The sequence below is a fragment of the Pseudolabrys sp. FHR47 genome, assembly GCF_005153485.1.
GTDB lineage: Bacteria > Pseudomonadota > Alphaproteobacteria > Rhizobiales > Xanthobacteraceae > Pseudolabrys.
Genome location: NZ_CP039740.1, coordinates 1,110,344 through 1,561,452, shown reverse-complemented (window position 1 = coordinate 1,561,452; position 451,109 = coordinate 1,110,344). Strand labels below are relative to the sequence as shown.

Sequence of the window (451,109 nt, the reverse complement as noted above, 5' to 3'; positions counted from 1 at the left end):
GCAGGCTGTCGACAAAACCTTCCGCGCCGTGCCGACCACCCATGGTAGCGCCGTGACAAGCTATCAGGCCAAAGGCGGATTCCGCGTCGATTTCCTGACGCCGAACGAAGGTCGCGACACCGACAAGCCGCGGCGCCTGCCCGCCCTGCAAACCGACGCGCAGCCTTTGCGCTTTCTCGACTTCCTGATCCACGATCCAGAGCCCGCCGTGCTGCTTCACGGCTCGGGCGTTTATGTCAATGTGCCTTCGCCGCATCGCTATGCCGTGCACAAATTAATGATCTCACGCCGGCGCGCAGAAGGCACAGCCAAGCGCGATAAAGACATTCATCAGGCCGAGGCTTTGCTGAAGGTGCTGGCGCGCAAACGACCATATGACCTGAAAGAAGTTTGGAACGAGGCCGAGGGGCGCGGTAAGGAATGGCGCAAGCTGCTGCATGAGGGCTTTGCTCAATTGTCGCCACAAACTCAAGAGTTACTGACCGACATTGCACCGAAAACAGCGACGCAGAGGACATGACTCTCACCATCCCCACACTCCCGCTTCCCTCCGGACGCGCCATGCCGGTCTTCGGCGTCGGCACCTGGCGCATGGGCGAAAGCGCCCGCGTGCGCGCCGATGAAGTCAAAGCCATACGCGCTGCGATCGAGCGCGGCATCACGCTGATCGACACCGCGGAAATGTATGGCGACGGCGACGCGGAAAAGATTGTCGCCGAGGCGGTTGGCTCTCGACGCGACGACCTCTTCATCGTCAGCAAGGTCCTGCCGATGAATGCTTCCAGGCGAGGCACCATCGCCGCCTGCGAACGCAGCCTGAAACGCCTCAAGACAGACCGCATCGATCTTTATCTGCTGCACTGGCGCGGTGGCGATCCGCTGTCGGAGACCGTCGCCGCCTTTCAGGAACTGAAAGCCGCCGGCAAGATTCTCGACTGGGGCGTCAGCAATTTCGACATCGACGACATGCGCGAACTGACCGCGCTCGATCGCGACAAGGAATGCGCCACCAATCAGGTACTCTACAATCTGACGCGGCGCGGCATCGAGTTTGATCTGGTGCCGTTCTGCCGCGAGCGTGGCATTCCGGTGATGGCTTATTCGCCACTCGAACAGGCGCGCATGCTGGGGGATGCTACGCTCAAGCAAGTGGCGGAGCGTCATCAGGCAAGCCCGGCGCAGGTGGCGCTGGCCTGGCTGCTGGGCCAGCCAGGCATCGTCACGATCCCAAAGGCCACCGGTCTGAAGCATCTCGACGACAACATCGCTGCGATTGATCTCAAACTTACAACCGAGGACCTGAAAGCGCTCGATGCCCGCTTCCCGCCGCCGAAGCGCGCGAAGCCGCTCGATATGCTGTAGGATTGGCGCACAGGAGACGGCCCATGGCGCTTCGCAACACACCGCGTATTGCCTTCATCGGTTTCGGCGAAGCAGGACAGGCCATCGCCTCCGGCTTGCGCGAGGAAGGGATCGCCGAGATCGCGGCCTGGGACATTCTGTTTCCAAAGCCGGAAGGCGAGAAGCTGAAAGCCGCAGGCACCAAAGCCGGCGTGCGCCTTGCGACCTCGGCGGCCGACGCGATTGCCGGCAGCGACATCGTCATTTCCGCCGTGACGGCGGCCTCGAGTCTGGAGGCCGCGCAATCGGTCGTGCCACATCTGTCCGGCAATCCGTATTACCTCGACATCAATTCCGTCTCGCCCGGACGCAAAATCGTAACTGCCGCCCTGCTCGACGGCAAAGCGCGCTACGTCGATGTTGCGGTGATCGCGCCGATCCATCCCAAGCGCCACCAAACTCCTTTGCTGATTGCCGGCCCACATGGGGAAACGATTGCGCCCCTGCTGAGCGAGATGGCGATGCAGCTCAAGGTCGTCAGCGACGAGACCGGCAAGGCAGCGGCGATCAAGATGATCCGCAGTGTCATGATCAAGGGCATCGAAGCCCTCACCTATGAATGCTTCCTCGCCGCCGAGCGTGCCGGCCTGCTGGAAGACGTGACGGCATCCCTCAAGAACAATTATCCAGGCATCGATTGGAAAGAGACGACGACCTACAATCTCGAGCGCATGGCAAGCCACGGCGAGCGCCGTGCCGCGGAGATGGAAGAGTCGGCCGCGACGTTGCGCGAACTGGGCCTCGATCCGCTGATGGCCCTGGGCACGGTGGCGCATCAGCGCGAGATGGGAAGGTTGGGCAAGGCCGACTCGGTGCGCTCGACTCTCGACAAAGACCGCGCCGAGATCCTCGCCGCGATCGACAAGAGCAAGTTTTCGACCTGAGCGTTTCAGTTTGAAACATCACGCGCTGGCAAGCACTCACAAAATCAAATAACGCCCTCTGTTCCGTCGACGCCCTTCAAAAAATTCCTTTACAAAAATGGTTAACAAGCCGAAAACTTCAATCGGCGGCATCACTTACATGGTTAACGGGGCGTACCAGAATGAAACACCTCACCTCACTCATCGGCGGCGCTTTGCTGGTGATCGGATTGGCGACGATCGTCCCGACACCCGCTTCTGCCGGTACCTACTACGATCCGGTCTGTAACTGTCGCAAACCGGATTCCGAGTACAACACCAAGCGCGTTGTTCGTGGAGCGCCGCGGGTCAACACCCGCGTTCGTTACGTCGATCACACCCGCGAGGTGAAGCGCACTCACCTGCGTCAGGAAAACCGCCTGGTCGTCCACGTCCAGCCGGTGGTCAATCGTGAAGTCGTCGTTCACCGCCAGAACACGGTGGTGCGCAACATCACGCTGCACAAGGTGAACACCACGAACAAGTATCGCACCGAGCACCGCAACGAAGTCGTGAACCGCTACGTTCAGGGCGGCACGCGCGTTGTGAACGAAGTGCGCCAGGTTCGCGGCGTCAACTGCAACTGCGGTCCCGAAGGCGGGGCGCGCTACTCGGGCGGCTACGAGGGCGGATCGCGGGTCTCGTACCGCGAATAAACTGCTCCGCTCGGACAAACGGACAGGACCGCCCCGGACAAAATCCGGGGCGGTTTTGTTTTGAGCGCCCTACTCGACGATGCTCATCGGGATGGCGCCGAGAAAATCTCGCTTGGCGAGGTCGGTACCGAAATTGCGCGCTATCGCGTAGCTCGCGGTGAGGTGAAAGAAAAAGTTCGGCAGCACGAAGTGATTGAGGTAGTCCGCGCCCTTCATCTTCGCCTTCTTCGGTCCGAGCGGAAACACGATCTCGCGTTCGCTCGAAGCGTCGATGGCCACGGCGTCCAGGCTCTTCACATGTGCCAGCGTGCGGGCAATGCGCTCCTTGAGCTGGTCGATGGTCGTCTCATTGTCCTCGAACTTCGGCGGGTCGATGCCAGCAAGACGCGACGCGCCGTTCTTGGCCTGGTCGCAAGCCACCTGCACCTGCCGGGCGAGAGCGAACATGTCCGGCGCCAGCCGCCAGCCCAGCAAAACCGAAGGGTCGGTCTTTTTCGCCGCGGCATGGGCGGCCACCTTGTCGAGCACCCCGGACAATGCGTTGAGCCCGGTCACGCAGATCGGGATGAGATTTTGCGACATCGAGTAGGACATGAATAACCCCGGTGTTGATGCCCCGGCCTTAGCGGCGGCGGCGCCTTGTGAGGAAGCGTCTCTGCCATGACGCCGGATAGGCGGGCAATGTATGCAACCAACTGGATCCATTGGGTCTTCGCGCAGGACCAAAGCAGCTTTGAAATCTTCTAAACTATTGATTTGAATAACTAAAATATGTGCCATGTCAGTGATTTCCGGTTGCGCTGCGCAATTGCTCCTATAGGGTCGCGCCAGCGGCGGGCTAAGATGGCGGCGGCCGAGCGCTCCTTCGGCTTTGCCGGCACCAACTGCGTGGAAATGATCGTGATCGAAAGTCTGAACCGAGTGAGGCCGGCAAAAGCGCGGCGCAACGGCCTGGCCGTATTGCTGCTGGCGACCATCCTGATGCAGCCGGGAGCTTCGCTGGCTCAAATGTCAACGCCGCCGGCGCCGACTGTCACACCGGCACCAGCCGCGCCGCCTTCCGGCTCAACCCAGACCGCACCCGTTGCGACACCCGTCATGCCGGCGCCGGTTCCGCCGCCCGCTGTCACGCTGCCGCGCGATTTGTCGCCGTGGGGCATGTTCATGGCCGCCGACATTGTCGTGAAGGCGGTCATGATCGGTCTCGCCTTCGCGTCGGTGCTGACCTGGACGGTATGGCTCGCCAAGCTTCTGGAATTGATGCTGGCAAGCGGCAAACTGCGCCGCGGTATCGCGGTCCTCGGCCGCGCCCGGACCTGGGACGAGGCTTCCGCGGCCTTTCCTGCCAATAACGGCGGCGTTGCCCGCCTGGTTCGGGAAGCCGACACGGAACTGAAGCTGTCGGTCGATGCGGCCGCGCCGCATGCGCTGTCGCCGGAGGGCGTCAAGGAACGCATCGCCTCGCGCTTCGAGCGTGTCGAAGCCGCCGCCGGACGCGCCATGATGCGCGGAACCAGCATCCTCGCCACCATCGGCGCCACCGCCCCCTTCGTCGGCCTGTTCGGCACCGTATGGGGCATCATGAACTCGTTCATCGGCATCTCGAAGGCGCAAACGACCAACCTCGCCGTGGTGGCGCCGGGCATCGCCGAGGCGCTGCTCGCGACCGCGCTTGGCCTCGTCGCGGCCATTCCCGCCGTGGTGATGTACAATTTCTTCTCGCGCTGGATCGCCGGCTATCGCGCGCTCAACGCCGATGCCTCGGCCTCGATCATGCGCCTCGTCAGCCGCGAAATCGAACGCGGCGCCTTCTCACGCCGCCGCCCCGGCGTCGCGGCCGCCGAGTGAGACGCACATGGCGGTACGCCTCGACCACGGCGACGAAGGCCAGACCGAGATCAGCGAGATCAACGTCACGCCGTTCATCGACGTTATCCTGGTCCTGCTGATCATCTTCATGATCGCGGCCCCGCTGGCGACCGTCGATGTATCGGTCGACCTGCCCAGCGCCAATGCCGAGAAGACCCAGCGCCCCGACAAGCCATTGTTCCTGACGCTCAAGCAGGACCTGTCACTCGCCGTCGGCAATGACGACGTACCGCGGCCTTCCCTCGCCGCTGCGCTCGACCGCGCCACGTCTGGCGACAAGCAGCAGCGCGTGTTCCTGCGCGCCGACAAGACCGTCGCCTATGGCGAACTGATGGTCCTGATGAACGAGCTGCGCAGCGCCGGCTATCTTCACGTCGCGCTGGTCGGGCTCGAAGCTCCCGGGGCAACGCCATGATCCGCCGCGTGCCCGCGACCTTGCGCTGGAGCGCCTGCTTCGTGGCGGCGCTCGGCATTCACGTCGGCGGCGCGGCCGTCCTTTTGGCGCACTGGCAGTCCGAATCCGATCAGGTCGCCAATGCGCCCGTGATCATGATCGATCTGGCGCCGATTGCGGTAGCGCCGCAAGCTGTAGAGACCGACATGCCGCCCGACGCGGTCGAACGGCAGTTCCAGACCGGCGAAAAGGAAACTCCGGATAAGCCGGAAGAGGTCGTCGAAAAACCCGAGCCCGAACCGGAAAAGCCGGTCGAGGTCGCCAAGACAGAGCCGCAAACGGAGCCCGAGAAGACGCCGGAGGTCGAGCCAGACCCGACGCAGGCCGAGATCGCAATGCTGCCTCCGCCGCGGCCCGTCGAGAAGATCGAGGACAAGAAAGAAGAGAAGAAGAAAGAGGTTCGCAAGAAGCCGCGGCCGCGGCAAGCGAGCCTCGCTTCGGCGCCAAGCGCAGCCGATCAATTGGCAGCGCGCGCGGCAGCGCCGAACGCCGGCGCCGCCCGCGACTCCAATGCCTTGCCGAACTGGACCTCGCGCGTCATCTCGCGCCTCGAGCGCTACAAGCGCTATCCATCCGACGCGCAATCGCGAGGCGACCGCGGCGTGGTGCGATTGGCTTTCAGCGTCGACCGCAGCGGCGGTGTGCATAATGCGCGCGTTGTCGCCTCGTCGGGCTCGAACCTGCTCGATCGCGAAACGCTGGCGATGATCGAGCGGGCTTCCCCTTTGCCGCCACCACCGGATGAGGTGCGCGGGGCCTACGTTCCCGTGGTCGTTCCGATCGCCTATTCCATCCGCTGACGCGTCAGCATCTTATTTAAAATTTTATCGAATGTGCGCGATGTGTCGCAAAATGACGCATTACGCCCGCTCGAATTAACCACATCTACAAAGCGTCTGAAACAAGACGCTGTGAAATCTTGCAGTGGGCGTAGGGTATTGGAATTGTTTATGCGAGATGACGGACGCCGCATGGATAGCACCGTTCGTTAACGAGCCAAAGGAAACCGGCAGCCATTCGTCCGGATAAGAGTCCGCCATGAAACGATCGATCGCAGCAAGTCTGATTTGCAGTCTGGTCGTCAGCTTTGCGTCGGCGTCTTTCGCCACGACCGCGAAACGCAACGACCGCTTCGCCAATGTCGCGCCTCTCGAAACCATTTCGCGCAGCCGCGCCGAAGCCGCCGACCATGCGGCGCAGGTGCCGGGCGGCGCCAGCCTTTTGCTGGAGGCGTTGCGCTATCGCGGCGCCAACGCCAAACAGCTCGGCCTGCCGGCACAGTTGTGGTGCGCGGACTTCATGAATTTCGTCATCAAGAAAGCCGGCGGCAACAAGGGCACCCAGTCTCGCGCCGCGCGCTCGTTCCTCGACTTCGGCAAGAAGCTTGATGGCCCGCGCGTCGGCGCCATCGCCATTCTCCGTCGGGGCGGCCCACAGAACGGCCATGTCGGCATCGTGCGCGGCACCGATGGCCAGGGCAATCCGATCCTTATTTCCGGCAACAGCGGCAACATGGTGCGGCAGTCGTCCTATCCAAAGGAAAAGGTCCTCGCCTACGTCATGCCGCCGGATTACGTGCTGCGTGAGATCGCCAGTGCGGCGCGCGCCGAAGCGGTCAAACAGCAGCAAGCACAGTAGAGAAACGACGTCGCATTAGATGAAAACGCCGCGCCCTCGCGCGGCGTTTTCATTCCGGGGCCAGCGATAGCGTTAGTATTAATCGTCGCGCGCTCTCCCGCGTGCGAGTCCTCATGCGTCAGCCGGGTTAATGTTAATCTCGTCTTATGCGCGCATCCTCCCCCTCCGCGCTGCATGATCGCACCGAAGCAGGACCAGAGCCCCGGTCAGGCTCACCGCGGAGGAACAGGAAAAGACGAATGCTTCGGGGAGCACGCATCGTCTTCATTGAGTTTGCAGTCGCTGCCGTCGTGTCGACCGCGGCGATGCCGGCGCACGCGGTAACGCGCGATCAGATCAAGCTTTGCGAAGGCAAGAGCGACGGCACGACCGAACAGCGCATTGCCGCCTGTGATGCCGTTATCGATGGGTCGAATAACGCGAAGCAGCGCGCCAACGCGCAGACGCACAAATCCAGGCTCGTCAAAAGCCGCACCGCGGCCCAACATCGCAAGGCCGAGGACCTGACTGCCAGCGGCAAGGACAAACGCGTCAGGGGCGATGCCGAGGGCGCGATTCGCGACCTTGACGAAGCGATCAGGCTCGACCCCCGAAATGCCGAGGCACTCTATCATCGCGGCCAGGCCCTGCGCGATCGCGGCGACAGCGAGCGCGCCATTCAGGACCTTGAGCAGTCCATCAAGATAGACGCGCGCAATGCCGAAGCGTTGAAAACGCTTAGCCACCTTTACTACAACAAGCGTAAGTACGACGCCGCCGTCGGCGCGCTCGATGCCGCAATCAAGCTCAATGCCAACGACAACATCGCCTATTACAACCGCGGCATGGCATACCGCGCGAAAGGCGAACCCGATCGCGCCATCGTCGATTACGACCGTGCCGTCAAGCTCAATGCCGGCGACGCCGTGGCCTTCCACAGCCGCGGTCTCGCCTATCGCGACATCCGCGATTACGAGCGCGCCATTCAGGACCTCGATCAGGCAATCAAGCTAAAGCCGGATTTCATCCTCGCGCTGAACGACCGCGGCATCGCCTATTCCGCCAAGGGCCAGGTCGAGCGCGCCATCCAGGACTTCGATCAGGCCATCCTGCTCGATCCGCGCGACGCCTTTGCCTACAACAACCGCGGCCTGGCCTACCGCAATCGTGGCGAAGTCGATCGCGCCATCAAGGACTACGACCAGGCCGTATTGCTGAATTCGAACTATGTTCTGGCCTATTACAATCGCGGCAACGCCTTCTACGACAAGAACGACTACGACCGCGCCATCCGCAATTACGATCAGGCAATCCGCCTCGACGCCGACTATGCTCTGGCCTATTACGACCGCGGCGTCTCCTACTTCGCCAAAGGCGACTATGACCGGGCGCTGAGCGATCTTTCTCAAGCGGTTAAGCTCGATCCGAAGGATTCGCTGTCGTACTATAATCGCGGCGTCGTCTACATCGCACGCAGCGAGTACGACGCCGCCATTGCCGATTTCGACCGCTCGATTCGCATCGACCCGAAGAACGCCCGCACCTTCTACAATCGCGGTCTGGCGCTCAAAGCCAAGGGCAATGACGATCGCGCCATCGCGGATTTCACGCAGTCTATCCAGCTCGACGGCAAGAATGCGCTCGCCTTCTTCAACCGCGGCCTCGCCTATCGCTCGCGCGGCGACACCGAGCGCAGCCTCGCCGACTTCGAGCAGTCGCTTAAGCTCGATTCCAAACAGGCGCAAACCTGGTATGAACGCGGCCTGGCTCTGGTCGAGAAACGGGACTACGACCGCGCCATCGCCGATTTCAATCAGGCGATCAATATCAAGCCGGACTACACCGCTGCACTCAACCAGCGCGGCCAGGTTTACGTCGCCAAGGGCGACGGCGACCGAGCTATTGCCGACTTCGATACCGCGCTGCGCATCGACCCGAATTATGCGCCGGCTCTGGCCAATCGTGGTGACGCCTACCAGAAGAAGCGCCAGTACGACCGCGCCATCGCAGACTTCAATCAGGCGATCAAGGTCAATCCGGACTATCCCGGCACCTTCTTCAATCGGGGCATGGCCCTGCAGGACAAGGGCGACTTCAAGGCCGCCATCGCCGACTTTTCGCAGGCGATCAAGCTCGATCCGAAGAACGCCGCCGCCTATAACGGACGCGCCTTCGCTCATCAGCAGCTCAATGAAGACGAGCGCGCCTTCCAGGACTACGAGCAGGCGATCAAGCTCAACCCCAATTTCGGCACGGCCTATTACAACCGCGGCAAAGCCTATTACGAACGCCGCGACTACGACCGCGCCGTTGGCGATCTATCTCATGCGGTAAGGCTCGAGCCCCGCGATCCGCTCGTCGCTCATGCGCGCGGCCTGGCCTATCGCGAACGCCGCGACTTCGACCGCGCCATTGCCGATTTCGACCAGGCCCTGCGGATCGACCCAAAGTTCACCGCGGCCTATGTCGATCGCGGCAACGCCTATCAAGGCAAAGGCGAGTACGAACGCGCGATCGCCAACTACGATCTGGCTATCAAGCTAGACCCGAAATATGGCGCCGCCTTCACCGAGCGCGGCAATACCTATGCCCTGCGCGGCAACGTCGACCGTGCCTTGCAGGACTACGAGCAGGCGATCAAGTTCAACCCGAACTATGCCGGCGTGTTCATGAGCCGCGCCAAGCTCTGGCAACGCAAGGGCGATCTCGGCAAGGCGGTTGCCGACCTCGACCAGGCGATCAAGCTCGACCCGCAATTCGCGCTGGCGCTGGCGAGCCGTGGTGCCATCTATCAGGCTCGCGGAGACCTCGACCGCGCCGTTGCCGATTTTGACCGCGCCATCGCCGCCGATCCGCACTCCGATTTCGCCTATAATAGCCGCGGCCTCGCCTACAAGGCGAAGGGCCAGACCGAAAAGGCGCTCAAGGATTTCGACCAGGCCATCACCATCAATTCGGGCTTCGCTGCGGCGTTGCTCAATCGCGGCGAGACTTTGCAGGCCGCCGGCTATCATGAACGCGCCATCCGCGATCTCGATCAGGTGATCCGGCTCAATCCCGGCAATGCGCAGGCCTACCTCTTCCGCGGCCTCGCTTACGGCGGCAAGCCGGACCATGATCGCGCCATCGCCGATCTTTCCCAGGCGATCAAACTCGACGGTTCACTGGCCGCCGCTTACAACGGCCGCGGCATGGCCTATCGCGCGCGCGGCGAGCGCGAGCGCGCCATCGCCGATTTCAGCCAGGCAGCGAAGATCGACCCGAACTTCGCCATGGCGTTCTCCAACCGCGCCACGGCCTATTACGACAAGCGCGACTACGACCGCGCCATCGGCGATCTGACGCAGGCCATCAAGCTCAATCCGAACTCGGTGCGGGCCTATTACGATCGCGGCATCGCCTATGGCGCCAAGGGTGACACGGAGCGCGCCATCGCCGACTTCGACGCCGCGCTCAAGCTCGATCCCAAGAATGCGGTTGCCTTCAACAACCGCGGCGTCGCCTGGCGTGGCAAGGGCGACACCGACCGCGCCATTGCGGATTTTGCCGAGGCGATCAAGCTCAACGACAGTTATGCGGCGGCCTATTACAATCGCGCCAATGCCTACGCCGACAAGGGCGATACCGACCGGGCTTTCGCCGATTTCGAGCGCGCGCTCAAGATCGATGCAAAGGACGCCTATGCGTTGCACGACCGCGGTGTGATCTATTACGAAAAGCGCGATTACGAACATGCCATCGCCGATTTCGAGGCCGCGACCAGGCTCAACCCCGCCTACTCGATCGCCTCGAGCCCGCGCGGCAACGACATCCGCGGCCAGCGCGGTTATGACCGCGACCTCGAGGAGACCGAAACGCGACTGCAGGCGAGCCCGATCTTCGCATTGGCCTATAACGACCGCGGCATCGCGCTGGCGGCGCGCAAGGACTATGACCGCGCCATCGCCGATTTCGACCGCGCCATCAAAATCAATCCGAACTTCTCAGTGGCCTATTACAACCGCGGCAACGCCTGGTACCAGAAGCGCGACATCGACAAGGCGATCGCCAATTACGACGCCGCGCTCAAACTCAATCCGAAGGACGCGCTGGCCTGGTTCGACCGCGGCGTCGCCCACTACGACCGTGATTCGTTCGACCGCGCCATCGCCGATTTCGAGCAGACGGTGAAGCTCGACCCGAAGAACGCGCAGGCTTTCTACAATCTGGGCGCCGCGCTTCAGGAGAAATACGAATTCGACCGCGCCATCCAGCACTACAATCAGGCGCTCGCCATCGACGGCAAGCTCGCCCCCGCCTATTCGGCACGCGGCTACGCGCTGGCCAGCAAAGGCGATTTCGACAAGGCGCTTGCAGACCTGACGCAGGCCATCCGGCTGAGCTCCGGCCAGGCTCTGGCCTTCAATGATCGCGGCATCGTCTATGGCATCAAGGGCGAGACGGGCCGTGCCATTGCCGATTTCGACCAGGCCATCGCGCTCGATCCGAAATACGCACCGCTCTACAACAACCGCGCTATCGTCCACGCCGCCACCGGCCAGCTCGACAAGGCCATCGCCGATTACGACCAGGCGGTGAAGCTGAACGCGAATTACGCCGCCGCCTTCTATAACCGCGGCAACGCCAAATACGACAAGGGCGACTATGCCGGTGCCGCCGCCGACTATTCCAGCGCGCTGAAGCTGTCGCCGTCGGACGCCGCCACCCTCAACAACCGCGGCAATGCCTTCGCCAATGTTCGCGACTTCGACCGCGCCGTCGCCGACCTGTCGCAGGCGATCAAGGTCAATCCGGGCTACGCGCAGGGCTACAACGACCGCGGCGTCGCGCACGGCGCGCGCGGCGATGTCGACCGTGCGCTGGCCGATTTCGAGCAGGCGGTGAAGCTCGATCCGTCCAACAGCTTCGCCTTCTACAATCGCGGCCTTGCCCTGCGCGACAAGAAGCAGGTCGATCAGGCCATTGCCAGCTTCGAACAGGCGCTGAAGCTGAACCCGGCCTATGCAGTCGCCCACTACAACCGCGGCAATGCCTACGAGCTCAAGCGCGAATTCCAGCGCGCCATCGCCGACTTCGACGCCGCGCTCAAGCTCAAACCCGATTATGCACTGGCCTATTACGACCGCGGCCTATCCTACGGCGCCCTGGGCGACGCCGACCGCGCCATCATCGACCTCACCGAGGCGATCAAGTACGACCGGACCAATGCGCTGGCCTTCTATAACCGTGGCATCGCCTACCGTCTCAAGAACGACATCGACCGCGCCGTGTCCGACTTCGGCGAGGCCATCAAGCTCGACGGCAAGTTCGCACTCGCTTACGCCCAGCGCGGCGCCGCGGTCTACACGCGCGGCGATCTGGACCGCGCCATTGCCGACTTCACCGAGTCGCTCCGCCACGACGGCAACTCCGCCGACGTCTATTACCGCCGCGCCGTCGCCTGGCGCGACAAGCGTGACTTCGATCGTGCTGTCAACGACTTCAGCCAGGCGATCCGCATCGAACCGAGGAATGCGCTGGCCTATCAGAGCCGCGGCCGCGCCTTCCGTATGAAAGGCGATATCGAGCGCGCCGTCGCCGATTTCGATCAGGCCGTGAAGCTCGACGGCAAGTCGTCGGCCGCCTTCACCGATCGCGGCACGACGCGCGGCCTGCGCGGGGAATTCGATGCCGCCATCGCCGATTTCGACGCGGCGCTCAAGCTCGATGCCGACAACGCGGTCGCCTACAACAACCGCGGCTTCGCGCTGCGCCACAAGGGCGATAACGATCGCGCCCTCGCCGATTTCGGCGATGCCATCAAGCGCGACGCCAACTACGCCCTCGCCTACTTCAATCGCGCCAGCGTCTATGCCGAGAGGCGCGATTACGACCGCGCCATTGCCGACTACGATGCCGCCATCAAACTCAATGCCAGCAACGCGGACGCCTATAACGGCCGCGGCCTCGCCTATGACAGCAAAGGCAGTTTCGACGAGGCGATTGCAAACTTTGCCCAGGCCATCAAGCTCGAGCCAAAGAACGCCCGCGCGCTCAACAACCGCGGCTTCGCTTATCGCAACAAGCGCGACATGGACCGCGCCATCGCCGATTACAACGCCGCGCTGGCGATCGATCCCAACTATGCTCTGGCGCTCTATAACCGCGGTTTCGCCTACTACGACACCCGCGATTTCGACCGTTCCAGCCGCGACATGAACCAGGCGATCAAGTTCAATCCGAACTTCGCCTCGGCCTTCCTCGACCGCGGCCTCACGCCCGACCGTCGCGATTTCGACCGCACCGTGTCCGCGGCCGATGCGACCATCGACCTGACGCCCTCTTATGCCGTGTCGTTCTCGGGCCGCGGCGTCGCCTATGAGAACCGGCGCGAAGGCGACCGCATCATTCGCGATGCCGGCCAGCCGATCCGCAACAACCGTTACAACAGCTACGCCTATTCGCCCGATACCTTCCCGCCGCCGAGCCCGGCGCTATTGGCGCCTGTGACGCCGGCGAAGCCCGACGTGAAGGTCGATGTGCCGATGCCGAGCCCGTCCCCGCGCGCCGAAGCGCCGGCCATCGCCGCCCATGCCCAGGCGGTCGAGGGCGTCGACGTGCCGATGCCGCAGGCACGACCGCGCGCGACACGCCGTCAAGTGGCACGGGTGCCGCATCCGCCCGAACGTCGCCCACTCGGTAGGCGCTAGACTCGAACGACGACCACCCGAATCGCCTAGATTGAAGGCGATGGTGACACCTACCTACCGCAAACGCCTGACCAGCCTGCTCACGCCCGCCGAGCGGCGCCTATTCGCGCGCCTCGACAGGCCGCACAAAGTGCAGACCTTTCTCGACAAGATGCCCGCCAATTTCAGCATTGACGGCGATACCGCGATGTCGCCGCGACGGATGCTGAAGGAGAAGGTGGCGCATTGCTCCGAAGGCGCGGTGTTCGCGGTTGCGGCGTTGGCCTTTCATGGCCGCCGCTCATGGCTGATCGATCTGAGGGCGCTGCCGAGCGATAGCGATCACATCATCACCGTGTTCCAGGAGCGCGGCCTGTGGGGTGCGATCAGCAAGACCAACCATCCGGTGTTGCGCTGGCGCGATCCCGTATACCGTAGCCCACGCGAACTGGTCATGTCGTATGTCCACGAATACTGCCTGCCGGGCGGCAAGAAATCGCTGATGGAATATTCACGCCCCTTTGCGCTGACGCGCTATGCGCCGGAGCGCTGGTTGACCCCGGAAGATGACCTCGATTGGCTGATGCTGGCGCTGGATGAGGCCCCGCATTTGCCGATCGCGCCCCAAGCCTCGCTGAAGCTGCAACGCCGTTCGACCGCCTTCGAGCGCGATGCTCACAACCGGACCGAATGGCCCGATCCGCGTCCGAAGAAAACCGCTGGCAAGGCCTCGTAACGGCGCACCCGACCCTCTACAATCGCGGCATCAAAAGCGGAGACCTTCGCGCGTGACGTCCTTCACCTACCGCCGCTCCTTCACCGTGCCTTGGGGCGACTGCGATCCGGCCGGCATCGTCTTCAATCCGAAATTCTTCACTTACTTCGACGCCAGCACATGGCTGATGTTCTCGGCCGCCACCGGCGTGAAGGTCCACGACATCAATGAGCATTTCGGCATTATCGGCATCGCGCTGGTCGATGCCGGCGCCAATTTCATGAAACCTGTCAAATACGGCGACGAGATCGAGATCGTGTCGCGGGTCGCCGAATTCCGTCGCTCGAGCTTCGTGGTCGAGCACAAGATCCTGCTCGGCGGCGACCTGCGCAACGAAGGCACCGAGACGCGGGTCTGGGCGGTGAAGCACCCGGACGACCCGCAGAAGATCAAGACGGCGGCGATACCGGAAGAGGTGATTACGGCTTTCGAGTAGCGCTTGCCTTTACCCTCCCCCTTGTGGGGAGGGTCGGCGAACGAAGTGAGCCGGGGTGGGGGTAGCGATGAGTAGCAATCACCCCCACCCCGACTGCTTTCGCTTACGCTCAAGCAGTCGACCCTCCCCACAAGGGGGAGGGTAAAAGGCGCTACGCCAGCTTCACATACTCGAAATCGCCCGACTTGTTGTCGATGCCGACCTTGGGCGGCGCGATCCACGATGCGAATTTGCCGGGCTCCATCTCGGGCTGCATCAGGCTCTCGATATAGACGCGGTCATTGTCGTTCGGCAGATGGTCGTCCCGCACCTTATCCCAGGCCGCCTCGTCGAGAACGTTGCCCTTCGGATCGGCCTTGATCTTGGAGAACTCGCCGATCTGCCGGTGGAACGCCTGATGCGGCAGATTGAGTTGGAACTGTATGCCTGATGCCTCGATGGCCTTGTTCCAGCGCGACACGCCGAGTTCGCAATCCTTCAGATAGTCATCGCGCAGGCGCATGTTGAGCGCCGACAAGGCCGGGGCGTCCTCAGTCACGATCTTGCCGTCCTTAAGGCGTGCGACCTTGTAGCTATCGTTCTCCAGCCTATGGTCGTCGCCGGTGAGCCGCTCTTCGCGGAAGCGGCCCTTGATGCCGGCGTGGAAGGCGTTGGCCGCGTTGGTCGAGATTTCGTTGCCGAACAGGTCGAGCGACAGCGAGCAATGCAGGTTGAGCTTCTTCTGCACGGTCGGCAAGTCGATGACGCCGAGCTTGCGCACCGCCTCGATATCGTTCGGATCGTCGATGCCGGCCTGCTTCATCGCCTCGCAGGTACGCTCGACGATGCGCGTCACGCCAGTCTCACCGACGAACATGTGGTGCGCTTCTTCCGTCAGCATGAAGCGGCAGGTGCGCGACAGGGGATCGAAACCGGACTGCGCCTGCGCTTCGAGCTGCATCTTGCCGTCGCGATCGGTGAAGTAGGTGAACATGAAGAAGGACAGCCAGTCCGGCGTCTTTTCATTGAAGGCGCCGAGCATGCGCGGCGTATCGGCGTCGCCCGAGCGGCGCTCGAGCAGCGCGTCAGCCTCGTCGCGGCCTTCGCTGCCGAAATACTTGTGCAGCAGGTAGACCATCGCCCACAGATGACGGCCCTCCTCGACATTGACCTGGAACAGGTTACGCATGTCGTAGAGCGAGGGCGCGGTCTTGCCGAGATGGCGCTGCTGCTCGACCGAAGCCGGCTCGGTGTCGCCCTGGATGACAATGAGGCGGCGCAGCAGAGCGCGATACTCGCCAGGCACTTCCTGCCAGGCCTTCTCGCCCTTGTGCGCGCCGAACGGGATCTTGCGATCCTCGACCTGCGGCGCCAGCAGGATACCCCAGCGATATTCCGGCATGCGCACGTAATCGAACTTGGCCCAGCCCTTCGGATCGACCGACACCGCGGTGCGCAGATAAACCAGCGCTTCCTGGAAGCCTTCCGGCCCCATGTCGTTCCACCAATTGATGTAGCCGGGGTGCCACTTCTCCAGCGCGCGCTTGACGCGTGCATCGGAGTTGAGGCCGACATTGTTGGGGATCAGGCCGTCGTAATCGACATTGACGATGTTCATGGGCTGTTTCCTATCCACTTTTCCCGGGCGCAGCGCAGCGCGCTTGCGGTGCGCTGCAGACCCGGGACCGTTCCAGGTCGTCGGTTGTGACGGCCCCGGTTCTGCGCAGCGGCATTTCATGCCGCAGCGCGCCCGGGGCACGCATTGTCAAACTCTCTCTTTATTAAACGTCGGCTTCACGCCGCTGCCGTAGAGCTTCAAAGCGCCCTGCTCGCCGATGGCGTTGGGGCGCTGGAAAATCCAGTTCTGCCAGGCGGTCAGCCGGCCGAAGATTTTCGTTTCCATGGTCTCGGGACCGGCGAAGCGCAAATTGGCCTCCAAGCCCGTCAGCGCATCTGGAGAGAACGAAGCGCGCTCTTCCGTCATTACGCGCAATTCGTCGTCCCAGTCAAAATCCTCATAAGCGAAGGTGACGAGGCCGAGATCAAGCGCGTCCTCGGCTTCGAGCGGCTCGCCGATTTTCGCTTCGGCGGCCTTGAGCGACACGTCGTCGTCGAGGAAGCGTGTCTGGAGGCGCGTCAGACCATTGCCCATCGGATAGGACCCGAAATTGGCCTTGCCCAGCGTGATCGCTGCCGGCGCGCGGTTGTCGCCCTCGCGCGTACCGATCAGCATCGCCGACCGGTCGGCAACGAAGACGAGTTCGGCCAGCGTGCCGGCAAAACACGAACCGGGCTCGACCAGGGCCATCAACGTCTTTGGCGTCACATCGAGACGCTTGAACACACGCTTCACGTAATGACGGATTTCGCGCAGCAGCCAATCATTGTGACCACCATCATGGCCATTGAGCAACACGTCGTCATGGCTCAGCACCGCCTTGGCATCGCCTTCGGTCTTGAGCACCACAAGATTGATCGTCGGCTCGTTGGTGCGCAGATGCAGAATGGCATCCTCGAGTTCGCGCGCCATCGCCAGCGGCCAGAAAGCCGCGCCCTTTGTGTGCACCGCCTCAACCGAGTCAGGAGCCGCTTCATTCGGCGCCTTGACGATAATGGTCGCAATCGACTTGTCGCGCTCGATCTCGACTTCGACATGGGAGTAGCTGACGCGGCCTTCGGTGATGGTGCGCTCAAGCGGCGTCAGCGCAATGCCCTTGGCATTGGCCGGACGATCGGATTGTTTGGCGATCTCGGCGGCGCGGGCCTTCACCGCGTCCTGCCACTTCGACGGCGGCACTGCCTCGTCGACCAGCTTCCATTCCACCGCCTTGGCGCCGCGCAGGCCCTCCTCCGTGGCGCAGAAGAAATCGGCGCGGTCGCGGCGCACCTTGCGCTTGTCGGTGACGCGCGTGAGGCCGCCGGTACCCGGCAGCACTGCGAGCAGCGGCGTCTCCGGCAGCGACACCGCCGAGCGACGATCGTCAATCAGCATGATGTGCTCGGCCGCGAGCGCGAGTTCATAGCCACCGCCGGCGCAGGCGCCGCTGACGGCCGCCATATACTTCTGGCCGGAATTGGCGCTGGCATCTTCAATGGCAAGGCGCGTCTCGTTGGTGAACTTGCAGAAGTTCACCTTCCACTGGTGCGTCGACTTGCCGAGCATGCGGATATTGGCGCCGGCGCAGAACACATTGTCCTTGCCGGACTTGATGACGACGGCCTGGACTTCCGGATGCTCGAAACGCAGGCGCTGCACCGCGTCGTTGAGTTCGATATCGACGCCGAGATCGTAGGAGTTGAGCTTGAGTTCGTAATCCGGCTTGAGGCCACCGGCCGGATCGACGTCCATGATCAAATTGGCGACGTTACCGTCGATCTCGATGCGCCAATGACGATAGCGCGATGGATCGGTGCGGTAATCGACGATGCGGGGTTCGGCGGTGTCGGTCATCCCGGCGTATCTTCCCTGCGAGAAATGGCGAGATATGCATTATTTTGCATAGTCTCTAACACCTCTCCCGGTAGCGGGCAACGTTTTAATTCACAATAGTTCGAAAATTCCGTTGATTTAGCATTATAGTGCATGATACAGGTAGCTCATGCACACGGCACAGACAAAAGCCGCACTGAGGAAACCGCCCCGGGAATCCGATGCCTACCTCCATCGGCTGGGCGAACGGGTGCGTATGCTGCGCAATCAGCGCGGCATGTCGCGCAAAGTGCTGGCCCGCCAGGCCAAGGTATCCGAGCGCTATATCGCCCAACTCGAATCCGGCCTCGGCAACTGCTCCATCGTGCTCCTGCGCCGCATAGCCCGCGCCATTGGCCTGCCGGTGACGCAGCTCGTCCATGACGGCAGCGACCCGCCGCTCGACCTCGTGCTCATCAGCCAATTCCTCGAGCGCCTGTCGCCGGCCGAACTGGCCGAGGCGCGGCGCCTGCTTGACGACCGCTTCCGCGCGGCCGGCGCCGACGATCCCGCGCGACGGCGGCGCATTGCGCTGATCGGCCTGCGCGGCGGCGGTAAATCCACGCTCGGCACGTTGCTCGCCAATCACCTCGGTATTCCGTTCGTCGAACTCAACCGCGAAATCGAGCGCCGCGCAGGCGCCTCGCTCGGCGAGATATTCGACATGTTCGGCCAGGAATCGTTTCGGCGCGCCGAGCGCGAGGCGCTCGACGACGTTCTCAACCGGCACGAGGCATTCGTCCTCGCCACCTCCGGCTCGATCGTCACCGAGCCGGGGACGCTGGACATGCTGCTGGCGTCCTGCTTCACGGTCTGGGTCAAGGCCGAACCGCAGGAGCACATGAAGCGCGTGATGGCACAGGGCGACATGCGGCCGATGGCAAATTCGGCACGCGCCATGGACGACCTGATTTCTATTCTCAAGAGCCGTGAACCGCTCTATGCCAGAGCGGAAGCGACCATCACCACAACGGGCAAGACGCCCGATCAGAATCTTGGCGAGTTGCTGCGCGTCATCGCGCCACCCGCACGTAGCAAGGAGCCGGCGCCCGCCGGATAAGCCTGATGAGCGAGACCATCAAGACCGACGTCCTTATCGTCGGCGCCGGCCCCTGCGGCCTGTTTGCCGTGTTCGAGCTGGGCCTCCTGGACATCAAGGCGCACGTCGTCGACATCCTCGACAAGGTCGGCGGCCAGTGCGCGGAGCTCTATCCCGAGAAGCCGATCTACGACATTCCCGGTATCCCCGAGATCACCGGCCAGGGACTGGCTCAGTCGCTGATGCAGCAGATCAAGCCGTTCAACCCCACATTCCATCTCGGCGAGATGGTGACCGGCATCGAAAATATCGGCGATCCGCTTTACCGCGTCACCACAACCGTCGGCAAAACTTTCGAGACCAAGGTGATCGTCATCGCCGCCGGCGGCGGCTCGTTCCAGCCGAAGCGGCCGCCGATCGACGGCATCGAACCCTATGAGGCAAAATCGGTGTTCTATGCGGTGCGCAAGATGGAAGCGTTCCGCGACAAGAACATCGTCATCGTCGGTGGCGGCGATAGCGCGCTCGACTGGACACTCAACCTGCAGCCCATCGCCAAGCGCCTGACCCTCGTGCACCGCCGCGACGATTTCCGCGGCGCGCCCGACAGCGTCAACAAGATGCGCGGCCTGGTCGCCTCCGGCGCCATGGATCTTCGCATCGGCCAGGTTACCGCGCTCGAGGGCGCCGACGGCCAGCTCTCGGCCATCTCGGTCAAAGACAAGGACGGCAAGCTCGACCGCGTCGCCTGCGACGCCATGCTGCCCTTCTTCGGCCTGACCATGAAGCTCGGCCCGATTTCGGACTGGAAACTCGATATGGACGACGAACTGATAAAGGTCGACGTCTCCACCTTCGAGACCAACCGCCTAGGCATCTTCGCCATCGGCGACATCAACACCTATCCCGGCAAGCTGAAGCTGATCCTGTCCGGCTTCCACGAAGGTGCGCTGATGGCGCAGCGGGCCCATCATTACGTTCACCCGGAGAAACGTCTCGTGTTCCAATACACGACGTCGTCGACCAGCCTGCAGAAAAAACTCGGCGTCGCCTAAACATCAACGAACAAGCATCATGCCCAAGATCACCTTCATCGAACATGACGGCACCGTTCACGAGGTCGAGGCCGAACTCGGCGCCTCGGTCATGGAGACGGCGCTACGCAACGACATCAGCAGCATCGTCGCCGAATGCGGCGGCGGCTGCACCTGCGCCACGTGTCATATTTATGTCGATGAAGCCTGGGTCGAGCGCGTTGGCCCGCCCTCGCCGTCCGAGGACGCCGAACTTGACGCCGCCTTCGACGTGCGCGCCAACTCGCGGCTGTCGTGTCAGATCACGGTGACCGAGGCGCTCGACGGGCTTGTCGTGCGCACGCCGTCCTATCAGGGGCGATAGCGCCGGTCCGGTCGGATTGAACCGCTGCTCGTACCTTAAGTGAACACCGCGCGCAGCTGCGCCAGCGACGGTTGTTGCTTGTCCCTAGCCGACAGAGTGGCCCGATCGGTATCCACCGGCCATCGGATCGCCAGGGCCGGATCGTCCCACCGAAGGCCGCGTTCGTGCTGAACGCTGTAGTAGTCCGTCAGCATGTAGGCGACTTCGCAATCGTCCTCGAGCGTACAGAAGCCATGGGCGAAGCCGGCGGGAATCCATAACTGCCGTCCATTGTCGGCCGATAGATCGACAGCCACGTGCCCGCCATAGGTCGGCGACGACGACCTCAGATCGACCGCCACATCGAAGATGCGTCCGCGCGAAACCTTGACGAGCTTGCCTTGCGCGGCCGGCTCTACCTGGAAATGGAGCCCCCTCACCGTTCCCCTTTGCTGGGATAGCGATCGGCTGTGCTGGACGAAAGTTACGTTGCCGGCCTCGGCTTCAAACCGGTCCAGCCTGAACGTCTCGGCGAACCAGCCACGGTCGTCCTCGTGGCGTTCCGGGATCAGCACGAGCGGCCTTCAATGTCAAAACGGTCGACCTACATTCGCAGCCCTTCGTGGTCGAAATCGGCAAAGCAAGGCCCGGAATCGTGCGCCCTTGGCTGGAGCCGATGCCCGGACATGGTAGTATCCGCTGCAAAATGCACGTTAACAGAAGCCTGACCGTTTTCCGACGGGCTTGGTAAAACCGGCCCCCGCAGCTATTCCCTCGGGCGAAAGACGCCGCTCGGCGGCCGCATAGAATGAGTATGGCGATGGCCTCTCCGATCGTTCCCGTTCTCCTTGCCGGCGGCGCCGGGACGCGGCTCTGGCCGGTCTCCCGTGACGCCCTGCCCAAGCAGTTCCTGCCGCTTATGGGCAAGCACTCGACCTATCAGGAGACCCTGCTCCGCGTCCGCGGCCCCGAATTCGGCACGCCCATTGTCGTCACCGGTCCCGATTTTCATTTCTTCGCCCGCCGCCAGGCCGAGGAGCTCGGCATTGACGTCACCGTCGTCATCGAGCCGATGCGCCGCGACTCCGGACCGGCCATCGCCGCCGGCGCCGCCATCACGCTCATGCGCGATCCGCAAGCCGTCATCCTGGCGCTGGCCGCCGACCACATCGTGCTCGACCCGGAAGACTTCCGCAAAACCTGCGTCGCCGGCCGCGCCGCCGCCGACCTCGGCCGCATTGTCACCTTCGGCATCAAGCCAACCGAACCCAAGACCAGCTTCGGCTACATCCGGCCAGGCAAGCCGATCGACGGCACGACGACCGCCGAAGTCGAGAGCTTCGTCGAGAAGCCGGATCTCGCCACTGCCGCGCGCTATGTGCAGGACGGCTATCTTTGGAATTCCGGCAACTTCCTGTTCCGCGCCGACGTGCTGCTCGACGAACTCAGGCGCCTTGAGCCCGACATGGCGAGCGCTGTCGAGGATAGCGTTGCCCGCTCCAACACCGACCTCGGCTTTGTGCGCCTCGACGCCGAGGCCTTCGCCCGCTCACCGCAGAAGTCGATCGACTACGCGGTGATGGAGCGCACCGACCGCGCCGCGGTGGTGACCGGCAATTTCCGCTGGTCGGATATCGGAAGCTGGGATGCCCTGTTCGACATCGCGCCGACCGATGCCAACGGCAACGTGCTGCAAGGTCAAGTGACGCTGATGGACTCCAGGAACTGCGTCGTCCACTCGGAGAGCCGCCTTACGACGCTGATCGGCGTCGAGGATCTGGTCGTCGTCAGCGTCGCCGATGCGACGCTGGTCGTGCCGCGCTCGCGCTCGCAGGAGGTCAAGGACCTCGTTGCGAAGCTGAAAGCCGACAAGCGACCGGAAGCCGTGGTGCACCGCCGCGTGCATCGTCCATGGGGCTATTACGAGTCCATCGACATGGGCGAGCGCTTCCAGGTCAAACGTATCGTCGTCCTGCCCGGCGGCGTGCTGTCGCTACAGCGCCACCGGCATCGCTCCGAGCACTGGGTTGTCGTGAGCGGCACCGCCGAGGTGACGATCGAGCAGGCCGTCAGGGCCGTCCACGAGAATGAATCGGTCTATGTCCCGATCGGCTCGGTGCACCGCCTCGCCAACAAGGGCAAGATTCCGCTCGAACTCATCGAGGTGCAGACGGGCAGCTACCTCGGCGAGGACGACATCGAGCGGCTGGAGGACGTCTATAGCCGCGCCTAGGCCTGCGGACGCGCACGACCGCGCGCCGTCATCACAGATTCCGCAAGACTTTCCGGAGGTAATGGTGGGCGCTGTAGGGATCGAACCTACGACCCGCTGATTAAGAGTCAGCTGCTCTACCAACTGAGCTAAGCGCCCGGAGTGCCAGAAGGGCCGCGGAGGGCCGCTTTCGGCGAGGCCGTCCTCTAGCAAAGCGATCCTGCCGTGGCAAGCAAAGATACCCGCTCCCGTGGGCCCGCTAAACCCTCGATCCACAACGCAAAAACCGCCGGGGCGAACCCGGCGGTTTCTGGGACAGGGAGCAGTCTCCCGGGAGAGGTGGCAGCAGCCCATCCACTTCGCGTCAGGACAGGACGCTTTGCTGCGCCCTGGCCGTTATTACTGCGGCCGCGGGGGGCTATCCGGGCCGCCGCCAGGACCGCCCATAGGACCGCCCATCGGCCCGCGCGGGCCTTGGTGATGCATCATCCCGCCATGGCCGTGATGGCCGCCGCGATGCCAACCGCCGCGCTCGCCACCGAGCTTCGCCAGCACCCAGAAGCGCTTCTTCTGGGAGTCGTCGAGGCTCTTGTAGAGCGGGCCCGCCGCCTCGGTGAGCTTCTTCAGCGCCGCGCCCTGCTGCGCCATTGCGTCGGCGCGCTGGCTCAGCCGCTCGAACTGGTCGGTCGGCTTATCGGCCGACGCGCGCGCGGCAAAGCGCTCCGAGCGCTGCTTGGCCAGATCGCGCAGCGCGGCTTCCACCGCCGGCCAGTTCTTCTCCTGCTCCGGCGTGAGCTTGAGGCCGGCCTTCAGCGCCGCGATACGTGCATCGCCGAACGCGGCCATATCCTCCGCGGTCGGACGCCAGCGCTCGGCCCCACGGGGACCGTCGGGCCCCTTCTGGGCATAGGCAAGCGAGCCACCGGCGATCGCAAGCGCGGTCGTGCCGGCTAGAATGTACTTCAGCATAGAAACCTCCATGGCAGCTATCATTGATAGCCATTCAACGGAGGTGAGTAGAGAAACCCTGCGCCGCCTGATCAAGTTAAGGTTCGGACAGACATTAAATGATGGCAATGATTACGGGATCGCAATGTCGATGAACCGGTATTCATGGATGGCAAACCGGCTCCTTTGTCATTGTTAATGAACGCGGCTATTTCAGCGCCGGCCCGAACACAAAATTCGGCAGCCAGAGGGATATCTCGGGGACGTAAGTGACGACGACCAGGAAGCCGAGCAGGACCATGAGCCATGGCATCGCCGCGCGCACGACGGCCGTCAACGGCATGCCGGTGATACCGGATGCAACGAATAGGTTGAGGCCAACCGGCGGCGTCACCAGACCGATCTCCATATTGACCACATAGACTATGCCGAGGTGGATCGGATCGATGCCGAGATGCATCGCCGCCGGGAATAGGATCGGCGCGGTGATCAGCACGATCGCCGACGGGTCCATGAAGTTTCCGGCGACCAGCAGGATGATGTTGACGATGAGCAGGAACTGCCACGGCGCAAGCTGCGCGTCGCTGATCATGCGCGCGATGTCCTGCGGTATCTGCGCGGTGGTGAGCACATGCGCGAACAGGAACGCGTTGGCGATGATGAACATCAACATCACCGTGACGCGCCCGGAATCGAGGAGCACGCGCGGCACGTCGACGATCTTGAGATCGCCGTAGATGAACACCGCGGCGACGAAGGCGTAAACCGCAGCGACCGCGGCCGCTTCGGTCGGCGTGAAAATGCCACCATAGATGCCGCCCATCACGATGACGATGAGCAGAAGACCCCACATGGAGTCGCGGAACAGCCTGAGGCGTTCGCCCCAGGGCACGAGCGGCTGGCGCGGCAGCTTCTTGATCCTGGCGACAATGTAGATCGCGATCATCAGGGTCGCGCCGAGCAGGATGCCGGGAATGACGCCGGCGACGAACAGCCGCCCGACCGAGGATTCCGTTGCCGCCGCGAAAACCACCATCACGATCGACGGCGGAATGAGGATACCGAGCGTACCGGCATTGACGATGACGCCGGTGGCAAAAGCCTGAGAATAGCCGACCCTGACCATGCCGGCGATGACGATCGAACCAATCGCCACCACGGTCGCTGGCGACGACCCGGACACGGCGGCAAACAGCATGCAGGCCAGCACCGACGCGATCGCGAGGCCGCCCGGCAGATGGCCGACCGCGGCGATGGCGAAATTGATCATGCGCTTGGCGACGCCGCCTGTGGTGAGAAAATTGCCGGCCAGAATGAAGAATGGAATGGCGAGCAGCGTGAACTGCTCCATGGTCTGGAAGAATTTCAACGTCAGCGAGGCGAGGCTGTCGTTCTGGAACAGCAGAATGGTGAAGATCGAGGACAGGCCGAGCGCCATCGCGATCGGCATGCCGATACCCAGCATGGCGAAGAGCGTTACGAACAGAAAGACGGTATTCATCGCTGCACCGTGGTCGCGTCGGGAGCCTGATCGTGGGTTACGTCGTGCAGTGCTTCCGCGGCCTCGTCGGCGAGCTCATAGCCTTCCGACTCACCCGTGAAGATGCGCCACGCCATGGCCAGCAAGCGGATGAAAAGTAGCCCGAAACCGATCGGCAGACAGATCGACAAGATCCAGCGTTTGACCGGAATATCCTCGGCCTCGATGTCGATGATCATCATGCGGTTGATGTACTCGACCGAGCCGTAAATCATCAGACCGGCGTAAATCAGCGCCAGCACCACGACGATCATGCCGATAGCGCGACGGACTGGCGTCGGGAAAAGCTTCACGGCGGCGTCGACACCGATATGCGCGCGTATCCGCACGCAGTAGGAGATGCCGATCATGACCAGCCATGAGAAGAGGTAGAAATTGGCCTCGAGGGCCCAGATAAATCCCGAGTTGAAGCCATAGCGCAGGACAACCTGCACGAATGTCAGAATGGTCATCACGCCGAGAATGAAGGCGATCAAGCCTTCCTCGGCGCGGTGCCACATCCCCCGCAGTGTCACCGCTCACTCCCCCCACGTTGAGTCCATGACGGCCGCAGCGTCGGCTGCGACCGCCATCTGTCGTACCGTTCTTAGTTGGTCTTCGGCTGGTTGGACTTCATCGCGGCTGCGATCAGGTCCTTCCCGATCTCGCCTTCGAACTTGGCCCAGACCGGCTTCATCGCCTTGACCCACTCCTGGCGCTGCGCCGGGGTAAGCTGATGGATCTTGGCGGTGTTCGAGGCCTGAATCTTCTTCTTGGCCTCTTCGTTGATCTTGTCAGCGGTTTCGTTGTTGGTCTTGGTCGCCTCGGCCATCGCCTTAGTCAGACCATCACGAACGTCGGCCGGCAGACCGGTCCACCACTTGTTGTTGACCAGCACCATGTAGTCGATGACACCATGGTTCGACTCGGTGATGTCGGTCTGCACTTCGTTGAACTTCTGCGACAGGATGTTCGACCAGGTGTTCTCCTGGCCGTCCACGGTGCCGACCTGCAGCGCCTGATAGACTTCCGAGAAGGCCAGCTTCTGCGGCGTGGCGCCGAGCGCCTGGAATTGCGCTGCCAGAATGTCGGACTGCTGGATGCGGAATTTCAGTCCCTTGGCATCTTCCGGCTTGATCAACGGCTTCTTCGCCGAGATCTGTTTCATGCCGTTATGCCAGTAGGCAAGACCGAGATAGTTCTTGCTCACCATCGACTTCAGCAGATCCTGGCCGTCCTTGCTGGCCTGGAAGCGGTCGACCGCTGCGATGTCATCGAACAGGAACGGCAGATCGAAGAGCTGAACCTTCTTGGTGAACTTGTCGAACTTCGACAGCGAAGTCGAAATGAAGTGCACGTCGCCGAGCGCCAGCGCTTCCATTTCCTTGGCATCGCCGAACAGCTGCGAGTTCGGATAGACCTCAACCTTCACCTTGCCGGGCAAAAGGCGCTCGGCAGCTTCCTTGAACTTCAGCGCCGCCTGCCCCTTCGGAGTCCTTTCGGCGACGACATGGCTGAACTTGAGAACCATCGGATCGGCGTTAGCCGAGACCGGCGCGGCGAGAATAACCGCCGCGGCTGCGGCGAGAAGCCAGTTGCGCATTTAAGTTTCCTCCGGGTTTAACCTAACGATTTGATTTTTCTTGGCGTTATTGCCGCCAAAATCGCACTAAATGCCTTTCTCGGCAAGTGGGCCAAAGGCCACCATCCGGCACGGCAGCCGTCAAGATCAAAAATTTGCCAGGGGCGCCGGTACCTCGTGCGACGGGGTTCCCACACGGTTCGGCCAATATCGGATTTGCCCGCGCAGAGGCAATAAAAATGCCGCGCCCGAAGGCGCGGCATCGCATTGCATTGCACAATCAGAACGGCTCTAGCCAACCTCGTTGGCGTGGATACGCTTCTCGATGCTCGGCGTCTTGCCACGCTTGCTCATCATCTTGTTGAGCGCGCCGAGATAGGCCTTGGCCGAGGCAACCAGCGTGTCCGGATCGGCGCCTTTGGCGGTAAAGGAGCGACCTTCCGCCGCCAGACGTACGGACACCTCAGCTTGCGCATCGGTACCTTCGGTGACGGCGTGCACCTGATAGAGATCGAGCTTGGCCTCGTGCGGCACGATCGCGTGGATCGCGTTGAAAATGGCGTCCACCGGGCCATTGCCGACTGCCTGATGCGTGACGTGTTTGCCGTCAATGTCGACGGTGAGCGTCGCGGTCTGCGGGCCCATCGTGCCGGCGATGACCGTGAGCGACACGATCTTGACGCGGTCATGCGCGGTGGCGATTTCCTCGTCGACCAGCGCCTCGATGTCCTCGTCATAGATCTGCTTCTTGCGATCGGCCAGCGCCTTGAAGCGCACGAAGGCGTCCTGCAACTGGTTGTCCGAGAGCTGGTAGCCCAGTTCCTCCAGCTTGTGCTGGAAGGCATGGCGGCCTGAATGCTTGCCCATGACCAGCGAGGTCTGTTTCACGCCGACCGATTCCGGCGTCATGATCTCGTAGGTCTGCGCATTCTTGAGCATGCCGTCCTGATGGATGCCGCTCTCATGCGCGAAGGCGTTACGGCCGACGATGGCCTTGTTGTACTGCACGGGGAACGACGTCGCCGCTGCAACGAGCTTGCTGGCGCGGGTCAGCATGGTGGCGTCGATGCCCGTAACGAACGGGAAGACATCGTTGCGCGTCTTGATCGCCATCACGATCTCTTCCAGCGCGGCATTGCCGGCGCGCTCGCCGATGCCGTTGACGGTGCACTCGATCTGCCGCGCACCGCCCATGACGCCGGCGAGCGAGTTGGCGACCGCCATGCCGAGATCGTTATGGCAATGCACCGAGAACACCGCCTTGTCGGAGTTCGGCACGTTTTCGATCACGCGGCGGAACAGGTCGCGATATTCCTCCGGCGTGGTGTAGCCGACGGTGTCCGGAATGTTGATGGTGGTCGCGCCGGCCTTGATCGCGGCCTCGACGCAGCGGCACAGGAAATCGAACTCGGTGCGGGTGCCGTCCTCGCTCGACCACTCGACGTCGTCGGTATGGCTGCGGGCGCGCGTCACCTGCGCGACCACCATCTCGAAGACTTCGTGCGGCTCCTTCTGGAGCTTGTACTTCATGTGCACCGGCGAGGTGGACAGGAAGGTGTGGATGCGGTTGCGCTTGGCCGGCTTGATGGCCTCGGCGCAGCGGTCGATGTCCTTCGGCGCGGCGCGCGACAGGCCGCAGATCACCGAATTCTTGGCGCGGCGGGCGATCTCGTTGACGGCGGCGAAGTCGCCCTCCGAGGCGATCGGGAAGCCGGCCTCGATGATGTCGACGCCCATATCGTCCAGGAGTTCGGCGACCTCGAGCTTTTCCTCGTGGGTCATGGTGGCGCCGGGGCACTGCTCGCCGTCGCGCAAGGTGGTGTCGAAGATGACGACGCGGTCCTTATCGGACGGGGTCTGGGTAGCCATTGGAATTGTCCTTCTCTCGCTCATGCGCCGCTTCAGGGCGCTCCTAAGGGGTGTCTCCGTCAGTCCCCCGAGTGCCAAGGCGCAAAGCCCTGCCGGCCCTCAGGGGCGGGTAAGGAGAAGGAGCGAGCCCAGAATGAGGGAGGCCGCCGGCTTGGCCATGGTGGCCGCCGGGTCGATCGCGCAGAACTGCTGCCGCGTCGGCATTGGCATCAAAACCCTCGTTTCGACCGGTACGGTCGGCGATTCCGGTAAAGCCCGTCTTAAACGGGGGCCGGATCGGGCCCTTCTAGCCGATGGCGGCGGCGGCGGGCAAGCCTTCAATAGGTCAGCATGGCTGACCGTTCTACCGCCCCCCTCATTTCTCCGCCTTCAGCGCCGCCTTGGCCTTTTCCAACTCCTCCAGCGCCGCGCCCTCCACCTTGGGATATTCGAGCTTGAGGTTCTCCAGCGCATCGACCAACGCGCCGGCAACCGCCAAACGGGTAAACCACTTCTTGTCGGCCGGGATCACGTACCACGGCGCCTCCGGCGTCGAGGTCTCACGGATCGCGTCCTCGTAGGCCGCCATGTATTGCGGCCACAGCTTGCGCTCGGCGACGTCACCCATGGAAAATTTCCAGCGCTTGCCCGGCTCGTCGATACGATCGAGAAAGCGCTTGCGCTGCTCATCGCGCGAAACGTTGAGAAAGAATTTCAGGATCAAGGTGCCGTTGCGCGCCAAGTGCTTCTCGAAGGCGCGGATGTCGTCGAAGCGTTGATGCCAGATGTCCTTGCCGTTCTTCGCATCCGGGAGGCGCTGCCCTTTGAGATATTCGGGGTGGACGCGCACCACCAGCACTTCCTCGTAATGCGAACGATTGAAGATGCCGATGCGGCCGCGTTCCGGCAATGCACGGGCGATGCGCCAGAGAAAGTTGTGGTCGAGCTCTTCGGCGCTCGGCTGCTTGAAGGATACGACTTGCACGCCCTGCGGATTGACCCCGCTCATAACGTGCTCGATCAGGCTGTCCTTGCCGGCGGCATCCATCGCCTGCAGCACCACCAGCACCGACCAGCGATTATCGGCATAGAGCCGCTCCTGCAGTTCCGCCAGGCGTTCGACGCCCTCTTTCAGCAGTTCCTTGGCCTCGTCCTTGTCGATGGTAAGGCCGCAACAATCCGCTGGATCGTGGTCGGCGAGCCTGAATTTGCCGGGCTGATCGATACGATAGCGACTGGCAATCTCGCCGAGTTTCATCGGAGGCTCCTGCTGTCGGGTGCGGCAAACCGGTGGGCCAGAAAGGTACGCACGAATGCCCGCATGGTCGGACTGAAGTTGTCGTGCCGGCGTACCAGCTTGATATCGGCCAGTTCCGGCTGTCTTTCGTTGGCAAGATGCTTGAGCACCCGCACGCGCAATGCTTTTGCCGCAAGCGGCGATCGCATGACCTTGAGCGCACAGATCAGACTGCCGTCAATGACCAGAGTCCAGCCGGGCTCCTCGACGAGTTCACTTGCGTCAATACCTGTCTCCTCCTTGAGCTCCCGTCGTACACTCATGTCAAAATCGACGCGATGGCCGACCAGATCGTCCAGGTCCGGCGTGCCACAGGGAAAATAGATCTGACCGGCATTGTAGGTATGGGCACCCATTTCGCCGAGCAGGAAGGCGCCGTCCGATGACATCACTGCCGCCGCTCCGAAACAGTCATAAACGCCAGCCTCCGGGTGCTTCGAGGCCGTCCAGAAGGTGAAGCTTGCGTAGTCCGCCTCCATGAAGCCGCCGCTCATGACGCCATTTTCGATGCGGCAACGATGCATCAGCAGCACGCGGCCGTTGAACAATGCCGGCTTCCTGCTTTTGGCTTCGGCGAACAAGGCATCAATCGCCCGACGGTTCGCATCGGCGTAAGCCCAGGGCTGCGGCTCGAGCGTCAGCTCAAGCCGGTCGATATGGACGACCTTGGCGCTGCCGGTCATGCTTCGATGACCCCCTCGCTCACGACGACGGCATCGCCGCCGATAGAGGCTTCGCGAAGACTGCCGCCTTCGATCCTGAGCGACAGCCGCATCTCGCTGGGACGGCCCATTTCGCAACCCTGCTCGATGGTGAGCTTGTGGGTGCCGTCGGCAAGCCCTTTGCTCGTGGCGTATAGCCCGGCGAAAGCAGCAACCGCACTGCCGGTGGCGGGATCTTCGGCGATGCCGCGCGACGGCGCGAACATGCGGGCGTGGACCTGGTGCGCGGCGTTCGTCGTCTGGGTGCAGATGACATAGACCATCGCGTGGCCGCCGAAGGCGAAGACCTTGTCGAACAGGGCCGGATCGGGCTTGGCCCGCGCCGCGGCGTCGAGCGAGCGCACCGGCACCATGCTGAAGGCAACGCCGGCCGACCAGCGCGACGGCGGATAGGCGTCCGCATCGATATCGGCCGCGTTCAGACTCAGCGCCGCGGCCATGGTAGCAGCATCGGGCAGATCGCCGACGCGCTGCGGCAATTGCGGCAGCTTGAATTCGGCAAAGCCGGAATCGGCGTCGTGCATCTGCGCGACACAGGACACCGGCCCGACCTTTTCCTCGATGATGAGGCTTTGCCGGCCACCGCCGGACGCGCGCGCCAACCCAACCGCCGCGCCGACCGTCGGATGGCCGGCAAACGGCAATTCGGAGGCCGGCGTGAAGATGCGCATCGCGGCCTTGTGGGCGCCATCCTGCGGCGGCAGCACGAAGACGGTTTCCGGATGGCCGATCTCGCGGGCGATGGTCTGCATCGCATCTGTGTCGAGGCCTTCGGACTCGAACACCATGCCGAGCGGATTGCCGGCAAAACGCCGGCGCGTGAAGACATCGAGGGTGATGAAACGACGGCGCATGGTCAGAGGGCCCTTTCGCCAAGATCGTGCAGCGGCATACCCGCCGCCACGACCTCGAAGCTGCTGGTCGGCGCGATGATTTCGTCCTGTGCCAGCACCGTCTGGATCTCCCGGGCGCCGGCTTCCACCGTCTTCTGCAGAATGCCGAACACCGAGTTGCCGGCGTGCGCCAAGGCTTCCCTGGCACAGCCCTGCCGCAGATAATGGGCGAAGAACAGGGCCGCGACGAGGTCGCCCGCGCCATCGATATGGGCCTTAAGACGCGGCGTGCGCAACAGGTAACAGCCGGTATCGTCGGAGGCGAGCATGTCGATCGCATCGGCTGGCGTCTCATCGGTATGCAGCGACGTCACCAGCACCGCGCGCGGGCCGAGATCGTGCAGCGCCTTGACGGCATCGCGCACCTCATCGCGCGTCCGCGAGGTGCGCCCGGTAAGACAATCGAGCTCGAACTGGTTCGGCGTGACGATATCGGCGGCCGGCAGCGCCTTGGCCTTGATGAACTCAGGGATGCCCTCGCGCACGAAGATGCCGCGGCCGACATCGCCGATGACCGGATCGCAGCAATAGCGCGCCGACGGATTGGCACGGCGGACGGTGGCCACGGCCTCGACAATGGCTTCGGCGATTTCCGCGCTGCCCATGTAGCCCGACAGCAGACCATCGCATGAGGACAGCACGCCGCGCGCGTCCAGACCCGCCATCAGGTCGCGGATGAGCCCGGGCCCGAATACCTCGCCCTCCCAGGCGCCGTAGCCCGTGTGGTTGGAGAACTGCACGGTATGGATCGGCCAGACCTCGACTCCCATGCGTTGCAACGGAAACACCGCCGCCGAGTTGCCGACATGGCCGTAAACGACGTGGGACTGGACGGAAACGAGATTCATGGGACCCAATGCGCTCAGCCGTTATGCCCGGCCCTGTGCCGGGCATCCACGTCTTACTGCATCTCGCTCATATCCCAAAGACGTGGATGGCCGGGACAAGCCCGGCCATGACGTAGTCTTTGTGTCAAATATGTCGGAGCGACCGCTTGCTAGTTCGTCTTGCCCGCCGCCTCGACATATTTGTTGGTGTAGGTCTTCGACAAGTCGATCTTGGCGTCGCGGATGGCCGGCACAGACTGGCTGAACACCGCGAGCACGGCTTGCGCGCCCTTCGGGTCCATCAGGCCGGTTTCCGAGAACATCGGCAGCGTGTTCTTCAGCGCCGCGACATAGAGCGCCTTGTCCTTGCCGACGAGCTCCGCCGGCATCTTGTCGGCGATCTCTTCCGGCGTATGCGAGTGGATCCACTTCAGCGTGGCGATGATCGCCTTGGTCATGCCCTGCACCTCCTTCTCGTGCGAGGCGATCCAGTCGGCCTTGGTATAGAGCGCGCCGCCCGGATACTCACCGCCGAACACGGCGAGCGTGTCCTTCTGCGAGCGTGTATCGCTGAGAATCTTCAGGTCCGAATACTTGCCGGCCAGCAGCGTCACCGCCGGGTCGAGCATGATGGCGGCTTCGATCTCGCCCTGCTCCATTGATGCGACCGCGGTGGCGCCAAGACCGACGCCAATAACCGCGACCGAATTCGGATCGACGCCGTTCTTGCTGAGGATGTATTTGAGGAAGAAGTCGGTCGACGAACCCGGCGCACTGACGCCGACCTTCTTGTTGGCGAGGTCCTTGATCGACTTGATCGATGCGGTGTGCTTGGGCGACACGACCAGCGCGAAGCCGGGGAAGCGGTCATAGACCACGAAGGATTGCAGGTTCTGGCCCTTGGCGGCGAGATTGACGGTGTGGTCGAAATAGCCGGAGACCACGTCGGCGCTGCCGCCCATCACGGCCTTCAGCGCCTCGGAGCCACCCTTGAACTGGATGACCTCGACATTGACGCCGGCCTTTTTGTATTCCCCGAGCGCGTCGGCCAGCATGGTCGGCAGGTAGCACAGGCACGAAGCGCCGCCGATGGCGAGTTTCACCGTAGACTGGGCAAGCGCAGTGCCCGCCATCAGGCCGGCCGACAGAACGAGCGCGGCGGCTGCGGTGGCAGCGCGGCGGAACAGCTTTGACATTCGTTTCCTCCGTATTTTTGGATCGTTGGTGCGGAATTTAGGCCAGCCGCACGAGATTGCCTAGGCCGAAAAGACGAAACAGGCGATCACGGCGGCCTATCAGGGCTTGGCCTCGCCCACGGTCGGGCGCCAGACAAGCAGACGCTTCTCAACCAGCGTGACGACAATGTCGATCGCGATGACGAAGGCCGCCAGCACGAACATGCCAGCGAAAACGCCGGCGACATCGAAGATGCCTTCCGCCTGCTGGATCAAATAGCCGAGGCCCGCGGCGGCGCCGAGATATTCGCCGACCACGGCACCGACCACAGCAAAGCCGACCGAGGTGTGCAGCGACGAGAACATCCACGACAAGGCCGACGGCCAATAGACGTGGCGCATCAGTTGCCGCTCGTTCATGCCGAGCATGCGCGCATTGGCGAGCACGGTCGGCGAGACTTCCTTGACGCCCTGGTAAACGTTGAAGAATACGATGAAGAACACCAGCGTGACGCCGAGCGCCACCTTCGACCAGATGCCAAGGCCGAGCCACAGTGTGAAGATCGGCGCCAGCACGACGCGCGGCAGCGCATTCGCCATCTTCACATAAGGATCGAACACCGCAGCGGTGCGCGGTTGGCGTGCGAACCAGAAGCCGACCAGCACGCCGCCGATCGAGCCGATGACGAAGGCCAGCATCGATTCCAGCAACGTCACCCACAGATGCTTCCAAATCACGCCGGACGCGAACCAGGCGACGATCTGTTTTGCGACATCGACCGGGTTGGAGAAGAAGAACGGAGGCAAAATCACCGTGCCGAAGATGGGATAAGTCGTCAGCACGTACCATACGGCGAAGAATAGGATCGCGACGAGGATTTGCAGCGACAGGAGCGTTGCGCGTGACATCACCGGCCCTCCGCCTGGGCATAACCCTTGACGACTTCCTCGCGGAGCATGTTCCAGATATCGCGATGGAGATCGTGGAAAGCCGGATCAAGCTTGACCTCAGCGATATCGCGCGGCCGTGGCAACGTCACGCGCCAGTCGCCGATGATGCGCGACGATGGCCCGGCCGACATGATCACAACGCGATCGGAGAGCGCGATCGCCTCCTCCAGATCGTGGGTGACGAACAACACAGCCTTGCGATCCGCGCTCCACAAATCGAGCAGCAGATTACCCATGATCTGCCGCGTCTGCGCGTCGAGCGGACCGAAGGGCTCGTCCATCAAGAGGATTTTCGGATCGCGAATGAGCACCTGGGCGAGACCCACGCGCTTGCGCTGCCCGCCCGACAGCATGTGCGGATAGCGGTCGCCGAAGGCGCCGAGGCCAACTTTGCCAAGCCACTCCCTGGCGCGGGCCCGCGCTTCGGTCTGCGGCACGCCGGCGATCTCCAGTCCGATCGCGACATTCTCCAGCGCGGTCTTCCAGGGGAACAGCGCATCGGCCTGAAACAGGTAGCCGGCCTGCCGGTTGAGGTCGGCGAGCGGCGCGCCGAAAATGTCGGCGGAACCCGCGGCGGGCGCCAGCAGGCCGGCAGCGATATTCAGGAGCGTGGACTTGCCGCAGCCGGTCGGCCCTACAATGGCAACGAACTCGCCATCGGCCACCTTGAGCGAGGCATCGTGCACGGCGCGAAACACGCCACCGTCGGCGAGGCGAAACGCGACGTCGACCTCGGTCAGGGCGACCGCCGCTTCGCTCGTCGCTATTGCTCCCATCGCCGCCATTCGGGTCCCGCCCCTCATCTGCATTGCTTGGCGCGCAAACTAGCGGCTCACGCGGCTAATGCAAACACCGAGGTCGGCGACGAATTGACCTGTTCTCACAATGCAAAAGGGCCCGCGGGAGCGGGCCCTTCGCTGTTGCAGCAAGCAGAAGGTCAGTTCTTGCTCTTGTCGACCATCGCGCGTTCCTTGATCCACGGCATCATCTCACGCAGCTTGGCGCCGACGACTTCGGCGCCGTGCTCGGCGAGCTTGGCGCGGGTCGCCTTGAACGAGGTCTGGTTGACCTTGTTCTCGAGCATCCAGTCGCGGGTGAAGCGGCCGGACTGGATGTCGTTGAGGACGCGCTTCATCTCGGCCTTGGTTTCCGCGGTGATGATGCGCGGGCCGGTGACGTATTCGCCGTACTCGGCGGTGTTCGAGACCGAGTAGTTCATGTTGGCGATGCCGCCTTCGTAGATGAGGTCCACGATCAGCTTCATTTCGTGGATGCACTCGAAGTAGGCCATTTCCGGAGCATAGCCGGCTTCGCACAAGGTCTCGTAGCCGGCCTTCATCAGCTCGACGACGCCGCCGCACAGCACGGCCTGTTCGCCGAACAGGTCGGTTTCGCACTCTTCCTTGAAGGTGGTCTCGATGATGCCGGCGCGGCCGCCGCCAATGGCGGAAGCATAGGACAGGCCAAGGTCATGGGCGTTGCCCGACGCGTCCTTGTGGATCGCGATGAGGCACGGCACGCCAGCACCGCGGGCATACTCGGAGCGCACGGTGTGGCCGGGGCCCTTCGGCGCCACCATCAGCACGTCGAGATCGGCGCGCGGCTCGATCAGGTTGAAGTGCACGTTGAGGCCGTGCGCGAACAGCAGCGCCGCGCCTTCCTTCATGTTGGCGTGCAGGTGGTCACGGTAGATGTCGCCCTGCAGTTCGTCGGGGGTGAGCATCATCATCACGTCGGCCCACTTCGCGGCCTCGGCGACTTCCATGGTCTTGAAGCCCGAACCTTCGGCCTTCTTGATGCCCTGCGAGCCCTTGCGCAGCGCGATCACGACATCCTTGACGCCGGAATCGCGCAGGTTGAGCGCGTGCGCGTGGCCCTGGCTGCCATAGCCGATGACGGCGACCTTCTTACCCTTGATCAGGTTGATGTCGGCGTCGCGATCGTAATAAACCCGCATTGGTGTTCCTCTACTTGGATTAGTTGCCTTGCCCGGGGGAAATTCGGCCCTGCTTCTAGGACGCCCGGCACCGCCCCACAAGCCCCACAGGCGCTGGAATTGGGCCCTAAAGAACCATCGGCACGATGCTCGCCACCAGGAGCAGCGCCATGACGATATTGAAGATTCTGGCGTGGCTCGGATTGCTGAGCAGGCCCCGTAACGCCACGCCGAAGCCGGTCCAGGTGGCGACCGTCGCCACCGTAAACACGATATTGACCACGGTCAGAATGGCCGTGTCGAGCACTCTGGCCTCGGGGCGCACGAACAGCGCCACCATGGTGAGGCTCATGACCAGCGCCTTCGGATTGACCCACTGAAAGCCGGCCGCTTGCCAGAAGGTCATGGGCTGCCCCAACTCGGCATCGCCGCTGGACGGCGCCGGGCGAGAATTCGCGACCTTCCAAGCGAGCCACACCATGTAGAGCGCGCCGGCGATCTTGAGCCCGGTCTGCAACACCGGCGCCGCGGTAAAGATCAGGCCGAGGCCCGCCGCCGCCGCGAGAAGCAGCACGACGAAACCGACGGTGATCCCGGCCATGTGTGGAACGGTCCGCATGAAGCCGAAATTCACGCCGGATGCCGTCACCATGATGTTGTTCGGCCCCGGCGTGAACGCGGTTGCGAACACGAACACCACCAGAGCCGCGAACATGTCGTACGGCATTTACATCGGGTCCGGACCGCGCGCGATCGCCGCGATACCCGTGCGAGAAACTTCGACAAGGCCGAGCGGCAGCATCAGCGCCACGAACTGCTCGATCTTGTCGCTCTTGCCCGTGATCTCGAAGACGAAGCTCTCGGTGGTGGCGTCGATAACGCGGGCGCGGAAGGCATCGGCCAGACGCAGCGCCTCGACACGGTTGTCGCCCTTACCGCGCACCTTCACCATGGCGAGTTCGCGCTCGATGGCCTTTCCGGAGAGCGTCATGTCGACGACCCGGTGCACCGGCACGAGCCGGTCGAGCTGGTTCTTGATCTGCTCGATCACCATCGGCGTGCCGGTCGTGACGACGGTGATCAGCGATAGGTGCTTGGCGTGCTCGGTCTCCGACACCGTCAGCGATTCGATGTTGTAGCCGCGGCCGGAGAACAGGCCGATGACGCGGGCGAGCACGCCCGGCTCGTTATCGACCAGCACCGACAGAGTGTGGGTTTCCGGCTTCTGCACATTGGTCGCGGTCGGATAGTGCGACGTGCTCGACGGGACGTTGGCGTTGGCGTTCACGGGTCTGATCCTTGTTCGCTTGCATCTGCGGCGAGCTTGGCGCGCTCCCTCTCCCCTTGGGGGAGAGGGTTGGGGTGAGGGGGCAAGTGAGCCTCGTTAGGCACTAACCCCTCACCCGCCGCGCTTCGCGCGTCGACCTCTCCCAATGGGAGAGGTAAAGAAAGAAATTAAACCAGCATCTTGCCTTCCTCGGTGATGGCATCGTCGAGAGACACGCCCGAGTCACCGAGGATCATTTCATTGTGCGCCTTGCCCGACGGAATCATCGGGAAGCAGTTTTCCTTCTGATCGACGACGCAGTCGAACAGCACCGGGCGATCGATATCGATCATCTCCTTGATGGCGTGATCGAGGTCGCCCGGCTTCTCGCAGCGGATGCCGACGGCGTGCATCGCCTCGGCCAGCTTGACGAAATCCGGAAGCGCTTCGGAATAGCTCTCCGAGTAGCGGCTGCCGTGCAGCAATTCCTGCCACTGGCGGACCATGCCCATGTAGCTGTTGTTGAGAATGAAGATCTTGATCGGCAGCCGGTACTGCACCGCCGTCGACAATTCCTGCATCGTCATCTGCACCGAGGCCTCGCCGGCGATGTCGATGACCAGCGCCTTGGGATGCGCGAGTTGCACGCCGACCGAGGCCGGCAGGCCGTAGCCCATCGTGCCGAGGCCGCCGGACGTCATCCAGCGGTTCGGTTCGTTGAAGTGATAAAACTGCGCCGCCCACATCTGGTGCTGACCGACTTCGGTCGTGATGTAGGTGTCCCTGTCCTTGGTCAATTCGAACAGCCGCTGGATGGCGTATTGCGGTTTGATCACCTCATTCGACGGCCGGTAAGCGAGCGACTTGCGGGCGCGCCACTTGTCGATCTGCTTCCACCAATCGCCCACGGCCTTCTTGTCGGCCTGTTTCTTCTCGGACTTCCACAGATGCAGCATGTCCTGAAGGACATGCGCGCAATCGCCGATGATCGGGATATCGACATGAACGTTCTTGTTGATCGACGACGGGTCGATGTCGATGTGGATTTTCTTCGAGTTCGGTGAAAATGCATCGAGGCGGCCGGTGATACGATCGTCGAAGCGTGCGCCGACGCAAACCATGACGTCGCAGTCATGCATCGCCATGTTCGCTTCCAGCGTGCCGTGCATGCCGAGCATGCCGAGCCACTGCGGATCGGCCGCCGGATAGGCCCCTAGCCCCATCAAGGTCGAGGTGATCGGGAAGCCGGTTGCCTGCACCAGTTCGCGCAGCAGCTTGCTGGCCTGCGGGCCGGAATTGATGACGCCGCCGCCGGTGTAGAAGATCGGCTTTCTGGCGCGCGCCATCAGCTCGATCGCCGCCCGGATCGGCGCCGGATCGGCATTCAGCTTCGGGTGATAGCCGGTGTGCGGGAATTCCGTCGGCTGCGAGTACATGCCGGTGGCGAACTGGATGTCCTTCGGGATGTCGACCACGACCGGACCCGGACGGCCGCTGGCGGCGATGTGGAAGGCCTCATGCAGGATGCGCGGCAGGTCCTCGATGCGCTTCACCAGATAATTGTGCTTGGTGCAGGGCCGCGTGATGCCGACCGTGTCGCACTCCTGGAAGGCGTCGTTGCCGATGAGATGCGTCGGCACCTGGCCGGTGATGCAGACCAGCGGGATTGAATCGCATAGCGCGTCGGTGAGACCGGTCACGGCATTGGTGGCACCGGGACCGGAGGTCACCAGGACACAACCCACCTTGCCGGTGGAACGGGCATAGCCTTCGGCGGCATGGACCGCGCCCTGCTCGTGGCGGACCAGGATGTGGCGGACTTCCTTCTGGGCGAACAGCGCGTCGTAAATCGGAAGCACCGCGCCGCCCGGATAACCGAACAGATGCTTCACGCCCTGATCGGCCATGGCCTGAATCACCATTTCGGCGCCGGTCATCTGCCGGGGTTCGTCCTTCGTCGCCGTGTGCTTGGTCATGATCGGCTTCCTTCTCTCGCTCGTCCTGTCGCTTTCGCCGTAGCTGTCGTTGCAGCCAATAAAAAAGGCCCGCAAGGGGCCATGTCCGGACACTCACCGAGGGTAGCGGCAGCTACCCGGCCAGTGTCCGAACCTCGACTACGAGAATAATAATATTGCGCATTGCTTGCGTCGTCCGAACTTTCGTTGCGCGCCTTATAGGGGCGGCTTTTTGCCCGGTCAAGCGCGAAAACGGAGGGTAATGGCAGTCCCGCGCGGCGGCAATAGCAACGCCGAGGAAGCTACCAGCAGGAGCCCTACCGCGACCGGCCAGGCCCCTTGAACGCGGAGGGCCGGCGCTTGCCGGCCCCGGTTCATGGGTGCGTTCCGCGCGCGCCCTTAGGCGGCACAGGCCCGGCCCGACGGTCGGGCGACGGCCGGCCTGACCGGTGCCTTGCGAACGGATGCGGGAGTCTCAGCAGCGTTCGCAATCGGCTGGTCGATCCCATCGATCCGGAAGAACGCCACCTGCTCGTTCATCGCCCGGGCCTGGTTTTCCAGCGTCTGCGCCGTCGCGGCGTTTTCTTCGACCAGCGCCGAATTGCGCTGCGTCACCTCGTCCATCTGGGCCAGCGCCTTACCGACCTCACCCAACCCCTGGGCCTGCTCGGTGCTGGCAGTGGCAATATCCGAAACCAACACGGCCACCTCGCGGATCGACTCCACGATGTTGTTAAGCGCCGTACCGGCCTGGTTGACCAGTGCCACGCCGTCCTTCACCTGGCTGCCGCTGTTGGTGATGAGTTCGGCGATATCCTTGGCGGCCTGCGACGAACGTTGCGCCAGGCTGCGCACCTCGGTCGCGACGACGGCAAAGCCTCTGCCTGCTTCGCCGGCCCGCGCCGCTTCCACCGCCGCATTCAGCGCCAGCAAGTTGGTCTGCCGGGCAATTTCGTCGATGACGCCGATGATGTCAGCGATCTTGCCGGACGACTCCTCGATGCGGGCCATGGCCTGCACCGCCTTGCTCGCAACCTCGCCGCCGCGGTCGGCCACCTGCTGGGTGTTAAGCGCCGACTGCCGCGCACGCTGGGCGTTATCAGCGTTCTTGCGCACCGTGGCGGAAATTTCCTCCATCGACGCGGAGGTTTCCTCCAGGCTGGCCGCTTGCTCTTCGGTCCGTTGCGACAGATCGGTCGTCGCCACGGCGATTTCGCCCGAGGCGCTGGTCACCTCATGGGCCGATTGCTTGATGTGAACGATGATCCCGCGTACCTGCTCGACCATAGTGTTGACGGCGGTGATGATCTGACCGATTTCGTCCTGGCGACCGGTATACTGCAGCGATGCATTGAAATTGCCGCCAGCGATCTCGACCATCGCTTTCTGCACCGTGATCAACGGATTGGAGATGCGCCGCGTAATGATCAGCATCATGCCGATGCTGATCGCGATCGCGACCACCAAAAGGGCGAGTTGCAGATAAAAGCCCACCTGCGCCTCGCCACGTATTGCCACGGCCCGGGCCTTGACGGCCTGCAATGCGCCTTCGGCAACATCGACCGACACGTTGACGCGCTCGGTCGCCATTTTGTCCCAGCTCGCCCGGTCCATACTGGGCTTCTCGCCGGCGATGAGCGTCTTGAGCATAACCTGTTGTTGTTTATTGTAGTCGCCGAAGTATCCCGTCCGGAACTTTTCGATAGCTTCGATTATGCTCGTTGGCAGCGGGAGTCGCTTGATCGTTTCATCGATTGCGGCCATGGAGGCGTTCGCGCGACCAAGCGCCTCCGAATAAGCCTGCATCACATCCGGGGCAGGCTGGCGCACGAAGCTGGTGGTGACGTACATCGCCGTATCGCCGCTCGCAACACGCAACATCCAAGAAAGCGTCTTCAACTGGAGCAATTGGTCAACGTGAGAGTCTTCGAACTTCATCATTTCGCCCAGCCGCGAAGACGCCTTCTCGATCATGTCGACAAGCGCAGTGGTCGTGTCGAAACCCTCTTTGGCCAGATTGGCGGGTCGTTGCGCCTTGGGAAGCATGATCGCCGCATTGGCTTGCCTGTGGAAGGCCAGAAGGCGCTCGAGCCCTGCTCGCAGATCAGCGATGGTCGTACTGCCCGCCGGGAACGAGACTTGCTCCAGAGCCGACAAGCCACTCGTCAGGGCATCGAGCCCAGCCGGCCGCACTTTTTTTACAACCGCACCGAATTCGCCGGTCTTTTCGCTGAGCAAGTCATTGGACGTGAACGCTCGGTCCATGCGCAGATTGTGCAATGACGTGAAGAGATAAGCCGACGCTTCGGCATCGGCGACAATCCCGTTAGCGATGATCAGTCGCTTCGAAGCGTTCCAGGCGCCCGTTGCAAGAACGGCAATGATGGCCGCCGCCATCACGCCGAAGGCCGATTTCAAAAGTGCGCTGACGGTAATACGATTGAGCATGCTCTCTTTCCGTTTCCGCGCCCTCAGCGACCGCGGTCACCGAGACGATTCACGTTGCAGATGTAAAAGGAGAATGGCTCAACACCTCTGAATGCAGTTTTAATGAAAAAGCATCTACGCAGCGTTTTTCGCCGGAGCGGCCCACGATGCGGGACGCTTGGTGCCGGCAGGACCGCGCGCTTCAACTTTGTTTGTCGCAAACGTCCCGGTTTCGGTCCGGAAATAAGCAAGTTGCTCATCCATGGCCCTGGCCTGCTGCTCGAGCGTTTGGGCGGTGGCGGCGTTTTCCTCCACCAGCGCCGAGTTACGCTGCGTGAGTTCGTCCATCTGATCGAGGGTACGCTTGATTTCCTCGATGCCGGTCGCCTGTTCGCTGCTGGCATTGGCGATCTCGGACACCGCGTCGGCGACATGACGGATCGACTCGACGATCTCGTTGAGCGCACTACCCGCCTGATTGACGAGTTGGACGCCCTCCTTCACCTGCCCGGTCGAGTTGGTAATGAGTTGGGCGATATCCTTCGCCGCCTGTGACGAGCGCTGCGCCAGGCTGCGCACCTCGGAGGCGACCACCGCAAAACCGCGGCCGGCCTCGCCGGCACGCGCGGCTTCCACCGCCGCGTTCAGAGCCAGAAGGTTGGTCTGCCGCGCGATTTCATCGATCACGCTGATGATGTCGGAAATCTTGCGCGAGGATTCCTCGATGCGCGCCATGGCCTGAACGGCGCGGCCGGCCACTTCGCCGCCACGATCCGCCACCTGACGTGTTGCCTGCGCCGACTTCGTCGCCTCCTGCGCGCTCTCGGCGTTGCGGCGGACTGTGTTGGCGATTTCCTCCATCGACGCGGAGGTTTCCTCCAGGCTTGCCGCCTGCTCTTCGGTGCGCTGCGACAGATCGGCCGTACTCAGCGAGATTTCCGCCGAGGCATTGGTGACCTCGTTCGACGAGTTCTTGATCTGGAAGATCGTGCTACGAACTTGCTGGATCATCACACCAACTGCATTGACGATCTGCCCGATTTCGTCTTTGGCCTCCATGCGCGGCAGTGTGACATTGAAGTCGCCCTCGGCGACCTTCATCATGCCGGTCTGAATACGGCGCAGCGGTTCGGTAACGCGGCGGGCCAGCAGAACCACAACTCCTCCGGTCAACGCGATAGCGAAACAAAGCACGATAAACTGTATCGACAGCTTCCAGATCATTTGCTGTTTAAGTTGGTCGGCATGCCCGGCGATGGACGCCAGCGCGGCGTTGGCTACCCCGAGGATGAGATTGAGCCTGTCGACAGAGAACTTGACCCAATCCTTGGCAGGAACCCTCAGCGTCTGACCGGATAGCGCCGCATCGAGCTGGTCACGCCGCAGCTTGGCGTAGTCCGGCGAGAAGAAATCTTTCGTTGCGGTCTGTAGCGCCTGTTTAAAGGCGACCGGAAGCTCGATGCCATCGACAATATCCTGGATGGCGGACCATGATGCGTAGCCGGCGGCGAGATTGGCTTGGTACTTCTCCACCGCGTCAGGCGCCGGCTTCAACCCGCCGACAGCATTCGAAATGATCGTATTGCTATCGCCAGCCTGATTGCGCGCCGCCCATGCCAACTGTTTGACGTTGAACAATTGGTCGACATAGGGATCGCGCAGCTTTATCAGCGCGGTCAGGTTCCTCGAAATGCGGTCGAGAAGATCGAGAAATTCACCGCCGGTCTTGTAATACGTGTCGCCAAGACCAACTGGCCGTTCAGCTTTCGGCTTGTCGAATGCGGCGTCCGTCTCGACTTGCAGCGCCTCCCACTTCTTGATCATGGCGGCGAGCGTGGCGGCCTGCTCTGCAATACCCGGCTCATCGATGTCACGGAGCGCAGCGAGACCGGCTTTCAGCGCCGGCATTTCGGCTTTTCTCGCATCGGTCAACAGCGTTCGGTCGCTTGGCGCCCGTTCAAGCCCAAGGTAGCGCGCGGTTTGTGCCCGCTCGACGCGGATTTCCGGCAGCGCTTTAAATAGGTGAGACGAAACCGCCGCCACTTTCGACAGGAGGTTGGCCGACTGATATTCTCGCCACGACTGCCAGCCGCCAACGGCAACCGTGATAATGATGACGCCTGCCATCAAACCGATAACGGATTTCAGAAGTGCATTCACCGACAGGCGATTGAGCATGTTCTATCCCAAATTCGAGTCGAGCCCGGATCTCGAACCAATCTCGTGGGAAGAACTGAAGAGTTTATGAGTACCAGCGTCCGCCGGACCTGGAATTTAGGCCCAGCGTTTTATTCAAATAGATTAAAGTAGGTCGCAGGCCCACCCGCGCGGCAACAAGCCGCTGATCCCAGCGGAGGATGCGACTTACGCCGCCTCGTCGATATCCTCAGCGGCGGCCCGTTCGGCGCGGCCCCGCGCGGCGACACGTCCCGCGTGGCGGGGGACAGCCTTGGTCGAAGTTGCCTCGTCGCCGAAGCGGAAGAAGCCGATCTGCCCGTCCATCATCCGCGCCTGTTGCTCCAGCATCTTGGCCGTCGCGGCATTCTCTTCGACCAGCGCAGAGTTCTTCTGCGTGGTGTCATCCATCATGTTCATCGCCTTGTTGACCTCGTCGACGCCGGTCGACTGCTCGGCGCTAGCGCTGGCGATGTCGTTAATCAGGCTAGTGACCTTCTGGATGGAATCGGTAATGCGGCCAAGCGCGGCGCCGGCCTTGTTGACCAGGTCGACTCCCTCTTGGACCTGACCGCCGGATTTGGTGATCAACGTGGTGATGTCCTTGGCGGCTTGCGAAGAGCGTTGCGCCAGGCTGCGCACTTCGGAAGCGACGACGGCGAAGCCGCGCCCTGCCTCGCCCGCGCGTGCGGCTTCCACGGCCGCATTCAAGGCGAGAAGGTTGGTCTGGCGCGCAATCTCGTCGATCACAACAATGATCTCGGAGATGCTCTTGGACGATTCTTCGATGCGCGCCATGGCTTCAACCGCCTTGGCGACGACTTCGCCGCTCTGATTGGCAACGGCGCGCGTTTCGTCGGCCGAGCGGCTCGCTTCGCGGGCGTTCTCCGCGTTCTGCTTGATGATCGAAGAAATCTCCTCCATCGCCGCGGTTGTCTCTTCCAGACTGGCGGCCTGTTCTTCGGTGCGCTGCGATAGATCGGTCGTGGCACTCGAAATTTCGATGGAAGCGTTGGTGACTTCGGTCGCCGCCGCTTTGATTTGCAGCAGGGCCTCACGCACCTTGTCAGCCATGCCGTTGACCGCGACTGCGATCTGACCAATCTCGTCCGGCCGTTCGCGATACGGCACATCGACGGCGAAGTTACCTTCTGCGATCTGACCGAGCGGCTTGGTGAGCATCCGCAGCGGGCGTGCCACAGTGATGACGCTGAAAGCGATAGCGCCGAAGAAGATCGCAACGCATGCGATAAGAAGAATGCTGCTGATGATCAGCGTCTGAAGGCTCGAAGCGATAAGAGCCTCGGTATAGGCCTCACTCGCCGCGCCGGCCCCATTCATGACATCGAGCAGCGTCGCCAGGAGCGGCGTGGTCGTGTCGACCCATTCCGGCGTGGCCATCGGATACTTGCCGCCCGCGGCCGAGACCTTGCGGATCTCGTCGGCCAGCGGCTGGAACTTGCCGAAGTACCCGCCCGTTGCCGCCTTGACGCCTGCGGTGATGGTGGCGTGTTCGCCGTCAATGATCGTGGCCTGCAGCAAACGCCATAGCAGGCTGACCTGGTTGCGGATCACCTGTATCTTTTCGAGATTGGCCGGCGGAATGGGCGTGCCGGCAGATATGGACTGCGCCAGCGTCGAGCGCTCGCTGCCGCCGATCTCACGCATGTTCCACGCATAGATACGGATCGAGGCAAGCCGCGCCAGTTCAGGGTCCATCGCGCTGGTGCTGCTCAGCACGCGATTCCACAGTTTCTGCGCGGTACCGGCAAAGGCGGTCAACGCCGAAACGGTATTCTTGACAGTGTCGGCATCACGCTGCGCCTTCGGCAGCTTGATCGCTTCCTCGGATTTCTGACGGTACTGGTCGACTTTCGCGCGCGCCTCGTTGAATTCCTTGATCAGTTCCTGCTTGCGCGGGAAGTCCTCCGACTGCAACGCCTTGAAGGCGGCGTCGATCTTGGTCTTGGCGCCGATCCGCTGATCCTGAATCTCCTTGAGTGCGGCCGCGCTGGCGGAGTCGGCAGCCTGCAGCGCGCTGCTGACCAGCGCGCGTTCGATTAGAATATCGTAGACGCCGAGAATGAGTGCGTTGGCAGCGGTGTTCTGGCGATCCGCCTTCTGCGCCTTGCTGTAGAGTTCGTAGGAGCGCCAGGTCTCGGACGATAGAGCCCACACCGCGATCGGCACGACGAGCGCGAAAGTGACGGCAATTCGCGTCGAAATGCTCTTGAAAGAAAAAATCGCCATGGGTCGCGCTCCAGCCAAAGAAACAATTACATCCGCCTTCTGCGGATTTGTTCCAATGTCCCTGCGGCGCATTAAAGAGCCCTAAACTTGGCAGAAAATTTTACAGGCTATGGATAGAGTTATTTGATAAACTAGATTATGATCGCTATCGGGATACCGTAGATTCTGTGTTTAGTCGGTCAATGCACCCGTTATCACATCAAGGGCGCGCTCGATCGGAACCATAGGCCAGTCCTTCATCTGACCACGGAACCAGGTGTGCTGGCGCTTGGCATAGCGCCGGGTATCCATGATCGACCCGGCGACAGCCTCGTCGAGCGGGATTTCGCCCTTGAGGTGCCGGATCAGCCACGGCACGCCGTGGGCTTTCATCGCGGGCAGCAGCGGATCGAGATCGCGTGCAGCAAGCGCCCGGACCTCGTCGAGGGCGCCGGCCTGCATCATCGCGGCGAAGCGTGCCTCGATCCGCGAGACCAGTTGGGTGCGTTCGAGGGTCACGAAGATTTTCACCGCGCGCTCCGGTGGCAGCAGCGGCGCGGTGCCCTCGCCGTGCCAGTCGCTGATCGAGCGCCCGGTGGCCAGCACGACTTCCAGGGCGCGGGCAATGCGGGAGCGGTCGAGCGGCATCAGCCGCGCCGCCGTCACCGGATCGAGCGCGGTCAGTTCGGTATAGAGGGACGAGACGCCGTCGCGCGCCAGCCGTTCGCGCACGCTTTCGCGGATTTCGGCCGGGATCGCCGGTACGGCCGCAATCCCTTCGGTCAGCACCTTGAAATAAAGCCCGGTACCACCGACCACGATCGGGACGCGGCCGGCAGCGGCGATGTCGTCCAGCACCTGTGTAACCTCGCGCAGCCACTGGCCGGTCGAGTAGGATTCGGCGGCGTCGACATGACCGTAGAGCATATGTTGGGCGCGCGCCTCCTCCTCCGCCGTCGGCCGCGCGGTGATGACGCGCAGGCCCGCATAGACCTGCATGGAGTCGGCATTGACGATGGTGCCGCCGAGGCGGTCGGCCAGCGCCAGCGCCAAAGCCGACTTGCCGCTGGCGGTCGGACCGGCGATAAGCACCGCCTGCTTCACATCTGGCATCGCAATGACCTCGTCCTCATCCCTCACCGCCACCATCATCGCCGGCCGCGAACCTCTTGACGACGACGCGCTCGCGCGCGCCCGTGTCGCCCTACCCGCGCCCGGCGTACCGGTTTGGCTCGATCCCGGCCGTGCCGCAGATATTTCCTTTACCGCAGCCCCGGACGCCGACCAACGCGCCCTTGCCGAGAGCCTGCGCGCCGCCCTAGCTGGTACTGACGCGGTCGTGCAGCCATCCGAAGGCCGGCGCAAGAAGCTGTTTCTCGCCGACATGGATTCCACCATGATCGGCCAGGAATGCATCGACGAGCTTGCCGACTATGCGGGCCTGAAAGCCCATGTGGCGGCGATCACCGAGCGCGCCATGCGCGGCGAAATCGCTTTTGAGCCCGCCTTGCGGGAGCGCGTGGCGCTGCTCGAGGGCCTTAAGGTTTCGGTGATCGACGAGGTTCTTCGCGACCGCATCAGGCTGACGCCTGGCGCGCGGGCGCTGGTCCGCACGATGCGTGCAAACGGTGCGCACACTGCTCTCGTGTCCGGCGGCTTCACTCTGTTTACCGATCGTGTCGCTGCGATGATCGGCTTTAATGAGAACCGCGCCAACAGCCTGACGGTGATCGACGGCCACAAGCTGGCCGGCACCGTGGCCGAGCCGATATTCGGCCGTGACGCCAAACGCGCCGCGCTGCTCGAACTGCGTCAGGAATTCGGCCTGACCAAGGAGCAGACCATGGCGGTCGGCGATGGCGCCAACGACCTCGACATGATCGCCGAGGCCGGCCTTGGCGTTGCCTATCACGCCAAGCCGAAGGTGGCCGAAGCGGCCCCCGCGCGCATTGAGCACGGCGACCTCACCGCGCTTCTGTATATCCAGGGCTATCGGCGCGACGAATTCGTCGACGCTTAAAACAAACGGCCGGGCAAAGCCCGGCCGCTCGATGTTCCGCGTGGTGGTTCGGCCTACTGCAACCCGATCGCCACGAAGCTCGGATCGCCCGACGGCGACTGCACCAGTAGCACCACGGTCTTCTTGCCTTCTTTCTTGAGCTGGTCGATGCGCTTCTGCAGATCGGCCGCGCTGGTCACCGGCTGCTGCTGCACCTCGGCGATCACCATGCCGGGCTGCAAACGCTTCTCGGCCGCTGCCGAGTTCGGATCGACGCCGGTGATGACCACGCCTTTCACCTTGTCGTCGATCTTGAACTTCTTGCGGTTGGCCTCGTTGAGGTTTGCCAGATCGAGGCCAAGCGCCTTCCTGACCGAAGATTTGTCCTCGTCAGGCTGATCCTTCTTCGGCGTCAGCGATGCCGGCGTCGGCTTATCGTCCTCAAGACGGCCGAGCTTCACCGTCTTGGTCTCTTCCTTGCCCTTGCGGATGATGGTCACCTCGACATCCTTGCCAACCGCGGTGTCGGCAACGATGCGCGGCAGGTCACGCATTTCCTTGACGTCCTTGCCGTCGAATTTGACGATGACGTCGCCGGGCTCGATGCCGGCCGGTTTGGCTGGCCCCTTGTCATCGATGCCGGCGATCAGCGCACCGCGCGCCGGCTTGATGTTGAGGCTGTCGGCGATCTCTTCGGTCACCTGCTGGATGCGGACGCCGAGCCAGCCGCGGCGCACTTCCTTGAAGTTGCGCAGCTGATCGATGACCGCAACCGCGGTCTTCGACGGCACGGCGAAACCGATGCCGATCGAGCCGCCGGATGGCGAGATGATCGCGGTATTGACGCCGATGACGTCGCCATCGAGGTTGAACAGCGGGCCGCCCGAGTTGCCGCGGTTAATCGAAGCGTCGGTCTGGATATAGTTGTCGTACGGACCGGACTGGATGTCGCGGTTGCGTGCCGAGACGATGCCGGCGGTCACGGTGCCGCCGAGCGAAAACGGGTTACCGATCGCGATGACCCATTCGCCGAGACGCAATTTATCGCTGTCGCCGAACTTGACCGCCTTGAGCGGCTTCGTCGGTGTCACCTTCAGGAGCGCGAGATCGGTCTTCTTGTCGGTGCCGACCAGATCGGCCTTGAGCGTCGTACCGTCATTGAGGATAACGCTTACCTCGTCGGCATCGGCGATGACGTGATTGTTAGTCACGACATAACCTTCGGCATCGATGATGAAGCCGGAGCCGAGTGAATTGACACGGCGCGACTGCGGCGTGTTGCCGTTCGGGCCCTGTCCGCCCGGACCGCGGCGGTTCTTGAAGAACTCCTCGAAAAATTCCTCGAAGGGCGAGCCCGGCGGAAGCTGCGGCATGGCGCCGGAATTGAGGTCGACCTTCTGTTTGGTCGAGATGTTGACCACAGCGTCGATCACCTGCTCGGAGACGTCGGCGATGCCCTCCGGGCCGCGCGCCAGCGCCGGCGCGGCGGTCAGCGGGCCGGCCAAGGTGGCGGCGAGCACGAGTGCGAAAGTCGTTCTGAAACGAAGTTTAGGGGCGCCCATTGGCGTCGATTCTCCAGGGAGGGGTCACCACAAAGTGACCCTGAATTAGCGGCGATTCAAGGGCAGCGACAGGAGATTGCCATCAAGACCGCGCGAGAAGCCGCCGGTTCTTTGGCCGGCGGTTTTATCTCGGGCCAAAAGCCTCAGGATCGCACCATCCAGACGATCAATATACCGACAACGGCCGATCCCAGCCCAATCAGCCGCAAGGTGGCCGGCGGCGTGTTGAGCACGCTTTCGACCGCCTTTTTGCCGTGCGCCGGAAAAGCCGCGAAGATCAGGCCTTCAATCACGAAGACCAGCCCGAGTGCGGCCAGAAAGTCGGACATCCGCTAGCACCCGCTACTGAGCGGGCGCCGTCGGCCGGGTAGCCGGCTGACCGGGTTGGACGCCAGTCGGCTGGTTGAAAAAGCGGAAGAAGCTATTGTCCGGCTTGAGCAGCAGCCGCGTATCGCCCGGCTTCAGGCTGGTCTCGTACGCCTGCATCGAGCGGTAAAAGGCGAAGAACTCCGGATCTTTGTTAAAAGCCTCAGCGAAGATCTGGTTGCGAATCGCATCGCCTTCACCGCGGATCTGCTCCGATTTCGATTGCGCATCGGCCACCAGTACCGTGACGTCACGGTCGGCGCGGGATCGAATTTCCTGGGCGCGCTGGGCGCCCTGAGCACGGAATTCGGCCGCTTCGCGGGCACGTTCAGTCTGCATACGCTGATATACCGCCTGACTGTTCTGCTCTGGCAAGTCTGCCCGGCGGATGCGGACATCGACGACCTGAATGCCGTAACCGGCAGCCTCACGGTCGACGAGCTGCAAGATGCGCTCCATCAGTTCGGAGCGCTGATCGCGCACCACGTGGGTGAACGTCGCCTCACCCAGCACGCGGCGAAGGGCCGAGTTGAGCAGAATGGTCAATTGCGAGTTGGCGCCCTGGATCGAACCAAGCGTTTGGTAGAATTGCAGGGCGTTCTTGATGCGGTAACGCGCGAAGGCATCGACCACGAGGCGCTTCTGGTCGGAGGCGATGACTTCCTGCGCCGGCGCCTCAAGATCGAGAATTCTTTTGTCTATCGTGATGACGTTGTCGATGAACGGAGCTTTGAAGTTCAAACCCGGCTCGGTGACGACGCGCACCGGCTGACCGAGACGAACCACAAGGGCCTGCTGGGTCTGGTAGACGGTGAACAGCGACGAGTAGCCAACGATCAGAGCGGCCACGAGGATGACGACGGCGACGCCGCCGATGACATTAAGTTTCATGGACGAACTCCCGTCGTCGGCGTGCGCGGCTGCGGACGCGCCAGTTCGTTGAGCGGTAGATAAGGCACGACGCCAGAGCCGCCGGCACCCGAATCCAGGATCACTTTGTCTGCACCGCCCAGAACGCGCTCCATCGTTTCGAGGTACATACGCTCGCGCGTCACGTTCGGAGACTTCCTGTATTCCTCATAGATCTTATCGAAGCGCGCCGACTGACCGGTAGCTTCGGCGACTGTCTGCGACTTGTAGGCTTCGGCGGCCTGCGTGATTTGCGCCACACGGCCACGCGCTTCCGGCACGACGCGGTTGGCGTAGCTCTGCGACTCGTTGACAGCGCGCTCGAGGTCAGCGCGCGCGGCCTGCACGTCGCGGAAGGCATCGATGACCTGCTGCGGCGGGTCAACCTTCTGCAATTGCACCTGCTGGATCAGGATGCCGGCGCCGTAGCCATCCAGCGTCTTCTGCATGAGTTCGTGCACGGCGTTTTCAATGGTCTGCCGGGCGCCGGTCAGGATCGGCTGAATGTCCGAGCGGCCGACCACTTCGCGCATCGCGCTTTCGGCGACCGCCTTCACGGTGCCTTCCGGATTCTGGATGTTGAACAGGTATTCGCCGACGCCGGTCGGCTTGACCCGCCACAGCACGGCGAAGTCGACGTCGACGATGTTTTCATCGCCGGTGAGCATCAGGCTCTCCTCCGGCACGTCGCGGACGGTCGCGCCGCGGCGCGCGTCGTCGCTGACACGCATGCCGATATCGATCTTGTTGACGCGCAGCGCCTTCGGCGTGAGCGCGGTCTCGATCGGATAAGGCAGGTGATAGTTCAGACCCGGCTGGACTTCGCGCACTTCCTTGCCGAAGCGCAGCACGACGCCGAGTTCATCGGGCTCGACGCGGAAGAAGCCGGAGAAGCCCCACAGCGCCAGCGCAGCAAGCGCGGCGAGCGCAATGCCCTTGCCGCCCATATTGCCGGGCAGCACGCCGCGCAACCTGTCCTGGCCACGGCGCAGGATTTCTTCCAGATCGGGCGGGCGGCCGCCGGACGGCGGCGGGCTCGAGCCCCAAGGGCTCTTGCCGCCCCCACCGGACCCCCACGGTCCACCGGACCCGCTGCCACCACCGCCTTGATTGCTCCACGGCATAAATCTTGTCTCCCGGCACTCGGCCGACACGCCCTGCCTTTAGTTGGGAGGGGTTATAGGGGACGCAAGGTCTCGTTACAACGCGCTGTCATGCCGCATTTTCATCGAAGTTACGGGCACATGCGCAAGCATCGCCGCAAAAACTCGGCTCGCCTTGCGCCCGCGCGCCGCCTGCTTGTGGTAAATACCGCGCTTCGACAGATGGCAGAACACAAAAGCATCGGGCGGGGAAGCATTCAATGAGCGCATTCGATCTCAGCGGGCGCGTCGCGCTGGTCACCGGCGGCAATGGCGGCATCGGTCTCGGCATGGCCAAGGGCCTGGCCGGCGCCGGCGCCACGGTGGTCATCGCCGGACGCAACAAGGCCAAGGCAGACACGGCGCTGGCCGAACTGCGGGCGATCGACTCCCGGGCGGACTTCGTCGAGATCGATGTGCTGAAGGAAGAATCCTGCCGCGGCGCCGTAAACGCGGTTGCCGACAAACTCGGCCGGCTCGACATTCTCGTCAACAATGCCGGCACCGCCGTGCGCAAGCCGCCGGAAGAACTGACCGCGGCGGAATGGCATCTGGTGATGGACACCAATGTCACCAGCGCCTTCCTGTGCTCTCAGGCGGTCTATCCCCACATGAAGAAGGCGGGCGCCGGCAAGATCATCAATATTGGCTCCATGATGACGATCTTCGCCTCGTCCTATGCCGCTCCCTATGCGTCAAGCAAGGGCGCCATCGTGCAGATGGCCCGTTCCTTCGCGGTCGCCTGGGCCAAGGACAACATCCAGGTCAATTCCATCCTGCCCGGCTGGATCGACACCGAACTGACGAAGAAGGCGCGCGAACAGGTCCCCGGCCTTTATGAGCGCGTCCTGGCCCGCACGCCGGCGGCGCGGTGGGGCGCGCCGGACGATTTCGCGGGCATCGCGGTGTTTCTCGCCTCGCCCGCCTCGGACTTCCTCACCGGCACGGCGATTCCCGTCGACGGCGGCTATTCGGTGATGGCCTGACAACTAGCGGCGAACATAGGCCACGGTGTCGAAGCCGGCGTCGTCGTCCGGCCCGGCATCATAATGATGGCGCTCGACCTCGCGCCACTCGGCGGGATCGATCGCGGGAAAATAGACATCGCCCGGCGGGCTGGCGTGGACATGCGTGATTTCCAGCCGGTCCGCCATTTCCATGGTGCGATCGAACACGTCGCCGCCGCCGATGATCATCAGTTCATTCACGCCACGCTTGGCGGCATCTTCAACGGCGATGCCGAGCGCTGCATCCAGGCTGGTAGCGAGAATGCCGCCCGGTACGGCAAAGCCGAGGTCGCGCGTCATCACGATGTTGGTCCGGCCCGGCAGCGGCTTGCCGATCGATTCATAGGTCTTGCGGCCCATCACGACCGGCTTGCCGAGCGTGATGCGCTTGAAATGCTGTAGATCGGACTTCAACCGCCATGGCAATTGGCCGCCGCTGCCGATAACGCCGTTCTCGCCGATCGCGGCGACGAGCACGATCTTGTAGGGCGCGGTGTTGCGCGGCCGCGTGGTCATGCGCGCGCTCCTTTGCCGAACGATGCAAGCGCCTCACCGCTCATGCGGCAGATCTTCCAGTCGGGCAACACCTGCGCGCCGATCGACTCGTAAAAAGCAATCGATGGCGCGTTCCAGTCCAGCACCGACCACTCGAAGCGAGCATAACCTTCCTCGACGCAGCGCCGCGCGAGTTGCTCCATCAACGCCTTGCCTAATCCCTTGCCGCGATAGGCGGGCCGCACGAACAGATCCTCGAGATAAATGCCGTGGCGGCCGCGGAAGGTCGAGAAATTGAGAAACCAAACGGCGAGTCCGGCCGCCTCGCCATTCCATTCGGCGATGTCGCAGAACAGGCGCGGCTTTTCGTCGAACAAGGCATCGGCGATCATCGCCGGCGTTGCATCAACGGCATCGCTGAGCTTCTCATAGTCAGCGAGTTCACGGATGAGGTCGAAGATCAGCGACGTGTCGGCGGTCGTCGCTGCGCGGATCGCAATAGTCACACCGCCACCACTGCCTTTATATGCGGATGCGGATCGTAATTCTCGAGCGCAAAATCCTCATAGCGGAACGCGAAAATATCCGTCACGTCCGGGTTGATGCGCATCGTCGGCAACGCGCGCGGCGCGCGCGACAATTGCAACTCGGCTTGCTCGACGTGATTGAGATAAAGATGCGTGTCTCCGCCGGTCCACACAAAATCGCCCGGCTTGTAGCCGGTGACTTGTGCCACCATCATCGTCAGTAGCGCGTAAGAAGCGGTGTTGAACGGCACGCCGAGAAAGACGTCGCACGAGCGCTGGTAAAGTTGACACGACAGCCTGCCGTTGGCGACGTAAAACTGAAACAGGCAGTGACACGGCGGCAGCGCCATTTTGTCGACGTCAGCGGGATTCCACGCCGTGACGATCAGGCGGCGCGAGTCCGGACTGCGCTTGATCATCGCAATCACGTTGGCGATCTGGTCGATGGTCTGGCCATCCTTCGCCGGCCATGAACGCCACTGGTGGCCATAGACAGGGCCGAGATCGCCGCGCTCATCCGCCCACTCGTCCCAGATGCGCACGCCATTGTCGTTGAGATATTTGATATTGGTGTCGCCGGCGAGAAACCACAGCAGCTCGTGGACGATCGACTTCAGGTGCAGCTTTTTGGTCGTGAGCAGCGGGAAGCCTTGCCCTAGATCGAAGCGCATCTGATGACCGAACACCGAACGCGTTCCAGTGCCGGTGCGATCGCGCTTCTCCGCGCCGTTGCGGAGAATGTGGTCCATCAGGTCAAGGTACTGGCGCATCGGCGGCTCGGGGCGGTTCGGGCGACTCGGCTCAACATGGTGAACATTACGCCGGCCGGCAACGCCGCCGCACCGCTTTTCAACCGCGCCAAGCATGGAACCTGGTCGCCGTCCGGCCCCGGTCAACCAATTAACCGTAAAAGTTAATCGGCATTTTCTAACCTTAACAATCGGTTAATTTGCCATGGGGCGGCGGGGCGACCAGCCGCCCGCGACGCATTGGGCCCTTTCGGCAACGAAACGGCCATTTTCGGGAGTGACTTCTTGACCGCGGGTACCCTCCAGCACGGCTCGTCGCACGGCGACGGTCTGGACCTCCGGGCCGAAGGACACTGGACGGCGGAGCACGCCCGCGCGCTCGAGCCGCTGGCCGACAAACTGACCTACGGTCATGAACAGGTCTCCCGCCTCGTTTTCGACGCCACCCGCATCACCCAGCTCGACACCTACGGCGCCTGGCTGATCGAGCGCACCTTGCGGATCTGGGCGGGCCGCGGCGCCGACGTCCGCCTGGTCGGCCTGCCGCCGACCTACGGCAACCTGTTCGCGAAGGTCCGCGCCGGCCAGCAGAAGCTGACGCCGCTCAAGCACAAGCAGACCGGCATCGGCGCCACGCTGGAAAGCGTCGGCCGCACCATGACCGCGGTGTTCTCGGACCTGTTCACCATCTTCCAGATGGCCGGTCAGCTCGTCGTCGCATTCCTGAGCGTGTGCGCCAATCCGTGGCGCTTCCGCTTCACCTCGCTCATCAATCATCTCGAGCGGGTCTGCTGGCACGCGGTGCCCATCATCATTCTCATTACCTTCCTGATCGGCGCCATCATCGCCCAACAGGGCATCTTCCACTTCCGCACCTTCGGCGCCGACATCTATGTCGTCGACATGGTCGGCGTGCTGGTACTGCGCGAGCTCGGCGTGCTGATCGTCTGCATCATGATCGCAGGCCGCTCCGGCTCGGCCTACACCGCCGAACTCGGCTCGATGAAGATGCGCGAGGAAGTCGACGCGCTGCGCACCATGGGCTTCGACCCGGTCGAGGTCTTGGTGCTGCCGCGCATCCTGGCGCTCATCATCGCCGTGCCGATTCTGACCTTCATCGGCGCAATGGCAGCGCTCTATGGTGGCGGACTGGTGTCGTGGCTCTATGGCGGCATCGATCCCAAAATCTTCATGTCGCGCCTGCACGAGTCGATCAGCATGAAGACCTTCGCCGTCGGCATGATCAAGGCGCCGTTCATGGCGCTGATCATCGGTCTGGTGGCGTGCATGGAAGGCATGCAGGTCAAGGGCTCCGCGGAGTCGCTCGGCGCCAAAACCACCGACTCGGTGGTGAAGTCGATCTTCCTCGTCATTGTCATCGACGGCCTGTTCGCCGTCTTCTTCGCCGCGGTCGGGATTTGATCATGGCCGCGCGTGGCGAACCCGTCATCAAGGTGCGCGACCTCAAGGTCGATTTCGCGTCACGTCGCGTCCTCAACGGCGTCAATCTGGATTTGAAGCGTGGCGAGATTCTCGGCTTCGTCGGCGCCTCTGGCGCCGGCAAGTCGGTGCTGACGCGCACCATCATCGGTCTCCTGCCCTTCCGGGAGGGCACAATCGAAGTGCTCGGCACCGATCTGGGCAAGGCGACGCTGAAGGAGCGCCAGGCCGTGGACCGGCGCTGGGGTGTGCTGTTCCAGCAGGGCGCGCTTTTCTCGTCGCTGAGCTCGGGCAAGAATGTCGAATTCCCGATCCGCGAATATCTGCGGCTGTCGCAAAAGCTGACCACCGAGATCGCGATCGCCAAGCTGGAAATGGTCGGCCTCAAGCCCGACGTCTATCGCAACTATCCTTCCGAACTGTCGGGAGGCATGATCAAGCGCGTCGCGCTGGCGCGGGCCTTGGCCCTTGATCCCGAAATCCTGTTTCTCGACGAGCCGACCTCCGGCCTCGATCCGATCAGCGCCGCCGAGTTCGATCACCTGCTGCTGACGCTGCAGGAAACGCTCGGCATTTCCGTGTTCATGGTCACTCACGACCTCGACAGTCTGCATCGCACCTGCGACCGCATCGCAGTGCTCGCCGACGGCAAGATTATCGAGGCCGGCACCATGGACGTCATGCTGGAATCGCAGCACCCGTGGTTGAAATCGTATTTCCACGGTGAGCGCGCCCATGACGATTTCCATGTACCGATTAAAGGCCGGCGCGTCACAGAACGTCGCGCCTGATGTGGAGTTGAGACGATGGAAGACAGGGCAAAATTCGCGTTAATCGGCATGTTCACCTTCGCGGTGGTCGCCGCTGCTTTTGTCTTCATCTACTGGATTCACAGCGCCGGAACCTCGAAGGAAACCCAGCCTTATCTGGTTGTGTTCGAAGGCTCCGTGTCAGGCCTGCGCGTCGGCGGTCCGGTGTTGTTCAACGGCATCCGCGTCGGCGAGGTCACCGAAATGCGGCTTACCGACAAGCCGTCTGAAGTTGCGGCCGTCATTTCAATCACGCCGTCGACGCCGGTGCGTTCGGATACGTCCGTGACGCTGGAATACGCCGGCCTGACCGGCATCGCCTCGGTGTCGCTGAAGGGCGCAACCGCGTCCTCACCGGCGGTGCCGCCCTCGAAAAACGGCGGCTTGCCGACCTTGCGCGCCGGCTCCACGGCCGGCGACATGGGAACGGCGGTGCGCGAGACCCTGGCCAAGGCGGACACCATCATCCTCGAGAACCAGGAATCGCTGCGCAACGCCATCAAGAACCTCGAAGTCTTCACCGAGGCGCTGGCCCGCAACGGCGGCAAGATCGACGAACTGATCCAAAACGGCGCGACAGCCATGGGCTCGATCAACGAGCTTGCCGTCAGCCTGAAGGCCGATACGAGCCGGGTCGCCGCCAATCTCGACAAGCTGACGACCAATCTCGACAAGCAGACCACGATGCTTGCGGAGAACCTCGACAAGCGCACCGCCGAGATCACGGAGGGCGTGCTCAAGGTCACCGACAGCACCAACAAGCAGATCAACCTCGTCGGCACCGACCTGCGCCGATCGATCGGCAATATCGACCGGGCCGTAACGGACCTGGCCAAGAATCCGCAACGCATCCTGTTCGGCGGATCGAGTGAAAGCGGCCCCGGCCCCCGGCGCTAAGTCCACCGCCGGCCGGTTTTCAACAACCGTAGGCTGCGGCACTTTTTCTGTGACAGGTTTGTGACAAGAGTGCTAACGGGCTCTTCGCCAGGCGGCGCTCGGCTCCGCCTCCCCGCCTGCGGAGCCCGTTTTGGCCAAAAGCGCTCTCGATAAAGACCTCAAGAAAGTCGTCCAGATCGAGACCGCGACCTATGCGCGGTCGCGCTCGCTGGCGACTCCCGGCCTGCTGATCGTCTTCATGATCGGCGCCGTGGTCATCGCCAGCCTGTCGGTCGGCGGCCCGCTCAAATACTTCGTGTTCTTCGCCGCGGTCATCGCCGCCTATATGGCGCTCAACATCGGCGCCAACGACGTCGCCAACAACATGGGCCCCGCCGTCGGCAGCCGCGCCCTGACCATGACGCATGCTCTGGTGATCGCCGCCATCGCGGAAATCGCCGGCGCGATGCTGGCCGGCGGCGACGTCGTCGACACCGTCTCGAAAAACCTGCTGCATCCGGAGCAGGCGCTCTCCGTCGTTTCCTTCATCTTCGTCATGACGGCAGCGCTCCTCGCCGCCTCGCTGTGGATTCATCTGGCAACCTATCTCGGCGCGCCGGTGTCGACGACGCATGCGATCGTCGGCGGTGTTGTTGGTGCCGGTGTTGCCGCCGCCGGCACCGCCGCCGTCGAGTGGAACGTGATCGGCGGCATTGTCCTGAGCTGGGTCATTTCGCCGGTCTTCGGCGGCATTATTGCCGCCATGCTGCTCGGCTTCATCAAATGGCGGGTGATCTACCGCGACGACCGCGTGGCGGCGGCCCGGCGCTGGGTGCCCGTACTCGTCGCTGTCATGACCGGCGTTTTCGCCGTTTATCTCGTCACCAAGGGCCTCAAGCGTGTCTGGCATCCGCCGATGGCCGTGATCATAGCGGTTGGCGTCGTTTTCACAGTGGGGGCGTTCATGGCGGCACGCCCCTGGGTGATGCGGCGTTCGCAGGGCATGGAGAACCGCCGCAAGCACATCGCCGGCCTGTTCACGATGCCGCTGGTCTTCGCCGCCGGCCTGTTGTCCTTCGCGCATGGCGCCAACGACGTCGCCAACGCGGTCGGACCGCTGGCGGCCATCGTCGCCTCGGCGCAGACCGGCTTCGCCGACGCCGAAAGGGTCGACCTGCCGTTCTGGGTGCTGGCAATCGGCGCCACCGGCATCGCACTCGGCCTAGCGCTGTTCGGCCCGGGCCTCATCCGCACCGTCGGCGAGAAGATCACCCGCATGGATACGATCCGCGCTTATTGCGTGGCCTTGTCCGCGGCGGTGACGGTGCTGGTGGCTTCCGCGCTCGGCCTGCCGGTCTCATCCACCCATATCGCCGTCGGCGCCGTATTCGGCGTCGGCTATCTGCGCGAATTCATCACCAACACCGGCGTGCCCAACCCGGCGGTCAAGCCGCGTACCCTTTTCCTCGAGCCGTCGCGCCTCAACGAGACGCCGGAAATGGCACTGCTGAACTATCAGAAGCGCGAGAGGCGCCGGCTGGTGCGGCGTCAGCATGTGCTGGGCATCGCCGCGGCCTGGGTCATCACCGTGCCGGCGGCGGCGATCCTGTCCGCCCTGCTCTATCGCCTCATGTGGGCGATCGGCGGATAAAACGGCAACCCGCCAGCGTGCAGGCGCTGATTGAGCCTGAGGGCGACGTCGGCGACCCGCGCATCCGACAGCAGACGCCGGGCCTCCGGCAGAATGGCCCAGTGGCGATGGCGACGGCCCTTCTCCGGCCACTCGTCCCACTGCTCCGTCACGCGCAACGGATACAGCTCGACCTCGATAACCTTGCGCCGAAACGGCAGCGTCTTGAACGCCCGATATTTGCCGATGGGCATCGGGTCGACCTCGCCTTCGACCCCGGCTTCCTCCGCCGCCTCCTGCGCGGCGACCTGCGATGGAGCAAGGCCTTCCATCGGATCGCCTTTCGGGAAGATCCAGCGACCGGTGCCGCGCGATGTCACCAGAAGAAACACCACCTGCCCTTTGACGACGGTATAGGGAATGGCGCCGAACTGACGGCTGACGCCCGGCCCGCCCGCCCGAAGCAGGAGGCTGTCAGTGGCCTTTCTCACGACGCCAAGCGCCAAGACGGTCGCTCCTTCGGTAGCGAGTTCGGTCTAGAGCCTTTCCGGCTTTGGTGGAATCAAAGCCGGGGCTCTAGCTTTTTGCTTTGACGCGTTTTCTTTACGCGAACCGGTTTCCACTTCGCTCGAAAACGCTCTAGTTCTCCGACTCGACGAACACCTCATCGCGCCGCTTGCGGATCATCGGCAGCAGCGCCAGTACCAGCAGCGCCACCGAGATGGCGATGAGCACCGCCGAGATCGGCCGCGTGACGAAGACTGACGTGTCACCGCGGGCGATCAACATGGCGCGGCGCAGATTATCTTCCATCAGCGGACCGAGCACGAAAGCGAGCACCAAAGGCGCCGGCTCAAAATCGTGCTTCACCAGCCAGTAGCCAAGAATGCCGAAGATCGCGGCGATCATCACGTCGCTCGGCGAATTGTCGATCGAGTAGATGCCGATGCAACAGAACACGATGATCGACGGGAACAGGATACGGTAGGGCACGCGCAGCAGCCGCACCCAGACGCCGACCAGCGGCAGGTTGATAATGATTAGCATCAGATTGCCAAACCACATCGAGGCGATCATGCCCCAAAACAGGTCCGGCTGCTTGATCATCACCTGAGGACCTGGAACGATGCCGTGAATGGTCATGGCGCCGACCATCAGCGCCATCACCGCATTCGGCGGAATGCCAAGCGTCAGCAGCGGAATGAACGAGGTCTGCGCCGCGGCGTTGTTGGCCGACTCAGGACCCGCCACGCCTTCGATGGCGCCGCGACCGAAGCGCTTCGGATCCTTGGCGATACGCTTTTCCAGCGTATAGGACGCAAAGGACGCTACCACAGCGCCGCCGCCGGGCAGGATGCCAAGCAGCGAGCCGAGGAAGGTGCCGCGCGCGATCGGCCATGCGGAGTCCTTCAGGTCCTTCCGGGTCGGCATCAGGCCTCTGATCTTGCTCTCGACGACTTCGCGACTGCCGCTCCCTCCCTCAAGGTTGCGGATGATTTCGGCAAAACCGAACAGGCCCATCGCGACGTTCGTGAAGCCGATGCCATCGAGCAGCTCCGGCATTCCGAGCGTCATGCGGCCGACGCCGGTGTCGAGATCGGAACCAACCGTCGACAGGAGCAGGCCCGTCACGACCATGGCGATCGATTTCAGGACGGAGCCCTTCGCCAGCACCACCGCGAAAATGAGACCAAGCAGCATCAGCGCGAAATACTCGGCCGGGCCGAATTCCAGCGCGACCTTGGTCAGAGGCTGGCCGAGCGCGGCGACCAGAACAGTGGCAACGCATCCGGCGAAAAACGAACCGATTGCGGCAATCGCCAGTGCCGCGCCGGCGCGGCCCTGCTTGGCCATCTCATGACCGTCGAGACAGGTGATGACCGAAGTCGCCTCACCCGGAATGTTGACCAGGATCGACGTCGTCGAACCGCCGTACTGCGCGCCGTAGTAGATGCCGGCGAGCATGATGAGCGCGCCGACCGGATCGAGCCCGAAGGTGATCGGCAGCAGCATCGCGATGGTCGCGACCGTGCCGATACCCGGCAACACGCCGACCAGCGTGCCGACCAGCGCACCCAGAAGACAAAAACCGAGATTGACGGGATGCCCGGCGATCGAAAAGCCGAGCCACAGATTGGAAAGAAGATCGGACATTGCAGGCTTGTCCTAGAAAGCAGGCCAGAGTGGAAACGGCAGTTGCAGCAAATAGCGGAACAGCACGACGCAGAACACCGTCATGGCCACGCCGGCGATGATGCTCTCCTTCCAGCGGACCTCGCGCCCGCCCATGACGGCTATCATGTAGGCGAGGAAGGTCGCGACGATCAGGCCGAGTTCCGGGATCTTCACCGCGAAGCCGAAGAACGAGAAATGGAAGCCGCGGATCGAGACAGCGAAAGCGACGATCGCGCACACCACGAAAGCGGGGCCACGCAGCGCATAGCTTTCCAGCGGCGGACCGTCGGACAGCAGTCCCGAGATCATGATTGCCGCGCCGACGACAATCAGGAGCCAGGCGAACAGCCGCGGCGTCGTGCCCGGGCCGAAGGAGAAGCCGCGCATGCCGGCAAGATCGCTGCCCGCCCACAGCGCGAAGACCGCGAGCGCGATCAGCGCGAGGCCACCGTAAAAGTCGCGAGGCCCGCGAATCCGCAACGAAAAATTGCCCCCACTCGCGGGGGAGGATTTTGCGTCCTCCGCCATATCGATAGTCTCCAGCCGAATTTGATGCCCCTGCCGCCTCTAGCACAGACGAGCCGGCAACCGAAAGCAAACTGTAACCGGATACGCAAGTGGGGAACGGCCACAGCGCAGTCCTGCTACGACCACGCGTGCGAAACGCGATCGCAACCTTGACCCGGCACGCGGCGACGATCATCAAGGAGGCCACCCCACCGCCGCACCTCCAGGAGCCCCCGCGCCCATGTTCGATTTCGACCGCATCATTGACCGCCGCGGCACCCATTCATCGAAGTGGGACAACATGGCCAAGCTGTCCGGCATCACCGCGACGGACGCCTTGCCGATGTGGGTGGCGGATATGGACTTCGCGGCCCCGCCCGGCGTCACCGAAGCGCTGATGGCCGAGGTGAGCCGCGGCGTGCATGGCTATTATGCCGACACCGGCAGTTGGTCGGAGGCGCTCGTCGCCTGGCTCAAGCGCCGGCACCAACTGACCGTCGATCCCGCCTGGGTCACGCCGGTGCCGGGCATCGTCGCCGGCCTCGGCATGCTCATCCAGGCCGTCAGCGAACCGGGCGACGAGATCGTACTGTTTCCGCCGGCCTATCACGCCTTCCGCAAGATCATCCTCGCCAACGACCGCCGCATTATCGATGCCCGGCTCGGCAACCAGCAGGGCCGCTATGTCATGGACCTCGAGGCCCTGCGCAAGCTGATCACGCCGCGCACCAAGATCGTGTTCCTGTGCAGCCCGCACAATCCCGGCGGCACCGTATGGTCCGCCGAGGAGCTCAAAGCCCTCGCCCAGTTCTGCGCCGAGCACGATCTCATCCTCGCTTCCGACGAGATCCACTGCGATCTCATCTTCAGCGGCGCCAGGCACATACCGACGCTCAACGCGGCGCCGGAGATCGCCGACCGGATCGTGTCGTGCTTTGCCGCGACCAAGACCTTCAACCTCGCCGGCGCCCATATGGGCGCGCTGGTGACGTCGAACCCGGTGCTGCGCCGCAAGATCGAGGCGCGCGTCGCCGCCGCCAATCTCACCTCGCTCGCCAGCTTCGGCATGATCGCGACCGAAGCCGCCTGGCGCACCGGCGAGGCCTGGCTGGACGCGCTGCTGCCTTATCTCGAGGCAAACCGCGACCTGCTCGGTTCCCGGATCGAGAAGGCCGCGCCCGGCGCCCGCGCCATGAAACTCGATTCGACTTACCTTGCCTGGGTCGACTTCTCCGGCACCGGGCTTTCCGCCGAGGATGTCGCCGACCGCGTGGCCAAACGCGCGCGTATCTTCGCCTCGCCCGGCCCGCAATTTGGCCCCGGCGGCGAGACCTGGCTGCGCTTCAACTTCGCGACGCCGCGGCCGATCCTGAACGAAGCCCTCGACCGGCTGGACGAGGCTTTCGCCGATCTGCGCAAATAGATGCTATAAGTTTCCGCCGTGAATCTTGCCCGAAGAACCTCTCCATGAAGCGGCCCGTCGTCGGCGTCATCGGCAACATGCATCTCGTCGAGAACCGCTTTCCGGCGCAGCGCGTCGGCGAGCGTAACCTGCGTGCGGTGAAGGATGTCGTCGGCGCCCTGCCCCTGATGTTCGCCGGCACGCCGGACATCACCGACGTTGACGCCTTGCTCGATGTCGTCGACGGCATCGTGCTCACCGGCGCACGCGCCAACGTCCACCCGACCCGCTTCGGCGTCGAACCGCATCTGAGCTACGAGCCCTATGACGAGCCGCGCGATGCGCTGGCGCTCGATCTGGTGAACACCTGCGTTGCGCGCGGCGTGCCACTGCTCGGCATCTGCCGCGGCTTTCAGGAGATGGCGGTCGCCTATGGGTCGACGCTGCACCCGGAAATCCGCGAACTGCCGGGCCGCATCAATCACCGCATGCCGCGGCTGCCGAACGGCGAAATCCATCCCGATCAGGCCGTGATCTACGGCGACCGCCACGCCGTGCATCTGACCTCGGGCGGCGTGTTCGCCGGCATCTTCGGCGCCGACACCATTCGCGTGAACTCGCTGCACGGCCAGGGCATCCTCGAGCCCGGCAAGCGCATCGTCGTCGAAGGTCTCGCCGACGACGGCACCATCGAGGCGATCCACATCGAAGGCGCCGAAGGCTTCGCACTCGGCGTGCAGTGGCACGCCGAGTATGATCCGCAGACCAATCCGGTCAACCGCGCGCTGTTCGAAGCGTTCGGCGCGGCCGTAAAGAAATATGTGGCGCGGGATTAACGCGACACGCCGTGGCGGCGCAGGACCGTCGACTCGACGGCCTGGATGATGACGAACAATGCGGTCGAGATCGCCGCCAGCACGACGATGGCAGTCATCACCAGATTCATCTGGAATATCTGACTGCCATAGGTGATCAGATAGCCAAGGCCCGCTTTCGCCGCCTGGAATTCGCCGACCACCACGCCGACCAGCGCCAGACCGACATTGACCTTCAGCGCCGAGATGATGGTCGGCACGCTGCCAGGCAAAACGATCTTGTCGAGGATCTGCCGCTTCGAGGCGCCGAACAGCCGCGCCAGCTTGATCTTGTCCGGATCGATGGCCTTGAAGCCGGTGAATAGCATCAGCACGGTGACGAACACGCTCACGGCAATGGCCATCGCATAGATCGAAGCAGCGTCGCCGAGCCAGATATAGAAGATCGGCACCAGCGCGATTTTCGGGATGGCGTTGAGCACGACGATGAACGGATCGAGCACGCGGTAGAGATAATCCGACCACCACAGCGCGATGGCACACAAGAGGCCGAGGATCATGCCGCCGGCAAAGCCGACAATGGTCTCGAACAAAGTCACCCAGGTGTGCATCAGCAAGGTGCCGTCGCTCGCGCCGGCCATGAAGGTGCGCGCCACCGCCGACGGATAGCTGGTCAGCATCGGATTGATCCAGCCGGCGCGCGGCGCCACCTCCCAGATCACGAGGAAGGCCGCGATCAGGCCGATCTGCCACAGGCTGATTGACCAGGCCCGCAAGCGCAATGCGCGGAGATAAGCCTCATAGCCGGCGCTGCGGCCGCTCGGCGCCGCGGCTTTCGCCGCGACCTTGGTGCTGACCATCGCTTCGCTGCTCATCAGTGGACCTCATGCAGATCGAGTTCGTCCCATATGGTCTGGAAGTACTGAGCGAATTCGGGGCACTTGCGCGCCTCGAACGGCGTCGGCCGCTTGTCGCCGAAGGACGGAAACGAGATGTGGTGCTCGCTCTTGATGCGGCCCGGCCGCCGGCTCATGACGATAACGCGGTCAGCCATGCTGATCGCCTCGCCGATATCGTGTGTGACCAGAATGACCGTCTTGCCCTCCGCCTGGAGAATGGCGGCGATCTCGTCGGACAGCGCCAAGCGCGTCTGATAGTCGAGCGCGGAGAACGGCTCGTCGAGCAGCAAGAGGTCCGGCTCGCAGCACAAGGTACGCGCCAGCGCCGCGCGCTGGCGCATGCCGCCGGACAACTGATGCGGCAGGCTGTGCATGAACTCGCCGAGTCCGTAGCGCGTCAGCAGCATCTCGGCGCGCTGGCGCGACCGGCGACGGTCGAGCCCTAAGAGTTCCGCGCCCAGCATCACGTTATCGACGATGCTGCGCCAGTCGAGCAGCGTGTCCTTCTGGAACATGAAGCCGACGCGCGGTGACGGCGCCGTCACCTCGAGACCGTCGACCTTGATGCTGCCGCGCGAAGCCGGCATCAGGCCGGACACCAAAGTCAGCAGCGTGCTCTTGCCGCAACCCGACGAGCCGACAAGGGCGATGAACTCGCCCTTGCCGACGTCGAGGGAGATGTTGGACAGAGCCAGCGTTTCACGTTCCGGCGTGAAGTAGTTCAACGTCACGTCGCGAATTTCGACCGCCGGGATCGCCGTGTTGCGCAACATCGTCGGACCTCCGTTGGCTCGCCGTTACTGGCTGGCCGTCGCCTTATCGGCGAAGGTGGTGATGACGAGTTTCTCGAACGGCACCTTCTTGTCCTCGGTCAGCACGCCGCCCTCGACCATGATCTCCTGCGCCTTGGCGAGGCCGCCTTTGTCCGGCATCACCGTGGTCGCCCAGATCGGCACGCCGACGGTGCGGTAGCGATTGACGACCGTGACGTTCTCTTCCTTGCTGAGCGACGGGAAGAAGGGCGCGATCGCCGCCGCGATGTCTTCGGCGCTCGCGGTCTTGACGAAGGCTTGCCCCTTGGCGATGGCGTTGGTCCACTTCTGCGCAAGACCCGGATTCTTCTCCAGCCAGCTCTTCTTGGCGAAGAACAGCGTGTAGTCGGCGCGGCCGACTTCCTTGCCGATCGAGGCGATCAGATGTGCCTTGCCTTCCTTCTCGAGCTTGGTGAAGTTCGGCTCGTTGAAGATGGCGAAGTCGCCGGTGCCGGCGAGCCAAGCGCCATCGCGCGCCGCCGGACCGATATTGGTGATGATGCTCTTGACCGTGTCGGCCTTCGCGCCGTTCTTCTTCAGCACATATTCGAGATAGAGTTCCGGCGTCGAGCCCGGCCGCCAGCCCATGATCTTCTTGCCGTCGATCATCGACCATTTGAAGTTCTCGATCTTCTCGCGCGACACCAGGAACAGACCGTCGGTCGCGGTCAACGCGCAGAAGATATACGGCTTGTCGGCGGACTCGCCGTTGTAGATGTAGATCGGCACCTCGGGACCGGCGAGGCCGAAGTCGGCCTGCCCCGACAGCACCAAGGCGCCGGCACGATCGCCGCCATTGGTGGTGATCATCTCGACGTCGAGCCCCTCTTCCTTCACGAAGCCCTTGCCGAGCGCGACATACATCGGAATGTAGAACTGCGAGCGCACAACCTCCGCCATCTTGAGCTTGACGAGATCGGCCGCGGTTGCGCCGCTCATCGAGCCGAACGTTACGGTTGCGACAGCACCGGCGAGCGCCAGCGAACGGAACGTCTTGAGGTATGCGATCATCGTCATGGCTCCTTTTGCTGGAGCAACAAATGCAACAACCGGGCCATTTGATATTCGTTGCGTCGCTTGCCGATCGCGCGCCACGTCAACGCTGCAATTCGCATCACGCGGCGCGCTTTATAAGCAGCGTGCGCGGCATGACGCACAAGCATTTGGCATGCTCATCGCCTGCCATGCTCCTGCGTTCTACGATGTCTGCGTTATTCGGAGACGGAACCGTGCAGCGCCGGCAACAGCGGCGAGCCTCTGCACCATGTTTCATCAATGGCACAGAACGTGCTTGAATTCACAAGCACCGCCCCGTTGCGACCATGAATTGAGAGGAACTGATCATGCACGAGTTCTCGCTGCCACCCGACCTGATCGAAGGCGTCACCAACCGGACCGGGCGCGCGCATCCATTCGATGTGATGAACCCGGCGAAGACTGCTTTCGTCGTCATCGACATGCAGAACTATTTCATGAAGCCCGGCTTCCAGGGCGAAGTGCCGCCGGCGCGCAAGATCGTTCCGGCCGTGAACAAGATGGCCGCCGCGCTCCGCGCCATGGGCGGCCATGTCGTCTGGATCAAGAACGCGACCAACGATACGCGCGAATCCTGGTCGGTATTTCACGATCACCTCATGACGCCGGACCGCCGCGACACCCGCTACGCAACGATGGATACCGCGCACGAAGGCCACAATCTCTGGGGCGAGCTGGAGGCCAAGCCGGAAGACGCGCAGATCGTCAAGAAACGCTTCAGCGCCTTTATCCAGGGTTCGTCGGAGATCGAAAGCCACTTGCGCGCCCGCGGCATCGACAATCTGCTGATCGGCGGCACGGCGACGAATGTCTGCTGCGAGAGCTCAGCCCGTGACGCGATGATGCTGAACTTCAAGGTCACGATGGTCTCAAACGCGCTCGCGACTTACACCGACGAGATTCACGCCGCGTCGCTCAATGCCTTCTATTCGATCTTCGGCGATGTTCAGACCGTGGATGAAGCGATTGCCTCGCTGGAGCGGGGCCAGGTTCAGGCCGCGGCCTGAAGGGGGCAAGCATCCGGCCGTCGCATGATGCGACGGCCGGATGACCTTGCATTCTACTTGCTAATGCGTGCTACTTGCTGATGCGCGCCGACTGCGACGCCTTCAGGAAAAGCGCCGTCATTGCTTCGGCAATGCCTTCGGTCGGGCTGACTTCGAAATAATAGCCGGGCGTCGCGCAAGCCTGCATGTTCTTCGCGACTTCGCTGTTTGGCGACGGACCATGCGGCCCTTTGTTGAACGGATCGATCCAACTCATGTACCAGCCGTTCGTCGGCAAAGCGAGATAGGTCGTATACAGCACCGCGATCTTGATGCCGCGCTTCTTCAGCGCGTCGCAGTACTTCGTGTTCAGCGGCGACTGGCAGCGCGTGTACTTGGTTCCCGTCTTGGGATCCTGCCCCTGCACCGTCGGCTTGATGCAACTCACATTGGCCGCATCCTGCACGCCGTCGGACACGAAGAACACGAAGGCCTGTGCCGCGTTCGACTTGCTGCCGTCCCCCGGCGTCGGAATCTCATCGTCCAGACTGTCGAGAATCTTGTCGAAGTTGGTCTGGGTGTCGCTCTGATAATTCTGGTAGGGAATGGTCATCAGATCGACGTCTTCCGCTTTCGATTTCACGGTGCTGAGATTCGGCGACAATGGCGAGACCTTGGTCAGTCCCATCTTCTCGGCCGACTTGCCGAAGGTATAAACGGCGGCGCGGAACTGGTTTTGCACCACCTCGCTCGCATCCGCCGTATCCATCAGTTGCTGCGTGGCACTACGCACGACATCGATGCGCATGGTCACGCCCAGCTTCTTGGCAAGGCCGTAGTAGTCGTTCGGCGTGGTGTCCATCTGATGGCACGCGAAGGCACACTTGTCCGACGTGTTGTTGACCATGCGCGAAATGTCGGTCGGCGTCGCCGCCACGCCCATCGATGGCGTGTTGTCGAGCAGCATGTAGAAATCCATGTAGACCGGCAGCGCCGAATTGGCGGTCGCCTTGCCGCCGATGTCGATCTTGGTGATTCCGGCGACGTTCGCCAGGGTCGTCTCGACACTCGCGGTGTAGGTGAGAAGAGCCGCGCGCCCGGTGGAGGAGTCGGTCACTTTGGCCGTCACTGTGCCGATCGAGCCGCGCTTGAGGGTGGCGGCCTGGGCCTTGAAGAACGCGACGGCCGAGTTTTGCGCCTCCGTCTCCGTCATCGTCATGGCTTTGGTGTTGACGACCGACAGGGCCGCGGCGTCGGCATAGGCATCGAGCGTCGCCTTGGTCCGGTTGGCCAGGCTGTAGTCGACGGCCGCGCCGACCGACACCACCACCGGCACGGAGACGAGCGCGAATGTGACCGCCATGTTGCCGCAACGGTTGGCGGCGAAAGCCCGAAAACGGCTGAGAAGTTGGGTGAGCGTTCTGCCCATGGCGGCCTTTCTGTCGCCGGCCACCCTCCGGGTTGAACGTTAATGTACATTTGCGCCGATAGCATTTACCGCTGGTTCCCCGTTCCGTGGTTGACGGAGGGTTAGCCGGATCGCGGAAAAAGCGAAATTTCGGCGGTCTGTGCCCCTTTCCGGCGCGGTTTCCCGCCATTTACCGGCGGAGGGACGGGTTGACCCTTACCCTCGGCGCCAAACCGCCTTATATTGGCAAGTGCCGGGGCAACCCGGTCTATGGCGATAAACGGACGTCACAATAAACCTTTCGGACCCGGGGGCAGTACCCGGCGCCTCCACCCGTGTCGCTCGCCATACCAGGCACCCGTTCGTTGAGGCGGGGCCGGTCCTACCCGAAAGGACGGACCTTGTGGGCGACACCGGCGGGGGCGAACTAGGATCGACGAGGGCGTAAAAGGCGATCTTTCGCTCGGCACGGTTCCGCCGTTATCGGGCCAATCTCATAGTTGCCAACGACAACTATGCTCCGGTTGCTCAGGCCGCCTAAGCGGTCCTGAAAAACCAAGCCTACAAGTCCTAACGGGATAAGCTCCGTTAGGCGGGGTTCGGAGGCACCTGGCAACAGAAGCCTCCACTTTCATTCCGCCCACCAGACGGCCTCTCCGCGAAAAGCGACAATCGCGCCAATGCGATACGGCGGCGCTCCCGCCCGCGCGCCATTTGCGCTACGATGGTGGCGACTCTTTTGAAGCCCACGTCTTCAAGCCCAAGTCTTCAAGCCCAAGTCCCGGGACTTTCATGGCCGACCACATTCGATACGACCTTCTGACCCAGCAGGCCCTGCGCGGCGTCGTGCGTGCCGTACTCGCCGACACCGCGAAAAAGGGACTGCCGGGCGAGCATCACTTCTACATTTCGTTCGAGACCCAGGCCGAGGGCGTGCGCCTGTCCGATCGTCTGCGCGCACAGTACCCGGAGGACATGACCATCATCCTCCAGCACCAGTTCTGGGATCTGGCGGTCACCGATGCCGGCTTCGAAGTGGGCATGTCGTTCGGCGGCATCCCGGAAAAGCTCTACATCCCCTTCGCCGCGGTAACCGGCTTCTTCGATCCGTCGGTCCAGTTCGGCCTTCAGTTCGAAGAGGTTACCGAGGATCAGGAGCCGCAGGGCAAGCCGGCCCAGGACAAGCCGACCAGGGACGACGCGGCGAAGGTCACCACGGCCAAGACCGCCGCTGGCAAACCGGCCGCGATCAAAGACGAGACGGCCGCGCCGAAGCCGGCGCAACCTTCGGTTCCACTAACACCCGCCGTGACGCCGATCACGCCGGCTGCCGCGGGCGAGCCGGACGATTCCAAACCCGACAAACCGCCGGGCGGCGGCGAAGTGGTCCGCCTCGACCGTTTCCGCAAGAAATAGCCGCGGCCCCGAACATTTCGGGCGAGGCGGGCTTGCCCCGGCATTCGTCCGCTATAAGTGTTCGGCATGGCCAACACATCCGATCCCGTAAAGAACACCCGCAGCGAGAGCGACTCCTTCGGCGCGCTGGATATCGCTGCCGATAAATTGTGGGGCGCGCAGACCGAGCGATCGCTGCGCAATTTCCGCATCGGCGCCGAGCGGATGCCGATCGAAATCATCCACGCGCTCGGGCTGGTGAAGCGCGCCGCCGCGGAGGTCAACCGCGACCTCGGCCTCATCGATGCCAAACTCGCCGACGCCATCGTCAAGGCGGCGCAGGACGTCGCCGACGGCAAGCTCGACGACCATTTCCCGCTGGTGGTCTGGCAGACCGGCTCCGGCACGCAGACCAATATGAACGTCAACGAGGTGATCGCCAACATCGCCAATGTGGCACTCGGCGGCACGCTCGGCGCCAAGAAGCCGGTTCATCCCAATGATCACGTGAATATGGGGCAGTCGTCGAACGACAGCTACCCGACCGCAATGCACATTGCCGCGGCGCTGCGCATCCAGCATCACCTGATCCCCGCGCTGACGGCCATGCAGAAGGCGCTCGAGGCCAAGACGAATGAGTTCGCGGATATCGTCAAAATTGGCCGCACCCACACCATGGATGCGACGCCCATTACGCTCGGCCAGGAGTTTTCCGGCTATGCGGCGCAGGTTAAGTCGTCAGTGGCGCGGCTGAAGGATGCGCTGCGCGATCTCATGCCGCTCGCCCAGGGCGGCACGGCCGTCGGCACCGGCCTCAACGCCCATCCGGAGTTCGCCGAGAAGTTCGCGGCCCGCATTGCCGGACTGACGGGCCTTCCTTTCGTGTCCGCCGAAAACAAGTACGAGCACATGGCGGCCCACGATGCCTACGTCTTCGCTCACGGCGCCATCAACGCCGCGGCAACCGCGCTGTTCAAGATCGCCAATGACATCCGCCTGCTCGGCTCCGGTCCGCGGTCGGGCCTGGGCGAACTCAATCTGCCGAGCAACGAGGCCGGATCGTCGATCATGCCGGGCAAAGTCAACCCGACCCAGTCCGAGGCACTGACTATGGTTTGCTGCCAGGTCTTCGGCAATCAGGCCACGATCACCGTCGCCGGCAGCCAGGGGCACTTCGAGCTCAACGTCTACAATCCGGTCATGGCCAATGCGATGCTGCAGTCGATCAGGCTGCTCGGCGATGCCGCGAATTCCTTCACGACGAATTGCATTGTCGGCATCACGGCCAATGTCGCACGCATTACCGAATTGATGCAGCGCTCACTGATGCTCGTGACGGCGCTGGCTCCCCACATCGGCTACGACAAGGCCACCCAGGTGGCGAAGACGGCTCACGCCAACGGAACGACGCTTCGCGATGAGGCTGTTCGACTCGGCTTTGTCTCCGAAGCGGACTTCGACCGGATCGTCCAGCCCGACAAGATGACGCGACCCGGCGTAGAATAATCTACTATTCTGCAAGGACATTCCGACGACGGGCTGCGATCCGCGATGGACGATCGACAGTGTTCTTAATGTTTTTGCGCGCCCACCCCGCATTGCTTAAGGCTATATTCGTAGCTTAGAATTTATCTAACATGTTATTGCGACGTATCCAGATACTATTCCACTGACAAATTCCGTTTTTTATATTATTAAGCCGCAAATTTATTGGCGGATATTCATACGATATATTTGAATAGCTAAAGTATTATTCGAAGAATATCAGAGGTATATTCAAATTTATTCTGTGTAATTATCTGGCTATAGGGCAAAAAAATAAGTCTTTCTGAATGCGATTGTCTGAGGATTATTATAATCAACTAACCGTGTATTGAATTTTTGCCATAGTGTTTCCCAATGTATCCAAAAGAAGCCCTTCTCGACTCAAATATCGAGAGACGAGGATTTCAAATGGCGGACGGAAGCTCCGCAGGGCACCGGCGGAGGAATGAATGACGGAGATCGTAAACCTGCGGGCCGCGCGTAAACGGGCCAAACGCCAATTGGACGAGCAGCAAGCTCATGCCCAACGTTTGGCCCATGGTCGCCCAAAGCAGGATCGCGCTCTCGATGCCGCACGACGCGAACAACAAATCCGCAGCCTCGACGGACACAAGATCACCACGGGAGAACGTCCATGAGCTCTCCAGTCGTCAAGCGTTCGATCGTCATCGCCGGCCACAAGACCAGTGTCAGCCTTGAGGACGCCTTCTGGCAGGGCCTCAAGGAGATCGCGGTGCTGCGTCAGATGACGCTGTCGGACCTGGTGGCGTCGATCGATACCGACCGCCGCCATGGCAATCTGTCGTCGGCCATCCGCCTTTTCGTGCTGGATTACTATCGCGCGCAAGGCAACGAGCCGCGGAAAGAATCCGACCAGATGCGCGAAGGCTTACTGCCGCAACGCGTCAGTTTTGTGGGCTAAGCGTCGGCGCAGTCGGGGCGGCCACGCCGGCGGGCTTTGGCGCTGACCTGATATCGAGTGGCGCCGGCAATGCCGGCGCCATTTGTTTTTCAGAAGGAGGCCGTGAAGCCGTTGAAGGCACGGCGCTGGTGGAGGTTTCGTCAGCCGCAGCGGTCGGCGGTGCAGGCGGAGCGGGCGCCGGCGATTGCTGCGGAGCCATGGGCGCTGGCTTGGGTTGCGCAGCTTCGAGCGCCTTCAGGCGTTGCGCCTGATGCTCGACAGATCGCAACGTCAGCCATCCGGTCAGCGCCGAGACATCGACGCTGCGGGAGCTGTCGGCGATCGGGCCGCGCACGGCCATGAAGATATTCGGCCGGGCCCCTGCGGCTTTGTTCGCGCCGGACAGGACGATGCGCGCGTCCAGCCTTCCTTCGCTCAGATCGACTTCGCCGGTGATGCCGAGATCGGCATCGCGGCTCTCGACCGTGGCTTTGGTGAGGCGCAACTGGCCGGCGTTGATCGTGTAAGCGATGTCGGCGCGCGACACGGCGAGTTGGCCGCTGTCGAGGGCGCCTTCGACGATGCCGGCGATGCGTTTGTTGTCGATGACGACGCCCTGATCGACGGCCCGTGTGACCGTATCGAAGCTTTGCGGGTTCAGTCCCGCCAGTTGACCGCCGGTCAGCGTCGCCGTACCGCCGCCCTGCAGCGAGCCAATCAGCGCGATCGGGCTCATGCCGGAGCCGCTCACCTCAGTCGCCAGATCGAGCTTGCCGGTGATCGGCGGACGCGCCCCCGACGGCAGCAAGGTCGCGGCGTCGGCGCCTTTCACCGAGAGCTCCGCTTTGGTGGTCAGACCTAGATCCGTGTCACGCCACGTCATCGAGCCGCCAAGTTCGCCACCGCCGATATCGCCGCTCATCTCGTCGACCGTGAACTCGCGATCGGCCATGCGCAGCACGGCACGGAACTCCCGAACCGCAATCTGGCGCGTCACGTCAAGACGCCGCGCCTTGAAGGTCACGGTGCCCGCGCGATTGCCGAACACGCCCTCGCCGAACGGCTCGGTCGACCACAGCCAGAGTTTGCCCGGACCGGTTGCCGTCTCCGGCATGCCGATCGCCGCGGCCAGGAGGCCGCCGGTATCGACCGTATCGGCTTCGATCTCGCCGGAGACTTGGCGCGGCGCGCCTGGACCCAGCGCCAGCTTGCCGCGCACGCGGCTGCCGCCGACAGTGGCGTTGATGTCGGTGATCGATACGTCGCCGCCTTTCAACGCGACACGTCCGTCGAATGTCACCGGCAGCGCGGCATCGTCCCGCCCGGGCCCGCGCAGCGGCGCGACATTGGCCCGCGCGATCGTCGCGCGCAACGATGCCGACGGCGTTGCCGCGAAAGGTTGCGCGGTGCCCGCGGCTTTCGCCTCCAGTCCTTTGGCGGTGAGCCGCAGATCGGCGCGCAGGTCGCCATTGGCCGGGCCGTTCAGAGAGACCGCCAGCGCAGCCGGCCCCGGCTCGATACTGAACGACCGGCTCAGGCCGAGCACAGTCATCAGCGCGCGACCGTCTTCGGAGTCGAGCTTGCCGTCGATCTTGAGGTCGCCGCGACTGAGCACATCGGCATCGGCGTTGCCTTGCCCATTGAGCGCGACGCGCAGGCGGCCGAGCCGGCCGCCGACCGCAACGCGCGCGATGGCCTTCGGCGCCGTGCCGTCGATCGTGAGCCTCGCCTGCAGATTGGCCGGCGAAATCGTCGGCACGTTGTCGCTCAGAGCGGCGACGGCACCCGGCGCGAAACGCTGCAACACCGCCAGCACCGGTTCCATCTCCGGCGCATTGAGGTCGACATTGATGCTACCGAGCGGCGTTGCGCCACTGGTGTCGATACGGCCGCTTGCCGAGAACGCCGCGCCGCCGAGATCGGTGACGGCGAGCTTGTCGATCTGCAAACCGTTGCCGTCCACCTTGAGCCGCGCGCTCGCGTTGCTGGCAGTGAAACCGCCGACCGTTGCGCGGCCGATGTCGATGGCGACCGTCATGTTGCGCGGCCGCTCCAGCGACGAGCCGGACATCAGTGCCATGCCAAAACCGAGCGTGGCGTCGAGGTCGAGTTCGGGCGCATTGAGCGCGGCATCGAGCCGGGCCTGCGCCTGACGCGAGGCGAACACATAGGCGAAGCGGCCCGCCACGACCTTGCGATCGAACTCGGCTTTCAGGTTTTCAATGGCGATCTTCTCGCTGCCGAGCGTGACGTCGCCGCGGATGCTGATCGGACTGATATCGATCGGTGCCAGCGGCTTTGCCTTGTCGGCCTGCCCCTCGAGCCAGGCGGCCAGCATCTTCGGGTCGTTGGCATCGACTTCGGCCGGGCCGCTGAAGGCAACGCCATTCGTGTCCACGGCCAGATGGCCGGACAACCGCACGCGCGAATAGCCCGGCGCGCGGAACTCGAAGCGGTCGAGATTCCAGCCACGCGCATCGCTGACGATATCGCCGCGCAGGTTCTGCACGGCACCGCCGCCGAGCGTCACCTGATCGATGCCGATGCCGACAGCGATCGGGAATGTCGGCGCGAAGGCACCGCTGCCGAGTTCGATCAGTTCGCGAATGGCGGCGGCCGGTGGCGGGCGCACGCCGCCTTCCGAGACCAGAACGCGATCGAGATCGACCTGCCGTCCCGACAGCACGCCGTCGAAACGCGGCTCCTTGCCGAACTTGAAATCGGCGACGCCGGTGAGCTTCACGCCCTGCTCGTCCGTGCCGTAAAGATACTCGACCTGCTCCATCAGCGCCGACTGCGCGTTGGCCTTCAGCTTCGCCGTGATGCGCCATGGCTGCGTCAGACCGCCGCCGCTCTTCTGCGCGATGCCGACGGGCTTGGCGAGCCTGAGCGTTCCCTCGAACTGCGGTGCGTCCTTCAGCGACAAAACACCGTCGGTTTCGATGCTGAGCGGACGGTTGACCGGATCGATATTGATCTTGAGCTTGAGCGTGTCGTCGTCACCATAGCGGCCGGTCGACAGACGAAAGGGATAAAGCTCGTTATCGATCGTGACCGCGCCCTCGCCTTTCAGCGGGCCGATCAGCGAGCGCGCATCGCCGTTGAACCAGAGGCGTTCGAGCGTCACGGCGCCGCCATCCGGATTGGCGACGCTGAACTTGCCGTCCTCGATGCTCAGCTTCTCGATAGCGAGGTCGCCGGGATTGAACGCGAATGCGATGCCGGGCGTGCTCACCTGGCCGGCGGCATCGGCAATCAGATGGACCTCGGGACCGCTGATTGTGAACTCGGTGGCCCGCCATTCGCCGCGCATCAGCGGCCCGAGCGCGAACTCGACGCCGAGCGAGCGCGCTTTGACGGAAGCACCTTCCGGCTGCGGCTTGGCCTGGGCAACCGACGGGCTCGCGCCCACCTGGATGTCGTTGAGTGTCAGCCGGGGCGACGGCAGCAGGCGCAGGTCGATAGGGCCGGCGACGCGTACCTCGGCGCCCATCACGCGGCTCGCCTGCGCCTCGAAAAACGGCCGATAGCCGTTCCAGTCGATCAGCAGCGGTCCGACCAGCGCCGCCACCAGCGCCAGGATGATCGCAACCGCCACGCTGAGAAGTGTTGTCTGCACGCCAACTCCCGCGGCACGCCGCGGCCCCCCGGCCGGCGCGCCCTTACCGCATGGCAATATAAGCCATTATTCGCGGTTTCCGTTGGCAATTCTATGTCGCTTGCTCGTCATTCCGGGGCGCCCGTAGCGCGAACCCGGAATGAACGCTCAACTGGCCGGCAGCATCTTGCCCGGGTTGAGGATATTCAGCGGATCGAGCGCCCGCTTGATCGCCCGCATCACCTCGACGCCGGCGGCGCCGTGTTCCGCTTCCATGTATTTGGTCTTGCCCTGGCCGACGCCATGCTCACCGGTCGAGGTTCCGTCCATGGCCAGCGCCCGCTTGACCAGCCGGTCGGAAATCGCCTTGGCGCGCGCCACCTCGTCGGCGCTGGTCAAGTCCACCAGCAAGGTCAGGTGGAAATTGCCGTCTCCGACATGGCCGACGATCGGCGCGACCATGTTGTTTTCCGTGAGATCGGCCTGTGTTTCCGTCACGCAGTCGGCCAGCCGTGAAATCGGCACGCAGACGTCGGTCGCGATCATCGCCGCACCGGGCCGGAGCTGGAAATTGGCGAAGGCGGCGTTATGCCGCGCTTCCCATAGCTTGGTGCGCTCCTCGGCCTGCGCGGTCCATACGAACGGCCCGCCGCCGAATTCCGCCGCGATCTCGCCGAAGCGCTCGGACTGCTCGGCGACGGAAGCTTCGCTGCCGTGGAATTCCATCAGCAGCAATGTGGTTTCCGGCAATCCGGTCTTGGACGCCATATTGAGCGCCTTCACCTGCAAGGCATCGAGCAACTCGATCCGCGCCACCGGAATGCCGGACTGAATGGTCATGATGGTGGCGTTGCAGGCCGCCTCGACCGACGGGAACGGACAGCGGCCGCCGGCGATGGCTTCGGGAATGCCGGCGAGCTTGAGCGTCAGTTCGGTGATGATGCCGAGCGTACCTTCCGAACCAACCATCAGCCGGGTCAGATCGTAGCCGGCCGAGGTCTTCTTGGCGCGGCGCGCGGTGTCGATCACCTCGCCGTTCGCCAGCACGACCTTCATGGTCAGCACATTGTCCTTCATGGTGCCGTAGCGCACCGCGTTGGTGCCGGAGGCGCGCGTCGCCGCCATGCCGCCGAGCGAGGCATTGGCGCCGGGATCGATCGGGAAAAAGAGACCGCTGTCGCGGAGTTGCTCGTTCAGCTCTTTACGCGTGATGCCGGGCTGCACGACGCAGTCGAGATCTTCCGCATGGACCGCGACCAGCCGGTTCATGTCGCGGAAGTCGATCGACACTCCGCCCTGCGGCGCGTTGACATGGCCTTCGAGCGACGAACCGGTGCCGAAGGGAATGATCGGCATGCCGTGTTTGGCGCAGATGAGGACGACCCGCTGCACATCTTCGGTCGACTGCGGATAGACCACCGCGTCCGGCGCCTGGTTGACGATCCAGGTCACCGTGTTGCCGTGCTGCTCGCGGACCGCGCGGGAGGTGACGACGCGGTTGCCGAACGCCGCCTGCAACTCGGCGATGGCGGCGGCAAAACGGGTCGGATTGGCGGTGTCGGCAACGGTATCGGCGGTCACGGTGAGCCCCGGCTGATCAAGGAGAGAGCGGGCAACCTGTCGGGGCGCAGGGCGCTCGTCAAGCTGCGGCGCAACAGGATCGCAAGCCGATACCGGGCAATCAGGAATACAGTTTTTCCGCCGGCGGCTCCGGCGGCGGCGGCGCGCTCTGGCTGACAGACACGGCGTAAGTGACGATCATGAACGCCATAAAAACGAAGAACGCACCCTTGGCGCCCACACGCAGCGCTTTCCGCGCGACGGAAAAGTCGCGAGAGGCGAAATTGCTGAATGCGGTCCTGACCGCCGCCATCCGGGTCGTCATCGTGGCTGCTCCTCGACGGTACGAGGATAGCCGGGCGGCCGGGCCGGAAAACGGTTTCGTTAAGAATTGGTTAACGCCGGAACCGGGCTGGGGATATTTTTCGGCTCCCGCGGACCGGGAAACCCGCGACCGGCCCTGTTATTGCGCGCTCGCCAGCAAGCGCGGCAGCGGCTCGTCGATGCTGCGCACGACGATGATCTGGTTGAAGTGCCCGTCCTCGTACGCTTTCAGGAACGTGTCGTACTCGCGGATGGAGATACAGCCGTTCGACGCGCCCGCCTCACCCAGCAGGAACGAATGCGCCAGGATGCCGTCGCGGCCATACATCTTGCCGTCACCAACCGGCTTCATGCGCAAGGCTCGAACGCCATGGAACGGCTTTTCCCGGAAGCTGACGGCATAGACGTTGGGCGGTGTCACGCCGACATTCTTGCGGTGCACCGATTCAGGATCGTCCATCCACTCGCCGAATCCCGAATGCGCCTCCAGCTTGGTGCCATCCGGCATATAAACGGCACGCTTGGTGATGTCGTACAGCACCGTCCTGGGATAAGCGGCCAGCAGGTCCTTCGCGGCGCGGTCCGGATCGCCGAACAGTTTATCGAGGATACCGGGCTCGGACGGCTGCGCCGGCGGCTCCGGTTGCGGCGGCAGCGACGCGAGGCGCGTTTCGTTCGCTGGCTGCGTGACGGCGGCGACAACCGGCCGCGTCATGCCATCGGGCCGCGGCAGCGGCAAAGGCGTTGCGACAGTCATGCTGCCCGCATCATTGCGCGTGAAACGCGATGCATAAGGCGACGGTGTGGCGACCCACAGCGAACTGTCGTAGCGCCTTCTCTGCATCATTTGCGACGGTACGCCGACGCGGCCGGCAAGCTGGACCCACTCGTCGTGCCAACGCTCGGCAAAATCGGAGGCGCGCGGCGACGTGCCCGGCGCTTTGGAAACCACCGGCTGCGGCGCAACGGCCGAGCGACCTTGATGCAGCGGTAGATACGCCGCGGTCGCGGCAATCGCGCCCACCGTGGCAAAGCCCAGCGACATCCAGGTCAATGGCACAGCCGCCCGCGCCAAACCACGCGCAAACATGAGCGGGACCGAACCGATTGTCGGTCCCGCAATGTCCAGGGCTGCCTTCCCTCTGGCGAACAGAATCCGGGCGTCGATCATGCGCCGGGGATATTAGCGCGGCGCCGCCCGGGTGAATACCCGGGGTCGGCGCCTGTGGAACCCGGCTTACCGGGTCATTTTTCGGCCACCATCTTGTCGCCCGCCGCCTTCCGCCCGAACAGGTTACCGACCAGCGACCAGAACTGGAGCGAGTCTGCGGTCGAACTGGCGAGCCGCTTGGCAACAGCGCCACCGAATGACCGATTCCCGGCACAGAGCCGCGATCTTCTTCCGCGGGTGACACTTGCAATGTTCAGGGCCCGGCCAGGGGGTGCTGGCCGGGCCCGTTGGTCACGCAACGCGCGCGACCGCAGCGCAGACGGGGCTGGGGGGCAAATAGGCCTGCGCTGTCATCAGTTTGGGACGGTCATCGACATGAAAGCCGATCATGGCGTACGAACAGAGACGAATAGGATCGCGCTCGCCTCGTATGGCCGCTCCAATAATGCGTAGCGCCAGCAACTCGCGCGTTTGATAGTCACGCGAAAGATGGCGCAGCGATAGGCAGGCCTGATCGAATGCGGCTCCCATCACAAGGAGTGCGCTGTCGTCGAAGCATCCGTCGTCGGTATGAGCGAAATTCATCTTTACCTCCCTGAATCACGGGCGGGAGCGCGGTACTGTCTCTCAGCCACCATTGCCTGAACTATCCGGTGATCATGACAGGGTGAACCATGGCCCGACCAATAGCTGTTCCAAACAGACCATGTTTTCCGATTGTTGCGGGTCAAATGCGCGCAGGGGCGAGGTTCACGCCGGCGATCCAATGCGCACCGGTCTATGGGATTTGAATAACCTCAGCCCGCATATTTCTGATACAAAGTAACATACTAGACACCGTGCCACGCGGACGGCGGCCGCGAATGAACTCCGTATGAACGGAAAGAGCGACAATGCCCAGCAAGCCGAAATCCCGATCACCCGCCAAGAAAGGTGCCCCCGGTGCACGCGCGCCGTTCAATCCGTCTGCGTTTCTGACGACCACAGGCGTCGGCCGCGACATCTGCAAATATTCGAAGAAAGAAATTGTATTCGCCCAAGGCGCCGATGCCGACGCCGTCTTCTACATCAAGAAGGGCAAAGTCAAAGTTTCCGTCATATCCAAGCAAGGCAAGGAAGCCATCGTCGCACTTCTGGGGCGAGACGAGTTCGTCGGAGAAGGATGCTTGATCGGGCAGGAAAAACGTTTGGCCACAGCCTCGGCGATGACGGAATGTGAGTTGATGCGGGTCTCCAAGAAGGAGCTGCAACGGGTCCTTCTTGATGAGCCCGCCTTCTCGCAGATGTTTGTCTCACATATTCTGGCCAGGAATGCCCGGGTCGAAGAGGACCTTGTCGATCAGCTCTTCAATTCGACTGAAAAGCGGCTGGCGCGGCTGTTGTTGCTGCTGGCGAATTTTGGAAAAGACGGCAAGGCCGAACCCATTGTGGCGAAGATCAGTCAAGAGACTCTCGCGGAAATGATCGGGACCACCCGTTCACGCGTCAGCCACTTCATGAACAAGTTCCGCAAACTGGGCTTCATCGATTACAATGGACATCTCGAAGTTCACAATTCCCTGGTGGGCGTTCTTCTCGCCGATCATCCTCGTTCGGTAAGCACTGCCGGCGCTTGAAGCGCAACGTCAGGGGTTCTTTGGCGCCGAAGTGCGGCTGAACAGGTTACCGACCAGCGACGAGAACATGCCCGGCATCTCGCCCGGCTCGAACGGTACCGGGCGACACATGCTCATGGTGACGAGGCCGATGCGGGCCATGCGCTGCCCCGCATAAAGCGATTCCGCCGTCGAGGCGGCGAGCCGTTCGGCAATGGCGCCGCCGAGATGCTGGGTGAGGCCCATGCTGGCCATATCCACGACACCGAGGCGGCCGGCCTCGACCACCAGCCGGCGCAGCAGGTGGACAGTCGCGGCGGCCGTCGGCCGGTGGCCATAGACGGCGGCGACCGCGCGCACCATGCGCACCGCCATGGCGACGAAGAACACGACGTCGGTCAAAGCCGTCGGCGATACGGCCGTAATGCCAAGCGCCTGCGCCGTGGCGCGGCGGACGACCGCTTCGGCGCGGCGGTCGAGCGGCGTCATCACCGTGCGCGACAGCATCTCGATCTGCTGCGCCGGCGTGTGATGCTGCTGCAACTGGCGCTGATAGGTTTCGATCGCGCTCTGCATCTCGCGATCCTTCGGCACGACGCTGAGCACCTCGCGCACGGCGTTGCGCATCTCGGCGGGGCGCAAGGTCTTCGCGGCGAGCTTGTCGTGAATGGCCTCGACGCTGGTGAGGCGAACAAAGCTGCGCACCTCGCGGCCGATGATGATCAGCGCGCCGCCAACGCCGGCGGCGACCGCGCCACTCGCCAGCCAGCCGAGTGTGGCGCTCGACGCGAAGGCGGCAACGATCCACTGATAGGCGTCAATACCGAGCCAACCGGCAATGGCAATGCCAATGCCCCACAGGCCGACACGTCGCCAGACGCTGCCGCGTCGTGGCTGCGGCGCCGCCGGGGCGACGACGGCGCGCTCGCGCGGCACGACCCGTTCTGTCTCTTCGGTGGCGAACACCATGGGCGAACCCGGCCGCGCCGCCGCGGCGGCGTCGAGCACGTCCTCTTCGATGACGAAGGGGCGACTTTGGGGCGTGCTGGGCTGACGCGGATCGCTCATTGCAGCCGGTCTCCGATCAGATAGTCGAGCGCGAGATCGAGATTGATATGCGGAATGCCGTCGACGGGGGCCGGATCGATCAGCGGCGGCTCGAACACCGGCACGTCGAGGAACGGCGTGCCCCATTGATCGGGCCGTGGCGGCCGCACCGGCACCTCACCGCTTAAGAACTTCGCCTGCTTGGCCGAGCCGACCTTGCGGCCGACCACCACCTCGACGTCGCGGCCGTCGATCACTTGCGTCGCCTCGATGGTGGATGCGACGGACGCGAGCGACATCACCTCGATATCGGCGTCGCGGCCCCGCGCCGACAAAACCGGCAGCGCCGCCATGTTGCGCAAGAGCGCGCTCATGTGTTCGCGCTGGCGATCCGGGATGTGGTCGGCCTTGGTGGCGGCGAACAGCACCTTCTCGACGCGCGAGGCGCCCAGGATACGGGTGAGGATATTGTGCTGGCCGTAGCGGAAACTTTGCAGGATGGCTTCGGTGGCAAGGCGCGTGTCCTCGAAGGCCTCGCGGCCGGCGAGCAGCGCGCCCAGCACGTCGACCAGCACGATCTGCCGCCCGTAATTGCGGAAATAGTCGGCGTAGAATTTCTCGACGACCTCGCGCTTGTAGACTTCGAAGCGCTCCTGCATCAGGCCGCCGAGCGAACCGGCGCTGAAGCGATCGACACCATCGGCGACTTCGAGCGGCGCGAACCACAGATAAGGCGCGTCGGCCAGCACGCCAGGGCGGACGAAGCGGCCGGGCTGCAGATAGCTGAGGCCATGCTTGTCGCGCGCAGTGACGAGCAGCGCGCGGTAGAGATCGTGCGCCTCTTTGGCGACGGCATCGCTGGCGATCTCGGACGCCGGGTGCTCGCCGGCAAAGGCAATGAAATCGCGGGCGATGTCGGCGCGCAGGCCGCGCTTCCACAGCGCCAGCGTTGCGCGCGACCAGTCGGCATAGCTCTGCGACAGGAGCGGCAGATCGAGCAGCCACTCGCCGGGATAATCGACGATACGTAGCTTGAGCGTCGCGGCGCTGCCGCCGATGGACCCGAGCAATTGGCCAACGAGCCCGGTCGGCGCGAAGCGGATATCGACGCCGATCTCCGAGATATCCGCGGTCGGCTCCGGCCATACCGACGGCGTGCCGGCCATGGCCTCGATATTGGCGGCATAGGGAAAGCGCGGCAGCGTGTGGGCGCGCGCGGCCTCGAGCTGCGCGGCGATCAGCCGCCCCTCGCCAACCGCCTGCAGCAGCGGCATACGGTTCGGGTTATGCAGCGCCGACAAGAGATTGTGGACCAGCGAGGTGATGAACACCGTCTTACCGGCGCGCGACAGGCCGGTCACCGCGAGCCATACGGTCGAGCCCTTGGCCAGTTCGGTGAGATTGGGCGTTTCGCTCAGCCAGTCCGGCCAATCGCCGATGATCGGTATTTTCGCCATGGTGCTCAAAATAGCCTGTCGTGTGGATGTGCCGCGCGCTCTATTATAGATAGGGATCGTTTCGCGTTGCAGGAGACCCGATGTCCGACCCGATAGCCGCGCCCTTTCTGTCCTCGGTAATGGCCATCGAGCCGGCCTGGATCGACTATAACGGCCACCTCAACGTCGCCTATTACAACGTGCTGTTCGACCGGGCGATCGACGAACTGTACCTGCCGATCGGGCTGGGGCCGGACTACCTGAAAGAGACGAAGCATTCGACCATGGTGGTCGAGAGCCATGTGCGCTACCTGCGCGAGGTGCATCTCGGCGCGCCGCTGCGCATCTCGGCGCAGCTCATCGGCTTCGACGCCAAGCGCTTCCACGTCTACCAGGAGATGCTGCACGCCGAGGAAGGCTGGGTGTCGGCAACCTGCGAGACCATGACCGTGCATGTCGACATGACGGCCAAGAAGGTCGCGCCGTTCCCCGAGGCGATCATGGCGGCGCTCCAGCGCGTCAAGGATGCGCATGCCGTCCTGCCGGTTCCGGCGGCGGTTGGGCGCCGGATTGCGATGCCGGCGGCAAAGTAATCCACAAGCTGGCCTAAACTGCTGATTTCCGGCCTGAAACGACCGGACATTTTGCCGGCCTGCCCTCGAAATTGCGCCTTCCGAGTGCCATCTTGGCCCTGAAGGAATCGTATTTCTGATGGCCGACCCCAAACGCTTCGAACCCGCGCCCGCCCCGGCGCGCCCCGCCGCCGGCGGCATTGCCGCGCGTGCGCAAGCCAAACGTGAGGCGCCCTACCTTGCCGCGCTCAATCCCGAGCAGCGCGAGGCGGTGGAGACGCTCGACGGTCCAGTCCTGGTGCTGGCCGGCGCGGGTACGGGCAAGACGCGGGTTTTGACCACGCGCATCGCGCACATATTGAACCTTGGCCGCGCCCATCCGAGCCAGATCCTCGCCGTCACCTTCACCAACAAGGCGGCGCGCGAGATGAAGGAACGCGTCGGCCACATGGTCGGCGAGATCGTCGAGGGCATGCCCTGGCTCGGCACCTTCCACGCCATCGGCGTCAAGATTCTGCGCCGCCACGCCGAGGCGATCGGCCTGAAGAGCGACTTCACCATTCTCGGCGTCGACGACCAGATCCGCCTGATCAAGCAACTGATCGAAGCCGAGAAGCTGGACGAGAAGCGCTGGCCGGCGCGCGTCTTCGCCATGATCGTCGATGGCTGGAAGAATCGCGGCTTGACGCCCGACCAGGTGCCGGGCGGCGAAGCGGCGAGCTTCGCCAATGGCAAGGGCAAGAAGCTCTACGCCGCCTATCAGGAGCGGCTGAAGACGCTCAACGCCGCCGACTTCGGCGACCTGCTGCTGGAATGCATCCGCCTGTTCCGCGAGCACCCGGACATCCTGAAGCAGTATCAGCAGCGCTTCCGCTTTATTCTCGTCGACGAATATCAGGACACGAACGTCGCGCAATATCTGTGGCTGCGGCTCTTGGCGCAGATGCCGTCCACCTCCGTCATTCCGGGGCGCGCCGAAGGCGCGAACCCGGAATCCAGCGCTTTACCGCCGAGCGAAGGGGTGAACCTCGAAGCCACATGGGATGAACCTAAAGAGCTGGATTCCGGGTTGCCGCCTGCGGCGGCCCCCGGAATGACGGACCGCAAAAACATCTGCTGCGTCGGCGACGACGACCAGTCGATCTATGGCTGGCGCGGCGCCGAGGTCGACAACATCCTGCGCTTCGATCACGACTTCCCCGGCGCGAAAGTCATTCGCTTGGAAAGAAACTATCGCAGCACCGGCCACATCCTCGCCGCCGCCTCGACGCTCATCGCGCATAACGAAGGCCGCCTCGGCAAGACCCTGCACACCGAGGATGTCGACGGCGAGAAGGTTGAAGTCACCGGCGCCTGGGACTCGGAAGAAGAAGCCCGCGCCATCGGCGAAGAGATCGAGCAGATGCAGCGCGCCGCCCGCGACGAAGGGCAGGATCATCCGCTCGACGAGATCGCCATTCTGGTGCGCGCCTCGTTCCAGATGCGCGAGTTCGAAGAGCGCTTCATCCAGCTCGGCCTGCCCTATCGCGTCATCGGCGGGCCGCGCTTCTACGAGCGCGCCGAAATTCGCGACGCGCTGGCTTACCTGCGCGTCATCGCCCAGCCGGCCGACGATCTCGCCTTCGAGCGCATCGTCAACACGCCGAAGCGCGGCCTGGGCGATGCCGCCGTGCAGATGCTGCATGACTATGCCCGCAAGCAGCGCATACCGCTGACCGAAGCGGCCGCCATCATGTCGTCCACCGACGAGATGAAGCCCAAAGCGCGCAATTCATTGCGCGCGTTAATGGAGAATTTCGCGCGTTGGAGAAAACAGCGAGATACGCTGCCGCACACCGAACTCGCCGAAATCGTGCTCGATGAGAGCGGCTACACCGAGATGTGGCAGAAGGACCGCTCCGCCGACGCCGCCGGCCGCCTCGAGAACCTCAAGGAACTGGTGCGCTCGATGGAGGAGTTCGAGAACCTCGCCGGTTTCCTCGAGCACATCTCGCTGGTGATGGACACGGCCGAGGGCGACTCGGAGCAGAAGGTCAGCATCATGACCCTGCATTCGGCCAAGGGCCTCGAGTTCGACACCGTGTTCCTGCCCGGCTGGGAGGAAGGCCTGTTTCCGCATCAACGCTCGCTCGACGAACAGGGCAAGGCGGGCCTGGAGGAAGAGCGCCGCCTCGCCCATGTCGGCCTCACGCGCGCGCGCAAGCGCGCCAAAATCTATTTCGCCACCAATCGCCGTGTGCACGGCCTGTGGCAGAGCAACATCCCGTCGCGCTTTCTCGACGAGTTGCCGGCCGAGCATGTCGAGGTGAAGGAAGCGGCCGGCGGCACCGGCGGCTTCGGCATGTCGGGCTATGGCCCGTCGCGCTTCGACGAGGTGGCCGCGTTCGGCTCGAAATATTCGACGCCCGGCTGGCAGCGCGCGCAAGGCCGGCGCGGTGCCGGCGGCTTCAATGAGAACGGCCAGCCACGCTATGTGCCGGACGGCGTGTTCAACCAGGATGAGGATTACGGCGACGACGCTAGCTCACCCTTCGGAGGTCGCGCGGGCGGCGCCACATCGTCCCCTCCCCCCTTGGGGGGAGGGACAGGGAGAGGGGTAAGCCCAAGCCCCGCGCGCCCCTCACCATCGAAGGCGAGCTGATCGCCAAGTCATCCGGCCCCGCTTCCAGCTTCCGCCCCGGCGACCGCGTGTTTCATCTCAAGTTCGGCAACGGCAATGTCACCGCCGTGGACGGCAACAAGCTGACCATCGTGTTCGACAAGGCGGGTGAGAAGCGCGTGGTGGATAGTTTTGTGGAGAGGGTGTGATTCGAACGAAGCGAATCAAAAGTACGTACAAAATTAAGCGCGTGGCACCACAGAAGCCCCATTTTGCCGAATAACGCGGCCCGTCAAACACCCCCCGCGCTTAACAGCCCTGCGCTAGACCGAAACTCCCCGAAGCCTTACACTTCTTGGAGGGGTTATTATGCTTCGGGACAGCCGTGATATCATCCGCCGGTTGCTAAACGAGGGGTTCGAGCAGGTGTCGGTGCGCGGTTCGCACCACAAGTTCGTTCACAAAGCAAAGCGTCTTATGGTCATTGTGGCGCACCCGAAACGGGACATTCCTGTTGGGACCGTACGAAGCATCTACAAGATGGCCAACTGGCCGAAGGACTAATCGATGCCGCACTACATCGCTCTTATTCACAAGGAAGCGGATAGCTCCTACGGCGTGTCGTTTCCCGACATTCCCGGTGTGATTACCGGAGGCGATACAATCGACGAGGCTATGAGCATGGCCCGCGAAGTGCTGGAATTTGCCGCCGAGGATTGGGACGGCGACAACCGATTTCCTGCGCCCCGCACTATCGACGAGCTTCGGGCCGATCCGGAGTTTCAAGCCGATGCCGCGGACGCCGTCGTCGCCGCCGTGCCATTTCGCGTGAAGGCCGAAGCCGCAGAGTGAGCGCTACTCCCTCACCCACTCCAGAATGCCGACGGTCTTCTTGCCCGGCAGCACGGCGGATGAAATCTCCGGCGTCCTGATGACAAGCTTGTCGCCCGTCACCTCGTAGAAGCGCACCTGCCTGGCGCGCTCGCCGGAGAACACCTCGTTCGCCGACATGTCCACCGTGGTGACGATCTTGTTGCCCTCGAAGGTGGACTTGCCGGCATAGGCCAGCACGGTGTCGAGCAGCGCCGCCTTCTCTTCGACGGTCGTCGCCGGCTTGCGGCCCGCGCCGGAAATGATGACCATGAAATCGCCCTGCGGCGTGACGATGAGCCGGCCCTTCGGGTTGTCGCCATAAGGCGGCTTGGTCTCGGTTGAGCCGACCACCTGCAGCACCCATTTGGTCAGCTTCCACGAACCGATCAGTTCCTTCGGGGCTGCATCCGCCATGGCCACTCCTGCGCTCAGCATCCAGACGGCCAGCGCAGCCACTGCCATGCCGGCCTTCGATGTCGGGCTTTTCATGTGTCACTCCCTCGGCGCTTCTTGATGAGCGCGCGCGGGAAGACTGGCGCAAGCACCGTGCGAAGGCCAGCGGTTTTATTGTTCAGAATTGCGTTTCGCGGTGGGGAACGGATTTTCAGGCAACCCTTTTAACAACAGCTTTAGCCAGTCCGCGTCCTGCTCCTCATCACCTTCGTCTTCGCCGTCGTCTTTGTCCTCTTCAGAATAGTCAGCCCCATAGTCTTCAATAGCGTACCGAGGCCCATTTCCATCGACCTGGCTCGTAGCCGACTCCTCGAATACCTTTGGCAAAGCATCCCAATCAATGATTGAGATCTTCGCGTCGTGAAGACTTCTCAACGATTGGTTCGCATTTAACGCCCCCCACTCGGGCTTCGCCTCTGACAGATGAGTCAGCTCCAACGTCAACGGCCAATATCGGCCAGAAAACGGATCACCCTCCACGACATCACGCAGTTTAGCGTAGAGCGCACGATCATTCGCGAGCCCGTTCCGTGGAAAATGAGAAAGAAATGCCAGCGCCAAACTGTCAGCGTTTGCCAGCACAATGTCCGTCAACGCCTTTGGAATTTTCTGCTTAAGCTCTTTCAACAACCATAGCGCCCAAACTGCCTCGGAATCGTGGCCGATGGACCCGCTTCGCCTAATCGTTGCCTTAGCAATCTCGGCCCATAAAAGTAGGTCAGCCTTTTGATTGGTTCTAACACGCCAGGCGACAACTCTCGCAACATAGTCAAATGCGTGAGAGAACTGCACTGCGCACTGAGCCAAAAAATGCTCGAGTAACTCCCATTGACCATTCCAGAGATAAAGATCGTCTATAACTCTGATTGCATGACGAATAATTCCGTCATCGTTTTCACGTGTGGCACGTTCAATAATCCTGCCCAGAGTGCCGACGGGATCAAGCTTATTGGCGATCGGCATCAGAGATTCGCGAATGTCCCTTTCGAATTCTGACGGCCACGACTCGCCGAATACGGTTTTCGTAGATACTATGCGCGTCTTGGCCTCATTGATATCCAACTCGAACTCTTTTAATGCCAATCTCAAATTCTGAAGGTGCTTCTCACAATCCTCATACGTATCGCCACCGACCCAGTAGTCATCAACGTGACGCACGTATGTCGGACGGCTCCGACCACTCACTTTTAAAAAATGAGAGTCTACTGCGGACATCAATATTTCCGCGCAGATCTTTGAAGAATCCGGCCCTATCGGAATCCCTACCGTCTGCTTCAACTGTCCTTGGCGGATGATGAAATCTAGCTTATTGCCGAAAATTGTCGCTGAATTCGAATGCGTATCATTTTTCGCGGCAGCTTTTCCATTTATCGCCCAAGGCAGGGTGTGCGTATATACGGACGGATAAAACCTCGCCACATCGGTGATCAGACAATATTTGAAACGAGATAACGCCTTCAAGCGGAGCTTCGGCAACTCTCGATGAGATGTTATTCGAACATGCCTAGGACCACTGCGGCTGAAAGTCGGGCGAGACACCGATCCAACTGCTCCCGCGAAAATCGCTTCGATTTCGGGCCAGTGCTTTCTATAGAAAAACCCTTGGTCCTTTACGAACACTGGATGCGGAACGCTGAATATCCGCCTAAGGCCGCCGCGTTTGCTCGCATTATAGCCACTTAAACCGCCTATAGATTTCGCGACGATCGAATAAGATTCGGACTGAGAACTTAATATGGGCCATATATTTGCGGCGGTGTAGACAGGCGGAAGATTCTCCGGAAACAGTCCTTTCTTGATGAGGAGTTCAGTCTCCAAATCGGCCATGGCTCGTCCAAGCAATGAGTAATAAAATAATAGCTTCTCAAATATGACAGACTACATCAACCCCTCATTCCAACGAAGGCATAATATGTGCTTTCGTTCGGCTATCGGAGCAGCCATTCTCCTCGCCCTCGCCTCCCCCTCCTTCGCCCTCGACCTCAATTCCTTCCGCGCACAGCACAAGCTGCCGCCTCTGTCCTATTCGGCGACACTCGCCGGCGCGGCCTATGAGCACGCGCGCGATCTGGCGCGACGCGGCCGGCTCGATCACGACGGCTTCCGAAAGCGAGTCGGCGCGCTGGTGAGCGGCACCGCGGCGGAGAACGTGTCTTACGGTTGCGACGACCAGCCCTGCGCCATCAGGCAATGGTCGCGCTCGGCGGGCCATCGCCGCAACATGCTGCTCAAGGGCATCACGGCCTACGGCATCGCCTCGGCGCGCGGCGACAATGGCCGGCGCTACTGGGTGATGGTGCTAGGCAACTGAATGCCGACCTCATCCCGAGCTGCGAGCCGCGCGCGCGGCGAGCCTCGAAGGATGGCCGCGCGCTCTTTCTCCACGCCTTGCTTCCACGTCATAGACGTGGATGGCCGGGACAAGCCCGGCCATGACGAGTGCGCGCGAGCGACGTTGGAGGACGCAGCTCTCATTCGATGTCGGCGAAATCGCGCGCCGCGTTATTTATTGAGTATCCGCGCGCAGGCGGAGGCGACTTCGTCGTTGGGCTTGTCCTTGCCGGGGAATGTCGCCCAGCCGCCCTTGGCGACGAAGTCGTCCTGCTTCCATGAATCGGTTGCTTTCAGCGCCGCCAGTTTCACCGGCGCGTCGCTGGCGCCGTTGAAATTCGCCACGCAAATCGGCGTCAGCGCCGCGACCAGGGCCTCGCGAACCGCGGTGGCGGTGCGCGCCTCCACCCGGCTTTGCAGTTGCCAGCCGCCCCAGGCAAAGCCGATCACCAATGTCGCGACGATGCCGGCGGCCGCGCCTTGCAGCAAACGGGTGCGGGATTCGCCTTGCAGGCTTGCAGGAAGATTCATGCGATTTCCTTTCGTCCGATGTGTCATCGGCACGAGGGCAACGGAGGCCCGGTCGGGCTCCGGTCGTCGGGGGTGGAGGGGCGAGCGGGCCGCTTTTGGGCCGGCGCGTCGGAAAGAGCGAGCCTGCGCCCTTTTCGCTCCCAAGTCGATGCGCAAACGCCCGTCGACGCGCGCGCGGCAGATGACGCGAAAATCGCCTTATTGCCGCCCGTCTCCGGGGTAAACTTGCGGCACAGGTCAGGAGTTTTCATGGTCATGCGTCCATTTGTCCGTTTTGCCGCCGCCGGTGCCGTCATCGCCCTCGCGGCGTCGCAGATCGCCTTCGCGGGCGCGGCCCGGGCCGACCTCCTCATCACGGTCGACAAGTCGGCGCAACAGATGACGGTCGAGAAGGACGGCGAGCAATTGTTCGTCTGGCCGGTGTCCACGGGCGCCGCCGGCTACGACACGCCCTCCGGCAGCTTCAAGCCGTTCCGCATGGAGAAGGACCACTTCTCCCGCGAGTGGGACGACGCGCCGATGCCGCACTCCATCTTCTTCACCATGAAGGGCCACGCCATCCACGGCTCGACGCACAAGAGCATCGGCCGCCCGGCCTCGCATGGCTGCGTCCGGCTCGAGCCGAAGAACGCCGCGCTGCTGTTCGACCTCGTCAAGCAGGAGACCATGGCCAAGACGCGCGTCGTGCTCACCGGCCACGCGCCCGGCGTCAGCGCGCCTGCGGTGGCCAAACGCAACGCGCCCGCGCGCGCCGCGGCCAATCAAAACGAAGCAAGTTTCGAGCAGGGTTTTGTTGACGACGAGGTCACGGCCTCGGTCGAGCCGCGCATGGCGCCGCCGGCCGACATTCCGCGCGGTTATTTTGCGCCACCGACTTACGCGCCGCGGGCCTATGCCCCGCCCGCTTATGCGCCGCCGCGGGAATACCGCGGCGAGCGCCGCGCCGTGATCGGCTATCGCGATACGCGCACGGGGCAGGTCTATTACTACGACCGGCCGCGCTACGAGGATGTGCCGCCGCCGCGCTATTATTACGGGCGGTAAATAAGCCGCCGCGCATCGGCCTCCTCCGGTCATTCCCGCGAAAGCGGGAATCCAGCTCTTTCCTTGTTCGTTGGGACGAAGGGCTGGGTCCTCCGCTTTCGCGGAGGACGACGGAAAACGAGAGACCGTTGCCAAGGCCCGGCCGCCGCGCGAATGTCGGCCGCATGAACGATTCCACCACCGTTGCCCGCCTCGTCTGCGCCGACAAGAATTCGGCGCGGCGCATCGCCGATGCGCTCGACGAGCTGCTGGACGGCGACGATATCGTCTGCGGCTCGTTCGAGGCCGATGACGGCTCCTGGCAGGTGGCCCTGCATTTCGGCCATGTCCCGGACGAGACCGCGCTGCGCGCGCTGGTGGCGGACGCGGCCGGCGCCGCGGCGGCCGATGCGCTGACCATCGACACGGTGGAAGCGCGCGACTGGGTGGCGGAGAGTCTGGCCGGGCTGACGCCTGTCAGAGCCGGGCGGTTCGTCGTCCACGGCTCGCACGACCGCGGCCGTCTCAAGGGCAACGACCTCAATATCGAGATCGAGGCGGCTTTGGCCTTTGGCACCGGCCATCACGGCACGACGCGCGGCTGCCTGCTGGCGCTGGCGGCTTTGGCCAAGCGCGAGCGGCGCTTTCATGTGCTGGATATCGGCACCGGCACCGGCGTGCTGGCGATCGCGGCAGCCAAGGCGTTTCATACGCGGGTGATCGCAACCGATATCGACCGCGTCGCCGTGGCGGCCGCCCGCGACAATGCCAGGCTCAACCGTGTCGGGCCGCTGGTGACGCCGGTCCATGCGCCCGGCACGCGCGCGCCGGACATCCAGAAAGGCGCGCCCTACGACCTGGTCTTCGCCAATATCCTGCTCGGCCCGCTGACGCGGCTGGCGGTGCCGATCGCGCGGCTGGTCGCGCCGGGCGGCCGCGTCGTGCTGTCGGGGCTCTTGACCAGCCACGCCAATGCCGCGCGCGCGATCTACGGAGCGCAGGGCCTCGTCCTCGAACACGCCGAACACCTCGAAGGCTGGACCACCCTCACGCTGAAGCGTGGGCGCTGATTGCCAGTACCGCACAAAAGAGAAAACCGCTCCGGGCGGGGGACCGGAGCGGCTTCCGACTGAACTCACGCAGCGTCAAACGCGGAGGATTACTCCTCGACCTTCGCGGTCGGGTATTCCAGCCGGGTGTACAAGCGGATCTCGCGCTGCGCCTGCTTCATGCGGGCTTCCATCATGGCGTCGAGCAAGCGGGCGAAGAAGCCTTTGGCCGGGGCCCGGGTCTCGGTCGCGGCCTTGGCAGCGCTCTTGGCGGCGGTCGGGGCATTTCCGTAAGTCAGGGCAACCATCTGTCTCTCCATCAAACCGATTCGATCCCGGTATTGCGTTGCAACATAATATACTTCGCAGGTGCGAACATCCCACGACAATGCATGGAAGCTCTGTCAAATAAGCGGTTAAGCTGTTGTTAACCGGTAACTTTCGAGGCATTTACATGCCAATAAGTGTGCAGCGCACAATTATGAGTCAGGACCCCATCGGCCGCGCAGGAAGCTTGCTGAAACCGCGGGCCGCCGACGCGAAAGTTTCATGCCCACGGTCCGCCTTGTCCGACTAGAGTGCCGCCATGTTCGAAGCCCGCTTCCAGACATTCGACGACGCCAGCGAAGGCGCCCAAAGCGCCGAACGCGTGGCCGCCCTCCGCGCCGAACTCAAGCGCCGCGGCCTCACCGGCTTCCTGGTGCCGCGTGCCGACCGCCAGCAGAACGAATATCTGCCGGCGAGCGAGGAGCGCCTCGCCTGGCTGACCGGCTTTGCCGGGTCGGCCGGCGCCGCCATCGTGCTCGCCGATCGCGCGGCGCTGTTCGTCGATGGTAGATATACGCTTCAAGTCCAGTCGCAGTCCGACACGTCGGTCTTCGCCATCGAGCATTTTGTCGACAATCCGCCGCCGGTCTGGCTGGAGCAGAACATCAAGGCCGGCGACCGCATCGGCTACGATCCCTGGCTGCACACCGCCGATCAGGCCGAGCGCTTCGCCCGCGCCTGCGCCAAAGCGGGCGCGACTTTGGTGCCGCTCGACGACAATCCGATCGACGCGCTGTGGACCGACCGCCCGGCGCCGCCTAGCGGAGCGGTGATGCTGCGGCCGCTGGCGCTCGCCGGCGAAAGCACCGAAGACAAGCTCGCCCGCATCCGCGATGAGCTGACCAAGTTGCGCGCCGATGCGCTGATCGTGTCGGATCCGCAGAATGTTGACTGGACGTTCAACATCCGCGGCTCGGACGTCGCGCATACGCCGCTGGCGCTCGGCTTTGCGTCGATCCCGCACGAGGGCCGCCCGCGCCTCTACATCGATCCGGCCAAGCTCTCCAACGAAGTGCGCCACGCGCTGGAGGAATTCGCCGACGTCCATGCCACCGACGATCTGCCGCGCGACCTCGCCGCGTTCAAGGATCAGTCCGTGCTGCTCGATCAAAGCAGCGCCGCGGACGCGCTGACGCGCATCGTCGCCGACAACGGCGGCAAGCCGACGCGCACCGCCGATCCGATCACGCTGATGAAGGCGGTCAAGAACAATGCCGAGATCGCCGGCACCCGCGCCGCGCACTTACGCGACGGTGCGGCGATGACGCGCTTTCTGTGCTGGCTCGATCACGAAATGCCTTCCGGCAAGCTGACCGAAATCGACGCGGTCAAGGCGCTGGAGTCGTTCCGCCGCGATACCGGCCTTTTGAAGGACGTTTCTTTCCCGTCGATCTCCGGCGCCGGACCGAACGGCGCCATTGTGCATTACCGCGTCACGACGGCGACCAACCGCGTCATCGGTCAGGACGAGATGTTCCTGATCGATTCCGGCGCGCAATACGAGGACGGCACCACCGACATCACCCGCACCGTGATCAACGGCACGCCGACCGACGACATGCGCGACCGCTTCACGCGCGTGCTCAAGGGCCACATGGCCATTGCCGAAGCGGTCTTTCCGGTCGGCACCACCGGCGCGCAGCTCGATCCTTTCGCGCGCGCGGCGCTGTGGCACGCCGGCATCGACTTCGATCACGGCACCGGCCACGGCGTCGGAAGTTATCTGTCGGTGCACGAAGGCCCGGCGCGTATCTCGAAGCTCGGCCATACGCCGCTGAAGCCCGGCATGATCCTGTCGAACGAGCCCGGCTATTACAAAGCCGGCGCCTACGGCATCCGCATCGAGAACCTTGTGCTGGTGATCGCAGCGCCCTCGCCCGACGGCGCCGAGAAGCCGCTCAATGCATTCGAGACATTGAGCTTCGCGCCGATCGACCGCCGGCTGATCGATCCGCGCCTGCTCACCGCGCAGGAGCTGCACTGGCTGAACAATTATCATGCGCGCGTGCGCGAGGCGGTGTCGCCACTGGTCGATCCGGCGACGCAGAGCTGGCTGGAAGTAGCGACCAGGCCGTTGTAGCCCATGCATAGTCCCAAAGAGTCTCACGCCGCCAGGCCATGGCGTCTCTTGCCGTTGCTGATCGCGATGACCGCCATCGGACCGGTCACGCTCAACATCGTAGTGCCGGCCTTGCCCGGCATCATCACGCGGCTCGACACCAATGCGGCCGCCGTGCAACTGACATTGTCGCTTTTCCTGCTCAGCCTCGCCTGCGCGCAGCTCGTGCTCGGGCCTTTGTCCGACCGTTTCGGCCGCAGGCCGGTGGCGCTGGCCGGGCTGGCGCTAGCGGTCGCCGCGTCGCTAGGCGCCATCGCCGCCTCCTCGATCGGCGCCTTGATCGCCGCCCGCATTTTCCAGGCCGCCGGCGCCTCCACCGGCATCGTCATCGGTCGCGCCATCATCCGCGACCTGTACGACCGCGACCGCGCCGCCGGCATGATCGGACTGGTCACCACCGCGATGGTGATCGCGCCGATGGTGTCGCCGCTGATCGGCGGCATTCTCGACACGGCTTTCGGCTGGGAAGCGATCTTTATCTTCATCACACTGATGTGCGGCGCGGTGCTGGCATGGGCGGCGCTGACGCTGCCGGAGACGCACCACACCAGGGTGTCGTCGTCACCGGCCGCGCTGTTGCGCGAATGGCGCGCGCTGCTCGTCAACGCCAGGTTCCACGCTTATGTGCTGGCCGGCGCGCTCGGCTCGGCGCCATTTTTCATTTTTATCGGCGGCGGACCGCATGTCGTCATTACACTGATGGGCCGCTCGTCGGCGGAATACGGCGTGTGGTTCGCGCTGTCGTCGTTCGGCTACATGGCGGGGAATTTCTCCGTATCGCGGCTAGCGCACCGCGTCGGTCTCGATGCCATGATCATGGCCGGCATCGCCCTCGGGCTGGCCGGCGCTGCGCTAATGGCCGTGCTCTTCACTGTCTTTCCGCAAGGCGGTCCGGTGACCGTGTTCCTGCCGCAATTCATCATTTCCTACGGCAACGGGTTGTTGCTGCCAAACGCCGTCGCCGGCGCGGTGAGCATCCGGCCGGAAGCTGCCGGCGCGGCGGCGGGCTTGACCGGATTTGCTCAGATGGCGACTGGCGCCGCCGCGACGCAGACGATCTCGGCGCTGTTCGCCGGCAGCAGCGGGGCCATGCCGATGGCGTGGATGATGTTTGCCGTTTTGGCGGTGTGCGCCGTGGCGTTTCGGGTGCTGGTGAGGCGGTAGCAACGGTTGGCATGCCCGCGTGAGCGAGGCGATTGCGCCGCTGATTGATCCGGCGACGCAGAGCTGGCTGGGCGACTAGGGTGATGCAGCCCTCTTTCTTCCCCTCTCCCCTTGGGGGAGAGGGGAAAGCGGAGCGACATCGCCACTCATCCGTCAATCAACTTCAGCCACTCATCCTCGCTCAGCACCGTGACGCCGTGCTTCTGTGCTTCGGCGAGCTTCGATCCGGCGCCGGGGCCGGCGACGACGTAATCGGTCTTCTTCGACACCGAGCCGGACACCTTGGCGCCTAAGCGTTCGGCGGTGGCCTTGGCCTCGTCGCGGGTGAACTTCTCCAGTGAGCCGGTGAACACCACGGTCTTGCCGGCGACCTTCGAATCCGTCTTCGGCTTCTCGGCGTCGAGCACCTTGACCTGCTTCACCAGCCGTTCGACGGCGGCGAGATTGCGCTTTTCCCTGAAATAGTCGGTCACCGCCTCGATGACGGTGTCGCCGATCTGGTCCAGCGCATCCATCTCGGCGATGGCCTCTTCGTCGCCCTTCGCCACCTTCAGCGCGGCGTCATGGAACGCCGCCCACGAGCCATAACCGCGCGCCAGCGACAGCGCCGTTGTCTCGCCGACATGACGAATGCCGAGTGCATAAATGACGCGGTCAAGCGCGATCTCGCGCCGCGCATCGATGGCAGCGAACAGGTTGCGCACCGAGGTCTCGCCGTAACCTTCTTCCTCGAGCAACTCCTTGCGGTGCTTGCGCTCCAGCGAGAAAATATCCGCCGGTTCCTTCACCCAGCCCTTCTCGTGGAACAGCTCGATCTGCTTTTCGCCGAGGCCGTCGATATCGAAGGCGCGGCGCGAGGCGAACAGCTTGAGATGCTCCACCGCCTGCGCCCGGCAGATGAAGCCGCCGGTGCAGCGCCGCACCGCATCGAGCCGGCCGGTGTCGGCATCGTGCTCGCGTACAGCCTCGCTGCCGCAGACCGGGCATACGGTTGGGAATGCATAGGGCTTCGCACTCTTCGGCCTTTTGTCGAGCACGACATCGACCACCTGCGGGATGACATCGCCGGCACGCTGAATGATCACGGTGTCGCCGATGCGAATATCGCGGCCTTCGCGCAACGGCTCGCCATCGCCGCCAATGCCCTTGATGTAGTCCTCGTTGTGCAGCGTCACATTCTGCACGATGACGCCGCCGACGCCAACCGGCTCCAGCTTGCCGACGGGCGTCAGCGCTCCGGTGCGGCCGACCTGGATGTCGATGCCGATGAGTGTGGTCGTCGCCTGCTCCGCGGGGAACTTGTGCGCGATGCCCCAGCGCGGCGTGCGCGACACGAAACCGAGGCGCTCCTGCCAGTCGATGCGATCGACCTTGTAAACGACGCCATCGATATCGTAATCGAGCGAGGCGCGCTGCTCGCCGATCTTGCGATGGAACGCGACCAGTTCCTCCACGGAGCGGCACATTTTCGTCAGCGGGTTCGTCGTGAAGCCGCAATGCTCGAACCACTTGATCATGCCGGATTGCGTATCCGCCGGCATCTCGGTGATCTCGCCCCAGGCATAGGCGAAGAAGCCGAGCGGACGCGACGCCGTGATCGCCGGATCCTTCTGGCGCAGCGAGCCGGCGGCCGAATTGCGCGGGTTGGCGAAGATCTGCGCGCCCGCTTCCTTCTGCCGCTCGTTGAGTTTGAGAAAATCGGCCTTGGTCATATAGACCTCGCCCCGCACCTCGACGACGGGCGGCAGGCTCTTGCCCTTCAACTTCTGAGGCACGTCCTTGATGGTGCGGATATTGGCGGTGACGTCCTCGCCTTCCTGGCCGTCGCCGCGCGTCGCCGCGGTGACGAGTTCGCCATTCTCATAGCGCAGCGACATCGACAGGCCGTCGATCTTCGGTTCGGCGGAAAAGGCGATCGGCTCGTCTTCCGACAGGCGTAAGAAGCGGCGGATGCGGCCGACGAAATCGACGACGTCCTCATCGGCGAAAGCATTGTCGAGCGACAGCATCGGCACGGCATGGCGCACCTTGGAGAAGCCGCGCGCCGGCGCGGCGCCGACCTTCAGCGACAACGATTCGAGTGTCTTCAGTTCCGGGAAACGCGCCTCGATGGCGTTGTAGCGTTTGCGTAGCTCATCGTATTCGGCATCCGAAATCGTCGGCGCATCGTGCTGGTAATAGCGCTTGTCGTGGCCGGCGATCTCCTGCCCCAAACGCGCGTGCTCGGCATCGGCCTGCTTGCGGGTAAGCAGTTCGACGGGAGTCTTGTCGGTGCGGACTTTGGTGGATTTCTTGGCCATATTCTTTGAACCCGTCATTCGGGGCGCGGTTCACTCGTTGTGTCATTGCCCGCGAAAGCGGGCAATCCAGTACACACAGACGGTTCGGTGAGTACTGGATGCCCCGCTTTCGCGGGGCATGACAAGTGCTACGACGCCTGCTTGATCAGCCGTTCCGCCGCCGCACGAGCTTCGTTGGTAATCTCCGCGCCCGCCAGCATGCGGGCGATTTCCTCGCGGCGGTGATCGGCGGCGACCTCCGTAACGCGCGTCGCGACGCGCTTGCCCTTGTCGAGCGCATCCTTGCTGATGACGTAATGCCGGTCGGCGCGCGCCGCGACCTGCGGCGCATGCGTGACGGCGAGCACCTGCACGTTCTTGCCCAAACGCGCGAGTCTCATTCCAATCGCATCGGCCACCGCACCACCGACACCGGTGTCGATTTCGTCGAAGACGAGCGTCGGCGCCGAACCGCGATCGGCCAGCACCACCTTGAGCGCCAGCAGGAAGCGCGCGAGTTCGCCGCCCGAGGCGATCTTCATCATCGGTCCCGGCTTGGTGCCCGGATTGGTCTGCACCCAGAACTCGACGCGGTCGATCCCGTTCGGTCCGGCGCTCGCGGCGTCGGTGTCGATCTGGGTCGAGAATTTCGCGCGTTCGAGCTTGAGCGGTGGCAGCTCAGCGTTGACGGCCTTATCGAGCTTGGCGGCGGCTTTCACACGCGCCTTGGACAAGGCATCGGCACTCTTGTGGAAAAGAGCATCGGCCTGCGCCGCGGCGGCCTCGAGATGCTTGAGCTTTTCCTCGCCGGCGTCGATCAGACCGATATCGTCACGAAACTTCGCCGCCAGCGCGGCGAGATCGTCGACCGGCACATTATATTTGCGCGCAGCGGCGCGCAGCGCGAACAGCCGCTCCTCATTGCGCTCCAGTTCGGCCGGATCGAAATCGGCGGCGCGCAAGGCGGCCTCAAGATGGGCGCGGGTTTCTTCCAGCGCATTGAGCGCGACGTCGAACGACTTCACCGACGGCTCGACCAAAGACGGCGCCTGCGTGGCGCGACGTTCGAGCCGGCGCACCGCGGCGGCGAGCGCCGGCACTGCGGAGTTCGAGCCGGCCAAGGCGTCGTAAGCGTCGCGCAGATCCTGCGCCACCTTCTCGGACTGCATCATCACCGTGCGCCGTTCGGCCAGCGTCGTTTCCTCGCCGGGCTGGGGCGCCAACTTGTCGAGTTCGGCGGCGGCATGACGCAGCCAGTCGCTCTCGCGGCGGGCGCGCTCGATATCGGCCTTGTGCGCGGCCAGCGCATCGCTCGCCTCGCGCCGTGCTTCCCACAGCGCCGAAACTTTCGCGGCGTCGGCGTCGAGGCCGCCGAAAGCATCGAGCAGGCTGCGATGGGTGGCGGCATCGACCAAAGCGCGGTCGTCGTGCTGGCCGTGGATCTCGACCAGCACCGAACCGAGTTGCCTGAGCACCTGCACACTCACCGGCTGGTCGTTGACGAAAGCGCGGGTGCGGCCGTCGGCGAGTTGAACGCGGCGCAAGATCAGCGTGTCTTCGTCTGGGATGTCATTGGCGGCGAGGATGGCGCGCGCCGGGTGCTTGGCGCCGACCTCGAACGCGGCCGTCACCTGGCCCTGTTCGGCGCCCTGCCGCACCAGCGACTGGTCACCGCGTCCGCCCAAAGCCAGGGCAAATGAGTCGAGCAGGATCGACTTGCCGGCACCGGTCTCGCCGGTGAGCACGGCAAGGTGCCCGGCGAAATCGATGTCGAGCCGGTCGATCAGGACAATGTCGCGGATCGAGAGACGGGAGAGCATGGTGAGGTTGTGCCGCGCCTGACGACGTCATGGCCGGCTTTATGCCGACCATCCACGTCTGATCGATTCGGACGTATCTTTAAGGACGCCGAAGGCGGGTACAAGAGGGGAACGAAAGCTCAGCCCAGGCCGACCTTCTTGAAGGCGCGGCTGATCCAGGAACCCTTGTTCTCGTTGGGCTCGAGGCCGGCGCCCTTCACGCGCTCATAGGCGTGCTTGTACCAGGGGCTGTCCGGGAAATTGTGGCCGAGCACGGCGGCCGCGGTCTGCGCCTCATGGGTGATGCCGAGCGCCATATAGGCCTCGGTCAGGCGCATCAGCGCCTCTTCGACCTGACGCGTGGTCTGATACTGGGTCACCACCACTTTGAAGCGGTTGATGGCGCCGGTGTAGTCCTTCTTTTCCAGGTAATAGCGGCCGACATTCATTTCCTTGCCGGCGAGCTGGTCGCGGGCGACCTGCACCTTTTCCTTGGCGCTGATCGCGTATTCGCTGGTGGGATATTTGCGGATCACCTCGTCGAGCGCGTTGAGCGCCTTTTCGGTGCGATCCTGATCGCGGGTGATATCCGGGATTTCGTCGAAATATGACGCGGCGATCAGATACTGCGCGTAGGCGGCGTCAGGGCTGCCGGGGTGCAGGGCGATATAGCGCTTGGCCGAGGTGACGCAGTCGTCGTAGTTGCCGGCCTCGTACTGGGCATAGGCCGTCATGATCAGCGATTTGCGTGCCCACTCCGAATAGGGGTGCTGGCGGTCGACTTCCTCGAACTTGGTGACGGCCTTCTTGAGATCCTTCTTGTTGTTGAGAAGGAACAGGCCCTCATTATAGAGCCGGTCGGCCGGCTCGTCGGGCGGGGTCTCATCCTTGCTGCCGAAGATATTGAGGCTGGAGCAGGCGCCCAGGCTCGCGGCAAGCAGCACCAGCGCCGCCATGCGGGCGGCGCGCCGGGCAAAACCGGGACGGAAAGCTCGATCAGTCGCACGCAAGGTCATTCCGGCTCGATCCGTCGACACACCAATTTGGAAATTCTAATCCCCCGGCCGTCCATTGTAGGAGGCTCGCCTCCCCGTATCCTTAACGGACAGCCCGGCCCGCGCCAACCGGCACGGTTGACCGGCAGAAGCCCGGCTGGAACTGCGATTAGGGGTACAATCGGCCGGGATTAAGGCGGTTCGGCCCGCTTGGGACCGATCTGCGTCCGGCAGCCCGAAAAGGCTCAGGAAACCTCGGGACCGAAAGCCGCAGCCGGTACACCGGCGGCGAGATCGGCGCGGCCGCGCGGACGCACGGTGCGCTCCACCGGGGCCTCGACCACCCGCCAGGCGGCGGTGTTGTTCATGAGCGCGGTCAGCACCGCATTGTTGAGCTTGTGGCCACCGCGGACCGTCTTGTAGGCGCCGATCAGCGGCAGACCGGCCAGCGCCAGATCGCCGATCGCATCCAGCGCCTTATGGCGCACGAATTCGTCGGCGTAGCGCAGACCTTCCGGGTTGAGCACCCGGTCTTCCGAGATCACGAGCGTATTGTCGATCGAGGCACCGAGCGCATAGCCGGCGCTCCACAGCTTCGAAACATCTTTCATGAAGCCGAAGGTGCGGGCGCGAGCGATCTCGTTGCGGAAGGTGTCCGGCGTCAGATCGACGTCGAGAGTCTGCTTGCCGATCAGCGGATGATCGAACTCGATTTCGGCCTCGACGCGGAAACCATGCTCATAGGGGCGCAGTTCGCCGAAGGACTTGTCCTTCACGACCTGCACCGGCTTGATGACTTCGATGAAACGGCGCGGCAGCGCGCGATCGGTGAGACCGGCCTGATCCAGCGCCTCGACGAACGGCATGGCGCTGCCGTCCATGATCGGCACTTCCGGGCCGTCGATTTCGACGATGACGTTGTCGACCTGAAGGCCGCGCAGCGCAGCGAGAAGATGTTCGGCGGTCGAGCACAGAGGGCCTGCAGTGTCGCCCAGAACGGTGGCAAATTCGGTGGCGGTCACGGCGCGGACGTCGGCGCGGACCTGGCGCTCAATGTTACCCTCGGCGTCGACGCGACGGAAAACGATACCAGCGTCATCATCCGCCGGCAGCAGCGCCAGCGTGACGTTGCGCCCGGAGTGTACACCGACACCGGTGACGGTCACTTCGTCACGGAGGGTGGTTTGCTTAGCGCCCTTCATCGACCCCTATTCCGCAAAAACCGCCCGCGCGCCTTGCGGCACTTTGGCGATCCCGCTTCAGTCCTACGCGAGGCCACATTTTCGCCTACGCTTAAAATGTCTTGCAGATGTGGCCGATCCCCCCGGAGACCGGAAAAGCCCCTTCCGCGCCCGAAACTTAGGCCCCTGGCCGGGACCGTCCAAGACACGGTTTCTTACGGACTGTTACTCTTTTTCGCCGCAATTTACGAATGGGCGGCTGTGGTGATGTCTTATTTACCCTACCGAGGGGACGGGATAGACGCGGCCCTAACGCCGCTAGAGCACAAAAACTATAATTAATACAGTTGCTTAGTAAAATAAGGCAGGTTCGGTAGTCGGTCGGCTGCCCCGCCGCAAGGTATTGGCGGGGCAGCCGAATTGTTAATTTGCCTGGCGGCGCAGGAAGGCCGGAATATCGAGCTGGTCGTCCGGCGCGGAATTATGCACAGGCGCGGTGCGGCCGTGCGGGTCGAGACCCTGCGGCGCTGCCCGGCGAGCATATTCCGAGACCGGATCGGCCGGCCGCGATTCGGGATGACGACCTTCCGGGTTACGGGCGGTCGGACGAACCGGCGGTTGCTCGAACTGCGGCATCGGGTGGGCGGCGCGCGGGGCGGCAGGCTCACCCTCGTCCCGCTTGCCGAGGCCGACCGAGGCCAGACGCTGCATCAGCGACATACGCTGCTTCTGCGGATGGTCGTCGGCCAGTTCGCCGCGAGCGGCCATCTGGTTCTGCGCCGGCATCGGCAACTCGTCGACGCGCGGCATGCGCGGCGGACGCTTCACGGTTTCCGGCATCGGCGGCACGAAAGCGGCCGGCATCGGCGCTTCGGCGGCCGGGGCCTCCATCGGCGCCGGCTCGAACAGCGACGGCTTGATCGGCATCGGACGGATCGAGACGTCTTCGATCGAGGCAGTCGGCTGCGGCAGGATGGCGGCAGCCACTGCCGCGTGAGCGGCGTCGAGCGCGGCGGCCGGAGCCAGCGGCGCCCTCTGCATCGGCGCGGGAGCCGGCGCGACACGATCGGCCATGCGCTTGGTGTCCTGGCGCATCTTGCCGGCCAGTTCCTTGAGCGCGTTCTCGGCCGGCAGCGGCTGGTTCATGATGCCGGTCTTGTCGATGCCAGTGGCGACCACCGACACGCGGATGGTGCCTTCGAGCGTCTCGTCGAAGGTGGCGCCGACGATGATGTTGGCGTCAACATCGACTTCCTCGCGGATGCGGGTCGCGGCTTCGTCGACCTCATACAGCGTGAGGTCCTTGCCGCCGGTGATGGAGATGAGGAGGCCGCGAGCGCCCTTCATCGAGGCATCGTCGATCAGCGGGTTGTTGATGGCGGCTTCGGCGGCGGTCAGCGCGCGCTTTTCGCCGGTCGCTTCGCCGGTGCCCATCATCGCCTTGCCCATCTCGCGCATGACGGCGCGGACGTCGGCGAAGTCGAGATTGATCAGGCCTTCCTTGACCATCAGATCGGTGATGCAGGCGACGCCCGAATAGAGCACCTGGTCGGCCATCGCGAAGGCGTCGGCGAAGGTCGTCTTCTCGTTCGCCACCCGGAACAGGTTCTGGTTCGGGATGATCAGCAGCGTATCGACCACCTTGTGCAGCTCGGTGATGCCGGCTTCGGCGAAGCGCATGCGGCGCTGGCCCTCGAAGTGGAACGGCTTGGTGACCACGCCGACCGTGAGGATGCCCATTTCCTTGGCGACGCGCGCAACGACCGGAGCCGCGCCGGTGCCGGTGCCGCCGCCCATGCCAGCGGTGACGAACACCATATGCGCACCCGAGAGGTGATCTCGAATTTCATCCATCGTCTCTTCGGCGGCCGCGCGGCCGACATCCGGCTGCGAACCGGCACCGAGACCTTCGGTCACCTGATTGCCCATCTGGATGATGCGCTCGGCTTTCGAGAGGGTCAGCGCCTGCGCGTCGGTGTTAGCGACGACGAAGTCGACACCCTGGAGGCCGGCGGCGATCATGTTGTTGACCGCGTTGCCGCCTGCGCCGCCGACGCCGAACACGGTGATGCGCGGCTTCATCTCGTGAATGTCCGGGATCTTCAGATTGATGGTCATGTTATCTGCCTTTGATTGTTCGCGGGGTCAGAAACTCTCGCGTAACCACTGTCCGACCCGTGAGATGTACCCGCCTGTACCGGTCATCAGCTGCCGCGTACGCCGCGGCTCGAAGTGCTCAAGATGCGCCGCCTGCGGATACACGAGCAGGCCGGCGGCCACCGCAAAGGCCGGCCCCTTGGCCGCCTCGGGAAGCCCGGCAAGTCCCAGCGGCCGCCCGATCCGCACCGGACGGCGCAGGATGCGGGAAGCCAGATCCGCCAGCCCCGGCAACTGGGCGCCGCCACCGGTCAGCACCACCCGCGCCCGCGTCTCCGCGGCAAAGGGCGAGGTCGCCAGACGGTCGCGCGCCAGTTCGAGAATCTCCTCGACCCGCGGCTTGATGATGCGCACGAGAGACGCACGCGACACGAAGCCGGGCGGCTCCCGCTCGTCGTCGCCCACCGTCGGCACCGTGATCATGTCCCGCTCGTCCGAACCACCTGATAAAACACTGCCATAGATCGCCTTGATTCGCTCGGCGCTTGCGATTCGCGTGTTCAGCCCGCGGGCGATGTCCATCGTGACGTGATGGGCGCCGAGCGCGAAGCCATCGGCATGGACGAAGCGCCCGCCGGAGAAGAAGGCGATCGAGGTCGTGCCCGAGCCGAGATCGATGCAGGCGGCGCCGAGGTCGGCCTCGTCGTCCGCTAAACAGGCCAGACCCGCCACATAAGGCGAGGCCACCATGGCCTCGACCTCGAGATGACTGCGCTCGACCGTCAGCATCAGATTGCGAACCGGGGCGACATCGGCCGTGACCATGTGCATGTCGACGCCAAAGCGGTGGCCGAGCATGCCGCGCGGCTCGCGGATGCCCTTGGCGGCGTCCAGTTCGTAGCCGATGGGCAGCGAATGCAGGATGGCGCGGCCGTCGCGCACCGAATGGCGCGACGCGGCGGCCAGCACGCGGGCGATATCGCCATCAGCGACGGCGGCGCCGTTCAATTCGACATCGGCGATGAAGCGTTCCGAGCCGAGGCGGCCGCCCGACAACGACACCACGACGGATTCGAGCTGCACCCCGGCCATGTTCTCGGCGACGTCGATGGCCTGCCGCACGGCGTCTTCGGCCTCAATGAGATCGACCACCTGCCCGGCTTTCATGCCGCTGGCGGCGGTGTGCGAGAAACCCAGAATACGGACACCGTGGCTGCGACGACGCAGTACGTCCTGCGGCGCCTGCGGCTCCAGGCGGGCGATCATGCAGACCACCTTCGAGGTGCCGAGATCGAGACCGGCAACCACGGCGGCGCGTCGCGGCGACACCGGCTTCATCTTGGGGGTAAGACCGAAGCGAAGGACGGTCATGCTTCGGACCCCTTGCGCTGCTTGGCCTTGCGCGCCTTGTCGGCGGCCTTGAGAGCTTCATCGCGCGCGGCGGCGGCGGCATCCGAGAGCCGCACCGTGACCCGGTCGGACAGACGCAGGTCGACCACGACGATGTCGCGGGCGAGCAGGTTCTTGTCGCGGTCGAGGTCGGTCAGCATCTGCAGCGCCTTTTCGGCGTCGGCTTCCGGCAGCAGCACTTCCACGCCATTGGCGAGATGCAAATTCCACCGCCGCTCGGCGACCAGCACCGAAGCAAGAATTCGTTTCGATACCGACGGATAATGCGAGACGAGATCGAGGAAGCCGGGCGCGGCCTGCGCAGCACCGTTGCCGACGACCAGCGGCAATTTGGCGAAACGCTCCGGCACGGCCGGCTCGAGCACGGTGCCGTCGGCGGCGATCAGCGCGGTGCGCGCCTCCTTCTGCCACAACGCGAAGGGCGCGCGCTCCTTGATCTCGATGCGCAGCCGGCCCGGATAAAGCTTGAGCACGGTGGCTTCGGCGATCCACGGATTGGTGAGCAGCCGCACGCGCGCCTGCGCGGCGTCGAGGAACAGCAGCGAGGTGCTGTCGGTGATGCCGGCGGTTTTCAGGATTTCATCGCGGCTGAGTTCGCGCTCGCCGGTCAGCGCGACTTCGGAAATACCGAAGCCGGCCGCGGTGGCAGCGGCATCGCAAATGGCCTGGACGTTCTCGGTGATGGTCGGGACATGGTTGCCCTTGACGACGCCGTAGCAGACGCTGCCGAGCAGCAGCGTCGCGACCGCCGCGGCGCCGGCGCCGCTCGGCACGTCGATATCGACGAGCGCATTGAACCAGCGGCGCGCCGAGCGCCGCCAGCGGCCGGGCGAGCGGCCGATGCTGCCTTCCATCGATTGAGCGAGGTGTCCCCGACGATCCATCGCAACCGGTTCTTCTAGCGTTGGCCCCTGATGGGGCGGCGGGCCGCACGCTTATCGAGGCGCGCACGGACCCGGCGCAGCGCACAAGGGGCGCCGCTTCAACCTAGTCTTCCGGCCATTTGGTAAACGATTAGTAAAGTTTGACGGATTGGGCTGACACTTCGGTAACTTCTGACCGCCGTGGCTTTTGAGTCACGGAAAGTTCCGAACGGGTGGCTAAATGGTACCGGTCAAGGCCCGGAGATAGCCGTAGCCCGGATGAAGCCAAGGGCCGCGAAGCGCGGCCCAATGGCGCAATCCGGGAGCCGCACTCTCAATCGCTCCCGGATTTCGCTGCGCTTCATCCGGGCTACGGTCCTGTGCATTGAGGCGCGATCTGCAAATGCAGCGACGACGGGTCAATGCCAGGACGCGTTGCCGCTCCCTAGCTAGACCGCCTCTGGGCTGCTATGGTTTCGGTCACCCCACGGGCTGCCGTAAGCAGGGCCGTGCAGCGACCCGGCACGACGGGAAACGGGCTTCTCTCTCAATTGCGCGTCAGCGCCCGCCCGGTGATTCCGTGCCCCTATTTGCGAATCGAGACCGTGAATCCGTCGCGTTCGGCACGGGCGCCGCGATAGGCACTCTCGGTGGTCTTATTGGCCTCGGGGGAGCCGAATTCCGGTTACCAGTCCTCATCAGCTACTTCGGATTTAAAGGGCTCGAAGCCGTAATTCTCAACAAGGCGACCAGCCTCATCGTCGTTGCAACGGCGCTGCCTTTTCGTGCCAGCACCATACCCTTCGCGCAGATCGGCGCAGAATGGCCGATCATCATGAACTTGCTTGCTGGCAGCCTTGTCGGTGCATGGGTTGGCGCGTCATGGGCTACCGCGCTGAAATCGGAAACGCTGTACCGCATTATTGCGGCACTGTTGGTGGTCATCGCTGGCGTTCTCGCGTTCGCGCACGACGCTGTCGCCACCGGGACGTTGTTTACAGGCGCGGCACTCGTCATCGCGGGCGTTGTGGCAGGTTTTGCAATTGGGGTGGTGGCGTCGCTGCTCGGCGTTGCAGGCGGTGAGTTCTTGATACCCACGCTCGTACTCTTGTTCGGGACCGACATGAAACTGGCAGGCAGTCTCTCGCTGGCAATTAGCTTGCCCACTATGCTCGCAGGCTTCACGCGGTACAGCCAAGATCAGAATTTTTCCGTCATACGGCGGAATTGGGTCTTTCTGCTGATCATGGCAGCAGGCTCGATCCTCGGCACATTTATCGGAGGCAAGTTGCTCGGCATCGTGCCAAACGGGGTATTGCTCCCGCTGCTGGCAATCCTGCTGCTTCTTTCCGCCGTGAAGGTTTGGCGACATCGATAGCGCGGCGGTGGTCCGGATGAGGCGCAACGAAGTCCGGGGCCGCATTGGCGACGGAACTGACGGGCGAAGTTGGCAGGAGCCGCGGATCAGGAGATTGTGAACGCGCGCGGCCTCAAGCCTTCTCACCGATACGCTTGATCTCCCATTCCAGCGCGATGCCGGAATGCGCCTTGACGCGTTCGCGCACGGTTTCGCCGAGCGTCTCGATATCGGCGGCGGTGGCGTTGCCGAGATTGATGAGGAAGTTGCAATGCAGTTCGGAGACCTGCGCGCCGCCGATGGTCAGGCCGCGGCAGCCGGCTTCGTCGATCAGCTTCCAGGCATTACGGCCGGGCGGATTCTTGAAAGTCGAGCCGCCGGTGCGATTGCGCGGCTGAGAGGCTTCGCGCTTGGCCTTGATGTCGGCCATCTCGGCGGCGATGGCGTCGGCGTCGCCGGCTTTGCCCTGGAACAACGCGCCGACGAAGATCACATCCTCGGGCACGGAGCAGTGGCGATAAGAGAAGCCCATGTCGGCGTTCGCGTAAGTGACGCGATTGCCCTGGCGGTCGATGGCATAGGCCTCGACGAGAACGTCCTTCGTCTCGCCGCCATAGGCGCCGCCGTTCATGCGCAGCGCGCCGCCGATGGTGCCGGGAATGCCGGACAGAAACGCGAGGCCGGCGATGGCGGCCTTCTGCGCGGCGCGCGCCACCAGCACATCGAGAATGCCGGCGCCGCAGCGCACGCGGTTGCCGTCTTCGATGGCGACGTCGTTGAAGCCGCGGCCGAGCCGGATAACGACGCCCGGCACACCGCCGTCGCGCACGATGGTGTTGGAGGCGGCGCCGATCACCATCACCGGCACGTCGGCCGGCAGCATCTTGAGGAAATAAGCAAGATCGTCCGGGTCTTCCGGCGAGAACAGCACCTGCGCCGGGCCGCCGACGCGAAACCAGGTGTACGGATCGAGCGTCTGGTTCGCCATCATGCGCCCGCGCAATTCCGGCATGCGGGCTTTCAGGTCGGGAACGATATCGGGGAAGGTCATCGCTTTACTTTAAGTCCAGCGCCGCAAGTTCACCCGGCAGCGCATAGGCCCATTGCGAGATCGAGCCGGCGCCGAGGCAGACGACGTAGTCGCCCGGCTTGGCGAGGCCCTTGACGATGCCGGCAAGCTGCTCCGGGCCGTCGAGCGGCGTCACGTTGCGATGGCCGCGCGCGCGCAAAGCCTGCACCAGATGATCGCGATCGGCGCCTTCAATCGGCGCTTCGCCGGCGGCATAGACATTGGCGACGATAACGGCGTCGGCGTCGTTGAAGCAGGTCGAGAACGGCTCGAACAGGGTCTTGAGGCGCGTGTAGCGATGCGGCTGCACCACGGCGATGACCTTGTTCTTGGTCGACTCGCGCGCGGCTTTCAACACCGCCGCGATCTCCACCGGATGATGGCCGTAATCGTCGATGATGGTGGCGCCGTTCCACTCACCGACTTTCGTGAAGCGGCGCTTGACGCCGCCGAACTTGCCGAGCGCGGCGCGGATCTTGTCGTCGGCGATGCCGAGTTCATGCGCCACCGCGATCGCGGAGGTGGCGTTGAGCGCGTTGTGGCGACCCGGCATCGGCAGTTCAAGATTGGTGATGCGATGCACCTCGGCGCCGTCGCGGTCGCGGAACAGGACCGAGAACTGCTGCTTGCCGTCCTTGTTGACGAGATCGACGAGGCGCACGTCGGCTTGCGCATTCTCGCCGTACGTGATGATGCGGCGGTCGGCGATGCGGCCGACGAGGCGCTGCACGATCGGATGGTCGGTGCACATGACCGCGAAACCGTAGAACGGCACGTTCTCGACGAAATGGATGAAGGCCTCCTGCACGGCGGCGAAGGTCTTGAAGTGGTCGAGGTGCTCGGCATCGACATTGGTGACGATGGCGATGTCGGCCGGCAGCTTGAGGAAGGTCCCGTCGGACTCGTCGGCCTCGACCACCATCCAGTCGCCCTCGCCGAGGCGCGCATTGGTACCGTAGGCGTTGATGATGCCGCCATTGATCACCGTCGGATCGAAGCCGCCGGAATCGAGCAAGGTCGCGACCATCGAGGTCGTCGTGGTCTTGCCGTGCGTGCCGGCAATGGCGACGCAGGATTTCAGCCGCATCAGCTCGGCGAGCATTTCGGCGCGGCGCACCACCGGCAAACGCTTGGCGCGCGCCGCGACCAGTTCCGGGTTGTCCGGCTTGATCGCGGAAGAAACAACGACGACGTCGGCGGCGTCGAGGTTCTCGGCCTTGTGACCGATCTCGACGATGACGCCCTTCTCGCGCAGACGCTTGACGTTGGCGCTGTCGGAGGCGTCCGAACCGCGCACCGTGTAGCCGAGATTGATCAGCACCTCGGCGATGCCGCTCATGCCAATACCGCCGATGCCGACGAAGTGCACCGGTCCGAGTTCGGTCGGCAATTTCATGGAAGGCCTATCCCTGCATCCGGCGTCCGCGCGGGCGGACCGTCTGAACTACAATGCGTCCGTGTATGGCAAGCCGGAGAAAAAGGGAAGATCGGTGAAATACCAAGGCGGATGAAGGGTTAAGCACCGTTTTTAGCGTGATCACCGTTGCCGCTGCGGAAGTTGATCACCTGGGCCGCCACGCCCTTGCGCGAACGCAGGCCGAGGCCGGCGACTTCCGCCGCCAGTTCGGCCTGGGTGAAGGGCTTGGACAGCCGCGGCAGCTTCATGGCCTGCTCCGGGTCGATCTCGGCGTAACCGGTCGCCAGCATGATCGGCAGGTCGGGCCAGCGCTTGCGGATCGCCTTGGCAAGCTGCAATCCCGTGGTGTGCGGCATGATCTGATCGGTGACGACAAGATCGATGCCGGCTTGCGCGTCGAGGATCGCGAGGGCTTCGTCGGCCGACGCCGCGGCGAAACAGACATGGCCGAGGTCCTCGAGCATGCCAACGGTATTGGTAAGCACCAGCGGATCGTCATCGACCGCCAGTACAGCCAGTTGCGACTGGGGCGGCATCTCTTTTTCGGGGCTCAGCGTCGTCGGCTCCGGCGCCTGCTTTGCGGACTCGTCGGCCGGCAGCCACAGTTCCGCCGTTGTGCCCTCACCCGGCACACTACGCAGTACAAAGCGGCCACCGAATTGCTCTGCCAATCCATGCACCATCGACAGGCCGAGGCCGGTTCCCTTGCCGGGCTGCTTGGTGGTGAAGAACGGCTCGATGGCGCGGCGCAATATCGCTTCGTCCATGCCGACGCCATTATCGCTGACAGACAGCCGCACATAGCGGCCCGGCTTCAGTGAAGTCTCACCAGGTCCGACGATTTCGTCGCGCGCCGCGATAACGATCTCGCCATCGTCGTTCATCGCGTCGCGGGCGTTGACCGCCAAGTTGAGCAACGCGACCTCGAGCTGGTTGGCATCCGCGATCACTGTGCTCAGCGCCAGCGGAAAACGTGTTTCAAGCGTGATCGATTTGCCCAAGGTCCGCTGCAGCAGTTCGGCCATGCCGCGGACCAGGTTGGGAATGTCGATCGATTCTTGCTTGATCTCCTGGCGGCGCGCAAAGGCCAGCATACGCTTGGTCAGCGCCGTGCCCCGCTCGGCGCCCTTGACGGCATTTTCCAAGAGCGCTTTGAGCCTCGGATCGTCCGGCAGGCGCTTGCGCATCAGCTCGAGGCTGCCGAGCACCGCCATCAAGAGATTGTTGAAATCATGCGCCACGCCGCCGGTGAGCTGGCCGATGGCCTCCATCTTTTGCGCCTGCACCAGCGCTTCGCGGGTGCGCTCGAGTTTCTCCTGCGCCTCGCGGCGCTCGCTGATGTCGCGAGTAATCTTGGCGAAGCCGGCCAGTTTCCCCTCGTCATCGCGGATCGCGTCGATGATGACATGGGCGAAGAAGCGCGAGCCGTCCTTGCGCAGGCGCACGCCTTCCCGTTCGAAACGGCCTTCCCGCGCAGCGACCGACAGCGCGCGCTCGGGCAATCCGGCCGCGCGATCCTCCTCCGTATAAAAGCGCGAGAAGTGCTGGCCGATGATCTCCTCGGGACGGTAGCCCTTGATGCGCTGCGCGCCGGGATTCCAGTTGCTGACGAAGCCGCCGGGATCGAGCAGATAGATGGCGTAGTCGGTGACGCCCTGCACCAGCAGACGGAACTGTTCCTGACTCCGGCGCAGAGATTCTTCGGCCTGTTTCCGTTCTGTGAGATCGCGAGTGATCTTGGCGAAGCCGACCAGCGAGCCGTCGGGCTCGCGAACCGGATGGATGACGACATAGGCCCAGAAGCGCGAGCCGTCCTTACGAACACGCCAACCTTCGGTTTCGAATTTGCCTTCGTCGCGGGCAGTCGCCAGAGCGCGCGCCGGCAAACCCGTTGCGCGATCTTCGTCGGTATAGAAACGGGAGAAATGCTGACCGATGATTTCAGCGGCGGTGTAGCCCTTGAACCGCTGCGCGCCCGGATTCCAGCTCGACACGATTCCGTCGGCATCGAGCATGCAGATGGCATAGTCGGTCACGGCTTCGACGAGCAGACGGTAGCGCCCATCGTCACCCTGAGGACGGACGAGATTGTTCGGGTCGTCCCTCACCCCGAAGTTCCCAGCAGCCAGTCAATCACGGCAATCACGTTTCTTAGGTCAAATTAGCCCAGAAAGTGTGCAACGGCTGAGTCACTAAATGGTTCCTCGGGCCGGCCGCTGTTAATAACCGGCGACCCGAAGTACCAGATCGGCTAGCCGCTCGGCGGCGTCTGCGGTTCCGGAAGCCTTGGCCGCCCGTGCCATAACGCCAAGCCGGGATGGATTGGCAGCGAGAGTTTCAAGTTCCTGCGCCAGCCGATCCGGTGTGAACTCGGCCTGGACGATGCGGATCGCGCCACCAGCGTCCTGCAGCACGCCGGCGTTGGCCAACTGATCCTGATCCAGCGCGTGCGGTAAAGGCACCAGAATTCCGGGGCGGCCGATGGCGGAGAGTTCGGCGACGGTCGACGCGCCCGAACGCGATATCACGAGATGCGCCGCCGCCATCCGCACCGGCAAGTCGGAGAAGAACGACGCGCAGGTGTGCGCCACACCGAGCCTGTCATAGTGCGCGGAGACCGCGTCGATATCCTCCGGACGCGCCTGCTGCACGACGTGAAGCCGCGCCCGCAAGGCCGCATCGAGTTTTTCGATCGCAACCGGCACGACTTCCGACATGACGCGGGCGCCCTGACTGCCGCCGAACACCAGCAGGCGAAAGGTGCCCTCGGCCTCGAGGGCGTGGTAAGGCACCTTCGATGCCTCGATCACCAGCGGACGCACCGGATTGCCGGTGAAGGTCAACTTGCCGCGCAGGCTGTCATCGACCTTGTTGAACACGCGGAAGCCGGTGGCGATGGCGGTCACGCGCGAGGCCAGCAGCCGGTTGGCGCGGCCCATGACACCGTTCTGCTCATGCAAAACCGTCGGCACGCCGCGCCAGGAAGCAGCGATAAGCGGCGGCACGGTCGGATAGCCGCCAAAGCCGACGACCACCGACGGCTTTATGCGGCCGATCACACTCCAGGCTTTCAATGTGCCGCGGCCCAGCATCAGCGCGGTGCGTGCCAGCGACACGGGATCGCGGCCGCGCACTGTCGCGCTCGGGATGAGATGAACCTCGCGAGCGGGAAACTCGAAATGCGCGGCGCGCGTATCGGTCGCCAGATCGACGGTGACGCCGCGCCTGTTCAGTGCGACGGCGAGCGACTCCGCCGGAAACAGATGACCGCCGGTGCCGCCGGCGCAGAGGAGGATGAGTTTGTTCGTCGTGGAGCTTGCCATGCCGGGCTTTCTCAATCCGTCATCCTGAGGCGCGAGCGCAGCGAGCCTCGAAGGATGGCGGATCATATCATGTCGTTCGCAGCTCGAGACCTGGCGCGGTCAGCATCGCGCCGCGCGGCTGTTCGCGCGTCAGCGCCAGCAGCATGCCCATGCCGTAAGCCAGCGACAGCATCGACGAGCCGCCATAAGAGATGAAGGGCAGCGTCATGCCCTTGGCCGGAATGAGATGCAGGTTCACAGCCATGTTGATCGCCGATTGCGTGGCGAACAGCATGGTGAGGCCGGCAGCGGCGAAGCGACAGAAAGGATCTTCGTTGCGCATGGCGCGGATCAGTGCGCGCACGACGATGAAGGAGAACAGCGCCACCAGCGCCAGGCATAGCGCGACGCCGAATTCCTCCGCCGCGACCGAGAACACGAAGTCGGTATGGCTCTCCGGCAGCATGCGCTTCACCGTGCCCTCGCCCGGGCCGCGACCGAACCAGCCGCCGCGCATGAAGCTTTCGGTGGCGACGTCAATGTTGAACGTGTCGCCCGCCGCCGGATTCATGAAGCGCTGGATGCGCGAGGTGACATGCGGCACGGTGTAATAGGCGACCAGCAGACCGAAGCCCGCGGCGCCGGCGATGCCGAACATCCAGATCACGCGCATGCCGGCCATGAAGAACAGCGCGCTCCACACCAGAACGATCAGCATGGTCTGGCCGAAGTCCGGCTGGATGACGAGCAGCGCCACCACAGCCAGCAAGAGAGCAAGCGCGATGGTGTTGGCCGGCATCTCGGGACGCTTGGCCGACTCGCCGAACAGCCAGGCAATGAGAATGACGAAAGCCGGCTTGAGAAACTCGGACGGCTGGATATTGACACCGGCGATGACCAGCCAGCGTTTGGCGCCCTTGATTTCCTGACCGAAGAATGGCGTGGCCGCGACCATGACCAGGCTGATGGCGAAGACGACGAGCGACAGCCGGCGGATCTGACGCGGCGTCAGAAACGAGACGCCGAGCAGAATGGCAATTGTCGGAAACAGGAAGAAGATGTGGCGATTGACGAAGTAGAACGGTTCGAGCCCGAGCCGGCCAGCGACCGGCGGCGACGCCGCGAGCGACAGCACGACGCCGGCGAGCATCAGCGCGCCGATGGCGGCGAGCGTCAAGCGATCGACCGTCCACCACCACTCGCCGATCGGGGTGCGTTGCGCGCGCGAAATCATGGGAAGCCCGGAATCCGTGAGGCTTCAAGCTGACGCGTCGTGGTTTAGGAACGGTTAAGACTGCTTTACCTCTCCCCGCATTGCGGGGAGAGGTCGACTTCCGAGCCTTAGCGAGGAAGTCGGGTGAGGGGCCGTGCCATGCCCCTCACCCGGCTCGCGCCTAACCGGCGCTCGCCACCCTCTCCCCGCTAACGCGGGGAGAGGGAAGAAACGCCCGGCAGCGCGAGAGCCAGGTCGGCGAACGCCTTCCCGCGCACTTCGAAATTCGGGTACTGGTCGAACGAAGCGCAGGCCGGCGACAACAAAATGACGGCCTCCTTGAGGCCGGAGGCCTCGGCGTCGCGGGTGGCCGCCTCGATGGCCTTCGACAGCACGCCGTCGATCTCGTGATCGACCTTGCCTTGAAGCGTTTCGGCGAAGGCTTCAGCCGCCTCGCCGATCAGATAGGCCTTGCGGATGCGCGGCCAGAACTCGGACAGGCTTTCGATGCCGCCGGCCTTGGGCTTGCCGCCGGCGATCCAGAAGATGTCGGTGAAACTCGCCAGCGCCTTGGAGGTGCTGTCGGCATTGGTGGCCTTGGAGTCGTTGACATAGAGAATGTGGCCGGCGGCGGTTGTCTTGCGGCCGACCGCTTGCATGCGGTGCGCGAGGCCGGGGAACGAGACGAGCCCTTTCTGAATGGCCGGCAGGTCGAGCCCAAGCGCGACGCATGCGGCGATGGCGCAAGCAGCGTTCTGCGCATTGTGCGTGCCGCGCAAGGAGCCGATGCCCGTGAGCTGCGCCGCCGGAAACGGCTTGCCAGCACTGGCGCGCATGATGCGCGGGCCGTCGGCGAAATAACCGTCGCGCACCGGGCCCTCGACCGAGATGCGCTCGACGTGTTTGCCGGCGCGTTCGACGCGATCAGCGGCCTCGCGCGACCAGCGATCATCGACGCCGACGATGGCGGTGCGTTCGGCTTGCGCCACCACCAGAGTCTTGATCGCGGCGTAGTTCTCGATGGTGCCGTGGCGGTCGAGATGATCGGCCGAGACATTGATGAGAATGCCGACCGTCGGCCGCAATGAGGGCGCGAGATCGACCTGATAGGACGACACTTCGAGCACGTAGTGACGACCGGGCGCGAAAGGTTCGAGCGCCAGCGCCGGCACGCCGATATTGCCGCCCATCTGCGCATCGCGGCCGGCGTGGTTGATGAGATGGGCCGTGAGCGCCGTGGTGGTGGATTTGCCGTTGGTGCCGGTGATGGCAACCAGCGGACACTCCGCGCCGTGCTTGGCGCGCTCGCGGCAGAACAGTTCGATGTCGCCGATGACCTCGACATTCTCGCGATGCGCGCGCTGCACCGTCCAGTGCGGCGTCGGGTGCGTCAGCGGCACGCCCGGCGACAGCACCAGCGCGGCAATACCCGTCCAGTCGATATCGGCGAGGTTGGCGGTCTCGATGCCGGCGGCCTTGGCCTGCTCGTTCTTCAAGGGCGCGTCGTCATAGGCGATGACATGCGCGCCGCCCGCTTTCAGCGCGCGCGCCGTGAGCAGCCCCGAGCCGCCGAGACCGAACACGGCGACTTTCTTATCGGCAAAGGTGGTGACGGGGATCATCGCAGCTTGAGCGTCGATAGTCCGGCGAGCGCGAGCACGACCGCGACGATCCAGAAGCGGATGACAATCTGCGGCTCGGTCCAGCCCATCTGTTCGTAATGGTGATGGATCGGCGCCATCTTGAAGACGCGCTTGCCGGTGAGCTTGAAGGAGGCCACCTGCACGATCACCGACACCGCCTCCAATACGAACAGGCCGCCGATGATGGCGAGCACGATCTCATGCTTGGTCGCGACCGCGACGGTGCCGAGCAGGCCGCCCAGCGCGAGCGAACCAGTGTCGCCCATGAAGATCGAAGCCGGCGGCGCGTTGAACCACAGGAAGCCGAGCGACGCACCGATGACCGCCCCGCACAGCACCGCGAGTTCGCCGGTGCCGGCGACGTAATGCAATTGCAGATATTCGGAGAACAGGGCGTTGCCGACAACGTAGGAGATGAGGCCGAAGCTCGCCGCCGCGATCATCACCGGCACGATGGCGAGGCCGTCGAGACCGTCGGTGAGATTCACGGCATTGCCGGCGCCGACGATGACGAAGGCGCCGAGAAGGACGAACATCCAGCCGAGATTGATCACCAGTTCCTTGATGAACGGAAAGGTCAGCGACGTCGCCATCGGCGCCTTGCCGATATGGGTGAGCGCGAGGCACGCGATCAGCGCCACCGTCGCCTCGGCGATCAGGCGCGTACGGCCGGAGAAACCGGCATGGGTCTGCTTCGTCACCTTCAGATAGTCGTCGTAGAAACCGATCAGGCCGAAGGCCAAAGTGACGCCGAGCACGATCCAGACGTAAGGGTTCTTCGGATTGGCCCACAACAAGGTCGACACCAGCAGACCCGACAGGATCATCAGGCCGCCCATGGTGGGCGTGCCCTTCTTGGTGACGAGGTGCGACTGCGGGCCGTCGGTGCGGATCGGCTGGCCGCGGCCCTGCTTGAGCCGCAGCATGTCGATGATCGGTCCGCCGAACAGGAAGACGAAGACCAGCGCCGTCACGATCGCACCGCCGGTGCGGAAGGTGATGTAGCGGAACACGTTGAAGAACGAGATCTTGTCGGAGAATTCGGTCAGCCAGTAAAACATCGCAGTCGCCTTGTCGCAGACTCTTGCCGCTGGTTGGCTTTTTGCCGCTTGTTGACCTCGTCAGGTTCCGGCGTCCGCTTCCGGCGCCGGTGTGCCCGCGTAGGTTTTTACTAACGCCTTGACGATGGGGGCCATTTTGGAGCCGAACGAGCCCTTCACCATCACCGCGTCACCGGGACGAACAGCGCCGAGCACGGCCGGCTCCAGCTCCGCCGCGGTTCCGGCATAGCCGCCCCGGCGGTCCGAGGGAAGGGCCTGAAACAGCGATCGCATCAGCGGTCCAGAGCAATAAACGAGGTCGATCCTGGCGGCCTCGAGGTCGGCCGCCAGCGCGCGGTGCAGCTTTTCGCCGTCGCTGCCCAGTTCCAGCATGTCGCCGAGCACGGCGATACGGCGACCGCAAGAACCGTTTGGAAGCTTGCCGACCTCGGCCTGACCGAGCAGCGCGATGGCCGCCGCCATCGAGGCCGGATTGGCGTTGTAGCTCTCGTCGATCAACAGCGCGTTGCCGCCGTCGATATGCAGAGCAAATCGCGCGCCGCGGCCGGCCGGCGCGCGCAGTTTGCCGAGCGCCAGCGCGGCCAACGCCAGATCGGCACCGGCGAGCGACGCCGCGGCCAGCACGGCGAGCGAGTTGTTCACGAGATGCCGGCCCGGCGCGCCGAGTTTGTAATGTACCTCGTGGCCGAGAATGTCGGCATGGACGGACGACATGCCGGCATGGAGCGCAAAGCGGATCAGCCGCGCCTCGCAGGACGGATCCTCGCCGAAGCGCACAATATTTTTGACACCGGCGGCTTTCGCCGCCGCGGCAAGCCGTTCATATTGTGAATTGTCGCGGTTGATGACGGCGGCGCCACCGGGCTCGAGGCCGAGAAAAATCTCGGCCTTGGCGTCGGCGATCTTCTCGATCGAGCCGAAATATTCCAGATGCACCGCCTCGACCGTCGTGACGATAGCGACATGCGGGCGCACCAGTTTCGTCAACGGCGTGATCTCGCCGGCATGATTCATGCCGATTTCAAAGACCGCGTATTTCACATCGGCCGGGCAGCGCGCCAGCGACAGCGGCACGCCCCAGTGATTGTTGTACGACGCGACCGAGGCATGGGTCTCGCCATCGGCGGACAGCGCGAGGCGCAGCGCTTCCTTGGTGCCGGTCTTGCCGACCGAGCCGGTAACGGCGATCACCTTGGCGCTCATGCGCGCGCGCGCAGCCCGCGCCAGATCGCGCAAGCCATCGAGCACGTCATCGACTACCAGCAGCGGCGCATCGGCGGGGAAACGATCGCGCTTCGACCGCGCGACCACGGCAACGGTGGCGCCGCCTTTTAGCGCCGCCTCGACGAAATCATGGCCGTCGCGCACGTCGGTCAGCGCGAAGAAAGCTTCGCCCTTGGCGATGGTGCGGGTGTCGATGGAGATGCCGGTGATCTCGGCCGCCGGCGCGCCAACGGTTTCGGCGCGCATGGCGCGGGCCATGTCGGTGAGAGTCCAGAGAGACGTCATACCCCCAATTCCTTCACCACCTTCTCGACCGCCTCGTGATCCGAGAACGGCAGCGTCTTTCCGCCGACAATCTGGCCGGTTTCGTGACCCTTGCCGGCGATGACCAGCACGTCGCCCTTTTGAAGGCCCGCAATGCCGGCGCGAATAGCGGCGGCGCGGTCGCCGATCTCGGTCGCGCCGGGTGCGGCGGCGAGAATGGCGGCGCGGATCGCGGCCGGATCTTCGCTGCGCGGATTGTCATCGGTGACGATAACGCGGTCGGCGTTCTTGTACGCGACCTCGCCCATCAGCGGACGTTTGCCGGGATCGCGGTCGCCGCCGGCGCCGAACACGACGACGAGCTTGCCGGTGGCATAAGGCCGCAACGCTTCCAACGCCTTGGCCAGTGCGTCCGGCTTGTGCGAATAGTCGATGAAAATCGGTGCGCCGTTGAATGCGCCGACGAGTTCGAGCCGGCCCTTGGCGCCGGTGAGCTTTTCAAGCGCGGCGAAAACTGGCGCCGGCGCCGAGCCGGTGGCGATGACAAGCCCCGCGGCCACCGCGGCGTTGTAGACTTGGAAAGCGCCGACCAGCGGCAGCTTCACATTATATATGTGACCGGCGTGCTCGAAGGTGACGCGTTGGGCAAAGCCGTCGATGGCGACGTCGGCGATCCGGATGCCTTCGCCCCGCTTGCCTATGGCCAACAGCTTCAGCCCGCGCTGCCGCACCGCAGCTACGACCTGTGGCGAGTGCGCATCATCGACATTGATCACGGCGGTGCCGTTCGCGGCAATCAGATCGGTGAACAGGCGCAGCTTGGCGGAAAGATAGGCTTCCAGCGTCGGGTGATAATCGAGATGATCGCGCGACAGATTGGTGTAGCCGCCGGCCGCAATGCGGATGCCATCGAGGCGATGCTGATCGAGCCCGTGTGACGATGCTTCCAACGCCAGATGCGTAACGCCCTCGCCCACCAACTCGTCGAGCGAACGATGCAGATCGACCGGGTCGGGCGTCGTGAGCGAACCGTAGACCTCGCCTTTCGGCGACACCACGCCGACCGTACCGATGCTGGCCGCCTGTTGTCCCAGCGCCGCCCAGATCTCGCGCATAAAGGCGGCGACCGATGTCTTGCCGCTGGTGCCGGTGACCGCAGCGATGATACCCGGCTGACGCGGATAGAATTTCGATGCGGCCAGCGCGAGCGCACGCCGCGCATTATCAACCTGAATGAAGGCCGCGCCCTGCGGCATTCCATCGGGCTTATGCTCGGCGGCAACGGCGATCGCGCCCGCCTCCACCGCCTTGGCGGCATAGGCCGCGCCGTCCGCCTTGCTGCCGGCGATGGCGATGAAAAGAAAGCCGCGCTTCACCTTACGGCTGTCGGAGGTGACGCCCGTCACCGCGATAGCGGCAAAACCCGGTGCGAGGACGGCTTCCGGCAGGATTTCACCGAGCGTCACCGCGCCACCTGATTGGAAACGAGGATCGCCTGTTCGGCCTTCGGCAGATCGAAACGCGGCGCTATGTCGAGCAACGGCGCGACGCGTGCGATCACCTTGGCCGCCGTCGGCGCGGCGTTCCAGCCCGCGGTGGCGTAGCCGTGCGTTTCCTTGGTGGCCTGCGGTTCATCCAGCATGATCAGCAGAAGATACTGCGGCTTGTCGGCGGGCAGAACGGCCATGAAATCGGTGAGCAGCTTGGTCTTCGAATAACGGCCGTTGATGACCTTTTCCGCCGTGCCGGTCTTGCCGCCGATGTAGTAGCCGTCGACATTCGCGGTCTTGGCGCTGCCGACCTCGGCATTGAGACGCATCAGATAGCGCATCTTGATCGAGGTTTCCGGCTTGAGCACCTGCTTGGCGAGCGCCCGCGCCTCGTCCTGGGTGCGCTTGAGGAAGGTTGGCGGGATGAGCAGGCCGCCATTCAGCGTGGCCGCGACGCCCATGACCGCCTGCAGCGGCGCGACCGACAGGCCGTGGCCGAAAGCGATAGTCACGGTGTTCAGTTCGCCCCAGCGCTTCGGCACGATCGGTTCGGAACTTTCCGGCAGCTCGGTGCGCAAGCGATCGAGCTGCCCCATCTTGCGCAGATAGGCTTTGTGATACTCGACGCCGAGCGACAGCGCGAGCCGCGCCGTGCCGATGTTCGACGAGTAGGTGAATATCTCGGGGATCGACAGCACGCGGCGCTGCGCGTGGTAGTCATTGATGGTGAACTTGCCGTAGCGCAGCGGGATGCGCGCGTCGAAGGTGGTGTTGAGACCGATGCGGCCGGAGTCGAGGCCCATGGCGATGGTCAGCGCCTTGAAGGTCGAACCCATTTCATAAACGCCGGTCGTCAGGCGGTTGATGCGGGTCGGATCGTTGGCCTCGCGCGGATTGTTCGGGTCGTAGTCCGGCTCCGACGCCATGGCGACGATCTCGCCGGTGTTGACATTGAGCATCAGGCCGGCCGCCGCTTTGGCGGAGAATTTGTCACGCGCCTTGGCCAGTTCGTCGCGTAGCGCGAACTGGACGCGCAGGTCGAGCGCCAGTTCGACCGGCTTCTGCAAGCGATCGGTGGCGAGCCCCGCCATATGCAACGCCGCCAGGCCCTGCCCGTCGAGCCATTTCTCGATGCCGGCGATGCCCTGGTTGTCGACGTTGACGTGGCCGATCAGGTGCGACACCACCGGACCGTTGGGATAGACGCGCTTGTTCTCGGTCAGGAAGCCGATGCCCGGCAGGCCGAGGCGATGGATTTCGCGCTGCTGCGCCGGCGTGAGTTCGCGCTTGAGCCAGGCGAAGCCGCGGTTCGAGGCAAGGCGCTCGCGCAAATCCTTGGCATCGAGATCGGGCAATACGGCGGTGAGCATCTCGGTCGCCTCGTCGACATCGATGAGGCGGCGCGGCTCGGCGAACAGCGACGGCATCTTCACGTCGGTGGCGATGATGGCGCCGTGACGATCGACGATGTCCGGGCGCGCCGTGGCGATCGCGTCCTGCGACACACCGCGGCGACCGCCATGGCCTTCGCTGATAAGTGCGAACATGACGAGCTTGCCGGCGATAATGCCGTAGAGCGCCACGAAGGCGATGATGGCGAGGCCGATGCGCGCCTTGGCCTTGACGTTGCGATCGACATTGGCGCCGTAGAGCAGCGTATGCACCATACGCTGCCAGCGAGACTCGGTCGCCTTCTTCTTCGGCGCGGTGAATCCGATATCGGTCATCGCGGCGCCCCCGGATTGCCGATGCTGCCGGTGGTTTCCCGCGGCGCTCCGGGCGCGATCACGGACGCGATCGGATCCTCTTGCGGCGGCGCCGGCGCGGGCCGCATCGGCAGGTTGTCGAAATTGGCGAATTGGGTCGATGCCACCGGTTTGAGCTTGAGGTGACGTTCGGCGAGACCCTGGATGCGAAGCGGCGCTTGCAGCTTAGCCCATTCAGCACGCAGGACGGCCACGGCATCACGCTCGCGGCGCAGTTCGTGGCGCAGCTTGGCGACACGCTCGGCCTGCAGCGTCGAGTCGAACTTGATCTTGTAGACATAGGCCGCGGCGACGACGAGCGCGGCGATGACCAGGATATTGAGGATGCGCATCATCTCAGCGCCCCCTCATCACGTCATCGAGCGACGGCAGCGGCGGCAGGAGACCGTCGAGATCGCCGTCGAGCGGCGGCGCGGCCGTGCGCTCGGCGGCCCGCAACTTGGCGGAACGGGCGCGCGGGTTGTGCGCGATTTCCTCGTCGCCGGCGACGACCGGCTTTTTCGTCAGCGTCGCGAAGCGCGCTTCGCTACGCGCTACATCCGGCATGTGGCGCGAGCCGGCGCGGGTCTCACCGCGCGAAGCCAGATAGGATTTGACGATGCGGTCTTCCAGCGAGTGGAACGATACGATGGCCAGACGGCCGCCCGGCTTGAGGATGCGTTCGGCGGCGACGAGCGCCGCGGTGAGTTCGCCAAGCTCGTCATTGACGAAGATGCGCAGCGCCTGGAAGGTACGCGTCGCCGGGTGAATGTCGTTCGGTTTGGCGCGGACGACCGAGGCCACCAGCGAAGCCAGTTGCGCGGTGGTGCGGATCGGTGTTTCAGCACGCGCCTTGACGATGGCGCGGGCAACGGCGCGCGAATGCCGCTCCTCGCCGAGGCGATAGATGATATCGGCGAGATCGCGTTCGGACGCTTTCGCCACGACATCGGCGGCGCTCGGTCCATCCTTGCTCATGCGCATGTCGAGCGGACCGTCGAAGCGGAACGAGAAGCCGCGCTCGGCCTGATCGAGCTGCATCGACGACACGCCGATGTCGAGCACAATGCCGTCCACCACCGTCGCGCCACATTCGCGGGCGACGTCATCGAGATGGGAAAAGCGATCCTCGACCAGCGTCAGTCGGCCGGCCGCGTGCTGGACGAGATCGGCGCCGCGCGCCACCGCGCTCTGGTCGCGGTCGATGCCGATGACGTGCGCATCCGGCGCGGCATCGAGGATCATGCGTGTATAACCGCCGGCGCCGAAGGTGCCGTCGATGTAAACGCCGCCGTCACGCACATTGAGAAACCCGACCGCCTCGCGGCCGAGCACCGGGATATGCGGCGCGTCTGTGTCGGAACCGCCGAGCGCCACCTTCATGTTTGAACCCGGTCTCCGGACATCGATCCGCCGTCCCTCGCGCCGCGCGCGCCGAAAGCCGCCAGCATCCCGCCGCGCCTCGCGCCCGGCCGGTCCCGCATCGCGGCGGAAAGCGGCCGATCTCCATGAGAATGCTGCGGTGGGCATTGGCGACTTGAGCGGTAACGGATTGACGCTGCCCCGCCACCCCGTTAAGGGCCACGGCGCAGCGCGCGAACGTCCCATTAAGCCGCTCTTAAACTTAAGGATTTGTTTCGATTCCGCGGCCAAAAGAGGGCGCGGCTCGATTTACCGTCCGGCACACGTTAATTGTTGCGAATCGATGCTGAATCAACACCTGGTTGCAGGCTGGCAATGACCCTTTTCCAGCCCGACTCCTTTATCGTCGCCGACGTGCTGCCGTCGCCGAATTTCGACGCGCGCGCGGATGACCGCCTGCCCGACCTCATCCTGCTGCACTACACCGGCATGCAGACCGGCGAGGCGGCGCTCGCCCGCCTGACCTCGGCCGAGTCCAAGGTGTCGTCGCACTATGTCGTGTTCGAGGACGGTCGGATCTTCCAATGCGTGCCCGAAAGCCTGCGCGCCTGGCACGCCGGGGTATCGTCCTGGGCCGGCGAAACAGACATCAATTCGTGCTCGATCGGCATCGAAATCGTGAACCCCGGTCATGAATTCGGCTACGCGGAGTTCCCGCTGCGCCAGACCGCCGCGGTGATCGCGCTGTGCAAGTCGATCCTGACCCGGCGCGGCCCGATTAGCCCGGACCGGGTGCTCGGCCACTCCGACGTCGCGCCGTCGCGCAAGATGGACCCGGGCGAAAAGTTCCCATGGGAACTCCTGCACAACTCCGGCGTCGGCCACTGGGTGCGGCCGGCTGAGCTTAACGTCGAGGGCACCACCTTGCGCCCCGGCGACAGCGGCGAACTTGTCACCCGCCTGCAGCGCGCCTTCCGGCTCTACGGCTACGGCGTCGACGATCATGGCGAGTACGACAACAAGACGGTCGATGTGGTCGCCGCCTTCCAGCGCCACTTCCGTCCGGCGCGGGTCGACGGCATCGCCGATCCTTCAACCATGCTGACGCTCGGCCGGCTGATCGAGACGCGTTCGGCGCCGCTGCGGTGATCAAACCGTCACCACGATCTTGCCGAACTGCTCGTTCGATTCGAGAAAATGGTGCGCCGCCACGATGTCGTCGAACGCAAACGTTTTGGCGATGACCGGCCGCAGCGCGCCGGATTCCAAACCGTCGAGAATAAAGACCTTGGCGGCCGCCAGCCGATCGTCATCGCCGGTGATTTCGTGCACGAGATAGCCGCGTAAGGTCAGCGCCCTGCGCAGTACCGTCCATAGTGGAAACGGCGTCGGCTCGCGGCTTAGGCCGCCATACTCAAACAGGATGCCGCCCTGCGCCATCGCCGCCGTAAGCGGCTCGAAGATCGGACCGCCGATCGGATCGAACACGACGCGCGCGCCTGCCGGCCCTACGATCTCCTGCAGCCGCACGCCGAGGTCTTCTTCCTCAAAGGCAACAACATGAGCCGCGCCGGCGTCGAGCAGCGCCTGCTTCTTGCGCGAGGTGCGCGTAACCGCGACAGGCACCGCGCTTACCAATTTGGCTATCTGGATGGCAGCGAGACCGACACTGCTCGACGCTGCGGTGACGATAACGGCATCGCCGCGACCCAGCTTCGCAATGTCGATCAGCGCGCCATAGGCGGTGAGATATTGCATCCAAACGGCGGCGGCTTCTTCAAAGCTCAGCAACGGCGGATGCTTGACGACAAGCCGCGCCGGATAAGTCGCGACCTCGCCGTAAGCCGGCCAGCGAACCATAGAAATCGGCGGCACGACGCTGACGGCATCGCCCGGCGCAACTCCTTCGACGCCATCGCCGACGGCTTCGACGAGCCCCGCGGCTTCGAAGCCGAGCCCGGACGGGAATGTCGGCGTCTCCAGGTAGCCGCCGACGCGCAGCAGCGCCTCGGCGCGGTTCAGGCCCAGGGCCCTGACGCGGATGCGGACCTCTCCGCGCCCGGGCGGCGGCACCTCCACCTCCTCAATCCGCAGAACCTCGGGACCGCCATGCATATGGAAGCGAACAACACGGGCCATCAGTCAACTCCAAAAAAATTTGAACTGAATGGGCTGTGCCAGTGCCGCACGAACCGATAAATGAGGCAACAGGCAGAACAGTCGAAACTATTGGTTCGGAATATGGACCGCCTTACCAGCATGGCCGTGTTCGTGAAAGCCGTCGATCTCGGCTCGTTCAGCGCCGCGGCGACGGCTCTCGACTTGTCCGGCCCCATGGTCGGCAAACACATCCGCTTTCTGGAGGAGCGCCTAGGCGGGCGCCTGCTCAACCGCACCACCCGGCGCCAGCACCTCACGGACTTCGGCCGCGCCTATTACGAACGCTGCCGTGTCGTGCTGGCGGAAGCCGACGCCGCCGACGCGCTCGCGGCCGATCAACTCGGCGAGCCACATGGCCGGCTCCGCGTAACGATGCCGGTGCATTTCGGCCGGCGCTGCGTGGCGCCCGTGCTGCTCGAACTGGCGCGGCGTCATCCACGGCTGGAGCTCGAGCTGTCGCTCAGCGACCGCATCGCCGATCTCGCCGAAGGCAGCTTCGATCTCGCCATCCGCACCGGCCATCTGGCGGATCAGTCCAGTGTCATCGCGCGACGCGTCGCGCGCCAGCGCATGATCGTCTGCGCTTCCCCCGCTTATCTCGACGCGCATGGCGCGCCGCGCTCGCTTGACGATGTCGGCGCTCACCAGGCGATCGTCTATCGCCGCAGCGGCCCCGTCTCGGCGTGGTTGTTTCCGCGCGAGAACCAGCCGCCGCGCGAAGTGCGGCCGCTCCACCGGCTGCGGCTGGACGATCTCGACGCCATCGCCGATGCCGCGAGCGTGGGCATGGGGCTTGCCTGGCTGCCGTCGTGGCTGGTGCGCGACCGCCTGCAAGACGGCACTTTGGTCGAACTGCTGGCTGACGAGCCCGGCTATCCTTACGAAGTCTATGCGCTGTGGCTGCAGACGCCGCACATGCCGATGAAGCTGCGCCTTGCCATCGACGAACTGACGGCGGCACTGCCCAAGCTCACCTTTTGAATCGCTGCTGCGTCACACGCCGCAATAGGCCTCGAGCCGATAGCCGTCGGGATCGATGACAAAAGCGGCGTAGTAGTTGTCGCCGTAATCCTTGCGCACTCCCGGTTTGCCGTTGTCACTCCCACCGGCTTTGAGCGCCGCGGCATGAAAGGCATCGACGCTGGCGCGCGTCGGCGCGGCAAAGCAAAAGTGCAGCCCTGACTGAAGATCGGCCGGCACCGGCCGGTCGGCTGCGCCAATCCACAAGCCGACCGCGTCGCGCCCATACCCGAGCGACGTCTCACTGTCATACTGTCGTTTCACGCCGAGCGGCGCGAGCGCCGCATCGTAGAAGCGTTTGGCGCGCGCGACGTCACGAACGCCAAGTGAAATATGATCGAACATCGTCGTCTCTCCTAGTGAATTATGAGCTGCGCCGCGCCCGGAAGTCGGCTTGCAGATTCCAGGTCGCGCCTTGATCGAATGAACGCTCGCCGCGCCAGCGAAATGAATCCGGTGTGATGTCGCTGAAGGTCCAGCGCAACGGCATGCCATTTTCGGCAGTGCCGATCTGCACGATGCCTTGATCTTTTCCCTGGCTCTGCGCGCGGCCGAGCTGCCGCGTGTAAAGCTGCTTCAGCGGATCGCTCCAGAGAATGTGCCAGGCATCGAGGCCGGGATCGTAGACGCGCAAGGTCGTGCCGTAGAACAGTCCGGGCAGGATCCACACATCCTGAATGGCGCGGCCGTCGAGCGCCCAGGCGAAATGGATTCCTCCGCGGCCGCGATGTTCGCTGCCATCGTCCTTGAGCACCAGCGCATCGAATGCCCAGTCGCCGATGAACTGGCCATAGAGCGCCATCTTGTCGGCCCGGTCCGGGCCGGGCCGGGCGACACCAGCGCATTCACGAAACCCGAAGACGATTGAACCATGCGACGCTCCCATTCCTGCCGCTTGAGCTACGGCGGCAGGAACGCCGGCGCTTGGGAAAAATTGCTAAGATTCGATTCGCTGCGTTCGCCGAAACCGCATGTTTCCGCGCCGCGCAATCCGCGCTAAATTAAACAAATGGCGGTGACATCGACCATCGTGGCGTCGGGTCCGGGCTGGCAGGTGACGGATGTCGTCTGCGGCAGCGGCCCGCGCGACAAGCCGTTCGAGGAACAGCACGACGGCGTGTCGATCGCGGCCGTGATGCGCGGCAGCTTCCAGTATCGCACGCGCCAGGGTTCCGCCGTGTTGGTGCCCGGCGCGCTGCTGCTCGGCAATGCCGGCGCCTGTTATCAGTGCGGTCACGAGCATGCCGTGGGCGACCGCTGCCTCGCCTTTCACATGACGCCGCAATGTTACGAGGAAGCCGTGGCCGAAACCGCCGGCGCGCGCAGCATAACCTTGTCACGCGCGAGCCTGCCGCCGCTGCCGCAACTCGTCGCCGTGCTCGCCGATGCGCAAGCCGCACGCGACGACGGCGATGCCGAGGCGTTCGATGAACTCCGGATGCGCCTCACCGGCGCAGTGGCGAGCCTGCTCGCGCCGCCTTCCCGCCGCCGCGCGCCCAGCGCGCAGGACGAGCGCCGCATCACCTCCGCGCTACGTCATATCGAGAGGCATGCCGAGGACAAACTCGGCATCGCCGCGCTCGCCCGCTTGGCTGCGATGAGCCCCTATCATTTTCTGCGCACGTTCCGGCAGGTCGTTGGCGTCACGCCGCATCAGTTCATCCTGCGCACGAGGCTCTATCGCGCCGCATCGCGCCTGCGCTCCGGCGACGAACAGATCGCGTCCATCGCCTTCGATTGCGGCTTCAACGACCTGTCGACCTTCAACCGGCGCTTCCGCCGCGTGACCGGCGTCACGCCGGGCGATTATCGCATCGGCAAACGCACCGCCTAAACCGGTGGCGCCGGAATTTCGGGAACGCGCCACGGCGCGTGGCCGAAGCGCTCGCGCAGGAATTCGATAAACACCGCGACGCGCGGCAGCCGATTACGACCGGTCGGATAAATCGCCGCCAGCGGGAACGGCTCGACGTGATGCGTCGCCGTGAGCAGCGGCACCAATTTGCCCGTCTGCAGCGGATCGCCGACGATAACGTCGGACAGCCGCACGATGCCGCCGCCTTCTAGCGCCATGCGCAACGCGGCTTCGGCATTGTCGGTGATGACCCGCGGCCGCACGGAAACGACATCGATGCCGGCGCGCGTCTTGAAAGGCCATCGGCTCAGCCCCGGACCGGCGACGACGATGCAGTCATGCGCCTGGAGGTCGGCGGCGGTCTGTGGCGTGCCGCGTTGCTTGAGATAGGACGGCGCCGCGCAGATGACACGCTGCAGGTCGGCGAGCTTGCGTTGGACGAACGGCCCTTCCGGGATATGGCCGGAACGGACCGCAATGTCGGTCTGCTCCTCGATCAGGTCGACCAGCCGGTCGGTGATCGAGAGTTCGATGTCGATCTCGGGATAGCGCGCCAAGAAGTCCGGCAGCGCCAAAGTGAGCTGGTGTAGGCCGAATGCGGTACCGGAATTGATGCGCAACTTGCCGCGCGGCGCGCCCCGCACCCGGGCAACTTCGGCTTCAGCCTCCTCGATATCGGCGACGATTCGGCGGGCTCGCACGAGAAAGGTCTCGCCTTCCGGCGTTAGCGCCAGCCGGCGCGTGCTCCTTTCCAGAAGCCTGACGCCAAGCCGGTCCTCGAGCCGCGACACCAGCTTCGACACGGCCGAGGGCGTCAGCCCTAAGTCCTTGGCTGCTTGAGAGAAATTACCGCGATCCATGACGCGGACGAAAACCCGCAGGTCCGAGGTGGCGTCCATATCTGTTCCATTGGTTCACATATGTATGCACATAATAGCGAATTATCATTCGGATACGAGATAATATTATGCATTCAACGCATAGGGAAACACACCAGAACCCGTTGCGCCGGAGATGAAGATGACCATGCCGACCAACCACGCCTTCGAGACCCGCATGCAGATCGATCGCGTCGTCCGCCAGGCCCAGGCCGCCCGCGCCGCGACCATCCGCGCCAGCGCCCACAACTTCGTGGCAGCGATCAAGCGCCTCTTCACCGCCCTTCGCCCGCAGGCTGCGCACTAAACTTTTTCTCGATGGATTGAACCTCCCTCGAGACTGCTGAGCTAGCGCGCCCTCCCCTCCTATCGGCGCGCTTGACTTGCCTAAGTGGAGTTTGCCTCCCAAGGCGTCCGCCCGGACTGGTCATCCCCTCGACCAGTCCGGGCATTTTTTTGTTTAACCGCATTCAGGCGCGCGCCTTGACGCGACCGTCCGCAATCTCCATTCCTCATCTTGTCAGTCGGCCGGACGGCCGCTCCGCGCCAATGCCGAAAGGCGGCCGGGGAGGAAAGTCCGGGCTCCATGGACAAACGGTGCCGGATAACGTCCGGCGGGATGTAGGCTTCACCGCCCATATTCCAGAGACAGTGCCACAGAAAACAGACCGCCTTCGGCCGCGTTGCGTATTGGCCGCAAGGTAAGGGTGAAACGGTGGAGTAAGAGCCCACCGCGCTCGTCAGCAATGACGGCGGCACGGCAAACCTCACCGGGAGCAAAACCGAATAGGGATGACGCTTCCGCCCTCGGGCGGAAGGCCTGTCCAGGTCAGTCATCCGGGTAGGTTGCAGGATGCGCCGGGCAACCGGCGTACCAGATGAATGGCCGTCACGTTTGCGGAGCGATCCGCAGGCCATACAGAACCCGGCTTACAGGCCGCCTGATATGATGACGAGGGCCCGGTGGGAAATCACCGGGCCCTCACCAGTTTCAAATCCGTCAGCGCACGCGCTCTGCCGCAGAGACAATGGCGGCGAGTTTCTCCTCGGCGGAGGCCATGCCGCAGATCGGATTGTCGGCGAAAGTGGCAAAGCCGCAATCGGGATGCAGCAACACGCGCTCGCGGCCGAAGAGATCGACGGCCTCCTTGATCTTGCCTTCGATGTCGCCGATGGCCTCGGTGTGGGCGCATTTCTGATTGACCACGCCGACGCCGATGCGGGCGTCGTCCGGCAATTGGCGCAACAACTCCATCTCGCCGGCGCGCGGCGTGCACATCTCCAGCAGATAGGCGCCGACCTTCATAGCGCCGAGCGTATCGATCAGCGGCGCGTAGCTGCCGGCGAGCGCCACGGATTCGTCCGGCGTCCAGTTGCCGCGGCAGACATGGACGGCGATGCGCTCGCGCGGCATGCCATTGACCACGGCGTTGACGAGATCGCGCGCGAAGGCGAGCTCATGCTCGGGGCCGCGCGATTCCGACAGCGCGCCGCACATGAAGCTCGGCCGGCTCTTGGGGCCTGAGAATACCACCTCGGACAGCACGGGCTCGTCGAACTGGATGAGCGACACGCCGGCATCGATCAGTTCGGCAAGCTCGGCCCGCAAGGCGGCGACGATATCCTCGGCGATTTCCTCGCGGCTCTGATAGGCGCGCTCCTGCAGGCACTCCATCCACATGGTACGCGTCAGCAGATACGGCCCCGGCAGCGCGATCTTGATCGGCTTGCCGGTCAGTGTGCGCAGGAAATCGAATTCATGCGCGGCGAGCGACCGGCTGCGCCCGATACGGCCGAACACGGCCGGATGACGCACGTCGGCGGCCGGCACGTCGAGCGCGCGCAGTTCACGCTCGAACTCTTCCGGATGATCGACCAGTGGCAACAGATCGGTCAGCGGGATGAGCTGGGTGTTGTCGAGCCGAGTGGCGACGAAGCTGGCGTAACTGTCGCGGCGTTGTTCGCCGTCGGTCATCACGCCGACGCCAGCGCGATCCTGCGCCGCCGCCACAAGACGCACGGCATCGTTAGCCGTCTCGTGGAAGGCGGCTTCATCGAGTTTGCCCGAGACGTAATCGTGCATGGTCTCGACCATCCAGCGCGGCCTTGGCCAACTGCCGATGCCCATCACCGACAGCGACGGGATCGGCGACGCATCGCGCCTCTCACGCGGCGGCGCGGCCGGTGCCGGAGCGGGCCTCGCAGCCAAAGCGATCGCCGGCCGGGCTTCCGCCTTCTCCACATTTTGGCCGCGTCCGTCGAGCCTGCCCTTGCAGATGAGAAAGCTGCGCTGCTTGCCGTCCTTGACGAACGACACCAGATCGTTGCCGGTCAGGCGGCACCAGGCGGGCAAATCCTCATCGACCGAGATTTCTGTCGAGAGGATCTCCAGCAACTGCCCGCGTGCCATCGGATCGATATGCTTGCGGATCAGCAGCAGCAGGCCATTGCCGCAATCGAGATCGCCGCCATCGAAGGAAACGTCGGGCGGATGCGGATGCGCGGTCGTCATCATCACCTCAAGCGGAACGGCGGCGGCCGATCTCGTAGCCGACAGCGGCGAAGCCGAGCACGAGTACGACCAGCGCGGCCAGCATGCCCGGCGACAGGCCGGCGACCACGGCTGCAGGCGGAGCATGCGACGCCGCTGGCGCGGGAGTCACCGGCTTGACCTCGGCGCCGCTCGCTCGCGCGGCGGCCTGATAGACGTGGTCGAGCATGCCGCGGCCGACATCTTTCAGGATAGCCTGGCCGGCGACGCGGCCCTGGCCGAGCACCAGATCGACATTGGCGACGCCGGGGCCGCCGAGATTGATCGAGCGGCTGCCCTTGCCGTCTTCGACATGCCAGCCGCGCACTTCACCGCCTTCGGCATTATCGATCACGACTTTGAAGTAGCCTTCCGGCCCGTTGAACGAGCCGCCGGACTTCAGCCTGATCTCTTCCTTGTTGACCAGCATGAAACCGAAATTGTGTCCGGTCGGGCAGCCGACCGGATAGACCGCAAAGCGCGGGTCGCCTGCATAATCGGCGCCGTAGTTCAGGCTGAAGGCCTTGGCGTAGATCTTGAGATTGGCCTTGCCGTCCTTGAACGGTTCCGGCCACGGCGACAGGAAGCCGGCGATATCGCCGTACTCGAACATCAGCGCCTTGCGCGCGCCTGTGTCCTCGATCAGCAAGTCGTTGTTGACCGGACCGATGGTGCGGTTGAGCACGACATTGCCGCCTTCGATGACCTCGATACGAACGGTGCCGGCTTCGGCGTTGAGTTCGGCGACGCGGATGGTCCGATTGCCGGACTTCCATTCATCGCCTGCACCGGCGAGACCGGCGAACAGCTTCTCGTCGGCGAGCAGCAGGCGGTCCATGCGCACGCCGGAAATCCAGTCGAACACCAGCTTCTGCGGCGAGACTTCGCGCGCCTGGCCCTGATTGTAGAGCTGGATGAACTTGCTGCCGATGCCCCAGCCCGGTTGATTGGCCGACAGCATCGGTGAACCGAAGGCCCACTCCCAATCCGTGCCGGCGATCGTCTTGACGTGGAGCGCGTGGTTGGCGGTCTTGTTGTGACCGACCGTCGCGTAATAATGGTAGACGGTGCCACCGACGACAACACTTTGCCCGGCGGGGATAGTGACGTTCTCCTTCACCACGATGCTCATGTCGTAGTCGATATAGGTCGGCGTGCGGCCGAGCACCGGAACGGTTTCGCCGCGCAGTGCGACCTCGCCGCCCATCGTGTCCTCGAGATAATAGAGACCGCCCGGCGGGATGATGACCTCACCGTTTTCGACGCGACTCTTGCGGATGAAGACGGAGTCGAATTTCGGCGGACGGTTGAGGCCGAAATCGTCCTTGAAGCCGCGCGCCTGCGGCAAGCCCGGCAGGCCGGGCACATAAGCCGGCTTCACCGGACGATCGGCGATCAGCGAGAATGGCGGCGGCGCGATGTCTTTGGTCGCGATCGGATGCGCGAGCGGTGCGCCCGGCTTCATCGGCGCGAGCACGGTGCTGTAGTCGGTGGCGAATGCGGCCGAAGCGGCCGCCATTAACAGCGCGGCGGCGAGGCTCGTCGTGCGGAATGTCATTGTCGTTCCCCCTCAGATCGTTTTTGGCGCGGCCGGCAGCGTGGATTGCGGCAGCGCGCATGACGCGTTGGCGCGCCGGCTGAGATAGAGCGTGCCCCAGCCGGTCAGCATCAATGTGTTCAGCATGAGCAGCCATTTCGGCACGCCGGCGAGCAAGGTGCCGGCAAGACCGAGGCCGACCACCGACAGCACCGGCGCAAGGCAACTTACGCACAGCGCCGACAGCGCCAGAACGCCGCCGCCGAGGGCCGCGCCACCGGCGGTGCGCCCGCCGCCGCGGCGCGCTGTGGTGAGGGCAAAGCCCATGAAGGCAACGGCGAGACCGACGGAGATGGCGGTGAATATCTCATCCTTGCGCTGGAAGCTGACCCACCAGGCTTCGGATCGCTCGTAGGTCAGCTTGCCGGCTTCGACGAACTCGCCCGGCAGGAAGCCGCAGTTCTCGGCGTCGGCTGCCGTCGCCGGCATCTCGAACAGCGCGAAGCTCAAGCCGGCATAACCAAGCGCGGCCGCGACGAACAGAACGATCATCAGCCGATACGGAATCATCTCCGCGGTCCTTTCCGTTGCCGAACGTCAGTAGCTGACGCTCGGAGCACCCTCGCCCATGAACTCGACAAGCTTGGCGCCGCCGACGATCACGGCGCCGGGAATGAGGTTGTTCTCGTCGAGCGCCCGCTTCTTGAAGCAGGGCGAGCAGACGTAGATTTCGCCACCGGCCTCGACGAAGTTCTTCATCAGGTCCTTGAGCGCCGCGAAGCCTTCCTCATGGATGTCGTCGGCATAACCCTTCTGCGACAGGCGGGTGCCTTCGATCGACAGGAACACCAGCGTCTTCTTGTCGGAGGCGACGGCGGCGTTGGCGACGACGAAGGCGACGGTCGCCTTGTCGGTGTTGTCCTTGGCAGAGGTCAGGCTGACGACGAATTTACCGGGCATCACATTCTCCTTGGGGTTGGTGATGATTTAGCGGGGTCAGATCAATTCCAGTCGGTGCGCGATCTGATCCAGAAGCTTTTCGAGACGGGGTCGTGATGGACAAGTTCGTTGCGCGTCAGCCGGCACCAGGCTGGCAAATCCTCGATCGCGCCGGGATCGTGCGAAATCACCTTGATGACGCTGCCCGGCATGGCGCGCAGACGTTTGCGCAGGTCGAGCACAAGCTCGCCGCAGCCGAGATCGCCGGCATTCCATTCATCGTCCGCATGCGGCGGAGCACTCAGGCGAGCGGATTCGGGCACGAATAATCCTTTCGCCGAGACGCCCTGCGGCGCGCGGCGACCCAGTGAAAGAGACATGTCAGATCGACGCGCGTCACGCGCGCCGACGGACCATCGACGTCATGGGAAAGGAGCGGACTTCGCCGACATTACGCCGAGCCGGAAAACCGGCACGCCGCACCGGAAACCGGCGCATCCAGCCCGCACGGAGCATGGCGTTCTAGCGAGGTCGCTCTATGCAAAACACTAGTGGCCGAAAAAGGCCCGGTCAAGAAAGCTATTTACCATCCAACAGCGCGTTGATTTTTCCGACGAGCCGCTGGATATCGACCGGCTTGGTGTCGAAATCGTCGCAGCCGGCGTCGCGCGCTTTCTTCTCGTCTTCGGCCATCGCATGCGCGGTGAGCGCGATCACCGGAATCGCCTTGGTCGACGGGTCGGCCTTGACGCGCCGCGTCGCTTCCCAGCCATCGATGACCGGCAGACTCATGTCCATCAGGATAATGTCTGGGCTCTCGGAGCCCGCCATCGTAATCGCCTGCTGGCCGTCCACCGCCATCACCACCTCATAGCCGTTGCGCGCGAGGCGGCGCGAGAGCATGTCGCGGTTCATCTCATTGTCTTCGACCAGCAGTACTTTCATCGCTCAGGCCTTCTTACATTCCGTTATTTATGGTTCGCATGCCGGTGCGCCAGCGCCGACAGCGCGGCGCCCAACGTGCCGATCGGCTGGCCGCTCTTGCTCAGCACCAGCAGCGTGCGCTCGGCAAGGAAGGCGCGCTCCTCGTCGGTGAGATCCTTGGCGGTCAGCACGACAATCGGCACGTCCTTCATGCTGTCGATGTCGCGTACCTGCTCAAGGAAGGCGAAACCGTCGACCTCCGGCATCATCAGATCGAGCAGCACCAGCGCCGGCGGCTGATGGTTCGACAGCCAGCCCAGCGCCTCGCGGCCATTGGCGGCCTGCGCCGGCGTCATGCCCGCGCCCCTCACCGTATTGGAGACCAGTTCGCGCACATGCGCGTCGTCGTCGACGATGAGGATGGTGGAATCCTTGGCCGGCGCCAGCTTGCGCAGCAGCGCGGTGAGCCTGTTGCGGTCGATCGGCTTGGTCATGAACTCGGAGGCGCCGAGCGAGAAGCCAAGATTGCGATCGTCGACGATGGTGAGCATGATCACCGGGATATGCTCCAGCGCCGGCTCCGACTTCATGATGCCGAGCACCGACCAGCCGTCGATCTTGGGCATCTGCACGTCGAGCGTGACGATGTCGGGCGGCGACTTGCGCATGATCGCCAGCGCCTCGGCGCCGTCGCGCGCATGCAGCAGCACATAACCTTCGCGGCCGAGCGTGGCGGAGAGCACGTCATGCACCGCGGGGTCATCGTCGACGATCAGCACCGTGATCGACGAGGCGACACCTTCCGGCGCGAGGCCGAGGTCGTCGGCGACGGAAACCTCGCCGGCGCCGCCTTCGCGGTCCGGCAGCACGATGCTGAAGGTCGTGCCCTTGCCCGGCGCGCTGACGACATCGATGGTGCCGCCGAGCATGGTGACGAAATGCCGGGTGATGGTGAGGCCGAGGCCGGTGCCGCCGAAATTGCGAGTGGTCGATGAATCGGCCTGGGTGAAAGCCTGGAACAGCCGGCTCAGCTGCTCCGGCGTCATGCCGATGCCGCTGTCGCCGACATCGAAGCGGACGAGATCGCGGCCGTCTTCGCTCGTGCGCGACAGCCGCAGCAGCACGGTGCCTTGCTTGGTGAACTTGGCAGCGTTGCTTAGCAGGTTGATCAGGCACTGCTTGAGCTTGGTCAGATCGGTATTCAACGTGCCGATATCCGGCGGACATTCGATGACCAGCCGGTTGCCGTTCTTGCCAATCATCGGATCGACGATGGTCTTCACGTCGGCGATCGTCTTCTTTAGGTCGAGGCGCTCGAGATAGACCTCCATCTTGCCGGCCTCGATCTTGGACAGATCGAGAATCTCGTTGATCAGCCCGAGCAGATGCTTGCCGGCCGCGCTGATCTTTTCCAGATCGCCGAGCGCGGCCTTGTCGCCGCGGTCCTGTGCGTCCTCGGCCAACAACTCGCTGTAGCCGATGATGGCATTGAGCGGCGTGCGCAGCTCATGGCTCATATTGGCGAGGAAGGAGGACTTCACCTTGTTGGCGGACTCTGCCTCCTCCATCGCCCGGCGCAGTGCCAATTCCTGCTTCTTGCGCTCTGTGATATCGGAGTAGATGGCGATGAAGCCGCCGCCCGGCACCGGATCGCGGCGCACTTCCATGACCATGCCGTCCGGCCGGGTGCGCTCGAAGGAATGCGAGGTGCCGAGCACCGCGAGGCGCTTGGCCAGCTCCTTCTCGATGTCGATATCGTCGCCGAACTCGCCGCGGGCGCCGAGATAGCGGATGTAGTCCGAGAAGGTGCGGTCGGTGCCGAGGAATTCCTCGGGCATCTCCAGATATTCGACGAAGCGCTCGTTCCAGGTCACGAGCTTGTGGTCGGCGTCGTACATGGCGACGCCCTGCTGCATGTTGTCGATGGTCGCGCGCAGGAAGGCGTGTTCTTCCTTCGACGACAATTGTCGCTTCATGGTTGCCTGCACGGCATCAGCCCCGCATTCTTGCAGCGTCGAGATTTACGCCAAATCTGTAAGACATGCGCGCTCACGGCTCCAGCAGAAAATAGGTCTGCATCGGGCCCTTGCCCTTGACCTCGATGATGCCGCGCGGCTCGACCGGAAAGCCCTCGCCGAGCGCCTGGCGGGTCGCCTCGGTGATATGGATGCGGCCGTTGACCGAGTGCGACTCCATGCGGCTCGCGGTGTTCACGCTGTCGCCCCAGACGTCATAGGCGAATTTGTGGGTGCCGATGACGCCGGCGACGATCGGTCCGGTGTGGATGCCGATGCGGGCCTCGAGCGCGAGCCCGGTGGCACCGGCGACGTCGCGCACGGCGCCCATCATGCGCGGGGCGAGCCGCGCGATGCGCTCGGCATGGTCGGCTTGCGGCTCGGGGATGCCGGCCGCCGCCATATAGGCATCGCCGATGGTCTTGATCTTCTCGACGCCGGCCTCGGTGGCCAGTGCGTCGAACCGAGTGAAGATTTCGCCGAGAAATTCGAGCACGCGCGCGGCCGGCATGGCGCCGGACACGACGGTGAATCCGGCGAGGTCGCAGAACAGGATGGTCGCTTCATGGACCTGATCGGCGATCCTGACTTCGCCGTCGCGCATGCGCTTGACGATGCTCGGCGGCAGGATGTTGAGCAGCAGCGCTTCCGATTTGCGCTTCTCGCTCTCCAGATCGGCAACGAACTTCTTCTCGCGGTCGCGCAGCCACTTCTTTTCCAGTGATGAGTTGATGCGGCTGCGCAGCAGGATCGGGTCGAACGGTTTGGACAGATAGTCCTCGGCGCCGGCTTCGATGCAGCGCACGACGCTGTCGAGTTCGTCGAGCGCCGAAATGACGATCACCGGAATGTGGCGCGTTGATGCGTCGCTCTTGAGCCGCGTGAGCACATCGAAGCCGCCGATCTCCGGCATGATGAGATCGAGCAGCACGAGATCAAAATCGTGTTCTCCCATCAGCCTGAGCGCCTGCGCGCCGTCGGCGGCGGTGACGACGGCATGGCCCTCTCTCGTGAGGCGGCGCTCCAGCACGTCGCGATTGGCGGCGTTGTCGTCGACAACCAGAATGCGGCTTTGCCGGTCGGTGAGATGCGAGGCATCGGCCTTGAGCGGCTCGACGGTGCGCAGCACCTCGGCGACGATGCCGGCATGGGCGGCAAGCTTGTCCTCGTGGGCGATCGACGAGGCCTCGATATGGGTGAGCGCGGCCATGGCGTCGATCTGGCCGAGCAACTGGTCGGCTGCATGCTTGAGCCGCACGAGGTCATCGCGCAGCGGCGCATCATCTTGGCCTTCCATGTCCTCAATCAGCATCTCGCTATAGCCGATGACGGCATTGAGCGGCGTGCGCAGGTCGTGGCGGATGCGGCGGTTGAACTCGCTGTCGTTCTCGCCGAGCTTGCGGTCGCCCCCTGAGTCGGCGACCACCGCGCCGACGAAGGCGTTGAGCTTGGTCGCCGCGCTCTGCATGCGATCGAGATCGCCGAGCAGATCGTCGGCCCCGAGACGCCGTGCATCCTCGACAAGAATGTCGAGAAAGTCCGCAATCGCCAAAGCGGGCGCCTGCACCTCCTGGCGCAGATAGGCGGCAAGAGCCCGGTTGAGACGCTGGTTCTGATCGTCGGTCATTGGCGGCTGGACAATAAGGATGCCGCAGCGCGAAAGCAAAACGTCGACACCACTTGTGACACCACTTGGCGACAATTCGGCCTCAATCCGTTCAGAGGCAATTCAGACGCGGAACCGCAGCATCGCGATGACGTTAACGATGCGACAACCTTCATTCCGCGCAGCGGAATGCTCAAAAGCGCATCGGCTCTTTGCCTAGCCCGCGCTCTTTTCCCGACAGGAGTTCTGCCTCAATGATATCCGTCCGCCCGCTGCTTCTGGCCTGCACCGCCCTCACCGCCGCCACTCTGGCGTTTCCGGTTGCGGGCGCGACTGCGACTCCCGCCGGCATCTTGATCGCGCAGGCGCCGCCCGCACCGCCACCGACCGAGGAGGAGAAGCGGAAGAAGGAAGAGCAAAAGAAGCCCGCGGCGCCGGCTCCGGTTTCCAAGCCGCCGGCAGCACCACCGCCGCCTCCCGCCGCGGCACCTGCGCCGCAACCAGCGCCGCCACCGGCTGCCAAGCCACCCGCCCCTCCGCCGCCACCGGCGGCGCAACGCCCCGCGCCTCCGCCGCCACCGCCAGTGGCCCAACCGAAGCCGCCCGCGCCGCCTGCTGCCGAGCGTCCGCAGCCGCCGCAGCCCCCGGCTACGCAGACTCCCGCGCCGCGGGCACCGGCCGCACAAGCACCGGCGACTGCTCCGCAAGCGCCGCCGCCCCGTGGCGAAAGGCCGCCCGAAGCGCAGCGCGGCGAGCGACCGCCGGGACCGCCGCCAGCGGCGCAGCGACCAAATCCGCCTCCGCCACCGGCGGCAGAACAACCGAAGCCGGCTGCGCCGCCAGCGCCAGCCGCCGTACAGCAAACTCCTGGGCCCGAGCCGAAGAAAGAGGAGCCGAAGCCCGCAGCACCCGCCGCGCAGTCGAGCCCGCCGTCGGCTCCCCCGGTGACGCGCGCCTCACCGCCGCCGCCCGCACCGCCTGCGGGAGCCACGCGCGCATCGCCGCCGCCCGCGCCGCCACCAGCCGCTCAGACCGCGCCGCCGCCGCCGGCTGCGCAACAACAACCGGCGCCGAACCAGCAGGCGCAACCCGCGACCGTGCAGCGTGCGCCACAAGGCAATCGCCCGGCCGCCGCGCCGCCACCGCCGCCGACCCAGGCCCGCAGCGCCAGCGAATTCATTCGCCGCGACAATCAGGGCCCGCAGCGCGGCTTCGACGACATCCGCCGCGACCGGCGCGAAACGCGCGAGGGTAGCCGCACGATCATCAGCGAAGGCGACCGCACCATCGTGCGCGACGGCAACCGCACCATCATCCGCCACAACGAGGCCGATCGCTTCGCCATCGATGCGCGTGATGTGCGCGTAACGCAGCGCGGCAACGATACGATCAGCATCATCGTCCGCCCCGACGGCACGCAAATCGTCACCACGACCGGCCGCGACGGCCGCCTCATCCGCCGCGTGCGGCGCGACCGCGACGGCCGCGAGGTGATCATCATCGACAACCGCTTCGCCGGCGCACGGCCCGGCTTCTTCGTCAACGTACCGCCGCCGCGCTGGCGCGGTCCGCCGGAGCGCTACATCCTCGACGGCCGCCGCGCCAACCGCAATGCGATCTTCGCGCTGTTCCTGGCGCCGCCGATCCAGTACATCGACCGCCGCTATACGCTCGAGGAAGTGCGCTACAGCGAGCCGCTGCGCGCCTACATGCCGCGCGTCGATCTCGACATTCACTTCGAGACCGGCTCGTGGCAATTGACGCCGGAACAGATCGACCGGCTTTCTGTGATCGCCGACGGCATCAGTCAGGCGATCGCCAAGAACCCGCGCGAGGTGTTCCTGATCGAGGGCCATACCGACGCCGTCGGCACGGACGACGACAATCTGTCTTTGTCCGACCGCCGCGCCGAAGCCGTGGCGGTGGCGCTGACCGAACAGTTCGGGGTGCCGCCGGAAAACCTCGTCACCCAAGGCTACGGCGAACAGAACCTCAAGGTGCCGACCGACGGCCCCTCGGAGGAGAACCGCCGCGTCGCCGTGCGGCGCATCACGCCGCTGATCGACCGGCAGGCGGGAAGATAACTCCGTTCGTTCCCGCGCAAGCGGGAACCCAGTTAACAATCAGAGGGGGCCCCGCTTGCGTGGGGACGAACGGCGAAACCGAGAATAATAAACAGCCCCGGAGCAATCCGGGGCTGTTTGTTTTTTCCGGCCACATTTGTGCCGCACAGGAGGAACCTTCCCGGCACTGTTCCGTTGACAATCGCGTCGACGATGCGGCTATGCGCCTCAAGTCGCGCGCCAAGAATCGAACCGACCCTATTTACTGCAACGATTCCAAGGAGACGTGCGCGATGTCGATCGGCACCATCATTCTGATTATTCTCATCATCGCCTTGCTCGGCGGCTTTTCCGGCATCGGCGGCGGCCCGTTCTACGGCACCGGCTACTACGGCGGCGGCGGTCTGGGCCTTGTGATTATCGTGCTGCTGATCCTCGTCTTGATGGGACGGCTTTGAGACAAACCGCCTCTTGTCCCGGATTTCGCTGCGCTCCATCCGGGCTACGACGACTGCGGTACATCTAAATGAAAAGCCGGCGCGTGAGCCTCACGCGCCGGCTTCGTTCGTTGAATTGTAGCCGCTTCGCTAGCGATCCAGCATCGTAGAGGGCAGCCACAAAGCGATGCCGGGGAATATGGCGACCAGCGCGACGGCAACCACCATCAGCAGAAACAGAGGCAAAGTGTAGGCACCGATGGTGAAGATGTTGCGGCCGGTCATGCCTTGCAGCACATAGAGATTGAAGCCGACGGGCGGCGTGATCTGCGCCATCTCAACCACCAGCACGATGTAGATGCCGAACCAGATCAGATCGAAGCCCGACTTCTCCACCAGCGGGATGATGATCGAGGTGGTGAGCACCACCATCGAAATGCCGTCGAGGAAACAGCCGAGCACGACATAGAAAATCGTCAGCACCGTCAGCAACGCCCACGGTGCCAGCTTGAACGCGGTGATCCACTCGGCCAGCGCCACCGGAATGCCGGTGAAGCCCATCGCCGCCGTGAGATAGGCCGCCCCAGCAAGGATGAACGCGATCATACAGCTCGTCTTGGTCGCGGCGAGCAGCGCCTCGCGGACATTCGGCCAGGTGAGCGTGTCCGACCACCATGAGAATGCGAGCGACAGGAACACGCCGACCACGGCCGCCTCGGTCGCCGAGGCAAGCCCGCCATAGATCGATCCGATCACGCCAAGAATGAGCAGCGTCACGGGGATGAGCCGGCGCGATGCTGCAAGCCTTTCGCGCCACGGCATCTCCGGCTCGGGCGCCGGCATGCGGTCCTTGTTGAACAACGCCCAGACGATAATGAAACCCATGAACAGCACCGCGAGCATGATGCCCGGTATGACGCCGGCAATGAAGAGCCGCGCGATCGACTGCTCGGTGACGGTGGCGTAGATGATGAGAATGATCGACGGTGGAATGAGCAGGCCGAGCGTGCCGGCGCCGGCGAGCGTGCCGATCGCCATCTTCGAATCGTAGCCGCGTTTGGCCAATTCCGGCAGCGAGATGCGGCCGATGGTGGCGCAGGTCGCCGCCGACGAGCCGGACACCGCGGCGAAGATCGCGCAGCCGACAACGTTCACATGTAGCAGCCGACCCGGCAGCTTCTGCAGCCACGGCGCCAGGCCGGTGAACATATCGTCCGGCAGCTTGGTGCGATACAGAATCTCGCCCATCAGGATGAACATCGGCAACGCGGTCAGGTCCCATGAACCCGACGCCGCCCAGACCGAGGTTGCCAGCACCTGCCCCGCCGGCGTCGACATCGTCATGACGATGGCGATGTAGCCGACAATGGTCAGCGCCAGCGCGATCCACACGCCGGCCGACAGGATGACGAACAGGAACAGCAGGAGCAGGAGCGATAATTCGACGACGCTCATGCCTCAGCCCTCTTTGCCGACGGTGAATGCTTCCTCGGCGTCGAGGAAGGTCGGACGACCACGCCGGAGGATGACGATGAGTTCATCAATCAATGCGATGGTGAAGATCAGCGCGCCGAGCGCCATGAGCGCCTGCGGATAAGCCAGTTGCACGCGCACGACGCCGGCCGAGACTTCATTGAATTTGTAGGAGACGTAAGCGAAGTTGACGAACTGCCAGGTCATGTAGATGCCGACCCCCGCAGCCACGCCGAAGGCGAGAATTTCGGCGGCGCGGCGAAACGGCCGCGCCAGAACATTGAGCGCCATGGTGACGCGGATATGCGCGCCGCCTTTCAGCGTCGGCGCCAGCGCCAGGAAGCTCGCGGCGGCGAGCGTGTAACCGCAGATCTCGTTGAGCGACAATATCTGGAATTCGGTCGGCGGCAGATGCAGCAGCATCAAGATGCCGTCGATAATGCGGAAGGTGAGCTGAACACCGACCAGCAAAGCGATGGCGGCAAGACATAAGGCCGCCGCCCACAGCGCCAGTCCGTAAAGTCTGTCGAGGAAGTTGCGCATGATCGGTATCCGGAAAATGATCACCCTCTCCGGCACTTGGAGAGCCCAACCCGGGCGAACCCGGGTTGGGTGGAGAGGGTGACTTGTCGCGCGTGGTTGAAAACGATCCGCTTACTTCTTGTAGGCGGACAGCATGGCCGCGCCGTCGGCACCGGCGGACTTTTCAAACTCGGCGGCGATGGTTTCGCCAACCTTCGCGAGACCGGCCTTCAGTTCCGGCGTCGGCGCGGTGACCTTGATGCCGGCGTCCTTGAGCGCCTTGGTCTTGATCTCCTTCTCGGCGATCGAGGCCTTCCAGCCGCGCTCTTCGGCAACCTTGGCGGCATCGAGCACGGCCTTCTTCTCGGCGTCGCTGAGCTTGTCGAAGGCGGCCTTGTTCACGAACACGATGTTGCGCGGCAGCCAGGCTTCGGCCTCGATGTAGTCGGTCAGATAGTCCTGCGCCTTGGTGTCGACGCCGGTCGAGGCCGAGGTGATCATCACATCGACGCGGCCGGTGGCGAAGGCGGTCGGCAGATCCGGCACTTCGATCTGTGTCGGAATGGCGCCGACCAGCGCCGCGATGCGGCCGATGGTAGCGTTATAAGTGCGGAACTTGAGACCCTTGAGATCTTCGATCTTGGTGATCGTCTTCTTGGCGTAAATGCCCTGCGGCGGCCACGGCACCGAATACAGCAGCATCAGGCCTTCGGACGCGAGCTGCTTTTCGAGATACGGCTTCTGCGCCGCATAGAGCTTCTTGGCGGCGTCATAGCCGGTCGCCAGGAACGGCACGGAGTCGAGACCGTAGACCGGCGCCTCGTTGGCGGCCAGCGACTCGAGGATTTCACCGATCGGCGCCGTGCCCTGACGCACCGCGCGCTTGATTTCTGGATGCTTGAACAGCGAGCCGGCGGAGTGAACCTGAATCTTGAGCGAACCCTTGGTCGCCTTGTCGACGTCGGCGGCGAAAGCGACGACATTCTTGGTGTGGAAGTTGCCGTCCGGATACGGGACCGGCATGTCCCACTTGGTTTGAGCCGCCGCAGTCGTAGCAAGACCGGCCGCCAGGACGACGCCGGCCAGAGAACGCAGAACCATCTTCATAGCTCACCCTCCATTGCGGATCGTGACGCGATCCGCCCTCGTTGCTGATGTGAAGCTTAGCAGTCTCTTGTTTTAGAACCTGACGAAACTTTCGGCATGTCCTGCACAAGTTTCTCCTCTTTTCAAAGACTCGCCGCCGCGCGCGCGGCCTGGTCGTAATGACCGGACAGCGCACGCATCAGTGCGGCGATTTCGGATAGCCGCTTCTCGTCCATGCCGGCGCTTTTGACCGACTGGACCAGAAGGGCCTCGCGAACCTTGCGATAGCGTTGCACGACCTTCTCGCCTTTGGCGGTGAGGCCGACGGTCTTTTCGCTGCCGCGCTTGCTGCTGACGAGCAGATTGTGCCCGTCGAGCTTCTTGAGCGAATAGGTAACGAGGTGCGTGTCCTCGATATTGAGTACGAGGCAAATATCGGCGACGCGCTTGGCGCGGTCGCGATGCGCGATGGTGTGCAAAACAAGGACGTCGAGCGGCGACAGATCGGGCACGCCCGCCGCCGCCATGCACCGCACCATCCAGCGCTCGAAAGCGTGATCGAGCAGGATCATGCCGAATTCGAGTTCGGACAGAACCGGCATCGCGCCCGACGCCAGATGCGCCGATGACACGATCGGCCCCAGCGTCAACTCCGCGTCGGTCTTCGCTGCGGTCGCAGCTTTTGCCATCTCAGCCCCTCCGAGATGGGAGAAGCGTATCGGCCGGTGATAAATTGTCAACGATTTATTGACGATTTTTTTTAGCTCTGGTTTAGTCCGCGCAGGCAAGGAGATCGCGACATGGCCAAGCGGACGCTAAAGCGGGCGGCGAATAAACAGGCGGGTAAGGCGAAAAATAAGCCGAAGAAACAGGCAGCGAAGGCTGGCCGGAAGACTAGCGCCCTCGCCCGCACCTGGGACTTCTGGATCGACCGCGGCGGCACCTTCACCGACATCGTCGGCCGCCGGCCGGACGGCAAACTGATCGCGCATAAGCTGCTGTCTGAAAACCCGGAAGCCTATGCCGACGCCGCCGTGCAAGGCATCCGCGATCTCATCGGTCTCAAGGCCGGTGAGCCCATCCCGCCCGCCACTGTCGGCGCCGTGAAGATGGGCACCACGGTTGCGACCAATGCGCTATTGGAGCGCAAGGGTGACCGCACGCTCCTGCTCATCACCAAAGGATTCCGCGACGCCTTGAAGATCGGCTATCAGGCGCGGCCGAAGATCTTTGCCCTCGAAATCATCAAGCCCGAACTACTCTACGAGCGCGTCGCCGAGATCGACGAGCGCGTGCGCGCCGATGGCACCGTCGAGCGCGAACCCGATCTGGATGAGGCCCGTGCCGCGCTGGAAGCCGCGAAGAAGGACGGCATCGACGCGGTCGCCATTGTGCTGATGCACGCTTATCGCTTTCCCGAGCACGAGAAACGTCTGGCGAAGCTGGCGCGCGACATGGGCTTCGCGCAAGTGTCGGTGAGCCACGAAGTCTCGCCGCTGATCAAGCTGGTCGGCCGCGGCGACACCACCGTGGTCGACGCCTATCTGTCGCCGATCCTGCGCCGCTATGTGAAGCGCGTCACCGACGCCCTCGACACCAAGGAGTCGGGTGCACGCCTCATGTTCATGATGTCGTCGGGCGGCTTGACCGCCGCCGAACTGTTTCAAGGCAAGGACGCGATTCTGTCCGGTCCGGCCGGTGGTGTGGTGTCGATGGCGGAAACCGGCAAGCAGGCCGGCTTCGACCGGCTCATCGGCTTTGACATGGGCGGCACCTCGACTGACGTGTCGCATTTCGACGGCGAATACGAACGCGCCTTCGAGACCGAAGTCGCCGGCGTGCGCATGCGCGCGCCGATGATGCTCATCCACACAGTCGCCGCGGGCGGCGGCTCGATCCTGCATTATGACGGCGCGCGCTTCCGCGTCGGCCCCGACTCGGCCGGCGCCAATCCCGGCCCGGCCTGCTATCGCCGTGGCGGGCCCCTCGCCGTCACCGACGCCAATGTGATGACCGGCAAGCTGCTGCCGGACTTCTTCCCGAAGATCTTCGGCCCGCATCAGGATCAGCCGCTCGACGCCAGCGCCGTGCAAAAGTCGTTCGGAGAGATGGCCAGAGAGGTTGGCGACAAGTCGCCGGAAGAGATCGCCGACGGCTTCATCAAGATCGCCGTCGAGAACATGGCCAACGCCATCAAGAAGATTTCGGTGCAGCGCGGCTATGACGTCACGCGCTATGCGCTCAACTGCTTCGGCGGCGCCGGCGGCCAGCACGCCTGTCTGGTTGCTGACGCGCTTGGCATGACCAAGGTGCTGATCCATCCGTTCTCGTCGCTGCTGTCGGCCTATGGCATGGGTCTCGCCGATATCCGCGCCACGCGCGAACAGGCCATCGAACTGCCTTGGGGCACCAAGGCGCTCGCGGCGCTGAAGAAGACCGGCGTCACGCTTGGCAAGGCCGTGAAGGACGAAGTCGTCGGTCAGGGCGTGCCCGCCGCGAAGATCAAGGTGATCCAGCGCGCGCATATCCGCTACGCCGGCACCGACACGGCACTGATTGTTGAATCCGGCCCGCTGCCGGCGATGCAGCGCGCTTTCGAGAAGGCGCACAAGGCGCGCTTCGGCTTCATCGACCGCAACAAGCAGCTCGTCATCGAAGCCGTGTCGGTCGAAGCCATCGGCGGCGGCGCCAAGTTCGCCGAGAAGTCGGCGCGCCGCGCGGCCGCCAAGCTGCCGAAGCCGGCCAAGGCCACGCGATTCTATTCAAACGGCGCCTGGCACAAAGCGAATGTTTACACCCGCGATCAGTTGAAGATCGGCGCCAAGGTCAAAGGCGCCGCGATCATCATCGAGCCGCATCAGACCATCGTCGTCGAGCCCGGTTGGGAAGCGGAGCTGACGCCGAAGAACCACCTCGTCCTGTCACGAAAGCAGAAGCTGAAGCGCGTCCACGCCATCGGTACCCATGCCGATCCGGTGATGCTGGAAGTGTTCAACAACCTGTTCATGTCGATCGCCGAGCAGATGGGCGTGTCGCTGCAGAACACCGCCTATTCGGTCAACATCAAGGAGCGGCTCGACTTCTCCTGCGCGGTGTTCGCATCCGACGGCACTTTGGTCGCGAACGCGCCACACATGCCGGTGCATCTCGGCTCAATGGATCGCTCGGTCGAAACCATCATCCGCGACAACAAGGGCAAGATCGCGCCCGGCGATGTCTATGCCATCAACGCGCCCTATAACGGCGGCACGCATCTGCCGGACATCACGGTATGTACGCCGGTGTTCGATGACAAGAAGAAGAGCATCCTGTTCTGGGTGGCCTCGCGCGGCCACCACGCCGATGTCGGCGGCATCTCGCCCGGCTCGATGTCGCCGAATGCAACGACCATCGAGCAGGAAGGCGTCTATATCGACAACTTCAAGCTGGTCGATCGCGGCCGTTTCCGTGAAAAGGAACTGATGGCGCTACTGACCGGCGCCACATATCCGGCACGCAACCCGATCCAGAACGTCAACGACCTCAAGGCCCAAATCGCGGCCAACGAGCGCGGCGTCGCCGAACTGCGTAAGATGGTGACGCAGTTCACCTTGCCCGTGGTCAAGGCCTACATGAAGCACGTGCAGGACAACGCCGCGGAGAGCGTGCGCCGTGTCATCGACCGCATACACGACTCGTCGTTCGAATATCCGATGGACCAGGGCATGGTCATCAAGGTGAAGATCTCGGTCGACAAGAAGAAGCGCGAGGCGACCGTCGATTTCACCGGCACCTCGCCGCAGCAGCCGTCGAACTTCAACGCGCCGGAGCCGGTAACGCGCGCCGCCGTGCTCTACGTGTTCCGCATGATGGTGGCCGACGACATTCCGATGAATGCAGGCTGCCTGCGGCCCGTGAACATCATCGTGCCGCCGAAATCGATGCTGACGCCGGAATATCCAGCGGCGGTGGTCGCCGGCAATGTCGAGGTGTCGCAGGCCGTGACCAACTGTCTGTTCGGCGCACTGAATGCCTTGGCGTGTGCGCAAGGCACCATGAACAACCTGAACTTCGGCAACGACAAGTATCAGTACTACGAAACGATCTGCTCGGGCTCGCCCGCCGGTCCCGGCTTCAACGGCACCGACGCCGTCCACACCCACATGACCAACACGCGGCTGACCGATCCGGAAATCCTCGAATTCCGCTATCCGGTGCTGCTGGAAGACTTCCACATCCGCAAGGGTTCGGGCGGCAAGGGCAAGTGGCATGCCGGCGACGGTATCCGCCGCACCATCCGTTTCCTCGAGAAGATGGATTGCACCGTTCTTTCCGGCCATCGCCGCGTGCCGCCCTTCGGACTCGAAGGCGGCGAAGCGGGCCAGGTCGGCGAGAACTGGGTGCGACGCAAGGATGGCACGATGGTGAAACTCGAAGGCTGCGACGCCACCGAGATCGACGCCGACGAGGCGATCATCATTCAGACGCCGACGGCAGGCGGCTACGGGAAGGCGTAGAGCACGAGACGGTACGGTATCGCCGCAACGCGCGACGCTTCGTCATCGCGTCAGAAATGCATTGCGCCGGCCTCGATGTGCATCGATCGGCGCATCGCATTGACTTCCATCAAAGTGATGTCGGCTTGTGCGACTAGCGTCGCGCGCATGTCAGTGCCGCCGGATTCCTCATCGCCGCTCAAGTCTCTTCTTCGGCAAGCCCCTGCCCTGCTGCTTACCCCGCTTCCGCTGGCGCTTCTGCAACCTATTCTCAATCGAATAGCAACCCATGTCGCGTCATCGCGCGCCGGCCTGTTCGACCGTCTTGGGCCGCATGCCGGCAAAAGATTTCTGATCGATCCAGTCGACTTTCCATTCGTGCTCGTCCTGACGCCCGAGCGCACGGCCCCCCGCCTTACCGCGCATCGCCGTCATGAACGCCCCGCGCATGATGCCGCCATTGCCGGCACGTTCTTCAACCTGCTCGACATGATCGACGGCACGCTGGACGGCGACGCCATGTTCTTCTCGCGCGATCTCAGCGTGACCGGCGACACCGAGGCAGTGGTCGCGCTGCGCAACGCGCTGGACGACTTCGAAGGCAGCGCTCTCGCCGCCGCCATCGGCAGTTTCGGACCCTTCGCCGGCCCGGCATCCTTCGTGCTGTCCGGCCTGCGCCCGAACCGGGGGACACGTTGATGACGGAAACGAATGACTACCAGCGGCCTGAACTTGTGTGTCCGGCCGGCACGCCGGCAGGCCTGCGCACCGCGGTCGATGCCGGCGCCGATGCCGTCTATTGCGGCCTGCAGAACGAGACCAATGCGCGCAACTTTCCGGGGCTGAATTTCACCCCAGCCGAACTCGAACAGTCGCTGGCCTATGCCCATGCGCGCGGCGCCAAGGTGCTGCTGGCGGTCAATACATTCCCGCCGGCCGGCCGCTTCGATCTGTGGCGCGAGGCGATCGATCTGGCAGCGCGGCTCGGCGTCGATGCGGTGATCGTCGCCGACATCGGCGTCGCCGACTATGCGGCGCAAACGCATCCCGAGCTGCGCCTGCATCTGTCTGTACAGGCCGGCGCCTCCTCGCCCGAAGCGATCCGTTTTTACTGCCAGCAGTTCGGCGTCAAGCGGGTGGTGCTGCCGCGCATGCTGACGGTCGCGGAGATCGCGGCGCTGCACCGGCAGATCCCGTGCGAGATCGAAGCCTTCATCTTCGGCAATATCGGCATGATGGCCGAGGGCCGCTGCAGCCTCACCAATTACGTCACCGGCATTTCCACCAACATGGATGGCGTGTGCTCGCCGGCCGCCAGCGTGCACTACGAGCAGGACGCACGCCATACGCTGACGACGCGGCTCGGCCCGGTGGTAATCGACCGCTTCATTCGCGGCGAGAGCGCCGGCTATCCGACGATCTGCAAGGGCCGTTATCTCTGCAGCGCCCAGAAGGATGCCTATTACGCCTTCGAGGAGCCGGTCAGCCTCAATCTGACGGCGCTGCTGCCGGACCTGATGCGCGCCGGCGTCACCGCGCTCAAGATCGAGGGGCGGCAGCGCAGCCGCGCTTATGTGAAGGACGTGGTGTCCGCCTTCCGCATAGCCGTCGACGATCTGATGGCGGGCCGAGAGGTACCGCTGGCCGGCCTTCTCGCGCTCACCGAAGGCCGCCGCGAAACCGAAGGCACATTCCGGAGCAAGAAATGGCGATAGCGCAAGCAGCGCCGGCAGGCGACGTGACCCTGGGTCCAGTGCTGTTCAACTGGGCGCCGGAAGCGTGGCGCGACTTCTATTTCCGCATCGCCGATGAGGCGCCGGTTGAGGCCGTCTATCTCGGCGAGATCATATGCTCGAAGCGCGCGCCATTGTTCGCACCGCACATGGAGGCCGTCGCGGCGCGGCTCGCCGCCGCCGGGAAGGCAGTCGTGTTCTCATCACTGACCGAAGTGATGTCGAAGCTCGACCGTAAGCTGGTGGACAGTCTCAGCGCCGGCGAACTGGTCGAGGCCAATGACGCCTCCGCCTTTGCTTACCTGCACGGCAGGCCGCATCACATCGGGCCCTTCATCAATGTCTACAACGAGCGCACGCTGGCCGTCCTGGCGCGCGGCGGCGCCTGCAATGTCTGTCTGCCGGTGGAGTTGCCGGCCACCGCCATCCGCGCGCTCAGCGGGGAGGCGCGCAAGCTCGATGTGACTGTGGAAGTACAAGTTTTCGGGCGTTTACCCTTGGCGCTGTCAGCGCGCTGTTATCACGCGCGCGCCCACGGCCGCACCAAGGATAGCTGTCAGTTCGTCTGCGAGAACGATCCCGACGGCCTGGTGCTGAGGACGCTGGAGAACAAGCCGTTCCTCACGGTGAACGGCATCCAGACCTTGTCCTATGAGTATCTCGACCTGAGCGGCGACCTCGCGACTCTGCAAGATATGGGCATCCGCCGCTTCCGCCTCTCGCCGCATAGCTGCGACATGGTTGCGGTCGCGACCGTCTTCCGCGACGCCCTCCATGGCCGGATCGACGCCCACGAGACGCAGTCAAAACTCGAAGCCCTCAAGCTCGAAGCGCCGTTCGTGAACGGCTTCTTCCACGGCAAGGCCGGCACGCACTGGCAGGCGGCGGCGAGGCACTAGTTCGAAGACGGCCGAGCCGACAGCAAGGGCGCCTCAGTGCCCGCCGGCCGCACCGGCCGCGGGAGCGGCGGGCTTGCGCATGGTCAGGCCGAGCGCGGCCAGCGCGACGAACATCACGGTCAGCGCCCAGAACACGTCGGCATAGCCCATGACCGAGGCCTGCTGATGCGCCATTTGCGTCATCTTCTTCAGCGCCTGCAATGACGCGTCGGCGCCGCCGCCGAACAGCTCCGTCAGCTTCTGTAACGTCTCGTTGGCCGCGACACTGGTCGGATTGACCGCTTCGTGCAGCCGCGTGATGTGCAGATCGGTCCGTTCGTTGAGCACCGTCGTCACATAGGCGAGGCCCAGCGCGCCGCCGAGATTGCGCATCAGGTTGAACAGTCCCGAGGCGTTCTTGAGCCGCTCGCGCGGCAGTGTGCCCAGCGCCGTATTGGTCACCGGCACCATCGCCGCCATCAGGCCGACACCGCGGAAAATCTGGGGCCACAGCAGTTCGTAGAAATCCCAGTCGGCGGTGATGTAGCTCATCTGCCAGGTGCCGGCTGCGAACAGCAGGAAACCCGCGATCAGAATGTAACGCGGATCGAAGCGCTGCGTCAGTTGGCCAACCACCGGCGCGGCCAGGAACATCGCAACGCCGGAGACGAACATGGTCTCGCCGATCATCAGCGCGTTGTAGCCGCGAATCTGTGCGAGATAGAGTGGATAAAGATAGGTCAGGCCGTAAAGCCCGATTCCCATCACAAAGGAGAACAAGCTGCCGAGCGCGAAGTTTCGATTGGAGAAAGCGCGCAGATCGACGATCGGATTGGCGGCCATCAGCGAGCGGGCGAAAAATGCAACCGCCGAGACCGCCGCCACGACGGCCATCACGAGGATTTCGCCGTCATCGAGCCAGTCCTTGCGCGGCCCCTCCTCCAGCACGAACTCAAGCGCGCCGAGAAAGCCGGCCATCGATATCAGACCCCACCAATCGAACTTCTGCAGCAGGGAATAATCCGGCTCGTCGATATCGATCAGCGTCCATGAGAGCATCGCCACGGCAATGCCGGGGACGATGTTGACGAAGAACAACCAGTGCCAGGATAGCGCCTCGGTTACGTAACCGCCGACGGTCGGGCCGATCGTGGGGGCAAGGGTTGCGATCAGCCCGACCACCGGGGCCACCATCTTCTGCCGGGGACCCGGGAAGATGATGTAGGCAGCGGCGAACACGGTGGGGACCATGCCGCCGCCAACGAAACCTTGAATAGCGCGCCATACGATCATGCCGTTGATCGACGACGACAGGCCGCACATGATGCTGGCGACGGTGAAGCCAGCCGCGGAGACAGTGAACAACGCGCGCGTTCCCAGCGCGCGCGACAGATAGCCGGACAACGGAATCGCGATCACTTCCGCCACCAGATATGACGTCTGCACCCATGGGATCTCATCGGCGGAGGCCGACAGACCCGCCTGGATCTCAGACAGCGACGCCGAAACGATCTGGATGTCGAGGATCGCCATGAACATGCCGAAGCACATCACGACGAAAGCGCCGACGCGGCGCGCCGGTAAAGTATCCGCGCTCCCGGCGCCGCGAGTCGGGGAACTCGCGACATCCGGAAGCGCGGCGATGGCACCAGGCGTACGCATGGGGGACTTGTCGCCTAGCGCCGGAGAGACTGTTCGTTGAGCGCCGATTGCTTCGGCGCGTCCGCGGCCTTCGCCGCGAACCATGCTCGACCGTCGGCTACCGAGGTTTTGTCGGCCGACTTGGTGTTGACCTTGACGATGACCGACATGCCGGGCCGCAACAGCTTGCGGTTGGCGACGTCGGCCGGCACCTTGATACGCACCGGAATGCGCTGCACGATCTTGGTGAAGTTGCCGGTGGCGTTGTCCGGCGGCAGCAGCGAGAACACCGAGCCGGAAGCCGGCGACATGCTGGCGACCGTGCCCTCGATATCGTGCTCAGGCAGCGCATCGACGCTGACCTCAACCGGCTGGCCGGGCCGCAGCCGCGTCAGCTGTGTCTCTTTGAAGTTGGCGTCGATATAGACATCATCGAGCGGCACCAGACTGGCAAAGCGCTGGGCAGTCTGCATGAAGTCGCCGACCTTGGCGGCGCGGTTACCGATGACGCCATCGATCGGCGCGCGGATTTCCGTGAAGGACAGGTCGCGCTCGGCCTTGGCCTGCGCGGTCTTCAGTTCGTCGAGCGTGCGCGCGGCTTCTACTTGCTGCGCTTTAAGCACATCGACATTGGCGATCGCGGCGACCACCGCAGCGTTGGCCGCGGCAACGGAGGCGTCCGCCTGATCGCGACTGGACTGGGCCTGTTCGAGTGTTTGCTGGCTGGCGAAGGCGTTGCCGGCGAGCTTCAACTGCCGTTCGAGTTCGAGCTGGGCGCGCTTGGCCTGCGCCTGCGCTGAGGTGAGCTGGGCCTGGGACTGCGTCACCATGGCCTGCTGGGCCTCAATCTGGCGGCCGAAGCGGGCGACGGTCGCTTCCTGCGTCGCGACCTTTTCCCGCGCCGACTCGAGCGCGAGCCGGTAGTCGCCATCGTCGATGCGGGCGATCACGTCGCCGGCCCGGACATATTCGTTATCGCCCACCGTGACCTGTGCCACATAGCCGGACACCTTGGCGGCAAGCGTCGTCGTGTCGGCGCGCACATAGGCATCGTCGGTCGAGACCAGGTAGCGGCCGGTTGTTACGTAGCTGACGCCCCACCAGCCGAGACCGGCGACGGCGAGCGCGGCAACGCCCATCAGAACGCGTTGACGATTGGCCTTCAGGACACCGCGCAAACCGCGCCCCCCAACTTCGGGCTCGGTAAGCGCGCTCGGATCCACCGCTGTCCCCGCCTTCATTTCCGCCTCGCCACGCCGGGACATAGACCCATCTCCGATGACCGAACCGTTCGGTCAATATCGAATACTCCTGCCCCAACACCCCTGTCAAGATTGACCGAACCGTTCGGTCATTGATTCTTTCGATGGATTGCGCCATATAAATTTCTGTGAGCAACGTGGCGGATTCGCTCTCAGCCCTCGATGAGCCCTCCTAAGCGTCTGGTAGAATGAGGGAATTCGCCCGATGGAGTTGGATATGAGCTACATCCAGGCAGAATACCTGCAGGCCCCCCGGACCGACGGGGCCGATGACAGCGCCAAGCGGCGCCAGATTCTGGACGGCGCCCGCAAGGTCTTCCTCGACCGCGGCTTCGACGCGGCCAGCATGGGGGACATTGCCAAGGCCGCCGGCGTCTCCAAGGGCACGCTTTACGTCTACTTCAAGGACAAGGACGACCTGTTCGACGGCATGGTGCGCGGCGAGTGCATCATGCACCTCGACGGCGTTTTCGATTTCGACCACAGCGATCATAACGTGGAAGCGGTGCTGTTCCGGCACGGCAAAACTTTCGTGAAGGCCCTCGCCACCCCCCAGCGCCTGTCGTCATGGCGCACCGTCATCGCGGTCGCGGAACGCATGCCAGACATCGGCCGCCGGCTTTACGAAGCCGGGCCGGCCCGCAGCACCGCAAGCTTGGCCGCCTACCTCAAGGCAATGACGGAAGCCGGCATCCTCAAGGTCGACGACTACGAGGTCGCAGCGGCGCAATTCATCGAGACCTGCCACGCCGGCATGTTGAAGCCATTGCTTTTCAATTTTGGCTCGCCGCCGACGGAGGAACGGATCGAGCACGTCGTCCGCATCGCGGTGCGCACCTTCATGGCCGCCTATCGCGCCTGATAATGTGAAACCGTCTCGGCCGACGCTGTGCTAAGCTTCGCTATGGCCAGACTAACAACTCTGATTGTCGCAATTCCGGTAACCCTGCTCGCCGTCACCGCGGCGCAGGCCGGCACTTATCCGATCGACGGTCGCTGGGGCGTAACCGCCTCGACGGAGAAGGGCCCGGTCGATTGCAGCAAGCTGCGCGTTATTGCCTTCAACGGCAATCAACGCACCGACAGCGGCGGTGGCGTGCCGACCTTCCGCAACCGGTCGGTTCAATCGAACGGCAGCCGCGAATTCCGCATCGTCGACGTATTCACGACGGGCCAGATCAGCAACGCGCAAGCCAGATATAGCTTGAAGATCGTCGAACCCGATCGCGTCGAGATCAATCAGCAGCCGGGCGGCGTGTTGAAACTGCGGAAGTGCAAGTAGCCTTTCTCTGTCGTCCCGGCCGAGCACAGCGAGAGCCGGGACCCATAGCCACCGCGCCATCGAGAGTGCACGGCGTATGGGTCCCCGCATTCGCGGGGACGACATGCCTATTGGCGGCTCAGTTGCGCGCGATGATCTCGTGCTCGCCGCGATGGATCATCATTGCGTCCGCCGCCCTGCCCGCCTTCCGGCGCGTCAGGAACAGCGGCCGGCGGCGCCTGAGCGAGGAATGACGGCGGCGACGGGGCCGCGGCCTCGACACAAGCACGGCGCCAAGATGCGTCTCGGCCGCGCGCGTTCCGCTATCGTCGGAGAACAGCATCGGCAGGCCGAGCGCTTCGCTCCAGCTCCGCCATTCCGCAATCGCCTCGTCGCCCTGTTCGGACGCATAAAGCGAAAGCGTCAATCCCGGATCCTTGTGCTCGAGCGAGACCTCGGCGGTCGCGGCCACACCGGGCCGGCCGCGCACGAGCCGAAGCGCGATGCCGTCATACGCCGACACCGGCATATTGATCGCCATCACCATGCCGGCGAGCGACCGCCGCATGACCACGCGCTCTCGATGAAGTTCAACCACCCGCACCCCGGCCGACGCGTCGCTTGTCGCAAACGCCACCGGCAGGGCGAACGGGTCGAGCCGCTCCTGACGGCTCGACCCGGCGGGACCCCCGCCACTTCGCATTTTGACGCCTCAATCTCTCCCAGCGTCGGGCTTATTGACCCGTATCGCTTGCCCGAGAGAATGACGCACCGAGGGCCCGAAACCCCTTAATTTTCGCGGTTAATCGGCGTTAGGGCTCGGGGCATCGAGGCCCATGCTTGACGGCGCGTTGCCGACCATGATTGACGAGGTGTTGATTTCAGCGGCACAAATCGATGCAAACGGTTGCGCGCGGTGCGCTGCGGGGCCATTTGTGGGCTGTACCCCTCCCGATCCGCGCTACGGTATCGCCGCAAGCGCCAGCGTCGTCACGAAAGAGTTCTCATGCTCGCCCCGGCCAAGTCACTCTTCGATCAATCCGTGCTTACCGAGCGCGCCGAAAAGCTGGTGAAAGCGGCTCTGGCCGCCGGCGCCAACGCCGCGGATGCGGTGGCCGTCCGCGGCCTGTCGCAGTCGATCGAAGTGCGTGACGGCCAGGTTGAGGAAAGCGAAAGCTCGGAAGGCGACGATCTCGGCCTGCGCGTGCTGGTCGGCAAGCGCCAGGCGGTGGTCTCCACCAACGACACCTCGCCGGACGGCTTCCAGACCTTGGCCGAGCGCGCGGTCGCGATGGCGCGCGTCGCGCCCGAGGACAAGTTCGCCGGCCTCGCCGAAGCCGAACTGCTGGCCCGCGATTTTCCCGATCTCGATCTCATCGACGACAAGCTGCCGACCGTTGCCGATCTCGAAGCGATGGCGCGCAAGGCCGAAGAAGCAGCGCTCGCGGTCAAGGGCGTCAGCAAGTCCGGCGGCGCTTCGGCCTCGGCCGGTATCGGCGGCATGGTGCTGGTGACCAGCCACGGCTTCCGCGGCGCCTACCTCGGCTCGCGCCACGGCGTGTCGGTAATGGCCATCGCCGGTGAGGGCACCGGCATGGAACGCGACTACGATTATTCCTCGACGCTGCATGCCGCGGACCTGGAAAGTCCGGACGCCATCGGCCGCAGTGCGGGCGAGCGTGCGGTGGCGCGCCTCAATCCGCGCAAGGTCACGACGCGCAAGGTGCCTGTGGTGTTCGATCCGCGCGTCGCAAGTTCGCTGGTCTCACATCTGGCGGGCGCCATCAATGGTTCGTCGATCGCGCGCAAGACGTCGTTTCTGCGCGACAAGATGGGCGCCAAATTGTTCGCCGACGGCATCCGCATCATCGACGATCCGCTGCGCAAGCGCGGCCTGCGCTCGCATCCGTTCGACGGCGAAGGCGTCGCCGGCAGGAAACTGGCGCTCATTGATGACGGAGTGCTCACGACCTGGATCCTCGATTGTGCCACGGCGCGCGAACTCGGCCTCAAGACCACCGGCCACGCCGCGCGCGGCGCCTCATCGACGCCGTCACCATCGGCTTCAAACCTGCACATGGAGCCTGGCAAGCTGTCGCCCGAAGAACTGATCGCCGACATCAAGGACGGCTTCTACGTAACCGACCTGATCGGCAGCGGCGTCAACGGCGTCACAGGCGATTACAGCCGCGGCGCCTCCGGCTTCTGGATCGAGAACGGCCAGCGCACCTATGCGGTGAGCGAAGTCACCATCGCCGGCCATCTCCTCGACATGTTCAAGGGCCTGACACCGGCCAACGACCTCGTCTTCAAGCATGCGACCAACGCGCCGACCATTCGGCTGGAGGGACTGACGGTTGCAGGTCAGTAATCTAGCCACTGACGCCGCATCGTTGCGCGCGCCCCTTGAAGCGATCCTGCGCGAGGCCGGTGAGATTGCGCTCGAGACGTCGCGCCGCGAGTTCAGGCGCTGGACCAAGGGCCACGACAACTCGCCAGTGAGCGAGGCCGACCTCGCCGTCAACGACTTCCTCAAGGACCGGTTGCCGGCACTGGTCCCCCATGCCGGCTGGCTGTCGGAAGAGACCGAGGATGACCCGGCGGCACGTGCCACCGATACGATCTGGATCGTCGACCCCATCGACGGCACCCGCGCCTTTATCACCAAGCGCCCCGACTGGACGATCTGCGTGGCGCTGGTCGATCGCGGCCGACCGCAGCTTGCCGGTATTTATGCGCCGGTGACCAACGAGATGTTTGTTGCCGCCGCCGACCTCGGCGCAACCCGCAACGGCGTACCGATCACTGTCAGCAGCGGCGGCGATCTGAGCGGCGCGCGGCTCGCTGGCCCGCGACGGTATATCGATCGTCTGGCGGCACTCTCGTCCGGTGCGCAACCGCAACCCAAGGTCCACTCGCTGGCACTGCGGCTGACGCGCGTTGCAGAGGGCGCATTCGATGTCGCCCTGTCGTCACCCGGGAGTCACGATTGGGATTTAGCTGCTGCCGACCTTCTCATCCACGAGGCCGGCGGCATTCTGACCGATATCGCCGGCCGCGGCCTGCGCTATAACCTGCCGGAACCGACCCATGGGGCGTTGGTCGCCGCGAGCACCGACCGCCATGGCGCTCTCATCGACCTGATGCGTGACCGTTTGCCGGAATTCGTCTAATTCGTTCCATTGCCGGAACCGACCTGAGGATCAATTCGATGGCCGATCAGCCCGCCAAGCAACTTCTTCATCTGGTCATCGGCGGCGAACTGACCAGTTTGGAAGGCGTCGAATTCAAGGACCTGAGCAAGGTCGATCTGGTCGGCGTTTACCCGAACTACGCCTCAGCCTATGCGGTGTGGAAGGCCAAGGCCCAACAGACGGTGGACAACGCACAGATGCGCTACTTCATCGTGCACCTGCATCGCCTGCTCGATCCGGATAAGCCGGAGAAGCGCGATTAGGCGGTTCAAAACCGCAGATTTTGCTGCTATTTCGACATCGAGACCGTTGCCGTGGAACATGCTAAACCGCGGCTTCAACCGACGCGCCCCTTTTCCGAGACGAGCGACGAGCAACCGATGCCATTGACGAAGCGGATCGTTGCATCGGCCGCGTTTCAGTCCGCCGCGGGATCGATCGCCGCGAACTATCTGCGCCTGGTGTGGGCCACCAGCCGCATCGTGCGCGACCCGCCTTACATGTACGAGGAAGTCGAGACGCCGGCGATCATCGCCTTCTGGCACGGTCAGCATTTCCTCGCGCCCTTCATCAAGCGCAAGAACGAAAGCCATCGCACCAAGGTGCTGATCTCGCGGCACCGCGACGGCGAGATCAATGCCCGCGCCGCCGAGAAACTCGGCATCGAGACCATTCGCGGCTCCGGAGCGCATAACGGCGAGTTTCACCGCAAGGGCGGCACCGTCGCCTTTACCGCCATGCGCGACGCGCTGGCCGAAGGCTACAATGTCGCACTCACCGCCGACGTGCCGAAGGTATCGCGCGTCTGCGGCATGGGCGTGATCAAACTGGCGCAGCATTCCGGCCGCCCTATCTATCCGATCGCCATCGCATCGTCCCGGCGCATCGAACTCGACAACTGGGACAAGAGCGCCATCAATCTGCCGTTTTCGCGCATCGCCTTCTGTGGCTGCGGTCCGTTCCTCGTGCCAGCCGATGCCGACGATGCGTTGCTCGAGTCCAAACGGAAGGAAATCGAGGCCGCCCTGAATACAATGACCGAGCGCGCCTATGCCATCGCCGATGGCAAGCCGGTGCCGCCGATGCCGCAGCTCGGAGACATTGCGGCCAAGGTTACGTCGGCAAAGGGCCTGCCGACATGAGCAGCACGCATCTCAGCCTGGTGTTGCATACCTACCGCGTGCTCTCGCGGCTGGCGACGCCGCTGGCGCCGGTGCTGCTGGCGCGCCGTTTGAAGCGCGGCAAGGAAGTCAGCGATCGCCTCGGCGAGCGCTATGGCCGCAGCAAGCTTGAACGTCCGCCAGGTGCGCTGGTCTGGCTGCATGGCGCCAGCGTCGGTGAACTCGTCAGTGCGCTGCCATTGATCGAGCGGATCGCCGCCCAGGGCGTCAACATACTTGTGACGTCAGGCACGGTGACATCGGCCGAGATGGCGGGACGCCGGCTGCCGCCTGGCGTCATCCATCAATTCGTACCGCTCGATGCGCCACTGTATATGCGTCGCTTCCTCGATCGCTGGCGGCCCGACCTGGCGCTGCTCGTCGAGTCCGATCTGTGGCCGAACATGGTTATCGAGACATCGCAGCGCGGCGTGCCGATGATCCTCATCAATGGCCGTATGTCGGAAGCCTCGTTCAATCGCTGGCAGCGCCTGCCGCGAACCATCTTCAACCTGCTGCGCCGCTTCGATCTCTGCCTCGCCGGCACCCCGACCGATGCGCTGCGCCTGACCGAACTCGGCGCGCCGCGCGTCGTCACCACCGGCAACCTCAAGCTCGACGTACCGGCGCCGCCGGCCGATGCCGCAAAACTGCAGGCGCTCGGCGATGCCATCGGCAACCGGCCGCTGATCGCAGCGGCCTCGACCCATCCGGGCGAAGACGCCCCGATGATCGAGGCGCATCTTCGGCTCCGCGGCAATTTCCCCGGCCTGCTGACCTTAATCGCGCCGCGCCATCCGGAGCGCGGCGAAGAAATCATGAACCTCGCGCGCGAGGCCGGGCTGAGCGCGGCGCAGCGTTCGCTCGGCGAGCCGCTCACTGCCACGACGGAGATCTATGTCGCGGATACGATGGGCGAACTCGGCCTGATCTATCGGCTGGCGGAAGCGGTGTTCGTCGGCGGCTCGCTGGTCGAGCATGGCGGACAGAATCCGATCGAGCCGGCCAAGTTAGGAGCCGCGATCCTGCACGGCCCGCATGTCTGGAATTTCGCCGACATCTACGACGCCCTCGACGGCGCCCACGGCGCCGAACACGTCGAAGACGCCAACCACCTCACCGCCGCCTTCGCCGCGCTGCTGGCGAGCGATGAAACGCGCAAGAGCGTGACCACCGCGGCGCGCCGCACCGTCGATGCGCTCGGCGGCGCGCTGGCGCGCACGCTGCAGTCGCTCGATCCTTATCTGATGCATCTGATGCTGCGCGGGCGAGGCGACCATGCGTGAGCCCGCCTTCTGGTGGCGTCCACCCGGGCTCGTCTCGAGCCTGCTGGCGCCGCTGGGCGCGGCCTATGGCATCATCACTGAGCGTCGCATGACACGGCGCGGCGCGCTCGCCGGACTTCCGGTGATCTGCGTCGGCAATTTCACGCTCGGCGGCACCGGCAAGACGCCGACGGCGTTGATGCTGGCGGCTTTACTGCGGGAGTTGGGGGCGACGCCGTTCTTTCTGACGCGCGGCTATGGCGGCTCGATCGAAGGGCCCCATCGCGTCGATCATGAGAAAGACAGCGCCGGTGATGTCGGCGACGAGGCGCTGCTGCTGGCACGCGCGGCGCCGACAATCGTGGCGCGCGACCGCGTGCTCGGCGCCGCTTGCGCCAAGGCGATGGGCGCGAGCGTCATCGTCATGGATGATGGCTTGCAGAACCCGTCGCTGGCCAAGACGCTGACCATCGCCGTGGTCGATGGCCGGCGCGGCATCGGCAATGGACTGGTGTTTCCGGCGGGACCCTTGCGCGCACCGCTCAACATCCAGATGACGCGGTGCGATGTGCTGCTGGTCGTCGGGGAGTTCGATGGCGCCCGTGCCGTCGTCGCGCGCGCCGGAGCGCGGCCGGTGCTGCATGGCCGTCTCACGCCAGAGCCGACTGCGGTGTCTTCATTGCACGCGCGGAAGGTTTTGGCATTTGCCGGTATCGGCGATCCAGACAAGTTCTTCGCCACCGCCGAGCAGGCCGGCATCGCCATCGCAGAGCGCCGCGCCTTCGCCGATCACCACCGCTTCAGCGCCGAAGAGGCTGCCGAACTGGTGATGAACGCCGAACACGACGGCCTGTCATTGCTGACCACGGAGAAGGACCGTGCACGCATGGCCGGCGATCCGGCCCTCGCGGCGCTGGCGGCGAAGGCGCATGTATTGCCGGTGACGATGGTGGTCGGGGAAAGCGACGCTTTGCGGGCGCTGCTGGCGCGGGCGCTGGCTTAAGACCGCGGCGTCTCGCGATAGCGCTGCAGCACCGCCTCCGGCGTGGCGTAGGCCTCTTGGCGGTCAACGCTCCAGTATTTCAGTTCGTCAATCGCGATCGGCGCGCCGGTGACCGCGCAGCGCACGAAGCCGCCGGGACGCACCACGCGAAAATCACCATCGAGATATTTGACCTCGGCCTCGCCATGGGACGGCTGGCTGGGATCGAAACGGTTGAGCAAAGGGCAGTCTCCAAAGGCACGGCGCGGGAATGGGTCCAAGATAATCGCTTCTCCCACCCAGCGAAACCCGCCAGCCAACGGCATTTTCCTGAAATTGGCCACGCTCCGCGTTTCTCGCTGTGGCCGCACGGCGACACCTCGCGAAGGCTTTTCCGGCAAACCGGCCCAAGTGGCTTGACTCGAGAGCATCTGCGTAATGTTATAATATAACATATTGACCGGGATGGGTCGGTTACGGATCGCGGGTGCGGCGCATGATGCCGATCCTGCGGCCGCGACGGGTGCTCTCCCTCATACATTCTCGGGGTTTTCCATGTCGCTTCGGTTCCGCCGCAGCCTGCGGCTAGCTGTGTCTTTTTCGGTTCTAACGGCGGCTACGGCTTCAACGGCGCAGACGGTGACGCTGCCGCAGGTCACGGTGACCGCGCCCAGCCCGATCCAACGAGCCACGCCGGCCACCACTGATTCCCTGCAGGGGACCCTGCCCGTCGTGACGGACCAGTTCGCCCCGGTCACGGTGATCGAGAACGGGGAAATCCGCCGCAGCGGCGCCGCGACCCTGGGCGACCTGCTGTTCGACAAGCCCGGCATCACCGGCTCGCAATTCGCGCCCGGCGTCTCCAGCCGGCCGATCATCCGCGGCCTCGACGTCAACCGCGTCCGCATTCAGGAGAACGGCATCGGTGCCAACGGCGCCTCCGATCTCGGCGAGGATCATTTCGTCCCGGTCGATCCGCTTACCACCGAGCGCGTCGAGGTCATCCGCGGCCCGGCGACCTTGCGCTTCGGCTCGCAGGCGATCGGCGGCGTGGTCGAGGCCGACAATAACCGCATCCCGACCTTCATCCCGCCGCGCCCGGTCTCGACCGAATTCCGCGCCGGCTTCTCCTCGGTCGACAAAGGCGCCGACGGCGCGGTGCTGCTCGACGCCGGCACCGGCAATTTCGCGCTCCATGCCGACGGCTTTAGCCGCCGCGCCAGCGACTACAAGGTGCCGTCCTATCCCTATTTGACCGCGCCCAACCCGGCCGACCTGCCGAATGCGACACAGCCCGGCGGCTTCAACGGCACGCAGACCAATTCGAAGATGCACAATAGCGGCCAGGCACTCGGCGGCTCGTATATCTTCAACGACGGCTTCATCGGCGCCGCGATCACCACGAACAGCGCGCTCTATCACATTCCCGGCGCCGAGCCGGAGAGCAATCAGACCCGCATCGAGGCAAGGCAGACCAAGATCCTCACCAAGGGCGAATGGCGTGCGCCGTCGTCCGTCGTCGACGCTATCCGCTTCTGGGGCGGCTTCACCGACTACAAGCACAACGAGATCGGCCTGTCCGATCCGGCCGACTTCAGCAGCACGGGCATCCAGCAGACCTTCATCAACAAGGAGCAGGAAGGCCGCGTCGAGGCGCAACTGGCGCCGTTCGATCTGCGCTTTGCTTCGCTCACCACCGCGATCGGCGTGCAGGGCGGCCACCAGATGCTCGACGCACCGGCGCCCGGCGGCATTGGCCTGTGGGACCGCAACACCAACAATCGCATCGCCGGCTACATGTTCAATGAGTTCAAGCTGAATGAGTTGACGAAACTCCAGATCGCAGGGCGGATCGAGCATGTCGCGCTCGACGGCACCGGCCGCACCTTCGACGCCGTCGGCACCCTGACGCAGACCGCGGCGTCACGCGATTTCACGCCGAAGAGCATCAGCTTCGGCATCCTGCGCGAGGTGCCGCTCGACATGACCGCCAGCCTGACCGCGCAATATGTCGAGCGCGCGCCGAAACCCGCCGAGCTGTATTCCGGCGGCGTGCACGACGCCACCACCACCTTCGACAAGGGCAATGTCAACCTCGGCATCGAGGCGGCGCAATCGATCGAACTCGGGCTGCGCCGCGCCAAGGGGCCGTTCCGTTTCGATGCTTCGATCTACTACACGCGCTTTTCGGGCTTCATCTATCGCCGCCTCACCGGCAATACCTGCGACGAGGCGGGAGACTGCACGGGCGCCGGCGAACTCAACGAGGCGATCTACTCACAGGCCGACGCCACCTTCCGCGGCGGCGAATTCCAGAGCCAATGGGACATCCTGCCGCTCGGCTCCGGCCTGTTCGGCATCGAGAACCAGTTCGACGTGGTGCGCGCCACCTTCACCGACGGCACCAACGTGCCGCGCATCCCGCCGGTGCGCCTCGGCGGCGGCGTCTACTGGCGCGACGCCAACTGGTTCGCCCGCGTGAAGCTGATCCACGCCTTCGCGCAGAACAAAGTCGCACCGATCGCGGATACGGCGACCGGCGCCTATGACGATTTGCGTGCCGAGGTGAGCTACAACTGGAAGAACGCCAGGCCGCGCTTCGATCAGCTCAGCGAATTCACCGTCGGCATCAGCGGCACCAACCTCCTGAACCGCGACATCCGCAACGCCGCCTCATACAACAAGGCCGAAGTGCTGATGCCGGGCGCCAGCGTGCGGGTGTTCGCGAGCGTGAAGTATTAGTCAATCTCGGACCGCTCACTCTTGCTCCGTCATGCCCGGCCTTGTGCCGGGCATCCACGTCTTGCTTTCAAACTCAAGAAAGGCGTGGATGGCCGGGACAAGCCCGGCCATGACGAAGAGATTAGCCGAACAAACTGCCCTGCCCGCCGCCGCCCTCGTCGCGCGATTTCTTCGGTTTTGACGGCGGCTTGGGCACAACTTCAACCACGGTGGTCTCCGTAACGACCGTCTCGCGCATCACGACCGATGCGCCTCCTGCGGTGACGGCCAAGCGGCCATCGGCGAATTCGATATCCAGCGCGGCGCCGGCCACGACTTGCGCCGCGGCACGCACCGGCTGGCCCGCCTCGTCGCGGACCAGCGCGAAGCCACGCTTGAGCACCTCGCGATAGGAGAACGCCGCGAGCAGCCGTTCGGCTCGCTCGATGCGGGTGTGATGCAGCTTCAGCAGCGCCAAAGTCGCGCGGCGCGAGCGCTCGCCGAAGGCGGTGACGCGTTCCCGCGCGCGTTCGATGCGCGCATGGTGGGCCTGCGCGTTCGCCAGCAAACTGGCCTTGAGGCGCTGATTGAGACTGGTGTAGCGCTCCTTGCGACGCTCGAAGGTATTGATCAGAAGCTGCGGCGCCAGCCGCGTGGCAACGCGGGTGTACTGCGTGTGATGCACATGCGCATTGGCACGCAGTGCCCGCGGCAACCGCTCGGCGAGCGTATCGAGGCGCTGGCGCGGCTCGGCGAGAATGTCCTTCGGCAGCGCGCGCGACAGCATCGTCAGTTCGCGCTTGAGCCGCTCCATGCCGCGCTGCATGCACGCCAGATTGCGCGAGGCGAGCCCATTCAGCGTCTGCAGCAACTCGACGCGCACCGGCACCGCCATCTCGGCCGCCGCGGTCGGCGTCGGCGCGCGCTTGTCGGAGGCAAAATCAATCAAGGTCACGTCGGTCTCGTGGCCGACCGCCGAGATCAGCGGGATCATGCTCGCGGCCGCAGCACGCACCACGATCTCCTCGTTGAACGACCACAGGTCTTCCAGCGACCCGCCACCGCGCGCGACGATGATGAGATCGGGACGCGGAATGGCGCCACCCTCGGGCAGGTTATTGAAGCCTTCGATGGCGGCGGCGACTTCCGCCGCCGACGCTTCGCCCTGTACCCGCACCGGCCACACCAGCACATGGCGCGGAAAGCGGTCGGACAGCCGGTGCAGGATGTCGCGGATCACGGCGCCGGTCGGCGAGGTGACGACGCCGATCACCTCGGGCAGAAAAGGGATGAGCTGCTTGCGCGCCTCGTCGAACAGGCCCTCGGCGGCGAGCTTCTTCTTGCGCTCCTCGAGCAGCTTCATCAGCGCGCCGACGCCGGCCGGCTCGAGGCTGTCGATGACGATCTGGTATTTCGACGAGCCTGGGAAGGTCGTGAGCTTGCCGGTGGCGATGACGTCGAGGCCCTCCTCGGGCTTGACCCGCATCCGGCCGTAGACGCCCTTCCAGATCACGCCCTCGATGACGGCGCGGTCGTCCTTGAGGCGGAAATAGCAGTGCCCGGAGGGCGAGGCCCCCCTGAAGCCTGAGACCTCGCCGCGCACCCGGACGAAGCCATAGGCGTCCTCCACCGTGCGCTTGAGCGCGGCGGACAGTTCCGAGACGGTCCATTCGGTCAGATTGGACGCGGGCGCCTCGGCGCGGCTCTCGGGAGGGATTCGGGGGCTCGGCATCGCATTCGATATACGCGCTCCAGCCCTGCGCCGGAATAGCGCCCCGGCCGCGATCCCCATAAGGTCCCGTCAATCTTCCCGGACGAGAATGGCCCCGGGAGCGACATCATGACCAATCCGCTGGAACATCAGGCCGAGAACATCCGGGTGCGGGTCCGCTGCGGCGACTGCCGGACCACATTCCACGAGCGCCTGCAGCGCGTGGTCCACGGCGACCGCGTCCGCTGCCCGACCTGCGGCACCGAATTGCGCTTCAACGGCATCGGCAGCATGCACGATTACGAGACCCTCCAGGACTATGTGCACCACGTCGAGGAGCGCACCGCTCACCCGCATTTCGTGCACTCGGACGACTAGCGCTTCTTTTTTGAGGCGTTTTCTTCACGCGAACCGGTACCTGCTTCGCTCGAAAACGCTACGTCCCTGTCGATACCCCTGGCCCCGGGACTTGTCCCCGCCGGTTCCGCCCGCTAAGGCCGGGGCGGTATCGGACAGGGCAGCGCCATGAACATCCTCATTCTCGGTTCCGGCGGCCGCGAGCACGCGCTGGCCTGGAAGATCGCCGCCAGCCCGCTGACGACCAAGCTCTACTGCGCCCCCGGCAATGCCGGCATCGCGCAGGAGGCGACATGCGTCGCGCTCGACATCGCCGATCATCCGGCCGTGATCGCCTTTTGCAAGAACGCGAAAATCGACTTCGTCGTGGTTGGCCCGGAAGTGCCGCTGGTCGCCGGCATCGTCGACGATCTCGAAGCCGCCGGCATCAAGACCTTCGGCCCGGCCAGGGCCGCCGCGCAGCTCGAAGGCTCCAAGGGCTTCACCAAGGACCTGTGCAAGGCCAACAACATTCCGACCGCCGCCTATGAGCGCTTCACCGACGGCGCCGCCGCCAAGGCCTATGTCCGCCGGCAAGGCGCGCCGATCGTGGTCAAGGCCGACGGTCTCGCCGCCGGCAAGGGCGTCGTTGTCGCATCGACCGTCGACGACGCCGAAGCCGCCATCGACATGATCTTCTCCGGTGGCCTCGGCGACATGGCGGAGGTGGTCGTGGAGGATTGCCTCATCGGCGAAGAAGCCTCGTTCTTCGCGTTGTGCGACGGCGACACCGCGCTGCAGCTCGCCTCGGCGCAAGACCACAAGCGCGCCTATGACGGCGACAAGGGGCCCAACACCGGCGGCATGGGTGCCTATTCGCCGGCACCGGTGATGACCGAAGCAATGAACAAGCGCGTGATGGACGAGATCGTGCTGCCGACGGTGGCCGCGCTGAAGAAAGCCGGCACGCCGTTCAAGGGCGTGCTGTTCGCCGGCCTCATGATCACCAAGGATGGGCCGCAGCTCATCGAATACAATGTGCGCTTCGGCGATCCGGAAACGCAGGTCATCATGCTGCGCATGATGTCAGACATTCTGCCGGCGCTGATCGCCGCGCGCGACGGACAACTCAAGAATTTCGACCTGCGCTGGTACGGCGACGCCGCGCTCACCGTGGTGATGGCCGCGAAAGGTTATCCGGGCAGCTATGCCAAGGGCACCGTGATCAAGGGCCTCGACGCCGCGGCCGAGATCGACGGCGTCGAGATCTTTCACGCCGGCACCAAAGCCGAGGGCGACAACATCGTCGCCAATGGCGGACGCGTTCTTAATGTCTGCGCGCGCGGCAAGACCGTGGCCGAGGCGCAAGCACGGGCCTACGAAGCCGTTGATAGGATTGACTGGCCTGAAGGCTTCTGCCGCCGCGACATCGGCTGGCAGGCCATCGCGCGCGAGAAGTAAGCACATAAACGCCGCATAAATGTCCGAGTGCATGCCACGCATGCGTTCGCGCGGGCTCGCCTTCGAGTGGCTCCTCCCTAGCTGTGCTGCAAGGGCAAGCTACTGGAGTTGAACTATGAAGAAGATTTTCATCGCCGGCGTTCTCGCCGCTGTCGCTGCGTCGCCTGCCCTCGCTGCGTCGAAGCACTCGCGTAACAACAATGCATCGACCATGCCGCGGGCTTACACCGCTGCGGAAGCCGCCTATGCCTATAGCCCGGTGTCGCAGTTCGTCGTGCTTAACGGCCAGGTGATCGGTGCTGATCCCGACCCGTTCATCCGCGGCGAACTCGTCCGCGAAGGCAGCCCGGCGGACTACGCCGGCAACTGATCTCATCCCTGCCAGCGGCAAGGCCCGAAACATCGGGCCTTGCCGCTTGGGCACGACATCGTGACGGCGACCTTGCCAACGGGATAGGATGTCCCGTTGCAGGGAGAACCTCGTCATGCCGGAACTTGCCGATCTGTTCCCAGGATTTTCCGCGCGCGAGATCGACACCTCTGCGGGGCGATTGTTCGCGCGCTTCGGCGGCAACGGGCCGCCGCTTCTGCTGCTGCATGGCTATCCGCAGACGCACGTCCTATGGCATCGCGTCGCGCCGAAGCTGAAGGACCATTTCACCCTGGTCATGGCCGACCTGCCCGGCTATGGCGCGTCCGCCGCGCCCGAGCCTAACGAGAACCACACGCCCTATGACAAGCGCTCGATGGCGAAGGGCATGGTCGAACTCATGGCCGCGCTCGGCCACACACGCTTTCGTCTCGCCGGCCATGATCGCGGCGGCCGTGTCGCCTATCGCCTGACGCTCGATCATCCGGCCTGCGTCGAACGCCTTGCAACGCTCGACATCATGCCGACCGTCGAGATGTGGCGGGCGATGGATTATAAACTGGCGCTCAAGACCTATCACTGGATGTTTCTGGCGCAGCCGGCGCCGCTGCCGGAGAAGCTGATCGCCCACGAGCCGGCCTTCTATCTCGAACGCACGTTGGCGAGCTGGACCTTGGCCAAGGACCTTTCCGCCTTCGATCCCGCGGCGCTCGCTCATTATCGCGCGTCGGCGTCGCAACCCGTGCACATCCGCGCCTTCTGCGAGGACTACCGCGCCGGCGCGACCACCGACCTTGCCCATGACGAAGCCGACCGCGCTGCCGGTCGCAACATCGACTGTCCGATGCTGGCACTGTGGGGCTCGGGTGGCTTTCCCGGCCAGACCGCCGGCCCGCTCGACGTCTGGCGGCGCTGGGCGACCAGGGTCGAAGGCCGCGCCATCGCATCGGGACATTTCCTGCCCGAAGAAAATCCGGACGAAACGGCGGCGGCGCTGCTCGCCTTCTTCCAAGCCTGAGGGACGGCACGTTATGTCGATCAATCGCCAGCAAGCCTTCTCCGGCACCAAGGAAGCGCCGGCCGCGCTGCGCCTGGACGAGGCGCGGCTCGCCGATTATCTCGCCAGGCATATCGACGGCTTTGCCGGGCCGCTGACGGCGCGGCAGTTCAAGGGCGGCCAATCGAACCCGACTTATCTTCTGGAGACACCGGCGCGGCGTTACGTGCTGCGCCGCAAGCCGCCGGGCAAATTGCTGCCGTCGGCGCATGCGGTGGACCGCGAGTATCGCGTCATCGGCGCGCTTCATGCGCAGGACTTTCCGGTCGCCGAGCCGCTCGTCTATTGCGCCGACGAGAGCGTCGCCGGTACAGCGTTCTATGTCATGAGCTTCGCCGACGGCCGCGTGTTCTGGGAGCCGTCGATGCCCGGCTCCGACCCGGCCGAGCGCGCCGCGGTGTACGATTCCATGAACGACACCATCGCGCGGCTGCATGCGTTCGAGCCGGCGGAGATCGGCCTTGCCGACTACGGCAAGGGCGAGAACTATGTCGCGCGGCAGGTTGAGCGCTGGTCGAAGCAATACCGCGCCTCGCAGACCGAGACGATTGAGCCGATGGAAAAGCTCATCGAGTGGCTGCCGCGCCACATTCCGCCGGCCGGTTCGCCGCGGCTGGTGCATGGCGATTTCCGCATCGACAATCTGATCATTGCCAGAGATTCACCATCGATTATCGCAGTGCTCGACTGGGAATTGTCGACGCTCGGCGATCCGCTCGCCGATTTCACCTATCACCTCATGGCCTGGCACATGCCGCCGAGCGAAAGCGCCGCCGGCACCGCAACATTGCACGGCCACGATCTCGGCGCGCTCGGTATTCCGTCGATGGCCGATTATGTCGACGATTATGTGGCGCGCACCGGGCTCGACCCGCGGCCGCACCTCGATATCTACCTCGCCTACAACTTCTTCCGTATCGCCGCGATCCTGCAGGGCATCATCGGCCGCGTCCGCGACGGCACCGCAACATCGGATCACGCCCCAGCCAGGGCCGAAATGATCCGGCCGCTGGCCGACAAGGCCTGGGAATTCGCGCGTCAGGCCGGCGCAGGCGAATAAACAACTTCAAATAAACAAATCATTTTACAGGTATCCGAGCGGTTTTGTCCGCGGTTCCTTCAGGCGGGTTTGCGTATCTTAACCGCGACAGGAGGATATCCATGACGGACTCCAGTATCGGAATCCGCGGCATCTCGCCTTTTGCCGGCACCCTACAGCAACGCAGGCAACCGCAGGATCGTGAGGGCGAGCGGTCGCTCGCCAAGCACGTCGACACATCCGACGGCGACAACGACAGCGAGGCGACACAGGACTCCTTGTCGCTCGATCCCGGCCGCCTCATCGACATCAGAGTCTGAGGCGCCCTCCTATTGCGCGCGCGAGTCAGCGCCGCGCCGCGAAGAACTCCCGTAACAGCGCAGCACATTCGGCCTCACCAATGCCGCCATAGACCTCCGGTCTGTGGTGGCAGGCGGGGCTGTCGAAAAAGCGCACGCCACTCTCCACCGCCCCGCCCTTCGGGTCGCTGGCACCGAAATAGAGCCGTCTGATGCGGGCGAAGGACAAAGCCGCCGCGCACATGGTGCAGGGCTCGAGTGTCACATAGAGATCGCAGCCGGTCAGCCTCTCTGTGCCGATTTTAGCCGCCGCCACCCGGATGGCGATCAACTCGGCATGCCCCGTCGGGTCCTTGTCGGCGAGCGTCCGGTTACCGGCGCGCGCCACCACCTCGCCGTCCCGGACGATGACGCAGCCGATCGGCACCTCGCCACGCGCGGCCGCGGCGCGGGCCTCCTCGAGGGCGAGTTGCATGAACGAAGGTGATGCCATAAACGCCCTCATAGCCGGGCATCACGGCGGAGACAAATGAGCGACAAACCCAGCAGCGGCGAGCGCATCGCCAAGGTCATGGCCCGCGCGGGGCTCGCCTCCCGCCGCGAGGCCGAGGTCTGGATCGAGCAGGGCCGCGTCTCGGTCAACGGCCAGGTCATTACCTCGCCGGCGCTCAACGTCACCGCCGCCGACCGCATCGTGATTGACGGCACGCCAATGCCGCGCCGCGAGCGCACCCGGCTGTTCCTTTACAACAAGCCGCGCGGGCTGGTGACGACGCATTCCGACCCCGAAGGCCGTCCGACCATTTTCGGCGCGTTGCCGAAGAAACTACCGCGGCTCATCAGCATCGGCCGCCTCGACATGAACACCGAGGGACTGCTGCTGCTGACCAATGACGGAGGGCTCGCGCGAACGCTCGAACTGCCGGCCACGGCTTGGCTGCGCCGCTACCGCGTGCGCGCCAATGGCCGCATCGATCAGCCGACGCTCGACAAACTGCGCGATGGCATCACCATCGACGGCGTCCACTACGGCGCCATCGAGGCTCTGCTCGAACGCCAGCAGGGTGCCAATGCGTGGCTGTCTTTCGCCATTAGAGAAGGCAAGAACCGCGAAGTGCGCAAGGTGCTGGAGTCGCTCGGCCTGCGCGTCAACCGCTTAATCCGCGTCTCCTACGGCCCCTTCATGCTCGGCGATCTGCCCGAGGGCGAGGTCAAGGAAGTCGAGACCGCGGCCCTCCGCGCCGAACTCGGCGAGAAAATCGTGGAGCAATCTGGCGCCGACTTCTCGGCGCCGCTGGTGAGCGATGACGAGCGCATGCCGCGCAAGCGCAACATGGCGCCGCGACGAGAGGCTCCTGCGCCGCGGCAGCGCGAAGAGGTGACCGCCTGGGGCCGCGAGAAGGAGCCGCGCTCACAACAGAAGAAGCGTCCGCGCCGCGACCGGTCCAAGAGCGGGCCCCGCCCCGCCTATCCGAGAAACAGCAAATGAGAGTCGTCGGCGGCCGCTTGCGCTCGCGTCCCATCGCCGGGCCGAAAGGCGAAGGGCTGCGCCCGACCGCCGATCGCCTGCGCGAGTCGCTGTTCAACATCCTGACGCATGGCTACGGCAATCCGGTGGAAGGCGCGCGGGTGCTCGATCTATTCGCCGGCACCGGCGCGCTCGGCATCGAGGCTTTGTCTCGTGGAGCAGCCTATGTGCTGTTCGTCGATGACGGCGTCGAGGCGCGCTCCTTGTTGCGCAACAACACCGAGCAGCTCGGCCTTGGCGGCACCAGCCGCATCTTCCGCCGCGACGCCACCAAGCTCGGCCCGGCCCATCCGCTCGAGCCGTTCACACTCGCCTTCCTCGATCCGCCTTACGGTAAGGGCCTCGCCGAAAAGGCGCTCGCCTCGGCCCGCAACGGCGGCTGGTTGACGAAGGGTGCGCTGGTTGTCGTCGAGGAAGCAACCAGCGCGAAGTTCGTCGCGCCCGAGGGTTTCGAGGAGTTGGAGCGGCGGGCGTATGACGACTCGGAATTGATCTTCCTGCGTCACCTTTAGCGCGCCGCCCCGAGCCTACTTCTTCTTCCACACCTCGGTGCCCTTGGTGCCGGCGTCGGTGCGGCGCCACCATTTGCCTTCGAGCGAGCCGTCCGGCTTGATATCCATGACCATGATGACGACCTTGCCTTCGGCGGCCGAGCCGACGAACAGCTTATTGCCTTCGACCTGGCCGATGCCGACATATTTGCCGCCATCCCACTTCAATTCGAGCGCACCGCTCTTATCCATGGTGACGGCCAGCGTTCCCTCTCCATCATACTTGCTGCCGTCAGTCTCGGTGCCGGTGACGACATAGTTGCCGAGCACTTTGGTATTGTCCTGGGCGAACGACGGCGTCACCGCGGTGACGAGGCCGAGCAGCGCCAAACCAAACATCGATTTCATGAAAGCCCCCTGATAATTCAGCCGACGGGAAACTATCGCCGTTCGGCGGCGATTCCAATAAGCGGTGTATTTATATTTGCAGGGGTCAGCGTCGCCCGAACAACCTCTCGATGTCCCCGAGCTTCAATTCAACGTAGGTGGGGCGGCCGTGATTGCACTGGCCGGAATTCGGCGTTGTTTCCATCTCGCGCAGCAAGGCGTTCATCTCGTCGGGCTTGAGCCGGCGACCGGCCCGTACCGAGCCATGACAGGCCATGGTTGCCGAGACGTGCAGCAGCCGCCGTTCCAACGGCAATGAATCGTCCCACTCCGCCATGTGCTCGGCGAGATCCGTGACGAGGCCCCGAACATCGACGTCGCCGAGCAGCGACGGGGTTTCTCGCACGGCTACCGCGCCGGGCCCGAAGGCTTCGAGCACCAGGCCAAAGCGCTCAAGGTCCGCAGCACGCGCGACGAGCCGCGCCGCGTCGTCCTCGTCGAGTTCGACGATCTCGGGGATCAGCAAAATCTGCCGAGCGATGCCGTTTTTATCCAGCGCCGCCTTCATTCGTTCATAGACAATTCGCTCATGCGCGGCGTGCTGATCGACAATGACGAGGCCGTCGCGGGTCTGCGACACGATATAGGTCTCGTGGATCTGCGTTCGCGCCGCGCCCAGCGGCTGCTCGATCAGTTCGGCCGCCGGCGCGAAGCTTTCGACCCGCGCATCCGCCGACGGCGCACCGACGTCGAAGGCCGCTTGCGCCACCTCTTCGAAGCCGAGCGCGACATTGCCATGCGTCGGCGACCACGGCGTCGGCCGCAACGGCGAATTGCGCCAGTCATAAGGCGCGCGACGAGCCATTGTCACCGGGCGGAACGCGGCGACGGTGGCGCCGCCGCCGGTCGAGGCCGCGCGCTGGCCCTCGCGCACCAGCGCATGCTTGAGTGCGCTGACGATCAGCCCGCGCACCAGACCTTGATCGCGGAAGCGCACTTCGGTCTTGGCCGGATGCACGTTCACGTCGACTTCGCTGGTCGGCAGCGTGACGAACAAAGCCAGCACCGGGTGACGATCGCGCGGCAGGTAATCGGCATAGGCGCCGCGCACCGCGCCGGCGAGCAGCTTGTCGCGTACCGGCCGGCCGTTGACGAACATGTATTGGCCGAGCGAGTTGGCGCGTGACAAGGTCGGTAGCCCGGCGAAACCTTCGACACGCACGCCGTCGCGCTCAGCCTCAATGGCAATGGCATTGGCGCGGAAGTCGGCGCCCAGCACGTCGCCGAGCCGCGTCAATGGCTCTTCCTCGCCGGCGGCGCTCCATGTCACCGGCGCACGGTCCTCGCCCGCCAGCGTGAAGGTGACATCCGGCCGGCTCATCGCCAGCCGCCGCACCACCTCGCGCACCGCCTCGCCTTCGCTGCGATCGGTCTTGAGAAACTTCAGCCGCGCCGGCGTCGCATAAAACAGGTCGCGCACTTCTATCGTGCTGCCTTGGCTGAGCGCCGCCGGCTTGATCTCGGACTTCTCGCCCGCGTCAACCGTCAGGCACCAGGCATGCGGCTCGCTCAAGTGGCGCGTGGTGATGGTGAGCCGCGCCACAGATCCAATTGAAGGCAGAGCCTCGCCGCGAAAGCCGAGCGTGTGGATGGCGAGCAGATCATCGCCGTCGAGCTTGGAGGTGGCATGGCGCTCGACGCAGAGATCGAGATCGGCACGCGTCATGCCGGCGCCGTCGTCGGTGACACGGATCAGCCGCCGTCCGCCGCCATCGGTCAGCACGTCGATGCGGCGCGCGCCGGCATCGAGCGCGTTCTCGACCAGTTCTTTGACGACGCTGGCCGGGCGCTCGACCACCTCGCCGGCGGCGATGCGGTTGACGACGGCCTCGGAGAGCTGGCGGACGGGCATGTTCGGGCTTTCAGACGATTCGCCCGGAAATTTAGCCATGGAAAGCGCCGCCCGCGAGGCGGCACACCCGGCTTTGCCCGTTATCCCGCCCTCAGTGCCACCCCTTCTTCCCCCGCCCGGCCTTGATCTCGCTGCGGCGCTTCTTGCCCTCGACGCGCTTTTTCTTCTCGGATTTCGGCACCTTGGTTTCGCGCCGCACCGTGGGCTTCACCGCCGCCTGGCGGATCATCTCGAACAGCCGCTCGCGGGCTTCGGCGCGGTTGCGCGACTGGTCGCGGTATTCCTGCGCCACGATGACGATGACGCCGTCCTTGGTCAGCCGGGAGCCGGCGAGCTTCATCAGGCGGATGGCGACATCGTTCGGCAGCGACGGCGAGCGCCGGGCGTCGAAGCGAAGTTGCACCGCCGACGACACCTTGTTGACGTTCTGCCCGCCCGGGCCGGAGGCACGCACGAAGCTTTCCTCAAGCTCGGAGTCGTCGATGGAGATGGTGGAGGTGACCTGATGCATTTCCCGCTCGTCATGCCCCGCGAAGGCGGGGCATCCAGTATACACCGAGTTTACTGGATCGCCCGCCTTCGCGGGCGACGACAATTACTGGGTCAAATACTTCTTCGCCAGCACCTTGCCCTCTTCCACCGCCGGCTGGTCGAAGGCATCGACGCCCAGCAAATGCGCGGCGATGATGGTTTCGAGCATGAAATGCATGAGCAGTTCGCCCATGCTCTCCTCGTCGATCTCCGGGAGATGGATCGTGCGCACCGGGCAATCGTTCTTCGCGAGGGTCTCTGCCGTGGCGCGGCCCTGCGCAGCGACCAGATCGCCGATCGATTTGCCGCCGAAGCCTGCCTCGCCCGCGACCTTCGACAATTCCCTGTCCATGCGTGGGCCCTTGCCGGCGCGATCGGTGGTGATGACGGTGAACAGCTTGTCGCGCGGCCCGGCGATGAAAAGCTGCAACTGGCTGTGCTGGTCGACGGGGCCGAGCGCGCCGATCGGCGTCGTGCCCTTGCCGTCCTTGCCGAGGCTTTCGGCCCAGAGCTGCACATACCAGTGCGTGAAGCGCTCGAGCCGGTCGGCATAGGCCATGACGACGCTGACGCTCTTGTTCTTGGTCTCGCTGAGCGCCACCGACAGAGCGGCACCGACGGCGGCCGGCACGTCCTTCGCCTTCTTCTTCTCCAGCACCGGCTTGAGCGCCAGCGCCGCGCCGGCGCGCACCGCAACCACGTCGAGGCCCAGCATCGCCGCCGGCAGCAGACCGACATTGGTCAGCACCGAGAAACGGCCGCCAACGCCGGTGTGATGATCGAGCATCGGCACCTTGTACTGGCCGAGCAGATCGCGCAGGCCGTTCTTCTTGCCGGGCTTGGCCGGCTCGGTGAGGCCGAGGAAGATATCGGGAATGCGGGGCCCGAGGCTCGCCTCATGCAGTGCCGACAGCACGGCGATGGTCTGCATCAAGGTCTCGCCGGTGCCTCCGGACTTGGAGATCGAGACGAAACGCGACGTCTGCAGCGGGAGGTGCGAAAGCAGCGCGCCGAAGGAATCGGGGTCGAGATTGTCCATGAAATGCAGCCGCGGCCCGGCGCGTAACGCATCGACGCCTGGCACCATGTGACCGGCAAGCTGGGCCAGCGCCTGGCCGCCGAGCGACGAGCCGCCGGTGCCGAGCAGCACGATATCGGTGGCGCGGTCCGCGAGTGCGCGGGCGGTGTCGCGCAAGTCCGGCAGATCGGATGTCATGCCGGCAAGATTGAGCAGCGGCAGACCGCCTTCGGCGTGTTGGGCGCGCAGCCAGTCGAGCGCGCCTTCGGCGCGTTCGAGGGCGCCGTCGAGGGCGTCGGCCGACACGCCGTGCTGGCCGATATTGTCGTGAAGCGCGCTATCGATGGACTGGATGAGAGGCATGATGGTGAGACTGCTGGAAAATTATGGAACTATAACGCTCACATCGCGCATTTGTTCACTGCGTCGACGAAACCAGTCCCTTCGGCCGGCCGGCGACCGTCACCAGCATGCCGCCGCCGAACAGGCGCTTGGCGACGCGTTTGGCGTCGTCGAGCGTGACGGCATCGATCATGGCGGCGCGGCGGTCGATGTAGTCGATGCCGAGATTGTCGAGTTGAATCTGGGTCAACTGCCCGGCGATCTTCGATGAAGTGTCGAGCGACAGTGGATAAGCGCCCTTGAGATAATCCTTGGCAGCGGCGAGCTCATCGGCGGTCGGGCCCTCATCCGCCATGCGTTTGGTCTCGGCTTCGATGATTGACAACGTCTCCGCCGTGCGATCGGCGCGCGTCGCGGTGCCGCCGATAAACAGCGCGGCGGATTTAAACCAGACGAGGCTCTCCGACACGCCATAGGCCAGGCCGCGCTTCTCGCGCACTTCCCTGTAGAGCCGCGAGGAGAAGGTGCCACCGCCGAGGATGTGGTTGACGATGTATGCCGCCATGAAGTCCGGATCGTTGCGCTGGATGCCGACGCCGCCAAAAGTGATGACCGCCTGTGGCACGTCCACTTCAGCGACGATGCGGCGGCCGAGGCCCGCGGGCGTGGCCAGCGGCACCGGCCTCAGGTCGTTTTTCTCCGGTAGCGAACCGAATGCCTTGTCGATCAGTTCGCCGGCGGCCTTGGCGTCGATGTCGCCGACGATGGAGACCGTCAGATCGTTCCGCGCGAACACCCGGCGCGTGTAGTCGCGCAGATCGGCGATCGTGATCCGCGCCACGCTGTCGAGCGAGCCCTTGGTGTCGCGGCCATAGGGATGATCCGGAAACGCGGTGCTCCACCAGGCGCGGCTGGCGATATTGTTCGGGTTGGTGGTGTCACGGCGCAGGGCGGAAATCTGCTGCGCACGCACGCGCTCGACCGCATCGGCATCGAAACGCGGCTGCGACAAAGCGAGACGCAACAGGTCGAAGGCCTCGTCGCGGTTGTCATTGAGCACACGCAGCGAGCCGTAGAACTGGTCACGCGTGGCGCTGAACGACAATTCGATGGCGCGGCGCTCCACCCGGTCCTGGAATGCCTTGCTGTCGAGTTCGCCGGCGCCTTCATCGAGCGTGCTGGCGACCAGATTGGCCGTGCCGGCCTTCTCGGCCAGATCCTGCACCGAACCACCGGCAAACGCGTAGCTCATGGCGACCAGCGGCACCGTCTTCTCGCGCACCAGCCAGGCCTTGATGCCCTTGGGGCTGACGATCGGCTCGATCGTCACAGCGCCGGCCGGCGTCATGCCGACGAGCGCGACAACAACGGCGCCCGCGACGGCAGCGATGATGCGCTTCATGACCGCTTTCCCTCGGCGCTGACCGGTTGAACCCGCTCGGCCTTGCCGGCGGCGGCCGCTGCCTCGTCCTTGACGAGATAGCCGGTCACCGAGCGGCGCTTGTCGAGCCAGGCGCGCGCGGCATCCTGCACCTGCGCGGCGGTCACGGCGCGGATGCGGTCCGGCCATTTCTGCACGTCTTCGACCGTGGCGCCGCTCATCAAGGCCTGGCCGTACCAGCGCGCCATGGTGGCCTGATTGTCCTGGGCGTAGACCGCGTCGGCGATTAGCCGCGACTTGGAGCGCTCGACTTCGTCTGCCGTAATACCGTTCGCAACGACGTCGGCAATAACGGCATCGGCGGCGGCTTCGAATTCGCTCAGGCTGACACCACGGGCCGGCACGCCATAGACTGTGAATTTCGCCATGTCGTAAGCGGACGAGTCGTAGTAGGCGCCAGCGCTGACCGCGACAGGCTTATCGACGACCAGCGCCTGGTAGAGCCGGCTGTTCGAGCCCGTGCCGAGCACATGGGCCAGCACTTCAAGCGCCTCGGTCTCGCCGGCCTTGCCCAGACGGAATGACGGCACGAGATACGCACGTTGCATCAGCGGCTGCTCGACGCGCGGGTCGGCGAGCGTGAGCGACCGCGCTGCGGCGGGCGGCGGCTCCTGCGGACGGTTGCGCGGCAAAAGGCCGGCCAACGGCTTGATCTGGCCATAGGTCTCGCGCGCGAAGGTCAACGCCTGCTGTGGATCGACATCCCCGGCGACGATGACCACGGCATTGTTCGGGGCGTAGAAGCGCTTGTAGAACGCGATCGCATCCTCGCGCGTCAGGCCCTCCATCTCGTGACGCCAGCCGATCACCGGACGGCCATAGGGCGAGTTGAGGAACAGCGCGGCGTCGATCTGCTCGCCGAGGCGGGCGCGCGGGTTGTTCTCCATGCGCTGGTTGCGTTCTTCAAGAATGACGTCGCGCTCGGGGAGCACCACCGCGTCGGTGAGTTGGAGGCCCGTCATGCGATCGGCTTCGAAGTCCATCACCGCTTTGAGCTTCTCGCCGGGAACGCGCTGGTAGTAACCGGTGTAGTCGTTTGAGGTGAAAGCGTTCTCCTGGCCGCCCATGCGCGCGACCACGGACGAGAAATGGCCGGCCGAATTCTTCGCCGTGCCCTTGAACAGGAGATGCTCGAGGAAATGCGCGAGGCCGGATTTGCCCGGCGTCTCGTCAGCGGCGCCGACCTTGTACCAGATCATGTGCGTCACGACCGGCGCGCGGCGGTCGGGGATGACAACGAGTTCGAGCCCGTTGTCGAGCTTGAAGTGCGAAACGCTGAGCGAAGGTTTGTCGGCGGCGACGGCCGCGGTCACGAAAGCGGGCGCCGCGACCAGAACCAAGGCGGCGGCGCGGAAAAGACAGGCTGCAATTTTCACCGGGTCAAACCCTATGACGTTGGCGTGAATGGTGCGTCACACGCGACAAGCCTGTCGGACGCCGCCCCCGCCTGCGTCACTTGGGATTGTCGGAGCCTTTCGACTCAAGATAGTTCGTCGCCTTCGGCGCCGCGTTGCGGTCGGCCCCGGAGCCGTAAGGCTGGTCCGGCGATGGCGTCTGGTAGCCGGGCGGCGGATCGGTCAGCGCGGTGCGCGGCGGCTCGCCGGTAAAGCGGGCGACATCCTCTTCCTTGCCGCCGAACATGTTGCCAAACAGGCCGCCACGATAACCAAGCTGCGACGGCGTCAGCTTGTCGCCGGATTCCGACCAGGTGCCGGCGGTGCGGTTCGGGTCGTTAGCGACGCGCGGCGGGCGATTGGTGGCCGAGGCGCCGGGCATCATTTCGCTCGGGCTCAGAACGCGCTGTTCCTCGCGCTGCTTCTGGTCAGCCGACTTGTAGGCGTCGAGGCGGGCCTGCCTGGCGGCTTCCTTCTTGCGCTTGACGTCTGGGTCTTTCGGCCAGGCCGGATTATTGGCGATCGTCGTGTCGGACTTTTCCGGCATCGGCAGATTGGTGCTCGGCGGAATGACGAGCGGCGCGCGCTCCTGATAAACGATCGCATTCTTGTTCTGCGGCTGCAGACCGAGGCCTTCGAGCATGTTGCCGATGAACCTGGAATCCCACGGGCGATCGTCACCATTGTCATCGGCGCGCGCCGGCGCGGCCAGGGCAAAGCTGACGACGAAGCTGAAAATGCTAGCCGCGATCACGGCCTGGCGGGGGAAGCGGCGCATGGACATGGAACTAGCCCCTTCTTTCGATGAACGCCGAACTGAGCGCGTTTTCGGACCCTTGGGTCACCCGATCAGGCCTATTGCCTTGGGATCAGGGCGCTTTTACGGCATGGTCCCCGAAGATGGACTCATACAGGAGGCCCACGACCCCGGCAACGATGACCACGTCGGCGAGGTTAAAAACGTACCAGTTGAAGCGCCAGCCTGCCCCGGAAACGTGAAAAAACACGAAATCGACCACCCAGCCGTGCAGCAGGCGGTCGACGGTATTCCCGGCCGCCCCGCCGATGATCAGCCCCAGCGCCAGCGCCGTGAACCGGTTTTCGGCCTTGGCCAGCCAGGCCCAGAGCAAGGCGACCGCGGCCGCCTTGAAACCGACCAGCAGCCATTGGCCGGCCTCGCCCGGCATCTGCAACAGGCCGTAGCTGATGCCGTAATTGCGGGTCAGCACGAAATCGAGAAACGGCGCGAGGCGAACCGGATTGGCCTCGAGATCGTGGACGAACAGCAAATAGAGCTTGGAGCCCTGGTCCACGAGCGCCGCCGCGACGGCCACGGCAAGACCGAACAGCGTCAGGGGGCCGAAGAGGTACTGTTTGAGGTTCATCGTGATGTCGTCCCCGCGAAGGCGGGGACCCATACGCTGTGCCGTCTCAGGTTGGCAGAGCGCGAGTCACAGGCAAGACCTGCCTGGTGATCATCGAAACTCCTGGGGTTATGGGTCCCCGCCTTCGCGGGGACGACAGGAAGAATGGGCCCGTGAACGGCGAACGCACTCAGATCAAGTGACTGAGATCGCGCCATTCGAGATTTTCCTCTTCGATCAATCGAATTTTCCAATCGCGATTCCATTTCTTCAGCTGCTTCTCACGGCGAATTGCGTCTTCGGGGTGCTCATAAGGCTCGACATAGACAAGTCGATGGACGCCATAGTCCCTGACAAACTTTGAGCCCAAGCCCCGTCGGTGCAATTCAATCCTTTTGGCGAGATCGTTTGTAATGCCGATATAGAGCGTTCCGTACGGCCGGCTGGCAAGGATGTACACGTGATACATGACCGGTCGTCCCCGCGAAAGCGGGGACCCATACGCCGTGTCGCGGTTTTGAAAACCTGCGCCTCTTGGCTGCAAGCCTAGCACAAGCCGAAATGAAGGTGGCTATGGGTCCCCGCTTTCGCGGGGACGACAGTGAACGATTGCCGCCGCGTTACCCGGCCGCCTTCTTCATCGTCTCCCGTTCGCGCAGCGCCTTGGCGTCGCGCGGCGAAACGTCCGGGTATTCCGGGTCGGCGCCGATCGTGTTCAGAATTTTCCACGACCGCGCGCACTTGGTGCCCTCGGCGAGGTTCGATACCACCGCGACGCCCGCGACATCCGGCAGACGGAACGCGCTCGAAGGTCCCTCGTCGGTAACCAAAGTCAGCGCCGAGGTGATGCAGATTTCGGCGAGATCGACATCGATCACCGCCTCGTAAAGCTCACCGTTCGACACATGCACGATCGGATGCGCCTCCAGCGAGGAGCCGATGCGCTTTTCGGCGCGCGCGACTTCGAGCGCGCCGGTGACGACGCGGCGGACCTGGCGCACCTTGCGCCATTTCTCAGCGAGCTTGTCGTTGCGCCATGCCGCCGGCACCTCGGGGAAGGTTTCGAGATGCACGGACTTCGCTCCCGCACCATAGCGCGACAGCCACGACTCTTCCGCGGTGAAGCACAGCATCGGCGCCAGCCACGTCACAGTGCAGCGGAACAGATGATCGATGACGGTCAGCGAGGCCTTGCGCGTCACCGATGAATAAGGATCGCAGTACAAAGCGTCCTTGCGAATGTCGAAATAGAAGGCCGAGAGGTCCGACGTCATGAAGGCCGATAAAGCCGCGAAGATGCGCTTGTAGTCAAACTCGGCATAAGCCTTGCGTACCGTCTCATCCAACTCGGACAGACGGTGCAGCATCAGCTTTTCAAGCTCGGGCATGGCGTCATATTTGACGCGCTCGTCGTCATGGAAATGCGCCAGCGAGCCGAGCATCCAGCGGATGGTGTTGCGCAGCTTGCGGTAGGTGTCGGCGGTGGTCTTGAGGATTTCCGGCCCGATGCGCAGATCGTCGGCATAGTCCGAGGCGCAAACCCACATGCGCAGGATATCGGCGCCGGACTGCTTGATGACGTCCTGCGGCGCGACGACATTGCCGAGCGACTTCGACATCTTGCGGCCGTTCTCGTCGAGCACGAAGCCGTGCGTCAGCACGACATCGAACGGTGCACGGCCACGCGTGCCGCAACTCTCCAGCAGAGAGGAATGGAACCAGCCGCGATGCTGATCCGAGCCCTCGAGGTACATCACCTCGTCCTTGCCGCCATCGACCTTGCGCTTGATGCCGGCAAGCTGGGGGAAATGCACCGGGTCCTCAAGCACGAAGGCGTGCGTCGAACCGGAGTCGAACCAGACATCGCAGATGTCATCGACTTTCTTCCAGCTATCGGCAGCGAGCTTGGGCCCGAGGAAGCGCTCGCGCGCGCCTTCCTTGTACCAGGCGTCGGCGCCTTCGCTGGCGAAGGCCTCGACGATGCGCAGTTCGACTTCGGGGTCCTGCAGGATCTCCACCGAGCCGTCCGGTTTTTCCTTGATGAACACTGCGATCGGCACGCCCCAGGCGCGCTGACGCGAGATCACCCAGTCCGGGCGGCCGGAGATCATGCCGTTGATGCGGTTTTCGCCCTGCGGCGGCACCCAGCGCGTCTTGGCGATGGCGTCGAGCGCGCGTTCGCGCAAGGTGCGCTGATCGTTCGGCGCGACGCCCGGCGCGGTGGCGGCCACTGCGGCCACGCTGGACGCACCGACGAAGGACTTGTCCATCGCAATGAACCACTGCGGCGTGTTGCGGAAGATGATCGGCTTCTTCGAACGCCACGAATGCGGATACTGATGCTTGAGACGGCCGCGCGCGATGATGTTGCCGGCTTCGGCCAAAGCCTTGATCACAGCTTCGTTGGCGTCACCCTTCTCGCCCTTGTCGTTGATGACGCGCTTGCCTTCAAAGCCGGGGGCCTGCGCGGTCAGCGCGCCGTTTTCATCGACGGTGTAGGGAATCGCCGGATTGATGCCGCGCGCTTCGAGCGCACGCGTGTTGGCGGTCCAGACCTCGAAGTCCTCGCGGCCATGACCCGGCGCGGTGTGCACGAAGCCGGTGCCGGCGTCGTCGGTGACGTGGTCGCCGGCGAGCAGCGGGACCTGGAAGTCGTAGCCGAGCGCAGCGAGCGGATGAGCACAAATGGTGCCAGCGAGAACCGCCTCAGGGACTTTTCCAAGAATCTCAAGTTCGGTGACACGGCTTTGCTGCTGCACCGATTCAACCAGCGTTCGCGCAACAACGATGCGATCACCAACCTTGAGCCAATTTCCTTCGGGTGCGGCTTTCACTTCGCAAAGAGCGTAGCCGCCCGGCAATTTCTCTGAATAGGCAATCGCCCGGTTTCCGGGAATGGTCCAAGGCGTCGTGGTCCAAATCAAAATTTTAGCGCCGACAAGAGCCTCGGGGAATTCTAACGTCCGAATTGCTTCAAGTGGCACGCCTTGCCGCAGAAGCGTGGTGTCGATTCTATTGGATCGAACTTCCTTGACTGGAAAACCCACGATGACCGTGTCGCTCGTGTAATCCTCGTACTCGATCTCCGCTTCGGCGAGCGCGGTCTTCTCGACCACCGACCACATCACTGGCTTCGAGCCGCGATACAACAAGCCATTGGCGGCGAACTTCATCAGTTCGCGCGCGATCTGCGCTTCGGCCGGGTAGCTCATCGTCGTATAGGGATGATCCCAGTCGCCCTCGACGCCGAGCCGCTTGAACTCCTCGCGCTGGATGCCGAGCCACTTCTCGGCATAGGCGCGGCACTCCTGGCGGAACGCCACCATGGCGGCCGGCTCGGAGAAGTTCGGCTTCTGCTTGTTCTTGGAGCGGTAGTTCTCTTCCTCGATCTTCCATTCGATCGGCAGGCCGTGACAGTCCCAGCCCGGCACGTAGTTCGAGTCGTAGCCGAGCATCTGCTGGCTGCGCGTCACCACGTCTTTCAGGATCTTGTTGAGCGCGTGGCCGATATGGATGTTGCCGTTGGCGTAAGGCGGGCCGTCATGCAGCACGAACTTGGCGCGGCCCTTCGCCGTGGCGCGGAGCTGGTCGTACAGCTTCTCGTCCTGCCACTTCTTGAGGAGTTCGGGCTCCTTCTGCGGCAGGCCGGCGCGCATCGGAAAATCCGTCTGCGGCAGGAACAGGGTCTCGGAATAGTCTTTTTCGGGCGATTTTTCGGACTTGGACATGGCGGGCTATGTAGCAGGGGGATTCCGTAGCGGAAAGGCTGGTTTTCGTCGTTCCAGGCGAGCGTCAGCGAGACCCGGGACCCATACCCCGCAGCCTGTCGAGAGGGCACGGCGTATGGGTCCCCGCTGGAGCCTGTCATCGGGCCGCGCTACGCGCGGACCCGTTGGCGGGGACGACAATCATATTTTCCCCAACATCGGAAACGCCTTGCCGGAACGCTTGAGCGCCTCGCGCGCCTGCGCCACGTCGGCCATCATGTGTTTCTTCAGCGTCTCGATCGACGAGAACTTCTGCTCGTGGCGGATCCAGCCGATGAAGGCGACGTCGAGCGTCTTGCCGTAGAGATTGCCCTCGTAATCGAGCAGGAAAATCTCCAGCAGCGGCGCACCATCATCGAACATCGGCCGCGTGCCGAACGAGGCGACCCCGTCGACGCGCTGGCTGTCGATATCGACGCGCACCGCATAGATGCCATGCTTGAGCCCGCAAGACGGATCGAGCCGGATATTGGCGGTCGGAAAACCGAGGTCGCGGCCGCGCTTTTCGCCGTGAATGACCTCGCCCGAAATGAACCACGGCGCACCCAAGAGTTCGGCGGCTTCCACCACCTTGCCCTGGGCGAGCGTCTCGCGGATCGCGCCGGACGACACCGGCCGGCCCTCATCTTCCAGAGGAGGCACGACGTCGACCGGGAAGCCGAGCCGCGTACCCTCGAAGGACAGGTAGTTCGGCGAGCCGGCGCGGCCCTTGCCGAAGTGGAAGTCGTAGCCGATGGCGACGCCGCCGACGCCGAATTTCCCGACCAGGACACGCTGGACGAAATCCTCGGCCGTGGTCGAGGCGAAGGCGGCGTCGAAGCGGAACACAATGGCGCCGTCGAGCCCGGTCGCCGCCAGGAGGCGCAGCTTGTTACGGTCGCTTGACAGCGAGAACATCGGCGTGTCCGGCTGGAGGAAGCGGCGCGGATGCGGCGAGAACGTGAGCGCCGCCGCCTTGCGGCCGAGCGAGGCGGCGCGCTGCAAAGCGGCGCCGATCACCTCGCGGTGGCCGCGGTGCACGCCGTCGAAATTGCCGATCGCTACCACCGCCCCCTGCAGCGCACCCGGTTCGCCATCGGTGACGACGGTAAAGGGCCGGCCGGACGAAGCTTCTACATTCATTGGAGATTCTGGGCTCTGTCGGTCGGAATCTGTTGGGGTGCGGCCGTGTTTACGCCTCAGCGTGCAAACAAGGCAACCGCCTTTTATTGACGGCGCCTAGGGTTATTGGATCGTTACCAATCTTTCAAATTAACCGGTTATTCAAGCGCACAAGATAGATTGCCTTCATTGGCTTGGGACGCCCTGGGTGGGCGATGGGTTCTGCTATGGCCGTCGATCATTCGATGCCGGTTCTCGTCGTGGACGATTACTCCACGATGGTCCGCATCATTCGCAATCTGCTCAAGCAGCTCGGCTTCGTCGAAATCGACGAAGCCAATGACGGCCGGGCGGCGCTCGCCAAAATGCGCGAGCGCCAATATGGACTCGTAATCTCCGACTGGAACATGGAGCCGATGACCGGCTACGACCTGCTGCAGCAGGTGCGCGGCGACGAAACGCTCGCCGATACGCCCTTCATCATGATCACGGCGGAATCGAAGACCGAGAACATCATCGCCGCCAAGCGCGCCGGCGTGTCCAACTACATCGTCAAGCCGTTCAACGCCCAGACGCTGAAGGACAAGATCGAAGCGGTGTTCGCCACGCCGGCGACCGAAGCCCCGGCGGCGTAGTTTCTCTCCTTTTTTCCGTCATCAAATCCGCCTCATCCTGAGGAGCGCACGAAGTGCGCGTCTCGAAGGAGGGGGCGGCCCCATGGTTCGAGACGCCTCGCTTCGCGAGGCTCCTCACCATGAGGGCCGGTGAGCCACCTTCCCTCTTCTGGCGCCGGCGCTATATTACGTCCCTCGCCCGGAGACGTATGATGACCATACCGGTCAAACCGCCCACTGAGACCCCGCGCTACATCAAGCTCAACGGCGCCGACAATGTCGCCATCGTCGCCAATGCCTTCGGAATGCCGGCCGGCTCGGTGTTTCCCGACGGGCTGACGCTGAAGGACTACGTGCCGCAGGGCCACAAGGTCGCGCTGGTCGACATCCCCAAGGACCAGCCGATCGTCCGCTACGGCGAAGTCATCGGCTACGCCGTGGACGACATCGCCGCCGGCAGTTGGGTCGAGGAATCGCGCGTGCGCATGCCCGAGCCGCCGAGCCTCGAGGGTCTCGAACTCGCCACCCGCACCCCGCCGAAGCTGCCGCCGCTCGAAGGCTTCACCTTCGAGGGCTACCGCAACAAGGATGGCACCGTCGGCACCAAGAACATCCTCGCCATCTCGACCAGCGTCCAATGCGTCGCCGGCACGCTGGAGATCGCGCTCAAGCGCATCAAGGACGAACTGCTGCCGAAGTATCCCAACGTCGACGACGTGGTCGCGGTGACCCATGTCTATGGCTGCGGCGTCGCCATCAACGCCCCGAAGTCGGAGATCCCGATCCGCACGCTGCAGAACCTCGCCCGGCATCCGAACTACGGCGGCGAGGTCATGGTGGTCGGGCTCGGCTGCGAGAAGCTGGCGCCGGAACGGCTGCTGCCGGACGGCAAGACCGCCGATCACGAGATCATGCGGCTGCAGGACGAGAGCCTGACCTCGTTCGGCGCCATGGTCGAACTGATCATGCGCATGGCCGACGAGCGGTTGAAGATTCTCAACGAACGCAGGCGCGAGACCTGCCCCGCCTCCGACCTGGTGGTCGGCATGCAGTGCGGCGGCAGCGATGCCTTCTCCGGCGTTACCGCCAACCCCGCGCTCGGCTTTGCCGCCGATCTGCTGGTACGCGCCGGCGCCACCGTAATGTTCTCGGAAGTGACTGAAGTGCGCGATGCCATCCATCTGCTCACGCCGCGCGCGGCGAGCGAACAGGTGGCGCGCGATCTCATTCGCGAGATGGTCTGGTACGACGATTACCTCGACAAAGGCGGCGTCGACCGCTCGGCCAACACCACACCGGGCAACAAGAAGGGCGGCCTCGCCAATATCGTCGAGAAGGCACTCGGCTCGTCGGCGAAGTCCGGCTCATCGGCCATCAGCGGCGTGCTGGCGCCGGGCGAGCGCGTCAAGGACAAGGGCCTGATCTTCGCCGCCACCCCGGCTTCCGATTTCGTCTGCGGCACGCTGCAACTGGCTTCCGGCATGAACGTCCACATCTTCACGACGGGCCGCGGCACACCCTACGGCCTGTCCTCGGTGCCGGTGATCAAGGTGGCAACGCGCAATGAACTTGCCGCGCGCTGGTCGGACCTCATCGATCTCAATGCCGGCACCATTGCCACCGGCGAAGCCACGATTGAAGAGGTCGGCTGGGAGCTGTTCCGCCTCATTCTCGACGTCGCGAGCGGGCGGACGAAAACCTGCACCGACAAGTGGGGCCTGTACAATTCGCTGGCGCTGTTCAATCCCGCGCCGATTACGTAATCACTACGCCGCCACGCACTCTGAGTGCTCCCTCTCCCCTTGGGGGAGAGGGTTGGGGTGAGGGGGTAAGTGACTCTCGAGAGTTTGTAACCCCTCACCCGACATGCTTCGCATGTCGACCTCTCCCTATGGGAGAGGTGAAGGAAGAGCTACCACACCAGATGCTTCATCACCGCGGTCGGCTCATCGCCCGCGGCGGCGAACACCGTCTTCATCGCATCGGCCTTGGGTGTATCGCGGCCGCCGAATTCCTCGGCGTGAATGCCGGCGGCGACGAACAGCATATCGATGCCGAAGGCCCGCGCGCCTTTCAGATCGGTGCGTACCGAGTCGCCGATACCGATCACGCGCTTCATATCCACCTTGCGGCCGAGGGCCGCTTCCGCCTTGGCCAGCGCCAGGTCATAGATCGGCCGGTACGGCTTGCCGGCATAGAGCACCTCGCCGCCCATGGTCGCATAGAGATCGGCAATCGAGCCGGCGCAGTAGACAAGCTGCGAGCCGCGCTCGACCACGAGATCGGGATTGCCGCACACCATGAACAGTTTGCGCTTGAGCGCGATGTCGAGCCGGGCGCGATAGTCCTCCGGCTTTTCGGTCTCGTCGTCATAGAGCCCCGAACAGACGACGTAGTCGGCGGTTTCCAGCGGCGCGAACGTGACCGGCAGGTCCTTGAAGATCGGCAGGTCGCGCTCCGGACCGATGTGGCAGATGCTCTGGCCCTTGCGGTGCACGATGACGTCGCGCGTGACGTCGCCCGACGACACGATGCCGTCATAGGCCTCGCGCGGCACATGCAGCTTGTCGATCTGCCTGATGACGGAAACGCCCGGCCGCGGCGCATTGGTGATGAACACCACCACCTTGCCTTGGGCGCGCGCGCGCATCAGCGCGTCGCAGGCATCGGGAAACGACACCTCGCCATTGTGCACGACGCCCCAGACGTCGCAGAGAAACACGTCATAGGACGACGCCAGCGCCGAGAAATGCGGGATTACATGGGGCACGTTACTTGACCGTTCAGCCTGACGACGCGCTGGCGGCGAGATATTCGCTCAGCGTCCTGGTGGCGGCGGGACCGGCCGGTGAGGCCGGCGGCGGCGCGGCGCCCTGCAGCGCCTCGGCGCGTACCGGACGCGGCGGGGAGAACAGGAAGCCCTGGCCGAAGCGCACGTCGTAATCGAGCAGATCGACCACCGTGCTCTCGCTCTCGATGCGCTCACCGATCAGGTCGATTCCGTTGCGCGCCAACAGATCAGCGAGGTCCTCGGCGTGGATGTCGCTCTGCGCCGCGGCCACGCGGTTGAGCAGCAGGCTGGCCGGCACCTTGACGAAACGGAAGGAGCGATCGGCCAGTTCCTTCGGCTCGATGCGCAAATCAGTGACGTGATCCATCGAGAAGCGGAAGCCGCTATCGGCCAGCGCCGCGAGGCTTTCGAATTCGATCGGCCCGAACGAGCGATAGGCGGCTTGCGTGAATTCGAAGGTCAGCGAGCCGGCCAGCGCCTTGTTCGCCTCCATGAACTCGAGGAACTGCTTGAAATAGAAACCGTCGGTCAACGTCGTCGCATTGACGTTGCAGAACAGACCGACGTCGCGGCTTTTGAGCTGCAGCCGGCGCACCACCTGCACGCAGCGGAACACCAGCATGTTGTCGATCTTCGGCATCAGCCCGGCGCTTTCCGCGATGTCGACGAAATCGACAGCCGGCACGATCTCGCCGTCTTCGGTGCGCAGCCGCGACAGCGCCTCGTAGAAGCGCACCTTGCGCTGCGGCAGGGTCACGACCGGCTGCAGATAAAGATCGATGCGGTTGGCGTCGGCCGCCTGCGCGATCATGGCGCTGATCTGCTCGCGGCTCATGCCTTTGAAGCGCGAGGCGCCGCTCACCGCGTCGGTCTCGCTCAGCGCCAGCGGCGCCTGTTCGGGCTCCGGCTCCGGCCGGCTCGGAGCGGCTTCTTCGGCGGGGTAATAAGACGAAGGCGAAGATGCCGCCGGCTGCGGCATTCCGGTCGGAGCGCCCAACATGGTCTCATGCGCGGCGACGGTCTCGGCCAGTTGGCGCATGAGACCGCCGAGTTCGCCGATCTCCGCCGCGATCGGATCGACGGCGCCGCGGGCGCGGCTCACGGTCTGTTCGACGCGGCTTTCCACCGCGGCAATGCGCCGCGACATCTCGGCCATCTGCCGCGACAGGTCGGCGGTGCCGCGCGACAGATCGGCGATCTGGTCGCCGAGCACGGCGCGGTCGCGCAGGCGGTTGTCCACCATGTTGTAGATCGCCATCGCCACGAGCGCGGCCAGCGCGACGATCGTCGCGGTACGCGGGTCGACCTTGAGGCCGAAATACAAGAGCGCGCCGAGCGAGCCGGCGATGAGCACCATGCAGATCGAAATGAAAATGGCGCTGAGACGAAGCATCAAATCGGGTCCTGGGAGCCTTTCGAGCCCGGGTCTCGGGCGGCCGTGACTGATTCGCGCCCGTCGGCACCAATCTCCCTGAGTAGGCGCGCCCGCGCAACCGGGAATTCTTGCTATTCTACCGCCACTTCGCCATTCCTGCCCGGCGCCTTGCAAGCCTCGCATCGGAACTCCGCCTCCCCATGACGGCATCCCGCCTCGCCTCACTGTCGGCCGCCATCGAAACGGCACCTCGCCGCGCGCTGGTGGCGGTCCTGGCCCTGCACGTGCTGGTGTGGACAGCACTGCCGACCCTTCTCTACCCGAACCTGCCGCTCGACCTGATCGAAGCCCTGACCTATGGCCGCGAATGGCAACTCGGTTATGACAAGCTCCCTCCGTTACCGTGGTGGCTGGTCGAGATCGCCTGGCGCATGGCCGGTCATGACTTCGCCTATTACCTCCTCGCCCAGATCGCGGTCGTCACGGCGCTGGCCTTCGTCTACGCCGCCGCCCGGCCTGTCGTGGGGACCGCCGGCGCGCTCGCCGCGGTACTGATCGTCGACGGTCTGCACTATCTCAATTACACCGCCGCCAAATTCAACCATGACGTGATCCAACTGCCGTTCTGGGCGTTGGCCGGCTACGCCCTGCATCGCGGCCTGCGCCACGGCCGCCTCACCTACTGGCTGCTGCTCGGTCTCGCCGTCGGTCTGTCGCTCTGGGCGAAATACTTCGTCGTCGTGCTCGTGGCGCCGATGGTCGCCTTCGCGCTGATCGACAAGGACGCGCGCAAGGCGCTGATGACGCCGGGTCCCTATGCGGCCGCCATTGTCGCGCTCGTCATCGCTACGCCGCATCTCATCTGGCTCGTCAAAAACGACTTCCTGCCCTTCGCCTATGCGGAGCACCGCGCGGTGCTGCCGCGCGGCTGGTACGACCACCTCTGGCATCCACTCAAATTCGCCGTCGGCCAACTCGGCTTCATGATCCCGGCGCTGATTATCGCGCTGCCCTTGTTCTGGCCGCGCAAGACGGACGGCGAAACACCGCTGGCCACGCCGGCTGACGATTTCGACCGCCGCATCGTCGCCTGGCTCGCCTTCGGCCCGATCGCCACCGTGCTGCTGCTCGGCGTCATCAGCGGCCGCGGCGCCATTGCGATGTGGGGCTATCCGCTGTGGCTGTTCCTCGGCCTGTGGCTGGTGCTGTATGCGCGGCGCATGATCGCGGACGAACGCCTGGCGCGCATCGTCATCACCTGGACCATCGTCTTTGCCGCGCTGGCCGGCGCCTTTATCGTCAATTACGAAATCCTGCCGCGCTTCGACCACCGCTATCGCGCGGTGTTCTTCCCCGGCGAAGCGCTGGCGCGCGAGATCACGGCGCGCACCCGCGCCATCACCGGTCAGGCGCCGGTCTACGTCATCGGCTCGATGTGGGATGGCGGCAATATCGGGCACTACGCGAGGAGCCGGCCGCGCGTCCTGATCGACGGCAAGCCGGAGCGCGCGCCGTGGATCGACCTCAACGACCTGCGTGCCCGCGGCGCCGTCATCGTCTGGACCGATGCCGACACCACCGTCGTGCCGCCGATGTACCGCACCGTCGCGCCCGACGCCGCCGTGCAGCCGTCTTTCACGCTGCCCTATCGCCGTGGGCCGGGCCGCGTCGAGATCGGCTGGGCGATCCTGCTGCCGAAGCCGTCGTTTGCGATGAAGTGAGGCTTCGTAGCCCGGATGAGCGCAGCGAAATCCGGGAACGGCGTCCCCGCATTCCGCTTCGCTTCATGCGGGCTACAAGCTTACGCCCCCTGCTTGATGACGGCCGCGACCTTGGAGATGATCTCGTCGATCTGGTCTTCCGTCACAATGAGCGGCGGCGACATCGCGATGGCGTCGCCCGCGGTGCGGAACATGATGCCGTGCTCGTGGAAGCCGTTTTCCAGCGCCTCATAACCGCGCTTGCCGACAGCGTCGGGCTTCGAAGCGAGATCGATGCCCGCCATCAGGCCGACGACGCGGATGTCGAGCACGCCCGGCAGGCCCTTGAGGCTCATCACCGCATCGGCCCAGACCGGCTCCAGCTTCTTGGCGCGTTCGAACAACTTTTCATCGCGATAAAGATCGAGCGTGGCGAGGCCGGCGGCGCAGGCCAGAGGATGCGCCGAATAGGTGTAGCCGTGGAACAGCTCGATGACATGGTCCGGCCCGGTCATGAAGGCGTCATGGATGCCCTTGCGCGCGATGACGCCGCCCATGGGCACCGAGCCCGAGGTGATACCCTTGGCGAAGGCAATCATGTCCGGCACCACGCCGTAACGCTCAGCGGCGAAGGCGTGGCCGAGACGGCCGTAACCGGTGATGACTTCGTCAAACACTAGCAGGATGCCGTGCTTGTCGCAGATCTGACGCAGGCGCTTGAGATAGCCCTTCGGCGGCGGCAGCACCGCGGTCGAACCGGACACCGGCTCGACGAACACGGCGGCGATGGTCGAGGCATCGTGCAGCGCCACCAGACGGTCGAGTTCATCGGCGAGATGCTCGCCCCAGTCCGGCTCGCCGATCGAGAACGCCTGCTCGGCTCTGTTGTAGGTCGAAGACAAGTGATCGACGCCTGCGAGCAGCGTGCCGAACTGCTTGCGGTTGGCGACCATGCCGCCGATCGAGGTGCCGCCGAAGCCGACGCCGTGATAGCCGCGCTCGCGGCCGATGAAGCGTACCCGCGAGGCCTCGCCCCGGGCACGGTGATAGGCGAGCGCGATCTTCATCGCGGTGTCGTCGGCTTCCGAACCCGAATTGCAGAAGAACACATGGTCGAGATCGCCCGGCGCCAGCGCGGCGATGCGCGAAGCGAGTTCGAAGGCCTTGGGATGGCCGAACTGGAAGGTCGGCGAGAAATCGAGTTCGGCCGCCTGCTTCTGGATCGCGGCGACGATCTGGTCGCGGTTATGGCCGGCATTGGTGCACCACAAGCCGGCCGAGGCGTCGATGATCTTTCGGCCCTCGGGCGTGAAGTAGTGCATATCCTTGGCGCTGGCGATCATGCGGGGCCGCGCCTTGAAGGAGCGGTTGGACGTGAAGGGCATCCAGAACGGCGCAAGGTCGTTGGGGACGGAGGTCGATGCGGTTTTGGGGGCCAGGGCCATGGGACACTCGCTTTCCTGCCGCGGGCGCGGCGGATGATCGGTTAAGCCCATGGAATATCCGCTTTCGCCGATAATGACAAAGCAGGAAACGGCTGCTAGGACGCGATCACCTATAACTTTCAGCTTATTTTGCACCTATGGCCGACACAAAATCTGGCAAGAAACCGCAGAAACTGAAGGCCCGCATGCCGCGGGGCCTGGCCGACCGCGGCCCCGCCGAAATCGCCGCGACGCGGGCGATGGTCGAGACCATCCGCCGGACTTTCGAACGATACGGCTTCGACCCGGTGGAAACGCCGACCTTCGAGTACACCGACGCGCTGGGCAAATTCCTGCCCGACCAGGATCGGCCGAACGAAGGCGTGTTCTCGTTTCAGGACGACGACGAGCAGTGGATCTCGCTGCGCTATGACCTGACCGCGCCGCTCGCGCGCTATGTCGCCGAGAACTACCAGCACCTCGCGCTGCCCTATCGCAGCTACCGCCACGGTTACGTCTATCGCAACGAGAAGCCCGGCCCGGGGCGCTTCCGCCAGTTCATGCAGTTCGACGCCGACACAGTCGGTTCGCCATCGATGGCCGCGGATGCCGAGATGTGCATGCTCGCCGCCGACACCATGGAAGCGCTCGGCATCAAGCGCGGCGACTATGTGGTGAAGGTTTCCAACCGCAAGGTGCTCGACGGCATCCTCGAAGCGATCGAGCTCGGCGGCGATGCCAATGCCGGACGCCGCCTGACCGTGTTGCGCGCGATCGACAAGCTCGACCGTCTCGGTTTCGACGCCGTGCGAGAATTGCTCGGTCCCGGCCGCAAGGACGAGAGCGGCGACTTCACCAAAGGCGCCGGGCTCGGTGAAACGGCTTGCGATGCCGTGCTCGGCTTCCTGCGCGTCAGCACCTACAACGTTTCCGAAATGCTCGACCGCCAGGAGGCTCTGGTGTCCGGCTCCAATGCCGGCGTCGATGGCGTCGCAGAACTGCGCGCCATTGCCGACCTTATTGCCGCGGCGGGCTACGATGACGGCCGCGTTCGCATCGATCCCTCCGTCGTCCGCGGGCTCGAATATTACACCGGTCCCGTCTACGAAGTTGAACTCACCTTCGAGGTGAAAGACGAGAAAGGCCGTCCGGTACGCTTCGGCTCGGTCGGCGGCGGCGGGCGCTATGACGGCCTCGTGTCGCGCTTCATGGGCCAGCCCGTTCCGGCGACCGGCTTCTCCATCGGCGTGTCGCGCTTGCAGGCGGCGCTCACCGCGCTCGGCACATTGTCGTCGAAGCCGGAACCCGGCCCGGTCGTCGTCACTATCATGGACCGCGACAATGTCGCGGCCTATCAGCGCATGGTCAGCGAATTGCGCAATGCCGGCATCCGCGCCGAACTCTATCTTGGCAATCCGAAGAACAATGTCGGCCAGCAGTTGAAATATGCCGACAAGCGCTCGTCGCCCTGCGCCATCATCCAGGGCTCGGACGAGAAGGCGCGCGGCGAAATCGTCATCAAGGACCTGATCCTTGGCGCCGAACTCGCCGCCGAGAATGCCGGCGACCGCGAGGATTACCTGAAGAAGCAGGCCGAAGCGCAGTATCCGGTCAGCGAAGCTGACCTTGTTGCCGAAGTGCGCAAGGTGCTGGCGCGACACAACAAGGCGTGACCGGCATCGCGTTGTGCGATTTCATCGCCGCGTCATAAACCGGTTACCGGCCATAAACCCAAAAACACTAACGTCCTCGGAACGAAATCGGTTCTGGCGCATTATGGCGCCAAATCCGATAACAACCATGACGGGGACGGCAGTGGACGACCGTTGGGCTTTCCCAACTCCCATGCGCATGCAGCGGCAGGCCGGTTCGGCACCGGCGCCGCGCGCCGTCAAAAGCCCGCCGGTTTGTCCCGGCGCGGCCGCTGACGATGTCGCGGCCCGCGAAACCGCTCATGCCGCTACCGCCGAAAGCACCAGCGAGGCCGAAGCCCCGTTCGATGACTGAGGGCTTCAGCGGCGCGGCATGCCGGGACGCGGCATATCGAGCACATTCATTGTCATTCCGTTGGGCATGACAATGTCGCCGGGTTTTTGCCCCGCGGCGCAAGCACCGAGCCATGTTGCGGAAATCCGCATATGGGTATCGGCGCCGCCCGGCATCGGCGGGCCGCCGGCGCGGCTCGACTGAACGTCAACCGTGTAAGCGCTGTCGAAACTGCCCGTGACCACGGCGTGCGACGTCATCGTCGCCGGACCGAATTTGCAGACGGAATCGATGGTCATGGTGTTGCCGGACTTCGAGACGTCCTGCTTCGAGCACGCCTCGCCCGAGGCGCCGCCATAGGCCTGGTTCATCAACTTGTCGGTCGCCGCATCCACGCATTGCTTCATGGTCTGGCCCGGTATGTTGCCACCGACGAACTCCATCTTGAGTTCCCAGAGCCCGGCCTTGCGCTGCGGCATGTCCAGCGCGAGGGACGGACCGGCGGCAGAACTGACAGCAAGACAGGTGGCGGCTGCAACAAAAAGTCGGCGCATGGCTCGGTCTCCGTTCGCGCAAAGAAACAGCGCGTGCCAGAGAACTAAAGCATCCATGCAGGCCATGGCGTGATGCCTGTCACACTCCCTTCCGTTGCGGCGGAGCGTCGGCCGGATCGCAGGCCTAAAGGACGAAGATATTGTCGTCGGCCAGCGGCGGCGCGTCGCCGACGTCGATGGCATGGCCGAGCATTTGCTCGGCGGCATCGAAACTGTCCATCAGCGACATGTTCTCGATGAGCTTGCCGTCTTCGAATCGGAAAAAATTGGCGACCCGGTAGCTCACCGTGCGGCCATCGTTGGCAAGACAGGCGGTCAGCCGCGTCAGCGCCGCGCCGCGGTTGCCCTGCACCAGGAAATTCTCGCGGCTGATCCGGACGACGCTGAGGACGTTGCGCGCCCGGCGCTCCATGACGTCGAGGACGGCCGCCTTGCCACGATAGACGCCGCAATACGGAATGAGGTCGATCGGCCCGCTGATCGTCCAGCAGACGTCATCATGCAGGAAGGCGGCGAAAGCCTTGGTGTCGCGTGCCGCGAAGGCGTCGAAATAGGCCTCGACATAAGAACGGTCGACGACCGGATCGGACGGGCGCTCGACGGCCACTGTCATAGAACCACCATCATTCCGGCTTCGGCAGGCTCGCGTTCCGGGACTTGCAGAACCTGGCCCAGCATCTGTTCCGCGGCGTTGAAACTGTCGATGATCGCCGTGGTTTCGATGATCTTGCCGTCCTTGAAACGGAAAAAGTGCGCATAGCGGTAAGTGGTGGTGCGTCCATCCTTGCGGCGCTGTGCCGTCTGCAAGTTCAGCACCGCGGCGCGGTCGCCGTCGATGACTAGCGACTCCCGCTTGAGATGGATGCGGCTGAAGACCTCAGGAAGCGTTTTCCGGCTCAGTTCGAGGATAGCGGCCTTGCCGCGGCGCTCGCCGCAAAAGCGCAGCACGGCAACCGGCCCCCTCGTGGACCACACCACGTCGTCGTGGATCATCCCGGCGAGCCGTTCGCAATCCGCGTTGAGGAACGCCTCATAGAAGGCGTCCACCATTTCTTCGGTCACCGCCTCGGTCATCGGGCGCGAGCCTCCTGCGACCAGTGAACCGCTGTAATGTTGAAATTTCCTTACTTGTCAGATACTTGTCGGCACCACCCATGCCGCGCCGCACAAAATGCCTTCGGCGTGGGCAGGACAAAATTCGTTAACGACGCCAGTGATTTAAGCCCGATTTGCGGTCACCTTGTCAGGCATTCGTCGTCGAAACCTTAAACCTGACGTGCTAAAGCGCCGCACAGAACCGGGGTAATGGACGATAATGGACGGGACGGCTGCACAATCGGCGGCACTTTTGGGCATTTTGGATGCGCGCGCGGAAGCGCTGCTCGCCTCCTATGAGCGCGCCGGCTATGCGCGCGTGTCGCCGCCGATCCTGCAGCCGGCCGAGCCCTTCCTCGACCTGTCCGGCGAGGATATTCGCCGCCGCATGTTCCTCACCACGGCGCCCGGCGGCGCGGAATTGTGCCTGCGGCCGGACCTCACCATTCCGGTGTCGCGCGACTATCTCGCCTCGCCGCTCGCGGGCAAGCCGGCGAGCTACTGCTACCTCGGACCCGTCTTCCGCCACCGCGCCGAAGGCAACGCCGAATTCCAGCAAGGCGGCGTCGAGAGTTTCGGCCGTACCGACACGGCGGCCTCCGATGCGGAGATGCTCGCTCTGGGGCTCGAGACCACCGCGAGCTACGGCTTGCCTGCCCCCGACATGAAGACGGGCGACGTCGCGCTGTTCGCGGCGCTGGTCGCCGCGCTCGACCTCGCTCCGGCGTGGAAGCGGCGCCTGGTCAAGGACTTCAACCGCAAGGCCAACCTCGCCCAGGACCTCGATCGTCTGGCGCTGGGCGGCACGAACGGCCGCCCGGAATATCAGGGCGTGCTCGCCGCGCTCGCCGGCTCCGATCCGAAAGGCGCGCACGCGCTGGTCACCGACCTCCTCTCCATCGCCGGCATCTCCGCCGTCGGCGGCCGCTCGGTCGCTGAGATCGCCGATCGCTTCCTCGAGCAATCGGCGCTGGGCGCCTCGACCAAACTGCCGCGCGACATCCGCGGGCTGATCGAGCGCTTCCTCGCCATCGCCGGCGACCCGGACGAGGCCGCCGCGGAACTGCGCGCGCTCGCGGCCGACGCCAATCTCGCGACTGAACTCGCGCCCGCTCTCGACCTTTTGGAGAGCCGCAACGGCTTCCTCGCCGCGCGCGACATCGACTTGAAGCGCGTGCATTTCTCGACCGCCTTCGGCCGCGGCTTCGACTACTACACTGGCTTCGTCTTCGAGCTCACCGACCCCTCGCGCACCGGCGATCCGCTGGTCTCGGGCGGGCGCTATGACGGCCTGCTGACACGACTCGGCGCCGCCGAACCGATCCCGGCGATTGGCTTTGCAGTGTGGATCGAACGCCTCGCCGTCTATGGAGGCGCTGCATGAGCGCGCCGCTGGTTCTCGCCGTGCCCGCCAAGGGCCGCCTGCAGGAAAACGCCGAAGCCTTCTTCGCGCGCTCCGGCCTGCAACTCGTCAAGCCGCGCGGCGCCCGCGACTATCGCGGCGCCGTCGCCGGGCTCGACGGCGTCGAGGTCGCCTATCTCTCGGCGAGCGAGATCACGGCACAGCTCGCCGCCGGCGCCGTCCACATGGGCGTGACCGGCGAGGATCTGATCCGCGAGCAGATCGCCGATGCCGACGACAAGGTCGTGCTCATCGAGCCGCTCGGCTTCGGTTTCGCCAATGTCGTGGTCGCAGTGCCGCAGGCCTGGATCGACGTGCGCACCATGGCCGACATCGACGACGTCGCCACCGGCTTCCGTCAGCATCACGGCCGCAAGATGCGGGTCGCGACCAAATACATCAACCTGACGCGCGAGTTCTTCTCGGCGCATGGCATCATCGACTATCGCATCGTCGAGAGCGCGGGCGCGACCGAAGGCGCACCGGCCGCCGGCACCGCCGAACTCATCGTCGACATCACCACCACCGGCACGACGCTCGCCGCCAATGCGCTGAAGATCGTCGACGACGGCGTCATGCTGCGTTCGCAGGCCAATCTCGTCGCCGCGCGCACCGCGAACTGGGAGAACGGCACGCGCGAGACCGCGCGCGTCATCCTCGACCGCATCGCCGCGCAGGCGCGCGCCCGCGCCTATCGCGAGGTGCGCTCGCGCTTTGCCGCCTGCGACGCCAAACTGGTCGAAGACGCCAAAACGAAATTCGGCGTGGCAACGCCGTTCGGCGGGCCGACCTCGTCCGGCATGCTGACGCTGCATTGCCCGCCGGGCGAGGTCTACGCCCTCACCGCGTTCCTGCGCGAGCGCGGCGCGGAAGCCGTCGCGGTGGCCGACCTCGATTACGTGTTCTCGAAGGAGAACCCGCTGTTCGCGAAGCTGGAAGCGGCGTTGTAGGGCGGTTGCGCACAGCCGACTGCCATGTCACTTAGTGACCCTTAGCCGACGTGATCGAGCAGGGTCTTTTAGATCAGCGCCGACCCTTAGCGGACCTGCCGGACCATTCATTTTAGGCCTTGACCCGATCGCTCAGCCCGTTGCTCAATGGAGCATTGGCTCCAAACCTGATGACCGACCCCTACAATACGCGATACGACCATTTGCCGCGCAAAGCCCGCGCCGCAGTGTCTGGGTTCGTCAATTGGTCACAAAAGCAATTGCTCAAAGAGCAGAATGCGACCACGCCCGTCGATGCGCTCTATCATTATACGAGTGGTGTCCCGTTCCGTAGCATTTTGAAGAAGCAACAGATTTGGTGCTTTCGCCATTTGCATCAGCGGGACGAAACCGAGTTCGAATATTCGCTCCAGATTGCTCGCGAGGAGATGAGGTCGGTCGGCTGGTCGAAAAATCCTTTCCAACGCTCTATTTGCTGCGGTCTAGACGACATGCTCGAAGCGAATTCGTTGGTCGATACCTTCGAATTCTACTTGTTCAGCCTCAGCAAGCACCGCGACGATCATCAACAATGGTTGGAATACGGAGACGCAGGACGCGGTTTCGCTATCGGCTTCGCACCGCCGCTGTTTCAACCCGACAAAGACACACTGAGCGATAAGGCGAGCGAGAACCTGCATGTCGGTCGCGTGATCTATGGTGAACCTGCCACGCGTGCGCGGCACAGGTGCGGGATTGAAAAGGCCGCCGAAGTCGTCAGCCGCTACGGCAAGGCGCACATCAAGATGCCAAGAGACAAGGAAGTTTTACTGCAATTCATCCACGCCATAGAGACGGAATTTATCGCTTCGCAACTTGTCTGGAATTGCCTGACCGCGAAGGATATCAAGTACGCAAACGAGCGCGAGGTTCGCTATGTCATCATGAACCTGCCGGGCAAATTCGACGACATCCGTAAGCAATTAAAAATCGGCGACCGCATCAAGCATTATGTCGAGGCGGATTTACCTCTTAAAGAGCGCGGCAACATCAAGGAAATTCTGATCGGGCCGCTCGCCCCCAAAGACGCCGAAGTGAAAGCCCGACTTTTCCTCAAAAAGCACGGCTACCCTACTATTCGCGTCGTTCGATCGAAGGTCACCCTCTGACTAAGTCGGTCTGACCGTCGGCTGGTATGGCGGGAGTCGTCCCCAGATTTCTGCCTTTGCCCCCCTCCGGACGTGGCTCCTCGGGCATGCTGACGCTGCACTGCCCGCCGGGCGAGGTCTATGCGCTGACGGCCTTCCTGCGCGAACGCGGCGCCGAAGCGGTCGCGGTGGCCGACCTCGATTACGTGTTTTCGAAAGAGAACCCGCTGTACGCCAAGCTGGAAGCGGCTTTGTAGCAGCTCGCCGCGTCAGATAATCGCCTGGCGCACCTTGGCCGAGATCCATTCGCTGAGAACGACGCTGGCGATGATCACCAGCAGGATCAGCGACACCTTGGTCCAGGCCAATGTCGTGATCGCCGAGTTCAGCGGCAGGCCGATGCCGCCCGCCCCGACCAGCCCAAGCACCGTCGATTCGCGGATGTTGATGTCCCAGCGGAACACGGAAATGCCGGCGAAGGCCGGCATGACCTGCGGCACGACTCCGTAAGACGTCACCTGCGCCGAACTCGCCCCTGTCGCGCGCACCGCCTCGACCTGGGACTCATCGATCTCCTCGATCGCCTCGTACAACAGCTTCGCGCAGAAGCCGATCGAGCGAAACCCGATCGCCAAGATGCCGGCGAACACGCCGGGGCCGATGATCGTGACCAGCATCAGCGCCCAGATCAGAGAATTGATCGAGCGCGACGACACGATCACGAACAGCGCGAGCGGCCGCAGCACAGCGACGCTCGGCGTGGTGTTGCGCGCCGCGCAGTATGCAACCGGCACAGCGATCGCGATGCCCATCAGCGTGCCGAGCGTCGCCATGTTGATCGTGTCCCACATCGGCCGCCACAGCGCGCCGATAAATCCCCAGTCGGGCGGCACCATGCGGACGCCGAGATCGGCGGCCTGTTGCGGCGCGTCGAGCACGAAGGGCCAGATCGTCTTCTCGCTGATGAAGCTCCAGCTTACGACGAGGACGACGGCAGCGACGAACCACGCGGCCCAGATCGAAAACTGCACGGCGCGCTCGCGGCGCTGCCAGATTTTCGTACCTTGCCGGACCGAGACCGCCATCACTGCACCCAGCGCCGGACGTAGCCGGAGAGGTACTCCATCAGCATCACGATGCCGATGATGACCAGCAGGATGGCGGCGGCTGAATCGAATTCGTAGCGGTTGAAGGCGGTGTCGAGCGTGGCGCCGATGCCGCCGGCGCCGACAATGCCGACCACCGCCGACTCGCGGAAATTGATGTCGACGCGGTAGAGGGCAAGGCCCAGCATACGCGGCAACACCTGCGGCTGAATGCCGAAATTGACCCATTGCAGCCAGCTCGCGCCGGTTGCGCGCACGGCTTCCGCCTGGCTGGGGTCCATGTCCTCAATGTCCTCGGCGAGCAGCTTGCCGTAGAAGCCGATGGTGGCGAAGGCGAGCGTCACGACTCCGGCGAACGGACCGAAGCCGAACAGTTTGACGAAGAAGATCGCGAGGATGATCTCCTGGAAGCTGCGCGAGACAGCAAGAAAGCCGCGGCAGACATAATAGACCGGCGCCGGCGCAATGTTCTTGGCCGCGCCAAGCCCGATGGGAATCGATAGCACGATGCCGATCGCCGTGGCGACCAGAGTCATCCAGATGCTTTCCAGAATGCCGTCGAATATCTCGGACGAGCGGGTGGTGAAATCCGGCGGAAAGAACGAGGCGAAGAAGCGTGCGCCGCGTGGCAGCCCTTCCCAGACGCGCGCCCAGTTGATCTCGGTGGTGCCGAGGGCTGCGGCGAGGTAGAGCGCCGCGGCGACGCCAATGCCCCAGCGCAATGCCGCGCTCTTGATCAGCGGCGGCTTGCGCCAGACCCGCTTAACGGCAGGCGCTGAACTGGCGATGCTCATCTCACCTCAGCCCCGCCATGCGATCGCGGTCGAGCGGTGCCGGCTCCAGCCCACCGAACGCCTCCGGCGCTTCCTCTTCATCGTCCGCGTCCGGCGACCGCTTCGTCGTCGCCGACCAGTCCTCTTCGCCGTAGATGCGGGTCAATACGTCCGGCGTCAGGCCGTCGGGCGGGCCGTCATACACGATCGTGCCTTGCCGCAGGCCGACGATGCGCGTGGCGAACATCTGCGCAAGCTGGACGTCGTGAATATTGACGATGGCCGACAAATTGCGCTCGCGGCACAGTTCGGTGATCAGCCGCATGATCTGCCGCGATGTCTTCGGATCGAGCGAGGCGGTCGGCTCATCGACCAGCAGCAGGTCGGGGTTCTGGATCAGCGCGCGACAAATGCCGACGCGCTGGCGCTGGCCGCCGGACAGCGCATCGGCGCGCTTGTCGACCATGTGATCGAGACCGACCCGCGCCAAGAGCCGGAAGGCTTCGTCGATGTCGGCTTGCGGAAATTTCCGCATATAGCTGCGCCAGAAGCCGACATAACCGAGCCGGCCGCTCAGCACGTTCTCCATCACCGACAGCCGCTCGACCAAAGCATATTCTTGGAAGATCATCCCGAGCTTGCGCCGGGCGCGCCGCAGCGCGCTCGTGCCCAGGGTGGTGATCTCGACGCCGTTGAGCGCGATGGTGCCGGCAGTCGGTTCGACGAGCCGGTTGATGCAGCGGATCAGCGTCGACTTGCCGGCGCCCGAAGGCCCGATCAGCGCCACGACCTCGCCTTGCGCCACGTCGAGATCGACGCGGTCGAGCGCGAGATCGCCGGTGCGGTAGCGCTTCGTCAGCCCGCGGATACGCAGCATGGCCTGGGCCAGGCTACTTGCAGGAATACTTCACGCCATTCGCCGCATCGATCTTGCGAATGACGTTCCAGTCCTTCTTGTAGGTGATCGGCACGAACCGGTCCTGCCCCTTGAACTCGGCCTTGAGCGCCGAGCCTTCCCACGGGAAGGTGAAGAAGGCCTCCTTGATCTTCTCGGTCAGTGCCGGATCGAGATTATGCGCGACGCCGTAGCCGGTCGTCGGGAAGGTATCGGATTTGTAAATCGTCCGGATTTTCGCCTTGTCGACCACGTTGCGGGCGAACATGCGGAACATCACCTCGTTGGCGATCGCGGCCGCTTCATAATCCTTGTTGGCGACGCCAATCACCGAGTTGTCATGCTTGCCGGAGAACACGGCGGTGTAGTCGCGGTCCTTCTCCAGATTGAAATCGGCTTTCAGGATCGCCGATGGCGCCTTGAAGCCGGAATTGGAGGTCGGCTCGGTGAAAGCAATCTTCTTGCCTTTGAGATCGGCCGGCGACTTGATCGCGCTGTCGGCGGGAACGATGATCTCCATCTCGTAGCCGAACTCGCCGTTCTTGCCACCCATGATGGCGAGCGGCACGAAGCCCGCGCAATTGACCGCGATCGGATTCGAGCCGGTGTTGAACCCCGCGACGTGCAGCCGGCCCGAGCGCATCGCCTCGATCTCCGCGGCGTTGGACTGCACGGGGAAGAACACGACCTTCTTTCCGGTCAGCTTCTCCATGTGCTTGATGAAGCCATCCCAGACCTTGCCGTAAACGGCGGGATCTTCGACCGGCGTGTAGGCGAAAACCAGGACGGACGGGTTCACGCGCTGCTTTGGATCGGCCGGCGTATCCGCCACCATGTCGCCATTGCTGTCGCAATACATCTTGTCGAGATCGCCGCGCGGGCAATCCTGGGCCTGCGCCGTTGCCGCGCTGAATACACAGGCCGCGAACAATGCCGCGAGCGTCGTGATAGGCCGTGCCATGGTTCCCCCCATTTTGTTCCGTGAACCGGAATTTGGGGGAAGCTTAGCATCGGGCACCCAACACACAAGGGCAGGCTATCGCGAACCGCTCAGCCCTGCGCCAGCGCCTGCGCGATATCGGCGATCAGATCGTCCGGGTGCTCAATGCCGACCGACAGGCGGATCGTGGTGTCGAGCACGCCGATCCGGGCGCGAACATCGGCCGGCACACCGGAATGCGTCATGGCCGCCGGATGGCTGGCGAGCGACTCGGTGCCGCCGAGACTGACGGCCAACTTGAACACCTGCAGCGCATTGAGGAAGGCGAAGGCTTCCGCCTGCCCGCCTTTGATATCGAATGAGAAGGTCGAACCCGCGCCGGTGCACTGCCGCTCATAGGTGTCGCGCGCGGCGCCGTCGCCGAGGAGCGGCAGATAATGAACCTTGGCGACACGCGGATGATCGCGCAGGAATTCGGCAACGACTTTCGCATTGGCGTTGGCCTTCTCCATGCGCAGCGACAGTGTTTCCAGCGAGCGGCCGAGCATCCAGCACGAATGCGGATCGAGCTGCGTGCCGATAGCGCTGCGCAGCGCCTTCACCGGGCCGATCACCGCTTGGCTTCCGAGCGCAGCGCCCGCGATCAGGTCGGAATGGCCGCCGACATATTTGGTCAGCGAATAGAGCGAGAGATCAGCGCCGAAATCCAGCGGGCGCTGAAACACCGGACCGAGCAATGTGTTGTCACAGGCGACGATCGGCCGGTGGCCTTGCGCCGCGCCAACCTCGTCGGCGAGACGGCGCACCAGCGCGACATCGACCAGCGTATTGGTGGGGTTGGACGGCGTCTCGATCAGCACCACGGCGACGCGGCCGAGCTTCTGCGCCTGCGTCAACGCCGCGCGAATGGCGGCTTCGCTGACGCCGTCGTCGAACGGCACCGCCTTGATGCCGAACTGCGCGAAGGTTTTGGTGAGCAGCGTCTCGGTGCCGCCATAGAGCGGCTGCGAATGCACGATGACATCGCCGGGCCGCGTATAGGCCATCAGCGAGGTCGAGATCGCCGACATGCCCGACGAGAACAGGATGGCGGATTCCGCGCCTTCATAGACGGCGAGACGATCCTCGACGATCTCACTGTTGGGATGATTGAAGCGCGAATAGACGAGCCCAGCGCCGGTGCCGGCCGGCGGCGTCTTGCGCCCCGACACATAGTCGAAGAAATCGCGCCCCTCCTCCGCCGAACCGAACACGAAGGTCGAGGTCAGGAACACCGGCGGCTTCACCGCCCCCTCCGACAGCATGGGATCGTAGCCATAGCCGAGCATCAGGGTCTCGGGCTTGAGCAGATGATTGCCGATCTGCCTCTTGGACGGGCGTGGCGCGGTCATGACGACGTCCTTTCTGCGCAAATTGCGACGACGGTGTCGTTGCCGAAAATCTAGCAGAATTTTGCGTCCAGACCGCCGCGGCCTGGCGGAAAGCTGCGTTCTACGCCGTCGGATTCTCGCTCGGTTTTTCGCGCTTCCGGAACACCACGAAGTGCGACAGCGAAAAATTGACCACGAAGCTGACCAGAATCGAGATGAGCTTTGCGGCCAGTACCGGCATCACATAGGAGAGCAGCACCAACGTAGTTGTTGAGGCGACCATGCCAGCAATGCCGGAAGCGACGAAGGTCGCATAATCGCGCCAGCGCAGCACCCGGCCGGACTCGGGGCCGAAGGTGATGAACGAATTCATCGCGTAGGAGAACGACACCGCCGTGACCCAGGCGATGACGTTGGCCGGCACCAGCCGCCAGCCGAGCAGTTGGTTCGCGGTCCAGAAAATGGAAAAGTCGATCGCCGTGTTGACCACGCCGATCATGGCAAAGCTGAGCGCCTTGAGCGCAATGGCCCGTTCGGCCCAGGCCACCTTGAGCCGATTGACGAGATTTTGCAGCGTTTCGATCATGTCGGTTTCCATATCATCCCCGTTCGCCAAGGTCTTGTCCGAAAAGGAGGTTCCCCGGATGCGCAGGGGCCGACCGGCATGGCGACAAGGCCGCGGCCATGCGCTATAGATCGGCGCCTAAACGGAGGATTACGTGCCTAAATCGCCGGCAAAACCCCGGAAACCTGCCAGTCGGACCGACAAGGCCCTCGCGCACAGCGCGCCGGCGGGCCTGTCGATCGTCGTCCCGGTCTACAACGAGGCCAAGGGCCTGCCGGCCCTGCACGAGCGGATTGCCGAAGTCGCGCGCTCGCTGACCAGCAAATACGGACTCGCCGTCGAGGTGGTCTATGTCGACGACGGCAGCCGTGACGATTCCTTCCGCGTGGCGCTGGCACTGTCCGCTCTGTCGCTCGACGTCCAGGCGATCGCGCTGTCGCGCAATTTCGGCAAGGAAGCCGCCCTCCTCGCCGGCCTCGACCATTGCCGGCACGGCGCCGTGCTGTTCATGGATGGCGATGGCCAGCATCCGCCGAGCCTGATCGGCACCTTGGTGTCGCGCTGGCTCGATGACGGTTACGACGTCGTCTATACCGCCAAGGCGCATCGCGAGAACGAGCCGTTCCTGCGCCGTCAGGGCGTCGCCGGATTTTACTGGCTGCTCAATTGGCGCGCGCGCCTGAAAATTCCGGAAGACGCCGGCGACTTCCGCCTCTTGTCACCGCGCGCGGCCGACGCGCTGCGCCAGCTTCCCGAGCGCAATCGCTTCTTCAAGGGCCTGTCGACCTGGATCGGCTTCCGTCAGGTGCGCGTCGATTACGAGCCGGCCGAGCGCGAGCACGGCGTGACGAGCTGGAACGTCTGGTCGCTGATCGGGCTTTCGATCGAAGGACTGACGTCGTTCTCGGTTGCGCCGCTGCGCGTCGCCAGCCTGCTTGGCGTTTTGCTCGCGGCATCCGCGCTATTATTCGGCCTCTGGATCCTGCTCGAGACCTTGTTGTTCGGCAAGGACGTGCCAGGCTATCCGTCGCTGGTGGTCAGCATCATGTTCATCGGCGCCGTACAACTGCTAATGATCGGCGTGCTCGGCGAATACATCGGCAAGCTGCTCTCCGAGGTCAAAGGCCGGCCGGTCTATGTCGTTGCCGAACACAGCCTGAAAGAGACCAGGGAAAACGTGCCACGCCCCGCTACCGCGGATGCGGAGTAGACGTGCCTGTGAGGACCCGCCGCATCTGGCTGTGCGCCGACGATTACGGCATGGCGCCCGGCGTCAATGACGCCATCCGCCAGTTGATCGCACGGCGGCGGCTCAACGCCACCTCGGTAATGACGGCGGCAACGCATCTCGACCGCGCCGATGCCGACGCACTGGTTGACGCCAACGTCGACGGACAGGCGGCAATCGGTCTCCACGTTACGCTCACCGCGCCGTTCAGGCCGCTGAGCGCCGGCTTTGCGCCGCTGCGCGACGGTGCGTTCCTGCCGCAAACCGAACTCATGCGGCTCGCCATGATGCGGCGGCTCAATGTCGAGATGCTGACCATCGAGATCGCGACCCAGGTCGAGGCCTTTGTCGGCTTGTTCGGCCGCCTGCCCGATTATCTGGACGGCCACCAGCATGTGCAGTTGCTGCCGCAGGTGCGCGATGCGTTCCTGAAAGTAACCGCCGAAGCCGTACCTGGCGCCTGGGTGCGCCAGTGCGGCCGGCCGCGCAACGCCCGCCCGCTGCACGAGCCCAAGGCGCTGGTGATCGACATCCTCAATCTCGGTTTCCGCACCAAAGCCGGTCGCCTCGGCGTTGCCACCAACCCGGCCTTCGCCGGGGCCTATTCGTTCAAACCGAAGGCCGATTTCCGCAAGATATTCCCGCGCTTCCTCAAGGGCCTGCCCGATGGTGGCCTGATCATGTGTCATCCGGGCTTCGTCGATGCCGAGCTACGCTCGCTCGACAGCCTGACGACCTTGCGCGAGCACGAATTCGCCTTTTTCAATTCGGATGCTTTCCCGGCCGTGCTCGCCGCGCATCATGTCGAACTGGCGAGTGCCACGCAGGCGCAGCCCTCTGGTACTGGCGGCAGCGCTTCCTAGATTCTGGTGGCGTGTGGCAGGTTTTGGGAGCTTGCACGCTTTGGGAGGATGTCCATGACGCCGCAGGAACGCCAGTTGATCGACGACCTGTTCGACAAGCTCGCCAAGGTCGAGGCGACGCCGCGCGATGCCGGAGCCGAGCGCGCCATCGCCGAAGCGTCGCAACGCGCGCCGCACGCCGTGTACGCGCTGGTGCAAACCGTGCTGGTGCAGGACGAGGCTTTGAAGCAGGCCGAAGCGCGCATCCGCGAACTGAGCGGTGAAGGCGAGGCGCCCGCCGGCGGAGGCTTCCTCGATTCCATGCGCAACGCGATGAGCGGCCGCGGCTCAGTGCCAAGCGTGCGCGCCGGCACCCCGGATTCACGTTGGAACACCGGTGGCGCTTTGTCGCAAGTGCAGCAGCCGACCTCGCCGTTCAACGCGCAGCCGCAAGGCCAAGCCGGCGGCCCGTCCTTCCTCGGCACTGCGGCGGCAACCGCCGCCGGCGTCATCGGCGGCTCGCTGCTGTTCAACGCGCTGGGCGGCCTGTTCGGCGGCCATCACAGCGGCAGCGCCAGCGCCAGTACGATGGCCGACGTGCCGCGCGATCACGGCTCAGGCAGCCCGTGGGGCGGTAACGACAATGCCGCCGGCAGCGACCTATCGCGCGAGGCCGGAGTCAACGATGTCGGCAGCGACCGGCGTGCCGGCTTGTTCGACGACGCCGATCAATACGACACCGCCGACAATGGAGATTTCGGCGATGACATGGGCGGCGATTTCGACGGTGACGTTTGAAAGCGTTTTCAAGCGAAGTGGATGCCGGTTCGCGTTAAGAAAACGCGTCGAACGGAAAAACGCAGCTCACATCACCTTGACCTTGGCGCCGACCTTGACGCGCTCATAAAGGTCCTCGACGTCGGCGTTGCGCATGCGGATGCAGCCCGACGACACGTTCTGCCCGATGGTCCACGGTTCGTTCGAGCCGTGGATGCGATACAATGTCGAGCCCAGATAAAGCGCGCGTGCGCCTAACGGATTGTTCGGCCCGCCCTCCATGTGGCGCGGCAGATAGGGCTGACGCTCCAGCATTTCCTTCGGCGGCGTCCAGTCCGGCCATTCCTTCTTCGCCGAAACGAGATGCGTACCGGCCCAGGTGAAGCCCGGCCGGCCGACGCCGATGCCGTAGCGCAGCGCGCGGCCGCCCGGCTGCACCAGATAGAGAAACTTGTTCGGCGTATCGATGACGATCGTGCCCGGCTCTTCGCTGCCGGTGTAGACGACTTCCTGCTTCTCGTAGATCGGATTGATCGGATAGTCGCGCGGCGGCAGCGGCTCACCGACGATCGGCCCGGTGCTGGCGTAGACCTGCTGAGCCGGCCCCGGTGGGCCGTAATAACCCTGCGGCGGCGCCGCGTATTGCTGCTGATATCGCTGCTGCTCATGCGGCAATGGTGCGTAGCCGCGCATGCGGTCGCTGCCGCCACCGCCACCGAAGATCGCCTCGATGAAGCCGCCGCCGAGATCGCGCTCCATGCGCTGCGGCTGCGCCACCACCACCATCGGCGGCGTCGCGGCCTGCATCTGCGCACGCGGCGCGGCGCGGCCCTGCGCCGGCGGCGCGTAATAATACTGCTGCGGCTGCGCGTAGTATTGCGCATGCGCCGGTCCGGCACAGACCAGCACTGCCACGACGAAGATGATTGAACGCTGACGCATCACGCAACTCACACAACAAGACAAGCGTCGTCCGCTCACACTCCCAATCAAGCATTGATTGGTAAATCGGACCATGCGCCGCGCGGTCGCGAGCGGACTTCGTCGCGCCAGCGTTTATTTTGAGTAAAATGCGGACGGCCTTGGTTAACCGCTGGTTTCTGAACTCCGCTCCGGTTTGATCTTATTGTCGCGTTGCAACGCGGCGTTAATTCACCATGCGGTAGACCTGAACACGGCAGACGGGGCGAAAAAAGTGCAACGCAAGGCGTTCAGGATCGAGGCGATGCTCGCGCCGCGGCGGCAGCCGGGCGCCGGCCTTGCCATGCGCAATCCGTCGTCTCATGCGACAACATCGTCGGCGAGCGACAATGTCGAAACGCTGATCGGGCTCAAGGCCGAACTTGCCGTCATCCAGGACTCGATCGCGCGCAACAAACGAGAGCTTTCCGCGCTGATCGGCGATGAGAAGGAACGCCGTCTGGTCCGTGCCGGTGACGAACTGAGCGCGGCGGTCGCGGCGATGCGCGGTGCCACCGACACCATTCTCGGCACCGCCGAAGCCGCCGACGACAGCGCCCGCACCCTCGCCGCCAGCCTCACGGACGACTTCAAGCGCGGCCTCGCCCAGGACATTCAGGAGCAGATCGTCAAAATCTACGAAGCCTGCAATTTCCAGGACATCGCCGGCCAGCACATTGGCAAGGTGATTGGTATGCTGGCCTCGGTGGAAAGCCAGCTCGAGGTCATCCTTGCGCGATGCGACAGTGTCCATGCCGCCGCCGAGCCGCAGGATGCGCCGACGAAGAGCAGCAACCTTCTCAACGGTCCCAAACTATCCGGCGATGCCGGCCACGCCACCCAGAGCGATATCGACCGGATGTTCGCCTGACGGCTACGCCGTCCGGTCCGGCCGCCTGATCACATAAAAGCAGACGAGCGCCGCCGTGCCGAAGGCGCAGGCCAAAGTAAGGGCCGCCTTGTCCGACGCGCCATCGATTACCACGGCCATGACGAGCGGCGCTGCCGACTGCACCAGCAGGAACGGAAAGGCGAGCCGGCCCATCAGCCGGCCGTAACCGGAGGCGCCGAACAGCGCCAGCGGCACCGCACCCCGCGCGATGGTGATGAGGCCGTTCGAGCCGCCGAAGATGATGGCGAAGGCCGCCGCAGCCGGGGCCGAAAAGCCGAAGACCGCAATCATGACGAAGCCGGCGAACAGGGTCGTCAGCGCAATGCGCGCGATCCAAAGCGGGTGCAGGTTGCGCCCGAAGGCGAATTCGATGACGCGCGCGCCGACCTGGGCGGGACCGAACAGCGCGCCGATCCACACCACGGTGTCGCTGTCGATACCGGAGCGCGCGAAGATCGCCAGGAGGTGCGCAGCGAGCCCCGACGGCACGAAGGCATAAACCGCAAAGCCGCCGGCGACGAGCATGAACGGCCAGCCGCGCGCCGGCAGAACTTTATCGGGCGCCTTGATGCCGTCGGATGGCGGCGCCTCGACTGCGAACCGGTGGCGCGGCAAGAGGAACGCATGCAGCGGCGCGGCGATGACGACAAGCAGCGCGGCATAGATGACATAGGTGCCGCGCCAGCCGACCAGCTCGGTGAGATAATGCGTTGCCGGCCAGCCGACCGTCGAGGCGAAACCGCCAGCGAGAGTGAGCGCCGTGATTGGCCGGCGCGCCGCGGCGCCGAAGATGCGGCCGAGCGAGGAGAAGGCCGCGTCGTAGAGACTCGCCGACAATGCCACGCCGAGCAGGATCCACACCGCGACATAGGCGACGCGATGTTCGGCGATCGTGATCAGAACAAGGCCGAGCGCGCCAGTAAGCGAGCCGGCCGTCATCACTACATGGCCGCCAAAGCGATCAATGGCGCGGCCGATGTAAGGCGCCGACAATCCGGCGGCGAGCAACGCGAAGGAAAAGCCGCCCATGGCGAACGACATCGACCAGCCGTGCTCGCGCGCGATCATCGGCACGATCAGAACCGGCGTGTAGTAGATGCCGCCCCACGCCAGGATTTGCGTGACGCCGAGCACCGGCACCGCGCGCCAGGGGCCGGTGAGGAAGTTGTGGGAGAATGTCATGAGCGCGCAGTACCAGATACTGTCATGCCCGGGCTTGTCCCGGGCATCCCGACAAGTGGGGCACCATGCCCTCCTAAGCGAGATGGCCGGGACAAGCCCGGCCATGACGACGATAGTATATGCGCGATTGACTAACTAGCGCGCCGCCGGCTTCGGCGCGGCAGCCGGCTTGGGCTTGGCCGCCGGCTTGCGCGGCTTGGCGGCCGGCTTCTTTTTGGCGCCTTCCGGCGCACACCGCACATAGATCATGTTGCCGTAGCGGCCCTGAACCTCGGGATCCATCCAGCGCAGGATGAGGACGCGGCCATCGAACTGCACCACCTCGCGATCCTGCTGGCTACCCGGCGGATCGCCATCGGGGCCGATAAAGGTCTTGCCGCCCGGCGCGCCCTTGAGGCGCAACTCGGTCGGCGTCGACTGGTCGGCCAGATGCATCATGACGCCGCCGGTCGGGCCGAGGGTGATGACATAAGGCTGTTTGCACTGGCCCGCGGCGTTTGCCTCGGTGCGCACGCGATCTTCCTCGCGGTGATAGGCGGCAAGGCCCCAGCTTCCGACGATGTCCTGCGGCGGGAAGCCGGGCGGCAAGGTCGGCACGACCGGCGGCGGCGGCGGCTCCGGCGGCGCCGACGGCGTCGTCGAGCAGCCTGCGATCCCGAGCGCCATGACACCGAGAACCAGAGCGGTCCGCAGGCGGGCGCCGGGCAGACCTTGGCGGCTAGCAAAGCTCATCGGGACTCCTGGAAACAGTTAGGCGTGCGACATTGGGGGGCATTGTCAGGCGGTGCAAGCAAAAGCCTTAACGCTCGGTACCCACGACTTGTGCCCTGAATGCGGCCACATTCGCGGAACAACCGCAGCTTGACACCCAACCCTTAAGGCAATATCTCCGCTGGCGCAATTGGCACTCTCTTTCCATGAGTGCTAAGGGGTTATGATCCCTGCATTTTCCGTCATAGCGCCGGAACTTCGGCGCTAGAAGTCCGGGCTCAGCCCGTCTCGTCCGTCGCGATCCAGTCCACGAAGAAGCCCCAGGAAAGTCCCCATGGCCAAAACCAAGTTTCGTCCCCTGCACGACCGCGTCGTCGTGCGCCGCATCACCGCCTCCGAGAAGACCAAGGGCGGCATCATCATTCCCGACACCGCGCAGGAAAAGCCGTCGGAAGGCGAAGTGATCGCCGTCGGCCCTGGCGGCCGCGACGAGACCGGCAAGCTCATCCCGCTCGACATCAAGGCCGGCGACCGCGTGCTGTTCGGCAAGTGGTCCGGCACCGAAGTGAAGATCGACGGTGAAGATCTCCTCATCATGAAGGAGAGCGACATCATGGGCATCGTCGGCTAAGCGCCCGCCAGCACCAATCAATTGGAGTAAACTCACATGGCTGCCAAAGACGTCAAATTCTCCGGCGACGCGCGCGACCGCATGCTGCGCGGCGTCGACATCCTCGCCAACGCGGTGAAGGTCACGCTCGGTCCGAAGGGCCGTAACGTCGTGATCGACAAGTCGTTCGGCGCGCCCCGCATCACCAAGGACGGCGTCACCGTCGCCAAGGAGATCGAACTCGAGGACAAGTTCGAGAACATGGGCGCGCAGATGCTGCGCGAAGTCGCCTCGAAGACCAACGATCTCGCCGGCGACGGCACCACCACCGCAACCGTGCTCGCGCAGGCGATCGTGCGCGAAGGCGCCAAGTCGGTTGCCGCCGGCATGAACCCGATGGACCTCAAGCGCGGCATCGACCTTGCCACCGCCGCGGTGATCAAGGACATCGAAAAGCGCGCCAAGAAGGTCTCGTCCTCGGCCGAAGTCGCCCAGGTCGGCACCATCTCGGCCAATGGCGACGTCCAGATCGGCAAGATGATCGCCCAGGCGATGCAGAAGGTCGGCAACGAAGGCGTGATCACGGTTGAAGAAGCCAAGGCGATGGAGACCGAAGTCGAGATCGTCGAAGGCATGCAGTTCGATCGCGGCTACATCTCGCCCTACTTCGTCACCAACGCCGAGAAGATGATCGCCGAGCTCGAGGACGCTTACATCCTCCTGCACGAAAAGAAGCTCTCTGGCCTGCAGGCGATGCTGCCGGTGCTCGAAGCTGTGGTGCAGTCGGGCAAGCCGCTCATCATCATTGCCGAGGACGTCGAAGGCGAAGCTATCGCCACGCTCGTCGTCAACAAGCTGCGCGGCGGCCTCAAGGTCGCGGCCGTGAAGGCCCCGGGCTTCGGCGACCGTCGCAAGGCGATGCTGGAAGACATCGCCATCCTCACCGGCGGCCAGCTCATCTCGGAAGACCTCGGCATCAAGCTCGAGAACGTTACCGTGAACATGCTCGGCCGCGCCAAGAAGGTCGTGATCGAGAAGGAAAAGACCACGATCGTCAACGGCGCCGGCAAGAAGGCCGAGATCGAGGCGCGCGTGCAGCAGATCAAGGCGCAGATCGAGGAGACCACCTCGGACTACGACCGTGAGAAGTTGCAGGAGCGTCTGGCCAAGCTCGCGGGCGGCGTCGCCGTGATCCGCGTCGGCGGCGCGACCGAGATCGAGGTCAAGGAGAAGAAGGACCGCGTCGAGGACGCGCTCAACGCCACGCGCGCTGCCGTGCAGGAAGGCATCGTGCCGGGCGGCGGCACCGCGCTGCTGCGCGCCAAGAAGGCCGTCGGCCGTCTGTCGAACGACAACGCCGACGTCCAGGCCGGCATCAATATCGTGCTCAAGGCCCTCGAAGCGCCGATCCGCCAGATCGCGGAAAATGCCGGCGTCGAAGGCTCGATCGTGGTCGGCAAGATCCTCGACGAGAAGTCGGAGACCTACGGCTTCGACGCGCAGAACGAAGAGTATGTCGACATGGTCGCCAAGGGCATCGTCGACCCGGCCAAGGTCGTGCGCACCGCCTTGCAGGACGCCGCTTCGGTGGCCGGCCTGCTGGTGACCACCGAAGCCATGGTCGCCGAGCTGCCGAAGGAAGCCGGTCCGGCCATGCCGCCGGGCGGCGGCATGGGTGGCATGGGCGGCATGATGTAAGGCGCCTGCCTCACGACAAATATGAAAGGCCCGGCGAAAGCCGGGCCTTTTTGTTTGTGCCGCCGCTACGACGACGGAGTCAGTGGCTTGACAGCCTGAAGCGCAGCGGCGTCCCCCCTGGCGCGCTCAGGATTACGCGGTCGCCCTGACGCTGCCATTCGCTTGCTTGCGTCAGTTGATCGAGCAGCTCGATGTCGGCCTGCATGCGCTCCGGGCTGCATTGCCCCGTGCTCATATAGAGCGGCAACGCCTCGGGCAGCGGCGCGGTCTGGACTCTGATTTCCGCACCATTCACCTCGAACAAAGCCGGCACGGTCTTGCACCACAAATCGACGGTGGTGCGGCCGTCCGCGCCGATGGTGAGCACTGGCACGCGTTTCACCTGTCCGATACGCGGAGCATCGAGCACCAGCACCTGGTCAAACGGAAATTGCTGGGCCAGCGCCGCGCCGCCGCCAAGACCCAAGGTCAGCAGAGACAAGGCAGCCGCCATCATCGATCGCCGCGCAAACGGGCGCATGAACATCATAATCGGCTCCGGACAGACCGGGACGCGGACGCGGCCGGGTTTTGGAATACCGGTGACATGAAGCCTCGCCACGGCAGGGTCAAGACGCCTTGATGGCGCATCGCCCCGTCGCGCGCCGCTGCCCACAGCATGACGGATATTTGACGACGCTGCGGCGCTTTCGCGCATCCCGGCGCGGCAGGCGCGCCATAATATGAAACCCAGCCGCAACCGGGAGACGTTCATGGAACCGCGCATCGATCAGAAGGTCGTCGACCTTTACGACAGCTTTACGCACGGCCTTATCGATCGCCGCACCTTCATAGAGCGGCTGACCGCGATCGCGGGCTCGGTTGCCGCCGCCACGGCAATGCTCCCGCTGTTGCAGAACGACTATGCCCGCGCCGCCATCGTGGCCGCCGACGATCCGCGCCTCGCGATCGAGAAGGCGTCCTACGACGCGAGCGGCACCCGGATGTCCGGCACGTTGGCGCGCCTTAAGGGCGACGCGAAAAGGCCGGCGGTCCTCGTCATCCACGAAAATCGCGGCCTCAATCCGCATATCGAGGACGTGACGCGCCGGCTGGCGCTGGCCGGCTTTCTCGCCTTCGGCGTCGACGCATTGTCACCGCTCGGCGGCACGCCGGCCGACGAGGACAAGGGCCGCGAGATGATCGGCTCGCTCAACACCGCGGAGACGGCGCAGCGTATCGCCGCCGCGGTGCCGTTTCTCGCCAAACACGAAGGTTCAACCGGTGCCGTAGGTGCCGTCGGCTTCTGCTGGGGCGGTGGGATGGTGAACCGCATCGCCGTGCTGTCGCCGGAGCTGAAAGCCGGCGTTGCCTATTACGGCTCCCAAGCACCCGCCGCGGACGCGCCGAAAATCCAGGCCGCGCTCCTGCTGCACTATGCCGGCCTCGACAGCCGTATCAACGCAGGCATCCCGGCCTATGAGGAGGCGCTGAAGGCCGCCGGCAAACGCTTTACGATTCACGTCTATCCGGACGTCAACCACGCCTTCAACAACGATACCGGCAACCGCTACGACAAGGCGGCGGCGGAACTGGCCTGGAGCCGCACCATCGCCTTCTTCACCGAGCACCTCGGTGCACCGCCGAAAGGCGCATGACAGCCCGCAAAAATTGTAGTGCGCGGCGCGCCGCAGGCGTTAAACTATCGCCAAATAACATCGCACGGGAAACGACAGGTCGAGGCTCCTCATGGCAGATGCAATCACCGCCCTGATCGGGGCCGTCATCATGATTGGCTATATGGTGCTGGTCGCCGGCAAGCTCGCAGCGCTGCCGCTGTGGATCTGCACGCTGATCGGCCTCGCCCTGATGCTGTGGGCGTTCTGGGGCGACGACTGGAAGCCGCTGTTCGTCCGCAACAAGAAATAGCGACGTCAGCGCGCCGCCGCGCGACCTTGCCGCAAACCGTTACTCTTCCAACTGCTCGACCAGCCAGTTCGCCGTGCGCAACAGCCGTGCGTCGTCGCCTTTGGCGCCGACCAGCTGCACGCCGAGCGGCATGCCGCCCTCGCCCGACAGGAGCGGCAGCGTCAGCGCCGGCAACCCGGTCAGGCTCCACAACGAATTGAACACCGGACTGCCGGTTGCCTCACCCACCGGCGCGACACCGGGCGTTGCCGGCGTCAGGATCGCGTCGTATTCGTCAAACACCTTCATCAAGCCCGCTGCGTAACCGCGCGCGTTGCGCTGCGCGTCGAGATAGCGCACCGCCGGCACGGCGCGGCCGTCGGCAAGCAGGTCACGCATCTGCTGGCTCAGCACATCGCCGCCGCGCTTGAGCAGCGGATCGAAATTGTGCGCCATGTCCGCCGCCATGATGACACGCTGGTCGTCCCAGGCGACGGCATAGGCGTCAGGCAAGGCAACCTCGACAATCCGGTCGCCGAGCGCCGCCACCAGTTCCTCGAAGGCGGCATGGGCCTGGGCGTCGGCCTTGTCCCAGACGGGCGTGCGCACGAAGGCGAGCCGCGGCGGCAGTGGCGGCTCTTCGGCCACCAGCCCGAGAAAATCCGGCGCGGCCACGGGCTTCGTGTCCGGGTCGTTCGGATCGTAACCGGCCAGCACTTCGAGGATGAGCGCCGCATCGGCCAGCGAGCGGGCGAACACGCCGACATGATCGAGCGAGCGCGATAATTCGAGCGCGCCATGGCGCGAGATCAGCCCATGCGTTGGCTTGACGCCATAGACGCCGCAGAACGAGGCCGGACGGATCATCGAGCCATTGGTCTGGGACCCGACCGCGAGCGGTACCATCGCCGCCGCCACCGCCGCCGCCGAGCCCGACGAGGAGCCGCCGGGCGTGCGGGTGAGATCGTGCGGGTTGCGCGTCGGCCCCGGCGAGAAATAAGCGAGTTCAGTCGTCACCGTCTTGCCGATGATGACAGCGCCGGCCTCGCGCAGCCGGGCAACCACCGCGGAATCGCGTGTCGGCTGCCGGCCCCTGAACAGCGCCGTGCCGTACTCGGTCTTGTAGTCGGCGGTGTCGAACAGGTCCTTGATGGCGACGGGAAGGCCGTGCAGCAGGCCGATCGACAGCCCGTTGCGCCGCCGCTCGTCGACTTCCCGGGCCTGGGCCAGCGCCGCATCCGGGTCGAGATGCACGAAGGCCCGCACCTCGCCGTCGATCGCGGCGATGCGGTCGAGACAGGCGCCGACATACTCCTCCGAGCTGAAGTCACCATTGGCAATATGCTCGGCCGCCTCGATGGCGGTCAGGCCCGTCAATTCCTCGTCCGTCACGCTCGTCTCACCTGTAAGCCGCTCACTTGTACAGCGTGCGCGGCAGCCACAACGCAATGTCCGGGAATATATAGACCAGCGTCATGGACAGGAACACCAGGAAAACGAACGGCAAGGCGCCGGAGAAGATGTCCGTCAATTTGACGTGCGGCGGTGACACGCCCTTCAGGTAATAGGCCGCCATCGCCATGGGGGGCGTGTTGAACGAGGTCTGGATGTTGAGCGCGACCAGAATGCCGAACATCAACGGGTCGACGCTGAAGGTCTTCAGCAGCGGCAGGAAGATCGGCACGAAGATGATGATGATTTCGGTCCACTCCAGCGGCCAGCCGAGCAGGAAGATGATGAACTGGGTGAGGATCAGGAAGCCGGTCGAGGACAGGTTGGCCGCCAGCACCCAGTGCTCGATGACCTCATGACCGCCGAGATAGGAGAACACCGAGGAGAAGGTCCACGACCCGATGAACAGGTAGCAAACCATCGCCGAAGTACGGGCGGTGAGATACACCGCCTCCTTCAGGCGCTGGAAGGTCAGCGATCCATATGCCGCCGCCAGCACGATCGAGCCGCCGGCGCCGACGGCCGCAGCCTCCGACGGAGTCGCCAGACCAAGCAGGATGGCGCCGAGCACCGACAGGATCAGAATTGCGAGCGGAAAAAACGAAGTCATCAGCGCCCAGGCAACCTCGGCGAACGGGATCGGCTTGTCGAACTCCGGCGGCCGCGGCGCCAGCTTCGGATTAATCATCACGCGGGCGATCACATAAAGGATGTAGAAGCCCGCCAGCATGAAGCCAGGGATGAACGCGGCGGCGTAAAGCTGCACCACCGAGACCGACGTCGTCGCGCCATAAAGAATGAGCAACACGCTCGGCGGAATGAGAATACCGAGACAGCCGCCGGCGCAAATCACACCTGCGGACAGCTTGGTGTCGTAGCCGGCCTTCAGCATGGCCGGGAATGCCAGCAGTCCCATCAGCGTCACCACGGCACCGACGATGCCGGTCGCGGTCGCGAACAGCGCACAAGTAACGAGCGTCGCCACCGCGAGCGATCCTGGCACATTCCGGGCCGCCATCTGAATGGAATAGAACAGCCGATCGAGAATATTGGACCGCTCGACCATGTAGCCCATGAACAGGAACAGCGGCACCGCGGTCAGCACGTCGTTCGACATGACGTCGTAGGTGTTCGTGACGAGCAGGTCGAAGATACGCGGTCCCATCGCGTAATAGCCGAAGATCACGCCCATCGCGATGAGTGTGAAGGTGATGGGGAAGCCGAGCAGGATAATGACGATGAAGCCGGCGAGCTGGATGATGCCGACTTCCGGATTGGTGAAGGACATCATTGCTTGGCCCCAACGTGCAGTTCTTCTTCGATACGGCGGCGATCCTCCGCCTCATGCAGAATCGCCGATTCCATTTCCTCGACGTCGTGCAAACGCGACGGCCAAGCGCCATCGCGAATACATACGATACAGCGAACGATCTCGGCGAAGCCCTGCAACAGCATGAAGAAGGCGGCGATCGGGATCAGCGTCTTGTGCGGATAAACCGGGGCCCCGGTCGGGCTGTAGATGCTGACTTCATGGATCTGCCAGGATACCTGGGCATACGGAATGCCATACCAAAGCAGCGCGCCGAAACCGGGAATGAAGAAGATGATGTAGAGAACGAGATCGATGGAAGCCTGTACCTTCACAGGCATCATGCGGTAGAGCACGTCGCCGCGGACATGACCGTTGCGCGACAAGGTGTAGGCGCCGGCCATCATGAAAAGCGCGCCATACATGAAATAGGAAAGGTCGAAGGCCCAATTGGTCGGCGCCCGCAGCACGTAGCGCACGAACACCTCGTAGCAAGTGCCGAGTGTCATGACGATGATGCACCAGCCGAAGGCCTTGCCGACCCCGGCGCTGAGCCGGTCGATGAAGAGCAGGACTTTTTCCACGGAAAATCTCGCGAGTGTAGTGGCGCAAAATATCGCCGGGGCGGATGGCCGCCCCGGCGATCGGCATCGTGAAGGTTCAGACCTTCATCGGTCCAAAGTAGTGCTCGTAGGCGGACTTGAAGTCAGCCTCGTTGTTGATCGAATAGAAGGCAACGCGCTTGGCGTAGGCCTTCTGGCTCTCGAGGATCTTCTTGATCATCGGCCCCTGGGCGGAATCGCCGGAGATCTCCCCGATGACCTTGTCCCAGGCCGCGAGCTGCGCCTTGAACACCGACACCGGCGTGCGCTTGACCTGCACGCCGTGCTTCGTGATCAGGGTCTGCAGATCGTTCGAGTAGATGTCGGAAGCCTTCCAGCCGCCGTCGGCCGACGTCGCCTGCACGGCGATCCTGAGAAGCTCCTGCTGCTCCTTGGCCAGACCGTCGTACTTGCCCTTGTTGAAGACCACTTCAATGGCTTCCGAAGCCTGGTGATACGAGCCGAGATAGTAGTTCTTGGCGACGTCCTGCGCGCCGAAGCGGCTGTCCGAGGTCGGGTTGTTGAACTCGAACGCATCGATGACGCCCTTTTCCATCGCCGGCAGGATTTCCGGCCCCGGCAACTGCGCAACGCTGGCGCCCATGGCCTGCATCACGTTCGAGGCTAGACCGACGGTGCGATACTTGAGGCCCTTGAGATCTTCCGGGCCATTGATTGGCTTCTTGAACCAGCCGAGCGGCTGGGTCGGCATCGCGAAGGAGAAGAAGCCGACGACGTTGAGCTTCAGGGTGTCCTGAGTGAGCTCACGATACAGCTTGTCGCCGCCGCCATAATAGAACCAGCTCATGAACTGATCGGCATTGGTGCCGTAGACCGGACCGGTGCCGAACAGCGAGGCGGCGCGGTGCTTGCCATACCAATAGGCCGGGACGCTCCAGTTCGCATCGAGCACGCCGGTCGAGGTCGCGTCCATCACCGAGAACGGCTTCACAACCGCGCCCGAGTTCAGGAAGTCGATCTTGAGGCGGCCGCCGCCCATGGCGTTGACCTTGGACACGTAGTCACGACCGTAATCGCTGAGGATGTCGGTCGGGCCGAAGCCGCTCTGCATCTTCAGGGTTACGGTTTGCGCGCGCGAAACCTGCGGCATTGCAATCGTTGCGACGCCGGCGACCGCGGCGCCGCCGAGAAACCGGCGACGGGACGTAGCCGTGGATTTAGCCATTCTGAAACCCTCCCTTGGGTGATTGTTTCCTCAGTGTTCTTTTTTGTATAAAACATTTTTCATCGGGTCTTATTCCTTGGTCTGTGCACGAGCCTCAAGACCAAGCAACCCTTGAAGAATTATCGTAGAGGCGTCTGCGAATGGACGCAACCTTGGCCGGGTGGGCCTGCCCACCGAAAGCCCTTTTTCCCATATTGAGAAACAGCGACATTGTTTCGCATGTGCGAAGCTGTCGCTGGCTTGTGCTGACTTTCCGGTCCGGCCGTTAAAGGAGACCTCCCTTGAGAGGAATTATCGCAATGCTCGCCACTGTGTGGCGTATCGCAAGCCCATACTTCCGTTCCGACGACCGATGGGCCGGACGCCTGCTGCTTGCCGCCATCATTGCCATCGAACTCGGCATCGTGGCGATCACCGTGCTAATCAATCAATGGAACGCGCGCTTTTATAATGCGCTGCAAGATCGAAACTGGGACAGCTTCGTCTACGAACTCGGCTACTTCTGTGTCCTCGCTGCGATTTTCATCGTCGCGGCGGTCTATCAGCTCTATCTAAACCAGTGGCTGCAAATCCGCTGGCGGCGTTGGATGACGCAGGCTTATCTCGGCCACTGGCTCGAGGGCTCCAATCATTACAGAATGCAGTTGCTCGGCGACGCCGCCGACAACCCGGACCAGCGCATCGCCGAAGACATCAGATTGTTCATCGAGGGCGGCATCCTGCCGCTCGGCCTCGGCCTGTTGAATTCGGTCGTGACCCTCGTTTCGTTCAGCGTCATTCTCTGGTCGCTGTCGGCGGCTGCACCGCTGCATGTATTCGGCACAGCCTGGCACATACCCGGCTACCTGTTCTGGGCGGCGCTGCTCTACGCCATCCTCGGCACGGCGCTGACGCACTGGATCGGTCGGCCGCTGGTCGCGCTCAATTTCCAGCAACAGCGTTATGAAGCCGACTTCCGCTTCAGCCTCGTGCGCGTGCGCGAGAACGCCGAGCAGATCGCGCTGCTCGAAGGCGAGAAGGCGGAGCGCGATCAGTTGCTCGGCCGCTTCGCGCGGCTCGCCGACAACTGGATGGCGATCATGTCCCGCACCAAGCGCCTGACCTTCCTGACGGCCGGGTATGGTCAGATCGCATCCGTTTTCCCGATCGTCGTCATCAGCCCGGCCTATTTCGCCGGCGCGGTGCAGCTCGGCGGGCTGACGCAGACCGCCTCCGCTTTCAGCAGCGTGCAGGGAGCGCTGTCGTTCTTCGTCGATGCCTACAGGCGGCTGGCTGAATGGAGCGCGGTCATCGAGCGTCTGGACGGCTTCGACCGCTCGATCCAGACGGCCCGCCAGGTCGCCGCGACGCCGCCGGTCATCGCCGTCGGCCCGGGCGATAGCGCCGCGGTCGAAATCAGGGACTTGGCGGTCAAGCTGCCGAACGGCACGCCGCTGGTGAGCGCGCAAGAACTCACCATCGCGGCTGGCGACAAGGTGCTGGTCACGGGGCCGTCCGGCTCGGGCAAATCGACGCTGTTCCGCGCTTTGGCCGGCATCTGGCCGTTCGGGTCGGGCGTTATCCGCGTGCCGAAGGGCGCCAAGGTCATGATCCTGCCGCAGCGGCCCTACTTCCCGATCGCGTCGCTGACCGACGCGATCGCCTATCCGGCCGAGCCGGGCACTTACGAAGCTGCCGACATTCCCGGTCTCGTCGCCGCGGTCGGGCTGCCGGCGCTCGCGGAGCGTCTCGACGAGGAAGCGCATTGGAACCGGATGCTGTCGCTGGGCGAACAGCAGCGCCTCGGCATTGCGCGGGCGCTGCTGCTGAAGCCGGACTATCTGTTCCTCGATGAAGCGACCGCTTCGCTCGATGAGGCCGCGGAGGCGGCCGTGTACCGGCTGTTGGCGGAGCGATTGCCGGGCACGACCATCGTCTCGATCGGCCATCGCTCGACGTTGCATGCCTTCCACGGCCGCCGCCTCAACCTGGAACGCCAGACCGAAGGCGCGCACCTGCGCGAAGAGGCCGCGACCGGATGATCGGCCGGCGCAACCGGCAATAAAAAACGGCGGTCCTTGCGGGACCGCCGTTTCTCTTTGGCCGGAGAGGCCGATCAGATTCGGCTTACTTGAGAGCCGAGAGCATGGTGTCGAACTTGAGCGACGCGACGAACGTGCCCTTGCACCAGCTGCCCGCCTGGTTGCCCGGCGCAACCGCCAGGAACGCCAAGCAGTCCGTCGTGCTCTGGTCGGTGTCGTGGTAGCGCAGGTCGAGGGTGAGCGCCTTGTAGGTGAAGGCGATACCAGCGTTCCAGTAGGTGTAGCTCGGGTTGACGCCCGCGCCGGCGACGCCGGTGCCGGCGCCCGAAGCGACGAAGCCGCTATCCTTGATCCACCAGTGACCGAGTTCGCCCGATACGAAGGCGCCGATGCCGTTCGTGGTCCACGGCAGCACCCACTTGGCGGTCAACGAACCGTAGGTCGCGCCGGCCTTCTGGCTGCCGACACCCGAGTTGGCGAAGGTCGTGCTGTAGTGCAGGAGGTCCGGCGTCCAGAAGACGTTGGCACCGACGCTCAGATCCGGGGTGATGGCGTAGCCGAACTTGCCGTAGATTTCGTAGAAATCGCTCTGGCTGGTGAAGCCGTTCCAGGTTTCACGCGGGTAGTAGTAGTAGATCAAGCCGAGGTCGACCGAGAACGCGCCGAAGGTGTTGCGCCAGCCGCCGTAGAGATCGACTTCAGCCGACGGATTGGTGAAACCATACTGCGGCGCGGTGCCCGGCCAGTCGATGCCGTAGGCCGCGATACCGGCGTAGAGCGTGCCGAAACCGATCGAAAGCTGCGGCTCGAAGTAGGCGCCGCCCGACCAGCCGCGGTTCGACTGCGAAACGCCGCGGAAATTGTAGTCGCTCATCACGACGCCGCCGAAAGCGATATCGAAAATGGTCGGCGCCGGAGCCGCGACGACCTTCTTGGCCTTCACCGGCATATCCGCGGCAAACGCGGGCGCGGCGGACAAAGCGACCGCGGCGACTGCTGACATCAAAACCTTCTTCATAGGACCCTGCCCCTTACTTTCCGATCAGCGTTTGCCGATCCACCCGCCCGTCCCGGTTGCGCAGTTCGCATTGCGAAAAGCCGCGGTACGTCCCCTACGCAACAGGGCGTGCATTACCGTCATTTTTCGTCCGGAGTCATGCAAATCAGCAAGCCAAAAACAGTAGCAATTGCTGCCTTATTAGGCGTCTGGGGGTTCTTTCCAAAGATTCAAGACCGTTGTTGCAGCAATGTCACATTCGGGACCAGGGGGCGAAAATGGACAGGCGCAAGATGGAAAATCCTTTTATTTGCGGGGGCTTTTTGACCATCACCATTGTTTATTCATACGCCGGTTGTATCGGCAAACTGACGCGGTATCGCAGTCCTCGCGTCACAAAAAAGGCCGGCCTGCCGCGTGGACAAGCCGGCCGTACTTCACCCCACCGGGGGAGGCGCTCAGGCCGCCGCCTTCTTGCGGTTGGCGGCGAGTCGCTCATCGACCAGCGCCACCTGGGCGTCGATCGCCGGATGGCTGAGGCCCTTCTGCTTGGCGATAAGCTGCACCAGCTTGTCGGCGCGCTCGATATTCGGTGCCCCGTTATTGAGCGCCCGCGCGGCCGACGCCGGACGCGACAGCGACTGCGCCGCGGCGGCATATTTCTCGAACGGCACGAGGTCGTTCGGTGAGGCGCCGAGCTTGACACAGAGGTCGAACACGAAGTTGTAGACCGACTTCGATTCCTCAATGTCGGTCCACACCGCCTCCTGCGCGGTGCGCATACCGTCCTTGGTGATGCAACGGTAGTTGCCGGCGAGCAGCATCGACCACTTGGCGAGCGGCACCCAGATCGAATCGTAGGCCTTCAGTTTCACCGGCAATTCGATCTTGCCCTCGGGCGCGTCGAAACGCGCGGCGTCCACGTCCTTCTCGAGGTTGCGGATGATCTGCGTGTCCTTCTCGTCGTCGAAGCGCGCGCATTTGAAATTGGTCGGCAGAGTCACGAGGAGTTCGTTCGCCTTGCCATCCGGCGGGCGGATCGCCTGCGGGTCGGGGCTGTTGAGAGTGATCTTCTTCGGATCGATGGAATCCCAGACGCGCGGGTCGGTATAGGCAGCTTCGAGCGCCGCGTAATCGAGACCGGGGATGCGCTTGATATAGGGCAGCGGCGGCATGTTCATGATCGACATGCACGGCACCCGCGATTTGCCGACCGCGTCGAGCAATTGGCGCACGCCGTCCGAGCGGTACTGCGGCTCCTGCATGCACAGGCCGACAAGATCGTATTTCGACGGATCGACGCCGGTCGCGGGACCGGCCGTGACCTTGCCCGGCAGCTTGCGCGATTCGAGCAGCACCGGATCCTTGCGGCCGCGCACCGGTAGCGTGACCTTGAAGCCTTCCGCGTTGATCAGGTCGGCCTCGGCCGGCAGGCACACCAGATGAATCGAGTGTCCGCCAAACAGCAGCTTGGAGGCCAGCAGCGATCCGTATGACGCGCCCATGAGAAGGATGTTGTACGGCATGGTGGAAGGCTCCCTCGCTTCTTTTCTGGTGACTTTTGAGAATGTTGTTACCGGCCGGCCAAGGGGCGGCGGCCGGGTAAGGCCAAGTCGTCGGGATGCTAGGCGTCCCGGCGGGGCGATGCAATCGCCCCGCCCTATCCGGCCCGCAGCCGGAATACAGCAATGCTATCGAGATGGCCGATCCGGTGTTCCGGGGGCAGATGGCGTACGCTCGTCATTTCGGCACGCCCTTCGAGCCGCTCGCGATAGTTCCTGATCCAGTAGGTCGTTTCCGGATGACGATCCGGATGCTCGCCCTTACGCTCGCTCCACGGCTCACACAAGACAAGCCACCGCCTGGTGACGCGAAGAATCTCGTCGAGGCTCGCATCAATCGCTTCCGGCCCGACGCATACCAGCATGACGCTGGTCAGCGCGATGTCGACGCTCTTATCGGCAAAGGGCAAGGCATCGGTAGAGGCGAGCACAAGCTCGGCGGCCTGGCCCTCGGCGGCCAACCGGCGGCGCGCCTCGGCCAGCACCGTTGGCGACAGATCGGTGCCGGTGAGACGCTCGAACGATCGAACCTGGCTAATGGCCCACAGATTGGCTCCGGCGTGACATCCGATCTCCAGCAGGGAACGTCCGTCGAGATCTTTGACGACTTCGGCGATGGCGCGGCGGGCCGGTGCATGGCGGGACTGCCAATAGAATTCGACGAGCCCCGGATCGGTCTGGTCACGGGTGCGCCACCACGTCTTGGCGTGGTCGGTATCGAAGCGCGGCATCCGGGCCTGACGAACGAGATGCGTCAGCCGCGGACCAATGACCTGTTTGATGAACTCTCTCAGGGACATGCTCGGGCCGCGGCAAGCGCTTGCGCAAAACAAGACGGGCGGCTGCGCGCTTACGTCGCCCAGCCGCCCCGTTTGAAACGCCTTACCGACAGCCGGTCGTAAGAACCGGCTCCGACCGACTATTGCCCGTCGCCCATGCCGCCGAAGCTTGGCGTCGACGGACCCGGACCTGCCGGCGGCGGAACGGCCGGAGCGGGCGCGGGTTTTGGCGCAGCTTTCTTCTTTGGCGCAGCCTTCTTGGCTTTCTTCGCGGACTTTGTCGTCTTCTTGGCCGATTTCTTCTTGGCCGCTACGACTTTCTTCGTCTTCTTGGTCTTTGCTTTCTTGACGGACTTCTTGGCAGCTTTCTTGGCCGCCTTCTTACGCTTCTTCGCCATGATCGACCTCCGGTCGTGTTTGAACAGATTCGAGTCAGCAGCCGCGGCTTGGCGCGCGGCCCTTACGCAAGGCTCGTACAAATGACCGCCTTCGCCAGACGCATCGGCCTGGCTCGCGCCTGGCCTTAATTCCACGCCTCACGAACCGCCGACTAACCGGCGCGCCCGTCGCCCGGGCTGAGACCCTCAAGACGGGCGAGTTGCTCCGGTATCGGCCCCCCGGTCGCCCAGTCGATCAGTTCGACCGTGTGGACCACCGGTATCGCCGTTCCGGATGCGATCTGAGTCATGCAGCCGATATTGCCGGCCGCGATCACATCCGGCTGGAGCTTTTCGATGTTACCGACCTTGCGGTCCCGCAGCTTCGCCGCGATCTCAGGCTGAAGAATGTTGTAGGTGCCTGCTGAGCCGCAACACAGATGCCCCTCGGCGATATCTTTGACGACAAAGCCCAACTTGGAAAGCAATTCTTTCGGAGCATGCACTATCTTCTGACCATGTTGCAGCGAACAGGCCGCATGATAGGCGACGTTGAGCGGCGCTGCCGCCTTAGGTGATAACGCGAGCGTGGCCAGATACTCGCTGACGTCCCGGGCCAGGGCCGATACGCGGGTGGCCTTATCGGCATAGGCCGGGTCGTTCCTGAACATGAAGCCATAGTCTTTGATCGTGGTCCCGCAGCCCGACACGGTGACCAGGATGGCGTCGAGCGATTCGCGTTCGATCTCGGCTGTCCAGGCATCGATGGTGCCTTTGGCCTGCGCGTACGCCTGTTCCTCCCGCCCCATGTGATGGGTCAACGAGCCGCAGCAGCCCTCTTCGGTCACGACAACCTCAATGCCATGACGGTTGAGGAGGCGGATGGTGGCCTCGTTGGTGGAGGGCCGCAGCACCGGTCCGATGCAGCCCCCCAAAAGCGCCACCCGGCCGCGTCGCTCGCCGGCTGCCGGATAGACCTTGCGACCGCGGTCGGAGGTCGGCGCCGGGATACTGGACGGCGTCAACCGCAGCATCGCGGCGATCCGCGTCAGACCGATGGCCGCGAAGACCGGCGCCAAGGGACGCCCCAGCCAGCCGCCGACGGCCGCCATGCGGAACAGCGACCGGTTGGTTAGCACATGGGCCAGCATGGCGCGGATGACCCGGTCGTGCAGCGGGCGTTTGTAGGTCTTCTCGATGTGATCGCGGCCGTGATCGACCAGGTGCATGTAATGCACGCCGGACGGACAGGTTGTCATGCAGGACAGACAGGACAGACAGCGGTCAATGTGTTTGACCACCTCGCGGCTCGCCGGGCGGTTGTTCTCCAGCATGTCCTTGATGAGGTAGATGCGGCCGCGCGGTGAATCGAGCTCGTCGCCGAGGAGCACATAGGTCGGGCAGGTCGCGGTGCAGAAACCGCAATGCACGCAGGCGCGCAGGATCTTGTCCGCCTCAGCGATCTGAGGATTGGCGAGCTGAGCGAGCGTAAAGTTGGTTTGCATCGACGATTGAACCCGGACTTGCGGCGCGGTGAGGCGGGCAGATCGAAGCGCGCTTTCGGCGCGTCGGTCAATCCTCCCGGTCCGCTTGTGAGCCGGCTCAGGCCGTCAGCATGTCCCGACTCATCAAATGGAGAGCGTCGCATAGTTCGGCCGGTAAATGCCCCGGTCCGCGACAGTTCCGCGCCGCTGCCGCGCCTGCGACGCCGTAGACGGTCAGAGCCGCAATGGCCGCGTCACACGGCGGACGCACCGCGGTAAAGGCGGCAACGACTGCGCTCAAGGCGCAGCCCAGCGCGGTCGATAGCGGCATGAGCGCATGACCACCGTCGATAGACGTACCGCCCTGCCCGTCGGCAACGAAGTCTGTGGCACCGGTCATGGCGACGACGGCACGTGTGCGACGCGATAGCATCGCGGCGGCGACCGCGGCGTCACCGGTGTCAACCAGCGAGTCGACGCCCTTGCTGCCGCCCGGCGCGGCACCGGCCAGGCTCTGCACTTCCCCGGCATTTGCGCGGATGACGGCCGGGCGGAGGGCCGCCAGTTCCTCCGATACGCGGGTGCGGTAGGGCGTCGCACCGCAGCCGACCGGATCAAGCACCCAGGGCTTACCGAGTGCGTTCATTCGGGCAACGGCCTTGCGCATCGCCTCGACCCAGGGCGGCGACAGGGTGCCGATATTGACGCACAGCGCATCCGAAATGCCGGCGAAGTCCTCGACTTCCTCGGCGGCGTGCACCATCGCCGGCGAAGCGCCAAGCGCCAGAAGCACGTTGGCGGAAACGGTCATGGCCACATAGTTGGTGATGTTGTGCACGAGGGGCCGCCGCGCCCGCAGGTCCTGCAGCGCGGACCAGACGTCGTCAGCAGGCATTCTTCCGTTCATCGCAACCTCCTTGGAGGGCGGCGAGCGGAGCGCAATGTTGCAATGGAGAATGCTGCGATGGAGATCGAGCCATCCCACTTCCCTCCGCCGGCACGACCCGGATCAGGTTCTACGGGTTGGCGGCACGCCGCCTCTCAGCCCCGCGCGGGGCACCCCGATTGAGATGAAAAGGAAGCTAGGCGGTCCCGATTGAAGGCGCAACCATTACACCCCCGCCCACATGCGGCCGGGATTAAATACGCCCTTGGGGTCGAAACTATCCTTCACGCGCTTGGTCAAGGCCGCGAGGGCCGGCTCCTGCGGCTGGAAGACGTCGACGGACGCCCGCAGCGCCACGGGGGCACGAACGAGCGTGGCATGGCCGCCGATCTCGGCAACGGCGCGGCGGATGGAACCGGGATCGGCCTCGTTTTCGAATGGCATTGCCACCCAGACCAGCCCGCCGCCCCAGTCGTAGAACATCTGCGCCGCCGGCGTGATGAGATCGACGAGCCGATGCGCCGACGCCGGCGCGGTGGAGATGCGCCACAGCGGCCGGGCGCGCGCCGTCTCGGTGGCGAACGGAGCGACTTCGCGCACCGTGCGCCACAGCGCCTGGGAGTCGGCGCCGCCAAGCGCCACCGCGGGGCCGAAAGGCTGCATCAACTTGATCAGCATCTCGGTGCGGTGCGTCACCGACGGCGCCACCCCTTCGAGCCGCAGAACAGTCGAGGCTTCGGGGTTCGGCAGGCCGTCGAAATACGAGGCGACATGGTCCGGCAGATGCGCCGCCGCAGAGACGTCGCAGGACGAGCCTATCGCCGCCGCCATAGCCGCGCAGGCCTGCGCGTCGTCAAGGCCTTCGACCACGACGGTCGCCTCGGTTTCCGGCTTCGGCAGCACCTTGACGGTGACCTCGGTCATCGCTGCCAAGGTCCCCCAGGACCCGGCCAGGACCTTGCAAAGATCGTAGCCGGTAACGTTCTTCACCACCCGGCCACCGGTCTTCACGGTTTCGCCGCGGCCGGTCACCATCGTGGCGCCGAGAAAGTGATCGCGCGCGGCGCCGGCCTTGATGCGGCGCGGCCCGGAGAGATTGACCGCCAGCGTTCCGCCAATGGTCCCCTGCCTGGCTTCCTGGCCGAGCAATGGCCCGTAATCCATCGGTTCGAAATCGAGCTGCTGATTGTTGTCGTGGAGCAGCTTTTCGATCTCCGCCAAAGGCGTGCCGGCCCGCGCCGAGAGGATGAGTTCCTCCGGTTCGTACAGGGTGACGCCTGTAAGTGCCGACAGATCGAGAGTCATGTCCGTCTGGCTCGGCCGCCCCAGCGCCCGCTTGGAGCCCGAGCCGACAAGCTCGAACGACTTTTCGTTGGAGACAGCCCAGCGGACGGCTTCTTCGACGTGGGCGGTGTCGGTGGGTTTGAGGGTGTCGGTCACGAACTGGCTCGATTAGCGATGAGGAACATGACCGCTATCAGAATCGCGGCAAATCCGGGAACGGCATCTGCCCGCCCGATATATGCATACGGCCGAGTTCGGCACAGCGGTGCAGTTGCGGGAAAACCTTGCCGGGATTGAGCAGACCCTTGGCGTCGAAGGCGCATTTGACGCGCTGCTGCGCGTTGAGGTCGATTTCGGAGAACATCGCCGGCATCAGGTCGCGCTTCTCGATGCCGACGCCGTGTTCACCAGTCAGCACGCCGCCGACCTCGACGCAGAGCCGCAGGATATCGGCGCCGAATTCCTCGGCACGGTCGAGTTCGCCGGGCTTGTTTGAATCATAGAGGATCAGCGGGTGCAGGTTGCCGTCGCCGGCGTGGAACACGTTGGCGACCCCGAGTTGATACTTCTCCGACAGTTCCTTCATGCGCGCCAGCACCAATGGCAGCTTGGCGCGCGGGATGGTGCCGTCCATGCAGTAATAGTCAGGCGAGATGCGGCCCGCCGCCGGGAACGCCGCCTTGCGCCCGGCCCAGAACAAGAGCCGCTGTTGTTCCGACGTCGATGCCTGGCACGATACGGCGCCGCAGTCTCGGGCGATGGACTCGACGCGCTCGATCAGATGATCGACCTCGCGCGACGGCCCGTCGAGTTCCACGATGAGCAAAGCCTCGACATCGAGCGGATAGCCGGCATGGACGAACTCCTCGACCGCATGGATCGCTGGCCTGTCCATCATCTCCATGCCGCCGGGAATGATGCCGGCGGCGATGATCTTGGAGACGCAGGCGCCACCCTGTTCCGACGTCGGAAAGCCGATCAGCACCGCCCGCGCAGTCTCCGGCTTCTTGAGAATGCGCACCGTCACTTCGGTGACGACGCCGAGCAAGCCTTCGGAGCCGACGACGAGGCCGAGCAGATCGTAACCTTCCGAGTCAAGATGCTTGCCGCCGAGCCGCAGCACCTCGCCGGTCATCAGCACGATCTCGCAGCCGAGCACATTGTTGGTGGTCATGCCGTATTTAAGGCAATGCACACCGCCCGAGTTTTCCGCGACATTGCCGCCGATCGTGCAGGCGATCTGCGACGACGGATCGGGCGCGTAATAGAAGCCGGCATGGGAGACCGCGTTCGTGACTGCCAGATTGGTGACGCCGGGCTCGACCACGGCGATGCGATTGTCGAAGTCGATCTCGCGTATCTTGTTGAACTTGGCCATGCCGAGCAGCACGCCGTCGGCCAGCGGCAGCGCGCCGCCGGACAGGGAGGTCCCGGCGCCGCGTGGCACCACCTTGATGCCCTCAGCGTGGCAGTATTTGAGGACCTCGGCGACCTGCTGCGTGGTTTCCGGCAGCACGACCACCATCGGCATTTGGCGGTAAGCCGTCAGCCCGTCCGATTCGAACGGTTTCATCTCCCGTTCGCGGTCGATCACGCCTTCGCCCGGCACGATGGTGCGCAGCGCCTTGACGATTTCGGCACGGCGACTGAGGATCACCTGATCCGCATCGGGCATTTTGACCGACATCAACAATTCTCCCGGACCGCGTTATATCCCAGCCACCAGTTTCCGCGACGATATCAGCCAACCGAACAGGTTGACACCGCCGCCTTCTGGAAAGCATTCCAAAGTTCGAATATAATTGAATTGGGGCGCCGGTGCCCCGGCACGACGAAAGGAAAAAGATGATGAAGACCTTGTTCCGGAGTGCGCTCTGCGCAGCCGCGCTGTTGGGTGTGGCGGCGCACAATGCCGAAGCCCAGGATCTGGCGGCCGGCGAAAACTCGTTCAAGAAGTGCCTGCCGTGTCACGCCGTCGGCGAAGACGCCAAGAACAAGGTCGGCCCCATTCTCAATGGCCTCGAAGGTCGTCACTCCGGCAGCATTCCGGGATATTCCTACACGGACGCCAATAAGAACTCGGGCATTTCCTGGACTGAGGCGGAGTTCCTCGACTACATCAAGGACCCGCGCGCCAAGATCAAAGGCACCAAGATGATCTTCCCGGGCATCAAGAACGAAACCGAGGCCAAAAACCTCTGGGCCTATCTCAAGCAATTCGACGCCAGCGGCAAGAAGAAGTAGCCGGGCGGCATCGGGCGCCGAGCCGCAAGCGATATTGATCACGCGCGCGGCGCATTTGACCTCGGTCAAGGTCGCCGCACGCAAAAAGCCACTATAAGAATACCGGGCACCCAACGCCCCAAGGGAGGCTGCACTATGATCAAGGATATCGTCGTCAATCTCGGGCTGGGCGCGAAGGACCCCGCCGGCGATTACGCCGTTGCGCTCGGCGAGGCTTTGGAAGCCCATGTCGCGGGCGTCGCCTTTGCCTACGAGCCGGTCATCCCGGGCGCGGTGATGGGCGGCATTCCGCCGGAATTCATCGAAACGCAGCGCACCGAGGCCGACAAGAAGGCCAAGGATGCCATCGCCCGCTTCGAAGCCGCGGCCAAGCGCGCCGGTCTGTCGGCTGAATCGCGCATCATCTCCGCGAGCGTTGCGGCTGCCGCGGATCAGTTCGCCCGCATCGGGCGCCGCTTCGACCTCGTCGTGGTCGGGCAGGCCGATCCCGATCAGGGCATCCAGGATGAAGTCGTGGACGAGACCGCGCTGTTCGAATCCGGACGTCCGGTGGTGTTCGTGCCGTTCATCCAGAAAGGCGGGGTAAAGCTCGATCGCGTCATGGTGTGCTGGGATGGCGGCCGCGCGGCCACCCGCGCCATTGCCGACAGCATGCCGTTGCTCAAGAAGGCCAAGCAGGTCGAGATCGTCATGATCGCCAGCAAGTCGGCCAAGGGCGACGAGATCGCCGGTGCCGATCTTGGCCAGCATCTGGCCCGTCACGGCCTCAAGGTCGACGTCAAGCGCATCACCTCGCCGGACATCGACGTCGCCTCGACCATCCTGTCCTATGCGGCGGATTCCAGCGCCGACATGATCGTGATGGGCGGCTACGGCCATTCGCGCCTGCGCGAGTTCATCCTCGGCGGTGCCACGCGCGGCATCCTCGAGAGCATGACGGTTCCGGTCCTGATGTCGCATTAAGCGTCAATTTGAACGTCGGCTTTGTTCCCGCGTTGAAACGGGAACATGCGGAGGCGACATGCTCAGCCGTCACGTCAAATTGCTCAATGGCGAAATGGTGATCCTCCGTCCGCTTCGGCCGGAGGACGCCGCGCTCTATCCCGACTTTCTCTCCAAGGTGACGAGCTTCGATCTGCGTCTGCGGTTCTTCTCGGCGATCCGGGAATTATCGCCGGAGATGATCGACAAGCTGGTCCATTACGACCCGAACAACGCGATGGCCTTCGTCGCGCTCGATGCCGACGGCAAACTACTCGGCGTCGTCCGCCTGCACGACGACGAGAAACACGAAAACGGCGAGTTCGCCATCCTCTTGCGCTCGCACCTCAAAGGCCGCGGGCTCGGCTGGCTGATGATGAAGCACATGATCGCCTATGCGAAGGAGCATGGGCTGAAAGCGGTGCGCGGCCAGGTGCTCGCGGAAAACACGACGATGCTGCAGATGTGCGGCGAACTCGGCTTTCATAGCCGTCACGACCCGGACGACCCGGGCACCTACCATGTCGAGCTGCCACTGGCCGAAGTGCCGGCCGAAGCCGTCGCTTGACCGACCAAATCAGGTCAGCACCACCTGCGCCACCATGCCGCGGGCTCGGGCGTCGATGACACCGAGGGCGCGCAGCGAGAACAAGGTCACGGTCTGCACCGCTTCGCGCGTGGCCGCGGCGTCCGGGTAATCCGGCGCGAGCGGACTAAGCAGCCCTTCCATCAGCGCACCGACGATCGCCAGCGCCCCCAGGCGCGCGTCCTGCTCCGGCAGGAAGCGCAGGCCGATGGCGATATTGATGCGCCGCTCCAGTTCGCCGGCGAGCGACTGGCGAAAGTCGATGCGCATGACGTCGACCTCGGCATCGACAGCCTCGCCGATCACAGCCCAGGCGAGCTTGCGTTCGGCCAGCGCCCGCGCCGCGAAACGGGCGATGCCGGAAGCCAGCGCCGACAGCGGGCCCGGTGCCGCGTCGGCCGCCGTCTGCATGGCCTCGAGCTCACGCCCGGCCACCGCTGCGATCAACTCGGCAACCAGATCGTTCTTGGTCGGGAAATAACGATAGACGGTGCCGGCGGCGATGCCGGCCCGTTTGGCGACAGCCGCAACCTGCACCGCGGCCATGCCGCCCTCCCCGGCCAATGCGATGGCGGCCTCGAGAATGGCTTTCTCGCGATCGGCGAGACGGCGGATGACAGTGTCGGTCCGGCGATACGGCATTCAATGAGTGAATAGCGATTCACTCCAAGTACGCAAGATGCTGCCGGCTCTTACGTGCCGCGTTCCTCATTTCGGTCCTGTGCCCCGTGAAAGACCGCCATGACGACAATTTCTGCCGCTACTTCGTCGACCTCATAGACGAGGATATATGGCGTTCCCCGGATCACCCATTCTCGTGTTGCCAACACTCGACCCGGTCTCGCCATGAAGGGGTACCGAAGCAGCCGGCCCGCAGCGCCGTGGATTTCGGCCATGACGCGTCGCGCTGCCGCCGGATTACGTTCGGCCAAATAAGTCCGGATAGCTTCGAGCTGATCGAGGGCACGCGCGGTGAAACGCAGCCTCAAAGGCCGCACTTCTTCCAGAACGCCGCCATCTGATCGTCGGTCGCGAAAGCCGCGGTCCCGGCGCGGATTTCCTTTTGGATGCGTTCGACCTCAGCCACTTGCTCAGGGCTCAGTCGGGTCGAGGCCGTTCGCTGCTCCTCGAAATCGAGAAGCAAGCGGGCCGCCTCATCCTGGCGATCGTCCGGCCACTGCCGGGCGCGGTCGATCACGTCCTGGAACAGCTTCGTCATGATGTCAGGTTAGCGGATTCCGACGCTAAAGTCCGCCCCAAACTACCTCCCCGACAACGCCTTTTCGCGGATGGCGCTCATCGACATGCCCGGCGTCAGCGGCTCGGCATCGACCTTGAGATGAATGATCGACGGCAGGCCGGACTTCTGCGCCGCGGCGAAGGCCGCCGGGAAATCCGCCGTCTTCTCGATGCGGATGCCGAAGCCGCCGAAGGCTTTGGCATAGGCGGCGAAGTCCGGATTCTTGAGGTCGGTGCCCACGACGCGGCCCGGATACTCGCGCTCCTGGTGCATACGGATGGTGCCGTATGTGCCGTTATCCCACAGCACGACGATAATGGGACGCGAGTACTGCACGGCCGTGGCGAAGTCGTTGCCCGTCATCATGAAGTCGCCGTCGCCGGCGACGCAGACAACCGTCCGGTCCGGGTACAACGTCTTCATCGCCAGCGCCGCCGGCAGGCCGTAACCCATCGAGCCGGAGGTCGGTGCGATCAGGGTGTTGTAGCGGCGGAAGCGGTAATAGCGGTTGATCCAGGTGGCGAAGTTGCCGGCGCCATTGGTGATGATCGCCTCGGGACCGAGATTGTCGCGCAGCCAAACCATGATCTCGCCGAGATTGATCGGCCCCGGCTGCGCCGACGGCTTCTCCGTCCAGGCCAGGAAATCGGCATGGGCGGTGTCGGCCTCGCCCTTCCAGGCGATGTCATTCGGCGGCTGCAGGCCCTCAAGCGCGGCGCAGAACGCGGTCGGCGCGGCGTTGATCGCCAGCGCCGGGTGATAGACGCGGCCAAGCTCTTCCGCGCCCGGATGCACGTGCACCAGCTTCGTCTGCGGTTCGGGAATGTTGAAAGCCGTATAGCTTTGCGACGACATCTCGCTCATGCGATCGCCGATCAGCAGCACAAGGTCGGCGCCCTTGATGCGCGCCAGCAGCTTCGGGTTCGGCCCGATGCCGAAGTCGCCCGCGTAACAGGAATGCGATGAATCGAACAAATGCTGGTAGCGGAACGTGGTCGCCACCGGCAGCGCGAAGCGTTCGGCAAAGCGCATTATCGCCGCGCTCGCCGCTTCCGACCAGCGCGAGCCGCCGATGATGGCGATCGGCTTTTTCGCCGCCCACAGCATCTTCTGCAGCCGGCTCATGTCGTTGAGGCCGGGCCAGGTCTCGACCGGCTCGACAGCGGAGGCATTCGGCACCACGCAGCGCTCAGTCAGCATGTCTTCCGGCAGCGCGACCACCACCGGACCGGGACGGCCATTGCAAGCGGTGAAGAAAGCGCGCGACACGATCTCCGGAATGCGCGCCGGATCGTCGATCTCGGTCGCCCATTTGGCGATGCCGCCGAACACCTGGCGATAGTCGAGTTCCTGGAAGGCTTCGCGCTCGCGCATGTCGCGGCCAACCTGGCCAACGAACATGATCATCGGCGCCGAGTCCTGACGCGCGATGTGAACTCCTGCGGAACCGTTGGTTGCGCCGGGTCCACGCGTGACGAAACAGATGCCGGGTTTGCCGGTGGCCTTGCCGACCGCCTCGGCCATCATCGCGGCCGCGCCTTCGTGGCGGCAGATGGTCAGCGAGATCGGCGCATCGTGCAGTGCGTCGAGCGCGGCAAGATAGCTTTCGCCCGGCACACAGAAAGCGTGGCGAACGCCCTGGGCGACCAACTGGTCGATGAGAATTTCGCCACCGGTGCGAGTGCCGTCGTTCGAACGCATCGTGAAAGGCTCCGGTATGGTCGCAGGCGGGCGGTCCGCCGTCGCAAAAAAAACGCGCTATTCTATAAACGATCGCTGGCCCGCTTGCGAGGCCCCTCGCATCGCACGCGATGACAATCGGTCATGAGATCATTCCGGCAGCACATGCGCGCCGGTCGGCGGCGCCGTGCGTCCTGTTCGTCGGCCTCACGCAAACGGCACGCAGTTAAACGTTGCGCTTGGCGATCGGCGGCGCGAAGGAAACCGGCGTCATCAGGCTGTTCTTCTGTTCGAGCACGTAGCCGGCTTTGGCGCTCTCGCCGAGATAGGCCTTCCAGTCCGGATCCTGCATCATGCGGCCGCGCTTCTGCTCCCGGTCGGCGGCACTGTCATAGACCCAGACGTGAACGATGCTGTTGAGTTCGCCGGTTTCGGCCTGAGCAAAACACAGCGGCTCGCCCAGGTATTTCACCTGCACCGGGTAGCCGAGCTTGCCGTAAAGTTCGAGATGCGCCGCCATGCACCCCGCCTTGATCTTGTAGGTTCGAACGTCGAGCAGCACGCGAGGCCTCCCTGGTCATTTTATTGGTTATGGGCGCGCACTGTCCGCAGCAAGCGACCGCAGGTCAATAGCTCCCGGCGCAGGGCCCCTCGTCTATTCCGCAGCCTTGACGCCGGCGGTCCATTCGGAGCGCTGCTCGGCCGGCTTGCGGTAGTGCGACAGATTGCTCGCGGTGTTAACCAGCGCCAGATGCGAGAAGGCTTGCGGGAAATTGCCGACCTGGCGCCGCGAGCGCGGCTCGTATTGCTCGGCGAGCAGACCGAGATCGTTGCGCAGCGCCAGCAGGCGTTCGAACAGCTTCTCGGCATCTCCGACGCGGCCGAGCATCAAATAGTCGTCAACCAGCCAGAAGCTGCAGGCCAGGAACACGCCTTCACCCGGCGGCAGGCCGTCGTCGGTCTTGGTGCTGTCGTAACGCAACACTAGGCCGTCGCGCATCAATGTGCGCTCGATCGCCTCAACGGTGCCGCGGATACGCGGATCGTCCGGCGGCAGAAAGCCAACCTCCGGCAGGAGCAGCAGGCTGGCATCGAGTTCGCGCGAGCCGTAATACTGCGTGAAACTATTGAGCTCGGCGTCGTAGCCATTGGTGCAGACATCCTGATGGATGCGGTCGCGCAATGAACGCCAGCGCTCGAGCGGCCCGGGAAGATTGTGCAGCTCGGCGCTCTTGATGGCGCGGTCGAACGCGACCCAGGCCATCACCTTCGAATAGGTGAAGTGCTGGCGCTCGCCGCGCACCTCCCAGATTCCTTCGTCCGGCAACGTCCAGATTTTTTCCAGATGCACGAGCAAGGCGCGCTCGAGATCCCAACCGGCCTCCTGATGGCCGAGGCCGCCGACGCGGGCCTGATGCAATGCGTCCATCACCTCGCCGAAGATATCGAGCTGCAACTGGCTATAAGCGGCATTGCCGATACGCACCGGTTGCGATTTCTCGTAACCGCCGAGCCACGGCACCGTCCATTCGGTGAGACGCCGCTCACCCTGGATGCCATACATGATCTGGATTTGCCCGGGGCTGCCGGCCGCCGCGCGCAACAGCCAGTCGCGCCAGGCCCGCGCCTCATCGTAATAGCCGGCATTCATCAGCGCGAGCAACGTCAGCGTCGCGTCACGCAGCCAGCAGAAGCGATAGTCCCAGTTGCGCACGCCTCCGACCCATTCCGGCAGCGACGTCGTCGGCGCCGCGACCATACCCCCGGTCGGCGCGTAAGTGAGCGCCTTGAGCGTGATCAGCGAACGCACCACGGCATCGTCGTAAGGCCCGTCAATCTGATTGCGCGAGACCCACTCGTGCCAGTAGCGCTCGGTGCTGTCGAGGCTCGCCGAAACATCGAGCGCATGCGGCAGTTCGTCGTGCGATGGCGCGTAGGTCAGGCTGAAGGTGAAGCACTCGCCTTCCTTGATGGTGAAATCGCCGACGGTCTTGAAGTCCTCGCCATGGAACGGCACCGACGAGCGCAACACCACCATGTCCGGACCGGCAATGGCGCGCGCGGTGTGGCGGTCGACACGGGTGAGCCACGGCACCGTCTGGCCGTAACCGAAACGCAGGATCAGCTCGCCGTGCAGATCGACCTGGCCGTATTCGCAGGTGATCATGCGCATGAGATGCGAATGGGTGTGACGCGGCGGCATGAAGTCGGTCAGCACGGCGACGCCGGTATCGGTTTCGAACCGGGTCTCCAGGATCAACGTGTTCGGTCGGTAACGCCGCGTGATCCCCGCATTGGGGTCGTTCGGCCCGATCAGCCAGCGGCCATTCTCCGGCGTGCCGAGCAACGCGGCAAAGCAGGCGTCCGAATCGAAACGCGGCCAGCACAGCCAGTCGATCGAGCCGTTGCGGCCAACCAGCGCGGCGCTGCCGAGGTCGCCGATCAATGCGTAATCTTCAATGTGCAGCGTCATATGGTTTCAAGAAACGATCTTCGTGGCGGGATTGGGAAAATGGCCCGGAGAGGCCGGCCAATGGGCCATCGGCCATACGGCATCTTTCAGGTAACCGAGGCCATGGTTGCCGGTTCCTTGACGCGCAGAAGTGTCACGGCCTGCGCATGGTTGTCGGCGAGGAAACGTGGCAACGGCTGATCCAGGACGCGGCCACGGCTTTTCGCGGCATGGCGTAACATCAAGCGACCTTCGCCGGTCACCACCACGAAGCCGGTGTGGAAATAATCAAGGCCCGGCCGCTGCGACAAGAAACCGATGATATCGCCGGTCGCCAGCAGCGCGCGATTGTCGATGAGCGCATCGCGCGACAGCACCGTCATCGATACCTGACGCGGACCCAGGCCGCGCATAAAGGTCAGGCGCTTGTCGATGGTTTCGCTGCCCGGCAGCAGCAGCTTCCTGCAGACGTGATTGGCGACATTATTTGCGCACCAGTCGGAGAAGTAATGATTGCGCGCGCGCCAATCGATCTCGCCGTCCTTGTAGCGGATGAGGCGAAGTTGCGTCTCGAACTGCGCGGGCTCTCGCGCCAGGGCCGCCGCCAGCACCGTCTCGCAGAATGTCACGCAATCGAAGACGTCATCGCGCAAGACAAAGCGCTCGGCGCGACGTGGGCTGCCGATGAGCGTATGGCCGCGATAGGGCGAACCGATGAGCGCCTTGGAGATGACATCGATACGCTGTGCCACCGTCAGCACCGTAGCGGCTTCGCCGATCAAAGACGCGATGCGTTGACGCGCCGGTTGCGCCCTGCCGGCCCAGGCCGGGCCACTGGCCAGCACCGCCACGCCGCCGGCCATGGTGGCCAAAAAATTGCGCCGGGTGATCGCGCCGCTCATCGCCCGCTCGCTAGTCGCGTACCACGACGAGACGATCGGTGCCGGACTCGGCACCCCACATCTCACCGGGCCGGCCGAGCATCTGCCGCACGTCGGCACGGCGGCGGTTGCTGACAAAGCGCTCGAACTTCTCCGTCGCCGGATCAAAGCGCACGATGGCATTCGAATTCCAGTCGGACAGCCAGACCTTGTCCTTATCGTCGACGAACACCGCATAGGTCCCGTTATCGGCATCGGGCAGTTGCCACACGCGCCATATCCTCGCCATCGGATCGTAACGGCCGACTTCGCCCGTGCGCCAGAAGCTGACCCACAGCACGCCCTTGGAGTCCGACCAGATACGCCGCGGCCCGACGCCCGGCCGCGGCGGCTGGATCATCAGCGCGTCGCCCGACACGGTGTCGATCTTGGCGATGTGATCGCCGGCAAGCGACGCATACCACACATCGCCGTTCGGCGTCGTCGTAATGCCATAAGGCCCGACGCCCTTCGGCGACTTCCACGCCTCGACCTTGCCGGTCGCCGGATCGACGCGGCCATGCACGCCGTTCTGTCCGGTGAACCAGAGGATGCCCTTGCGATCGAAGGTCGCGGTGTTGAGGTTGGCGTTGGGAAAATTCTTCGGCAGCGGAAAGAGCTTCACCGCCTTGGTCTCGGCATCGTAGCGCACGATGGCGTTCTGGCCGCTATCGGTGATCCAGGCGGCGCGATCGGGCCCAACGATGACGCCATGCGGCGCAGAGTCGGCGCCGAGCTGCACCTGCGTCACCCTGCCGGACTTCGGATCGAGAATGCCGAGCGCGCCCTGATGCTGCGCGGTGTACCAGACGGTGCCGTCCGGCGCCGGCGCGACATCGTGCGGATGCGAGCCTTTGGCGACATCGTAGTAGGACACCTGCGCGGCCGTCACCGGTCCCGCCGCGACTGTCACCACCGCGAACGCCGCCACCAGGATGTTGATCATGTCGCTCTCCGGCTATTCCGCCGCCTGATGCGGTTTGATCCAGCGCGCCGCCGCATTGTCGTCATCGGCCTTGGCTTCGACCCAGGTGGGACCGCTCGCCTTCTCGACCTGCTTCCAGAACGGCGCGCGGGTCTTGAGATAATCCATCAGGAATTCGGCGGCCTCGAAGGCCGCGGCACGATGCGACGACGCCGTCGCCACCATCATGATGTCCTCGCCCGGCACGATGCGGCCGAAGCGATGGATCACCACCACGCCAGTGAGCGGCCAGCGCTGCGTCGCCTCGGTGACGTGGCTCTCGATCTCGGTCTCCGCCATGCCAGGGTAGTGCTCGAGGGTAAGCGCGGCGATCGGCTCGCCGTTCTCGTCACCGCGGCAGATGCCGGTGAAGGTCACCACCGCGCCGACATCGGTACGGCCGCGCGACAGCGCCGCCGCCTCGGCCGAGACGTCGAAGGGTTCGCTTTGGACGCGCACTGTAATCATTGTTCAAATGTAATACGGATTACTGGCGCCGTCACACTCGGCTGATCTCCCCTCCCCCTTGTGGGGAGGGGTTGGGGGTGGGGGTCCGGGCGATGGCTTCTACCCCCACCCCGAACCGCTTCGCGGTTCGACCCTCCCCACAAGGGGGAGGGTAAAGAAACGGGCTTACCCCCCCGTCATCGGTGGGAAGAAGGCGATCTCGCGGGCACCGGCAATTTCGGCCTGCGGCTTCACGTGGCTGCGGTCGATGGCGGCGCGGATTACCTTAGAATTCTCGAAGGCATAGGCGTATTCCTCGCCGCGGCCCGAGAGCCATGTCATCAGCTCCGCGATGGTGGTGACACCCGCGGGAATCTCGACATCTTCCTCGGGTTTGCCGATGCGCTCGCGCACCCAGGCGAAATAACGGAGCTTAATCATTTTCCATGCGCATCATCTTATCCGAAAACCGGTTCCCACTTTTCGGGATGATGCGCCTCATTCGTCAATCATATGGCGCAGCCCAGCGCGCAGATAGTCCCAGCCGGTGTACAAAGTGAGCAGCGCGGCGAGCCACAATAGCGTGATGCCGATTTCAATCGTATAGGGCAGCACCTTCTCGCCCGCCTCGCCCGCAATCAGGAAGCCGATGGCGACGAGTTGGCCGAGCGTCTTCCACTTGGCCAAAGTTGTCACCGGCACGCCAACGCGAAGTTCCGCTAGATATTCGCGCAGGCCGGACACCAGCACTTCGCGGCACAATATAATGACGGCGGCGAGCAGCGCCCAGCCGCGGATTGTGGTTCCCGCCGCCAGAATGAGGAGACAGGCCGCCACCAGGAGCTTGTCGGCGATCGGATCGAGCATGCGCCCGAGCGAGGATTGCTGGCCCCAGGCCCTCGCCAGATAGCCATCGAAGAAGTCAGTCACCGCCGCCGCAATAAAGACGGCGAGCGCCACCCAGCGCAGCCACAATTCCCCGGCGAAGATGCTTTGCCAGAACAGCAGGCCGACCACGACCGGCACCGCGGCGATGCGGGCATAGGTCAGGATGTTCGGCAGCGCCAGCGGATGCGCCGGCAGACGGGGGATGCGTCCGGGATTCATGCGAGCACAAGGAACACGGCGCTCGGGCGCAGGTCAACCGCCTGCGCGCCGCCGATCGATAGGAATACCGGATCGCCGGCCGTTATACGATCAACGCCCTATTCGATCGGCGCTTTTGGCAATTTTGCGACGCCCGGCTCGACGACGAACGTCTGATCGAGCGAGAACCATTCGCCGGTCACGTCCGCCGCTGGCGCCGGCCCGCCATGCACCACAAAATTGCCGATCAGCGCGCGGGTGACACCGAACTGCACGTCGGTTTCGAGTTTGTCGTCGTCCTGGACGTAGATTTGCGAAATGTGGGTCTTGAAGCCTTCCTTGAAAATCAGGAAGTGCAGATGCGCCGGCCGGTAATTGTGGCGGCCAGCATGGCGCAACAGGTCGCCGACCGGGCCGGTGATCGGGATCGGATAGCCGGCTGGCTTGACGCTGCGGAACGAAAAGCGGCCCTGCGCGTCGGTCGTGAACTTGCCGCGCAGGTTCATGTCGGCCTGGTTCTCGTCCTGCTGCTCGTAGAAGCCTTCCGGCGAGGAATGCCAGACGTCGACCTCGGCGCCAGCGACGGGATTGCCCTGCGTGTCCTTCACCGTGCAGTTGACGAACAGCACCGGCCCCGGCGTCGGCGAGCGCACGATCGACCCGCCGCTTTCGGTACGCGGCGAATTCAGCCGCCAGAACGGGCCGAGCAGATTGGCCGTCGTTTCGGTCTGGCCGTTGTTGCCGTTGTTCAGGAGACACACCAGCGCCGAGAAGCCGAGCGAGCCGGCCATCAGCACGACTTCGTTGTGCGAGGCGTTGGTCAGTTGCCCGAGTTTGGCGACGATCGCCGCGCCCTTGTGAAACTCCTCTTCGGTCAGGTGCACCTCGCGCGCGAAGGCGTGCAGGTGCTTGACCAGCGCCGCGATAATCTCGCGCAAGCGCGGATCGTCGATCTTGCTGTAGGCCTCGAGAACGGCGGGCGTGACGTCGGCTTGGCTCTTGATAATCATCGTTGCTCGTTTCCTGCCCGCTCTTTTTTGTCAGGCGCTATTGCGACGGCGCCTTGTCATGGAAGAACTCATATATCTTTCGCGCCATCTCCGCATTGATTCCCGGCACGTGCTGGAGATCGGCGATGCTGGCGCGCCCGATCGCTTTCAAGGTGCCGAAGTGGCGCAGCAGCGCGCTCTTGCGGGTGGGCCCGATCCCCTCGATCTCCTGCAGACCGGCCTCGCGGATATCTTTCTTGCGCCGCGTGCGGTGCGACCCGATGGCAAAACGATGGGCCTCATCGCGCAGGCGTTCGACGAAATACAGCACCGGATCGCGTGGCGGCAGCTTGAACGGATTCTTCCCCGGCATGAAGAAGGTCTCGCGTCCGGCCTCGCGGTCGCGGCCCTTGGCAATGGAGACCAGCGGCACATCGGTGACGCCCATCTCGGCGAGCGTTTCTTGCGCCGCGTTCAACTGCCCCTGCCCGCCGTCGATCAGCAACAGGTCGGGCCAGGGTGAATCGGCGGGCTCCTCGCTGACGTCCATCGGCGCCGCACCCGCCATCGCGGCGGCCGCCGTCACATCGATGGACGCGCGCGGCGCTTCCTCCAGCAGCCGCTTGAAGCGCCGCTGCAACACCTCGCGCATCATGCCGAAGTCGTCGCCGGGCGTGATGTCCGCCGACTTGATGTTGAACTTCCGATACTGGTTCTTGCGGAAGCCTTCCGGCCCCGCGACGATCATGCCGCCGACGGCATTGGTGCCGGCGATGTGGCTGTTGTCGTAGACCTCAATACGCCGCGGCGGCTTCGGCAAACCGAAGGCTTCCGCAAGCGCATTGAACAGCCGCTGCTGCGATGCCGTCTCGGCGAGTTTGCGCCCGAGCGCCTCGCGTGCATTGGCCAGCGCATGCATGACCAGTTCCTTGCGCTCGCCGCGCTGCGGCACCGCGACCTCGACCTTGCGCTCGCTCTTGGCCGACAGCGCCTCAGCGAGCAGTTCGCGCTCTTCGAAATCGTCGGAGGCGATGACGAGGCGCGGCGGCGGCTTGTCGTCGTAGAACTGCGCGAGGAAGGCGCTGAGCACCTCGCCCGGTCCCAGCGCACGATCCGCCTTCGGGAAATAAGCGCGATTGCCCCAGTTCTGCCCGGTGCGGAAGAAGAACACCTCGACGCAAGTGTAGCCGCCTTCCTGATGCACGGCGAAGACGTCGGCTTCCTCGATGGTGCGCGGATTGATGCCTTGCGTCGTCGTGATCGCCGATAAAGCGGCGAGACGATCGCGGTAGATCGCGGCGCGCTCGAAATCGAGCGCCTGCGAGGCCTGATCCATCTCCGCCGCGAGTTGCTTCTGCACATTGCGGCTCTTGCCGTCGAGAAAGGCGTTGGCCTCGCGCACCAGCTCCTGATAGCCGGCGAAATCGATCTCCTGCGTACACGGCCCGGAGCAGCGCTTGATCTGATACAGCAGACACGGCCGCGACCGCGACTCGAAGAACGAGTCCGAGCAGTTTCGCAAGAGGAAGGCGCGCTGCAGCGCGTTGATGGTGCGGTTCACCGCGCCAGCATTGGCGAAGGGTCCGTAATAGCGGCCCGGCCGCGTGCGCGCGCCACGATGCTTGAGGATCTGCGGGGCCCAGTGATCCGACGTGATCAGGATATACGGGAATGATTTGTCGTCACGCAGCAGCACGTTGAAGCGCGGCCGCAGGCGTTTGATCAGATTGGCCTCGAGCAGCAGCGCCTCGGTCTCGGTCGCGGTGGAGACGAACTCCATCGACACCGTCGCCGATATCATCCGCGCGATGCGTGCGTCATAGGCAACCGGGCGTGTGTAGTTGGCGACGCGCTTCCTGATGCTCTTGGCTTTGCCGACATAAAGGACGTCGCCCTTGGCGTCGATCATGCGATAGACGCCCGGTCCCGCCGGTGCGTGCTTGACGGCGCGCGCGATCGCCGCACGGCCGTGAGCGAGCGTGCCGGCTTCCGCTTCGGGTTCTGTGAGATCGAGTTCGGGAAGCGTCGGCGCGTCGTCGTCTTCGCGCAGCTCGCTATCCGGATCGATGTCCTTTCTGCCGCCGTTCATGGGGCGAATATAAGCCACGCGGCGGCGTTGGCCACTGCCCTACTCTGTAATGTCCGCATCGGGCGTGCGCCACGACAGATGCTGGCCGCCATCCACGGCAATCGTCATGCCGGTCACACTCTGCGCGCCGGCAAGGTAGGCGACCGCCGCGGCAATATCCTCCGGCGCAGGCCCCTTCCCCAGCGGCACCAAAGCCGCCTGTTCGGCGAACTGGTCGCCGTTCTGCCGCGGGCTCGGCAGCGTCGGCCCGGGCGCCACCGCATTGACGCGCAGCGGTGCAAAAGCTTGCGCCAGCGTCGTCGTCGCCGCGTGGAGCGAGGCCTTGCTCAGCGCATACGAAAAGAACTTCGGAGTCGGCCGCAGCACCCGCTGATCGACGATATTGACGATCGAAGATGCCGCGACGCGAGGCGCCTGCGCGGCGAAGGCCTGCGCCAGGAACAACGGAGCGGTGAGATTGACGGCCATGGTGCGCTCGAAGCCGTCGCGGGTCATTGTCCAGGCGTCGTCTTCATCGAACAGGCTGGCATTATTCACAAGCAGGCTGAGCGGCGCATGCACCGATGCCGCCGGTATGATGCGGCGTAACGCCTCCGCATCGGCGAGGTCTCCGATCACGACGGCGGCACGGCCGCCATCGCGCTCGATATCATGTGCGAGGGCTTCGGCGTCGACGCGCGAATGATTGGCGTGCAGCACGACATTGTAGCCGGCACGCGATAAGGCTCGCGCAATGGCGGCGCCAATGCGCCGCGCCGCGCCGGTGATCAGGGCCGCCGGTGGTTGCTCTGCCTTTGAATCCATCGCCGCTCAACAGAACTCGATTTCGGAAAATCCGCAAGCGACATGGTAAACGCCGCGGAAAGCATATTGCGCAACCGTTCTTTAGGGATAACGGGGTGTCAGGGTTAGCGGGTAATAACCGCTTAACTGACAAAGCGCGATAACTCGTCCACGAAATATTGTCCAAGTTTGGCAACCAAACGCCAACGACAAAGAAGCGTTTCCGCGCATTGCGGAGTGCGTGAGTAGGTGGAGAGTAAAATGAAAAAGCAAATCCTGGCGATGACCATGCTGGCGGCCGCAGCCGCGGCGACTGCCGCTTCCGCCGCCGATCTGCCGCGCAACAATTACTACTCACAGCCCGCGCCGGGTTCCTACTACAACTGGGCGGGCTGGTATGCCGGCGCCATCGTCGGCTATCAGTGGGGTGACGTTCCCGGCACCAACACCAAGCCGAGCGGCATCCTCGGCGGCGTGACCGGTGGCTACAATTGGCAGAACGGCCAGTTCGTGTTCGGCGGCGAAACCGACCTGCAGATTTCGGGCGCCGACGATACCTTCGCGCCGTACAAGTTCTCGAACCCGTGGTTCGGTACCCTGCGCGGCCGCGCCGGCATGGCCTGGAACAACATCCTGGTTTACGTGACGGGCGGTCTTGCCTATGGCGGCCTCAAGGGTGAAAGCGGCGCGCTGTCGGAAACCAAGACCCACATCGGCTGGACGCTCGGCACCGGCGTGGAATTCGGCCTGGCCCAACAGTGGTCGGCGAAGATCGAATATCTCTATGCCGACCTCTCCAACCGCGCCTACTCGATCACGGGCACCAATAACGGCCTGGAGACCAACATGATCCGCGTCGGCGTGAACTACCGTTTCTAACCGATGCCCCCCTGCGGCCTGCTATGGGCCGCACGAGCAAAGCCCCGGACCACGCTGGTCCGGGGCTTTTATGTGCCTGGCATGTATTCGGTCCCATCACCCATTGTAAAAAACGTATTAATCTACGATTTTAAGTATTCATTCACAAAGAAAGCGGCACCGGTCCGTCCAGATTGCGGCAAAATCACGTCATTTCATTGTTCTGCCGATGTCTTTTGTTCCACGATAACTTCCTGAACTGTGTTGCTTATTTGCACTAGACGCTTTTCTGAAAACGAATACTGTCCCGCCAGGTTTTGGGGCTACATGACGGAGAGTTAGAGATGAAGCGTTTCGTACTTGCTGCTGCCGCTGTCGCGATGTCGATGGGCGCAGCCAATGCCGCCGACATGGCGCGCCGCTCGGCGATGCCGACCAAGGCGCCGGTCTATGTCGCCCCGATCTACAACTGGTCGGGCTTCTACGCCGGCATCAACGGCGGCGGCGGCTGGGGCAATGCCTCGGTCTCGGGCCCGCTCTCGACCGGCGGCGATTTCGACACCAAGGGCGGCCTCGTCGGCGGCACCCTCGGCTTCAACTACCAGATGGGTCAGTTCGTCTACGGTCTGGAAGGCGACATCGACTGGACCAACCTCAAGGGCTCGGCCACCTGCGCCGTCGGCGTGACCTGCGAAGCCAAGAACAATTGGCTCGGCACCGCGCGCGGCCGCATCGGCTATGCCTTCGATCGCTTCCTGCCTTACGTGACCGGTGGTCTCGCCGTCGGTGACGTCAAGACTTCGGCGACCGGCCTCGGTTCGGCGACGTCGACCAAGGCAGGCTGGACGCTCGGTGGCGGCGTGGAAGCTGCGATCGCCGGCCCGTGGACGGCCAAGGTCGAATATCTCTACGTCGATCTGGAGAGCGCCAACGCGCCGTCCGGCTCGTCGACCGACTTCAAGTCCAACATCGTTCGCGGCGGCATCAACTACCGCTTCTAAGCGGCGTCAAACATAAAGAAACGTCGCCGCATGTCTGAACCGGCCGTATAAGCCGGACAGCTCAATCGGATGACGGAATTTGGGGCTGGGTCCTGCAAAGGGCTCAGCCCTTTTTCGTATCAGTCCTTCGGCTCCGGCGGCGCGAGCTTCGGATCACCGGGCGGCGGCAAATGATCGTCGCTATCATCGACCGCCAATGGAAGGACGAGCGCGGGCTCCGCTGCCGGCGCTACGGCAGCGACAGGCTTAGAGGCCGGCGCCGACCGTGGCGGCGGCGTGAAGGTCGTAAGCGGCGGCGCCTCCGGCAGTGGTTGACCGAACCGGGGCGTTGGTTTCAGCGGCGTCGGGCCGTCGTGAATGGAAGATATCGGCGGCGGCGGGGGCGCGCTTAACAACGCGCGTTTCGGTCCGGTCGGCTCCGGCTCGGGCGGAGGCGGCGGCTCGGGCAGCGACGCGGTGAACGGCCGGCGGCGCTCGCGAGATTCGGTCTTTTTCGCTTGCGGCTTTGCGCGCGGCGCGGCGGGCCTGTCGACACGCCGCAGACGCTGCGGCACCGCAATCTCGTCGTCATCGGCCTCATTAGGCGCGCGCAAGCTGGCCTGCGTGCGATGCAATTCATCGCCCGGCTGCGGCACATGAATGATGCGCGGATTGCTGAGCGTCGAATAGGTGTCGGCCAACGCCGTCGCGCTTGCGGCCACGAAAGCCGCCGCCGCCAGCACGCTGGTGAGCGCCTTTGTCAAATCAACGCCCCACAAAACGACGGATCAGGCGATCGAGCGATGCCGCGCCGGGGCCTTGCGAGACCAGCACCAGCAGAATGGCCGCCCAGTAGATTTGCGCCGTCGCCAGTGGATCGGGCGCGACGAAAGCCAGGATCATCGCCGTGATGACCAGCAGGCCGAGCGCGGCAAAGCGCGTACCCAATCCAATCGCCAGCATGATCGGCAAAATGAACTCGGCGTAGCTGACCAGATAGGCCGCAATGGCGGAGGGCACCGGCACCAGCGGATATTGAGTGGCGAAGGCCGAGAAGGTCTCGGGGCGCACCTGGGTCGGCACTGTCACGGAGAAATTCCAGCCAACCAGATAGTAGTTGGTCAGTTCGGCCACATTCACCGGCAGGCGAATGCCGTCGATGCGGGTCTGGCCGTCGAGGAAGAACACCCGCGCCATCATCAGGCGCAGCACAAAGGCCACGGCGGCGTAAGGCAGGGAGGCGCAGGCGGAAACGAAACTCTCTACCAGATTGACCAGCAGCGGACGCTGCGAGCGGCGCGCGCGCTCATGGGCGCGGCGGGCAATCGCGGCGCTGGCGGACAGCCCGGCGGCGACCGCCGGGGACTGCCGGACGATATGGCTGGCGGAGAGATCGAGCGGAGCCGGCGCCATTGCCGTCAGCCGGTCCGCCAGACGCTCCATGGCGGCGGCGCCCGCGGCGCGGTCGGCCATCATCTGCGCATTGGCTTTGGACATGCGAGGTCTCCGGATTTCCGGAGACACCATATCGAGGCGCCCAAAACGCGCCGCTGTTTCCCGTTTTCACCATTAAACGGTTAATCGCCGGATTCCTGACCCTCGGTCATGAACGGAGGCGCAATGGCATTGCGCGAAAGGGCGGTGTCGTGGTCCTGTTCTTGCTTCGCTCAGAGGCACGGCCGCAACAAATCGCAAGGTTCGAGCGATTCCAGCATGGACCGCCCTTGTGCGGCAGGGCAAAATTTGGCATGGTCCATTAGGACAGTATTGCTGTCCTAATGGTGCCGCCGCGGTACCCGCTGATTGAAAGCGGGCGGGGATCGCGGGCGCCCAACGGGAGCAGCCGCGCTCGGCAATCGGGCAAGGGGCGTGCGCCTTCTTTAGATCGGTTACGCTTGCCAGCGGGCCCGCTCAAGGCTGCATGATGCGGCCTGACGACAAGGGTCGGGGGTCAAGACAGGTGCGCCGGAATCGTCCGGCAGGGGTAGGATGACGATGAGCCACGGAACGAAGAGCACGAAGTTTGGCGGAAGCACGGTGGAGACATCGCTGCGCGACAAACGTGCGTCCGTCGGCGAGTCTCCCGAACCCTTCATGGGCTCGACCGCCGATCCGGGCGTGCCGGCGCCGATGGGCCTCTACGACCCCGCGCGCGACAAGGACGCCTGCGGCGTCGGCTTCATCGCCAACATCAAGGGCGTGAAATCGCATGCGATCATCGAGGACGGCCTGCGCATCCTGTGCAACCTCGAGCACCGCGGCGCCACCGGTGCCGATCCGCGCATGGGCGACGGCGCCGGCATCCTGGTGCAGATCCCGCACAAGTTCTTTGCCAAGGAAGCTTCGAAGCTCGGCTTCGAACTGCCCGCCCCCGGCCAGTATGCCGTCGGCCAGCTATTCATGCCGCACGAGGCCAACTGGCAGGAGATCATTCGCGACATCTATGCCGACGCGATCGAGCGCGAGGGCTTGAAGCTGCTCGGCTGGCGCAACGTGCCAAAGGACAACGCCTCGCTCGGCGAGTCGGTCAAGCCGACCGAACCCGTGCACATGCAGGTGTTCATCGGCCTCGGCCAGAAGAAGCTGACCGAAGACGAGTTCGAGCGCCGTCTCTACATTCTGCGCAAGTCGATCTCGAACGCGATCTATCGTCGCCGCGAGCGCCGCACCTCGAGCTATTACCCGGTGTCGATCTCGTGCCGCACCGTCGTGTACAAGGGCATGTTCCTCGCCGACCAGCTCGGCAGCTACTATCCCGACCTGCACGACCCGGATTTCGAGTCGGCGATCGCGCTGGTGCATCAGCGCTTCTCGACCAACACCTTCCCGGCCTGGTCGCTGGCGCATCCGTACCGCTATCTGGCGCACAACGGCGAGATCAACACACTGCGCGGCAACGTCAACTGGATGGCGGCGCGCCAAGCGTCGGTGTCTTCGCCGCTGTTCGGCAAGGACATCAAGCGGCTGTGGCCGATCTCCTACGAAGGCCAGTCGGACACCGCCTGCTTCGACAACGCGCTCGAATTCCTGGTGCAGGGCGGCTACTCGCTCGCTCACGCCATGATGATGCTGGTGCCGGAAGCCTGGGCGGGCAACCCGCTCATGGACGAGGAGCGCCGCGCTTTCTACGAATACAACGCCGCCCTCATGGAGCCATGGGACGGCCCGGCCGCGCTCGCCTTCACCGATGGCCGCCAGATCGGCGCCACGCTCGACCGCAACGGCCTGCGTCCGGCGCGCTATTTCCTGACCACGGATGACCGCATCATCATGGCCTCGGAAATGGGCGTGCTGCCGATTCCGGAAAAGGACATCGTCAAGAAGTGGCGCCTGCAGCCGGGCAAGATGCTGCTCGTGGATCTCGCCGAAGGCCGCGTCATTCCCGACGAGGAGCTGAAGGCGACGCTCGCCAAGAGCCACCCGTACAAGGAATGGCTCGACCGCACGCAGATCGTGCTCGAGGAACTGCCGGACGCCGCGGGCGGCGCGCCGAAGTCGAACCTGTCGCTGCTCGATCGCCAGCAGATGTTCGGCTACAGCCAGGAAGACATCAAGCTTCTGATGTCACCGATGGGCTCGACCGGCGAGGAAGCCATCGGCTCAATGGGCAACGACACGCCGATCTCGGCGATGTCGGACAAGCCGAAGCCGCTGTTCACCTATTTCAAGCAGAACTTCGCGCAGGTGACGAACCCGCCGATCGATCCGATCCGCGAAGAGCTGGTGATGAGCCTCGTCTCGATCATCGGGCCGCGGCCGAACATCCTCGATCACGAGGGCATGTCGAACACCAAGCGCCTCGAGGTTCGCCAGCCGATCCTGACCAACAGCGATCTGGAAAAGATCCGTTCGATCTCGGAGATGACCGGCGACCACTTCAAGTCGCTCACCTTCGACATCACCTACCCGGCCGACCACGGCCCCGAGGGCATGGACTGGGCGATCGACGAGCTGTGCGTGCGCGCCGAGGAAGAAGTCGACGGCGGCTGCAACATCCTCATCCTGTCGGACCGCAAGGCCTCTGCCGAGCGCATCCCGATTCCAGCGCTGCTCGCCTGCGCCGCCGTGCACCATCACCTGATCCGCAAGGGCCTGCGCACCTCGGTCGGCCTCGTGCTCGAAACCGCCGAGCCGCGTGAGGTGCATCACTTCGCCTGTCTCGCCGGCTACGGCGCCGAGGCGATCAACCCCTATCTCGCCTTCGAGACTCTGTCGGCGATGAAGGACCAGTTGCCGGGCAAGCTCGACGACTACGAACTGACCAAGCGCTACATCAAGGCCATCGACAAGGGCCTTCTCAAGGTCATGTCCAAGATGGGCATCTCGACCTACCAGTCCTATTGCGGCGCGCAGATCTTCGATGCCATCGGCCTGAAGAAGGAATTCGTCGACAAGTACTTCACCGGTACGCACACGCAGATCGAAGGCGTCGGCCTCACCGAGATCGCCGAAGAGACCGTGCGCCGCCACCGCGCCGCCTTTTCCGACGCACCGATCTACCGCACCATGCTCGACGTCGGCGGCGATTATGCCGTGCGCGTGCGCGGCGAGGATCACGTCTGGACCGCGGAAACGGTCAAGGAGCTGCAGCACGCCGTGCGCGGCAACTCGGTCGAGCGCTATCGCGCCTTCGCCAAGGCAATCAACGACCAGAGCGAGCGTCTGCTCACCATCCGCGGGCTGTTCACCATCAAGTCGGCGGAGTCGGACGGCCGCAAGCCGGTGCCGATCGACGAGGTCGAGCCGGCCAAGGACATCGTCAAGCGCTTCTCGACCGGCGCCATGTCGTTCGGCTCGATCTCGCGCGAGGCGCACACCACCCTCGCTATCGCGATGAACCGGATCGGCGGCAAGTCGAACACGGGCGAAGGCGGCGAGGAAGCCGAACGCTTCAAGCCGATGCCGAACGGCGACTCCATGCGCTCGGCCATCAAGCAGGTGGCCTCCGGCCGTTTCGGCGTCACGACGGAGTATCTCGTCAACTCCGACATGATGCAGATCAAGATGGCGCAGGGCGCCAAGCCCGGCGAAGGCGGCCAATTGCCCGGCCACAAGGTCGACAAGACGATCGCCAAGGTGCGCCACTCGACGCCGGGCGTCGGCCTGATTTCGCCGCCGCCGCACCACGACATCTATTCGATCGAGGATCTGGCGCAGCTCATCTATGACCTCAAGAACGTCAACCCGACGGGCGACGTGTCGGTGAAGCTCGTTTCCGAAATCGGCGTCGGCACCGTTGCCGCCGGCGTGTCGAAGGCGCGCGCCGATCACGTCACCATCTCGGGCTATGAGGGCGGCACCGGTGCCTCCCCCCTCACCTCGCTCAAGCATGCCGGCTCGCCGTGGGAAATCGGCCTTGCCGAAACCCATCAGACCCTGGTTGCCAACCGCCTGCGCTCGCGCATCGCGGTCCAGGTCGACGGCGGCCTGCGTACCGGCCGTGACGTCGTCATCGGCGCTCTCTTGGGCGCCGACGAGTTCGGCTTCGCCACCGCGCCGTTGATCGCGGCCGGCTGCATCATGATGCGCAAGTGTCACCTGAACACCTGTCCGGTCGGCGTCGCGACGCAGGACCCGGTGCTACGCGCCCGCTTCAAGGGCCAGCCCGAGCATGTGATCAACTACTTCTTCTTCGTCGCCGAGGAAGTGCGCGAGATCATGGCCGAGCTCGGCTATCGCAAGATGGATGAGATGGTTGGCCAGTTGCAGATGCTCGACCAGCGCCGCCTTGTCGCGCACTGGAAGGCCAAGGGTCTCGACTTCTCCAAGCTGTTCATGAAGCCGAAGGCCGACGCCAAGACGCCGATCTATCACTGCGAGAAGCAGGACCATCACCTCGAAGCCGTGCTGGACCGCAAGCTGATCGCCGAAGCGCAGGCCGCGCTCGACCGCGGCGCGCCGGTGCGGCTGCAGACGGCGATCAACTCGACCAACCGTTCGGCCGGCGCCATGCTGTCCGGCGAAGTCGCCAAACGCTACGGCCATGAGGGCCTGCCGGACTCGACGATCCATGTCCGCCTCACCGGCACCGCCGGTCAGGCCTTCGGCGCCTGGCTCGCCAAGGGCGTGACCTTCGAACTCGAGGGCGATGCCAACGACTATGTCGGCAAGGGCCTGTCGGGCGGCCGCATCATCATCCGTCCGCCGGCGGATTCCGGCATCGTGCCGGAAGAGTCGATCATCGTCGGCAACACCGTGATGTACGGCGCCATTGCCGGCGAGTGCTATTTCCGCGGCGTCGCCGGCGAGCGCTTCGCCGTGCGCAACTCCGGCGCCACCGTCGTCGTCGAAGGTACCGGCGACCATGGCTGCGAATACATGACCGGCGGCATTGTGGTCGTGCTCGGCAACACCGGCCGCAACTTCGCGGCCGGCATGTCGGGCGGCATCGCCTATGTGCTCGACGAGGACAACACGTTCCAGTCGCGCTGCAACATGGCGATGGTCGCGCTCGAGCCCGTTCCCGAAGAGGAAGCGATCGCCGAAAAGGAATTCGGCCATCAGCTCGAGACAAGCGGCATGGTCGATATCATGTCGGACCTCACCACGCGCGATGCCGAGCGGCTCAAGAAGCTGATCTCGGATCACGCGCGCTACACCGGCTCGGCGCGGGCGAAAGCCATCCTCGCTGACTGGGCGCGTTATCGTCCCCTGTTCAAGAAAGTGATGCCGGTCGAATTCGCCCGCGCGCTCGCTGAAATGGCAAAGGAAAAGGCCGCGACCATGCAGGCGGCGGAGTAACGATGGGCAAGATCACCGGATTTCTCGAGTTCGAACGTCACGATCGTCACTACGCTCCGGTCGAGGAGCGTATCAAACACTATCGTGAATTCATCGTGCCGCTTCCCGAAGGCGAAGTGCGTCAGCAGGCCGCGCGCTGCATGGACTGCGGCGTGCCTTACTGCCACGGCACCAGCCGCATTACCGGCCAGCCGACCGGCTGCCCGGTCAACAACCAGATCCCGGACTGGAACGATCTGGTCTATCGCGGCGAATGGGACGAGGCAGCGCGCAACCTGCACTCGACCAACAACTTCCCCGAAGTGACGGGCCGTGTCTGCCCGGCGCCGTGCGAAGCGTCCTGCACGCTCAACATCGACGACAATCCGGTCACCATCAAGACCATCGAATGCGCCATTGCCGATCGCGCGATCGAACAGGGCCTCAAGCCCGAGATCGCCGCGCACAAGACCGGCAAGAAGGTCGCTGTCGTCGGCTCAGGGCCCGCAGGCATGGCCTGCGCGCAACAATTGGCGCGTGCCGGCCACGACGTCCATGTCTATGAACGCTGGGCCAAGGCCGGCGGCCTCATGCGCTACGGCATTCCGGACTTCAAGATGGAGAAGGTCCACATCGACCGCCGCGTCGCGCAGATGCAGGCCGAAGGCGTGACGTTCCATTACGGCGTCCATGTCGGCGTTTCGATGCCGATCGAGAAGCTGACCGCCGAATACGATGCCGTGGTGCTGTCAGGCGGTTCGGAAAAGCCGCGCGACCTGCCGATCCCGGGCCGCGAGCTCAAGGGCATTCACTTCGCCATGGATTTCCTGCCGCAGCAGAACCGCCGCGTCGGCAACGAGCCTTTGGGCGACATCGAACCGATTCTGGCGACCGGCAAGAAGGTCGTCGTCATCGGCGGCGGCGACACCGGCTCCGACTGCATCGGCACCTCGATCCGCCAGGGCGCCGTGTCGGTGACCAACTTCGAGATCATGCCGGCGCCGCCGGAGAAGGAAAACAAGGACCTGACCTGGCCGAACTGGCCGCTGAAGATGCGGACCTCGTCGAGCCACCTCGAAGGCGCCAAGCGCGACTTCGCCGTCGGCACGCTGAAGTTCTCCGGCGAGAACGGTCAGGTGAAGAAGCTGCATTGCGCCCATCTCGACGCCCAGTTCAAGCCGGTCGCTGGCACTGAGTTCGAGATCGAGGCCGACCTCGTCCTGCTCGCCATGGGCTTCGTCCATCCGGTGCACGAGGGCATGCTGAAGTCGCTCGACGTTGCGCTCGACCAGCGCGGCAATGTCAGCGCCGACACGCTCGGCTATCTGACGTCGGTTCCGAAGGTGTTCGCCGCCGGCGACATGCGGCGGGGTCAATCGCTGGTCGTCTGGGCAATCCGCGAAGGCCGCCAGTGCGCCCACGCCGTCGACAAGTTCCTGATGGGCTCGACTACGCTGCCGCGGTAATCGGCGCCGTATGGTTAATGATTGAGGGGCCGGGTCCTTGGTAAAGGGCCCGGCCCTTTCCATGTCGCAGGGCCTCGGTGTTGCGTAACAGCCACGGCCTGCGGCTTCTTGCACCTCATACCTTTCCCCTACCCCGCCTCGCGGAACGCAAAGCTGCATGCCGCGTTTACTGCCAATCGGGGGACGGCGCGCTCGCGTCCGTCCGAATGAGTTCCATTCGAAGCGCGATGAGGTGCGTCATGAAAAAACTTCTTCTCGCCACCGCGGGTGTGCTGGCGCTCGGCGCCGTAACGGCGCAGGCCGCCGATATTCCGCAGCGCATGCCGACGAAGGCCCCGGCCTATGTCGCGCCGGCGTTGTACAACTGGACCGGTCCTTATGTTGGCCTGAGCGGCGGCGGTTCATTCGGCTCGGGCTCCGACGCCGGCATTGTTGGCGGCACGCTCGGCTACAATATGCAGAGCGGCCCGTGGGTGTTCGGCCTTGAGGGCGACATGAACTGGCTCAGCCACACCAGCGCCGCCGTCCGCAACAACTGGCTCGCCACTGTGCGCGGCCGCATCGGCTATGCGATGGGCGCGACCGGAAGCTGGATGCCTTACGTCACCGGCGGCGTGGCCTTCGGCGATATCAGCAACTCGGTCGCGGGTGTCGGCATGGTCAGCGACAGCAAGACCGGCTGGACCCTCGGCGGCGGCATCGAAGCCGCGATCTCGGGACCGCTGACCGCCAAGCTCGAATATCTCTATGTCGACCTCGGCGATGGACCGACGCTCGCCGGTGTCGGCTCGAACTATCACAGCAGCATCGTTCGCGCCGGCCTCAATTATCGCTTCTGAGGTAAGAGCGTTTACGCACGAGGCTGACTGAGCAAAAACTGAAAAGCCCCGGCGCTCGTCGCCGGGGCTTTTTTTACGAAATCCGCTTTCGTGGATCAGGCCGGTTTGGTCCTCGCGAAAGCCGGCACGCGCGCGGCGAATCGATCGAGCCAGGCCACGAGCCTGGGATAATCCTTGCGCCAGGCGCCGGCGAGACGCAGGTCGAGGTAGCCGAGCGCGCAGGCAAGCGTGATCTGCCCGATATCGGGGACATCGGTCTGATCCGGCGGCGACGCTTCGAGCACGGCCAATGCGCGGCCGATCTTGTCATGTTGGCGATCGAGCCAGCTCTGCAGGCGCATTGGCGGCTCGCGATAGCGCCCTTCGTAAACGATAAGCAGAGCGGCATCGAGAATGCCGTCGCTCAAGGCCTGCAAGCGCAGCGCGGCGAAGCGCGCCGTCGGCTCTTTGGGCAGGACGCGGCCGCCGCCGGCGAGATGGTCGAGATATTCGACAATCACCCGCGAGTCGAACAAGGTCGTGCCGTCCTCGAGCACCAATGTCGGAATTTTGCCGAGCGCGTTCTGCGCGAGGAAGGCGGCCTCGGGAGCGACCGTATCGGCATCCTGCACCTCGATGCGGTCGGCGAGCCCGAGCACTTCGGCGGCGATCTTCACCTTGCGGACGAAAGGCGACGCGGGGCTATGGCGCAAGATCATCATGACGAATTCCATGGCTCGCGCGGGCGTTCTCGAGCCGCCCGCGCCGGTGACGACAAAAGCTGAGGGCAAAGCTCAGAGCCTGGCGCGTGCCGGCGGCGCGCGCTCCCCCATGCTTTTGCACATAGACGCGCCGCTGTCGCAAGCGCGTCGTATTGTGCCGCTAGCTTACGATCAGATTGACGGCCTTCGGGCCCTTGCCCTTCTTATCGGGCTCGACATCGAACGAGATTTTCTGTCCTTCGTTCAGCGTCTTCAGGCCCGCCTGCTCCACAGCGGTGATGTGAACGAACACATCGCGTGCGCCGTCGTCGGGTTTGATAAAGCCGTAGCCCCGCTCGGTGTTGAAAAACTTCACCACGCCAGTTTGCGACATTTCAGTCGATCCTCCCCACGCAAGTCCATCGCCGGCCCCACGCACGGCGATCGGCATGGCGTCCGGTTGCGGGGAAAGCGTCGGCCTCTTGAAGGGCCTCGGTGCCTCCACCCGGCCTCCCTCCGGAGGCGGAGCGCCATTGCCAGTTTGTGAACTACACACCAACTGGGCGCGCGGGGAAAGAGGTCTGTTGTGCTGCTAAAGTCTCAATGTGATGCAGCGCGGTAGGATGGTTGTTAATTAGTTCTCGCCGGCCAGCCAATCGAGCCGATAGCCGCCGCTATTGGTTTCACGCGCAAGCAATTGCGCCAGCACCGGTAGAAGAACCGTCAGTTCACTCTCCAGCGTCCAGGGCGGATTGATCAGAATAAACCCCGATCCATTGAGCCGGGTCTGGTCGCGCACCGGCGACACCAGGTGCTCGGCACGCAGTACCTTGGCGATCCCGAGTTTGCGGACCCGTTTGGCCAAGGCATCAGCTTCGCCGCGGCCCTTAATCGGGTACCACAGGGCATAAATACCGGTGGCCCATTTGCGATGAGCGATGCCGAGCAGATGCGACAGCCGATGGAAGTCGGCCTCTTCCTCAAACGGCGGATCGACGAGCACGAGCCCGCGCCGTTCCGGCGGCGGCACATAGGCCGACAGCGCGGTCCAGCCGTCGATGGCAATGGTCTTGATACGACCGTCGTTATCCAGATGGCGGGCAAGTTGACGGGCCGTGCCGGGCTCCATTTCGCAGGCGATCAGTTTGTCCTGCGGACGCAGAAAGGCGCGGGCCACCGCCGGCGAGCCGGGATAGATCTTTAGGCTGCCGCGCTCGTTCAGGGCGCCGATCACGTCGAAATAGGGCTTGAGCAGGGTGGCTGCGTTCTCCGGAATATCGCCGGTCTCGGCCGCCGCCATCAGCCGGCCGATGCCCCCCGGCCATTCGCCGCCGCGCCGCGCCTCGCTGGTTGTCAAGTCGTAGAGACCCTCGCCGGCATGCGTATCAATGACCCGAAAGGCGGCCGGCTTCTCGCAGAGATACTCGAGGATGCGGCACAGCACGACGTGCTTGAACACATCGGCGAAGTTGCCGGCATGAAAGGCGTGACGATAGTTCATGACGTGCCGGCTTATAGCGTTTTCGAGCGAAGTGGAAACCGGTTCGCGAAGAAAACGCGTAAAACAAAAAGCTAGAGCTCCGGCTTTGATTCCGTCAAAGCCCGAAAAGCTCTAGGGCAAATCCGCCGGAGCTTCAACGCAACCCCACTCGAAGCCCGCGGAACCGCTTTACCGGCCGCCGCGAATGGCCGGCATCGCGACCTTGTCGCGCCGACAGGCGCGGCGTGCGGTCTCGAGACAGTCTTTGAAGACGAAATCCTTCGACATGCAGACCCGCACTTCGCTCAGCCGCTTGCTGTCGCAGGTGACCGCGATCTGCTGGTGCGTCAGCCCCGGATTGGCCTTGAGAAAAGCCGCGGCCACGTCGCCGGGCGACACCATAATAGGCTTGTCGTGGTCGAGATAGGTATCCGGGATTTTCACCGCCGCGCGCGCCTTGCGCACGTTTTCGAAATAGGCATTCGGCGACAGGCCCGAGCAGGTGCCGTGTTTGTCCCACTCGTGATAGACGAGGCGCTGGTTCGGCATCAGGTCGAGCATTGCGCCGACGATAGCGCGGTTGAGCCGCGGTGCCGGCACCTTGCAGTATTCCGGAAAGCCCTTCTCATACTGCGGCCACAGGCCGTGGACGACGAAGGCGAATGGCCGGCCGCCGCATTGAATGTCGGCGCTGCGCCGGTTCCCGTTCTCGGCCGAGGCCTCACAATAGGACGGCGACCACGACAGCGACAGCACGTAGAAATCGAACTGACCCGGCGCGTTCTGCCGCCGGTCCTGCTGGGCTTTCGCGTCCTGCGCGAAGGCGACGACGGCAAACAGAAACACGAAACAGCCGGTGACCGCGCCGGCGCGAACGGCCTTGGCCAGCCATCGCAGAGCCGTCAAATGCCGGGGCGGAATCCCGGCACGATTGGACCACGCCATTTACGCCCTCACAGAACAAAGCCGGAATTGATCTACGCCAAGAGTTCCTGGACCCTAGAGTAATTCAAAGAACAAATCAAGAACATACTGGCGGTCGCTCCAAGCGAGCCGCCAGCAGTGTCGGGTTGAAAGTCTGGTCGTCGTGCTCAGGGCCGCGCCATCTTGCAGGCCGGGCTGTAGGCCATGCTGCGGTCGAAACCGACGACGCAATAGGTCACGCCCCAGGTGGCACCGATCATGCCGCCATCTTCGGTGATGTAGTAATTCACCACATGCTTGCGGCCAGTCGAGATATCGGCCACCGCCGTGCAGAAGCGGCGCGGCACCGTACCTTTCGCCCATGGGCTGAAGGCGACCTGGCGCACCTTCTCGTAGCCAAGAATCTGGACACTGGTGTTCCAGAACTGAGCCTGGGTGCTCTCGAAGCGGCTGGTGATCTCGCCGAGCGCGGCCTCGCAAGGCGGTACGTCGCCGTCATAGTTCGGGCCCGACAGGTAGATGCCCTTCTCGATCCAGCTCGCCGCCTGGGCACTGCCGGACTGTCCGGCCAGAGCGAGTACCGCCGCCGCAGCCACCGCCGCAGTACGTAAAGAGCTGACGAAGCCAACCATTTGCCGAACCATGAATCTAACTCCCGATGTTAGGTGTCATTCTAGCCCAGCCCATGCCCCATCGGAAGAACACAAAAACCACACCGGGCCAGCGTTACACACCGGTGTTGGGCATCGGGCCCGCGCATTTGCTCACAGATTCGTCGCCGGTGTGGGCGAGTTGACCACAGATTCGATGGGCGCCGGACTCGTGACTCGGCTTGCGCCGACGCAATATCCGCCGCGCGCGAACCCGAGTCGCGTTTTTTGGTTTCGCGGCGGTTGTGGCCGTCACATGCGTTGGCCGGGCGTTTTGGCGTCGGCCTCATGTGCTGTTACCCCTATCGGTGGGCGTTCAGCGTGATCAGTCGTCGTTCAGTATCGCGTGGCTGCATGCGGCCGCGTTTCTGGTGTTTGTTGGTATCGCGTTTGTTGCGGCGTTGAGTTGAGTTGCGTTTGTATCGTTGCGGGGCTGGCTGCCGGCGAGATGCGCCGGCAGCCACGCCGGCATTTCTCTTAAGCCAAATCTCGCCTCACGCTCTCCAGTTGCCGAGCACCGCCTGCGCCAGGGTCAGCGCGGCGACAGCCGCCGTGTCAGCGCGCAAAATCAATGGCCCGAGCGACAGCCGCACGATGTTCGGCCGCTTCATAAGCAGCGCGCGCTCGTCTTCGGAGAAACCGCCTTCAGGGCCGATCAGCACGGCCATCGGCATAGGCGCCAGCGCCTCGTCCGGCACCAGCGCGCTCGGCAGTGGGCGCACGCGGCGCAGCGCCTCGACCGGATCGGCAATCTCGGCGTCCTCGTCGCAGAAGATCAGCAGCCGATCGGGATCGTGCGCGGCGACGGCACTCAGCTTCACCGGTTCGGCGACCTCGGCCAGATTAAGTACGCCGCATTGCTGCGCCGCTTCGACGACATTGGCACGCATGCGCTCGACGTTGATGCGGGTTACTTGGGTGTGCTGCGTCAGTACCGGCCTGAGCCGCGACGCGCCGAGCTCGACGGCCTTCTGCACCATATAGTCGAGCCGGGCGTGCTTCAGCGGCGCGAACAGGAAATCGAGATCGGTACCGCTCGGCTGGGGCCGTATCTGCCGCTCCAGCCGGACGGCGAGGCGCTTGGCCGAGCCGGTCAGTTCTGCCCCCCACTCGCCGTCGCGACCGTTGAACACGAGAACCGCATCACCGGCGGCAAGGCGCAGCACATTACCGAGATGATTCGCCTGCTCGCGGCCGAGCGGAACCTCGACGCCGGCGGCCAGCGTGGTATCGAGATAAATGCGGGGCGTGCGGAAATCATAGTGCGGCATGAATTAGGCTGACTTTGACGTGGTTTCGGAGCGGCGGAACGGTCCGGCGGGGCGTCGATTTAACGCAAAATGCCGCCTTCCCGTCGCATTCGGCAGGTTGTTATAAGCCTGCAGACGCCTCGCTGCCTAATCCCGCGGGGACCGGGAAAGGATCCGCTCATGAGCCGCAGGGCTCTCACAACCGTCACATGCCTGGCGATGATGGCCGTCGGAACGCAGGCCTTCGCGCAGAGCGCCTGGCCCGCTCCGCAGACACAAAGCCAGGCTCCAGCAGGCGCCTGGCCCGCGGCCCAGCCCCAGCAACAGCAGGCTCCCGCAGGCGCCTGGCCGGCACCGAATGCGGCACAGTCTGCCCCCTCGGGCGCCTGGCCCGCACCGCAGGCTTCACAGGCCCCGGCGCAGCAGCCTTTCATACCGCCGTCGGCCGGTTTCGGATCGCCAATGGGCGCAGCCCGGCAGCAGGAGCCGCCCTGCTTCAAGGAATTTACTCAACTCAGCCAGGATGCCGCCAAGAAGCGCGGCGCCATCGAGCAGGCCGGCAAGAAGAAGGTCCCGCCCGCGGTCGCCTGCCGGCTGTTCAACGACTATGCCGCCTCCGAGGCGAAGCTGATCAAGTTCGTGTCCGCGAACACCGCCTCGTGCGGCATGCCGAAGGACCTGCTCGACAATCTCAACAAGGGCCACGCGCAGACGACCCAAATTCGCACCAGAGTCTGTGAGGTCGCCGCCGCGCCGCCGAAGCCGGCCGGTCCGTCCTTGAGTGACGCGCTCAGCGCCCCCGTGCCGGACTCCTCGAACGTCAAGCGCGGCCACGGCACCTTCGACACGCTCAGCGGCTCGCCGCTCAAGCGATGAGCGAGAGCAGCGGACGCGTTGCCGACTCGACCGGCAACTGGGTCGACCTTTACGCGCCGGGCCAGGTCCGTCCCTATCTGCGTCTCGCCCGCTTGGACCGGCCGATCGGCTCGTGGCTGTTGTTGATGCCGTGCTGGTGGTCGGTCGGCCTGACCGGCCTGGCGATGGATCGGCTCCCGAGCCTCTGGCACATCGTGCTGTTCTTTATCGGCGCCTTCGCCATGCGCGGCGCCGGCTGCACCTGGAACGATCTGGTCGATCGCGATCTCGACGGCAAGGTCGAGCGCACGCGCTCGCGTCCCATTCCGTCCGGTCAGGTCACGGCGAAGCAGGCCGCGATTTTCCTCGTCGCTCAGGCGCTCGTCGGCCTCGTCGTGCTGCTGCAGTTCAATGGCTTCACGATCCTGACCGGACTCGCTTCGCTGCTCGTGGTCGCGATCTATCCCTTCATGAAACGCGTGACCTACTGGCCGCAGGTGTTTCTCGGCCTCGCCTTCTCATGGGGCGCGCTGATGGGTTGGCCCGCCGCTTTCGGTCAGCTCGATTGGGGCCCGGTCATCCTCTATGCCGGCGCGATTTGCTGGGTGATCGCTTACGACACCATCTACGCGCATCAGGACCGCGAAGACGACATGATGATCGGCATCAAGTCGACGGCGCTGCTGTTCGGTGCCGACACCCAGCGCGCGCTGACCTTGTTCTATTCGGCCGCGGTGGTGCTGATCGGCATTGCCTGCGTCATGGCCGGAGCGAGCTGGATCACGCTTGTCGGTCTTGCCGGCTTCGCCGCGCATCTGGCCTGGCAGGTCCGCCGCATCGACATCGACGATCCGGCACTGTGCCTGCGGCTGTTCCGCTCCAACCGCGATGCCGGGTTGATCCTGTTCGCCGCGATGCTGATCGACGCGGCAGTTTAGAAATCTGCCGGATTCCTGGTCGTGCTCGTTGCGCGCTGCGGCACCACCACTGGCCAACCGCGCGACTTTGCCGGTACCGAATTCGTGACGTCATCATCGAGGCCGATCGAGCCGGTCACCACGTCGTCGGCGTCACCCTCTTCGAGTCCGTCGGCGCCGGGAATCGCATCAAGAAGTTTCTTAATCGCATCCTTGCCGATCGAGCCGGTGTAATCCTTGCCGCCATTCTTCGCGGCGTAAACCGCGCGCGCCTTGGCGGCGACAACCTCGCCGGGGATCGCGGCGGGCTGGCACGGCCGCCGCCCGCTCTTGCGCCGCATCAGATCGACATGGATGTGGTTGTAATGCGCGGCGTTGTAGCCCGGCGCCAGCACGGTGCTGAAGCTGTCGCAGGCGGCCAGTTGCACGTCGTGAAGGAAGCCCTGCTCTTCCGGCGTGCCGCGCCAGCCATTCTGCACCGAGATCTTGCGGCCATCGGCCAGCGTGAAACCTGCGATGTCGAGCGCGTTGCCGAAAGCGTGCTCGGAAATACCGCGACCGCCGGCGCCGTTCATCTGCCGGCAGGAATAGGCCGAAATCTGCTTGATCTCCGCCACCGGTGAACCGAACCAGCGCAAGGCGGCCGGCTGCACGCCAGTCGCCACCCAGCGATCGAGCGCCGAGACGATCGGGCAAGACAAGGTCGCCGCCGGCGTCAGCGTCGCCGGTGCGATGGAGCCGGTACGGATCGGCGCATCGAAACGGGAGTCGCGCGACGGGCCGAGCGACGGCGGCGTGTAGGTCGCCTGTCGCGGCGGCGGCTCGTTGTAAGCGGGTTGGGTTTGACGGCGGCTGTTCGGCAGGATGGCGTCGTCGGGAATATCGTCGGGCGGCGGCTCGTTGACGCCGGGCGCATAGATCGACATCGGCGCGGCGCCGCCGGGCGCGGAACGCGGCTCGACCGCGCGCGGTTGCTGATAGGTCTGCGGCTGATAGGTCTGCGGCGCGCTCAGCTGCGGCGCACGGCTTGGCGCCGCATTGTATTGCGGGGCGATTTGTTGCGGCGCATTGGCCGGTGGCGGGCCCTGCATCCAGCGCATCTGGCCGTTGTCGGGCGGCGGCGCATAATTGGAGTTCGCCGGTTGTTGCGGAGCCCGCGCCCGGTCCGCCGGCCAATCCGGCATTGCGCTGCCGACACGGCCCGGCGGCCGCGGCGGTGCTTCGGCATAGCCAAGGCTCTGACTGCTTTCGCCAAGCGCCAGAACCTTCAGCGGAAAATCGGCGCCGCAGACGCCCGGCCCTTCGATCGGCGCCGCGCGCACCACGGCGCCGCCGAGCTTCACAGCACCAGACTGCATGCATTGCGCCTCGGCCTGACCGCGCCAGGCGGCGCGCTCGACGCCCCACATGCCGCTGCGCCCGCAACCGGCGAGCGCCAGCAACGCAGCAAAGCCACAGCCAAGGAAAAAACGCGGACCGGCCTTCATGACCGGTAAAATGCGCGGGCTATATTTAATGAGACTTCAATACGTTCCTTAACGACAGCGGTAGGGATAAGGAACCGTTAACGGGAACTCTCTGCGCCCTCGCCCACGACAAATCCGCCCCGTTGCCGGGGCGGATTTGATGTCGTCGCGAATAACGGGCTTCTTACTGCCCCGCCGCCTTGATGCCGAGCACCCTTCCGATCTCGGCAACCTTCTCGCTTTGCTCTTTCAGCGCCGCGGCGAATTCGGCCGGCGAGCCCGGATTGACCACCTGACCGGTGGCGGCAAGCTTGGGATTGACCGCCGGGTCGTTGAGCATCTCGCGGATGTCGGCGGCGATCTTGTCGCGCACCGCGGGCGCGACCGACTTGGGCCCCAGCACGCCGACGAGGCCATCCAGCTCGAGCGACTTGTAGCCGGCCTGCGCCGCTGTAGGGATGTCTTTCAGCGATTCCGCCGGCTGCGCATTGGTCAGCGCGATAGCCTTCACCTTGCCCGAGGCGATGCGCGCGCGCATGATCGCATAGGCGCCGACGAAAGCCTGGACACGGCCTTCGGCAACGTCGTTGATCGCCGTCACCGGATCCTTGTACGGCACCCGCGTCATCTCGAGCTTCTCGGTTTTCAGAAAAGCCGCGTAGAGCAGGTCGTTGGCGCCGGTGACCGAGGCGTAGTTCAGTTTACCCGGCTCGGCTTTGATCTTCGCCGCCAGCTCCTTGACCGACGACACGCCGAGATCGGCCGGCACACCCAAGGCGATAAGGGTATTGGTGACGCGCGCGATCGGCACAAGATCGGCCGGATTGTACGGCATCTTCTCGTGCAGCAGCGGATGCGCGGTGAAGGTCGAGGCCGGCGCGAACAGCAACACGTGGTCGTCATTGGCCCCGATCACGGCATTGATCGCCAGGATGGCGTCGCCGCCGGGCCGGTTCTCGACCACGACCGACTGGCCCCACTTGGTCTGCAGCTTCTCGGCGAGCATGCGCGCTGTGATGTCGGCACCGGAACCGGCACCAAGCGGAATGACGAAACGAACATTGCGAGTCGGCCAGTCCGCCGCCTGCGACGGAGCGGGTGCGACAGCAAGCAAAGCGAATGACAGGAGCGCGAGAGCGAGCACGCCGAGACGACGCATGAATCCTCCAATGACGTTCTTATGAACGGCGACGCATCGGACGGCGCCGTTCGGTTGTGTCAGCCCGCGGTCAGGCCGAGCGTATCCCGGTAAGGCAGTGTCCGGCACGGCGTCAAGGCTGCGCCTGGACGCAGCGCGAGTGACATCGGCAGTGGACTAGTCATGCAAATTTGCCGAAGGCGTCCGCCTTGCACTGCACAATGTGCCTAACATGCCAGCGTTTGTGGGCCGGCCCGCCATCCGGTGGCGAAGGTTCCCATCACACGTTGCCGAAATTCCCGGCAGCCGAGGCAGGAACGGCGACGTCTCAAATGCTTAGCGAGACATTCTCCATTTGCATGGCGAGGCATATGTCTTTTTGACGCTCGATGCGCAAACCGTTTGGGCGGCGGCGGCGGCGTGTTATAAATAAGGTCTAATAACAGACAGGGAGGCACTCGTGGACATCGCTCTGCGCTTGAACGTGCTCGCTGTGTGCGCCGTGTTTGCTTTCGTCGGCGCCGTGCTCATCGGAGCTTTCTGAACGAAAGCCACACTCACGCCAACAATCGAAACACCGGGGCGCGAAAACGCTCCGGTGTTTTTCGTTCACGCCGCCGCCTCGCTCGCCACCGCGTTCGGATTGTAGTTGAGGATCGGCGCCAGCCAGCGCTCGGTTTCCTCCACGCTCCAGCCCTTGCGCCGCGCGTAGTCCTCGACCTGGTCGCGCTCGATCTTGCCGACGCCGAAGTACGCCGCCTGCGGATGGCTGAAATACAAACCGCATACCGCCGCGCCCGGCCACATGGCGTAGCTCTCGGTGAGCTTCACGCCAATGCGCTCGGCCTGCAGCAGGTTGAACAACGTGCCCTTCTCGGTGTGGTCGGGCTGCGCCGGATAGCCCGGCGCCGGACGGATGCCCCGATACTTTTCGGCGATGAGGTCTTCGTTCGACAAAGACTCATTCGCCGCATAGCCCCAGAACTCCTTGCGCACATTCTGGTGCAGGCGCTCGGCGAAGGCTTCGGCGAGACGATCGGCCAAAGCCGACACCATGATCGCCGAATAGTCATCATTGGCCCGCTTGAAGCGTTCGGCGATCACGTCCTCGCCAATGCCGGCCGTCACCGTGAAGGCGCCGATATAGTCCTTCAGGCCACTGTCGCGCGGCGCGACGAAATCCGACAGCGAATTGTTGAAGCGGCCTTCGCGCTTGGACAGTTGCTGACGCAGGCCGTGCAGCACATGGATCGGTTGCCCGCGATTCTCGTCAGCATAAACGTGAATATCGTCGCCGACCGAATTGGCTGGCCAGAAGCCGAACGCACAGCTCGCCTTGAACCATTTCTCGGCGACGATCTTTTCCAGCATCGCCTTGGCGTCCTTGTGCAGCGAACGCGCCGCCTCGCCCACTTTCTCGTCCTCAAGAATGGCCGGATAGCGTCCCGACAATTCCCAGGTCTGGAAGAACGGCGTCCAGTCGATGACGCCGACGAGATCGGCCACCGGATAATCCGCCATGATCTGCGCGCCGAGGAAGCTCGGGCGTGGCGGCACGTAAGCGCCGGACCAGTCGAGCTTGGGCGCGTTGGCGCGCGCGGCGGTGAGCGACAGCCGCACCTTGTCCTCCTGCGCGCGCGCATGGGCGTCGGCGATGCGGCGATATTCGCCGCGCAGCTCGGTGACGTAAGACGGCCGTTGCTCCGGCGACATCAAAGCCTGCGCCACACCGACGGCGCGGCTGGCGTCATTGACGTACACGGCCTGGCCGCGCCGGTAGTTCGGATGGATCTTCACCGCCGTGTGGACGCGGCTCGTCGTCGCGCCGCCGATCATCAGCGGCAGGTCGAGACCCTGGCGCTCCATCTCGGCCGCGACATGGCACATCTCATCGAGCGACGGCGTTATCAGGCCCGAAAGGCCGATGATGTCGGCCTTCTCGGCCTTGGCGGTTTCCAGAATCTTCGCCGCCGGCACCATGACGCCGAGATCGATCACCTCGTAATTGTTGCACTGGAGCACGACGCCGACGATGTTCTTGCCGATGTCGTGGACATCGCCCTTCACCGTCGCCATGACGATCTTGCCGTTGCTCGAGCGCTCCTCGGCGCCGCCGGCCGCACGGCGCTCTTCCTTTTCCTTCTCCATGAACGGCATCAGATAAGCGACCGCCTGCTTCATGACGCGCGCCGACTTCACCACCTGGGGCAGGAACATCTTGCCGGCGCCGAACAGGTCGCCGACGATATTCATGCCGTCCATCAACGGACCTTCGATGACATCGAGCGGACGCGCCGACTGGGCGCGCGCCTCTTCAGTGTCGGCCTCGACAAAGTCGGTGATGCCGTGCACCAGCGCATGCGCCAGCCGCTTCTCGACCGGCTGATCGCGCCATTTGAGATCGACCTGCTTGGCCTCCTGCCCGGCGCCGCGGAACTTGTCGGCCAGCGCCAGCAGGCGCTCGGCTGCGTCGGGCCGCTTGTTGAGCACGACGTCCTCGCAGGCCTCACGCAGTTCCGGATCGAGATCGTCATAGACTGCCATCTGCCCGGCATTGACGATGCCCATGTCCATGCCGGCCTTAATGGCGTGATACAGGAACACCGAGTGCATCGCCTCGCGCACGCGCTCATTGCCGCGGAACGAGAACGACAGGTTCGACACACCGCCCGAGACATGCACGCCCGGCAGATTCGCCCTGATCCAGCGCGTCGCCTCGATGAAATCGATGCCGTAATTGTTGTGCTCCTCCATGCCGGTGGCGATGGCGAAGATGTTCGGATCGAAGATGATATCCTGCGGCGGGAAGCCGACCTTGTTGAGCAGAATGTCGTAAGCGCGTTTGCAGATCTCGGTCTTGCGCTCGAAGGTGTCGGCCTGGCCCTTCTCATCAAAGGCCATGACAACGACCGCCGCGCCGTGACGGCGCACGACCTTGGCATGTTCGATGAAAGCTTCTTCACCTTCCTTCATCGAGATCGAGTTCACCACCGCCTTGCCTTGCAGGCATTTGAGGCCGGTCTCGATCACCGAAAACTTCGACGAATCGACCATCACCGGCACGCGGGCAATGTCCGGCTCCGCGGCGATGAGATTGAGGAAGGTCTTCATCGCCTCGTCCGAATCGAGAAGTCCTTCGTCCATGTTGACGTCAATGATCTGCGCGCCATTCTCGACCTGGTCGCGCGCGATCGACAACGCGGTCGTGTAGTCGCCCGCCATGATCAGCTTCTTGAACTTGGCCGAGCCCGTGACGTTGGTGCGCTCGCCGACATTCACGAAGGGAATTTCAGGCGTCAGCGTGAACGGCTCCAGGCCCGACAGGCGAAGCTGCGGGACGATCTCCGGCAACGCGCGCGGCTTCTTGCCGGCCACGGCCTTGGCGATCGCCGCGATGTGATCCGGCGTGGTGCCGCAGCAGCCGCCGACGACATTGACCAGACCGGCCGATGCGAATTCGCCCATCAGCTCGGCCATGTATTCCGGGCTCTCGTCGTAATAGCCGAATTCGTTGGGCAGGCCGGCATTCGGATAGGCGCAGATGAAGGTATCGGCGACTCGGCCGAGCTCCTCGATATGCGCGCGCATTTCCTTGGCGCCGAGCGCGCAGTTGAGGCCGACCGTGATCGGCCGCGCATGCTGGATGGCATTCCAGAACGCCGCCGGAGTTTGGCCGGAAAGAAGACGGCCGGACATGTCGGTGATGGTGCCCGAGATCATCACCGGAATATCAAGGCCGCGCTCGGCCAGGATTTCCTCGATGGCGTAGATGGCCGCCTTGGCGTTGAGCGTGTCGAAGATGGTTTCGATCAGCAAGAGATCGGCGCCGCCGTCGAGCAGGCCACGCACCTGCTCACCATAGGCCGCGCGCAACTGGTCGAAGGTGATGGCGCGATAGCCAGGGTTCGACACGTCCGGCGAGATCGACGCCGTGCGGTTGGTCGGCCCGAGCGCGCCGGCGACGAAGCGCTTGCGGCCGTCTTCGGCCTCGGCATCGTTGGCCGCTTCGCGCGCCAGCCGCGCGCCGGTGATGTTCAGCTCGTAAGCGATGCCTTCCATGCCGTAGTCGGCTTGAGCGATGGTCGTCGACGAGAAAGTGTTGGTCGAGACGATGTCGGCGCCGGCCTTGAAGTACTTGAAATGGATGTCGCGGATGGCGCGCGGCCGCGACAGATTGAGCAGATCGTTGTTGCCGCGCACCTCGCGGTTCCAGGCATCGAAGCGCGCGCCGCGATAGCCCTGCTCGTCCAGTTTCAGTTCCTGGATCATGGTGCCCATGGCGCCGTCGAGCACGAGAATGCGCTCGCGCATCTCGGCGGCGAGGAGCGAGCGGGTGGATTTGTTTTTACTCATGACGGGCTACGTGCTCGGACTATTCCCTCTCCCCATTGGGGAGAGGGTTAGGGTGAGGGGGATCCTGAGTCGCCGTCGTGGCGATGACTTCCAAAACACCGTCGATGTTCTGCATGACGTCGTTGTTCCAGAACCTCAGGACGAGATAACCGAACTTCTCCAGTTCGGCCGTTCGCTTCGCATCTTCGATGTGCCGTTCGCCATGTTGACCGCCGTCGAGTTCGACGATGAGGTGCGCTGACTCACAACAAAAATCGACAACATACGACTTGATCGGCATCTGCCGTCGAAACTTCAATCCACTCAGGCGGCGGTCACGCAGTCGAAACCAAAGGCGACGCTCGGCGTCAGTCTGATCGCGCCTCAATCGCTTCGCTGTGCCGACAGCTGACGCCATAACCCCTCACCCGCCCTCGCTTCGCTCGGGCACCCTCTCCCCATGGGAGAGGGAAAAGAGCGGCGACGCCACGCCTGACGTCCTCATCACGCCGCCTCCTTCACCTGCGGCCGCAGGCCCAGCAGATGGCAGATCGCGTAAACGAGATCGGCGCGGTTCATGGTGTAGAAGTGGAACGAGGTGATGCCGCGATCCAGCAGATCGATCGCCTGCTCGGCCGCGACGGCCGCGGCGATCAGCTTGCGCGTCGCCGGGTCGTGATCGAGCCCGGCAAAACGTTCGGCCAGCCAGTTCGGCACCGAAGCGCCGGCGCGGGTCGCGAAGTTCTTGGCCGCGGCAAAGTTCTGCACCGGCAGGATGCCCGGCACGATCGGGATATCGATGCCGCGGGCGCGCACGCGGTCGAGATAGCGGAAATAAAGATCGTTCTCGAAGAAGAACTGGGTGATCGCCCGCGTCGCGCCGTTGTCGACCTTGCGCTTGAGCATGTCGATATCGGCTTCGACATTGACGCTGTCGGGGTGCTTCTCCGGATAGGCCGACACCGACACCTCGAAATCCGGTGCGATGCGCTTGATGCCGGCAACGAGCGCCGCTGCATTCTCATAGCCGCCTGGATGCGGCACGTACTTCTCGCCGGCACCGGTGACGGGATCGCCGCGCAAAGCCACCAGGTGGCGCACGCCGGCATCGTGATATTGCCGCACGATGGCATCGATATCCTCGCGCGTCGCCGCGACGCAGGTCAGATGCGCGGCCGGCGTCAGCGCGGTCTCATTGAGGATGCGCTTCACCGTGGCGTGGGTGCGCTCGCGCGTCGAGCCGCCGGCGCCATAGGTCACCGAAACAAACTGCGGTGCCAGCGGCGCCAGGCGCGTGACCGCCTCCCACAGGCTCTTCTCCATCGCCTCGTCCTTGGGCGGGAAGAACTCGAACGACACATCGATGCGATTATGACCGGCCGGCATGAACCGGGACGGACGCAACTGACTGATCATCACGCTACCTCTCGTCGTGCGGGCTGCGCCATCAGCGCGCGGGTATCGCGCGCGAGCCACAACGACACCGCGATCTTCTCGGCAATCTTGCCGTCGGGGCCCGGTTCGGGCTTCAGGCTCTTGTGCATCACCGGCTCGAGGCCGGACTGCGCCATCCATTGCGTCACCGTCTCCGGCGCGAAACCGAGACGGCGATGCGCGAACTGTTCGCGCAGGAATTCCTGTTCGTGCGGCGCGAAGTCGACGACCAGCAGCCGTCCGCCCGGCCGCAGCACGCGCGCGGCTTCCTTGATGGCGCGGCCGCCATCGTCGAGGAAGTGCAGCACCTGGTGCAGGATGATGACGTCGAAGGAGTCGTCGGCGAGAGGCAGGTCGTAGAGATCGCCCTGGCGCACGCTGCAGTTCTTCAGGCCCGCGCGCTCGAGGCGGTCGCGCGCCAGCAGCAGCATGTCGAGCGACAAATCGAGACCAAGGCCGCGTTCGATCTGCGGCGCGAACAGTTCGAGCATGCGGCCGGTGCCGGTGCCGAGGTCGAGCAGAGAGCGGAACGGCTTGTCGCCGAGCGCCTTGACGATCGCGGCTTCCACCGCTTCGTCAGCAACGTGCAGTTTGCGGATGCGGTCCCAGTCGGCGGCGTGTTCGCGGAAGTAGGCCTGAGCTGCGGCCGCGCGCGCCTGACGGACCGACGTCAGCCGCTCGCGGTCGCGGGCGATGGTCTGGTCGGCGGGATTGAGGTGGTCGAGCAGCGAGCGCGCCACCTCGGCAGCGCCGCCATGCTCGGCAAGGCGGAAAAAGGCCCAGGTGCCCTCGCGGAAGCGCTCGATCAGCCCGGCCTCGACCAGGAGCTTGAGATGCCGGGAGATGCGCGGCTGCGACTGGCGCAGGATGTCGGTGAGGTCGGAGACGGTAAGCTCCGCTTCGGCCAGCAGCGCCAGCACGCGCAGGCGCGTCTCCTCTCCGGCGGCCTTGAGAACCGTATTGAGGGCGTCGAACCCGAGCTGGGTCTGCGGCGTCTGGGGCATCGTGTCCGGGCTCGATGGCGCTGTGGGCGGTCGCCCTCGGGGCGCTTTCCCACCATATAAGGATATCTTTATACGGTTAAATGTGGCGCCGCAAGGGCCCCGGCTGGAGCCCCACAGGTCGTGGTAAAAGCCAGCCTACCGACGGCCCGTTTTGATCGCGCCGTGAGCGCCGAGGACCCAAAATGACGAAAAACCCCGAATTCGGCGTCCGCGAGGGCGAAGTCACCGTCGACCTGCCCGCCACATTCGACGCCGGGCTCTATTACATCGGCCGAATCCGCACGCCCTGGAAGGAGCGCAAGGACTGCCCCAAGAATGCCCGCGAGTCCGACGCCGTCTGCACGGTCGAACTCGATACGCGCTGGGTCCCCGCCCTGAAGGAGGTCGAGACCTGTACCCATCTGGTGCTGCTGTACTGGATGGACCAGGCGCCCCGAAACCTGGTGCGCCAGGTGCCCGGCCGCTACGGCGTCCAGCGGGGCACCTTCGCACTAAGATCGCCGGCCCGGCCGAACCCGATCGCCATGAGCGTGGTCAAACTCAACGATGTCGACGGCAACAAGCTCAATGTCGTCGGCCTCGACTGCCTCGACGGCACGCCGCTTCTGGACATCAAACCCTATTTCGCCTCGACCGACAGCGCGCCGGACGCGGTGGTGGGGTGGCACACGCGGAAATGATCCCGTGCCAAAACGCCAATCATCACAGACGGTTCCCTGCTCTTCCTTATATTTGAGCGCATTGTGATCGGGAACACAGCAGCCCTCCGCGCCGTTCGATACACGACCAACATGAGACGTCGTGGTCGGAGGGTAAGATGTTCAAGACCGCAGGTTCGCTCACCACGCTGATCGCCGCGCTCGCCCTGTCAGGCGCCGCGCAGGCTCAGTCCCAATTCGCTTTCCTCGCGCCGCCGCAGCAGCTGTCGCCGCAGGCGCAGTACGACGCACAGAACGACGAACAGCTCGGCACCGAGGATGCGCAGCTCGATCCGCGGCTGCAGCGCCAGGTCGTCGATTATTCGACGCGCGAAGCGCCCGGCACCATCATCGTCGATACGCCGAATACTTATCTTTATCTCGTGCTCGGCAACGGCAAGGCGATGCGCTACGGCATCGGCGTCGGCCGCGAAGGCTTCACCTGGGCCGGCGTCAATCAGGTCTCGCGCAAGGCCGAGTGGCCGGACTGGCATCCGCCAGCCGAGATGATCGCCCGCCAGCCTTATCTCCCGCGCTTCACCGCCGGCGGCCCCGGCAATCCGCTCGGCGCCCGCGCCATGTATCTCGGCAACACCATGTACCGAATCCATGGCACTAACGATCCGACCACCATTGGCCAGAACGTGTCGTCGGGCTGCATCCGCCTCACCAATGAGGACGTGATCGACCTCTACAGCCGCGTACAGGTCGGAGCCAAAGTCGTCGTGCTGCCGCAGACCACTGAAGCGCGCAGCCGTCGCGATGCCGCGCCGCAGAACGTCACGGCGATTTCGGATGAGGCCGCGTCTTCCTTCGCGTCGGCTGACCCCGCTCCGTCCGAGCGCAAGTGGCAGACCATCCGCCCGCGCGGCCTGTATTGATCGTTTCGATCTCTGACTGACTGAACCTCCCCGAAAAGACTGCCCGGCAAACCTTCCGGTTTTGCCGGGCTCTTTTTTGCCCACGCGTGCTATAGCGAATGCCGCAGTTCAATCGCGGAGCCTATTCATGCGTATTGCGGCAATGGCGGCGGGCGCCGTCGGCGGATATTTCGGCGCGCGGCTGGCCGCGGCCGGCCACGATGTCTTCTTCATCGCGCGCGGCGCCAATCTCGCCGCGATCAAGGCGAACGGCCTCAAGATCGAGAGCGTGCATGGCGATCTGCATCTGCCGAAGGTCAATGTCACCGACGATCCGAAAAGCGTCGGCCCGGTCGACATCGTGCTGTTCGCCGTCAAGCTCTGGGACACCGAAAAGGCCGCCGAACTGACTAGGCCAATGGTGAACGACACAACGCGTGTCATCACCCTGCAGAACGGCGTTGACAGCGTCGAGCGCCTGGCGCCGATCCTTGGCGCCGAGCAGACCGTTGGCGGCGTCACCTATATCGCCACCACCATCGCCGCGCCCGGCGTCATCAAACATACCAGCGCATTCGCCAAAATGTCGTTCGGCCGCGCTGACAAGAAGCAGGACGCAACGCTCGACCAATTCGTTGCCGCCGGCAAGGCGGCCGGCCTCGACCTCGGCCTGTCGCCGGACATCACGACGGAGCGCTGGAAGAAGTTCATCTTCCTCACCGCCATGTCGGGCGCCACCGCGACTTTCCGTTCCTCCATCGGCCCGATCGCCGCGGATCCCGAACTGCGCGATTTCTTCAAGCAGTTGATGGAGGAAGCCTATGCCGTCGGCCGCGCCAAAGGCGCCGCGCTCGACCGCTCCATCATCGATGAGCGCATGGCGCAGATTACCGGCAATATCGAGCCCGGCATGAAGGCCTCGATGGCGCACGACCTCGAGCGCGGCAATCGTCTCGAACTCAACTGGCTGTCCGGCAAGGTACAGGCGCTCGGGCGCGAACTCGGCATCCCGACACCGGCCAGCGACGTCGTCTGTACGGTGCTGAAACTGCACCGGATGGGACGGCCATCGTGACGCCACCTTAAGCCACCGGGCTGCTGGCCACGCAGCGCTCATCGGCCTAAAATCCGCGCGCGGCGAATCGAGCGGAGCGGACCGATGGGACGGATTGTCGACGCCATTTTCTATGTCATCACGGCGCCGCTGCGGCTGTTCGGCCGCTCGCGCGGCTTCCGTCTGTTCATCGGCGCACTCGTCGTTGTCGCGCTGTTCTTCGTCGCGACGATGTGGGCGCTCGACCGCTTCCTGCCGCCTTCCAACCAGGCCAGCCGCGTCGCCGCCAAGCTCGAGCCGCTGCCGCCTTTGCCACCGCTGTCGCGCCCGTCTTACGTCATCGCGCCGGTCGCGATCACCATCGACTCCATCCAGCGCTCGATCGAAGCCTCAACACCGCGCAATTTCACCGGGCGGAGCGGCAATCCTGTTACCGGCCTGTTGCAGAAGGCCGACCTCGGCCTCACCGTCAATCGCGGCAACATGGCGGTCAACGGCCGCGCCGGCGAACTCACCGTCACCACTGCGCTGACTGGCACCTTGCATATCACCGGACAACTCGGTGCCGCGGCGGGCAATATCACCGGCGGTGTTGCCGGCGCACTCGGCGGTTTGCTGGGTGGCGGCGCGCTCGGCGGCGACGTCAACAAGGCCATCGGCGGCCTGACCGGCAAAGTGCTTGACCAGAACGTCGAATTGCGCAGCCAGGTTACCGTGCGCTCGCGTCCCGAATTCGTCACCAACTGGCGGGTTCATCCCAACCTCGCGGCGCAGATCGCCGTCGCCGACAGCACGGTGAACATCGCCGGCATCCGCCTCAACATGGCCGGCGAGGCAAAGCCCCTGATCGAGCAGCAGGTCAACCAACAGGTCGCCAATTTCGAGGGCCGCATTCGCAACGATCCGATCATCGAAGTCACCGCGCGCGAGCAGTGGCAGAAGATGTGTCGCTCCATCCCGCTCGGCGGCGGCAACACCGGCCTGCCGGCTTTGTGGCTCGAGATGAAACCGGTGCGAGCCGCCGCGGCGCAGCCTCAGATCGATGCCCGCAATCTCACTTTGGTGATCGGCGTGCAGGCCGAAACGCGTATCAGCGCCCAAGCCACCAAACCGGCCTGCCCGTTCCCGCAATCGCTCGAACTGGTGCCGCCAATGGAGAACGGCAAGCTCGTCGTCGGCGTTCCGATCGACGTGCCGTTCGCCGAGCTCAACAAGCTCATCAACGCGCAATTGAAGGGCCAGCGTTTCCCCAATGATCCAAATGCGGCGGTCGAGATCGAGGTGCTGCGCGCCTCGCTCGCGGCGGGACAGATTGGCGAAAGCCGGTCGCCGGCGTCCGGCCAGGCCGAAGCCGGCCGCGATCGTTTGCTGATCTCGCTGCGCGTCAAGGCGCGCGAGAGAAAAAGCTGGTTCGGTTTCGGCGCCCAGGCCGACGTCGATATCTGGGGCGTGCCGAAGCTCGATCCGCAGACCCAGGTGCTGCGCCTCACCGACATCACGCTGGCGGTGGAATCGGAGGCCGCCTACGGACTGCTCGGCACCGCGGCGCGCGCGGCGATGCCTTATCTGACGCAGGCGCTGTCCGACAACGCGAAGATCGACCTCACGCCCTTCCTTGACGACGCCAAGAAGAAGATCGGCGAAGCGATGGCCGATTTCCGCAAGGCCGGCGAAGGCGTGACGGTCGACACCGCGATCAACAGCCTGCGGCTCAACGGCATCGCTTTCGATTCGAACACATTGCGCGTCATCGCGGAAGCCGAGGGCACCGCGCGGGTGAGCGTCACGCAATTGCCGAGGATGTAGATCGGCTCACTTTGTTATCCGTGAGCCTCAACGCCGTCGTCATCACTGCGATACCTCCCTTGTCATTCGTAATTTGATCGGCGGCCCGAATATGCTCTACAAACCATCCGCAGACGGGGTTTCGGAGGGTCAAATCCATGATTCGTAAGGTTGGCATTCTGGCTGTGTTGGCGTTGGTCGCTTTGATGCCGATGCGGCAGGCGGCGGCGCAGAACAATACCTTGGGCGGCGCGATCATCGGCGGCGGTATCGGCGCGATCGTCGGCGGCGCTGCAACCGGCAAGGCCGGCGGCGCCGTTGTCGGCGGCGTCATCGGTGCCGCTGCCGGCGCCGCGATCGGTTCGCAGATGGAGCCCCGCGGCCGTTACTATTGGTACGAGGGCCGCTGCTGGCGCAAACATCGTGATGGCAGCTATCACCGCGTGTCGCGGGACTACTGCTACTAAGCAGCGCGACCTGGCTAGCGCGACCTAGCCGCCTACCCGCACATGCACGACGGCAATGCCGTCGGCATAGACGCGCTTCCACTCGGGCATGCGATCGAGCAGGCCGACCGCCGGCGTCGACGGCGCCAACATGGTGACGTCGATATCGCGGTCGCGCATCAGGTCGTAAAACACGCCGACATTCTTCAGGTTCACGGCCGCGTCGTGGCGCAGGAAGAACTCGGCGCCGTAGAGCTCGGTGCGGCCGTCGATGAACGGCTTGACGCCCTGCGCGATCAGGTAGCCACCGAAGTCGTATGAATTGAGCAGGCGTGTCCTGCCCGACGCCTTCACCGCTTCAACTGCGCTTGTGGGCGACACCTCCGCGCGCGGTTCGTAACGCAGCGACAGCGGCAACACGATGCTCATCGCCGCGGCGAGCAGCAGCAATGCGGCGGCCGCCGCCGTATAAAGCGGCCTGGCATCGCTTATCGTGTGGCGGCCGAATTGCGGTGCCAGCGGCGCGGCCATAAACAAGGGCGCGACCAGACCCAGCATCTCGCCGCTGCGCGATTGGCTCAGCGCCATGTGCACGAGCCCGAGCACGACCAGGATGCGGACCGGCGGCAGCGTGACGCGGCGCCAGAGCAGCAAGCCTAAGGCGCCGAGCAACACCAGTTCGAAGCCGCCGAGCCGGGCGAAATCCTGAGGCTGCCATTCGCCGATCAGCGCCAGCGCCGGGCCGAGACCGAGAATGCGGCGCGTCACGAGGATCGACTCCGGGCCATACGGCGTCACGCAAGCGGCAGCGAGCGCGGCAATGCCGAATAGCGCCCAGCGCATGAAAATGTACAGGCGCTCGTCCGCGCGCGCGTTGATCAAAGCCTCGAGCGCGAGCGGCGCGATCAGCATCAAGCCGAAGGTGAAGCCGCCATGCAGGTTCGCCCACAGCGCGATCAGCGGTAGCAGCCAGTAAGACGGTGTGCGCTTTTCGTCCGCCGCGCGCACCAGCCCCGCAACCCACATCACCATCACCGGCAGCGCCAACGCATGCGGCCGCGCCACCATGTGCGGCGCGGCCAGCACGAAACCCGCCATCACCAGCGCCAGCGCCGGCATCGGCGCCAGATGCCGCATCAGGTAATAAGTGAGCAGCCCAAAGGCCGAGGCGATCGCCAGCGCACTCACCGCGACGACGCCGCTCCAGCCGAGTGCGCCATAAGCCACGGCGAAGATTACCTGCGCCAGCCACTGGCTGGAGATCCATGGCGCGCCGGGAAGTGTCCACGAAAACGTATCGACATGCGGCACGGTGCGATGGGCGATCATCCAGTCGCCGAGCGCAATCTGCCAATAGGTGTCGGCGTCGTTGAGTAGTTTGCCACCCAGCGCCAACAGCAGCACATAGAGCAGCGCGGCGACCACGAGCGGCCAGGCGACATGCGCCGGGAGCGCGCGCAGGCCCGAAAGGATGGAACGGTCGGCGTCGGCGGATGGATAAACCACGGCACGGCCCTGATTTCGGGCGCCCGGAGGCCGGGGCACCGGACCACGCCATTTAAGCCGCCAAGCGATAACCGAGGGTAAATGCCGGGAAGGCCCGGAAAAGACCCATAAAACGCTGCTGCCGCGGTGTCGGGGCGGACCACCGCGGCAGGCTTACGCGAACAAGGATGAAGGGCGAACCGGCTGCCGCTTTACGCGGTGTAATCCACGACCAGCGACTTCAGTTGGGAAGTCAGGCTATTGCCGCCGGACCCATAACTGGAGCCGCTGCCTTGCGACTCCTTCAGCACACTGAGAAAATCCGACAGCAATTTCGAGATGCCGGAATCGCCTGAACCGCTATCCGACACGTTCGCCGCTTCGTAAGCGGCTCGTTCGGCGGCCGTGACCGTGCCATCCTGGTCGGTATCGGCGGGATCGGTGCTCGACGTGCTCGAACTGCCTGACGTGCCCGAGGCAGCTGCTGCGCTATCGGTCGAGTCGCTCGCCGGCGGACCTCCCGGCGGCGGGCCACCGGCGCCTTCGGCGAAGGTATTGGCGAATACCTCCTTGAGTTCTTCGGCCTGATCGCTGGTAAGCTTGCCACTTGAGACTTGGTCATCGATCAGGCTGTCGATCTTGGCCTGCATTTCGTCCGACGAAGGCGGCTGTGACCCCGATGTCGACCGGCTCGCCTTCATCGAGGAATCTATGCTGTCCAGCGCGCTGCTCAGTGCCGACTGGTCGGCCGACGAGATCGTGCCGGCCGATACCTCCGACGCGAGTTCGGTTTTCAGGCGCGACAGCGGAGAAAACATCTGCGGCGACGCGGTAGCGGATGCAATCGCACTCATGGTTCGGCCCCAATTGTTGTTCATCGAATGGGCGGCGCGGCTATGCCGTTGTCGAAGCCGATGTTTCGTCGCACGCGGTTAACGGCGGCTTGCCACGAACGACCAATTTGTTTCTTTCTGTTTCAAAAATGGGCTCAGAAACAATCAGAAACAAATTTCCATACTCTTTCGGGCAAAGTCAGGCCACTGATCGAACGATGAACAAACCACCGCATATTCTGGTGATTGAGGACGACCGCGATATCAGCACGCTCATATCGCGGTATCTGCGCGCCAACGATTGCCGGGTAACAAGCCTTGTTGACGGTCGCGATCTCGATCGGACCCTGAGAGACAACCGGATCAGCCTTGTCGTCCTCGATCTGATGTTGCCGGGCGAAGACGGGCTGACGATCTGCAAGCGACTGCGCGCGCATTCGCAGGTGCCTGTCATCATGCTCACGGCCAAGGGCGACGACGTCGACCGTATCATCGGCCTCGAAATGGGCGCCGACGACTATCTCGTAAAGCCTTTCAATCCACGCGAGCTTCTGGCCCGCATCCGCGCCGTGCTGCGCCGTGTTGCCGCGGCGGCGACCAATCCGATCACGAACACTTCGACCACACTCACTTTCACCGGCTGGCGCATCGACCTGCTGCGCCGCGAACTGCATAACGCGGAAGGCGCACGCGTTATGCTGACGGACGCCGAGTTCTCCCTGCTGCAGGCACTGTGCGAACGGCCCGGCCGCGTGCTGTCCCGCGACCAGTTGCTCGACGTGACCCAGGGGCGCAGCGCCGGCGAATTCGAGCGCAGCATCGATATCCTGATCAGCCGCCTGCGTCGCAAGATCGAGGCCGATCCGCGCAACCCGGCGGTGATCAAGACCGTGCGCTCGGGCGGCTACATGTTCGCGCCTTCCGTGGAGCCGGCATGAGCGGCATCCGCACGCTATTCGTGAACCGCATCGGCGGGCAGATCGCGCTCCTTATCCTCGTGTCGCTGATTGCTATCCACGCCGTCATCGGCGTCAGCCTGTATGTAATCCAACCGGAACGCTTCGGTCCGCCTGACGAGGGACTCGCTCAGCTCTCCGCGGCAGTCAAACTGGTTGCGGCGACGCCGAAAGCGGAACGCACCGCCGCCTTGGCGCGCGCCTCATCGGTCTTCCCGCGCTTTCAACTCACGTTGGCATCGGCGGCACCGGTGGCCGTCATGGCCGACGCAAGCGAACGTCGCTTCCGCGCCTTGGCATCTGCGCTCGGTGCCGCGTTCAAATTTGCGCCGCTCTCGGCTGCCTCCGTCGCCATCACCCTGCCCGATGGTGACATCGTCACCGCCGCCATGCCTCCCGAGCATCCACCGCGCATTGGCGGGCCTTTGATTCTGTCGGCGATGTTCATCCTCGTCAGCGTCACGCTGCTCGGCCTGTGGGCGGCGCTCGCCTTGCGTAATCCGCTCTCCGCTTTCGCGCAGGCCGCGGAAAATTTCAGCCTCGACGACCAGGTCGCCGCGCTTCCCGAACGCGGCCCCGAGGAAATCCGCGCCGTCGCCCGCGCCTTTAACCGCATGCGTGGCCGAATCAAGACGCTGGTCGACGACCGCACCCGGCTGTTCACGGCGATGAGTCACGATCTGCGCACGCCGATCACGCGGCTGCGCCTGCGCAGCGAGTTCATCGGCGACGCCGAATTGCGCGGGCAGATGCTGCGCGACCTCGACCAGATGAAGACCATGACCGAGAGCGTGCTGTCGTTCCTGCGCGACGGCCAGTCGCGCGAAGCCGAAAGCTCGGTGGACATCGCCTCCGGTCTGCAGACCATCGCCGACGACTTCGCCGACCTCGGTCACGCCGTCACGTACGAGGGGCCCGACCACCTCACGCTCGTCATCCGCCCGAACGAGATGCACCGCGCGGTGGTCAATCTTGTGGACAACGCGGCTCGCTACGGCTCGGTCGTCTCGATCCGCCTCTCCGCTCCCGGCTCCGTCGTACATATCGATGTCGAGGACAACGGCCCGGGCATTCCGGACCCGGACAAGACCGCGATGCTCGAGCCCTTTGCCCGCGGCGATGCGGCCCGAGCCATGGACGAAGGCGCCGGGTTCGGCCTGGGACTGGCCATTGCGCGCGCCATTGCCGAAGCGCATGGGGGAACCCTCACGCTCAACGACCGCGTGCCGCAAGGGCTGATCGCCCGCATCGCGCTGCCCGCCTCGGCCGCGCCGCATTGACACGGCAGGCCGGCAGCCTACATTAGCGCCATTCCGAGGGGTGCCCGGCTGCGGTCCGGGCTGAGAGAGTCCCTTTGAACCTGATCCGGGTCATGCCGGCGAAGGGACAGGACACATCGATGCAGGCTTCCTATTTGATCGCGCGGATCGCCGGACCGGTTTTTGCGGTCATCGGCATAGGCCTGTTCGTCAGCCGTGACGCCTATCGTCAGATCGCGCGGGATTATCTCGAGCACAGCGCGATGGTATATTTCGCCGGCGTGATCATGCTCACCGCCGGCCTCGCCATTCTCAACGTCCACCCGAGCTGGTCGCGCGACTGGCGCAGCCTGGTGACGCTCATGGGCTGGGTGCTCACCGTCATCGGCGTGTTCCGCGTCTTCGCACCGCATCTCGTGGTCTTCGTCGGCGCCGTCGGCAACGACACGTTCCTCAATATCGCCGCCGCCTTTCTTCTGACGGTCGGCGGCATACTCACATTCAAGGGCTATGTGGCGGAGCGGCCGCAAAGCCAGCGCAGGGAGTTGAAATCATGAACAAGCCCGTCGCCCCCGCCGATCTCGCCACGCCGAAAGTCACGACCGGCCCCCTGCCTGCATCGCGCAAGGTCTACTCGATTCCAACGGCGGCGCCGGATCTGCGCGTGCCGATCCGCGAGATCATCCTCTCGCCCGAGGCCAAGGAGCCGAACCTCCCGGTCTACGACACCACCGGCCCCTACACCGACGACAATGTCGCCATCGACGTCGAGAAGGGTCTGCCCCGCGCGCGCATCGAATGGGTCAAGGAACGCGGCGGCGTCGAGGAATATGACGGCCGCCCGATCAAGCCGGTCGACAACGGCAACGTCTCCGGCAAGCACCTCGCCCGCAACTTCCCCAACACGCCGAAGCCGTTCCGCGCTTTGGACGGCAAGCCGGTGACGCAATACGAATTCGCCAAGGCCGGCATCGTCACCAAGGAGATGATCTACGTCGCCGAGCGCGAGAACCTCGGCCGCAAAAAGATGCTCGACCGCGCAGAGGCCGCCATCGCCGACGGCGAGAGCTTCGGCGCCGCGCTGCCGGCCTTCATTACGCCGGAATTCGTGCGCGACGAGATCGCGCGCGGCCGCGCCATCATCCCGGCCAACATCAACCACGCCGAACTCGAGCCGATGATCATCGGCCGCAACTTCCTGGTGAAGATCAACGCCAATATCGGCAACTCGGCCGTCACGTCGTCGGTCGAGGAAGAAGTCGAGAAGATGGTGTGGGCGATCCGCTGGGGCGCCGACACCGTGATGGACCTGTCGACCGGCCGCAACATCCACAACACGCGCGAATGGATCCTGCGCAACTCGCCGGTGCCGATCGGCACCGTGCCGATCTATCAGGCGCTGGAGAAGGTCGACGGCGATCCGGTCAAGCTCGACTGGGAGGTCTACAAGGACACGCTCATCGAACAGTGCGAACAGGGCGTCGACTATTTCACTATCCACGCCGGCGTGCGGCTCGCTTACGTGCCGCTCACGGCGAACCGCGTCACCGGCATCGTCTCGCGCGGCGGCTCGATCATGGCGAAGTGGTGCCTGTCGCGGCACAAGGAGAGCTTCCTCTACGAGCGCTTCGAGGAAATCTGCGACATCATGCGCAAGTATGACGTGTCGTTCTCGCTCGGCGACGGCCTGCGTCCCGGCTCACAGGCCGACGCCAACGACCGCGCGCAATTCGCCGAACTGGAAACGCTCGGCGAGCTGACGCAGATCGCCTGGCAGAAGGGCTGCCAGGTCATGATCGAAGGCCCCGGCCACGTGCCGATGCACAAGATCAAGATCAACATGGACAAGCAGCTTAAAGAGTGCGGCGAAGCGCCGTTCTACACGCTCGGGCCGCTGACGACCGACATCGCGCCGGGCTACGACCACATCACGTCGGGCATCGGCGCCGCCATGATCGGCTGGTTCGGCTGCGCGATGCTCTGCTACGTGACGCCGAAGGAGCATCTCGGCCTGCCCGACCGCGACGACGTCAAGGAAGGCGTCATCACCTACAAGATCGCCGCGCACGCGGCCGATCTGGCCAAGGGCCACCCCGCCGCGCAACTGCGCGACGACGCGCTGTCCCGCGCGCGCTTCGACTTCCGCTGGGAGGACCAGTTCAACCTCGGCCTCGATCCCGACACCGCCCGCGAATATCACGACGAGACGCTGCCGAAGGAAGCGCACAAGGTGGCGCATTTCTGCTCCATGTGCGGCCCGAAGTTCTGCTCGATGAAGATCACGCAGGATGTGCGGGATTATGCGGCGAGCCTCGGTGACAATGAGAAGTCCGCCCTCGGCCTCGATGCCGCTCAAGCCGGCATGAAGGAGATGTCCGACAAGTTCAATGCCATGGGGCAGCAGGTCTATGTTGATGCCAAGGCAGTCAACGCGCCGCACACCACGGCGCTGGAGACAGAGGCCGAGCATCAGGCCAAGAATGCGGGGCTCGTGAAGGAGAGCAATAGGGCGTTATAGCCCACTCCCGCTCGTCCCCGCGAAAGCGGGGACCCAGACGGGCATGGACGGGCTTGTCCCGGCCATCCACGACTTAACGCAGTTTGGAGGGCGGGTTACGCGAAAGCGTGACCCGCCTCTTCTTTGCGCAGACGGCAGATTACGCTGCGCTAATCCGCCCTACGCACTTGTTCACGTGCAAGCAGCAATGAACCCCTTCGGGCTAAACTCTGTAGCGAGAATGAAAGCCTTTGTCGCCGACGGCTCCGTCAAATGCTAACGTGGCGGCGGGCACCTCAAGGGAAAGATACCAGAAATGGCAAAGAAAAAGGAGCAGGCTCTCGCTGAGTATGAGGATGACTATGAAATTGACCTCAAAGAGGGGGTGGACGACGAGAGCGAAAAGGAAGGCTCAACTAGCCTTCAATTCGCGATTACCAGCTATGGTGCGGACTACCCAGTCGAGACCATCGTAAAGCGACTCAACGACAACGCATTTTTTGTGCCCCCATTCCAGCGGCAATTTGTCTGGTCTCAGCGCCATGCCTCTCGCTTCATCGAATCCCTACTCATGGGACTGCCTGTTCCTGGAATTTTTCTGTACAAAGATGCAAAAACCAGTAGGCACTTGGTGGTTGACGGCCAACAACGACTTCGCACGCTTCAGTATTTTCACAGCGGCCTATTTATAGATCGGGCCTTCAAGTTGATTGGCGTTCGAGATGAATGGGAGGGACTGACCTACAAAGAACTGTCTCCATCAGAACAATTAAAGCTCGACGATTCAATTGTTCATGCAACAATTTTTCAGCAGGATGAACCTAAAGATCAGCTTAAAAGTCTATATTTCGTTTTTGAGCGGATAAATTCCGGCGGGATGAGGCTATCGCCGCAAGAAATACGTAACTGCATAAGCGAAGGCCCATCAATGGAGCTAACGCGCGAACTTAATGACAACAAAGATTGGCGTTCTATTTTTGGAGAAAAGAAGAACCGTCGGCTAAAAGATCAGGAACTCGTACTGCGTGCACTCGCAATGTTTGATGATCGCGCGAAATATGATGCGCCAATGCGTGAATTCCTGAACGAGTTTGCAGACAAGGAGCTTCCAAAAAAGGACGTCGAAAAACTGAGGAAGCTCTTTGTCGACTCGATTGCGCTAGTAAATGAAGTTTATGGAAACAAGGCCTTTAGGCCATCGCGAGCGCTGAACGCAGCCGCATTCGAAGCTGTGATGGTTGGGCTGGCCGCTCGATTCGCCGGTCAACGATCGGCTCCAGATCCAAGGAAATTCGCTACCGCCTATGATAAGCTTTTTAAGGACAAAGAATTCCTGCGGGCGTGCGAACGGGCGACGGCTCGTAGGGATACAGTGGAAACAAGGCAAAAAGCAGCAGTTACCGCATTTAAGAGCATATGATTGCGTTTCGAAATTGAAAGACGTTTTGTCGAACTTGAAAAACTTGTCCTGTCGGCCAGCGCAAGGGGCCTGGACGAGAAGACGGCGTCTTATCTTTGTAAGCTTGGTAGCGTCCTCGTTTGCGGAAATCTGGAACGATGCGTTGAGCACATTGTCATAGAAAAAGTGGGTGGCAGCTCTCAGCCTCGCGTGTCCCTATTTTTGAAGAGCTATTTCAAGGCCGGGAGAAACTACGACTGCGAGAATATTCAAAAATTGATGTATAAATTTGATTCTGAGTGGGGGAGGCAATTCGAGAAATTCGTTGCGGATAACGAAAGAGTTCGTGAAGGGATTGCTTCTTGTTACTCCGTTCGAAACTCAATCGCTCACGGCGGCGGACAAAGTCTTGGTCCAAATGCCTTAAAACAGTATTTTGATGCGTCGTTCACGCTGGTAGCAGAATTAGAACGGATTTTGCGATAGGCTCAAGCGATGCGCTGTGTTCGGCAGGTTTCGTTTCACTCAACCTGCTTCGTAAACCGACTACTCTACTTCCCCGCCACCTTCCGCAGCGCCGCGTTGATCCGCTCCTGCCAGCCCGGGCCATCGGCCTGGAAGAAATCCAGCACGTCGCGGTCGAGGCGCAAGGTCACCTGCTCCTTCGCGCCGGGAATGGAGGGCGGCGCGGGCGGCAAATCCGCCGGCTTGGTGGTCGCCTGCTTGAAAGCCTTCTCGGCTTCGCTGCGGGAATCGCGGAAGGGTGTGCGTGCCATGCGGGGTTTATAGCAAGCCCGGCGCGGCCCGGCCACCGGCCGCCGGGCTTTGATTTTCCTCAATGCCGGTCCGTGAGCGGCGGCCACCATGAGGCATCTCAAAAAAAGGCCGGTGATGCGATGTTTGTAAAACTCAGGCGATCGCTCGCTGCGCTGTCGATCGCCGCTGTCTGCCTGCTCCTCGCCGATGGCGCGGCGCGCGCCGAGGAGGCGCCAGCGCGGCAGTTCGCCGAGACGCCGCAGCCGGTAGCGCCGCGCGCCACGCCGCCCGCGCCAGCCAAGCCGCCGGCTTCTGGCAGGGATCTCAAGCCATCCACCGCCGTTCCTACGCTCGCGGAGCAGGTGCGTTCGCTGCAGGCCAGTGTCGAGACGCTGCAGGCCGATGTCGCGGCCATGAAGGCGCGTCTGCAAAACGCCGAAAAGGATGTCGGCACGCTGCGCAGCGGCATGACGGCGCTGCAGAACAAGCTGTCGGAGTATCTCGCGAAGGTGTCGTTTACGTGCAAGTCGGCGAGCGTGTCGCGCAGCGGCAGCGGCGTCGAGGAGAACTGTTCGCCCTATCGCTGCCGCGCCATCGACGGCCGCTGCGCGCCGCAAACCTGCAACAGCGTCGACGACTGCGCGCCCGGTTATGTCTGCCTGCCGGGCGTCTTCAAATGCTCCCTGCCGTAACGGAAACCCATCCCGGGGTCTGAGCCTCCGGCTCCTTCCCATTCCCTCGTCGGCGGCGCGGGCTGCGCCGGCACTGCCGCCTTTCCGCGGCCCGCCCCGCAGTGCTATCCACGCCGTCCGACTCGCCACGCCCTCCCCCACGGACCAATCCCCATGAGTTCTCTCCGCATTCGCCGCTTCGCGCCGGCCGACGAACAGGCCGTCATCGATGTCATCCTGCCCATTCAGCGCGAGGAGTTCGGCGTCGCCATCACCGCCGACGACCAGCCGGACCTGCGCGCGATTCCGTCTTTCTATCAGACCGGTCTCGGCGACTTCCTGGTCGCGGAGGCGGATGGCCGCGTCGTCGGCACCATCGGGCTCAAGGACATCGGCGCCGCGCGCGGCGCGCTGCGCAAGATGTTCGTCGCCGCGCCCTATCGCGGCAGCAAGCATGGCGTGGCGCAGGCGCTGCTGACACGCCTCCTCGACGACGCCGCTTCGCGCGGCGTGCGCGACATCTTCCTCGGCACCACCGACAAATTCCTGGCGGCGCACCGCTTCTACGAGAAGAACGGCTTTGCCCGCGTCGAGCCGGAAACGCTGCCGCCGGAGTTTCCGCGCATGGCGGTCGATACGCGGTTTTATCGCCTGAGCCTGAGCGATCGGCCGCCGGCCTAGCCGGACAGATGATCCTGCGCGGCGATCTCGACTTAGCCCCGCGCCCGGCCTAACGTCGCGCCCGTCAAATCGGGGGCGATCATGACCATCTTCATCCGCACGCTGCTCGGCATCGATGCGCTCGCCGCGCTGGTCGTCTTCTATTTCTTCGTTATCGGTCTGGCCGACGGCTCGGTGTCGTCGTTCAACGGCGGATTGTGGTTCGTGCTGCTCGCCGGCATCGCCGCGATCATCGGCGGCGGCTGGGCCCTGCAGGCCAAAGGCTATCGCCGCGCTGCCGCCGCGGTGCTCATGATCCTCGCCGTGCCCGCGGTCGTCTACGCGCTGTTCATCGTCCTGATCCTGATCACCAATCCGCGCTGGAACTAGCGGCCGAAGGGGCGGGAACCGGCTCACATGTGACCCCCGTCACAGTGGCGCGCCGCCGGCGCGCTAGCATTTGTTATGCTGGTCCAACCCGGGGGTCCGCCATGAAACTCCATTCCCCATTCCTGCTCGCGATTATGGGCGTCGTCGCGACATCGCTCGTCGCGTCCGCCCAGACGACACCCAACACCGACAAGGCGAGCGTCGAGAAGATGAATGCCTATGTCGGCTGCATCAACCGGCTGTCGGAGCGCAGCTACGCCTCGCGCGATCGCTACTTCAGCTGGGTCAAGGGCAAGAACGGCCCGACGGGCAAGGAGCGCATCATCTACGGCACCTATACCATCTACGACACCTCCGATTGCCGCCGGAATGTCGAGAAGGCCAATGCGCTGGCGCCGCGCGATGCCGAGCTGGAGGCCGCCGCCGCGGCCTATGCCGATGCGGTAAGCAAGCTTGAGCCGCTCCTCAAGGAAGCCGACGATTATTACGACCAGGAGAACTACAAGGATGACAAGATGGCCAAGGGCAAGGCGCTGCATCCGCGCCTCGTCGCGGCCTGGGACGCTTTCGCCGCCGCCGACAAGAGCCTGCGCGCCAATGTCGAAGCCATCAACGACAAGCGCGCGCTGGAAAAGCTCGCCGCTATCGAGCAGGCCGAAGGCAAGAAGGCGCGCTACCACGTCGAGGCGCTGATGATCAACGCCAAGCGCGTGCTGCGCGCCGAGACCGCCGACAAGCCGGATCTCGCGGCGATCACCTCGGCTCTCAGTGAGTTCGAGGCAATCGTCATCGCCACCGAGCCCTTCGCCTCCGCCGCCGGGCCCGACAAGATCGGCTCGATGTTCGTGTCCAACGCCAAATCGTTCCTCACCACGGCCAAGCAGCTCATGCGCCGCATTCGCGACAAGACGCCTTACTCGACCGGCGACCGCATGATGCTCAGCGGCGCCGGCTCGGGCTGGATGGTCGAAGGTTCGCCGCCGCGGCTGCTTCGCGATTACAATCAGCTCATCGACGCCTATAACCGGGGCGCGCGCATCTAGCCGCCGGAAACGAAAAGGCCGGGACGCTCTTGCATCCCGGCCTTCCGCTCGATGTTGCCTCAAGCTCTCTACGGCGCCTAGAACCTCACATAGCGTTCCTGCGGCTGCGTCACGGCGACGCCGACCAACGTGCCGCCGACGGCGCCGATGCCAGCACCGACCAGCGCGCCACCGCCCGAGGTCAGCGCCGAGCCGGCGATCGAGCACGGCGGACACACCGCCGCACCGATGATGGCGCCGATCACCGCGCCGCCGATCGGATAGAGCAACGGCTCGGACGGGAACGGCGATGCCGCATAAACCGGCTCGGGAGCGTAACGGTAGTTGCGCTCGGCCACACGAGCGCGGCGCGCCTCATAACGGGGCTCCGCGGCATAGGCGGCGCGAACATAACGCGCATCCTGCGCGGAAATACGCTCGTGATAGCGACCGGCGGCGTTGGCCGATGCGGGGATCATGATGGCGACGAGCGTCGCGGCGGTCAGCGCGGTGGCGACGGTACGCATATTGAACTTTGCCATGGGGCTTTCTCCGTTAATTCAGCCAGCCCCGTGCGCTAACGACATCGCCTTGTGTCCGTTCCGCATCATCGCCTGCCTTGCGCAACAATCCGCATGTTTGTTCAAGCCGCACGGCCGGTCTGCATGTCGCGAGCGGCTGCCTTGGCTTTGCCACGCCGCCGGCCCATTGTCGCCCCGGTCGGAGGGAACCCTCGTCGTTACGCCGCGTTCTTGTGCCACCGCACCGGCCTAACGAGGAGCCCTCGCCTTTGTCGTTCTTCTCCGACCTGACCGATCCTGTTCCGCCACCGCAGAATGCCGTCAATCATCGCCTGCTCGGCGCCACCGCAGACGTTTTGAAATACGCGCCGCGCCGACTGCGTCTGGAGAACGGCGACGAGGCCATCGCCCGCGCTCAGGCCGATGCGCGCTACTGGCGCGAGCGCGCCTTCAAGGCCGAGACCCGGCTGCGCGCGCTCGAGACGCGGGTGCAGCAGCTGGCGCGGCGCGCCAGAGAACAGGAGCGCTGAGCGCCGCAATGGACCTGTGTTAGGCTCCGAGTCGTCTCGTTGCCTCGCACCCATCGGTCCGTCATGCACCTTCACCGCCTCGCTCCTGCTTGCGGTCTTGCTTGCAGTCTTGTTCTGCTCGCGCCTGCCGCCGGCGCCCGAGCCGATTCCGCGCCGTCCTATCCCGCCGTGCCGTTGCTCTCGACTGGCCAGACCGTGGTCGGCGAGACCATTCGCTATCCGTCGGGCGATGCCCGCGTCACCGCGTCGATCGTCACGCTGGCACCGGGCGGGCGCACCATCGCCCACCGCCACGGCGTACCCATGTTCGCCTACATCCTCGACGGCGAATTGACGGTCGACTACGGCGACAAGGGCAAGCGCATCTATCGCGCCGGCGATGCCTTGATGGAGGCGATGGCCGTCACCCATGCCGGCGTCAACACCGGCACGGTGCCCGTGCGCATCCTCGCCGTTTATATGGGCGCCGCCGGCGCCAGCGACGTCATTGCCGAGCGTTGACGAGATGACGCGTGCCGCGATCCTTACTCTCGTTCTCCTGATCGGCGCGCCCGTGCTGGCGGCATCGCTAGGCGATGCCGATCTCGCCTGGATCGAAGCTTGCGCCGACCGGCTCAGGAACGAGCGCGGCACGACCGAAAGCAAGGTGAAGTATTGCACCTGCATGCACGAGCAGTTCGACGACAATCGCGATGTCGATCAGACCGAGATGGAGAGGCTCTATCCGCCGCTGCATCTCGCCTGCCAGATCGAGGCCGGCCGCGGCCGCTGAGGCGGCGCCTTAGCGGCGTCCCGCCAGCAGCCAGATCAGCAGGCCGAGCACCGGCAGCAGCAGGATCAGCAGAATCCAGAACAGCTTGGAGCCGCTAGTCTGGCTGCTCTTCATGATCTGGACAATGGCCCAGATGTCGGCCGCCAGAATGATCAGGCCAAGCAGGCCGCCTTCAAATCCCATTATGACAATCCCTTCGCTTGGGTCGGGATGAGAACGGCCGGAGCAGTCGCGGGTTCCGTTGTGGGCTTCTTTCACCCTCCCCTGGGAGGGGGAGGGTAAGAAAAGAAGGCCCCTACAACCTCACCGCCACCAGAATCCGCGTGCCGAGGCCGATCAGCACCGTCCCGAGCGCGCGCTCGATCCAGGTGCGGGCGCGCGCATAGGCCACCTGCACTTTCGGCCGCGAGAACACGAAAGCGACGATCGTGTACCACGACACTTCCTGCACGCCGACAATGGCCACCGCGACCAGCCGCACCCACACCGGCGCATCATGCGGCAGCAGCGCGACGAAAATGCTGGAGAAGAAAATGATGATCTTCGGATTGCCCAGGCTGAGCCAGGCGCCGGTCAGCACCGCGCGCGCAATGCCGTCGCGCGAAGCGGGCGCCGCAGCGGACTGCACCGCCGGCATGGGGTCGCGGCTGTGACGCCATGCGCTGATGCCGAGCCAGATCAGATACGCACCACCGGCAATCTGGATCAGCCCATACACGGAGACAAACTGCGTCATCAAAAGCGCGATGCCGAAGCACGCCGCGGCGGCCCACATCGTCGCGGCAACCGCGACGCCTGCGCCAAGCGCGACGCCTATGCCGAGACTACGGCCGGCGGCGGCGCGGCTCACCATCAGAAACGCCGGTCCCGGACTGATAATGCCGAGCAGATTGGCGAGCGCGAGGCCCGCGAGCGGCCAGAGATAGGAGGACATGCGGTGCGTCTCCCCGTTCGCGCGCTGCCTGCGCGCTCAGACTTCTTCGGTGCTCCGCGCCTGCGCGCCCGGCGCGATGGTCGGCGGCGCGGCGTTGAGCTTCTCGACAGCGAAACCGGCCGCGGCCTTGTAGCCGGCCATGAAGTCGGCGCGCTCCTTTGGCGCAATGACGTCGTCGATATTGTCGAAGGTGCCGCCGCAGCGTTCGTCGACCAGATTGAGCAGACCGAACGGCCCGGCGCCGCGATTGCGCAGAATGAGCTGCGAAATCGGCCCGCACAAAGTCTTGTCATAGGCGGCGAGCGCCTGCGGCGTCGCGCCGTGTTCGATCATGCAGGCGCCCAGAATGCGCGCGTCGATGATGGCCTGGCTGGCGCCGTTGGAGCCGGTCGGATACATCGCATGCGCGGAATCGCCGAGCAGTGCCACGGGCCCATCCTGCCAGGTATCGACCGGATCGCGGTCGATCATCGGATTTTCAAAAGCGCAGTCGGCCTGCGCGATCATCGCCGGCACGTCGAGCCAGTCCCATACCCAGCCGTCGAAGTGATGCGCGAAATCGGAGATCTCGACCTGACGGAACCAGCCGGCCTGCTTCCAGCCGTCACTGTTGTCCAGGGTCACTTCGGCGATCCAGTTGATGGTCGCCAGCCCCGTCTGCGGATCGGGATGCGAGATCGGATAAAACACCACGCGCTCGCGATGCGTGCCAAGGCCGACGAACGACGCGCCCGAGCGGATCGGTTTGCCTTTCGTGGTGCCGCGCCACATCACCGCGCCGCCCCAGTGGATCGGCGGCTGCTTGGGATGCATCTGCGCGCGAATGGCGGAGTGAATGCCGTCGGCGGCGATCAGCAGCGCGCCTTGCACGTCTTCGGTCGAGCCATCCGGATGCTCGATCGACGCGATCACGCCATCGGCGGTCTTGCGATAACCGTTGACACGGCTGCCGAGCCGGACCGCGTCGCGGCCAAGCCGGGCGATCACGGCGTCGTACAGCATCATGTGGAACAGGCCGCGGTGGACGGAGTACTGCGGCCACTTGTAGCCGGCGCCGAGCCCGCGCGGTTCGGAGTAGATGTCGTTGCCATTGAGGCCGACCAGCGCCCACTCCTTGGACGGCACGCCGACGCGGTCGAGATCGGCAGGCGTGAAGCCGAGGTCGTAGAGTTCGCGCACGGCATTGGGCTGGATATTGATGCCGACGCCGAGCGGGCGCATCTCGCGCACGGCCTCGAACACGACACACGGAACACCGATCTGGTGCAGGGTCAGGGCCGTCGCCAGCCCGCCAATGCCGCCGCCGGCGATAATCACGCGATCACGCATACTCATAGGTTTCCCCCAGCTCCGTTTTCTTTAACGGGGCCAGAGGGATGAGGCAAGCCGGGGGCGCCTCCGGGCAATCCCGGAGTGACAGGCCGCCAGAGGCCGTGACAAACAGGATGCCATACGGCCTATAATCGCGGCCAATACGGAGGAACCGATGTCGAACGAACAGACCCTGTCCCGTGACGAACTGAACGACCGGATCGCCATCCTGCGCGACAACATCCGGCAGTTGACGGAACAGGCGGCGGCCTTCTCCGGCGCGGCCGACGAGGAACGGGCGTCGAACCGCATCGCCGAGCAGCAGGACGAGCTCGACCGGCTCATCGCCATGCGTGATGAATTGGACAAGAAGAAATCATAGTAGTTCCCGGCTGCCGCGCTGCCGGCGGCGTGGCACACTTCTCCGCAACGAGCGTTACTGAATCGCTCGATCAACGATGTGGAGGAGTCTGATGGCGACACCGACCATTGCCCGCATCTGGCGGGGCCGCACAAGGCGCGAGCGCGCCGACGAGTATGAATCCTATCTCTATGAGAATGGTGTGAAGGTTCTGTCGGAACGCGCGCTGGCGGTATCACAGTTCCGCGAGGACCGCGAAACCGACAGCGAGTTCATCACCATATCTTATTGGGAGAGTATCGAGGCGATGTCGCGCTACGCCGGCGCCGATCCACGCAAAATACATCATCTGCCGCGCGATCCGGAATTCCTGATCGAACTGCCGGAGGATGTGCAGGTGCTGCGCATCACCTCGGCCTTCCGGCTGTTCGGCGGCTAGAACTTCCAGTCGAGGATGTTGCCGTCATCGATCAGATCGGAGACGTCGCCATCCATTTCCGTCGCAAGCACGTCCGTCGTGTTGATGCCGGAGCCTGGAACGACGTCGGGCTGCGGCAGGCGCTTGCGCATGTCGCGATAGGCCTCGAAGGCAATCGCGTTGCCGACGAACACGCATTTGCACAGCTCGGGATCGGCGTAGAGATAGTAGCGTTGGCCATTCTTGGTGCGCGCCACGAAACGCCGCGTCGGCAGCTTCTTGATATGCGCGAGTTCCTGCGCGGTGTTGGCTGAACGCATGACGAACCCGGCGTCCTCCAGCTTCATATCGGCAGCCAGTTGCGCCAGCGCGCCGCCGGTCCATATGCCGAGCGCGCACATCAATACCATCGTGAAAATTCGCATATCGTCGCCCCTTCGCGCCGGACCTTGGCCGACGCAACATTTTATACGTCAATGCGGCTGTTTGCGCCATCAGAACGCGCCCCGGTGTGTCCGCTGTCACAAACCTGGCAACTTCACATTGTGCTATGGTGCCGTCGTAGACCGTTCGCTGGAAGGAAGCCGCTCATGGTTCGCATAGTCTCACTGACCGCCGCTGCCCTCGCAGCCGCCGTCCTGAGCGTGACAGCCCTGCCCGCCTTTGGTCAGTCTTTCGGCCGCACCTATCCCATCACCATGCAGGAGCCTGCTCCGGGCGTCGATGACACCGGACGCGATGTCGAGTTGCCGCCTGAGTACCGCCGCATGCCCGTGTTCTATCGCAGCGACTATCCGCCGGGCACGATCATCGTCAACACGGCCGATCGCTTCCTTTATCTCGTGCAGGATAACCAGACCGCGCTGCGCTATGGCGTCGGCGTCGGCCGCGATGGCTTCCAGTGGGGCGGCGTGCACAAGATCTCGCGCAAGGCCGAATGGCCGGACTGGACGCCCCCGCCGGAGATGATCGAGCGCCAGCCTTATTTGCCGCGGTTCATGGCTGGCGGCCCGGGCAATCCGATGGGCGCCGCGGCATTGTACATCGGCTCGACCGTGTATCGCATTCACGGCACCAATGCACCGCAAACCATCGGCCAGGCCGTGTCGTCTGGCTGCTTCCGGTTGGTGAACGAGGACATTCAGGACCTCTATTCGCGCGTGCCGGTCGGCACCAGGGTGATCGTTCAGCACCAGTAGCGGAAGCACGTCTCGCCGCGCTATCCTCCGATCCAAAGACATAAGGGGGAGCGCAATGCCGGGGCTGCTGCAAGACCGCGTCGCCGTCGTGACCGGCGGAGGTTCCGGTATCGGCGAAGCCATTGCCATCGGCTATGCGCGCGAAGGCGCAAAGGTCGCGGTGCTCGATATCAACGGCGACTCGGCCGGGAAAACTGCCGCCGCGATCAAGGCGAATGGCGGGACGGCCATCGCCCTTCCCCTCGATGTCAGCCAGCGCGAGGCCTGCTTCGCCGCCGCGAAGGAAGTCGCGCGGCAGCTCGGCGCGGTGTCGGTTCTGGTCAACAATGCCGGCATCAATCGTCGCAATCCGATCGCCGCCGACGCCGATGTGTTCCTGAAGGACTGGCAGGACATCATGGCCGTCAATCTCAACGGCATGCTCAATGTCACGCAGGCTTTCCTGCCGGCGCTGCGCGAGAGCAAGGGCCGCATCGTCAATATCGGCTCGATCCAGTCTTTCGTGCATGTACGCACGCCGAATTCGGCGGCCTATACGACCTCGAAGCACGGCGTGCTCGGCTTCACCAAGGCGCTGGCCGCCGAACTCGGCAAGGACGGCGTTCGCGTCAACGCCATCGGCCCGGGTCTGATCGAGACGCCGCTCAACGCCCAGGTGCGCGCCACCAAGCCGGAAGTGGTGCAGGTCTTTCTCGATCACACGCCGCTTGGCCGCGCTGGCAAACCGGAGGACATCGTCGGGCCGGCGGTGTTCCTCGCCTCCGACATGTCGTCCTATGTCACCGGCACCATCGTCATGGCCGATGGCGGCTACCGTACCATCTGATCATTCGCATCTAATTCTTAAGGAGTGTCGTTCATGTCCAAAGCCGTCGCCGTCGTTGGAGCCGGAACCATTGGGGCGAGTTGGGCCTCGATCTTCCTCGCGCAAGGCTACGACGTACGCGCCACCGATCCGTCACCGCAGGGCGAGGCCTTCGCGCGGCGCTTCATCGCCAATGCCTGGCCGACGCTGGAAACCCTCGGCTGGGTCGTGCCCGGCGCTAGCCAGGATCGGTTTTCGTTTCACGCCTCGCCGACCGAAGCCTGCAAAGGCGTGAGCTTCGTGCAGGAAAGCGGGCCGGAGCGCGAGGACATCAAGATCGAGACCTTCAAGGAGATGGATGCCGCGACGGCGCCGGATGTGGTGATTGCTTCGAGCTCGTCCGGCCTCCTGATCTCGCGCGTCACGGTGAAGTGCGCGCATCCCGAACGCTGCGTCATCGGCCATCCCTTCAACCCGCCGCATCTCATTCCGCTGGTCGAGGTGGTCGCCGGCGAGAAGACGTCGCAGGAGGCGGTCAACAAGGCGATGGCGTTCTATCGCGCCATCGGCAAGCACCCGATCCACATCAAGAAGGAAGTGAAAGGTCATGTCGCCAACCGCCTGCAGGCGGCGCTATGGCGCGAGGCGGTCAGCCTGGTCGCCGACGGCGTCTGCTCGGTCGCCGATGTCGACGCTGCCATCGCCTATGGCCCCGGCCTGCGCTGGGCGCTGATGGGGCCGCACCTGACCTTCCATCTCGCCGGCGGCGAAGGCGGCATGACGCATTTCATGAACCATCTCACGCCGGCTTTGCAGACCTGGATGGACGACATGAAGAACCCGCGCATCATCGACTACAAGCAGCTCATCATCGACGGCGTTACCGAGGAAGCGGGCAATCGCTCGATCGCCGATTTGCAGAAGTGGCGCGACCGCAAGCTGATCGACATTCTCAAAGTGTCGAGCGCGCCTTAAGTCTGCGTCTTCGCGTTTTCTTCGCTGATGGCGCGCAGCAGCGTCAGCAGCAGGCCGTTGAGCGGCGTCGCGATGCCGTATCGCTCGCCGGCGGCGACGATGGCGCCGGTCAGCGCCTCGACCTCGAACGGCCGACCGGCGAGCCGGTCGAAATAGGTCGAGGTGGAAAGGTTCGCACCAAACCCCCGCACCATCTTCAGGACGCGTTGGCTTTCGTCGTCGTGAAGGCCGGCGCCGTCGACCCGCGCCACGCGCCCGGCCTCGTCGAGTATGGCGAGGGACAGGAGCTGAATATCCGGCCGCTCGAACACGGCGAAGCGCTGCAGGGTCAGCGCGGTTATCGGATTGGCGATGGCATTGACCAGCAGCTTGCGCCATTTCAGCGTGACAAAATCGGCACTGACCAAAACGTGCAGCGGCGTATCGCCCATCAACGCGGCGAAGGCGCGGCCGCCCGCATCGTCAGGCACGACGAGTTCATTCTCGCTCACCGGCTTGTAACGCACGTGGTCCGGCGCCAGCCGTTCGCCGTTGTAATAGACCAGCGCCGGCACGATCGCCGCGCCGTTGACATAAGGCGCAATGCGCTCGACGTGATCGATGCCGTTCTGCAAAGCCGCGACCGTCGTCGACGGCGTGCACAGTCGCTCCAGCCACGGCCCCGCCGAGGCCGTCTCATGCGTCTTGGTGCAGAGCAGGACCCAGTCGACGGGTCTCGCATCGGCAGGATCGGTCAGTGCCGTCAGCGGCACCTCGAAAGCGCCGTCGGGGCCTTCGACCATGAGCCGCTCGAGCGGCTTGCGCACGCAGGCGGTGACGTCGTGAAGCCCGGTGCGGGTCAATAAGCCCGCGGCCGTGCCGCCAATGCCGCCGAGGCCGACGACAGCGATACTCAGACGTTGCGGTGAGACCGGCGGCTCTGACATGGCCGCGACGTTCGCGCCATTATTTGACTTTGTCAACTATCTCCGCCGCACGGCAAAACGGGCGGCGCGGCTGCCGCCGCCCGCCCGCGTCGCCGTGATCTCGAACCGTTAGCGCAGCGTCAGCACCAGGCCGCTGAGATCGGCGCTGATGATCAGGCCCGCCTGCCGCCCGGACAGGGTTAGCACCGCGCCCTTCTGGTTGGTCAGCACGACGCCCTGCGCGCCGCGCATCGCGGCGGCGCCGGCGCCAGCCTGGCCGTAGACGCCTTCGATGTCGGAGGCACGGCGAATATTCGACACCGTGCCGTAGAAATTGGTCTCGGACGCGCCGAAGGTGAAACCATAGCTCACCCCGCCGATACCCAGACGATACTTGCGGCCCTGGAAGGTGAGCGTGCCGCTGCCGCCAGAGCCGCCGACGATGAACCCGGCTTTCACGATGCGGATGTGAACGCGGCCGCTATCGGCATGAGCGGCGGACACGAACGCGAAACCGAGAAGCGCAACGAACGCCACCATCGCGGCGCGGATGCTTGCACGGATTGTCATTGGGGAAGTCTCCTTGGGCATGCCGACGCCCGTCGCATTGTTCGCGGCGGCACTGAGTCGGCGCCTCGTCATAATACGCCGGCGGGCTGAAAGTTCCACGGCAACCCGCGGAAACGTTCAGCGCTTGAACAGGCCCATGATGCTCGCTTTGGCGAGTGTCTTGAAATTGAGGTTGAAGCCGATCTGTGCCGCCGGCGTGTCTTCCTTCACGCCAAGCACCTCATTCACGGCGAACACCGTGAACAGATAGCGGTGCGGATGGTCGCCCTGCGGCGGACAGGGACCACCGTAACCGGCAAAGCCATAGTCGGTGCGCGTCTGCAACGCGCCCTTGGGTAACGCACCGCCCGGACTGCCGGCGCCGAGTGCCAGTTCGGTCACATCCGGCGGGATGTTGACCACCAGCCAGTGCCAGAAGCCTGAGCCGGTCGGCGCATCGGGGTCATAGCAGGTCACGGCATAGCTCTTGGTCCCGGCCGGCCCCGGCGACCATTTCAGATGCGGCGACTTGTTATCGCCGGTGCAGCCGAAGCCATGATCGGGCGAACCGGCATGGGTCAGCGCCAGATAGTCGCCATCCTTGAAACTATTGCTCGACACCGAAAATGCCATGACCTCTCTCCTCGCCTGCTCTACAAATTACGCGGCAGTCTAGCCAATGAGCGGCGGTCAAGCCAACGCAGATGAGGCAATGCGGGTCGCCATCATCGTCCTGTCATGCAAACTCGTCCGTCTTCACGCACGGCTGCGGTCAAACTTCGGCGCTGGCCTTGGCCGGCGTCCCGCCTTAGCATAAACACCGCCAGACCCGATCCGCGAACTGGACAATCCCATGCCCGCCGACCTGCCGTTCAACCTGTTCGATGGCGTCGTCATTCTGTGTCTCATCGTCGCGATCGTAGCCGGATTTCGAACCGGCCTCATGCGCAGCCTGGCCACGATCCTCGGCTATGCAGTCGCCGCACCGGCCGCCATCATGATCATGCCGCTCATCCTGCCGTGGGTGAACGAGCGGTTTCAATTCGGTCAGGCACAGACGCCGGTCTTGCTGTTCGCGATCTTCCTGATCGTCGGCTTCCTGCTGGCGGCGCTGATGCGCGGCGCCGTCGGCGAGGTCACCGGTCGTCATGTCGGTGCGTTCGATCGCGCGGCAGGCGCCTTGCTCGGCGCCGTGCGTATTGTACTGGTTGCCGTCCTGATCGTGCTGGTGTTCGACCGCCTGATCCCGCCGGACCGCGAACCGGCATTCCTGGCCGGTTCCAGACTACGCCCGGTATTGTCGCAAGCCGGCGCGCAGGGATTGCGGCAATTACCGCCTCATGTGACCGACTATATCGACCGCATCAAGCGCGAGCACGGCCTGTAGCTCGCGCAATGTCGCCTGTACAATCCGGCGGCGGCCTCCTAAATTTACCGGCAACACACAACGATCTGACGACGAGGCGTCTCATGACCAACGTTACCTATGAAATCGTCGAACATGACGGCGGCTGGGCCTACAAGGTCGACGGCGTATTCTCCGAGCCCTTTCCGACGCATGATGCGGCGCTGGCAGCCGCCAAGCGCGCCGCCGCCGAGCAGATCGTGCCGGGCCACACCGAGGAAATCGAGTACGAAGACGAAAAGGGCAAGTGGCACGCCGAGACCGCGAGCGGCAGCGATCGCCCGACCACGACGGTTAAGGACAGCAAATAGAACGGCCGATATCCGTCGCGCCGGGACCGCACGGATCGTCCGCATCAGGAACGGCGATGAAGAATTTCGGCAGCCCCGGAGCACTCGCCGCTCTGTTGGCATTCAATGGCGGCTTCGTCGACACCGCCGGATTTCTCGGCCTGCAGGGCCTGTTCACCGCACACGTGACCGGCAATTTCGTCACGCTCGCCGCCGCGCTGATTGAAGGCAGTCACGGCATTGTCGGCAAAATGCTCGCGCTTCCGGAATTCGTTCTGGTCGTCGCGCTGGCACGGTTCGCCGGCAATGCGCTGCGCCGCCGCGGCAAATCGGTGCTGTCAACGCTGTTGAGCGTCAAGGTGCTGCTCCTGGCCGCGTTCTTCGTGATGGCTGTTGTCTTCGGCCCGTTCACCAATGCCGACAGCCCGGCAGCGCTGCTTACCGGCTTCGCCGGCATTGCCGCGATGGCGCTGCAGAACGCCGTGCACCGTGTGCATCTCGCCAGCCAGCCGCCATCGACCTTGATGACCGGTTCGACCACGCAGGCCACCATCGATCTCGTCGATCTCCTGATCGGCGGCGCGATGCCGAATGATGAGGCGGCGCGCGTGCGCTTGCGCCGGCTGGCCGCCAGCATCTTCTATTTCGCAGCCGGCTGCGCGGTGTCGGCTTTGCTCTATTGGAAGATCGGTTTCTGGGGTCTGGCCGTGCCGGTTGTCGTTGGCGCGGTGGCGGCGATGATGCAGATTAAACCGGAACAATAAAGCTCTATTGCCAGAGGCCGTAGCTCGCCCACTTTTCCTCCGGTATCTCGTCGCCGACTTTGTAGTCGAACGACAACACCTTGAGGTGTTCGTCATTGGTCAGGCAGGTGTAGCTGAGCGAGTACCACTTGCCACGGCTGCGAAACGCACCGCCTTTCGCTTCCAGCTGATTGCCGGCGATGACAACGTCGACCATGGCATTCGCGACTGCGCGATCGGGACGAAACTTACCCGTATCCTTGCGGATGCGCGCCATGGCCGTGGCGTCACACAGTTGCGCCATGCGGTCGGCCGGCATCAAAAGCTTGAGCGTGCGTTCGAGTTTGGCCTCGGCGAATGCGGCATTCGGTGCTGCGAGCGATATGAGAAAGGCAGTCGCCAGCATCCGACGTCGCATTATCAACCCACCATCTTCGATTGGTCCCCGCACGCATTTACTGGCCGTGACGGCGCGTGGCAACCCTTCACCTTGCGACGAAACTACTTGTGGACGCGCACAATCTCTCATGCGCGCCGCATGCGTCAAATCGCTGAAAATCAGACGTATTTGGGGTCGCGCTCGAGCAGTTCGATCGAAATGCCCTGTGGACCGCGAATGAAGCAAATCTTGATGCCCGGCCGCGGCACATTGGGTTCCATCGTGAACTCGACGCCCTTGGCCTTGAGGTCGGCCGCGACCTTGTCGACATCGGTCACGTGAAAGCCGAAGTGGTCCAGGCCCTGATACGGCGTCACCGGCGGCGGGTTGACGCCGTCACCGGCCTTCACCGGCGCGAGAAAAATCATCGCGCCACCAAGCTTGATATCAACGCGCGGTGCGCCTTGCTGGGTAGACCGGAGAATCTCGCCGCCCAGCATCCGCTCGAACCATTGCGCCGTCGCTTCGACATCCGGCGTGCGCAGATGGATATGGTCCCAGACGATGTTCATGGCATTCTCCCCGATACTGTTGGCGCACCCTAAACCGGATCGCCGGCCTCGTCATGCGGGGCATGCGGACGTCCGCCAGGCGTGCGACCCCGGCGACTCTTGCCGGAAAGCGGTTTTTTCAGCAGCATGCGGTATTCATGCGAATCACCGTCGTGTCTTTGCTTTCGTCTGCGGAAGACCCAATCGGATTCTGACGATGCGCCTTCAACGATCTGCGTGTCAGCCGCGCCGTCAAATCGGCACGCTTGTGCTGTCCGTTCTGGCCGCCGGACTGCTCGGCGGCTGCGAGACGAACGGCGGCCCCTCGAACCCGCTGTCCGAACTGGTGGCCTATAGCAGCGGTGCGCAGGCCAGTGCACAAGCCAGTGCCCAAGCGAACGCTCAAGCCGGTGCCCAGGTTAGCGCTCAGGCGCAGGCCCGGCAGGAAGTCAGGCAGCCCGAAAGGCCAAATTCGCGCGCACAGGCCGCGATGGATTGCTGGGCAATGGTCGAAAAGTCGAAGGCCGGCGCCAGCCTCGACGCGCGCGCCGATTTCGTCAACGACTGCATCGACAAAAAGCTCGGCGCTTCGAACGGCGGCGGCAAGTCCGACGCACGGGCGACCGCCGCGGCGCCGAAGCCCCGGCCGCGGGCCGAAGCCAAGCCGGCTTCCTGACAGCCAAACCGGGGCGATTGCCCCGCGGTGCCGCCAGGTCGGCACAAGGCCGGGCATGACGGAACGAGAGCCTTCACTCAAGCCTCTGAAATGACTCGCCGAATTTCCGGTCAGGCTCTCAGGCCAGGGGCCCGCCTCTCCGCGTCGCAGTCCGCGACCACATCTTTGCCAAACTCTCCCGGCACCTTGGCTGGGTCCGCGACAGGCACTCCCCGGCGTTTAGAGGAATTCGTAATGCGTCGCTCATCGAGCCCCGTCGGCCCGCTGATTGCTGTTGCATTGCTGTGCGCGGCCGCGCCAGTGCGCGCCGACGACATTCGTCACGATGATCAGACGCAGGTCGCTTCCGGAGATGTCCCCGGGTCCGGCGATGCGGAGCTGCAATTGCGCGGCTCGGTCGACGGCTCGGCCTGGAGCTTTCTCGATGCGCCTGCCCCAAAGGTTCAGGTCGAGGATCTGCCGCCGCCTGTCGCGCCAGTCGCGGGTCTTGACGGCGATGTCGCAGCCAAGCCGTTGAGCGCAGAAGAGCGCGACAGGCTCAGCCAGGCCCTGCTGTTCGACGCGCATGATCCCGTCGCCGCGGCGCGCGAGATGCGCCTGCGCAAGACCGCCGGACTGAAGTCGAACGGTTTCGAAGTATCGAAGACCGGAAACGCCGGCGACCTCAGCACTGTCGTTTTCAAACAACCGATCGCACCCGAGACCGGTGACTGGAAAGCGCGTGTCGGTGCCGATCTTGCTGTGGCGCCGGACGCTAGCGCCGGCTGGTCGCCGGACAATCCGCTGCGCGTTCAGCGCAATGCGCGCGCGGCCAATGCGGCTTGGGCGTCGGTCGATGTTCATGAGTTCGCCACCGTCGATGCGCGCGTGAACCCGGCCGGCGAACAGGGCCTGCTCGCCACGACACTGAAGCGGTCCATGCCGATCGGCAGTCATCTGTCGATGACCCTGCAAAGCCGCACGTCGATGACGGAAACATTCGGACGCGGCACGACGACGTCCGACATTCCGCTGATGGCGCTGCCATCGTCCGACGGCACGACGACATCGCGGGTCTGGGGCCAGGAGAATTCGGCGCGGTTCAACATCCTTGCCACCGGCACCGCACTCGGCGCCGGCGTGTCGTCGAGCAGCACCGATCCGGTGACGCACAACACGCTCAGCGCCGAGCAGAAACTTTACGGGCCGTTAAGCGTGTCGACATCGATCCACGACGTCGGCAAAGCGGACGAAAGCCGCTCTGTCCGCGCGCGCGCGCGATTCAGTTGGTAACAAGCGGGGCTAAGACCCGCGAAGTTCCCTCCGCCGCATTCCCGCCCGCTGGCGGCCCAAACCCCGCCCGGTTCACATGTCGCAATCCGCCGCTTCTGGGGGATCATGCGCGCGGTTGCGCCTGTACAGGAGTTGCTCATGACCACGACGAAACCCGACCGTTTCGGTGCCGACAAGTCCGCGGACAAAGCGGGGCCCGAGCGCTTCGCACCGCCGCGCGCACCTGAACGGCTCGGCGAGATCGATCAGGCAGCAGCGAACGCCTTCGAAGGCGAGATCCGCGAATTCGTCCGCCGAGACGTGGCGCGCCGCCCGCGCGGCGAAGCAGAGGCTTCCGGCGATGTCGTTGCCGACAACCTCGGCACGCTCATCCGCCGCGTGTCGAGCCAGTCGATGGACGAGATCGACCGCGTCATTCTGGAACTCCAGGGCGTCCGCGACATGCTCCGCCAGGAGGGCGACCGCGTCACCCGGGAAGTCTCCGGCTATGCCAGCCTGAACCACGCCGCCATGACGGCGATGCAGGTGATCGGCGACAGCCTCAAGCAGTGGCGCGGCGACCCCACCCGGCCGCCTCAGGGCCATCGCCCGGCGAGCTGACCTGCCGCCGGGTACCGCCGGTACGTGCGGTTAGACGGTTCACGGCTCAGGATTGTGGATTTGCCGCCGGACGCATCCGGCAACCTCCGCCGCCAAGGTCTGCCGCGTTAATGTGCAGGGGTCCGTGACTGACTGATTCGTCGTCAGCGGCTGTGCAGTGAGGGAATTCGCTGGCGACATGTCCTGCCGCGCCAATGCGGAGACAGACGTCCGTTCGGACACTCCTCCCAACAACTTGAACCCCGCCGCAGCGGGGTTCTTTTTTGCCGGATTGATCCGACCGGCTCCCGTTCGGAGGCCTTAGCGGCTTTCGTCCGCGGTGATGCCGAAGACGCGGGACCCATCTTCGAAATCGGCGCGCCCGGACAGATGGCCGGCCACGACCACGGCACCCATCATCATCACGAACAGGGTCGCGGCAACGAACATCAGGCCGATTTTTCCAAGTGCATTACGATCGGCCACGGCCGCGTCTCCAAATCCGGTTTCGAGTTGTCAGAACGCCCGGCTGCGGTAATCGCAGGGGGCCGTCTTATCGCGTAGTAAACACGGCTAAAGCATGACCGTTCCGTGATGCAGATCACAAATCTGCAACAAAGGGTCAGAAATTCAGGCAGGGTTAATGCTTAGTTCGCGGCGGCCTTGCCGGCCCGCACGGCTTTGCGCGGCAAAGGGTAGTCGGTGCTGTCGTAGAGCTGCCGGATGCCATTGCCGTCAAAGCGCTTTTCCTCGACCTCGAGATAGGCCCCGAGCAGCAGTTCAGGAGGCAATTCCTCGATGGCAAAACGGATCGCTTCGGCGGCGGTGGAAAAACGCCTATATCCAATCGGACGGCGCGACTTCCGACTCCGGCTCGGAAACAGCTCGGACGGGGCCCGGTAGTTAATCATCGACATCGCCACAAACTCCTCGCGCATGGCATTATGGCCTTGCCGACCCTGGAAATCCAGCTTCCGACTGCTCAAGCGCGGGCGCTCTTCAATCCACCCCCACATCACCACGACGTAAAAAAAAGACCGTCCGGCGGCGGACGGCCTTTTGGAAGTAGGCCCGATATCCAGCAGCGGGCCGATATCCGGCATCGGGCCGGTCCGCGATCAGTCCACCACTTCCGCCACGACCTGGCTGGTGGCCGGGTCGACCAGCAGCACCCGGTTGTTCACGACCATGTATTTGTAGGACTGGATCGCCGGCACTTCGACCGCGACCTCCTGCGGCACGGCGTACAACGTCGTGCTTTGCGGGATCCGTGTGCCGACACGGTACTCGACCGTCGCCTGCGCCGGGGCGACGCGCTCGCGAACGATCGTGCGATAGATGGTCTGGCGCTGCACCGGCGTCAGTTCAAGGCGCTCGGTGGTCGAGACGACCGCGCCGCTCGTCGCCGGTTGCGTGGTGATGACGGTGGTCTGCGCCGAGGCCATACCGGCACCCGCCAGCAGAACGGCAGCCGCCGCAGCCATGCGGCCGCCACGCAGCAAGGTAATGCGCTTCATTGGGGTCTACTCCTCGTTAAGCCGGAAGAACGCCGCATCCCGCAAAGCGTTCCGCCATAACGAAACGCGGCCCATCACAAAACGTCGCCGAATAATTCAAGCGGCTGAAAAATAAATAAGCGCGAAAGCCTGAATCAAATGAATCGGTTAGCCCGATATGCGCCGTCGCGGCGCCTATCGCCGGCGCGGTTTCGGATGCGAATGAACAACGCCTGCGTTACCAATATTGGACCATCGATTCGCGGGGCTACTTCACCGATGATCGTCGAATCCCTGATCGGCTTGTCGCTTGTCCTGAGTTCGCCCGCCACCACCGTCTCGCTGGATGGCCGCACCGACCTCGCCTTCGCGCCGGCGCCGATGCCCGACGTATCGATGCGCCAGAAGGAAACGGCGCTGCTGCCGCTTGTGCAACGCGCGACGGACTGCATTGTCCGCAAGGTCTCGTCGGACCCACGCTATGATGGCGACGTGCGCCCGGCGGCGATCAACGACCTGATCATCGACTCCATCCCGGCCTGCGCGAAGCCCGTGCGCGCGATGATCGATACCCATGACAGGCTGTACGGCTCGGGTTCAGGCGAAGCCTTCCTGCTCGGCCCCTATCTCGACGTGCTGCCGTCGGCGATCGTGCGGCATGCGACCACCAAAACGCGCTGACGCCTCAGACGGCGCGGCGCTCGGCGAATGTCGTGCTGTAGAACGATATGACCGCGGCACCGTCCTGATTGACGCCTGTGGTCAAGAGCGTCAGCAGGCCGAAGCCTGGACGGCTGTTCGATACCCGCAACTCGGTCACTTCCGATCGATAGGTGATGGTGTCGCCGACGTAAACCGGCCTCAGCCACTTCAAATCGCGCAAGCCGAGGGCCGGGCCTCGCTGCGGAATCGGTTCGCCGCGGACCGTCATGGCGTCCAAAGTTTCGCGCTGCTGGTCGATCATCAGCCGCATCCACGCCGCCGCGGTGTGCCAGCCCGACGCGCACAGCGCGCCGAAATGTGAATTCGCCGCCGCGTCTTCGTCCATGTGGAAGAGCTGCGGATCGAACCGTGTGGCGAAGGATTTAATTTCCTCCGCATTGAAGGTGTGGCTGCCGGTCATCAGCACGTCGCCGACGCGCAGATCGTCAAAGTACTTCATGCCGCGGCTCCGGCATTGCGCCGGCCCATCATCAGGCTCGAGATCATGGTCGTGACCACCGCGTCGGCATCGTCGATCATCTCGAACGTCATCCGGACGATGCCCATGTCGGGACGGCTTTTCGAGACGCGCGTTTCCATGACCGTGGCGCGGACCCGGAGATTGACGCCGGGGCGCAGGGGCTTGAGCCAGCGCACCTCCTCGACACCGGGGCTGCCCATCGACGTCGAATTGAGAATGAAGCCGTCGGCGATCATGCGCATCAGCAGCGAGCAGGCATGCCAGCCCGATCCACCGAGCCCACCCAGTAGCGAGGCGGCACCGGCCGCCTCATCAAGGTGCATCGGCTGCGGATCGAACTCGGCGGCGAAGGCGATGATCTCCTCGCGCGTCACATGGCGCGGCCCGTAAATGGCGACGTCGCCGGCCGTGAAGTCTTCGAAGTGGAGCTTTGCCATCACAAAAAGTCTTCTACTTGCCTATTCTTGGTATTCAAGGCTCAAATTCGGGTATGGCCTTCCAGGCTCCTTACCTTCTTTCCGAATTTTCTCATACTTCCAAGGCTCAAGCGTTTGCTCCAAGAAGGTGATCCTTGGTTTGCACTCTTCAGGCAACCTTTGAAGAATGTAGCCGAGCGTCTCTTCGCGTATGAACAGCCACGGGCGAATGTCCCAGCCCTCCGGCGCTCCAGACCGCCCTAACTTTGTAAGCACCACTGGTTTCGTCAAAGAGAATTTTTTCAGCTTCTCAACGAGACGCCGCGGCCTCGGATCATAAGTAACTTCTCCAAGAAAGAATATTTTCTGCCACGGGTCGACTATGAGGAGATCAATCCACCAATTGTCATCCAATCCATCGCCAAAATGCAGAGAGCGTTCTTCTGCAACAAACAAAGTTGGATCAGCAAGAACATAAGACAAAACTTGCTCTTGCAGATAGGCCATTGGTTTTCTCAGTTCGCAAACCTGAAATGCATCACGTCGCCGTCATTGACGACGTATTCCTTACCTTCCAGGCGCATCTTGCCAGCATCGCGCGCACCGGCTTCACCGCTGTAGGCAATGTAGTCGTCATAGGCGATGGTCTCGGCGCGGATGAACCCCTTCTCGAAATCGCTATGAATGACGCCCGCCGCCGCCGGCGCCTTGGTGCCCTGGGTGATGGTCCAGGCCCGCGTCTCCTTCGGACCGACGGTGAAGTAGGTCACGAGATGCAAGAGCTTGTAGCCGGCCTGCACCAGGCGATCGAGGCCGGTTTCCTTGAGGCCCACGGCCTCGAGATAGTCGGCGCGCTCGCTCTCAGGCAGCGTCGCGATTTCGGACTCGATCTTGGCCGAAATCACCACCGCGACAGCGCCCTCTTCCTTGGCGCGAGCTTCGACGCGCTTGGAAAACTCGTTGCCGGTCGCCGCGTGGGCCTCGTCGACATTGCATGCATACAACACGGGCGCCGAGGTCAGAAGGCCCAGCGAATGAAACAGCTTTTCCTCCTCCGGCTTGCGCTCGACGATGCGCGCCGGCTTGCCGTCACGCAAGGGAACGAGGCAGCGCTTGACCAGATCGAGGGTCTCCTTGGCCTCCTTGTCGTTGCCCTTGGCTTTCTTCTCGAGCGCATCAACGCGCTTCTCGAGACTTTCGAGATCGGCCAGCATCAATTCGGTCTCGATGATGTCGATATCGGCGATCGGATCGATCTTGCCTTCGACATGGGTGATGTCATCGTCCTCGAAGCAGCGCACGACGTGGACAATGGCGTCCACCTCGCGAATGTTGGCGAGGAACTGGTTGCCGAGACCTTCACCCTTGGAAGCGCCGCGCACCAGGCCGGCGATATCGACGAAGGTGATGCGCGTCGGCAGGATCTGGCCCGACTTGGCAATGGCCGCGAGCTTTTCCATCCGCGCATCCGGCACGGCGATTTCGCCGACATTCGGCTCGATGGTGCAGAATGGATAATTAGCGGCCTGTGCCGCCGCCGTCTGCGTCAGCGCATTGAACAGAGTCGACTTGCCGACATTGGGCAGGCCGACGATACCGCATTTGAATCCCATTTGATCAGTTCCACATCATTGTCTGTTCAGGCATCGGGCGCCGGCTGTTCCTTGTCGTCGCCGTATCCCTTGGCCGTCATGGTGAGATGAATCTTGTTCTGGAAGCTCGAATCCTTGCCCTCGATGAGCAGCGAAACGTTGTCGGCAACGATGTCGCACAAGGCCTCGACACCGGCCCATTCGTCCTTGGCGAAATCGGCCAGCACATAGCGCTCGACCAGCTTCTTGTCGCCCGGATGGCCGATGCCCAGGCGCACGCGGCGATACTCGTTGCCGATGTGCTGGGAGATCGAGCGCAAACCGTTGTGACCGGCAATGCCGCCACCCGCCTTCACCCGCACTTTGAGCGGTGGCAGCTCGAGCTCGTCATGAAACACGATGACGTCGTTCACCGACAGCTTGTAGAAGCCGAGCGCGTCCGATACCGCGCGGCCGGACTCGTTCATGAAAGTACCCGGCAGCAGCAGCAGAACTTTCTGACCCGCCACATTGCCTTCGACGGCGACACCCTGAAAGCGTTTGCGCCACGGCGCGATGTTGTGGCGACGCGCGATCGCCTCCACCGCCATGAAGCCGATGTTGTGACGGTTGCCGGCGTAGCGGGTGCCGGGGTTGCCGAGGCCGACAAGGAGCAGCATGGCTTTGCCGCCTCCTCAAGAGATCGGTTGAAAGAGCAGTCGCTTGGTAAAATCCCGCCCCGGCAGGACCGGGACGGGATCTTTCGCGACGACAGACAGCCGGAAAGCGGCTGTCGCTTACTTCTTGGCCGGAGCGCCAGCGGCCGGCGCGGCGGCGGGGGCAGCGCCAGCGGCAGGCGCGGCGCCGGCAGCCGGTGCGGCGCCAGCGGCGGGCGCAGCGGCGGCAGCGGTAGCGGCAGCAGCCTGCTGCTTGAGTTCTTCGGCGTAACCCGACGGCGGCACCACGGTGACCAGCGTGAGATCACCCTGGGTGAGCACGCGCACACCTTCGGGCAGCTTCACGTCGGACAGATGCTTCGAGTGGTTGATCTCGAGATCGCCGATATCGACGTCGATCGAACGCGGGATGCGGTCGGCCGGGCACTCGAGGTTGACGAAGTGGGTCACGATGTTGACCGCACCACCGCGCTTCACGCCCGGGGCGGTGTCACCATTGAGCACGTGCACCGCGACCTTGACGCGGAGCGTGGCGCCTTCCGGCACGCGCAGGAAGTCGACGTGCATCGGCAGGTCCTTGAGCGCGTCGAGCTGGTAGTCGCGCGGGATGACGCGATGCTTTTCGCCATCGACATCGAGCTCGCACAGGGTCGTGGTGAAACGGCCCGCATAGATGCGCTGCTTCAGCTCGTCGTGGTCGAGGAGCACCAAAAGGGGGGATTTGTTGTCGCCATAGATGACGCCCGGTACGCGACCGGAATAACGTGCTGCCCGGGAGGCCCCCTTGCCTGCCTTCGGACGCACCGTCGCCTTCATAGTTTGCACGGTGGCCATAGCTTAAGTCCTTCTAGATCAACGGAAAAAGGCGGCACTTGCGGGCCGCCTGCGATACGCGGCAAGCCTCCAGGGGTGCCGGGGGCCGCGTTCAGGCTGGCTTATAGCGGCGGAGGCCGAAAAGGGCAACCGGGGGCAAAATGGCTGCCGGGAGGCCCTTTTTTATCCCTCCCCGTCTTCGGGGAGGATGGCGAGCGATAGCCCGTAGCCCGGGTGAAGCGCAGCGTAACCCGGGATCGACGACTGCCTCGGATTGCGCTGCGCTCCATCCGGGCTACAGGTGTGCCTACGGTCAGGTCACACCCTCGTCCGGGCCTTCCTTGGCCTTCTTCGGCTTGGCCGCTTTGGCCTCCAGCGCGTCAAGGCGGGCCTTGAGCGCCTCGTTCTCCTCACGGGCGAGGCGGGCCATTTCCTTCACCGCCTCGAACTCCTCGCGCGAGACCACGTCGAGGTCGCGCAGCATCTTTTCGGCCTGGGCACGGAACAAGGTGTCGAACTCGCGACGCACGCCCTGCGCCACGCCGGCGGCGTCATTCATGAGACGTGCCATCTCGTCGAAAATGCGGTTGTTGGTCTGAACCATCGTCAATGTCTCCGCTGAGGAAGGTTTCCCCGGGGCCTGTTACGGATCACAATGGCGCTTGGGTCACCAGCCTGCAAGGTCCCAGTATCATAACACGCCGTGCTAAGAGCCTACCGGGCGACTCGCGATATTTTGCCAAGGACGACAATGCCGCTTTTTGTCATACCGTTTCCATATATCGATCCGGTACTGGTCCAGGTCGGGCCGTTCGCAATCCGGTGGTATGCGCTCGCCTATATCGTCGGCATCATCGCCGGCTGGATGTATTCGCGTTACCTGATCCGCACCGAGCGTTTGTGGGGCGGCCCCGCGCCGCTGAAGATCATCGACTTCGACGATTTCGTGCTCTGGGTGACGCTCGGCATCATCCTCGGCGGCCGTACCGGCTATGTGCTGTTCTACAATCTCCCGCATTTCGCCGCACACCCACTCGAGATTTTCCAACTGTGGAATGGCGGGATGTCGTTCCACGGCGGCTTTACCGGCTGCGTCGTCGCTGTGGTGCTTTTCGCCCGCGCGCGCGGCATTCCGATCATGTCTTTAGGGGATTTGACCTGCGCCGCGGCGCCGATCGGCATTTTCCTCGGCCGCATCGCCAATTTCATCAACGGCGAATTGTGGGGCCGGCCGACCGACGTGCCTTGGGCGATGATCTTCCCCAATGGCGGGCCGCTGCCGCGCCATCCGAGCCAGATCTATGAGGCCGGGCTCGAAGGCTTCGCCATGTTCATCTTACTGGCGCTGATGATCCGCTTCGGCGCGCTGAAGAAGCCGGGACTGATCATCGGCTCCTTCGCCTGCTACTATGCGATGGCGCGCAGCTTCTGCGAATTCTTCCGCGAGCCGGACGCGCAGCTCGGCTTCCTGTGGGGCGGCGCCACGATGGGACAACTGCTGTCGATCCCCTTGTTCCTGGTCGGCCTGTGTTTCATCGTCTATGCGATGAAGCACCCGCTCCAAGCCAAGGCGTCCTGACGACCATGAACGACGCCCCGCACGCACCGACGCCGCTCGAAGCCGAAATCCGCCGGCGCATCGAAGCGGCCGGGCCGATGCCGGTGTCGGAATACATGGGCCTGTGCCTCTCGCATCCGCAGTACGGCTATTACGTGACGCGCGACCCGCTCGGTGCGCGCGGCGATTTCATCACCGCGCCGGAAGTGAGCCAGATGTTCGGTGAACTGATCGGCATCTGGATGTCGGCGGTGTGGAAGCAGATGGGCGCTCCGTCGCGCGTGCGCATCGTCGAACTCGGGCCCGGCCGCGGCACGCTGATGAAGGACGCGATGCGCGCGGCGCAAGTCGTGCCGGCCTTTCGCGCCGCCGTGGTGCTCGATCTCGTCGAAATCTCCCCGGTGCTGCGCGAGCAGCAGCAGCAGACGCTCGCCTCCACCAAGATCGAGACCCGCTGGTACGAGTCGATCCGCGATGTGCCGGACGGGCCGGCCATCATCGTCGCCAACGAATTCTTCGACGCCATTCCGATCTCGCAGGCGGTGCGCGCCGAGGATGGCTGGCACGAGCGCTGCGTCGGCATCGGCGAGGACGGCCGCTTCGCCTTCGTGCTCGCCCCCGAGCCGATGAAGCACATCGACGTACTGCTGCCGAAAGCGGCGCGCGAGGCGCCGATCGACTCCATCTTCGAATGGCGCAGTGACAATGCCGCGATCGATCTCGGCCGCCGCGTCACGCAAGGCAGCGCCGCGCTGGTGATCGACTACGGCCATTCGGAAACCGATTTCGGCGACACACTGCAGGCCGTCGGCAAGCACGCTTATGCCGATCCGCTGCGCGAGCCCGGCGAAGTCGATCTTACCGCGCATGTCGATTTCGAGCCGCTGACACGCGCCGTCGAACTGATGGGCGCCAAGGGCTACGGCCCGATCACGCAATCGCGGCTGCTGCGCGCGCTCGGCATCGAGACGCGCGCCGCGACGCTCAAGGCCAAGGCGACGCGCGCCCAGGCCGCCGAGGTCGATCTGGCGCTGGCGCGCCTCGTCGGCATCGGCCGTACCGGCATGGGCGACCTGTTCAAGGCTGCCGCTTATGTTGCATCGACGCTGCCGCCGCCGCCCGCCTTCGAGCCGTGATCGCGTTAGCGTTTTTGATACGAGTTTTGCCGGTATCTTCCATGCTCTCCGTGGTCGCAATTGCGACATATTCGGCTCTAACGGTTATCGGGACGCTGGATTGATGCCTGCACATCGATCCGGATCACGGGGGACATTCGCACGATGCTGCAAGCCGCTTCGATTGCCGCCCTGCCCGGCATTCGCCACGCATTCTTCACCCGCAATGGCGGCGTGTCACAGGGCGTCTATGACAGTTTGAACGGCGGCGTCGGCTCGAGCGACGCGCCGGAGCACGTCGCTGAAAACCGCGCCCGCATGGCGCTGGCACTCGGCGTCGCGCCCGAGCGCTTCCTCACGCTTTATCAAATTCATTCGCCCGACGTCGTCGTCGTCAACGAACCATGGGCCGCCGACAGCCGGCCACGCGCCGATGCGCTCGTGACCCGCGTGCCGGAGCTGGCGATCGGCGTTTCGACCGCGGACTGCGGCCCGCTGCTGTTCGCCGACAGCGAGGCGCGCGTCATCGGCGCGGCGCATGCCGGCTGGCGCGGCGCTTTCACCGGCATCATCGAAGCGACCATCGCCGCGATGGAGAAACTCGGCGCCTCGCGCGACACCATCGCGGTCGCGCTCGGGCCGACCATCCGCCAGCCCAATTACGAAGTCGGGCCGGAATTCGTCGCGCGTTTCGTCGCCGCCGATATCGACAACACCCGGTTCTTCACCGATGCCGAGCGTGAAGGCCACGCCATGTTCGATCTCACCGGCTATATCGCCTCGCGGGTTGAACAGGCCGGCATCGTGAATTTCGAAGATCTCGGCCTGTGCACTTATGCCGAGCCGGAGCGCTTTTTCAGTTTCCGCCGCGCCACGCATCAAAGCGAGCCGGATTACGGCCGCCATATCAACGCCATCGCGTTGCATGAGTAGCGAGCGCGGTGGCCCGTTAATCATTCCATTAACGGACAATTAACCACACTGGACTTGACGCGATCAGCGACTAAACTCGCCGCCGGCCGAGGGGGATTGGCCGGGTTCAGGGGGTTCGATGCTGGTTCGCCTTCTCGTGCGCACGGTATTGATCGGATGCGTCGCCAGCGGCGTCGCCGCCTGCAAGCAGGACGGTCCGGCGAACCTCGCCTTGCAACAGCCGCGCGGCGCCTCCGTCGCCTTCGACACCATCGACGGCCTGCCGCGCTCGCAATTCCAGACTCTGGTCGAGCGGCTCAACGACGAAGCGCAGTCGCGCCGGCTGGCGGTGGTGTCGCGTGAAGGCACCTCGGCCTACCGCGTCCGCGGCGCTCTGACCGCCACGGTCAAGCGCGGCCAGACCACGATCGCCTGGACCTGGGATGTATTCGATGCCACCCAGAAGCAGGTGCTGCAGATCAAAGGCGAAGAGACCGGCGCCGAGCCGACGCGGAAGGTCGATGAGGCCTGGAAGGTCGCCGACGACGCCATGCTCAAGCGCATCGCCCAGTCGAGCATGGACAAGCTCTCGGCGTTCCTGACATCGCCGGACGTGGCTCCGAATATCGCCGCGGCCGCCGCTCCGGCCCTGGCGTTCGACAACACCTCGCCTGAGGCCGCCGGAATTTACCGCATCAACCAGACCCAGGCCGATCCGCTGCCGGCCGGGCCATCCGACGCGGCGCACGCCGCCCCGGAAACACCACTGCCGCAAAAACGGCCTGCGGCCGTGCATGCCGCTTCGCAGACCTCTCGGCCCGCACTGGCGCTTCTCGATAACGGGCTTTGAAAGCCGGCCGAAGCCGCGCAAATTCAGCCCATTAACCCTGCTCTTAGCCCCGCTCTTGCCCGGAAAAGACGCTGGACAAGGGACTTGGCCCGTATTGCCCGCCCCCCTCTGCCTTGTTATGACCTCCGCGCCCCAAGCGTGAAATTTCGTCGCACCCCGTGCCTTTGGATCCAAGGCCCGGCTTGCTACCGAAAGCGGCGTGTTCAAAGCCTCCGGGGCGCGCGATGTAACGAGGATGTGGGATGTCGGGTAAGAACGGTGCGATCAAGCTGGTCGCCGGCAACTCCAATCCCAGCCTCGCCGCCGCGATCGGCGACTACCTCGACACCACGCTGACCAAGGCCGTCGTCCGCCGCTTCGCCGACGGCGAGGTGTTCGTCGAGATTCAGGAAAACGTTCGCGGCGCCGACTGCTTCGTCATCCAGTCGACCTCGGCGCCGGCCAACGACCACCTGATGGAATTGCTGATCATCATGGACGCGCTGCGCCGCTCCTCGGCGCGCCGCATTACCGCGGTGGTGCCCTATTTCGGCTACGCCCGGCAGGACCGCAAACCGGGGCCGCGCACGCCGATCTCCGCCAAGCTGGTCGCCAACCTGATCACCCATGCCGGTGCCGACCGCGTCATGACGCTCGACCTGCATGCCGGTCAGATCCAGGGCTTCTTCGACATCCCCACCGACAATCTCTACGCCTCGCCGGTGATGGTGCGCGATATCAAGGACAAGTTCGATCTCGCCAATGTCATGGTGGTATCGCCCGACGTCGGCGGCGTGGTCCGCGCGCGTGGCCTCGCCAAGCGCATCAATGCGCCGCTCGCCATCATCGACAAGCGGCGAGAACGTGCCGGCGAATCCGAAGTGATGAACGTGATCGGCGAGGTCGCCGGCCACACCTGTATTCTGGTCGACGACATCGTCGACTCCGGCGGCACGCTGGTGAACGCCGCCGACGCGCTGCTCAAGAACGGCGCCAAGGATGTCTACGCCTACATCACCCACGGTGTACTGTCGGGCGGCGCGGTGGCGCGCATCTCAAAATCCAAGCTCAAGGAGCTGGTGATCACCGACTCCATCCAGGAGACCGACGCCGTCAAGGCCGCGCCGAACATCCGCGTGCTGCCGATCGCGCATCTCATCGGCGAAGCGGTGGCCCGCACCGCACATGAAGAGTCGGTGTCGAGCCTGTTCGAAGACCTGCCGCCGAAAGAGTGACGCTGAGGGCTGGGCAATCCGCCGCACCCGAGTATTGCCGCGTTTTCGTCACGCGAGCCTGGCTATACTCCGCCTAACCGCCACGCCCTCATAACGCCCTGCCGCCCGCATCATGGATTCGCTGACGCAAGCCGCACTCGGAGCCGCCATCGGCGTTGCCGTCATGGGCCGGCGGACAAAGCCTTGGAAAGCCGCGCTGGTCGGAGCCCTGGCGGGCACCCTGCCCGACCTCGATTCCTTCTACGATCGCGGCGATCCGATCAGCAACATGGTCCTGCACCGCGCCAACAGCCACGCGCTGTTCTGGCAGACGATTGCCTCGCTGCCGATTGCCGCGGTGACCGCCGCGGCCTTGCGCGAGTGGCGCTACTTCAAGCCCTGGTGGCTGACGATCTGGCTGGCGCTCGTCACCCACGCTTTGCTCGACTGGACGACGGTGTATGGCACGCAGCTCGGCCTCCCGTTCGCCAACACGCCTTTTGCGCTCGGCAGTATGTTCATCATCGACCCGCTCTACACGGTGCCGCTGCTGATCGGCATCGGCGTCGCCCTGGCGCTGCGCAACGTCCGCGGCTGGCGCTGGAACGTCGCCGGCCTCGTTCTCTCAACCGCCTATCTCGGGTGGAGCGCGCTAGCGCAGGTTCACGCCACCGGTGTGGCGCAGGAGAACCTGCGCGCGCAGGGCCACCAGGTCGAAAAGCTGCTGGTGACGCCAGCGCCGCTCAACACCGTTGTCTGGCGGATCGTGGCGATCACCCCGCAGGGCTATCTCGAGGGCTATTACTCGCTGCTCGACGGCGACCGCAAGATCGCCTTCGACCGTTTCCCGCGCGGCGAAGACCTCTATGCGCAACTGCGCGACAATCGCTTCGTCGATGCGATCGCCCGCTTCAGCCATGGCTTTTTCAAGATGAGCGAACGGGACGGCCGCGCCGTCATCACCGATCTGCGCATGGGCATGGAGCCGCGCTACACCTTCAACTTGGAAGTCGCGCAGCGCCAGAGCCCCACCTTCGCGCCTCTCTCACCGCCGACACGGTTTACCGACCGGCCCGATGCCGAGAACGGCCTGCCCTGGCTGTGGCGCCGGGCGCTGGGTGAAAAAGCGCCGCCGCCGCGCTGACGTCTTCGCTCGAAAACGCTCCTCTTGTCCTGATGCGTTTTCTTCACGCGAACCGGTTCCCACTTCGCTCGAAAACGCTATGGGTTGAGAACAAAACGGAATCAAATTCCGGCGCGGGATTCATCCCCACACTTATCCACGAAAGAGTCATCACACCGCAGCATTCTTTGTGGAGAGTCGACTCATGCGCCGTTGCTTCGCTGGCGCAAATCACGGCTCATAGGCTCACACGCTGCCTCTAGCGGCCTGAATCGAGTTGGTTATAGTCAAGTGACTCTGTGATTCGGTTTCGCCGTCAAGGCAGTCCGGTTCCCCGCGTAACACGATCGACGATGTCAGTTCGGACCTGCCCGGTCCGGAAGCGTGCGGTGCTGTGCGTATTGGAAGAGCCTATCTGGCAAGTGGAGACGCCATGTCCCTCTCGAACTACACCGACGATGTCCGCCACAATCCGCTCGACGTCGTCGAGCGCCTCGCGGCCGGCCACGACTGGTCGTTCGAGCGCGCCAGCGAGGACGAGATCACCATCCTGGTTGCCGGCCGCTGGGCCGAATACCAGCTATCCTACACCTGGATGCTGGATATCGAGGCGCTGCATCTGGCCTGCGCCTTCGACCTCAAGGTGCCGGAGCGCCGCCGCGCCGAAGTGCGGGCGCTGGTCGCGCTGATCAACGAGCGGCTCTGGGTCGGCCATTTTGACAACTGGGCCGAGGAAGGCCTGATCATGTTCCGCCACGCACTGCAATTGCCGGCCGGCATCGAGCCCGCAGGCGCGCAGTGCGAGAAACTGCTCGGCACCGCACTCGATACCTGCGAGCGCTACTTCACCGCTTTCCAGTTCGTGGTCTGGGCCGGCAAGAGCGCCAAGGAAGCCCTCGAGGCGGCGATGTTCGAGACCTCCGGCGAGGCGTAAGTTTCTTTCCCATCGGCCCAACACATCATCGTCATGCCCCGCGCAGGCGGGGCATCCAGCACTTCGCGGCATCTGCTATCATCGAAACACGTTAGAGCTGGATCATCCGCTTTCGCGGATGATGACACGGAGAGTGCGGCCATGGCCAAGCGCAAGACCAAAGCGGCGAGCAAAGCCAAGTCAAAATCCGCCACCAAACCCCTTGCCGCTTTCGCCGGTCCGCTGGTGCTGCTCGGCGCCGGCAAGATGGGCCAGGCCATGCTCGATGGCTGGCTCAAGCGCGGGCTTGGCGCGAAGAAAGTGATCGCGCTCGATCCGAACCCGTCGAAAGAAATCAAGGCCACCGCCAAGCGTGGCGTGAAGATCAATCCCAAGGCCGGACCGAAAGCGAGCGCCGATGCACAGGCGATCGTCATTTCTGTGAAACCGCAGATGGCACCGGATGCTGTGCCGCCGCTTGGGCTCCATGTCGGCAAGAACACGCTGGTCGTGTCGATCATGGCTGGGCGCACGATTTCCTTTCTCGAAAAGGCGCTGCCGCCCGGCACCGCCATCGTCCGCGCCATGCCGAATACGCCGGCCGCTGTCGGCCGTGGCATCAGCGTCGCGGTGGCGAACAGCCGCGTGACCACGAAGCAGCGCAAGCTCGCGACCGACCTCCTGTCCGCCATCGGCAAGGTCGAATGGGTCAATGACGAGGGGCTGATCGACGCGGTGACCGCGACTTCCGGCTCGGGTCCCGCTTATGTGTTCCTGCTGGTCGAAGCGATGGCCAAGGCCGGTGCCGCGGCCGGGCTACCGGCCGACCTCGCCTATCGCCTCGCCCGTGAGACCGTCGCCGGCGCCGGCGAGTTGCTGCACCAATCGCCGCTCGATGCCGCCACCTTGCGGCAGAACGTCACCTCCCCCGGCGGCACCACCGCCGCCGCCCTGAATGTGCTGATGGCGCCCGGCGCCTTTGACAGACTGCTGACCGAAGCCATTGCCGCGGCGACGAAAAGGTCGAAGGAACTGGCGGGCTAAAAGTCGTCCCCGCGCATAGCCGTTCGAAGAACGGCGTTCTTTCAGAACGCCTTTGGGCGGGGACCCATAATCCCGGCCTTATTGAGAGCACACGGCGTATGGGCCCCCGCCTTCGCGCGGGCGACGGAGATTTGCCGCCCTCAAACCGTCGTCTTTGCGGCCCTAAAGTCCCCCGTCACAGCGAGGGAGTACGGCCATGGTCTACCGAACCCGCAGGCGCTCATCCGAACGCAAGGCTCTTGTGCCACCACCGCCGCGCGGCACCTCCGACCGCGACAAGGCCAAGGACGCGCTAATCGCGCTGCTGATGCAGCATCCATTCGAGGAGATCGGGCTTGCCGAAGTCGCCGGCCGCGCGGGCTTGAAGCTGACGGCGCTGCGTGCCGAATTCGGCTCGACGCTGGCGATCTGGGCCGCGCATGTCAAGGACATCGACAATGCCGTGCTGTCGGCCGACACCGCCGACATGGCGGAGGAGCCGTATCGCGAGCGGCTGTTCGACGTTGAGATGCGGCGCCTCGAGGCGATGACACCCTATCGCGAGGCGACGCGCTCGATGATGCATTCCGCACGGCGCAATCCGCCTTTGGCGCTGGCACTCAATGCGCTGGCGGTGCGCTCGCAGACGTGGATGCTGGAAGCCGCCGGCATTTCCACCTCGGGACCGCGTGGTGCCCTGCGCGCGCAAGGCGCCGCGATCATGTTCGCCAGGACGGTGAAGGTGTGGCTCGACGCCGACGATGACGTCGCCAATGACAAGGCCATGGCGGTGCTCGACAAGGGCCTTATCAACGCAGAGCGCTGGGACGGCTTCATGCGCGACCTCTGCGCGCTGCCGCGCTGCATCCTGCGCGGACCAAGGCCGCGGCGGCGCCGGCCATTGGATGAAGGCGCGGCCGAGGCGAACGCGGCTTAAGACCCACTCCGGTCATTCCCGCGAAAGCGGGAATCCAGCTCTTGCTTCATTGTCAGTAGAAAAGCTGGGTCCCCGCCTTCGCGGGGACGACGAGTTTACACCGGCACCTTCACGATCGCGCGCAGGCCGCCGAGCGGTGAATCTGCGAGCGTGATGTCGCCGCCATGCGAGCGCGCTATGTCACGGGCAATCGCAAGACCGAGGCCGGTGCCGCCCTCGTCGACATTGCGCGCATCGTCGAGCCGCAGGAACGGCTTGAACACCTCCTCGCGCTGGTCGGCCGGAATGCCCGGGCCATCGTCATCCACCGTCACGGTGAGATAGCGGTGATCGCGATGGCCGGTGATGGCGATGGCATTGGCGTAACGTGCCGCGTTCGACACCAGATTGCCGAGGCAGCGCTTGAACGCCGCAGGCCGCACTGTGACGACCGGCGCGCCGTGGAAGACGACGGTGGTGCGATGACCATGGCGCTCGGCATCGTCCTTGAGCTCCTCGAGGAAGGCCGCCATGTCGGTCGGCGCCGCGCTCTCGCCGGTGTCGCCGCGCGCGAACGCCAGATAGGCCTCGAGCATGCGCGCCATCTCGTCGACGTCCTTCTTCATGGCGTCGATTTCCGGCGACTCGTCGAGCAAAGCCAGTTCGAGCTTGAAGCGCGTGAGGATCGTGCGCAGATCGTGCGATACGCCGGCCAGCATCGCCGTGCGCTGTTCCATGGTGCGCTCGACGCGCGCCTTCATCTCGATGAATGCGTTGGCCGCGCGACGCACCTCGCGGGCGCCGCGCGGGCGGAAGTTCGGCACGTCGCGGCCCTTGCCGAAGCTTTCGGCGGCGTCCGCAAGCTTGAGGATCGGCTTGATCTGGTTGCGCAGGAAAATGATGGCGACCGTGAGCAGCACCACCGACGTGCCGACCATCCAGATCAGGAAGATTTCGGAGTTCGAGGCATAGGCCGCGTTGCGCCGCGCCAGGACGCGCATGATGGTGTTGTCGAGCTGAACGCGAATCTCGACCTGCGACGACTTGCCGACGGTGTCGATCCAGAACGGCCGCGCCACCTGCTTGCGCAATTCCTCCGACAGCGCCTGATCGATCAGCGAAAAAAACGGCTTGGGTCGCGGCGGCGGCATTTCGCCGAGCGGCAGGAAATCGACGACCAGACCGAGGCGCAACTGAGCAATGCGGCGGAGCTGGGTCTGATCCGCATCCTGCGGATAGCTCTTGTAGATGTCGGCCAGTGCCGCGATGTCGGCGACGACGCCCGCGGAAAGGCGCTGCGTCACGACGTTCCAGTGGCGCTCCATGAATACGAAGGCGACCACGGACTGCAGGATCACCATCGGCAGGATGATGATCAGCACCGCGCGGGCGAACAGGCCTTTCGGCATGACACTGTTGAGCCAGCGCGCGAGGCGCCGCCAGCCGTCGCCGATCTTCTCGAGCTGGGCATGAATACGCCGGATCGGCGGGATCGAGTCGTACCACTCCCAGGCAGCGCGCAGGCGCGCCATCACGTGGCGAACGTTGACGCCGATATCGAGCGAAGTCATGTCGTGCTCACCAGCCGATAACCGATGCCGCGCACGGTCTGCACGAACAGCGGATTGGCCGGATTCTTCTCGATCTTGCGGCGCAGGCGGTTGACCTGGACGTCGACCGCACGCTCGGAGACCTGCTCGCCATTGCCGGCCAGCGCCATGCGCGACACCGTCTCGCCCGGCGAGGCGCAGAGAATGCGCAGCATCTCGCGCTCGCGATCGGTCAGGCGGATGACCTCGTCGCCGCGGCGCAGTTCGCCGCGCGCCAGATGATAGACGAAGGGTCCGAAGCGCACCGATTCGACCGGGGCTGGCGCCGGCGGCTGGGCGCGCTTGAGGATGTTGGCAATGCGCAGCGACAGTTCACGCGGCTCGAACGGCTTGGAGAGATAATCGTCGGCCCCCAAGCTCAGGCCCTCGATGCGGCTTTCGGCGGCGTCACGCGCGGTCAGCATCAGGATCGGCACGTCGGAGGTGCCGCGCAGCGACTTGGCGAATTCGAAACCGGTCTCGCCCGGCATCATCACGTCGAGGATGATGAGGTCGAAAGACAGGCCGGCGAGCTTGGCGCGCGCGTCGGCGGCATTGTCGGCGGTGGTGACGCGGAAGCCTTCGCCGGCGAGAAAGCGCGACAAGAGATCGCGAATGCGGCGATCGTCGTCGACCACCAGCAAATGCGGCGCATCGTCGGGGAGTTTAATGACCTTGGTGATCATCGGTCCTGATCCAAGCTCCGGTCATCCCCGCTTCACGCGGTCGGCGCGCGTGATGAGGCGAAGCACTTCCTCGCGGTTATCGTGGTCGATCATCGCGGTCAAAAAACGGCGCGCGGCATCGTGAGCGCCGGGCCCCAGTTCGCCGAAGGCGCGCTCGATGCGTTCGGTCTGCAACTGCGCGAGCTTGAGCGACAGCGCCTCGCCCTTGGCGGTGACATAAAGCAGGCGCTGGCGGCGGTCGTGCTCGCCTTCCTTCTGCAGCACGTAGCCCTGATCGACGAGTTGCTTGAGCACGCGGCCGAGCGACTGCTTGGTAATGTTGAGGATGTCCAAGAGGTCGGCGACCTTCATGCCGGGGTGGCGATTGACGAAATGCAGCACGCGGTGATGGGCGCGGCCGAAGGCGAACTTGGCGAGCACCTCGTCCGGGTCGCCGACGAAATCGCGATAGGCAAAGAACAGAAGCTCGATGATGTCCCAGGTCGGGCCCCTGGCCGCCGCGGGCGCGGCCGGACCGGCGTCCGCTGCGTCGGCAGTGTCCGGCTTGCCGGAGGAATCCTTGGCGCTACTATTTATGTCAGCCATGTTGACATATTTTGGTTTTATGTTACAAAAACCTCATTCAGGACGAAATGATCGTTCCTGAGGGCCTTTTCGGGACTGACCGGCGCGACCTGAAGGCTCGCACCGACCGACCGAAAACAGTCATACCGACTGTTGCCGGGTGACGCAAAGTGTTGGAATAAGCTTGCAAATCCGCCAGACCGGCGGCCGCCGCAAGGCGCGTTCAAGAGGCCGTTCCAACAGGCCTGTGCCGCTGGGACCGCGAGGTCCCGTCATGAATGAGATCTGGAGGAAGTTATGGCTGCCCAATCCTACGACAAGCTCGATGGCGTCATCTGGTATGACGGCAAGCTGGTCCCCTGGGGCGAGGCCAATGCTCACGTACTGACGCACGCCCTGCACTATGCCAGCGCGGTGTTCGAGGGCGAGCGCGCCTATGGCGGCCGTATCTTCAAGTCGACTGAGCATTCCGAACGCCTGAAGCGCTCGGCCAATATCCTCGACTTCGACATTCCATGGTCGGTCGCCGAGATCGACGCTGCCAAGCAGCTTGTCGTCGACAAAAACGGCAAGAAGGACGCCTATGTCCGTCCGATCGCCTGGCGCGGTTCGGAGATGATGGGCGTGTCGGCGCAGTCGAACACGATCCATCTGGCCATCGCGTCATGGGAATGGCCGAGCTACTTCGATCCGGAACAGCGGCTTAAGGGTATCCGTCTCGATCTCGCCGAATATCGCCGGCCCGATCCGAAGACAGCGCCGTCGCTGGCCAAGGCCGCCGGCCTCTACATGATCTGCACCATCTCCAAGCACCGGGCCGAGCGCAAAGGCTATGCCGACGCCATGATGCTGGACTGGCAGGGCCGCGTCGCCGAATGCACCGGCGCCAACATCTTCTTCGTCCAGGACGGCAAGATCCATACGCCGATCGCCGACTGTTTCCTCGCCGGCATCACGCGCTCGACCGTGATCGATCTGGCGAAAAAGCGCGGCTTCGAGGTGATTGAACGGCGCATCATGCCGGAAGAGCTCTCAAACTTCTCGGAATGCTTCATCACCGGTTCGGCCGCGGAAGTGACCGCGGTGGCGGAAATCGACAAATGGAATTTCAACCCGGGCGGCATCACCAAGACGCTGATGGAAGACTACACGGCGGCAGTGACGGCGCCGGGCAAGGCCGCGGCGGCGTGAGCTGACAATATCGACATGTACTGGAACGGCGCCCTCACGGGCGCCGTTTTCGTTTGGACTGCTTCTGTAGCCCGGATGAGCGAAGCGAAATCCGGGGCCAGTTTGACAAATCCCGGATTTCGCTTCGCTCATCCGGGCTACAAGAAAACGCCATGGACAGCACCGACCAACAGCCCGTCTTCGATTTCCTCGCCACGCGCGAGCGCGATGTTAAGCGCATCGACACCCATGCGGCGAGCGTATTCCTGTCGGGCGACCGCGCGCTGAAGGTGAAGCGCGCGGTGCGCTTCCTGTTCCTCGATTTTTCCACGCTGGAAAAGCGCAAGGCCGCCTGCGAGGCGGAAATCGAGGTCAACAAGCCTTACGCGCCGAAAATCTACCGCGGGGTCGTTGCCATCACGCGCGAGGCGGACAGCACGCTGGCGATCAACGGCAAAGGGACGCCGGTCGAATACGCCGTCGATATGGCGCGCTTCGACGAAACGCAGACGCTGGATCATGTCGCCGACCGGGACGACATCGGTGACGCCCTCGCCGACCGCCTCGGCCGCGCGGTGGCGCGCGCGCACAAGATCGCACCGGTCAAGCGCGACGCGAACTTCGTTGTCACGCTGGACGAGATCATCGCGCAGAACGACGCCGAACTCGGCGGCTCCGCCGATCTGTTCGAAGCCGAAGCCGTGAAAGCGTTGACGACGGCGAGTCGCGCCGCGCTTGACCGCCTGCGTCCCCTGCTCGAGACGCGCGAGCGCGACGGCTCTGTGCGACGCTGCCACGGCGATCTGCATCTCGGCAATCTGGTGCTGATCGACAATGAGCCGATGCTGTTCGATGCCATCGAATTCAACGACAAGCTCGCCATCATCGACCGCTTCTACGATCTCGCCTTCCTGCTGATGGATCTGATCGAACGTGATCTCGCGCCGGCGGCGACCATCGTGCTCAACCGCTATATCACCGAGACCGGCGAAGATAGCGATCTCGACGCGCTGGCTCTGCTGCCGCTGTTCATGAGTCTCCGCGCCGCGATCCGCGCCAAGGTGACGGCGGCGCGGCCGAAGCGCGACGCCGCGCTCGCGCAACGCGCCCGCGATTACTTCGCGCTGGCGCAAAGGCTGATCGCGCCGCCGCCGCCGCGCCTCATCGCCGTCGGTGGCCTGTCCGGCACCGGCAAGTCGGTGCTGGCCCGCGCGCTCACGGCGCATGCGCCGCCGCTGCCCGGCGCGGTCTGGCTGCGCAGCGACGTCATCCGCAAGCGACTCCTCGGCAAGGCCGAGACCGAGAAGCTGCCGCCTGAGGGCTATACGGCTGACGTTACGGCGCGGGTCTATGAGGCGCTGGGCGCGAGGGCCGCGCGCGTCATCGCCGCCGGCCATTCCGCGATCGCCGATGCGGTCTTCGCCCGCGCCGGCGAACGCGCCGACATCGAACGGGCCGCGCCGCAGAACTTCCACAGCCTGTTCCTGACAGCCGACCTTGAAACACGGCTCGCCCGCGTTGGTGGCCGGAGCGGCGATGCCTCCGACGCCGATGCCAAAATCGCCCGCGCGCAGGAGGATTACGACCTCGGCGATCTGAGATGGACCCGCGTCGATGCCTCGGGGTCGCCGGAGGAAACGTTGAGGAAGGCGTTGAGAGAGATGCCGAGCCCGTAGCCCGCATGGAGCGCAGCGAAATGCGGGATGCCGGCAAAAGAACCCGGATTTCGCTTCGCTCATCCGGGCTACCCGCACACCCGGTTCGCTCGTGCTGTAGCCATGCGCCCAGCGGCCCCCGGCCCCGCCCGCCGCAGCCGTGGCCATCCTCACTAAAACCATGCATAGCTTGGTTACCGCTTCGCTCTCCGCCGCCGGATTTCCGACCATGTCTGCCGCCCGAAAGCCAATCATGACGGCGCGCCAATGGGCGGTCGGGATCGCGGGCTACTTCTCCTTCATCAATCTCTATTCACCGCAGGCGATCCTGCCGTTGCTGGCCAGCGAATTCGGCACCGGCGCCGCCGGCATCGCCACCATCATGACGGTCAGTACGCTCGCCGTCGCGCTGACCGCGCCGCTGACCGGAACCGTCGCCGACGTGCTCGGGCGCAAGCGTGTCATTGTCACCGCAATGTTCATCCTGTTCATTCCGACCCTGATGTGCGCCCTGGCGACCAGCCTCAATGTGCTGATCTTCTGGCGCTTCGTGCAGGGGCTGGTGCTGCCGCCGGTGTTCGCCGTGACGCTGGCCTATATCGGCGATGAATGGGAGCCGCATGAGGTCACCGGCATTGCCGGCATCTATATGTCGGGCGCGAGCCTGGGCGGCTTCTCCGGCCGGTTCTTCACCGGCATCCTGTCCGACTTTTTCGGCTGGCGCCCCGCGATGATGGTCATCGCCGTCTCGACATTGGCTGGCGCCTTGGCGGTTCTGATATTGCTGCCGCGCGAGAAGAAATTCGTGCGCTCGGAAGGGCTCGCCGCTTCCGGCCGGCAGATGCTCCAGCATCTGCGCAACGGTCAGTTGCTGGCCATCTACGCGGCCGGCTTCGGCGTGCTGTTCTGCTTCATCCTCACTTTCACCTACATCAACTTCCGCCTCGCCGCCCCGCCCTTCAATCTGTCGCCGACCTGGCTCGGTGCGATCTTCGTCGTCTATCTGGTCGGTTCGGGCCTGGCGCCGACGGCAGGCTGGGCGGTCGGCCGCTTCGGCCGGCGCAATGTCATGATCACGGTGATTGGCATCTGGATCGGCGGCATCCTGCTCACTCTGGCTATGCCGCTCTGGCTGGTGTTGCTCGGCCTCGTGATCTGCGCAGCCTGCGGTCTGATATGTCAGGCAATCGCAACCGGCTTCGTCTCGATCACCGCCAAGGCTGGACGGTCGTCGGCGGTCGGCCTGTATGTCAGTTGCTTCTACGCGGGCGGCGCCTTCGGCGCGGCGGTTGGGGGCGTTGCCTGGACCATCGGTGGCTGGCCAGCTTGCGTCGCCACGCTGGTCGCGATGATGGTGTTCATCGCCATGATCGTGTTCTTCCTGTGGACACCGCGCATACCGCCAGCCCCGCCGCTCTCAACCGCCGATCCGCGCTGATTGCAATAGGTGGCCGCTGATCGAAATCCGGTTTCCCTCATCGATCGAATTGCATTAGCCTCCGGGCTCCGCGGCCGGGGCTGCACCAATAGCGCGGACAAAAAGCGCAGTAAGAAAACGACAAGGGCGGCAACATAATGGCTCCATCTCTTTCGACGACACAGCGCGATTTCCTCATCTCGATCGACACGCCGACGGTCTGCAATCTCATCGAGATCGTCGCTCCCGAGCGACGCGGCTTTGGCTACACCGTGCGCCACCTGCACTGCCCCTTCCCCGATTTGCCGCCGATGGTCGGTTTCGCCAAGACCGTGACCATGCGCGCGCAGGACCGCGTGCCGCTCGGCGAAGCGGGCTACATGGCCAAGCGTCTCGATTATCTCGATTACGTCGCCGCCGAGCCACAGCCCGGCATCGCGGTGATCCAGGACCTCGACGACATCGTCGGCTACGGCGCGTTCTGGGGCGAGGTGCAGTCCAACGTGCACAAGGCGCTCGGCTGTCTCGGCACCATCACCAACGGTTCGGTGCGCGACATTCCAATGATCCCCGACGGCTTCCAGATGCTGGCCGGATCGATCGCGCCCTCGCATGCTTTCGTCCACGTCGTCGATTACGGCGTGCCGGTGAACATTCACGGCATGGCGGTTCGGTCCGGAGACCTCATCCATGCCGACCGCCACGGCGCCGTGGTCGTGCCGCTCGAGATCATCGACGCCATGAAGGACGCGCTGGTCGGGCTCAACGCCAAGGAGGCCAAGATCATCGAGGCGGCCAAATCGGGTGCCGGCCTTGCGGCCATCAAGGCGGCGATGAAAGGCTAGCGTCCTCGCGTACTCCCTTCCGCCGGCAAGGCCATGACCACCAAGGATAGCGCCTCCTACGTCTTTCTGGCGGTCGTTTGGGGCTTGTCGTTTCTCGCCATGCTGCGCGGCGTCGAAGCCTTCGGCTGGGTGGGCGTCGTCACCTTCCGCTGCTTCGTCGCCGCGGCGACGCTGATCGTTGTCGCCGCCTTAACCGGCCGGCGCATGGATTTCAGCGCCGGCTGGCGGGCCTTCGCCGTAGTCGGCGCAACCACCGTCGCCGGCCAGCTCATTGGCCTGTCATTCGGCCTGCCGCTGATCGGCACGGCGATGTCCGCGATCCTGGTCGCCACCATTCCCCTGTTCTCGATGCTGATCGCGCGGTTCTGGGGCATCGAGCAGCTGACACGGCGCCACCATGTCGGCCTCGTGCTCGGCTTTGCCGGCATGGTGGTGCTGGTCGGCTTTCCGGCGGTGCCGTTCACGCCGTCCTTCGCGCTCGGCTGCGCTACGACCCTCGCTGCCTGCCTGTGCGCGGCCTATGGCAGCTGTTACGCCAGCTTCAGGCTCAAAGGCGTGAGTTCGTGGGATACGACCGCAGGCGCCTTTCTCGCCGGCGGCGTCATCACCTTGCCACTGATCTACTTCGTGCCGGTGCCAGGCACGCCGCAGCCGGTCGATTATCTCTATCTCTTCGTCCTAGGCGCCATCATGAGTGCGACCACCTATGTCCTGTATTTCCGGCTGGTCGGAACCATCGGCGCGACGCGGGCGATCAGCGTTGAATTCGCGGTGACAGTCGTGGCGGTGCTGGTCGGCGCGCTGATCCTGCACGAGCCCTTGTCGGCGGCGCAGATCGCCGGCGCTATTACTATCATCGCCGGCTGCGCGCTGGTGATCGGGCTGGTGCCACCGCTAAAGCGTAACCGTCGAATGCCATAGCGGCGCATAGCCGCGTTCGAGAACCTTGATGATCGACGGCGGCGTCAGCACATCGACGTCAATGCCGCGCGGGCGTCGCAACGCCCTGTCGTAGCCGGCAGGAGTCCAGTGCATGAGCTGCGTGCCGCGTACGGCGAACGCCTCACCGTTGCGCGCGATCATTGCGCCGTCCGGCAGCGTGTCGATGGCGCGGCGGTTGATCCGCTTGGCCCTGCCCTCGAGTCGTTCGCGATGCAGAATCGTGTCCATGTCAGGCGCCTTGTGTGCGCGCGGAAACAACGCAGCGAAGGCCTGCGCATCCTTGCGGCGGCACTCGAAGCATGGCCGGTGGCCGGCAGCGAAGGCCGTTACCTCATCGAGAAAGAACAATTCGGTGTAGAAGCGACCCCAGACATCGCGCTGCCGCCCCTTGAAATCGAGGGCGCAACAGATCCACTGCCGCGATGCCCAGCGGCGTTGGCTCAGCGTACGATCGTCACGGTGAAACTTGCCGCCACGGTTGCCGAACAAGGTGCCCCGCGCGGAGACGGCGACAAGATCGGCGAATGGCGTGACGCGGTTTTGAAGCGGCATGGCGGCAGTTTAATGCCGCGCGCAAGACGTGTCTAAAGCCCGTAGGCGAAGGCCGCCGCCGCCACGGCCGCACCCGCGACGACGGCGGCGAAGTCCTTGCGGACCACGATCATCACGATCAGGGTTGCCGTCAGGGCCAGGATCGCGCGCGGCCCACCCTGCACCAAAGTCGGCGCCACCGTCGCGGCGATGATCGCTCCCGGCAGCGCATCGAGCATGCGGCGCAGCCGCGGCCCGATGACGAAGCGCCCGATCAGCCAATAGCCGGTAATGCGCGTCAGATAGACGACGATCGTCATCAGCGCGATGACGACCAGGAAGCTGAAACCGTGCTTCTCAATCATCGTTGAGGGCCCCGGCAATACAGCCAGCCATGGCGCCGACGATGAGATACCAGAAGCCGCCGAGCAGATATTCCGTCAGCATCGCGGCCAGAGCACCGACGATCAGCCCCCAAGAGCGCCGCACGCCGCGCCACAGCGGCACCATCATGGCGACGAAGAACGCCGGCACCATCAGATCGATGCCAAATTGCTGCGGATTGCCGACCGCCGCGCCGGCGATGTAGCCCGGGATCGCCGTCGTCACCCAGACGACATACATCGTGATGCCGCCGCCGAGCAGGTAAGCCGGATCGCGCCCGCCATTGGAATGATAGCGCAGAGTCATCAGCCAGGACGGCTCGACGAGGAAATACAGCGTGGGATAAACCTTGTGCGCGGGCTGCCCGCCGAGCAGCGGCCGCAGCGTGGCCCCGATCATCAGATAACGGGCATTGATGAGCGCGGTGAGCGCGAGGATGCCGATGATGGCGCCGGCCGTCAGCACCTCCGGCCAACCGTCGAGCACGACCATCTGTACGACACCGCTGAAGACCGTGGCGCTCATCAGCAGCGTCTCGACCAGGGTCATGCCCTTGCGCGCCGCCAGGGTGCCGTAGGCCATGGAAAAGGCGGCCAGTCCCGGCACGAAGGGCAGCACGTCGGCCGCGCCGTGCCGAAAGGCGGCAAGGGTCCAGTGCCGGTCGGACTGAGGCTGTCTGGAAGGATTATCGGGCGGGGTCATTGTGGCCCCTGCTATCGCAACCCAACCGCGAGGAAAAGCCCCAAAGAAGAACGCCCGCCATGCGGCGGGCGTCCGCTTGGTGCAAGTGCCGTTGCAGCTCTGCGGCCTATTTGGCCCTCAGGAAGTCGGCGGCCTCGATCAGGATCAGCTCATTGTCATCCTGCTTACCGAGCGTACGGCCCGACGAGTACGGCAGGTTGTTGTCGTTGCCGACGACGATGTGGGTGGCGTCGACCACGTCCACGTCCTCGATGGTGACGAAGGGGAAGGTGAAAATGCCTTCCTTCGAACCCTGCTTCGCCTTGTTGTCCGGATCCTTGATCGCCAGCAGATCGATATGGCCGATCTTGCGGGCAAAGCCCCCGGTGTTGGCGTCGGTCATTTCGATCTTGTAGACGCGCTTGAGCTTGGCCGGCACATTGAAGCAATTGGGCTTGGCCGCGCCGCTGCAAGCCTGCGGCTGTTCGCCTTCGCCATTGTCGCGCTCCACGATGAGCCCGGTGGTGGCATCGACCATGTTGAAGTCGCCGATATTGTTACCGTTGGCTTCGAGCTTGTACTTCCAGAAGCGGCCGGTCCACTTCTGCGCGGTCACATCGAATTCGAGGATGCGCAGATATTCGCGGCCTTCGTCCGTTTCGAACGACTTGGCGGCCTCGTTCCACAGCGGCCCTTCGAGCAGCGGATAGAGGAAGCGACCGTCCTTTGACGCCGCCATGCCTTCATAGCCACGCGAGCGACGCACGTTGAACACCACCGCCCCGCCCGGCACCGCCGGCGTGGACACGGCGTAGTGGTCGGGCGAACGCGCCACCTTGCCGTCGATCATGGTTTCGAAGAAGACGTTGACCTTGCCGCTCTGGTCGATGCGGATGAGATAGGGACCGAATTCGTCGCCGATCCAGATCTGGTCGCCGATGATCTGGAAGCTCTCGACGTCGAGATCGGCGCCGGTGAGGTAGCGCTTCTCGCTGCCCTCGAGCGCGATTTGGAACGGCAGCTTCTTGTCCTGGTCGTTGATGAACACCGTGCGGACGAATTCGACCTTGCCGGTGACGAAATCGGGCTTGATCCGGTGCAGCATCAGCATGGCGTCCGGCGAGTTGACCTTGCTGCCGTAGCCGTTGTCCTGCAGCACCCAGAAGGTGCCGTCACCGGCCGCCTTGATGCCGGAGAAGCCCTGCACCGGCTGGCCCTTGAACGGCAGCTTGATGCCGGTTTCGCGCGCGGCGCCGGGCGCCGAGATGAACGAGGTGCCCATCACCGTGCCGACGGTGTCGATACGCTTGCGGTCGTTGTTGGTGAACTTGCCCGAGATGGCCATGTCGGCCGGCGCATCGGCCGGCGGATTGACGAAGGTGAGAGCCGGCACGATCGCGTGGCCGACGAGCTTGCCGGTGAAGGCCTGATCGGCGAGCGCGCCCGAAAGGGCCGTCGTCGTGGCGAGCAAGCTCGCCATCGCAGTCTGAACAAGTTTCATTGTCGCCTCCTGTGTATGACGCGAGGCGATCCTCATCAGGCCCGATTGTCAGAGCAGTATCGGTTCGATGAATGAAGTGTGACTGTCCACAAAAGCAAAACGCCCGCCTTGCGGCGGGCGTTGAGATCGTTTGTCGGCGTGAGACGTCAGGCCTGCGGCGCCGGGGCGACGTCGCCGGTCGGCGCATCGGGATTCTTGCGCGGCTTGCCGGCCGGCGGCACAGCAGAGCTGCGCGGCGTCACCGGCTCGATAACGGTCTCGCGCACCGGGCGGATGCCGTTGAGCAGGTCCTTGATCTCGTCACCGGTCAGCGTTTCGAACTCGAGCAGACCCTTGGCCAAAGTCTCGAGATCGTCGCGCCTCTCGGTGAGGACGCGGCGCGCTTCCGCCTGACCGGCCTCGACCAGCTTGCGCACTTCGGCGTCGATCTTGCGCGACGTTTCTTCCGAGACGTTCTGCTGGCGCGACACCTGATATCCCAAGAATACCTCGTCCTGATTGTCACCGTAAGCGACGGGACCGAGTTCGTCCGACAGGCCCCAGCGCGTCACCATCATGCGGGCGAGTTTGGTGCCTTGTTCGATGTCGGAGGCCGCGCCCGAGGTGACCTTGTCGCGGCCGAAGATCAGATCTTCGGCGACGCGGCCGGCCATGATAATCGCGAGGCGCGATTCCATCTGCTCGAGCGACATCGACAACTTGTCGCGCTCGGGCAACTGCATGACCATGCCGAGCGCACGGCCGCGCGGAATGATGGTCGCCTTGTGCACCGGGTCAGTCGCCTTGACGCTGAGCGCAACCAGCGCGTGGCCGCCTTCGTGATAGGCGGTAAGCAGCTTTTCCTCGTCGGTCATGACGAGCGACTTGCGCTCGGCGCCCATCATCACCTTGTCCTTGGCGTCCTCGAACTCGGCCTGCATAACCATGCGCTTGTTTCGGCGCGCGGCCATCAGGGCGGCTTCGTTGACCAGGTTGGCGAGGTCGGCGCCGGAGAAGCCGGGCGTGCCGCGCGCGATGGTCTTGAGGTTCACGTCCGGCGCCAGCGGCACCTTCTTGACGTGCACCTTGAGGATCGATTCACGGCCGACGACATCCGGGTTCGGCACCACGACCTGACGGTCGAAGCGGCCGGGACGCAGCAGCGCCGGATCGAGCACGTCGGGACGGTTGGTCGCGGCGATGAGGATGATGCCTTCGTTCGCCTCGAAGCCGTCCATCTCGACCAGCAACTGGTTGAGCGTCTGTTCGCGCTCGTCGTTGCCACCGCCCATGCCGGCGCCGCGATGGCGGCCGACAGCGTCGATTTCGTCGATAAAGATGATGCAGGGTGCGTTCTTCTTGGCCTGCTCGAACATGTCGCGGACGCGCGAGGCGCCGACGCCGACGAACATTTCGACGAAGTCGGAGCCGGAGATCGTGAAGAACGGCACATTGGCTTCACCGGCCACGGCACGGGCGATCAGCGTCTTGCCGGTGCCCGGAGGGCCGACCAGCAGCACGCCGCGCGGAATGCGACCGCCGAGGCGCTGGAATTTGCCCGGGTCGCGGAGGAATTCAACGATTTCGGTGAGGTCCTGTTTGGCCTCATCGACACCGGCGACGTCTTCGAACGTTACGCGGCCATGCGCTTCGGTGAGCAGCTTGGCGCGCGATTTGCCGAAGCCCATCGCCTTGCCGGCCCCGCCCTGCATCTGCCGCGACAGGAAAATCCACACGCCGATGAGTGCGATGAAGGGCAGCCACGACACCAGCAACGACACGAACCACGGCACGTTGTCGGTGAGCGGGCGGGCGGTGATCGAGACGCCCTTGTTATAGAGCTTCTGCACCAGACCCGGATCGTTCGGCGCATAGGTCTGGAACGAGGTGCCGTTGGCGAAGGTGCCGCGGATTTCCGGGCCCTGGATCACGACATCGCGGACGCGCCCCTGATCGACCTCGGAGAGAAGCTGTGAGAACGAAATATCCTGAGCGCTGGTACGCTGGCTGGGGTTCTGAAACAGCGTGAAAAGGGCAAGCAGCAGAAGGACGATAATCACCCAGAGGGCGAAATTCCGCAGATTGGCGTTCATCGGACGTTCCTACCCGCGCGCAGAAGGGACAGCGCCGCGGCCTGTTCTGTTACGAGACACGGACGGGCTCGCCCCACACGCGTCTTAGCCAATGTAGGCACCCCGTCCCCGCAAGGAAAGGGCTCGATTCTCACATATTCTAGCGCGATTTCGCAGGCTTGGCCCGCTTGCCGGCCGCCTTGGTTAAGGCATTTCGCACGCCCCGGCCAACCCCGGAGCGGCGTGGCGGAGCTGTTTCGACGGTGAGACGACCTTTTTGCAGCGTCACCAAGGCGCCAGCCAGGGTTCTGCGCCACGGGATACCGGCCGCCAGAGCCACCGTGAGGGCCTCCGTCAGAGCCTCTAGTTTGCCGAGTTCGACCGGTCCCTCGGTACCTACGGCACCGATTGCACGCTGCATCAGGCGGACCCGGATCTCGTCCGGCGTGCGCGCCAGCGCCGCAGCCTCGAAGCACAGGGATGGCCCCGACCCGCGAGCCGCAAGGCCGCGCCAGACGATGTCGACGATCTGCTCCAGAGCCGCGTCGGCGCGGCCGGCCCGGCGCGCCAGTAGCGCCAGCCGCGCGGCGTCGAGACCCTCGCTCGCCAGCTGCGGCATCAACCCACGCAGCCGCGCGCGCGTGAACGCGGCGTCGCGGTTGGTCGGGTCGTCAGCGAAGGCGATGTTCGACTTTGTGAGCGTGGCGATCAGCCGCAGCTTCGCGGTGTCGAGGAAGGGGCGGACGAGCAGCACGGTATCGTGGCCGGGCACACCGGACGTTCGCTGCATTGCTGCCAGCCCGGTGATGCCGCTGCCGCGCGAAAGCCGCATCACCACCGTCTCGGCCTGATCGTCGAGCGTATGGGCGGTGAGGATGTGGGAAGCACCGGCTTTGCGCGCCGCCTGCGCCAGCAGGCGATAGCGGGCCTCGCGCGCAGCACGCGGGATGCCCTTGGCCGGTTTGTCGCCGCGCCAGCGCAAGGTGCGATGCGCAAGGCCGAGTTCTCTGGCAAGCCGGGCGACGTCGCGCGCTTCGCGTTTCGATTCAGCGCGCAGACCGTGATCGACGGTGACCGCGATCAGGTCGGGCCCACGCTTCAACGCCTTGCGCCAGCGCGCGGCGAGCACCATCAGTGCCGTCGAATCCGGACCGCCCGACACGGCAAGCACCAGCGCCTTCGCCGCTTTGAGATCGGCGAACAGCGCCTTTGCTTCCGATTGTGAGATTGCCGTGACGTTATCGCGCGGCATGACCGCTCTCGAACCTCAAAGGTATCGAGAAAGTCTAGCACTTCACGCGCGTGATTTCCTGCTCGACCGACTTCTTCACATTGGCCGGGGCCTTGGGATATTTGCGGCCGACCTCGGAGAGCGTGGCACAGGCCGCGTCCTTCTGCTTGAGCGCGGCCAGCGACTGGCCGAGCCGCAGCAGCGCGTTCGGCGCGCGCGCCGACTTCTCGTGCTTGGTCGAGACGGCGAGAAAGCTCTGTGCCGCGTCGCGAAACTGCTGGCGCTGATACTGGCTTTCGCCGAGCCAGTAATAGGCGTCCGCCACGAGAGCTTCGTTCGGATACTTTTTCAGGAAATCGCGGAAGGCCTGTTCGGCCAGCGCGTAGTCCTTGTGGAGCAGATAGCCGTAAGCGAGGTCGTATTCGTCCTGCGGCTTGGCCGAGGGCGGCAAAGTCGCGAGGCGCCCGGAAACATCGCGCGGCGGATTGGACGATGGCGCAGCAGCGGGCACGCCGAGGGCCGGATTGGCGCTGGCGACTTGGCCGGGGGCAGCGCCTGCCGTTTGACCGGCATCGACCACCGGCGACGGCGACGGCGCAGGATTGCCGGACAAAGTCGACAGATCGAGCGGCTGGCCCGCCGCGCGGCCGTTCGGCGCTCCGACCGGTGCATCGGCACCCGGTTCGGCCGCGACGATCGGCGCGGGCGCGGCCGAGGCAGCGGAGCCGAGCGGGCGCGGCGCGCCGGGGGCCTGCGGGTTCTGCGATGGATCGAACACATCCGAGCGGCGGCCGGGCTGTTGCTGGGCAGGTTGCGACGGCTGCAACGCGCCGGGCACGCCGGGACGCACAACCGGCAACTGGCCCGGCGGCACCTGCGGATTCTGGTTGTTCGGGACAACGGCCGGCGCTTGAGCCGGCGGCGCGACACCGCCCTGCAGGGCGCGCACCTGCTGCTCGAGCTGCTGGTTGCGATACTGCAACTGCTCGATGGTGCCGGTGAGCTGCCGCAGAGCATTCTCGATGCGATCGATACGCACCGCCAAATCGTTGGGATCGCCATCGCCGCCTGACATGGCCTGCGGCTGTTGCTGGCGCTGCTGGCCGCCCTCGCCGCGGCTGAACAGGTTGTCGAGGAAGTTACCGCCGCGGTCCTGCGCGTGCGCCGAATAGAACGCAGTGAACAGGACGACTGCGACCACCACGGCAGCCAGCATAAAACGAAACAAGGTGCCCGCCGTCAGCGGGGCATGGGGAGTTTTTGGGTTGTTTTTCATCGGCTCATTCGTCGGCCAGACGGCCGGTCACTGGCCCTTGAACGCGGGCCCTCGGGCTCCCCTTACCGGGGAGCGGGGCGTTCCCCTACCATAGCCAATCGAGTGCGACCAGATTGTGGCCCGCCCACGGCTGTTGCAGGGATTACTCTGCCGGCACCGGTTTCGGCGCGTTTTTGCCGCGCGCCTTCATCCACTCCTCGAAGGCGCGGATGACGACGAAGAACGACGGCACGAACAGCACAGCCAGGCAGGTCGAGGCCAGCATGCCGGTGAACACGGTGATGCCGATCGAGGCTCGCGCATTGGCGCCGGCGCCGGTCGCCAGCACCAGCGGCAGCACGCCGAGGATGAAGGCGAAGGACGTCATCAGGATCGGTCGGAACCGCGCCCGCGCCGCCTCGACGGCGGACTCGAGCAGGCCCTTGCCGCCCTCGCGCAGCTCTCGGCCGAACTCGACAATGAGGATCGCGTTCTTCGCCGAAAGCGCGATCAGGAGCACGATGCCGATCTGGGTATAGAGATTGTTTTCGATGCCGAGCGCGAGCAGCGTGCCCACCGGGCCGATCAGCGAAATCGGTACCGCGAGAATGACCGCCGCCGGCTGGTACCAGCTCTCGTACTGCCCCGCGAGCACCAGATAGACCAGCAGCAGCGCCATGGCGAAGACGAAGTACATCTGATTGCCGACGAGCTTTTCCTGATACGACAGGCCGGTCCATTCCATCACCGTGTTCGGCGGGAAGGATTGCTTGGCGACCTGCTCCATCAGAGTCATGGTCTCGCCCGACGAATGGCCGCGCGCCGGAAGCGTGATCACGGTCGCCGACGGATAGAGATTGTACAGGCTCACCAGCGACGGCCCGCTCACCGGCTTGATGTCGATCAGCGTCGACAGCGGGATCATGCTGCCCTGGTTGTTGCGTACGGAAATATTGTCGAGATCCTGCGTGCGCAGCCGGAACTGGGAATCCGCCTGGGCTACGACCTGGAAGGTACGGCCGAACTGGGTGAACTGGTTGACATAGGCCGAGCCAAGATAACCGCCGAGCGCCGAGAACAACTGGTCGACGGAAACGCCGACGGCCTGGGCCTTCACACGATCGACGTCGACCAGATATTGCGGAACGCTGGCGCGGAACGACGAGATGACCGCCTGGATGTTCGACTGCGAGGCGGCGTTGCCCATCAGGGTGTCGACGATGCTCTGCAATTTGACATAGTCGGTGGAGTTGTCGCGCAGTTCGACCTGCGCCGTCGTGCCGGCGGCATTGCCGATACCCTGGATCGGCGGCGGCGGCAGGACGCGGACACTGGCCTCCTCAATGGCGCCGAGTTCGCGCGACAGCGACTGATACATCGGCAGCAGGCTCAGCGCCTTGCCACGCACGTCCCAGTCCTTGAGGATGATGTAGGCGACCCCGGCCGACGACAGCGCCGAATTATTGTCGAGCGCGGAAATGCCGGCGATGGTCACGACCTTGTCGACGCCGGGATTTTTGCGCGCGATGGCATCGAGCTTGTCCATCACCGCCTGTGTGCGCGGCAACGAGGCGCCGTCCGGCAACTGCACGGTCGCCAGCATATAGCCCTGATCCTCGACCGGGATGAATCCGGTCGGGATGCGCGAGAAGCCGTACATCGTGACGCCGATGGCAATAAGGGCGAACACCGTCACCTTGCCGGCATGGGCGACAAGCCGCGTCATCAGCCGTGCATAGGCGCGCTCGCACTTGTCGTACACCTTGTTGAAGCCGCGATAGAAGATGTTGCGCTGCTCCGGCGGCACGGTCGGTCTGAGCCACAGCGCGCATTGCGTCGGCTTCAGGGTCACGGCGTTGATCGCCGATATCAGCGCGGTGGCGGCGATCACCAGCGCGAATTGCGCGTACATCTGCCCGGTCAGGCCGGGCAGGAACGCCGCCGGCAGGAACACCGACAATAGCACCAAAGTGATGCCGATGATCGGCCCGAGCAGCAGCCGCATTGCTTCGATGGCCGCATCGTGGCCGTTCATGCCGTGATCGATGTTATGCGCCGCGCCCTCGACCACGATGATGGCGTCGTCGACCACAATGCCGATCGCCAGCACGATGGCGAACAGGGTGGCGAAATTCACCGTGAAACCCATCGCCGCCATCGCGGCGAAAGCGCCGATGATGGTCACCGGCACCGTGGTCGCCGGCACCAGCATGGCGCGCCAGTCCTGCAGGAAGATCAGAATGACGATCAGCACCAGGATCGCCGCCTCGATCAGCGTCTTGTACACCTCGTGGATCGAGGCATTGACGAAGACCGTGACGTCGAACGGCACGTCGTATTGCATGCCCTGCGGGAAACTGCCGGCGAGTTCGGCGAGCCGCTTCTTCACGTCGGTTGCCACCGTGAGCGCATTGGCGCCCGGCGTCAGCGAAATGCCGAGACCGGCGGAGGCCTTGTTGTCGACCTTGAAGATGACGCCATAGGTCTGCGCGCCGAGTTCGACCCTGCCGATATCGCGCACACGCGTGATCTCGCCGGTCGGGCCGGTCTTGACGATGACATTGGCGAATTCGGATACCTCGGTCAGGCGGCCGAAGACATTGAGCGTGTACTGGAACGGCACCGTGTCGGGACCGGGCGGCGCGCCGATCTGGCCCGCCGTCACCTGGCTGTTCTGCGACTGCAACGCGCCGACTACGTCGTTGACGTTGAGCCCCCTCGCCTTCATCTTGTTCGGGTCAAGCCAGATGCGCATGGCGTAGTTGCCGGCGCCGAACACGGTCACATTGCCGACGCCCGGTACGCGCGATAGTTCGTCCTTGAGACTGATAGTGGCGTAGTTCGACAAAAACAGGCTGTCATGCTTCGGATCGCTCGACGTCAGCGTCGCGATCTGCAACATCGAGGTCGACTTCTTCTGCACCACGACGCCTTGCGCCTGCACCGCCGATGGCAATTGCGCTTCGGCGCTCGCCACGCGGTTCTGTACCAGCACCTGCGCGAAATTGAGATCGGTGCCGATCTTGAAGGTGACGGTGAGGTTATATGAGCCGTCGGAGGCGGCGTAGGACTGCATGTAGATCATGCCTTCCACGCCGTTGACCTGCTGCTCGATCGGCAGCGCCACGGTGTCGATGACCGTGCGCGCACTGGCACCGGGATAGCGCGTCGTCACCGACACCGTCGGCGGCACGACATCGGGATATTGCGCCACCGGCAACTGAAACAACGCGACGGCGCCGATCACGATCATCAAAATGGCGATGACGTTGGCGAGAACCGGCCGCTCGATGAAGAATTTGGAGATCATCGCCCTGCCCTCGTTACGAGGACTTCGGCGGCGCTGATGCCGTCTGCGGATCGACCTTCTGGCCCGGCACAGCGCGCAGCATGCCGTTGACGATCACGCGATCGCCGGGACCGACGCCCTTGTCGATGACCTGCAAGGTGCCGTCGAGCGGCCCCAGTTCGACGCGGCGCTGTTCAACCACGTCGTCCTTATTGACGACGAGCAGATAGCGGCCGCTCTGGTCGGTACCGAGCGCGGTGTCCGGCACCAGCAGCTCTTCCTGCGGCGGTCCAAGCGGGATGCGCACGCGCACGAACAGGCCGGGCAGCAGGACATGCTTCGGATTATCGAAAATGGCGCGGCCGGCGAGCGTGCCGGTCGATGGATCGACGCTGGGGGCGGCATAATCGAGCGTGCCTTTGTGCGGGAAACCAGTATCGGTCTGCAGCGCAACCTCGACCGGCACCTTCTTCAGTTCGGCGGGCGTGAGGCCGCGTTCGGCGATCATCGCGCGGACGCGAATGGTTTCGCGCTCGCCGATGGTGAAGTTCACGTAGATCGGATCGCTCGAGACGATGGAGGCGAGCGGCGTGCCGTTGCCGGACACGAAAGCGCCGATCGACACCTTGCGCGCGGTGACGATGCCGTCGAATGGCGCGTTGATCTGCGTATAGGCGAGGTCATTCTCGGCAAGCTTGGTCGCGGCGACGGCCTGGTCCAGCGCCGCCTGGGCGCCATCGCGGGTGCCGAGAGCACTGTCGAGCGCGGCCTTCGAGGCCGAACCGCTCGGAACCAGATCGGCCTGCCGTTGATAAGCAGCCTGCGCCGAGATCAATGCCGCCTTGGCATTGTCCTCGCTCGCTTTGGCCTGCTGGACCTTGAGTTCGTAGGGCTTCTGCTCGATGACGAACAGCACCTGACCCTTTTTGACCGCGGCGCCGTCCTCGTACTTGATGTCCTGGACAAACCCGGCAACGCGCGCGACGAGATCGGCCGAATTCACCGCGGCGACATTGCCGGTCGATTCCAGATAACGCGTGACGGGCTTCTTCGTCGGTGCGGCGACAGTCACTTTGGGCGGCGGCGGCGCGACGTATGTATTCTTCTCGCCACAGCCGGCGATCAGCGACAGGATGCCGACAAAAGCGATTGTCGCAGCAAGCTTATGCTTGCGCTTCGCGCCGTGTGCCATTCGAGCCCCCTCGAATTCCAAAGGCGGCCTATGACAGCACCGGCCGCGCGGGGATCATCGCCCGCGCGGGAACCCGTGACAACGGGGATAATGAGGTTGTTGAAGGCTTTGTCGCCGGGGCGTCATAAAGGCAGGGAGCGATCAGCGCAGCCAGAAAAGCGGATGCCCGGCACAGGGGCCGGGCATCACATCATTCGCTGAAGTTAAGCGCTGCGATCAGGCGCCGCCGGCATTGAGCACCGTGACGGCGCGACGGTTCTGCGACCAGCACGAGATGTCGTTACACACCGCGACAGGGCGTTCCTTGCCGTAGGAGATGGTCCGCATGCGGCCGGCATTGATGCCACGCGAGACCAAATAGTCGCGCACCGACTGGGCACGGCGGGCGCCGAGCGCGATGTTGTATTCGCGCGTACCGCGTTCGTCGGCGTGGCCTTCGATGACGAAGGTGTACTGGCTATAGCGCGTCAGCCACTGCGCCTGCTTGTCGAGCGTCTCGCGGCCCGTCTGCGTCAGTTCGGTCTGGTCCGTCTCGAAGAAGACGCGGTCGCCGACATTAACGACGAAATCCTGCTGGCTGCCCGGCGTCGAAGCCGAGCCGGCACCGTTGGCGCCGTCGGTGGCGTTCTGGTTCGCGCAAGCCGAGATGGCCAGGCCCAGAGCAAGCACCGCGGCGAGCCGCATGCCGCGAACGAATTTTCCGATCTCGATCATCCTGATAACTCCGTACTCCGCCGCAGGCGGTGCCCCCCGCCTCGACATCGAACAGCCCGGAAGCAGGGCCGCGCGCTTAAGCCCCACATCTAACCGTGGGGTGGTTAAGCGAACCTTCCATCAACCTAAATGGAACCTTGCGGCGGCCCCTAAACTTCATCCGAACGGCTTAAACCGCCAGCCATGGTTAAAAGCCGGTGAATATGGCGCTCTGACGGCGCCAACGGGATTTGGGCCGGGGTGCGGGCGGAATTGTGCCGGCCAAGCTCAGGACAATAACGGCGACCAGGCAGGGTCCGAGGCCAGCGACGGCGTCGGCACCTTCTGCTCGTTACGGCCGGTAATGTCGATCGTATAGAGCGACGGCCCCTGCCCCGGATCGCGGAAGAACATCAGCACGCGGCCGTTCGGCGCGAAGGTCGGACCTTCGTTGTGGAACCCCGAGGTGAGCAGGCGTTCGCCCTGACCGTCCGGCTTGAGGATGCCGATGGAGAACTGGCCGCGCGACTGGCCGGTGAAGGCGATGTAGTCGCCGCGCGGCGACCACACCGGCGTCGAGTGGCTGCCTTCGCCAAACGAAATGCGCTGCGCCGGGCCGCCGGTCGCGGGCATGACATAGATTTGCGGCGAGCCGCCGCGATCGCTCTCGAAGCAGATGGAGCGGCCGTCCGGCGAATAACACGGCGCGGTGTCGATGGCCGGCGTATCGGTGAGCCGCGTCGTCTGCTTGGAGCGCAGGTCCATGACGAACAAATTGGAGTTCGGGCCCTGCTGCAGGCTCATGATGACGCGCTGGCCGTCCGGCGAGAAGCGCGGCGCGAAGGTCATGCCGGGGAAGTTGCCGACGATCTCGCGCTGGCCGGTTTCGATGTTGAGCAGATAAACGCGCGGATCCGCCTGTCCATAGGACATGTAGGTGATCTCTTGCGTCGTCGGGTTGAAGCGCGGCGTCAGCACCAGATCGTCGCCGCGAGTCAGATAACGCACGCCGGCGCCGTCCTGGTCCATGATGGCGAGCCGCTTGACGCGGCGGTCCTTCGGCCCGGTCTCATCGACGAAAACGACGCGGCTGTCGAAATAGCCCTTCTCGCCGGTGAGGCGCTCATAGATCGCGTCGGAAATGATGTGCGCGATGCGCCGCCAGTTGTCCGGCGTCGTAAAGTATTGCTTGCCGTCGAGTTGCTGGCCGGCGAACACGTCCCACAGGCGGAATTCCGCCTTGAGACGGCCGTCGCCCTGCTTGGTGATGCGCCCGGTGACCAGCGCCTGGGCGTTGAGGACGCGCCAGTCGGGAAAGCGCGGCACGGCGTCCGAATTGGTGATCTTCTCGGTGAAGGCGGCCGGATTGATCGGCGCGAACAGACCGGAGCGCTGAAGATTGCTCGAGATGATGCCGGTGACGTTGCGCGACACGTCGGCATCGGCCGGCGTGCCGGCGACGAAATCGGGCAGCGCGATCGGCATCGCCTGCACGTTGCCTTCGGAGATGATGATACGCGAGCGTTGCGCCTGCGACTGCGCCTGCTGCGCCCAAAGACCGGTCGCGACGGCGCCCGCCGAAAACGCAAGGAAACGTCGGCGCGTCTGCCTGGGCCCGCGGGCGCCCTTCAATGTGGCGGTCAATGTCTTCCCCAAGTCGTTAAAGTGATTTGACGACAATTCTAGCTCCTCGACATGAAACCTGGATCGAAGCCGAGGGGGAGTATGCGCCAGGCCTCATAATTGGATTGCCTGAACATAGTATAGGGCGCGCATTTGAGAATCGCGCGCAAGGCGCTTTCGGCGACGATCTGCATCGGCCCCGGCGGAACCTGAATGTCGATCCTCGGCTGGCTCGCGAGAGACCCGTCGCGGTTGAGCTGGATCGTGATCGGGAGAACAGGCACGCTGTTCGCATCGGCGATCCCCGCAGGCACGTCCCAGCAGCCTTTGATCTTCGCCATGAACAGCGACAGTTCGCTGGCGGAAAGCGTCGAGCTGCTGCCGGTGGCTGTGCCTCTGGAGGCCAGCGAATTGAGCGCGTCACCGGTTTGCGCATGGCGCAGCGGATCGCGCTTGTCGAGCAGCGCCGCGATCTGGTTCGGATTGAACTGCTGCTGCGGCTTCTTCGGCATTGGCGGACGTTTCGGCGGCAGCGGTTGCGACTCGGCTTTGGTCGTCGGCTCCTTGTCATCCTTGATCTTGTCGGCGATCTGGTCGGGCTTCGGCTCCGCTTTCTGCGGTTCGGGCTTGGGCTCCGGCTTCGGCGGCTCGGGTTTGGGCTCCGGCTGCGGCGGCGCGGCCTCCTTGTTGTCGGCGACCTCGCGCTTTTCGGTGATCTTGGGCTTGAGATCGTCGGCCGGCGTAGGCGGCGGTTGTTTCGAAACCTTTTCGACAACGGGCTTCGGTTGCTCCTCGACCTTCGGCGCATCTTTCACGCCCTTGGTCATCTGGGAGAATTCGCTGATGTTGACGAGGTCGATCGGCATCGCCTCGACATGGGTCGACTCAAAAGCCTTGCCATTGAAAGACAGCGTCGCCCAGCCCAGCACAGCGATGTGCAGGGCGGTCGAGATCATCGATGCCGTCTTCATCTGCATATTTATTTTTTGCCGCCCTGCTCAAACTCGGTCACCAGCGCGACACGGGTGAAACCCGCGCCCGACAGGCGACCCATGACGGCCATCATCGCCCCGTAGTTCACGTTCTTGTCGCCGCGCACATAGACGCGCGATTCCTTACCGCCGCGCGCCTGCGCCACGGCTTCGAGTTTCGGCACCAGCTTTTCGAGTTCGATTTCCTCGTTCTGGAGGAAAACCTTGCCCTTGTCGTTGACCGACAGAGTAAGGGGCTCCTTGTCCTGGTCGAGGCTCTTGGCCTGCGACTGCGGCAGATCGATCGGCACGCCAACGGTCAGGAGCGGCGCCGACACCATGAAGATGATCAGCAGCACCAGCATGACGTCGACCATCGGCGTGACGTTGATTTCCGCCATCACCGAGCGACGGCGGCGACGACCCTTTCCGGCCACCGGCGTTCCCGCATTCGCTGCTGCCATTCGCCTCGTCCCTCAAGTTTCGGATCGCGGCCCCGCCCGCGACGCCGCCCCGGTATCCGGCTCAGCCCGCCCCGCGTTCGTCGATCTGGCGCGACAGGATGGCGGAGAATTCGTCGGCGAAGCCTTCGAGCTGCTGCGCCTGTTTATTCACTTCGGCCGCAAACTTATTGTAGAAAATCGTCGCCGGTATGGCGGCGATGAGGCCGACCGCGGTCGCAAAGAGCGCCTCCGCGATGCCCGGGGCCACCACGGCGAGCGACGTATTTTTCGACGCGGCGATCGACTGGAAGCTGGTCATGATGCCCCAGACGGTGCCGAACAGGCCGACGAACGGACCGGCCGAGCCGACCGTCGCCAGCACCAGAAGCCGCTTTTCCAGACGCTCGATTTCGCGCGCGATCGTCACCTGCATCACCTTGTCGAGACGCGTCTGCAGGCCGGCGAAGGAACGTTGCTGGCCGGAGAAGCTGCGCTTCCACTCCTGCATCGCGGCGACGAACAAGGCGGCCATCGAGTTGGTCGGCTTGGCGGCGTGGGTGCGATAAAGCTCCTCGAGCGACTGGCCGGACCAGAACTGGGACTCGAAGTTGCGCATGGCGCGCGCGTTGCGCGTGTACAGCACCCACTTGTCGATGGCGATCGCCCAAACCCAGACCGAGCAGGCGAGCAGGCCGACCATCACGAACTTCACGACCCAGTGGGCGTGCCAGAACAGGGTCCACAGCGACAGGTCTGAAGCGACGATGGTCGGTAGCGATTGCTGTGCCAGATCGGCAGGATTCATAAGGCACGTCCTTTTCGTGGCGCCGGCCTTGTCGACAAGGCCCGCACCGCGGGTGTTCGAAATTCCATTGGCTTGGGCTCGGCAGGCGGAATCCCTGCCAAACTTGGCCAAATGAGGGCGCCGAGCCCGCTAAAATACGGGCTTTTGCTGGCCTTTATGTCCCCCCACACAGCGCTTTTATCGTAAAGGATTCGTTACGAGCACAATCCCGAAAAGTGGAGCCGATTTTCGGAAAGATCATGGTCGACGGCAAAAACCGTATGACATTTGGAACGCGATCAATCGCCTTCGCCTAAAGGCGGAAGACGGGCCCTGAGACAAAAAAGAGAAAGCCGCCCGCCTCGGGGAGAGAGCGGACGGCCTGGCTCGCGCAGAAGGGTCAGGGGGGCTGCTTAATTCTGCGTCGGGCTTTCCGGCGCCGGGCGGTTGCGCCGCTCAGCCATGAAGGCGTCGAACTCGGTCTTGTCCTTGGCGAAGCGCAGACGCTCCAGGAAGGCCTTGAATTCGCGCTGCTCTTCTTCCAGGCGACGCAAAGTGTCGTTGCGGTATTCATCGAAGGCCGAGTTGCCGCTCGACGGCGCACCGAAGGGTGAGCCGCCGCCGAAACCGGGACCACCGCTCATCTTCGAGCGCATCCAGTCCATCTTCGACTGGAGACGATCCATCTTGTGCTGCCAGCGATCGTGGCCGCGATATCCGCATCCCATTCTTCCGCTCCCGATTGTGAAGGCCAAAGTTGCGAGACCGATCGGCCACCAGACGATGAACCCGAGTACGGTCAGGGCAATCCAGGCGGGCTTGCCGAATTCGTCGAGCTTGGCGGTGATGGGCATGGCGGCCTCTCCGGTCTCCGTGTGAATGTAAATAACATTTACATGAGTAAGAGCGCCGAAGCGGAATGTCAACACCCTTCACATCGAAATCTCAGTTGGGGACGGTTCGCCCCGATGCGAGAGGCTGCGGCGGTTTGACCGGATTAATTATTCGGCCGGCCAGGACTTCTCACTCACTGGAGCGGCGTAAAAGGAGCCTAGGCATACGTCATCGCCCGCATTGTTTGGTCGGCCCCGGGCAGGCCGCAGTCCCGAATTCCCATTCCATCCCGGATTTCGCTTTCGCTCATCCGGGCTACACGCTCTCGATAAAACGAGGGCGCGCGGAACGCCGGGGCCCGAACGACCCCGCAGCTCTGTGCACGGTGTTTGTAGAAAGTGCACAGACGTCGTCACCACGGAATTGCCGAGCCTTTGGCGTTCCGCGCGCGGTGTTTATAGGTTTGCTCCGCAGGGCCCCCGGTGGACTCACGACCTTTCAGGCGGGCCCTTCTTACGTCGGGGCAGCCTATCCACCGCTGTGGGATTTCTTCAGGACGTAAGGCAACCTCCCGTCACCCCACGCCCAGTTACACTCCCCGTTGCGCGCGGTTTAGCGCGCCAGGACCGATGCGGCTTGGACCGCCGGGAGGGGAAACTGCGCCGCATCTCCGACGCCCCGTCCCGGCCACCGCTCCCCGCCCCAGCATCTGAAGATGCTGTACAGACACCCCTCGCTAGATGGGGCGGAATGGATGGGAATATAGGGCTAGGCAAACGGCAGAGTCAATAGTCCTAGGAATATTATTTTGACCGGCGGGGGCGGCAGCCTCTCTCACCCTCCCCATAGCCCGTCGAAGACGGGCGTAAACGCCCTTATGAGGGGGAGGGTGAAGACTACCCTCGTCAGAGGGCCTGGCCGTCTCGATTGTCGGCGTCGACCGCCCCCGTCCTCTCCGCTTTCGCCCAGTGCCTGGCGATCCGCGGCAGGCTGACTTCGATCCAGTCGGCCAGCACCCTCACCTTCTCCGCTGCCTCGCGGCCGAGCGGCGTCAGGCTGTACTCCACATGCGGCGGCACGACCTGGTAAGCAACGCGCGCGACCATGCCATCCTGCTCCAGATGCTGCAGCGTTTGCGCCAGCATGCGCTCGCTCACCCCGCCGACCGCCCGGCGCAGCTCGCTGAACCGATGCATCCGGCGCTCGAGCACGATCAGAACCAGCACGCCCCAGCGGCTTGTTAGATGCTTCAGGACCTCGCGCGACGGACAAGCGGCCGCGAGAAGATTGCCGCGGGCGAGCTTCTCGGACAGCGGAACCCCGAGGTTCTCAAGGGAAATTTCCTGCGATGACATAGGCTTAGACTCCTTCAGGCCGACGCAAAACTTTCTTCATGCTTACAGAAATGTAGGTACTTACTGAAAGTAATCAAGCGGTTTATGTCGATGGTCATCGAAATCACCCACTGGAGTTCTCGCATGACCATCGGAATTACCGGCGCCACCGGTCAGCTCGGCCGTCTCGTCGTCGCCCAGCTCAAAGCCAAAATCCCGGCCGGCGACATCGTCGCCCTCGTCCGCACACCGGCCAAAGCCGCCGACCTTGGCATCGCCGCGCGCGAAGCCGACTACACCAAGCCCGCCACGCTCGACGCCGCGCTCAAAGGCATCGACACCTTGCTGCTGATTTCGTCGAGCGAACTCGGCCAGCGCGAGGCGCAGCACAAGGCGATTATCGAGGCCGCCAAGAAGACCGGCGTGAAGCGCATCGTCTACACAAGCATCCTGCACGCCGACACATCCGGGATCGATCTCGCCGCCGAACATCGCGCGACCGAAGCCGCGATCAAAGCATCCGGCATTCCGTACACCTTCCTGCGCAACGGCTGGTACACCGAGAATTACGCCGCCGGCATCCAGGGCGCGGTGGCCGGTGCCGCGCTCTATGGCGCAGCCGGCAACGGCAAAATCGCCTCGGCGGCGCGCGCCGATTATGCGGCAGCGGCGGTCGCCGTACTCACGACCTCGGGTCATGACGGCAAGATCTATGAACTGGCCGGCGACAATGCTTTCACGCTTGCCGAACTGGCCGCGGAAATTTCGAAGCAGACCGGCAAGACGATTCCGTACACGAATCTCAGCGTCGCCGATTACGCCAAGGGCCTTGCGAGCCACGGCGTGCCGGAAGCATTCGCGGCCATGATCGCCGGCTGGGAAGTACCGATTTCGCAGGGCGCGCTGTTCGACGACAGCAAGGCCTTGTCGAAGCTGACGGGCAAGCCGACCACGCCGCTGGCCCAAGCGGTGAAGGCGATCCTGAAGGGCTAGTCACCCTGCGTCATTCTCCGTTCGTCCCCGCGAAAGCGGGGACCCAGAAGCCAGGCAATCACACGCTGTAGCTTCTGGATTCCCGCTTGCGCGGGAATGAACGGAGTTTGATGCACGCCCAGCGCAATAAACAGCTCTCAAGCCGGCAGGCCGAGGCCGCGCAGATAAACCAGAACGGCCGCCTCGAGCAGTTCGTCCGGCGCCATCGGCAGCGTTCGGCGCGCGCGATCGCCGCGCCCGAACAGCGAGGCAATGCCGTGTGTCATCGACCAGATGTGCAGCGCCACCATTAGGGCAGGCGGCCTCTGGCCCGCCGGCATCGACGCGACCAGCCGCTCCGCCGCCTTACGCAACACTGCAAATGCGCTCTCGCTCGCAACCCGCAACTGCGGATCGCTGTCGCTCGGCACCCCGGCTTCAAACATCGCCGAGTAATAGGCCGGCATGTCCCGCGCGAAATCGAGATAGGCTTTGCCAAGCCGGTTGAACGCCGTCTTCGGATCGGGCCTGCCGTCGTCCCAGGCCTTGTCGAGCGCGGCCGTGAACAGTTCAAAGCCGCGGCGCGCCACGTCGCCGATCAATTCCTCGCGGCTCTTGAAATGACGATAGGGCGCCGCCGGCGACACGCCGGCCCAGCGCGCCGCGTCGGCAAAGGTGAAACCAGCCGGTCCCTTCTCGGCGATCAGCTCCAGCGCAGCGCGGACCAGCGCCTCTTTCAGATTGCCATGGTGATAACCGCGCGCACCCTCGCCGGAAGTTCCAGGGCCAGAATTGCCGTCGCGATCGTGCTTGGTCCATCTCATGCGCGGGAAGCCTTCATGTGAAGGGGCTTTACATGAGTCAGGCGAGGAAAGCGAGCGGAACCCGCGTCAGCGCCCGCGCGGCGCGACCGCGAGCGGCAGTTCCTCGAATAAAGTCGGCCCGCCGGGCTGCGCGCCTTCGATCGTCAGCAACTTGAGCTTGGTGACGACGCCGCCGGGCGCGGAGAAACCGCCGGTCTTCGCCCCCGTGCGGTCGGCTGCCGCCATCACCCGATGGCACGGCATGACGACGGGACACGGATTCTGCCCCATGGCCTGTCCGACGGCGCGGGCGAGCGTCTTGTCGCCGAGACGTTCGGCGACTTCGCCATAGGTCAAGGTCTCGCCGGGCGGAATCTGGCGCACGACCTTATAGACACGCGCGTTGAACTCCGGCGTTTCGCTGTCGTCGATGACGATATCGGAGAGGTCACGCTTCTCGCCGTTGAGCAGCGCGACGATGCCGGCGATGGCCTGCCGCGCGCCGGCGTCGGGCGCGCGTTCGAGGGCCGCGGGGAAACGCTTGCGCATCCGCGCCCGCGTTGCGCTTTCGCTCGCCTCCGGCAACTGCACGCCGATCAAGCCGTGCGCATGCCAAGCGATAGCGCAAGTGCCGATGGCTGTCTCGAACAGGGTGAAGGCTTGTTCGCTCATGGGACTAAGATGGCGTCGCGGGAGGCAATCCGCCACCCGTTTTCTAGCGCCATCCTCAGGCGAAAGCGCCGTAATTGGCGATGTCGGCAGTGACACCGAGACGCGAAATGACCTCTTGCGGATTGAAATTCATCTCCTTGTAGCGCGCCGTCACCGCCGCCGTGGCATTCTCCAGCGCCTGCGCGTCCTGCCACTCAACAAAAGTAACGACGTTGAATGCACCCGGACCACCGACCTGCTCGAGCACGAGGTTCTGCCGGCAGCCCGGCATCGCCTGCAGCATGTCCTTGATCATGGCCACGCGGCCCATGAATTCGTCGCGGGCGGCAGCCGGCACGATGAACTTGTCGACACGATAAACGGAATGCGATGGGGCGGGCATGAATGAACTCCACAGAATTGGCGCAAGGCCGCGACCGGCCTATTTGACTATATATAGTCAAATAGGATATTCATTGTCAATGACCGATCGACAGCGCCATGCCGCCGGCTCCGCCGTGAGCCTCCTGATCCTCGACGTGTTCCGTCTCAACGGCCGGCTGCTCGCCGAAGGCGACCGGCTGGTGGCCGACCTCGGCCTCACCAGCGCACGCTGGCAGGTGCTCGGCGCCATTGCGCTGGCGCCGACGCCGCAACCGGTCGCCTGGATCGCGCGCAGCATGGGTCTGTATCGTCAGGGCGTGCAGCGCATCGCCAACGAGCTGGCCGAGGAAGGCTTTGTCGCCTTCGCCGACAATCCTCATCACCGCCGCGCCAAGCTCGTGACGCTGACGGCCAAAGGCCGTTCGGCCTGCGTCACCGCCGACCGCCTGCAGAAGCCGTGGGTCAATGCATTGGGCAAAGGTCTGAGCGCCGGCGATCTGGCGACGACGCGGCGGGTGCTGACGATCTTGCGTGAACGACTGGATGAGACGGCGCCGGCCGAGGCGTAAGTGCCACTAGCGGCTGGCCGCGCGTCGCTTCAGTCTTGTAAGCGAGCGACTGAACAGCTTTGGATCGTCGGCGGCGCGCGCCAGCACCAGCGCACCCTGAATGCCGGCGAGAATGTCCTCGGACAATTCCATCGCCTCGGCGCGCGGGTGCCCCGCCCGCCGCAACGCCCCGGCAAGCGCCTCGCGCCAGCGGTCGAAATAGCCCTGCACGGCATCGGCGAATTCGTCGCGCGCGGCGCCAAGCGCGAACACGCCGACCAGACAGACGCGCCGACCCGAACGGAAATAATCGTCGGTCGCCTTGAACATATGCGCGATGCCGGCTTTCGCATCCTCCCTGTCGCGCAAGGGCGCGAACACCTCGCGCTCGAACCACTGGTCAATCTCGGCCAGCACTTCTTTCGCCATCTGCGCCTTGCCACCGGGGAACAGATGATAAAGGCTGCCTTTGCCCAAGCCCGTCGCCGCCGTAATCAGCGTCAGGCTGGCGCCTTCATAGCCATAGGTGCGGAACACCTCGCCGAGCTTCGGCAGCAAGGCCGCGCGGGGGGAGATTGCGACGTTCTTCTTGGCGAAAGATTTTCCCACGCCGCAACAACCTCCGTTCATTCCCGCGCAAGCGGGAATCCAGATCTTCTTGAAGACACCGAATGCTTGACTCCTGGGTCCCCGCTTTCGCGGGGACGAACGGGGAATGATCTCAGAACGGTTCTCCCGACAGGCCTGGCACATCGGCGGGACGCGGTCCCGGCGCCGGCCACAGGAAGCGGCGGTCGCTTTCCGCGATGTCGATGTCGTTGATGCTGGCCTCGCGCCGCATCATCAGGCCGGCGTCATCGAACTCCCATTGCTCATTGCCGTAGGAGCGGTGCCACTGACCGTTCGCGTCGTGCCACTCGTACTGGAAGCGCACGGCGATGCGGTTTTCATGGAACGCCCACAGATCCTTGATCAGGCGATAGTCGTTCTCCTTCGCCCATTTGCGCGTGAGGAATTCGACAATGGCGGCGCGGCCAGAAAAGAACTCGCCGCGATTGCGCCAGGTCGAGTTCTCCGTATAGGCAAGCGACACGCGCTGCGGATCGCGGCTGTTCCAGGCATCTTCCGCCATGCGCACTTTCTGGTGGGCGGTCTCGAGGGTAAACGGCGGAAAAGGCGGACGCGACATGGCCAAATTCGACATGGCAAGACTCCGAATGAACAAACCGGCGCCTTCGCCTGTACCGATCGGTACAAAGACTTGTCAAGCGGCGTTTAGCCCGCCCCGCCGGCTTCCTGGTCCGCCTTCATGGCGATGCGCAAAGGCTTCGGGATGGGCCTGGCCCGGCCGCCGGAGACGAAGGCGACCTGCACATCGGCCTCGACCAGCAATTCGTCGCCGCGTTTGACCTGCTGATGCAGAGTGATCGAGGCGCCCTTGACCTCCTTCGGCCGCGTATAGAGATCGAGCAGGTCGTCCATCTTGGCGGGCCGCTTGAAGTCGATCTTCATCTGCCGCACGACGAAGGCAAAGCCTGGCGCCTCCTTCTCGGTTTCCTCGAACAAGGCGCGGTGATCGGCGCCGAGCAGGCGCAGATAATTGGTCCGGCCGCGCTCCATGAAACGCAGATAGCTGGCGTGATAGACGACGCCGGAGAAATCCGTGTCCTCGTAATAGACGCGGATCTGCTGGTGATGCAGGCCGTCGGTGACAGCGCCGTCGAGGGGATTGGGAGCCACGATATTCTCCGTCGTTATGCCGGGCATCCACGTCTTGCTGAACGAACGATTAGAAGACGTGGATGGCCGGGACAAGCCCGGCCATGACGAAGGGGTTATTCGTCCTCATCCCCTGCAAACAACCCGAACTGGCTCGGATCGCGCTTGGGCTCATTCATCCCGAGATGCCTGAACGCCGCGCCGGTGAGCAGCCGGCCGCGCGGGGTGCGCTGGATGAAGCCTTTCTGGATGAGATAAGGCTCGATGATGTCCTCGATGGCATCGCGCGGCTCCGACAGGGCCGCGGCGATGGTTTCGATGCCGACCGGCCCGCCGGCATAGTTCTCGGCGATCATTTTCAAATAGCGCCGGTCCATGGCGTCGAGACCCGAGCCGTCAACTTCGAGCGCGGACAACGCCCTGTCCGCGATGGCGCGATCGACCGCCTTGTCGCCATCGACATGGGCAAAATCGCGCACGCGGCGCAAGAGCCGCCCGGCGATACGCGGCGTACCGCGCGAGCGTTTGGCGATCTCGTTGGCGCCTTCCGGCGTCATCGGCAGGCCGAGCACGCGCGCGCCGCGCGCCACGATGAGTTCGAGTTCGGCCTCGGTATAGAAGTTGAGGCGGATCGGGATGCCGAAGCGGTCGCGCAGCGGATTGGTGAGCAGGCCGGCGCGTGTCGTCGCGCCAACCAAAGTGAATGGCGCCAGATCGATCTTCACCGAACGCGCCGCGGGGCCTTCGCCGATGATGAGATCGAGCTGGAAGTCCTCCATCGCCGGATAGAGGATTTCCTCGACATGCGGATTGAGGCGATGGATCTCGTCGATGAACAGCACGTCGCGCGGCTCGAGATTGGTGAGCAGCGCGGCAAGGTCGCCGGCCTTGGCGATGACCGGGCCGGATGTCGAGCGAAAGTTGACGCCCATCTCGCGCGCCACGATCTGCGCCAAAGTGGTCTTGCCGAGGCCCGGCGGGCCGACGAACAGGACGTGATCGAGTGCCTCGCCCCGCGCTTTCGCCGCCTCGATGAACACCGAGAGATTGGCGCGCGCCTTCTCCTGGCCGACGAACTCGGCGAGCTTCTGCGGCCGCAGCGAGGCATCGACGTCGTCGTCGCGCTTGTCGGCCGTCACGAGGCGCTTCGGCGCGGTGGTCACGTCATCCCCCGGCGGTATTTGTTCGGCAGCAATTCGCCGATGGTGACGACGGTCGGGCCCTGCTTGCCGTTCGGCACGATGACGCGCGCCTTGGCGTCGTAGTCGTGGATGAGTTCGCGACAAGCGCCGCACGGCGACACCACCGCGATCTCGCCCGCCTCGCCCGGTTTGGGATGACGCACGGCGACGATAGTCTCGATGCCCTTATCGCCCTTGTCGGTCAACGCCGTGCCGATCGCCACCGCCTCCGCGCAAACCGCGCCACGACCGACGTAAGCGTCGAGATTGACGCCGACGACCAGCCTTCCGTCGCGCGTGCGCAGCGCCGCGCCGACTTCCTGCCAGTCGTTGCGATAGCGCGACTTGATCGCCTTGGTCGCGGCCTCGATCAGCTCTTTGTCTTTGGCGGTCAGTTTCATGCGATCAGTCTATCACTTTGCCAACTCTTTGAGGCCCTGCCGGATCAGCGCCGCCGTCTCGGCGCCCTCGCCCAGCGCGCGCGATGCCGCGGCGATCGCGGTCGCCGCCTGCGGCTGACCGTAACCGAGATTGACCAGAGCCGACACCGCATCGAGTACCGGTTTCGGCGCGCGCCGCTCATCCACTGCGCCGGCCACCTGCGCGGCACCGAAATCGACATCGGCATAGGCCGGCACTTTATCCTTGAGTTCCGACACGATGCGCTCGGCGACCTTCGGGCCCACACCGGGCGTGCGCGCAACGCTCGCCTTGTCGCGCATGGCGATGGCATTGGCGAGTTCGTTCACCTTGAGCGTCGACAGCACCGACAGCGCCACCTTGGCGCCGACGCCCTGCACCGTCTGCAGCAGACGGAACCATTCGCGCTCGCCGTCGGTCGAAAAGCCGAAGAGCTTGATCTGGTCCTCGCGCACATAGGTTTCAATGGACAAGGTCGCGGCTTCGCCCGGCGCCGGCAGCGCGGTCAGCGTGCGCGCGGCGCAGTGCACCTGATAGCCGACGCCACCCACGTCAAGGATCACGTAGTCCTCGCCGTAGGAGTCGATGATGCCTTTCAGTTTGCCGATCATGAAAGTCTCCCGTCATTCCGGGACGGCCCGCAGGGCCGGGCCCGGAATCCATAATCACAAACGGGGGTTATGGATTCCGGGTTCGCCACTTCGTGGCGCCCCGGAATGACAGAAATTGGGTTCATCTTGCCGCCGCCTTCATCACAACACTCGCCCGGTGATGCGCGTGGCAGATGGCGATGGCGAGGGCGTCGGCAGCATCCTCACTTTGCGGCGCTGCTTTCGGCAGCAGCACGCCGATCATCAACCGGATCTGCGCCTTCTCGGCATGGCCGGCACCGACAACGGTCTTCTTGATCAGGTTTGGCGCGTATTCGGCAATGGCGATGCCGGCGCGCGACGGCACCAGCATGGCGATGCCGCGCGCCTGCCCGAGCTTGAGCGTCGAGGCGGCGTTGCCGTTGACAAAGGTCGCCTCGACCGCCGCTTCCTGCGGCGCATAGCGCTCGATCACCGCCATCAGCCCGTCATGAATGGTGACCAGCCGCGTACCAAGGTCAGCGCGCTCGGAGGTTTCGACGGAACCGCAGGCGATGTGGATCAGGCGATTGCCATCGCTCTCGATGAGCCCCCAGCCGGTGCGGCGGAGGCCGGGATCGATGCCGAGAATGCGAATCGGTTGACGGGCCATACCCCGTTGATAGCCCCCACAAGCGCGCCGAACCAGATGAGCTATGCAGCCGGCAGGGTCGTCCGGCCCGCCACCGCCTGCTAGACAGGCGGCCCTGCCGGGGGTCTGAAATGACTGACTTCATTGTATCGGCCTTCGCCGGGGCCACCGCTGACTCGCGCTTTCCCATTGCGCTGGCCATTTCCATTATCGCCGGGCTGGTGCGCGGCTTCACTGGTTTCGGCTCGGCGCTCATCTACGTGCCGCTCATCTCGGCGCTGTACAGCCCGCCGGTCGCGGCCGGCACCATGGTGCTGGTCGATACGATCGCCAGCCTGCCTTTCGCCGTCCGGGTCTGGCCGCTGGCGACCCGGCGCGAAGTGCTGCCGGTCGCCGCCGGGGGCGCGCTGGCGCTGCCGCTCGGCGTCGCAGCGCTGCTCTATGTCGACGCCCTGATCCTGCGCTGGTTCATCGCGGCGCTGGTGCTGTTCGCGCTCATCGCGCTGATCACCGGCTGGCGCTACCACCGCAAACCGACGCCTGCCATCTCGTTCGGCGTCGGCGCCATGGCCGGGTTCGGTTCCGGCTCTGTGCAGATCGCGGCGCCGCCGCTCCTGGTGTTCTGGCTCGGCGGCCAGAACAACGCCACGACCGTGCGCGCCAACATCATGGTGCTGTTCGCCCTGCAGGGCCTGCTGGGCATTGCCCTTTACGCATACAACGGTCTTTTCGGCGGCGAGGTGCTGGCCCTCTCGCTGGTCATCGGCGTGCCGTTCGTGCTGGCGATGACGCTGGGCGCGCGCTGGTTCCGCGGCACCAGCGACGTGCTCTATCGCCGCATCGCCTACATCATCATCGCGTTCTCGGGGCTGGTCAGCCTGCCGCTGTTCGACGCCTGGCGCTGATCACGCGCTCATCTTCTGCATCAGCGCGTCGGACAATTCGAAATTGGCATAGACGTTCTGCACGTCGTCGCTTTCTTCCAGCGCCTCGACCAGTTTGACGATCTTCTCGCCCGCTTCGTCGTCGACGGCGACTGTGTTCTGCGGCTTCCACACCATGCCTGATTTGCGCGGCTCGCCGAACTTGGCCTCCAGCGCCTTGGTCACCTCGTTGAGGCTCTCGAGCTGGGTGACGATCTGGTGGCCGCTCTCATCGGAAATGACATCCTCGGCGCCGGCCTCGATGGCCGCTTCCAGCATCGCGTCGGCGCTCGCCTTGTCGGTGTCGTACTCGACCACCCCGACATGGTCGAACATGAAGGACACCGCGCCGGTGGTGGCGAGGTTGCCGCCGGCCTTGGTGAAGATCGAGCGCACGTCGCCGGCGGTGCGGTTGGTGTTGTCGGTCAGGGTCTCGACGATGACCGCGACGCCGCCGGGGGCATAGCCCTCGTAGCGTATCTCTTCGTAGTTCTCCTGCTCGGAGCCGGACGCCTTCTTGATGGCGCGCTCGATATTGTCCTTGGGCATGTTCTCGGCACGGGCCGCGAGAATGGCAAGGCGCAGGCGCGGATTGAAGGCCGGGTCCGGCAGGCCGAGCTTGGCCGCCACCGTGATTTCGCGCGCCAGCTTGCCAAACACCTTGGAGCGGACTTTGTCCTGCTTCCCCTTGCGGTGCATGATGTTTTTGAATTGGGAATGACCAGCCATGGCTCTTGATCGCGCGTTCTGAGGGTTTGATGGGTGCGGCTATATAATCCGGGCGGCGGGGAAAATAAACTCCCACTCCGTCACCCTGAGAAGCGAGCGTAGCGAGCCTCGACGGGTGACGGTCAGCCCGCCACCGCCACATTCCTCAGCATGGCCGCGACCCGGGTCCGCATCTCGGCGACATTGGCGTGGACGCGGGCCTTGTAGCGGGCGACCGCGTCGCCATCGACCATGAAGAACTCGCGCTCGGGATAGCTGCGGCCGAACACGTCAACCAGCATCGAGCGGAACTTGCCGGAAACGATGCCCGGCATCTGGCCCGAGGCTTCCTCGGCATAAGCCACGTATTCGGCCGAGGTCAGCGCACACAGCAAGGGATGCAGCCGCGCCGAATAGACCTTGCGGTGGCGCTGGATCATCTCGATGGTGCGGTCGAGCGGAATTTCGGCGCCGATATTGGCACCGATTTGCAATGGCTCGTCGAGCATGGAACGGGTCAGCGGAAACTGTCCGATGGTCCAGTCGCCGAGATGCACGGCATTGGAGCGGCCGCGGCCATACAGCATCACATCGTCGGCATAAGGCGCGTACCAGACATCGAGCCGGTCGATGACGCGATCGATCATCGGTCGCGGTATCAATTCGCGATACGCAGTACCGAAGATCCCGATGGCGGATTTCGCGCGCGCCAGGATGCGCAGGATGTCGTCGCCGATCAGCGGCTGGAACATCGCATTGCCGACGCCGATGATGACCAGATCGTAGCTCTCGCGCGCGGTGGCGAGGCTCTCGCGCAGGCCGGTGAAGGTCATGTGATGAATGCGCGCCTCGCCCGGCAGCAGGTTGTTGATCATCTGCACGCCGAGACGGTCGCCGAAATTGGAGGCGTCGCTTTCCGAGATCACCGCGACGTCACAGGCAGCCACCGCCGCCAGGCGCCCCGTCGGCGTCAGGCGGAACATCATTTCGGTGTCGCAGACCGGCGCCGTGCATTCGATGCGGAAGCCGTAGCGGTCGAACAGTCGGATGAGTTCGGCATAGCCCATGTGGTTGGCGAAACCACGCGCTGCGCGCGCTTCGCCACCAACGAGATCGGTGGGGCAATAGCTGACGATCGCGTCCTGCTTGCAGAAGCGCAGATGCGTGAACAGGCTGTCGAGATCGGCGACATGCTCGAGCACACCGAGCATCAGGATCAAGTCGGTTTCGGTCGCCGCCTTTGTCGGAAACTCGGCGCCGGTGAGATTGTGGATCAGCGAACCCTTGCCGTGCGCGAGATGATCGACCGCCTCATAAGTGCAGCCGAACGGCACCAGGTCGCGCAAGGTCTCGCCGCCGCCGTGGCCGAGATCGAGAATGCGAGCGCCGGCCGGGATGAATTGCGCGGCAAGCTGCGCGCGCGGATCGGGCTGTGAACGCGCATCCACCCGCCGCGCTTCGTCGTGCACGAGCCTGAGCGCGAGATTTGCGTTGACGTGAAGCGCCATGATGTCCGAGAGGACATCAACGTGGTTAACGAAAGGTTAACCGGGGCTCACAACGCCGTCAGCATCGGAGTGGCTATGTAGCGATAACCGTCGCCGTGCTTGACCACGTGGCCGATGCCGGGCCACGGGAAATGATAGGCGATGATCGGCATCTTGCCGGCGGCGACCATGTCGAAGACACGGATCCGCGTGTCGGCACCTTGCGCCGGGTCGGTGTCAAAGCCGAATTTCACCTTCGGATTCTCCATCACCAGCACGAAATGGTGAGCGAGGTCCGCCGTGTTCAGGATTGACTGGCCCTGCGAAGAGACCACATAGGACGTATGGCCCACGGTATGGCCCGGCGTCGCCATCGCCTGAATGCCCGGCAAGATCTCCTGTCCGTCCTTGACGAAAATCATGCGCTCGCGGAGCGGCAACAGCACCGCGCGCGTCGGATCAATGAAGCCGCCGATGAACGGCATCGAGCGCTTGGCCTCGTCTGTCCAGAATTCGAAGTCCCCCTGCGACAGATAGACCTGCGCGTTCGGGAATCGAAAGGCGGCGCCGGCCCCAAGACCCCAGCAATGATCCGGATGCGCGTGCGTTATGACGACCGCGTCGATCGCTTCGGGTTCGATGCCGGCCGCCTTGAGGTTGGCAATCAACCGGCCAGTCGATGGCCCGAACGCCGGCGAAACTCCGACACCCGCATCGAACAGCACCAGCTTGTCGCCGGTATTGACGACGAGGGCATTCTGTTCGAGCGTCACGTTCGATCGCGACAGGAAGTTGTCCGATAAAGTCCGGTCGATCGTTTCCTTGCTCAGCCCTTGAAACAGCTCCGGCTTCGCCTCGCCGATCGCCAGAGGGCCGTCCGAGACCACCGTCGCTTCGAACGCGCCAATCTTGAAGCGATAGACGGCAGGCGCCGCTGCATTGATCATTGGCGCCTTGGCAAGCGCCCGACTGCCGCCCAACAGTCCCAGGACCGACGCCGCGGCGGAGCCTGCAATCAGGTCACGACGCGAAAGCTTCAGGCCGCCGATGGATTCGTCAAACATGGATCGCCCTTCCAATGCTGTGCCCCGCCGACGCGGCGGTCAAAGGCATATGGGCGCATGCGAGTTTGTTGGAAGACGACGCTCTCTTGAAATTACTTGATGGAATCCATTCAGGGACTCCATCGAAGCCTATTTCGCCGATGCCCAAAACGTGGGCGTCGCCGGATCGAGCAGCCCGCCGATCCGCACCGCCGACACCCGAACCGCAAGTCCCGTCTTGTCGTCGGTCTCGACAGCGATGCCGGACAAGGTCGCGGGCCCGGCGGCGGGTTCGAACTTGGAGCCGGGAATCTTGCGCAGAAAGCGCGTGAGCGGCTCGTCCTTCGTCATGCCGATGACGCTGTCATAATCGCCGGTCATGCCGGCATCGGTCATGAAGGCGGTGCCGCCCGGCATGATGCGATGATCGGCGGTCGGCACATGGGTGTGCGTGCCGACGACAAGCGAGGCGCGGCCGTCGCAGAAATAGCCCATGGCCTGCTTCTCGCTCGAGGCCTCGCAATGGATGTCGACGACGATGGCGTCGGCCGCCTCGCGCAAGGGACAGGCGGCGATTTCACGCTCGACGGCGGCGAAGGGATCGTCAAGCGGGTCCATGAAGATGCGGCCCATGACATTGATGACCAGCGCGCGCTTGCCGTTCTTGGCGTCGACCAAAGCCGCGCCGCGGCCCGGCGCCCCTTTCGGGTAATTCACCGGGCGGATGAGACGCGGCGCGCGTTCGATGAACACCAGCGCCTCGCGCTGATCCCAGGAGTGGTTGCCGAGCGTGATGGCGTCGGCGCCGGCGTCGACGAGTTCGTGATAGATCGTCTCGGTGATACCAAAGCCACCGGCGGCGTTTTCGCCATTGATAACGACCAGATCGAGTTTCCAGTCACGCACCAGTCCGGGCAGCTTGTCCTGAACGATCGCACGCCCCGCGCGCCCGACAATGTCGCCGATAAATAACAGTCGCATCAGCCTGCTTTCAAAACGCGATAACTTCTTTTTCCGTTAGCACGAAATCGAGCCGCTCGTCGTGCTCCGTAGCTGGCACCTGCGGTATTTCCTGCATCGCAAAGGCAATGCCGATGGTCGTTATTGGCTTGGTCGCGCGCAAATTCGCAATGGTCCGATCGTAGTAGCCGGCGCCGTAGCCGATGCGCTGGCCGCTGCGGTCGAAACAGACGAGCGGCACCAGAAGAATGTCGGGCTTCACTTCGGGCGCCTCGGGCATGGGCTCGCGAATGCCCCACTGGCCGGACTTGAACGTATCGCCGAAGCGATAGGCGCGCATGATCAGCGGCTTGCCGCGCCCGTCGATGCAGGGCAGCGCCAGCTTCGCCCCCTCGCCCACCAGCTTGCGCAGCAAAGGCAGCGGATTGATCTCGGTCTTCATCGGCATGAAGCCGGAGACAATCGCGCCCGGTTTCACCGCGATTGGCAGCCCGCGTGCTGCCAAAGTTTCAGCCGCCGCCTGCCGCTCCGCGGCCGCCATGGCGTCGCGCTTCGCGAGCGTGGCGGCGCGCAAATCGCTCTTGCTCGCGGCAACTGGGGAATCTGACGATGAAGCGGTCACGGCGCGTTATATCCCCTCGTTCCGGTGTACGCTATCGCCCTCCCCGCTGCGGGGCGAGACTGTCAAAACCCGAGATTGGCCCGTGAACGGCGAACTTTTTCAACTTATTGCGCTGGCCTGCGACGTCAATGCTGCGCTCGCAGGGAACAAGCTGCGCGTTGCGCCCGACCACGCAGCCTACAGATTTTGTCGGTCGATCTCGTTCGTAACACTCGAGGAAAATCCTTCCGGCGAGTGGCAAGAATCGATCGTGGCCGCGACGCCCGACTTGTGGATCGAAAGCCTCTTCGAGGAGCGGGCCGTCGGCGCCGCCCTCACATTGGGACCGCGAGACGACGAACCGCTTGCGGAACGTATCGCCACAGCCTTCGCCGGCGGTGGCGGCGATTGGGCACTGGAGATCGAGCTGCCTGGCAATATCCGTCAGAAATGGATCGCGCGCTGGGAAGCCGGCGAGCGCCATGCCTCCGACGACAAAATCTGGCGGGTGACTTACGGATGTATCGACACGTCGCCCGGTCCGCCGCATCAGCCGCCCGATCTCGCCGCAGCCAGCGACGAACTCGAACGCGCGCTTGTTGCCATACGATCCTTTGCCAAGCGGCAGGGCCATTTGGACAATTTCATCGACACGTTTGAAACGGCGTTGAAGTGCCTCGCCGCTCCGCCGGGCCGCCCCGCTTATCCCCTGGACTCTTACATGCAAATACTGGCGCCGCGTGCCGCCAATCTGCTGCAGGCGGCCGAATGCGCCTGGGTGTTCGGCGGAATGGGGAGCTGGAACGACATGGGCTTCGAGGGGGCGGCCGACATCGAATATCAACGCGTCTCGGACGATCTTTACGTCGCGATCAACGGCGCCATCCTGGCTGCTGTGAACAACAGTCTCGGGCCGAAGGCCTAACAAAGGGATGAAGTGCGGAGCCGCAATGGCCGTGAGAGTGTGATCCCGGGAACCTACAGAAGTAGGTGGGCGCCATGTGACCAAGCCCACGGGCCTGGCCAGGGACAGCTCCCTTGAGGATCGTAAGGCCCCGGGGAATGTGTCCCCCACGCACCTCGCAGCCCCGCCAAATCAATGTAGTGGCTTGGCCACCCCGGCGCCAGCGACTCCCCGGACGGACGTCTAAGACTCGAAACTCGCGCACAGGCAGCGTCTGGCTACGGTCACGCCGTCACTGTTTTCAACTTCGATATGGGCGGATCGGCCGGCCCGTCTGACCGACAAGGCTTCGGTGATAGCGACACGCAAGGCCAGGTCGCGGCAGTAATACGGGCCCATTTCCCGGGCGCCACCCTCGATCAGCCAGCCCGCTCGGGGGCCGGGCCGGACCCGGATGCAGTTGCAGTCCATGGGGCATTCCATCGCGGCGACCTTCGGAGGGGGCCGGAACAACCAACGCGATAGCCTGTAGCTAACAAGCCGTTAAAAAATGACTTATGCAGTTTTATCGGAACTGCTGAATAATACCGTTTGGCCCGCAATGGTTACCTTGGCCGCGGGTTCCAGCCTCTGGTTAACGGCAGCCGCCTGAAACGCCTCAACCGATCCCGACGCCTGTGCCGGCGGGCAGAGAGTGGTTGAGCTTGCGGGTAATGCCTTCAAGCCGCTCGGCGGCGGAGTTGAAGGCGCCAACCACGGCATCGGACGCAGCCTTGGCGCGGTCGGCCGCCACCACGCGGGCATCCTGCAGCGCCGCCACTTCTTCCTCAAGCAGGCGAAGCTTGCGCGTCAGTTCGGAGTTTTCGTCGGCCACCATCAGCGCCGCCATCACGGTCAGACGCGTGTCGCCGATTTCGCCGAAGCGCGCGCGCAGATCGATGATGCGCTGGTCGATGTCCTTGGCCAACGCCTGAAGGTGCGGCTCCTGCCCATCTTCGCAGGCGAGGCGGAATTGGCGGCCGGCGATGGTCGCGTTCACCGTGCCCATCACTCACCTTCCCCGAGCAGGGCCTGGACCTCGGCGATGGCCTGATCGAGCCGGGCCGCAACGTCCCGGCTGGCGTCGCGCAGTTCGCGCGCCAGCGCCGTCTCGTTGTCTAGCTTGTCGGCGAGCCGGGCACGGTCAGCACCCAGCAACTGCACTTGAGCGGCGAGTGTATCTTCGTTGCGATCGGCTTCGCGGCGGCGCTCGACCGCGGCGTCGAGCGCATCGAGCGCCAGCGCCAGCCGCTTCACCGCCGTGTCGAGCCCGCCTTCGCCGGTCATGTGATGCGATCCATGGGGAGATCCCAAAGGCGATCCATTACGCGCCCTCTGCGGAGCCGGCGCCTGCGCGCCCCTTTCGCCGTAGCTTGCGACCTCACGCCATCCTGCCTGCGCGGCCATTGTGTTTGCCCGAAGCCTGTTCGTCCGAAGCCTGTTCGCCCGAAGCGGCCATCTTGTTCGCTGCCCGAAAATGCTTGCGGGGCAATTGCTTAGGACAAGAACCTTACGGGCTGGGCGAAGCCCCCGTCAACGCCGGGCACCACATATGCCCCGGAGAATTGCCGCCCCTGTGCACGGAACATGGCTGTACCGCCCGTCACATTGACTCAAGGGCCGTGCGTGCTATGCGAACCCGCAAAACGGGCCGTTTTTCATGTCAGCACCTACTGCTTCCGCCGCCGCGACTCATCCAGATCGTGCCGTGCATCCGGTCGGCGTCACCTCGCCGATGGCCAACGCGATCCGGGCGCTGGCGATGGACGCCGTCCAGCAGGCCAATTCCGGGCACCCCGGCCTGCCCATGGGCGCCGCAGACATCGCCACGGTGCTATTTACGCAGTTCCTGAAATTCGACCCGGCGGCGCCGAAGTGGCCTGATCGCGACCGCTTTGTGCTGTCGGCCGGCCACGGCTCGATGCTGATGTACGCCCTGCTCTATCTCACCGGCTATTCGTCGGTGACGATCGAGGATATCAAGCGCTTCCGCCAACTCGGCTCGAAGACGCCGGGCCATCCGGAAAACTTCATCACCGAGGGCGTCGAGACCACCACCGGCCCGCTCGGCCAGGGCATCGCCACCGCGGTCGGCATGGCAATGGCCGAGAGGCACATGGCCGCCGTGTTCGGCGACACGGTCGCCAACCACAAGACCTACGTGCTCGCCTCCGACGGCGACCTGATGGAAGGAATTTCGCACGAAGCCATCGCGCTCGCCGGCCATCTCAAGCTCAACAAGCTGATTGTGCTGTTCGATGACAACGGCATTTCCATCGACGGCCCGCTGACGCTCGCCGACTCGGTCGATCAGGTGAAGCGTTTCGAGGCCTGCGGCTGGAATGCCTGGCGCATCGACGGTCACGACCACAAACAAATCGCGGATGCGCTGGCCAAGGCGCAGTCCTCCGACAAGCCCGTGATGATCGCCTGCCGCACCACCATCGGTTTCGGCTCGCCGAGCAAGGCCGGCAAGTCGTCGTCGCACGGTTCGCCGCTCGGTGCCGACGACATCAAGGGTACCCGCGAAGCGCTGGGCTGGACCTCGCCGCCGTTCGAAATCCCGGCCGACATCCTCAAGGACTGGCGCAAGGCCGGCGAGCGCTCGAAGGCCGCGCACGCCGACTGGGACAAGCGCTTTGCCGCGCTCGATGCCGACAAGCGCGCCGAATTCACCCGCCGCATGAACGGTGAATTGCCGATGGCGTCGCTCGATGCCGCGGTGAAGGCGGTGAAGGAAAGCCTCACCGCCACGCCCAAGGAAATCGCCACGCGCACCGCCTCCGAGTTCGCGCTGGAGACCCTGGTGCCGGCGGTGCCGGAGATGATCGGTGGCTCGGCCGACCTCACCGGCTCGAACAACACCCGCGCCAAGACACAGAAGACGTTTTCGGCGGCGGACTACAGCGGCCGCTTCGTTCACTACGGCATCCGCGAACACGGCATGGCCGCCGCGATGAACGGCATGACGCTGCATGGCGGCGTCATCCCTTATTCCGGCACGTTCCTGGTATTCTCCGATTACGCCCGTCCGGCGATGCGGCTTGCGGCGCTGATGCATGCACGCGCCATCCACGTCATGACGCATGACTCGATCGGCCTCGGCGAGGACGGCCCGACCCATCAGCCGGTCGAGCACCTGGCCGCGCTGCGCGCGATCCCGAACATGCTGGTGTTCCGTCCCTGCGATGCGGTCGAGACCGTGGAGTGCTGGCAGCTGGCGCTCGAGAATGCGCATGGCCCGAGCGTGCTGGCGCTGACCCGCCAGAACCTGCCGCAACTGTCGAAGGACTTCCTCGGCGCCAACCGCTGCGCCGACGGCGCCTATGAAATCCATGCCGCCGGCGGCAAGGCGCAGGTGTCGATCTTCGCCACCGGTTCGGAAGTATCAATCGCCGTCGATGGCGCCAAGTTGCTCGCCGAAAAGGGCGTCGCCGCCCGCGTCGTATCGGTGCCGTGCTTCGAACTTCTCGCCGCGCAGCCTGAGGCCAAGCGCCGCGCCATCATTGGTGACGCGCCCATCAGGATTGGCGTCGAGGCCGGCGTGCGTCAGGGCTGGGATGCCATCATCGGCAATGACGGCGCTTTCGTGGGCATGTCGAGCTTCGGCGCGAGCGCGCCCTACAAGGAACTCTACAAGAAATTCGGCATTACCGCAGAGGCCATTGCCGAAGCGGCGATGCAGAAATTGGGCAAATAGTTCACCTGCTGTCATCGCCCGCGAAAGCGGGCGATCCAGTTTTCGCTGGCTATGGGCCCGTCAAGCGCCGAATGCCCCGCTTTCGCGGGGCCGTGACTGCGCAAATATAACGACCGGGAGCGACTGAAAAATGACTGTCCGCGTTGCTATTAACGGTTTCGGCCGCATCGGCCGTAACGTCCTTCGCGCCATCGCCGAAAGCGGCCGCAAGGACATTGAAGTAGTTGCCGCCAACGACCTCGGGCCAGTGGAAACCAATGCCCATCTCCTGCGCTACGACTCGGTGCATGGCCGCTTTCCGAAGGAAGTGACCGTCAGCGGCGACACCATCAATATCGACGGCAAGGCGATCAAGATCACCGCCGAGCGCGACCCGTCCAAGCTGCCGTGGAAGGATCTCGGCATCGATATCGCGCTGGAATGCACGGGTATCTTCACCGCCAAGGACAAGGCCTCGGCGCATCTGACCGCCGGCGCCAAGCGCGTCCTGGTCTCGGCCCCGGCCGACGGCGCCGACCTCACCGTGGTGTACGGCGTCAACCACGACAAGCTGACGAAAGATCACCTCGTCGTCTCCAACGCCTCCTGCACGACGAACTGCCTGGCGCCGGTCGCCAAAGTGCTCAACGACGCCGTCGGCATCACGCACGGCTTCATGACCACCATTCACGCCTATACCGGCGACCAGCCGACGCTCGACACCATGCATAAGGATCTCTACCGCGCCCGCGCCGCGGCGCTGTCGATGATCCCGACCTCGACCGGCGCCGCCAAGGCCGTCGGCCTCGTGCTGCCGGAACTGAACGGCAAGCTCGACGGCGTCTCGATCCGCGTGCCGACGCCGAACGTCTCGGTCATCGACTTCAAGTTCGTGGCCAAGAAGGCAACCTCGAAGGACGAGATCAACGCCGCGATTAAGAGCGCGTCCGAGCAGCAGCTCAAGGGCATCCTCGGCTACACCTTGCATCCGAACGTCTCGATCGACTTCAACCACGACCCGCACTCGTCGACCTTCCACATGGACCAGACCAAGGTCATGGATGGCACTTTGGTGCGCGTCATGAGCTGGTACGACAACGAGTGGGGCTTCTCCAACCGCATGGCCGACACGGCCGTGGCGATGGGGAAGTTGATTTAGTCGAATTGCCTCGTCCTTCGAGACGCCGGCCTTGCGGCCAGCTCCTCAGGACGAGGACTTCAAATCTTTATCCCTCATCCTGAGGAGCGCCGCAAAGCGGCGCGTCTCGAAGGATGAGGGCCACGGATAGTTCAACATGAGTCAATTCCACACCCTCGATCACGTCGACGTCAAAGGCCAGCGCGTGCTGGTCCGCGTCGACCTCAACGTGCCGCTGGAGAACGGCGTCGTCACCGATGCAACGCGCATCGAGCGCATCGGCCCGGCCATCACCGAGCTCGCCGACAAGGGCGCCAAGGTGATCCTGCTGTCGCATTTCGGCCGGCCGAAGGGCGTCGACCTCACGCAATCGCTCAAACCGGTCGCGGCCGAAGTCGCGCATGTCATCAAGCGCAAGGTCGCCTTTGCGGCCGACTGCATCGGCGAAGCCGCCGAGAAAGCCGTCGCCGAGATGCACTCTGGCGACATTCTCTGCCTCGAGAACACGCGCTTCCATGCCGGCGAGGAAAAGAACGATCCGGCTTTCGTCGCGGCGCTGGCGAAGCTCGGCGACATCTGGGTCAACGACGCCTTCTCGGCCGCGCACCGCGCCCATGCCTCGACCGAAGGCCTCGGCCACAAATTGCCGGCTTATGCCGGCCGCGCCATGCAGGAAGAACTCTTGGCGCTCACCCGCGCCCTCGAACATCCCGAACGCCCGCTCGCCGCCATTGTCGGCGGCGCCAAGATTTCGACCAAGCTCGAACTGCTTGGCAATCTGCTGGAGCGCGTCGATGCGCTGATCATCGGCGGCGCCATGGCCAACACTTTCTTGCTCGCGCAGGGCAAGAAAATGGGCAAATCGCTCGTTGAAGCAGACCTCGTCCCCACCGCGCAGAAGATCATGGCGCAGGCCAAGACCGCCAAACGCGACATCGTGCTGCCGGTCGATGTCGTGGTCGCGCAGAAGTTCGAAGCCAACGCGCCGTCGCGCGTTGTCGATGCCGATCAGGTTGGCGACAACGACATGGTGCTCGACATCGGCCCGAAGAGCATCGAGCAGGCAGTATCGGTGCTGGCGCGCGCCAAGACCCTGGTCTGGAATGGCCCGTTCGGCGCCTTCGAGATGGAACCCTTCGACAAGGGCACCGTTTCAGTGGCGGAAGCCGCGGCCGAACTGACCCAGGCCGGCAAACTGGTCACCGTGGCAGGCGGCGGCGATACCGTCGCGGCGCTCAATGTGGCCGGCGTGACCGACCGCTTCACCTATGTTTCCGCCGCCGGCGGCGCCTTCCTCGAATGGCTCGAGGGCAAGGCCTTGCCGGGGGTTGAGGTTCTCAGAGTAAAATAGCGGCACGATGTGCCGCCCGTAACGAGGGGAGACGACAATGAATCTCGCTGATCTGAACAAAGTCGCGGTCGCCATGACCGCCAACGGCCGTGGCATCCTGGCCGCCGACGAATCCACCGGCACCATCAAGAAACGCTTCGATGGCATCGGAGTGGAAAACACCGAGGACAATCGCCGCGACTATCGCGAGCTGATGTTCCGCAGCACCGAAGCGATGAAGAACTACGTCTCGGGCGTGATCCTGTACGACGAAACGATCTGGCAGAAGGCGAAGGACGGCACGCCGCTTGTCAAGATCATCGAGCAGGCTGGTTCGATTCCCGGCATCAAGGTCGACGAAGGCACCAAGCCGCTGCCGAACTGCCCGGGCGAACTGATCACCGCCGGCCTCGACAAACTCCCCGAACGCCTGCCGAAGTATTACGAGCAGGGCGCACGCTTCGCCAAGTGGCGCGCGGTGATCGATATCGGCGCCGGCATCCCGAGCTACACCGCGATCCGCACCAACGCCCATGCGCTCGCCCGCTACGCCGCGCTGTGCCAGATGAACCAGATCGTACCGATCGTCGAGCCGGAAGTGCTGATGGACGGCGATCACGACATCGAGCGCTGCTACGAAGTCACCGAGTTCGTGCTCAAGGAAACGTTCCAGGAACTCTATTATCAGCGCGTGCCGCTTGAAGGCATCGTGCTCAAGCCGAACATGGCGGTGCCCGGCAAAAAGAGCGCGAAGAAGGCTTCGGTGCAGGAAGTCGCCGAGAAGACCGTTAAGATGCTCAAGGCCTGCGTGCCCGGCGCCGTGCCCGGCATCGCGTTCCTGTCGGGCGGCCAATCGGACGAGGAAGCCACCGCCCATCTCGACGCCATGAACAAGATCGGCAACCTGCCCTGGAACCTCACCTTCTCCTACGGCCGCGCGCTGCAGGCGGCGCCGCAGAAGGCCTGGTCCGGCAAGGCAGCGAACGTCGCCGCCGCGCAGGCCGCTTTCACGCACCGGGCCCGCATGAATTCGCTGGCTGCGCTCGGTAAGTGGGCGGCGGATATGGAGAAGAAGGCGGCGTAAATCGCGCCACGCAAACAAAAACTGCAAAAGGCCGCCCATGGGCGGCCTTTAATCCATAAAGAACGAGGAAACCGCCCGTGATCGACCTGTACACCTGGACCACGCCGAACGGCCGCAAGGCATCCATCATGCTCGAAGAGGTCGGCCTGCCCTATACGGTTCACGCCGTCGACATCAACAAGGACGAGCAGTTCAAGCCGGAGTTTCTCAAGATCGGGCCGAACAACCGCATCCCGGTGATCGTCGATCGCGACAACGGCATGTCGCTGATGGAGTCGGGCGCCATCCTGATCTATCTCGCGGACAAGACCGGCAAGCTGATGCCGACGTCAGGCGAAGGCCGTTACAAGGTCATCGAATGGCTGATGTGGCAGATGGGCGGCCCCGGCCCGATGTTGGGCCAGGTGCATCACTTCGTGAAGTACAATCCTGGCAAGGCGCCCTACGCTGAGGAGCGTTATCTCAAAGAAGCGCACCGGCTCTACAAGGTGTTGAACACGCAGCTCGGTCAGCACGAGTACGTCGCCGGTGATTATTCCATCGCCGACATCGCGATCTGGCCGTGGATCTCGCGCTTCGAGTGGCAGACCATCGACCTGAATGAGTATCCCAACGTCAAGCGCTGGTACGTCGCCATCGCCGGCCGTCCGGCTGTGCAGAAGGGTTACCAGGTACCGAAGGACATGGGCCCGATCCCGATGCCCAAGTAAGCGGGCGGCAAGAGATAAAAAAGCCCCGGCGCGAAGCCGGGGCCTTCGTTTTCAATATTGGATTTCGTCTACGGGCAGAACCAGACCGGCCCGACCATGATGCAACCGCGGCGATTCCAGTCGCGCGGACGGGCATGATACCTATGCCAGCCATGCGGCGCGCTGCTGTAGCGGTGGCCGGCGCGATAGCGCGGCGGGGGTGGCGCAGGCCGGCGATAGTCACGGCGGTCGCGATCGCGGTGATAGTACTGCACATCGATAACCGGCGCGTGCTGGTTGACGCCGCTCACGGGCGCGACGGGCGCAGCGGAGGCCGTCGAAACGGCAAAGCCTGAGATCAGCAACGCGGCGACGAGATAAACGGCTCTCATAAAGACAGCTCTCATGGAGCTCCTCCATTTCAAATGTCGGGATGGCAAGAACGTCCATGCCCGGAGAATGTTCAGTGACGCATGCCACTGACCATTTAACGCGGCGCCCGGCCAAACCCTGCACTTCGCGGACATTGGCGGGCCCGCGGCACTTGCCGTCGCAATACATCTGTTCCAAAAAGGCGCCCCTTTTCCGCCAGATTGAGCTAGCATTCCGCCGCCATGGCCCAACGTCCGAAAATCGCCGAGCCGCGCCCACAGCCGCGTCTCTATCTGGTCACGCCGGCGATGGCCGATGCAGCCGGTTTCGCGCCGGCGCTCAAGTCGGCACTGACGGCCGGGGATGTCGCGGCCGTGTTGTTACGGCTCGCCGATGGCGACGACCGCACGCAGATCAACCGCGTGAAGGCGCTCGCGCCATTGGCGCAGGCGGCTGGTGCGGCGCTGCTGGTCGATGATCGTGCTGACCTTGTCGCCCGTGCCGGCGCCGATGGCGCCCATGTTACGGCGGCGGATGTTGCGGATGCGCTCGAAGCTCTGAAACCCGACTGGATCGTCGGGGCCGGGGCAGCGACCAGCCGCCACGATGCCATGACCGCGGCCGAGGCGGGCTGCGACTATGTCATGTTTGGCGAGCCCGACGCGCAAGGCCACCGCCCGCCGTTCGAAACCACCCTTGAGCAGGTCGCGTGGTGGGCTGAAGTGTTCGAAATTCCCTGTGTCGCCTATGCCGCCTCGCTCGAGGAAATAACGCCGTTGATCGAGGCCGGTGCCGATTTCATCGCTGCCGGTCACACCGCCGACGACTGGATCTGGCGCGATCCGGTTAGCGCGCTGGCCGCGCTGGCACCGCACCTGAAGCTGCCCGAGGCCGCGCAATGACATGGCCGCGCGCTGCGCTGATGCTGTCGCTCGCGCTGGTGGCTTCGCCGGCGCTGGCGCAGAGTCGACCCCCGGCCTCTCCGCCCCTGCCACCGCCGGCTCCCAACAGCCAGACAGCGGCGGTGGACCCGAACGCCGATGTCGCCTATGGCGCCTATCAGCGCGGCTACTTCCTGACCGCCTTCAACGAAGCGTCCAGGCGCGCGCAGCAAAACGACGCCGCGGCGATGACGCTGCTCGGCGAACTCTACGCCAACGGTCTCGGCGTCGGCCGGGACGACGTCAAGGCGGCGCAGTGGTACAAGATGGCTGCGGCGCAAGGTAACCGCGACGCGCTGTTCGCCCTCGCCATGTTCGCCTTCGAAGGCCGCGCCGGCGCCAATAATCCGTCCGAAGGCGCACGACTGCTGGGCGAGGCCGCCAAGCTCGGCCATCCGGTCGCCAACTACAATCTCGGCCTGCTTTATCTGCAGGGTCAGCTTTTCGCCCAGGATTTCGGCCGGGCCGCCGAGCTGTTCAAGGTTGCCGCCAATGCCGGCAATCCGGAAGCGCAATACGCGCTCGCCACCATGTACAAGGAAGGCCGCGGCGTGGCGAAGGATCTCAAGCAGGCGGCGCTGCTCATGGCGCGCGCCTCGATCGCGGGCAATGTCGACGCCATGGTCGAATTTGCCATCATACAGTTCAACGGCCAGGGTACCGAAAAGAGCGAGGCGGCTGCCGCCGAGACCTTCCTGCGTGCGGCCCGCCGCGGCTCACCGATCGCACAGAACCGCCTGGCCCGCATCCTGATGGCCGGCCGCGGCATGCCGGCCGATCCGGTGGAAGCCGTCAAATGGCACACGATTGCCAAGGCGGCCGGCGCCGGCGACCCCGAACTCGATGTCTTCGTGTCGAAGCAGTCCCCGCAAGTCCGCGAGGCCGCCGACAAAGCCGCCAAGAAGTGGATGTCCACGCTGGCCGAAGTCGCGCCTTAACCTCCCTTTTCGCCCGGCGCTTGACGACAGGCAGCGAGCCGGGCAGACCCACCGCCATGCACCACTCCGCTCTTTTGAACGTCATGATCGCCGCGGCGCGCAAGGCCGCCCGCTCGCTCAAGCGTGATTTCGGCGAGGTCGAAAACCTGCAGGTCTCGCTCAAAGGCCCCGCCAATTTCGTCTCTGCCGCAGACCGGCGCGCCGAAGAAACGATTTATGCCGAGTTGAGCAAGGCACGTCCGGGCTACGGTTTTCTCGGCGAGGAAGGCGGCGTGCGGGCAGGCGACGACAAGACGCATCGCTGGATTGTCGATCCGCTCGACGGCACCACCAACTTCCTGCACGGCATTCCGCAATTCGCGATTTCGATCGCGCTGGAGCGCGAAGGCGCGATCGTCGCCGGCCTCGTGTACAACCCGGCGAACGAAGAACTGTTTATTGCCGAGAAAGGCAAGGGCGCCTTCCTCAACGACCGACGCATTCGCGTCGCCGGTCGCAAGCAACTGCGCGAAGCGGTGCTCGCATGCGGATTGGCCCATATCGGCCACGGCGACCACGAGGTCGTTAAGCGCGAGACCGGTGCCATGCTCGGCCAGGTCGCCGGTTTGCGCCGCCTTGGCGCGTCCGCGCTTGACCTCGCTTGGGTCGCGGCCGGCCGCTTTGACGGCTATTGGGAGCGCAGCTTGAGCCCCTGGGATATCGCCGCGGGCATTATTCTGGTTCGCGAGGCCGGCGGTTTCGTCTCCGACTGTGAAGGCGCGGATCAGATGCTCGACAAAGGCGCGATCGTCGCCGGTAACGAGACCATCTCCAAGGACATTGTGAAGGTGCTCAAGAGTGCCTGATTTCCTCTCCCCGCACCTAACCTGAGTTTGGGGCGGGCGATGCGGATCGCAATTTCAACCCAATCTGCGCATTTATGAGTTCCGGCGCCCCTGCCGGAAAATTTTTCCTTGTCACCGGTCTGTGCCATATTGACCGGTAACTTCCCGCGCCGGAATCGGCCGGCAGGCCCTGCCCGCTCAAGGCGCGGCCCGAGGACACGCGCAGGACGCACAGAACCAGGACGCTCATGGCCAAAGACGTCGATCCCCTGAAATTGTCCTCGCCCCGCATCTTTTTGTTCCGGATGATGGTGTTCATCATTCTGGGCGGCCTGATTGCCTTCCTGCTCTACAAACCGATCCAGACCGCTTTCATGGCCAACCCGGCCCTGAACGGCGTGATCATCGCGGTGCTGCTGATCGGCATCGTGCTGGCGATCCGCCAGGTGGCGCGGCTCTATCCAGAAATATCCTGGGTCAACAATTTCCGCCTCGCCGATCCCGGCCTCGCGGTCGAGCGCCCGCCGGTGCTTCTGGCACCGATGGCGGCGATCCTCGGCAGCCGCGTCGGCCGCATGGCGATGTCGCCGCAACTGATGCGCTCGATCCTCGATTCGATCGCCACGCGTCTCGATGAGGCGCGCGACATCCTGCGCTACATGACCGGCCTGCTTGTCTTCCTCGGCCTGCTCGGCACCTTCTGGGGCCTGATCGAAACCGTCGGCTCCGTCGGCAGCGTCATTCAGGGCCTCAAGCCGGGCGGTGACGCCGCTTCGACCTTCGACACCTTGCGCGAAGGCCTTGCCGCGCCGCTGTCGGGCATGGGCATTTCGTTCTCGTCCTCGCTGTTCGGTCTTGCCGGCTCGCTGGTGCTCGGTTTCCTCGACCTGCAGTCAAGCCAGGCGCAGAACCGTTTCTACACCGAACTCGAGGACTGGCTGTCCACCACCGTCTACGATCAAGCCGCCGAGCCGTCGGGCGCGGTGGCGGCGATGCCAATGGAAATGCGCGGCGCCATCGAGAAACTGCGCGACGCCGTCGAACAGACCGGCTCCGGCAAGCAGGCGTCCGTCGCCATGGCCAATCTCGCCGAGGCGATCCAGGGCCTCGTCCATCACATGCGCACCGAGCAACAGATGATCCGCGACTGGGTCGACGGCCAGGCCGAACAGCAGCGAGAGATCAAACGGCTGCTGGAGGTGATGGTGCGCGAGCGCGCGGAGCGCTGAAGCGAGTGAACTGACAATGGCCCTTGCGAAATACCGCCGCGGCGGCGAAGGAATGAACTACTGGCCGGGCTTCGTCGACGCGCTGTCGACGTTGATCCTGAGCATCATCTTCATCCTGACCGTCTTCGTCGTGGTGCAGTTCGTCCTGCAACAGGAAATTTCCGGCAAAGATACCGCGCTGCAGCGCCTCAACGCCCAGATCGCGCAACTGACCGAACTCTTGTCGATGGAGACGGCAAACAAAGGCGACCTCGAACAGCAGATGGCACAACTGCGTGCCTCACTCGCCACTGCCGAGAGCGACCGCGACCGCTATCGCGGCATCGCCGAAGGCTCCGGCGCCGGGCTTGCCGACGCGCAGGGCAAGGCCAGCGATCTGGCCAGCCAGCTTGAGGGCGAAAAGAAGGTGTCCGCGCGCGCACTGGCCCAGGTCGAAATCCTCAACCAGCAGATCGCCGCCTTCCGCCGCCAGTTGGCCGCCCTCGAATCCGCGCTCGAAGCATCCGAAAAGAAGGACAAGGAAGCGCAAGCGCAGATCGCCAATCTCGGCCAGCGACTCAACCTCGCGCTGGCCCAGCGCGTCGAGGAACTGAAGGGCTATCGCTCCGACTTTTTCGGCCGCTTGCGTCAGATCATCGGCAACCGCCCCGACATCCGCATTGTCGGCGACCGTTTCGTTCTGCAGTCCGAGCTTCTGTTCGATGTCGGCAAGGCCGACCTGAAGCCCGAAGCGCTGCCGGAGATCGACAAGATCGCGTCGGCCATGTCCGAGATCGGCGCCAAGATTCCGGCCGATATCCCGTGGGTGCTGCGCGTCGATGGGCACACCGACATTCGTCCGATCAGCGGCGCCGGCCAGTTTAAGTCGAACTGGGACCTGTCGGCGGCGCGCGCCATCGCCGTCGTGCGCTACCTCGCCACCAAGGGCATTGCGCCCCAGCATCTTCTCGCTGCCGGCTTCGGCGAATTCCAGCCGCTCGATCCCGGCACCAGCGAGGAAGCCTATCGCCGCAATCGCCGTATCGAGTTCAAACTGACGGAGCGGTAGCGCACATAATGTCCGTCTACGTCGACGATCCGATCTGGAGCCGCTGGGGCCGCAAGTGGTGCCACCTGCTGGCCGATGACATCGATGAGCTGCACCGCTTCGCGCGCGAACTCGGGCTGCATCGTTCGTCCTATCAGGGCCCGCCGAAAACGACGAAGCCCCATTACGACCTGACCGCAGTCGAGCGCGAGCGTGCGCTGCGCTACGGCGCCATCCGGACCGACCGCACCGGCATCATCATCGTGCTACGGCAATTGCAGGCGCAGCTCAAACGGGCGGCTTGAAAGGCGCCTTCCTTCCGACTTTGTTCCCGAGTATAATGTTTAAATGAACAAGGTCGCTTCATCGCTCTTGGAACGCATCGCCGATTGGCCGGAAGAGGCCAAAGAGGAATTGATGCAATCGATCGCCGACATCGAGGCGAAGCATCTCGGCCTCTATCGCTTGTCGGACGAAGAGCGCGCCGGCGTTCTCAAAGGACTGGAGCAGGCAGACCGCGGAGAGTTCGTGGCCGACGAGGTCATGCGCGATTATTTCAATAAATACCGTGCATGAAGGTCCGGTTCACGCCGAACGCGCTTGCCGATCTCGATGCCATTCGCAGTTACATCAGTCAGTTCAATCCACCAGCCGCAGGCCGTGTTATCGCGTTGATCGAACAGATCGCCTTGCGGCTTGGCGAATTTCCGGAGGCCGGTCAGCCGTCCGACCATCCCGGCGTCCGAGTCATTTTCTCGCGACGCTATTCGTACCATGTGTATTACCGTATCGAAGCCGTCGGCGTCGTCATCCTCCAAATCAGGCATGCCGCCCGTCGGCCGCTGAAACCCACCGATCTCTGATGCCCGACTTCACCCTCCGCCCCTACACCGCCGCCGACGAGAACGCCGCCATCGAACTATGGCGGCGCACCTGGGCACAGCATTATCCGCATATCGACTTCGACGCCCGTGTCGGCTGGTGGCGCGCGCGCTGGCGGGGCGAACTGGTGCCGGCATGCGATATCATCGTGGCAGAAAACTATGGGGCCCTTGCCGGCTTCGTCACGGTCGATCCGAAGACGCAGTATCTCGACCAGATCGTGGTGGCGCCGGAGCATTGGGGCTCCGGCCTTGCCCGTGCTTTGCTCGACGAGGCGAAACGGCGCTCACCCTCCGGGCTCTATCTGCTGGTCAATAAAGACAATGCCCGCGCCATCGCCTTTTACGCGAAGCATGGCTTTACCTACGACGGCGAAGACAAGAACCCGGTCTCCGGCATTGCCGTGAACCGGATGCGCTGGCGACCGTGAGAACCAGCCCGGCGTTTTGTGACAGACGATTGTCACAAAACGATCTGTGCGGAATTGCCCCCAGGTGCTTGCGCGGCGCAATTATTCGATGATCGCCGGGCGCGTTTTTTGCTAAACCGAATCGACCCTCCGGCGAACATATGACGCACGGCGGGCCGGAGCGACAACGTGGCTGGCAAGACCATAGAAGCGGCAGGCGGCATTGTCGTGCGCAAGGATGCAGGCAAGCTCATTGCCGTGGTCCAGCGCTCGAAGGACGACGCCTGGGTTCTGCCACGCGGTAAGCTGAAGCGCGACGAGAACCCCGCCGCCGCCGCGCGGCGCGAAGTCGTGGAAGAGACCGGCCATCGCGTGGAGGTGCATGAGTATCTCGGCGCCATCACCTACCGCGCCGGCGGCCGGCCGAAGGTGGTGCAGTTCTGGCGCATGGAAGCCGAGCCGGAGCCTAGCCACGATTTGATGCCAGACATCGTCGCCGTCGACTGGCTGCCGCTCAAGGCCGCCATCCGGCGGCTGTCCTATCCGCTGGAGAAGCTGTTCCTGCGGCATGCGATTGCGCGCGCCCTCAAGAAGCGGCGCGTCAAGAGCAAGACCAAGGCCGCGGCCGGCAAAAAGAAAACCGTCAAGGCGAAGAAGAAGGCCGCGCACAAAGCAGCCGGCAACAAGTTCCCGCGCGCGCAGCACGAACTCAAACGGCAGGCCAAAGCCGCCAAGACAAAAAACAAGTCAAAGAAGAAGGCGAAGAACAAGGCCAAGGATAAAGCCAAGGGCAAGAACAAGAGCAGAAACAAGCTCACAAAGCAGGACCGCAAGGCATCCAAGTCGAAAATGGCCAAAGGCGGAAAGTCGAGGCGTGACGATTCTCGCCACGCGATCGAAGTTCCGCTTGCGGCTCAAGCCCCCGCGGCGATGAAGCCGACCGTCGTCGCGACCTTGCCGCCGCGCGCACCGACGCAGCCGCACGCCGCCGAGCGCAATGGGGGACCGCGCAAGACCATCCTGCAACGCGTGCTCGGCCGGCTCTCGGGTTAGCGCACGCGCGCAAATCATTCCCGCCACGATTTTTCCGCAATCGGGCCTCGGCCGGCGAAATTCCATTTGTTCGTCAGTGCGCAGCGTTCAGTTTGCGTTCAGGCCAGGCGCAGGAACTTCGCCGTCGTGCACGACGTTAAATTCTGTGTCGGAATGCCGCAGGAAAGCCTCAACAGGCCCGTTCAATCTCCAAGTCCTTCGGCAGTCCCTTAGACAGCAATCGGCGAACCCAGGAGGTGCGCTATGACCGGTCTTCGAAAATCCCTGACGGCGCTGGGCGCCGCCGCCGTTCTCACCATCGCCGCCGTCGCGGCGCCGCAACCCGCTGAGGCGCGTGGCGGCCGTGTCGCCGCCGGCATCATCGGCGGCCTTGCCGCTGGCGCCATCATCGGCGGTCTCGCCAGTGGCGCCTACGGCTACGGCTATGGACCACGCTATTACTACGGCCCGGGGCCCTACTATTACGGTCCGGCTCCCGTCTACTACGGCCCGCGCTGCTGGTGGCAGCGCCAGCGCATCTGGGACGGCTATGGGTGGCGGCTGCGCCGCGTGCGGGTCTGCGACTAGACATATGCCCTTCGGTCATGAAAAGGCCCGGGTTCCCCAGGATCCGGGCTTTTTGTGACCTCCGTCACAGCCTCCTTCTCCCTCTCGTGTAACAAAACGTAACGAACGCAAGGCCTCGGGCCGTCGAAACGCCTTAAGCTTCGCGTAACGGGTTCGGCGCAATCTCAGCCAACCCGTTCAACCCGGGCACCACGCCCGAAAGGATATCTGCCATGAACGTCAAGGTTCTCGCCCTCGCCGCGGCGGTTCTGTCGGTCGCCGCGCTGCCCACCACGGCGGATGCGCGCTGCCGCGGCTGCGGCGTCGCCGCCGGTGTCGTCGGCGGCCTGGCGCTCGGCGCCATCATTGCCGGCTCCGCCAATGCCGGTCCCCGTTACTATGAAGAGCCGCCGGCCTATTACGCGCCGCCGCGCGGCGTCTATTACGGCGGCCCGGCCTATGTCGAAGGCCCGGTCTGCCACGTCGAGCGGCAGCGCTTCTGGGACGGCTACGGCTGGCGCTCGCGCCGCGTCGAAGTCTGCGACTGATCCAAACCTCCACTCCCACCCGGCTTCACCATCCCGGGCGCGGACGTGAATACCCCCGAAGGATATGACGGCCGCCCTGAACCTCCGGCCGTCGCCTTCGGGGATTTTTTTGGCTTAAGACCACAGCAAAGTTGAATCGCTGCGCTCAATTTTCAGCGCATGATCTTGTCCGAAAACCGGTTCCCACTTTTCGGGATCATGCGCTATCGCCGCATATGCGCCAGCACGGCGGCGGTCGGCCAGCAATCGACCTGCAGGCCATTGGCCTTCTGATACCGCCCGAGCGCGGCACGCGTCAGCATACCGGCCTTGCCGTCGATCTTGTCCTTGTAGAGCCCGAGCTCGGTCAGGCGCTTCTGCATCGCCTCGACGTCCTTCGTCTTGAGCTGTTGGCTCTTGCTCCACGGCGTCATGAACGCCTTGGCCCCGGCAATGCGGTCGGCGAGGTGGCCGACGAACAGCACGTAGAGATCGGAAAAATTGTAGTCCTTGATGACGAAGTAGTTCTTCGGCGTCAGGAAGGACGGCCCGTAAATCCCTTCCGGCTGCAACAGCGACGCCGGCAGCGCCAGCTCCCGCGCGGTGAGCTTGCGCGGCGGCGTCAGCAGATAACCGCGCTTGACCCACTCGCCGATCGGCATCTTGGTTTCCGGCGTGCCGATCGAGCAATCGCCATTTGCCGGCTCCCGGACTTCATAGGCCCAACGCTCGCCGCGTTCCCAGCCGCGGCCGGCGAGTTGCCGTGCCGCCGAAGCGAGCGCATCCGGCACCGAGCGGAAAATATCGACGCGGCCGTCGCCGTCGAAATCGACCGCGTAGCGATAGTAATCCGACGGCAAAAATTGCGTCAGGCCGAGCGCGCCGCCCCATGACGAGCGCATCGCCGCGCGCGGCACGCCATCCTGCAGCATCTTCAGTGCCGCAACGAACTCGCTTTGATACATCGCCTTGCGCCGGCCGACATAGGCCTGCGTCGCCAGCACCCGGATGCCGTCATGCGGCAGCTTGTAGGAACCGTAATCGGTCTCGCGCGCCCAGATCGCCAACACGACATTGCCCGGAACGCCGATTTCCTTTTCGATCCGCTCCAGCGTCGAGCGATACTGCACCGCCAATTGCTGACCGCGTTTGGCGAGCCGGTCGAAGCTCGACTCGCGCAGGTATTGCGATGGCGTCTGCACGAATTCCGGTTGGCCGGGCTGCGGCTTCTCCAGCTGACCGGGGATCTCCAGATCGGGCAGCGAGTAGTCCGCCGTCAGGCCCTTGATGGCGGTGTCGAACACCGCCCGCGTGACGCCTTCCTGCTGCGCGCGCGGCCACATCGATTCGAGAAAGCGGGCAAAGCCCGCATCGGCGCGCGCCGCACCGGCAGACATCAGAACGATAAGAAGCAGTAAGGCGTATCGCATCGGCACCTGAAATATTGTCGCCGCGTTAATGGGAAACGCGCGTTGCCCGCAAATTACCGTCGATGGCATCGCCCGTCACCTGACCGCTGTATTCGGTGCCGTTCGCCGAGAAACTGATCCGATCGCCAATCATCCTGCCGTTGCTGATCGCGACCGATGTGCCGCCGTTCTTCAGCGTGCCGGTGAGCATCTGATACTGCTGCTTCAACACCAGTTCTCCCTGCGCCAGCCTCCAGGTGCCTTCGACCTTCGCCGGGACAATCCAGAAATTGGCCGTGCAGTAGAAGTGCGTATCGCACACCTGATCGGCGTAAGCGACCTCATCAGGCTTCCAGTCGCCCATATCGAATGTGTTCGAAACAATACGCGTGCCGGGCTTCAGGCCCAGAAGCTTTGGGCGCAGCTTGCGATTGAGGTCCTCGAGCAGGAACATTGTGATCACGGTCGCCTGCGAGAAATCGCTCTCGAAAATATCTGCTTTGACAAAAGTGGCCTTGTCGGAAACGCCTTCCCTGGCGGCATGGCGTTTCGACAATTCGACCAGGTTCGCATCGTACTCAATGCCCAGCGCCTTGGCGCCGCGCTTGGCGGCGGTGATCACGGTGCGGCCGTCGCCCGACCCGAGATCGATCACAACATCGTCGCGCGTGACCTTGGCCACGTCGAGCATTTTGTCCACGAGCGCCTGAGGTGTCGGAACCCACATGACGTCCTTGCCCGGCTGACCGGACATGGGCTCGTAATCTTTTGCCGGCTGGGCAAGTGCCGCATTCAGAGAAAAGAGAAGCGCCAGGCCGGCCGCCAGCGCCGGCCGCGACATGAACTCCAGCATCGTGTTCCACCGCTCCCCCGGAGACAGGCGACATCGGTCGCTCGCCACTTCTGTTGCTTTTACGAATACTACCCTGAGACCAACCGGGTCACGAAGAACGTCGCGGCGGCAGACCGATTCGGCAATTCGCACAGGCCGGAGACAAGCGAGCCGCTAGATGTGGACGCGTCATGCACCGCGTCCCCTGCATCGGGTACAGAGCCGAACGTTCGGCGAACATCGCCGAATCGGAGAACGGATAGTGGCCGGTAAATCCAACCTTAATGCGACGGACGAAACGCGCCCGAACGAGCATGCCTGTCGACATGGTTAGCAGTCGGTATACCCGATGTGCCTTGAACGCGATGACCGGCAACGACTAGGAAGCGCGCATGCTCCACCATCCTCACAAGGTTCATCCATGGCCATCAAGCTGAACATCATCGTCTGCAGCACACGCCCCGGCCGCATCGGCCTGCCCGTTGCCCGCTGGTTCGAGTCCGCCGTCAAGAAAGACAGCCGCTTCGAACCGGTGTTCGTCGACCTCGCCGAAATCAATCTGCCGATCTACGACGAGCCGCGCCACCCGGCGATGCAGCAATACGAACACGCGCACACCAAAGCGTGGTCGGAGATCGTGAAAGCGGCCGACGCCTATGCCTTCGTCATGCCGGAATACAACTACTTCCCCTCGGCGGCGCTCATCAACGCCCTGACTTATGTGCTCAAGGAGTGGAACTACAAGCCGGCCGGGCTGGTGAGCTATGGCGGTGTGTCGGGCGGCCTGCGCGCCGCGCAAGCCGTCAAGCTGATGCTGACCGCCATGAAGATGATGCCGCTGCCGGAAGGCGTTCCGATTCCCTTCGCCGGCAAGCAGGTCGAGAACGGCGTATTCAAATCCAACGAGCTGATCGACACCAGCGTTACCACGATGCTGAACGAACTGGCCAAGTGGGCCGGCGCGCTGGCGCCGCTTCAGGGCAAGTAAGCTCTTCCACCAACAAAAGGCCGCCCGTCGATGAACGGGCGGCCTTTTCTATTCGCCTTGGCTCAATTCGACCTGCGCCGCGTCAGTGATGCGGCTTGGCGTAGGAGTCCTGGCTGATCTTCTCGACATAGGCGATGCCGATCGCCGATACGACGAACAGGAAGTGGATGATCGCCTGCCACATCACGCCGGTTTCGGTGTACTGCGACGAGGACTGACCGAGCTGGCCGGCATAGATGAATGTGCGCAAGAGGTGGATCGACGAGATGCCGATGATCGCCATCGCCAGCTTGATCTTGAGCACGCTGGCGTTGACATGGGAAAGCCATTCCGGCTGGTCCGGATGCCGCTCGAGTTCGAGGCGCGAAACGAAGGTTTCGTAGCCGCCGACGATAACCATGATCAGCAGGTTGGAGATCATGACCACGTCGATGAGGCCGAGCACCACGAGCATGATTTCCTGCTCGGTGAATTTCAGGGCGCCGCTGACGAGGTGCACTAGTTCCTTCAGGAACAGGAACACATAGACGCACTGCGCGACGATGAGGCCGAGATAGAGCGGCAGCTGCAGCCAGCGCGAGGAGAAGATGAGTTGCGGCAGCGGGCGGAGCTTTCCGGCAAGCTCGGGGGGTGGGGTCGGAACGTCAGCCGACATCGACATGGCGTGGGTACCTTTAAGGGAAACGGCGTTGGCGCACCCGGCGGGCTGCCGGGCATCGCGAGCGCAGGATTTATAGGCGATTCGCCCTGCGGCAAGATGGCTCCGCGGCGGCGACCTGCGCCAAGAGGCCGCGCTATCCCGTCACAAATTTGCCGAGCGACCTGCCCTGCCCCCGCACGCTCTCTGGCCCTTCCCCATGGGCCCAAACAATGGGATCGTCCCGGACCGCCGGATTTCCAGGGGCTGGGGGAACCTCACGCGATGAGAAAGACGTTATTGGGAGCGGCATTCACCGCCATCGGCTTCGTGGCCATGACGGCCGCCGCCTCGGCGCAGGTCTGCGTACTCGGCATTTTCGGCGCGGCGATCTATGTCGCGGCAACCGAGAAACGCGAACTGACGCAGAAGGAGGCGATGACCTGCGGCCTGTCGCGCATGTTCGACGACAAGAAGGCCGAACAGGATACCGCGAAGACCAAAGGGAAAAACGCCAAAGCCAACAAGACGGCACGCGCCAAAGCGTCCGATAAGGCGGCCGACAAGAAAGAATAAGCCGAACGCAAGCTCAAGGAGACTGACATGGACATCAAGCGCAGCGGCTCGCGGCCGTCGACCAAGCCGTCGCCCGATTATTTCACCGGCGCGGTGCGGCAGGACCCGTTGATTGAGGCGCCGGAGCCAGCGCGCGTGCGCGCCGTGCTCGTCACCTTCGAGCCCGGCGCCCGCACCGCCTGGCACACGCATCCGCTCGGCCAGACCCTGATCGTCACGTCAGGTCTCGGCTGGGTGCAGCGCGAGGGCGGGCCGGTCGAGGAAGTGCGCCCCGGCGACGTGGTCTGGTTTCCACCCGGCGAGAAACACTGGCACGGCGCCTCGGCCACGGTCGCCATGAGCCACATCGCCATTCAGGAGGCGCTCAACGGCAGCGCGGTTGAGTGGATGGAGAAGGTGAGCGACGAGCAGTATCGAAAGGCGTAGGGCGGGAGAGCCCTTGCTCGCTCAATCCGGGCACTTCCGGTAGCCGAACTTGCTGATCATGTCGCTGCCGGAAATGGTATGAAACGCGAAGGTGTCGACGTAGCCGTTCGACACCAGATAGTGCCGCAGCTTGGCGTTATAGGTGCTCAGCATTCTCGCCTGCCGCTGCGGCGGCGGCTTTTGTCCGGCTTCGTTCGGGAACAGCGCGGCGTGGAACAGAAGCCGCGCACTGGGCTCGATGCAGACATTCTTGATCGCCAGCAGCATGGTGCAGGAAGACTGACAGCTTCCTTCGATGCGGAAGCGTTCGCCGCTCGCATTGTACTTGCGGATGATCTCGTCGGCGCCGATGCGCCCGCCGCCGCCATAGGGCCGCGACGAACCGTCGGCCAAAGCCGGTGGCGCGACCATCGCGACACCAAGGCTCAGGACAGCCGCGACATACAAAAAACCCAAGCCGGGTTTGCCCATCATCCCCCCCTATCGACCGGTGTTCGGAGCGGCCGGATGCCGGGATGTTGGCATGGCTCCAGTCGGGCGTCAGCCCGTTTGACAGTGCATTCCGCCCCGGGAGTGCCGCCTTAATTGACACGGCGTCGGCCGAGTATTACTTTCTATAAAAGTATTACTGGAGCGAGAGATGTCCACCACCGTGACCATCAAAGGCCAGGTGACCCTGCCGAAAAAAGTGCGCGAGGCCGCCGGCATCAAGCCAGGCGACAAGGTCGAGGTACGCGCGACCGGCTCGGGCGGCGTGTACATCGAAAAGGCCGGCAAGACGGATGACTACAAAGCACGCCTTTACGCCCTGGCAGAGAAACGCCTGATCAAGGACGATTTAACGACGGACGAAATCATGAAGGAATTGCGCGGGGACCCGTCCGAAGACCCGGCACTCTAGCGACCATGGTTTTGGTCGATACCAATGTACTCATCGACATTCTTGTCAAAGATCGTGTTTGGCTCGACTGGTCAGCCGAGCAACTCGACCGCTGTCGCCGCTCCAGCCGGATTTGCACTAACGAAGTAGGCTACGCCGAATTGGCGGCGCGTATCGACAGCCAAGCCTCCTTGGAAGACGCTCTCGATAGCCTAGGCATCGCTTTGGAGCGCATGCCGATAGCGGCATTGTTTGCCGCAGGCCAAGCCTTCCGTCGTTACCGCGCGGCGGGCGGTCCGCGCCTCAATGCCCTTGCGGATTTCTTCTTGGGGGCCCATGCACAAAGTCTTCGCATAACGATTCTGACGCGCGATGTTCGGCGTTACCGGACGTATTTTTCAGACGTGACTCTGATCGCGCCGGTGTAACCGCGAGCGCGCATCTTGATTGCAACGGCCAGGCATGACAAAGCCCGCCGCGCTGAGCGCGACGGGCTACTGTTCTGTACCGAAGGCTACCGCGTGAACTTCTTGTACTTCAGCCGGTGCGGGATGATGCTGTCGGTGCCGAGTCGACGCATCTTGTCCTTTTCGTAATCCTGGAAGTTGCCTTCGAACCATTCGACATGGCTGTCGCCTTCGAAGGCGAGGATGTGCGTGGCGATGCGGTCGAGGAACCAGCGGTCGTGGCTGATGATCACGGCGCAGCCGGCGAAATCCTCCAGCGCCTCTTCGAGCGCGCGCAAGGTATCGACGTCGAGATCGTTGGTCGGTTCGTCGAGCAGCAGGAGGTTGGCGCCGCCGCGCAGCATCTTGGCGAGATGCACGCGGTTGCGTTCGCCGCCCGACAGCGAGCCGACCTTCTTCTGCTGGTCGGCGCCCTTGAAGTTGAACAGCGAGACGTAGGCTCGGCTCGGCACTTCCTTCTTGCCGACCATGATCTGGTCGAGACCGTCGGAGATTTCCTCCCAGATGGTCTTCTTGGCATCGAGCGCGTCGCGCGACTGGTCGACGTAACCGAGATGCACCGACTCGCCGATCTTGATCGTGCCGGAGTCTGGCTTGTCCTGGCCGATGATCATGCGGAACAAGGTGGTCTTGCCGGCGCCGTTCGGGCCGATGACACCGACAATGCCGCCCGGCGGCAGGCTGAAGGTCAGATCGTCGATCAGCAGGCGGTCGCCGAATCCCTTCGACAGATGCTCGAAGTCGACAACGTTCTGGCCGAGGCGCTCGGTGACCGGAATGGTGATCTGCGCCACGTTGTTGGTCTTGGCGTTGGCGACCTTGAGCAGCTCCTCGTAACGTTCATAGCGCGCTTTCGACTTGGCCTGACGCGCCTTGGGCGAGGACTGCACCCACTCGCGCTCACGCTCGAGCGTGCGGCGGCGGGCTTCGTCCTCGCGGCCTTCCTGCTCCATTCTCTTTTGTTTCTGCGCCAGCCACGAGGTGTAGTTGCCCTCATAGGGAATGCCGCGGCCGTGATCGAGCTCGAGGATCCAGCCGGTCACGTTGTCGAGGAAGTAGCGGTCGTGGGTGACGATCAGGATGGCGCCTGGATAATTGCGCAGGTGGCCTTCCAGCCAGTTGACGCTTTCGGCGTCGAGATGGTTGGTCGGCTCGTCGAGCAGCAGCAGGTCCGGCGCATCGAGCAGCAGCTTGCACAGCGCGACGCGGCGCTTTTCACCGCCGGAGAGCTTGGAGATGTCGGCATCGTCCGGCGGGCAGCGCAGCGCGTCCATGGCCTGGTCGACCTGGCTGTCGAGGTCCCAAAGGTTTTTGGAGTCGATCTCGTCCTGGAGCTTGGCCATCTCGTCGGCGGTCTCGTCCGAGTAGTTGACGGCCAGTTCGTTGTAGCGGTCGAGGATCGCCTTCTTGGCGGCGACGCCCTCCATGACGTTCTCGCGCACCGTCTTGGTGGGATCGAGCTGCGGCTCCTGCTCGAGGTAGCCGACGCGGGCGCCCTCGGCGACCCAGCCTTCGCCGACATAGTCGGTGTCGATACCGGCCATGATCTTCAGCAGCGTCGACTTGCCGGAGCCGTTGACGCCGAGCACGCCGATCTTGGCGTCCGGGTAGAAGGACAGATGGATGTTATCCAGCACCTTCTTGCCGGGCGGATAGGTCTTGGACAGACCCTGCATGTGGTAGATGAACTGACGTCCGTTCATGACCTCTCCAAAACCTCTCAAATCCGGCCGGAAACGCGCGACCGGCTGGCGTGCGCGTGACGCGGGCGTGACCCCAATGTCCGGGAAAATCTGCGCTCGATGTAGCGAGCGGAACCGGCAAGGGCAAGCCGTCGTCCGCGCCGCCGGCGCCGGCGCCGGCCGGTAAAGGTCTCGGAAAGGTTGTCGAAGAAAAACCTTTTCGCAGAGGGAGTTGCCAACCGGCCTTTAAGAAGTGGACGCCAAGATCGCCAGCATGAACCTTGGCGGCGGCGCAAGCGACCAAGGTATGGCGGGCAACGGTGTCCGTTCCTTTTGAGGTTGACGTGTCATGGGTCGGGCGATCTCGGCCATTTCCGGTTCCGCGGCAGGCCTCCTGCACCGCCCCTTCGCTGGCCTCGGTCACGCGACCGCCCGCTTCTGCCGCGACCTTGTCCGCGTCATGTTCCATCCCTACCGGCCGGAGCGGCACTATATGCGCGGCCCCGGCCCGGCCTGCGCCGCCAAGCGCGCCCGCCTGCAGAACTGACCCCGCACAAAATCCCGTTCCGTCAGTCCCCTTCCCTTTCCCGGTTCCGACCTTAAGGTGGCGCCGCCCGGCCATGTCCGGGCGCTGCGACAAGCCTGCTTTGGGCAAGCCTGCTTTGGGAAGGAACCGCCATGCTTCGTGCCGCCATTCTCGACGACTACCAGGGCGTCGCCCTCAAATTCGCCGATTGGTTGCCGCTCGCCGGCAAGGTCGAGATCACGGTGTTCGAGAAGCCGTTCCGCGACCAGGCCGACACCATCGCGCAATTGCAGGGCTTTGAGATCGTCGCCGGCATGCGCGAGCGCACGCCCTTCCCCCGCGCCGTGATCGAGGCGCTGCCCGACCTCAAGCTTCTGATCACCACCGGCGCCCGCAACAACTCCTTCGACCTCGCCGCCGCCGCCGAGCACGGCGTCACCGTCTGCGGCACCGGCACCTTCGGCAATCCCACGGTCGGCATCGCCTTCGGCCTCATGCTCGAACTCACCCGCCGCATCGGCTTCGAGAACGCGCGCATGAAGGCAGGCGAACCATGGCAGGTCACCATCGGCCGCGACCTCGAAGGCATGACCTTGGGCGTCGTCGGGCTCGGCAAGCTCGGCAGCCACGTTGCCGCGGTCGGCAAGGCCTTCGGCATGAAGGTCATCGCCTGGAGCCCGAACCTGACGCCGGACAAGGCGTCGGCCGGCGGCGCGGACTATGCCAGCCGCGAGGATTTGTTCGCACAGGCCGACATCGTCACCATTCACCTCGTGCTCGGCGATCGCTCGCGCGGCCTGATCACCGCCGACGACATCGGCCGCATGAAGAAGACGGCCTATCTCGTCAACACCGCGCGTGCCCCCATCGTCGATCAGGCGGCGCTCTTGAAGGCACTCGATGAGAAGCGCATCGCCGGCGCCGGTCTTGACGTATTCGAGGTCGAGCCGCTGCCGGTCGATCATCCCTATCGCAAGCTCGACAATGTCGTGCTGACGCCACATCTCGGCTATGTCAGCGAGCAAACCTACAGAAAATTCTATTCCGACATTGTCGAGAACATCCGCGCCTTTCTCGACGGCAAGCCGGTGCGCATCATCACCTAGAGCCTTTTGACGCGTTTTCTTCGCGCGAACCGGCTTCTAGGTCGCTCGAAAACGCTCTGGCGGCCTGTCGCATAGCCTTAGAAAATGCGAATTTGAATTGCATTCGCTCGATTAATCCTAAACCCACCTTTAGCGGTGCATGACGCGATGATGACAACCTGTCGCCCCGGCGGCGGCGGTACGTTGACCCCAATGAAAACATTGAGGTCGCGACATGATGAATCAGCAGGCACCGACGCACGCCGTACCGCTTAACGAATTCGGGCGTCGCCGCGTGAGACCGAGCGTCGTCATCGCCGATGACAAGCCGCATATCCGGGACTTCGTGCGCGAAGCTCTCGAAGACATGGGCTTCGTCGTCGAAGACGGCGGCGGTGACCGGCTGGTCAACCTCACCGCCGGCCGCCGAATGGATCTCGTCATGCTCGGCCTGTCGGCCGGTGGCGTCGCAGCCGGCCATGCGCTCGAAACTTTGGCCGCGACCGGCTTCGACGGGCAGATCATGATCTTCGGCCCGGCCGAACTTCTCATGGTCGATGCCCTGTTCGAACTCGGCACGCAGCTCGGATTGAAGATGCTGCCGCTGCTGCCCACGCCGTTCAGCGACGACACATTGCGGCAAGCGGTCAGCGGACTCGCGCCGAAGGAGCCGGTGGCGCTGCCGACGCTCGACGCCGCGCAGGCCTTGCGCGCCGGCTGGCTGGAGCTCTGGTACCAGCCGAAGGTCAATACGCGATCGCTCACCATCGACGGCGCTGAGGGCCTGATCCGCATGCGGCATCCGACCTGGGGTATCGTTCCGCCGGCCAATTTCCTGCCCGATCCGCACGATCCGAACTTCGCCGAATTGTCCTTGTTTGTCATGAACCGGGCGGCCGCCGACTGGCATGAGTTTGCCGTCGATCACGGTCATGTCGAACTGGCGATCAACCTTCCGCTCACTTATTTCAGCGACCCTCTGGCTATTGAATCGCTGGTCATGCGGCTGCCGCAACATCCGGCCTTCGAAGGCTTGATTGTCGAGATCAACGGCAGCGACCTTGCCACCAATGTCGACCTCGCCAGAAACGCCGCCCGGCAGCTGCGATACTTCAATATCGGCTTGTCGATCGACGATCTCGGCGCCGACTGGCCATTTCTTCTTGAGATCGACGACTGCCCCTTTGTCGAGATCAAGGTCGACCGGGAATTCGTCGATGGCGTGGCGGACGACCGGCTCAAGCAGGCCACCTGCCGCAGCATCGTCGAGCTTGCAGACCGGCTCGGCGCCCGCACCGTGGCCGAAGGCGTCGAGACACGCGCCGACTTCGTCATGGCGCGCGAACTCGGCTTCGATCTCATTCAGGGTTTCTTCTTCGGCAAACCGACCGAAGCGCGCAAGTTCGCCCGGCGTACCTTGCGCGAGCCCGTCAAGATCGGCTGACACGGCGCGAAACGATAAAGCCTGCGCCATTTCCGGCGCAGGCTTTATCTGTCGCGCAACGCCGATCGCGTGCGTTACTTCTTCTTTTCCGCTTCCTTCTCGAGGGGCTCGATGTCCGTCGGGCCGGTAATGCCGGGATTGAACGACGGCGGATCGCTGGCCGGGAAGCTTTCATCGGAATTGACGACAACCTCGTCCTCTTCCTTCTCGATGCGCTCGCGTTCCTTTTCGGCGTGCTTTCTCACTTTTTCGGTCACAGGTTCCTCCATGGCCGCATGAAGCGGCCCGTGGCAGGAACAACGAATGGACGCCGTATCGGGTTCCCCGGTCGCATCGAGGCGAAATCAGGTAGGATATCAGGCCGCCTCGCCGCGGAATTCCGGCACCGCGTCGCGCAGAACGGCGTAGATCGCCTCACGCTCGTTGCGCGCCAGCGCCTGCTCGACGGTCGCCAGCCATTGCCGCACGTCGTCAAGCGAGGCCTGCACCGGCTTGGCCGCGACGATGCCGGGCAGCCCGATCTCGGCCATTTCCTCGGCGCTGGAAAAAAGTATCTCATGCAGCCGTTCGCCGGGCCGGATGCCCGTGAACGCGATCTGGATGTCGCGACCCGGTTCGAGCCCGGACAGGCGAATGATGCGCTCCGCGAGATCGACGATCTTCACCGGCTGGCCCATGTTGAGAACATAGACCGACGCGCGCTTGTCGCCATCGCTCTCGGCGTGACTGGCCGCGGTGATGACGAGATCGCACGCCTCACGAATGGTCATGAAGTAACGCACCATGTCGGGATGCGTCACGGTAACCGGGCCGCCGGCTTCGATCTGCGCCTTGAACTTCGGCACCACCGAACCGTTGGATGCCAGCACATTGCCGAACCGCACCGAGATGAGTCGCATCGGCTTGTCGCTGTCGCCCGCACGGCGCTTCAAATCGGCATCGAGCGCATCGCAATACATTTCCGCCATGCGCTTGGTGGCGCCCAGCACCGACACCGGCTCGATCGCCTTGTCGGTTGAGATCATCACCATCGCGGCAGCGCCGGCCGCCGCGGCCGCGTCGGCGACGTTGACCGAACCCAGTACATTGGTCTTCACGCCCTCGTCCCAGTCGCGCTCCAACAGCGGCACATGTTTGAGCGCCGCGGCATGGAACACGATGTCGGGCTTGAACTCGGCGATCAGCCGCATGATGCGGGCGCGATCGCGGATGTCGGCGATGCGGTCGACGATCTCGGCCTCGGCCAATTCCGTTTTCAGGCGTTCGGTGATGGCATGCAGCGCCGGCTCCGAATTTTCGAGAATCATAAGCCGCGCGGCGCCGAAAGCGATGGCACGCTCGCAAATCTCCGAGCCGATCGAGCCGCCGCCGCCGGTGACAACGACGGCCTTGCCTTTCACGTAGTCGCGCAGGCGCTGGTAGTCGATCTTCGCGCTCGGCCGCAGCAGCAGGTCTTCGACCGACACCGGCAGCAACTGTACCGCCGGCCCGCCTTCGAGCGACGGCAACTGGCTGACCGTCATGTCGAGCCGGCGCGCCCGCATCAGGATCGACTCAGGCTTGACCTCAGGCGTCATCGCCGACGGCGCCATGACGACGCGCGTGACATGGGTGCCACGGCTGGCGAGATCGGCGGCGACGCGCTCGAGATCGGCAAGATCGCCGAGCACCGGGATCGAGCGAATGGACTGTCCGCGATCCGATGGCGATGGCGACAGAATGCCGACCGGCCAAATTTTCTTGACCGCGCCGCTTTCAATGGCGCGGATCAGCACCTCGGCATCGGCCGTGCGGCCTATCACGATGGTCGGCGCTGCATCAGCCACCCGCACGCGCTGCAAGGTGCGCGCATAATGCAGATAGCGATAGGTGATGCGCCCGCCCCCCAGGAAGAACATCTGGAGGACCCAGTAGAGAACGATGGTGATCTTGCCGAAGAAGAACTCGCCGTACACATTCGGCGACAAAAGGACATAGTCGAGCGCGACCAGCGACACGGCAAGAACGGTGGAAGCCCGGACGATATTGAACAGGTCCGGCACCGAGGTGAAGCGCCACTTGCTCTGGTGCAGCTTGAAAGCAAAGAACACGGCCGCCGCGAACACGGCGAAGGCCGGCAGGAACAGCTTCAGCCCTTCCGTCTTGGCCGCAAGCTGCGCCGTATCGAAGCGCATCGCGAAGGTTACGAGAATCGCCGCCATCGCCGCGAGGACGTCGTGCAGCATGATCAGGTATTGACGCGGCGTCAGATACTTCATGTCGCGGGCTTCCAGGTCTGACGCAGCGACACGGAGCTGGCCGGGCGGCGCAGGAAGGTCGTGGCGAAGGCGTAACGATACCAGCGCAGATAGGCCGGCAGCCAGTGCAGCACCCGGAAGCGGCTGGTACCCCTGGTACGCTCGATCCACTGCGCAGGCACCTCGGCGACCGGCCAGCCGAGACGGTGACATTTCACCAGGAGTTCGATGGAATAGCAGAAGCCGCTGTCGGACTCGACGACAATGGCGTCGATAACCCGGCGCGAGAACAAGCGGAAGCCGCTGGTCGGATCGTGTGTCGGCAGGCGGGCGATATAGTGCAGCGTGAAGGCGGCCGTGCGGACCAAAGCGGCCTTGAGCCACGGGCAGCCAACCATGCTGCCGCCCGGAATAAAGCGGCTGGCACAGACCAGATCGGCGCCGGCTTCCGCCTTGGCCACCATGGGATCGAGGATGCCGCCATTGAAGTCGTCGTCCGCTGGCAGCACGATCACGTAAGGCGCCGTGCTCGCGGCAAATCCGGCCATCACCGCGCCATGAGCGCCGCGCCCCGGATTGCGGATGTAGTCGATGGCCATGCCGCCGAGCGTATCGCGGTGAGCATCGATGGTGGTCAGCGTATCGTCGTCGGGGCGGTCGTAACAGATGAGGACGCGAAAAGGCGTCCGCACATTGTCGCGCAGCGAGCCGAGCGTCGAAAGAATGTTCGGACCCTCGTTGTAGACCGGAATGACAATGTCGAGCCGCGCGCTCATGTCGCCCTGCACACCCTCGAAGTCACCCCGGCCATCGCGCGCCGTGGCTCAATAGACCACGTTCGCATTCTTGAGGCAGCCCCAGATATCGGCCACCGGTTTGCCGGAGAAATCGTGCTCCTTGTAGGCCGAATGTGGCGTGCAAAGAATGAGGAGATCGCTCTTCCTGATCACCTCGTCGAGCGGCAGCAGCGTCGGATCGGTGGTGACGAAGGGATCGGTGGTGAGCACCTCGCGGGCATTCGTCAGCAGCGTGCGCTTGATCTTGTAGCTCAGCGAAGCGCGCACGTCGTCGATCTCGGCCTTGAAGGCCATACCGAGCAGGCCGACGGTCATGCTGGACAGATCGAACTGGCGCTTGAGGTCTTCGATCATGTGAAGGGCAAGGCCTTCATTGATCTGCATCGCGGCGTGGCCGATGTTGAACTGGTTGCGCGCGAAGGCGGCGAGCTGCATCGTGTCCTTGAACAGGCACGGACCGGCGGCGAAGCCCGGACCGGGCAGCGTGCGGGCGCGCGGATAATTGTGCTTCATCGCCTTCATGATCGCCGAATAGTCGGCGCCGGCCGACTTGGCGATCATGTAGAACTGGTTGGTCGCGGCGAACTCGATGTAGCGATAGGCGTTGGCATAGAGCTTGGCGAGCTCGGCCTCGAGCGGTTTGGTGGTCACGACTTCCGGCGCGATGCGATTGAACAGCGCCACCGCCTCGGCTTCCGCTTCGGGAGTCGTGCCGGAGACGATCTGCGGCATCTCCGCCAGTTCCTTGATGCCGTAGCCCTGCACGACGCGCTCCGGACAGAAAGCGATACGGTTCTTGCGGCCGAGCCGCTTGAGATAATCGTGCAGCCAGTCGGTGGTGCCGGGAAACACGGTCGAGCGCAGGACGATGAGCTGCTCGTCATTGATATGCGGCAGCAGGTCGTCGATGCATTTCTGCACGGCCGAGGTGACCGGGTTGAGGAACTCGTCGACCGGCGTGCCGATGGTCACGACCACCGGGCCGGTGCCGCGGATGGCATTGGGCGCGGAAGTGAAGATGAGTTTGTTTTCGGCCAGCGCCTTGGCCAGCAGCGGCGCGGCACCGTATTCGATGAAAGGCAGCTTGCCGGCCCGCAAGGTCGCCAGCGTGGCCTCGTTGAGGTCGTTGACGTTGACCGTCATCCCGGCCTCGGCGAAAGCCAGCACCAGCGGGATGCCGACATGGCCGGCGCCGCCGACGACCGTGATGTCGGACGTCGTGTCGCCCTGGCGGGCCGAGACCTCGGGGGTGCTGGAGGCGTAGTTCAAAGATCACCTGTACGCTAGAGCCCGGACCAATATAGCGAATTTCCGTTCATGACCGAAGGGCACAAATCCGGCCGCAGCCGGGAGGGCATAGGCCGTCCCGGCCCCGCTCGCAATGGGTCGTATGGGGGAACGCATGCCCGGTTTCACGCGCCACATCCCACATACGGATTGCAACCACCACGTGTGTGTTGTAAACACATACCCCGTAACTTGGGGTAAAAAATGCATAGTTTGAGGCCATCGTGGAAGTTCGTTCGTCAGAGCCCCTTGGTCAGCGGAATTGCCCCCTCATCCGTTGGCGTGGTTCTGAATTACGGCGGCAGGGAAGCGCGTCTGAGCATCTCGCTGGGCCGGCCGATCAGCGCCACAGAGTCAGAGGACGAACTCATCATGGCAGAGCTCAAACAGCTTCAGAACGCCTTGGCCGTCATCGTGGCCTAATCTGAAACTGGCTGCTCCTGCGGCACGCTACTTTCTCCCTCCGAGAAGGGTGAAGAAAGGTCGGCCGCGCACCGCCCTTACCTCCCCCTTGCGAGGAGGGCAGAAAAATCCCGCACGCCTGACTTTATCCCTTGACCTATATTCCTAATAGCCCTATATTCCCATCCATCCCGCCCCATCTAGCGAGGGGTGTCTGATCAGCGTCTCCAGATGCTGGGGCGGGGAGCGGTGGCCGGGACGGGGCGTCGGAGATGCGGCGCAAATTCCCCTCCCGGCGGTCCAAGCCGCTCGGTCCCGATGCGCCCGCCGCGCATCACGGGCTGACGATTGTGCGTCGTAGGGCAGGAAAATTCCGGTCCCGCCGGAGAGAACTCGACACCAGGGTTCTCGAACAGCGGCCCGGAACGGAGAGCCCGAAGAAGCCTGTATCTCGGCCCTTAAGCGGTGGATAGGCCGTCCTTCGAAGAAGGGCCGCCTGAAAGGTTGGTCCACCGGGGGCCGTGCGGAGCAAACCTAGAAACACCGCGCGCGGAACGCCAAAGGCTCGGCAATTCCGTGGTGACGACGTCTGTGCACTTTCTACAAACACCGTGCACAGAGCTGCGGGGCTGTTCGAGCCCCGGCGTTCCGCGCGCCCTCGTTTTATCGAGAGCGTGTAGCCCGGATGAGCGAAAGCGAAATCCGGGGATGGAATGGGACTTGGGACTGCGGCCTGCCCGGGGCCGACCAAAGAATGCGGGCGATGACGCGCGTCCGCTGTGTGAAAACTGAATCGACGAAGCGGCGGCAGCGCTGCGATCGAAGCTCGCCGAACAAGCCGGCGGTGGCGCGAAGCCCTCGATCGAACAATGGCTTAGCAAGCTCTTGCGCGGCCCCGGCGGGCGTGCCAAGCGAGGCCGTCCCGGTCGCGGCAGCCATTCGCCGAAGGTCGCGCCAATAAGGTCATTCCGCCCAAGGTTAACCCGCCCATGCGGCGCTCACTGATGCTGTTCGCCAAAGCGGCGATTTCGATCCTCCTGCTGTATCTGTCCCTGCGGTCGGTGAACCTTGCCGCGCTCGGCGAGCGCCTGAGCCGACTGCATCCCGGCTGGATCGCGGTGTCGCTCGCCATTCTGGCGGCGCAACTGTTTCTGCTGGCTGCGCGATGGCGGATGATCGCACAAGGCTGCGGGCTGGCGCCGCGCTATGCGACCATATTGCGGGTGAGCTTTATCGCGACCTTCTTCAACCAGGTGCTGCCATCCACGGTCGGCGGCGATGCCGCACGCATTTACATGCTGGCGCGCGAAGAAGGCGGCTGGGCCGGTGCAACCTACTCGGTCCTGATCGATCGGGTGGCCGGCATCTTTGCACTGACGCTGATCGTGTTTCTCTGCCTGCCGTGGACGCTGACACTGGTGCAGGATCCGGTGGCCCGCCTTGTGCTCGTTCTGATCGGCTTCGGCGCCATCGCCGGCGCTCTGGTCTTTCTGGCTATCGGCAGGATTCGCTGGAAGCCCCTCTTGCACTGGTCGCCGACGCGCCATCTCGTCGAAGTGTCGCGCACGGCCTGGCGCATCTGCGGCTCATGGCACACGCTTTCGATCATCCTTGCCTTGTCCTTCATCGTCCATCTGATGACGGTGCTGGCAGCCTGGTGCATGGTGCAGTCGGTATCGGCGTCGGTGAACTTCGAACTGCTTCTGTTCATGGTGCCGCCGGTTATCCTCATCGCCACCGTACCGATTTCAATCGCCGGCTGGGGCGTACGCGAAGGCAGCATGATCGTGGCCTTTGCTTATGCCGGCCTGCCGCAGAGCGACGGCCTCGTCGTTTCCGTTCTGATCGGCATCACCTTCTTCGTCATCGGCGCGATCGGCGGTGTCATCTGGGTGGCCGGCGGGATGCGCCGGCCGAAGACCGCCACCATCGCCACCAGTCCGGCGAGCGGAAACACCTGACATGGCGACGCCGGCCCCGGAGTTGCCCAGGCCTGCCGCCTTCCTCGACCGGGACGGCGTGCTCAATGTCGACCATGAATATGTCCATCGCGTCGATCAACTCGAGTGGATCGACGGCGTGCCGGAAGCGATCCGTCTACTCAATGACGCCGGCTATCTCGTTATTGTTGTCACGAACCAATCCGGTATCGCACGCGGATATTACGATGAAGCCGCCGTTGGCGCGCTGCACGACCATATGCGAGACAGGCTTGCCGCTCAGGGCGCTCGTATCGACGCATTCTACTATTGCCCGCACCATCCTGACGGCAAGGTCGCAGCCTTCACGATGCACTGCGATTGCCGCAAGCCCGGCACAGGCATGTTCGAGCAAGCGGCGCGCGACTGGCGCATCGACCGCGCGCGCAGCTTCATGATCGGTGACAAGGATATCGACGTCGCGGCGGCGACCGCCTTCGGCATCCGCAGCGCTCTGTTCAACGCCGCGACCGATCGTCTTCCCGACCTGGTGCGGCGGATGATCGCCTCACCCTGAGCCGGTTTCATCACCGGGATCGCTGTATCGGGCGGGCTCCAGATAGGTTAGAGAGTGGCAGGCAAATATACGACAAGGAATTGCCCATGCGTCCCGTCCCGGTCGGAGCCAAAGGCACCTATACATTGCGCGTGACGCCGGCGCATCTGGCCAGCCAGTTCAAGGACGCGGTGCTGCCGCCGGTCTTCGCCACGCCGATGATGGTGACGATCATGGAGAATGCCGCGCTCAACGCGGTGCGCGATTATCTCGAGCCCGGCGAAAGCGTGGTCGGCACGGTGGTGAACGTGAGGCACCTTGCCGCGACGCCCGCCGGGCATACCGTGACGGCCGAGGCAGTGGTGACCAAAGTCGACGGCCGGCGGCTTGAATTTGATGTCACCGCGCGCGACGAGATCGAGGAGATCGGCAAGGGTACGCATGAGCGCATGGTGGTCGATCTCGGCCGCGTCGCCGCGAAACTCGCCTCCAAACCACCGAAGTAATTGCCGCCGAAGACTTAGCCGTTGATCAGAAAGCCGTGCGCGGCAGCAGCCGCATTCGCCGCGGTGGCGAGATCGGACTCGGTGCCGGCGTGGATGACATAGAGCGGCTCGCCCGCTCTTACTGAGTCTCCCACATCATGCATGAGATCGAGGCCGGAGGAGAGGTTGCTCGGCGCGCCTGCCAAGCGTGCCAAGCCGGCCACGGTCCAGCCGTCGATGCCGGCGATCGTGCCGGAGCGATCGGCATTGACCATGTGAATATAAGGGCCCGGCAGGACCGGCGGCTGCCGGCGGCCCTGCGCGTCGACGATGCGCTCGAGCGCCTCGCTGCCGGCGCCCGACGCGAGAAGATCGCGGGCCCGCTCCTGCCCCACCTCCTGCGAGCCGATCTTCGGATCCCAGGCGAGAATGCGACCGGCGAAGAACAAGGCCTTTTCGCGCAGATCGGCCGGGGCGTCCGGTTCGCCGTCGAGCACAGCCAGGATATCGCGCGCTTCCAGCGCTGGACCGACGCCGCGTCCGATCGGTCTTGAGCCGTCGGTGGCATGTGCCTCGACGACAAGGCCGAGCCCCTGTCCGATGCGCTCGAACAACGCGGCCAGTTCGGCGGCCTCGCCTTGCGTTTTCAGCTTGGTCTGCGGGCCATAGGGCAGGTCTATAATGACATGGGTCGAGCCGGCGGCGAGCTTCTTCGACAAGATCGACGCCACCGACCAGCGCGTCGAGTCGAGGCCGAGCGGCCGGGTGATCGCGTTCATCACGTCATCGACGGCCGAGTGATTGAGCCGGCCGTTCCAGGCAACGCAGCCGCGCGCCTCGGCGACGACCCGGCGGACATCGGCCGAGGTCAGATCGACCCGCGCCAAAGTTTCCATCGCGTCGGCGGTGCCGGCGGCGGAGGTGATGGCGCGGGATGACGTCTTCGGGATGGCGAGGCCATGCGCCGCGACCAAAGGCACCACAATCATGGTGATGCGGCTGCCGGGAATGCCGCCCATGGAATGCTTGTCGACCACCATGGGCTCGTCCCAGGTGAGCCGGTCGGTGAACTCGGCGCGCGCGCGGGCCAAAGCCACGACCTCGCGGTCGGTCAGTCCACGCGTCGCGGCGACGAGAAAGGCCGCCATTTCGCGGTCGGGATAGCGGCCCGCCACCATGTCGCGGATCAAGGTGGCGATCTGGCCATCGCTCAGTTCATCGCCGCGCAATTTGGCGCGCAGCGCTTCGGCACTTTGCGGTGACGGCGTGCGCTCGATGTGAACCTGAGCGCCTTCGGGCAGCCCCAAAGCATCGAAGGCGCTGCGCGACAGGCCGATCTCGCCGGCATCGAGCAACCGTCCATCATCGATGACATGGACCGAGGCGCGGATGCTGCGCGTGCCGTCCGATATCTCGATGCGGCCTGGCCCGAGGAAATCCGCGGCCGCGACTTCCGTGCTGGCCGCCGGCAGATAGGCCATGTGGTCGCGCCAACTATCGATCGGCAGCGCGCGCAGCTTCACGACCGTGGCTCCGACAGCGCGGCAACCAGTCTGCCGATGCCGGTCGCGACATCGACATCGTTGACAATACGAATGACATCGACGCCATCCGGCATGGCTGGCACGGTGCGCGATATGCGTTCAGCCACCTGCGCTTCATCCTCGCGCCCCCGCGCGCGTAATCGCGCGGCCACCGCTTCGGGCGGCGCGGTGATCTCGACCACCGTCAGATGCGGCACCAGCTTCGCCAGTTCGGCAATGGTCGCGCGCGACCCGTTCGCCACTACGTTACGGCCCTGCTCCAGCGCTTCCGACAACGCCATCGGCAAACCATAGTCGAGACCGTGCGCCGACCATGTCAGCAGGAATCCGCCCGCCACCTTGCGCCGCGCGAATTCTTCCGATGTGACGGCTTCATGATCTTCGCCGCCGGCGTCAGCCGCGCGCGTAATGACGCGCCGGGCAAACAAAAAGCGCGCATCGTCCTTGAGCCGGGCGCGCGCGCCGTCGAGCAGCGTGTCCTTGCCGACGCCGCTCGGACCCACGACCAGAAAGAGCGTCCCTGCGGCCATGCCTCTGTTATGCTTCGTCCAGCCCGATATCGACAGCGGGCGCCGCCTGGGTGATGCGGCTGGTGGAGATGTAATCGACACCGGTCTCGGCGATGCCGCGCACCGTTTCGTAGCGCACGCCGCCGGACGCTTCCAGCGGAATGCGTCCGTTCACGAGCTTGACGGCGGCGCGCATGTCGTCGAGCGACATGTTGTCCAACATGATGACGTCGGCGCCGGCGTCGATGCATTCCTGCACCTGGTCGAGGCGATCGCATTCGACCTCGATCTTGATCAGCGACGGGATCGCCGCCCGGGCGCGCGCGACCGCCGCCTTGATGCTGCCGGCCACCGCGATGTGATTGTCCTTGATCATGACGCCGCCATCGAGGCCGAGACGATGATTGGCGCCGCCGCCGCACAACACGGCGTGCTTTTCCAGCATGCGCAGGCCGGGCGTGGTCTTGCGGGTGTCGATCAGCTTCGCCTTGGTGCCGGCAATGGCCGCGACAAATCGCGCAGTTTCGGTGGCGATGCCTGACATGTGCTGCACGATATTGAGCGCGGTGCGCTCGGCGGTGAGTAGGCTGCGGGCCGGACCGGATACAACCATGAGGCTGGTGCCCTTCACCGCCTTGTCGCCATCCTCGGCGGTGAGAGTCACCTCAATCGTCGGATCGTAATGGCGAAACACGGCGGCGCCGACCTCGAGACCGGCCACGGTCTGCGGTTCGCGGGCATTCATGCGGAATTTGGCCTTGGCGTCGGCATCGATCATCGACTGGGCCGTCAGATCGCAGGAGCCAATGTCCTCGGCAAACCACAGATCGAACAGGCGGCCGGTCATGTAACGATCAAGCATCAGTCTGTCTCCCGCATCCGGCCGATATAACGGCCCTGTCCGGCAGTTTGTTTGTACACAAACAGTATCTCGCCGCCCTGCGTTGTCAATCACCGCCAAGCCCGATCAATTCGCAGGCAAACATGCCACGAATATGAGCGCGCATAACGATTGACAGGGTCGCCATTAGGAACTGATTATATGCGTGCAAATGAATTAAGGGCCGGGCCGTTTTACCCGGGGCGCATGGGGAGGCGCCAGCCAAAGCCACACCGACACTCTGCTCGTATGACCGAATTCAACGGGATAACCTGTAAACGAGATTGGAGGATTTCGATGCAACGTCACCTGAAGCGATCTCTTTTCGCCGCCCTCGGCCTGAGCGCGGCCCTCGCAGCCGGCACGGCCGTCGCCGATCCGCTGAAGATCACCCTGTCCGGCGGTTCGGTCGGCGGCGCCTGGAGCGCCATGGGCGCCGCCATCGGCCAGACCATCCAGCAGCAGGTGCCCGGCTCCTCGTTCACTTATGAACCCGGCGTCGATGCCGCGAACCTCATCCTCGTGACCGAAGGCAAGGCCCAACTCGGCATCGCCCATGCGCAAATGGCGCTGCGGGCCACGAAAGGCGAGGCGCCGTTCAAATCGAAGATTACCAGCCTCCGTGCCATCGCCCTGCTCGATCCGGCCGCCACCATCCAGATCGTCGCACGCAAGGATGCTCCGTTCACCGGGCTCGACCAGATCGCCAAAGAGAAGAAGCCGGTCCGCATCGCGCTCAACAAGCGCGGCACGATGATGGCGATCGCCGGCGAACAGGTTTTCGAAGCTGCCGGCATCTCGATGAAGGATGTCGCCGCTTGGGGCGGCCGTGTCGAATACGTCGCCTATAATGACGGCCTCGACATGCTCAAGGCCGGTCAGGTCGACATTGTCCTCAACATGCTCGCCTTCCCCTCGTCGCAGCTCAACCGGCTTGCCAACGACATGCCGCTGAAGATGCTGGCGATCCCGGATGCGGCCATCGCCAAGATCAATGCCGAAGCCGGCACCAAGAGCGTGACCATTCCGGCCAAGACCTATTCGTTCGAAGCCGCTGACGTAAAGACCGTGACCGGCTTCGTCGCCCTCTATGCTTCCGACAAGATGTCGGACGCCGACGCGGAAACGATCACCAAGGGCCTGATCAATCACTTCGACTATCTGACCAAGGCCTATCCGTCGTTCGCGCGCATGGGCAAGAAGGGCCTGACCGACGTCGGCCCGATCGGTCTCGCACCCGGCGCGATGAAGGCCTACAAGGACGCCGGGCTGCTCTAAGACTTTCCGACACGCCAGGAGACGACGGCCGCCACGGTCGCCGTCTCCCCAGACTTTACGTCCAAACGGCCGACGCCAGAGGGATAGGAACGTGTTCGCGAAAGTCGTGCGAACTCTGGCGCCAGGACGCGCGCGTCAGCTCGGGAAGCTCGAAAACACCGTCGTGTCGATCATTGCGGTCGCGACAACGGCGTTCTTCCTCATGCTGGCTTTCGGCATTTATGTGCAGAGCCAGTACGCCCTGAACTGGTTCATCGGCGCCATTCTTGCCGTCGCCTTCCTGACCACCACCGGCAATCCCGACCGGCCGACCGGACGCTCTCTTTTCTCGTGGACGGCGGCGATCGTTTCGATCGCGATACCAGCGTATTTCACGCTGATGCAGCCTATCTATGAAATGCGGCTGCCGATGATCGATGGGCTGAACCTCGCCGACCAGATCGCCGGTGTCGCCCTCATTCTCCTAGTGCTTGAAGCGACGCGCCGCTGTATCGGCATGACGCTGGTCGCGGTTGTCCTCATATTCCTGCTTTATGGCGTGTTCGGTCATTTGCTGACTGGTCCGTTCTGGCACCGCGAGCTCAGCCTCGAGGACATGCTCTACCAGATCGTGTTCACGACCAATGGACTGTTCGGGCCGGCACTCAGCGTCGCCGCGCTTCTGGTCTTCGCCTTCGTCGCTTTCGGCACTGTGCTCGATGCCGCAGGCGGCGGCGACTTCTTCTTCGACGTGGCCAACGGTCTCGTTGGCAAACAGGTCGGCGGACCGGCCAAGGTTGCCGTGGTGTCATCAGGCCTCTACGGCTCGATTTCAGGCTCGCCAACCTCCGACGTCGTGACCACCGGGTCGTTCACCATCCCGCTGATGATCCGCACCGGGCTGACGCCGACCTACGCCGCGGCGGTCGAAGCCACCGCCTCGACCGGCGGCGCGCTGCTGCCGCCGGTGATGGGCACCGCAGCGTTCCTGATGTCGGATTTCACCGGCATTCCCTACAGCACGATCATCATCTCGGCCATCGTGCCGGCGCTGCTCTATTATCTCTCTGTGTTCCTCGCGGTGCATCTGCGCGCCCGCGCGGACAATCTCGCGCCGTCGGCCACCAGCAGCACGAAAAACATCGTCACCGTTCTGCGGCATAGCTGGTACTACCTGATCCCGATTTTCATCCTGATCTGGTACGTGATGACGATCGACCGCCCGGCTTTCTCGGCGGCGCTGGCACTTGCCACGCTCGTGCCCATCCTTTTTGTCCGCCTCAAACGGCCAGTCGCCGTCGGCAAGGCGCTCATCGACGCATTCGACGATACGACGCGGCGCATGACCGGCATCGGCGTCGCCTGCGCCGTCGCCGGCCTGGTCGTCGGCACACTGGCCATGACCGATCTCACCGGCAAGATCTCGACGGCCCTGTTCGTTCTCGCCCAGGGCAACGCCCTGCTGACCCTGATCATCGCCACGATCATCGTCATCGTGCTCGGCATGGGCATGCCGACCCCGGCTGTCTATGCGCTCGCCTCGGTGCTAGCGGCACCGGCTTTGCTCGCGCTCGACATTCCGCTGCTGCCTGCGCACCTGTTCATCGTCTATTTCGCCTCGATGTCGGCGATTACGCCGCCGGTCGCGGTCGCCGCCTTCGCCGCGGGTACCATCGCCAATGCCAATCCGATGGTCATCGCCGTGCAATGCTGCCGGCTGGCGATCGTGGCCTTCATCATCCCTTACATCTTCATCTATAACACCGGCGTGCTCATGATCGGCGCGCCGGCGAACATTGCATTCTCCATCGTCACGGCGACCGCCGGTGTCGTCGCGCTGGTTTTCGCCCAGGAAGGCTTTGTTTCGAAGCCGATCGGCGCCGTCACCCGCCTCGCGCTGACCGCTTTGGGGCTGGCGCTTCTGGCCGGAGAATCGCTGTTGGCACTGCTGCTCGGACGCTAGAGCGAACTGACGCCGCCATCGACAATGAAAGTCCGGCCGGTGATCCAGCCGGCATCGGGCGAAGCCAGAAACAGCGCGACGCCGGCAATGTCGTCAGGCTGGCCGATGCGGCCGAGCGGCGTCATCGCCTTGATGGCGGCGCCACGCTCCTCGAGAATCTTGGCGGTCATCTCGGTTTCGATAACGCCTGGCGCGATGGTGTTGACGGTGATGCCGCGCGGGCCGAGTTCCTTGGCAAGCGCATGCGACAGCGAGTTGATCGCGCCTTTCGAGGCCGAATAGATCGCCGTGGTCGGAATCGGCCGCGTCGCCAAGGCCGACGAAAAATTGACGATACGGCCGCCAGGTGACGGCAGGTGCGGCAGCGCCGCCTGGATCACCGCGATGGTGCCAAGCACATTGGTATCGAAGGTCGCATGGAACATTGCGGCATCGGTTTTCTCGAACGGCCGATATTCGGCGATGCCGGCACAGTTCACGACGACGTCAATGCCGCCAAACTTTGCCGCCACGCCGTCGACCACGGCCTTGACCGCGTCAGGATCGGCGATATCGGCGGCCACAGCCATGCCCTGCCCGCCCGCGGCATCGATGTCACGGACCACCTTGTCCGCGGCCTCGGCACCGCTGCGATAAAACACGGCGACCTTGCAGCCGGCGGCGCCGAAGCGGCGCGCCACTTGTGCGCCGATGCCGCGCGATCCGCCGGTGACGATCACCGCTTTGCCGCCCAGCGCGTAGGCGTTTTTCTGCTCGCTCATGGGCGTGCTTTCAGTGGTTAGGCGCTGACCGGTTCGCGGTCGGCATTCTCGCTAACGATCTCAAGCAGCCGCTCGCTCCATTGCTCCAGATAAGCCTTGCGGCCAGCCTCGTCGATGCGCGGCGCGGCATAGGCGACAAAGGGCGGATACGACTTCATGCCCATATACTCGACCATCAGATGCTGCGTCGGATAGAGCACCTGGTCGACCGGGCCATAGACATTACCGGCCGAGAAACGTTCCACCGTGCCGCCCGTCGTCAGGCACAGCATGCCGATCTTGTGCCGGAAGAAGCCACTGTCGAAGCGCTTGCCATCGGCATAAGCGAAGCCGAAGGCCATGACGCGCTCGAACCAGCCTTTCATGATCGCCGGCACGCCGCCCCACCAGATGGGGAACAGCCAGACGATCATGTCGGCCTTGAGCACACGCTGCTGCTCGCGCGCGAGATCGGGCGCGAAGCCCTTATGGGTGTGCGCATGCATCTGTTCGTTCTGGTAGTGAAACCGCTTGGCGTCATGCACGGTCGTAAAGTCGTGCCGGCCGGCCACGGGATTGAAGTTCTCGGCGTAGAGATCGGAAACCTCGACGTGGTGGCCAGCCGCGGTCAACGTGTCGCGGGCCGTATCCTTGAGCGCGGCCGTGAACGAGGTCGACTCGGGATGGGCGTAGACCAGCAGAACATTCATGCGTCGATCTCTAGGCCTTTTTTTCAAGGCCGCCGAACAGACCCTTGGGGAAGTACATCAACACGATCAGCAGCACCGACAGCGAGATGATGTTGCGGAAGCCGGCGCCGAAGAAGACGATGGCTTCCGACTGGATCACGCCGAGCAGGATGCCGCCGACAAGGCCGGCGACCGGGCTGCCGAAGCCACCGATGATGGCGGCGATGAAGCCGTTGATGCCGTAGGGCGTGCCGACGAGATAGGCGGTGTATTGCGTCGGCGTGATCAGGATGCCGGCGATGGCGCCGAGCCCGGCACTCAGGGCGAAAGCGACGATGAGCATCCGCTCGACCGGGATGCCGAGCAGCGCCGCCGCCTCGCGGTTCTGGGCGCAGGCGCGCAACGCCCGGCCCATGCGGGTGCGGTTGAAGAATTGCGTCAGCGCGTACACCAGCAAAGCGCCGACGCCGAGCACCCAGAACAATTGATAGGGGATGGCGATGGCGCCGACCTTGAGCGGACCGCCGGGCGTGAATTCCGGGTAGGTGCGCGGCTGGTCGCCGAGCGTCAGGATGATGATTTGCTCGATCAGCAATTGCACCGCGAGCGTCGCCAAGATGATGGCGAATAGCGGCGCGTTGCGGCGCCACATCGGATTGATGACGAAGATCTGCACCAGCACGCCGGCCGCCGCGACCAGGAAGGTGGCGATGATGGCCGATAGCCAGATCGGCAGGCCATAGCGCACCAGCAGCGTGTGCGCGAACATGCCGCCGAGCATGACGAACACGCCCTGCGCGAAATTCACGATGCCGCTGGCGTTGTAGATGACGGAGAAGCCGATCGCGATCAGGCCATAGATGAGGCCGACGCCGATGCCGTTGACAAGGCTCTGGATCAGTTCGACGGCGCTAGGCATTTTCAACCTCTTCCACGCCCAGATAGGCGGCGATGACGTCCGGGTGGGCCTTGATTTCGTCGGGCGTGCCTTCGGCGATCTTCTTGCCGAAATCGAGCACGGCGATGCGATGCGCGATGCGGGTGACCAGCGCGACGTCGTGCTCGATCAGTAGCACGGTCGTGCCCTGCGCATTGATCTTCTGGATGATGTGCGCGAGGCCCTCGGTCTCCTGCGTATTGAGACCGGCGGCCGGCTCGTCGAGCAGCAGCATCTTCGGCTTGGCGGCCAGCGCCCGTGCGACCTCGAGTAGACGCTGCTGGCCGTAAGGCAAGAGTTCGGAATCGAGTTCGGCCTGCGCCGACAGGCCGACGAATTCGAGCAACTCATGGGCGCGCTCGCGCACCTCGAGCTCCTGCTTGCGGAACCACGAGGGCCGGAACAGCGAGGCGGCAACGCCGCCTTTTGTCGCCAGATGGCAGCCGACTTCGACATTCTCGGCCACCGACATGCCCTTGAACAGTTGCACGAGCTGGAAGGTGCGCACGAGGCCCATCGCCGCAATATCGTATTGCGGCACCCTGGTGACGTCGCGGCCGTCGAATTCGATGCTGCCTGCCGTCGAACTCAGGAATCCGGAGATCATGTTGAAGAACGTGGTCTTGCCCGCGCCGTTCGGACCGATGACCGCGAACAAGCTGCCTTGCGGCACTTCGAGACTGATGTCGTTGTTGGCAGCCAGACCGCCGAACCGTTTGGTGAGGCCCTTGACCCTGAGGAGTGACATGCTCAGGCCTCCTCTTTCTTGCGGCGGAACAGGGCGCCGAGCGCCGATAGCCCCTTGGGGGCGTAGATCAGCGTGACCAGCAGCACCACGGCATAGGCGATGTCCTGGAAATGGCCGCTGCCGCGGACGACTTCCTGCAACAGCGACGTGACGACCGCGCCGATGATCGGGCCGACGATGGTCCCGACGCCGCCGACGAAGAGCATCGTGAAGGTCATGACGGCCATCTGCGGGCCGAACACTTCGGGGCTGATGAAGCCGATCGTGTGCGCGAACAGCGAACCGGCGGCCGAGGCATAGAGCGCGGCGATGACGAAGGCGATCAGTTTATAGCGCGACACGCGCACGCCGAGCGCGGCGGCGCCGTTCTCGCTGCCCGATATGGCACGAAGACCGCGGCCGAAGCGGGAATCGCGCATGCGCAGCGACAGCCAGAAGCCGAAGGCAACCAGCACGGCGAGCGCCACCAGCTTCCAGTGCTCGCTCTCGATGGTGAAATTGCCGATGCCCAGCGGCGGAATGCCGGCATAGCCCATGTAGCCTTGCGTGACGCTCGTCCAGTGGATCGAAATGTCGTAGGTGATGAGGCCGAGGGAGAACGTTGCCATGGCGAGATAGTGACCGCGCAGGCGCAAGGTCGGATAGCCGATAACAAGGGCGAACAGGCCGGCAATCACCATGGATACAATCAGGGCCAGCAGCGGATCCAATCCGTACTGAACGCACAAAATGGCGCTGCCGTAACCGCCGATGCAGGCAAAGGCGTTCTGGCCGAACGAGGCCTGGCCCGTGTAGCCCATGAAGAAGTTCAAGCCGATACAGAAGATCGCGTAGATCATCGCGAGCTGCATCACGGTCAGCAGGAAGCCGCCATAGGCCAGCGCGCCGCATGTCAGCAGTGCGGCGACGACCAGCAGGCCGACCTGAAAGCGGTCGAACCGCGAGGCGAATTTGGCCGCGCCGGGCGGCTTAGCTGAAGTAATAGCGGGCGAGGTCATGATGCGATTTGATCTCGTGCGTCGGCAATTCGGCGCGAACGCTGCCAGAGGAAAGGATGTAGACGCGCTGGGCCAGCTTGAGCGCCAGCGGCGCCTTCTGTTCGACCAGCAGGATGCCGAGGCCCTCTTTGTTGAGGGCTCCCAGCGTCGAGAGAATTTCGGTGGCGACGCGCGGCGCAAGGCCAAGCGACGGCTCGTCGAGAATGAGCAGCTTCGGCTCCGCCATCAGGGCGCGGCCGACGGCGAGCATCTGCTGCTCGCCGCCGGACATCGACGACGCGGTCTGATCGATACGCTCTTTCAGACGCGGAAAGAGAGCGAAGACCTTGTCGAGCCGCCGGTCCATATCGGCCGGCGAGCCCGACAGTTTGTAGGCGCCGAGCTGCAGATTCTCCCGCACGCTCATGTCGCCGAACAGGCCACGACCCTCCATCACCATAATGATGCCGAGCTCGGCGAGATCATGCGTCTTCAGGCCGGTGACGTCCCGCCCGTTGAACATGATCTGCCCCTTACTGGCGATCAGCCGGGTGATGGCGCGGAGCAACGTGGTCTTGCCCGCGCCGTTCGGCCCGAGGATCGTGACGAACTCGCCCGGCGCCACATGGAGGCTCGTTGGTCGCAGAGCCTCGATGTGCCCGTAGCTGGCCGCCAGATCGCGGACGGCGATCAGATGGGTCGCGTCAGCCGCCATCGTTACTTCCTGATCGCCAGCTTGTCGTCTTTGACCGAAACAAGCACGTAGGGGTTCTGAGTGATGCCGATATGCCTTTCTGTGGTGAAGTCGTACGAGGCGCCGGCGCCGGTGTAGGGGCCGAGCTTCTCGAACGCGTCACGCACCTTTTCGCCATCGGTGGTGCCGGCCGCCTTCATGGCCATCGCCATCATCATCATCGAATCCCAGGCGCGGGACGCCTGCGCGTTGTCGGTGCGGCCATATTTGTCCTTCATGGCCTTGACGAAAGGCTCGGCCGCGGCGCGCGCCTTCGGGTCGGTGAGAACGCTCATGTCGTCCGACGCGACCTGGATCATCGGCGCCGGTGCCATGTACTGATCGCCGAGCACCTTGCCGGCGGCAAGATGGATGTCGAGTTCCTGGATCGACGCCATCATCAGCATGTTCTTGAGGCCAAGGCTGCGGATGTTGTTGGCGGCGGTGATCACCGCGTTGCCCTGCCCCAGCATAATGACCGCGCCGGCACCGGCAGCGTTAATGCGGCCGATCTGCACGCTGAAGTCCGAATCGTCCTGCTGGTAGGTCTCGCTGGCAACCACCTCGAGGCCGAATTCGGCGGCGGTCTTTTCAGCAATGCCCTTCATCAGCGTCACGTAAGGGCTCGGATCGGCCAAGAGGCCGATCTTGCGGACCTGGGTCTTGTCCTTGAGATACTGATAGCGCGCGTCCACCTCGAATTTTGGCGGCGGCAGGAACTGGAACGCCCACTTCACCTCCTCCGGCTGCCGCGGCAGGATCGAGCACAGGAACATTGGCAGCTTCGCTTTGGTGACGAAGCTCGCGGCGGCGAAGTTGCCGGCCGAGATGCAGCCCGAATTGAAGGCGACGACCTTGTCCTCGGACATCATCTTGCGATAAACGACGACCGCCTGCTGCGGCGTCGACTTGTTGTCTTCGGTGACAAGTTCGAGCTTCTTGCCCAGTACGCCACCCTGCTTGTTGATCGCCTCGATCGCCACGGTGAGGCCATCGCGCCAGTGGCCGTCAGTCAGCGAACCGTAACCGGTCAAGCCCAGCGACGAGCCGATCTTGATCGTATCCTGGGCCTTGGCCGGCAGCACCGCCGTCAGCGCGAACGCCGCGGCGAGCAGAACTTTGCGGTGAGATTTCATCATTTCCTCCCTAACTTCGTTTTTGGTTAGACAGATTGAGACTTGTCGTAATCGGACGTCGAAACTTCCGCAGATCGTCAAACCTTCTCGCGCACGTCGCGCAGTCCCTGCATCGCCGCCTGACGCAGGAAGCCCTGATCCGACGACAGCACGAAAACGTTGGCGCCGAGCGATCGAAGCCATGCCGCCTCTGTGCCGTTGCCGACAAAGACGCTGATCGACTTCCTGGCCTTGCGCGCCGCCTCGGCGATGCGTTCGGTCGCGCGGATCACCGCCGGCGGTTCCTTGGACTCGTCACCAAAGGCGGCCGTCAGGTCGCCACGACCGATAAAAAGCGAGTCGACGCCATCGACGGCGGCAATCGCCTCCACCTCGTCGAGCGCGATCGGATCCTCGATCTGCGCCACGAAGGTCATCTGCGCATCCTGTTCAGCGATGTGCTGCCACATCGGCACACCGGTATAAGCGCCGGCGCGCGTGCTGGTGGCAAAGCCGCGTGCACCGTTGCGGTAACGGAACAGCGCCGCATATTCACGGGCCTCGGCCGCCGTCTTGACGTGCGGCACCAGAACGCCGGTCGCGCCACAATCGAGCACCGACAGAATGCCCTCCGGCCCCGGCACGCGAACCAGCGCAGGAATGTCGTGACCACGTGCCGCCAGGAGCGCGATATCGGTGGTGGTGCGGTCGAAAGGTGCGTGCTCCTGGTCGATCACGACGAAATCAAAGCCGGCGCCGGCGAGAATCTCGGTGCCGTGACTCGTCGGTGTCTTGAGGAACGATCCGACGAGCTTGTCGCCGGCCAGCATGCGTTGGCGGAAGGTCGAAGTCCTGCTCATGTTGCTTGATCTTCCGTTCTCAGTTCTGGCCGGGCATCGGATAGTCGTCGGCGTTCAGGATCCAGCCGGGCTTCTGCGAGAAGTCCATGCGCGGCGGACAGAAGATGTCGACGAGCTGGTTACGGCCCTTTCCGGACGCCTCAGTCGTGTGGATCGATGGCGGCGGAATAATCGCGATCGACGGCGTGCCGCATAGTTCATGATCATCCGGCAGCCAGTTGTTCTTGTTGACGACCCATGGCCAGCGCAGGTGGTGGATGAACTCGCCCGAGATGGCGAGCGAGCACTGCTCGAAGTCGTCGTGATGATGCGGCGAAAGCTTGCTGGGGTCGCGCGGGCCATCGAAGTAATCGAGGAAGTTCACCATGATGGTGGTGCAGCGCCAGATGCGGCCGAAGCGGCCCGGCTCCGGCGGCACGTCGAGGCTATAGACGCGCAGCTTGAAGCCGCCCTTGGGCTCCGGCCAATTCACGACCGGTGCGACATAGGGCTTCGCGGTCTTGAAGTGATCCTTGTTGCTGCACCTGGCGTTGAGGTCTTCCGAGCGTGTCGTGAACATCGCATAGATGCGGCCGGGCTCGATCACCTTCATCGACGATTTGCCCGGCGGCAGGAAGGCCAGGTTGTTGCCGGCGACGCGCTGCGTCCCGTCCTTGGTCGTGAACTCCACGACCGTCGAGGCATCCGGAAGGAGAACCGCATATTCGTCAGGCTGCGCTTCGCGCGACAGGACATAGTCCTTCTTCGGCTCAACGCAGACCATCACCAGGTTCTGGCCACGGGCGATCCAGGTCTTGCCGGTCGCGTTGTCTTCCTGCGGCGGCTCCTCGTAGAATCGCACATATTCGGCGGACCCGAACGGCCCGGTGACCGGGCCCTTGACGGCCGGCGCCTTGGCGGCGAGAGCGGAACGCGGATCGCTGGCGTCGTACATCGTCGAACTCCCTGACTTCGTTTCTTCTCGACGGCGGCGTACCGCCGACGGCTTTCTATGCTTTACGGGCAGCCTCGACGTCGGCCTCGATGCCGAGCGCGCGCGCCGTGTTGGTCGACACCATCTGCCGGATATCGTCGTCGCTGTAGCCGAGATCCATGCACAGCTTGATGCCGCGGCGCATGCCGTCGATCGGATCGAAGGTGCCGACCTGGCCGAGATCGGAAGCCAGGATCGTCTGGCCGACGCCGCCGGCTTCGATCTGATTGCGCAGATCTTCGGCTTCGCGGCTCTTGAACTTGCAGCCGTCGAGGAACATGCACAGCGAGTGCTCGACGAAGGCGCCCATCGCCGCGATGCCTTTCACGTCATTAAGCGAGGCATCGACGATGTCTTCCGGGTGCGTGAATACAAGCCGCTTGACGCCGCGGCGCTTGGCTTCTTCGAACACGATCCAAGTTTCGCTGACATGGAGATGGCCGCTGGCCAGCACCATGTCGCTCTTGGCGACGATATCGAGGATTTCCTTGGCGTCGTCGCGCAGGGTCTTCTTGTCGTCCTCGAGCACCTTGACGGGAGTCACCGGGCGCATGCGGTCGGTCGAAGCCGGATGCGTCCACTGCGCCTGCGCCTGCCAGCGCAGATGATTTTCGGCGGCCAATGTCGGCAGCCAGACGATCTTGCCGCCCAGCGCCGCTGTGTGCTCGACGGCGTAAGGGTTGAGGCCGCCAACCACATTGTTGAGCACGATGCTCGGATAGATTCTGGTCTTGAGGTCGGGGAAATGCTTACGGATCAGCGCCGCAGTCATCACGCTGCTGTAGTCGTGATCCTTGGTCACCACGGCGGCATAGCCGGCTTCCGAAGCCTGCTTCAGCATTTCGACGTGATCGAGAGCGCGCGGCGCGATCGACGGACCGGTGTGCACATGCGGGTCGATGGCGCCCTTCAGCAGAGCGTCGATGCGCTGTTCGGTCGTGGCTTGTCCTGACATTTCCTCACCAAAGCACTTGCATCCGCGCGCGATTTTGCTTATTGTTCGCGATGGCGGAACGACGTTTCAAAACAACGTACTGGATGGCGGGACGCCGTGTCAAACGGAACGATGACGCATTCGCAAAAATGCCCATGCTGCAGTGCGTCACGAGCATTTCGAATTCGAATATTTGAAACACTGTTCTGTAGTCGTGAACCGTGATAAATGTCTCCTCCATGACCGAGCTTGAATCCGGCGGTGTCCGTTCCGTCCAGCTTGCCATTGATGTTCTGGAAGCCGTCGCGTTCGCCGACGGCGAGCTTGGCGTGACGCAAATCGCCGAGCGCCTGAACGTGACCAAGGGATCGGTGCACCGTCATCTGCAAACGCTGGTCGACCGCGGCTATTTGGCGCAGAACCCTTCGACCTCGCGTTACATGATCGGGCCGAAGAGCCGCCTCCTGGCGCGGCATGCGCCGGATGAGGATCTTGTGCATGTCGCCGAAGGTCCGATGCGGCAACTGCGCGACGCGCTCGATCAACCCATCGTGCTGTCGGAGATGACGCCGCGCGGCGCGCTGGTGCTGCACAAGCTCGCCGGCTCCTCGCCGGTGGAGATCGGTGTGCGCTCCGGCAGCGAACTGACGTTTCATGCTTCCGCGCAGGGCAAGGTAATGCTGGCCTATGCGCCGCAGCCGTTCCGCGAACGCGTGCTGGCGCGGCCGATGCATCGCTTCACCGACAAGACCATCGTGTCGCCGCGCAAGCTCGAGCACGAGCTGCAGGAGGTCGTGCGTCTCGGCTTCGCCTCGTCGCCGGAGGAAGTCGCGCTCGGCCTCAACGCCGTCGCGGCGCCGATCTTCAACGCGCAGGATGCCTGCATCGCCGCGGTCGCGATTGTCGGTTCAATTCAATACCTGCCGGAAAAGCCACGGGCCAATCATGTCGCTTTGCTGATCGAGGCGGCGCGGCAGATTTCACGCAAGCTCGGGCATGGTCTCGGTGCCGGGCAGTCCTCGGCCGCGGGCCGCGGCGGACGGCCGGCCCAGCCGCGCAAGCGTTCATAAGGCACCTCAAATCAAAAGCCCGGAAGGCTGTCGCCTCCCGGGCTTTTTTGTGCCGAATGCGGCGGATCAGAATTCGATCTTTGCGTCCTTGATGATCGGGCCCCACTTGTCGATTTCGGCCTGCGTGAAAGCCTTGAGATCGGCGGGCGTGCCGCCTGCGGGCTGGATGCCCAGATTAGCCAGAAACTCCTGTGTCTTGGCGTCTTTCAGCCAGGCATTGGTGGCCGCGTTGATCTTGGTCACGACATCGTCCGGCGTCTTGGCCGGCACCAGGATCGCATACCAGACACCGGCCTCGAAGCCCGGCAGCGATTCAGCGACCGTCGGCACATCGGGCAAGCGCGACCAGCGCTGCGACGACGCGATCGCCAGCGCCTTGATCTTGTTCTCACGCACCGACGGCACGTAGCCGGCGAGCGAATCCATGCCGACATCGATGTGATTGCCGATCAGATCGGTCAGGATCTGCGCGCTGCCGCGATATTGCGACTTGACGAAATCGATGCCGGCGTTGCGTGCCAGCAATTCGCCGGTGATGTGACCGAGCGTGCCGTTGCCGGGAAAGCCGCCGGTCGCCTTGCCCGGATTGGCCTTGGCGTAGGCGATGAAGTCCTTGAGCGTGGAAAACGGCGCGTCGGGCTTCGCGGTGATGATAACAGGAGCCTTGGCGACCAGCACGACCGACGCGAAATCACGCTGCGGGCTGTACTCCATCTTCTTGTACATCAGCTGATTGGTGGCGGCCTGTCCCGTCGTCGCGAACAGGATGGTGTAGCCATCGGCATTCGCGCGGGCGACCGCAGTAGCGCCGATATTCCCGCCTGCCCCGCCTTTGTTCTCGATGATGAAAGGCTGGCCGAGCTTCTGGTGCAGTTCCTGCGCCAGACTGCGTGCAATCACGTCGGATGTGGTGCCTGCGGTGAACGGCACGACCATCGTGACCGGGCGTGAGGGCCAGGCTTGCGCATGAGCCGGCGCCGTATGCATCAATCCTAAAGCCGCGCCGATCAGCGCCATTCCCGCCACACGGCGATTGAGCATATGCATCGTTTCACTCCCTTATTTTTCTAGACCGGCAACATATTTTCTCCAGTTGTCCGTGCGCAAGGGCATATCGGCGAATGTCTTGCGCTGGTCCGCAGCCTTGCCGATCAATTCGGCCGCCGTCATTCCCTTGCGTTGCAGATAATCGTCGAACTCTCGCAACGCAGCAGACAACACCGGCGCACCGCGCAACATCACTTCCGATGCCATCTCCACCGCGCTCGCACCGGCGAGCATCATGCGCGCGACGTCGAGTCCGTTCCGCGCGCCGTTGGTGGCGATGAGCGGCTTGCCGGCGCCAAGCTGCTGACGTGACACCGACAGCCAGTGACAGGTCAGTGGCAGGTTCCAGTAGCCGCCAACGCCAAGCGTCGTGCCGAGGAATGGCTGCATGGTCTCGACATCGGGAATGAAACCGAGCAAGCGGCCGGCCATCACCACCGCTTCGCCGCCAGCCGCAAAGGCCGCAGCAGCGAGATCAGGTACGCGCTCGCTCTGACCGGTGATTTTTACCCAAAGGGGAATTTTGATCGAATTTCGCACTGCGGAAACAATTGACGTTACGCGCGCCGGATCGAGCTCGGTGGCGACCACGCCCTTGGCCTGGCTGGCATAAGGCGTGCCAATGTTGAGTTCGAGCATGCGCAGACCCGCCTGCTCGATCTGTTTCGCCATCGCGACCGTCTTGTCGAGATCGGCCACAATCAGGCTCGCGATGGCGTAAGAGTCCATCGCCTTGGCTTCGCGGTCCAGCATCGCCGTCTGCTCGAGCCAGGCGTCAAAGCTTTGTGGCGTCAGGCCTGAACGGCAGGCGATGAAGGCCGTCTGCGGCGCATCCGGCGTCCAGGGAATTTCCCGCCATGCCTCGTCAAGCAGCATGTATTCGGCGCGCTGCAACTGATCCTTGCCGCGCTCCATTTCATTGATGGATTTGACCACGACGGCACCGACGCCGGCGCGGAGCACGCCGAGCACCCCCAAGGCGTCGATCATGTGCTCCGCCGCACCGGCAATCAGCGGATTCTTCAGCGCGGTCCTGCCGACCGTCACGCCCAGACGGGTCATTGCGTTTCCTCCTGCGGTCTTATCGTCCTTTCACGCGCGCGTCTTAGACGATCGCGCGCGCGGACGATACGGCGCCGGAGGAATGGCTGCTCTCAGCCGACGACGCGATCGGCGTCGCGCAGCACGACATAGATGGCCGGGATGACCAGCACGGTGAGCAGGGTGGACGAGGCCAAGCCGAACAGCAGCGAGATCGCCAGGCCCTGGAAGATCGGATCGAGCAGGATCGTCGCCGCGCCGATCATCGCCGCCAGCGCGGTCAGCAGGATCGGCTTGAAGCGCACCGCGCCGGCCTCGACCAGCACCTCGCGCAATGTCTTGCCCTGCCCGGCGCCGTGACGGATGAAGTCCACCAGCAGGATCGAGTTGCGCACGATGATGCCAGCCAGCGCGATGAAGCCGATCATCGATGTCGCGGTGAACGGCGCACCGAACAGCGCGTGACCGAGCACGATTCCGATCAGCGTCAGCGGAATCGGCGTCAGAATGACCAGCGGCAGTTTGAAGCTGCCGAACTGCGCCACGACCAGAATGTAAATGCCGAGGATCGCGACCATGAAGGCGGCACCCATGTCGCGGAAGGTGACATAGGTGATCTCCCACTCGCCGTCCCAGAGCAGCGCGGTCTTGCCCTCGTTCTCCGGCTGGCCGTGGAAAAGAACATTAGGCTTGCCGAGCGCCCCCCAGTTGTGCGCTTCCACCAGCTTGTTGACATCGAGAATGCCGTAGATCGGCGCCTCGTAAGCACCCGCCAGCTCGGCCTGCACCATGTCGGCGAAACGGCCGTCGCGGCGGAAGATGGTTGGCGACCCCAATTCCCTGGTCACACGGACGACATCTCCGAGTTCGACCACGGTCTTGTTGCCCGGCACGGTGTTGGCGGCCACCGGCGTTGAGGCCAGCGAGTCGCTCCACGACAGCCGGCTCTTCGGCAACCGCACCACGATCTCGATCGGATCGCGGCCTTCGCCGCGATGCGAGTAGCCGACCGATGTGCCGCCGAACAGCGCCGCGATGGTATCGTAGACGTCGCTTTGTTCGACGCCGAAATATTCCAGGCGATCCTGATCGATGGAGATTCGCAACCGCGGCTGCGGCTCGCCGATCGAGTCGTCGATATCGACGATATAGGGCACAGACGCGAAAATTTTCTTCAGCTCGTGCGCGGTCGCGCGGCGGGTTTCCGAATCCGGCCCGTAGACTTCGGCCAGTAACGTCGCCAGAACCGGCGGGCCCGGCGGAACTTCGACCACCCGCGCCACCGCGCCAGCCGGCAAGGCAACCGTCTTCAGGCGTGCACGCAGATCGAGCGCGATGTCGTGGCTGGCCCGGCTGCGGTCGCTGCGCGGCGCGAGATTGAGATGCAGTTCGCCGAGTTCGGGCTGCTCGCGCAGGTAATAGTGACGCACAAGGCCGTTGAAGTTAAACGGCGCTGGCGTGCCTGCGTAGGTCTCGACAGAACGGACTTCCGGCACCTGCCGTGCGATATCGGCGATCGCGAACAAGGTTCGCTCAGTGTCCTCGAGCGTCGAGCCTTCCTTGAGATCGAGGACGATGGCGATCTCCGACTTGTTGTCGAATGGCAGCAGCTTGACCGTCACCGTTTTGGTCACGAACAGCAGGCACACGACCAGCGTCGCGACACCGACGCCGATAAGGAACTTCCAGGCCGAGCGGCGCGAGCGCACCACCGGCGTGGCGATGCGGCGATAGATTCTGCCGAGCGCGCCTTCGTCATGCGCGCCACCATGTCCGCCACCGTACCCGCCATGCAACGGCGTTCCCTCCGGCTGCAGCCGCACCATCAGCCAGGGCGCGATGACCATGGCGACGAAGAAGGAGAACAGCATCGCCGCCGACGCGTTGGCGGGAATGGGCGCCATATAGGGCCCCATCAGTCCGGACACGAACAGCATCGGCAGCAGCGCGGCAATCACCGTAAGCGTCGCCACGATGGTCGGGTTGCCGACCTCGGCGACGGCCTCGATGGCGGCCTGCAATCGGCTACGGCCATCGCGCATCGCCCAGTGCCGGGCAATGTTCTCGATGACCACGATGGCATCGTCGACCAGAATGCCGATCGAGAAGATGAGCGCGAACAAGCTGACGCGATTGATCGTGTAACCCATGATCTTCGCGGCGAACATGGTCAGCAGGATCGTGGTCGGAATAACAATCAGCGTCACCAGCGCCTCGCGCCAACCGACAGCGAAGGCGATCAGGAGAACGATCGAGACGGTCGCCAGGCCGAGATGAAACAGAAGTTCGTTGGCCTTTTCACTGGCGGTCTCGCCGTAGTCGCGGGTCAGAGTCACCGAAACGTCCTTCGGCACCAGCCGATCCTGCACCTCGTGCAGCCGGCTCAGCAGGTCTTCGGCAACGACGACGGCATTGGCGCCGGCTCGCTTGGCGAGCGCTACGCTGACCGCCGGCACGCGCGACCACTCGCCGGCCTTGTCCGGCATATCCATCCAGACGCGGTGCTCCTTCGGGCTCGGCCCGATGATGACGGAGGCGACGTCGCGCACGTAAACGGGGCGACCGTCACGCGTGGTCACCAACAACAGGCCGATATCGGGAATGCCCGACAATGTCTGTCCGGCGCCGACGATGCGCATCCCGCCACCGTCACGGACGGAGCCGGCCTGGAACGAGCGGTTGGCATCGCGCACCTTGGCGACCAGCTGCTGCAAGGTGACGCCAAACAGCGACAGTTTCTCCGGATCGGGCTCGACCCTGATCTGCTGCGCGTTGCCGCCGGAGATATATGTAAGGCCGACATTGTCGGCCTTCATCAGTTCGAACTGAAGCTGCCGCGCCAACTGGAACAGATCCTTGTCGGTGTAGCGCGCCGCCGCCTCCGGCTTGGGCGACAGTGTGAGGACGACCACGGCGACATCGTTGATGCCGCGGCCGACGATCAGCGGCTCGGCAATACCGACCGGAATGCGATCCATGTTGGCGCGCATCTTCTCGTGCACGCGCAGGATCGCTTCATCGGACTTCGTGCCGACCAGAAAGCGCGCCGTGACCATGACACGGTCATCGACGGTCTGGCTGTAGACATGTTCGACGCTGTCGATGCCCTTGACGATGGACTCGAGCGGCTTGGTCACGAGTTCAACCGCGTCAGGTGCCTTGAGACCGTCGGCATTGATCAAGATATCGACCATCGGCACGCTGATCTGCGGCTCTTCTTCGCGCGGAATGGTGAGAAGCGCGACGAGACCGACCGCCAGCGCCGCCAGCAGGAACAATGGCGTCAGCGGCGAGCGGATCGTCGCCTGGGTCAGCCGTCCAGAAATTCCGAGATTCACGGGCGCACCAGAACGTCGCCGGACTTCAGGCCGGACAGGATTTCCAGTGCATCGGGCATATCCGGGCGCGGCTGTTCGCGGCCGCGCTGCACCGGCACGTCGACAACATCCTTACCGGAGCGCTGGACGCGCGCATAGTCGATGCCGAAGCGGGTGAGGATGAAGCCAGCCGGAACGATGACGCTTTCACGTTCACCCCCGGACACCCAGACGCGAATGCGCTCGCCGACAAAATAGTCGCCCAGTCCTTGCACCCGCGCATCAGCGACGACGCGGCCTTCCTCGATCTGGGGATAAATTAGTGTGATGGTGCCGAAACGCGGGCCGTTGCCGCCCAGTTGCTCGCCATCGATGCGGACCGTATCGCCTGTCTTCAGGAACCGTGCATGCCGTTCTGGCACCCGCAATCGCAGAACGAAATTCTGCTCGGCGATATTGGCGACGGTCTCGCCGGCCAGGATCACGGCGCCCGCCGTCACCGGAACCTTGAGGACGCGACCGGCGGCCGGCGCCAACACCTTGCCTTCGCTGAGTTGCTGCTCGATGACCGAACGTTCGGCGATCCGCGACCGTAACGTGTTGGTTGCCACATTGAACGAGGTCCGCAGCTCGTCGAGACGCGTTTTCGCGATCGTGCCGCGCGTAAAGAGATCCTCGGCGCGCTCCAGATCCGATTTTGCCTGCGCCAGTTGCGCATCGAGCCCCATGATCTGGGCTTCGAGCGAGCTGCGCTGCAGCACCAGCTTCTCGTCGCCGACGGTGGCCAGGACCTGGCCCTGGTCGACGTGATCGCCCTCTTTCACCGATAGCTGCGCCACGGTGCCGCCGATCCGCGCGCGGGCCAGAATGACATTGACGGTCTCGACCGTGGCGAACACCGCCTTTTCATCGGCTACGGTACGCGCCGCAACCATATATGTGTCCGCGGCCAAGGCCTGCTGAGCTGCCAGCATCATCAGGGCCGCAATCGCTGTCCTGCGGTGCATCACCTTGCCTATCCTCATCCTGAAGCCTTCATTCTGAATAGCGTTCCACCCGCTTGCGGCATTGACTTTACGCAAGCGCTACCGCCTCCGGCTGCGTGCGGCAGGCTTTTCCGGCCGGCATTTCCGCGCCGGCGCACAGAAGCTGCCGTACAGCGTCTCGACGATCTGCCGCGCCGGCCGGCTGGCAATCGAGTACCAGACGGTCTGTCCGTCGCGGCGCGCATCGACCAGGCCATCCTTGCGCAGGAGCGCAAGGTGTTGCGACACGGTCGAATCGCGAATGTCGAGCAAGCCTGCGAGTTCGCCGACCGAGCGTTCCTTGTCGATCAACTGGCACACGATGATGAGGCGGTAGGGATGCGATAGCGCTTTCAGAAGCGCCCCCGCCTCGTCCGCCGCCGCGACCATCCTGTCGGTGCGAAGATTCATGGCCCGGTTCCGTATATTCGTTATTGCGAATATACGAATGTTACGATATAAGGTCAATGGCGCTGCGGCGATCACATTGATTTTCCCGCGCTGCGCCAGACCGAAATGCCTTAGGGCACAGGCATTTTCGGCCGGCCTCGGATCGCCCTAAGGGAAGCCTGTCATGAACGTCGATCGCGCCGTCCTGTCGCTCGCCGGCACCATGGTTCTGGTCAGCCTGGCGCTCGGACATTTCGTCAGCCCGTACTGGCTGCTGCTCACGGCCTTCGTCGGCCTCAATCTGTTGCAGGCGGCTTTCACCGGCTTTTGTCCGGCCGCCACCATATTCCGCAAGCTCGGGCTGAAGTCCGGCCCCGCGTTCTGCGGCTCGGCCACGGCCGGTCGCTGATCGCCGCCGATGCCGAACTGACCAAGATCAAGGCATGGCCGAAATGGCCATGCCTTCATAAGAAGCCCGCCAACGGGACGTTACAGTTTAACAGCCGGAGGAAATCATGGCTCACATTGTTATTCTGGGTGGCGGAATTGGCGGCGTCTCGTGCGCCTATGAACTCAAGCACGCCGTCCGCGCTGAAGACCGCGTCACGCTCGTGTCGAACAAGCCGTTCTTCCAGTTCACGCCGTCGAACCCATGGGTCGCGGTGAAGTGGCGCAAGAAAGAAGACATTGTCATCGATCTTGCCGAGGTGCTGCCGCGCCACGGCGTGGCCTTCAATGGTGCCGGCGCTGCCCGTGTCCATCCGGACGAAAGCCGCGTCGAACTCGGCGACGGCACATCCCTCAATTATGACTACCTTGTCGTCGCCACCGGGCCCGAACTCGCTTTCGACGAAATCGAGGGCCTCGGACCACACGGCAATACGCAATCGGTCTGCGACGTCGATCACGCCGTGAGCGCCAACGAGCGCTGGGAAGCGTTCTGCAAGGATCCCGGCCCGATCGTGGTCGGCGCCGTCCAGGGCGCCTCGTGCTACGGCCCGGCCTATGAATTCGCCATGATCATGGATGCGGACCTGCGGCAGCGTCGAATCCGCGACAAGGTGCCGATGACCTTCGTCACCGCCGAACCCTATATCGGCCATCTCGGCGTCGGCGGCATCGGCGACACCAAGGGCTTGCTCGAATCCGCCATGCGTCAACGCCACATCAAGTGGGTAACCAACGCCAAGGTCGACAAGATTGAGCCCGGCAAAGCCTTCGTCACCGAAGTGGATGATGACGCCAAACCGAAGAAAGCCCACGAACTACCGTTCAAATATTCGATGATGTTGCCGGCATTCCGCGGCATCGCGGCGCTGCGTGGCATCGAGGGCTTGTCGAACCCGCGCGGCTTCGTCATCGTCGACAAACACCAGCGCAACGCTAAGTACCCGAACATTTTCGGCGTCGGCGTCTGCATCGCCATCCCGCCACTCGAACAGACGCCGGTGCCGGTCGGCGTGCCGAAGACCGGCTTCATGATCGAGTCGATGGTGACCGCGACCGCGCTCAATATCGGGCAACTGCTGCGCAACGAGGCGCCGACCCACGAAGCGACCTGGAACGCCATTTGCCTCGCCGATTTCGGCGACTCGGGCGTCGCCTTCGTCGCCATGCCGCAGAACCCGCCGCGTAACGTCAACTGGGCCTCGAGCGGGCGCTGGGTGCACCTGGCCAAGATCGCCTTCGAAAAGTACTTCCTGCACAAGGTCAAAGCCGGCACCACGGAGCCCTATTACGAGCGCGCCGTGATGAAGTTTCTCGATATCGGCAAGATCAAGGAGCCGGCGGCCTGAGCCGCCGGGCCGGCCCACATCGGCCCACCGCGCTTTTGCGCCTGTCGGCGCCGAAGCCGCTTGAGTTCGGCTGCCGCGCGCGATAGCGAAAGCGGCCGCCAACGCAAAGGGCCTGCCGCAATGACCGCCAGACTCGTCGACGGGATCGCCGTCGCCGCCAAGATTCGTACCGAGCTGAAGGAGCGGACCGCCCGCCTCGCCGCCGCCGGCTGCGTGCCGGGGCTCGCGGTAATCATGGTCGGCAACGACCCCGCCTCGGCCGTCTACGTGCGCAACAAGATCCGCGCCTGTCATGAGGTCGGCATCCGCTCGTCGCGTTTCGATTTTCCGGCCGATGCCGACCCGGCCGATGTGCTGGCGCGCATCAAGGCGCTGAACGCCGACCCGACCGTACACGGCATTCTCGTCCAGTTGCCGCTGCCGAAGCACTTCTCGGTGCCGGATATCTTAGAGGCCATCTCCGCCGAGAAGGATGTCGACGGCTTCCACCTCTATAATGTCGGCGGCCTAGTCGTCGGCAGCACGGTGTTTCCGCCCTGCACGCCCTACGGTGTGGTCAAGCTGCTCGAGCACGAAAGCGTCGAGATCGAAGGCAAGAATGTCGTCGTGGTCGGCGCCAGCAATATTGTCGGCAAGCCGATGGCCCTGATGCTGATGCAGCGCGAGGCGACCGTCTGCATCTGTCACGCCAAGACGCGCGATCTCGCCCAGTTCACCATCCTCGCCGACATTCTGGTCGTCGCCGCCGGCAAGCCGAACCTGATCGTGCCGCAGATGGTAAAGACCGGCGCGGTGGTCATCGACGTCGGCATCAACCGCCTGCCCGACGGCCGCTTGGTCGGCGATGTCGATTTTGCCGGCGTGTCGCAGAAGGCATCGCTGATCACGCCGGTTCCCGGCGGCGTCGGCCCGATGACCATCACCATGCTGCTGGCAAATACCATCAGCTCGGCCGAGCGCCGGCTGTCATTGGCGCAGCCGGCAGCCTGAGCCGCCAATCCACAACCAAAAGTCGCCTGTCTCGCGGTATACCGCCAAATCTGCTATACGCTTTTTGCACGGCTTACCGGCCGTTTGACGCCGTTCGCCACGGGTGAGGCAGGATGAGCACATTCATCTGCGAGCAAAACATCGCCAATTTCCAAAAGTTGCTCGCCACGAGCGCGGACGAGACGCTGCAGCACACATTGCAGATATTGCTCGCCGCCTCGAAACGGGAACTGGCAATATTGAAGTCGCAAACGGACGGCGCGAACGCACGACGCCCGGGCTCGCGCCCGGCGCCGGGTGATGCGCAGACGGTGAAGCAGGAAATTCAGGCCGAGTTCGACAGCTCCCGTAACCCGTACATGCTGCTCGATCCCGGCCCGGGCCTGAACATCCTGGACGTCAACGATGCTTACGCGCGCGCGACCTTGATACGGCGGAGCGAAGTGGTCGGGAAGTCGCTGTTCGAGATATTTCCGGACAACCCGGAGCACACGCTCGCCGATGGCGTCAGCAATCTCTATGCGTCGCTGAAGACCGTCGCGCAGACCGGCCAGCCGCACGCCATGGCGGTCCAGCGCTACGATATCCGAAATCCCGCCGGGGAGTTCGTCGAGCGGCATTGGCAACCGATCAATTCGCCCATCAAGGACAAGGCGGGGAATCTGGTGTTTCTGCTGCATCACGTCGAGGACGTGACCGATCCCGTGACGCGGTTGCGGTGGTAAGCGCGCGCCGTCCGTTCCGCTCGGATATTGACTGGCATTCAGAGTTCCACCGCACGTTTGGAGTGGGCACACTGAAGCAGCCGGCTACAAAACGTGGCAAGCCGCCATTCGTCCCTCGCCGACGGCTCGCAGCTCCGGCGCTTCCGCGAGACACCGGCTGCTGACCAGCGGGCAACGCGCGGCATAGGCGCAGCCGGCCGGCCGCTTGAACTGGCTCGGCGGTTCGCCGGTCTCGATGGCGCCGGCAATGCGCCGCGACGGGTCGGGCCGCGGCACGGCCGCCATCAGCGCCTGCGTGTAGGGATGCATGGGGTTATCGAGAATCGTGCGCGCGCCGGCGAGTTCGACGACGCGGCCCATATACATCACGGCGACGCGGTCGCTGATCTGGCCGATCACGCCGATGTCGTGCGAGATGAACAGCATCGACAATCCGAGTTGCTCGCGCAGGTCCATCATCAGATTGAGCACCTGGGCCTGCACCGAGACGTCGAGCGCCGATACCGGTTCGTCGGCGATGATCACCGCCGGCGTCGGCAAAATGGCGCGGGCGATGCCAGCACGCTGGCGCTGGCCGCCGCTCAGTTCATGCGGATAGCGTTCGGCGAAGGATGGATTGAGGCCGACCGCGGACAAGGTTTCCGCGATGCGCGCCGCCCGGTCGGCGCGGCTCTTGAACACCTTGTTGATGTCACCCGCTTCCGCGACGGAGTCGCCGATCGAGCGGCGCGGATTGAGCGATGCGTAAGGGTCCTGAAACACCATGCGCAGATTGAGGCGCAGTTCGCGCAACGCCGCCCCGCCGGCGCCGAGCACGTCGGTGCCCTTGAAGTCGATAGCGCCGCTGTCGGCCTCGACCAGCCGCACGATGGAGCGACCGACGGTCGTCTTGCCGCAGCCGGATTCGCCGACGATGCCGAGCACCTCGCCGGCGGCGAGCGACAGCGACACGCCATCGACCGCCTTCACGCGGTACCTGCGGCCCGAGCGCTTGACGTCGAACGAGGTCTTGAGATCGCGGACCTGAAGGATGATCTCGCTCATGATGCGCCTCCACCCTGCAGCGGAAAGGCGCACAAGGTCTCGTGGCCCTCGCCGAGTGTGAGACGCGGCGGCGCGACCGCAAGGCAGAGGTCCTGCACCGCTTGGCAACGCGGCGCGAAGACGCAGCCGGTACGGATCGCGCCCGGCCGCGGCGCCTGCCCCGGAATCGTCGGCAAACGGCGGACGCCGAGATTGCGCGACGGCATGCAATCCATCAGCCCACGCGTATAGTGGTGACGCGGCGCACCGAACAGCGCGTGGACATCCGCGGTCTCGACGATACGGCCGCCATACATCACGGCGACACGGTCGGCGAGCTGCGCGATCACGCCCATGTCGTGGGTGATGAAGAGGATCGCCATGTCGAGCCGGTCGCACAATTCGCGCAGCAGCCCGAGAATCTGGATCTGGATGGTGACATCGAGCGCCGTGGTCGGCTCATCGGCGATCAGCACCTGCGGCCGGCAGGCCAGCGCGATGGCGATCATGATGCGCTGGCGTTGTCCGCCCGACAATTGGTGCGGATAGGCCGAGAGTTGCAGCGCGGCGTCCGGGATACGCACCTGCTCGAGCAGTTCGCGCGCCCGCGCCATCGCCGCCGTGCCGGAGATGCCGTCGTGCACGCGCACCGCCTCGACGATCTGGTCGCCAATGCGGCGCACCGGATTGAGCGAGGTCATCGGCTCCTGAAAGATCATCGCAATGCGGCCGTGCCTGGCCTCGACGCGCTGCCATGGCTGTAGCTGCGTCACGTCCGCACCGGCGAGTTCAATGCGGCCGCCGCGGATGCGTGGTCCCGGCTGCGGCAGCAACCCCATCACCGCGAGCGAGGTCATGCTCTTGCCGCATCCGCTCTCGCCGACAAGGCCGAGGATTTCGCCCTTGCCGATCTCGAACGAGACGCCGGCAACGATATCGACCGGCGCCGCCTCCGCGCCGATGGACACCGTGAGGTCGCGCACCTTCAGCATCGCTCAGCCCTCGCCGCCGAAAACGTCGCGAAAGCGCGGATCGAGCCGATCGCGCAGCGCATCGCCAACAAGATTGAGCGAAAACGCCGTCAGTACGATCATCATGCCGGGAAAGAACAGCAGCCACGATGCGCGGGTGATGAAGGTGCGCGATTCCGCAAGCATGTTGCCCCAGCTCGGAATCTCCGGCGGCGCGCCGAGGCCGAGAAAGTCGAGCGACGCCGCGCCCAACTGCGCAAAGGCGAACACGAAACTCGCCTGCACCAGAAGCGGCGAGATCAGGTTCGGCAGGATGTGCTTGAACACCAGCCACGCCGTTCCCGAGCCCATGCTGCGCGCGGCCTCGACATAGGTCTCGGCGCGCAGGCGCAGCGACAGGCCGTAGACGATGCGCGTCGTCGTCGTCATGAAGCCGATGCCGATCGCCAGGATCGAGTTGATGACACTCGGGCCGAGAATGACGATCAGCCCGAGCGCCAGCAGCAGCGAGGGAAACGCCATCAGCACGTCGACCATGCGCATGAGCACATGGCCGAGACGCGGAAACAGCGCCGACAGCACGCCGATCGGCACGCCGGTAACCAGGGCGAAGAACACGACGCCCGAGCCGATCAGCAGCGCCATGCGCGCCGAATAGATGGTGCGCGACAGGGTATCGCGGCCGAACTGATCGGTGCCGAACCAGTGGGCGGCATCGGGCGGCATCAAACGGGCGATCGGCTGCATCGCATAGGGATCGTAAGGCGCCAGCCACGGCGCAAAGATCGCGGCAAGCACCATGGCCACCAGCACGCCAAGCCCGATCAGCGCGATCGGCCGCGCCAGGAATGGCGTGAGCCACAAAGTGAGCGCGGCGCGGTTCATTTCAGCTCCACCCGCGGATCGAGATAACGATAGGTGAGATCGACGATCAGGTTGATGACCAGATAGATGACGACGATGACCAGGATGATGCCCTGGATCACCGGGTAGTCGCGGCGCAGGATCGATTGCACCACCAGCCGGCCGATACCCGGCAGGGCGAACACCGTCTCGGTCACCACCGCTTCGGACAACAGCGCGGCGAAGGTGAAACCGAAGGCCGACACCACGGTCAGCAATGCGTTGCGCAGGATATGCTTGTACACCACCTGCCAGGGCCGGATGCCTTTGGCGCGCGCGGTGCGCACATAATCCTCGCGCGCCACGTCGAGCATGCTGGCGCGCGTCAGCCGCAGGATCAGCGCCGCATTCGGGGCAGCGAGCGTCAGGCTGGGCAGGATGAGGTAGCGCAGATTGCCGAGGCCGCCTTCGAAGATCGAGGGATAGCCCGAGCTCGGCAGCCAGCCGAGCGTCGCAGCGAAAATCAGGATCAGATAAAGCCCGACCCAGAATGTCGGCACCGACGCCATCAGCATGGCGCCGCCGGACAGAGTTTGGTCGAGCCAGGTGCCTTGGCGTACGGCGGCGATGACGCCGATCGGAACGCCGATCAGCACCACCCAGATCATGGTGAGCGTGGCGAGGAGGATGCTCGTCTCCGCGCCGTCTGCGATCACCGACGTGACCGGCGCCTGGAAGAAGATCGACTGGCCGAGATCGCCCGCGAGCGCGTGGCCGGCCCATCGGATGTACTGCACGACAATCGGGTCATCGAGGCCCATCTCGCGACGCAGGCGCTCGGCCTGGTCGGGTGTCGCGGTGTCACCCAGCAGCACATAGATCGGATCGCCAGGGATGAGGTGAATGAAGGCGAAGATGATCACCGACGCCGCCCAGAGCGTCAACAACATCGCCCCTGCTCGTTTCAGCGCAAATGCCCACATTCAGACCTGCCGGGTGCTCCGCGACGACTTCCAAAGCAACGGGCGGTTCAGGCCTGACAAGCCCTGAACCGCCGCGATCGCATGGACGGACTACTTGGTGGAGACGTTCCAGAACGCGGGGCCGTTCGGGTTCAATCCCTTCAGCTTCGGCGAGGCGATGTCGTAGGTATAAGCATCGCCGACTTTCATCACCGGCACCTGCTCGTAGATCAGGGCCTGGATCTTGTCCCAGGTCGCCTTGCGCGCCGCCTGATCGGATGAGTTCACCAGTTCGGCGCGCAGCGCCTTGATCTCCGCCGTATCCCACCAACCGGGATAGCTGGCATTGAGGAAGGTGAACAGGATCGGGTCGGGGAAGAACGAGTGGTGGGTAACGAAGATGTCCCACTGCTCCGGCTGGCCGCGCATCTTGATGAGCGTCGCCCAATCGACGACGTTCATCTGAACATTGATACCCGCATCGGCGAGCTGCCGCGTGAACACGGCGGCCTGATCGTAATGCGCCTGATAGTTCGTGGAAACCAGCAGGCGAATGGGCTGACCGGTATAGCCGGCTTCCTTGGCCAGTTCCTTGGCCTTCTTGGCGTCATGCGGGCTGTAACCGTCAATGCCCGCGGTCGAATACCACGGCGTACCCTTCGGAACGATCGAGCCTTCGGCGCTCCAGAGGTCCTTGGAACCGAAGGACACGCGCAGCGCCTGCGATTTATCCAGCGCGGTCTGGATGGCGCGGCGCAGCTTGTAATTGTCTTTCAAGATGCCTTCCTTCGAGTTCATGAAGAACAATCCGAAGATCGGCGCATTGGTCCGCTGCACCTGGACAGATTTGTCCTTGCTCAGCGTGTCATAGAGGTCGCCCGAGATCATCTCGGCGTAATCGTAATCGCCAGCCTGCACACCGCTGACGCGCGTGCCGACGTCCGGCACCGGAATGAAGCGGATGGCATCGTAATTGGCGACGCGAGCGCCGGCGAAGCCGTCGCTTTTTTCCTTGCGCGGCTTGTAGCCGGCAAACTTCTCGACCTCGACATAGCGGTTCGGCCGCCATTCCTTGAACTTGTAGGGGCCGGTGCCGATGTAATCCTTCTGCTCGATCGGCTGGCCAGCTGCCTTGGCCGCGATTTCTTCAGGATAGATCGCGAGACCGCCATTGACGTCGGACAACAGGTTCTTCCAGGCGCCGTTCGGCGCCGACAGCTTGAGCGTAACTTCGTATTTTCCGGTGGCCTCGACCGAGGTGGCGCTCGCCATCAGCAGCTTGCCGCGGGAGCCAAATTTGCCCCAGCGCTGCATCGACGCGACGACATCCTTCGCCGTCATTTCCTTGCCGTTATGGAATTGGACGCCCTCACGCAGCTTGATGACAATGGTCTTGCCGCCGTCCTCGATGCGTTCGCTGTCGGCCAGCATTGGCTGCGACTTGTAAGTCGAGTCCCAGGCGTAAAGCGTCTCAAACATGTGACGGCCGATCACCGTGGCGACGTCGGCGGTCGTCACCATGACGTCGAGCGGCGGCGGCTCGCCGATCGTCGCTTCGCGAAGCACGCCCGCCGCATGGGCTGGGACTTGGGCCTGGGCGTTGAGAAACAGCGCAGTGATGAAGGCTGCGGCGCCATGCGCCAAATGCCTGGAACGGAATTTCATCGTCGTCCTCCCCTTTTTCGAAACGCAACAAGCCGGCTGCCTTGTTTCAGTCGTGGCGCGGGCCGGCCCGCCCCACGCCGGTTGTTTCCACCGTCATAGCGATCCTTTGTTTGAAAGTTACATACACCTTGTGGTAAAGTTCAAGAGCAAATCGGAACAAAACCGCCATTTTTGCGATACGGCGGACGGCGTTTGAAACTTTATTACGGGCGGGATATGCACTCCTCGGAAGGACAAGGCCGTGGTTAGACAGGCAAAAAGACAGACGATGCCTCAACCGGCGAAGCGGACGGGCAGCAAACCCAGGAAGTCTGCGGCGACGCTGTCCGGTGACGGCTTCGGCGCCGGCGACATTATTTCCGTGATCAGGCAGATGGGACCGACGCTCAGCCCTTCCGAACAGCGCGTGGCGACCGCCCTGCTCGCCGACGTCGATTTCGCTGTCCACTCGAGCAATGCCGAACTCGCCCGCCGCGCTGGCGTCAGCGAACCGACGGTCACGCGCTTCAGCCGGTCGGTCGGTTGCCGCGGCGTGCGCGAACTCAAGGTCATGCTGGCGCAGGCGATGGCCGTCGGCCGCATCTATCTCGAATTGCCACCGCATGTCGGCACCGATCTGGCACGCCCTGCGCTGTGGCGATCGGTATTTCAGGAAATTCGTAACGCCATTAACGCTGTCGAACAGCAACTGCAGAAGGACGACGTAGAGAAAGCGGCCGAGGCCATCGCCCGCTGCTCAAAGCTCGCCGCCTTCGGCGTCGGCGGCGGCTCGACCGTTGCCGTGGCCGAGGTCGAGAACCGGTTCTTCCGCCTCGGCATCGCCGTCAACCATTCGTCCGACCCTCGATTGATGCGCATGATCGCCGCGACCCTCGGCCGCGACGATGTCGTGCTGGCCGTTTCGACCAGCGGCAACATGACCGAGGTGATCGAGGCCGCCAAGGTCGCCAAACAGTACGGCGCAATGGTCATCGCGATCACCAAGCCGCAAAGCCGGCTCGCTGCCATCGCCGACATTGCGCTTGGCTTTCATGTGCCCGAGGCGCCCGACGCGCTCAAGCCGACGGCATCGCGCTTTGCCCTTCTCGCGGCCATCGACCTGCTCGCGACCTCGACGGCCTATCTCAAGCCGCGAGAGGCGCAGGAGCGCATGCGGCGCATCAAGTACGAACTCATGAAGGCGACCAACGAGGGAGCCGACGGTCCACTCGGTGACTAGAACCTCCGACCGCGCCGCACAAATCACGACAACAGGACGACAGTAACATGAGCTACGATCTGATCCTCAAAGGCGGGCGGGTCATCGATCCGGCGCAAGGGCTGGACGAGATCGCCGATGTGGCCTTTGCCGGCGGCAAGGTCGCGGCTATCGAACCCAGCATCGCGGCCGCGAACGGCGCCGATGTTCGCGACGTCAGCGGACGGATCGTGGCGCCCGGCTTCATCGACCTTCACACGCACGTCTACTGGGGCGGCACGTCGCTGGGCGTCGATGCCGCCGATTTCGCCCGGCGCAGCGGCGTGACCACCCTCATCGACGCCGGCAGCGCCGGCCCGGGCAACTTCAAGGGTTTCCTCAAGCACGTCATCGAGCCGAGCGAGCCGCGCATCCTCGCCTATATTCATGTGTCCTTTGCCGGCATCTACGCCTTCTCCAAACGCATCATGGTCGGCGAAAGCAGCGACATGCGGTTGATGAGCCCGGCTGATGCGGTCGAAGTCGCCAGCGCGAACCGCGACACCATCGTCGGCATCAAGGTGCGCGTCGGCCGCAACGCCAGCGGCACGTCCGGCGTCGCGCCGCTCGATATCGCGCGACAGGTCGCCGAGGAATTGTCGATGCCGATGATGGTGCACATCGACGAGCCGCCGCCGACCTATGAGGACGTGCTCACCCGGCTGCGGCCGGGCGACACGCTCACGCATTGCTTCCGTCCCTTCCCCAATTCGCCGATCACCGGACAAGGCGCGGTCAAGCCCGCCGTGCTTGAAGCGCGCAAGCGCGGCATCCTGTTCGATGTCGGACACGGCATGGGCTCGTTCTCCTTCAAGGTCGCGCGCGCCATGCTAGACGCCGGCTTCATGCCGGACACGATCTCGTCCGACGTTCACAGCCTCAATCTCGATGGCCCGGTGTTCGACCAGGCAACGACGCTTTCGAAGTTCCTGTGCCTCGGCACGCCGCTGACCGACGTCATCCGCGCCACCACGGCGAATGTCGCCACCGCCATCCGGCGGCCCGACCTCGGCACCTTGCGTCCGGGCTCCGCCGGCGACGCCACCATCTTCTCCGTCGGCGATGGCAGCTTCCCCTATACCGACTCGACCGGCGAACGGATGAACGGCAACAAGCGTATCCTCATCGAGGGCATCGCGTTGCGCGGCCACTGGTGGCACCCGGCCGGCAACCGGTAGGAGACTTTTGGGCTCCGCGCGGGTACGAACGGCCCCTTTACGGCGGTGGCCTAAAAGAATAGACCGCAGGTTCTCTTTTCCGACGCTTTGACAGGACCGCGGGCTAGACCCCGCCGCGCTCCCGTTTTCGTGCGCGAACCTGAAGAACCGGTCCTATGAGCTTCATGTCCGAAGTCCCACCTATCGCCCGCGCCCTCGCGGAGCGGAACTACGCCGAGCCGACGCCGGTCCAGAAAGCCGTATTGACCGACAGCGCGGTCGGCCGCGATCTGCTGGTTTCGGCGCAGACCGGCTCCGGCAAGACCGTCGCTTATGGCCTCGCCATCGCCGCCGATCTTCTGGACGGCGCGGAGCGCTTCGAGCGCGCCGCAAAGCCGCTGGCGCTCGTGGTGGCGCCGACCCGCGAACTCGCGATCCAGGTTCAGCGCGAATTGACCTGGCTTTACCAGCATTGCGGCGCCCGGGTCGTGTCCTGCGTCGGCGGCATGGACCCGCGCCGCGAACAGCGTGAGCTCACGGAAGGCGCCCACATCGTCGTCGGAACGCCCGGCCGCCTGTGTGACCATCTGCGGCGCAACCGTCTCGATCTGTCCGAATTGAAGGCCATCGTGCTCGACGAGGCCGACGAGATGCTCAATCTCGGCTTTCGCGAGGATATGGAGCTTCTTCTCGAAGCCACGCCCGCGGAGCGGCGAACGCTGCTGTTCTCCGCGACCCTGCCGCGCGGGATCGTTGCGCTAGCCAGGCAGTATCAGAAGGATGCGTTTCGCGTCGAAGTCCGCGGCGACGACCAGGGCCACGCCGACATCGAATATCGCGCCATTCGCGTGGCCGCGCACGAAGTCGAACACGCCGTGGTCAACATCCTGCGCTTCTACGAAGCGCCGAGCACCCTTGTGTTCTGCAATACACGCAGCGCCGTAAAGCACTTGCAGGCTGCGCTGCTGGAGCGCGGTTTTCTGGTGGTGGCACTGTCCGGCGAGCTGACGCAGAACGAACGCACCACCGCGCTGCAATCCCTGCGCGATGGCCGCGCCCGTGTCTGCGTCGCGACCGACGTCGCGGCACGCGGTATCGATCTGCCCGGTCTCAGCCTCGTCATCCATGCCGAGCTGCCGAACGACCCGGAAGTAATGCAGCACCGTTCGGGCCGCACCGGCCGCGCCGGCAAGAAGGGTGTCAGCGTCCTGCTGGTACCGAACTCCCGACGCCGCCGCGCCGAAATGTTCTTCAAGCAGGCCGGCGTCAACGCGATCTGGGCCGCCGCACCGCAGGCTGATGAAATCCGCAAGCTCGACCAGCAGCGCATGATGCAGGACGAAGTGTTCACCGAACCGCCGACCGAAGACGATCTGGCTCTGGCACGCATCCTGCTCGCCGAGAAATCCGCCGAGGAAATCGCATCGGCGCTGGCGCGACTTTATCGCGCGCGCCTGCCCGCGCCCGAAGACGTCCTCGATCCCGGGTCGGACAGGGACAGCCGCTTCCGCGACGACCGCAATGAGCGGCATCGCTCACGCGACCGGGCCTTCCCCGCAAGCGATGACGCACCGCCGCGCGACGCCGGCAAGCGCAGCACCTTCCGCCGCCCGATGGAAGGCGGCAGCGTATGGTTCAAGGCTGGCATCGGCCGTCGCAAGAACGCCGAAGCGCGCTGGCTGTTGCCGATGATCTGCCGCCGCGGCGGAATTTCGAAAGGCGACATCGGCGCGATCAAGATTTACGACACCGTCACCGAGTTCGAGATTTCCGGCAACGTGGCGGACAAGTTCGCCGCCAAGATCCAGGCGCCCGATGCGGAAGAAAACATCCGCATCGAGCCGCTGCCGCAAGGCCCGCAAGGCGGCGGCACGCCATCCCCCAGGGACGGCGACCGCGGCGCGCCTGAGAAAAAGTCCGCCAAACCGCATTTCAAGCAGCGGCAGCAAGAGCACTTGGCATCGGCCGCAAAGCGCGAACGCGATGAAAGCCATTTCGAAAAGTTGGGCAAAAAGCCCGAGTTCAAAAAAGGCGATTTCAAGAAGCCGAAGTTCAAAAAATCGAAGAAAGACAAGCACCGCAATCGCTCAGGAGGCTGATGTGGACGACAGAGTGCAAACGCTGACGCAACTGACGACGCCCGCCGTGGTGATCGACCTCGGCAAGGTCGAGCGCAACATCAGGCGGCATCAGGACTATGCCGACCGTCATGGCCTCAAGCTGCGCCCGCACATCAAGACGCACAAGCTTCCGCAAATCGCGGCCATGCAACTGCGCGGTGGCGCCATCGGCGTGACCTGCCAGAAGGTCTCCGAGGCCGAGGCCATGGTCGCCGGGACGCCGGAGATCAAGGACGTCCTGATCACCTACAACATTCTCGGCGCCGAGAAGCTCGATCGGCTGGCGGCGCTGGCCAAGAAAGTGAAGCTGAGCGCCGTAGCCGACAACGAGACGGTTGTTGCCGGCCTTAGCCAGCGTTTCGCCACCGAGCCCGCACCGTTGTCCGTCCTCGTCGAATGCGACACCGGCGCGCATCGCTGCGGCGTGGCGACGCCGGAAGACGCCGCGGCGCTGGCGCAAGTGATTGCAGAGTCGCCCGGCCTCGTCTTCGGCGGCCTGATGACCTATCCGCCGCCAGATGGCGCGGCGACCGTGCAGTCCTTCATGACGCGGGCCAAAGCGCTGATCGAGGCGAAGGGCATCGCGGTGCCGGTCATCACGTCGGGCGGCACGCCATCAATGGCGAAAGCCGGCGATGCGCCGGTCACGACCGAATATCGCGCCGGCACCTATGTTTACAACGACCGCTCGCTGGTCGCGCGCGGCGCCTGCGGCTGGGATGATTGCGCTCTCACCGTGCTGGCCACGGTGGTGTCGGTGCCGTCGGCGAACCGCGCCATTATCGATGCCGGCAGCAAGACACTGACATCGGACCTGCTCGGTCTGCCGGATTACGGCCATGTCCTCGGCCGCGATGACATCCGCATCGACCAGCTCTCGGAAGAGCACGGCCGCTTGGTGAGCGACGGGCCTATCGGCCTCGAGGTCGGCGACAAAATCCGGATCGTGCCCAATCACGTCTGCGTCGTCAGCAATATGGTTGATCAGGTCTATGTGACAGCGGCAGACGAAGCGAATGCGGCTGGCAAAAAGTGGGATGTCTGGCCGGTCGTCGCCCGCGGCCGCATCACCTAGAGACACATCACATCTTGTCGGCCCGGAAGGCCACGCAATCGATTTCAACCTTGCAGTCGACCATCATGCTCGATTGCACGCAGGCTCGCGCCGGCGGGTGATCCTTGAAATACTCGGCGTAGACGCCGTTGAAGCTCCAGAAGTCGCGCGGATCGTCCAGCCAGACGCCAACACGCACGACATCCTCAAGGCCATAGCCGGCCTCTTTGAGGATCGCGATCACGTTCTCCATGGTCTTGCGGGTCTCGGCCACAATGCCTCCCCGCACGATCTCGCCATTCTCCATCGCCACCTGACCCGACACATAGAGCCAGCCATTGGCCTGCACGGCGCGCGCGAACGGAAGCGGTTGACCGCCCGCGCCTTTCCCGCCGCCGCCGAAACGCTTGATTGTCATCAGCTCTCTCCTCGTGGAATTGCAGTGGACGTTTGTCCTTGCGAGTGGTGACACATCGCACGCCAGGCTGGAACGGAGCGACCGCGGCGCCAGCACTCAGCCAAGGATGCCGGTCAGCCACCGGCTGACCCCTTGCTTACCCGAGTGCTCAGTCAGCGCTGCCCTTAAAAAGGGCCTATGTAAGAAATTGATTTTGATAGGGAAATGGTGGGCGCGACAGGGATCGAACCTGTGACCCCTACCATGTCAAGGTAGTGCTCTCCCGCTGAGCTACGCGCCCTATTCGAGGGTGGTCTTTATCGGCTCCGATCCGGGGTGGCAAGGGCCTGGTACAAGCCTGCCGGTGGGCCAGCCGGGGAAACCGGCCGCCGGATCGAAAGCCGCCGGGGCCCCTCAGGCCGCCAGCATCTTGTGGACCTCGTTAACGAGGTCGCGCAGGTGGACCGGCTTGGACAGCACCTTGGCCTGCTTTGGCGCAGTCGAATCCGCGTTCAGGGCCACGGCGGCAAAGCCGGTGATGAACATGATCTTGATGTCGGGGTCTAGTTCCGCGGCGCGGCGGGCCAGCTCGATCCCGTCCATTTCGGGCATCACGATGTCGGTCAGCAGGAGTTCGAAAGGTTCTTCGCGCAGGCGCTGGTAGGCCGACAGACCGTTGTCGTAGGAGGTCACGTCGAAACCGGCGTTTTGCAGCGCCTTGACCAAAAAGCGCCGCATATCGGTGTCGTCTTCGGCAAGCAGAATCTTCGACATTGGACCTTCCAGCGTCCCTAAATCCCGGCCCCGACGGACCGGCCCCGGAAACCCCATAAGACTTGTCCCGGGTAAATAACGGGTGAACCCCAAGGTTTACTTGGCATTACCTCCCATCGGATGGACAATAGAACGTATCCGACGGCCAATACAGGGCCGTGACCCCTGCACGCTGCCGGCACGGGCGCAACCGCCCCGGACGACCTTTGAACGACAGTTGGAACATCGACGACTAATGAGTGAATTTCGCGCCTCCACCGATCCGCAGGATTTCGACCCGCCGTTCGAAATTGTCGAACCGGAGGTGATCGGCGGGCCGGTGTTGTTCAATTCTCCGCATTCCGGCTCGATCTATCCCGAGGCCTTCCTGCGCCAATCGCAGCTCGACATCGCCACCTTGCGCCGCTCCGAGGATTCCTTCGTCGATGAGCTTTTCGCCGGTGTGGTGGCGCAGGGCTATCCCCTGATGCACGCGCATTTCCCGCGTTGCTTTGTCGACGTGAACCGCGAGCCTTACGAGCTGGATCCGCGCATGTTCGATGGGCGCCTGCCCTCCTTCGCCAATACCCGGTCGATGCGGGTTGCCGGCGGACTCGGTACCGTCGCGCGCATCGTCGGCGACGCCCAGGAGATTTACGGCCGGCGCATTCCGGTCGACGAGGCGCTGGCGCGCATCGAGAGCCTGTACAAGCCCTATCACCGCGCACTACGGCGGCTATTTTCCAAGCTGCATCGCGATTTCGGTTACGCGATCCTGATCGACTGTCACTCCATGCCCTCGACGACGGGACACCGCGACGAACGACCGCGGCCGGAATTCGTCATTGGCGATCGTTATGGCACGAGCTGTACCGGCGCCGTCACCGAGGTGGTCGAACAAACGTTGCGCGAAATGGGCTACACCGTGAGCCGCAACAAGCCCTATGCCGGCGGTTTTATTACCGAGCATTACGGCAATCCGGCCGCCGGGTTGCATACGCTGCAGCTTGAGATCAACCGCGCACTCTATATGGACGAGCGGCGCCACGAGCACACCGCCGGTTTTGAGCGATTGTGCGAGGATATCGGCAAGCTGGCGAACTGCGTTGGCGACATTCCGCCTGAGGAATTGCAGCCGTACCGCGCGGCCGCCGAGTAAGGCACCGGCAGTCAGCCGTGCCGGCTTCATCGTATAAACGGGCAAGAAAAAAGGGCCGCTCGCAATGCAAGCGGCCCAAGTCTAGGGAGGAAACGCCCAAGGAGGGCAACGGTATCGCTACCGCATTGCGGTAAGATACGCCGCATCGCACAAAACGCAAGGCTCGATAGGCGTTTTCCCATGCACTAAACGCATAACGGAACGCTAAAATCGCAATATATTCTTTCGGGCTATGCGCAAATGTTGCGACCGTTTCCATTGCATCGCAACAAACTTTCGTGTGCTAAGGGCCGGAAGACATTTCACGACAAAGCACCGCTGTAGCGATAGAAGCCCGGTTTCAGCGACTCTGGCGAGCGCAAATCCGGTCAAAAAAGATGCCTGCGAGGGGATGATTGAACGAACATGACGGCCATCGACTTCACCGGTTTCGTAGACAAACTGGCAGCCGCATCCGGCGACACGATCATGCCGTTCTTCCGGTCGGCGCTGACGGTCGAGAACAAGAAAGCCGGCGGCTTCGACCCCGTCACTGCTGCCGACCGCGCTGCTGAAGAAGCAATGCGCGATATGATCCGCAAAGCCTTCCCCGAGCATGGCATTCTCGGTGAGGAATACGGGTCCGAAGCTAACGATGCCGAGTATGTCTGGGTGCTCGACCCGATCGACGGCACAAAATCCTTCATCTCGGGCATGGTTGCGTGGGGCACGCTGATCGGCCTGATGCGCTTTGGCGAACCCGTATACGGCATGATGCACCAGCCCTTCACCCGAGAGCGCTTCTCCGGCGACAATGGCGCGGCGCTCTATCGCGGTCCGGGCGGAAACCGCAGTCTCAATGCCCGGGCTTGCACCGGGCTCGACGACGCACTCATGTTCACCACCAGCCCTTTGCTGATGAAAGAGGCGGACCGCGCTCAGTTTCGCAAGGTCGAAGACAAAGTGAAACTGTCGCGCTACGGAGGCGATTGCTACGCCTATTGCATGCTCGCGGCCGGGCAGATCGATCTCGTCATCGAAACCGAACTCAAGCCTTACGACATTGTCGCGCTGATCCCGATCATCCAAGGGGCCGGCGGCATCATCACCACCTGGGAAGGCGCGCCGGCCCAAGGCGGAGGCCGTGTCGTTGTCGCCGGCGACAAACGTGTGCACGAGGCGGCGCTGGAAATCCTCAACCGCGCGTGACGTCTAATAGCGCGGCGTGCCGGGAACGAAGGCGTCGAATGCCGCCCAGAACTGCGCACGGAACTGATCCTGCTCCTGCAGGATCTCGTGGCGCGCGCCGGGCAGTATGAGGTGGCGACCTGCCAACAGATACATGCCGAAATCCTCGATCGCAGGCGTCCACACCACCTGGTCGTATCCTGCAGCGACCAGCAGCATCGGCTGACGAATATGCGCCGCGTATGCCGGGTTGCTGAAATCGCGCATCTGCCGCAGCGCCGCGTCGGCCCAGGCGATGGTCGGCGGACCGAGCGCAAGCTCCTGCTCTTCGGCAACGATAGCCACATTGCGAGCAAAGCGCACAGGATCGGACGTCAGCACATTGCCGACGAAATCCTCTGGGCCGGGGGGTTGGTAGTCGCCGCCTGGGATGTAGGCCCCACCTCTACCCAGCCAGCGCATCGCCCGCGCCATCGGCCCGGCCATACCGGAGAACCGGCTCGGCGGCAGCGCCAGCATGGGCGCCGAGAGCACGACGCGCTCGAACCACCGCCTTCCGTCATGACAGGCGCGGATGGCGATGGCGCCGCCCATCGAATGGCCAAGCACGAAATACGGCGGCGGGCAGTCCGGCAACACCACCTGTTCCATGATGGTGTCCAGGTCCATGGCGTATTGCGCGAAGTTGCGGACGTAACCTTTGCGCCGGTCGTCAAGCACATGGTCGGACAGCCCCTGCCCGCGCCAGTCGAAGGTCGCGACCGCAAAGCCCCGCGCGCGCAGGTCGCGCACCGTTTCGAAGTATTTCTCGATGAACTCGGCCCGGCCCTGGAGGATGACCACCGTGCCCTTGCGCCCCGGCGGCGGTTCCCAGCGGCCGTAGCGCAGCGACACGCCGTCCGGCGTCTTGACGACGCCGGCAAGACCGTTCTCGGGCACCGGATTGGCCGGGATGGAAACGAATTTCATGAAGAATCAACTGCGCGCGGGCGAGGTCCAAGGCGTTATAGGCCATGGACCGGCAAAGTGTGAGCCGGGAGTTGAAACAGGGCCGCTGCCGGACCGTAGGCCTTAAAATAAATATATTTCAGTAACTTAAGTGACCAACGCTGGCCCCTTGCAGGCCCGCAAAACTCCCCCATATCAGTAAAGCGCAGGCCACTTCTTGGCTGCGCGCGGGTCCTGGGTCCGGCCATTTGGCGGACCGGACGAGGACCCGGAAACCATAGTCGCTCACAGGAGGACTTAGACATGCGTACGTTCGATCTCTCTCCCCTTTACCGTTCCACCGTCGGTTTCGACCGCCTGTTCTCGATGCTCGACGGCTTTGAAGCCACGCCGGGCTATCCGCCCTACAACATCGAGCGCACCGGCGAGAACGCCTACCGCATCACCGTCGCGGTGGCGGGCTTTACCGAGAACGAGCTTTCGATCGTCTCGAAAGAAAACACCCTGACCATCAAGGGCGCCAAGCAGGCGCAGACCGCGCCGAACGGCGAGGTGCTTTATCAGGGCATCGCGGCGCGCGCCTTCGAGCGCGTATTCCAGCTCGCCGATTATGTAACGGTGAAGAACGCCGCCCTCGAGAATGGCCTGCTGCACGTCGACCTGGTGCGTGAAATCCCCGAGGCCAAGAAGCCGCGCCAGATTCCGATCGGCAATGCGCAGCCGCAGGTGGTCGAGAACAAGGTCGCTGCCTAACGGCAACGCCTGACCTCCAGAATACGAGAAGCGCCCCGGATGCCCCGGGGCGCTTTTTTATTTAGCGGAAAATCCCGAACAGCCCGCCGTCGTCGCGGCGGCGCGGCGGCTGCTGGGCGATGCCTTGCGGCGGACGCGGCGCGCGCGGATCGACCACTTGCTGTTGCTGCGGCGGACGCGGCCGGTTGTCGGCAACGGGCGGCGCGCGTGGCCGCTCAACCGCACGCGGCTGTGGCGCCGGAGGCTTCGGCTCAACGGCAGCCGGCTTGATGTCGACGGGCTTCGGCGCCGCCGGCTTGGACTCAGGCTCCGGCGCGGCAATCGCCGCCGGAGCCTGCGGCACAGCAGTTGCCGGTGCAGGCGTCGAAGCCGGGGGCGTCACCGCCGCTGCTTTCGGCGCGGCGGGTTGAGCCGGCGCGGCGGGCGCAGCGACCGGCGGCTGAACCTTTGGCCGTTCGCTGCCGGGCGGCCAGATGAAATCGTCGGCGCGGCCGGGCGCCGGTGCCAGAGCGTCGCCCTTCACCAGCACGGCCGTGGCCGACGCATCCGCGCGCGCATTCGCCGCCATGCCGCCGGCGAGTTCGTCGTTATTGCCGGTGATCGTGGTCAACGGCACCACCGGGCCGGCCAGCGGGCGCGCCGCCGGCTTGCCGTCGCTCAAAGCCGGCGCGATCGGCCCCATGGGCAGCGCAATCGGTCCGCGGTTCGTCATATAGCGGCGGATCTCGCGCTCGACATAGTGCGCCAGCTTGCGCGCGCCGTACTTCGTGAAATAGACGCCGTCGCCCGTGCGCAGGCGGCGCACCTGGCCTTCATAGTCCGGGCCGGAGGTCGTGTACTTGCCTTCTTCGTCGACAAAGCCGTCCCAGACATCGACGTAAACGGCGCCGGCCTTTTCCGCACGCGCGCGATAAAGATCGTTGAGATAACCTGTATCGGCGGTCGACTTGGTGCCGCGGATCGGCGGCAGCCCGACCCAGAATACCGGCACGCCTTTGCTCTTCAGCGCGGCGATTGTGTCGTCGATGCGCCGCGCATAAACCTTTTCCCAAGGTTCGGAGCGGAACTCGATCACGCCGCTCGCGCTCCGGCGCGACGCCGGTGCTTTCGGCTCCGGCGCGACAATGCCGCCTTCGTCGTCGGTTTCTTTCTTCGCCTGCTCCTGCTTCTGCTGATCCTGCGGTGCGGCGCCAGCCTGTTCCTTGTTGGCGTCTTCTTTGGCTTTCTGCTCGGCTTCCTTGGCGACATCGCGCTCGCGCAAGTTCTGACGATCGCCGACGCCGAGCATCATGATGACGTAGTTCGCCTTCTCGTTGGCGAGCATTTCCCGCGCGACGTGCCACCAGTCCTGATCGTTTTTGGCGTCGTAGCGCAGCAAGCCGGAATACGGCTTGGCCTTGCGCACGATGGCGATTTCCGGCGCGTCGGCGAAAGCGTCTTCGAGGCCGTAAGCCAGCCAATCAGCCATGCTGTCACCGAACACGACCACGGACGTGGTCGGCTCGACGTGATCGGCTTTGGTCTCCTTGCGCGGCGGCGGCGCACGCGAATTGTCGACCGGCGCCGGCGCCTCGCGATAAATCTCGCGGTCGTCATAACGCTGGCGGCCACCGCCACCGAACAGGCTATCGAAGAAGCCGCCGCCCCGCGGGCGCTGATAACGCGGTTCGAAGAACTGGGCCTGCGCCGGCTGGGCCGTGATGAGCGCAATACCACCCAAAACGGCAACCTCGGCCAGCCCTAAAAGGGCCAGTCCGCCAAGCAGCCGCAGGGCTTTGATTTCGCGCATCATCGGGACGTCCAGCGAGCGATCCGGCTCGGTTGCGGGACGCATTGTCGCGTCTCCGGGCCATGGACCAATAGCCCGGAAAAAATGTCAACTCGAAGGTCGGGCCCTGGTTAGCGGCCGGAGCGCAGGCGCTCGAGCAGCCCGGCCGAGGCAAATCCGTCCGGAACTCGGCCGATTCTGGCCTGGAAGTCGCGCAACGCCTCACGGGTCTTGGCGCCGAGCCGGCCATCCGGCTCGCCGACGTCGTGGCCGTGGCGTTCGAGGAGTTGCTGGAGTTCGAGGCGCTCGGCGCGCGTCAGGACGCGCTCATAGCGCGGCCAGTCCTGGACGAACGGCCCGGCGCCCCGCAACCGGTCAGCCAGATGTCCGATTGCCAGCGCATACGACTCCGACGGGTTGTAGCGCATGATGACCTTGAAGTTCGGCAGCATCAGGAAACCCGGCCCCTGCACGCCGGCGGGCACCAGCAGAAACGCGCGATCGCCCGGACGCGGGAAAGGCTGGCCGCCGGCGCGGACGATACCGTGGCGCTCCCATTCGCGGATCGTCATAACCTGATGACGATCCGCCAGCATGAAATCGAGATTGGCCGGGACCACGACCTCGTAGCCCCAGGTCTCGCCATCCTGCCAGCCGGTCTTCTTGAGATTGTTGGCGGTCGAGGCGATGAGATCGGGCATCGAGTCGATGACATCGCGTCGTCCGTCGTTGTCGCCGTCGACGGCATAACGCTTGAAGGCGGTCGGCATGAACTGGGTCGGCCCGAAGGCGCCGGCCCAGGAGCCGACGAGCCGGTCCGGCCGCACATCGCCGCGTTCGATGATGTCGAGCGCGGCGATGAATTCGTCGCGGAAATAGCGCTGACGCCGGCCGACGCAGGCCAAAGTCGCGGTCGAGCGCAGCACCGGGCGATCGCCGGCAAGCGCGCCGTAATCGGTTTCGACGCCCCAGATCGCCGCGATGATGTGGCGATCAACGCCATACGCGCGTTCGGCGGCGGCGAATTGAGCGCTGTATTTCGCCAGCATGTCCCGGCCGCGCGAGATGCGCCGCTCGTTCACAAGGATATCGAGATAATCCCATACCGCCTTGGTGAATTCAGGCTGGCTGTCGAGCAGGTCCATGATCCGCAAGTCGGGCGTCAGCTTCGCCGTCAGACGGTCGAAGTTCGCGCGCGAAATGCGATGGCGCGCGGCGAGTGGCCACAGACGCTCGATGCAGTTCGGAAAATCAGCGGCCGCCGCGCGGATCGCCGCGGCGGTCATCAGCGGATGCCCCGACGAGCCGTCCTCACCGCTCCAGTCAGGGCCCGCGGAGCGCTCGATGCCGGGGCGAGACGGAATGGTGCCCGTGCGTTCGACATCGCCGGCAGCCGAGGCCGGACCCGCGCCGGCGGCGAGGGCCACGAAACCGGCCATGAACCATATCCGGGTATTCCGCATTAACCTGCCGCGCCGTTGCCGTTCCTGGCGTTTTCCCGTGACCCATCCGAACGGGATATCGTTGCGAGAAGGTTAACATTCTACCTTTTTGTCCCAATCCGGGCCAGATTTCATCGTCAACTGGACCTTCACCGGCAGCCGTGCTTTTTGGCCGCACGTTTGCCGCCCACCCACCGAGACCCATTCCCCCCATGAAGCCTGTTCGCAAAGCGCTGTTCCCTGTCGCCGGTCTTGGAACCCGGTTCCTGCCCGCCACCAAGGCGATGCCGAAGGAAATGTTGCCCGTGGTCGACCGGCCGCTGATCCAGCACGTGGTCGACGAGGCGCATGAGGCGGGCATCGAGCACTGCATTTTCGTGACCGGGCGCAACAAGAACATCATCGAAGACCATTTCGACCGGCAGTTCGAACTTGAAGTGACTTTGATCGAGCGCGGCAAAAAGGCCGATCTCGAGTTGCTGAAAGGCGATCTGCCAGAAGCCGGCGGCACCAGCTTCACGCGCCAACAGTCGCCGCTTGGACTCGGACATGCGGTGTGGTGCGCGCGCGATCTGGTCGGCGACGAGCCGTTCGCGGTGGTGCTGCCGGACGTTCTGGTGAAGAACCCGAAGGGCTGTCTCGCGCAAATGATGGAAGCCGCCAGAGACCTTGACGACAACGCCAATATCATCGCCGTCGAGGAAGTGCCGATGGACCGCATTCACATGTACGGCGTGGTCGGCGTCGGCAAGCCCAGGGGCAAAGCTTTCGAAGTCACCCAGATGGTCGAGAAGCCGAAAGCCAAGGACGCGCCGTCCAATCTGTCGATCACCGGCCGCTACATCCTGCAGCCCGAATTGTTCGACGTGCTGAGCAAGCAAGCCGCCGGCGCCGGCGGCGAAATCCAATTGACCGACGCCATGCTCACCTTGGCGAAAACGCAGCCGTTCTATGGTTTCAAGTTCGAAGGCCGAAGCTATGACTGCGGCTCGAAGATCGGCTTCCTGACCGCAAACGTGGCCTACGGCCTCGACCGCCCCGACCTTTCGGACGAGTTCCGCTCCGAGATCGAACGCATTCTCAGCGGCAAATAAGCCGCCCGCGAGCGAGTCGAGTCATTGCTGCAGGCGAACGCCGAGCAGGAATGTGCTCACGTTGTAATCGTTGCCGCTGAAGTTCGAGCGCAGCCAATCCTGGCGGAACTCGCCTTTGACCTGGGCCCAGCGCGACAATTTGTAGGTCAGTCCGAGCGCGACCATGTAGCGATTGTCGTCACGGTCCGAGCCTTTGTAGTCGTCGTTGCCGTAACCGGCCTTGACGCTGCCGATCAGGTAGCGGCGGAAGGCATGATCGACCTGCAAGCCGAAATCGCGGGACAGTACGCCGGAGACGCCGGCGACCGCCGATTCCTGAACCGCGGATTTGGCGTTGAACTGCACCGTGGTGAGCGCGCTCGCCGTCCATATCAGCGAGGCATTGCCGACGAATCCGCTCAGTTTGTCGAGACGCGTATCGTCGTATTTGCGCTCGGTGTAACCGATGCCGGTGTCGCCGGTCAGCAACCGCGACAATTCGAAAGTTGAGCCGACCAGCGCGGTCCAGCCCTTTGAGTTGCGCTGATAGCCCGAGAAATCGGTCGCCAGATCGTGGCGACGGGAATCGACCGAGCCTTCGATATAGGGCGCGACGCCCGGCGTCATTTCGTAACCGCCGCGCAGGGTGACGCCATACTGATCGTAGTTGCGGTCTTCGTTCGAGGCGGTCGTGCCGTCGGTCAGTTTGGAGTCCTGATAGGCGGTGCGTTCGACATCGCCCTTGATCGACACGTCGAGGCGATTGAACTTCTGCCCAAGCCCGACCGAACCGCCATAGGTCGTGAAGATCGGCAGCTTCGACAGCCCAGCCTGCAGGTTCGGACTGCCGGGGTTGTCGGTCGACACCAGGACGCGACCGCCGAGATCGAGGCGCGTCGTCCTGGTGACGTCGACGCGGCCGTCGACCTTGCCGTTGGCGTAAGGCCGGCTGAGCGTCGGCGTTGTGTCGGGCGTATAGCCGGTGTAGCTGCCGCGCAGGTCGGCCTTGAGTTCGTGGCGCGACCAGTTCGATTGCGCGCGCAATTCCGGCGCGGCACTGTAAAGCCAGGCGCCTTCCGCGTTCGATGATTGACCGGGATTGGTGCTGTAGCCGCCGGACAGTTCGACCGCCGGATAGAGCAGAAAGCCGCCGGCATGAACGCCGAGCGGCGCATAAGGATCGTCGGCATCCTCGCTGCGGCGTTTCTTGAGCGGTTTGCGGATCGGCCCGAATTCGACCGGCGGCTTGCCGGTCGCCTGAGCCATCGCGTTCTTTGCTTCGGTCGGGAACGGTTTCTGGTAGGGCGACAAAGTCAGCGGCGGCGGCTCGTCGGTGACTGAGGCTTGCGCGCGCGCCGCGCTGCCCGGTTTCTGCGCGGCTTGCTTTTTTGCCTTGGCGCGGCGGCTGTTGGTGGAGTCATAGCCGGTGTTGCCGGCACCCGACGCCGGCGGCGTAAAGCTTGGCGTCTGCGCCAGTTTCTGCTGCTGCTGCGGGCCGAATTTCTGGAAGGTCTGCGGCTTGCTGGCCTGTCGCGGCGCCAGAGGATCGGCGTCGGGCGTAACGATCT

439 protein-coding genes, 2 tRNA genes, 3 other RNA genes, 1 pseudogene and 2 riboswitches (2 of these 447 running past the window's edge) are annotated in these 451,109 nt (G+C 64.0%); of the genes and pseudogenes, 187 read left to right on the top strand and 258 right to left on the bottom strand.

Annotated elements, in window-relative coordinates:
* The 4 genes from E8Q40_RS07675 to E8Q40_RS07660 form a co-directional block, all read left to right on the top strand.
* Positions 1-520: the 3' portion of a GSU2403 family nucleotidyltransferase fold protein gene (locus E8Q40_RS07675; protein ID WP_137043824.1), read on the top strand. The gene continues 581 nt to the left of window position 1, outside the view; the window shows 520 of its 1,101 coding nt (coding positions 582-1,101); the start codon falls outside the window, past its left edge; it ends in the stop codon at positions 518-520.
* A complete protein-coding gene (locus E8Q40_RS07670; protein ID WP_137043823.1) occupies positions 517-1,362 on the top strand; it encodes an aldo/keto reductase in 846 nt (281 codons plus the stop codon). The genes E8Q40_RS07675 and E8Q40_RS07670 overlap by 4 nt, the downstream gene beginning before the upstream one ends.
* 23 nt (positions 1,363-1,385) lie before the next feature.
* Positions 1,386-2,285 (top strand): NAD(P)-dependent oxidoreductase, encoded by a 900-nt coding sequence (locus tag E8Q40_RS07665; RefSeq protein WP_137043822.1) that lies wholly within the window; start codon positions 1,386-1,388, stop codon positions 2,283-2,285.
* Positions 2,286-2,446: 161 nt separating this feature from the next.
* Positions 2,447-2,959 carry a hypothetical protein gene (locus E8Q40_RS07660; RefSeq protein ID WP_137043821.1) on the top strand — a complete coding sequence of 171 codons (513 nt, stop codon included), beginning with the start codon at positions 2,447-2,449 and terminating at the stop codon, positions 2,957-2,959.
* A 69-nt stretch (positions 2,960-3,028) separates the two neighbouring features.
* Here E8Q40_RS07660 and E8Q40_RS07655 read toward each other — a convergent pair whose 3' ends face one another.
* Positions 3,029-3,553, bottom strand: a complete 525-nt coding sequence (locus E8Q40_RS07655; RefSeq protein WP_137043820.1) for a DUF1993 family protein — start codon at positions 3,551-3,553, stop codon at positions 3,029-3,031.
* 249 nt (positions 3,554-3,802) lie between these two features.
* On the opposite strand from E8Q40_RS07655, the gene exbB reads away from it, so the two are divergent.
* From exbB to E8Q40_RS07620, 7 genes are all read left to right on the top strand, one after another.
* A complete protein-coding gene (gene exbB, locus E8Q40_RS07650; RefSeq protein WP_246663030.1) occupies positions 3,803-4,807 on the top strand; it encodes a tonB-system energizer ExbB in 1,005 nt (334 codons plus the stop codon).
* Between the two features lie 7 nt (positions 4,808-4,814).
* A complete protein-coding gene (exbD, locus tag E8Q40_RS07645) occupies positions 4,815-5,243 on the top strand; it encodes a TonB system transport protein ExbD (protein WP_137043819.1) in 429 nt (142 codons plus the stop codon).
* On the top strand, positions 5,240-6,082 hold the full coding sequence (locus E8Q40_RS07640; RefSeq protein ID WP_137043818.1) for an energy transducer TonB: 843 nt from the start codon (positions 5,240-5,242) through the stop codon (positions 6,080-6,082). Before exbD ends, E8Q40_RS07640 begins: the two co-directional genes overlap by 4 nt.
* Before the next feature lie 238 nt (positions 6,083-6,320).
* Entirely contained in the window at positions 6,321-6,920 is a 600-nt protein-coding gene (locus E8Q40_RS07635) for a TIGR02594 family protein (RefSeq protein WP_137043817.1), read from the top strand.
* 239 nt (positions 6,921-7,159) lie between these two features.
* Positions 7,160-13,588, top strand: coding sequence for a tetratricopeptide repeat protein (locus tag E8Q40_RS07630; protein WP_168197766.1), 6,429 nt, complete (start codon positions 7,160-7,162; stop codon positions 13,586-13,588).
* A 40-nt stretch (positions 13,589-13,628) separates the two neighbouring features.
* Positions 13,629-14,303 carry a hypothetical protein gene (locus tag E8Q40_RS07625; protein ID WP_137043815.1) on the top strand — a complete coding sequence of 225 codons (675 nt, stop codon included), beginning with the start codon at positions 13,629-13,631 and terminating at the stop codon, positions 14,301-14,303.
* Positions 14,304-14,355: 52 nt separating this feature from the next.
* A complete protein-coding gene (locus tag E8Q40_RS07620; RefSeq protein WP_246663029.1) occupies positions 14,356-14,778 on the top strand; it encodes a thioesterase family protein in 423 nt (140 codons plus the stop codon).
* A 151-nt stretch (positions 14,779-14,929) separates the two neighbouring features.
* Here E8Q40_RS07620 and boxB read toward each other — a convergent pair whose 3' ends face one another.
* Positions 14,930-16,375 carry a benzoyl-CoA 2,3-epoxidase subunit BoxB gene (gene boxB, locus E8Q40_RS07615; protein ID WP_137043813.1) on the bottom strand — a complete coding sequence of 482 codons (1,446 nt, stop codon included), beginning with the start codon at positions 16,373-16,375 and terminating at the stop codon, positions 14,930-14,932.
* Positions 16,376-16,522: 147 nt separating this feature from the next.
* Complete coding sequence (boxC, locus tag E8Q40_RS07610) at positions 16,523-18,208, bottom strand: 2,3-epoxybenzoyl-CoA dihydrolase (protein ID WP_137043812.1); 1,686 nt, start codon at positions 18,206-18,208, stop codon at positions 16,523-16,525.
* A gap of 148 nt (positions 18,209-18,356) precedes the next feature.
* Here boxC and E8Q40_RS07605 point away from each other — a divergent pair, with 148 nt between their 5' ends.
* From E8Q40_RS07605 to E8Q40_RS07595, 3 genes are read left to right on the top strand one after another with little or no spacing between them, the layout of a single operon-like run.
* On the top strand, positions 18,357-19,286 hold the full coding sequence (locus E8Q40_RS07605) for a helix-turn-helix transcriptional regulator (protein ID WP_137043811.1): 930 nt from the start codon (positions 18,357-18,359) through the stop codon (positions 19,284-19,286).
* Between the two features lie 5 nt (positions 19,287-19,291).
* Positions 19,292-20,320 (top strand): NAD(P)/FAD-dependent oxidoreductase, encoded by a 1,029-nt coding sequence (locus tag E8Q40_RS07600; protein ID WP_137043810.1) that lies wholly within the window; start codon positions 19,292-19,294, stop codon positions 20,318-20,320.
* 19 nt (positions 20,321-20,339) lie between these two features.
* Entirely contained in the window at positions 20,340-20,663 is a 324-nt protein-coding gene (locus E8Q40_RS07595; protein ID WP_137043809.1) for a 2Fe-2S iron-sulfur cluster-binding protein, read from the top strand.
* Positions 20,664-20,698: 35 nt separating this feature from the next.
* Here E8Q40_RS07595 and rfbC read toward each other — a convergent pair whose 3' ends face one another.
* Entirely contained in the window at positions 20,699-21,217 is a 519-nt protein-coding gene (rfbC, locus tag E8Q40_RS07590; protein WP_137043808.1) for a dTDP-4-dehydrorhamnose 3,5-epimerase, read from the bottom strand.
* A gap of 245 nt (positions 21,218-21,462) precedes the next feature.
* On the opposite strand from rfbC, the gene E8Q40_RS07585 reads away from it, so the two are divergent.
* Positions 21,463-22,875, top strand: a complete 1,413-nt coding sequence (locus tag E8Q40_RS07585; RefSeq protein ID WP_137043807.1) for a mannose-1-phosphate guanylyltransferase/mannose-6-phosphate isomerase — start codon at positions 21,463-21,465, stop codon at positions 22,873-22,875.
* 62 nt (positions 22,876-22,937) lie between these two features.
* Here the strand turns inward: E8Q40_RS07585 and E8Q40_RS07580 are convergent.
* The 21 genes from E8Q40_RS07580 to miaA form a co-directional block, all read right to left on the bottom strand.
* Positions 22,938-23,013: transfer RNA gene (locus tag E8Q40_RS07580), tRNA-Lys, on the bottom strand.
* 240 nt (positions 23,014-23,253) lie between these two features.
* The gene (locus E8Q40_RS07575; protein ID WP_137043806.1) at positions 23,254-23,823 is read right to left on the bottom strand and encodes a Spy/CpxP family protein refolding chaperone; all 570 of its coding nucleotides are present in this window, start codon (positions 23,821-23,823) and stop codon (positions 23,254-23,256) included.
* 187 nt (positions 23,824-24,010) lie between these two features.
* Entirely contained in the window at positions 24,011-25,303 is a 1,293-nt protein-coding gene (locus E8Q40_RS07570) for a TRAP transporter large permease (RefSeq protein ID WP_137043805.1), read from the bottom strand.
* Positions 25,300-25,857 carry a TRAP transporter small permease gene (locus E8Q40_RS07565; protein WP_137043804.1) on the bottom strand — a complete coding sequence of 186 codons (558 nt, stop codon included), beginning with the start codon at positions 25,855-25,857 and terminating at the stop codon, positions 25,300-25,302. Before E8Q40_RS07565 ends, E8Q40_RS07570 begins: the two co-directional genes overlap by 4 nt.
* A gap of 71 nt (positions 25,858-25,928) precedes the next feature.
* A complete protein-coding gene (locus E8Q40_RS07560) occupies positions 25,929-26,924 on the bottom strand; it encodes a TRAP transporter substrate-binding protein (protein WP_137043803.1) in 996 nt (331 codons plus the stop codon).
* A 270-nt stretch (positions 26,925-27,194) separates the two neighbouring features.
* Positions 27,195-28,772, bottom strand: a complete 1,578-nt coding sequence (locus tag E8Q40_RS07555) for a 2-isopropylmalate synthase (protein ID WP_137043802.1) — start codon at positions 28,770-28,772, stop codon at positions 27,195-27,197.
* A 355-nt stretch (positions 28,773-29,127) separates the two neighbouring features.
* A complete protein-coding gene (locus tag E8Q40_RS07550; protein WP_137043801.1) occupies positions 29,128-30,009 on the bottom strand; it encodes a polyphosphate kinase 2 family protein in 882 nt (293 codons plus the stop codon).
* Positions 30,006-30,731: an NUDIX hydrolase gene (locus tag E8Q40_RS07545; protein ID WP_137043800.1), complete on the bottom strand. Its 726-nt coding sequence runs from the start codon at positions 30,729-30,731 to the stop codon at positions 30,006-30,008. Before E8Q40_RS07545 ends, E8Q40_RS07550 begins: the two co-directional genes overlap by 4 nt.
* Entirely contained in the window at positions 30,728-31,624 is an 897-nt protein-coding gene (locus tag E8Q40_RS07540; RefSeq protein WP_137043799.1) for a PhzF family phenazine biosynthesis protein, read from the bottom strand. Before E8Q40_RS07540 ends, E8Q40_RS07545 begins: the two co-directional genes overlap by 4 nt.
* Before the next feature lie 2 nt (positions 31,625-31,626).
* Positions 31,627-32,511, bottom strand: a complete 885-nt coding sequence (pdxY, locus tag E8Q40_RS07535) for a pyridoxal kinase PdxY (RefSeq protein ID WP_137043798.1) — start codon at positions 32,509-32,511, stop codon at positions 31,627-31,629.
* Positions 32,512-32,660: 149 nt separating this feature from the next.
* Entirely contained in the window at positions 32,661-33,686 is a 1,026-nt protein-coding gene (locus E8Q40_RS07530; protein WP_137043797.1) for an ABC transporter substrate-binding protein, read from the bottom strand.
* A gap of 99 nt (positions 33,687-33,785) precedes the next feature.
* Positions 33,786-34,574 (bottom strand): ABC transporter permease, encoded by a 789-nt coding sequence (locus tag E8Q40_RS07525; protein WP_137043796.1) that lies wholly within the window; start codon positions 34,572-34,574, stop codon positions 33,786-33,788.
* Positions 34,574-35,392: an ABC transporter ATP-binding protein gene (locus E8Q40_RS07520; RefSeq protein WP_137043795.1), complete on the bottom strand. Its 819-nt coding sequence runs from the start codon at positions 35,390-35,392 to the stop codon at positions 34,574-34,576. Before E8Q40_RS07520 ends, E8Q40_RS07525 begins: the two co-directional genes overlap by 1 nt.
* Before the next feature lie 161 nt (positions 35,393-35,553).
* Positions 35,554-36,573, bottom strand: coding sequence for a ketol-acid reductoisomerase (gene ilvC, locus E8Q40_RS07515; protein WP_137043794.1), 1,020 nt, complete (start codon positions 36,571-36,573; stop codon positions 35,554-35,556).
* A gap of 106 nt (positions 36,574-36,679) precedes the next feature.
* Positions 36,680-37,279 carry a LysE family translocator gene (locus tag E8Q40_RS07510; protein WP_137043793.1) on the bottom strand — a complete coding sequence of 200 codons (600 nt, stop codon included), beginning with the start codon at positions 37,277-37,279 and terminating at the stop codon, positions 36,680-36,682.
* Positions 37,280-37,783 carry an acetolactate synthase small subunit gene (gene ilvN / locus E8Q40_RS07505; protein ID WP_137046628.1) on the bottom strand — a complete coding sequence of 168 codons (504 nt, stop codon included), beginning with the start codon at positions 37,781-37,783 and terminating at the stop codon, positions 37,280-37,282.
* Positions 37,784-38,007: 224 nt separating this feature from the next.
* Entirely contained in the window at positions 38,008-39,795 is a 1,788-nt protein-coding gene (locus E8Q40_RS07500; protein ID WP_137043792.1) for an acetolactate synthase 3 large subunit, read from the bottom strand.
* A gap of 378 nt (positions 39,796-40,173) precedes the next feature.
* Positions 40,174-42,222, bottom strand: a complete 2,049-nt coding sequence (locus E8Q40_RS07495) for a methyl-accepting chemotaxis protein (RefSeq protein WP_137043791.1) — start codon at positions 42,220-42,222, stop codon at positions 40,174-40,176.
* Between the two features lie 114 nt (positions 42,223-42,336).
* Complete coding sequence (locus E8Q40_RS22120) at positions 42,337-44,379, bottom strand: methyl-accepting chemotaxis protein (RefSeq protein ID WP_137043790.1); 2,043 nt, start codon at positions 44,377-44,379, stop codon at positions 42,337-42,339.
* Between the two features lie 186 nt (positions 44,380-44,565).
* Complete coding sequence (locus tag E8Q40_RS07485; protein ID WP_168197765.1) at positions 44,566-46,626, bottom strand: methyl-accepting chemotaxis protein; 2,061 nt, start codon at positions 46,624-46,626, stop codon at positions 44,566-44,568.
* A 171-nt stretch (positions 46,627-46,797) separates the two neighbouring features.
* Entirely contained in the window at positions 46,798-47,718 is a 921-nt protein-coding gene (miaA, locus tag E8Q40_RS07480) for a tRNA (adenosine(37)-N6)-dimethylallyltransferase MiaA (RefSeq protein WP_137043788.1), read from the bottom strand.
* Positions 47,719-47,722: 4 nt separating this feature from the next.
* Here miaA and serB point away from each other — a divergent pair, with 4 nt between their 5' ends.
* A complete protein-coding gene (serB, locus tag E8Q40_RS07475; RefSeq protein WP_246663028.1) occupies positions 47,723-48,625 on the top strand; it encodes a phosphoserine phosphatase SerB in 903 nt (300 codons plus the stop codon).
* Positions 48,626-48,678: 53 nt separating this feature from the next.
* On the opposite strand, the gene E8Q40_RS07470 is transcribed toward serB, so the two are convergent.
* The 4 genes from E8Q40_RS07470 to hflK all read right to left on the bottom strand — a co-directional run bounded on the left by E8Q40_RS07470 (position 48,679) and on the right by hflK (position 52,565).
* Positions 48,679-50,166 carry a Do family serine endopeptidase gene (locus E8Q40_RS07470; protein WP_137043786.1) on the bottom strand — a complete coding sequence of 496 codons (1,488 nt, stop codon included), beginning with the start codon at positions 50,164-50,166 and terminating at the stop codon, positions 48,679-48,681.
* A gap of 143 nt (positions 50,167-50,309) precedes the next feature.
* Positions 50,310-50,495: a DUF2065 domain-containing protein gene (locus E8Q40_RS07465; RefSeq protein WP_137043785.1), complete on the bottom strand. Its 186-nt coding sequence runs from the start codon at positions 50,493-50,495 to the stop codon at positions 50,310-50,312.
* Positions 50,496-50,508: 13 nt separating this feature from the next.
* A complete protein-coding gene (hflC, locus tag E8Q40_RS07460) occupies positions 50,509-51,423 on the bottom strand; it encodes a protease modulator HflC (RefSeq protein WP_137043784.1) in 915 nt (304 codons plus the stop codon).
* Positions 51,420-52,565: an FtsH protease activity modulator HflK gene (hflK, locus tag E8Q40_RS07455; protein WP_137043783.1), complete on the bottom strand. Its 1,146-nt coding sequence runs from the start codon at positions 52,563-52,565 to the stop codon at positions 51,420-51,422. The genes hflC and hflK overlap by 4 nt, the downstream gene beginning before the upstream one ends.
* Positions 52,566-52,804: 239 nt before the next feature.
* Between hflK and E8Q40_RS07450 the strand changes: the two genes are divergently transcribed.
* Positions 52,805-53,569 carry an SDR family NAD(P)-dependent oxidoreductase gene (locus tag E8Q40_RS07450; RefSeq protein WP_137043782.1) on the top strand — a complete coding sequence of 255 codons (765 nt, stop codon included), beginning with the start codon at positions 52,805-52,807 and terminating at the stop codon, positions 53,567-53,569.
* A gap of 3 nt (positions 53,570-53,572) precedes the next feature.
* Here E8Q40_RS07450 and E8Q40_RS07445 read toward each other — a convergent pair whose 3' ends face one another.
* From E8Q40_RS07445 to E8Q40_RS07435, 3 genes are read right to left on the bottom strand one after another with little or no spacing between them, the layout of a single operon-like run.
* The gene (locus E8Q40_RS07445) at positions 53,573-54,106 is read right to left on the bottom strand and encodes a dihydrofolate reductase (protein WP_137043781.1); all 534 of its coding nucleotides are present in this window, start codon (positions 54,104-54,106) and stop codon (positions 53,573-53,575) included.
* Complete coding sequence (locus E8Q40_RS07440) at positions 54,103-54,591, bottom strand: GNAT family N-acetyltransferase (protein ID WP_205995723.1); 489 nt, start codon at positions 54,589-54,591, stop codon at positions 54,103-54,105. The genes E8Q40_RS07445 and E8Q40_RS07440 overlap by 4 nt, the downstream gene beginning before the upstream one ends.
* Positions 54,588-55,382 (bottom strand): thymidylate synthase, encoded by a 795-nt coding sequence (locus E8Q40_RS07435; protein ID WP_137043780.1) that lies wholly within the window; start codon positions 55,380-55,382, stop codon positions 54,588-54,590. Before E8Q40_RS07435 ends, E8Q40_RS07440 begins: the two co-directional genes overlap by 4 nt.
* Positions 55,383-55,646: 264 nt before the next feature.
* Here E8Q40_RS07435 and E8Q40_RS07430 point away from each other — a divergent pair, with 264 nt between their 5' ends.
* From E8Q40_RS07430 to E8Q40_RS07415, 4 genes are all read left to right on the top strand, one after another.
* Entirely contained in the window at positions 55,647-56,783 is a 1,137-nt protein-coding gene (locus tag E8Q40_RS07430; RefSeq protein ID WP_137043779.1) for an MlaE family lipid ABC transporter permease subunit, read from the top strand.
* Between the two features lie 2 nt (positions 56,784-56,785).
* Positions 56,786-57,592, top strand: coding sequence for an ABC transporter ATP-binding protein (locus E8Q40_RS07425; RefSeq protein ID WP_137043778.1), 807 nt, complete (start codon positions 56,786-56,788; stop codon positions 57,590-57,592).
* A 15-nt stretch (positions 57,593-57,607) separates the two neighbouring features.
* On the top strand, positions 57,608-58,507 hold the full coding sequence (locus E8Q40_RS07420) for an MlaD family protein (protein ID WP_137043777.1): 900 nt from the start codon (positions 57,608-57,610) through the stop codon (positions 58,505-58,507).
* Between the two features lie 130 nt (positions 58,508-58,637).
* Entirely contained in the window at positions 58,638-60,137 is a 1,500-nt protein-coding gene (locus E8Q40_RS07415) for an inorganic phosphate transporter (RefSeq protein WP_137043776.1), read from the top strand.
* Here the strand turns inward: E8Q40_RS07415 and E8Q40_RS07410 are convergent.
* From E8Q40_RS07410 to E8Q40_RS07400, 3 genes are all read right to left on the bottom strand, one after another.
* Positions 60,107-60,622: an NUDIX hydrolase gene (locus E8Q40_RS07410; RefSeq protein WP_137043775.1), complete on the bottom strand. Its 516-nt coding sequence runs from the start codon at positions 60,620-60,622 to the stop codon at positions 60,107-60,109. The genes E8Q40_RS07415 and E8Q40_RS07410 overlap by 31 nt on opposite strands.
* A 133-nt stretch (positions 60,623-60,755) precedes the next feature.
* A complete protein-coding gene (locus E8Q40_RS07405; protein ID WP_137043774.1) occupies positions 60,756-62,270 on the bottom strand; it encodes a tripartite tricarboxylate transporter permease in 1,515 nt (504 codons plus the stop codon).
* A gap of 12 nt (positions 62,271-62,282) precedes the next feature.
* Entirely contained in the window at positions 62,283-62,819 is a 537-nt protein-coding gene (locus tag E8Q40_RS07400) for a tripartite tricarboxylate transporter TctB family protein (RefSeq protein ID WP_137043773.1), read from the bottom strand.
* 220 nt (positions 62,820-63,039) lie between these two features.
* On the opposite strand from E8Q40_RS07400, the gene E8Q40_RS07395 reads away from it, so the two are divergent.
* Both E8Q40_RS07395 and E8Q40_RS07390 read left to right on the top strand, forming a co-directional pair.
* Complete coding sequence (locus tag E8Q40_RS07395; protein WP_137043772.1) at positions 63,040-64,221, top strand: MalY/PatB family protein; 1,182 nt, start codon at positions 63,040-63,042, stop codon at positions 64,219-64,221.
* Between the two features lie 44 nt (positions 64,222-64,265).
* The gene (locus E8Q40_RS07390; protein ID WP_137043771.1) at positions 64,266-65,036 is read left to right on the top strand and encodes a gamma-glutamyl-gamma-aminobutyrate hydrolase family protein; all 771 of its coding nucleotides are present in this window, start codon (positions 64,266-64,268) and stop codon (positions 65,034-65,036) included.
* On the opposite strand, the gene E8Q40_RS07385 is transcribed toward E8Q40_RS07390, so the two are convergent.
* The 3 genes from E8Q40_RS07385 to E8Q40_RS07375 are packed head-to-tail and all read right to left on the bottom strand — an operon-like array spanning position 65,033 to position 67,743.
* Positions 65,033-65,890 (bottom strand): ABC transporter permease, encoded by an 858-nt coding sequence (locus E8Q40_RS07385; protein WP_137043770.1) that lies wholly within the window; start codon positions 65,888-65,890, stop codon positions 65,033-65,035. The two genes, E8Q40_RS07390 and E8Q40_RS07385, sit on opposite strands and share 4 nt — an antisense overlap.
* On the bottom strand, positions 65,890-66,687 hold the full coding sequence (locus E8Q40_RS07380) for an ABC transporter ATP-binding protein (protein WP_137043769.1): 798 nt from the start codon (positions 66,685-66,687) through the stop codon (positions 65,890-65,892). The genes E8Q40_RS07385 and E8Q40_RS07380 overlap by 1 nt, the downstream gene beginning before the upstream one ends.
* A 24-nt stretch (positions 66,688-66,711) precedes the next feature.
* A complete protein-coding gene (locus E8Q40_RS07375; RefSeq protein ID WP_137043768.1) occupies positions 66,712-67,743 on the bottom strand; it encodes an ABC transporter substrate-binding protein in 1,032 nt (343 codons plus the stop codon).
* 326 nt (positions 67,744-68,069) lie between these two features.
* Here E8Q40_RS07375 and E8Q40_RS07370 point away from each other — a divergent pair, with 326 nt between their 5' ends.
* Positions 68,070-68,768: an isochorismatase family protein gene (locus E8Q40_RS07370; RefSeq protein ID WP_137043767.1), complete on the top strand. Its 699-nt coding sequence runs from the start codon at positions 68,070-68,072 to the stop codon at positions 68,766-68,768.
* Between the two features lie 70 nt (positions 68,769-68,838).
* On the opposite strand, the gene E8Q40_RS07365 is transcribed toward E8Q40_RS07370, so the two are convergent.
* Positions 68,839-70,176: a pilus assembly protein TadG-related protein gene (locus E8Q40_RS07365; RefSeq protein WP_137043766.1), complete on the bottom strand. Its 1,338-nt coding sequence runs from the start codon at positions 70,174-70,176 to the stop codon at positions 68,839-68,841.
* Positions 70,177-70,367: 191 nt separating this feature from the next.
* Between E8Q40_RS07365 and ssrA the strand changes: the two genes are divergently transcribed.
* The 5 genes from ssrA to E8Q40_RS07340 all read left to right on the top strand — a co-directional run bounded on the left by ssrA (position 70,368) and on the right by E8Q40_RS07340 (position 74,017).
* Positions 70,368-70,785, top strand: a transfer-messenger RNA (tmRNA) gene (gene ssrA / locus E8Q40_RS07360).
* A gap of 162 nt (positions 70,786-70,947) precedes the next feature.
* Complete coding sequence (locus E8Q40_RS07355) at positions 70,948-71,571, top strand: SspB family protein (protein ID WP_137043765.1); 624 nt, start codon at positions 70,948-70,950, stop codon at positions 71,569-71,571.
* A 66-nt stretch (positions 71,572-71,637) separates the two neighbouring features.
* Entirely contained in the window at positions 71,638-73,056 is a 1,419-nt protein-coding gene (gene fumC, locus E8Q40_RS07350) for a class II fumarate hydratase (protein ID WP_137043764.1), read from the top strand.
* Between the two features lie 488 nt (positions 73,057-73,544).
* Positions 73,545-73,733 (top strand): DUF4169 family protein, encoded by a 189-nt coding sequence (locus E8Q40_RS07345; RefSeq protein ID WP_137043763.1) that lies wholly within the window; start codon positions 73,545-73,547, stop codon positions 73,731-73,733.
* A complete protein-coding gene (locus E8Q40_RS07340; RefSeq protein ID WP_137043762.1) occupies positions 73,730-74,017 on the top strand; it encodes a ribbon-helix-helix domain-containing protein in 288 nt (95 codons plus the stop codon). Before E8Q40_RS07345 ends, E8Q40_RS07340 begins: the two co-directional genes overlap by 4 nt.
* Here the strand turns inward: E8Q40_RS07340 and E8Q40_RS07335 are convergent.
* The 5 genes from E8Q40_RS07335 to E8Q40_RS07315 form a co-directional block, all read right to left on the bottom strand.
* The gene (locus E8Q40_RS07335; protein ID WP_137043761.1) at positions 74,001-77,615 is read right to left on the bottom strand and encodes an AsmA-like C-terminal region-containing protein; all 3,615 of its coding nucleotides are present in this window, start codon (positions 77,613-77,615) and stop codon (positions 74,001-74,003) included. The two genes, E8Q40_RS07340 and E8Q40_RS07335, sit on opposite strands and share 17 nt — an antisense overlap.
* A gap of 147 nt (positions 77,616-77,762) precedes the next feature.
* Positions 77,763-79,175, bottom strand: coding sequence for an FAD-binding oxidoreductase (locus E8Q40_RS07330; protein WP_137043760.1), 1,413 nt, complete (start codon positions 79,173-79,175; stop codon positions 77,763-77,765).
* Between the two features lie 100 nt (positions 79,176-79,275).
* A complete protein-coding gene (locus E8Q40_RS07325; protein WP_137043759.1) occupies positions 79,276-79,479 on the bottom strand; it encodes a hypothetical protein in 204 nt (67 codons plus the stop codon).
* Between the two features lie 138 nt (positions 79,480-79,617).
* The gene (locus E8Q40_RS07320; protein ID WP_205995721.1) at positions 79,618-80,538 is read right to left on the bottom strand and encodes a DUF2778 domain-containing protein; all 921 of its coding nucleotides are present in this window, start codon (positions 80,536-80,538) and stop codon (positions 79,618-79,620) included.
* 402 nt (positions 80,539-80,940) lie between these two features.
* Positions 80,941-81,234: a hypothetical protein gene (locus E8Q40_RS07315; RefSeq protein ID WP_137043757.1), complete on the bottom strand. Its 294-nt coding sequence runs from the start codon at positions 81,232-81,234 to the stop codon at positions 80,941-80,943.
* 308 nt (positions 81,235-81,542) lie between these two features.
* On the opposite strand from E8Q40_RS07315, the gene E8Q40_RS07310 reads away from it, so the two are divergent.
* A complete protein-coding gene (locus E8Q40_RS07310; protein ID WP_137043756.1) occupies positions 81,543-82,265 on the top strand; it encodes a Crp/Fnr family transcriptional regulator in 723 nt (240 codons plus the stop codon).
* Positions 82,266-82,274: 9 nt separating this feature from the next.
* Here the strand turns inward: E8Q40_RS07310 and E8Q40_RS07305 are convergent, their stop codons facing one another.
* On the bottom strand, positions 82,275-83,312 hold the full coding sequence (locus E8Q40_RS07305) for a TIGR01620 family protein (RefSeq protein ID WP_137043755.1): 1,038 nt from the start codon (positions 83,310-83,312) through the stop codon (positions 82,275-82,277).
* Positions 83,309-84,748: a YcjX family protein gene (locus E8Q40_RS07300; RefSeq protein WP_137043754.1), complete on the bottom strand. Its 1,440-nt coding sequence runs from the start codon at positions 84,746-84,748 to the stop codon at positions 83,309-83,311. Before E8Q40_RS07300 ends, E8Q40_RS07305 begins: the two co-directional genes overlap by 4 nt.
* Positions 84,749-84,828: 80 nt before the next feature.
* Between E8Q40_RS07300 and E8Q40_RS07295 the strand changes: the two genes are divergently transcribed.
* The 4 genes from E8Q40_RS07295 to E8Q40_RS07280 all read left to right on the top strand — a co-directional run bounded on the left by E8Q40_RS07295 (position 84,829) and on the right by E8Q40_RS07280 (position 88,750).
* On the top strand, positions 84,829-85,320 hold the full coding sequence (locus E8Q40_RS07295) for a thioesterase family protein (protein WP_137043753.1): 492 nt from the start codon (positions 84,829-84,831) through the stop codon (positions 85,318-85,320).
* Between the two features lie 118 nt (positions 85,321-85,438).
* Positions 85,439-87,940: an ATP-dependent helicase gene (locus E8Q40_RS07290; RefSeq protein WP_168197763.1), complete on the top strand. Its 2,502-nt coding sequence runs from the start codon at positions 85,439-85,441 to the stop codon at positions 87,938-87,940.
* A 327-nt stretch (positions 87,941-88,267) separates the two neighbouring features.
* On the top strand, positions 88,268-88,462 hold the full coding sequence (locus tag E8Q40_RS07285) for a type II toxin-antitoxin system HicA family toxin (RefSeq protein WP_137043752.1): 195 nt from the start codon (positions 88,268-88,270) through the stop codon (positions 88,460-88,462).
* A 3-nt stretch (positions 88,463-88,465) separates the two neighbouring features.
* Positions 88,466-88,750, top strand: a complete 285-nt coding sequence (locus tag E8Q40_RS07280) for a type II toxin-antitoxin system HicB family antitoxin (protein WP_137043751.1) — start codon at positions 88,466-88,468, stop codon at positions 88,748-88,750.
* A 3-nt stretch (positions 88,751-88,753) separates the two neighbouring features.
* Here E8Q40_RS07280 and E8Q40_RS07275 read toward each other — a convergent pair whose 3' ends face one another.
* Both E8Q40_RS07275 and E8Q40_RS07270 read right to left on the bottom strand, forming a co-directional pair.
* Positions 88,754-89,260: a lipocalin-like domain-containing protein gene (locus E8Q40_RS07275; protein ID WP_137043750.1), complete on the bottom strand. Its 507-nt coding sequence runs from the start codon at positions 89,258-89,260 to the stop codon at positions 88,754-88,756.
* A 75-nt stretch (positions 89,261-89,335) separates the two neighbouring features.
* A complete protein-coding gene (locus tag E8Q40_RS07270) occupies positions 89,336-91,051 on the bottom strand; it encodes an RNA-directed DNA polymerase (RefSeq protein ID WP_137043749.1) in 1,716 nt (571 codons plus the stop codon).
* Between the two features lie 85 nt (positions 91,052-91,136).
* Between E8Q40_RS07270 and E8Q40_RS07265 the strand changes: the two genes are divergently transcribed.
* Entirely contained in the window at positions 91,137-91,535 is a 399-nt protein-coding gene (locus tag E8Q40_RS07265) for a CAP domain-containing protein (RefSeq protein ID WP_168197762.1), read from the top strand.
* Between the two features lie 191 nt (positions 91,536-91,726).
* Here the strand turns inward: E8Q40_RS07265 and E8Q40_RS07260 are convergent, their stop codons facing one another.
* Positions 91,727-92,086 carry a hypothetical protein gene (locus tag E8Q40_RS07260; RefSeq protein ID WP_137043747.1) on the bottom strand — a complete coding sequence of 120 codons (360 nt, stop codon included), beginning with the start codon at positions 92,084-92,086 and terminating at the stop codon, positions 91,727-91,729.
* Between the two features lie 255 nt (positions 92,087-92,341).
* Between E8Q40_RS07260 and E8Q40_RS07255 the strand changes: the two genes are divergently transcribed.
* Together E8Q40_RS07255 and E8Q40_RS07250 are read left to right on the top strand one after the other, a co-directional pair.
* Positions 92,342-93,130 carry a L,D-transpeptidase gene (locus tag E8Q40_RS07255; RefSeq protein ID WP_137043746.1) on the top strand — a complete coding sequence of 263 codons (789 nt, stop codon included), beginning with the start codon at positions 92,342-92,344 and terminating at the stop codon, positions 93,128-93,130.
* A gap of 164 nt (positions 93,131-93,294) precedes the next feature.
* Positions 93,295-94,179 carry a 50S ribosomal protein L11 methyltransferase gene (locus E8Q40_RS07250; RefSeq protein ID WP_137043745.1) on the top strand — a complete coding sequence of 295 codons (885 nt, stop codon included), beginning with the start codon at positions 93,295-93,297 and terminating at the stop codon, positions 94,177-94,179.
* Positions 94,180-94,268: 89 nt separating this feature from the next.
* On the opposite strand, the gene E8Q40_RS07245 is transcribed toward E8Q40_RS07250, so the two are convergent.
* Positions 94,269-94,466, bottom strand: coding sequence for a hypothetical protein (locus tag E8Q40_RS07245; RefSeq protein WP_137043744.1), 198 nt, complete (start codon positions 94,464-94,466; stop codon positions 94,269-94,271).
* A 278-nt stretch (positions 94,467-94,744) separates the two neighbouring features.
* Between E8Q40_RS07245 and E8Q40_RS07240 the strand changes: the two genes are divergently transcribed.
* Both E8Q40_RS07240 and E8Q40_RS07235 read left to right on the top strand, forming a co-directional pair.
* Positions 94,745-96,565: an aminopeptidase P family protein gene (locus E8Q40_RS07240; protein ID WP_137043743.1), complete on the top strand. Its 1,821-nt coding sequence runs from the start codon at positions 94,745-94,747 to the stop codon at positions 96,563-96,565.
* 48 nt (positions 96,566-96,613) lie between these two features.
* A complete protein-coding gene (locus E8Q40_RS07235) occupies positions 96,614-97,768 on the top strand; it encodes a multidrug effflux MFS transporter (RefSeq protein WP_168197761.1) in 1,155 nt (384 codons plus the stop codon).
* A 146-nt stretch (positions 97,769-97,914) separates the two neighbouring features.
* Here the strand turns inward: E8Q40_RS07235 and ligA are convergent, their stop codons facing one another.
* From ligA to E8Q40_RS07200, 7 genes are all read right to left on the bottom strand, one after another.
* Positions 97,915-100,068, bottom strand: a complete 2,154-nt coding sequence (ligA, locus tag E8Q40_RS07230) for an NAD-dependent DNA ligase LigA (protein WP_137043741.1) — start codon at positions 100,066-100,068, stop codon at positions 97,915-97,917.
* Positions 100,069-100,196: 128 nt separating this feature from the next.
* Positions 100,197-101,867, bottom strand: coding sequence for a DNA repair protein RecN (gene recN, locus E8Q40_RS07225; RefSeq protein ID WP_137043740.1), 1,671 nt, complete (start codon positions 101,865-101,867; stop codon positions 100,197-100,199).
* A gap of 119 nt (positions 101,868-101,986) precedes the next feature.
* Positions 101,987-102,862: an outer membrane protein assembly factor BamD gene (locus tag E8Q40_RS07220; protein WP_137043739.1), complete on the bottom strand. Its 876-nt coding sequence runs from the start codon at positions 102,860-102,862 to the stop codon at positions 101,987-101,989.
* Between the two features lie 224 nt (positions 102,863-103,086).
* A complete protein-coding gene (lpxC, locus tag E8Q40_RS07215; RefSeq protein WP_137043738.1) occupies positions 103,087-104,043 on the bottom strand; it encodes a UDP-3-O-acyl-N-acetylglucosamine deacetylase in 957 nt (318 codons plus the stop codon).
* 402 nt (positions 104,044-104,445) lie between these two features.
* On the bottom strand, positions 104,446-106,140 hold the full coding sequence (gene ftsZ, locus E8Q40_RS07210; protein WP_137043737.1) for a cell division protein FtsZ: 1,695 nt from the start codon (positions 106,138-106,140) through the stop codon (positions 104,446-104,448).
* A 27-nt stretch (positions 106,141-106,167) separates the two neighbouring features.
* A complete protein-coding gene (ftsA, locus tag E8Q40_RS07205; protein ID WP_137043736.1) occupies positions 106,168-107,490 on the bottom strand; it encodes a cell division protein FtsA in 1,323 nt (440 codons plus the stop codon).
* Complete coding sequence (locus E8Q40_RS07200) at positions 107,487-108,413, bottom strand: cell division protein FtsQ/DivIB (RefSeq protein ID WP_137043735.1); 927 nt, start codon at positions 108,411-108,413, stop codon at positions 107,487-107,489. Before E8Q40_RS07200 ends, ftsA begins: the two co-directional genes overlap by 4 nt.
* A gap of 559 nt (positions 108,414-108,972) precedes the next feature.
* On the opposite strand from E8Q40_RS07200, the gene E8Q40_RS07195 reads away from it, so the two are divergent.
* Positions 108,973-109,770 carry a sulfite exporter TauE/SafE family protein gene (locus E8Q40_RS07195; protein ID WP_246663027.1) on the top strand — a complete coding sequence of 266 codons (798 nt, stop codon included), beginning with the start codon at positions 108,973-108,975 and terminating at the stop codon, positions 109,768-109,770.
* Positions 109,771-109,882: 112 nt separating this feature from the next.
* Here the strand turns inward: E8Q40_RS07195 and murB are convergent, their stop codons facing one another.
* From murB to rsmH, 12 genes are all read right to left on the bottom strand, one after another.
* Positions 109,883-110,800: a UDP-N-acetylmuramate dehydrogenase gene (gene murB / locus E8Q40_RS07190; RefSeq protein ID WP_137043733.1), complete on the bottom strand. Its 918-nt coding sequence runs from the start codon at positions 110,798-110,800 to the stop codon at positions 109,883-109,885.
* A 4-nt stretch (positions 110,801-110,804) separates the two neighbouring features.
* Positions 110,805-112,214: a UDP-N-acetylmuramate--L-alanine ligase gene (gene murC, locus E8Q40_RS07185; RefSeq protein WP_137043732.1), complete on the bottom strand. Its 1,410-nt coding sequence runs from the start codon at positions 112,212-112,214 to the stop codon at positions 110,805-110,807.
* A 119-nt stretch (positions 112,215-112,333) separates the two neighbouring features.
* Positions 112,334-114,343, bottom strand: coding sequence for a PAS domain-containing sensor histidine kinase (locus E8Q40_RS07180; RefSeq protein ID WP_246663026.1), 2,010 nt, complete (start codon positions 114,341-114,343; stop codon positions 112,334-112,336).
* 111 nt (positions 114,344-114,454) lie between these two features.
* The gene (gene murG / locus E8Q40_RS07175; protein WP_137043731.1) at positions 114,455-115,558 is read right to left on the bottom strand and encodes an undecaprenyldiphospho-muramoylpentapeptide beta-N-acetylglucosaminyltransferase; all 1,104 of its coding nucleotides are present in this window, start codon (positions 115,556-115,558) and stop codon (positions 114,455-114,457) included.
* A 67-nt stretch (positions 115,559-115,625) separates the two neighbouring features.
* Positions 115,626-116,771 carry a putative lipid II flippase FtsW gene (gene ftsW, locus E8Q40_RS07170; protein WP_137043730.1) on the bottom strand — a complete coding sequence of 382 codons (1,146 nt, stop codon included), beginning with the start codon at positions 116,769-116,771 and terminating at the stop codon, positions 115,626-115,628.
* Positions 116,772-116,959: 188 nt separating this feature from the next.
* Entirely contained in the window at positions 116,960-118,372 is a 1,413-nt protein-coding gene (gene murD, locus E8Q40_RS07165) for a UDP-N-acetylmuramoyl-L-alanine--D-glutamate ligase (RefSeq protein ID WP_137043729.1), read from the bottom strand.
* Entirely contained in the window at positions 118,369-119,454 is a 1,086-nt protein-coding gene (gene mraY / locus E8Q40_RS07160) for a phospho-N-acetylmuramoyl-pentapeptide-transferase (RefSeq protein WP_137043728.1), read from the bottom strand. The genes murD and mraY overlap by 4 nt, the downstream gene beginning before the upstream one ends.
* A gap of 60 nt (positions 119,455-119,514) precedes the next feature.
* Positions 119,515-120,963, bottom strand: coding sequence for a UDP-N-acetylmuramoylalanyl-D-glutamyl-2,6-diaminopimelate--D-alanyl-D-alanine ligase (locus E8Q40_RS07155; protein WP_137043727.1), 1,449 nt, complete (start codon positions 120,961-120,963; stop codon positions 119,515-119,517).
* A complete protein-coding gene (locus E8Q40_RS07150; protein WP_137043726.1) occupies positions 120,960-122,408 on the bottom strand; it encodes a UDP-N-acetylmuramoyl-L-alanyl-D-glutamate--2,6-diaminopimelate ligase in 1,449 nt (482 codons plus the stop codon). Before E8Q40_RS07150 ends, E8Q40_RS07155 begins: the two co-directional genes overlap by 4 nt.
* On the bottom strand, positions 122,405-124,159 hold the full coding sequence (locus E8Q40_RS07145) for a penicillin-binding protein 2 (protein ID WP_137043725.1): 1,755 nt from the start codon (positions 124,157-124,159) through the stop codon (positions 122,405-122,407). The genes E8Q40_RS07150 and E8Q40_RS07145 overlap by 4 nt, the downstream gene beginning before the upstream one ends.
* Complete coding sequence (locus E8Q40_RS07140) at positions 124,156-124,530, bottom strand: hypothetical protein (RefSeq protein WP_246663080.1); 375 nt, start codon at positions 124,528-124,530, stop codon at positions 124,156-124,158. Before E8Q40_RS07140 ends, E8Q40_RS07145 begins: the two co-directional genes overlap by 4 nt.
* Before the next feature lie 4 nt (positions 124,531-124,534).
* Positions 124,535-125,560 (bottom strand): 16S rRNA (cytosine(1402)-N(4))-methyltransferase RsmH, encoded by a 1,026-nt coding sequence (gene rsmH / locus E8Q40_RS07135; protein WP_168197760.1) that lies wholly within the window; start codon positions 125,558-125,560, stop codon positions 124,535-124,537.
* A gap of 354 nt (positions 125,561-125,914) precedes the next feature.
* On the opposite strand from rsmH, the gene E8Q40_RS07130 reads away from it, so the two are divergent.
* Positions 125,915-126,688: an N-acetylmuramoyl-L-alanine amidase gene (locus tag E8Q40_RS07130; protein WP_137043722.1), complete on the top strand. Its 774-nt coding sequence runs from the start codon at positions 125,915-125,917 to the stop codon at positions 126,686-126,688.
* On the opposite strand, the gene E8Q40_RS07125 is transcribed toward E8Q40_RS07130, so the two are convergent.
* Positions 126,689-127,678 (bottom strand): zinc-dependent alcohol dehydrogenase family protein, encoded by a 990-nt coding sequence (locus E8Q40_RS07125; RefSeq protein WP_137043721.1) that lies wholly within the window; start codon positions 127,676-127,678, stop codon positions 126,689-126,691.
* Between the two features lie 102 nt (positions 127,679-127,780).
* Here E8Q40_RS07125 and E8Q40_RS07120 point away from each other — a divergent pair, with 102 nt between their 5' ends.
* Positions 127,781-128,680 (top strand): LysR family transcriptional regulator, encoded by a 900-nt coding sequence (locus E8Q40_RS07120; RefSeq protein WP_137043720.1) that lies wholly within the window; start codon positions 127,781-127,783, stop codon positions 128,678-128,680.
* A 12-nt stretch (positions 128,681-128,692) separates the two neighbouring features.
* Here E8Q40_RS07120 and E8Q40_RS07115 read toward each other — a convergent pair whose 3' ends face one another.
* Complete coding sequence (locus E8Q40_RS07115) at positions 128,693-129,064, bottom strand: VOC family protein (protein WP_137043719.1); 372 nt, start codon at positions 129,062-129,064, stop codon at positions 128,693-128,695.
* A 19-nt stretch (positions 129,065-129,083) separates the two neighbouring features.
* Positions 129,084-129,605, bottom strand: coding sequence for a hypothetical protein (locus E8Q40_RS07110; protein WP_246663025.1), 522 nt, complete (start codon positions 129,603-129,605; stop codon positions 129,084-129,086).
* A 123-nt stretch (positions 129,606-129,728) separates the two neighbouring features.
* Here E8Q40_RS07110 and E8Q40_RS07105 point away from each other — a divergent pair, with 123 nt between their 5' ends.
* On the top strand, positions 129,729-130,553 hold the full coding sequence (locus E8Q40_RS07105) for an AraC family transcriptional regulator (protein WP_137043718.1): 825 nt from the start codon (positions 129,729-129,731) through the stop codon (positions 130,551-130,553).
* On the opposite strand, the gene E8Q40_RS07100 is transcribed toward E8Q40_RS07105, so the two are convergent.
* The gene (locus E8Q40_RS07100) at positions 130,550-131,473 is read right to left on the bottom strand and encodes a LysR family transcriptional regulator (RefSeq protein WP_137043717.1); all 924 of its coding nucleotides are present in this window, start codon (positions 131,471-131,473) and stop codon (positions 130,550-130,552) included. The genes E8Q40_RS07105 and E8Q40_RS07100 overlap by 4 nt on opposite strands.
* A 121-nt stretch (positions 131,474-131,594) precedes the next feature.
* Between E8Q40_RS07100 and E8Q40_RS21915 the strand changes: the two genes are divergently transcribed.
* Together E8Q40_RS21915 and rnpB are read left to right on the top strand one after the other, a co-directional pair.
* A complete protein-coding gene (locus tag E8Q40_RS21915; protein ID WP_168197759.1) occupies positions 131,595-131,759 on the top strand; it encodes an RSP_7527 family protein in 165 nt (54 codons plus the stop codon).
* 213 nt (positions 131,760-131,972) lie between these two features.
* An RNA gene (gene rnpB / locus E8Q40_RS07095) (RNase P RNA component class A) lies at positions 131,973-132,401 on the top strand.
* Positions 132,402-132,452: 51 nt separating this feature from the next.
* Here rnpB and E8Q40_RS07090 read toward each other — a convergent pair.
* The 8 genes from E8Q40_RS07090 to E8Q40_RS07060 form a co-directional block, all read right to left on the bottom strand.
* The gene (locus E8Q40_RS07090) at positions 132,453-133,967 is read right to left on the bottom strand and encodes a sulfurtransferase TusA family protein (RefSeq protein ID WP_137043716.1); all 1,515 of its coding nucleotides are present in this window, start codon (positions 133,965-133,967) and stop codon (positions 132,453-132,455) included.
* Between the two features lie 4 nt (positions 133,968-133,971).
* Entirely contained in the window at positions 133,972-135,540 is a 1,569-nt protein-coding gene (locus E8Q40_RS07085; protein ID WP_246663024.1) for a hypothetical protein, read from the bottom strand.
* Positions 135,541-135,552: 12 nt separating this feature from the next.
* Positions 135,553-136,089 (bottom strand): hypothetical protein, encoded by a 537-nt coding sequence (locus tag E8Q40_RS22195; protein WP_246663023.1) that lies wholly within the window; start codon positions 136,087-136,089, stop codon positions 135,553-135,555.
* Between the two features lie 27 nt (positions 136,090-136,116).
* Positions 136,117-136,479: a DsrE family protein gene (locus tag E8Q40_RS07080; RefSeq protein ID WP_137043715.1), complete on the bottom strand. Its 363-nt coding sequence runs from the start codon at positions 136,477-136,479 to the stop codon at positions 136,117-136,119.
* A gap of 41 nt (positions 136,480-136,520) precedes the next feature.
* Positions 136,521-136,781 (bottom strand): sulfurtransferase TusA family protein, encoded by a 261-nt coding sequence (locus E8Q40_RS07075; RefSeq protein WP_246663022.1) that lies wholly within the window; start codon positions 136,779-136,781, stop codon positions 136,521-136,523.
* Positions 136,782-137,037: 256 nt separating this feature from the next.
* On the bottom strand, positions 137,038-137,403 hold the full coding sequence (locus E8Q40_RS07070) for a response regulator (protein WP_137043714.1): 366 nt from the start codon (positions 137,401-137,403) through the stop codon (positions 137,038-137,040).
* Between the two features lie 23 nt (positions 137,404-137,426).
* A complete protein-coding gene (locus E8Q40_RS07065) occupies positions 137,427-139,358 on the bottom strand; it encodes a response regulator (RefSeq protein ID WP_137043713.1) in 1,932 nt (643 codons plus the stop codon).
* A gap of 73 nt (positions 139,359-139,431) precedes the next feature.
* A complete protein-coding gene (locus tag E8Q40_RS07060; RefSeq protein ID WP_137043712.1) occupies positions 139,432-141,024 on the bottom strand; it encodes an adenylate/guanylate cyclase domain-containing protein in 1,593 nt (530 codons plus the stop codon).
* Between the two features lie 1,076 nt (positions 141,025-142,100).
* Here E8Q40_RS07060 and E8Q40_RS22410 point away from each other — a divergent pair.
* Together E8Q40_RS22410 and E8Q40_RS07050 are read left to right on the top strand one after the other, a co-directional pair.
* Entirely contained in the window at positions 142,101-143,087 is a 987-nt protein-coding gene (locus E8Q40_RS22410) for an OmpA family protein (RefSeq protein WP_370455236.1), read from the top strand.
* A 272-nt stretch (positions 143,088-143,359) separates the two neighbouring features.
* Positions 143,360-143,524 (top strand): DUF3309 family protein, encoded by a 165-nt coding sequence (locus E8Q40_RS07050; RefSeq protein ID WP_137043710.1) that lies wholly within the window; start codon positions 143,360-143,362, stop codon positions 143,522-143,524.
* A 129-nt stretch (positions 143,525-143,653) separates the two neighbouring features.
* Here the strand turns inward: E8Q40_RS07050 and E8Q40_RS07045 are convergent, their stop codons facing one another.
* The 4 genes from E8Q40_RS07045 to E8Q40_RS07030 all read right to left on the bottom strand — a co-directional run bounded on the left by E8Q40_RS07045 (position 143,654) and on the right by E8Q40_RS07030 (position 147,273).
* Entirely contained in the window at positions 143,654-144,958 is a 1,305-nt protein-coding gene (locus tag E8Q40_RS07045; RefSeq protein WP_137043709.1) for a TRAP transporter large permease, read from the bottom strand.
* A gap of 3 nt (positions 144,959-144,961) precedes the next feature.
* Positions 144,962-145,519 (bottom strand): TRAP transporter small permease, encoded by a 558-nt coding sequence (locus E8Q40_RS07040; protein WP_137043708.1) that lies wholly within the window; start codon positions 145,517-145,519, stop codon positions 144,962-144,964.
* A gap of 111 nt (positions 145,520-145,630) precedes the next feature.
* Positions 145,631-146,605 (bottom strand): TRAP transporter substrate-binding protein, encoded by a 975-nt coding sequence (locus E8Q40_RS07035; RefSeq protein WP_137043707.1) that lies wholly within the window; start codon positions 146,603-146,605, stop codon positions 145,631-145,633.
* Between the two features lie 122 nt (positions 146,606-146,727).
* The gene (locus E8Q40_RS07030) at positions 146,728-147,273 is read right to left on the bottom strand and encodes a winged helix DNA-binding protein (protein WP_137043706.1); all 546 of its coding nucleotides are present in this window, start codon (positions 147,271-147,273) and stop codon (positions 146,728-146,730) included.
* 111 nt (positions 147,274-147,384) lie between these two features.
* On the opposite strand from E8Q40_RS07030, the gene E8Q40_RS07025 reads away from it, so the two are divergent.
* The 4 genes from E8Q40_RS07025 to E8Q40_RS07010 all read left to right on the top strand — a co-directional run bounded on the left by E8Q40_RS07025 (position 147,385) and on the right by E8Q40_RS07010 (position 153,691).
* A complete protein-coding gene (locus E8Q40_RS07025; RefSeq protein WP_137043705.1) occupies positions 147,385-151,080 on the top strand; it encodes a hydantoinase B/oxoprolinase family protein in 3,696 nt (1,231 codons plus the stop codon).
* 147 nt (positions 151,081-151,227) lie between these two features.
* Positions 151,228-151,758 carry an SCP2 domain-containing protein gene (locus tag E8Q40_RS07020; protein WP_137043704.1) on the top strand — a complete coding sequence of 177 codons (531 nt, stop codon included), beginning with the start codon at positions 151,228-151,230 and terminating at the stop codon, positions 151,756-151,758.
* Complete coding sequence (locus E8Q40_RS07015; protein ID WP_137043703.1) at positions 151,758-152,774, top strand: peptidase U32 family protein; 1,017 nt, start codon at positions 151,758-151,760, stop codon at positions 152,772-152,774. The genes E8Q40_RS07020 and E8Q40_RS07015 overlap by 1 nt, the downstream gene beginning before the upstream one ends.
* Positions 152,765-153,691: a U32 family peptidase gene (locus E8Q40_RS07010; RefSeq protein ID WP_137043702.1), complete on the top strand. Its 927-nt coding sequence runs from the start codon at positions 152,765-152,767 to the stop codon at positions 153,689-153,691. Before E8Q40_RS07015 ends, E8Q40_RS07010 begins: the two co-directional genes overlap by 10 nt.
* 33 nt (positions 153,692-153,724) lie before the next feature.
* On the opposite strand, the gene E8Q40_RS07005 is transcribed toward E8Q40_RS07010, so the two are convergent.
* Both E8Q40_RS07005 and E8Q40_RS07000 read right to left on the bottom strand, forming a co-directional pair.
* Positions 153,725-155,332 (bottom strand): DHA2 family efflux MFS transporter permease subunit, encoded by a 1,608-nt coding sequence (locus tag E8Q40_RS07005; RefSeq protein WP_137043701.1) that lies wholly within the window; start codon positions 155,330-155,332, stop codon positions 153,725-153,727.
* Positions 155,333-155,346: 14 nt separating this feature from the next.
* Positions 155,347-156,576: an HlyD family secretion protein gene (locus tag E8Q40_RS07000; RefSeq protein ID WP_137043700.1), complete on the bottom strand. Its 1,230-nt coding sequence runs from the start codon at positions 156,574-156,576 to the stop codon at positions 155,347-155,349.
* A 214-nt stretch (positions 156,577-156,790) separates the two neighbouring features.
* Between E8Q40_RS07000 and E8Q40_RS06995 the strand changes: the two genes are divergently transcribed.
* Positions 156,791-157,435: a TetR/AcrR family transcriptional regulator gene (locus E8Q40_RS06995; protein WP_137043699.1), complete on the top strand. Its 645-nt coding sequence runs from the start codon at positions 156,791-156,793 to the stop codon at positions 157,433-157,435.
* Between the two features lie 42 nt (positions 157,436-157,477).
* Positions 157,478-157,855: a hypothetical protein gene (locus E8Q40_RS06990; protein WP_137043698.1), complete on the top strand. Its 378-nt coding sequence runs from the start codon at positions 157,478-157,480 to the stop codon at positions 157,853-157,855.
* Positions 157,856-157,973: 118 nt separating this feature from the next.
* Here E8Q40_RS06990 and E8Q40_RS06985 read toward each other — a convergent pair whose 3' ends face one another.
* The gene (locus tag E8Q40_RS06985) at positions 157,974-158,537 is read right to left on the bottom strand and encodes a DUF6101 family protein (protein ID WP_137043697.1); all 564 of its coding nucleotides are present in this window, start codon (positions 158,535-158,537) and stop codon (positions 157,974-157,976) included.
* A 303-nt stretch (positions 158,538-158,840) separates the two neighbouring features.
* Here E8Q40_RS06985 and E8Q40_RS06980 point away from each other — a divergent pair, with 303 nt between their 5' ends.
* The 6 genes from E8Q40_RS06980 (at position 158,841) to lpxK (ending at position 164,456) form a co-directional block, all read left to right on the top strand.
* Positions 158,841-160,205 carry a TldD/PmbA family protein gene (locus E8Q40_RS06980; protein ID WP_137043696.1) on the top strand — a complete coding sequence of 455 codons (1,365 nt, stop codon included), beginning with the start codon at positions 158,841-158,843 and terminating at the stop codon, positions 160,203-160,205.
* A 22-nt stretch (positions 160,206-160,227) separates the two neighbouring features.
* Positions 160,228-161,007: a 3'(2'),5'-bisphosphate nucleotidase CysQ gene (locus E8Q40_RS06975; RefSeq protein WP_246663021.1), complete on the top strand. Its 780-nt coding sequence runs from the start codon at positions 160,228-160,230 to the stop codon at positions 161,005-161,007.
* Positions 161,008-161,045: 38 nt separating this feature from the next.
* Positions 161,046-161,291, top strand: coding sequence for a DUF4170 domain-containing protein (locus E8Q40_RS06970; RefSeq protein ID WP_137043695.1), 246 nt, complete (start codon positions 161,046-161,048; stop codon positions 161,289-161,291).
* 117 nt (positions 161,292-161,408) lie between these two features.
* A complete protein-coding gene (locus E8Q40_RS06965; protein ID WP_137043694.1) occupies positions 161,409-162,170 on the top strand; it encodes a lysophospholipid acyltransferase family protein in 762 nt (253 codons plus the stop codon).
* Complete coding sequence (locus tag E8Q40_RS06960) at positions 162,167-163,474, top strand: 3-deoxy-D-manno-octulosonic acid transferase (protein WP_137043693.1); 1,308 nt, start codon at positions 162,167-162,169, stop codon at positions 163,472-163,474. The genes E8Q40_RS06965 and E8Q40_RS06960 overlap by 4 nt, the downstream gene beginning before the upstream one ends.
* The gene (lpxK, locus tag E8Q40_RS06955; RefSeq protein ID WP_137043692.1) at positions 163,467-164,456 is read left to right on the top strand and encodes a tetraacyldisaccharide 4'-kinase; all 990 of its coding nucleotides are present in this window, start codon (positions 163,467-163,469) and stop codon (positions 164,454-164,456) included. Before E8Q40_RS06960 ends, lpxK begins: the two co-directional genes overlap by 8 nt.
* Here lpxK and E8Q40_RS06950 read toward each other — a convergent pair.
* Positions 164,453-164,677, bottom strand: a complete 225-nt coding sequence (locus tag E8Q40_RS06950) for a DUF2093 domain-containing protein (protein WP_137043691.1) — start codon at positions 164,675-164,677, stop codon at positions 164,453-164,455. The genes lpxK and E8Q40_RS06950 overlap by 4 nt on opposite strands.
* Before the next feature lie 313 nt (positions 164,678-164,990).
* Here E8Q40_RS06950 and E8Q40_RS06945 point away from each other — a divergent pair, with 313 nt between their 5' ends.
* Positions 164,991-167,177 carry a TonB-dependent receptor gene (locus E8Q40_RS06945; RefSeq protein ID WP_137043690.1) on the top strand — a complete coding sequence of 729 codons (2,187 nt, stop codon included), beginning with the start codon at positions 164,991-164,993 and terminating at the stop codon, positions 167,175-167,177.
* Between the two features lie 121 nt (positions 167,178-167,298).
* On the opposite strand, the gene xseA is transcribed toward E8Q40_RS06945, so the two are convergent.
* Positions 167,299-168,888 (bottom strand): exodeoxyribonuclease VII large subunit, encoded by a 1,590-nt coding sequence (gene xseA / locus E8Q40_RS06940; protein WP_137043689.1) that lies wholly within the window; start codon positions 168,886-168,888, stop codon positions 167,299-167,301.
* Between the two features lie 108 nt (positions 168,889-168,996).
* Here xseA and E8Q40_RS06935 point away from each other — a divergent pair, with 108 nt between their 5' ends.
* From E8Q40_RS06935 to E8Q40_RS06910, 6 genes are all read left to right on the top strand, one after another.
* Complete coding sequence (locus E8Q40_RS06935) at positions 168,997-169,245, top strand: zinc ribbon domain-containing protein (protein WP_137043688.1); 249 nt, start codon at positions 168,997-168,999, stop codon at positions 169,243-169,245.
* Positions 169,246-169,392: 147 nt separating this feature from the next.
* The gene (gene purD / locus E8Q40_RS06930; RefSeq protein ID WP_137043687.1) at positions 169,393-170,664 is read left to right on the top strand and encodes a phosphoribosylamine--glycine ligase; all 1,272 of its coding nucleotides are present in this window, start codon (positions 169,393-169,395) and stop codon (positions 170,662-170,664) included.
* Positions 170,665-170,779: 115 nt separating this feature from the next.
* Positions 170,780-171,034 (top strand): hypothetical protein, encoded by a 255-nt coding sequence (locus E8Q40_RS06925; protein WP_137043686.1) that lies wholly within the window; start codon positions 170,780-170,782, stop codon positions 171,032-171,034.
* A gap of 115 nt (positions 171,035-171,149) precedes the next feature.
* A complete protein-coding gene (locus tag E8Q40_RS06920) occupies positions 171,150-172,052 on the top strand; it encodes an alpha/beta fold hydrolase (protein WP_137043685.1) in 903 nt (300 codons plus the stop codon).
* 13 nt (positions 172,053-172,065) lie between these two features.
* The gene (locus tag E8Q40_RS06915; RefSeq protein ID WP_137043684.1) at positions 172,066-173,151 is read left to right on the top strand and encodes a phosphotransferase family protein; all 1,086 of its coding nucleotides are present in this window, start codon (positions 172,066-172,068) and stop codon (positions 173,149-173,151) included.
* Positions 173,152-173,252: 101 nt separating this feature from the next.
* A complete protein-coding gene (locus tag E8Q40_RS06910) occupies positions 173,253-173,450 on the top strand; it encodes a hypothetical protein (protein ID WP_137043683.1) in 198 nt (65 codons plus the stop codon).
* A gap of 25 nt (positions 173,451-173,475) precedes the next feature.
* Here the strand turns inward: E8Q40_RS06910 and E8Q40_RS06905 are convergent, their stop codons facing one another.
* Positions 173,476-173,922: a nucleoside deaminase gene (locus tag E8Q40_RS06905; protein WP_137043682.1), complete on the bottom strand. Its 447-nt coding sequence runs from the start codon at positions 173,920-173,922 to the stop codon at positions 173,476-173,478.
* A 36-nt stretch (positions 173,923-173,958) separates the two neighbouring features.
* Between E8Q40_RS06905 and E8Q40_RS06900 the strand changes: the two genes are divergently transcribed.
* Both E8Q40_RS06900 and rsmD read left to right on the top strand, forming a co-directional pair.
* Complete coding sequence (locus E8Q40_RS06900) at positions 173,959-174,918, top strand: pseudouridine synthase (protein ID WP_137043681.1); 960 nt, start codon at positions 173,959-173,961, stop codon at positions 174,916-174,918.
* A complete protein-coding gene (gene rsmD, locus E8Q40_RS06895) occupies positions 174,915-175,469 on the top strand; it encodes a 16S rRNA (guanine(966)-N(2))-methyltransferase RsmD (RefSeq protein ID WP_137043680.1) in 555 nt (184 codons plus the stop codon). Before E8Q40_RS06900 ends, rsmD begins: the two co-directional genes overlap by 4 nt.
* Positions 175,470-175,484: 15 nt before the next feature.
* Here the strand turns inward: rsmD and E8Q40_RS06890 are convergent, their stop codons facing one another.
* The 11 genes from E8Q40_RS06890 to E8Q40_RS06840 form a co-directional block, all read right to left on the bottom strand.
* Positions 175,485-175,856: a hypothetical protein gene (locus E8Q40_RS06890; protein WP_137043679.1), complete on the bottom strand. Its 372-nt coding sequence runs from the start codon at positions 175,854-175,856 to the stop codon at positions 175,485-175,487.
* An 85-nt stretch (positions 175,857-175,941) separates the two neighbouring features.
* A complete protein-coding gene (mutL, locus tag E8Q40_RS06885) occupies positions 175,942-177,747 on the bottom strand; it encodes a DNA mismatch repair endonuclease MutL (protein ID WP_137043678.1) in 1,806 nt (601 codons plus the stop codon).
* Between the two features lie 91 nt (positions 177,748-177,838).
* Positions 177,839-178,258: an alternative ribosome rescue aminoacyl-tRNA hydrolase ArfB gene (gene arfB / locus E8Q40_RS06880; protein ID WP_137043677.1), complete on the bottom strand. Its 420-nt coding sequence runs from the start codon at positions 178,256-178,258 to the stop codon at positions 177,839-177,841.
* A gap of 84 nt (positions 178,259-178,342) precedes the next feature.
* A complete protein-coding gene (locus tag E8Q40_RS06875; RefSeq protein WP_137043676.1) occupies positions 178,343-179,659 on the bottom strand; it encodes a glucose-6-phosphate isomerase in 1,317 nt (438 codons plus the stop codon).
* Between the two features lie 55 nt (positions 179,660-179,714).
* Positions 179,715-181,040 carry a pitrilysin family protein gene (locus E8Q40_RS06870; protein WP_137043675.1) on the bottom strand — a complete coding sequence of 442 codons (1,326 nt, stop codon included), beginning with the start codon at positions 181,038-181,040 and terminating at the stop codon, positions 179,715-179,717.
* Positions 181,037-182,455, bottom strand: coding sequence for a pitrilysin family protein (locus E8Q40_RS06865; RefSeq protein ID WP_137043674.1), 1,419 nt, complete (start codon positions 182,453-182,455; stop codon positions 181,037-181,039). The genes E8Q40_RS06870 and E8Q40_RS06865 overlap by 4 nt, the downstream gene beginning before the upstream one ends.
* A gap of 76 nt (positions 182,456-182,531) precedes the next feature.
* Positions 182,532-183,257 carry a hypothetical protein gene (locus E8Q40_RS06860; RefSeq protein WP_137043673.1) on the bottom strand — a complete coding sequence of 242 codons (726 nt, stop codon included), beginning with the start codon at positions 183,255-183,257 and terminating at the stop codon, positions 182,532-182,534.
* 85 nt (positions 183,258-183,342) lie between these two features.
* Positions 183,343-183,858: a signal peptidase II gene (gene lspA, locus E8Q40_RS06855; RefSeq protein WP_246663020.1), complete on the bottom strand. Its 516-nt coding sequence runs from the start codon at positions 183,856-183,858 to the stop codon at positions 183,343-183,345.
* 169 nt (positions 183,859-184,027) lie between these two features.
* Positions 184,028-184,306: a GIY-YIG nuclease family protein gene (locus E8Q40_RS06850; RefSeq protein WP_137043671.1), complete on the bottom strand. Its 279-nt coding sequence runs from the start codon at positions 184,304-184,306 to the stop codon at positions 184,028-184,030.
* A gap of 151 nt (positions 184,307-184,457) precedes the next feature.
* Positions 184,458-187,565 (bottom strand): isoleucine--tRNA ligase, encoded by a 3,108-nt coding sequence (ileS, locus tag E8Q40_RS06845; RefSeq protein ID WP_137043670.1) that lies wholly within the window; start codon positions 187,563-187,565, stop codon positions 184,458-184,460.
* Between the two features lie 180 nt (positions 187,566-187,745).
* Entirely contained in the window at positions 187,746-188,726 is a 981-nt protein-coding gene (locus E8Q40_RS06840; RefSeq protein ID WP_137043669.1) for a bifunctional riboflavin kinase/FAD synthetase, read from the bottom strand.
* A 206-nt stretch (positions 188,727-188,932) separates the two neighbouring features.
* On the opposite strand from E8Q40_RS06840, the gene E8Q40_RS06835 reads away from it, so the two are divergent.
* Positions 188,933-189,340, top strand: coding sequence for a response regulator (locus E8Q40_RS06835; RefSeq protein WP_137043668.1), 408 nt, complete (start codon positions 188,933-188,935; stop codon positions 189,338-189,340).
* A gap of 188 nt (positions 189,341-189,528) precedes the next feature.
* Complete coding sequence (garD, locus tag E8Q40_RS06830; protein WP_137043667.1) at positions 189,529-191,082, top strand: galactarate dehydratase; 1,554 nt, start codon at positions 189,529-189,531, stop codon at positions 191,080-191,082.
* A gap of 149 nt (positions 191,083-191,231) precedes the next feature.
* Here garD and E8Q40_RS06825 read toward each other — a convergent pair whose 3' ends face one another.
* Together E8Q40_RS06825 and E8Q40_RS06820 are read right to left on the bottom strand one after the other, a co-directional pair.
* On the bottom strand, positions 191,232-192,089 hold the full coding sequence (locus tag E8Q40_RS06825; RefSeq protein WP_137043666.1) for a TIGR01459 family HAD-type hydrolase: 858 nt from the start codon (positions 192,087-192,089) through the stop codon (positions 191,232-191,234).
* 13 nt (positions 192,090-192,102) lie between these two features.
* On the bottom strand, positions 192,103-193,503 hold the full coding sequence (locus E8Q40_RS06820) for an EAL domain-containing protein (protein WP_168197758.1): 1,401 nt from the start codon (positions 193,501-193,503) through the stop codon (positions 192,103-192,105).
* Positions 193,504-193,685: 182 nt separating this feature from the next.
* Here E8Q40_RS06820 and E8Q40_RS06815 point away from each other — a divergent pair, with 182 nt between their 5' ends.
* Positions 193,686-195,206: a glycosyltransferase family 39 protein gene (locus E8Q40_RS06815; protein WP_137043664.1), complete on the top strand. Its 1,521-nt coding sequence runs from the start codon at positions 193,686-193,688 to the stop codon at positions 195,204-195,206.
* Positions 195,207-195,286: 80 nt separating this feature from the next.
* Here E8Q40_RS06815 and E8Q40_RS06810 read toward each other — a convergent pair whose 3' ends face one another.
* Positions 195,287-196,630, bottom strand: coding sequence for an aspartate aminotransferase family protein (locus E8Q40_RS06810; protein WP_137043663.1), 1,344 nt, complete (start codon positions 196,628-196,630; stop codon positions 195,287-195,289).
* Positions 196,631-196,767: 137 nt separating this feature from the next.
* Here E8Q40_RS06810 and hisS point away from each other — a divergent pair, with 137 nt between their 5' ends.
* On the top strand, positions 196,768-198,282 hold the full coding sequence (gene hisS / locus E8Q40_RS06805; protein WP_137043662.1) for a histidine--tRNA ligase: 1,515 nt from the start codon (positions 196,768-196,770) through the stop codon (positions 198,280-198,282).
* A gap of 142 nt (positions 198,283-198,424) precedes the next feature.
* Entirely contained in the window at positions 198,425-198,616 is a 192-nt protein-coding gene (locus tag E8Q40_RS06800) for a hypothetical protein (protein WP_137043661.1), read from the top strand.
* 5 nt (positions 198,617-198,621) lie between these two features.
* Here the strand turns inward: E8Q40_RS06800 and E8Q40_RS06795 are convergent, their stop codons facing one another.
* From E8Q40_RS06795 to E8Q40_RS06785, 3 genes are all read right to left on the bottom strand, one after another.
* Complete coding sequence (locus E8Q40_RS06795; RefSeq protein WP_137043660.1) at positions 198,622-199,149, bottom strand: DUF3617 family protein; 528 nt, start codon at positions 199,147-199,149, stop codon at positions 198,622-198,624.
* Positions 199,150-199,273: 124 nt separating this feature from the next.
* The gene (locus tag E8Q40_RS06790) at positions 199,274-199,762 is read right to left on the bottom strand and encodes a nuclear transport factor 2 family protein (RefSeq protein WP_137043659.1); all 489 of its coding nucleotides are present in this window, start codon (positions 199,760-199,762) and stop codon (positions 199,274-199,276) included.
* Positions 199,759-200,223, bottom strand: a complete 465-nt coding sequence (locus tag E8Q40_RS06785) for a nuclear transport factor 2 family protein (RefSeq protein WP_137043658.1) — start codon at positions 200,221-200,223, stop codon at positions 199,759-199,761. The genes E8Q40_RS06790 and E8Q40_RS06785 overlap by 4 nt, the downstream gene beginning before the upstream one ends.
* 241 nt (positions 200,224-200,464) lie before the next feature.
* Between E8Q40_RS06785 and E8Q40_RS06780 the strand changes: the two genes are divergently transcribed.
* The 4 genes and pseudogenes from E8Q40_RS06780 to E8Q40_RS06765 all read left to right on the top strand — a co-directional run.
* The gene (locus tag E8Q40_RS06780; RefSeq protein ID WP_137043657.1) at positions 200,465-201,628 is read left to right on the top strand and encodes an ATP phosphoribosyltransferase regulatory subunit; all 1,164 of its coding nucleotides are present in this window, start codon (positions 200,465-200,467) and stop codon (positions 201,626-201,628) included.
* A complete protein-coding gene (gene hisG / locus E8Q40_RS06775) occupies positions 201,625-202,596 on the top strand; it encodes an ATP phosphoribosyltransferase (protein ID WP_137043656.1) in 972 nt (323 codons plus the stop codon). Before E8Q40_RS06780 ends, hisG begins: the two co-directional genes overlap by 4 nt.
* Before the next feature lie 170 nt (positions 202,597-202,766).
* Positions 202,767-203,744, top strand: coding sequence for a DUF2971 domain-containing protein (locus tag E8Q40_RS06770; RefSeq protein WP_137043655.1), 978 nt, complete (start codon positions 202,767-202,769; stop codon positions 203,742-203,744).
* Positions 203,745-203,803: 59 nt separating this feature from the next.
* Positions 203,804-203,980: pseudogene (locus E8Q40_RS06765) on the top strand (ATP phosphoribosyltransferase); the annotation flags it as partial.
* Between the two features lie 12 nt (positions 203,981-203,992).
* On the opposite strand, the gene phnE (E8Q40_RS06760) reads toward E8Q40_RS06765, so the two are convergent.
* The 6 genes from phnE (E8Q40_RS06760) to E8Q40_RS06735 all read right to left on the bottom strand — a co-directional run bounded on the left by phnE (E8Q40_RS06760) (position 203,993) and on the right by E8Q40_RS06735 (position 209,393).
* Positions 203,993-204,808: a phosphonate ABC transporter, permease protein PhnE gene (phnE, locus tag E8Q40_RS06760; protein ID WP_137043654.1), complete on the bottom strand. Its 816-nt coding sequence runs from the start codon at positions 204,806-204,808 to the stop codon at positions 203,993-203,995.
* On the bottom strand, positions 204,808-205,623 hold the full coding sequence (gene phnE, locus E8Q40_RS06755; RefSeq protein WP_137043653.1) for a phosphonate ABC transporter, permease protein PhnE: 816 nt from the start codon (positions 205,621-205,623) through the stop codon (positions 204,808-204,810). Before phnE (E8Q40_RS06755) ends, phnE (E8Q40_RS06760) begins: the two co-directional genes overlap by 1 nt.
* Before the next feature lies 1 nt (position 205,624).
* The gene (gene phnC, locus E8Q40_RS06750; protein ID WP_137043652.1) at positions 205,625-206,479 is read right to left on the bottom strand and encodes a phosphonate ABC transporter ATP-binding protein; all 855 of its coding nucleotides are present in this window, start codon (positions 206,477-206,479) and stop codon (positions 205,625-205,627) included.
* Positions 206,480-206,492: 13 nt separating this feature from the next.
* Positions 206,493-207,458 (bottom strand): phosphate/phosphite/phosphonate ABC transporter substrate-binding protein, encoded by a 966-nt coding sequence (gene phnD / locus E8Q40_RS06745; RefSeq protein WP_137043651.1) that lies wholly within the window; start codon positions 207,456-207,458, stop codon positions 206,493-206,495.
* A gap of 89 nt (positions 207,459-207,547) precedes the next feature.
* Positions 207,548-208,828: a cystathionine gamma-synthase family protein gene (locus tag E8Q40_RS06740; RefSeq protein ID WP_137043650.1), complete on the bottom strand. Its 1,281-nt coding sequence runs from the start codon at positions 208,826-208,828 to the stop codon at positions 207,548-207,550.
* Positions 208,829-208,928: 100 nt separating this feature from the next.
* Positions 208,929-209,393, bottom strand: a complete 465-nt coding sequence (locus E8Q40_RS06735) for a GtrA family protein (protein ID WP_168197757.1) — start codon at positions 209,391-209,393, stop codon at positions 208,929-208,931.
* A 133-nt stretch (positions 209,394-209,526) separates the two neighbouring features.
* On the opposite strand from E8Q40_RS06735, the gene E8Q40_RS06730 reads away from it, so the two are divergent.
* From E8Q40_RS06730 to E8Q40_RS06720, 3 genes are read left to right on the top strand one after another with little or no spacing between them, the layout of a single operon-like run.
* A complete protein-coding gene (locus E8Q40_RS06730) occupies positions 209,527-210,582 on the top strand; it encodes a glycosyltransferase family 2 protein (protein WP_137043649.1) in 1,056 nt (351 codons plus the stop codon).
* Positions 210,583-210,584: 2 nt separating this feature from the next.
* On the top strand, positions 210,585-211,463 hold the full coding sequence (locus tag E8Q40_RS06725) for a ChbG/HpnK family deacetylase (RefSeq protein WP_137043648.1): 879 nt from the start codon (positions 210,585-210,587) through the stop codon (positions 211,461-211,463).
* Between the two features lie 54 nt (positions 211,464-211,517).
* Positions 211,518-212,240 carry a DUF2076 domain-containing protein gene (locus tag E8Q40_RS06720; RefSeq protein WP_137043647.1) on the top strand — a complete coding sequence of 241 codons (723 nt, stop codon included), beginning with the start codon at positions 211,518-211,520 and terminating at the stop codon, positions 212,238-212,240.
* Positions 212,241-212,306: 66 nt separating this feature from the next.
* Here E8Q40_RS06720 and E8Q40_RS06715 read toward each other — a convergent pair whose 3' ends face one another.
* Positions 212,307-213,161, bottom strand: coding sequence for a L,D-transpeptidase (locus tag E8Q40_RS06715; RefSeq protein ID WP_137043646.1), 855 nt, complete (start codon positions 213,159-213,161; stop codon positions 212,307-212,309).
* A 253-nt stretch (positions 213,162-213,414) separates the two neighbouring features.
* Between E8Q40_RS06715 and E8Q40_RS06710 the strand changes: the two genes are divergently transcribed.
* Positions 213,415-214,050: a protein phosphatase CheZ gene (locus tag E8Q40_RS06710; RefSeq protein ID WP_137043645.1), complete on the top strand. Its 636-nt coding sequence runs from the start codon at positions 213,415-213,417 to the stop codon at positions 214,048-214,050.
* Positions 214,051-214,053: 3 nt separating this feature from the next.
* On the opposite strand, the gene E8Q40_RS06705 is transcribed toward E8Q40_RS06710, so the two are convergent.
* Complete coding sequence (locus E8Q40_RS06705; RefSeq protein WP_137043644.1) at positions 214,054-215,253, bottom strand: MFS transporter; 1,200 nt, start codon at positions 215,251-215,253, stop codon at positions 214,054-214,056.
* A 135-nt stretch (positions 215,254-215,388) separates the two neighbouring features.
* Positions 215,389-215,985 (bottom strand): hypothetical protein, encoded by a 597-nt coding sequence (locus E8Q40_RS06695; protein WP_246663018.1) that lies wholly within the window; start codon positions 215,983-215,985, stop codon positions 215,389-215,391.
* Between the two features lie 313 nt (positions 215,986-216,298).
* On the opposite strand from E8Q40_RS06695, the gene groES reads away from it, so the two are divergent.
* On the top strand, positions 216,299-216,595 hold the full coding sequence (groES, locus tag E8Q40_RS06690) for a co-chaperone GroES (protein ID WP_137043643.1): 297 nt from the start codon (positions 216,299-216,301) through the stop codon (positions 216,593-216,595).
* A 36-nt stretch (positions 216,596-216,631) separates the two neighbouring features.
* Positions 216,632-218,272, top strand: a complete 1,641-nt coding sequence (groL, locus tag E8Q40_RS06685; RefSeq protein ID WP_137043642.1) for a chaperonin GroEL — start codon at positions 216,632-216,634, stop codon at positions 218,270-218,272.
* Positions 218,273-218,351: 79 nt separating this feature from the next.
* On the opposite strand, the gene E8Q40_RS06680 is transcribed toward groL, so the two are convergent.
* Positions 218,352-218,801 (bottom strand): META domain-containing protein, encoded by a 450-nt coding sequence (locus E8Q40_RS06680; protein WP_205995719.1) that lies wholly within the window; start codon positions 218,799-218,801, stop codon positions 218,352-218,354.
* A 223-nt stretch (positions 218,802-219,024) separates the two neighbouring features.
* Here E8Q40_RS06680 and E8Q40_RS06675 point away from each other — a divergent pair, with 223 nt between their 5' ends.
* Both E8Q40_RS06675 and E8Q40_RS06670 read left to right on the top strand, forming a co-directional pair.
* On the top strand, positions 219,025-219,909 hold the full coding sequence (locus tag E8Q40_RS06675; RefSeq protein ID WP_137043640.1) for a dienelactone hydrolase family protein: 885 nt from the start codon (positions 219,025-219,027) through the stop codon (positions 219,907-219,909).
* Between the two features lie 91 nt (positions 219,910-220,000).
* The gene (locus E8Q40_RS06670) at positions 220,001-220,180 is read left to right on the top strand and encodes a hypothetical protein (protein ID WP_137043639.1); all 180 of its coding nucleotides are present in this window, start codon (positions 220,001-220,003) and stop codon (positions 220,178-220,180) included.
* A 39-nt stretch (positions 220,181-220,219) separates the two neighbouring features.
* Here E8Q40_RS06670 and E8Q40_RS06665 read toward each other — a convergent pair whose 3' ends face one another.
* The 4 genes from E8Q40_RS06665 to E8Q40_RS06650 all read right to left on the bottom strand — a co-directional run bounded on the left by E8Q40_RS06665 (position 220,220) and on the right by E8Q40_RS06650 (position 224,708).
* Entirely contained in the window at positions 220,220-221,551 is a 1,332-nt protein-coding gene (locus tag E8Q40_RS06665) for an amidase (RefSeq protein WP_137043638.1), read from the bottom strand.
* A gap of 22 nt (positions 221,552-221,573) precedes the next feature.
* On the bottom strand, positions 221,574-222,899 hold the full coding sequence (locus E8Q40_RS06660) for a TRAP transporter large permease subunit (protein WP_137046621.1): 1,326 nt from the start codon (positions 222,897-222,899) through the stop codon (positions 221,574-221,576).
* A complete protein-coding gene (locus E8Q40_RS06655; protein ID WP_137043637.1) occupies positions 222,899-223,504 on the bottom strand; it encodes a TRAP transporter small permease subunit in 606 nt (201 codons plus the stop codon). Before E8Q40_RS06655 ends, E8Q40_RS06660 begins: the two co-directional genes overlap by 1 nt.
* Positions 223,505-223,580: 76 nt before the next feature.
* Positions 223,581-224,708: a TRAP transporter substrate-binding protein gene (locus E8Q40_RS06650; protein WP_137043636.1), complete on the bottom strand. Its 1,128-nt coding sequence runs from the start codon at positions 224,706-224,708 to the stop codon at positions 223,581-223,583.
* A gap of 281 nt (positions 224,709-224,989) precedes the next feature.
* Here E8Q40_RS06650 and E8Q40_RS06645 point away from each other — a divergent pair, with 281 nt between their 5' ends.
* Positions 224,990-226,729, top strand: coding sequence for an ABC transporter ATP-binding protein/permease (locus E8Q40_RS06645; RefSeq protein ID WP_137043635.1), 1,740 nt, complete (start codon positions 224,990-224,992; stop codon positions 226,727-226,729).
* Positions 226,730-226,814: 85 nt separating this feature from the next.
* Here E8Q40_RS06645 and E8Q40_RS06640 read toward each other — a convergent pair whose 3' ends face one another.
* The 8 genes from E8Q40_RS06640 to E8Q40_RS06605 form a co-directional block, all read right to left on the bottom strand.
* Complete coding sequence (locus E8Q40_RS06640; protein WP_168197755.1) at positions 226,815-227,732, bottom strand: TorF family putative porin; 918 nt, start codon at positions 227,730-227,732, stop codon at positions 226,815-226,817.
* Between the two features lie 452 nt (positions 227,733-228,184).
* Complete coding sequence (locus tag E8Q40_RS06635) at positions 228,185-229,252, bottom strand: hypothetical protein (RefSeq protein WP_137043633.1); 1,068 nt, start codon at positions 229,250-229,252, stop codon at positions 228,185-228,187.
* A gap of 134 nt (positions 229,253-229,386) precedes the next feature.
* Entirely contained in the window at positions 229,387-230,088 is a 702-nt protein-coding gene (locus E8Q40_RS06630; RefSeq protein WP_137043632.1) for a class I SAM-dependent methyltransferase, read from the bottom strand.
* A 119-nt stretch (positions 230,089-230,207) separates the two neighbouring features.
* A complete protein-coding gene (locus E8Q40_RS21910; protein WP_205995711.1) occupies positions 230,208-230,465 on the bottom strand; it encodes a hypothetical protein in 258 nt (85 codons plus the stop codon).
* Positions 230,466-230,617: 152 nt separating this feature from the next.
* The gene (gene glcF, locus E8Q40_RS06620; protein ID WP_137043631.1) at positions 230,618-231,949 is read right to left on the bottom strand and encodes a glycolate oxidase subunit GlcF; all 1,332 of its coding nucleotides are present in this window, start codon (positions 231,947-231,949) and stop codon (positions 230,618-230,620) included.
* A 97-nt stretch (positions 231,950-232,046) separates the two neighbouring features.
* Positions 232,047-232,823 (bottom strand): hydroxyethylthiazole kinase, encoded by a 777-nt coding sequence (gene thiM, locus E8Q40_RS06615; RefSeq protein ID WP_137043630.1) that lies wholly within the window; start codon positions 232,821-232,823, stop codon positions 232,047-232,049.
* Between the two features lie 74 nt (positions 232,824-232,897).
* Positions 232,898-233,002: riboswitch (TPP riboswitch) on the bottom strand.
* Between the two features lie 37 nt (positions 233,003-233,039).
* A complete protein-coding gene (gene glcE / locus E8Q40_RS06610) occupies positions 233,040-234,254 on the bottom strand; it encodes a glycolate oxidase subunit GlcE (protein WP_137043629.1) in 1,215 nt (404 codons plus the stop codon).
* A 37-nt stretch (positions 234,255-234,291) separates the two neighbouring features.
* Positions 234,292-235,785 (bottom strand): FAD-linked oxidase C-terminal domain-containing protein, encoded by a 1,494-nt coding sequence (locus E8Q40_RS06605; RefSeq protein ID WP_137043628.1) that lies wholly within the window; start codon positions 235,783-235,785, stop codon positions 234,292-234,294.
* 161 nt (positions 235,786-235,946) lie between these two features.
* Here E8Q40_RS06605 and E8Q40_RS06600 point away from each other — a divergent pair, with 161 nt between their 5' ends.
* From E8Q40_RS06600 to E8Q40_RS06590, 3 genes are all read left to right on the top strand, one after another.
* On the top strand, positions 235,947-236,342 hold the full coding sequence (locus tag E8Q40_RS06600; protein WP_168197942.1) for a cytochrome c family protein: 396 nt from the start codon (positions 235,947-235,949) through the stop codon (positions 236,340-236,342).
* Positions 236,343-236,477: 135 nt separating this feature from the next.
* On the top strand, positions 236,478-237,305 hold the full coding sequence (locus E8Q40_RS06595; protein WP_137043626.1) for a universal stress protein: 828 nt from the start codon (positions 236,478-236,480) through the stop codon (positions 237,303-237,305).
* 58 nt (positions 237,306-237,363) lie between these two features.
* Entirely contained in the window at positions 237,364-237,891 is a 528-nt protein-coding gene (locus E8Q40_RS06590) for a GNAT family N-acetyltransferase (RefSeq protein WP_137043625.1), read from the top strand.
* 9 nt (positions 237,892-237,900) lie between these two features.
* Here E8Q40_RS06590 and E8Q40_RS06585 read toward each other — a convergent pair whose 3' ends face one another.
* From E8Q40_RS06585 to E8Q40_RS06520, 14 genes are all read right to left on the bottom strand, one after another.
* A complete protein-coding gene (locus E8Q40_RS06585; protein WP_137043624.1) occupies positions 237,901-238,551 on the bottom strand; it encodes a TetR/AcrR family transcriptional regulator in 651 nt (216 codons plus the stop codon).
* Between the two features lie 50 nt (positions 238,552-238,601).
* Positions 238,602-238,898, bottom strand: a complete 297-nt coding sequence (locus E8Q40_RS06580) for a type II toxin-antitoxin system RelE/ParE family toxin (RefSeq protein ID WP_137043623.1) — start codon at positions 238,896-238,898, stop codon at positions 238,602-238,604.
* Positions 238,895-239,128 carry a hypothetical protein gene (locus E8Q40_RS06575; RefSeq protein ID WP_137043622.1) on the bottom strand — a complete coding sequence of 78 codons (234 nt, stop codon included), beginning with the start codon at positions 239,126-239,128 and terminating at the stop codon, positions 238,895-238,897. Before E8Q40_RS06575 ends, E8Q40_RS06580 begins: the two co-directional genes overlap by 4 nt.
* A 42-nt stretch (positions 239,129-239,170) precedes the next feature.
* A complete protein-coding gene (locus E8Q40_RS06570; RefSeq protein ID WP_137043621.1) occupies positions 239,171-240,850 on the bottom strand; it encodes a thiamine pyrophosphate-binding protein in 1,680 nt (559 codons plus the stop codon).
* A 205-nt stretch (positions 240,851-241,055) separates the two neighbouring features.
* On the bottom strand, positions 241,056-241,391 hold the full coding sequence (locus E8Q40_RS06565) for an NIPSNAP family protein (protein WP_137043620.1): 336 nt from the start codon (positions 241,389-241,391) through the stop codon (positions 241,056-241,058).
* Positions 241,392-241,484: 93 nt separating this feature from the next.
* Positions 241,485-243,302 (bottom strand): glycoside hydrolase family 15 protein, encoded by a 1,818-nt coding sequence (locus E8Q40_RS06560; RefSeq protein WP_137043619.1) that lies wholly within the window; start codon positions 243,300-243,302, stop codon positions 241,485-241,487.
* 86 nt (positions 243,303-243,388) lie between these two features.
* A complete protein-coding gene (locus tag E8Q40_RS06555; protein WP_137043618.1) occupies positions 243,389-244,183 on the bottom strand; it encodes an N-acetylmuramoyl-L-alanine amidase-like domain-containing protein in 795 nt (264 codons plus the stop codon).
* A 10-nt stretch (positions 244,184-244,193) separates the two neighbouring features.
* A complete protein-coding gene (locus tag E8Q40_RS06550; RefSeq protein WP_168197754.1) occupies positions 244,194-245,147 on the bottom strand; it encodes a lyase in 954 nt (317 codons plus the stop codon).
* Positions 245,148-245,159: 12 nt separating this feature from the next.
* Positions 245,160-245,633: a molybdenum cofactor biosynthesis protein MoaE gene (locus tag E8Q40_RS06545; RefSeq protein WP_168197753.1), complete on the bottom strand. Its 474-nt coding sequence runs from the start codon at positions 245,631-245,633 to the stop codon at positions 245,160-245,162.
* Between the two features lie 165 nt (positions 245,634-245,798).
* The gene (gene moaD, locus E8Q40_RS06540) at positions 245,799-246,050 is read right to left on the bottom strand and encodes a molybdopterin converting factor subunit 1 (protein ID WP_137046619.1); all 252 of its coding nucleotides are present in this window, start codon (positions 246,048-246,050) and stop codon (positions 245,799-245,801) included.
* A gap of 60 nt (positions 246,051-246,110) precedes the next feature.
* On the bottom strand, positions 246,111-246,719 hold the full coding sequence (gene pgsA / locus E8Q40_RS06535) for a CDP-diacylglycerol--glycerol-3-phosphate 3-phosphatidyltransferase (protein WP_137043617.1): 609 nt from the start codon (positions 246,717-246,719) through the stop codon (positions 246,111-246,113).
* A 98-nt stretch (positions 246,720-246,817) separates the two neighbouring features.
* A complete protein-coding gene (locus E8Q40_RS06530) occupies positions 246,818-247,708 on the bottom strand; it encodes a dioxygenase (protein WP_137043616.1) in 891 nt (296 codons plus the stop codon).
* Between the two features lie 37 nt (positions 247,709-247,745).
* A complete protein-coding gene (gene uvrC, locus E8Q40_RS06525) occupies positions 247,746-249,776 on the bottom strand; it encodes an excinuclease ABC subunit UvrC (protein ID WP_137043615.1) in 2,031 nt (676 codons plus the stop codon).
* Positions 249,777-249,815: 39 nt separating this feature from the next.
* Complete coding sequence (locus E8Q40_RS06520) at positions 249,816-250,580, bottom strand: SDR family oxidoreductase (RefSeq protein WP_137043614.1); 765 nt, start codon at positions 250,578-250,580, stop codon at positions 249,816-249,818.
* 240 nt (positions 250,581-250,820) lie between these two features.
* Between E8Q40_RS06520 and E8Q40_RS06515 the strand changes: the two genes are divergently transcribed.
* The gene (locus E8Q40_RS06515) at positions 250,821-251,438 is read left to right on the top strand and encodes an outer membrane protein (RefSeq protein ID WP_137043613.1); all 618 of its coding nucleotides are present in this window, start codon (positions 250,821-250,823) and stop codon (positions 251,436-251,438) included.
* A 323-nt stretch (positions 251,439-251,761) separates the two neighbouring features.
* Positions 251,762-252,418: an outer membrane protein gene (locus E8Q40_RS06510; protein ID WP_137043612.1), complete on the top strand. Its 657-nt coding sequence runs from the start codon at positions 251,762-251,764 to the stop codon at positions 252,416-252,418.
* A 119-nt stretch (positions 252,419-252,537) separates the two neighbouring features.
* Here the strand turns inward: E8Q40_RS06510 and E8Q40_RS06505 are convergent, their stop codons facing one another.
* Positions 252,538-253,161 (bottom strand): hypothetical protein, encoded by a 624-nt coding sequence (locus tag E8Q40_RS06505; RefSeq protein ID WP_137043611.1) that lies wholly within the window; start codon positions 253,159-253,161, stop codon positions 252,538-252,540.
* A 1-nt stretch (position 253,162) separates the two neighbouring features.
* Positions 253,163-253,894, bottom strand: a complete 732-nt coding sequence (locus tag E8Q40_RS06500; RefSeq protein WP_168197752.1) for a DoxX family protein — start codon at positions 253,892-253,894, stop codon at positions 253,163-253,165.
* Positions 253,895-254,491: 597 nt separating this feature from the next.
* Between E8Q40_RS06500 and gltB the strand changes: the two genes are divergently transcribed.
* The 3 genes from gltB (at position 254,492) to E8Q40_RS06485 (ending at position 261,422) form a co-directional block, all read left to right on the top strand.
* On the top strand, positions 254,492-259,138 hold the full coding sequence (gene gltB / locus E8Q40_RS06495; protein ID WP_137046618.1) for a glutamate synthase large subunit: 4,647 nt from the start codon (positions 254,492-254,494) through the stop codon (positions 259,136-259,138).
* A gap of 2 nt (positions 259,139-259,140) precedes the next feature.
* Positions 259,141-260,583, top strand: a complete 1,443-nt coding sequence (locus tag E8Q40_RS06490; protein ID WP_137043609.1) for a glutamate synthase subunit beta — start codon at positions 259,141-259,143, stop codon at positions 260,581-260,583.
* Between the two features lie 239 nt (positions 260,584-260,822).
* The gene (locus tag E8Q40_RS06485) at positions 260,823-261,422 is read left to right on the top strand and encodes an outer membrane protein (RefSeq protein ID WP_168197750.1); all 600 of its coding nucleotides are present in this window, start codon (positions 260,823-260,825) and stop codon (positions 261,420-261,422) included.
* A 95-nt stretch (positions 261,423-261,517) separates the two neighbouring features.
* Here the strand turns inward: E8Q40_RS06485 and E8Q40_RS06480 are convergent, their stop codons facing one another.
* The 6 genes from E8Q40_RS06480 to E8Q40_RS06455 form a co-directional block, all read right to left on the bottom strand.
* Positions 261,518-262,123, bottom strand: a complete 606-nt coding sequence (locus E8Q40_RS06480; RefSeq protein WP_137043607.1) for a glutathione S-transferase family protein — start codon at positions 262,121-262,123, stop codon at positions 261,518-261,520.
* A gap of 160 nt (positions 262,124-262,283) precedes the next feature.
* Positions 262,284-262,496, bottom strand: a complete 213-nt coding sequence (locus E8Q40_RS06475) for a cold-shock protein (RefSeq protein WP_137046617.1) — start codon at positions 262,494-262,496, stop codon at positions 262,284-262,286.
* A gap of 240 nt (positions 262,497-262,736) precedes the next feature.
* Positions 262,737-263,603, bottom strand: coding sequence for a 23S rRNA (adenine(2030)-N(6))-methyltransferase RlmJ (locus E8Q40_RS06470; protein ID WP_137043606.1), 867 nt, complete (start codon positions 263,601-263,603; stop codon positions 262,737-262,739).
* A 168-nt stretch (positions 263,604-263,771) separates the two neighbouring features.
* Entirely contained in the window at positions 263,772-264,428 is a 657-nt protein-coding gene (locus E8Q40_RS06465; protein ID WP_370455250.1) for a ribonuclease T, read from the bottom strand.
* A gap of 245 nt (positions 264,429-264,673) precedes the next feature.
* On the bottom strand, positions 264,674-265,150 hold the full coding sequence (locus tag E8Q40_RS06460; protein ID WP_137043604.1) for a hypothetical protein: 477 nt from the start codon (positions 265,148-265,150) through the stop codon (positions 264,674-264,676).
* A gap of 500 nt (positions 265,151-265,650) precedes the next feature.
* Positions 265,651-266,427 carry a 16S rRNA (uracil(1498)-N(3))-methyltransferase gene (locus tag E8Q40_RS06455; protein WP_137043603.1) on the bottom strand — a complete coding sequence of 259 codons (777 nt, stop codon included), beginning with the start codon at positions 266,425-266,427 and terminating at the stop codon, positions 265,651-265,653.
* A gap of 441 nt (positions 266,428-266,868) precedes the next feature.
* On the opposite strand from E8Q40_RS06455, the gene E8Q40_RS06450 reads away from it, so the two are divergent.
* Positions 266,869-267,282: a hypothetical protein gene (locus tag E8Q40_RS06450; protein WP_137043602.1), complete on the top strand. Its 414-nt coding sequence runs from the start codon at positions 266,869-266,871 to the stop codon at positions 267,280-267,282.
* Complete coding sequence (ubiA, locus tag E8Q40_RS06445; RefSeq protein ID WP_137043601.1) at positions 267,279-268,199, top strand: 4-hydroxybenzoate octaprenyltransferase; 921 nt, start codon at positions 267,279-267,281, stop codon at positions 268,197-268,199. Before E8Q40_RS06450 ends, ubiA begins: the two co-directional genes overlap by 4 nt.
* On the opposite strand, the gene E8Q40_RS06440 is transcribed toward ubiA, so the two are convergent.
* From E8Q40_RS06440 to E8Q40_RS06415, 6 genes are all read right to left on the bottom strand, one after another.
* Positions 268,196-269,665, bottom strand: coding sequence for an extensin family protein (locus E8Q40_RS06440; RefSeq protein WP_137043600.1), 1,470 nt, complete (start codon positions 269,663-269,665; stop codon positions 268,196-268,198). The two genes, ubiA and E8Q40_RS06440, sit on opposite strands and share 4 nt — an antisense overlap.
* 163 nt (positions 269,666-269,828) lie before the next feature.
* Positions 269,829-270,803 (bottom strand): tripartite tricarboxylate transporter substrate binding protein, encoded by a 975-nt coding sequence (locus E8Q40_RS06435; RefSeq protein ID WP_137043599.1) that lies wholly within the window; start codon positions 270,801-270,803, stop codon positions 269,829-269,831.
* Positions 270,804-271,391: 588 nt separating this feature from the next.
* Complete coding sequence (gene metH, locus E8Q40_RS06430) at positions 271,392-275,135, bottom strand: methionine synthase (RefSeq protein ID WP_137043598.1); 3,744 nt, start codon at positions 275,133-275,135, stop codon at positions 271,392-271,394.
* A gap of 19 nt (positions 275,136-275,154) precedes the next feature.
* The gene (locus E8Q40_RS06425) at positions 275,155-275,532 is read right to left on the bottom strand and encodes an endonuclease domain-containing protein (protein ID WP_137043597.1); all 378 of its coding nucleotides are present in this window, start codon (positions 275,530-275,532) and stop codon (positions 275,155-275,157) included.
* Positions 275,533-275,618: 86 nt separating this feature from the next.
* A complete protein-coding gene (metF, locus tag E8Q40_RS06420) occupies positions 275,619-276,530 on the bottom strand; it encodes a methylenetetrahydrofolate reductase [NAD(P)H] (RefSeq protein WP_137043596.1) in 912 nt (303 codons plus the stop codon).
* Positions 276,530-277,552, bottom strand: a complete 1,023-nt coding sequence (locus tag E8Q40_RS06415) for a metalloregulator ArsR/SmtB family transcription factor (protein ID WP_137043595.1) — start codon at positions 277,550-277,552, stop codon at positions 276,530-276,532. The genes metF and E8Q40_RS06415 overlap by 1 nt, the downstream gene beginning before the upstream one ends.
* A gap of 182 nt (positions 277,553-277,734) precedes the next feature.
* Here E8Q40_RS06415 and tsaA point away from each other — a divergent pair, with 182 nt between their 5' ends.
* The 5 genes from tsaA to E8Q40_RS06390 all read left to right on the top strand — a co-directional run bounded on the left by tsaA (position 277,735) and on the right by E8Q40_RS06390 (position 282,416).
* Positions 277,735-278,232, top strand: a complete 498-nt coding sequence (gene tsaA / locus E8Q40_RS06410) for a tRNA (N6-threonylcarbamoyladenosine(37)-N6)-methyltransferase TrmO (RefSeq protein WP_137043594.1) — start codon at positions 277,735-277,737, stop codon at positions 278,230-278,232.
* 137 nt (positions 278,233-278,369) lie between these two features.
* Positions 278,370-279,131: a L,D-transpeptidase gene (locus E8Q40_RS06405; protein WP_137043593.1), complete on the top strand. Its 762-nt coding sequence runs from the start codon at positions 278,370-278,372 to the stop codon at positions 279,129-279,131.
* 127 nt (positions 279,132-279,258) lie between these two features.
* Positions 279,259-280,185 (top strand): ketopantoate reductase family protein, encoded by a 927-nt coding sequence (locus E8Q40_RS06400; RefSeq protein ID WP_137043592.1) that lies wholly within the window; start codon positions 279,259-279,261, stop codon positions 280,183-280,185.
* Between the two features lie 84 nt (positions 280,186-280,269).
* Positions 280,270-281,970: a DUF4403 family protein gene (locus E8Q40_RS06395; protein WP_137043591.1), complete on the top strand. Its 1,701-nt coding sequence runs from the start codon at positions 280,270-280,272 to the stop codon at positions 281,968-281,970.
* A gap of 137 nt (positions 281,971-282,107) precedes the next feature.
* Positions 282,108-282,416 carry a glycine zipper domain-containing protein gene (locus E8Q40_RS06390; protein ID WP_137043590.1) on the top strand — a complete coding sequence of 103 codons (309 nt, stop codon included), beginning with the start codon at positions 282,108-282,110 and terminating at the stop codon, positions 282,414-282,416.
* A gap of 24 nt (positions 282,417-282,440) precedes the next feature.
* On the opposite strand, the gene E8Q40_RS06385 is transcribed toward E8Q40_RS06390, so the two are convergent.
* Both E8Q40_RS06385 and E8Q40_RS06380 read right to left on the bottom strand, forming a co-directional pair.
* On the bottom strand, positions 282,441-283,901 hold the full coding sequence (locus E8Q40_RS06385) for a hypothetical protein (RefSeq protein WP_246663017.1): 1,461 nt from the start codon (positions 283,899-283,901) through the stop codon (positions 282,441-282,443).
* A gap of 191 nt (positions 283,902-284,092) precedes the next feature.
* Entirely contained in the window at positions 284,093-284,734 is a 642-nt protein-coding gene (locus tag E8Q40_RS06380) for a hypothetical protein (protein ID WP_137043589.1), read from the bottom strand.
* 197 nt (positions 284,735-284,931) lie between these two features.
* On the opposite strand from E8Q40_RS06380, the gene E8Q40_RS06375 reads away from it, so the two are divergent.
* The 6 genes from E8Q40_RS06375 (at position 284,932) to E8Q40_RS06350 (ending at position 291,310) form a co-directional block, all read left to right on the top strand.
* On the top strand, positions 284,932-285,651 hold the full coding sequence (locus E8Q40_RS06375; protein ID WP_137043588.1) for a response regulator: 720 nt from the start codon (positions 284,932-284,934) through the stop codon (positions 285,649-285,651).
* On the top strand, positions 285,648-286,949 hold the full coding sequence (locus tag E8Q40_RS06370) for an ATP-binding protein (protein WP_137043587.1): 1,302 nt from the start codon (positions 285,648-285,650) through the stop codon (positions 286,947-286,949). The genes E8Q40_RS06375 and E8Q40_RS06370 overlap by 4 nt, the downstream gene beginning before the upstream one ends.
* A 26-nt stretch (positions 286,950-286,975) precedes the next feature.
* Positions 286,976-287,074: riboswitch (TPP riboswitch) on the top strand.
* A complete protein-coding gene (locus tag E8Q40_RS06365; protein ID WP_137043586.1) occupies positions 287,069-287,485 on the top strand; it encodes a hypothetical protein in 417 nt (138 codons plus the stop codon). It overlaps the preceding riboswitch by 6 nt.
* Positions 287,482-289,446, top strand: a complete 1,965-nt coding sequence (thiC, locus tag E8Q40_RS06360) for a phosphomethylpyrimidine synthase ThiC (protein ID WP_137043585.1) — start codon at positions 287,482-287,484, stop codon at positions 289,444-289,446. Before E8Q40_RS06365 ends, thiC begins: the two co-directional genes overlap by 4 nt.
* A gap of 295 nt (positions 289,447-289,741) precedes the next feature.
* Entirely contained in the window at positions 289,742-290,845 is a 1,104-nt protein-coding gene (locus E8Q40_RS06355; RefSeq protein WP_137043584.1) for a DUF262 domain-containing protein, read from the top strand.
* On the top strand, positions 290,846-291,310 hold the full coding sequence (locus E8Q40_RS06350; protein ID WP_137043583.1) for a HEPN domain-containing protein: 465 nt from the start codon (positions 290,846-290,848) through the stop codon (positions 291,308-291,310).
* A 65-nt stretch (positions 291,311-291,375) separates the two neighbouring features.
* Here the strand turns inward: E8Q40_RS06350 and E8Q40_RS06345 are convergent, their stop codons facing one another.
* Complete coding sequence (locus E8Q40_RS06345) at positions 291,376-291,600, bottom strand: BrnA antitoxin family protein (protein WP_137043582.1); 225 nt, start codon at positions 291,598-291,600, stop codon at positions 291,376-291,378.
* Between the two features lie 120 nt (positions 291,601-291,720).
* Between E8Q40_RS06345 and E8Q40_RS06340 the strand changes: the two genes are divergently transcribed.
* From E8Q40_RS06340 to E8Q40_RS06325, 4 genes are all read left to right on the top strand, one after another.
* On the top strand, positions 291,721-292,272 hold the full coding sequence (locus E8Q40_RS06340; protein ID WP_137043581.1) for a hypothetical protein: 552 nt from the start codon (positions 291,721-291,723) through the stop codon (positions 292,270-292,272).
* Between the two features lie 153 nt (positions 292,273-292,425).
* Complete coding sequence (locus tag E8Q40_RS06335) at positions 292,426-292,932, top strand: GNAT family N-acetyltransferase (RefSeq protein ID WP_137043580.1); 507 nt, start codon at positions 292,426-292,428, stop codon at positions 292,930-292,932.
* 81 nt (positions 292,933-293,013) lie between these two features.
* A complete protein-coding gene (locus tag E8Q40_RS06330; protein ID WP_137043579.1) occupies positions 293,014-293,301 on the top strand; it encodes an osmoprotectant transporter permease in 288 nt (95 codons plus the stop codon).
* A 101-nt stretch (positions 293,302-293,402) separates the two neighbouring features.
* Positions 293,403-294,344 carry a YiiG family protein gene (locus tag E8Q40_RS06325; RefSeq protein WP_137043578.1) on the top strand — a complete coding sequence of 314 codons (942 nt, stop codon included), beginning with the start codon at positions 293,403-293,405 and terminating at the stop codon, positions 294,342-294,344.
* A 77-nt stretch (positions 294,345-294,421) separates the two neighbouring features.
* Here E8Q40_RS06325 and E8Q40_RS22115 read toward each other — a convergent pair whose 3' ends face one another.
* On the bottom strand, positions 294,422-294,865 hold the full coding sequence (locus E8Q40_RS22115) for a hypothetical protein (RefSeq protein WP_205995707.1): 444 nt from the start codon (positions 294,863-294,865) through the stop codon (positions 294,422-294,424).
* 248 nt (positions 294,866-295,113) lie between these two features.
* Between E8Q40_RS22115 and E8Q40_RS06315 the strand changes: the two genes are divergently transcribed.
* The 3 genes from E8Q40_RS06315 (at position 295,114) to E8Q40_RS06305 (ending at position 296,146) form a co-directional block, all read left to right on the top strand.
* Complete coding sequence (locus E8Q40_RS06315) at positions 295,114-295,374, top strand: hypothetical protein (RefSeq protein WP_137043577.1); 261 nt, start codon at positions 295,114-295,116, stop codon at positions 295,372-295,374.
* A 63-nt stretch (positions 295,375-295,437) separates the two neighbouring features.
* On the top strand, positions 295,438-295,875 hold the full coding sequence (locus E8Q40_RS06310) for a cupin domain-containing protein (RefSeq protein ID WP_137043576.1): 438 nt from the start codon (positions 295,438-295,440) through the stop codon (positions 295,873-295,875).
* The gene (locus E8Q40_RS06305; protein ID WP_137043575.1) at positions 295,862-296,146 is read left to right on the top strand and encodes a hypothetical protein; all 285 of its coding nucleotides are present in this window, start codon (positions 295,862-295,864) and stop codon (positions 296,144-296,146) included. The genes E8Q40_RS06310 and E8Q40_RS06305 overlap by 14 nt, the downstream gene beginning before the upstream one ends.
* Positions 296,147-296,155: 9 nt before the next feature.
* On the opposite strand, the gene E8Q40_RS06300 is transcribed toward E8Q40_RS06305, so the two are convergent.
* The 3 genes from E8Q40_RS06300 to E8Q40_RS06290 all read right to left on the bottom strand — a co-directional run bounded on the left by E8Q40_RS06300 (position 296,156) and on the right by E8Q40_RS06290 (position 298,409).
* Entirely contained in the window at positions 296,156-296,329 is a 174-nt protein-coding gene (locus E8Q40_RS06300) for a PLDc N-terminal domain-containing protein (protein WP_137043574.1), read from the bottom strand.
* A gap of 112 nt (positions 296,330-296,441) precedes the next feature.
* On the bottom strand, positions 296,442-297,080 hold the full coding sequence (locus E8Q40_RS06295; RefSeq protein ID WP_137043573.1) for a LysE family translocator: 639 nt from the start codon (positions 297,078-297,080) through the stop codon (positions 296,442-296,444).
* Positions 297,081-297,116: 36 nt separating this feature from the next.
* Positions 297,117-298,409 carry a flavin-dependent oxidoreductase gene (locus tag E8Q40_RS06290; protein ID WP_137046614.1) on the bottom strand — a complete coding sequence of 431 codons (1,293 nt, stop codon included), beginning with the start codon at positions 298,407-298,409 and terminating at the stop codon, positions 297,117-297,119.
* A 157-nt stretch (positions 298,410-298,566) separates the two neighbouring features.
* Here E8Q40_RS06290 and E8Q40_RS06285 point away from each other — a divergent pair, with 157 nt between their 5' ends.
* Both E8Q40_RS06285 and E8Q40_RS06280 read left to right on the top strand, forming a co-directional pair.
* A complete protein-coding gene (locus E8Q40_RS06285) occupies positions 298,567-298,773 on the top strand; it encodes a hypothetical protein (protein ID WP_137043572.1) in 207 nt (68 codons plus the stop codon).
* An 88-nt stretch (positions 298,774-298,861) separates the two neighbouring features.
* On the top strand, positions 298,862-299,191 hold the full coding sequence (locus tag E8Q40_RS06280; RefSeq protein WP_168197941.1) for a hypothetical protein: 330 nt from the start codon (positions 298,862-298,864) through the stop codon (positions 299,189-299,191).
* Here the strand turns inward: E8Q40_RS06280 and E8Q40_RS06275 are convergent.
* Positions 299,188-299,595 (bottom strand): hypothetical protein, encoded by a 408-nt coding sequence (locus tag E8Q40_RS06275; RefSeq protein WP_137043570.1) that lies wholly within the window; start codon positions 299,593-299,595, stop codon positions 299,188-299,190. The two genes, E8Q40_RS06280 and E8Q40_RS06275, sit on opposite strands and share 4 nt — an antisense overlap.
* Positions 299,596-299,760: 165 nt before the next feature.
* On the opposite strand from E8Q40_RS06275, the gene E8Q40_RS06270 reads away from it, so the two are divergent.
* The 3 genes from E8Q40_RS06270 to E8Q40_RS06260 are packed head-to-tail and all read left to right on the top strand — an operon-like array spanning position 299,761 to position 302,149.
* On the top strand, positions 299,761-300,369 hold the full coding sequence (locus E8Q40_RS06270) for a L,D-transpeptidase (protein ID WP_137043569.1): 609 nt from the start codon (positions 299,761-299,763) through the stop codon (positions 300,367-300,369).
* A 55-nt stretch (positions 300,370-300,424) separates the two neighbouring features.
* Positions 300,425-301,195, top strand: a complete 771-nt coding sequence (locus tag E8Q40_RS06265) for an SDR family NAD(P)-dependent oxidoreductase (protein WP_137043568.1) — start codon at positions 300,425-300,427, stop codon at positions 301,193-301,195.
* Between the two features lie 33 nt (positions 301,196-301,228).
* Positions 301,229-302,149, top strand: coding sequence for a 3-hydroxyacyl-CoA dehydrogenase NAD-binding domain-containing protein (locus E8Q40_RS06260; protein WP_137043567.1), 921 nt, complete (start codon positions 301,229-301,231; stop codon positions 302,147-302,149).
* Here E8Q40_RS06260 and E8Q40_RS06255 read toward each other — a convergent pair.
* From E8Q40_RS06255 to E8Q40_RS06245, 3 genes are all read right to left on the bottom strand, one after another.
* A complete protein-coding gene (locus E8Q40_RS06255; protein WP_137043566.1) occupies positions 302,146-303,075 on the bottom strand; it encodes a 2-dehydropantoate 2-reductase in 930 nt (309 codons plus the stop codon). The genes E8Q40_RS06260 and E8Q40_RS06255 overlap by 4 nt on opposite strands.
* 108 nt (positions 303,076-303,183) lie before the next feature.
* Positions 303,184-303,624: a hypothetical protein gene (locus E8Q40_RS06250; RefSeq protein WP_137043565.1), complete on the bottom strand. Its 441-nt coding sequence runs from the start codon at positions 303,622-303,624 to the stop codon at positions 303,184-303,186.
* A 117-nt stretch (positions 303,625-303,741) separates the two neighbouring features.
* A complete protein-coding gene (locus tag E8Q40_RS06245; RefSeq protein ID WP_137043564.1) occupies positions 303,742-304,236 on the bottom strand; it encodes a YbhB/YbcL family Raf kinase inhibitor-like protein in 495 nt (164 codons plus the stop codon).
* A gap of 220 nt (positions 304,237-304,456) precedes the next feature.
* Between E8Q40_RS06245 and E8Q40_RS06240 the strand changes: the two genes are divergently transcribed.
* From E8Q40_RS06240 to E8Q40_RS06230, 3 genes are all read left to right on the top strand, one after another.
* Complete coding sequence (locus tag E8Q40_RS06240) at positions 304,457-304,990, top strand: CvpA family protein (protein WP_137043563.1); 534 nt, start codon at positions 304,457-304,459, stop codon at positions 304,988-304,990.
* 83 nt (positions 304,991-305,073) lie between these two features.
* Complete coding sequence (locus E8Q40_RS06235) at positions 305,074-305,319, top strand: DUF2188 domain-containing protein (RefSeq protein WP_137043562.1); 246 nt, start codon at positions 305,074-305,076, stop codon at positions 305,317-305,319.
* 56 nt (positions 305,320-305,375) lie between these two features.
* A complete protein-coding gene (locus tag E8Q40_RS06230) occupies positions 305,376-306,062 on the top strand; it encodes a YoaK family protein (RefSeq protein ID WP_137043561.1) in 687 nt (228 codons plus the stop codon).
* A gap of 4 nt (positions 306,063-306,066) precedes the next feature.
* On the opposite strand, the gene E8Q40_RS06225 is transcribed toward E8Q40_RS06230, so the two are convergent.
* Positions 306,067-306,447, bottom strand: coding sequence for a DUF930 domain-containing protein (locus E8Q40_RS06225; protein ID WP_168197749.1), 381 nt, complete (start codon positions 306,445-306,447; stop codon positions 306,067-306,069).
* Positions 306,448-306,599: 152 nt separating this feature from the next.
* Complete coding sequence (locus E8Q40_RS06220) at positions 306,600-306,992, bottom strand: VOC family protein (RefSeq protein ID WP_137043559.1); 393 nt, start codon at positions 306,990-306,992, stop codon at positions 306,600-306,602.
* Between E8Q40_RS06220 and E8Q40_RS06215 the strand changes: the two genes are divergently transcribed.
* The 3 genes from E8Q40_RS06215 to E8Q40_RS06205 all read left to right on the top strand — a co-directional run bounded on the left by E8Q40_RS06215 (position 306,985) and on the right by E8Q40_RS06205 (position 309,519).
* On the top strand, positions 306,985-307,647 hold the full coding sequence (locus tag E8Q40_RS06215; protein ID WP_137043558.1) for a hypothetical protein: 663 nt from the start codon (positions 306,985-306,987) through the stop codon (positions 307,645-307,647). The two genes, E8Q40_RS06220 and E8Q40_RS06215, sit on opposite strands and share 8 nt — an antisense overlap.
* Before the next feature lie 234 nt (positions 307,648-307,881).
* On the top strand, positions 307,882-308,919 hold the full coding sequence (locus E8Q40_RS06210; RefSeq protein WP_137043557.1) for a hypothetical protein: 1,038 nt from the start codon (positions 307,882-307,884) through the stop codon (positions 308,917-308,919).
* Between the two features lie 138 nt (positions 308,920-309,057).
* Complete coding sequence (locus E8Q40_RS06205) at positions 309,058-309,519, top strand: hypothetical protein (protein WP_137043556.1); 462 nt, start codon at positions 309,058-309,060, stop codon at positions 309,517-309,519.
* Between the two features lie 300 nt (positions 309,520-309,819).
* Here the strand turns inward: E8Q40_RS06205 and E8Q40_RS21905 are convergent, their stop codons facing one another.
* From E8Q40_RS21905 to E8Q40_RS06195, 3 genes are all read right to left on the bottom strand, one after another.
* Positions 309,820-309,984, bottom strand: coding sequence for a hypothetical protein (locus E8Q40_RS21905; RefSeq protein WP_168197748.1), 165 nt, complete (start codon positions 309,982-309,984; stop codon positions 309,820-309,822).
* 161 nt (positions 309,985-310,145) lie between these two features.
* Complete coding sequence (locus tag E8Q40_RS06200) at positions 310,146-310,415, bottom strand: hypothetical protein (RefSeq protein ID WP_137046613.1); 270 nt, start codon at positions 310,413-310,415, stop codon at positions 310,146-310,148.
* Between the two features lie 201 nt (positions 310,416-310,616).
* Complete coding sequence (locus E8Q40_RS06195; RefSeq protein WP_137043555.1) at positions 310,617-311,015, bottom strand: DUF1236 domain-containing protein; 399 nt, start codon at positions 311,013-311,015, stop codon at positions 310,617-310,619.
* 258 nt (positions 311,016-311,273) lie between these two features.
* On the opposite strand from E8Q40_RS06195, the gene E8Q40_RS06190 reads away from it, so the two are divergent.
* Positions 311,274-311,675: a hypothetical protein gene (locus E8Q40_RS06190; RefSeq protein WP_137043554.1), complete on the top strand. Its 402-nt coding sequence runs from the start codon at positions 311,274-311,276 to the stop codon at positions 311,673-311,675.
* A 4-nt stretch (positions 311,676-311,679) separates the two neighbouring features.
* On the opposite strand, the gene E8Q40_RS06185 is transcribed toward E8Q40_RS06190, so the two are convergent.
* The 7 genes from E8Q40_RS06185 to E8Q40_RS06155 all read right to left on the bottom strand — a co-directional run bounded on the left by E8Q40_RS06185 (position 311,680) and on the right by E8Q40_RS06155 (position 316,258).
* Positions 311,680-312,156 carry a MaoC family dehydratase gene (locus tag E8Q40_RS06185; protein WP_137043553.1) on the bottom strand — a complete coding sequence of 159 codons (477 nt, stop codon included), beginning with the start codon at positions 312,154-312,156 and terminating at the stop codon, positions 311,680-311,682.
* Positions 312,153-312,614, bottom strand: a complete 462-nt coding sequence (locus E8Q40_RS06180; protein ID WP_137043552.1) for a MaoC/PaaZ C-terminal domain-containing protein — start codon at positions 312,612-312,614, stop codon at positions 312,153-312,155. Before E8Q40_RS06180 ends, E8Q40_RS06185 begins: the two co-directional genes overlap by 4 nt.
* A 21-nt stretch (positions 312,615-312,635) precedes the next feature.
* On the bottom strand, positions 312,636-313,100 hold the full coding sequence (locus tag E8Q40_RS06175; protein ID WP_137043551.1) for a hypothetical protein: 465 nt from the start codon (positions 313,098-313,100) through the stop codon (positions 312,636-312,638).
* Positions 313,101-313,108: 8 nt separating this feature from the next.
* Complete coding sequence (ychF, locus tag E8Q40_RS06170) at positions 313,109-314,206, bottom strand: redox-regulated ATPase YchF (protein ID WP_137043550.1); 1,098 nt, start codon at positions 314,204-314,206, stop codon at positions 313,109-313,111.
* A 26-nt stretch (positions 314,207-314,232) separates the two neighbouring features.
* Positions 314,233-314,844: an aminoacyl-tRNA hydrolase gene (pth, locus tag E8Q40_RS06165; RefSeq protein ID WP_137043549.1), complete on the bottom strand. Its 612-nt coding sequence runs from the start codon at positions 314,842-314,844 to the stop codon at positions 314,233-314,235.
* A gap of 117 nt (positions 314,845-314,961) precedes the next feature.
* Positions 314,962-315,675 (bottom strand): 50S ribosomal protein L25/general stress protein Ctc, encoded by a 714-nt coding sequence (locus E8Q40_RS06160; RefSeq protein WP_137043548.1) that lies wholly within the window; start codon positions 315,673-315,675, stop codon positions 314,962-314,964.
* 292 nt (positions 315,676-315,967) lie between these two features.
* Positions 315,968-316,258, bottom strand: coding sequence for an accessory factor UbiK family protein (locus tag E8Q40_RS06155; protein ID WP_137043547.1), 291 nt, complete (start codon positions 316,256-316,258; stop codon positions 315,968-315,970).
* Between the two features lie 147 nt (positions 316,259-316,405).
* Here E8Q40_RS06155 and lgt point away from each other — a divergent pair, with 147 nt between their 5' ends.
* The 9 genes from lgt (at position 316,406) to E8Q40_RS06110 (ending at position 325,278) form a co-directional block, all read left to right on the top strand.
* Positions 316,406-317,233 carry a prolipoprotein diacylglyceryl transferase gene (gene lgt / locus E8Q40_RS06150; RefSeq protein ID WP_137043546.1) on the top strand — a complete coding sequence of 276 codons (828 nt, stop codon included), beginning with the start codon at positions 316,406-316,408 and terminating at the stop codon, positions 317,231-317,233.
* A gap of 5 nt (positions 317,234-317,238) precedes the next feature.
* A complete protein-coding gene (locus E8Q40_RS06145; RefSeq protein ID WP_137043545.1) occupies positions 317,239-318,348 on the top strand; it encodes a class I SAM-dependent methyltransferase in 1,110 nt (369 codons plus the stop codon).
* A gap of 144 nt (positions 318,349-318,492) precedes the next feature.
* On the top strand, positions 318,493-319,260 hold the full coding sequence (gene pgeF / locus E8Q40_RS06140; RefSeq protein ID WP_137043544.1) for a peptidoglycan editing factor PgeF: 768 nt from the start codon (positions 318,493-318,495) through the stop codon (positions 319,258-319,260).
* A gap of 118 nt (positions 319,261-319,378) precedes the next feature.
* Positions 319,379-320,089 carry a hypothetical protein gene (locus E8Q40_RS06135; RefSeq protein WP_137043543.1) on the top strand — a complete coding sequence of 237 codons (711 nt, stop codon included), beginning with the start codon at positions 319,379-319,381 and terminating at the stop codon, positions 320,087-320,089.
* 242 nt (positions 320,090-320,331) lie between these two features.
* Complete coding sequence (locus E8Q40_RS06130; RefSeq protein ID WP_137043542.1) at positions 320,332-321,303, top strand: ribose-phosphate pyrophosphokinase; 972 nt, start codon at positions 320,332-320,334, stop codon at positions 321,301-321,303.
* A gap of 112 nt (positions 321,304-321,415) precedes the next feature.
* On the top strand, positions 321,416-322,426 hold the full coding sequence (locus tag E8Q40_RS06125; RefSeq protein ID WP_137043541.1) for a metal-dependent hydrolase: 1,011 nt from the start codon (positions 321,416-321,418) through the stop codon (positions 322,424-322,426).
* Positions 322,427-322,838: 412 nt separating this feature from the next.
* Entirely contained in the window at positions 322,839-323,339 is a 501-nt protein-coding gene (locus tag E8Q40_RS06120; RefSeq protein WP_137043540.1) for a YbjN domain-containing protein, read from the top strand.
* A 141-nt stretch (positions 323,340-323,480) separates the two neighbouring features.
* Positions 323,481-324,362 (top strand): pyrroline-5-carboxylate reductase, encoded by an 882-nt coding sequence (gene proC / locus E8Q40_RS06115; RefSeq protein ID WP_137043539.1) that lies wholly within the window; start codon positions 323,481-323,483, stop codon positions 324,360-324,362.
* A gap of 196 nt (positions 324,363-324,558) precedes the next feature.
* A complete protein-coding gene (locus E8Q40_RS06110; protein ID WP_137043538.1) occupies positions 324,559-325,278 on the top strand; it encodes a TetR/AcrR family transcriptional regulator in 720 nt (239 codons plus the stop codon).
* 95 nt (positions 325,279-325,373) lie between these two features.
* Here the strand turns inward: E8Q40_RS06110 and E8Q40_RS06105 are convergent, their stop codons facing one another.
* Genes E8Q40_RS06105 through E8Q40_RS06095 form a run of 3 tightly spaced genes read right to left on the bottom strand, consistent with a single transcriptional unit; the run spans position 325,374 to position 328,117 of the window.
* Positions 325,374-326,828, bottom strand: a complete 1,455-nt coding sequence (locus E8Q40_RS06105; RefSeq protein ID WP_246663016.1) for an ATP-binding protein — start codon at positions 326,826-326,828, stop codon at positions 325,374-325,376.
* Entirely contained in the window at positions 326,825-327,532 is a 708-nt protein-coding gene (locus E8Q40_RS06100) for a response regulator (RefSeq protein ID WP_137043537.1), read from the bottom strand. The genes E8Q40_RS06105 and E8Q40_RS06100 overlap by 4 nt, the downstream gene beginning before the upstream one ends.
* A 21-nt stretch (positions 327,533-327,553) precedes the next feature.
* Positions 327,554-328,117 (bottom strand): MarR family winged helix-turn-helix transcriptional regulator, encoded by a 564-nt coding sequence (locus tag E8Q40_RS06095; RefSeq protein ID WP_137043536.1) that lies wholly within the window; start codon positions 328,115-328,117, stop codon positions 327,554-327,556.
* 276 nt (positions 328,118-328,393) lie between these two features.
* Here E8Q40_RS06095 and E8Q40_RS06090 point away from each other — a divergent pair, with 276 nt between their 5' ends.
* The 5 genes from E8Q40_RS06090 to E8Q40_RS06070 all read left to right on the top strand — a co-directional run bounded on the left by E8Q40_RS06090 (position 328,394) and on the right by E8Q40_RS06070 (position 334,104).
* A complete protein-coding gene (locus E8Q40_RS06090) occupies positions 328,394-329,287 on the top strand; it encodes a branched-chain amino acid aminotransferase (protein WP_137043535.1) in 894 nt (297 codons plus the stop codon).
* Positions 329,288-329,439: 152 nt separating this feature from the next.
* Positions 329,440-330,942 (top strand): AAA family ATPase, encoded by a 1,503-nt coding sequence (locus E8Q40_RS06085; RefSeq protein ID WP_137043534.1) that lies wholly within the window; start codon positions 329,440-329,442, stop codon positions 330,940-330,942.
* 208 nt (positions 330,943-331,150) lie between these two features.
* Positions 331,151-332,359: an MFS transporter gene (locus E8Q40_RS06080; protein ID WP_168197747.1), complete on the top strand. Its 1,209-nt coding sequence runs from the start codon at positions 331,151-331,153 to the stop codon at positions 332,357-332,359.
* A 137-nt stretch (positions 332,360-332,496) separates the two neighbouring features.
* Positions 332,497-333,183, top strand: coding sequence for an RraA family protein (locus E8Q40_RS06075; RefSeq protein ID WP_137043532.1), 687 nt, complete (start codon positions 332,497-332,499; stop codon positions 333,181-333,183).
* A 33-nt stretch (positions 333,184-333,216) separates the two neighbouring features.
* Positions 333,217-334,104 (top strand): DMT family transporter, encoded by an 888-nt coding sequence (locus E8Q40_RS06070; protein ID WP_137043531.1) that lies wholly within the window; start codon positions 333,217-333,219, stop codon positions 334,102-334,104.
* Here E8Q40_RS06070 and E8Q40_RS06065 read toward each other — a convergent pair.
* The 16 genes from E8Q40_RS06065 to E8Q40_RS05990 form a co-directional block, all read right to left on the bottom strand.
* Entirely contained in the window at positions 334,078-334,677 is a 600-nt protein-coding gene (locus E8Q40_RS06065) for a hypothetical protein (protein ID WP_137043530.1), read from the bottom strand. The two genes, E8Q40_RS06070 and E8Q40_RS06065, sit on opposite strands and share 27 nt — an antisense overlap.
* Positions 334,678-334,709: 32 nt before the next feature.
* A complete protein-coding gene (locus tag E8Q40_RS06060) occupies positions 334,710-335,021 on the bottom strand; it encodes an AzlD family protein (protein ID WP_137043529.1) in 312 nt (103 codons plus the stop codon).
* Positions 335,014-335,742, bottom strand: coding sequence for an AzlC family ABC transporter permease (locus tag E8Q40_RS06055; RefSeq protein WP_137043528.1), 729 nt, complete (start codon positions 335,740-335,742; stop codon positions 335,014-335,016). The genes E8Q40_RS06060 and E8Q40_RS06055 overlap by 8 nt, the downstream gene beginning before the upstream one ends.
* Before the next feature lie 106 nt (positions 335,743-335,848).
* Entirely contained in the window at positions 335,849-337,222 is a 1,374-nt protein-coding gene (locus E8Q40_RS06050) for an esterase-like activity of phytase family protein (protein WP_137043527.1), read from the bottom strand.
* Between the two features lie 146 nt (positions 337,223-337,368).
* On the bottom strand, positions 337,369-339,294 hold the full coding sequence (gene ftsH, locus E8Q40_RS06045) for an ATP-dependent zinc metalloprotease FtsH (protein WP_137043526.1): 1,926 nt from the start codon (positions 339,292-339,294) through the stop codon (positions 337,369-337,371).
* A gap of 139 nt (positions 339,295-339,433) precedes the next feature.
* The gene (tilS, locus tag E8Q40_RS06040) at positions 339,434-340,525 is read right to left on the bottom strand and encodes a tRNA lysidine(34) synthetase TilS (protein ID WP_137043525.1); all 1,092 of its coding nucleotides are present in this window, start codon (positions 340,523-340,525) and stop codon (positions 339,434-339,436) included.
* Positions 340,526-340,559: 34 nt separating this feature from the next.
* Positions 340,560-341,780: a tol-pal system protein YbgF gene (gene ybgF / locus E8Q40_RS06035; RefSeq protein ID WP_246663015.1), complete on the bottom strand. Its 1,221-nt coding sequence runs from the start codon at positions 341,778-341,780 to the stop codon at positions 340,560-340,562.
* A 142-nt stretch (positions 341,781-341,922) separates the two neighbouring features.
* Positions 341,923-345,069 carry an efflux RND transporter permease subunit gene (locus tag E8Q40_RS06030; protein ID WP_137043524.1) on the bottom strand — a complete coding sequence of 1,049 codons (3,147 nt, stop codon included), beginning with the start codon at positions 345,067-345,069 and terminating at the stop codon, positions 341,923-341,925.
* Between the two features lie 13 nt (positions 345,070-345,082).
* Entirely contained in the window at positions 345,083-346,240 is a 1,158-nt protein-coding gene (locus E8Q40_RS06025) for an efflux RND transporter periplasmic adaptor subunit (RefSeq protein WP_137043523.1), read from the bottom strand.
* A gap of 216 nt (positions 346,241-346,456) precedes the next feature.
* Positions 346,457-346,954 carry a peptidoglycan-associated lipoprotein Pal gene (pal, locus tag E8Q40_RS06020; protein WP_246663014.1) on the bottom strand — a complete coding sequence of 166 codons (498 nt, stop codon included), beginning with the start codon at positions 346,952-346,954 and terminating at the stop codon, positions 346,457-346,459.
* A gap of 267 nt (positions 346,955-347,221) precedes the next feature.
* Positions 347,222-348,577 carry a Tol-Pal system beta propeller repeat protein TolB gene (gene tolB / locus E8Q40_RS06015; protein ID WP_246663013.1) on the bottom strand — a complete coding sequence of 452 codons (1,356 nt, stop codon included), beginning with the start codon at positions 348,575-348,577 and terminating at the stop codon, positions 347,222-347,224.
* Between the two features lie 38 nt (positions 348,578-348,615).
* Positions 348,616-349,533 (bottom strand): cell envelope integrity protein TolA, encoded by a 918-nt coding sequence (locus E8Q40_RS06010; protein ID WP_137043522.1) that lies wholly within the window; start codon positions 349,531-349,533, stop codon positions 348,616-348,618.
* Positions 349,534-349,535: 2 nt separating this feature from the next.
* A complete protein-coding gene (gene tolR / locus E8Q40_RS06005) occupies positions 349,536-349,991 on the bottom strand; it encodes a protein TolR (RefSeq protein ID WP_137043521.1) in 456 nt (151 codons plus the stop codon).
* Between the two features lie 61 nt (positions 349,992-350,052).
* On the bottom strand, positions 350,053-350,775 hold the full coding sequence (gene tolQ / locus E8Q40_RS06000) for a protein TolQ (protein ID WP_137043520.1): 723 nt from the start codon (positions 350,773-350,775) through the stop codon (positions 350,053-350,055).
* A gap of 392 nt (positions 350,776-351,167) precedes the next feature.
* Positions 351,168-351,608 (bottom strand): DUF2852 domain-containing protein, encoded by a 441-nt coding sequence (locus E8Q40_RS05995; RefSeq protein ID WP_137043519.1) that lies wholly within the window; start codon positions 351,606-351,608, stop codon positions 351,168-351,170.
* Positions 351,609-352,493: 885 nt separating this feature from the next.
* Positions 352,494-352,943, bottom strand: a complete 450-nt coding sequence (locus E8Q40_RS05990) for a helix-turn-helix domain-containing protein (protein WP_137043518.1) — start codon at positions 352,941-352,943, stop codon at positions 352,494-352,496.
* 123 nt (positions 352,944-353,066) lie between these two features.
* On the opposite strand from E8Q40_RS05990, the gene E8Q40_RS05985 reads away from it, so the two are divergent.
* Positions 353,067-353,915: an SDR family oxidoreductase gene (locus E8Q40_RS05985; protein ID WP_137043517.1), complete on the top strand. Its 849-nt coding sequence runs from the start codon at positions 353,067-353,069 to the stop codon at positions 353,913-353,915.
* A gap of 137 nt (positions 353,916-354,052) precedes the next feature.
* Here E8Q40_RS05985 and E8Q40_RS05980 read toward each other — a convergent pair whose 3' ends face one another.
* The 3 genes from E8Q40_RS05980 to E8Q40_RS05970 form a co-directional block, all read right to left on the bottom strand.
* On the bottom strand, positions 354,053-354,718 hold the full coding sequence (locus E8Q40_RS05980) for a TetR/AcrR family transcriptional regulator (RefSeq protein ID WP_137043516.1): 666 nt from the start codon (positions 354,716-354,718) through the stop codon (positions 354,053-354,055).
* 66 nt (positions 354,719-354,784) lie between these two features.
* Positions 354,785-355,369 carry a methylated-DNA--[protein]-cysteine S-methyltransferase gene (locus E8Q40_RS05975; RefSeq protein ID WP_137043515.1) on the bottom strand — a complete coding sequence of 195 codons (585 nt, stop codon included), beginning with the start codon at positions 355,367-355,369 and terminating at the stop codon, positions 354,785-354,787.
* Between the two features lie 55 nt (positions 355,370-355,424).
* Entirely contained in the window at positions 355,425-355,751 is a 327-nt protein-coding gene (locus E8Q40_RS05970) for an antibiotic biosynthesis monooxygenase (protein WP_137043514.1), read from the bottom strand.
* Between the two features lie 79 nt (positions 355,752-355,830).
* On the opposite strand from E8Q40_RS05970, the gene E8Q40_RS05965 reads away from it, so the two are divergent.
* Positions 355,831-356,301, top strand: coding sequence for a MarR family winged helix-turn-helix transcriptional regulator (locus E8Q40_RS05965; protein ID WP_137043513.1), 471 nt, complete (start codon positions 355,831-355,833; stop codon positions 356,299-356,301).
* A 6-nt stretch (positions 356,302-356,307) separates the two neighbouring features.
* Here E8Q40_RS05965 and E8Q40_RS05960 read toward each other — a convergent pair whose 3' ends face one another.
* From E8Q40_RS05960 to ruvC, 7 genes are all read right to left on the bottom strand, one after another.
* The gene (locus tag E8Q40_RS05960; protein WP_137046608.1) at positions 356,308-356,856 is read right to left on the bottom strand and encodes a TetR/AcrR family transcriptional regulator; all 549 of its coding nucleotides are present in this window, start codon (positions 356,854-356,856) and stop codon (positions 356,308-356,310) included.
* Positions 356,857-357,001: 145 nt separating this feature from the next.
* Positions 357,002-357,469, bottom strand: coding sequence for a nuclear transport factor 2 family protein (locus tag E8Q40_RS05955; protein ID WP_137046607.1), 468 nt, complete (start codon positions 357,467-357,469; stop codon positions 357,002-357,004).
* An 86-nt stretch (positions 357,470-357,555) separates the two neighbouring features.
* Positions 357,556-358,020, bottom strand: a complete 465-nt coding sequence (gene ybgC / locus E8Q40_RS05950) for a tol-pal system-associated acyl-CoA thioesterase (RefSeq protein ID WP_246663012.1) — start codon at positions 358,018-358,020, stop codon at positions 357,556-357,558.
* 95 nt (positions 358,021-358,115) lie between these two features.
* On the bottom strand, positions 358,116-359,162 hold the full coding sequence (gene ruvB / locus E8Q40_RS05945) for a Holliday junction branch migration DNA helicase RuvB (protein WP_137043511.1): 1,047 nt from the start codon (positions 359,160-359,162) through the stop codon (positions 358,116-358,118).
* Positions 359,159-359,581: a cytidine deaminase gene (locus tag E8Q40_RS05940; protein ID WP_137043510.1), complete on the bottom strand. Its 423-nt coding sequence runs from the start codon at positions 359,579-359,581 to the stop codon at positions 359,159-359,161. Before E8Q40_RS05940 ends, ruvB begins: the two co-directional genes overlap by 4 nt.
* Before the next feature lie 12 nt (positions 359,582-359,593).
* A complete protein-coding gene (gene ruvA / locus E8Q40_RS05935) occupies positions 359,594-360,211 on the bottom strand; it encodes a Holliday junction branch migration protein RuvA (protein ID WP_137043509.1) in 618 nt (205 codons plus the stop codon).
* Positions 360,212-360,332: 121 nt separating this feature from the next.
* Positions 360,333-360,842 carry a crossover junction endodeoxyribonuclease RuvC gene (ruvC, locus tag E8Q40_RS05930; RefSeq protein ID WP_137043508.1) on the bottom strand — a complete coding sequence of 170 codons (510 nt, stop codon included), beginning with the start codon at positions 360,840-360,842 and terminating at the stop codon, positions 360,333-360,335.
* A 110-nt stretch (positions 360,843-360,952) separates the two neighbouring features.
* Here ruvC and E8Q40_RS05925 point away from each other — a divergent pair, with 110 nt between their 5' ends.
* Entirely contained in the window at positions 360,953-361,726 is a 774-nt protein-coding gene (locus tag E8Q40_RS05925) for a sulfite exporter TauE/SafE family protein (RefSeq protein ID WP_137043507.1), read from the top strand.
* On the opposite strand, the gene E8Q40_RS05920 is transcribed toward E8Q40_RS05925, so the two are convergent.
* From E8Q40_RS05920 to E8Q40_RS05900, 5 genes are all read right to left on the bottom strand, one after another.
* The gene (locus E8Q40_RS05920; protein ID WP_137043506.1) at positions 361,727-362,473 is read right to left on the bottom strand and encodes a YebC/PmpR family DNA-binding transcriptional regulator; all 747 of its coding nucleotides are present in this window, start codon (positions 362,471-362,473) and stop codon (positions 361,727-361,729) included.
* 122 nt (positions 362,474-362,595) lie between these two features.
* Positions 362,596-363,960 (bottom strand): methyltransferase domain-containing protein, encoded by a 1,365-nt coding sequence (locus E8Q40_RS05915; protein ID WP_137043505.1) that lies wholly within the window; start codon positions 363,958-363,960, stop codon positions 362,596-362,598.
* Positions 363,961-364,007: 47 nt separating this feature from the next.
* A complete protein-coding gene (locus tag E8Q40_RS05910) occupies positions 364,008-365,003 on the bottom strand; it encodes an MBL fold metallo-hydrolase (protein WP_137043504.1) in 996 nt (331 codons plus the stop codon).
* Between the two features lie 129 nt (positions 365,004-365,132).
* Entirely contained in the window at positions 365,133-365,963 is an 831-nt protein-coding gene (locus E8Q40_RS05905; RefSeq protein WP_137043503.1) for a TIGR00282 family metallophosphoesterase, read from the bottom strand.
* Positions 365,964-365,973: 10 nt separating this feature from the next.
* The gene (locus tag E8Q40_RS05900) at positions 365,974-366,483 is read right to left on the bottom strand and encodes a 5-formyltetrahydrofolate cyclo-ligase (protein WP_205995703.1); all 510 of its coding nucleotides are present in this window, start codon (positions 366,481-366,483) and stop codon (positions 365,974-365,976) included.
* Between E8Q40_RS05900 and E8Q40_RS22110 the strand changes: the two genes are divergently transcribed.
* Positions 366,368-367,468: a hypothetical protein gene (locus E8Q40_RS22110; protein ID WP_205995857.1), complete on the top strand. Its 1,101-nt coding sequence runs from the start codon at positions 366,368-366,370 to the stop codon at positions 367,466-367,468. The two genes, E8Q40_RS05900 and E8Q40_RS22110, sit on opposite strands and share 116 nt — an antisense overlap.
* A 13-nt stretch (positions 367,469-367,481) precedes the next feature.
* Here E8Q40_RS22110 and ssrS read toward each other — a convergent pair.
* The 3 genes from ssrS to E8Q40_RS05880 form a co-directional block, all read right to left on the bottom strand.
* Positions 367,482-367,635: non-coding RNA, 6S RNA (gene ssrS, locus E8Q40_RS05890), on the bottom strand.
* A 470-nt stretch (positions 367,636-368,105) separates the two neighbouring features.
* On the bottom strand, positions 368,106-368,495 hold the full coding sequence (locus tag E8Q40_RS05885; protein WP_137043501.1) for a cell division protein ZapA: 390 nt from the start codon (positions 368,493-368,495) through the stop codon (positions 368,106-368,108).
* Positions 368,495-368,800: a DUF4164 family protein gene (locus E8Q40_RS05880; protein WP_370455235.1), complete on the bottom strand. Its 306-nt coding sequence runs from the start codon at positions 368,798-368,800 to the stop codon at positions 368,495-368,497. Before E8Q40_RS05880 ends, E8Q40_RS05885 begins: the two co-directional genes overlap by 1 nt.
* Before the next feature lie 421 nt (positions 368,801-369,221).
* Here E8Q40_RS05880 and tkt point away from each other — a divergent pair, with 421 nt between their 5' ends.
* The 5 genes from tkt (at position 369,222) to E8Q40_RS05855 (ending at position 375,427) form a co-directional block, all read left to right on the top strand.
* Complete coding sequence (tkt, locus tag E8Q40_RS05875) at positions 369,222-371,186, top strand: transketolase (protein ID WP_137046604.1); 1,965 nt, start codon at positions 369,222-369,224, stop codon at positions 371,184-371,186.
* 130 nt (positions 371,187-371,316) lie between these two features.
* Entirely contained in the window at positions 371,317-372,324 is a 1,008-nt protein-coding gene (gene gap, locus E8Q40_RS05870) for a type I glyceraldehyde-3-phosphate dehydrogenase (RefSeq protein ID WP_137043500.1), read from the top strand.
* A gap of 136 nt (positions 372,325-372,460) precedes the next feature.
* On the top strand, positions 372,461-373,654 hold the full coding sequence (pgk, locus tag E8Q40_RS05865) for a phosphoglycerate kinase (protein WP_137043499.1): 1,194 nt from the start codon (positions 372,461-372,463) through the stop codon (positions 373,652-373,654).
* A gap of 37 nt (positions 373,655-373,691) precedes the next feature.
* Positions 373,692-374,717 carry a class I fructose-bisphosphate aldolase gene (locus tag E8Q40_RS05860; protein WP_137043498.1) on the top strand — a complete coding sequence of 342 codons (1,026 nt, stop codon included), beginning with the start codon at positions 373,692-373,694 and terminating at the stop codon, positions 374,715-374,717.
* A 77-nt stretch (positions 374,718-374,794) separates the two neighbouring features.
* Positions 374,795-375,427, top strand: a complete 633-nt coding sequence (locus tag E8Q40_RS05855; protein WP_137043497.1) for a glutathione S-transferase family protein — start codon at positions 374,795-374,797, stop codon at positions 375,425-375,427.
* Between the two features lie 68 nt (positions 375,428-375,495).
* Here E8Q40_RS05855 and E8Q40_RS05850 read toward each other — a convergent pair whose 3' ends face one another.
* On the bottom strand, positions 375,496-375,813 hold the full coding sequence (locus E8Q40_RS05850) for a hypothetical protein (RefSeq protein ID WP_246663011.1): 318 nt from the start codon (positions 375,811-375,813) through the stop codon (positions 375,496-375,498).
* 207 nt (positions 375,814-376,020) lie between these two features.
* Here E8Q40_RS05850 and E8Q40_RS05845 point away from each other — a divergent pair, with 207 nt between their 5' ends.
* From E8Q40_RS05845 to E8Q40_RS05790, 12 genes are all read left to right on the top strand, one after another.
* Entirely contained in the window at positions 376,021-376,680 is a 660-nt protein-coding gene (locus tag E8Q40_RS05845) for a thiamine phosphate synthase (RefSeq protein ID WP_137043496.1), read from the top strand.
* Positions 376,677-377,657, top strand: a complete 981-nt coding sequence (locus tag E8Q40_RS05840) for a tetratricopeptide repeat protein (RefSeq protein ID WP_137043495.1) — start codon at positions 376,677-376,679, stop codon at positions 377,655-377,657. The genes E8Q40_RS05845 and E8Q40_RS05840 overlap by 4 nt, the downstream gene beginning before the upstream one ends.
* Positions 377,658-377,713: 56 nt before the next feature.
* Positions 377,714-378,502 carry an inositol monophosphatase family protein gene (locus E8Q40_RS05835; RefSeq protein ID WP_137043494.1) on the top strand — a complete coding sequence of 263 codons (789 nt, stop codon included), beginning with the start codon at positions 377,714-377,716 and terminating at the stop codon, positions 378,500-378,502.
* 227 nt (positions 378,503-378,729) lie between these two features.
* The gene (locus E8Q40_RS05830) at positions 378,730-379,710 is read left to right on the top strand and encodes a flagellar motor protein MotA (RefSeq protein ID WP_137043493.1); all 981 of its coding nucleotides are present in this window, start codon (positions 378,730-378,732) and stop codon (positions 379,708-379,710) included.
* 16 nt (positions 379,711-379,726) lie between these two features.
* Positions 379,727-380,758 (top strand): peptidoglycan -binding protein, encoded by a 1,032-nt coding sequence (locus E8Q40_RS05825; protein WP_137043492.1) that lies wholly within the window; start codon positions 379,727-379,729, stop codon positions 380,756-380,758.
* 8 nt (positions 380,759-380,766) lie between these two features.
* Entirely contained in the window at positions 380,767-381,042 is a 276-nt protein-coding gene (locus tag E8Q40_RS05820; protein ID WP_137043491.1) for a DUF4031 domain-containing protein, read from the top strand.
* 67 nt (positions 381,043-381,109) lie between these two features.
* The gene (locus E8Q40_RS05815) at positions 381,110-381,313 is read left to right on the top strand and encodes a hypothetical protein (protein ID WP_168197746.1); all 204 of its coding nucleotides are present in this window, start codon (positions 381,110-381,112) and stop codon (positions 381,311-381,313) included.
* The gene (locus tag E8Q40_RS05810) at positions 381,310-381,600 is read left to right on the top strand and encodes a type II toxin-antitoxin system RelE/ParE family toxin (protein ID WP_137043489.1); all 291 of its coding nucleotides are present in this window, start codon (positions 381,310-381,312) and stop codon (positions 381,598-381,600) included. Before E8Q40_RS05815 ends, E8Q40_RS05810 begins: the two co-directional genes overlap by 4 nt.
* Entirely contained in the window at positions 381,597-382,049 is a 453-nt protein-coding gene (locus tag E8Q40_RS05805; RefSeq protein ID WP_168197939.1) for a GNAT family N-acetyltransferase, read from the top strand. Before E8Q40_RS05810 ends, E8Q40_RS05805 begins: the two co-directional genes overlap by 4 nt.
* A gap of 168 nt (positions 382,050-382,217) precedes the next feature.
* Positions 382,218-383,081, top strand: a complete 864-nt coding sequence (locus E8Q40_RS05800; RefSeq protein WP_137043487.1) for an NUDIX hydrolase — start codon at positions 382,218-382,220, stop codon at positions 383,079-383,081.
* A 243-nt stretch (positions 383,082-383,324) separates the two neighbouring features.
* Positions 383,325-383,648, top strand: coding sequence for a hypothetical protein (locus E8Q40_RS05795; protein WP_137043486.1), 324 nt, complete (start codon positions 383,325-383,327; stop codon positions 383,646-383,648).
* 212 nt (positions 383,649-383,860) lie between these two features.
* Positions 383,861-384,175, top strand: coding sequence for a hypothetical protein (locus E8Q40_RS05790; RefSeq protein ID WP_137043485.1), 315 nt, complete (start codon positions 383,861-383,863; stop codon positions 384,173-384,175).
* A gap of 203 nt (positions 384,176-384,378) precedes the next feature.
* Here E8Q40_RS05790 and E8Q40_RS05785 read toward each other — a convergent pair whose 3' ends face one another.
* Together E8Q40_RS05785 and E8Q40_RS05780 are read right to left on the bottom strand one after the other, a co-directional pair.
* Positions 384,379-385,584: a lytic murein transglycosylase gene (locus E8Q40_RS05785; protein WP_137043484.1), complete on the bottom strand. Its 1,206-nt coding sequence runs from the start codon at positions 385,582-385,584 to the stop codon at positions 384,379-384,381.
* A gap of 25 nt (positions 385,585-385,609) precedes the next feature.
* Positions 385,610-386,416 (bottom strand): cyclopropane-fatty-acyl-phospholipid synthase family protein, encoded by an 807-nt coding sequence (locus E8Q40_RS05780; RefSeq protein ID WP_137043483.1) that lies wholly within the window; start codon positions 386,414-386,416, stop codon positions 385,610-385,612.
* Positions 386,417-386,816: 400 nt separating this feature from the next.
* Here E8Q40_RS05780 and E8Q40_RS05775 point away from each other — a divergent pair, with 400 nt between their 5' ends.
* The gene (locus tag E8Q40_RS05775; protein WP_137043482.1) at positions 386,817-387,383 is read left to right on the top strand and encodes an NADPH-dependent FMN reductase; all 567 of its coding nucleotides are present in this window, start codon (positions 386,817-386,819) and stop codon (positions 387,381-387,383) included.
* A gap of 82 nt (positions 387,384-387,465) precedes the next feature.
* On the opposite strand, the gene E8Q40_RS05770 is transcribed toward E8Q40_RS05775, so the two are convergent.
* Positions 387,466-388,044: a TIGR00645 family protein gene (locus tag E8Q40_RS05770; protein ID WP_168197745.1), complete on the bottom strand. Its 579-nt coding sequence runs from the start codon at positions 388,042-388,044 to the stop codon at positions 387,466-387,468.
* Positions 388,045-388,305: 261 nt separating this feature from the next.
* Here E8Q40_RS05770 and E8Q40_RS05765 point away from each other — a divergent pair, with 261 nt between their 5' ends.
* Both E8Q40_RS05765 and E8Q40_RS05760 read left to right on the top strand, forming a co-directional pair.
* Positions 388,306-388,596: a hypothetical protein gene (locus tag E8Q40_RS05765; RefSeq protein ID WP_137043481.1), complete on the top strand. Its 291-nt coding sequence runs from the start codon at positions 388,306-388,308 to the stop codon at positions 388,594-388,596.
* Between the two features lie 27 nt (positions 388,597-388,623).
* Positions 388,624-389,022: a cupin domain-containing protein gene (locus tag E8Q40_RS05760; RefSeq protein WP_137043480.1), complete on the top strand. Its 399-nt coding sequence runs from the start codon at positions 388,624-388,626 to the stop codon at positions 389,020-389,022.
* A gap of 21 nt (positions 389,023-389,043) precedes the next feature.
* On the opposite strand, the gene E8Q40_RS05755 is transcribed toward E8Q40_RS05760, so the two are convergent.
* Entirely contained in the window at positions 389,044-389,496 is a 453-nt protein-coding gene (locus tag E8Q40_RS05755; protein ID WP_137043479.1) for a hypothetical protein, read from the bottom strand.
* Between the two features lie 166 nt (positions 389,497-389,662).
* Between E8Q40_RS05755 and E8Q40_RS05750 the strand changes: the two genes are divergently transcribed.
* The gene (locus tag E8Q40_RS05750; protein ID WP_137043478.1) at positions 389,663-389,923 is read left to right on the top strand and encodes an AbrB/MazE/SpoVT family DNA-binding domain-containing protein; all 261 of its coding nucleotides are present in this window, start codon (positions 389,663-389,665) and stop codon (positions 389,921-389,923) included.
* A 5-nt stretch (positions 389,924-389,928) separates the two neighbouring features.
* The gene (locus E8Q40_RS05745; protein ID WP_137043477.1) at positions 389,929-390,330 is read left to right on the top strand and encodes a type II toxin-antitoxin system VapC family toxin; all 402 of its coding nucleotides are present in this window, start codon (positions 389,929-389,931) and stop codon (positions 390,328-390,330) included.
* Between the two features lie 86 nt (positions 390,331-390,416).
* Here the strand turns inward: E8Q40_RS05745 and ettA are convergent, their stop codons facing one another.
* On the bottom strand, positions 390,417-392,072 hold the full coding sequence (ettA, locus tag E8Q40_RS05740; protein WP_137043476.1) for an energy-dependent translational throttle protein EttA: 1,656 nt from the start codon (positions 392,070-392,072) through the stop codon (positions 390,417-390,419).
* A 328-nt stretch (positions 392,073-392,400) separates the two neighbouring features.
* Here ettA and E8Q40_RS05735 point away from each other — a divergent pair, with 328 nt between their 5' ends.
* The 3 genes from E8Q40_RS05735 to E8Q40_RS05725 all read left to right on the top strand — a co-directional run bounded on the left by E8Q40_RS05735 (position 392,401) and on the right by E8Q40_RS05725 (position 395,106).
* Positions 392,401-392,598 carry a hypothetical protein gene (locus E8Q40_RS05735; protein WP_137043475.1) on the top strand — a complete coding sequence of 66 codons (198 nt, stop codon included), beginning with the start codon at positions 392,401-392,403 and terminating at the stop codon, positions 392,596-392,598.
* Between the two features lie 131 nt (positions 392,599-392,729).
* On the top strand, positions 392,730-393,683 hold the full coding sequence (locus tag E8Q40_RS05730; RefSeq protein ID WP_137043474.1) for a D-2-hydroxyacid dehydrogenase family protein: 954 nt from the start codon (positions 392,730-392,732) through the stop codon (positions 393,681-393,683).
* Between the two features lie 214 nt (positions 393,684-393,897).
* Positions 393,898-395,106 (top strand): EAL domain-containing protein, encoded by a 1,209-nt coding sequence (locus tag E8Q40_RS05725; RefSeq protein WP_246663010.1) that lies wholly within the window; start codon positions 393,898-393,900, stop codon positions 395,104-395,106.
* A gap of 74 nt (positions 395,107-395,180) precedes the next feature.
* Here the strand turns inward: E8Q40_RS05725 and E8Q40_RS05720 are convergent, their stop codons facing one another.
* The 4 genes from E8Q40_RS05720 to E8Q40_RS05705 form a co-directional block, all read right to left on the bottom strand.
* Positions 395,181-395,363 carry a hypothetical protein gene (locus E8Q40_RS05720; protein WP_168197695.1) on the bottom strand — a complete coding sequence of 61 codons (183 nt, stop codon included), beginning with the start codon at positions 395,361-395,363 and terminating at the stop codon, positions 395,181-395,183.
* A 99-nt stretch (positions 395,364-395,462) separates the two neighbouring features.
* Positions 395,463-397,364 (bottom strand): SDR family NAD(P)-dependent oxidoreductase, encoded by a 1,902-nt coding sequence (locus tag E8Q40_RS05715; protein ID WP_137043472.1) that lies wholly within the window; start codon positions 397,362-397,364, stop codon positions 395,463-395,465.
* Entirely contained in the window at positions 397,361-398,119 is a 759-nt protein-coding gene (locus tag E8Q40_RS05710) for a glycosyltransferase (RefSeq protein ID WP_137043471.1), read from the bottom strand. Before E8Q40_RS05710 ends, E8Q40_RS05715 begins: the two co-directional genes overlap by 4 nt.
* A gap of 48 nt (positions 398,120-398,167) precedes the next feature.
* Complete coding sequence (locus E8Q40_RS05705) at positions 398,168-399,409, bottom strand: nucleotide sugar dehydrogenase (protein WP_137043470.1); 1,242 nt, start codon at positions 399,407-399,409, stop codon at positions 398,168-398,170.
* Positions 399,410-400,818: 1,409 nt separating this feature from the next.
* On the opposite strand from E8Q40_RS05705, the gene E8Q40_RS05700 reads away from it, so the two are divergent.
* The 3 genes from E8Q40_RS05700 (at position 400,819) to E8Q40_RS05690 (ending at position 402,810) form a co-directional block, all read left to right on the top strand.
* Positions 400,819-401,790, top strand: a complete 972-nt coding sequence (locus E8Q40_RS05700) for a lysylphosphatidylglycerol synthase transmembrane domain-containing protein (protein ID WP_137043469.1) — start codon at positions 400,819-400,821, stop codon at positions 401,788-401,790.
* A 1-nt stretch (position 401,791) separates the two neighbouring features.
* Positions 401,792-402,325, top strand: a complete 534-nt coding sequence (gmhB, locus tag E8Q40_RS05695; RefSeq protein ID WP_137043468.1) for a D-glycero-beta-D-manno-heptose 1,7-bisphosphate 7-phosphatase — start codon at positions 401,792-401,794, stop codon at positions 402,323-402,325.
* Positions 402,326-402,411: 86 nt separating this feature from the next.
* Positions 402,412-402,810: a thioesterase family protein gene (locus E8Q40_RS05690; protein ID WP_137043467.1), complete on the top strand. Its 399-nt coding sequence runs from the start codon at positions 402,412-402,414 to the stop codon at positions 402,808-402,810.
* Between the two features lie 14 nt (positions 402,811-402,824).
* Here E8Q40_RS05690 and E8Q40_RS05685 read toward each other — a convergent pair whose 3' ends face one another.
* The 3 genes from E8Q40_RS05685 to nadC are packed head-to-tail and all read right to left on the bottom strand — an operon-like array spanning position 402,825 to position 405,704.
* Entirely contained in the window at positions 402,825-404,312 is a 1,488-nt protein-coding gene (locus E8Q40_RS05685; protein ID WP_205995701.1) for a thymidine phosphorylase family protein, read from the bottom strand.
* Complete coding sequence (gene phnN, locus E8Q40_RS05680) at positions 404,309-404,863, bottom strand: phosphonate metabolism protein/1,5-bisphosphokinase (PRPP-forming) PhnN (RefSeq protein ID WP_137043466.1); 555 nt, start codon at positions 404,861-404,863, stop codon at positions 404,309-404,311. The genes E8Q40_RS05685 and phnN overlap by 4 nt, the downstream gene beginning before the upstream one ends.
* Positions 404,864-404,870: 7 nt before the next feature.
* Positions 404,871-405,704: a carboxylating nicotinate-nucleotide diphosphorylase gene (gene nadC / locus E8Q40_RS05675; protein ID WP_137043465.1), complete on the bottom strand. Its 834-nt coding sequence runs from the start codon at positions 405,702-405,704 to the stop codon at positions 404,871-404,873.
* Positions 405,705-406,019: 315 nt separating this feature from the next.
* Between nadC and E8Q40_RS05670 the strand changes: the two genes are divergently transcribed.
* Positions 406,020-407,000 carry a TAXI family TRAP transporter solute-binding subunit gene (locus E8Q40_RS05670; RefSeq protein WP_168197744.1) on the top strand — a complete coding sequence of 327 codons (981 nt, stop codon included), beginning with the start codon at positions 406,020-406,022 and terminating at the stop codon, positions 406,998-407,000.
* A gap of 91 nt (positions 407,001-407,091) precedes the next feature.
* Positions 407,092-408,942: a TRAP transporter fused permease subunit gene (locus E8Q40_RS05665; protein WP_137043463.1), complete on the top strand. Its 1,851-nt coding sequence runs from the start codon at positions 407,092-407,094 to the stop codon at positions 408,940-408,942.
* Here E8Q40_RS05665 and E8Q40_RS05660 read toward each other — a convergent pair.
* The 10 genes from E8Q40_RS05660 to E8Q40_RS05615 form a co-directional block, all read right to left on the bottom strand.
* Positions 408,939-409,703, bottom strand: coding sequence for an SDR family NAD(P)-dependent oxidoreductase (locus tag E8Q40_RS05660; RefSeq protein WP_137043462.1), 765 nt, complete (start codon positions 409,701-409,703; stop codon positions 408,939-408,941). The genes E8Q40_RS05665 and E8Q40_RS05660 overlap by 4 nt on opposite strands.
* A 17-nt stretch (positions 409,704-409,720) precedes the next feature.
* Positions 409,721-410,392, bottom strand: a complete 672-nt coding sequence (locus tag E8Q40_RS05655) for an NAD(P)H-dependent oxidoreductase (RefSeq protein ID WP_137043461.1) — start codon at positions 410,390-410,392, stop codon at positions 409,721-409,723.
* A 10-nt stretch (positions 410,393-410,402) separates the two neighbouring features.
* Complete coding sequence (locus tag E8Q40_RS05650) at positions 410,403-411,290, bottom strand: branched-chain amino acid ABC transporter permease (RefSeq protein ID WP_137043460.1); 888 nt, start codon at positions 411,288-411,290, stop codon at positions 410,403-410,405.
* The gene (locus E8Q40_RS05645) at positions 411,283-412,056 is read right to left on the bottom strand and encodes an ABC transporter ATP-binding protein (protein WP_137043459.1); all 774 of its coding nucleotides are present in this window, start codon (positions 412,054-412,056) and stop codon (positions 411,283-411,285) included. The genes E8Q40_RS05650 and E8Q40_RS05645 overlap by 8 nt, the downstream gene beginning before the upstream one ends.
* A gap of 2 nt (positions 412,057-412,058) precedes the next feature.
* Complete coding sequence (locus E8Q40_RS05640) at positions 412,059-413,054, bottom strand: branched-chain amino acid ABC transporter permease (RefSeq protein ID WP_137043458.1); 996 nt, start codon at positions 413,052-413,054, stop codon at positions 412,059-412,061.
* Entirely contained in the window at positions 413,026-413,748 is a 723-nt protein-coding gene (locus E8Q40_RS05635) for an ABC transporter ATP-binding protein (protein ID WP_137043457.1), read from the bottom strand. The genes E8Q40_RS05640 and E8Q40_RS05635 overlap by 29 nt, the downstream gene beginning before the upstream one ends.
* Positions 413,749-413,750: 2 nt before the next feature.
* Positions 413,751-414,905 (bottom strand): ABC transporter substrate-binding protein, encoded by a 1,155-nt coding sequence (locus tag E8Q40_RS05630; protein ID WP_168197743.1) that lies wholly within the window; start codon positions 414,903-414,905, stop codon positions 413,751-413,753.
* A gap of 74 nt (positions 414,906-414,979) precedes the next feature.
* A complete protein-coding gene (locus E8Q40_RS05625; protein WP_137043455.1) occupies positions 414,980-415,741 on the bottom strand; it encodes an HpcH/HpaI aldolase/citrate lyase family protein in 762 nt (253 codons plus the stop codon).
* A 19-nt stretch (positions 415,742-415,760) separates the two neighbouring features.
* Positions 415,761-416,675: a hypothetical protein gene (locus E8Q40_RS05620; protein ID WP_137043454.1), complete on the bottom strand. Its 915-nt coding sequence runs from the start codon at positions 416,673-416,675 to the stop codon at positions 415,761-415,763.
* Positions 416,676-416,730: 55 nt separating this feature from the next.
* Complete coding sequence (locus E8Q40_RS05615) at positions 416,731-417,669, bottom strand: DUF6282 family protein (protein ID WP_137043453.1); 939 nt, start codon at positions 417,667-417,669, stop codon at positions 416,731-416,733.
* A gap of 218 nt (positions 417,670-417,887) precedes the next feature.
* Between E8Q40_RS05615 and E8Q40_RS05610 the strand changes: the two genes are divergently transcribed.
* Entirely contained in the window at positions 417,888-418,718 is an 831-nt protein-coding gene (locus E8Q40_RS05610; protein WP_137043452.1) for an IclR family transcriptional regulator, read from the top strand.
* Positions 418,719-418,784: 66 nt separating this feature from the next.
* Here E8Q40_RS05610 and E8Q40_RS05605 read toward each other — a convergent pair whose 3' ends face one another.
* The 5 genes from E8Q40_RS05605 to E8Q40_RS05585 form a co-directional block, all read right to left on the bottom strand.
* Positions 418,785-419,765 (bottom strand): tripartite tricarboxylate transporter substrate binding protein, encoded by a 981-nt coding sequence (locus tag E8Q40_RS05605; protein ID WP_137043451.1) that lies wholly within the window; start codon positions 419,763-419,765, stop codon positions 418,785-418,787.
* Between the two features lie 12 nt (positions 419,766-419,777).
* Positions 419,778-420,827 carry a tRNA-dihydrouridine synthase gene (locus E8Q40_RS05600; protein WP_137043450.1) on the bottom strand — a complete coding sequence of 350 codons (1,050 nt, stop codon included), beginning with the start codon at positions 420,825-420,827 and terminating at the stop codon, positions 419,778-419,780.
* Between the two features lie 92 nt (positions 420,828-420,919).
* The gene (locus E8Q40_RS05595) at positions 420,920-424,144 is read right to left on the bottom strand and encodes an efflux RND transporter permease subunit (protein WP_137043449.1); all 3,225 of its coding nucleotides are present in this window, start codon (positions 424,142-424,144) and stop codon (positions 420,920-420,922) included.
* Entirely contained in the window at positions 424,141-425,130 is a 990-nt protein-coding gene (locus E8Q40_RS05590; protein WP_137043448.1) for an efflux RND transporter periplasmic adaptor subunit, read from the bottom strand. The genes E8Q40_RS05595 and E8Q40_RS05590 overlap by 4 nt, the downstream gene beginning before the upstream one ends.
* A 78-nt stretch (positions 425,131-425,208) precedes the next feature.
* Positions 425,209-425,559 carry a helix-turn-helix transcriptional regulator gene (locus tag E8Q40_RS05585; RefSeq protein ID WP_137043447.1) on the bottom strand — a complete coding sequence of 117 codons (351 nt, stop codon included), beginning with the start codon at positions 425,557-425,559 and terminating at the stop codon, positions 425,209-425,211.
* A gap of 163 nt (positions 425,560-425,722) precedes the next feature.
* Here E8Q40_RS05585 and E8Q40_RS05580 point away from each other — a divergent pair, with 163 nt between their 5' ends.
* The 4 genes from E8Q40_RS05580 to E8Q40_RS05565 all read left to right on the top strand — a co-directional run bounded on the left by E8Q40_RS05580 (position 425,723) and on the right by E8Q40_RS05565 (position 429,049).
* Complete coding sequence (locus tag E8Q40_RS05580) at positions 425,723-425,947, top strand: DUF2892 domain-containing protein (protein WP_137043446.1); 225 nt, start codon at positions 425,723-425,725, stop codon at positions 425,945-425,947.
* A gap of 106 nt (positions 425,948-426,053) precedes the next feature.
* Entirely contained in the window at positions 426,054-427,334 is a 1,281-nt protein-coding gene (locus E8Q40_RS05575; protein WP_137043445.1) for an NAD(P)/FAD-dependent oxidoreductase, read from the top strand.
* Between the two features lie 120 nt (positions 427,335-427,454).
* Entirely contained in the window at positions 427,455-428,324 is an 870-nt protein-coding gene (folD, locus tag E8Q40_RS05570) for a bifunctional methylenetetrahydrofolate dehydrogenase/methenyltetrahydrofolate cyclohydrolase FolD (RefSeq protein ID WP_137043444.1), read from the top strand.
* Positions 428,325-428,437: 113 nt separating this feature from the next.
* Positions 428,438-429,049 (top strand): PAS domain-containing protein, encoded by a 612-nt coding sequence (locus E8Q40_RS05565; RefSeq protein WP_137043443.1) that lies wholly within the window; start codon positions 428,438-428,440, stop codon positions 429,047-429,049.
* Positions 429,050-429,133: 84 nt separating this feature from the next.
* Here the strand turns inward: E8Q40_RS05565 and E8Q40_RS05560 are convergent, their stop codons facing one another.
* The 5 genes from E8Q40_RS05560 to E8Q40_RS05540 all read right to left on the bottom strand — a co-directional run bounded on the left by E8Q40_RS05560 (position 429,134) and on the right by E8Q40_RS05540 (position 434,513).
* Positions 429,134-430,093, bottom strand: coding sequence for an ABC transporter ATP-binding protein (locus tag E8Q40_RS05560; RefSeq protein ID WP_137043442.1), 960 nt, complete (start codon positions 430,091-430,093; stop codon positions 429,134-429,136).
* Positions 430,090-431,064, bottom strand: a complete 975-nt coding sequence (locus tag E8Q40_RS05555) for an ABC transporter ATP-binding protein (RefSeq protein WP_137043441.1) — start codon at positions 431,062-431,064, stop codon at positions 430,090-430,092. The genes E8Q40_RS05560 and E8Q40_RS05555 overlap by 4 nt, the downstream gene beginning before the upstream one ends.
* Positions 431,065-431,067: 3 nt before the next feature.
* A complete protein-coding gene (locus E8Q40_RS05550; protein WP_137043440.1) occupies positions 431,068-431,928 on the bottom strand; it encodes an ABC transporter permease in 861 nt (286 codons plus the stop codon).
* The gene (locus tag E8Q40_RS05545) at positions 431,925-432,836 is read right to left on the bottom strand and encodes an ABC transporter permease (protein WP_246663009.1); all 912 of its coding nucleotides are present in this window, start codon (positions 432,834-432,836) and stop codon (positions 431,925-431,927) included. The genes E8Q40_RS05550 and E8Q40_RS05545 overlap by 4 nt, the downstream gene beginning before the upstream one ends.
* 123 nt (positions 432,837-432,959) lie before the next feature.
* Positions 432,960-434,513 (bottom strand): ABC transporter substrate-binding protein, encoded by a 1,554-nt coding sequence (locus E8Q40_RS05540; protein ID WP_137043438.1) that lies wholly within the window; start codon positions 434,511-434,513, stop codon positions 432,960-432,962.
* Positions 434,514-434,781: 268 nt separating this feature from the next.
* Between E8Q40_RS05540 and E8Q40_RS05535 the strand changes: the two genes are divergently transcribed.
* From E8Q40_RS05535 to E8Q40_RS05520, 4 genes are all read left to right on the top strand, one after another.
* Positions 434,782-435,732, top strand: a complete 951-nt coding sequence (locus tag E8Q40_RS05535; RefSeq protein WP_137043437.1) for a MurR/RpiR family transcriptional regulator — start codon at positions 434,782-434,784, stop codon at positions 435,730-435,732.
* A 47-nt stretch (positions 435,733-435,779) separates the two neighbouring features.
* Positions 435,780-436,928 carry an amidohydrolase/deacetylase family metallohydrolase gene (locus E8Q40_RS05530; protein WP_137043436.1) on the top strand — a complete coding sequence of 383 codons (1,149 nt, stop codon included), beginning with the start codon at positions 435,780-435,782 and terminating at the stop codon, positions 436,926-436,928.
* Between the two features lie 155 nt (positions 436,929-437,083).
* Positions 437,084-439,006 (top strand): DEAD/DEAH box helicase, encoded by a 1,923-nt coding sequence (locus E8Q40_RS05525; RefSeq protein WP_137043435.1) that lies wholly within the window; start codon positions 437,084-437,086, stop codon positions 439,004-439,006.
* A 1-nt stretch (position 439,007) separates the two neighbouring features.
* Positions 439,008-440,102 carry a D-TA family PLP-dependent enzyme gene (locus E8Q40_RS05520; protein ID WP_246663008.1) on the top strand — a complete coding sequence of 365 codons (1,095 nt, stop codon included), beginning with the start codon at positions 439,008-439,010 and terminating at the stop codon, positions 440,100-440,102.
* A 7-nt stretch (positions 440,103-440,109) separates the two neighbouring features.
* Here E8Q40_RS05520 and E8Q40_RS05515 read toward each other — a convergent pair whose 3' ends face one another.
* From E8Q40_RS05515 to cpdR, 3 genes are all read right to left on the bottom strand, one after another.
* The gene (locus E8Q40_RS05515) at positions 440,110-440,499 is read right to left on the bottom strand and encodes a RidA family protein (RefSeq protein WP_137043433.1); all 390 of its coding nucleotides are present in this window, start codon (positions 440,497-440,499) and stop codon (positions 440,110-440,112) included.
* 205 nt (positions 440,500-440,704) lie between these two features.
* Positions 440,705-440,779, bottom strand: a tRNA-Val gene (locus E8Q40_RS05510).
* 113 nt (positions 440,780-440,892) lie between these two features.
* Positions 440,893-441,252, bottom strand: a complete 360-nt coding sequence (gene cpdR / locus E8Q40_RS05505) for a cell cycle two-component system response regulator CpdR (RefSeq protein WP_115515438.1) — start codon at positions 441,250-441,252, stop codon at positions 440,893-440,895.
* A 235-nt stretch (positions 441,253-441,487) separates the two neighbouring features.
* Here cpdR and E8Q40_RS05500 point away from each other — a divergent pair, with 235 nt between their 5' ends.
* Together E8Q40_RS05500 and hisN are read left to right on the top strand one after the other, a co-directional pair.
* Complete coding sequence (locus E8Q40_RS05500) at positions 441,488-442,390, top strand: N-formylglutamate amidohydrolase (RefSeq protein ID WP_137043432.1); 903 nt, start codon at positions 441,488-441,490, stop codon at positions 442,388-442,390.
* A 405-nt stretch (positions 442,391-442,795) separates the two neighbouring features.
* Positions 442,796-443,578, top strand: a complete 783-nt coding sequence (gene hisN / locus E8Q40_RS05495) for a histidinol-phosphatase (protein WP_137043431.1) — start codon at positions 442,796-442,798, stop codon at positions 443,576-443,578.
* A 3-nt stretch (positions 443,579-443,581) separates the two neighbouring features.
* Here hisN and E8Q40_RS05490 read toward each other — a convergent pair whose 3' ends face one another.
* On the bottom strand, positions 443,582-444,526 hold the full coding sequence (locus E8Q40_RS05490; protein ID WP_137043430.1) for an alpha/beta fold hydrolase: 945 nt from the start codon (positions 444,524-444,526) through the stop codon (positions 443,582-443,584).
* 282 nt (positions 444,527-444,808) lie between these two features.
* Here E8Q40_RS05490 and E8Q40_RS05485 point away from each other — a divergent pair, with 282 nt between their 5' ends.
* Positions 444,809-445,258, top strand: a complete 450-nt coding sequence (locus E8Q40_RS05485; protein WP_137043429.1) for an Hsp20 family protein — start codon at positions 444,809-444,811, stop codon at positions 445,256-445,258.
* 61 nt (positions 445,259-445,319) lie between these two features.
* On the opposite strand, the gene E8Q40_RS22375 is transcribed toward E8Q40_RS05485, so the two are convergent.
* A complete protein-coding gene (locus E8Q40_RS22375; protein ID WP_137043428.1) occupies positions 445,320-447,092 on the bottom strand; it encodes a DUF459 domain-containing protein in 1,773 nt (590 codons plus the stop codon).
* Between the two features lie 65 nt (positions 447,093-447,157).
* The gene (locus E8Q40_RS05475; protein ID WP_246663007.1) at positions 447,158-448,465 is read right to left on the bottom strand and encodes a lytic murein transglycosylase; all 1,308 of its coding nucleotides are present in this window, start codon (positions 448,463-448,465) and stop codon (positions 447,158-447,160) included.
* A gap of 215 nt (positions 448,466-448,680) precedes the next feature.
* On the opposite strand from E8Q40_RS05475, the gene galU reads away from it, so the two are divergent.
* On the top strand, positions 448,681-449,562 hold the full coding sequence (gene galU, locus E8Q40_RS05470; protein ID WP_137043426.1) for a UTP--glucose-1-phosphate uridylyltransferase GalU: 882 nt from the start codon (positions 448,681-448,683) through the stop codon (positions 449,560-449,562).
* A 21-nt stretch (positions 449,563-449,583) separates the two neighbouring features.
* On the opposite strand, the gene E8Q40_RS05465 is transcribed toward galU, so the two are convergent.
* Positions 449,584-451,109 carry the 3' portion of an outer membrane beta-barrel protein gene (locus E8Q40_RS05465; RefSeq protein WP_137043425.1) on the bottom strand. It continues 97 nt past the right edge of the window, so 1,526 of the gene's 1,623 nt are visible here — the last part of the coding sequence; the start codon falls outside the window, past its right edge; it ends in the stop codon at positions 449,584-449,586.

Coding starts and splice junctions, on each gene's coding strand:
- E8Q40_RS05850 (WP_246663011.1), bottom strand. CDS start 375,813: ATGAGAGCTGTCTTTATGAGAGCCGTTTATCTCGTCGCCGCGTTGCTG.
- phnC (WP_137043652.1), bottom strand. CDS start 206,479: ATGCTGCGTATCCGCGGGCTGACGAAGCGCTACCGCACCGGCGATCTC.
- boxC (WP_137043812.1), bottom strand. CDS start 18,208: ATGACCGACACCGCCGAACCCCGCATCGTCGATTACCGCACCGATCCA.
- E8Q40_RS06450 (WP_137043602.1), top strand. CDS start 266,869: ATGGGCGCAGCCCGGCAGCAGGAGCCGCCCTGCTTCAAGGAATTTACT.
- E8Q40_RS21910 (WP_205995711.1), bottom strand. CDS start 230,465: ATGGCGAAGAAGCGTAAGAAGGCGGCCAAGAAAGCTGCCAAGAAGTCC.
- E8Q40_RS06770 (WP_137043655.1), top strand. CDS start 202,767: ATGACCGACCCCTACAATACGCGATACGACCATTTGCCGCGCAAAGCC.
- gltB (WP_137046618.1), top strand. CDS start 254,492: ATGGGCTCGACCGCCGATCCGGGCGTGCCGGCGCCGATGGGCCTCTAC.
- E8Q40_RS07260 (WP_137043747.1), bottom strand. CDS start 92,086: ATGAATCTTCCTGCAAGCCTGCAAGGCGAATCCCGCACCCGTTTGCTG.
- E8Q40_RS07390 (WP_137043771.1), top strand. CDS start 64,266: ATGAAGCGGCCCGTCGTCGGCGTCATCGGCAACATGCATCTCGTCGAG.
- E8Q40_RS05775 (WP_137043482.1), top strand. CDS start 386,817: ATGGCCATCAAGCTGAACATCATCGTCTGCAGCACACGCCCCGGCCGC.
- E8Q40_RS06905 (WP_137043682.1), bottom strand. CDS start 173,922: ATGGCATCACCTTCGTTCATGCAACTCGCCCTCGAGGAGGCCCGCGCC.
- E8Q40_RS06125 (WP_137043541.1), top strand. CDS start 321,416: ATGGATTCGCTGACGCAAGCCGCACTCGGAGCCGCCATCGGCGTTGCC.
- E8Q40_RS06790 (WP_137043659.1), bottom strand. CDS start 199,762: ATGACAGTGGCCGTCGAGCGCCCGTCCGATCCGGTCGTCGACCGTTCT.
- E8Q40_RS06195 (WP_137043555.1), bottom strand. CDS start 311,015: ATGAAGCGCATTACCTTGCTGCGTGGCGGCCGCATGGCTGCGGCGGCT.
- E8Q40_RS06585 (WP_137043624.1), bottom strand. CDS start 238,551: ATGCCGTATCGCCGGACCGACACTGTCATCCGCCGTCTCGCCGATCGC.
- E8Q40_RS05940 (WP_137043510.1), bottom strand. CDS start 359,581: ATGAAACTGACCGCCAAAGACAAAGAGCTGATCGAGGCCGCGACCAAG.
- E8Q40_RS06500 (WP_168197752.1), bottom strand. CDS start 253,894: ATGTCCAAAGCCAATGCGCAGATGATGGCCGACCGCGCCGCGGGCGCC.
- E8Q40_RS05600 (WP_137043450.1), bottom strand. CDS start 420,827: ATGACCCGTCTGGGCGTGACGGTCGGCAGGACCGCGCTGAAGAATCCG.
- E8Q40_RS07640 (WP_137043818.1), top strand. CDS start 5,240: ATGATCCGCCGCGTGCCCGCGACCTTGCGCTGGAGCGCCTGCTTCGTG.
- E8Q40_RS07315 (WP_137043757.1), bottom strand. CDS start 81,234: ATGAATTTCGCTCATACCGACGACGGATGCTTCGACGACAGCGCACTC.
- E8Q40_RS06695 (WP_246663018.1), bottom strand. CDS start 215,985: ATGAGCTTTGCTAGCCGCCAAGGTCTGCCCGGCGCCCGCCTGCGGACC.
- E8Q40_RS05710 (WP_137043471.1), bottom strand. CDS start 398,119: ATGAGCGCGCGGCTCGACATTGTCATTCCGGTCTACAACGAGGGTCCG.
- lpxC (WP_137043738.1), bottom strand. CDS start 104,043: ATGAAGGGCGCTAAGCAAACCACCCTCCGTGACGAAGTGACCGTCACC.
- E8Q40_RS05545 (WP_246663009.1), bottom strand. CDS start 432,836: ATGTTGTTGACGCTCTGGGCGGCGTCGGTGATCATCTTCGCCTTCATT.
- E8Q40_RS07010 (WP_137043702.1), top strand. CDS start 152,765: ATGGCGATAGCGCAAGCAGCGCCGGCAGGCGACGTGACCCTGGGTCCA.
- E8Q40_RS05500 (WP_137043432.1), top strand. CDS start 441,488: ATGAGTGAATTTCGCGCCTCCACCGATCCGCAGGATTTCGACCCGCCG.
- xseA (WP_137043689.1), bottom strand. CDS start 168,888: ATGCCGAGCCCCCGAATCCCTCCCGAGAGCCGCGCCGAGGCGCCCGCG.
- E8Q40_RS07355 (WP_137043765.1), top strand. CDS start 70,948: ATGGCCGACCACATTCGATACGACCTTCTGACCCAGCAGGCCCTGCGC.
- E8Q40_RS06215 (WP_137043558.1), top strand. CDS start 306,985: ATGTTCATGGCATTCTCCCCGATACTGTTGGCGCACCCTAAACCGGAT.
- E8Q40_RS06175 (WP_137043551.1), bottom strand. CDS start 313,100: ATGGCCTATCTGCAAGAGCAAGTTTTGTCTTATGTTCTTGCTGATCCA.
- E8Q40_RS07035 (WP_137043707.1), bottom strand. CDS start 146,605: ATGAAGATGGTTCTGCGTTCTCTGGCCGGCGTCGTCCTGGCGGCCGGT.
- E8Q40_RS07060 (WP_137043712.1), bottom strand. CDS start 141,024: ATGACCGACGATCAGAACCAGCGTCTCAACCGGGCTCTTGCCGCCTAT.
- ruvC (WP_137043508.1), bottom strand. CDS start 360,842: ATGGCCCGTCAACCGATTCGCATTCTCGGCATCGATCCCGGCCTCCGC.
- E8Q40_RS06205 (WP_137043556.1), top strand. CDS start 309,058: ATGACCACGACGAAACCCGACCGTTTCGGTGCCGACAAGTCCGCGGAC.
- E8Q40_RS06960 (WP_137043693.1), top strand. CDS start 162,167: ATGAGCAGCACGCATCTCAGCCTGGTGTTGCATACCTACCGCGTGCTC.
- E8Q40_RS22115 (WP_205995707.1), bottom strand. CDS start 294,865: ATGGCAAAGTTCAATATGCGTACCGTCGCCACCGCGCTGACCGCCGCG.
- folD (WP_137043444.1), top strand. CDS start 427,455: ATGACCGCCAGACTCGTCGACGGGATCGCCGTCGCCGCCAAGATTCGT.
- E8Q40_RS07040 (WP_137043708.1), bottom strand. CDS start 145,519: ATGCGCAACTTCCTCGACAGACTTTACGGACTGGCGCTGTGGGCGGCG.
- E8Q40_RS05905 (WP_137043503.1), bottom strand. CDS start 365,963: ATGCGACTGTTATTTATCGGCGACATTGTCGGGCGCGCGGGGCGTGCG.
- E8Q40_RS06335 (WP_137043580.1), top strand. CDS start 292,426: ATGAGTTCTCTCCGCATTCGCCGCTTCGCGCCGGCCGACGAACAGGCC.
- E8Q40_RS05590 (WP_137043448.1), bottom strand. CDS start 425,130: ATGCACCGCAGGACAGCGATTGCGGCCCTGATGATGCTGGCAGCTCAG.
- E8Q40_RS06240 (WP_137043563.1), top strand. CDS start 304,457: ATGCCCGCCGACCTGCCGTTCAACCTGTTCGATGGCGTCGTCATTCTG.
- pdxY (WP_137043798.1), bottom strand. CDS start 32,511: ATGAATCTCGTTTCCGTCCAGTCCCACGTCGTTTACGGCCATGTCGGC.
- E8Q40_RS07105 (WP_137043718.1), top strand. CDS start 129,729: ATGGCGGTGACATCGACCATCGTGGCGTCGGGTCCGGGCTGGCAGGTG.
- E8Q40_RS07200 (WP_137043735.1), bottom strand. CDS start 108,413: ATGGATCGTCGGGGACACCTCGCTCAATCGATGGAAGGCAGCATCGGC.
- E8Q40_RS06230 (WP_137043561.1), top strand. CDS start 305,376: ATGAAGAATTTCGGCAGCCCCGGAGCACTCGCCGCTCTGTTGGCATTC.
- E8Q40_RS06470 (WP_137043606.1), bottom strand. CDS start 263,603: ATGAACTATCGTCACGCCTTTCATGCCGGCAACTTCGCCGATGTGTTC.
- E8Q40_RS05925 (WP_137043507.1), top strand. CDS start 360,953: ATGACTGACTTCATTGTATCGGCCTTCGCCGGGGCCACCGCTGACTCG.
- E8Q40_RS07495 (WP_137043791.1), bottom strand. CDS start 42,222: ATGCTCAATCGTATTACCGTCAGCGCACTTTTGAAATCGGCCTTCGGC.
- phnE (WP_137043653.1), bottom strand. CDS start 205,623: ATGAGCATCGCCAGTTCAGCGCCTGCCGTTAAGCGGGTCTGGCGCAAG.
- E8Q40_RS07660 (WP_137043821.1), top strand. CDS start 2,447: ATGAAACACCTCACCTCACTCATCGGCGGCGCTTTGCTGGTGATCGGA.
- E8Q40_RS06285 (WP_137043572.1), top strand. CDS start 298,567: ATGTCGAACGAACAGACCCTGTCCCGTGACGAACTGAACGACCGGATC.
- cpdR (WP_115515438.1), bottom strand. CDS start 441,252: ATGTCGAAGATTCTGCTTGCCGAAGACGACACCGATATGCGGCGCTTT.
- E8Q40_RS05565 (WP_137043443.1), top strand. CDS start 428,438: ATGAGCACATTCATCTGCGAGCAAAACATCGCCAATTTCCAAAAGTTG.
- ybgF (WP_246663015.1), bottom strand. CDS start 341,780: ATGAAAAACAACCCAAAAACTCCCCATGCCCCGCTGACGGCGGGCACC.
- E8Q40_RS07540 (WP_137043799.1), bottom strand. CDS start 31,624: ATGCGCCGTCGTTTCATCACCCTCGATGTCTTCACGCGCCGGCGTTTT.
- E8Q40_RS07070 (WP_137043714.1), bottom strand. CDS start 137,403: ATGAAAGTACTGCTGGTCGAAGACAATGAGATGAACCGCGACATGCTC.
- E8Q40_RS06705 (WP_137043644.1), bottom strand. CDS start 215,253: ATGACATTCTCCCACAACTTCCTCACCGGCCCCTGGCGCGCGGTGCCG.
- boxB (WP_137043813.1), bottom strand. CDS start 16,375: ATGAACATCGTCAATGTCGATTACGACGGCCTGATCCCCAACAATGTC.
- E8Q40_RS05980 (WP_137043516.1), bottom strand. CDS start 354,718: ATGAGATGGACCAAGCACGATCGCGACGGCAATTCTGGCCCTGGAACT.
- E8Q40_RS07285 (WP_137043752.1), top strand. CDS start 88,268: ATGCTTCGGGACAGCCGTGATATCATCCGCCGGTTGCTAAACGAGGGG.
- E8Q40_RS07080 (WP_137043715.1), bottom strand. CDS start 136,479: ATGCCCGGTAAATTCGTCGTCAGCCTGACCTCTGCCAAGGACAACACC.
- E8Q40_RS06010 (WP_137043522.1), bottom strand. CDS start 349,533: ATGCAGATGAAGACGGCATCGATGATCTCGACCGCCCTGCACATCGCT.
- E8Q40_RS06220 (WP_137043559.1), bottom strand. CDS start 306,992: ATGAACATCGTCTGGGACCATATCCATCTGCGCACGCCGGATGTCGAA.
- E8Q40_RS06135 (WP_137043543.1), top strand. CDS start 319,379: ATGCTGGTTCGCCTTCTCGTGCGCACGGTATTGATCGGATGCGTCGCC.
- E8Q40_RS06330 (WP_137043579.1), top strand. CDS start 293,014: ATGACCATCTTCATCCGCACGCTGCTCGGCATCGATGCGCTCGCCGCG.
- E8Q40_RS06200 (WP_137046613.1), bottom strand. CDS start 310,415: ATGTCGATGATTAACTACCGGGCCCCGTCCGAGCTGTTTCCGAGCCGG.
- E8Q40_RS07100 (WP_137043717.1), bottom strand. CDS start 131,473: ATGGACGCCACCTCGGACCTGCGGGTTTTCGTCCGCGTCATGGATCGC.
- E8Q40_RS06225 (WP_168197749.1), bottom strand. CDS start 306,447: ATGCTGGCGACTGCCTTTCTCATATCGCTCGCAGCACCGAATGCCGCA.
- E8Q40_RS07290 (WP_168197763.1), top strand. CDS start 85,439: ATGGCCGACCCCAAACGCTTCGAACCCGCGCCCGCCCCGGCGCGCCCC.
- E8Q40_RS06295 (WP_137043573.1), bottom strand. CDS start 297,080: ATGTCCTCCTATCTCTGGCCGCTCGCGGGCCTCGCGCTCGCCAATCTG.
- E8Q40_RS06085 (WP_137043534.1), top strand. CDS start 329,440: ATGGACAGCACCGACCAACAGCCCGTCTTCGATTTCCTCGCCACGCGC.
- E8Q40_RS05725 (WP_246663010.1), top strand. CDS start 393,898: ATGATGAATCAGCAGGCACCGACGCACGCCGTACCGCTTAACGAATTC.
- E8Q40_RS05755 (WP_137043479.1), bottom strand. CDS start 389,496: ATGATGGGCAAACCCGGCTTGGGTTTTTTGTATGTCGCGGCTGTCCTG.
- E8Q40_RS06575 (WP_137043622.1), bottom strand. CDS start 239,128: ATGACGAAGCTGTTCCAGGACGTGATCGACCGCGCCCGGCAGTGGCCG.
- metF (WP_137043596.1), bottom strand. CDS start 276,530: ATGATCAGTCAGTTGCGTCCGTCCCGGTTCATGCCGGCCGGTCATAAT.
- E8Q40_RS06870 (WP_137043675.1), bottom strand. CDS start 181,040: ATGAAGCGCATCATCGCTGCCGTCGCGGGCGCCGTTGTTGTCGCGCTC.
- E8Q40_RS07595 (WP_137043809.1), top strand. CDS start 20,340: ATGCCCAAGATCACCTTCATCGAACATGACGGCACCGTTCACGAGGTC.
- mutL (WP_137043678.1), bottom strand. CDS start 177,747: ATGCCCGTCCGCCAGCTCTCCGAGGCCGTCGTCAACCGCATCGCCGCC.
- E8Q40_RS07405 (WP_137043774.1), bottom strand. CDS start 62,270: ATGTCCGATCTTCTTTCCAATCTGTGGCTCGGCTTTTCGATCGCCGGG.
- E8Q40_RS06105 (WP_246663016.1), bottom strand. CDS start 326,828: ATGACTTCGCTCGATATCGGCGTCAACGTTCGCCACGTGATGGCGCGC.
- tkt (WP_137046604.1), top strand. CDS start 369,222: ATGGCCAACGCGATCCGGGCGCTGGCGATGGACGCCGTCCAGCAGGCC.
- E8Q40_RS06735 (WP_168197757.1), bottom strand. CDS start 209,393: ATGATCGAAACGCTGCAAAATCTCGTCAATCGGCTCAAGGTGGCCTGG.
- ftsH (WP_137043526.1), bottom strand. CDS start 339,294: ATGAACGCCAATCTGCGGAATTTCGCCCTCTGGGTGATTATCGTCCTT.
- pgeF (WP_137043544.1), top strand. CDS start 318,493: ATGCTGCAAGCCGCTTCGATTGCCGCCCTGCCCGGCATTCGCCACGCA.
- E8Q40_RS05580 (WP_137043446.1), top strand. CDS start 425,723: ATGAACGTCGATCGCGCCGTCCTGTCGCTCGCCGGCACCATGGTTCTG.
- E8Q40_RS06365 (WP_137043586.1), top strand. CDS start 287,069: ATGCAGGCTTCCTATTTGATCGCGCGGATCGCCGGACCGGTTTTTGCG.
- E8Q40_RS06180 (WP_137043552.1), bottom strand. CDS start 312,614: ATGGCAAAGCTCCACTTCGAAGACTTCACGGCCGGCGACGTCGCCATT.
- purD (WP_137043687.1), top strand. CDS start 169,393: ATGAACATCCTCATTCTCGGTTCCGGCGGCCGCGAGCACGCGCTGGCC.
- E8Q40_RS06075 (WP_137043532.1), top strand. CDS start 332,497: ATGGCTCCATCTCTTTCGACGACACAGCGCGATTTCCTCATCTCGATC.
- E8Q40_RS06835 (WP_137043668.1), top strand. CDS start 188,933: ATGGCCGTCGATCATTCGATGCCGGTTCTCGTCGTGGACGATTACTCC.
- E8Q40_RS06915 (WP_137043684.1), top strand. CDS start 172,066: ATGTCGATCAATCGCCAGCAAGCCTTCTCCGGCACCAAGGAAGCGCCG.
- E8Q40_RS06270 (WP_137043569.1), top strand. CDS start 299,761: ATGGTTCGCATAGTCTCACTGACCGCCGCTGCCCTCGCAGCCGCCGTC.
- E8Q40_RS05830 (WP_137043493.1), top strand. CDS start 378,730: ATGGCCAAAGACGTCGATCCCCTGAAATTGTCCTCGCCCCGCATCTTT.
- E8Q40_RS05670 (WP_168197744.1), top strand. CDS start 406,020: ATGCAACGTCACCTGAAGCGATCTCTTTTCGCCGCCCTCGGCCTGAGC.
- E8Q40_RS06300 (WP_137043574.1), bottom strand. CDS start 296,329: ATGGGATTTGAAGGCGGCCTGCTTGGCCTGATCATTCTGGCGGCCGAC.
- E8Q40_RS06290 (WP_137046614.1), bottom strand. CDS start 298,409: ATGCGTGATCGCGTGATTATCGCCGGCGGCGGCATTGGCGGGCTGGCG.
- E8Q40_RS06570 (WP_137043621.1), bottom strand. CDS start 240,850: ATGCGTTCGAACGACGGCACTCGCACCGGTGGCGAAATTCTCATCGAC.
- E8Q40_RS07295 (WP_137043753.1), top strand. CDS start 84,829: ATGTCCGACCCGATAGCCGCGCCCTTTCTGTCCTCGGTAATGGCCATC.
- E8Q40_RS05840 (WP_137043495.1), top strand. CDS start 376,677: ATGACATGGCCGCGCGCTGCGCTGATGCTGTCGCTCGCGCTGGTGGCT.
- E8Q40_RS07275 (WP_137043750.1), bottom strand. CDS start 89,260: ATGAAAAGCCCGACATCGAAGGCCGGCATGGCAGTGGCTGCGCTGGCC.
- E8Q40_RS07000 (WP_137043700.1), bottom strand. CDS start 156,576: ATGTCCCGGCGTGGCGAGGCGGAAATGAAGGCGGGGACAGCGGTGGAT.
- E8Q40_RS06130 (WP_137043542.1), top strand. CDS start 320,332: ATGTCGGGTAAGAACGGTGCGATCAAGCTGGTCGCCGGCAACTCCAAT.
- E8Q40_RS05540 (WP_137043438.1), bottom strand. CDS start 434,513: ATGAAATTCCGTTCCAGGCATTTGGCGCATGGCGCCGCAGCCTTCATC.
- E8Q40_RS05810 (WP_137043489.1), top strand. CDS start 381,310: ATGAAGGTCCGGTTCACGCCGAACGCGCTTGCCGATCTCGATGCCATT.
- E8Q40_RS06245 (WP_137043564.1), bottom strand. CDS start 304,236: ATGGCATTTTCGGTGTCGAGCAATAGTTTCAAGGATGGCGACTATCTG.
- E8Q40_RS06555 (WP_137043618.1), bottom strand. CDS start 244,183: ATGAGCGGCGCGATCACCCGGCGCAATTTTTTGGCCACCATGGCCGGC.
- E8Q40_RS07530 (WP_137043797.1), bottom strand. CDS start 33,686: ATGTCAAAGCTGTTCCGCCGCGCTGCCACCGCAGCCGCCGCGCTCGTT.
- E8Q40_RS07145 (WP_137043725.1), bottom strand. CDS start 124,159: ATGACCGATATCGGATTCACCGCGCCGAAGAAGAAGGCGACCGAGTCT.
- E8Q40_RS06025 (WP_137043523.1), bottom strand. CDS start 346,240: ATGGCACACGGCGCGAAGCGCAAGCATAAGCTTGCTGCGACAATCGCT.
- hflK (WP_137043783.1), bottom strand. CDS start 52,565: ATGCCGTGGAGCAATCAAGGCGGTGGTGGCAGCGGGTCCGGTGGACCG.
- mraY (WP_137043728.1), bottom strand. CDS start 119,454: ATGTTTTACTGGCTGACCGAATTCTCCGACAAGATCTCGTTCTTCAAC.
- E8Q40_RS06210 (WP_137043557.1), top strand. CDS start 307,882: ATGCGTCGCTCATCGAGCCCCGTCGGCCCGCTGATTGCTGTTGCATTG.
- ilvC (WP_137043794.1), bottom strand. CDS start 36,573: ATGCGGGTTTATTACGATCGCGACGCCGACATCAACCTGATCAAGGGT.
- E8Q40_RS06080 (WP_168197747.1), top strand. CDS start 331,151: ATGTCTGCCGCCCGAAAGCCAATCATGACGGCGCGCCAATGGGCGGTC.
- E8Q40_RS07385 (WP_137043770.1), bottom strand. CDS start 65,890: ATGAGCAGCGAAGCGATGGTCAGCACCAAGGTCGCGGCGAAAGCCGCG.
- E8Q40_RS07570 (WP_137043805.1), bottom strand. CDS start 25,303: ATGAATACCGTCTTTCTGTTCGTAACGCTCTTCGCCATGCTGGGTATC.
- E8Q40_RS05555 (WP_137043441.1), bottom strand. CDS start 431,064: ATGCTGAAGGTGCGCGACCTCACGGTGTCCATCGGCGCGGAGGCGGCG.
- E8Q40_RS05605 (WP_137043451.1), bottom strand. CDS start 419,765: ATGCATATGCTCAATCGCCGTGTGGCGGGAATGGCGCTGATCGGCGCG.
- E8Q40_RS06375 (WP_137043588.1), top strand. CDS start 284,932: ATGAACAAACCACCGCATATTCTGGTGATTGAGGACGACCGCGATATC.
- E8Q40_RS06235 (WP_137043562.1), top strand. CDS start 305,074: ATGACCAACGTTACCTATGAAATCGTCGAACATGACGGCGGCTGGGCC.
- E8Q40_RS06520 (WP_137043614.1), bottom strand. CDS start 250,580: ATGGATTCAAAGGCAGAGCAACCACCGGCGGCCCTGATCACCGGCGCG.
- E8Q40_RS05625 (WP_137043455.1), bottom strand. CDS start 415,741: ATGAGCAGGACTTCGACCTTCCGCCAACGCATGCTGGCCGGCGACAAG.
- E8Q40_RS07605 (WP_137043811.1), top strand. CDS start 18,357: ATGCACACGGCACAGACAAAAGCCGCACTGAGGAAACCGCCCCGGGAA.
- E8Q40_RS07520 (WP_137043795.1), bottom strand. CDS start 35,392: ATGGGAGCAATAGCGACGAGCGAAGCGGCGGTCGCCCTGACCGAGGTC.
- E8Q40_RS07220 (WP_137043739.1), bottom strand. CDS start 102,862: ATGACCTTGCGTGCGACTGATCGAGCTTTCCGTCCCGGTTTTGCCCGG.
- nadC (WP_137043465.1), bottom strand. CDS start 405,704: ATGCTTGATCGTTACATGACCGGCCGCCTGTTCGATCTGTGGTTTGCC.
- tilS (WP_137043525.1), bottom strand. CDS start 340,525: ATGCCGCGCGATAACGTCACGGCAATCTCACAATCGGAAGCAAAGGCG.
- ftsZ (WP_137043737.1), bottom strand. CDS start 106,140: ATGACCATCAATCTGAAGATCCCGGACATTCACGAGATGAAGCCGCGC.
- E8Q40_RS07380 (WP_137043769.1), bottom strand. CDS start 66,687: ATGTTGCGCAACACGGCGATCCCGGCGGTCGAAATTCGCGACGTGACG.
- E8Q40_RS07255 (WP_137043746.1), top strand. CDS start 92,342: ATGCGTCCATTTGTCCGTTTTGCCGCCGCCGGTGCCGTCATCGCCCTC.
- E8Q40_RS06640 (WP_168197755.1), bottom strand. CDS start 227,732: ATGTCAGCAGTCGCCGCGGTCGCTTTGTCCGCCGCGCCCGCGTTTGCC.
- E8Q40_RS05690 (WP_137043467.1), top strand. CDS start 402,412: ATGCGTCCCGTCCCGGTCGGAGCCAAAGGCACCTATACATTGCGCGTG.
- E8Q40_RS06925 (WP_137043686.1), top strand. CDS start 170,780: ATGAAGAAGATTTTCATCGCCGGCGTTCTCGCCGCTGTCGCTGCGTCG.
- E8Q40_RS06990 (WP_137043698.1), top strand. CDS start 157,478: ATGGCCAGACTAACAACTCTGATTGTCGCAATTCCGGTAACCCTGCTC.
- E8Q40_RS06785 (WP_137043658.1), bottom strand. CDS start 200,223: ATGACCGAGGCGGTGACCGAAGAAATGGTGGACGCCTTCTATGAGGCG.
- E8Q40_RS07110 (WP_246663025.1), bottom strand. CDS start 129,605: ATGGGAGCGTCGCATGGTTCAATCGTCTTCGGGTTTCGTGAATGCGCT.
- hisG (WP_137043656.1), top strand. CDS start 201,625: ATGAGCGCGCCGCTGGTTCTCGCCGTGCCCGCCAAGGGCCGCCTGCAG.
- E8Q40_RS06480 (WP_137043607.1), bottom strand. CDS start 262,123: ATGATGATCTTGCGCCATAGCCCCGCGTCGCCTTTCGTCCGCAAGGTG.
- proC (WP_137043539.1), top strand. CDS start 323,481: ATGGCCAAGCGCAAGACCAAAGCGGCGAGCAAAGCCAAGTCAAAATCC.
- E8Q40_RS06095 (WP_137043536.1), bottom strand. CDS start 328,117: ATGGCTGACATAAATAGTAGCGCCAAGGATTCCTCCGGCAAGCCGGAC.
- E8Q40_RS07545 (WP_137043800.1), bottom strand. CDS start 30,731: ATGACCGGCAGCGCCAAGGTCGTCCATATCGACCGGCTTGAGCTGACG.
- E8Q40_RS07375 (WP_137043768.1), bottom strand. CDS start 67,743: ATGACGATGATCGCATACCTCAAGACGTTCCGTTCGCTGGCGCTCGCC.
- E8Q40_RS05745 (WP_137043477.1), top strand. CDS start 389,929: ATGGTTTTGGTCGATACCAATGTACTCATCGACATTCTTGTCAAAGAT.
- tolQ (WP_137043520.1), bottom strand. CDS start 350,775: ATGAATCCTGCCGATCTGGCACAGCAATCGCTACCGACCATCGTCGCT.
- E8Q40_RS07470 (WP_137043786.1), bottom strand. CDS start 50,166: ATGGGCGCCCCTAAACTTCGTTTCAGAACGACTTTCGCACTCGTGCTC.
- E8Q40_RS06050 (WP_137043527.1), bottom strand. CDS start 337,222: ATGAAACTTGTTCAGACTGCGATGGCGAGCTTGCTCGCCACGACGACG.
- E8Q40_RS06340 (WP_137043581.1), top strand. CDS start 291,721: ATGTTTGTAAAACTCAGGCGATCGCTCGCTGCGCTGTCGATCGCCGCT.
- E8Q40_RS07665 (WP_137043822.1), top strand. CDS start 1,386: ATGGCGCTTCGCAACACACCGCGTATTGCCTTCATCGGTTTCGGCGAA.
- E8Q40_RS05645 (WP_137043459.1), bottom strand. CDS start 412,056: ATGTCACTCCTCAGGGTCAAGGGCCTCACCAAACGGTTCGGCGGTCTG.
- E8Q40_RS07250 (WP_137043745.1), top strand. CDS start 93,295: ATGAACGATTCCACCACCGTTGCCCGCCTCGTCTGCGCCGACAAGAAT.
- E8Q40_RS06145 (WP_137043545.1), top strand. CDS start 317,239: ATGAACGACGCCCCGCACGCACCGACGCCGCTCGAAGCCGAAATCCGC.
- E8Q40_RS07670 (WP_137043823.1), top strand. CDS start 517: ATGACTCTCACCATCCCCACACTCCCGCTTCCCTCCGGACGCGCCATG.
- E8Q40_RS21915 (WP_168197759.1), top strand. CDS start 131,595: ATGACCATGCCGACCAACCACGCCTTCGAGACCCGCATGCAGATCGAT.
- E8Q40_RS07065 (WP_137043713.1), bottom strand. CDS start 139,358: ATGAAGCGACAATTGTCGTCGAAGGAAGAACACGCCTTCCTGCGCGCG.
- E8Q40_RS06595 (WP_137043626.1), top strand. CDS start 236,478: ATGATCAAGGATATCGTCGTCAATCTCGGGCTGGGCGCGAAGGACCCC.
- E8Q40_RS05770 (WP_168197745.1), bottom strand. CDS start 388,044: ATGTCGATGTCGGCTGACGTTCCGACCCCACCCCCCGAGCTTGCCGGA.
- E8Q40_RS06060 (WP_137043529.1), bottom strand. CDS start 335,021: ATGATTGAGAAGCACGGTTTCAGCTTCCTGGTCGTCATCGCGCTGATG.
- E8Q40_RS07140 (WP_246663080.1), bottom strand. CDS start 124,530: ATGCGCATCCTCAATATCCTGGTCATCGCCGCGCTCGTCGTCGCCGCG.
- E8Q40_RS06840 (WP_137043669.1), bottom strand. CDS start 188,726: ATGAATGTAGAAGCTTCGTCCGGCCGGCCCTTTACCGTCGTCACCGAT.
- E8Q40_RS06185 (WP_137043553.1), bottom strand. CDS start 312,156: ATGAAGTACTTTGACGATCTGCGCGTCGGCGACGTGCTGATGACCGGC.
- E8Q40_RS07025 (WP_137043705.1), top strand. CDS start 147,385: ATGGCCAAGCGGACGCTAAAGCGGGCGGCGAATAAACAGGCGGGTAAG.
- E8Q40_RS07450 (WP_137043782.1), top strand. CDS start 52,805: ATGAGCGCATTCGATCTCAGCGGGCGCGTCGCGCTGGTCACCGGCGGC.
- miaA (WP_137043788.1), bottom strand. CDS start 47,718: ATGCCAGATGTGAAGCAGGCGGTGCTTATCGCCGGTCCGACCGCCAGC.
- E8Q40_RS07050 (WP_137043710.1), top strand. CDS start 143,360: ATGTCGATCGGCACCATCATTCTGATTATTCTCATCATCGCCTTGCTC.
- E8Q40_RS22120 (WP_137043790.1), bottom strand. CDS start 44,379: ATGCTCAATCGCCTGTCGGTGAATGCACTTCTGAAATCCGTTATCGGT.
- E8Q40_RS05730 (WP_137043474.1), top strand. CDS start 392,730: ATGCTTCGTGCCGCCATTCTCGACGACTACCAGGGCGTCGCCCTCAAA.
- E8Q40_RS07575 (WP_137043806.1), bottom strand. CDS start 23,823: ATGCTGAAGTACATTCTAGCCGGCACGACCGCGCTTGCGATCGCCGGT.
- E8Q40_RS06935 (WP_137043688.1), top strand. CDS start 168,997: ATGACCAATCCGCTGGAACATCAGGCCGAGAACATCCGGGTGCGGGTC.
- E8Q40_RS06265 (WP_137043568.1), top strand. CDS start 300,425: ATGCCGGGGCTGCTGCAAGACCGCGTCGCCGTCGTGACCGGCGGAGGT.
- E8Q40_RS06945 (WP_137043690.1), top strand. CDS start 164,991: ATGTCGCTTCGGTTCCGCCGCAGCCTGCGGCTAGCTGTGTCTTTTTCG.
- pth (WP_137043549.1), bottom strand. CDS start 314,844: ATGCTGCTCCTTGTCGGCCTCGGCAACCCCGGCACCCGCTACGCCGGC.
- groES (WP_137043643.1), top strand. CDS start 216,299: ATGGCCAAAACCAAGTTTCGTCCCCTGCACGACCGCGTCGTCGTGCGC.
- exbD (WP_137043819.1), top strand. CDS start 4,815: ATGGCGGTACGCCTCGACCACGGCGACGAAGGCCAGACCGAGATCAGC.
- E8Q40_RS06675 (WP_137043640.1), top strand. CDS start 219,025: ATGGAACCGCGCATCGATCAGAAGGTCGTCGACCTTTACGACAGCTTT.
- E8Q40_RS05650 (WP_137043460.1), bottom strand. CDS start 411,290: ATGCCTAGCGCCGTCGAACTGATCCAGAGCCTTGTCAACGGCATCGGC.
- galU (WP_137043426.1), top strand. CDS start 448,681: ATGAAGCCTGTTCGCAAAGCGCTGTTCCCTGTCGCCGGTCTTGGAACC.
- E8Q40_RS07085 (WP_246663024.1), bottom strand. CDS start 135,540: ATGACATTCCGCACGACGAGCCTCGCCGCCGCGCTGTTAATGGCGGCC.
- E8Q40_RS07300 (WP_137043754.1), bottom strand. CDS start 84,748: ATGGCGAAAATACCGATCATCGGCGATTGGCCGGACTGGCTGAGCGAA.
- E8Q40_RS05535 (WP_137043437.1), top strand. CDS start 434,782: ATGCCTCAACCGGCGAAGCGGACGGGCAGCAAACCCAGGAAGTCTGCG.
- arfB (WP_137043677.1), bottom strand. CDS start 178,258: ATGCATCAGGTCACCTCCACCATCTCCATCGACGACTCCGAGCTTGAG.
- E8Q40_RS05975 (WP_137043515.1), bottom strand. CDS start 355,369: ATGAGCGAACAAGCCTTCACCCTGTTCGAGACAGCCATCGGCACTTGC.
- hisS (WP_137043662.1), top strand. CDS start 196,768: ATGGCCGACACAAAATCTGGCAAGAAACCGCAGAAACTGAAGGCCCGC.
- E8Q40_RS05640 (WP_137043458.1), bottom strand. CDS start 413,054: ATGACCTCGCCCGCTATTACTTCAGCTAAGCCGCCCGGCGCGGCCAAA.
- murG (WP_137043731.1), bottom strand. CDS start 115,558: ATGGCAAGCTCCACGACGAACAAACTCATCCTCCTCTGCGCCGGCGGC.
- E8Q40_RS05620 (WP_137043454.1), bottom strand. CDS start 416,675: ATGTACGACGCCAGCGATCCGCGTTCCGCTCTCGCCGCCAAGGCGCCG.
- E8Q40_RS05655 (WP_137043461.1), bottom strand. CDS start 410,392: ATGAATGTTCTGCTGGTCTACGCCCATCCCGAGTCGACCTCGTTCACG.
- E8Q40_RS05560 (WP_137043442.1), bottom strand. CDS start 430,093: ATGAGCGAGATCATCCTTCAGGTCCGCGATCTCAAGACCTCGTTCGAC.
- ychF (WP_137043550.1), bottom strand. CDS start 314,206: ATGGGATTCAAATGCGGTATCGTCGGCCTGCCCAATGTCGGCAAGTCG.
- E8Q40_RS05515 (WP_137043433.1), bottom strand. CDS start 440,499: ATGACAATCAAGCGTTTCGGCGGCGGCGGGAAAGGCGCGGGCGGTCAA.
- E8Q40_RS06630 (WP_137043632.1), bottom strand. CDS start 230,088: ATGTCCCTGAGAGAGTTCATCAAACAGGTCATTGGTCCGCGGCTGACG.
- E8Q40_RS07155 (WP_137043727.1), bottom strand. CDS start 120,963: ATGACGTCTCTCTGGACTCTCACCGACATGGCCCGCGCCATGCGCGCC.
- E8Q40_RS07555 (WP_137043802.1), bottom strand. CDS start 28,772: ATGGCTACCCAGACCCCGTCCGATAAGGACCGCGTCGTCATCTTCGAC.
- E8Q40_RS05715 (WP_137043472.1), bottom strand. CDS start 397,364: ATGAAGTATCTGACGCCGCGTCAATACCTGATCATGCTGCACGACGTC.
- E8Q40_RS06715 (WP_137043646.1), bottom strand. CDS start 213,161: ATGCGTCAGCGTTCAATCATCTTCGTCGTGGCAGTGCTGGTCTGTGCC.
- E8Q40_RS06660 (WP_137046621.1), bottom strand. CDS start 222,899: ATGTCCTTCACCAATCCGGAAGTCGGCATCATCCAGCTCGCCGGCTTC.
- E8Q40_RS07310 (WP_137043756.1), top strand. CDS start 81,543: ATGCCCAGCAAGCCGAAATCCCGATCACCCGCCAAGAAAGGTGCCCCC.
- E8Q40_RS06370 (WP_137043587.1), top strand. CDS start 285,648: ATGAGCGGCATCCGCACGCTATTCGTGAACCGCATCGGCGGGCAGATC.
- E8Q40_RS06590 (WP_137043625.1), top strand. CDS start 237,364: ATGCTCAGCCGTCACGTCAAATTGCTCAATGGCGAAATGGTGATCCTC.
- E8Q40_RS07090 (WP_137043716.1), bottom strand. CDS start 133,967: ATGATGACGACCGCGCATCCGCATCCGCCCGACGTTTCCTTCGATGGC.
- tolR (WP_137043521.1), bottom strand. CDS start 349,991: ATGGCAGCAGCGAATGCGGGAACGCCGGTGGCCGGAAAGGGTCGTCGC.
- E8Q40_RS06900 (WP_137043681.1), top strand. CDS start 173,959: ATGAGCGACAAACCCAGCAGCGGCGAGCGCATCGCCAAGGTCATGGCC.
- exbB (WP_246663030.1), top strand. CDS start 3,803: ATGGCGGCGGCCGAGCGCTCCTTCGGCTTTGCCGGCACCAACTGCGTG.
- rsmH (WP_168197760.1), bottom strand. CDS start 125,560: ATGAAGGTGGCGCTCGGCGGTTCCGACACAGACGCGCCGCATATCCCG.
- E8Q40_RS05885 (WP_137043501.1), bottom strand. CDS start 368,495: ATGGGCACGGTGAACGCGACCATCGCCGGCCGCCAATTCCGCCTCGCC.
- E8Q40_RS06485 (WP_168197750.1), top strand. CDS start 260,823: ATGAAAAAACTTCTTCTCGCCACCGCGGGTGTGCTGGCGCTCGGCGCC.
- E8Q40_RS06065 (WP_137043530.1), bottom strand. CDS start 334,677: ATGCCGCTTCAAAACCGCGTCACGCCATTCGCCGATCTTGTCGCCGTC.
- E8Q40_RS06510 (WP_137043612.1), top strand. CDS start 251,762: ATGAAGCGTTTCGTACTTGCTGCTGCCGCTGTCGCGATGTCGATGGGC.
- E8Q40_RS07365 (WP_137043766.1), bottom strand. CDS start 70,176: ATGGGCAGAACGCTCACCCAACTTCTCAGCCGTTTTCGGGCTTTCGCC.
- E8Q40_RS06875 (WP_137043676.1), bottom strand. CDS start 179,659: ATGCCTCTCATCCAGTCCATCGATAGCGCGCTTCACGACAATATCGGC.
- E8Q40_RS06325 (WP_137043578.1), top strand. CDS start 293,403: ATGAAACTCCATTCCCCATTCCTGCTCGCGATTATGGGCGTCGTCGCG.
- E8Q40_RS05585 (WP_137043447.1), bottom strand. CDS start 425,559: ATGAATCTTCGCACCGACAGGATGGTCGCGGCGGCGGACGAGGCGGGG.
- hflC (WP_137043784.1), bottom strand. CDS start 51,423: ATGAAACTTAATGTCATCGGCGGCGTCGCCGTCGTCATCCTCGTGGCC.
- E8Q40_RS06965 (WP_137043694.1), top strand. CDS start 161,409: ATGCCATTGACGAAGCGGATCGTTGCATCGGCCGCGTTTCAGTCCGCC.
- E8Q40_RS05700 (WP_137043469.1), top strand. CDS start 400,819: ATGCGGCGCTCACTGATGCTGTTCGCCAAAGCGGCGATTTCGATCCTC.
- E8Q40_RS05915 (WP_137043505.1), bottom strand. CDS start 363,960: ATGGCGCTTCACGTCAACGCAAATCTCGCGCTCAGGCTCGTGCACGAC.
- E8Q40_RS06795 (WP_137043660.1), bottom strand. CDS start 199,149: ATGCGCCGACTTTTTGTTGCAGCCGCCACCTGTCTTGCTGTCAGTTCT.
- E8Q40_RS06435 (WP_137043599.1), bottom strand. CDS start 270,803: ATGCGTCGTCTCGGCGTGCTCGCTCTCGCGCTCCTGTCATTCGCTTTG.
- E8Q40_RS07500 (WP_137043792.1), bottom strand. CDS start 39,795: ATGACCAAGCACACGGCGACGAAGGACGAACCCCGGCAGATGACCGGC.
- E8Q40_RS06670 (WP_137043639.1), top strand. CDS start 220,001: ATGGCAGATGCAATCACCGCCCTGATCGGGGCCGTCATCATGATTGGC.
- E8Q40_RS05610 (WP_137043452.1), top strand. CDS start 417,888: ATGACCGAGCTTGAATCCGGCGGTGTCCGTTCCGTCCAGCTTGCCATT.
- E8Q40_RS05985 (WP_137043517.1), top strand. CDS start 353,067: ATGACCATCGGAATTACCGGCGCCACCGGTCAGCTCGGCCGTCTCGTC.
- E8Q40_RS07345 (WP_137043763.1), top strand. CDS start 73,545: ATGACGGAGATCGTAAACCTGCGGGCCGCGCGTAAACGGGCCAAACGC.
- E8Q40_RS05485 (WP_137043429.1), top strand. CDS start 444,809: ATGCGTACGTTCGATCTCTCTCCCCTTTACCGTTCCACCGTCGGTTTC.
- serB (WP_246663028.1), top strand. CDS start 47,723: ATGACCTCGTCCTCATCCCTCACCGCCACCATCATCGCCGGCCGCGAA.
- E8Q40_RS07280 (WP_137043751.1), top strand. CDS start 88,466: ATGCCGCACTACATCGCTCTTATTCACAAGGAAGCGGATAGCTCCTAC.
- E8Q40_RS05550 (WP_137043440.1), bottom strand. CDS start 431,928: ATGAACCGCGCCGCGCTCACTTTGTGGCTCACGCCATTCCTGGCGCGG.
- glcF (WP_137043631.1), bottom strand. CDS start 231,949: ATGCAAACCAACTTTACGCTCGCTCAGCTCGCCAATCCTCAGATCGCT.
- E8Q40_RS06440 (WP_137043600.1), bottom strand. CDS start 269,665: ATGAAGGCCGGTCCGCGTTTTTTCCTTGGCTGTGGCTTTGCTGCGTTG.
- E8Q40_RS06720 (WP_137043647.1), top strand. CDS start 211,518: ATGACGCCGCAGGAACGCCAGTTGATCGACGACCTGTTCGACAAGCTC.
- E8Q40_RS05490 (WP_137043430.1), bottom strand. CDS start 444,526: ATGAAATTCGTTTCCATCCCGGCCAATCCGGTGCCCGAGAACGGTCTT.
- E8Q40_RS06820 (WP_168197758.1), bottom strand. CDS start 193,503: ATGCTTCGTCTCAGCGCCATTTTCATTTCGATCTGCATGGTGCTCATC.
- E8Q40_RS07245 (WP_137043744.1), bottom strand. CDS start 94,466: ATGGTTGCCCTGACTTACGGAAATGCCCCGACCGCCGCCAAGAGCGCT.
- E8Q40_RS06490 (WP_137043609.1), top strand. CDS start 259,141: ATGGGCAAGATCACCGGATTTCTCGAGTTCGAACGTCACGATCGTCAC.
- E8Q40_RS05910 (WP_137043504.1), bottom strand. CDS start 365,003: ATGTTTGACGAATCCATCGGCGGCCTGAAGCTTTCGCGTCGTGACCTG.
- E8Q40_RS07395 (WP_137043772.1), top strand. CDS start 63,040: ATGTTCGATTTCGACCGCATCATTGACCGCCGCGGCACCCATTCATCG.
- E8Q40_RS06680 (WP_205995719.1), bottom strand. CDS start 218,801: ATGATGTTCATGCGCCCGTTTGCGCGGCGATCGATGATGGCGGCTGCC.
- E8Q40_RS07115 (WP_137043719.1), bottom strand. CDS start 129,064: ATGTTCGATCATATTTCACTTGGCGTTCGTGACGTCGCGCGCGCCAAA.
- E8Q40_RS05860 (WP_137043498.1), top strand. CDS start 373,692: ATGAATCTCGCTGATCTGAACAAAGTCGCGGTCGCCATGACCGCCAAC.
- E8Q40_RS06860 (WP_137043673.1), bottom strand. CDS start 183,257: ATGTCCATGCGCCGCTTCCCCCGCCAGGCCGTGATCGCGGCTAGCATT.
- E8Q40_RS05735 (WP_137043475.1), top strand. CDS start 392,401: ATGGGTCGGGCGATCTCGGCCATTTCCGGTTCCGCGGCAGGCCTCCTG.
- murD (WP_137043729.1), bottom strand. CDS start 118,372: ATGATCCCCGTCACCACCTTTGCCGATAAGAAAGTCGCCGTGTTCGGT.
- pal (WP_246663014.1), bottom strand. CDS start 346,954: ATGATCGAGATCGGAAAATTCGTTCGCGGCATGCGGCTCGCCGCGGTG.
- E8Q40_RS07045 (WP_137043709.1), bottom strand. CDS start 144,958: ATGAGCGTCGTCGAATTATCGCTCCTGCTCCTGCTGTTCCTGTTCGTC.
- E8Q40_RS06605 (WP_137043628.1), bottom strand. CDS start 235,785: ATGTCGGTCAAAATGCCCGATGCGGATCAGGTGATCCTCAGTCGCCGT.
- gap (WP_137043500.1), top strand. CDS start 371,317: ATGACTGTCCGCGTTGCTATTAACGGTTTCGGCCGCATCGGCCGTAAC.
- E8Q40_RS06355 (WP_137043584.1), top strand. CDS start 289,742: ATGGCAAAGAAAAAGGAGCAGGCTCTCGCTGAGTATGAGGATGACTAT.
- murB (WP_137043733.1), bottom strand. CDS start 110,800: ATGACCTTCCCCGATATCGTTCCCGACCTGAAAGCCCGCATGCCGGAA.
- E8Q40_RS05765 (WP_137043481.1), top strand. CDS start 388,306: ATGAGAAAGACGTTATTGGGAGCGGCATTCACCGCCATCGGCTTCGTG.
- E8Q40_RS06530 (WP_137043616.1), bottom strand. CDS start 247,708: ATGATTATCAAGAGCCAAGCCGACGTCACGCCCGCCGTTCTCGAGGCC.
- E8Q40_RS07265 (WP_168197762.1), top strand. CDS start 91,137: ATGTGCTTTCGTTCGGCTATCGGAGCAGCCATTCTCCTCGCCCTCGCC.
- E8Q40_RS07270 (WP_137043749.1), bottom strand. CDS start 91,051: ATGGCCGATTTGGAGACTGAACTCCTCATCAAGAAAGGACTGTTTCCG.
- E8Q40_RS06920 (WP_137043685.1), top strand. CDS start 171,150: ATGCCGGAACTTGCCGATCTGTTCCCAGGATTTTCCGCGCGCGAGATC.
- E8Q40_RS06550 (WP_168197754.1), bottom strand. CDS start 245,147: ATGATCAACATCCTGGTGGCGGCGTTCGCGGTGGTGACAGTCGCGGCG.
- E8Q40_RS06160 (WP_137043548.1), bottom strand. CDS start 315,675: ATGGCCACCGTGCAAACTATGAAGGCGACGGTGCGTCCGAAGGCAGGC.
- E8Q40_RS06260 (WP_137043567.1), top strand. CDS start 301,229: ATGTCCAAAGCCGTCGCCGTCGTTGGAGCCGGAACCATTGGGGCGAGT.
- E8Q40_RS05530 (WP_137043436.1), top strand. CDS start 435,780: ATGAGCTACGATCTGATCCTCAAAGGCGGGCGGGTCATCGATCCGGCG.
- phnD (WP_137043651.1), bottom strand. CDS start 207,458: ATGGCACGGCCTATCACGACGCTCGCGGCATTGTTCGCGGCCTGTGTA.
- E8Q40_RS06970 (WP_137043695.1), top strand. CDS start 161,046: ATGGCCGATCAGCCCGCCAAGCAACTTCTTCATCTGGTCATCGGCGGC.
- metH (WP_137043598.1), bottom strand. CDS start 275,135: ATGAGTAAAAACAAATCCACCCGCTCGCTCCTCGCCGCCGAGATGCGC.
- E8Q40_RS07550 (WP_137043801.1), bottom strand. CDS start 30,009: ATGAAACTCGGCGAGATTGCCAGTCGCTATCGTATCGATCAGCCCGGC.
- E8Q40_RS06070 (WP_137043531.1), top strand. CDS start 333,217: ATGACCACCAAGGATAGCGCCTCCTACGTCTTTCTGGCGGTCGTTTGG.
- E8Q40_RS05635 (WP_137043457.1), bottom strand. CDS start 413,748: ATGGCGGCTGACGCGACCCATCTGATCGCCGTCCGCGATCTGGCGGCC.
- ligA (WP_137043741.1), bottom strand. CDS start 100,068: ATGGCCAAGAAATCCACCAAAGTCCGCACCGACAAGACTCCCGTCGAA.
- E8Q40_RS05845 (WP_137043496.1), top strand. CDS start 376,021: ATGGCCCAACGTCCGAAAATCGCCGAGCCGCGCCCACAGCCGCGTCTC.
- E8Q40_RS06345 (WP_137043582.1), bottom strand. CDS start 291,600: ATGGCACGCACACCCTTCCGCGATTCCCGCAGCGAAGCCGAGAAGGCT.
- E8Q40_RS05750 (WP_137043478.1), top strand. CDS start 389,663: ATGTCCACCACCGTGACCATCAAAGGCCAGGTGACCCTGCCGAAAAAA.
- groL (WP_137043642.1), top strand. CDS start 216,632: ATGGCTGCCAAAGACGTCAAATTCTCCGGCGACGCGCGCGACCGCATG.
- E8Q40_RS07130 (WP_137043722.1), top strand. CDS start 125,915: ATGACCCTTTTCCAGCCCGACTCCTTTATCGTCGCCGACGTGCTGCCG.
- E8Q40_RS05790 (WP_137043485.1), top strand. CDS start 383,861: ATGAACGTCAAGGTTCTCGCCCTCGCCGCGGCGGTTCTGTCGGTCGCC.
- phnE (WP_137043654.1), bottom strand. CDS start 204,808: ATGGCGGTCTCGGTCCGGCAAGGTACGAAAATCTGGCAGCGCCGCGAG.
- E8Q40_RS07625 (WP_137043815.1), top strand. CDS start 13,629: ATGGTGACACCTACCTACCGCAAACGCCTGACCAGCCTGCTCACGCCC.
- gmhB (WP_137043468.1), top strand. CDS start 401,792: ATGGCGACGCCGGCCCCGGAGTTGCCCAGGCCTGCCGCCTTCCTCGAC.
- E8Q40_RS07400 (WP_137043773.1), bottom strand. CDS start 62,819: ATGGCGGAGGACGCAAAATCCTCCCCCGCGAGTGGGGGCAATTTTTCG.
- E8Q40_RS06985 (WP_137043697.1), bottom strand. CDS start 158,537: ATGCGAAGTGGCGGGGGTCCCGCCGGGTCGAGCCGTCAGGAGCGGCTC.
- pgk (WP_137043499.1), top strand. CDS start 372,461: ATGAGTCAATTCCACACCCTCGATCACGTCGACGTCAAAGGCCAGCGC.
- E8Q40_RS05900 (WP_205995703.1), bottom strand. CDS start 366,483: ATGGCGGCCGCGGAGCGGCAGGCGGCGGCTGAAACTTTGGCAGCACGC.
- pgsA (WP_137043617.1), bottom strand. CDS start 246,719: ATGAATCCCGGACGCATCCCCCGTCTGCCGGCGCATCCGCTGGCGCTG.
- E8Q40_RS07125 (WP_137043721.1), bottom strand. CDS start 127,678: ATGGCCCGTGTTGTTCGCTTCCATATGCATGGCGGTCCCGAGGTTCTG.
- E8Q40_RS07420 (WP_137043777.1), top strand. CDS start 57,608: ATGGAAGACAGGGCAAAATTCGCGTTAATCGGCATGTTCACCTTCGCG.
- E8Q40_RS06415 (WP_137043595.1), bottom strand. CDS start 277,552: ATGCCCCAGACGCCGCAGACCCAGCTCGGGTTCGACGCCCTCAATACG.
- E8Q40_RS05955 (WP_137046607.1), bottom strand. CDS start 357,469: ATGTCGCGTCCGCCTTTTCCGCCGTTTACCCTCGAGACCGCCCACCAG.
- E8Q40_RS22375 (WP_137043428.1), bottom strand. CDS start 447,092: ATGCGTCCCGCAACCGAGCCGGATCGCTCGCTGGACGTCCCGATGATG.
- ftsA (WP_137043736.1), bottom strand. CDS start 107,490: ATGACCGTCCTTCGCTTCGGTCTTACCCCCAAGATGAAGCCGGTGTCG.
- E8Q40_RS06275 (WP_137043570.1), bottom strand. CDS start 299,595: ATGCGAATTTTCACGATGGTATTGATGTGCGCGCTCGGCATATGGACC.
- E8Q40_RS05795 (WP_137043486.1), top strand. CDS start 383,325: ATGACCGGTCTTCGAAAATCCCTGACGGCGCTGGGCGCCGCCGCCGTT.
- E8Q40_RS06810 (WP_137043663.1), bottom strand. CDS start 196,630: ATGGCCCTGGCCCCCAAAACCGCATCGACCTCCGTCCCCAACGACCTT.
- E8Q40_RS07485 (WP_168197765.1), bottom strand. CDS start 46,626: ATGGCGATTTTTTCTTTCAAGAGCATTTCGACGCGAATTGCCGTCACT.
- E8Q40_RS06780 (WP_137043657.1), top strand. CDS start 200,465: ATGGACGGGACGGCTGCACAATCGGCGGCACTTTTGGGCATTTTGGAT.
- E8Q40_RS07600 (WP_137043810.1), top strand. CDS start 19,292: ATGAGCGAGACCATCAAGACCGACGTCCTTATCGTCGGCGCCGGCCCC.
- uvrC (WP_137043615.1), bottom strand. CDS start 249,776: ATGAACGGCGGCAGAAAGGACATCGATCCGGATAGCGAGCTGCGCGAA.
- E8Q40_RS22195 (WP_246663023.1), bottom strand. CDS start 136,089: ATGATTCCGTATCGGCTGATGATCGTTCTGTTCGTCGCGGCCGCGCTT.
- E8Q40_RS06090 (WP_137043535.1), top strand. CDS start 328,394: ATGGCTGCCCAATCCTACGACAAGCTCGATGGCGTCATCTGGTATGAC.
- E8Q40_RS06545 (WP_168197753.1), bottom strand. CDS start 245,633: ATGATTACAGTGCGCGTCCAAAGCGAACCCTTCGACGTCTCGGCCGAG.
- E8Q40_RS05990 (WP_137043518.1), bottom strand. CDS start 352,943: ATGTCATCGCAGGAAATTTCCCTTGAGAACCTCGGGGTTCCGCTGTCC.
- E8Q40_RS05615 (WP_137043453.1), bottom strand. CDS start 417,669: ATGTCAGGACAAGCCACGACCGAACAGCGCATCGACGCTCTGCTGAAG.
- E8Q40_RS06475 (WP_137046617.1), bottom strand. CDS start 262,496: ATGTCGCAAACTGGCGTGGTGAAGTTTTTCAACACCGAGCGGGGCTAC.
- E8Q40_RS06600 (WP_168197942.1), top strand. CDS start 235,947: ATGAAGACCTTGTTCCGGAGTGCGCTCTGCGCAGCCGCGCTGTTGGGT.
- E8Q40_RS06980 (WP_137043696.1), top strand. CDS start 158,841: ATGCTCGCCCCGGCCAAGTCACTCTTCGATCAATCCGTGCTTACCGAG.
- garD (WP_137043667.1), top strand. CDS start 189,529: ATGATGACCATACCGGTCAAACCGCCCACTGAGACCCCGCGCTACATC.
- E8Q40_RS07635 (WP_137043817.1), top strand. CDS start 6,321: ATGAAACGATCGATCGCAGCAAGTCTGATTTGCAGTCTGGTCGTCAGC.
- E8Q40_RS06390 (WP_137043590.1), top strand. CDS start 282,108: ATGATTCGTAAGGTTGGCATTCTGGCTGTGTTGGCGTTGGTCGCTTTG.
- E8Q40_RS05780 (WP_137043483.1), bottom strand. CDS start 386,416: ATGCTGGAGTTCATGTCGCGGCCGGCGCTGGCGGCCGGCCTGGCGCTT.
- E8Q40_RS06055 (WP_137043528.1), bottom strand. CDS start 335,742: ATGACCCCGCCCGATAATCCTTCCAGACAGCCTCAGTCCGACCGGCAC.
- E8Q40_RS07525 (WP_137043796.1), bottom strand. CDS start 34,574: ATGTCACGCGCAACGCTCCTGTCGCTGCAAATCCTCGTCGCGATCCTA.
- E8Q40_RS07005 (WP_137043701.1), bottom strand. CDS start 155,332: ATGCGTACGCCTGGTGCCATCGCCGCGCTTCCGGATGTCGCGAGTTCC.
- E8Q40_RS07510 (WP_137043793.1), bottom strand. CDS start 37,279: ATGCCGTACGACATGTTCGCGGCTCTGGTGGTGTTCGTGTTCGCAACC.
- E8Q40_RS05660 (WP_137043462.1), bottom strand. CDS start 409,703: ATGAGCGAGCAGAAAAACGCCTACGCGCTGGGCGGCAAAGCGGTGATC.
- E8Q40_RS07630 (WP_168197766.1), top strand. CDS start 7,160: ATGCTTCGGGGAGCACGCATCGTCTTCATTGAGTTTGCAGTCGCTGCC.
- ftsW (WP_137043730.1), bottom strand. CDS start 116,771: ATGATTTCGCGCGCGCAACGCACCCCGATCGGCGAGTGGTGGTGGACG.
- E8Q40_RS06100 (WP_137043537.1), bottom strand. CDS start 327,532: ATGATCACCAAGGTCATTAAACTCCCCGACGATGCGCCGCATTTGCTG.
- E8Q40_RS06310 (WP_137043576.1), top strand. CDS start 295,438: ATGCACCTTCACCGCCTCGCTCCTGCTTGCGGTCTTGCTTGCAGTCTT.
- ubiA (WP_137043601.1), top strand. CDS start 267,279: ATGAGCGAGAGCAGCGGACGCGTTGCCGACTCGACCGGCAACTGGGTC.
- E8Q40_RS06250 (WP_137043565.1), bottom strand. CDS start 303,624: ATGACAATCCGTGCAAGCATCCGCGCCGCGATGGTGGCGTTCGTTGCG.
- E8Q40_RS05995 (WP_137043519.1), bottom strand. CDS start 351,608: ATGCCCATCACCGCCAAGCTCGACGAATTCGGCAAGCCCGCCTGGATT.
- E8Q40_RS06850 (WP_137043671.1), bottom strand. CDS start 184,306: ATGTATCACGTGTACATCCTTGCCAGCCGGCCGTACGGAACGCTCTAT.
- E8Q40_RS05920 (WP_137043506.1), bottom strand. CDS start 362,473: ATGGCTGGTCATTCCCAATTCAAAAACATCATGCACCGCAAGGGGAAG.
- E8Q40_RS06455 (WP_137043603.1), bottom strand. CDS start 266,427: ATGCCGCACTATGATTTCCGCACGCCCCGCATTTATCTCGATACCACG.
- lpxK (WP_137043692.1), top strand. CDS start 163,467: ATGCGTGAGCCCGCCTTCTGGTGGCGTCCACCCGGGCTCGTCTCGAGC.
- fumC (WP_137043764.1), top strand. CDS start 71,638: ATGGCCAACACATCCGATCCCGTAAAGAACACCCGCAGCGAGAGCGAC.
- E8Q40_RS06890 (WP_137043679.1), bottom strand. CDS start 175,856: ATGAAATCGATGTTTGGTTTGGCGCTGCTCGGCCTCGTCACCGCGGTG.
- E8Q40_RS07560 (WP_137043803.1), bottom strand. CDS start 26,924: ATGCGCAACTGGCTTCTCGCCGCAGCCGCGGCGGTTATTCTCGCCGCG.
- E8Q40_RS07020 (WP_137043704.1), top strand. CDS start 151,228: ATGTCAGTGCCGCCGGATTCCTCATCGCCGCTCAAGTCTCTTCTTCGG.
- E8Q40_RS07445 (WP_137043781.1), bottom strand. CDS start 54,106: ATGACCACGCGGCCGCGCAACACCGCGCCCTACAAGATCGTGCTCGTC.
- E8Q40_RS05970 (WP_137043514.1), bottom strand. CDS start 355,751: ATGCCCGCCCCATCGCATTCCGTTTATCGTGTCGACAAGTTCATCGTG.
- E8Q40_RS06405 (WP_137043593.1), top strand. CDS start 278,370: ATGTTCAAGACCGCAGGTTCGCTCACCACGCTGATCGCCGCGCTCGCC.
- ettA (WP_137043476.1), bottom strand. CDS start 392,072: ATGAACGGACGTCAGTTCATCTACCACATGCAGGGTCTGTCCAAGACC.
- E8Q40_RS06110 (WP_137043538.1), top strand. CDS start 324,559: ATGGTCTACCGAACCCGCAGGCGCTCATCCGAACGCAAGGCTCTTGTG.
- E8Q40_RS06460 (WP_137043604.1), bottom strand. CDS start 265,150: ATGGTTCGGCAAATGGTTGGCTTCGTCAGCTCTTTACGTACTGCGGCG.
- lgt (WP_137043546.1), top strand. CDS start 316,406: ATGCCGCTTTTTGTCATACCGTTTCCATATATCGATCCGGTACTGGTC.
- E8Q40_RS07465 (WP_137043785.1), bottom strand. CDS start 50,495: ATGTCCGACTTTCTGGCCGCACTCGGGCTGGTCTTCGTGATTGAAGGC.
- E8Q40_RS05630 (WP_168197743.1), bottom strand. CDS start 414,905: ATGATGAAATCTCACCGCAAAGTTCTGCTCGCCGCGGCGTTCGCGCTG.
- thiM (WP_137043630.1), bottom strand. CDS start 232,823: ATGCCTGCTGACGACGTCTGGTCCGCGCTGCAGGACCTGCGGGCGCGG.
- E8Q40_RS05785 (WP_137043484.1), bottom strand. CDS start 385,584: ATGCGATACGCCTTACTGCTTCTTATCGTTCTGATGTCTGCCGGTGCG.
- E8Q40_RS05760 (WP_137043480.1), top strand. CDS start 388,624: ATGGACATCAAGCGCAGCGGCTCGCGGCCGTCGACCAAGCCGTCGCCC.
- E8Q40_RS07240 (WP_137043743.1), top strand. CDS start 94,745: ATGTTCGAAGCCCGCTTCCAGACATTCGACGACGCCAGCGAAGGCGCC.
- E8Q40_RS06190 (WP_137043554.1), top strand. CDS start 311,274: ATGATCGTCGAATCCCTGATCGGCTTGTCGCTTGTCCTGAGTTCGCCC.
- E8Q40_RS05575 (WP_137043445.1), top strand. CDS start 426,054: ATGGCTCACATTGTTATTCTGGGTGGCGGAATTGGCGGCGTCTCGTGC.
- E8Q40_RS05820 (WP_137043491.1), top strand. CDS start 380,767: ATGTCCGTCTACGTCGACGATCCGATCTGGAGCCGCTGGGGCCGCAAG.
- E8Q40_RS06635 (WP_137043633.1), bottom strand. CDS start 229,252: ATGCCGTACAACATCCTTCTCATGGGCGCGTCATACGGATCGCTGCTG.
- E8Q40_RS07120 (WP_137043720.1), top strand. CDS start 127,781: ATGGACCGCCTTACCAGCATGGCCGTGTTCGTGAAAGCCGTCGATCTC.
- hisN (WP_137043431.1), top strand. CDS start 442,796: ATGACGGCCATCGACTTCACCGGTTTCGTAGACAAACTGGCAGCCGCA.
- E8Q40_RS07305 (WP_137043755.1), bottom strand. CDS start 83,312: ATGAGCGATCCGCGTCAGCCCAGCACGCCCCAAAGTCGCCCCTTCGTC.
- thiC (WP_137043585.1), top strand. CDS start 287,482: ATGAACAAGCCCGTCGCCCCCGCCGATCTCGCCACGCCGAAAGTCACG.
- E8Q40_RS07015 (WP_137043703.1), top strand. CDS start 151,758: ATGACGGAAACGAATGACTACCAGCGGCCTGAACTTGTGTGTCCGGCC.
- E8Q40_RS05525 (WP_137043435.1), top strand. CDS start 437,084: ATGAGCTTCATGTCCGAAGTCCCACCTATCGCCCGCGCCCTCGCGGAG.
- E8Q40_RS07435 (WP_137043780.1), bottom strand. CDS start 55,382: ATGCGCCAGTACCTTGACCTGATGGACCACATTCTCCGCAACGGCGCG.
- lspA (WP_246663020.1), bottom strand. CDS start 183,858: ATGAACCTCAAACAGTACCTCTTCGGCCCCCTGACGCTGTTCGGTCTT.
- E8Q40_RS06155 (WP_137043547.1), bottom strand. CDS start 316,258: ATGGTTCAGACCAACAACCGCATTTTCGACGAGATGGCACGTCTCATG.
- E8Q40_RS06255 (WP_137043566.1), bottom strand. CDS start 303,075: ATGTCAGAGCCGCCGGTCTCACCGCAACGTCTGAGTATCGCTGTCGTC.
- E8Q40_RS07370 (WP_137043767.1), top strand. CDS start 68,070: ATGCACGAGTTCTCGCTGCCACCCGACCTGATCGAAGGCGTCACCAAC.
- ruvA (WP_137043509.1), bottom strand. CDS start 360,211: ATGATCGGCAAACTGAAAGGCATCATCGACTCCTACGGCGAGGACTAC.
- ileS (WP_137043670.1), bottom strand. CDS start 187,565: ATGTCCAAGTCCGAAAAATCGCCCGAAAAAGACTATTCCGAGACCCTG.
- E8Q40_RS06740 (WP_137043650.1), bottom strand. CDS start 208,828: ATGACCGCGCCACGCCCGTCCAAGAGGCAGATCGGCAATCATCTGCTC.
- E8Q40_RS07340 (WP_137043762.1), top strand. CDS start 73,730: ATGAGCTCTCCAGTCGTCAAGCGTTCGATCGTCATCGCCGGCCACAAG.
- E8Q40_RS05835 (WP_137043494.1), top strand. CDS start 377,714: ATGCACCACTCCGCTCTTTTGAACGTCATGATCGCCGCGGCGCGCAAG.
- E8Q40_RS06560 (WP_137043619.1), bottom strand. CDS start 243,302: ATGACGCTGCACATTGAAGATTACGCATTGATCGGCGACCTCGGCAGC.
- E8Q40_RS07655 (WP_137043820.1), bottom strand. CDS start 3,553: ATGTCCTACTCGATGTCGCAAAATCTCATCCCGATCTGCGTGACCGGG.
- recN (WP_137043740.1), bottom strand. CDS start 101,867: ATGCTCTCCCGTCTCTCGATCCGCGACATTGTCCTGATCGACCGGCTC.
- E8Q40_RS06120 (WP_137043540.1), top strand. CDS start 322,839: ATGTCCCTCTCGAACTACACCGACGATGTCCGCCACAATCCGCTCGAC.
- E8Q40_RS06910 (WP_137043683.1), top strand. CDS start 173,253: ATGACGGACTCCAGTATCGGAATCCGCGGCATCTCGCCTTTTGCCGGC.
- E8Q40_RS07425 (WP_137043778.1), top strand. CDS start 56,786: ATGGCCGCGCGTGGCGAACCCGTCATCAAGGTGCGCGACCTCAAGGTC.
- E8Q40_RS05475 (WP_246663007.1), bottom strand. CDS start 448,465: ATGGCCGGTTTCGTGGCCCTCGCCGCCGGCGCGGGTCCGGCCTCGGCT.
- E8Q40_RS05825 (WP_137043492.1), top strand. CDS start 379,727: ATGGCCCTTGCGAAATACCGCCGCGGCGGCGAAGGAATGAACTACTGG.
- E8Q40_RS07325 (WP_137043759.1), bottom strand. CDS start 79,479: ATGACGACCCGGATGGCGGCGGTCAGGACCGCATTCAGCAATTTCGCC.
- murC (WP_137043732.1), bottom strand. CDS start 112,214: ATGAAATTGCCGACCGAACTCGGACCGGTGCACTTCGTCGGCATCGGC.
- E8Q40_RS05965 (WP_137043513.1), top strand. CDS start 355,831: ATGACCGATCGACAGCGCCATGCCGCCGGCTCCGCCGTGAGCCTCCTG.
- E8Q40_RS07585 (WP_137043807.1), top strand. CDS start 21,463: ATGGCCTCTCCGATCGTTCCCGTTCTCCTTGCCGGCGGCGCCGGGACG.
- E8Q40_RS06995 (WP_137043699.1), top strand. CDS start 156,791: ATGAGCTACATCCAGGCAGAATACCTGCAGGCCCCCCGGACCGACGGG.
- E8Q40_RS06395 (WP_137043591.1), top strand. CDS start 280,270: ATGGGACGGATTGTCGACGCCATTTTCTATGTCATCACGGCGCCGCTG.
- E8Q40_RS06030 (WP_137043524.1), bottom strand. CDS start 345,069: ATGATCTCCAAATTCTTCATCGAGCGGCCGGTTCTCGCCAACGTCATC.
- E8Q40_RS07030 (WP_137043706.1), bottom strand. CDS start 147,273: ATGGCAAAAGCTGCGACCGCAGCGAAGACCGACGCGGAGTTGACGCTG.
- phnN (WP_137043466.1), bottom strand. CDS start 404,863: ATGGCCGCAGGGACGCTCTTTCTGGTCGTGGGTCCGAGCGGCGTCGGC.
- rsmD (WP_137043680.1), top strand. CDS start 174,915: ATGAGAGTCGTCGGCGGCCGCTTGCGCTCGCGTCCCATCGCCGGGCCG.
- E8Q40_RS06815 (WP_137043664.1), top strand. CDS start 193,686: ATGACGGCATCCCGCCTCGCCTCACTGTCGGCCGCCATCGAAACGGCA.
- E8Q40_RS06650 (WP_137043636.1), bottom strand. CDS start 224,708: ATGGCTAAATCCACGGCTACGTCCCGTCGCCGGTTTCTCGGCGGCGCC.
- E8Q40_RS06400 (WP_137043592.1), top strand. CDS start 279,259: ATGCGTATTGCGGCAATGGCGGCGGGCGCCGTCGGCGGATATTTCGGC.
- tsaA (WP_137043594.1), top strand. CDS start 277,735: ATGACGAAAAACCCCGAATTCGGCGTCCGCGAGGGCGAAGTCACCGTC.
- E8Q40_RS06515 (WP_137043613.1), top strand. CDS start 250,821: ATGAAAAAGCAAATCCTGGCGATGACCATGCTGGCGGCCGCAGCCGCG.
- E8Q40_RS06425 (WP_137043597.1), bottom strand. CDS start 275,532: ATGGCGTCAGCTGTCGGCACAGCGAAGCGATTGAGGCGCGATCAGACT.
- E8Q40_RS06380 (WP_137043589.1), bottom strand. CDS start 284,734: ATGAGTGCGATTGCATCCGCTACCGCGTCGCCGCAGATGTTTTCTCCG.